Annotated in this window: 361 protein-coding genes, 1 tRNA gene, 4 CRISPR repeat arrays and 1 riboswitch (1 of these 367 running past the window's edge); of the genes, 187 read left to right on the top strand and 175 right to left on the bottom strand. The window is 72.3% G+C overall.

What is annotated here, in order from left to right:
- Positions 1–679: 679 nt before the first annotated feature.
- Positions 680–2,980 (top strand): hypothetical protein, encoded by a 2,301-nt coding sequence (locus R9X44_RS15440; protein WP_319814834.1) that lies wholly within the window; start codon positions 680–682, stop codon positions 2,978–2,980.
- Positions 2,981–3,090: 110 nt separating this feature from the next.
- Here R9X44_RS15440 and R9X44_RS15435 read toward each other — a convergent pair whose 3' ends face one another.
- Positions 3,091–3,888: a hypothetical protein gene (locus R9X44_RS15435; protein WP_319814833.1), complete on the bottom strand. Its 798-nt coding sequence runs from the start codon at positions 3,886–3,888 to the stop codon at positions 3,091–3,093.
- Positions 3,889–4,077: 189 nt separating this feature from the next.
- Between R9X44_RS15435 and R9X44_RS15430 the strand changes: the two genes are divergently transcribed.
- Entirely contained in the window at positions 4,078–5,610 is a 1,533-nt protein-coding gene (locus tag R9X44_RS15430) for an ABC transporter ATP-binding protein (RefSeq protein ID WP_319814832.1), read from the top strand.
- On the top strand, positions 5,607–7,403 hold the full coding sequence (locus tag R9X44_RS15425) for an ABC transporter ATP-binding protein (RefSeq protein ID WP_319814831.1): 1,797 nt from the start codon (positions 5,607–5,609) through the stop codon (positions 7,401–7,403). Before R9X44_RS15430 ends, R9X44_RS15425 begins: the two co-directional genes overlap by 4 nt.
- Here the strand turns inward: R9X44_RS15425 and R9X44_RS15420 are convergent, their stop codons facing one another.
- The 8 genes from R9X44_RS15420 to R9X44_RS15385 form a co-directional block, all read right to left on the bottom strand.
- The gene (locus R9X44_RS15420) at positions 7,404–8,384 is read right to left on the bottom strand and encodes an LLM class F420-dependent oxidoreductase (protein WP_319814830.1); all 981 of its coding nucleotides are present in this window, start codon (positions 8,382–8,384) and stop codon (positions 7,404–7,406) included.
- Positions 8,381–8,794, bottom strand: a complete 414-nt coding sequence (locus tag R9X44_RS15415) for a nuclear transport factor 2 family protein (RefSeq protein ID WP_319814829.1) — start codon at positions 8,792–8,794, stop codon at positions 8,381–8,383. Before R9X44_RS15415 ends, R9X44_RS15420 begins: the two co-directional genes overlap by 4 nt.
- Positions 8,791–10,494: a class I adenylate-forming enzyme family protein gene (locus tag R9X44_RS15410; RefSeq protein WP_319814828.1), complete on the bottom strand. Its 1,704-nt coding sequence runs from the start codon at positions 10,492–10,494 to the stop codon at positions 8,791–8,793. Before R9X44_RS15410 ends, R9X44_RS15415 begins: the two co-directional genes overlap by 4 nt.
- A gap of 105 nt (positions 10,495–10,599) precedes the next feature.
- Positions 10,600–11,868 (bottom strand): ABC transporter substrate-binding protein, encoded by a 1,269-nt coding sequence (locus tag R9X44_RS15405; RefSeq protein ID WP_319814827.1) that lies wholly within the window; start codon positions 11,866–11,868, stop codon positions 10,600–10,602.
- A gap of 8 nt (positions 11,869–11,876) precedes the next feature.
- Positions 11,877–12,998, bottom strand: a complete 1,122-nt coding sequence (locus tag R9X44_RS15400; protein ID WP_319814826.1) for a branched-chain amino acid ABC transporter permease — start codon at positions 12,996–12,998, stop codon at positions 11,877–11,879.
- On the bottom strand, positions 12,995–13,891 hold the full coding sequence (locus R9X44_RS15395) for a branched-chain amino acid ABC transporter permease (protein ID WP_319814825.1): 897 nt from the start codon (positions 13,889–13,891) through the stop codon (positions 12,995–12,997). Before R9X44_RS15395 ends, R9X44_RS15400 begins: the two co-directional genes overlap by 4 nt.
- A gap of 13 nt (positions 13,892–13,904) precedes the next feature.
- On the bottom strand, positions 13,905–14,615 hold the full coding sequence (locus R9X44_RS15390; protein WP_319814824.1) for an ABC transporter ATP-binding protein: 711 nt from the start codon (positions 14,613–14,615) through the stop codon (positions 13,905–13,907).
- Complete coding sequence (locus tag R9X44_RS15385; RefSeq protein WP_319814823.1) at positions 14,612–15,391, bottom strand: ABC transporter ATP-binding protein; 780 nt, start codon at positions 15,389–15,391, stop codon at positions 14,612–14,614. The genes R9X44_RS15390 and R9X44_RS15385 overlap by 4 nt, the downstream gene beginning before the upstream one ends.
- 215 nt (positions 15,392–15,606) lie before the next feature.
- On the opposite strand from R9X44_RS15385, the gene R9X44_RS15380 reads away from it, so the two are divergent.
- From R9X44_RS15380 to R9X44_RS15360, 5 genes are read left to right on the top strand one after another with little or no spacing between them, the layout of a single operon-like run.
- The gene (locus tag R9X44_RS15380) at positions 15,607–16,161 is read left to right on the top strand and encodes a nuclear transport factor 2 family protein (RefSeq protein ID WP_319814822.1); all 555 of its coding nucleotides are present in this window, start codon (positions 15,607–15,609) and stop codon (positions 16,159–16,161) included.
- Entirely contained in the window at positions 16,158–16,910 is a 753-nt protein-coding gene (locus R9X44_RS15375) for an SDR family oxidoreductase (RefSeq protein WP_319814821.1), read from the top strand. The genes R9X44_RS15380 and R9X44_RS15375 overlap by 4 nt, the downstream gene beginning before the upstream one ends.
- Complete coding sequence (locus R9X44_RS15370) at positions 16,907–17,605, top strand: VOC family protein (RefSeq protein ID WP_319814820.1); 699 nt, start codon at positions 16,907–16,909, stop codon at positions 17,603–17,605. Before R9X44_RS15375 ends, R9X44_RS15370 begins: the two co-directional genes overlap by 4 nt.
- Positions 17,602–18,657, top strand: a complete 1,056-nt coding sequence (locus tag R9X44_RS15365) for a hypothetical protein (RefSeq protein WP_319814819.1) — start codon at positions 17,602–17,604, stop codon at positions 18,655–18,657. The genes R9X44_RS15370 and R9X44_RS15365 overlap by 4 nt, the downstream gene beginning before the upstream one ends.
- Positions 18,654–20,255 (top strand): long-chain-fatty-acid--CoA ligase, encoded by a 1,602-nt coding sequence (locus tag R9X44_RS15360; protein WP_319814818.1) that lies wholly within the window; start codon positions 18,654–18,656, stop codon positions 20,253–20,255. The genes R9X44_RS15365 and R9X44_RS15360 overlap by 4 nt, the downstream gene beginning before the upstream one ends.
- Before the next feature lie 52 nt (positions 20,256–20,307).
- Here R9X44_RS15360 and R9X44_RS15355 read toward each other — a convergent pair whose 3' ends face one another.
- The 4 genes from R9X44_RS15355 to R9X44_RS15340 are packed head-to-tail and all read right to left on the bottom strand — an operon-like array spanning position 20,308 to position 25,591.
- Entirely contained in the window at positions 20,308–21,828 is a 1,521-nt protein-coding gene (locus tag R9X44_RS15355) for an AMP-binding protein (protein ID WP_319814817.1), read from the bottom strand.
- A gap of 29 nt (positions 21,829–21,857) precedes the next feature.
- Positions 21,858–22,832 carry a helix-turn-helix domain-containing protein gene (locus R9X44_RS15350; RefSeq protein WP_319814816.1) on the bottom strand — a complete coding sequence of 325 codons (975 nt, stop codon included), beginning with the start codon at positions 22,830–22,832 and terminating at the stop codon, positions 21,858–21,860.
- Between the two features lie 16 nt (positions 22,833–22,848).
- Positions 22,849–24,363: a carotenoid oxygenase family protein gene (locus R9X44_RS15345; RefSeq protein ID WP_319814815.1), complete on the bottom strand. Its 1,515-nt coding sequence runs from the start codon at positions 24,361–24,363 to the stop codon at positions 22,849–22,851.
- Positions 24,364–24,373: 10 nt separating this feature from the next.
- Entirely contained in the window at positions 24,374–25,591 is a 1,218-nt protein-coding gene (locus R9X44_RS15340; RefSeq protein WP_319814814.1) for an acetyl-CoA acetyltransferase, read from the bottom strand.
- 193 nt (positions 25,592–25,784) lie between these two features.
- On the opposite strand from R9X44_RS15340, the gene R9X44_RS15335 reads away from it, so the two are divergent.
- From R9X44_RS15335 to R9X44_RS15325, 3 genes are read left to right on the top strand one after another with little or no spacing between them, the layout of a single operon-like run.
- Positions 25,785–26,993 carry an acetyl-CoA C-acyltransferase gene (locus R9X44_RS15335; RefSeq protein WP_319814813.1) on the top strand — a complete coding sequence of 403 codons (1,209 nt, stop codon included), beginning with the start codon at positions 25,785–25,787 and terminating at the stop codon, positions 26,991–26,993.
- Positions 26,990–27,880, top strand: a complete 891-nt coding sequence (locus tag R9X44_RS15330; RefSeq protein ID WP_319814812.1) for an SDR family NAD(P)-dependent oxidoreductase — start codon at positions 26,990–26,992, stop codon at positions 27,878–27,880. The genes R9X44_RS15335 and R9X44_RS15330 overlap by 4 nt, the downstream gene beginning before the upstream one ends.
- A complete protein-coding gene (locus tag R9X44_RS15325) occupies positions 27,877–28,689 on the top strand; it encodes a DUF1295 domain-containing protein (protein ID WP_319814811.1) in 813 nt (270 codons plus the stop codon). Before R9X44_RS15330 ends, R9X44_RS15325 begins: the two co-directional genes overlap by 4 nt.
- Before the next feature lie 89 nt (positions 28,690–28,778).
- Here R9X44_RS15325 and R9X44_RS15320 read toward each other — a convergent pair whose 3' ends face one another.
- Positions 28,779–30,893 carry an AIPR family protein gene (locus R9X44_RS15320; RefSeq protein ID WP_319814810.1) on the bottom strand — a complete coding sequence of 705 codons (2,115 nt, stop codon included), beginning with the start codon at positions 30,891–30,893 and terminating at the stop codon, positions 28,779–28,781.
- Between the two features lie 182 nt (positions 30,894–31,075).
- Here R9X44_RS15320 and R9X44_RS15315 point away from each other — a divergent pair, with 182 nt between their 5' ends.
- From R9X44_RS15315 to R9X44_RS15300, 4 genes are read left to right on the top strand one after another with little or no spacing between them, the layout of a single operon-like run.
- Positions 31,076–31,573: a DUF4365 domain-containing protein gene (locus R9X44_RS15315; protein ID WP_319814809.1), complete on the top strand. Its 498-nt coding sequence runs from the start codon at positions 31,076–31,078 to the stop codon at positions 31,571–31,573.
- Positions 31,570–32,646, top strand: a complete 1,077-nt coding sequence (locus tag R9X44_RS15310) for a hypothetical protein (RefSeq protein ID WP_319814808.1) — start codon at positions 31,570–31,572, stop codon at positions 32,644–32,646. The genes R9X44_RS15315 and R9X44_RS15310 overlap by 4 nt, the downstream gene beginning before the upstream one ends.
- A 2-nt stretch (positions 32,647–32,648) precedes the next feature.
- Entirely contained in the window at positions 32,649–33,302 is a 654-nt protein-coding gene (locus tag R9X44_RS15305) for a hypothetical protein (protein WP_319814807.1), read from the top strand.
- A complete protein-coding gene (locus R9X44_RS15300; protein ID WP_319814806.1) occupies positions 33,299–36,436 on the top strand; it encodes an ATP-binding protein in 3,138 nt (1,045 codons plus the stop codon). The genes R9X44_RS15305 and R9X44_RS15300 overlap by 4 nt, the downstream gene beginning before the upstream one ends.
- 4 nt (positions 36,437–36,440) lie before the next feature.
- Here R9X44_RS15300 and R9X44_RS15295 read toward each other — a convergent pair whose 3' ends face one another.
- On the bottom strand, positions 36,441–37,580 hold the full coding sequence (locus tag R9X44_RS15295) for an NAD(P)/FAD-dependent oxidoreductase (RefSeq protein WP_319814805.1): 1,140 nt from the start codon (positions 37,578–37,580) through the stop codon (positions 36,441–36,443).
- Between the two features lie 102 nt (positions 37,581–37,682).
- Between R9X44_RS15295 and R9X44_RS15290 the strand changes: the two genes are divergently transcribed.
- Positions 37,683–38,375 (top strand): TetR/AcrR family transcriptional regulator, encoded by a 693-nt coding sequence (locus R9X44_RS15290; RefSeq protein WP_319814804.1) that lies wholly within the window; start codon positions 37,683–37,685, stop codon positions 38,373–38,375.
- Here the strand turns inward: R9X44_RS15290 and R9X44_RS15285 are convergent.
- From R9X44_RS15285 to R9X44_RS15260, 6 genes are all read right to left on the bottom strand, one after another.
- Positions 38,335–40,566 carry a DEAD/DEAH box helicase gene (locus R9X44_RS15285; protein ID WP_319814803.1) on the bottom strand — a complete coding sequence of 744 codons (2,232 nt, stop codon included), beginning with the start codon at positions 40,564–40,566 and terminating at the stop codon, positions 38,335–38,337. The two genes, R9X44_RS15290 and R9X44_RS15285, sit on opposite strands and share 41 nt — an antisense overlap.
- Positions 40,538–41,866, bottom strand: a complete 1,329-nt coding sequence (locus R9X44_RS15280) for an ATP-binding protein (protein ID WP_319814802.1) — start codon at positions 41,864–41,866, stop codon at positions 40,538–40,540. Before R9X44_RS15280 ends, R9X44_RS15285 begins: the two co-directional genes overlap by 29 nt.
- The gene (locus R9X44_RS15275; protein ID WP_319814801.1) at positions 41,863–43,929 is read right to left on the bottom strand and encodes a TerB N-terminal domain-containing protein; all 2,067 of its coding nucleotides are present in this window, start codon (positions 43,927–43,929) and stop codon (positions 41,863–41,865) included. Before R9X44_RS15275 ends, R9X44_RS15280 begins: the two co-directional genes overlap by 4 nt.
- Positions 43,930–44,062: 133 nt before the next feature.
- Positions 44,063–44,605, bottom strand: coding sequence for a hypothetical protein (locus R9X44_RS15270; protein ID WP_319814800.1), 543 nt, complete (start codon positions 44,603–44,605; stop codon positions 44,063–44,065).
- A 165-nt stretch (positions 44,606–44,770) separates the two neighbouring features.
- Positions 44,771–45,571, bottom strand: a complete 801-nt coding sequence (locus R9X44_RS15265) for an SAM-dependent methyltransferase (RefSeq protein ID WP_319814799.1) — start codon at positions 45,569–45,571, stop codon at positions 44,771–44,773.
- A gap of 130 nt (positions 45,572–45,701) precedes the next feature.
- Positions 45,702–46,718, bottom strand: coding sequence for a LacI family DNA-binding transcriptional regulator (locus R9X44_RS15260; RefSeq protein WP_319814798.1), 1,017 nt, complete (start codon positions 46,716–46,718; stop codon positions 45,702–45,704).
- Positions 46,719–46,878: 160 nt separating this feature from the next.
- Here R9X44_RS15260 and R9X44_RS15255 point away from each other — a divergent pair, with 160 nt between their 5' ends.
- From R9X44_RS15255 to galT, 7 genes are all read left to right on the top strand, one after another.
- Positions 46,879–47,955, top strand: coding sequence for an ABC transporter substrate-binding protein (locus tag R9X44_RS15255; RefSeq protein ID WP_319814797.1), 1,077 nt, complete (start codon positions 46,879–46,881; stop codon positions 47,953–47,955).
- A 100-nt stretch (positions 47,956–48,055) separates the two neighbouring features.
- Complete coding sequence (locus R9X44_RS15250) at positions 48,056–49,639, top strand: sugar ABC transporter ATP-binding protein (protein WP_319814796.1); 1,584 nt, start codon at positions 48,056–48,058, stop codon at positions 49,637–49,639.
- Positions 49,636–50,604, top strand: a complete 969-nt coding sequence (locus tag R9X44_RS15245; protein WP_319814795.1) for an ABC transporter permease — start codon at positions 49,636–49,638, stop codon at positions 50,602–50,604. Before R9X44_RS15250 ends, R9X44_RS15245 begins: the two co-directional genes overlap by 4 nt.
- Positions 50,601–51,593 carry an ABC transporter permease gene (locus R9X44_RS15240; protein WP_319814794.1) on the top strand — a complete coding sequence of 331 codons (993 nt, stop codon included), beginning with the start codon at positions 50,601–50,603 and terminating at the stop codon, positions 51,591–51,593. The genes R9X44_RS15245 and R9X44_RS15240 overlap by 4 nt, the downstream gene beginning before the upstream one ends.
- A 15-nt stretch (positions 51,594–51,608) precedes the next feature.
- Positions 51,609–52,037 carry an RbsD/FucU domain-containing protein gene (locus R9X44_RS15235; RefSeq protein ID WP_319814793.1) on the top strand — a complete coding sequence of 143 codons (429 nt, stop codon included), beginning with the start codon at positions 51,609–51,611 and terminating at the stop codon, positions 52,035–52,037.
- Complete coding sequence (gene galK, locus R9X44_RS15230; protein ID WP_319814792.1) at positions 52,034–53,563, top strand: galactokinase; 1,530 nt, start codon at positions 52,034–52,036, stop codon at positions 53,561–53,563. Before R9X44_RS15235 ends, galK begins: the two co-directional genes overlap by 4 nt.
- Positions 53,563–54,630, top strand: a complete 1,068-nt coding sequence (gene galT, locus R9X44_RS15225; protein ID WP_319814843.1) for a galactose-1-phosphate uridylyltransferase — start codon at positions 53,563–53,565, stop codon at positions 54,628–54,630. Before galK ends, galT begins: the two co-directional genes overlap by 1 nt.
- On the opposite strand, the gene R9X44_RS15220 is transcribed toward galT, so the two are convergent.
- Together R9X44_RS15220 and R9X44_RS15215 are read right to left on the bottom strand one after the other, a co-directional pair.
- Positions 54,617–55,885 carry a cytochrome P450 gene (locus R9X44_RS15220; RefSeq protein ID WP_319814791.1) on the bottom strand — a complete coding sequence of 423 codons (1,269 nt, stop codon included), beginning with the start codon at positions 55,883–55,885 and terminating at the stop codon, positions 54,617–54,619. The two genes, galT and R9X44_RS15220, sit on opposite strands and share 14 nt — an antisense overlap.
- Positions 55,886–55,902: 17 nt before the next feature.
- Entirely contained in the window at positions 55,903–57,258 is a 1,356-nt protein-coding gene (locus R9X44_RS15215; RefSeq protein WP_319814790.1) for a glutamine synthetase family protein, read from the bottom strand.
- Between the two features lie 325 nt (positions 57,259–57,583).
- On the opposite strand from R9X44_RS15215, the gene R9X44_RS15210 reads away from it, so the two are divergent.
- The 8 genes from R9X44_RS15210 to R9X44_RS15175 all read left to right on the top strand — a co-directional run bounded on the left by R9X44_RS15210 (position 57,584) and on the right by R9X44_RS15175 (position 65,756).
- A complete protein-coding gene (locus R9X44_RS15210; RefSeq protein ID WP_319814789.1) occupies positions 57,584–57,769 on the top strand; it encodes a ferredoxin in 186 nt (61 codons plus the stop codon).
- Positions 57,770–57,772: 3 nt separating this feature from the next.
- Positions 57,773–58,996 carry an FAD/NAD(P)-binding oxidoreductase gene (locus R9X44_RS15205; RefSeq protein ID WP_319814788.1) on the top strand — a complete coding sequence of 408 codons (1,224 nt, stop codon included), beginning with the start codon at positions 57,773–57,775 and terminating at the stop codon, positions 58,994–58,996.
- 10 nt (positions 58,997–59,006) lie between these two features.
- Positions 59,007–59,804, top strand: a complete 798-nt coding sequence (locus tag R9X44_RS15200; RefSeq protein WP_319814787.1) for an acetoacetate decarboxylase family protein — start codon at positions 59,007–59,009, stop codon at positions 59,802–59,804.
- A gap of 25 nt (positions 59,805–59,829) precedes the next feature.
- Entirely contained in the window at positions 59,830–61,302 is a 1,473-nt protein-coding gene (locus R9X44_RS15195; RefSeq protein ID WP_319814786.1) for an aldehyde dehydrogenase, read from the top strand.
- Positions 61,295–62,212, top strand: coding sequence for a 3,4-dihydroxyphenylacetate 2,3-dioxygenase (locus R9X44_RS15190; RefSeq protein ID WP_319814785.1), 918 nt, complete (start codon positions 61,295–61,297; stop codon positions 62,210–62,212). The genes R9X44_RS15195 and R9X44_RS15190 overlap by 8 nt, the downstream gene beginning before the upstream one ends.
- On the top strand, positions 62,209–63,057 hold the full coding sequence (locus tag R9X44_RS15185; protein ID WP_319814784.1) for a fumarylacetoacetate hydrolase family protein: 849 nt from the start codon (positions 62,209–62,211) through the stop codon (positions 63,055–63,057). The genes R9X44_RS15190 and R9X44_RS15185 overlap by 4 nt, the downstream gene beginning before the upstream one ends.
- 509 nt (positions 63,058–63,566) lie before the next feature.
- Positions 63,567–64,184, top strand: coding sequence for a TetR/AcrR family transcriptional regulator (locus tag R9X44_RS15180; RefSeq protein WP_319814783.1), 618 nt, complete (start codon positions 63,567–63,569; stop codon positions 64,182–64,184).
- 123 nt (positions 64,185–64,307) lie between these two features.
- Positions 64,308–65,756, top strand: a complete 1,449-nt coding sequence (locus R9X44_RS15175; protein WP_319814782.1) for an APC family permease — start codon at positions 64,308–64,310, stop codon at positions 65,754–65,756.
- Positions 65,757–66,132: 376 nt separating this feature from the next.
- Here the strand turns inward: R9X44_RS15175 and R9X44_RS15170 are convergent, their stop codons facing one another.
- Positions 66,133–66,885, bottom strand: coding sequence for a type 1 glutamine amidotransferase (locus R9X44_RS15170; protein ID WP_319814781.1), 753 nt, complete (start codon positions 66,883–66,885; stop codon positions 66,133–66,135).
- Between the two features lie 51 nt (positions 66,886–66,936).
- Between R9X44_RS15170 and R9X44_RS15165 the strand changes: the two genes are divergently transcribed.
- Complete coding sequence (locus tag R9X44_RS15165; RefSeq protein ID WP_319814780.1) at positions 66,937–68,427, top strand: aldehyde dehydrogenase; 1,491 nt, start codon at positions 66,937–66,939, stop codon at positions 68,425–68,427.
- Positions 68,424–69,137, top strand: a complete 714-nt coding sequence (locus R9X44_RS15160) for a gamma-glutamyl-gamma-aminobutyrate hydrolase family protein (RefSeq protein WP_319814779.1) — start codon at positions 68,424–68,426, stop codon at positions 69,135–69,137. Before R9X44_RS15165 ends, R9X44_RS15160 begins: the two co-directional genes overlap by 4 nt.
- Positions 69,138–69,141: 4 nt before the next feature.
- Here the strand turns inward: R9X44_RS15160 and R9X44_RS15155 are convergent, their stop codons facing one another.
- Positions 69,142–69,714: a MarR family winged helix-turn-helix transcriptional regulator gene (locus tag R9X44_RS15155; protein WP_319814778.1), complete on the bottom strand. Its 573-nt coding sequence runs from the start codon at positions 69,712–69,714 to the stop codon at positions 69,142–69,144.
- Positions 69,715–69,854: 140 nt separating this feature from the next.
- Between R9X44_RS15155 and R9X44_RS15150 the strand changes: the two genes are divergently transcribed.
- Complete coding sequence (locus R9X44_RS15150; RefSeq protein WP_319814777.1) at positions 69,855–70,424, top strand: TetR/AcrR family transcriptional regulator; 570 nt, start codon at positions 69,855–69,857, stop codon at positions 70,422–70,424.
- 78 nt (positions 70,425–70,502) lie between these two features.
- The gene (locus R9X44_RS15145; protein WP_319814776.1) at positions 70,503–71,132 is read left to right on the top strand and encodes a helix-turn-helix domain-containing protein; all 630 of its coding nucleotides are present in this window, start codon (positions 70,503–70,505) and stop codon (positions 71,130–71,132) included.
- 3 nt (positions 71,133–71,135) lie between these two features.
- Here R9X44_RS15145 and R9X44_RS15140 read toward each other — a convergent pair whose 3' ends face one another.
- Positions 71,136–71,750, bottom strand: a complete 615-nt coding sequence (locus R9X44_RS15140) for a helix-turn-helix domain-containing protein (protein WP_319814775.1) — start codon at positions 71,748–71,750, stop codon at positions 71,136–71,138.
- 201 nt (positions 71,751–71,951) lie between these two features.
- On the opposite strand from R9X44_RS15140, the gene R9X44_RS15135 reads away from it, so the two are divergent.
- The 3 genes from R9X44_RS15135 to R9X44_RS15125 all read left to right on the top strand — a co-directional run bounded on the left by R9X44_RS15135 (position 71,952) and on the right by R9X44_RS15125 (position 75,511).
- Complete coding sequence (locus tag R9X44_RS15135; protein ID WP_319814774.1) at positions 71,952–72,593, top strand: TetR/AcrR family transcriptional regulator; 642 nt, start codon at positions 71,952–71,954, stop codon at positions 72,591–72,593.
- 525 nt (positions 72,594–73,118) lie between these two features.
- A complete protein-coding gene (locus R9X44_RS15130) occupies positions 73,119–74,468 on the top strand; it encodes an acyl-CoA dehydrogenase family protein (RefSeq protein WP_319814773.1) in 1,350 nt (449 codons plus the stop codon).
- Positions 74,468–75,511: a phosphotransferase family protein gene (locus tag R9X44_RS15125; protein ID WP_319814772.1), complete on the top strand. Its 1,044-nt coding sequence runs from the start codon at positions 74,468–74,470 to the stop codon at positions 75,509–75,511. Before R9X44_RS15130 ends, R9X44_RS15125 begins: the two co-directional genes overlap by 1 nt.
- Before the next feature lie 39 nt (positions 75,512–75,550).
- Here the strand turns inward: R9X44_RS15125 and R9X44_RS15120 are convergent, their stop codons facing one another.
- Positions 75,551–76,312, bottom strand: coding sequence for a glucose 1-dehydrogenase (locus tag R9X44_RS15120; protein ID WP_319814771.1), 762 nt, complete (start codon positions 76,310–76,312; stop codon positions 75,551–75,553).
- 174 nt (positions 76,313–76,486) lie between these two features.
- On the opposite strand from R9X44_RS15120, the gene R9X44_RS15115 reads away from it, so the two are divergent.
- From R9X44_RS15115 to R9X44_RS15100, 4 genes are all read left to right on the top strand, one after another.
- On the top strand, positions 76,487–79,948 hold the full coding sequence (locus R9X44_RS15115) for an acetyl-CoA carboxylase family protein (protein WP_319814770.1): 3,462 nt from the start codon (positions 76,487–76,489) through the stop codon (positions 79,946–79,948).
- A gap of 129 nt (positions 79,949–80,077) precedes the next feature.
- Positions 80,078–80,524 (top strand): Fur family transcriptional regulator, encoded by a 447-nt coding sequence (locus R9X44_RS15110; protein ID WP_319814769.1) that lies wholly within the window; start codon positions 80,078–80,080, stop codon positions 80,522–80,524.
- A 21-nt stretch (positions 80,525–80,545) separates the two neighbouring features.
- Positions 80,546–82,765, top strand: a complete 2,220-nt coding sequence (gene katG / locus R9X44_RS15105) for a catalase/peroxidase HPI (protein ID WP_319814768.1) — start codon at positions 80,546–80,548, stop codon at positions 82,763–82,765.
- Between the two features lie 113 nt (positions 82,766–82,878).
- Positions 82,879–83,271 (top strand): PPOX class F420-dependent oxidoreductase, encoded by a 393-nt coding sequence (locus tag R9X44_RS15100; RefSeq protein WP_319814767.1) that lies wholly within the window; start codon positions 82,879–82,881, stop codon positions 83,269–83,271.
- Positions 83,272–83,296: 25 nt separating this feature from the next.
- Here R9X44_RS15100 and sigJ read toward each other — a convergent pair whose 3' ends face one another.
- From sigJ to R9X44_RS15085, 3 genes are all read right to left on the bottom strand, one after another.
- Positions 83,297–84,211, bottom strand: coding sequence for an RNA polymerase sigma factor SigJ (gene sigJ, locus R9X44_RS15095; protein ID WP_319814766.1), 915 nt, complete (start codon positions 84,209–84,211; stop codon positions 83,297–83,299).
- The gene (locus tag R9X44_RS15090; RefSeq protein ID WP_319814765.1) at positions 84,208–84,954 is read right to left on the bottom strand and encodes an SDR family oxidoreductase; all 747 of its coding nucleotides are present in this window, start codon (positions 84,952–84,954) and stop codon (positions 84,208–84,210) included. Before R9X44_RS15090 ends, sigJ begins: the two co-directional genes overlap by 4 nt.
- 121 nt (positions 84,955–85,075) lie before the next feature.
- On the bottom strand, positions 85,076–86,113 hold the full coding sequence (locus R9X44_RS15085) for a hypothetical protein (RefSeq protein WP_319814764.1): 1,038 nt from the start codon (positions 86,111–86,113) through the stop codon (positions 85,076–85,078).
- Positions 86,114–86,299: 186 nt separating this feature from the next.
- Between R9X44_RS15085 and R9X44_RS15080 the strand changes: the two genes are divergently transcribed.
- The 21 genes from R9X44_RS15080 to R9X44_RS14980 all read left to right on the top strand — a co-directional run bounded on the left by R9X44_RS15080 (position 86,300) and on the right by R9X44_RS14980 (position 134,950).
- The gene (locus R9X44_RS15080) at positions 86,300–87,652 is read left to right on the top strand and encodes an NtaA/DmoA family FMN-dependent monooxygenase (protein ID WP_319814763.1); all 1,353 of its coding nucleotides are present in this window, start codon (positions 86,300–86,302) and stop codon (positions 87,650–87,652) included.
- Positions 87,649–88,830: an LLM class flavin-dependent oxidoreductase gene (locus tag R9X44_RS15075; RefSeq protein WP_319814762.1), complete on the top strand. Its 1,182-nt coding sequence runs from the start codon at positions 87,649–87,651 to the stop codon at positions 88,828–88,830. The genes R9X44_RS15080 and R9X44_RS15075 overlap by 4 nt, the downstream gene beginning before the upstream one ends.
- The gene (locus R9X44_RS15070; protein WP_319814761.1) at positions 88,827–89,285 is read left to right on the top strand and encodes a GNAT family N-acetyltransferase; all 459 of its coding nucleotides are present in this window, start codon (positions 88,827–88,829) and stop codon (positions 89,283–89,285) included. The genes R9X44_RS15075 and R9X44_RS15070 overlap by 4 nt, the downstream gene beginning before the upstream one ends.
- Positions 89,286–89,314: 29 nt before the next feature.
- The gene (locus R9X44_RS15065; RefSeq protein WP_319814760.1) at positions 89,315–90,448 is read left to right on the top strand and encodes an LLM class flavin-dependent oxidoreductase; all 1,134 of its coding nucleotides are present in this window, start codon (positions 89,315–89,317) and stop codon (positions 90,446–90,448) included.
- Entirely contained in the window at positions 90,445–91,305 is an 861-nt protein-coding gene (locus tag R9X44_RS15060) for a glutathione S-transferase C-terminal domain-containing protein (protein ID WP_319814759.1), read from the top strand. Before R9X44_RS15065 ends, R9X44_RS15060 begins: the two co-directional genes overlap by 4 nt.
- 81 nt (positions 91,306–91,386) lie before the next feature.
- Positions 91,387–91,746, top strand: coding sequence for a hypothetical protein (locus R9X44_RS15055; RefSeq protein WP_319814758.1), 360 nt, complete (start codon positions 91,387–91,389; stop codon positions 91,744–91,746).
- 71 nt (positions 91,747–91,817) lie between these two features.
- Positions 91,818–93,218: an ATP-binding cassette domain-containing protein gene (locus R9X44_RS15050; protein ID WP_319814757.1), complete on the top strand. Its 1,401-nt coding sequence runs from the start codon at positions 91,818–91,820 to the stop codon at positions 93,216–93,218.
- Positions 93,219–93,363: 145 nt separating this feature from the next.
- A riboswitch (SAM riboswitch) is annotated at positions 93,364–93,469 on the top strand.
- Positions 93,470–93,479: 10 nt separating this feature from the next.
- Positions 93,480–94,742, top strand: a complete 1,263-nt coding sequence (locus tag R9X44_RS15045; protein ID WP_319814756.1) for a helix-turn-helix transcriptional regulator — start codon at positions 93,480–93,482, stop codon at positions 94,740–94,742.
- 105 nt (positions 94,743–94,847) lie between these two features.
- Positions 94,848–103,724: a type I polyketide synthase gene (locus tag R9X44_RS15040; RefSeq protein ID WP_319814755.1), complete on the top strand. Its 8,877-nt coding sequence runs from the start codon at positions 94,848–94,850 to the stop codon at positions 103,722–103,724.
- 23 nt (positions 103,725–103,747) lie between these two features.
- Positions 103,748–108,505 carry a type I polyketide synthase gene (locus R9X44_RS15035; protein WP_319814754.1) on the top strand — a complete coding sequence of 1,586 codons (4,758 nt, stop codon included), beginning with the start codon at positions 103,748–103,750 and terminating at the stop codon, positions 108,503–108,505.
- A 1-nt stretch (position 108,506) separates the two neighbouring features.
- Entirely contained in the window at positions 108,507–117,296 is an 8,790-nt protein-coding gene (locus R9X44_RS15030) for a type I polyketide synthase (protein ID WP_319814753.1), read from the top strand.
- An 8-nt stretch (positions 117,297–117,304) separates the two neighbouring features.
- Positions 117,305–123,685, top strand: a complete 6,381-nt coding sequence (locus R9X44_RS15025) for a type I polyketide synthase (RefSeq protein ID WP_319814752.1) — start codon at positions 117,305–117,307, stop codon at positions 123,683–123,685.
- Positions 123,686–123,761: 76 nt separating this feature from the next.
- Positions 123,762–124,535 (top strand): SDR family NAD(P)-dependent oxidoreductase, encoded by a 774-nt coding sequence (locus R9X44_RS15020; RefSeq protein WP_319814751.1) that lies wholly within the window; start codon positions 123,762–123,764, stop codon positions 124,533–124,535.
- Between the two features lie 42 nt (positions 124,536–124,577).
- Positions 124,578–125,003 carry an ester cyclase gene (locus R9X44_RS15015; protein WP_319814750.1) on the top strand — a complete coding sequence of 142 codons (426 nt, stop codon included), beginning with the start codon at positions 124,578–124,580 and terminating at the stop codon, positions 125,001–125,003.
- Positions 125,000–125,458: a nuclear transport factor 2 family protein gene (locus R9X44_RS15010; protein WP_319814749.1), complete on the top strand. Its 459-nt coding sequence runs from the start codon at positions 125,000–125,002 to the stop codon at positions 125,456–125,458. Before R9X44_RS15015 ends, R9X44_RS15010 begins: the two co-directional genes overlap by 4 nt.
- 174 nt (positions 125,459–125,632) lie before the next feature.
- Complete coding sequence (locus R9X44_RS15005) at positions 125,633–127,276, top strand: ABC transporter substrate-binding protein (RefSeq protein ID WP_319814748.1); 1,644 nt, start codon at positions 125,633–125,635, stop codon at positions 127,274–127,276.
- A gap of 13 nt (positions 127,277–127,289) precedes the next feature.
- The gene (locus R9X44_RS15000; protein ID WP_319814747.1) at positions 127,290–128,243 is read left to right on the top strand and encodes an ABC transporter permease; all 954 of its coding nucleotides are present in this window, start codon (positions 127,290–127,292) and stop codon (positions 128,241–128,243) included.
- Positions 128,240–129,058, top strand: coding sequence for an ABC transporter permease (locus tag R9X44_RS14995; RefSeq protein ID WP_319814746.1), 819 nt, complete (start codon positions 128,240–128,242; stop codon positions 129,056–129,058). The genes R9X44_RS15000 and R9X44_RS14995 overlap by 4 nt, the downstream gene beginning before the upstream one ends.
- Entirely contained in the window at positions 129,055–130,791 is a 1,737-nt protein-coding gene (locus R9X44_RS14990) for an ABC transporter ATP-binding protein (RefSeq protein ID WP_319814745.1), read from the top strand. Before R9X44_RS14995 ends, R9X44_RS14990 begins: the two co-directional genes overlap by 4 nt.
- A 122-nt stretch (positions 130,792–130,913) precedes the next feature.
- A complete protein-coding gene (locus R9X44_RS14985; RefSeq protein WP_319814744.1) occupies positions 130,914–132,929 on the top strand; it encodes a hypothetical protein in 2,016 nt (671 codons plus the stop codon).
- 29 nt (positions 132,930–132,958) lie between these two features.
- Positions 132,959–134,950 carry a hypothetical protein gene (locus tag R9X44_RS14980; RefSeq protein ID WP_319814743.1) on the top strand — a complete coding sequence of 664 codons (1,992 nt, stop codon included), beginning with the start codon at positions 132,959–132,961 and terminating at the stop codon, positions 134,948–134,950.
- A gap of 14 nt (positions 134,951–134,964) precedes the next feature.
- Here R9X44_RS14980 and R9X44_RS14975 read toward each other — a convergent pair whose 3' ends face one another.
- The gene (locus R9X44_RS14975) at positions 134,965–135,519 is read right to left on the bottom strand and encodes a GNAT family N-acetyltransferase (RefSeq protein WP_413774947.1); all 555 of its coding nucleotides are present in this window, start codon (positions 135,517–135,519) and stop codon (positions 134,965–134,967) included.
- Between the two features lie 115 nt (positions 135,520–135,634).
- On the opposite strand from R9X44_RS14975, the gene bla reads away from it, so the two are divergent.
- Both bla and R9X44_RS14965 read left to right on the top strand, forming a co-directional pair.
- Positions 135,635–136,558 carry a class A beta-lactamase gene (gene bla, locus R9X44_RS14970; protein ID WP_319814742.1) on the top strand — a complete coding sequence of 308 codons (924 nt, stop codon included), beginning with the start codon at positions 135,635–135,637 and terminating at the stop codon, positions 136,556–136,558.
- 38 nt (positions 136,559–136,596) lie between these two features.
- Entirely contained in the window at positions 136,597–137,289 is a 693-nt protein-coding gene (locus R9X44_RS14965; RefSeq protein ID WP_319814741.1) for an alpha/beta hydrolase, read from the top strand.
- A 13-nt stretch (positions 137,290–137,302) separates the two neighbouring features.
- Here the strand turns inward: R9X44_RS14965 and R9X44_RS14960 are convergent, their stop codons facing one another.
- From R9X44_RS14960 to R9X44_RS14885, 16 genes are all read right to left on the bottom strand, one after another.
- Complete coding sequence (locus tag R9X44_RS14960) at positions 137,303–137,977, bottom strand: TetR/AcrR family transcriptional regulator (protein WP_319814740.1); 675 nt, start codon at positions 137,975–137,977, stop codon at positions 137,303–137,305.
- Between the two features lie 16 nt (positions 137,978–137,993).
- A complete protein-coding gene (locus R9X44_RS14955; protein WP_319814739.1) occupies positions 137,994–139,319 on the bottom strand; it encodes an MmgE/PrpD family protein in 1,326 nt (441 codons plus the stop codon).
- A 26-nt stretch (positions 139,320–139,345) separates the two neighbouring features.
- The gene (locus R9X44_RS14950; RefSeq protein ID WP_319814738.1) at positions 139,346–140,362 is read right to left on the bottom strand and encodes an LLM class flavin-dependent oxidoreductase; all 1,017 of its coding nucleotides are present in this window, start codon (positions 140,360–140,362) and stop codon (positions 139,346–139,348) included.
- Positions 140,359–141,207: an alpha/beta fold hydrolase gene (locus tag R9X44_RS14945; protein WP_319814737.1), complete on the bottom strand. Its 849-nt coding sequence runs from the start codon at positions 141,205–141,207 to the stop codon at positions 140,359–140,361. The genes R9X44_RS14950 and R9X44_RS14945 overlap by 4 nt, the downstream gene beginning before the upstream one ends.
- A 15-nt stretch (positions 141,208–141,222) precedes the next feature.
- The gene (locus R9X44_RS14940) at positions 141,223–142,158 is read right to left on the bottom strand and encodes a hypothetical protein (protein WP_319814736.1); all 936 of its coding nucleotides are present in this window, start codon (positions 142,156–142,158) and stop codon (positions 141,223–141,225) included.
- Positions 142,155–143,477, bottom strand: coding sequence for a peptidase dimerization domain-containing protein (locus tag R9X44_RS14935; protein ID WP_319814735.1), 1,323 nt, complete (start codon positions 143,475–143,477; stop codon positions 142,155–142,157). Before R9X44_RS14935 ends, R9X44_RS14940 begins: the two co-directional genes overlap by 4 nt.
- Positions 143,470–143,622 carry a hypothetical protein gene (locus tag R9X44_RS14930; protein WP_319814734.1) on the bottom strand — a complete coding sequence of 51 codons (153 nt, stop codon included), beginning with the start codon at positions 143,620–143,622 and terminating at the stop codon, positions 143,470–143,472. The genes R9X44_RS14935 and R9X44_RS14930 overlap by 8 nt, the downstream gene beginning before the upstream one ends.
- A gap of 26 nt (positions 143,623–143,648) precedes the next feature.
- Positions 143,649–144,494, bottom strand: a complete 846-nt coding sequence (locus R9X44_RS14925) for an alpha/beta hydrolase (RefSeq protein WP_319814733.1) — start codon at positions 144,492–144,494, stop codon at positions 143,649–143,651.
- Positions 144,484–145,734 carry a Rieske 2Fe-2S domain-containing protein gene (locus R9X44_RS14920; protein WP_319814732.1) on the bottom strand — a complete coding sequence of 417 codons (1,251 nt, stop codon included), beginning with the start codon at positions 145,732–145,734 and terminating at the stop codon, positions 144,484–144,486. Before R9X44_RS14920 ends, R9X44_RS14925 begins: the two co-directional genes overlap by 11 nt.
- Before the next feature lie 55 nt (positions 145,735–145,789).
- Entirely contained in the window at positions 145,790–146,749 is a 960-nt protein-coding gene (locus R9X44_RS14915) for a PDR/VanB family oxidoreductase (RefSeq protein WP_319814731.1), read from the bottom strand.
- Between the two features lie 101 nt (positions 146,750–146,850).
- Positions 146,851–147,849 carry an asparaginase gene (locus R9X44_RS14910; RefSeq protein ID WP_319814730.1) on the bottom strand — a complete coding sequence of 333 codons (999 nt, stop codon included), beginning with the start codon at positions 147,847–147,849 and terminating at the stop codon, positions 146,851–146,853.
- On the bottom strand, positions 147,846–148,664 hold the full coding sequence (locus R9X44_RS14905; protein WP_319814729.1) for an alpha/beta fold hydrolase: 819 nt from the start codon (positions 148,662–148,664) through the stop codon (positions 147,846–147,848). The genes R9X44_RS14910 and R9X44_RS14905 overlap by 4 nt, the downstream gene beginning before the upstream one ends.
- Positions 148,651–149,616 (bottom strand): ABC transporter substrate-binding protein, encoded by a 966-nt coding sequence (locus R9X44_RS14900; RefSeq protein WP_319814728.1) that lies wholly within the window; start codon positions 149,614–149,616, stop codon positions 148,651–148,653. Before R9X44_RS14900 ends, R9X44_RS14905 begins: the two co-directional genes overlap by 14 nt.
- A gap of 38 nt (positions 149,617–149,654) precedes the next feature.
- Entirely contained in the window at positions 149,655–150,485 is an 831-nt protein-coding gene (locus tag R9X44_RS14895) for an ABC transporter permease (RefSeq protein ID WP_319814727.1), read from the bottom strand.
- A complete protein-coding gene (locus R9X44_RS14890) occupies positions 150,482–151,246 on the bottom strand; it encodes an ABC transporter ATP-binding protein (RefSeq protein ID WP_319814726.1) in 765 nt (254 codons plus the stop codon). Before R9X44_RS14890 ends, R9X44_RS14895 begins: the two co-directional genes overlap by 4 nt.
- 259 nt (positions 151,247–151,505) lie before the next feature.
- The gene (locus R9X44_RS14885; protein WP_319814725.1) at positions 151,506–152,231 is read right to left on the bottom strand and encodes an IclR family transcriptional regulator; all 726 of its coding nucleotides are present in this window, start codon (positions 152,229–152,231) and stop codon (positions 151,506–151,508) included.
- Between the two features lie 136 nt (positions 152,232–152,367).
- On the opposite strand from R9X44_RS14885, the gene R9X44_RS14880 reads away from it, so the two are divergent.
- Entirely contained in the window at positions 152,368–153,273 is a 906-nt protein-coding gene (locus R9X44_RS14880; protein ID WP_319814724.1) for a DMT family transporter, read from the top strand.
- On the opposite strand, the gene R9X44_RS14875 is transcribed toward R9X44_RS14880, so the two are convergent.
- A complete protein-coding gene (locus R9X44_RS14875; RefSeq protein WP_319814723.1) occupies positions 153,250–154,431 on the bottom strand; it encodes an MFS transporter in 1,182 nt (393 codons plus the stop codon). The two genes, R9X44_RS14880 and R9X44_RS14875, sit on opposite strands and share 24 nt — an antisense overlap.
- A gap of 110 nt (positions 154,432–154,541) precedes the next feature.
- On the opposite strand from R9X44_RS14875, the gene R9X44_RS14870 reads away from it, so the two are divergent.
- The 5 genes from R9X44_RS14870 (at position 154,542) to R9X44_RS14850 (ending at position 158,828) form a co-directional block, all read left to right on the top strand.
- Positions 154,542–155,114 (top strand): TetR/AcrR family transcriptional regulator, encoded by a 573-nt coding sequence (locus R9X44_RS14870; protein ID WP_319814722.1) that lies wholly within the window; start codon positions 154,542–154,544, stop codon positions 155,112–155,114.
- Between the two features lie 176 nt (positions 155,115–155,290).
- Positions 155,291–156,097, top strand: a complete 807-nt coding sequence (locus R9X44_RS14865; protein WP_319814721.1) for a mycofactocin-coupled SDR family oxidoreductase — start codon at positions 155,291–155,293, stop codon at positions 156,095–156,097.
- Between the two features lie 125 nt (positions 156,098–156,222).
- Positions 156,223–156,597, top strand: a complete 375-nt coding sequence (locus tag R9X44_RS14860) for a DoxX family protein (RefSeq protein ID WP_319814720.1) — start codon at positions 156,223–156,225, stop codon at positions 156,595–156,597.
- 112 nt (positions 156,598–156,709) lie between these two features.
- The gene (locus R9X44_RS14855; protein WP_319814719.1) at positions 156,710–157,831 is read left to right on the top strand and encodes an NAD(P)/FAD-dependent oxidoreductase; all 1,122 of its coding nucleotides are present in this window, start codon (positions 156,710–156,712) and stop codon (positions 157,829–157,831) included.
- A gap of 85 nt (positions 157,832–157,916) precedes the next feature.
- Entirely contained in the window at positions 157,917–158,828 is a 912-nt protein-coding gene (locus R9X44_RS14850; protein ID WP_319814718.1) for a TIGR03564 family F420-dependent LLM class oxidoreductase, read from the top strand.
- A 24-nt stretch (positions 158,829–158,852) separates the two neighbouring features.
- Here R9X44_RS14850 and R9X44_RS14845 read toward each other — a convergent pair whose 3' ends face one another.
- Together R9X44_RS14845 and R9X44_RS14840 are read right to left on the bottom strand one after the other, a co-directional pair.
- Positions 158,853–159,662: an NAD(P)-dependent oxidoreductase gene (locus R9X44_RS14845; RefSeq protein ID WP_319814841.1), complete on the bottom strand. Its 810-nt coding sequence runs from the start codon at positions 159,660–159,662 to the stop codon at positions 158,853–158,855.
- A gap of 28 nt (positions 159,663–159,690) precedes the next feature.
- Positions 159,691–161,151, bottom strand: a complete 1,461-nt coding sequence (locus R9X44_RS14840) for an aldehyde dehydrogenase family protein (protein WP_319814717.1) — start codon at positions 161,149–161,151, stop codon at positions 159,691–159,693.
- 177 nt (positions 161,152–161,328) lie between these two features.
- On the opposite strand from R9X44_RS14840, the gene R9X44_RS14835 reads away from it, so the two are divergent.
- The 3 genes from R9X44_RS14835 (at position 161,329) to R9X44_RS14825 (ending at position 164,710) form a co-directional block, all read left to right on the top strand.
- Positions 161,329–162,033: an SDR family NAD(P)-dependent oxidoreductase gene (locus R9X44_RS14835; protein ID WP_319814716.1), complete on the top strand. Its 705-nt coding sequence runs from the start codon at positions 161,329–161,331 to the stop codon at positions 162,031–162,033.
- A gap of 143 nt (positions 162,034–162,176) precedes the next feature.
- Positions 162,177–163,835, top strand: coding sequence for a thiolase C-terminal domain-containing protein (locus tag R9X44_RS14830; protein ID WP_319814715.1), 1,659 nt, complete (start codon positions 162,177–162,179; stop codon positions 163,833–163,835).
- Positions 163,832–164,710: an NAD(P)-dependent oxidoreductase gene (locus tag R9X44_RS14825; protein ID WP_319814840.1), complete on the top strand. Its 879-nt coding sequence runs from the start codon at positions 163,832–163,834 to the stop codon at positions 164,708–164,710. Before R9X44_RS14830 ends, R9X44_RS14825 begins: the two co-directional genes overlap by 4 nt.
- A 1,957-nt stretch (positions 164,711–166,667) precedes the next feature.
- On the opposite strand, the gene R9X44_RS14820 is transcribed toward R9X44_RS14825, so the two are convergent.
- Complete coding sequence (locus R9X44_RS14820; RefSeq protein WP_319814714.1) at positions 166,668–167,312, bottom strand: response regulator transcription factor; 645 nt, start codon at positions 167,310–167,312, stop codon at positions 166,668–166,670.
- Positions 167,309–168,352, bottom strand: coding sequence for a sensor histidine kinase (locus R9X44_RS14815; protein WP_319814713.1), 1,044 nt, complete (start codon positions 168,350–168,352; stop codon positions 167,309–167,311). Before R9X44_RS14815 ends, R9X44_RS14820 begins: the two co-directional genes overlap by 4 nt.
- Positions 168,353–168,437: 85 nt before the next feature.
- On the opposite strand from R9X44_RS14815, the gene R9X44_RS14810 reads away from it, so the two are divergent.
- Complete coding sequence (locus R9X44_RS14810) at positions 168,438–169,472, top strand: DUF2306 domain-containing protein (RefSeq protein WP_319814712.1); 1,035 nt, start codon at positions 168,438–168,440, stop codon at positions 169,470–169,472.
- A 506-nt stretch (positions 169,473–169,978) separates the two neighbouring features.
- Here the strand turns inward: R9X44_RS14810 and R9X44_RS14805 are convergent.
- Both R9X44_RS14805 and R9X44_RS14800 read right to left on the bottom strand, forming a co-directional pair.
- Entirely contained in the window at positions 169,979–170,680 is a 702-nt protein-coding gene (locus tag R9X44_RS14805) for an alpha/beta hydrolase fold domain-containing protein (RefSeq protein ID WP_319814711.1), read from the bottom strand.
- The gene (locus R9X44_RS14800; RefSeq protein WP_319814710.1) at positions 170,670–171,389 is read right to left on the bottom strand and encodes an enoyl-CoA hydratase/isomerase family protein; all 720 of its coding nucleotides are present in this window, start codon (positions 171,387–171,389) and stop codon (positions 170,670–170,672) included. Before R9X44_RS14800 ends, R9X44_RS14805 begins: the two co-directional genes overlap by 11 nt.
- Before the next feature lie 1,260 nt (positions 171,390–172,649).
- On the opposite strand from R9X44_RS14800, the gene R9X44_RS14795 reads away from it, so the two are divergent.
- The 7 genes from R9X44_RS14795 (at position 172,650) to R9X44_RS14765 (ending at position 180,940) form a co-directional block, all read left to right on the top strand.
- On the top strand, positions 172,650–174,194 hold the full coding sequence (locus tag R9X44_RS14795) for an AMP-binding protein (protein ID WP_319814709.1): 1,545 nt from the start codon (positions 172,650–172,652) through the stop codon (positions 174,192–174,194).
- A 31-nt stretch (positions 174,195–174,225) separates the two neighbouring features.
- Complete coding sequence (locus tag R9X44_RS14790) at positions 174,226–175,404, top strand: amidohydrolase family protein (protein ID WP_319814708.1); 1,179 nt, start codon at positions 174,226–174,228, stop codon at positions 175,402–175,404.
- Positions 175,405–175,433: 29 nt separating this feature from the next.
- On the top strand, positions 175,434–176,837 hold the full coding sequence (locus tag R9X44_RS14785; protein ID WP_319814707.1) for a FadD3 family acyl-CoA ligase: 1,404 nt from the start codon (positions 175,434–175,436) through the stop codon (positions 176,835–176,837).
- 61 nt (positions 176,838–176,898) lie between these two features.
- Complete coding sequence (locus R9X44_RS14780) at positions 176,899–178,479, top strand: methylmalonyl-CoA mutase family protein (protein WP_319814706.1); 1,581 nt, start codon at positions 176,899–176,901, stop codon at positions 178,477–178,479.
- A 7-nt stretch (positions 178,480–178,486) separates the two neighbouring features.
- Positions 178,487–178,885, top strand: coding sequence for a cobalamin B12-binding domain-containing protein (locus R9X44_RS14775; RefSeq protein WP_319814705.1), 399 nt, complete (start codon positions 178,487–178,489; stop codon positions 178,883–178,885).
- Between the two features lie 61 nt (positions 178,886–178,946).
- The gene (locus R9X44_RS14770; protein ID WP_319814704.1) at positions 178,947–179,903 is read left to right on the top strand and encodes an LLM class F420-dependent oxidoreductase; all 957 of its coding nucleotides are present in this window, start codon (positions 178,947–178,949) and stop codon (positions 179,901–179,903) included.
- Positions 179,900–180,940, top strand: coding sequence for a CoA transferase (locus R9X44_RS14765; protein WP_319814703.1), 1,041 nt, complete (start codon positions 179,900–179,902; stop codon positions 180,938–180,940). Before R9X44_RS14770 ends, R9X44_RS14765 begins: the two co-directional genes overlap by 4 nt.
- A 151-nt stretch (positions 180,941–181,091) precedes the next feature.
- On the opposite strand, the gene R9X44_RS14760 is transcribed toward R9X44_RS14765, so the two are convergent.
- Both R9X44_RS14760 and R9X44_RS14755 read right to left on the bottom strand, forming a co-directional pair.
- Complete coding sequence (locus R9X44_RS14760) at positions 181,092–182,699, bottom strand: ABC-F family ATP-binding cassette domain-containing protein (protein ID WP_413774946.1); 1,608 nt, start codon at positions 182,697–182,699, stop codon at positions 181,092–181,094.
- 736 nt (positions 182,700–183,435) lie between these two features.
- Positions 183,436–184,443, bottom strand: a complete 1,008-nt coding sequence (locus tag R9X44_RS14755; protein ID WP_319814701.1) for a ferredoxin--NADP reductase — start codon at positions 184,441–184,443, stop codon at positions 183,436–183,438.
- Positions 184,444–184,577: 134 nt separating this feature from the next.
- Between R9X44_RS14755 and R9X44_RS14750 the strand changes: the two genes are divergently transcribed.
- Genes R9X44_RS14750 through R9X44_RS14735 form a run of 4 tightly spaced genes read left to right on the top strand, consistent with a single transcriptional unit; the run spans position 184,578 to position 188,705 of the window.
- Entirely contained in the window at positions 184,578–185,969 is a 1,392-nt protein-coding gene (locus tag R9X44_RS14750; RefSeq protein WP_319814700.1) for a class I adenylate-forming enzyme family protein, read from the top strand.
- Positions 185,953–186,861 carry an acyl-CoA dehydrogenase family protein gene (locus tag R9X44_RS14745; protein ID WP_319814699.1) on the top strand — a complete coding sequence of 303 codons (909 nt, stop codon included), beginning with the start codon at positions 185,953–185,955 and terminating at the stop codon, positions 186,859–186,861. The genes R9X44_RS14750 and R9X44_RS14745 overlap by 17 nt, the downstream gene beginning before the upstream one ends.
- Positions 186,848–187,936, top strand: a complete 1,089-nt coding sequence (locus R9X44_RS14740; RefSeq protein WP_319814698.1) for an acyl-CoA dehydrogenase family protein — start codon at positions 186,848–186,850, stop codon at positions 187,934–187,936. Before R9X44_RS14745 ends, R9X44_RS14740 begins: the two co-directional genes overlap by 14 nt.
- Before the next feature lies 1 nt (position 187,937).
- Entirely contained in the window at positions 187,938–188,705 is a 768-nt protein-coding gene (locus R9X44_RS14735) for an enoyl-CoA hydratase/isomerase family protein (protein ID WP_319814697.1), read from the top strand.
- 154 nt (positions 188,706–188,859) lie between these two features.
- Here the strand turns inward: R9X44_RS14735 and R9X44_RS14730 are convergent, their stop codons facing one another.
- The 3 genes from R9X44_RS14730 to R9X44_RS14720 form a co-directional block, all read right to left on the bottom strand.
- Entirely contained in the window at positions 188,860–189,621 is a 762-nt protein-coding gene (locus tag R9X44_RS14730) for an SDR family NAD(P)-dependent oxidoreductase (RefSeq protein ID WP_319814696.1), read from the bottom strand.
- Between the two features lie 92 nt (positions 189,622–189,713).
- Positions 189,714–189,890 carry a hypothetical protein gene (locus R9X44_RS14725; protein WP_319814695.1) on the bottom strand — a complete coding sequence of 59 codons (177 nt, stop codon included), beginning with the start codon at positions 189,888–189,890 and terminating at the stop codon, positions 189,714–189,716.
- 109 nt (positions 189,891–189,999) lie between these two features.
- Positions 190,000–190,569 (bottom strand): TetR/AcrR family transcriptional regulator, encoded by a 570-nt coding sequence (locus tag R9X44_RS14720; RefSeq protein WP_319814694.1) that lies wholly within the window; start codon positions 190,567–190,569, stop codon positions 190,000–190,002.
- 68 nt (positions 190,570–190,637) lie between these two features.
- Here R9X44_RS14720 and R9X44_RS14715 point away from each other — a divergent pair, with 68 nt between their 5' ends.
- The 5 genes from R9X44_RS14715 (at position 190,638) to meaB (ending at position 195,234) form a co-directional block, all read left to right on the top strand.
- The gene (locus R9X44_RS14715; protein ID WP_319814693.1) at positions 190,638–191,135 is read left to right on the top strand and encodes an FBP domain-containing protein; all 498 of its coding nucleotides are present in this window, start codon (positions 190,638–190,640) and stop codon (positions 191,133–191,135) included.
- 53 nt (positions 191,136–191,188) lie between these two features.
- Entirely contained in the window at positions 191,189–191,620 is a 432-nt protein-coding gene (locus R9X44_RS14710; protein ID WP_319814692.1) for a glutaredoxin domain-containing protein, read from the top strand.
- A 77-nt stretch (positions 191,621–191,697) separates the two neighbouring features.
- Entirely contained in the window at positions 191,698–193,134 is a 1,437-nt protein-coding gene (locus R9X44_RS14705; RefSeq protein ID WP_319814691.1) for a class I adenylate-forming enzyme family protein, read from the top strand.
- Positions 193,127–194,266 carry a thiolase family protein gene (locus R9X44_RS14700; protein WP_319814690.1) on the top strand — a complete coding sequence of 380 codons (1,140 nt, stop codon included), beginning with the start codon at positions 193,127–193,129 and terminating at the stop codon, positions 194,264–194,266. Before R9X44_RS14705 ends, R9X44_RS14700 begins: the two co-directional genes overlap by 8 nt.
- Positions 194,263–195,234 (top strand): methylmalonyl Co-A mutase-associated GTPase MeaB, encoded by a 972-nt coding sequence (meaB, locus tag R9X44_RS14695; protein ID WP_319814689.1) that lies wholly within the window; start codon positions 194,263–194,265, stop codon positions 195,232–195,234. Before R9X44_RS14700 ends, meaB begins: the two co-directional genes overlap by 4 nt.
- 132 nt (positions 195,235–195,366) lie before the next feature.
- Here the strand turns inward: meaB and R9X44_RS14690 are convergent, their stop codons facing one another.
- A complete protein-coding gene (locus R9X44_RS14690) occupies positions 195,367–196,185 on the bottom strand; it encodes an acyl-CoA thioesterase (RefSeq protein WP_319814688.1) in 819 nt (272 codons plus the stop codon).
- A gap of 111 nt (positions 196,186–196,296) precedes the next feature.
- A complete protein-coding gene (locus R9X44_RS14685; RefSeq protein ID WP_319814687.1) occupies positions 196,297–196,971 on the bottom strand; it encodes a TetR/AcrR family transcriptional regulator in 675 nt (224 codons plus the stop codon).
- 228 nt (positions 196,972–197,199) lie between these two features.
- On the opposite strand from R9X44_RS14685, the gene R9X44_RS14680 reads away from it, so the two are divergent.
- From R9X44_RS14680 to R9X44_RS14665, 4 genes are all read left to right on the top strand, one after another.
- Complete coding sequence (locus R9X44_RS14680) at positions 197,200–198,210, top strand: acyl-CoA dehydrogenase family protein (protein WP_319814686.1); 1,011 nt, start codon at positions 197,200–197,202, stop codon at positions 198,208–198,210.
- Positions 198,194–199,369, top strand: coding sequence for an acyl-CoA dehydrogenase family protein (locus tag R9X44_RS14675; RefSeq protein ID WP_319814685.1), 1,176 nt, complete (start codon positions 198,194–198,196; stop codon positions 199,367–199,369). Before R9X44_RS14680 ends, R9X44_RS14675 begins: the two co-directional genes overlap by 17 nt.
- Positions 199,370–199,383: 14 nt before the next feature.
- The gene (locus tag R9X44_RS14670; protein WP_319814684.1) at positions 199,384–200,169 is read left to right on the top strand and encodes an enoyl-CoA hydratase; all 786 of its coding nucleotides are present in this window, start codon (positions 199,384–199,386) and stop codon (positions 200,167–200,169) included.
- A 68-nt stretch (positions 200,170–200,237) separates the two neighbouring features.
- A complete protein-coding gene (locus tag R9X44_RS14665; RefSeq protein ID WP_319814683.1) occupies positions 200,238–200,837 on the top strand; it encodes a superoxide dismutase in 600 nt (199 codons plus the stop codon).
- 89 nt (positions 200,838–200,926) lie between these two features.
- On the opposite strand, the gene R9X44_RS14660 is transcribed toward R9X44_RS14665, so the two are convergent.
- Genes R9X44_RS14660 through R9X44_RS14615 form a run of 10 tightly spaced genes read right to left on the bottom strand, consistent with a single transcriptional unit; the run spans position 200,927 to position 208,398 of the window.
- On the bottom strand, positions 200,927–201,328 hold the full coding sequence (locus R9X44_RS14660) for an arsenate reductase ArsC (protein WP_319814682.1): 402 nt from the start codon (positions 201,326–201,328) through the stop codon (positions 200,927–200,929).
- A complete protein-coding gene (arsB, locus tag R9X44_RS14655) occupies positions 201,318–202,412 on the bottom strand; it encodes an ACR3 family arsenite efflux transporter (RefSeq protein WP_319814681.1) in 1,095 nt (364 codons plus the stop codon). The genes R9X44_RS14660 and arsB overlap by 11 nt, the downstream gene beginning before the upstream one ends.
- Positions 202,412–202,723: a metalloregulator ArsR/SmtB family transcription factor gene (locus R9X44_RS14650; RefSeq protein WP_319814680.1), complete on the bottom strand. Its 312-nt coding sequence runs from the start codon at positions 202,721–202,723 to the stop codon at positions 202,412–202,414. The genes arsB and R9X44_RS14650 overlap by 1 nt, the downstream gene beginning before the upstream one ends.
- A 32-nt stretch (positions 202,724–202,755) precedes the next feature.
- Complete coding sequence (locus tag R9X44_RS14645) at positions 202,756–203,547, bottom strand: acyl-CoA dehydrogenase family protein (protein ID WP_319814679.1); 792 nt, start codon at positions 203,545–203,547, stop codon at positions 202,756–202,758.
- A 5-nt stretch (positions 203,548–203,552) separates the two neighbouring features.
- Positions 203,553–204,647 (bottom strand): acyl-CoA dehydrogenase family protein, encoded by a 1,095-nt coding sequence (locus R9X44_RS14640; protein WP_319814678.1) that lies wholly within the window; start codon positions 204,645–204,647, stop codon positions 203,553–203,555.
- Positions 204,644–205,075, bottom strand: coding sequence for a nuclear transport factor 2 family protein (locus R9X44_RS14635; protein ID WP_319814677.1), 432 nt, complete (start codon positions 205,073–205,075; stop codon positions 204,644–204,646). The genes R9X44_RS14640 and R9X44_RS14635 overlap by 4 nt, the downstream gene beginning before the upstream one ends.
- Positions 205,065–206,273, bottom strand: a complete 1,209-nt coding sequence (locus R9X44_RS14630) for an amidohydrolase family protein (RefSeq protein ID WP_319814676.1) — start codon at positions 206,271–206,273, stop codon at positions 205,065–205,067. The genes R9X44_RS14635 and R9X44_RS14630 overlap by 11 nt, the downstream gene beginning before the upstream one ends.
- The gene (locus tag R9X44_RS14625; protein ID WP_319814675.1) at positions 206,273–206,596 is read right to left on the bottom strand and encodes a hypothetical protein; all 324 of its coding nucleotides are present in this window, start codon (positions 206,594–206,596) and stop codon (positions 206,273–206,275) included. Before R9X44_RS14625 ends, R9X44_RS14630 begins: the two co-directional genes overlap by 1 nt.
- On the bottom strand, positions 206,580–207,851 hold the full coding sequence (locus tag R9X44_RS14620) for an aromatic ring-hydroxylating dioxygenase subunit alpha (protein WP_319814674.1): 1,272 nt from the start codon (positions 207,849–207,851) through the stop codon (positions 206,580–206,582). Before R9X44_RS14620 ends, R9X44_RS14625 begins: the two co-directional genes overlap by 17 nt.
- 13 nt (positions 207,852–207,864) lie before the next feature.
- A complete protein-coding gene (locus R9X44_RS14615; protein WP_319814673.1) occupies positions 207,865–208,398 on the bottom strand; it encodes a carboxymuconolactone decarboxylase family protein in 534 nt (177 codons plus the stop codon).
- 316 nt (positions 208,399–208,714) lie between these two features.
- On the opposite strand from R9X44_RS14615, the gene R9X44_RS14610 reads away from it, so the two are divergent.
- The 9 genes from R9X44_RS14610 to R9X44_RS14570 all read left to right on the top strand — a co-directional run bounded on the left by R9X44_RS14610 (position 208,715) and on the right by R9X44_RS14570 (position 216,672).
- Positions 208,715–210,841: an ABC transporter permease subunit gene (locus tag R9X44_RS14610; RefSeq protein WP_319814672.1), complete on the top strand. Its 2,127-nt coding sequence runs from the start codon at positions 208,715–208,717 to the stop codon at positions 210,839–210,841.
- 4 nt (positions 210,842–210,845) lie between these two features.
- Entirely contained in the window at positions 210,846–211,532 is a 687-nt protein-coding gene (locus R9X44_RS14605) for an ABC transporter ATP-binding protein (protein WP_319814671.1), read from the top strand.
- The gene (locus tag R9X44_RS14600; RefSeq protein WP_319814670.1) at positions 211,529–212,236 is read left to right on the top strand and encodes an ABC transporter ATP-binding protein; all 708 of its coding nucleotides are present in this window, start codon (positions 211,529–211,531) and stop codon (positions 212,234–212,236) included. Before R9X44_RS14605 ends, R9X44_RS14600 begins: the two co-directional genes overlap by 4 nt.
- On the top strand, positions 212,233–212,592 hold the full coding sequence (locus tag R9X44_RS14595) for a hypothetical protein (protein WP_319814669.1): 360 nt from the start codon (positions 212,233–212,235) through the stop codon (positions 212,590–212,592). The genes R9X44_RS14600 and R9X44_RS14595 overlap by 4 nt, the downstream gene beginning before the upstream one ends.
- A gap of 13 nt (positions 212,593–212,605) precedes the next feature.
- Positions 212,606–212,905, top strand: coding sequence for a hypothetical protein (locus tag R9X44_RS14590; RefSeq protein WP_319814668.1), 300 nt, complete (start codon positions 212,606–212,608; stop codon positions 212,903–212,905).
- Between the two features lie 23 nt (positions 212,906–212,928).
- Positions 212,929–214,227, top strand: a complete 1,299-nt coding sequence (locus R9X44_RS14585) for an amidohydrolase family protein (protein WP_319814667.1) — start codon at positions 212,929–212,931, stop codon at positions 214,225–214,227.
- 64 nt (positions 214,228–214,291) lie between these two features.
- Complete coding sequence (locus R9X44_RS14580) at positions 214,292–215,458, top strand: acyl-CoA dehydrogenase family protein (protein ID WP_319814666.1); 1,167 nt, start codon at positions 214,292–214,294, stop codon at positions 215,456–215,458.
- A 117-nt stretch (positions 215,459–215,575) separates the two neighbouring features.
- Positions 215,576–216,214, top strand: a complete 639-nt coding sequence (locus R9X44_RS14575; protein ID WP_319814665.1) for a helix-turn-helix domain-containing protein — start codon at positions 215,576–215,578, stop codon at positions 216,212–216,214.
- Positions 216,215–216,291: 77 nt separating this feature from the next.
- Positions 216,292–216,672 carry a hypothetical protein gene (locus R9X44_RS14570; protein ID WP_319814664.1) on the top strand — a complete coding sequence of 127 codons (381 nt, stop codon included), beginning with the start codon at positions 216,292–216,294 and terminating at the stop codon, positions 216,670–216,672.
- 82 nt (positions 216,673–216,754) lie between these two features.
- Here the strand turns inward: R9X44_RS14570 and R9X44_RS14565 are convergent, their stop codons facing one another.
- Positions 216,755–217,327: a lamin tail domain-containing protein gene (locus R9X44_RS14565; RefSeq protein WP_319814663.1), complete on the bottom strand. Its 573-nt coding sequence runs from the start codon at positions 217,325–217,327 to the stop codon at positions 216,755–216,757.
- 94 nt (positions 217,328–217,421) lie between these two features.
- Positions 217,422–218,801: an MFS transporter gene (locus R9X44_RS14560; protein ID WP_319814662.1), complete on the bottom strand. Its 1,380-nt coding sequence runs from the start codon at positions 218,799–218,801 to the stop codon at positions 217,422–217,424.
- Between the two features lie 79 nt (positions 218,802–218,880).
- Between R9X44_RS14560 and R9X44_RS14555 the strand changes: the two genes are divergently transcribed.
- Entirely contained in the window at positions 218,881–219,519 is a 639-nt protein-coding gene (locus R9X44_RS14555) for a helix-turn-helix domain-containing protein (protein WP_319814661.1), read from the top strand.
- A 56-nt stretch (positions 219,520–219,575) separates the two neighbouring features.
- Positions 219,576–220,026: direct repeats of the CRISPR family, unit length 24 nt; unit sequence CACCCCCGCGTGTGCGGGGACGAG.
- A gap of 111 nt (positions 220,027–220,137) precedes the next feature.
- On the opposite strand, the gene R9X44_RS14550 is transcribed toward R9X44_RS14555, so the two are convergent.
- The 3 genes from R9X44_RS14550 to R9X44_RS14540 form a co-directional block, all read right to left on the bottom strand.
- Complete coding sequence (locus R9X44_RS14550; RefSeq protein WP_319814660.1) at positions 220,138–220,965, bottom strand: hypothetical protein; 828 nt, start codon at positions 220,963–220,965, stop codon at positions 220,138–220,140.
- Positions 220,966–221,617: 652 nt separating this feature from the next.
- A CRISPR array of direct repeats spans positions 221,618–221,898; the repeat unit is 28 nt; unit sequence GGAACACCCCCGCGTGTGCGGGGACGAG.
- A gap of 326 nt (positions 221,899–222,224) precedes the next feature.
- Entirely contained in the window at positions 222,225–223,046 is an 822-nt protein-coding gene (locus R9X44_RS14545; RefSeq protein ID WP_319814659.1) for an SDR family oxidoreductase, read from the bottom strand.
- Between the two features lie 93 nt (positions 223,047–223,139).
- Positions 223,140–223,898, bottom strand: a complete 759-nt coding sequence (locus R9X44_RS14540) for an SDR family oxidoreductase (protein WP_319814658.1) — start codon at positions 223,896–223,898, stop codon at positions 223,140–223,142.
- 96 nt (positions 223,899–223,994) lie between these two features.
- Between R9X44_RS14540 and R9X44_RS14535 the strand changes: the two genes are divergently transcribed.
- Entirely contained in the window at positions 223,995–224,840 is an 846-nt protein-coding gene (locus R9X44_RS14535; protein WP_319814657.1) for an SDR family NAD(P)-dependent oxidoreductase, read from the top strand.
- 219 nt (positions 224,841–225,059) lie between these two features.
- Positions 225,060–225,332: direct repeats of the CRISPR family, unit length 29 nt; unit sequence GGGACCATCCCCGCGTGTGCGGGGAGGAG.
- A gap of 18 nt (positions 225,333–225,350) precedes the next feature.
- Here the strand turns inward: R9X44_RS14535 and cas2e are convergent.
- The 14 genes from cas2e to R9X44_RS14465 form a co-directional block, all read right to left on the bottom strand.
- On the bottom strand, positions 225,351–225,776 hold the full coding sequence (gene cas2e, locus R9X44_RS14530) for a type I-E CRISPR-associated endoribonuclease Cas2e (RefSeq protein WP_319814656.1): 426 nt from the start codon (positions 225,774–225,776) through the stop codon (positions 225,351–225,353).
- The gene (cas1e, locus tag R9X44_RS14525; RefSeq protein WP_319814655.1) at positions 225,773–226,711 is read right to left on the bottom strand and encodes a type I-E CRISPR-associated endonuclease Cas1e; all 939 of its coding nucleotides are present in this window, start codon (positions 226,709–226,711) and stop codon (positions 225,773–225,775) included. The genes cas2e and cas1e overlap by 4 nt, the downstream gene beginning before the upstream one ends.
- The gene (gene cas6e, locus R9X44_RS14520; protein WP_319814654.1) at positions 226,708–227,424 is read right to left on the bottom strand and encodes a type I-E CRISPR-associated protein Cas6/Cse3/CasE; all 717 of its coding nucleotides are present in this window, start codon (positions 227,422–227,424) and stop codon (positions 226,708–226,710) included. Before cas6e ends, cas1e begins: the two co-directional genes overlap by 4 nt.
- A 10-nt stretch (positions 227,425–227,434) precedes the next feature.
- Positions 227,435–228,148, bottom strand: coding sequence for a type I-E CRISPR-associated protein Cas5/CasD (gene cas5e, locus R9X44_RS14515; protein WP_319814653.1), 714 nt, complete (start codon positions 228,146–228,148; stop codon positions 227,435–227,437).
- The gene (gene cas7e, locus R9X44_RS14510; RefSeq protein WP_319814652.1) at positions 228,145–229,338 is read right to left on the bottom strand and encodes a type I-E CRISPR-associated protein Cas7/Cse4/CasC; all 1,194 of its coding nucleotides are present in this window, start codon (positions 229,336–229,338) and stop codon (positions 228,145–228,147) included. The genes cas5e and cas7e overlap by 4 nt, the downstream gene beginning before the upstream one ends.
- 69 nt (positions 229,339–229,407) lie before the next feature.
- Positions 229,408–230,136: a type I-E CRISPR-associated protein Cse2/CasB gene (gene casB, locus R9X44_RS14505; RefSeq protein WP_319814651.1), complete on the bottom strand. Its 729-nt coding sequence runs from the start codon at positions 230,134–230,136 to the stop codon at positions 229,408–229,410.
- Positions 230,137–230,193: 57 nt separating this feature from the next.
- Complete coding sequence (gene casA, locus R9X44_RS14500) at positions 230,194–234,822, bottom strand: type I-E CRISPR-associated protein Cse1/CasA (protein ID WP_319814650.1); 4,629 nt, start codon at positions 234,820–234,822, stop codon at positions 230,194–230,196.
- 993 nt (positions 234,823–235,815) lie between these two features.
- A CRISPR array of direct repeats spans positions 235,816–236,090; the repeat unit is 30 nt; unit sequence GGGGGCCATCCCCGCGTGTGCGGGGAGCGG.
- A 957-nt stretch (positions 236,091–237,047) separates the two neighbouring features.
- Positions 237,048–237,854 (bottom strand): enoyl-CoA hydratase/isomerase family protein, encoded by an 807-nt coding sequence (locus R9X44_RS14495; protein ID WP_319814649.1) that lies wholly within the window; start codon positions 237,852–237,854, stop codon positions 237,048–237,050.
- A gap of 17 nt (positions 237,855–237,871) precedes the next feature.
- Positions 237,872–238,915, bottom strand: a complete 1,044-nt coding sequence (locus tag R9X44_RS14490) for an aminoglycoside phosphotransferase family protein (protein ID WP_319814648.1) — start codon at positions 238,913–238,915, stop codon at positions 237,872–237,874.
- A 244-nt stretch (positions 238,916–239,159) separates the two neighbouring features.
- Positions 239,160–240,239: a TIGR03857 family LLM class F420-dependent oxidoreductase gene (locus R9X44_RS14485; protein ID WP_319814647.1), complete on the bottom strand. Its 1,080-nt coding sequence runs from the start codon at positions 240,237–240,239 to the stop codon at positions 239,160–239,162.
- The gene (locus R9X44_RS14480; protein ID WP_319814646.1) at positions 240,236–241,450 is read right to left on the bottom strand and encodes a cytochrome P450; all 1,215 of its coding nucleotides are present in this window, start codon (positions 241,448–241,450) and stop codon (positions 240,236–240,238) included. Before R9X44_RS14480 ends, R9X44_RS14485 begins: the two co-directional genes overlap by 4 nt.
- Before the next feature lie 33 nt (positions 241,451–241,483).
- On the bottom strand, positions 241,484–242,659 hold the full coding sequence (locus R9X44_RS14475) for a cytochrome P450 (protein WP_319814645.1): 1,176 nt from the start codon (positions 242,657–242,659) through the stop codon (positions 241,484–241,486).
- Complete coding sequence (locus R9X44_RS14470) at positions 242,656–243,477, bottom strand: SDR family oxidoreductase (RefSeq protein ID WP_319814644.1); 822 nt, start codon at positions 243,475–243,477, stop codon at positions 242,656–242,658. Before R9X44_RS14470 ends, R9X44_RS14475 begins: the two co-directional genes overlap by 4 nt.
- Entirely contained in the window at positions 243,467–244,936 is a 1,470-nt protein-coding gene (locus tag R9X44_RS14465; RefSeq protein WP_319814643.1) for an aldehyde dehydrogenase, read from the bottom strand. The genes R9X44_RS14470 and R9X44_RS14465 overlap by 11 nt, the downstream gene beginning before the upstream one ends.
- A gap of 190 nt (positions 244,937–245,126) precedes the next feature.
- Here R9X44_RS14465 and R9X44_RS14460 point away from each other — a divergent pair, with 190 nt between their 5' ends.
- Complete coding sequence (locus R9X44_RS14460) at positions 245,127–245,876, top strand: SDR family oxidoreductase (protein WP_319814642.1); 750 nt, start codon at positions 245,127–245,129, stop codon at positions 245,874–245,876.
- Between the two features lie 106 nt (positions 245,877–245,982).
- Here R9X44_RS14460 and R9X44_RS14455 read toward each other — a convergent pair whose 3' ends face one another.
- Positions 245,983–247,248, bottom strand: coding sequence for an acyl-CoA dehydrogenase family protein (locus R9X44_RS14455; RefSeq protein ID WP_319814641.1), 1,266 nt, complete (start codon positions 247,246–247,248; stop codon positions 245,983–245,985).
- Positions 247,245–247,976, bottom strand: a complete 732-nt coding sequence (locus R9X44_RS14450; RefSeq protein WP_319814640.1) for an enoyl-CoA hydratase/isomerase family protein — start codon at positions 247,974–247,976, stop codon at positions 247,245–247,247. The genes R9X44_RS14455 and R9X44_RS14450 overlap by 4 nt, the downstream gene beginning before the upstream one ends.
- Positions 247,977–248,065: 89 nt before the next feature.
- Here R9X44_RS14450 and R9X44_RS14445 point away from each other — a divergent pair, with 89 nt between their 5' ends.
- From R9X44_RS14445 to R9X44_RS14430, 4 genes are read left to right on the top strand one after another with little or no spacing between them, the layout of a single operon-like run.
- Complete coding sequence (locus R9X44_RS14445) at positions 248,066–249,331, top strand: MaoC family dehydratase N-terminal domain-containing protein (RefSeq protein ID WP_319814639.1); 1,266 nt, start codon at positions 248,066–248,068, stop codon at positions 249,329–249,331.
- Positions 249,331–250,470 (top strand): acyl-CoA dehydrogenase family protein, encoded by a 1,140-nt coding sequence (locus R9X44_RS14440; RefSeq protein ID WP_319814638.1) that lies wholly within the window; start codon positions 249,331–249,333, stop codon positions 250,468–250,470. Before R9X44_RS14445 ends, R9X44_RS14440 begins: the two co-directional genes overlap by 1 nt.
- Positions 250,471–250,495: 25 nt before the next feature.
- Entirely contained in the window at positions 250,496–251,995 is a 1,500-nt protein-coding gene (locus R9X44_RS14435; protein ID WP_319814637.1) for a fatty acid--CoA ligase family protein, read from the top strand.
- Complete coding sequence (locus tag R9X44_RS14430; protein ID WP_319814636.1) at positions 251,992–252,786, top strand: enoyl-CoA hydratase/isomerase family protein; 795 nt, start codon at positions 251,992–251,994, stop codon at positions 252,784–252,786. Before R9X44_RS14435 ends, R9X44_RS14430 begins: the two co-directional genes overlap by 4 nt.
- Positions 252,787–252,793: 7 nt before the next feature.
- Here R9X44_RS14430 and R9X44_RS14425 read toward each other — a convergent pair whose 3' ends face one another.
- Positions 252,794–253,612, bottom strand: a complete 819-nt coding sequence (locus tag R9X44_RS14425; protein ID WP_319814635.1) for an enoyl-CoA hydratase/isomerase family protein — start codon at positions 253,610–253,612, stop codon at positions 252,794–252,796.
- Between the two features lie 73 nt (positions 253,613–253,685).
- On the opposite strand from R9X44_RS14425, the gene R9X44_RS14420 reads away from it, so the two are divergent.
- Positions 253,686–254,933 (top strand): CoA transferase, encoded by a 1,248-nt coding sequence (locus R9X44_RS14420; protein ID WP_319814634.1) that lies wholly within the window; start codon positions 253,686–253,688, stop codon positions 254,931–254,933.
- Between the two features lie 50 nt (positions 254,934–254,983).
- Here the strand turns inward: R9X44_RS14420 and R9X44_RS14415 are convergent, their stop codons facing one another.
- Positions 254,984–256,636 carry a FadD3 family acyl-CoA ligase gene (locus tag R9X44_RS14415; RefSeq protein ID WP_319814633.1) on the bottom strand — a complete coding sequence of 551 codons (1,653 nt, stop codon included), beginning with the start codon at positions 256,634–256,636 and terminating at the stop codon, positions 254,984–254,986.
- 124 nt (positions 256,637–256,760) lie between these two features.
- On the opposite strand from R9X44_RS14415, the gene R9X44_RS14410 reads away from it, so the two are divergent.
- From R9X44_RS14410 to R9X44_RS14395, 4 genes are read left to right on the top strand one after another with little or no spacing between them, the layout of a single operon-like run.
- Complete coding sequence (locus tag R9X44_RS14410; RefSeq protein ID WP_319814632.1) at positions 256,761–257,672, top strand: SDR family NAD(P)-dependent oxidoreductase; 912 nt, start codon at positions 256,761–256,763, stop codon at positions 257,670–257,672.
- Between the two features lie 10 nt (positions 257,673–257,682).
- Positions 257,683–258,951 (top strand): acyl-CoA dehydrogenase family protein, encoded by a 1,269-nt coding sequence (locus tag R9X44_RS14405; protein WP_319814631.1) that lies wholly within the window; start codon positions 257,683–257,685, stop codon positions 258,949–258,951.
- The gene (locus tag R9X44_RS14400) at positions 258,948–259,814 is read left to right on the top strand and encodes an amidohydrolase family protein (protein WP_319814630.1); all 867 of its coding nucleotides are present in this window, start codon (positions 258,948–258,950) and stop codon (positions 259,812–259,814) included. Before R9X44_RS14405 ends, R9X44_RS14400 begins: the two co-directional genes overlap by 4 nt.
- 30 nt (positions 259,815–259,844) lie before the next feature.
- Positions 259,845–261,563, top strand: coding sequence for a class I adenylate-forming enzyme family protein (locus R9X44_RS14395; protein WP_319814629.1), 1,719 nt, complete (start codon positions 259,845–259,847; stop codon positions 261,561–261,563).
- Between the two features lie 22 nt (positions 261,564–261,585).
- Here the strand turns inward: R9X44_RS14395 and R9X44_RS14390 are convergent, their stop codons facing one another.
- The 3 genes from R9X44_RS14390 to R9X44_RS14380 form a co-directional block, all read right to left on the bottom strand.
- Entirely contained in the window at positions 261,586–261,831 is a 246-nt protein-coding gene (locus R9X44_RS14390; protein ID WP_319814628.1) for a hypothetical protein, read from the bottom strand.
- A gap of 103 nt (positions 261,832–261,934) precedes the next feature.
- A complete protein-coding gene (locus R9X44_RS14385; protein ID WP_319814627.1) occupies positions 261,935–262,471 on the bottom strand; it encodes a GNAT family N-acetyltransferase in 537 nt (178 codons plus the stop codon).
- Positions 262,472–262,527: 56 nt separating this feature from the next.
- Complete coding sequence (locus tag R9X44_RS14380; RefSeq protein WP_319814626.1) at positions 262,528–263,511, bottom strand: WD40 repeat domain-containing protein; 984 nt, start codon at positions 263,509–263,511, stop codon at positions 262,528–262,530.
- A gap of 179 nt (positions 263,512–263,690) precedes the next feature.
- On the opposite strand from R9X44_RS14380, the gene R9X44_RS14375 reads away from it, so the two are divergent.
- Positions 263,691–263,764, top strand: a tRNA-Trp gene (locus R9X44_RS14375).
- Between the two features lie 46 nt (positions 263,765–263,810).
- On the opposite strand, the gene R9X44_RS14370 is transcribed toward R9X44_RS14375, so the two are convergent.
- From R9X44_RS14370 to R9X44_RS14360, 3 genes are read right to left on the bottom strand one after another with little or no spacing between them, the layout of a single operon-like run.
- Positions 263,811–264,551 carry an enoyl-CoA hydratase/isomerase family protein gene (locus R9X44_RS14370; RefSeq protein WP_319814625.1) on the bottom strand — a complete coding sequence of 247 codons (741 nt, stop codon included), beginning with the start codon at positions 264,549–264,551 and terminating at the stop codon, positions 263,811–263,813.
- Positions 264,548–265,651 carry an acyl-CoA dehydrogenase family protein gene (locus R9X44_RS14365; protein ID WP_319814624.1) on the bottom strand — a complete coding sequence of 368 codons (1,104 nt, stop codon included), beginning with the start codon at positions 265,649–265,651 and terminating at the stop codon, positions 264,548–264,550. The genes R9X44_RS14370 and R9X44_RS14365 overlap by 4 nt, the downstream gene beginning before the upstream one ends.
- Positions 265,651–266,997, bottom strand: coding sequence for an ABC transporter substrate-binding protein (locus R9X44_RS14360; RefSeq protein WP_319814623.1), 1,347 nt, complete (start codon positions 266,995–266,997; stop codon positions 265,651–265,653). Before R9X44_RS14360 ends, R9X44_RS14365 begins: the two co-directional genes overlap by 1 nt.
- 87 nt (positions 266,998–267,084) lie before the next feature.
- On the opposite strand from R9X44_RS14360, the gene R9X44_RS14355 reads away from it, so the two are divergent.
- On the top strand, positions 267,085–267,501 hold the full coding sequence (locus tag R9X44_RS14355; RefSeq protein WP_319814622.1) for a nuclear transport factor 2 family protein: 417 nt from the start codon (positions 267,085–267,087) through the stop codon (positions 267,499–267,501).
- 190 nt (positions 267,502–267,691) lie between these two features.
- On the opposite strand, the gene R9X44_RS14350 is transcribed toward R9X44_RS14355, so the two are convergent.
- Positions 267,692–268,144: a MaoC family dehydratase gene (locus R9X44_RS14350; RefSeq protein ID WP_319814621.1), complete on the bottom strand. Its 453-nt coding sequence runs from the start codon at positions 268,142–268,144 to the stop codon at positions 267,692–267,694.
- Positions 268,145–268,220: 76 nt separating this feature from the next.
- Between R9X44_RS14350 and R9X44_RS14345 the strand changes: the two genes are divergently transcribed.
- The 4 genes from R9X44_RS14345 to R9X44_RS14330 all read left to right on the top strand — a co-directional run bounded on the left by R9X44_RS14345 (position 268,221) and on the right by R9X44_RS14330 (position 272,200).
- A complete protein-coding gene (locus tag R9X44_RS14345; protein WP_319814620.1) occupies positions 268,221–269,717 on the top strand; it encodes an AMP-binding protein in 1,497 nt (498 codons plus the stop codon).
- A gap of 61 nt (positions 269,718–269,778) precedes the next feature.
- Positions 269,779–270,540: an SDR family NAD(P)-dependent oxidoreductase gene (locus R9X44_RS14340; RefSeq protein WP_319814619.1), complete on the top strand. Its 762-nt coding sequence runs from the start codon at positions 269,779–269,781 to the stop codon at positions 270,538–270,540.
- Positions 270,541–270,551: 11 nt separating this feature from the next.
- Entirely contained in the window at positions 270,552–271,724 is a 1,173-nt protein-coding gene (locus R9X44_RS14335) for a thiolase family protein (protein WP_319814618.1), read from the top strand.
- A gap of 5 nt (positions 271,725–271,729) precedes the next feature.
- Positions 271,730–272,200, top strand: coding sequence for a nuclear transport factor 2 family protein (locus R9X44_RS14330; protein ID WP_319814617.1), 471 nt, complete (start codon positions 271,730–271,732; stop codon positions 272,198–272,200).
- A 43-nt stretch (positions 272,201–272,243) separates the two neighbouring features.
- Here R9X44_RS14330 and R9X44_RS14325 read toward each other — a convergent pair whose 3' ends face one another.
- Together R9X44_RS14325 and R9X44_RS14320 are read right to left on the bottom strand one after the other, a co-directional pair.
- A complete protein-coding gene (locus R9X44_RS14325; protein WP_319814616.1) occupies positions 272,244–272,927 on the bottom strand; it encodes a GntR family transcriptional regulator in 684 nt (227 codons plus the stop codon).
- Positions 272,924–273,709, bottom strand: a complete 786-nt coding sequence (locus R9X44_RS14320) for an enoyl-CoA hydratase-related protein (RefSeq protein WP_319814615.1) — start codon at positions 273,707–273,709, stop codon at positions 272,924–272,926. Before R9X44_RS14320 ends, R9X44_RS14325 begins: the two co-directional genes overlap by 4 nt.
- 366 nt (positions 273,710–274,075) lie before the next feature.
- On the opposite strand from R9X44_RS14320, the gene R9X44_RS14315 reads away from it, so the two are divergent.
- The 5 genes from R9X44_RS14315 to R9X44_RS14295 all read left to right on the top strand — a co-directional run bounded on the left by R9X44_RS14315 (position 274,076) and on the right by R9X44_RS14295 (position 278,488).
- Positions 274,076–274,414 carry a hypothetical protein gene (locus R9X44_RS14315; protein WP_413774949.1) on the top strand — a complete coding sequence of 113 codons (339 nt, stop codon included), beginning with the start codon at positions 274,076–274,078 and terminating at the stop codon, positions 274,412–274,414.
- A gap of 146 nt (positions 274,415–274,560) precedes the next feature.
- The gene (locus tag R9X44_RS14310; protein ID WP_319814613.1) at positions 274,561–275,541 is read left to right on the top strand and encodes a Rieske 2Fe-2S domain-containing protein; all 981 of its coding nucleotides are present in this window, start codon (positions 274,561–274,563) and stop codon (positions 275,539–275,541) included.
- Positions 275,534–276,226 carry a TetR/AcrR family transcriptional regulator gene (locus tag R9X44_RS14305; RefSeq protein ID WP_319814612.1) on the top strand — a complete coding sequence of 231 codons (693 nt, stop codon included), beginning with the start codon at positions 275,534–275,536 and terminating at the stop codon, positions 276,224–276,226. The genes R9X44_RS14310 and R9X44_RS14305 overlap by 8 nt, the downstream gene beginning before the upstream one ends.
- Positions 276,227–276,299: 73 nt before the next feature.
- Complete coding sequence (locus R9X44_RS14300) at positions 276,300–277,538, top strand: amidohydrolase family protein (protein WP_319814611.1); 1,239 nt, start codon at positions 276,300–276,302, stop codon at positions 277,536–277,538.
- Between the two features lie 209 nt (positions 277,539–277,747).
- The gene (locus R9X44_RS14295) at positions 277,748–278,488 is read left to right on the top strand and encodes a GntR family transcriptional regulator (RefSeq protein WP_319814610.1); all 741 of its coding nucleotides are present in this window, start codon (positions 277,748–277,750) and stop codon (positions 278,486–278,488) included.
- A gap of 55 nt (positions 278,489–278,543) precedes the next feature.
- Here R9X44_RS14295 and R9X44_RS14290 read toward each other — a convergent pair whose 3' ends face one another.
- A complete protein-coding gene (locus tag R9X44_RS14290; protein ID WP_319814609.1) occupies positions 278,544–279,827 on the bottom strand; it encodes an amidohydrolase family protein in 1,284 nt (427 codons plus the stop codon).
- Between the two features lie 169 nt (positions 279,828–279,996).
- Here R9X44_RS14290 and R9X44_RS14285 point away from each other — a divergent pair, with 169 nt between their 5' ends.
- Both R9X44_RS14285 and R9X44_RS14280 read left to right on the top strand, forming a co-directional pair.
- Positions 279,997–281,631, top strand: coding sequence for an AMP-binding protein (locus R9X44_RS14285; protein WP_319814608.1), 1,635 nt, complete (start codon positions 279,997–279,999; stop codon positions 281,629–281,631).
- The gene (locus tag R9X44_RS14280) at positions 281,631–282,437 is read left to right on the top strand and encodes an enoyl-CoA hydratase/isomerase family protein (protein ID WP_319814607.1); all 807 of its coding nucleotides are present in this window, start codon (positions 281,631–281,633) and stop codon (positions 282,435–282,437) included. The genes R9X44_RS14285 and R9X44_RS14280 overlap by 1 nt, the downstream gene beginning before the upstream one ends.
- A gap of 2 nt (positions 282,438–282,439) precedes the next feature.
- Here the strand turns inward: R9X44_RS14280 and R9X44_RS14275 are convergent, their stop codons facing one another.
- Positions 282,440–283,054 carry a TetR/AcrR family transcriptional regulator gene (locus tag R9X44_RS14275; protein WP_319814606.1) on the bottom strand — a complete coding sequence of 205 codons (615 nt, stop codon included), beginning with the start codon at positions 283,052–283,054 and terminating at the stop codon, positions 282,440–282,442.
- A gap of 98 nt (positions 283,055–283,152) precedes the next feature.
- Between R9X44_RS14275 and R9X44_RS14270 the strand changes: the two genes are divergently transcribed.
- Positions 283,153–283,815, top strand: coding sequence for a PaaI family thioesterase (locus R9X44_RS14270; RefSeq protein ID WP_319814605.1), 663 nt, complete (start codon positions 283,153–283,155; stop codon positions 283,813–283,815).
- Positions 283,816–283,826: 11 nt separating this feature from the next.
- Here the strand turns inward: R9X44_RS14270 and R9X44_RS14265 are convergent, their stop codons facing one another.
- The gene (locus R9X44_RS14265; RefSeq protein ID WP_319814604.1) at positions 283,827–285,065 is read right to left on the bottom strand and encodes a CoA transferase; all 1,239 of its coding nucleotides are present in this window, start codon (positions 285,063–285,065) and stop codon (positions 283,827–283,829) included.
- A 63-nt stretch (positions 285,066–285,128) separates the two neighbouring features.
- Here R9X44_RS14265 and R9X44_RS14260 point away from each other — a divergent pair, with 63 nt between their 5' ends.
- Both R9X44_RS14260 and R9X44_RS14255 read left to right on the top strand, forming a co-directional pair.
- Positions 285,129–286,523, top strand: a complete 1,395-nt coding sequence (locus R9X44_RS14260; protein ID WP_319814603.1) for an OB-fold domain-containing protein — start codon at positions 285,129–285,131, stop codon at positions 286,521–286,523.
- Positions 286,524–287,714: an acetyl-CoA acetyltransferase gene (locus tag R9X44_RS14255; protein WP_319814602.1), complete on the top strand. Its 1,191-nt coding sequence runs from the start codon at positions 286,524–286,526 to the stop codon at positions 287,712–287,714.
- Positions 287,715–287,734: 20 nt separating this feature from the next.
- Here the strand turns inward: R9X44_RS14255 and R9X44_RS14250 are convergent, their stop codons facing one another.
- The gene (locus R9X44_RS14250) at positions 287,735–288,478 is read right to left on the bottom strand and encodes a hypothetical protein (RefSeq protein WP_319814601.1); all 744 of its coding nucleotides are present in this window, start codon (positions 288,476–288,478) and stop codon (positions 287,735–287,737) included.
- Between the two features lie 95 nt (positions 288,479–288,573).
- Between R9X44_RS14250 and R9X44_RS14245 the strand changes: the two genes are divergently transcribed.
- From R9X44_RS14245 to R9X44_RS14230, 4 genes are read left to right on the top strand one after another with little or no spacing between them, the layout of a single operon-like run.
- Positions 288,574–289,398, top strand: coding sequence for an enoyl-CoA hydratase/isomerase family protein (locus R9X44_RS14245; protein WP_319814600.1), 825 nt, complete (start codon positions 288,574–288,576; stop codon positions 289,396–289,398).
- A 47-nt stretch (positions 289,399–289,445) separates the two neighbouring features.
- Positions 289,446–290,633 (top strand): acyl-CoA dehydrogenase family protein, encoded by a 1,188-nt coding sequence (locus R9X44_RS14240; RefSeq protein ID WP_319814599.1) that lies wholly within the window; start codon positions 289,446–289,448, stop codon positions 290,631–290,633.
- On the top strand, positions 290,624–291,601 hold the full coding sequence (locus R9X44_RS14235; protein ID WP_319814598.1) for an acyl-CoA dehydrogenase family protein: 978 nt from the start codon (positions 290,624–290,626) through the stop codon (positions 291,599–291,601). The genes R9X44_RS14240 and R9X44_RS14235 overlap by 10 nt, the downstream gene beginning before the upstream one ends.
- 10 nt (positions 291,602–291,611) lie before the next feature.
- On the top strand, positions 291,612–292,802 hold the full coding sequence (locus R9X44_RS14230) for an acyl-CoA dehydrogenase family protein (protein WP_319814597.1): 1,191 nt from the start codon (positions 291,612–291,614) through the stop codon (positions 292,800–292,802).
- Here the strand turns inward: R9X44_RS14230 and R9X44_RS14225 are convergent.
- From R9X44_RS14225 to R9X44_RS14205, 5 genes are all read right to left on the bottom strand, one after another.
- Entirely contained in the window at positions 292,765–294,264 is a 1,500-nt protein-coding gene (locus R9X44_RS14225) for a class I adenylate-forming enzyme family protein (RefSeq protein WP_319814596.1), read from the bottom strand. The genes R9X44_RS14230 and R9X44_RS14225 overlap by 38 nt on opposite strands.
- 11 nt (positions 294,265–294,275) lie before the next feature.
- Positions 294,276–295,430, bottom strand: coding sequence for a thiolase domain-containing protein (locus R9X44_RS14220; RefSeq protein ID WP_319814595.1), 1,155 nt, complete (start codon positions 295,428–295,430; stop codon positions 294,276–294,278).
- Entirely contained in the window at positions 295,430–296,449 is a 1,020-nt protein-coding gene (locus R9X44_RS14215) for a lipid-transfer protein (RefSeq protein WP_319814594.1), read from the bottom strand. The genes R9X44_RS14220 and R9X44_RS14215 overlap by 1 nt, the downstream gene beginning before the upstream one ends.
- Positions 296,446–297,585 (bottom strand): OB-fold domain-containing protein, encoded by a 1,140-nt coding sequence (locus tag R9X44_RS14210; protein WP_319814593.1) that lies wholly within the window; start codon positions 297,583–297,585, stop codon positions 296,446–296,448. Before R9X44_RS14210 ends, R9X44_RS14215 begins: the two co-directional genes overlap by 4 nt.
- A 129-nt stretch (positions 297,586–297,714) precedes the next feature.
- Positions 297,715–298,446, bottom strand: a complete 732-nt coding sequence (locus tag R9X44_RS14205; protein WP_319814592.1) for an SDR family NAD(P)-dependent oxidoreductase — start codon at positions 298,444–298,446, stop codon at positions 297,715–297,717.
- Between the two features lie 203 nt (positions 298,447–298,649).
- Between R9X44_RS14205 and hisD the strand changes: the two genes are divergently transcribed.
- From hisD to R9X44_RS14185, 4 genes are all read left to right on the top strand, one after another.
- The gene (hisD, locus tag R9X44_RS14200; protein WP_319814591.1) at positions 298,650–299,981 is read left to right on the top strand and encodes a histidinol dehydrogenase; all 1,332 of its coding nucleotides are present in this window, start codon (positions 298,650–298,652) and stop codon (positions 299,979–299,981) included.
- A complete protein-coding gene (locus R9X44_RS14195; protein WP_319814590.1) occupies positions 299,978–300,751 on the top strand; it encodes an SDR family oxidoreductase in 774 nt (257 codons plus the stop codon). The genes hisD and R9X44_RS14195 overlap by 4 nt, the downstream gene beginning before the upstream one ends.
- 100 nt (positions 300,752–300,851) lie before the next feature.
- Entirely contained in the window at positions 300,852–302,594 is a 1,743-nt protein-coding gene (locus R9X44_RS14190) for an N-acyl-D-amino-acid deacylase family protein (protein WP_319814589.1), read from the top strand.
- A gap of 144 nt (positions 302,595–302,738) precedes the next feature.
- Entirely contained in the window at positions 302,739–303,995 is a 1,257-nt protein-coding gene (locus R9X44_RS14185; RefSeq protein ID WP_319814588.1) for a hypothetical protein, read from the top strand.
- 178 nt (positions 303,996–304,173) lie between these two features.
- Here the strand turns inward: R9X44_RS14185 and R9X44_RS14180 are convergent, their stop codons facing one another.
- The 3 genes from R9X44_RS14180 to R9X44_RS14170 form a co-directional block, all read right to left on the bottom strand.
- A complete protein-coding gene (locus R9X44_RS14180; protein WP_319814587.1) occupies positions 304,174–304,560 on the bottom strand; it encodes a roadblock/LC7 domain-containing protein in 387 nt (128 codons plus the stop codon).
- Positions 304,557–306,794, bottom strand: a complete 2,238-nt coding sequence (locus tag R9X44_RS14175; protein ID WP_319814586.1) for a nitrate- and nitrite sensing domain-containing protein — start codon at positions 306,792–306,794, stop codon at positions 304,557–304,559. Before R9X44_RS14175 ends, R9X44_RS14180 begins: the two co-directional genes overlap by 4 nt.
- Positions 306,795–307,014: 220 nt before the next feature.
- Complete coding sequence (locus tag R9X44_RS14170; RefSeq protein ID WP_319814585.1) at positions 307,015–307,470, bottom strand: HtaA domain-containing protein; 456 nt, start codon at positions 307,468–307,470, stop codon at positions 307,015–307,017.
- 184 nt (positions 307,471–307,654) lie between these two features.
- Here R9X44_RS14170 and R9X44_RS14165 point away from each other — a divergent pair, with 184 nt between their 5' ends.
- Positions 307,655–309,136: an amidase gene (locus R9X44_RS14165; protein WP_319814584.1), complete on the top strand. Its 1,482-nt coding sequence runs from the start codon at positions 307,655–307,657 to the stop codon at positions 309,134–309,136.
- A gap of 4 nt (positions 309,137–309,140) precedes the next feature.
- Here the strand turns inward: R9X44_RS14165 and R9X44_RS14160 are convergent, their stop codons facing one another.
- On the bottom strand, positions 309,141–310,529 hold the full coding sequence (locus R9X44_RS14160; RefSeq protein ID WP_319814583.1) for a GH1 family beta-glucosidase: 1,389 nt from the start codon (positions 310,527–310,529) through the stop codon (positions 309,141–309,143).
- Between the two features lie 221 nt (positions 310,530–310,750).
- Here R9X44_RS14160 and R9X44_RS14155 point away from each other — a divergent pair, with 221 nt between their 5' ends.
- Entirely contained in the window at positions 310,751–311,785 is a 1,035-nt protein-coding gene (locus tag R9X44_RS14155; protein ID WP_319814582.1) for an Acg family FMN-binding oxidoreductase, read from the top strand.
- Between the two features lie 4 nt (positions 311,786–311,789).
- Here the strand turns inward: R9X44_RS14155 and R9X44_RS14150 are convergent, their stop codons facing one another.
- Positions 311,790–312,101, bottom strand: a complete 312-nt coding sequence (locus R9X44_RS14150; protein WP_413774945.1) for a cupin domain-containing protein — start codon at positions 312,099–312,101, stop codon at positions 311,790–311,792.
- Between the two features lie 682 nt (positions 312,102–312,783).
- On the opposite strand from R9X44_RS14150, the gene R9X44_RS14145 reads away from it, so the two are divergent.
- From R9X44_RS14145 to R9X44_RS14135, 3 genes are all read left to right on the top strand, one after another.
- On the top strand, positions 312,784–313,785 hold the full coding sequence (locus R9X44_RS14145) for a GlxA family transcriptional regulator (RefSeq protein ID WP_319814580.1): 1,002 nt from the start codon (positions 312,784–312,786) through the stop codon (positions 313,783–313,785).
- A 286-nt stretch (positions 313,786–314,071) separates the two neighbouring features.
- Positions 314,072–315,415: an SWIM zinc finger family protein gene (locus R9X44_RS14140; RefSeq protein ID WP_319814579.1), complete on the top strand. Its 1,344-nt coding sequence runs from the start codon at positions 314,072–314,074 to the stop codon at positions 315,413–315,415.
- 555 nt (positions 315,416–315,970) lie between these two features.
- Entirely contained in the window at positions 315,971–318,532 is a 2,562-nt protein-coding gene (locus R9X44_RS14135; RefSeq protein ID WP_319814578.1) for a DUF6493 family protein, read from the top strand.
- A 102-nt stretch (positions 318,533–318,634) separates the two neighbouring features.
- Here the strand turns inward: R9X44_RS14135 and R9X44_RS14130 are convergent, their stop codons facing one another.
- Both R9X44_RS14130 and R9X44_RS14125 read right to left on the bottom strand, forming a co-directional pair.
- Complete coding sequence (locus R9X44_RS14130) at positions 318,635–324,103, bottom strand: carboxyl transferase domain-containing protein (RefSeq protein ID WP_319814577.1); 5,469 nt, start codon at positions 324,101–324,103, stop codon at positions 318,635–318,637.
- A 218-nt stretch (positions 324,104–324,321) separates the two neighbouring features.
- On the bottom strand, positions 324,322–325,413 hold the full coding sequence (locus R9X44_RS14125; protein WP_319814576.1) for an NADH:flavin oxidoreductase: 1,092 nt from the start codon (positions 325,411–325,413) through the stop codon (positions 324,322–324,324).
- A 137-nt stretch (positions 325,414–325,550) separates the two neighbouring features.
- Here R9X44_RS14125 and acs point away from each other — a divergent pair, with 137 nt between their 5' ends.
- Positions 325,551–327,491: an acetate--CoA ligase gene (gene acs, locus R9X44_RS14120; RefSeq protein ID WP_413774944.1), complete on the top strand. Its 1,941-nt coding sequence runs from the start codon at positions 325,551–325,553 to the stop codon at positions 327,489–327,491.
- Positions 327,492–327,560: 69 nt separating this feature from the next.
- Here acs and R9X44_RS14115 read toward each other — a convergent pair whose 3' ends face one another.
- Together R9X44_RS14115 and R9X44_RS14110 are read right to left on the bottom strand one after the other, a co-directional pair.
- Entirely contained in the window at positions 327,561–328,334 is a 774-nt protein-coding gene (locus R9X44_RS14115) for a LuxR C-terminal-related transcriptional regulator (RefSeq protein WP_319814574.1), read from the bottom strand.
- A 158-nt stretch (positions 328,335–328,492) separates the two neighbouring features.
- On the bottom strand, positions 328,493–328,990 hold the full coding sequence (locus R9X44_RS14110) for a PPOX class F420-dependent oxidoreductase (RefSeq protein WP_319814573.1): 498 nt from the start codon (positions 328,988–328,990) through the stop codon (positions 328,493–328,495).
- A 113-nt stretch (positions 328,991–329,103) separates the two neighbouring features.
- On the opposite strand from R9X44_RS14110, the gene R9X44_RS14105 reads away from it, so the two are divergent.
- Positions 329,104–329,664: a TetR family transcriptional regulator gene (locus R9X44_RS14105; RefSeq protein WP_319814572.1), complete on the top strand. Its 561-nt coding sequence runs from the start codon at positions 329,104–329,106 to the stop codon at positions 329,662–329,664.
- Positions 329,665–329,671: 7 nt separating this feature from the next.
- Here R9X44_RS14105 and R9X44_RS14100 read toward each other — a convergent pair whose 3' ends face one another.
- Together R9X44_RS14100 and R9X44_RS14095 are read right to left on the bottom strand one after the other, a co-directional pair.
- Positions 329,672–330,103: a CBS domain-containing protein gene (locus R9X44_RS14100; protein WP_319814571.1), complete on the bottom strand. Its 432-nt coding sequence runs from the start codon at positions 330,101–330,103 to the stop codon at positions 329,672–329,674.
- A gap of 108 nt (positions 330,104–330,211) precedes the next feature.
- The gene (locus tag R9X44_RS14095; protein WP_319814570.1) at positions 330,212–330,691 is read right to left on the bottom strand and encodes an Lrp/AsnC family transcriptional regulator; all 480 of its coding nucleotides are present in this window, start codon (positions 330,689–330,691) and stop codon (positions 330,212–330,214) included.
- Between the two features lie 129 nt (positions 330,692–330,820).
- Here R9X44_RS14095 and R9X44_RS14090 point away from each other — a divergent pair, with 129 nt between their 5' ends.
- Positions 330,821–333,136 carry a transketolase-like TK C-terminal-containing protein gene (locus R9X44_RS14090; RefSeq protein WP_319814569.1) on the top strand — a complete coding sequence of 772 codons (2,316 nt, stop codon included), beginning with the start codon at positions 330,821–330,823 and terminating at the stop codon, positions 333,134–333,136.
- 580 nt (positions 333,137–333,716) lie between these two features.
- Here R9X44_RS14090 and R9X44_RS14085 read toward each other — a convergent pair.
- Positions 333,717–334,367 carry a TetR/AcrR family transcriptional regulator gene (locus R9X44_RS14085; RefSeq protein ID WP_319814568.1) on the bottom strand — a complete coding sequence of 217 codons (651 nt, stop codon included), beginning with the start codon at positions 334,365–334,367 and terminating at the stop codon, positions 333,717–333,719.
- Positions 334,368–334,486: 119 nt separating this feature from the next.
- Here R9X44_RS14085 and R9X44_RS14080 point away from each other — a divergent pair, with 119 nt between their 5' ends.
- Together R9X44_RS14080 and R9X44_RS14075 are read left to right on the top strand one after the other, a co-directional pair.
- Positions 334,487–334,846 carry a cupin domain-containing protein gene (locus R9X44_RS14080; RefSeq protein ID WP_319814567.1) on the top strand — a complete coding sequence of 120 codons (360 nt, stop codon included), beginning with the start codon at positions 334,487–334,489 and terminating at the stop codon, positions 334,844–334,846.
- A gap of 74 nt (positions 334,847–334,920) precedes the next feature.
- Positions 334,921–335,688 carry an SDR family NAD(P)-dependent oxidoreductase gene (locus R9X44_RS14075; protein WP_319814566.1) on the top strand — a complete coding sequence of 256 codons (768 nt, stop codon included), beginning with the start codon at positions 334,921–334,923 and terminating at the stop codon, positions 335,686–335,688.
- A 40-nt stretch (positions 335,689–335,728) separates the two neighbouring features.
- On the opposite strand, the gene R9X44_RS14070 is transcribed toward R9X44_RS14075, so the two are convergent.
- Positions 335,729–336,094: a YciI family protein gene (locus tag R9X44_RS14070; protein ID WP_319814565.1), complete on the bottom strand. Its 366-nt coding sequence runs from the start codon at positions 336,092–336,094 to the stop codon at positions 335,729–335,731.
- Between the two features lie 117 nt (positions 336,095–336,211).
- The gene (locus R9X44_RS14065) at positions 336,212–336,763 is read right to left on the bottom strand and encodes a TetR/AcrR family transcriptional regulator (protein ID WP_319814564.1); all 552 of its coding nucleotides are present in this window, start codon (positions 336,761–336,763) and stop codon (positions 336,212–336,214) included.
- Between the two features lie 84 nt (positions 336,764–336,847).
- Here R9X44_RS14065 and R9X44_RS14060 point away from each other — a divergent pair, with 84 nt between their 5' ends.
- On the top strand, positions 336,848–337,741 hold the full coding sequence (locus R9X44_RS14060) for a DUF4437 domain-containing protein (protein ID WP_319814563.1): 894 nt from the start codon (positions 336,848–336,850) through the stop codon (positions 337,739–337,741).
- 31 nt (positions 337,742–337,772) lie between these two features.
- Here the strand turns inward: R9X44_RS14060 and R9X44_RS14055 are convergent, their stop codons facing one another.
- The 4 genes from R9X44_RS14055 to R9X44_RS14040 all read right to left on the bottom strand — a co-directional run bounded on the left by R9X44_RS14055 (position 337,773) and on the right by R9X44_RS14040 (position 341,016).
- Positions 337,773–338,357, bottom strand: coding sequence for a helix-turn-helix domain-containing protein (locus R9X44_RS14055; protein WP_319814562.1), 585 nt, complete (start codon positions 338,355–338,357; stop codon positions 337,773–337,775).
- A gap of 69 nt (positions 338,358–338,426) precedes the next feature.
- The gene (locus R9X44_RS14050) at positions 338,427–339,053 is read right to left on the bottom strand and encodes a PaaI family thioesterase (protein ID WP_319814561.1); all 627 of its coding nucleotides are present in this window, start codon (positions 339,051–339,053) and stop codon (positions 338,427–338,429) included.
- Between the two features lie 63 nt (positions 339,054–339,116).
- Positions 339,117–340,121 (bottom strand): DUF2889 domain-containing protein, encoded by a 1,005-nt coding sequence (locus tag R9X44_RS14045; protein WP_319814560.1) that lies wholly within the window; start codon positions 340,119–340,121, stop codon positions 339,117–339,119.
- Between the two features lie 73 nt (positions 340,122–340,194).
- Positions 340,195–341,016, bottom strand: a complete 822-nt coding sequence (locus R9X44_RS14040; RefSeq protein WP_319814559.1) for an enoyl-CoA hydratase/isomerase family protein — start codon at positions 341,014–341,016, stop codon at positions 340,195–340,197.
- Between the two features lie 105 nt (positions 341,017–341,121).
- Here R9X44_RS14040 and R9X44_RS14035 point away from each other — a divergent pair, with 105 nt between their 5' ends.
- Positions 341,122–341,529 carry a DUF1622 domain-containing protein gene (locus R9X44_RS14035; protein WP_319814558.1) on the top strand — a complete coding sequence of 136 codons (408 nt, stop codon included), beginning with the start codon at positions 341,122–341,124 and terminating at the stop codon, positions 341,527–341,529.
- Complete coding sequence (locus tag R9X44_RS14030) at positions 341,526–341,825, top strand: hypothetical protein (protein WP_319814557.1); 300 nt, start codon at positions 341,526–341,528, stop codon at positions 341,823–341,825. Before R9X44_RS14035 ends, R9X44_RS14030 begins: the two co-directional genes overlap by 4 nt.
- A 21-nt stretch (positions 341,826–341,846) precedes the next feature.
- On the opposite strand, the gene R9X44_RS14025 is transcribed toward R9X44_RS14030, so the two are convergent.
- The 3 genes from R9X44_RS14025 to R9X44_RS14015 all read right to left on the bottom strand — a co-directional run bounded on the left by R9X44_RS14025 (position 341,847) and on the right by R9X44_RS14015 (position 344,611).
- Positions 341,847–342,284: a hypothetical protein gene (locus tag R9X44_RS14025; RefSeq protein WP_319814556.1), complete on the bottom strand. Its 438-nt coding sequence runs from the start codon at positions 342,282–342,284 to the stop codon at positions 341,847–341,849.
- A gap of 73 nt (positions 342,285–342,357) precedes the next feature.
- Positions 342,358–343,806: an arylsulfatase gene (locus R9X44_RS14020; protein WP_319814555.1), complete on the bottom strand. Its 1,449-nt coding sequence runs from the start codon at positions 343,804–343,806 to the stop codon at positions 342,358–342,360.
- A 238-nt stretch (positions 343,807–344,044) separates the two neighbouring features.
- Complete coding sequence (locus tag R9X44_RS14015; RefSeq protein ID WP_319814554.1) at positions 344,045–344,611, bottom strand: TetR/AcrR family transcriptional regulator; 567 nt, start codon at positions 344,609–344,611, stop codon at positions 344,045–344,047.
- 191 nt (positions 344,612–344,802) lie between these two features.
- Between R9X44_RS14015 and R9X44_RS14010 the strand changes: the two genes are divergently transcribed.
- The 3 genes from R9X44_RS14010 (at position 344,803) to R9X44_RS14000 (ending at position 347,768) form a co-directional block, all read left to right on the top strand.
- Positions 344,803–345,234: a PPOX class F420-dependent oxidoreductase gene (locus tag R9X44_RS14010; protein WP_319814839.1), complete on the top strand. Its 432-nt coding sequence runs from the start codon at positions 344,803–344,805 to the stop codon at positions 345,232–345,234.
- Between the two features lie 303 nt (positions 345,235–345,537).
- Positions 345,538–347,067 (top strand): DHA2 family efflux MFS transporter permease subunit, encoded by a 1,530-nt coding sequence (locus R9X44_RS14005; RefSeq protein WP_319814553.1) that lies wholly within the window; start codon positions 345,538–345,540, stop codon positions 347,065–347,067.
- A gap of 122 nt (positions 347,068–347,189) precedes the next feature.
- Positions 347,190–347,768 (top strand): sugar O-acetyltransferase, encoded by a 579-nt coding sequence (locus tag R9X44_RS14000; RefSeq protein ID WP_319814552.1) that lies wholly within the window; start codon positions 347,190–347,192, stop codon positions 347,766–347,768.
- 32 nt (positions 347,769–347,800) lie between these two features.
- Here R9X44_RS14000 and R9X44_RS13995 read toward each other — a convergent pair whose 3' ends face one another.
- The 3 genes from R9X44_RS13995 to R9X44_RS13985 are packed head-to-tail and all read right to left on the bottom strand — an operon-like array spanning position 347,801 to position 350,879.
- On the bottom strand, positions 347,801–349,396 hold the full coding sequence (locus tag R9X44_RS13995; RefSeq protein ID WP_319814551.1) for a glycerol-3-phosphate dehydrogenase/oxidase: 1,596 nt from the start codon (positions 349,394–349,396) through the stop codon (positions 347,801–347,803).
- A complete protein-coding gene (locus tag R9X44_RS13990; RefSeq protein WP_319814550.1) occupies positions 349,393–350,217 on the bottom strand; it encodes a phosphotransferase in 825 nt (274 codons plus the stop codon). Before R9X44_RS13990 ends, R9X44_RS13995 begins: the two co-directional genes overlap by 4 nt.
- Positions 350,214–350,879 (bottom strand): class II aldolase/adducin family protein, encoded by a 666-nt coding sequence (locus R9X44_RS13985; RefSeq protein WP_319814549.1) that lies wholly within the window; start codon positions 350,877–350,879, stop codon positions 350,214–350,216. The genes R9X44_RS13990 and R9X44_RS13985 overlap by 4 nt, the downstream gene beginning before the upstream one ends.
- Before the next feature lie 60 nt (positions 350,880–350,939).
- Here R9X44_RS13985 and R9X44_RS13980 point away from each other — a divergent pair, with 60 nt between their 5' ends.
- Positions 350,940–351,575 (top strand): TetR/AcrR family transcriptional regulator, encoded by a 636-nt coding sequence (locus R9X44_RS13980; RefSeq protein WP_319814548.1) that lies wholly within the window; start codon positions 350,940–350,942, stop codon positions 351,573–351,575.
- Positions 351,576–351,585: 10 nt separating this feature from the next.
- On the opposite strand, the gene R9X44_RS13975 is transcribed toward R9X44_RS13980, so the two are convergent.
- Positions 351,586–353,088, bottom strand: coding sequence for a penicillin-binding transpeptidase domain-containing protein (locus R9X44_RS13975; protein ID WP_319814547.1), 1,503 nt, complete (start codon positions 353,086–353,088; stop codon positions 351,586–351,588).
- A 117-nt stretch (positions 353,089–353,205) separates the two neighbouring features.
- A complete protein-coding gene (locus R9X44_RS13970) occupies positions 353,206–353,832 on the bottom strand; it encodes a helix-turn-helix domain-containing protein (RefSeq protein ID WP_319814546.1) in 627 nt (208 codons plus the stop codon).
- Positions 353,833–353,944: 112 nt separating this feature from the next.
- On the opposite strand from R9X44_RS13970, the gene R9X44_RS13965 reads away from it, so the two are divergent.
- Positions 353,945–354,502: an NADPH-dependent FMN reductase gene (locus tag R9X44_RS13965; RefSeq protein ID WP_319814545.1), complete on the top strand. Its 558-nt coding sequence runs from the start codon at positions 353,945–353,947 to the stop codon at positions 354,500–354,502.
- Positions 354,503–354,543: 41 nt separating this feature from the next.
- Here the strand turns inward: R9X44_RS13965 and R9X44_RS13960 are convergent, their stop codons facing one another.
- Positions 354,544–355,791 carry a cytochrome P450 gene (locus tag R9X44_RS13960; protein ID WP_319814544.1) on the bottom strand — a complete coding sequence of 416 codons (1,248 nt, stop codon included), beginning with the start codon at positions 355,789–355,791 and terminating at the stop codon, positions 354,544–354,546.
- A 140-nt stretch (positions 355,792–355,931) separates the two neighbouring features.
- Between R9X44_RS13960 and R9X44_RS13955 the strand changes: the two genes are divergently transcribed.
- Positions 355,932–356,561: a helix-turn-helix domain-containing protein gene (locus R9X44_RS13955; RefSeq protein ID WP_319814543.1), complete on the top strand. Its 630-nt coding sequence runs from the start codon at positions 355,932–355,934 to the stop codon at positions 356,559–356,561.
- 23 nt (positions 356,562–356,584) lie between these two features.
- On the opposite strand, the gene R9X44_RS13950 is transcribed toward R9X44_RS13955, so the two are convergent.
- The 4 genes from R9X44_RS13950 to R9X44_RS13935 are packed head-to-tail and all read right to left on the bottom strand — an operon-like array spanning position 356,585 to position 359,686.
- Positions 356,585–357,586 carry a hypothetical protein gene (locus R9X44_RS13950; RefSeq protein ID WP_319814542.1) on the bottom strand — a complete coding sequence of 334 codons (1,002 nt, stop codon included), beginning with the start codon at positions 357,584–357,586 and terminating at the stop codon, positions 356,585–356,587.
- On the bottom strand, positions 357,583–358,206 hold the full coding sequence (locus R9X44_RS13945; protein ID WP_319814541.1) for an RNA polymerase sigma factor: 624 nt from the start codon (positions 358,204–358,206) through the stop codon (positions 357,583–357,585). The genes R9X44_RS13950 and R9X44_RS13945 overlap by 4 nt, the downstream gene beginning before the upstream one ends.
- Positions 358,207–358,265: 59 nt before the next feature.
- Positions 358,266–358,916 carry a response regulator transcription factor gene (locus R9X44_RS13940; protein ID WP_319814540.1) on the bottom strand — a complete coding sequence of 217 codons (651 nt, stop codon included), beginning with the start codon at positions 358,914–358,916 and terminating at the stop codon, positions 358,266–358,268.
- Positions 358,913–359,686, bottom strand: coding sequence for a sensor histidine kinase (locus R9X44_RS13935; protein ID WP_319814539.1), 774 nt, complete (start codon positions 359,684–359,686; stop codon positions 358,913–358,915). The genes R9X44_RS13940 and R9X44_RS13935 overlap by 4 nt, the downstream gene beginning before the upstream one ends.
- A 140-nt stretch (positions 359,687–359,826) precedes the next feature.
- Here R9X44_RS13935 and R9X44_RS13930 point away from each other — a divergent pair, with 140 nt between their 5' ends.
- The gene (locus tag R9X44_RS13930) at positions 359,827–360,501 is read left to right on the top strand and encodes an ABC transporter ATP-binding protein (RefSeq protein ID WP_319814538.1); all 675 of its coding nucleotides are present in this window, start codon (positions 359,827–359,829) and stop codon (positions 360,499–360,501) included.
- Entirely contained in the window at positions 360,498–362,753 is a 2,256-nt protein-coding gene (locus R9X44_RS13925; RefSeq protein ID WP_319814537.1) for an FtsX-like permease family protein, read from the top strand. The genes R9X44_RS13930 and R9X44_RS13925 overlap by 4 nt, the downstream gene beginning before the upstream one ends.
- Positions 362,754–362,775: 22 nt before the next feature.
- On the opposite strand, the gene R9X44_RS13920 is transcribed toward R9X44_RS13925, so the two are convergent.
- From R9X44_RS13920 to R9X44_RS13910, 3 genes are all read right to left on the bottom strand, one after another.
- The gene (locus R9X44_RS13920; protein ID WP_319814536.1) at positions 362,776–363,270 is read right to left on the bottom strand and encodes an SRPBCC family protein; all 495 of its coding nucleotides are present in this window, start codon (positions 363,268–363,270) and stop codon (positions 362,776–362,778) included.
- Between the two features lie 81 nt (positions 363,271–363,351).
- Positions 363,352–364,212 (bottom strand): LLM class F420-dependent oxidoreductase, encoded by an 861-nt coding sequence (locus R9X44_RS13915; protein ID WP_319814535.1) that lies wholly within the window; start codon positions 364,210–364,212, stop codon positions 363,352–363,354.
- 99 nt (positions 364,213–364,311) lie between these two features.
- Complete coding sequence (locus R9X44_RS13910) at positions 364,312–365,331, bottom strand: NAD-dependent epimerase/dehydratase family protein (RefSeq protein WP_413774943.1); 1,020 nt, start codon at positions 365,329–365,331, stop codon at positions 364,312–364,314.
- A 150-nt stretch (positions 365,332–365,481) separates the two neighbouring features.
- Here R9X44_RS13910 and R9X44_RS13905 point away from each other — a divergent pair, with 150 nt between their 5' ends.
- Positions 365,482–366,339: an acyl-CoA thioesterase gene (locus R9X44_RS13905; RefSeq protein WP_319814533.1), complete on the top strand. Its 858-nt coding sequence runs from the start codon at positions 365,482–365,484 to the stop codon at positions 366,337–366,339.
- A gap of 61 nt (positions 366,340–366,400) precedes the next feature.
- Here R9X44_RS13905 and R9X44_RS13900 read toward each other — a convergent pair whose 3' ends face one another.
- Positions 366,401–367,384, bottom strand: a complete 984-nt coding sequence (locus R9X44_RS13900; protein WP_319814532.1) for a hypothetical protein — start codon at positions 367,382–367,384, stop codon at positions 366,401–366,403.
- A gap of 418 nt (positions 367,385–367,802) precedes the next feature.
- Here R9X44_RS13900 and R9X44_RS13895 point away from each other — a divergent pair, with 418 nt between their 5' ends.
- Both R9X44_RS13895 and R9X44_RS13890 read left to right on the top strand, forming a co-directional pair.
- Positions 367,803–368,795: an agmatine deiminase family protein gene (locus R9X44_RS13895; RefSeq protein WP_319814531.1), complete on the top strand. Its 993-nt coding sequence runs from the start codon at positions 367,803–367,805 to the stop codon at positions 368,793–368,795.
- A gap of 9 nt (positions 368,796–368,804) precedes the next feature.
- Positions 368,805–369,752, top strand: coding sequence for a nitrilase-related carbon-nitrogen hydrolase (locus R9X44_RS13890; protein ID WP_319814530.1), 948 nt, complete (start codon positions 368,805–368,807; stop codon positions 369,750–369,752).
- Positions 369,753–369,755: 3 nt separating this feature from the next.
- Here the strand turns inward: R9X44_RS13890 and R9X44_RS13885 are convergent, their stop codons facing one another.
- The 4 genes from R9X44_RS13885 to R9X44_RS13870 all read right to left on the bottom strand — a co-directional run bounded on the left by R9X44_RS13885 (position 369,756) and on the right by R9X44_RS13870 (position 372,483).
- A complete protein-coding gene (locus R9X44_RS13885; protein ID WP_319814529.1) occupies positions 369,756–370,508 on the bottom strand; it encodes a sporulation protein in 753 nt (250 codons plus the stop codon).
- A gap of 112 nt (positions 370,509–370,620) precedes the next feature.
- Positions 370,621–371,226: an energy-coupling factor transporter transmembrane component T gene (locus R9X44_RS13880; RefSeq protein WP_319814528.1), complete on the bottom strand. Its 606-nt coding sequence runs from the start codon at positions 371,224–371,226 to the stop codon at positions 370,621–370,623.
- A complete protein-coding gene (locus tag R9X44_RS13875; RefSeq protein ID WP_319814527.1) occupies positions 371,223–371,897 on the bottom strand; it encodes an ABC transporter ATP-binding protein in 675 nt (224 codons plus the stop codon). The genes R9X44_RS13880 and R9X44_RS13875 overlap by 4 nt, the downstream gene beginning before the upstream one ends.
- A gap of 19 nt (positions 371,898–371,916) precedes the next feature.
- A complete protein-coding gene (locus tag R9X44_RS13870; RefSeq protein ID WP_319814526.1) occupies positions 371,917–372,483 on the bottom strand; it encodes a biotin transporter BioY in 567 nt (188 codons plus the stop codon).
- Positions 372,484–372,624: 141 nt separating this feature from the next.
- Here R9X44_RS13870 and R9X44_RS13865 point away from each other — a divergent pair, with 141 nt between their 5' ends.
- The 3 genes from R9X44_RS13865 (at position 372,625) to R9X44_RS13855 (ending at position 377,303) form a co-directional block, all read left to right on the top strand.
- On the top strand, positions 372,625–374,109 hold the full coding sequence (locus R9X44_RS13865) for an MFS transporter (protein WP_319814525.1): 1,485 nt from the start codon (positions 372,625–372,627) through the stop codon (positions 374,107–374,109).
- A 77-nt stretch (positions 374,110–374,186) separates the two neighbouring features.
- Positions 374,187–375,866, top strand: a complete 1,680-nt coding sequence (locus R9X44_RS13860; protein ID WP_319814524.1) for a serine/threonine-protein kinase — start codon at positions 374,187–374,189, stop codon at positions 375,864–375,866.
- 69 nt (positions 375,867–375,935) lie between these two features.
- Positions 375,936–377,303, top strand: coding sequence for a carotenoid oxygenase family protein (locus R9X44_RS13855; RefSeq protein WP_319814523.1), 1,368 nt, complete (start codon positions 375,936–375,938; stop codon positions 377,301–377,303).
- A 13-nt stretch (positions 377,304–377,316) separates the two neighbouring features.
- Here the strand turns inward: R9X44_RS13855 and R9X44_RS13850 are convergent, their stop codons facing one another.
- From R9X44_RS13850 to R9X44_RS13840, 3 genes are all read right to left on the bottom strand, one after another.
- Positions 377,317–377,916: a TetR/AcrR family transcriptional regulator gene (locus tag R9X44_RS13850; RefSeq protein ID WP_319814522.1), complete on the bottom strand. Its 600-nt coding sequence runs from the start codon at positions 377,914–377,916 to the stop codon at positions 377,317–377,319.
- Positions 377,917–377,967: 51 nt separating this feature from the next.
- Entirely contained in the window at positions 377,968–378,777 is an 810-nt protein-coding gene (locus R9X44_RS13845) for an SDR family NAD(P)-dependent oxidoreductase (RefSeq protein WP_319814521.1), read from the bottom strand.
- 192 nt (positions 378,778–378,969) lie between these two features.
- A complete protein-coding gene (locus R9X44_RS13840) occupies positions 378,970–380,058 on the bottom strand; it encodes an FAD-dependent monooxygenase (protein WP_319814520.1) in 1,089 nt (362 codons plus the stop codon).
- 96 nt (positions 380,059–380,154) lie between these two features.
- On the opposite strand from R9X44_RS13840, the gene R9X44_RS13835 reads away from it, so the two are divergent.
- Positions 380,155–381,069 carry a GntR family transcriptional regulator gene (locus R9X44_RS13835; protein ID WP_319814519.1) on the top strand — a complete coding sequence of 305 codons (915 nt, stop codon included), beginning with the start codon at positions 380,155–380,157 and terminating at the stop codon, positions 381,067–381,069.
- Positions 381,070–381,109: 40 nt separating this feature from the next.
- Here R9X44_RS13835 and R9X44_RS13830 read toward each other — a convergent pair whose 3' ends face one another.
- The gene (locus R9X44_RS13830; protein WP_319814518.1) at positions 381,110–382,948 is read right to left on the bottom strand and encodes an Ig-like domain repeat protein; all 1,839 of its coding nucleotides are present in this window, start codon (positions 382,946–382,948) and stop codon (positions 381,110–381,112) included.
- Positions 382,949–383,235: 287 nt separating this feature from the next.
- On the opposite strand from R9X44_RS13830, the gene R9X44_RS13825 reads away from it, so the two are divergent.
- Positions 383,236–385,581 carry a tetratricopeptide repeat protein gene (locus R9X44_RS13825; RefSeq protein ID WP_319814517.1) on the top strand — a complete coding sequence of 782 codons (2,346 nt, stop codon included), beginning with the start codon at positions 383,236–383,238 and terminating at the stop codon, positions 385,579–385,581.
- On the opposite strand, the gene R9X44_RS13820 is transcribed toward R9X44_RS13825, so the two are convergent.
- Positions 385,557–387,071 carry a hypothetical protein gene (locus R9X44_RS13820; RefSeq protein WP_319814516.1) on the bottom strand — a complete coding sequence of 505 codons (1,515 nt, stop codon included), beginning with the start codon at positions 387,069–387,071 and terminating at the stop codon, positions 385,557–385,559. The two genes, R9X44_RS13825 and R9X44_RS13820, sit on opposite strands and share 25 nt — an antisense overlap.
- A 123-nt stretch (positions 387,072–387,194) precedes the next feature.
- A complete protein-coding gene (locus R9X44_RS13815) occupies positions 387,195–388,118 on the bottom strand; it encodes a M48 family metalloprotease (protein WP_319814515.1) in 924 nt (307 codons plus the stop codon).
- A 47-nt stretch (positions 388,119–388,165) separates the two neighbouring features.
- Here R9X44_RS13815 and R9X44_RS13810 point away from each other — a divergent pair, with 47 nt between their 5' ends.
- From R9X44_RS13810 to efeU, 4 genes are all read left to right on the top strand, one after another.
- A complete protein-coding gene (locus tag R9X44_RS13810) occupies positions 388,166–388,555 on the top strand; it encodes a BlaI/MecI/CopY family transcriptional regulator (protein ID WP_319814514.1) in 390 nt (129 codons plus the stop codon).
- A 160-nt stretch (positions 388,556–388,715) separates the two neighbouring features.
- Positions 388,716–389,831 (top strand): iron uptake system protein EfeO, encoded by a 1,116-nt coding sequence (gene efeO / locus R9X44_RS13805; protein ID WP_319814513.1) that lies wholly within the window; start codon positions 388,716–388,718, stop codon positions 389,829–389,831.
- A gap of 2 nt (positions 389,832–389,833) precedes the next feature.
- Complete coding sequence (gene efeB, locus R9X44_RS13800) at positions 389,834–391,039, top strand: iron uptake transporter deferrochelatase/peroxidase subunit (protein WP_319814512.1); 1,206 nt, start codon at positions 389,834–389,836, stop codon at positions 391,037–391,039.
- A 20-nt stretch (positions 391,040–391,059) separates the two neighbouring features.
- Positions 391,060–391,899: an iron uptake transporter permease EfeU gene (gene efeU, locus R9X44_RS13795; RefSeq protein ID WP_319814511.1), complete on the top strand. Its 840-nt coding sequence runs from the start codon at positions 391,060–391,062 to the stop codon at positions 391,897–391,899.
- A 4-nt stretch (positions 391,900–391,903) separates the two neighbouring features.
- Here the strand turns inward: efeU and R9X44_RS13790 are convergent, their stop codons facing one another.
- Complete coding sequence (locus R9X44_RS13790; RefSeq protein WP_319814510.1) at positions 391,904–393,133, bottom strand: glycosyltransferase; 1,230 nt, start codon at positions 393,131–393,133, stop codon at positions 391,904–391,906.
- A 93-nt stretch (positions 393,134–393,226) separates the two neighbouring features.
- Between R9X44_RS13790 and R9X44_RS13785 the strand changes: the two genes are divergently transcribed.
- Together R9X44_RS13785 and R9X44_RS13780 are read left to right on the top strand one after the other, a co-directional pair.
- Positions 393,227–395,710, top strand: a complete 2,484-nt coding sequence (locus tag R9X44_RS13785; protein WP_319814509.1) for an ATP-binding protein — start codon at positions 393,227–393,229, stop codon at positions 395,708–395,710.
- A gap of 9 nt (positions 395,711–395,719) precedes the next feature.
- Positions 395,720–396,145, top strand: coding sequence for a hypothetical protein (locus R9X44_RS13780; protein WP_319814508.1), 426 nt, complete (start codon positions 395,720–395,722; stop codon positions 396,143–396,145).
- 125 nt (positions 396,146–396,270) lie between these two features.
- Here R9X44_RS13780 and R9X44_RS13775 read toward each other — a convergent pair whose 3' ends face one another.
- From R9X44_RS13775 to R9X44_RS13765, 3 genes are read right to left on the bottom strand one after another with little or no spacing between them, the layout of a single operon-like run.
- Complete coding sequence (locus R9X44_RS13775; protein WP_319814507.1) at positions 396,271–396,879, bottom strand: isoprenylcysteine carboxylmethyltransferase family protein; 609 nt, start codon at positions 396,877–396,879, stop codon at positions 396,271–396,273.
- 25 nt (positions 396,880–396,904) lie between these two features.
- On the bottom strand, positions 396,905–397,528 hold the full coding sequence (locus R9X44_RS13770; RefSeq protein ID WP_319814838.1) for a cation transporter: 624 nt from the start codon (positions 397,526–397,528) through the stop codon (positions 396,905–396,907).
- Between the two features lie 5 nt (positions 397,529–397,533).
- Positions 397,534–397,920 (bottom strand): metalloregulator ArsR/SmtB family transcription factor, encoded by a 387-nt coding sequence (locus tag R9X44_RS13765; RefSeq protein WP_319814506.1) that lies wholly within the window; start codon positions 397,918–397,920, stop codon positions 397,534–397,536.
- Between the two features lie 487 nt (positions 397,921–398,407).
- Here R9X44_RS13765 and R9X44_RS13760 point away from each other — a divergent pair, with 487 nt between their 5' ends.
- Complete coding sequence (locus tag R9X44_RS13760) at positions 398,408–398,632, top strand: hypothetical protein (protein ID WP_319814505.1); 225 nt, start codon at positions 398,408–398,410, stop codon at positions 398,630–398,632.
- 470 nt (positions 398,633–399,102) lie between these two features.
- Here the strand turns inward: R9X44_RS13760 and R9X44_RS13755 are convergent, their stop codons facing one another.
- Positions 399,103–400,557, bottom strand: coding sequence for a multidrug ABC transporter permease (locus R9X44_RS13755; protein ID WP_319814504.1), 1,455 nt, complete (start codon positions 400,555–400,557; stop codon positions 399,103–399,105).
- Between the two features lie 331 nt (positions 400,558–400,888).
- Positions 400,889–401,836, bottom strand: a complete 948-nt coding sequence (locus R9X44_RS13750) for an ABC transporter ATP-binding protein (protein ID WP_319814503.1) — start codon at positions 401,834–401,836, stop codon at positions 400,889–400,891.
- A gap of 341 nt (positions 401,837–402,177) precedes the next feature.
- On the opposite strand from R9X44_RS13750, the gene R9X44_RS13745 reads away from it, so the two are divergent.
- Positions 402,178–402,984 carry a TetR/AcrR family transcriptional regulator gene (locus R9X44_RS13745; RefSeq protein ID WP_319814502.1) on the top strand — a complete coding sequence of 269 codons (807 nt, stop codon included), beginning with the start codon at positions 402,178–402,180 and terminating at the stop codon, positions 402,982–402,984.
- A gap of 46 nt (positions 402,985–403,030) precedes the next feature.
- On the opposite strand, the gene R9X44_RS13740 is transcribed toward R9X44_RS13745, so the two are convergent.
- Together R9X44_RS13740 and R9X44_RS13735 are read right to left on the bottom strand one after the other, a co-directional pair.
- Complete coding sequence (locus R9X44_RS13740) at positions 403,031–404,014, bottom strand: patatin-like phospholipase family protein (RefSeq protein ID WP_319814501.1); 984 nt, start codon at positions 404,012–404,014, stop codon at positions 403,031–403,033.
- A 114-nt stretch (positions 404,015–404,128) separates the two neighbouring features.
- Entirely contained in the window at positions 404,129–405,013 is an 885-nt protein-coding gene (locus R9X44_RS13735; protein WP_319814500.1) for an LLM class flavin-dependent oxidoreductase, read from the bottom strand.
- A 136-nt stretch (positions 405,014–405,149) separates the two neighbouring features.
- On the opposite strand from R9X44_RS13735, the gene R9X44_RS13730 reads away from it, so the two are divergent.
- Entirely contained in the window at positions 405,150–405,644 is a 495-nt protein-coding gene (locus R9X44_RS13730) for a PaaI family thioesterase (protein ID WP_319814499.1), read from the top strand.
- 220 nt (positions 405,645–405,864) lie between these two features.
- On the opposite strand, the gene R9X44_RS13725 is transcribed toward R9X44_RS13730, so the two are convergent.
- A complete protein-coding gene (locus R9X44_RS13725; RefSeq protein WP_319814498.1) occupies positions 405,865–407,157 on the bottom strand; it encodes a cytochrome P450 in 1,293 nt (430 codons plus the stop codon).
- Positions 407,158–408,309: 1,152 nt separating this feature from the next.
- On the opposite strand from R9X44_RS13725, the gene R9X44_RS13720 reads away from it, so the two are divergent.
- The 4 genes from R9X44_RS13720 to R9X44_RS13705 all read left to right on the top strand — a co-directional run bounded on the left by R9X44_RS13720 (position 408,310) and on the right by R9X44_RS13705 (position 411,493).
- Entirely contained in the window at positions 408,310–408,933 is a 624-nt protein-coding gene (locus R9X44_RS13720; RefSeq protein WP_319814497.1) for a TetR/AcrR family transcriptional regulator, read from the top strand.
- A complete protein-coding gene (locus R9X44_RS13715; protein WP_319814496.1) occupies positions 408,930–409,736 on the top strand; it encodes an acyl-CoA thioesterase domain-containing protein in 807 nt (268 codons plus the stop codon). Before R9X44_RS13720 ends, R9X44_RS13715 begins: the two co-directional genes overlap by 4 nt.
- 190 nt (positions 409,737–409,926) lie before the next feature.
- Positions 409,927–410,628 carry a TetR/AcrR family transcriptional regulator gene (locus R9X44_RS13710; RefSeq protein ID WP_319814495.1) on the top strand — a complete coding sequence of 234 codons (702 nt, stop codon included), beginning with the start codon at positions 409,927–409,929 and terminating at the stop codon, positions 410,626–410,628.
- A 337-nt stretch (positions 410,629–410,965) separates the two neighbouring features.
- Complete coding sequence (locus R9X44_RS13705) at positions 410,966–411,493, top strand: hypothetical protein (RefSeq protein WP_319814494.1); 528 nt, start codon at positions 410,966–410,968, stop codon at positions 411,491–411,493.
- A gap of 107 nt (positions 411,494–411,600) precedes the next feature.
- Here R9X44_RS13705 and R9X44_RS13700 read toward each other — a convergent pair whose 3' ends face one another.
- Positions 411,601–412,395, bottom strand: coding sequence for a FadR/GntR family transcriptional regulator (locus R9X44_RS13700; RefSeq protein ID WP_319814493.1), 795 nt, complete (start codon positions 412,393–412,395; stop codon positions 411,601–411,603).
- Positions 412,396–412,428: 33 nt separating this feature from the next.
- The gene (locus tag R9X44_RS13695; RefSeq protein WP_319814492.1) at positions 412,429–413,961 is read right to left on the bottom strand and encodes a class I adenylate-forming enzyme family protein; all 1,533 of its coding nucleotides are present in this window, start codon (positions 413,959–413,961) and stop codon (positions 412,429–412,431) included.
- 142 nt (positions 413,962–414,103) lie between these two features.
- Here R9X44_RS13695 and R9X44_RS13690 point away from each other — a divergent pair, with 142 nt between their 5' ends.
- The 5 genes from R9X44_RS13690 (at position 414,104) to R9X44_RS13670 (ending at position 419,378) form a co-directional block, all read left to right on the top strand.
- Positions 414,104–415,261 carry a CoA transferase gene (locus R9X44_RS13690; RefSeq protein WP_319814491.1) on the top strand — a complete coding sequence of 386 codons (1,158 nt, stop codon included), beginning with the start codon at positions 414,104–414,106 and terminating at the stop codon, positions 415,259–415,261.
- 2 nt (positions 415,262–415,263) lie between these two features.
- The gene (locus R9X44_RS13685) at positions 415,264–416,433 is read left to right on the top strand and encodes an acyl-CoA dehydrogenase family protein (protein WP_319814490.1); all 1,170 of its coding nucleotides are present in this window, start codon (positions 415,264–415,266) and stop codon (positions 416,431–416,433) included.
- Positions 416,434–416,444: 11 nt separating this feature from the next.
- On the top strand, positions 416,445–417,329 hold the full coding sequence (locus tag R9X44_RS13680; RefSeq protein ID WP_319814489.1) for a CoA ester lyase: 885 nt from the start codon (positions 416,445–416,447) through the stop codon (positions 417,327–417,329).
- Positions 417,326–418,597, top strand: coding sequence for an acetyl-CoA hydrolase/transferase family protein (locus tag R9X44_RS13675; RefSeq protein WP_319814488.1), 1,272 nt, complete (start codon positions 417,326–417,328; stop codon positions 418,595–418,597). The genes R9X44_RS13680 and R9X44_RS13675 overlap by 4 nt, the downstream gene beginning before the upstream one ends.
- Before the next feature lie 88 nt (positions 418,598–418,685).
- Positions 418,686–419,378 (top strand): 4-carboxy-4-hydroxy-2-oxoadipate aldolase/oxaloacetate decarboxylase, encoded by a 693-nt coding sequence (locus tag R9X44_RS13670; RefSeq protein WP_319814487.1) that lies wholly within the window; start codon positions 418,686–418,688, stop codon positions 419,376–419,378.
- A 4-nt stretch (positions 419,379–419,382) separates the two neighbouring features.
- Here the strand turns inward: R9X44_RS13670 and R9X44_RS13665 are convergent, their stop codons facing one another.
- The 7 genes in view from R9X44_RS13665 to R9X44_RS13635 are tightly spaced (at most 32 nt apart) and all read right to left on the bottom strand, a layout consistent with a single transcriptional unit that may run on beyond the window.
- Positions 419,383–419,967, bottom strand: a complete 585-nt coding sequence (locus R9X44_RS13665; protein ID WP_319814486.1) for a carboxymuconolactone decarboxylase family protein — start codon at positions 419,965–419,967, stop codon at positions 419,383–419,385.
- Positions 419,964–420,707 (bottom strand): SDR family NAD(P)-dependent oxidoreductase, encoded by a 744-nt coding sequence (locus tag R9X44_RS13660; protein WP_319814485.1) that lies wholly within the window; start codon positions 420,705–420,707, stop codon positions 419,964–419,966. Before R9X44_RS13660 ends, R9X44_RS13665 begins: the two co-directional genes overlap by 4 nt.
- A complete protein-coding gene (locus tag R9X44_RS13655; protein WP_319814484.1) occupies positions 420,704–421,531 on the bottom strand; it encodes a TauD/TfdA family dioxygenase in 828 nt (275 codons plus the stop codon). Before R9X44_RS13655 ends, R9X44_RS13660 begins: the two co-directional genes overlap by 4 nt.
- 32 nt (positions 421,532–421,563) lie before the next feature.
- Positions 421,564–423,000, bottom strand: a complete 1,437-nt coding sequence (locus R9X44_RS13650; RefSeq protein ID WP_319814483.1) for an aldehyde dehydrogenase family protein — start codon at positions 422,998–423,000, stop codon at positions 421,564–421,566.
- Positions 423,001–423,027: 27 nt separating this feature from the next.
- A complete protein-coding gene (locus R9X44_RS13645) occupies positions 423,028–424,734 on the bottom strand; it encodes a thiamine pyrophosphate-binding protein (RefSeq protein WP_319814482.1) in 1,707 nt (568 codons plus the stop codon).
- Complete coding sequence (locus tag R9X44_RS13640; RefSeq protein WP_319814481.1) at positions 424,731–425,666, bottom strand: SDR family NAD(P)-dependent oxidoreductase; 936 nt, start codon at positions 425,664–425,666, stop codon at positions 424,731–424,733. Before R9X44_RS13640 ends, R9X44_RS13645 begins: the two co-directional genes overlap by 4 nt.
- Positions 425,659–427,234, bottom strand: partial view of an NAD(P)/FAD-dependent oxidoreductase gene (locus R9X44_RS13635; protein ID WP_319814480.1) — the 3' portion only. The gene runs 263 nt beyond the window's last position; the window shows 1,576 of its 1,839 coding nt (coding positions 264–1,839); its start codon lies beyond the right edge, outside the window — the gene reads right to left on this strand; its stop codon occupies positions 425,659–425,661. The genes R9X44_RS13640 and R9X44_RS13635 overlap by 8 nt, the downstream gene beginning before the upstream one ends.

The following is a 427,234-nucleotide window of genomic DNA, read 5'->3' as shown; positions in this document are numbered from 1 at the left end:
ACCCGGCCCGGCCTACCCGGCCCGGCCTACCCGGCCCGGCCTACCCGGCCTACCCGGCCCGGCCTGCCCGGCCTGCCCGGCCCGGCTTGCCTGACCCGCCCGGCCCGCTCGGCCCGCCCGGCTTGCCTGGCCTACCTCGGCCCCACACCCAACTGCCCCTAGCTCGCCGGTAACCCCGGCCCGGCCTGCCCGGCCCGGCTTGCCTGACCCGCCCGGCCCGCCCGGCCCGCCCGGCTTGCCTGGCCTACCTCGGCCCTGCGCCCAACTGCCCCTAGCTCGCCCGTTACCCCGGCCCGGCCTGCTCCGGCGTACTTCGGTCCCGCGTGCTCCGGTCCCGCCCGGCTTGCCCGGCTTGTTCCGGCCCGCCCTACCTCGGCCCCGCCCACTGCCCCTATGTCGCCCGTTACCCCGGCTTGCCCGGCCTGCTCCGGCCCGGCCCGGCACGGCACGGCCCGGCCCGGCGTGGTCCGGGCGGCGTGGTCTGGGGTGGTGTTGTCCGGGACGGTGGGGTTTGGGGGTGGGGGGTTTGTTGGGGGTGGGGTTTGGGTGGGGTGGGTGGTGGGTTGGGGTGGGTGGTGGGTTGGGGTGGGGGGAGGGGTGGGTAGGTGGGGGGGAGTTTCATGATCGTTTTGGGGTGGGGGACGGGATGGGAAGACGATGGGGTGGGGGGCGTCGCCGGATGGTGGCGGGGCTTGTCGCGATGGGGGTGGTGTGTGCGCTCGCGCCGCCCGTGGCGGCGGCGGTGCCGCCGCCGACGGCGACGACCGCCGTGGTGAGCGTCAAGGTCGGCGCGGACAGGGTCGGGGAGGGGACCACCGACTTCAGCGGGCTCGCGGGGGTGAGGCTCGGGCTGTTCTTCGACCAGGCCGGGAACGAGCCGGTCGGGGAGGACTGGTCGGAGTGCGTGTCCGACGTGGACGGCGACTGCAACTTCGTCATCCCGGGCGGCCTGCCGAACCCCGTCTACATCCGGCAGCTCGAGGTGCCCGCCGGGTGGTACGGCAATCCCGTGCTCGGCACGGAGAACGGGGTGAAGGACTACACCTTCCAGACGCCGCCGACGGTCACCGTCGGGAACGTCTACCGGTCCGGCGTCGACTTCATGCAGCAGGAGAACGACGCGGACCCCGAGGCGAACTCCACGGGCTTCTGGCAGCAGTCGCGCGACAACGTGCCGCTGCGCGAGCGCTGCGGCCTTGACGTGGCAATCGTCACCGACCTGTCCGGCTCGATCGGCCCCGTGCTTCCCGAGGTGAAGGAGGCGATGCGCCGGTTCACCGACGAGCTCGTGGGCACCCAGTCGCGGATGGCGGTGTTCAGTTTCGCGACGAACTCGCCCGCATCGGGCGGCGCGAACTTCCCCGAGCTGATCCCGGTGTCCACCCAGGCGGGCGCTGACGCGTTCAAGGCGCAGTTCGCGGACTGGACGGCGAGCGGCACCACCAACTGGGACCAGGGGATCTGGCGCGCGGCGTCCGCGCAGGAGCGGTACGACCTGATCCTCGTGGTCACCGACGGCGACCCGACGACCTGGGACGACCTTGACGGCGGCGTCGTCACCTTCGACGGGCTCGAAGCCGGGATCTTCTCCGCGAACGCCGCGAAGGCCGCGGGGACCCGTGTCATGGCGATGGGTCTTCAGCTTCCCGAGGAGGGCGGCCCGCCCAACCTGCGGGCGATCTCCGGCCCGACCGCCTATGACGGGACCAACGCCGCGCAGGCCGACTACTTCCTCGCCGACGACGTCCAGGAGATGGGCGCGGCGATGAACGCGCTGGCGCGGGCGAACTGCGCGGGCTCGGTCTCGGTCGTCAAGATGATCGCCCCGCCCGACACCACGGGCGAGGACGTCACCGGCGCGACGCCCGCGGGCCCGGGATGGACCTTCGACGCCGAGGCCGTCACGACGGGCGCGACGGTCACGCCGCCGTCCGCCACCACCGTTGACGACGGCACCGGCGCGGTGTCCTTCGCCGTCGAGGCCGACGGCGCGGCCGACGTGCGGATCACCGAGCAGCCGCAGCAGGACTTCTCGCTGGTCACCCAGGGCGGGCAGAACGCCGTGTGCCGGGACCCCGCTGGGGAGACCGTGCCGGTCACCAACTCCGGCGAGACAGGTTTCACGGTCAATGTCGCCGAGGACGGCGAGGTGCTGTGCACGGTCTACAACCGCCCGGCCGGCACCAAGTCGATCCTTGTCGACAAGGACTGGAACATCGGCGGCGTCACCTACCCCGACGGGCAGCAGCCCGACGGCTACGACGCCCGCCTCACGCTGACCGGTCCCGGCACGCTCCCGGCGTCCGGCCAGCCGTTCGGCGTGGCGCGCGCCGGTTACGAGGTCGGCGACCAGGTCGTCATAGACGAGGAGGTCGACGTGCCGTCGTCCTGCCGGGTCGTCTCCCGGCGGATCACCGGGCCCGCCACGGACGCCGAGCTGCCCTTCACCGCGACGGTCGCCGAGGGCGCGAACGCGTTCCGGATCGTCAACACGGTCGACTGCCCGCCGCAGCCGAGGCTGAGTCTGGACAAGCGCGCCGACCGCACGCATGTCCGCGCGGGCCAGACCGTCACCTACACGATCACCGCGACCAACACGGGCGACGCGGACTTCACCGAGCAGGACCCCGCGTCGTTCACCGACGATCTGTCGCGGGTGCTGCGCGCCGCGACCTACAACGGGGACGCCACGGCGACCTCCGGCACCGTCACCTTCACCCGCCCCGCCCTTTCCTGGAGCGGACCACTTGCCTCCGGCGCGTCGGTGACGGTCCGCTACTCGGTCACGATCGAGCGGGCCAAGCGTGCCGTCAAGGCGTGCAACACCGCGACGGCCGCCGACGGCGACCGGGCTCGGGCGTGCGTCAGCATCCAGCCGAGCGGCAAGGGCAGGCCGCACCACGACGACTCATGGTTCCCGATCCCATGGCCGAGCCCCTGGGACGCCCCGTGGAAGCTGCCCTTCCACGGCACCGCCTAACGAGCCGCGCCGGGCCGGGGACCTGACCCTCCCCGCCCGGCGCGAACCCGAGACGACGGCGGCCGATCGGCGCGCGACTCCGCGCCGATCGGCCGCCGCGGGGTCGTGGGTCAGGGGCGGAGGGCGGTGAGGGCGAAGCGTTCTATTTCTTGGAGGTGGCCGCCGGTGGAGACGATGACGGTGAGGACGCGGTTGTTGGCGGGGGTGAAGGGGACCTTGGCGGTCCAGGGGGAGTTCTGGCCGCCCGCCATGACGCAGCAGTGGGAGCCGACGGGCTTGGCCGCGCCGAGCTGCCGGACCGTGACGCGCAGGCTCTCATCGACCCCGGTGATGATCCCTCCGACGGTCATGGGCGACGTCGCCTTGGCCGCGTAAGACGGCGACCGTACCTGGAGCGTCGTGTCCTCGCTGCCGACGACCTCCCAGGGCGCGTCGTCGCCTTCACCGGCCCGCATCAGATGCAGGACGGCCGCCGTAGCGGTGTTCGTCCCCTCGGTCCGGTAGCCGACGCCGATATACGCGTCACGGTCGGAGACCTTACGGCTGGTGACCCTGTCGATCTCGGTGAACCCGAGGTACTCGCGCGTGAACCTCAGCGCGGTCTGCCCGGCGTCGAGGTGCCACGAGGCGGTCCCGGACGCCTGGAAGGACCGCTGCCACGTCCGCACCTGCCCCGCCTCGGCGAACGGCCAGATCGGCTGGAACGACCCGGGCAGCATCCCCCCGGGCGCGGGCGCCCCGGGCGCGGGCGCGGCCGCCGTCCCCGTAGGCGACGGGCTCCCCGGCTCCGGCGTCTGGGTGGCCGGAGCCGACGCCGTCGGCACGGGGTCGGGCTTCGGCGGATCATCACCCCCGCACCCGCTGAGCGCCCCCGCCAAGACCACCGCGACCATCACCACGCGCCTCATGCCGTCTCCTCCACAGTCCCCTCCAGAATGCGCCGAATATCCCAGAAGTAAGAGGCCCGGTCGCGGTAATTCGTTTGGGCCGGGCAGGGGTGCTCCGTTATCGTGGCGCGGCCCGTCACCGGGCAAGGGGGCCGGGTCGTCCGGCGGAGATCGCTGGAGATTCGGGGGTGCGACGTGGGCGCTGAAGGCATGCTCATTCGCGGGGCGCTGCGCAGACGGGCGCGGCCCGCGCTGGTGGGCAGCGTGGCGACCATCGTGCATCAGACGTGCGAGGCGCTGGTGCCCGTGGCGATCGGCCTCGCCATCGACACAGCGGTGGCGGGCGGGGAGCCCGTGCGGTTGGTGTGGGCGGTCGCGGGGGTGCTCGTGCTGTTCTGCTTCCTCGCGACGGGCGGGGCGGTCGGCTACTGGATGGTCGACGCAGCCTCCCTGCGGGAGGCGCACCATCTGCGGGTGGAGACCGTGCGACGGGTCCTCGGCGACACGCGCGGCGACCGGAGCAGACGCGCGGGCGACGTGCTCGCCGCCGCCACCTCGGACGCGACCGCGACCGGCGAGGTGGTCAGGATCGTCTCCTGGATCGTCGCGGCGGGGGCCGGGCTCGTGGTCTCGGCCGTCGTGCTGCTGCGCATCGACCTGACGCTCGGCCTCGGCATCCTCCTGGTCATCCCGGTGCTGGTGCTCGGCCTCGACAGGCTCGCGCCCTGGCTGGAGAGCCGGGTGCACGGCCGTCAGGAGGCGGGCGGTAAGGCGGCGGCGGTGGCGGCCGAGTTCGTCGGGTCGGGGCTGCTGGCGACGGGTGTGGTGCTGGTCGGCGCGGCGGGGATCGCCGTGGCGTTCACCGCGTCGGGCCGGATCACGCTGGGCGAGCTCGTCGTGGTCGTGGCGATGGCGTCGTTCCTCGCCGACCCGGTGCGCGGGATCTCCGAGGCGATCAAGCAGCTCGCGGTGTCGCGGGCCAGCGCCCGTCGGCTTGCGGCACTCCATGACGAGTTCGACGCGCCCCCCGCCCACCCGGCCGAGGCCCCGCAAGGAAGCCTGACCCTGCGCGGCGTGTCGACGGGCCCGATCCGCGGTCTCGACCTCGCCGTCGAGCCCGGCGCGCTGATCGGCGTCGCGGCCGCCACCCCGGAGGCCGCCGCCGCGTTCGTCGGCCTCCTCGACGGCTCCCGCACCCCGGAGTCGGGCACGGTCACCTGGGGCGCGACCCCGCTGACCGAGATCGCCCCCGACACCCGCCGCCTCGCCCTGCACGTCGAGCCGCACGCCGTCCACCTGCTCGGCGGCACCCTCAGCGAGTCCCTGGACACCACGTCACCGGCGTCCGAGGCGGCCAAGGCCAAGGCGCTGACGACGGCGGGCGCGGCCGACGTGCTGCGCTCGGCGGGGCTCGACGCCCCGCTCCAGGATCACGGGACGAACCTGTCCGGCGGCCAGCGCCAGCGGGTGGCGCTGGCGCGGGCGCTGCTCGCCGCGCCGCGGGTGCTGGTCCTGCACGATCCGCTCACCGCCGTGGACGCGGTCACCGAGGACCTCGTGGCCGAGGCGCTCCGCGCGTCGCACTCGGGGGAGGGCAGGGCGACGGTCGTGGTGACGTCCTCGCCGCCGCTGCTCAGCCGCTGCGACCGCGTCGTCTTCCTCGACGCCGACGGCGACACCCACACCGGCCGTCACGCCGACCTCCTCCACCGCCCGGACTACGCGAAGGCGGTCATCCGATGACGCTCCCGGCACCCCGCGCCCATCACACGAAAGCCGACATCCTCCCCATCGCCTCCCCGGGCACGACATGGCGTGCGCTGCTGCGCGCGGCCGCCGCGCACCGGGGCCAGGCATGGGCCGCGCTCGTCTGCACCCTGCTGTCCAGCGCGGGCGTCGTGGCGAGCCCGTTGCTGCTCGGCCTGCTCGTGGACCGCACCGACGCGGACGTCTCGGTCATCGCCGGGTTGCTCACCGCGCTCGCCCTCGCCGTCCTCCTCACCGCGGTCTTCACCGCGCTCGCCCAGCGCGCGGTCGAACGGCTCGGCGCGCAGGTCGCCGCCGACCTGCGCGAGGACACCCTCGCCCGCGCCCTGCGGATGGACTCCGCGGTCCTGGAACGCGCCGGAAGCGGCGACGTCGCCTCGCGCGTCACCGACGACGTCGAGAAGTTCGTGGAGTCGGTGCCGCTCGGCGCGGCGGTGTTCACCGCCGTGGTGACCGTCGGCGTGGCGTTCCTGGGGTTCCTGTCGCTCGACTGGCGGCTCGCTCTGGCGTTCACCGTCGTCTTCCCGATCCACGCGCTCGCCCTCAGGTGGTACCTGGCCAAGTCCGGGCCGCTGTACGCGCGGGAGCGGCGGTCGTCGGCCGAGCGGTCCCGGGTGCTGCTCGGCTCGCTGCACGGGCTCGGCACGGTCCGCGCCTACCGGATGCACGCGCTGCAGACCGAGCGGGTGCGCGCGGCGTCCCAGCGTTCGGTGGACGACGCGCTCAGGTCGCTCGGCCTGTTCTCCAGGTTCGGCATGGCCATGAACGGGGCCGAGGCGGTCGGGTTGAGCACGCTGCTGGCGACCGGCTTCTTCCTGGTGCGGGCCGACGCCGTCAGCGTCGGCGCGGTGACCGCGGCCGCGCTGCTGTTCCACCGGCTGTTCTCACCGCTCGGCATCCTGCTGCTCTCCTTTGACGACGTCCAGCGCGCGGGCGCGGCCCTGGCCCGGGTGGTGGGCGTGGCGCTGGTCCCGCCCGCCAAGGCGGCGGTCGCGCGCGGCCCCGAGGGCCAGGTCACCCTGTCGTGCGCGGGGCTCGGCCACTCCTACGACGGCCACACCCCCGTCGTGCGCGACGTCGACCTGCGCGTCCCCGCGGGCACGTCGCTCGCGGTCGTCGGCGCGAGCGGCGCGGGCAAGACGACCCTCGCCGGCCTGCTCGGCGGCGCGTTCCCCGCGACGCGCGGCACGGTCACCCTCGCCGACGCCCTGGGCGGCGTCGCCGTCCCCGACCTCGCCCCCGACGTCCTGCGCGACTGGGTCGGCATCGTCTCCCAGGAGACCCACGTCTTCACCGGCACGCTCCGCGAGGACGTCGCCTTCGCCGCCCCCGACCGCACCGACGCGCAGATCCTGCGCGCCCTCACCGACGTCGGCGCGGCGGGCTGGATCGCCGCCCTCCCCGACGGCCTCGACACCCGCGTGGGCGAGGGCGAGCACCCGCTCACCGCCGCCCAGGTGCAGCAGCTCGCGCTGGCCCGCCTCCTCCTGCGCGACCCGCCCGTGGTCGTCCTTGACGAGGCGACGGCCGAGGCGGGCAGCGCGGGCGCGCGCGACCTCGAACGCGCCGCCGCCGCCCTGGTCGCGGGCCGCACGGCGGTCGTCGTCGCGCACCGCCTCACCCAGGCCCGCGACTGCGACGCCATCGTGGTCATGGACGACGGCGCGATCGTGGAGTCGGGCACGCACACCGACCTGCTGGCCAGGGGAGGCCGGTACGCCGCGCTGTGGTCGGCGTGGTCCGGCGCCCCCGAGCCCACCGGGGCCTGATCAGCCGGCGATCCTCCGCAGCTCGGCGAGCGTGGTCCGCCCACCGGGGTCGGCGTCCACGCTGGCCGGGACGACGGCGATCTCGTCGACGCCCGCCGCCGCGTACGCGGCGAGCTGCGCCCGGATCTCGGCGTCCCCGCCGAGCAGCCCGACTGACGCGACGAGCTCGCGCGGCACCGCCGCGAGCAGCTCCTTGGGATGCGGACGGGTCCTGGCGAACGCGACGAGCTCCGCGAAGCCCGCCTCGATGAACATCTCCCCATAACCCGGCGCGGCGAGGTACCCGACGACCCCGCGCCGAATCTGGTCGACGGCCTCCGGCACATCCCCGTAAGCCGCCGAAACCCACGCCGTCACACGCGGCGCGGGCACGCCCGCCTCTTCGGCGGCCTCCCGCATCCGCGCGACGAGCTCACCCGCGGAGGCCGGAGTGAGCAGGTTCAACACCATCCGGTCCGCGTGCAGCGCCGCGGTCTTCACGGCCGAGGGCCCGAACGCCGCGACGGCGAGCGAGGTCTTGGGCGCGTCAAGCCGCAGGTGATACCCCCGCGTCGTGACCGCCTCGCCGCGAAAGTCGGTCTTGTCCCCCGCAAGCAGCGACCGCAGCGCGACCACCGACTCCCGCAGCACGGTCGCCGACCGCTCCCGCGACCTCCCGTGCCAGTGCCCCACGACCAGCGGGCTCGACGTCCCCACCGCGACGTCGAGCCCCCGCCCGGTCAGATCCGCGACTGACGCGACGCCCCGCGCGATCAGCATGGGGTCGCGCACCGCGACGGCCAGCGGCCCGACGGTCAGCGCGAGCCCGGTCTCCTGGCCGATCCGGGTGGCGAGCGCGAACGCGTCGTAGGTGGCCATCTCGCCGACCCACAGCCGCTCGTAGCCGAGCGCGTCGGCGTGCCGCGCGGTGGTGAGGGCCTCGCCCGGCGGCCTGTCCTGCCAGAAGCCGAGGGACACCGCGAGGGAAGGCAGCGCGCTCATTCAGTTCCTCCGTCGAAGTCGGTCGCGGCCGTCCGGCCGAACCCCGCGAGCAGCGTCGCACGGTCGTAGTACTCGAGCCACTCGGTGACGAGCCCGTCGGCGTCGTAGGAGAGCACGCCGACGACGGGCACCTCGGTCTTGCCGTGCCCGTTGACGAACACGTCGCGCCGCTCGAGGAACACCCGCCCGTCGATGACCCCGAGCGCCCTGATCTCCAGTTCGAGCGAGACGAGCCCCTCGGACAGCAGCCCGAGCCGTTCCGCGATCGCCTCGCGACCGCGCAACGGCTCCTGCATGACGCTGTGCAGCACCCCGTCCGGCGCGAACAGCCGCACGATCTCATCCCAGTCCTGGGCGTTCCACGCCGCGACCATGGCCCGCGCGGCGGCGATCTTCCGTTCGTCGCTCACGCGCCCTCCCCGGCGACGAGCTCGGCCCGCAGGTCGCGCTTGAGGATCTTGCCGACCGGGTTGCGCGGCAGCTCGGCGCGCAGCTCAAGCCGCTCAGGCAGCTTGTACGACGCGATCCGGCAGGACCGCAGGAACTCCACGAAGTCCCCCAACTCGGGCTCCGCCCCCGGCCGTGGCACGACCACCACGCACACCTTCTCGCCGAGCACCGCGTCGGGGTACCCGACCACCGCGACCTCCGCGACGGCGGGGTGCCCGGCGAGCAGCCCTTCGAGCTCGGCGGGCGCGATGTTCATGCCGCCCCTGATCACCAGGTCCTTGGCGCGGTCGACGTACCTGAGGAACCTGCCGTCCTCCCCGGCGATGACGAACACGTCGCCGGTCTTGAGGTAGCCGTCGGCGTCGAACGGCGAGGCGAGGGCCTCCCCGCCGAGGTAGCCGGGGAACACCATCGGGCCCTTGATCCGCAGCTCACCGGGCACGCCCGGCTCGGTGACGAGCTCGCCGGTGTCGGGGTCGACGAGCCTGATCGAGACCTGCTCGGCGATCCGCGACGACCACGTCACGCCCGGCGCGCCGAACCTCGGGAAGTACAGCGCGCGCTCTTCGGGGTCGGGCACGTCGTGCGGGTCGGTGAGCAGCGCGATGCCCTCGTTGGAGCCGAAGAAGTTGATGATGCCGATGCCGTGCCGCTCCTGCCAGCCGCGCACCATCGGCGGCGCGAGCGGCGCGGAGCCCGACCCGATGAGCCGCAGCGACGAAAGGTCGGTCGCGGCGAGCAGCTCCTCGCGGGCGAGCAGCATGGTGAGCAGCGCCGGGGGCGCGACGGTGTAGGTGGCCTTCTCCTGCTCGATCTGGCGCAGGAACGTCGGCAGGTCGAACGGGTGGTGCTGGACGAGCACGCCGCCGACCCGCAGCCACGGCAGGAACATGCCGTTGATGCCCGCCATGTTCACCATCGGGAACGGGTTCAGCAGCACGTCGTCGCCGGTGAGCCGGGGCGCGTCGACCGTCGCCCAGCTCATCGCGAGCCAGTCGAGGTGGGTGCGCGGCACGCCCTTCGGGGTGCTCTCGGTGCCGGACGTCCAGCAGATGGTGACGCAGTCGTTCGGGTCGGCCGGGTGCGCGGCGGTGTGCGCGGCGACGCGCTCGGCCGCCCCCTCGGCGTACACGACGGGCACGACGCCGTCGGGCAGCCCGTCGCCGAACGCGATGACGGTGCGCAGCGCCGGGAGGTCGCCGCGCAGCGCGGTGATCTCCTCGGCCGGACGCCGCTCGCCGACCCGCGCGGCGGTGAGGAACGCGGTGAACCCGGCGAGCGCGCCGAGCCCGGTGATCTCCCGCTCCCGGTACTGCACGGGCAGCGGCGAGACGACCGCGCCGATCCGCCAGCAGGCGAGGTAGGCGACGACGAGCTCGACGGTGTTCGGCAGCTGCAGGCCGACGATGTCGCCCGCGCCGATCCCGTGCGACAGCAGCAGGTCGGCGAGGCCGTCGGTCTCGGCGTCGATCTCCCGCCAGGTGAGGCGGCGCGGGCTCTCGCCGGTCAGCGCCGCCTTGTTGGCCGGGTCGACGAGCGCGACCCGGTCGGGCTCCGCCGCGACGCGCGCGCGGAACAGCGCGTCCATCGTCTCGTCGCTCCACCAGCCGCGCGCGGTGTAGTCGGCGACGCGCTCGGCCGGGTGCAGGCCGCGGTGCATGGGTGCTCCTTGAATGTCGGGGTGTGTCGGACATGGCGCGTAAATGGGGGAAGGGGGCACGGTCCGCGCCGACCGTGCCCCTGCTCGTGGGTCAGGCGCGCACGCCTACTGACCGTCGATGCTGATCACGTCGCCGGAGGGCTCGAAGACCTTCTTGGCGGCGTTCCAGGTGAACGGGCGGAACGCGCCGATGCCCAGGGACGTCTCGGGCGTCATCTTCCAGTCGATGCCGTCGATGAACATCGGGGGCGAGTAGGTCTGGGTCCTGGCGACCTTGATGATGCCGAGGCGGCTCAGTCCGTCCTCGGAGGCGGCGGCCTTGGTGAACGCGTCGACCATGAGGTCGCCGATGGCCCAGCCGTTGACCGTGTAGTTGTTGAGCGCGTTCTTGACGCCGTGGGTCTTGGCGTCGGCGAGGTACTGCTTGACGCCCGCGTCGTCGGCGTAGATGGGGTTGGCGGGGTCCTTCAGCCAGACCATGATCTGCTGGCCGTCGGCGGCCGCGCCGGCGGGCTCGTACAGGCTCTTGCCGTCGACGCAGTTGGCGGGCTGGATGAACGTCTCGGGCTGCCACCCCGACCGTCCGACGGCGAGGCTGAGCGCCAGGCAGTCGGTGGTGACGCCGGCGTCGACGAGGACGGGCGCGCCGGTCTCCTTCAGGGTGGTGACCGCGGCGTTCGGGTCGGTCAGCGGGGCCTCGGCCGCGATCGTGATGTTGGTGCCCTCGATCGCCTTCTTGAAGCCGTTGGCATAGCTCTGCCCGGATTCGGTCTGGTTCGCGGCGAGCGCGACCTTCACCCCGTCCGGGTACTTCTTCTTGAGCTGCTCCACCACGACGGACATCTCGACCTCGCTGGACGGCAGGTACTCCGTCGTCCACGGGAAGTTCGCGGCGTCGCGGTACTCGGGCACGGCCGCCTGGGCGAACAGCAGCGGCACGCACGCCTCGTTCTGGTCGTCGGCGGCGGCGTTCAGCTGCCCTGACCCGAACACCTCGAGGACGTCGACGCCGTCCTTCTGGATCAGCTCGTTGACGTTGGCCTTGGCGCGCTCGGGGTTGAACGCGTCGTCCTTGGACACGACCTCGAGCTTGACGCCGCCGATCCCGCCCGCGGCGTTGGCGACGGCGAAGCGCGCGGTCATGCCGTCGATGACGGCCCCCGCGGCGACGGCGAGCGGGCCGGACAGCGGCGCGCTCCACCCGACCTTCAGGGTGCCCTCGATCTTTGCGGTGGCGGCGGCCGGGTCGAGGCAGTCGTCGGCGGTCACCACGCCGCCCGCCGACGTCGTGGTCTCCTCGTCGGCTCCGGTGCCGCAGCCCGCGAGCAGCAGCGCGGCCGCGACGCCCGCGGCGGCGAGTCGCATCGTTGTCATCGTCGTACTCATTTCTCTGACGCGTCGCCCTGGGGCGCGCGAGGGGTGGGGTGTTCGGGAAGGTCTTGGGGAGGAGACTCGATCCGGACGAGCCGGCGGCCGGTGCGGCCGAGCCGTCCGACGATCCCCTCGGGCATGACGAAGACGATCGCGATGAGCACCGCGCCGAAGAGGATGCCGGAGAAGTGCCCGGACACCAGGTCGGCGGTGTAGTAGGGGATGAACACCACGGCGAGGGCCCCGGCGACGGGCCCGTAGAGGGTCGCCGCGCCGCCGAGGAACAGCCCGGTGATCAGCTCGATCGACTTCAGGAGGGTGAATGACCCGTCGGGCGACAGCGCGCCGACGTACATGGCGAACAGGCCGCCCGCGAGGCCGGTGACCGCGCCGGACAGGCCGAACGCGAGCGTCTTGACCGAGGCGATGTGCACCCCGGACGACGCCGCCGCGAGCTCGTTGTCGCGCACCGCGACCATCGCCTTGCCGAGGCGGCTGCGGGTGAGGTTCCGCACGAGGACGATCACCAGGATCAGCACGACCGCGCTCACCCAGTACAGCCACAGGTACCGCTGGCCCGCGCCGAGGCCGGTCCACTCCGGCGGCGCGAGCTGCCGCGACCTGATGACGAGCCCGGCGGCCCCGCCCGTCAGGTCGGCGAACCGCTTCACCAGTTCGGGGAACGCGACCCCGACGGCGAGCGTGACGAGGGCGAGGTACAGGCCGCGGATGCGCAGCGCGGGCAGCCCGACGACGAACCCGAGCGCGAAGCACAGCACCGCGGCGACGGGCAGGGTCAGCAGCGGCTCGACCTGGTAGGAGACGATCATGACGCCGGTCGTGTAAGCGCCGAGCCCGAAGAACGCCGAGTGGCCGATCGACAGCAGCCCGGTGTAGCCGGTGACGAGGTTGAGGCCGCTGATCGCGATCGCGAAGATCAGCACGCTGGTGAGCTGGCCGACCCGGAACGGCTCGAGGCCGGAGCCGAGGTACAGCAGGACCAGCGCGAGCAGCGGCCCGGCGGCGACGGCGGCGCGGTGCTTGGCGGTGCCGCGCACGAGTGTCAGCACGGGTCCGCCCTTGGCGGGGGCGGGTGCGGGCGGCGCTGGGGGTTTGGCGGAGGTGGTGGTCACAGCCGCTCCATCTGTCGGGTGCCGAACAGGCCGGTCGGCCGGAAGAGCAGGATGAGGACGATGACGACGAGCGCCGCGGTCTGCTGGAGCGCGCCGCCGACGAAGTCGACGTAGCCGGTGATCATCGCCTCCAGCAGCCCGATCGCCAGGCCGCCGACGACCGCGCCGATCGGGCTGTCGAGCCCGCCGAACAGGGCGGCGGCCGAGGCGTAGATGAGGATCGGGAACATCGTGGTCAGGCTCAGCTGCTGCGACGAGAGCGGCGCGATGAGGATTCCGGCGAGTGAGCCGATGATCCCCGCGAGGCCCCAGCCGAGCATGAGAATCCGGCCGGTCCGCACCCCGGACAGCGCCGCCGACTCGGGGTTGTCGGCGACCGCGCGCATGTGCAGGCCGAGGCGTGTGCGGTTGAACAGCGCGAAGACCAGGCCGATGAGGACGGCGACGACGAGCCAGACGCCGAGCGCGTCGAAGTACAGCCGGGTGCCCGCGACGGCGAAGTAGTCCTCCTGGCCGCCGGGGAACAGGCCGGGCATCGTCTTGGTCTCGGAGTCGAACAGCAGCCCGGCGAGCGCGTTGAACGCGGTGAACAGCCCGAGCGCGACGATCAGCGTCGCCATGTCGTTGCGGCGGCGGACCGGCCGGATCAGGGTCCGTTCGGTGACCGCGCCGAGCACGAACCCGACGGCGCAGGCGACGAGCGCCGCCGCCCACACGGGCACGTCCTGGGTGGTCAGCGCCCACGCGATGTACGTGGTGAACAGCGCCATCTCGCCCTGGGCGAAGTTGATGGTGCCGGTGCCGCGGAACACCACGACGAGCGCGAGCGCCATGATCGCGTAGACGGTTCCGTTGGTGACGCCGTCGAAGAGGCGTTCCAGGAAGATGTCCATCTGAGGTCTCCCCTCACAGGCCCAGGTAAGCGCGGCGGATGGACTCGTCGCCGCGGAAGCGGTCGGCGTCGCCCTCGGCGACGACCCGGCCGACTTCCAGCAGGTAGACGCGGGAGGCGAGGCCGAGCGCGAGGTCGGCGTTCTGCTCGACGAGCAGCAGCGCGGTGCCCTGCGTGCGGTTGACCTCGCCGAGCACCTCGAACAGCTCGGCGACGATCTTGGGCGCGAGGCCCAGGCTCGGCTCGTCGCACAGCAGCAGCTTGGGGCGGCTCATCAGCGCGCGGGCGACCGCGAGCATCTGCTGTTCGCCGCCCGAGAGCGTCCCTGCCTCCTGCTTGGCGCGGCGGGCGAGGATCGGGAAGACCCCGCACCATGTGTCGATGTCGGCGGCGATCCCGTCGGCGTCCTTGCGCAGCGCGGCCCCGACCTTCAGGTTGTCCATGACCGACAGGTGCGAGAACGTGCCGCGCCCCTGCGGGACGAGGCTGACGCCCGCCGCGACGATCTCGGGCGCGCCGAGCCCGTCGAGCGGGGTTCCGTCAAGGACGACGGTCCCGGTGTGCGGGATGAGCCCGGACAGCGCCCGCATCGTCGTGGTCTTGCCCGCGCCGTTCGCGCCGAGCATCACCACGACCTCGCCGGGCTCGACGGCGAGGTCGAGGCCGTGCAGGACGCGGGCGGGGCCGTAGCCCGCGCACAAACCGGTCACCTTCAGCAGGCTCACGCGGTCCTCCCCAGGTAGGCGGCGAGCACGCGCTCGTCCGCGCGGACGTCCTCGGGCGCGCCGTCGGCGATCTCCCGGCCGGACTCCATCGCCACGACGTGGTCGCTGATGCCCATCACCAGGCCCATGTGGTGCTCGACAAGGAGCGCGCCGAGGCCGCGTTCGTCGCGCAGCCGCAGGATCAGCGCGCCGAGCTCGTCCACCTCGGCGTGGGTGAGGCCGCCGGCGGGCTCGTCGAGCAGGAGCAGCCGGGGCCGGCCGGCGAGGGCGCGGGCCAGCTCGACCCGCTTGAGGGTGCCGAACGGCAGCCCGGCCGCCGCGCGGTCGGCGACGTCGGCGAGGCCGAGGTCGCCGAGGATCTCCCTCGCCTCGGCGGTGAGGCGGCGGTGCGCCCGGCGGGTGCCGGGCAGGCCGAGCAGGGACGCGGTGAACCCCGAGGCGTCGCGGGAGTGCGCGCCGAGCAGCGTGTTCTCCAGGACGGTCAGCGACGGGAACAGCGCGAGGTTCTGGAACGTCCTGGCGATGCCGAGCCGGATGATCCGGTCCGGCCTGGTGCGCAGCAGGTCGTGTCCGGCGAAGGCGATCGCGCCGGAGTCGGGCCGGTACAGGCGGGTGACGCAGTTGAACAGGGTGGTCTTGCCTGCTCCGTTGGGCCCGATGAGACCGCAGATCTCGCCGGGGGCAACGGTGAGGGAGACCCGGTCGAGTGCGGTTACTCCACCGAAGCCGAGCGTCAGTTCGCGGACGCTCAGTTCGGGGGGCGGATCGTGGGACATGGGCGGCGGGCTCCTCTCGCCGGCACACTTCAATTACCAGTGTGCTTCCGGTCACACACTTGCTACAACAAAAAGAGTGACCACGTCAACGGCTTGCAATCGGACCGATATGACGATCTTGTCGCTCGGGCCAAGACTGCCCTTGGCCGATTCACTCTCTTAGTTGTAGCGTGAGGGAGGCGGGGGTCACACCCCGCGCAAGAGGAGGAGGTCCCATGCCCATCGCCGATCACGACAGCGCAGTGCGCGCCCTGCTGGACAAGCAGGAGATCCACGAGGTCCTGGCCCGCTACCTGCGCGCCGCCGACCGGGGCGACGTCGCGGGCCTCGCCGCCTGCTACCTGCCCGGCGCGACCGAGGACCACGGCGGCGTCTTCACCGGAACCGCCGACGACTACGTGGCGAGCATCACCCAGGTCCTCACCCACCCCAAGGGCCGGACCATGCACTGCATGACGAACGTCCTCATCGACCTCGACGGCGACACCGCCTCGGTCGAGTCCTACGTCGTCACCTTCAGCGCGGTCCGCACCGCCGACGGACGCGGCAGCTCCTTCGTCGGCGCGCGGCTGCTCGACAGGTTCGAACGCCGCGACGGCCGCTGGGGCATCGCGCACCGCGCCCTGCGCTGGGAGTGGAGCCACGACGCGCCCGCCGCCGAGACCTGGCTGTTCGGCATGCTCGTCGGCGACACCGCCGACCTGAAGCGCGGCGGCAAGTTCCCGTCGGACCCGGTGTACGCGGGCGGCGAGAGCGGGGCGGCGCGGTGAGCGACCTCAAGGACTTCACCGCGCTAGTCACCGGCGCGAACCGGGGGATCGGCGCGGCTTTCGCGGCCGAGCTGCTGGCCAGGGGGGCGAAGGTCTACGCCGGGGCGCGCGACCCCGGCTCGGTGCCCGCCGAACTCGTGGACGCGGGCGCGCTGCCCGTCGCCCTCGACGTCACCGACCGCGCGCAGGTCGCCAAGGCGGCCGCCGACTGCGCCGACGTGTCCCTGCTGGTCAACAACGCGGGGTACTTCGCGGGACAGCGCCTGGTCATGGCCGACGACCCGGACGCCGCCCGCGCGGAGATGGAGGTCAACTACTTCGGCCCGCTCAACACCACGCGCGCGTTCGCGCCGGTGCTGGGCGGCAACGGCGGCGGCGCGATCATCAACGTGCTGTCGGTCGCGGCGATCGCGCCGACCCCGTTCATGGGCGGGTACTCGCCGTCCAAGGCGGCGACGCTGTATCTGAGCGGGATCACCAGGGCCGAGCTTGAACCGCAGGGGACCCGGGTGACGGCGCTGATCGTCGGGTCGGTGGACACCCGGATGGCCGGGCACGTCGACGGCGTCAAGGAGAAGCCGTCCGACATCGCCAAGGCCGGGCTGAAGGCGATGCTGCGCGGCGAGCACGTCGCCGACACCGACTGGATGGCCGTGGACGCGCGCGCCCGCCTCGCCCGCGACCCCGCGCGCTACGCACGCGGCCTCGCCAAGCTGCTGCACGCGACCGAGCTGCGGACCGGCCGATGAGCGGCCCCCGGCTCGTCCAGGCGACGGTGGCCGCCGCCGACCTCGCGCCAGCAGCCGAGGCGGCCCGCGCGCTGCTCGGCCTGCCGCCCGGCTTCCCCGATCCCGAACTCGCCTCGTGGGGGATCGTCAACGAGATCCTCGGATTGGGCGGCGGGACCTACCTGGAGATCGTCGCGCCCTCCACGTCGGAGTCGGCCTTGCACGGGTTCCTCAAGCGCGGTGAGGGCGGCTATGTCGTCGGGATGAAGGTGCCCGACACAGACGCCGTCGTCGCGCGGGCCGGGGAGCTCGGCGTGACCGTCGCGCATCGGCAGGAGTTCCACGGCGCGGACATCGTGCAGTTCCATCCGGCCGGGCTCGGGGTGCTGCTCGAAGCCGACCGGCTGCCCGACGGCGTCGACTGGCACTACGACACCTGGGACACCCCCGAGAGGCCCGCCGACGCGCCCACCGGACGGCTCCTTGCCGTCGACGTCGCCGTCGCCGAACCCGAGGTCACCGCCGCGCTCTGGGCGGATCTGCTCGGGGCCGAGCGGTCCGGGCCCGCCCAGGTGACGGCCGGAGACGGCGTGATCAGGTTCGTGCCCGAACGCGGACGGCGCGGGCTCGTCGCCGCCGACATCGCGGCGTCCGCCCCGGCCGAGCACACCCTCGCCGGACTGCTGCTGCGCTTCATCCCCGAGGAGGCCGCATGACCCTCCGTGTGATCCAGTGGGCCACCGGCGCGATCGGCAAGACCACACTGCGCGCGGTCCTCGACGATCCCGAACTCGAACTCGCCGGGCTGTTCGTCTACGGCGACCGCAAGGCCGGGCGCGACGCGGGCGACATCGCCAGGCGCGATCCCGTCGGCGTGCTCGCCACCCGCGACCGCGCCGAGATCCTGGCGACCGAGGCCGACGTGGTGATCCACGCGCCGCGTCTCCAGGTCCCTTACGAGACCCACGACGCCGACCTCCTCGCCCTGCTGCGGTCCGGCAAGAACGTCATCACCACGGCGGGCCACCACTTCCCGCGAGCCCACGGGCCCGAACGCGAGAAGATGTTCCTCGAAGCGTGCGAGGAGGGCGGCACCACCCTTTACGGGGTCGGGATCAGCCCGGGCGTCGTCGGCGAACGCATCGCGCTGGGGCTCACCGGGGCGTGCCTCGACGTCGAGCACGTCGCGATTGACGAGGTCCTCGACGCCAGCCGCGTGCCCGACCCGAACTTCGTGTTCGACGTGATGGGCATGGGCGCGGACCCCGAGTCCGTGGACCTCACGGGCGGGGACCTGCCCGTCATGTACGGGAAGCTGTACGCCGAGACCCTCGCGTTCATGGCCGAGCGGATGAACCTGCCGGTCGAGCGGATCGAGCCCGACCACCGGGTCCGCGCCGCCGTCCGCGACCTTGAGGTTCCGGCCGGGACCATCCGGAAGGGCACAGTCGCGGCCACCGAGTGGCGCTGGCACGTGGTCGGCGGCGGTCGCCGTGTGCTGTCCCTGGCGATCGTGTGGACCATGGACCCCGAGCTGCCCGAGTACGCGGGACGCGACCACTGGACGATCACCGTCAAGGGCAGGCCCGGCATGACCCTGACCCTCAACCTGATCGAGCCCGACGACCCGGCCAGCCGGACCACGGCCGGCCAGTTCGTTACGGCCGGGCCGGTGATCCGGGCGCTGCGCGAGGTCGTCGCCGCGCCGCCAGGGATCTTCGAGCCGCCCGTCTTCGCGCCCTACGACTTCAAGGGAGGCACCCGGTGAGCGCGACCGCGATCCAGGAGGCGAGCCCGCACCCGCACTACGCGCTGCACCCCGACGGCACCCGGGTCGAGCGGTTCGCCGACCTGCTGCGCCGCCGCGCGGCCGCGACCCCCGACCTGCCCGCAGTACTCGAACCCGGGAAGACGACGACGTTCGGGCAGCTTGAGGCGCGCGCGGCACGTGTCGCGCGCGCCCTGCGCGCCGACGGCGTCGGCCCGGGGGACAGGGTCGCCTATATCGGCGTCAACTCGGCGGCCTTCCTTGAGGTGCTGCACGGCACGGCGAAGGTCGGCGCGATCGCGACGGCCGTCAACAACCGGCTGCACCCGCGCGAGGTGTCCCGCATCCTCGCCGACGCCGAGCCGTCCGTGGTGGTCTTCGGCGCGGGAGACGGCGGCCTCGCCCCCGAGCCCGGCGCTGTCGCGTCGCTGAAGCGGATCGTCACGGCCGACGGGACGCCCGGCAGCACGCGGTACGAGGAGTGGCTTGCGGCAGCCCCGGACGGCGGCGACCCCGGCCACGCCGCCGACCCCGAGGACACCGCCCTTATCTTCTACACCTCGGGCACGACGGGCCTGCCCAAGGGGATCATGCTCAGCGGCCGCAACCTCGGCCAGGCCCTGGCGACCATGCACTACGGCATCGAGCTCGACACCACGTCGGTGGCGATGGCCCCGATCCCGTACTTCCATGTCTCGGGGTTCGGCCTGGCGATGGTCGCGCTGGTCAACGGGGCCGCGCTGCTGCTCGAGCAGGCCGCCGACGCCGAAAGCCTGCGCGACCTCCTCATCGCCCGACGGGTCTCGCACGCGGCCCTCGTGCCGACCCTCATCCAGCGGCTCATCGCCCTCCCGGGCGTCGAGGACGAGGACTGGAGCGCGCTCAAGTACGTCGTGTACGGGGCGTCGCCCATCCCGCTGCCGGTGATCCACGAGGCGACCCGCAAGATTGGATGTAAGTTCCTTCAGTCCTACGGGCTCACGGAGTCGACGGGCGGCGTGACCATGCTGTCCCCGGACGACCACCTTCCCGCCCCCGGACAGGAACGCAGGCTGCTTTCGGCCGGACGGGCGATGCTCGGCGTGCCGATCCAGGTCGTGGACCCCAAGACGCTTGAGGAGCTGCCCGTGGGGGAGCGCGGCGAGGTCGTCATCGGGGGTGGGCACGTGATGCAGGGGTACTGGCGGCGGCCCGACGTGACGGCCGAGGCGCTGCTCCCGGACGGGCGGCTGCGCACCGGCGACGGCGGCTCGTTCGACGCCGACGGCTTCCTCTACCTGCACGACAGGCTCAAGGACATGATCGTCAGCGGGGGTGAGAACGTCTACCCGGCCGAGGTCGAGAGCGTCCTCACCGAGCACCCGTCGGTCCTTGAGGCGGCCGTCATCGGCGTTCCCTCGGAGCGGTGGGGAGAGACGCCCTACGCGATCGTGGTCCGCCGCGAGGGTGCCGCGCTGGAGGAGCGCGAGCTGATCGCGTTCGCGCGGGACAGGCTCGCGCACTTCAAGTGCCCGTCCGGCGTCGCGTTCACCGACGTGCTGCCGCGCAACGCCTCGGGCAAGCTGCTGAAGAACCGCCTCCGCGAAAGCTACCGCTGACGCGAACCACAAGAAGAGGGGGACGGCTCGCCGTCCCCCTCTTCTTCGTGCGCTAGCCGACCTGGCGGTCGGACCCCTCCCACCAGGGCTTGCGCAGCTCGCGCTTGAGCAGCTTCCCTGAGGCGTTGCGCGGCAGCGCGTCGGCGAACACCACCGACGTCGGGCACTTGAAGTGCGCGAGCCGCTCGCGCAGCCAGCCGATCAGCTCCTTCTCCTCCGCCTCCACGCCCGGCCTGCGGACCACGACGGCCAGCGGCGTCTCACCCCACCGGTCCGACGGCACCCCGATGACCGCCGATTCGAGCACGGCCGGGTGGCCCGCCAGGACGCTCTCGACCTCCGCCGGGTAGACGTTCTCGCCGCCGGTGACGATCATGTCCTTGATCCTGTCGTGCAGGTAGAGGAACCCGTCGGCGTCCATCGACCCGGCGTCCCCGGTGCGGAACCAGCCGTCGGCGGTGAACGCCTCGGTCGTCGCGTCGGGGTTGCGCCAGTACCCGGGAGTCACGCACGGGCCCTGTACCACGACCTCGCCGACGACGCCGGGGGCGGCGATCTCGCCCGTCACCAGGTCGAGCACCGCGACCCGCATCCCCGGCACCGCGGACCCCGCCGACCGCAGCCGTCCGGCGACGGGGTTGTCGGGCCTGTGCTGGTCGGGCCCGAGCAGCGTCGTCACCCCGATCGTCTCGGTGAGCCCGTAGGACTGGAAGAACTCGGCCCCGAACAGCGCGACCGCGCGGGCGAGCAGCGGCTCGGAGATCGGCGACGCCCCGTACACGATCTGCCGGAGCGCCGAGAAGTCCGCGTCCTTCGCGGCGGGCATCTCGCACAGCACCTGGATCACCGCCGGGACCATCGCGGTGTGCGTCACCCGGAACTCGGTGAGCTGGGCGAGCATCGAGGACGGGGTGGGCTCGCGCGACTGGACGAGCGCGCCGCCGCGCGCGATCGTGATCAGCGCCCAGCCCGCGCCCGCGATGTGGAAGTACGGGATCGGCACGAGGCTGCGCGAGTCGGCGTCGACGTCGAAGCACGCGCCGAACAGCTCGGCCCCCGCGGCGAGCCCGTCGGCGCTGATCCGGACGCCCTTGGGCCGTCCCGTCGTGCCCGAGGAGTACATGAGGACGAGAAGTTCGTCGCCGGACGCCTCGCGGCGCGGGTCCACCGGCTTGCCGGACGCGACCCACGCCTCATACGGGTCACCGACCTCGATGACGGGCACGTCGAGCCCTTCCAGCGCGGGAAGGTGCTCGGACGCGGCGACGACGAGGGACACGTCGGCGTCGTCGAGAATCCAGCGGATCTCCGGCGGGGACAGCCGGAAGTTCAGCGGGACGAGCGCGACCCCTGCCTTGGCCGCGCCGAACAGCAGCTCGAAGTACTCGGTCGCGTTGCGGTCGAGATAGCCGACGCGCGCGCCGGGCGGCAGCGCCGACAGCAGGTCGGCGACGCGGTCGGACCGTTCGGCGAGTTCGCCGTAACGGATCGCCCTGCCGTCGCCGATGACGGCGGGGGCGTCGGGTCGCAGGGAAGCGGAACGGCGGAGGAGTTCGGGGACGGATGGCAACACTGTGTGCTCCTCACCGGGGGTGGGGTGGGTCAGTCGAGCAGCACCGAGACCTCGGCGCCGCGCAGGACACCGCCGCACTGGTCGCAGGTGAGCCTGATCTTCAGGTCCTGGCCGCAGGCGCGGTGGGTGTAGACGAGTGCGGGGCCTTCGGCGGCGCGGAACCACCGCTGGCCCCAGTCGACGGCGGTCATGACCGTCGGATAGAAGGCGCGGCCCTTCTCCGTCAGGCGGTAGTCGGGCCAGTCGGCGCGCTCCGCGCCGGGCGACTGGGCGAGGACGCCGAGCTCACAGAAGACCCGCAGCCGGTCGGCGATGATCGTGGGCGGCGCGCCGAGCCACTGCTCGAAGTCGCGGAAGCGGTGCGCGCCCTGGAACGCCGCGCCGAGCAGGGCCGCCGACCAGCGGTTGCCGATCAGCGCCATGGTCTCGGGGAACATGCCCGCCTCGCCCGCCGTCTGGGAGCGGCGGCGGGTCGTGGCGGCCGGGACCGAGCGGCTCCATGTGCCGCTCGGCCCGAACCCGCCGGTGATGTCGCGGGCCTCGGCGGGCCTGCCGCACGCGCCGCAGCCGAACACCGGGCGGAACTCCCTGCCGCAGGTCTGGTGGACCCTGCGCGGCAGCCGCTCGCCGTGGCTCGGCACCCACTCGGCCTCCCACGCCCAGATGTTCAGCAGCACCGGCCACAGGTCGCGGCCGCGTTTGGTGAGCGTGTACTCGTAGCGGCGGGCGCTCGCCTGGTACTCGACCTTCTCGAACACGCCGATGGCCGTCAGCGCCGCGAGCCTGCGGGTCAGGACCGCGTCGGAGATCGGCAGCGCGTCCTTCCAGTCGACGTAACGCCTTGCCCCGAGCATCGCGTAACGCAGGATCAGCAGGTTCCACTCGTCGCCGATCAGCCCGAGGGTCAGGCCGACGGCGTTGGTGGAGCCGCGTGGGAGCCGGGTGGGCCGGTCCGGCGGGTGGACGAGGCCGCCCGCCTCCTGGGTCGCACTCTGCCGAGTCAAGGGGAACTGTCGCCTTTCACAGTCCGACGGAGGCCGCCGGGGAGTCCGCGTCCGCCCAGCCGGGGATCGCCGATCCCGGCGCCCAGGTGGCGTGCGTGCCGCTGGAGACGCGCTCCGGCAGCAGGACGCGGGCGATGGGGCCGTCGGCCGGGCGGGCGGCGTCGAAGATCAGACACTCGGAACGATCTTCGTTCATGTCGGTGGTCAGGGTAACAAGGTATCCGTCGTCCTCGGCGGTGGACCCGACCCGCGGCGCGACCGCGGGCTCACTGCCGTAGACGCCCTCGGGGAGGGTGTAGCGCTCCTCGTTCCCGGTCCGCAGATCGTGCTTGACCAGGCCGTTGAACAGGAACCACCCCTCGACGCCGCTCGCCGCGTAGGCGTACCGGTTGGGCCGTCCGGCGTAGGTGTTGTTGAGGACGCCGAACTCGGTGATCGACTCGCTCAGCCGCTCCTCCCTGCACTGCCCGGTGCGCAGGTTGAGCCGCCAGCGGTGCAGCCGCGTCTGCATCCGGTCGAGCGCGAGGAAACGGAACATGCGCTGGTAGAAGCTGCCGTCGCCGGTGTCCCTCGGCTCGGGGTCGCCCTGGAAGAACCCGTCGAGGACGATCTCGTCGCCCTCCTCGTAGGCGTTGACGAAGTGCAGCACATAGGTCGGGGCCGCCTCGAACCAGATGATCTGGGCCGACGTGCCGCGCCGGGGGATCACCCCGAGCCGGGTCGGCATGTCCGGCCTGAACCGGGCCGCGTGGTGGCCCTTGGCGAGCAGGTCGGCGTCCCAGAACAGCGGGCAGTCGTTGAGGATCGCGTAGTTCTCGGTGAACGCCATGTCGTGCGGCAGGCGCGGGCCGGGAAGCGGGACCTCGGTGTAGTGGACGAGCCTGTCGTCGGCGTCCACCACCCCGTAGTGCATGTAGGGGGCGTCCTTGCCGTAGTTGAAGAACAGCAGCTCGCCGGTGTTCTCGTCGGACTTGGTGTGCGCCGAGACCCCGCAGGACGGGAACTTCCCGCCCCAGTCGGACTTGCCGAGCGTCTCCAGGGTGAGCGGGTCGAGCCGGTACAGGTCGCCGCACTGGTAGAAGCTGGTGAGGGCGACGCCCGCGTGCACGACGACGTCGGTGGACGAGGCGTCCTTCATGCGGCCGCGCGCGCCCCAGCCGTCCTGACGCGGGGACTTCTCGGGACGGTCGGCGATCCCGGCCCACAGGGGGCCGTTGGCCTCGCGCTCGGCGAGCAGGCCGTCGGTCTTGACGAACCTGTTGCGGTAGAAGGCTTTGCCGTCGCGGAAGCCGACCGCGTGGATCATGCCGTCGCCGTCGAACGGGTGGTAGCGCTCGAGGGCCGGATGGACCGGGTTCTCGGTGTTGCGCAGGTACAGGCCGTCGAGGTCGGCGGGGATCTCGCCTTCCAGGACGGTCAGGTCGTCGGACTTCCACTCGGTCGTCTGGGGCCGCCACGGACCGGTCCGGTAGGGGTGGTCGTCGTCGTCGGGCAGGGTCGACAGGACCCTCCCCAGAATCTCCACGTCCATGGGGGACTCCTTAGTCGGTGCCGATGATGAGGCTGACGGCGGTGGTGGTGCTGCCGCCGATGTTCAGGGTCGCGACGCGGCTGACGCCCTCGACCTGGGTGTCGCCCGCGGTGCCGGTGACCTGGGCGGCGGCGTCGACGAGCATCCGCACGCCGGTCGCGCCGACGGGGTGGCCGCCGCCGATCAGCCCGCCCGACGGGTTCACCGGGATGCGGCCGTCCTTCTCCAGGTCGCCGCTCTCCACGGCCTTCCAGCTCTCGCCGGGGGCGGTGATGCCGAAGTGGTCGATCGCCATGTACTCCGACATGGAGAAGCAGTCGTGCGTCTCGATCGCGCCGACGTCGGCGACGCCGGAGATGCCCGCGCGGGCGAACGCGTCGGTGACGGTTCGGCGCACGTGCGGCAGGACATAGGCGTCGTCGCGGGATCTTTCGATCTTCTGGTCGAGGGGCAGGCCGACCGTCCGGTGGCCCCAGCCCTGGATACGGGCGAGGCCGCGCAGTTCGGGGCGGCGGGCGAGGTAGCGGTCGCTGACCAGGACCACGCCCGCGCCGCCGTCGGTGATCTGGCTGCAGTCGTGCCGCCGCAACCTGCCCTCGACCAGGGGGTTGACCTTGTCGTCGGCGCTGAAGCTGGCGTCGGTCAGCTCCCAGGCGCGGGTCTGGGCGAGCGGGTTGGCGCGGGCGTTGCGGAAGTTCAGCGCGCCGATCGCGCGCAGGTGGGCGTCGTCGATGCCGTAGCGGCGGTCGTACTCGTCGGTGAGGGCGCTGAACATGTACGGCCACATGAACGTGGCCTCCTGACCCTCGTGGCCGACCCAGGCCGCCGCGCCGAGGTGGCGGGCCGCCTGGTCGCCGTGGACGGTCTTCTCCAGCTCCACGCCGAGGACGAGCGCGACGTCATAGCGGCCGGACTCGAGGTCGGCCATCGCCTGGAGGATCGCGATCCCGCCCGACGCGCAGGCCGCCTCGTGCCGGGAGGACGGGACCTCCCACAGCTCGGGCAGCACGGTCGCGGGCATCCCGCCGAGCTGGCCCTGGCCGGTGAACAGCTGGCCGAAGGCGTTGCCGACATGGATCACCTCGACGTCGCCGGGCTCGATGCCCGCGGCCTTGAGGGTGCGGGTCGCGACCTCCTCGGTGAGGTCGGAGAATCCCAGGCCGGCGCGTGACCAGTTGCGCGCGAAGTCGCTCTGGTACCCGCCGAGTACCCATGTTCCAGCGGTCATCTACTCGCTCCCTCCGGGGGTGGTGCGGCCGGGAGGCCACTCGAACACTTACTACAACAACGAGAGTAAGGCGTCAATGTACTGCGGGCGGGAGTCCAGTACAGAGCGGAAGTCCTCGGAAAACCGACCCTTGTCCCGACCCGTCGATCTCACTACATTTAAAAGAGTAATCGAGGAGGAGAGGAGAGGCCGCATGGCCGAGGCCCTCGTATTGGACTACGTCCGGACGGCGCGCGGGAAAGGCTCCCCGCGCGGCGCACTGCACGGCATCGGACCGGTCGACCTCGTCGTCCGGCTCCAGCGTGCGCTCGCCGAGCGCACCGGGATCAACACGGCGCACGTCGATGACGTGATCGTCGGATCGGCCTCCCAGGTCGACGAACAGGGCGCGAACCTCGCGAGGACCGCGACCCTGCTCGCGGGGTGGGGCCACGGGGTGCCGGGCGGGGTGATCAACCGGTTCTGCGCCTCCGGGATCGACGCCGTCGCGCAGACCGCGGGCCGCATCCGCGGCGGCGACCTCGGCCTCGCCGTCGCGGGCGGGGTCGAGAGCGTCTCGCGGGTCGCGATGTTCAGCGACCGCGGGCCGCTGTGGCAGGACCCGGCGACGATCAGGGCGGTCGGCTCGGTCCACATGGGCATCGCCGCCGACCTCAACGCCACGCTCGACGGCCTGACCCGCGAGGAGCTCGACGCCTACGGGGTCGAGACCCAGGCCAAGGCCGCGGCCTCCTGGGACGCGGGCCATCACGACGACGCCGTCGTCCCCATCACCCTGGAAGACGGGACGGTCTTCGCGCGCGACGAACTGATCAGGCCCGGCACCACGACCGAGGGCCTCGCCAAGTTCCCGCCCGCGTTCGCCGACCTCGGCGCGCAGGGCCAGGATGCGATCGCGCTCGCCGCCCACCCCGAGGCGGGCGAGATCCGCCACCTGCACACCGTCGGCACCTCGCCCGCCCTCGCCGACGGGGCCGCGCTGCTGCTGCTCGGCGACGAGGCCGCGGCGAAGGCGGCGGGGCTGCGGCCGCGCGCGCGGATCGTCGCCTCGGCGACCGCCGCGACCGACCCGGTGATCATGCTGACCGCCGGGCAGCAGGCCGTCGAGGCCGTCATCGCGCGGGCCGGGCTCACCCCCGACGACATCGACGTGTTCGAGTTCGCCGAGGCGTTCTCGGCGCTGTGCCTGAAGCTCAGGCGCGATCTCGGCGTCGGTCCGGAAAGGCTCAACCCCAACGGCGGCACGATCGCGATGGGGCACGCGTTCGGCGCGACCGGCGCGATCATGGTCGGCGGGTGCCTCGCCGAGCTGGAACGCCGTGGAGGGCGTTACGGCGTCGCGGCGGTCTCCGGGGCCGCGGGGCTCGGCGTCGCGGTGCTCATCGAGAGGATTCCGGCATGAGCGGGCTCGACGGACAGGTCATCGCGATCAGCGGCGGGGGACGCGGGCTCGGGCGCGCGTTCGCGCTGCACCTCGCCTCGCGGGGGGCGCGTCTTGTGGTCAACAACCGGAACCGGATCGTCGACGACAACGGGCTCGGGCCCGCCGACCACGTCGTCGCGGAGATCAGGGCGCTCGGCGGGGAGGCGGTCGCCGAACACGGGGACGTCGCCGACCCCGGGACCGCCACCAACATCGTCAAGGTGGCGCTCGGCACGTGGGGGCGGCTCGACGGGCTCGTCACCAGCGCGGCAGTCTCCGGACCTGCCATGTTCCACAAGGCGACGCCTGAGGAGTTCGCGGCGGTCCTGCGCACCAATGTGCTCGGGACCTCGCAGATCGCGTCGGCCTGCGCGGCGGTCATGCGGGAGCGGGGGCACGGGCGGATCGTGCTCGTCGCCTCCACGGCGGGCCTGCACGGGGAACCGACGGTCTCGGCGTACGCGGCGAGCAAGGGCGCGGTGATCGCGCTCGGCAAGACCATCGCGGTCGAGGGCGCGCCGCGCGGGGTGCTCACCAACGTGCTGCTGCCGTACGCGCTCACCCAGATGACCGACCGCGGCATGGACCCCGGCCACCGGGACGCCATGGACGCCGCAGCCGTCGCGCCGCTCGTCGCCGCGCTGTGCGACCCGGCCTCGACCGTCAACGGGCAGGTGATCGTCGCCGCGGCCGGGGGACTGCGGGTCGCCGACGCCGTCGAGTACGGGACGGTCCGTCATGACGACTCCGTCGACGGGGCGGGCCTCACCGAGCTGCTGGAACGCAGCCGCTCAGGCCCCGCCCACACCTACGTCCACGCCCAGGACGCCTTCCAGGACCTCGCCCGAGAGCTGAGCACGCCGTGAACCTCGTCCCCCTGCTGGTCAACCTCGGCGGCACGGCCCTGGCCGTCGCCGTCACCATGGGCCTCACCATGGCCTACGCCCTGCGCACCCGCACCCACAGCATCGTCGACGTGGTGTGGGGGCTCGGCTTCGTCGTCATCGCGGCGACCTCGTTCGTCCTTTCCGGCGTGCAGGGTGAGGGCGTCACGGGGCGGCGTGTGCTCGTCCTGGCCCTCACCGCCCTGTGGGGCCTGCGGCTGGGGACCTACATCTTCCGCCGCAACCACGGCAAGGGAGAGGACCCCCGCTACGCGGCCCTGCTACGCCGCAACAAGGGCCCCGTCCTGCCCTTCGTCCTGCGTTACATCTACTTCTCGCAGGGCTGGATCATGTGGCTGGTCTCGCTGCCCGTCCAGGTCGCGATGTACCAGAACGTCTCCCTGGGCGTCCTCACGTGGATCGGCGCTGCGCTCTTCGCCGTCGGCTTCCTCTTCGAGAGCGTCGGCGACTGGCAGCTGTCCCGCTTCAAGGCCGACCCCGCCAACCAGGGCAAGGTCATGGACCGCGGCCTGTGGGGCTGGACCCGTCACCCGAACTACTTCGGCGACTCCGTCGTCTGGTGGTCACTCTTCCTCATCGCCTGCTCCCACTGGACCGGCCTCCTCACCGTCATCGCCCCCGCCTTCATGACCCACCTCCTCCTCAACCGCAGCGGCAAAGCCCTCCTCGAACGCCAAATGTCCCGCCGCCGAGGCCCCGAATACACCACCTACCTGCAACACACCAGCGGCTTCTTCCCCCGCCCCCCCAAAAAATCCCCCACCACCTGACCACACGCCCCGGCTGGCCTCGCAGCCGGGGCGAACAATCCCTCTCGTCAAGAAGTGACGCCCTTGACCGGACGAGCCCGTGGCGCGGCTCAGAACAGGGCTTCGCCGTCCTGGTCCTGGATCGCCTTGGCCAGCTCCCAGAGCGTGCCGCGGTCGGCGGGGGCCCAGCGGTCGGGTCCCTGGACCGCGACGGGATGGCTGGTCCAGCCTGCGTTCTCCCAGATCTTGGACACCAGGCCGGTCGGCGAGTACTGCTTCCCGTCGAACTCCCAGATCAGCGGCCGTGTCCGGTGGTTGACCCAGCGGGCGCGGGAACGTTCCGGATGGCCCACCAGCCAGGGACTGAGCGCTTTGGCCTCGCGGGAGCTCGAGAACTGGAAGTAGAGGGTCTCCCCGTCGGCGATCACGCCGGCGTCCACCAGCGTGGGCACGGCGTTGCGGCGGCGCGGCGCCCGGTAGTCGCGCGGCGGGGGAACGTAGGACCGAGGGAGGTCCGGCGCTTTCCCGCCGTTGGCGATGGATTCCAGCACAAGGGGAACGAGGATTCTGCAGCGGGCCGGGTTGGTGAAGGTGGCGCTGGCGAACGACTCCTCCCCGAACGCCGCGTCCACATGGTGGATCAGCCAGTCGAGGGTCGGCGCGGTCAGCTCGGCGGCGCGTGAGACGACGGCGTCCCAGTCGACGTCGGGCTCGTCGATGTCGTCGGTGTCGAGCTGGCGGAAGACGAGGTGGGTGATCAGCAGGTCGCCGTAATCGGCTATCGCGGCGGCCTTGTCCTCCACCCGGCCGCGGGCGTGCTTCAACGCGTCCTTGACCGCGCGCACGACGAGCACCGACCGCCAGATCTGAGCCGCCGACGGACGGGGCCGGAAGATCATCGTGTAGGCGCCCTTGTCGTCCTTCTCCCACAGCCTGTCCCGGTTCTGCTTGGCGCGGACCGCGAGGTCGCTGTTGGTGTGCGCGCAGGCCAGCGCGAGCGCCGCCTGAAGGACCGAGCACCCCTCCGCCTCGGCGGGGTCGTCCTCGCCGCGTTTGAACGTGTACTGGAGCCGGAGGGTGTCGACGAAGTCCTGACGGATCTCCCACTGGATGCGGTCGAGGGCGACGAAGTCGCGGGGGATGACCTGGTTCTGGGTGTTCGTCGCCTCGGTGACGGCGTCCCCGAAGTCGTCCGGGCAGTTCTTGGTCGTGACGATCTTGATCGTCACGAACGCCTCCGACGTCGCGTTCGGGTCCTTCTGCATCGCCGCGTCGATCGCGGCGACCGTCTGCGCGCCGTTCACGATGCTGGCGTCCGCCAGTTCCAGCCTGATGGGCAGTTTGGCGCTGTAGCTGCCGCCCGTGCGCTCGGCGGTGCGGCACAGCACGGTGATGCCGTTGTTGAAGTACCAGAAGTCGTCCGGATGGGTGGTCAGTGTCTCCACCAGGCCCTGGTTGACCTTCGTGAGGCCGAGGCTCTTGCGGATGTTCTGCTCGAACAGCAGGTCCTTGTACTCGGCGTACCAGGCCGCCACGTTCGCGACGGGGATCCTGCCCTGGAACGCCTCGAACGGACCGGGGACGTGGATCCACTCCGACAGTTCGGCGAGGATCGTGGCCGTGGGGGGCCGCTGGAACTCCTTCGCCGTCTCCCAGATCCTCGCCCTGCCCCACGACTCGTAGGTCAGGGACTCCTCAAGCCCGTTGTAGTCGCGCTTCATCTCCTCGAATCGGACGGTGACGTCGTGGGTGAGGGCGCCGGTCCCGACGGTGGCCACAACGAGGGTGATCCGGCAGCCGAACTGCCCCCAGGCGGCGTTGAGCTGGTCGGCGTGCCGCCTGACCTTCGGGTTGAACCGGTCGAAGCGCTTGTGGTCGAGCGCGTTCACACCCTCGCGGAACTTCAGCACCTCGGCGACGTTGAAGGCGTCCTTGCCGACGTCGCTCCACTTGCTCTGGATGAGCCAGATGTCGAGTCCGCTCTCGGACACCGCGATGGCGTCGATGCCGAGGTCGTTGCTTCCGTCCACGACGCAATCGGCGGCTCGCTTCTTGTCGCAGCCGAGCAGGCGGCGCACGACGAGCGCGGCGAGGGCCCTGCTGAGGAACTGCTGCTCGGTCGCGGCGGTGAGACCGCCCACGTCCGTCATGTCGACGGGTCCGGCGAACTCGGCCTTGAGGTACTCACGGATCTGCCGGATCTCGCGGTGTACGCCGGACTGCATCGGGCCGCCCTTCCTGAGGTCTGACGTTCCGCCCATGATTGCGCGCCGGCCGGCCGTCCGCGCCGGAGTTCCCGCGAGAAGCCGCGGGGACAGCACAGCGATGAATGACAGTCTTGGTGAAATGCTCGCATTGCGGTTCTCGTCCTGGGATGGTGATCGGTGCCTGTTGTGGAGGGAGTCAGGTGCTGGACCAGCGCAACTATCAAGGCAAGTTCGCCGAGGACTATGTCCGTGCCATGGCTTCGGCGGCGGGTCTGCTCGTCTACAAGGACGATCTCGACTACGACGGCGTGGACCTGGGATTCCGGTTCCCCGGCAAAGGCGGCAGGTACGCCTCGCCGGCGATCGAGGTGCAGGTCAAGTCATGGTCGAGGCCGGTCGAGCGGGGTCCCGACCTTGAGTTCCGCGGCCTCAGCGAGGTCCAGTACAACCGGCTCGTCGCGGGACCGTTCCTCGTGCCGAGGTTCCTCTTCGTGGTCGTGGTGCCGCAGGATTCCGAGCACTACGCCCGCGTCGACACCGACGGGCTGACGCTGAGCTGGCTCTGCTACTACCGGGGGTTCGAAGGGGACGAGCCGATCGGGGAGCCTGACCGGAACCGGCACGTCACGGTACGGGTTCCGCTGGGGAACGTGTTGACGGTGCGCGCGCTGCGCGAGCTCGTGGGGGCGCCGACGTGAACTCCGGCCCGTCGGTGCACGACGTCAGGAGCTATCTCGGCGCGACAGGCTGGGAGTGTCAGGCGGAGGAGCGGCGGGACACGGCGGTCTGGGCGTACGGGGAGGACTCCCACGTTCTGGTGCCGGACGGCGACGGGTACGCCGACTGGCCGCGAAGGGCAAGGGAGATCCTCCGCATGCTCGCGGAGATCGAGGGCCGGGCGGTGGCCGAGGTCGCGGCCGACGTGGCCGAGCCGATGGCCGACGTGCAGTGGTATCGGGCCCCGGGGGCGATGGAGGGCGGGCTGCTGGAGACGGCGGCGGCGCTCGGCGGGCTCAGGCAGGTGCTGGACGCCGCGGCAAGGGCCGTCATCGCACCCGGCGGCGACGTGCGCGGTCCGGAGGCACGTCCGGTGCGGGACCTGCTGGCACGGGTCAGGATCGACCCGGTGCGCGGCGAGCTGTTGACGGTCCGCGTGCCGTCGGACGTGTCCGGCTCGCTCGGGCGGCGGGCCCTCCTGCTTCTGCACGGGGTTCTGCTCCCCGCGCTGAGCGACGCCGTCGCGGGCGCGGGCCGCTCGGAGAGCCTCGAAGGTATGGAGGGACTCGTCGCGAACGGGCTCTCCGCCGAGCTGTGCGACGGCCTTGCGCGCTTCGGGGGAGCAGATCGAGGAGAGGGCTTCGAGGTCGGCGTCCGCTGGGCGCGCGGGCTGCCCGCCGGGAGGCCGGGCCAGGCTGTGGCGTTCGGCCGGGGGTCCGGGCGGCTCCTGCGGATCGCCGCGAACCGCCTGCGGCGCACGCTGAGCAGAGACGTTGTGGTCTCCGGGACCATCGGGTCGCTCTTCGACAACGGGGCCACGGACCGGTTCCGAGTACAGGTGCACGGGGTCGTCGTCGCCGAGGACGGCAGTGGCACGCGCGGCGGCCTCTGGGTGCGGCTGCCCGACCAGGCAGCGTACGACCAGGCGCTCAGCGCCCATCAGAGCAGAAGACCGGTGCGGGCCCAGGGGCCGGTGAGGTTCGTGCACGGCCGTCATGAGTTGACCACCGCCGGCCTCACGACGCCGGCAGACGATCTCCCAGAGGAAGGCTGAACATGGACGAGCGCGACATCGGGGTGAAGGGCCGGGCGCTGCTGCTCGGTTTGATGACGCTGGGCGGCGAGGCGTCGAACCCGGAGCTCGCCGAGCACGTCGGGTACCCGCTCAATGGGGAACTGCGCAGGCGCTTGGAGGATCTCGGCCTGACCAGAAGCGACAGGATCGGCCGGTCCTACCACCACGAACTCCTCGACAAGGGGTGGCTCTGGTGCACTGCCGAACTCTCGGGAAGCAGGCCGCCGCGCAGCGGGTCGGTGGGCGGCGCGCTCTACGGCGTGCTCGACCTGGTCGGCCGCTTCCTTGCGGCGGAGGACCTCGCGCTCAACGAGTTCGTCGCGGTCGCCCTCAAGGGGACGAAGCGCAAGGCCGCGGCGGAGGAGGCAGCCGTCGAGCCGTCCTCGCTGATCAGGCGGGCCTACTGGGAACTGGCGCGTGAGCCCCAGGACTGGGTGCCGCTCTCGGCGCTGCGCGCCCTGCTCGGCGACCTGTCTCGCAGCGTGGTCGACGAGGAACTGCGCTCGATGGTCCGGTCGCCTGGCGTGCACCTCGTGCCGCAGGCCGACCAGCGGAACCTCACCGCGGCCGACCGCGCGGCGGCGGTGCGGGTGGGCGGGGAGGACAACCATCTCCTGGCGATAGAGGCCCGATGAGGGAGGACCAGGAGCGGGCGCTTCGCGAGATCGCGGTGCGGCTGGACTGGGCGGCGACGGGGGAGCACGCATGGAGCACCCCGGCCTTCCACGTCGAGGGAATGCATCCGGGAGCGGAACTGCTGGTCGGTGACGCCATCGCCGAGGCGAAGGCGGCATCGGTGACCAGCCCGCTCGGTGTGGTCGTCCAGGGCCGGGGAGGCGCGGGCAAGACGCACCTCCTCGGCTGGGTGAAGAACGAGGTCATCCGGCGCGGCGGCTACTTCTTCCTTGTGGACTTCAGCGCGGGGGACGACTTCTGGCGGCTGACCGCGAACGCGATGGTCGAGGACCTGGGCCGCGCGGGCGAGGCCGAGGGGGCGGAGACCCAGGCGGTGACGGCGTTGCGCGCGCTCGCCCGGCTGGCCGACGTCAGCGACCGTGTCGGACCGGAGAGCGGAGACCTGAGCAGAGACGACCTTGACGCCCTGGTCGCCGGACTCGTGCGGTACGACCGGCGGTTGCAGCGCTTTCGGGACACCCTCCGGGCGCTGGCCCTCTACGCCGTGGCGTCGGGTGCGGCACTGGACGTAGGCCATGATCATCTGAGTTCCGCGGAGGAGGCGGCCGAGGGGGACAGGCAGCGATGGGGTCTCAGCAAACAGTCCAAGACCCCGCGGGACATCGTGAAGGAGCTGTCGGCTCTTCTGGCGCTGACCGGTCCCAGCGTCATCGCCGTCGACCAGGTGGACACCATCCTCAAGGCCGCGTCGCGAGCGCGTGATCTCGCGGGAGTGCGGCCGGGCGACGGCGAGTCCGGCAAGGACATGATCGAGGAGATCGCGGGCGGGCTGATGGACCTGCGGCACACCACGCAGCGCACCCTGTGCCTGCTGGCGTGCCTGCCGAGCTCGTGGGGGCTCATCACCGACCATGCGGTCAACACGGCAAGGGACAGGTTCCGCCCGTCCCTGATCCTCGGCAACATCGAGCGCGCCGAGCTGGCGCGCGCGATGGTCGAGCGCAGGTTCGCCGCCGCGTTCGCGGCGGCGGGCTTCACGCCGCCCGACCCGGTGTGGCCGGTGGCCGCCACCGCCTTCGAGTCCGCGCGCGGCCTCACGCCGAGAACCGTGCTGCGCCGGATCAGCGAGCACATCGCCGTCTGCCGTGCCGAGGGTGAGGCACGGCTCCTGACGAGCTTCGACCCCGCCGAGCCGAGGTCCGCCGAGCCCGCCGCCGTACCGCAGCCGACGGCATCGCCCGGGGAGACGGCGTCCGATCCGGATCTCGCCCGGCTCGACGCGAGCTTCGCCGAACTGCGTGACGCCGCGGACGTCTCCCGGTCCTTCGACCACGAGCACGAGGACGAGGAGGTGCCGCGCCTTCTCGCCGCGGGTCTCGACGCGTGGATCCGTGAGCTGGGCGACGCGGGACACGGGTTCTCGATCGACCCGCTTCCCGGCCGCAAACCGGCACTTCACGCGCGGCTCCGCCAGTCGCTGAGCGCGGAGTCGGAGGAACAGCGGCACTGGGCCTTCCGCATGATCTGCTCGCCGAACGCGAATGCCGCGTTCAACAGGCTGAACGCGGCGATCGCCGCCTCGGGCGTCGACTCCGCGGCGCCGGACAGGCACCTCGTCGTCCTGCGCAACCACGCGTGGTCGCAGGGCCCGAAGACCCGGCAGCGCCTCGCGCAGCTCAAGGAGTGCGGCGGGCTCTCCCTGCTCGCGCGTGCGGACGATCTGCGCGTCTTCGAGGCGTTGCGGATCATGGCGAGCGCGAACGATCCGCATTTCGACGCCTGGGTGAGGTCACGCCGTCCGGCCCACGGCACGGAACTGCTCGGCGACCTGCCGGGGGTTTCCACCACACCGGTCACGCCGGTTGCGGCACCACGGGCCGCCGTCCTCACCGAGATACCGGCGAGCTCCCACCGGATCAAGGTCGGCCGACGGGTGGACACCGGGAACGATCTGGAGATCGACCTGGAGACGCTGACCCGGCACACCGCGGTGTTCGCGGGCTCCGGATCGGGCAAGACCGTGTTCCTGCGGCGGCTCGTGGAGGAGTGCGCGCTGCTCGGGGTGTCGTCGATCGTGCTCGACCCCAACAACGACATGGCCAGGCTCGGCGACGAGTGGCCGGAGCCTCCGGCGACGTGGCAGGACGGCGACGCCGCGAAAGCAGCCCGCTACCACGAGGAGACCGAGGTCGTCGTCTGGACGCCGGGCCGCAGCAGGGGACGGCCGCTGAGCTTCCAGCCGCTTCCGGATTTCGGCGCGGTCCTCGATGACAAGGACGAGCTCGACTCCGCGCTCTCCGCGGCGGTGGCGGCGCTCGCGCCGCGGGTGAAGTACGACGGCGCGAGCGCCAAGGCGCAGAAGGGTCTCGCGGTGCTCCGCAAGGCGCTCGAACACTTCGCCAGGTCGGGGGGCCGGGACCTTACCGCGTTCATCGCGCTGCTGTCGGACCTGCCGCTCAACATCGCCGGGCAGATCGACAAGGCAGACGAGCTGGCCGCCGAGGCGGGCCAGCTGCTCACCGCCGCCCGGATCACCGACCCGCTGTTCGCCGGAGACGGCGAACCCGTGGATCCCGCGCGGCTCCTCACCCCGTCGAGCGGCAAACGGGCGCGCGTGTCGGTGATCAGCTTCATCGGGCTTCCCGACGAGGCGCGGCGCGGCTTCGTCAGCAGGCTGCAGATGGCGCTGTTCTCGTGGATCAAGCGCAATCCCGCGCGGGACCGCCCGCTGAGCGGGCTGTATGTGATGGACGAGGCGCAGTCCTTCGCGCCCGCGGTCCCCAAGAGCGAGGCGCTGGCCAGCACGCTCACCCTGGCTTCGCAGGCGCGCAAGTACGGGCTCGGCCTCGTCTTCGCGACGCAGGCGCCGAAGGGACTGCACAACCAGATCTCGGGCAACACGACGACCCAGTTCATCGGCCGCATCAACTCCAAGACACAGCTCGACGTCGTGAAGGGCCTCGCCCAGGCGCGGGGCGGCGGCGCAGACCGCGTCGCCCGGCTGAACCCTGGCGAGTTCTACGCCTACAGCACGGGGCTGGGCGAGGCGCTGGTCCGTACGCCCAACTGCCTGAGCCATCATCCGGCAGGCCCGCTCACCGAAGCGGAGATCATCAGCCGCGCATCTGGATGACGCCCTACGGCTGGGGGGTGTTGGTGAAGAAGGTGGTCATGGAGTGGGGGGTGGTGGGGCCGAAGGAGATGGTGAGGAGTTCGGCGGAGTCTTTGGCTTCTTCGGCGCTGCGGGGGAACATGGCGGATTCGTGGAGGTGGAGGGCGGTTTCGGGGGAGGTGGGGTGGGCGGCGAGGAGGGTGGCGAGTTGGGCGGCGTCGTACATGGCGAGGTTGGCGCCCTCGCCGGACGGGGGCATGAGGTGGGCGGCGTCGCCGATGAGGGTGACGCCGGGGACGCGGGGCCAGCTGTGGTCGGCGGGCAGGGTGTGCAGGGAGCGCAGGACGGGCGGGGTGTCGGCGTCGGTGATCAGGGCGGTGAGTTCGGGGGCCCAGCCGGTGAACTCGGCGGCGACGCGTGACCGCGCCTCGGCGGCGTCGGTGAAGTCGATGTCGGCGAACCATTCGGCGGGCTTGGTCAGCGCGACGTAGGTGTGCAGGACGCCGCCCGGCTCGCGGTGCGCCTGGATGCCCTTGCCGGGGGCGAGCGCGAGCATCGCGCCCGTGCCGACGGCCTGGGCGGCGGCCGGGTGGCGGGTGTCGGCGTCGTGGAGGTAGGTCTCCACGAAGGACATGCCGACGTACTCGGGCTTGGCGTCCGACACCAGCGGACGCACCCGCGACCACGCGCCGTCCGCGCCGACCAGGAGGTCGGCCGTCACGGCTGATCCGTCGGCGAAGGAGACCTCGTGCCTGCCGTCGGCGAGGGTGCGGGTCCCGGTGACCTTGTGACCCCACCTGACGGTCCCCTCGGGGAGCGACTCGAGCAGGACGCGGCGCAGCTCGCCGCGCGGGACCTCGGGACGCAGGGACGCGCCGTCGTCGGGGTCGTCGAGGAGGACCGTGCCGTGCTGGTCGAGGACCCGCGTGGCCTGGCCGCCCTCGTGGACGAGGCCCAGGAACTCCTCGTAGAGCCCCGCCTGCTTGAGGGCGATCTGTCCGTTGAAGTCGTGGATGTCGAGCATGCCGCCCTGGGTGCGCGCGGTGGGCGAGGACTCGGCCTCGTAGACGGCCGACGCGATGCCGTTGACGTGCAGGACCCGCGCCAGCGTCAGGCCGCCGAGGCCCGCGCCGACGATGACGATCGGCTGGTGTTCGGTGTTCATGGTCTTCCCCGTCTCTCCCGGCCCACGGTGCGTCGGGATCTATATGGAATGTCGTTCCATAACAATATGGTACACCGTTCCATGATGTGTCAAAATGGGGACATGGCACGGACAAGAGGCAGGGCCCCCGCGGGCGGACGCGCCGACGCCCTCTCCCAGGAGATCGTCGTCGGCACCGCCGTGGAGCTCCTTGACGAGCACGGCGAACGCGGGCTCACCTTCCGGCTGCTCGCCCAGCGGCTGAACACCGGCCCCGGGGCCCTCTACTGGCACGTCGCGAACAAGGACGAACTCATCGCCCTGGCCGCCGACCACGTGCTGGGCGAGGCGCTGGCCGACGCACCGCGCCCCGAGGGCGGCGTCGCGGGCCTGCGCGCCCTCGCCGTCACCGTTTTCGACGCGCTCGACCGCCACCCGTGGGCGGCCTTCCGCGTCACCGCCCCCGCCACCCTCGAGCACACGCTCAGCCTGCTCGACCGGATCGGCGTCCTGGTCACCCAGACCGGCCTGCCCGCCGAGCGCCACTTCGCCGTCGCCACCGCGATCTTCAACTACATCACCGGCGTCAGTGCCCAGATCATCTCCCCGGCCGTCACCGTCGACCCGTCGGTCCACCGGGACGTCTTCCTCGCCGAGACCGCGGCCCACTGGTCACGCCTCGACCCCGCCGCCTACCCGTTCCTGCCCCACGTCACCGAGGCCCTGCGCGACCACGACGACCGCGACCAGTTCACCACCGGCCTCGACCTCCTCCTCACCGGCCTGACGGCGACGACCCGCCCCCCGCAGCGGTGAGCGCCTTGAGCGTCTGCCACGCGCCGGGGACGTCGAGGCGGCGCGCGGCGTAGGCGGCGGTCTGCAGGGCCTCGCCGAGCAGCGGATCATGCCGGTCGATGGTCTTGCCGGGTGCGAGCGCGGCGAGGTCGTGCGCGTCCGGGGGAGCTGACATGACGAGCTCGCGGAGCCGGGCCAGCAGGTCGTCGGGGGAGACGCCGCTCAGGCACAGCGCGATCCCTGACTGCTCGAAGCGCAGGCCGTCCAGGTGCAGCGCGAGCCCGAGCGCCGTCATGACGGGGTCGCCGCGGAAGGGGAAGACGAGCGTGTCGCCGCCCCAGGCGAGGATCGGGCTCTCGTGCAGGCGCAGCATCCGGTAGTCGGCGCGCGCCTCGGCGAGCAGTTCCTGTGCGGTCGCGTCGAGGTAGACGGGGGTCTCCGGGCTCTCGTAGACCCTGCGCATCTCACGCCTGACCCTGTCGTGGACCGTGGCCCCGGCCCCGGTGAAGTCCGGCGGACGCCCCCCGGACGAGGCGGTCAGCTCGATCGTCCGGCTCCGCTCGTCCACCGCGACGATCTTCCAGCGCCGCCCCGCGAAGATCATCAGGCTCCCGGGGACGGGCGGCGCGACCGGGGCCAGCGTGCCGAGCTGCCTCCCGTCGCCGACGAGCCTGAACTCGACGGGCGAGTCGAACGCGGCGTAGAAGCTGTGGTGGTTGACCAGCCGCTCGCCCTCCTCGTCGTGCAGCAGCAGTCCGTCGCCCTCCTGACGGACCATCCGCGCCGCGCCGAGATCGCGGAGCAGCGCCGCGAACATCCGCTGGTCGACGTGGTGGAACGGGCCCTTCCCGCACAGCGTCCGGTACGCCTCGGCGGGGGTGACGCCGCCGTGCTGGGCGATCAGCGACAGGCACTGCTGGATGAGGGTCGACAGATGCAGCCCCCCGGCGTCGGGCGGCTCGCACCACCGGTCGAGCAGCAGGTTGACCACGGCGATCGTCTGGACGAGCTGCGCCCGCAGCCTGTCCTGCGGCGCGGTGTCCCCGGTCACCTCCTGCTCGGTGACGTAGACGCGCAGAACCGCAGCCCCGCCGCGCCGCCCCGCCCTCCCGAGCCGCTGCCGCAGCGCGGCGACCGAGTTCGGCGCGCCGACCTGCGCCACCGACGTGACCGACCCGATGTCGATGCCCATCTCCAGGGTCGAGGTGCACACCGCGGTGACGGGCCGTGACCTGTCCTTCAGCCGCGCCTCGACGTCCTCCCTGATCTCCTTGGACAGCGCGCCGTGGTGCGGGACGAACTCGTTCGGCACCCCCTGCCGCTCGCTGAGCCGCGACAGCCGGTCAGTCAGCTCCTCGACCTTGGACCGCGCGTTGGCGAACACGAGATTGTCCGAGCCGCGCAGCGTGCGGAAGAGGTGCGCGGCGACGGCCGACGTCTGGTCCGGCGCGGGCCGCTCCTCGCCGGGCACCGGCCTGCGCTGCACATACCCGCGCACCTGCAACCGCAGCTCCTGCCCCTCGGACGCCGAGGTGATCATCCGCACCCCGTCGCCGCCGCGCGGCCGCAGGAACTCGGCGGCGGCGGCCATGTCGCCGAGGGTCGCCGACAGCCCGACGCGCGGCACCCTGCGCCGGACCGCGAGCTCAAGCCGGTGCAGCAGCGACTGGAGCTGCGCCCCGCGCTCGATCCCGATGAACGAGTGCAGCTCGTCAATGACCACGTAACGCAGGTCCGCGAACAGCGCGGCGACCCGGGTGCCCCGCAGGACGAACAGCGCCTCAAGCGACTCGGGCGTGATCAACAGAATCCCCGACGGACGCGCCAGCACCCGTGCCTTCCGGGAGCCGGGCACGTCACCGTGCCAGGGGTGGACGGCGATGCCGAGCCCGCCGCAGAGCCCTTCGAGCCGCTCATCCTGGTCGTTGATCAGCGCCTTGAGCGGCGCGACGTACAGCGCGGAGATCCCCGGGCCGGGCTCGGCCGAGGCCAGCACCGAGCAGATGGGAAGGAACGCCGCCTCGGTCTTGCCCGACGCGGTCGCCGCGCTGATCAGGACGTCGGCGTCGCCGTCGAGCAGCGGCGCGACGGCGGCCTCCTGGGCGTCGCGCAGGTCGTGCCAGCCCTGCTCCCAGATCCAGCGCCGGACGCCGGGGTGCAGCCGGTCGAACGCGCGGGACGCCTCAGAGGCGGAATCCGGCGAGGTCGTCATCGCTGTCCTGTCCGTCGTCCTGGCCGGGATCGTCAAGCGGCGCGAGGTCGGGGTTGGACTCGGGGGCGAGCGCCACGCCGCCGAGCAGGCCCCGCCAGTCCGCGCCCGGGTTCTGCTCGAGGATCGCCAGCAGGTCGCAGAACGCCTTGACTGTGCTGCGCGGCGTGCGGAAGTAGGCGTCGCCGACCCGCTGCGAGCAGTGCCGCATGAACTCCATCAGCGCCTCGTCCGGCACGAGGTGGGCGGCCGGGTCGCCGGCCGCGTACACGTTCCTGACCTTCATCAGCAGGACGTACATGTCCTCCTGGGTCAGCGACGTGAGCCTGACGACCGGCCCGGACAGGTCCACGAGCCCGTCGGACGCGAAGGAGTTCTCCGCCAGCCGCGACTGAAGGGCCGCGTAGCTGTACAGGCCGCGACGCGTGTCGGTGAGCGTCTCAGGGGTGCCGCCGAAGACGAACCCGAGGTGGCCCGCCGAGCCCTGGAGCACGTCGTTGAGTATGCGCAGGATCTGCTCGTAGTTGGAGTTCCTGGCCTGCGAGGACGCGAGCTTGTACAGGTTGACGAGCTCGTCAACGCACAGCAGCAGCCCGTCGAACCCGGCGAGCCTGACGAACCGCGCCATCAGCTTCAGATGGTCGTAGACGTTGCCGTCATCGATGATCGTCCTGACGCCCAGGGCCTGCCGCGCCTCGGTCCGCGTCCCGTACTCCCCGCGCAGCCAGCGCACGGCCGACGCCTTCAGCTGCTCGTCGCCAAGGTCGTGGCCGCGCCAGTACGCGCCGACGACCTCGGCGAAGTCGTAGCCGCCCGTCATCTGCGCCAGCTCCGCGAGCCGGTCCCTGATGATCCGCGCGGGGTCGGCCCCCGCCGTGCCCGCCTCGGTCAGCGCGGTCGAGACGAACCGTTCGACAACGCTCTGCATCGCGCCGCCGTCGGGCTTGGCCCGGGTGGCGAGGTTGCGCATCAGCTCGGCGTACAGGCCGCGCGCCTGGCCGCCCGTCGCGTGCAGCCGCCGGTCGGGGTTGAGGTCGGCGTGCGCGGTGACGAGCCGCTTCTCCATCGCGACGTTGCGTACGAGATGCAGGAAGAACGTCTTGCCCGCGCCGTACTCGCCGACGACGAGCCGGATGGCCGAGCCGCCGTCGGCGATCCGTTCGATGTCGCCGAGCAGCGCCCGCAGCTCGGCGGCCCGCCCCACCTGGACGTGGTGCTGGCCGAGCCGGGGCACGACCCCCGCGCGCAGCGACTGAAGCAGGGCGTCGCGTTCGCGCGGCCGGATCCTGGCGGCGGTGCTCACAGCAGTTCTCCCATCGCGTACCTGTTGATCTCTATCGGGTCGTCGCCCTCGGCGACGGGTTCGCCGGTGTGCTCAAGGGCCGCCTCGTTCAGCCGGTCGAGCGCGCCGTCCGGCATCAGCCGCGCCTCGGCGGCCAGGGCCTCCCAGTCGGCGCGGGGGAGCACGTCGTGTCCGGCGAGCGCGCGCAGCAGCGCGGAGTGCGCGGCGTCGAGCCCGGCGACGGGCGGCGCGGCGGGGGCGGGCGGCGCGGGCGGCTCGTCCTGCTCGAACACCGAGCCGAGCAGCGCCGCGACCTCGGCGGCCTCGGCGAGCCGTGCGGCCAGCAGCGCGGGGTCGAGCCGCACCGACCCGTCGGGCTCGGGCGCGGGGATCGGGTGCCGGACGACGGGGTCGGCGGCCCGCACGGTCACCGGCGCGGAAGCGGGCGGCGGCGAGAGCGCCGCCGCGTGCAGGCTCGTGTGCACGGCCTCGGGGTCGAGGCCGAGCATCTTGCGTATCCGCTTCAGCAGCTTCACCTCGGCCGGGTCGATCACCCCGTCGGCGGCGGCGACGGCAGCGAGGAACCCCGCGACGCGTTCGCGCTGCCCCGCGTCGAGTCCGGCGACCCGCTTGGTGAGGCCGGTGAGCTTCGGCTCGGTCGTCAGCAGCCAGCGCAGGTGCGCCCGCAGCCTGGTCCGCTCGCCGGGCGTCAGGTCGAGGCCCTTCTCCAGATGCGCGACGAGCAGCGCTTTTTCCTCGGCGGCGACTGTCCCGTCCGTGGCGCTCATCGCGACGCCGAGACGCAGCAGCAGCGCCGCCGACTGGTACGGCTCGGACGGCGCGGCGTCCGGCGGTCCCTCGGCGCGGAACAGCACGATCCGTCCCGTCGTCTGGACGGGACCGCCCATGCGCGGGTCGGGTTCCATGCCGACGCCCGCTCGGTCGAGGACACGGGCGGCGTCCACAAAATCCTTCTTGACGGGTTCGGCGGCGCTGATCCGCGCGACGAGGTGTTCGGCAGGAACCGACACCATCGCCATGCCGCCCAGGTAGGAGGCCGCCCATTCGAGGAGGTCGGCGGCCTCGCCCGGATGGTCGTCGGGCAGGTCGGGCGGGAGGACGGCGACCGCGCCGAGCGAGCCGCGCCCGTCGGGCCTGCGGCCGAGGAACCTGCTGTAGGGGTCGAGTGCGTCGGCGCACTCCTCGACCAGCGAGACCGCCTTGCGCAGCGGGGCGGCGTGCGCGAACACGTCGGGCTGGCCGGGCAACGCCAGTTCGAGTGTGCGGCGGAACCCGGGGCTCGCCGGGCGGTACTCGGCCTTGATGTCCTTGGCGCGCGGGCGCAGGATCAGGCCGTCGCCGAAACGGTCGCGGTAGCGGAGCGCGAAGAGCGCGTGGAACTCCGGCGCGCAGCGGGTCAGCGGGGTGCGCGGGGCGTGGTCGGGACGCGATCTGACCCAGGCCAGCGCCCAGTTCGCGGGCAGCGGCAGCTTCGCCGTCGCGAAGCCGCTCAGCCCGAGCCTGAGCGCGGCTGGCACGTGCAGCCGGTCGGGCGGCGGTGGCGGGTGCCCGGTCAGGTCGAACCGGGACAGATGCAGCGTCAGTGCGGTCTCCCTGAACTCCCTGGCGTAACGCCTGAACGAGGCGTTATCCCCGTAGACGTCGAGGAGCCTGTCCACCTCGCGCGCGATCACCGGGAACTCGGCGTCGAACGCTGTGGGGGAGTTGACGAGGTCGTGCAGGAGCCGCCGTTCCAGCCCGTAGAAGAACAGGAACACGTAGCCGATGGGCGCGTCAGGGTGGGATCTTCCCGAGCCGATCCAGGACAGGTACGCGGCCCGTGCCTGCGGCGTCAGGTCGCTGTAGGACGGCCAGTAGGCCAGGGTCCGTCCGTGCCAGTCGGGGTCGCGCCAGTCCACCGGCAGCCATGGATCGACCAGCGCGGGCTCGATCCCGCCGCCCGCCGCGTCGGCCAGCCCCTGCCCCCAGTACAGCAGCTCCCCGGGCAGCCGGTACCCGCCGATCTCCATCGGACGCGGAGCCACCGTCCACCCGGCCCGCGTCCCCCGCCCCGGATGCGCCATGCCCCCGATACTCCAACCCCCCGCGTGATCCCCGCCCCCGTTCCTTCTTTTCGTCTCCGTTCCGAGACGAATCCGAGGGCCGCTCACCGGGACGTGTCGGGTCCCGGTGAGCGACGGGTTCACCGTGCGGGGGTCAGGTGCCCGACCACCACTTGGCGGAGCCGTTGCGGCGGCCGGTGATGGTCGCCCACGGCTTGTAGGTGCGGCCGTCGCCGGTGTAGTAGAACTTGCCCTTCACGCGGGTGGTGACGGAGCTCCAGTTCGAGGTGTGGACGAGCTGCTTCTTGGCCCAGCCGCGCCAGCGGTACACGTTCTTGTTGCGGGTGTAGCTGCGGTACTTGGCCTTGGCCGAGACGACCTCGCCGCCGTTGTAGCACCAGTCGAGCCTGACCTTCACCCAGAAGAGCCACGCGCCCTTCTTGGACTTGCGGTAGCCCGACTTGCGCTCGACCCAGCGGCACGGGGCCTTGCGGATCGCGGCGGCCTCGGCGGCGCTGTAGGGGGTGCCGGCGCGCGCGGCCTTGGCGATCAGCTCGGCCCCGGAGACCGTGCCCTGCCGCACGACGACGTCCTCGACGCCGGGCGACGCCGGAGAAGCCAGGGCGGGGGTGGGCGTCAACGCGAGACCCGCGGCCATCCCGACGGCCACCGCGGACCTGACGGCGAAACGCTTCATGGACTTCTCGCCACCTAACTGCTCGACTCTGCTGTTGGACGGAACGATGAACAAGCAGGAGTCACCCTAGATCGTGCGTGTGATCTTCGTGGGTTTTGACCGGAATCGGCGATGTGTCGCATGCAACCCATCGCCGATCGCGGGTGTCAGGTAGCGGCCGCCGCGTCAGGGCTTGCGTGCCAGGCCACAGTAGGCGTCGACCTCGGCGGGGAGCTCGCCGCGCAGGTCGGGTTCGGCACGCCAGCGGGTGACGGACACCACACCGGGCGGCAGCAGTTCGAGACCGGCGAAGAAACCCTCGATCTGGGCGGGCGTGCGGAGCTTGTACTCGTAGCCGCCCTCCTCGTCGCGGACCTTCTCGGCGTCCGTGGCGGCCTCGACGTCGACGGTGTTGGTGCCGTCCTCGAGCGCGACGTAGCTGCCGGGGGCGAGCGCCGCGACGAACGTCTGGAGGATCTCGTGGGCCCGCGCGTCGTCCCAGACCGTGCCGAGCACGCCGAGCATGCTCAGCGCGACGGGCTCGCTGAAGTCGAGGGTGTCGGCGGCCTCGGCGAGGATCTTCTCCGGGTCGCGGGCGTCGGCGTCGAGGTAGCGGCACACGCCCTGCGGGCTGCTCTTCAGCAGCGCCTGCGCGTGCACGAGCACCAGCGGGTCGTTGTCCACATAGACGATCTTGGACTCGGGCGCGATGGCCTGCGCGATCTCGTGCGTGTTGCCCGCGGTGGGCAGGCCGGTGCCGACGTCGAGGAACTGCCGGACGCCCTGCTCGGCCGTCAGGTACTGGACGGCGCGCGTGAGGAACCCCCGGGTGCCCACGGCGATGTCGCGCATGGCGGGGTAGGCGGCGATCACCGACTCGGCGAACACGCGGTCGGCGGCGTAGTAGTCCTTGCCGCCGAGGAAGTAGTTCCACACCCGCGCCTGGTGTGGGACTGTCTGGTCGATCTGCGGCAGTTCGGCGGACACGGTGTACTCCCCCGGGAAGCGGTACGGATGATCTTCGTTGCCCACTGTACGCCGTACGCCCCGCCAGATCACGACAGATCGTGATAACCGGGCCGGGCGTTTCGCTCACCGGACCGCCGCACGGCGCGGCCTAGGCGTCCGGACGGGCCGCGGTGCTCTCGCGGACCTTCAGGGTGAACGGCGTCTGGATGTCCTGGACGGGGAAGTCCTCGGCCGGCTCGGCGACGCGGCGGGCGATCAGGTCGACGGCGGTCGTGGCGATCGCCGACTTGTCCGGCGCGATCGTGGTGAGCGACGGGATGCTGTAGGCGCTCTCCTCGGTGTTGTCGAACCCGACGACGGCGAGGTCGTGCGGGACGCGCAGGCCGTGGTCGGCGGCCGCGCGCATCGCGCCGATGGCGAGCAGGTCGTTGAAGCAGAACACCGCGTCGGGCGGCTCGGGCAGCGACAGCAGATGCCGCATCGCCTCGGCGCCGTCGCGGCGGTGGTACTCGGTGGCCGGGACGATGAGCTCGTCGAGCACGGGAAGTCCGGCTTCGCCGAGCGCGGCGCGGTAGCCCTCCATGCGCAGCGACGCGGTGCCGCGCCGGGGGTTGCGGCCGATGGCGGCGACGCGGCGGCGGCCGAGGTCGGTCAGATGGCGTACCGCGGTGCGCGCGGCCAGAACGTTGTCGATGGCGACGTGGTCGATGGGCACGTCGACGGCGTGCTCGCCGACCATGACCAGCGGGATCTCGCGGTGGAACGCCGCGAAGTCCTCCGCGGCGAGCGCCTGCGGGCTGAGGATCGCGCCGTCGATCATGTGCGGGCCCATCGCGGTGAGCGCTGACCGCTCCCGGTCGCGGGTGCCCTGCGTCTGCTCGATGAGCACGTTCCAGTTGTGCCGCTGCGCCGCGGTGATGACGAGCGCGGCAAGTTCGCCGAAGTACGGGATCGACAACTCAGGCAGGACGAGCGCGATGAACCCTGTCTTGCCGCGGCGCAGGTTGCGCGCGCCGATGTTGGGCCGGTACCCGGTCGCGGCCAGCGCCTCCTCGACCTTGCGGCGGTTCTCCGGCTTCACGAAGCCGTAGCCGTTGACCACGTTGGAGACGGTTTTCACCGACACTCCGGCGAGCGCCGCCACGTCCTTCAGTGTTGCAGCCATCGGCGTTCCCTTCGTGTGATCCGTCCCCGCAGCCGAAGACTACAGATCGCCCAGGGCTATTTACAACGTTGTTCCAACGTTGTAAAAATGCCGCAGCGCGACCCGGAGGCAGGGCCGAGGCCACGCCTCCCGCGTACCCCCACCCCCCGAAGGAGTTCCCTTGCGAGTTTCCGAACGGCTCATGACGCGCGGCCTGGTCGCCGTCGCGGCGCTGTCCCTGGTCCTCACCGGGTGCGCCAAGAGCGAGACCGAGGACGAGACCACGGGCAACGGCCCCGCCGCGACCGCGGCCGCCACCCAGCCCGGCGACGGCACGGGCTGCACGATCGACCAGACCGGCTACCCGAAGATCGACCTCAAGACCGCCAAGATCGGCTTCTCCCAGTCCGAGAAGGAGGCGAACCCGTTCCGGATCGCCGAGACCCAGTCGATCAAGGACGAGGCGGGCAAGCTCGGCATCCCGTCGGGCAACCTGCTCGTCACCAACGCCCAGAGCGACCTCGGCAAGCAGGTCAGCGACATCAAGTCGCTGCTCGACCAGGGCGCGCAGGCGCTCATCGTCGCGCCGCTCAACTCCGACGGCCTCCAGCCCGCCCTCGACGCCGCCAAGGCCAAGAAGGTCCCGGTCATCACCATCGACCGCAAGGTGACGTCCGAGCCGTGCGCGGACTACCTGACGTTCATCGGGTCGGACTTCGTCAAGCAGGGTGAGCGCGCCGCCGACCAGATGATCCGGATCACCGACGGCAAGGCCAAGGTGGCGATCCTGCTCGGCTCGTCGGGCAACAACGTCACCACCGACCGGACCAAGGGCTTCAAGGACAAGGTCGCGGGCTCGTCCGGGATCGAGATCGTCGCCGAGCAGACCGGTGAGTTCGACAGGTCCAAGGGCCAGTCGGTGATGGAGCAGCTGCTCCAGAGCCACCCGGACATCAACGCCGTCTACGCCGAGAACGACGAGATGGGCATCGGCGCGGTCAACGCGATCCGCGCGGCCGGCAAGAAGCCCGGCACGGACATCAAGATCGTCTCGATCGACGGCACCCGCAACGCGGTCAAGCTCATCACCGAGGGCGCCTACAACGCGGTGGTCGAGTCGAACCCGCGCTTCGGCCAGCTCGCCTTCCAGACCCTCCAGGAGTTCCTTGACGGCAAGCCGATCCCCGCGAACGTGATCATCTCCGACGACGAGTACGACGAGACCAACGCCGCCGACAAGATCGGCAACGCCTACTAGTCACGTCCCGGCCGGGCCCGCGCGCCCGGCCGGCCCGAGATTCCGGCCGGGCCCCGCCCGGGGTGACGGGGCCCGGCCGGTCCGTCCGAAAGGAGTAGCCGTGAGCGAACCCGTGCTCCAGGTCACCGGCGTGACCAAGGAGTTCCTGGGCGTCCGCGCGCTCGACGACGTGTCGTTCGCGCTGCGTCCCGGCGAGGTCCACGCGCTCGTCGGCGAGAACGGCGCGGGCAAGTCGACCCTCATCAAGGTGCTGACCGGCGTGCACCGCCAGGACGCCGGGGAGATCCGCTACCGGGGCGAGCCGGTCTCCTTCGCCGGGCCGATCCAGGCGCAGCGGGCCGGGATCTCCACCATCTACCAGGAGGTCAACCTCGTCCCGCTGATGAGCGTCGCGCAGAACGTCTTCCTCGGCCGTGAGCCGCGCACCAGGCTCGGCCTGATCGACAAGCGGCGCATGGAGGCCGACGCGGCAGAACTGCTCGCCGGGTACGGCATCACCGGCGACGTGCGGCGGCAGCTCGGCTCGCTCGGCATCGGCGCGCAGCAGATGGTGGCGCTCGCCCGCGCGGTGTCGGTCGAGGCGAAGGTCGTCATCATGGACGAGCCGACGTCGTCGCTCGAGCCGCGCGAGGTCGAGACGCTGTTCGAGGTGATCGGACGGCTGCACCGCGACGGCATCGCCGTCCTGTACGTCAGCCACCGCATGGACGAGCTGTACCGGATCTGCGACCGGGTGACGGTCCTGCGCGACGGCCGCCTCGTGCACACCGGCGCGCTCGCCGACCTCGACCGGCTCGCGCTCGTGTCGCTGATGCTGGGCCGCGACCTCGGCGAGGTGCGCGCGCACGGCGCGACGAGCTTCGGCGACGACGGCCACCGCGCGTCCGGCGCGCTGCTCGAGGCCCGCGACCTGACCAGCGGACACCGGCTGTCGGGGGTGTCGGTGACCGTCGGGTCCGGCGAGGTCGTCGGGCTGGCCGGGCTGCTCGGGTCGGGCCGCAGCGAGACCGCGCGCGCCATCTTCGGCGCGCTGCCGGTCGAGCGCGGCACCGTCGTGCTCGGCGGGCGCGAGGTCAAGCCCGGCAGCACCGGCGCGGCGATCGACGCGGGCATGGCGATGCTCGCCGAGGACCGCAAGGCGCACGGCATCATCCCCGAGCTGTCGGTGCGCGAGAACATCGCGCTCGCCGCGCTGCCCAGGCTCTCGCGGTTCGGCCTGGTCAGCAGGGCCCGCCAGGACGCCGTGGTCGACACGTTCGTGAAACGGCTGCGGATCAAGGTCGCCGACCCCGAGCAGAAGGTCGCCGAACTGTCGGGCGGCAACCAGCAGAAGGTGCTGCTCGCGCGCTGGCTGTGCCTCCAGCCCAAACTGATCCTCCTCGACGAGCCCACGCGCGGCATCGACGTCGGCGCGAAGGCCGAGGTGCAGAAACTCATCGACGAGCTCGCCGGGGAGGGCCTCGGCGTGCTGCTCATCTCCTCCGACATGGAGGAGCTCATCGAAGGCTCCGACCGGCTCGTGGTCCTGCGCGACGGCGAGGTCGTCGGCGACCTGCGCGGCGACGACGTCAGCGAGGCGGGCGTGCTCGCCGCGCTGTCGCAGCACGCCGCACCGCTCGACGCCCCGCGCGACGCGCCCGCCGACGCGCAGGACCCCGCCGCTTCCGAAGGGACCCCCGCATGACCGCCGCCGGACTCGCCTCCCGGCCGCGCCTTGACCGAGGCAGGGTGATGGCGTGGTCGCAGAACTACGGCGTCTACGTCTCGGTGGTCGCGCTGCTGCTGTTCAACATCGTGTTCACCGCCAACTTCCTCACCGTCGGGAACCTGCGCACCCAGCTCGTGCAGGTCGCGCCGATCGTCGTCGTCGCGCTCGGCATGGCCCTGGTGATCGGCACCGAGGGCATCGACCTTTCGGTCGGCGCGGTCATGGCGCTGGCCGCCGCGCTGATCCCGCTGTACCTCGGGTACGGGCTCGTCGCGGCGCTGCTCGTCGCGCTCGGCGCGGGCGTCGCGGCCGGGCTGTGCAGCGGGCTGCTCGTGGCACGGGTCGGCATCCAGCCGATCGTGGCGACGCTCGCGCTGCTCGTCGCGGGCCGCGGCCTCGCGCTCGTCATCGCCGACGGGCGGCTCAAGCAGATCCAGAACCCCGACCTGCTGTACCTCGGCTCGGGTGACGTGCTCGGCATTCCCGTCAGCGTGCTCGTCGCGGGCGTGCTCGCCGTCGCGACGGGGCTGCTGGTGCGGCGGACGACGTTCGGGCGGCGGCTCGTCGCGATCGGCGGGAACCGGCCGGCGAGCGAGCTGTCCGGCCTGCCCGTCCGGCGTGTCCTCATCATCGTCTACGTGCTGTGCGGGGTGTTCGCGGCGCTCGCCGGAATCCTCGCCACCGCGCGGCTCGGCGCGAGCGACCCCGCCGACATCGGCATGCTGATGGAGCTGTCGGCGATCACCGCGGTCGTCGTCGGCGGCACCCCGCTGACCGGCGGGAAGGTCCGCGTCGCCGGGACCGTCGCGGGGGCGCTGCTCATGCAGCTGGTCAGGGCCACCCTCATCAAGCACAACCTGCCGGACTCCACGGCCCAGATGGTCCAGGCCGCGATCATCGTGGCAGCGGTGTACGCCGCGCGAGAGCGGAGCAGCCGATGAGCGCGCCCACCCTGGTGAAGACCCCCCGGCCCGAGCGGCGGGACGGCGGGTCAGTCGCGGACGCACTGCGCAGGCAGGGCGCGGCTGTCGTGTTCGTCCTGGTGACCGTGGTGGCCTGGGCGGCGTTCCCGAACTTCGGCACGCCGGGCAACCTCGGCAACCTCGCCCTGGACAGCTCGTTCCTGGCCGTCATCGCCCTCGGCATGACCTTCGTCATCATCTCCGGTGGTATCGATCTGTCCGTCGGATCTGTCTATGCGCTCGGCGGCGTGCTCGCCGCCTATGGGTCGCAGTGGGGGTTCTTCGGCGCGCTGCTGCTGCCGCTCGCCGTGTGCGGGCTGATCGGGCTCGTCAACGGGCTGCTCGTGGCGCGGACCGGGATGGCCCCGTTCATCGTCACGCTCGCCACGCTCCTGTTCGCGCGCGGCCTGCTGCTGGCGATCACCGACGAGGGCTCGACCACCTACAAGATCACCCAGAGCGAGGCGTTCCTCGAGATCGGGCGCGGCGAGCTGTTCGGGATCGGCTACCCCGTCTACCTCGCGCTCGCGCTGTTCGCGGTCGGCGGGGTGGTGCTGCGCCGCACCGGCTTCGGCCAGACGCTGTTCGCCACGGGCGGCGCTGAGTCGTCGGCGGTGCTCATGGGCCTGCCGGTCGCCCGCACGAAGATCGCCGTCTACACGCTGAGCGGCCTGCTCGCCGGGCTTTCCGGCGCGATGACCGCCGCCTACCTGGAGTCCGGCGTGACGGTCATCGGCGTCGGGCTCGAACTCGACGCGATCGCCGTCGTCGTCATCGGCGGGACCCTGCTCACCGGCGGCGCGGGCACCGTGCTCGGCACGGTCTTCGGGGTGCTGCTGCTGCGGGTCATCCAGAACGTCATCAACCAGGTCGGCACGCTGGACAGCAACTTCCAGTCCGTGGTGAGCGGACTGTTCCTGCTCGCCGTCGTCGTCGTCCAGCGCTCGCTCTCGCGCACCCGAAGCTGACCGGGGAGACCTTCCATGCTGCGCTACGCCCTTCTGCACCCGCCCCTGCTCGCGGCGCTCGCCGCGTCCGGGCACGGCGGCAGAATCCTCATCGCCGACGCCAACTACGCGCACAGCACCAACGCCAACCCGCGCGCCCCGATCATCCACCTGAACCTGCGGCCCGGCATGGTCACCGCCGACGACGTCCTCGCGACGCTCCTCGACGCCGCGCCGGTCGAGTCGGCCTTCACGATGCGGCCTGACGACGGGTCGGACGCGCCGATGCGGGCGCGGTTCGCCGAACTGCTCGGGCCCGACGTGCCCGTCAGCGCGCTCGCCCGCGCCGACTTCTACGCCGCGTGCCTCGGCCCGGAGCTCGCCGCGACCGTCGCGACCGGCGACCAGCGGCACTACGCGAACATCCTGCTCACCCTCGGGTCGCGCCCGGCGGACGCGTCATGAGGGCCCCGGACGCCGCAGCGTTCGCCGCGCTGTTCGGGACCGCGCCGGAGACGGCGTGGCACGCGCCGGGACGCGTCAACCTCATCGGCGAGCACACCGACTACAACGGCGGCCTCGTCATGCCGTTCGCGCTCGGCCTCGGCGTCACCGCGACCGCCGCGCGCCGCGACGGACTGCTCGAACTGCGGTCCGTGCAACGGCCCGGCGAGTACGTCGCGGTGAAGCTTGACGAGCCCTCTGGCGCGCGCGGGTGGGCCGCCTACCCGGTCGGCGTGTGGCGGGCGCTGCGCGCGGCGGGCCACGAGGTCGGCGGCGCGGCGCTCCTGCTCGACTCCGACCTGCCGCAGGGCGCGGGCCTTTCGTCGTCGGCGGCGGTCGAGTGCGCCGTCGCCCTCGCCCTGACCGACCTATACGGCCTCGATGTCCCACGCCCCGACCTGGTCCGGATCGCCCAGCGCGCAGAGAACGAGTTCGTCGGCGTCCCCTGCGGCATCCTCGACCAGTCAGCCTCCCTCCTCTGCGAAGACGACCACGCCCTCCTCCTCAACTGCACGACGGGGGAGTCCCGCACGATCCCCCTCCCCATGGACGGCTTCGCCTTCCTCGTCGTGGACACCCGCGCCGCCCACGACCTCGCCGACGGCGAGTACGCCACCCGCCGCACCGAGTGCGAACAGGCCGCCCACCTCCTGGGCCTCCCCACCCTGACCGAACTCACCACCGACGCGCCCGACGTCGCCGTGCTCGCCGACCGGCTCGGCGTCGCCGCGTCGGACGCCGCAGTTTCCCCCGCCGACGCGTTCGACGATGCCGCGCCCGACGGCACCGGCCTCGCCGCCGGCGCGTTCGTCGTCGACGCGCCTGACGTCGCCGTGCTCGCCGACCGGCTCAGCGTCGCCGCGTCGGACGCCGCTGTTTCCCCCGCCGACGCGTTCGACGATGCCGCGCCCGACGGCACCGGCCTCGCCGCCGGCGCGTTCGTCGCCGACGCGCCTGACGTCGCCGTGCTCGCCGACCGGCTCAGCGTCGCCGCGTCGGACGCCGCTGTTTCCCCCGCCGACGCGTCCGACGATGCCGCGCCCGACGGCACCGGCCTCGCCGCCGACGTGCCCGACGTGCCCGACGCGCCTGACGTGCCTGACGTCGCCGTGCTCGCGCGGCGGGTGCGGCACGTCGTCAGTGAGAATCGGCGGGTCGGCCTGGTGGCCGACCTGCTCGGCAAGGGGCGGGTGGGGGAGGTCGGAAAGCTGCTCACCGCCGCCCATCTGTCGTTGCGGGATGACTTCGAGGTGTCCTGGGCGGAGGCCGACGCGACGGTGGACGCGGCGATCGAGGGCGGGGCGTGCGGGGCGCGGATGCTCGGCGGGGGGTTCGGCGGGTCGGTCCTCGTGCTGGTGCGCGAGGGCTCCGAGGACCGGGTCCGGGCCTGCGTCGAGGCGGCCTATGCGCGGCGCGGCTGGGCCGCGCCGCGGTTCCTCGCGGCGGTCCCCGCCGGGGGCGCGCGCAGGGCGGAGCTCGTGCCGTGATGCGCCAGGTCAGCAGGACCGAGATCCGGCTCGCCGACGGGCGCGCGCTGTGGTACTACGACCGCGCCGACGCCGACCGGAGCGCGCCCGACCCGCGTGAGCTGCCGGCGAGGTCGTCGGGCTCGCAGGGCAGGTTCGATCCGCTGCTGCGCGAGTGGGTCACCTATGCCGCGCACCGGCAGGACCGCACGTTCCTGCCCGACCGCGCGGCGTGCCCGCTGTGCCCGAGCATGCCGGGACGGGCGGGCGAGATCCCGTCCGGCGACTACGAGGTCGTCGTGTTCGAGAACCGCTTCCCGTCGTTCTCGCCGGGCCCGGGCGGACCCGCCGACGGGGCAGGGCACGCCGAGGTCGTCTGCTTCACCCCCGACCACGACGCGTCCTTCGCCGCGCTCACCCGCGAACGCGTCGAGACGGTCATGGAGGCGTGGGCCGACCGGACGGCCGCGCTGTCCGCCCTGCCCTACGTCGCGCAGGTGTTCTGCTTCGAGAACCGGGGCGCGGAGATCGGGGTGACGCTGCCGCACCCGCACGGCCAGATCTACGCCTACCCGTTCGTCACCCCGCGCACCGAGCGCGCCCTGGCCTCGGCGCGCGCCCACCGCGACCGCACGGGCCGCGACCTGTACGCCGACGTCCTGGCCGCCGAACGGCTCGGTGAACGCGTCGTCGCCGAGACCGCCCACTGGACGGCGTTCGTGCCCGCCGCCGCGCGCTGGCCGTACGAGGTCCACCTGTACCCGCACCGGAGCGTGCCCGACATTCCCGCCCTGACCGACGTCGAGCGCGCCGACTTCGCCGCCCTCTACCTCGCGGTCCTCGGCGCGTTCGACGCGCTCTTCGACGCCCCCGCCCCCTACATCGCCGCCTGGCACCAGGCCCCGACCCGCACGGGCCGGGACCTCGCCCGCCTGCACCTTCAGGTGTTCACCAACCGCCGCGCCCCCGGCAAGCTCAAGTACCTCGCGGGTTCCGAGGCGGCCATGGGCGCGTTCGTCAGCGACGTCCTGCCGGAGCAGGCAGCCCACCGGCTGCGCGCCGCGCTCGGCGCGGTCAGGCCAGGGTGACCTCGACGGGGAGCTTCTTGATGCCGTTGACGAAGTTGGAACGCACGCGCGGGACGTCCCCGGCGAGCCTGATCGACGACAGCCGGGGGATCAGCTCCTCGAACATGATGCGGACCTCGGTGCGGGCCAGGAGGTTGCCAAGGCACAGATGCGGGCTGCCCTTGCCGAAGGTGACGTGGTCGTTGTCCCGCCGGGTGACGTCGAAGTCGTACGGGTTGCCGAACACCTCCTCGTCGCGGTTGCCCGACGCGTACCACATGACGACCTTGTCGCCTTCCCGGATCGTCTTGCCGCCCAGCTCGACGTCACGGGTCGCGGTCCGCCGGAAGTGGTAGACCGGCGACGCCCACCGCAGGAACTCCTCGACCGCGTTCGGGATGAGCGACGGGTCTTCCTGAAGCCTCGCCAGCTGCTCGGGGTGCTCGATCAGCGCCAGCATCGAGTGGCTGATCGTGTGCCGGGTCGTCTCGTTGCCCGCGACGACGAGCAGCAGGAAGTAGTTGTCGAAGTCCTGCGCGGTCAGCGGCACCCCGTCGCGCGGGGTCTGGTTGACCAGCGTGGAGATCAGGTCGGTGCCGGACCCGCCCCGCCGCTCGGCCGCGAGCGCGCGCCCGTACTCGAACACCTCGAGGGACGCGGGGGAGCGGAAGGGCAGGTCGCGGTACTTCTCGCTCTCCGCGCTGTGCAGCAGGACGTCGGCGTAGTCCGGGTCGGTGTTGCCGATGATCCGGTTGCCCCAGTCGATGAGCTGCTGGTTGTCCTCCGGCGGCACGTCGAGCAGCCGGGCCAGGACGTTGATCGGGAAGTCGGCGGACACGTCGGCGACGAAGTCGAAGCTTCCCTTGGCGAGGGCGGCGTCGAGGGTCTTGGCGGTCAGGCCGCGCAGGAAGTCGGTGTAGCTGTTGATGACGCGCTGGCCGAACTGGCGCTGGAGCAGGCTGCGCAGCGCGCGGTGCCGGACGCCGTCGAGCTCCAGGATCGAGGCGCGCTTGGCGATCTGGTCGTCGTCCAGCTCCTCCAGGTTCACGAACTTCGTGGAGGTGAACGTCTCGGCGTCGCGGTCGACCCGGGCGATGTCGGCGTGCCTGGTCACCGACCAGAAGCCCGAGTTCGGCTCGGGCTCTGGCTGCCAGTGGACGGGGTCCTCGTGGCGCAGCGTGTGGAACATGCGCCACGGGGTGACGCCGTCGGTGAAGTTGCCGAGGTCGGCGAGGTCGACGTCGGCGAGCGCGACTGGCTCGTCAAAGGCGGTCATGCGTGGCTCCTTGGCGGTCACAGGTGGTAGGCGTACTCGGTGAACTCCCAGTCGGTGACGTGCCGTTGGAAGCGTTCGGTCTCGTCCCGCTTGTAGGCGAGGTAGGCGGTGGTGAAGCCGTCGCCGAGCACTTCGGCGAAGGCGGTGTCCTGTTCGAGCGCGTCGAGCGCGGCGGGCAGGCTCGACGGGATCAGCGCGGCCTTGGCGGTGTCGTAGCCGTAGCCCTCGAGCGGCGCGGGCGGCTCCTTGCCCGCGACCACGCCGAGCAGCGCGGCGGCGAGGGTTCCGGCGACCACGAGGTAGGGGTTGGCGCTGGCGTCGGCGAGCCGCAGTTCGAGGCGGGTGCCCGCGCCGCGCTCCGGCGGGACGCGGATCATCGCGCTGCGGTTGTCCAGGCCCCAGTCGATCAGCCAGGGCGCGAGGGTGTCGGGCCCGAAGCGCTTGTAGGAGTTGATCGTGGGGTTGGCCAGCGCGGTGAGCGCGGGCGCGTGCTCGATCACCCCGGCGATGGCGTGCCGCGCGGTGGCCGACAGCCCGTGCGGGTCTGACGGGTCGGCGAACACGTTGTCGCCGTCGTCGTCCGCGCAGGACAGGTGAAGGTGGAAGCCGGAGCCTCCCGCGTCGTTGAACGGCTTGGCCATGAAGGTGGCCAGCCTGCCCTCCCTGCGGGCGAGTTCCTTGATCGCGGCCTTGAGCCGGAAGGCGCGGTCGGCCGCGTCGAGCGCGGCGGAGTGCGTCAGGTTGATCTCGAACTGGCCGCCGTCGAACTCGTGGTTCCCGCCGGTGACGCCGATGCCGAGGTCCCTGGCAAGGCGCAGCGTGCGCAGCAGGTGGTTGTCGGGGTCGGCGCGCAGCCCGGTGGTGTAGACGACGCCGGTCGCCTCCGAATACCGCCGCCACCCCGTGGCCGCCGAGGGGTCGGCCTCGCACAGGAAGTACTCGAGCTCGGGCCCGACGACGGGACGCAGCCCGTGTTCGGCGCAGCGGTCGAGGACGGCGCGCAGCAGGTCGCGCGGGGACTCGGGCGCGGGGGCGCCGGTCAGCGGGTCGGTGACGTCGCCGAGGCACACCGCGACGCCCGGCTCCCACGGCAGGGTGACAAGGGTCGTCAGGTCGGGGTGGACGCAGATGTCGGGGAGGCCCGCGTCGAGGCCGCCGGGCACCGGCACCACGTTGCCCTGCGGGGTGGTGTGGTAGACGGCGCGGCAGAACGCGAGCCCGTGGTCGCAGGCCGACGTGAGCTGGTCGAGCAGCACATCGCGGGCCCGGTCGGTGCCGATGAGGTCGGGGTAGGTCACCCGGACGACATCGACGCCTTCGGCGGCGAGCCGGTCGACGTGCCGGCGGACGTGGGAGGGGTCGAAAGCGCTCACCGGTGTCTCCTCAGGCGGATGTGAAGGTGGCGGTGGGGGCCGTCGGGGCCGGGGACGAACCCGGACGCGCCGAACGTTTGGCATCAAACGGTATGGCGGCCGTCACCATTGCGCAAGAGGTGTGCGGAGAAAAACTATCCAGGTGGATAGGTCTTGACCAGGGGTTCCACGTTTCCTATCTTGTTTGAAGCCAAACGAGTTGGGATGCGCGGTCTCCGCGGATCCTTTGGCCGGTCCGGCCGGTGACGCACACCGGCCGGACCTCGAACAGTCCGGGTTCCCCGCTTCGGCGGCCCCCTACCCCTCAGCACCGGGAGGACCTGCCGTGAAGGTCATCGTCGACATGAACAAGTGCCAGGACCACGGGCAGTGCGTGTTCGCGGCCCCCGACGTGTTCCAGCTCGAGGAAGGCCGCCTCGTCTTCGTCAGCCACCCCGACGAGGCGCTGCGCGACGACGTCGAGGAGGCGGCCGACGTGTGTCCGCTCCAGGCGATCCGGATCGAGGGCTGACCGGTGGCGATCGGCGAGATCGTCGTCGCGGGGGCGTCGCTCGGCGGGCTGCGCGCGGCCGAGCAGCTGCGCGCGGCGGGCTGGACGGGCGGGATCACGCTGGTGGGGGAGGAACCCCACCCGCCCTACAACCGGCCGCCGCTGTCCAAGGAGGTCCTGGCGGGCAAGGCGGCCTTCGACTCCCTGGCGTTCAAGCCGAGGGCGAGCGTCGCGGATGTGACCTGGCGGCTGGGTGAGCGGGTCGTCTCCGCGCGGCTTGCCGAGCGCGTGATCACGCTGGACGGCGGGGAGGAACTGCCGTTCGACGGGCTCGTCGCGGCCACCGGCACCCGGGCCCGCCGCCTGACCTGCCCCGGCCCGGCCGTCGGACGCCACACCGTCCGCACGATCGACGACGCCCGCGCGCTCCGAGGCGTTCTGACGACGCCGGGCGTCCGGGTTGTGGTGGTCGGCGCTGGTTTCATCGGGTGTGAGGTCGCCGCCACCGCCGTCGGGCTCGGCGCGGCCGAGGTGACGGTGGTCGATCCGCTGCCGCTGCCCATGGTCGGGCCGCTCGGCGCACTGCTCGCCGAACGGCTGCTGCGCCGCCACGAGCGGCGCGGCGTCCGGTTTGTCCTGGGCGTGGGTGTCGCCGCGCTGGAAGGCGGCGATCGCGTCACGGGCGTGGTGCTCACCGACGGTTCCGTCATCGCCGCCGACGCCGTCGTGGAGTCGATCGGCTCGCTCCCCAACACCGAGTGGCTTGCCGGCAACGGGCTCGACCTCGCCGACGGGGTCCTCACCGACGACCGGCTGCGCGTCGGCGGGCTCGGCCACGCCGTCGCGGTCGGCGACGTCGCGCGCTTCCCCAACGCCCGCTACGACGGCGTCGCCCGGCGCGTCGAGCACTGGTCGATGCCGGCCGACACCGCCAAGCACGCCGCGCGCACCCTCCTGGCCCACCTCGCCGGGACGCCGCTCGACCCCGCGCCCTTCACCCCGCTGCCGACCTTCTGGAGCGACCAGCACGACTTCCGGCTCCAGTCCTTCGGCGCGCCCGCGCTCGGCAAGGACGACGTCCGCGTCCTGGACGGCGGCCCGGAAACCGACCCCGAAGCCGACGTCGTCGTGGGCTACCACCGCGACGGGCGGCTCGTCGGCGTCGTCGCGCTGGGCGGCCCCAAGGCCGCCGCCGGAGCCGCCCGGCACCGCGCCGCGCTCCTCGAACTCCCGGCCCTCACCGTTTAAGGAACCCGCCATGACCGCCCTCAGTGGCTTCTTTCCCCCCAAGACGGCGAGCGGCGCTTCCGCGCTGATCCCGTCGCCGCCCTGGCTGTACTCCGGCGACCTGCTGACCGTCGAGTACCGCACCGACCCCGCCCGGGTGCGCGAACTGCTGCCCGAACCGCTCGGCCTGGCCGAGGAGGACCCCGGCGCGGTCGCGCTGATCTGGGCGGACTGGCAGTCGTGCTCGTCCGGCCGCGACGAACTGCTCGACCCGGTGCGCGCCCAGTACAAGGAGGCGTTCGTGGTCGTCCGCTGCTCCTACAAGGGCCGGACTTACTCGCGCTGCGTTTACATCTGGGTAGACAAGGACTTCGCTATCGCGCGCGGCCTGCACCAGGGCTACCCGAAGAAGCTCGGCTCGATCCACCAGACCCGCCCGCACCCGTTCGGCCCGGCCCCCCGGATCGAGGCGGGCGCGCGGTTCGGCGCGACGCTGGCCGCCGCCGACCGTCGCCTCGCCGAGGCGGTGGTGACGCTGCGGGAGCCGTCGGAGACCAACGGGTTCGTCAACGGGCACCCGATGGCGCACAACCGCTGGGTGCCGTCGATCGAGAAGGGCAAGGGCCTCGTGCTCGACGAGCTCATCGAGTCGGGCGGCGCGTCCTTCGAGGGCGGCAAGTCCTGGCGCGGCGACGCCGACCTCACCCTGTTCGACGCCCCCACCGAGGAGCTGTCCCGGCTGGAGATCCGCGAGCCGATCGCCGCCTACTACCGCCAGGTCGGCGTCGTCTGGGACGGCGGCCGCCTCCTGGAATCCGCCGCCCAGTGACCCGACTCGCCCAGAAGGAGCCGACATGACCGGACACATCGCGACAGTCGCCGGGGTCGCCGTCGACACCCGGCACTGGATCGGCGGCCGCAGGGTGGCCTCCGCCGCGACCTTCACCGACGTCTCGCCCATCGACGGGAGCGTCCTCGCCGAGATCGCGCGCGGCACCGCCGTCGAAGCCGACGCCGCCGTCGCCGCCGCCAAGGCAGCGTTCCCCGCCTGGGCCGCGACGTCACGGGAGGAGCGCGCACGGCTGCTGCACGCGATCGCCGACGGCGTCGAGAAGCGCCTGGAAGACCTGGCGATCGTGGAGACCCACGACAACGGGGCGCTGCTGCGCTCGCACCGGCGCGGGGTGATGCCCAGGGTCGCGCACAACTTCCGTTTCTTCGCCGACTGGCTGCTCGACCTCGGCCATGACGACTTCGAGACGCGCGGGCACACCAACCACGTCAGCTGGGACCCGGCCGGGCCGTGCGTGCTGATCACCCCGTGGAACGCGCCGCTGATGCTGGCCACCTGGAAGGTCGCGCCCGCGCTCGCGGCCGGGAACACCGTGGTGCTCAAGCCCGCCGAGTGGTCGCCGCTGACGGCGTCGCTGCTGGCCGACATCGCGGCCGCGGCGGGACTGCCCGACGGCGTGCTCAACGTCGTGCAGGGCCTCGGCGCGGAGATCGGTGACGCCCTGACCTCGCACAACGACGTGCGCAGGATCAGCTTCACCGGCTCCGTGCCGACCGCCGCGCGCATCGCCGCCTCGGCCGCCCCCGCGCTCACCCCGCTCAGCCTCGAACTGGGCGGCAAATCGCCGCTGCTGGTCTTCGCTGACGCCGACCTGGACCTGGCCGTCGACCTCGCGGTCGAGCAGTACGACAACGCGGGCCAGGTCTGCCTCGCCGCGACGCGGCTGCTGGTCGAGGAGAGCGTGGCGGAGGAGTTCACGCGGCGGTTCGTGGCGAAGGCGTCGGGGATCAGGCAGGGCGATCCGCGCGACGAGGCGACCGGCATCGGGCCGAACATCCACGAACGTCAGGTCGCGAAGATCGACGGGTTCGTCCAGCGGGCGCTTGCCTCAGGGGCGCGCGCGGTGCTCGGGGGCGGGCCGAACGCCGAGCTCGGCGGGCTGTATTACCGGCCGACCCTGCTGACCGACGTGGCGCAGGATAGCGAGATCGTCCAGGAGGAGGTGTTCGGGCCGGTGCTCACCCTTCAGACGTTCACGAACGAGGACGAGGCGGTCGCGCTGGCCAATGACACGCGGTTCGGGCTCGCCGCGACGGTCGCGACCGGGGACCGGGAGCGGGCCGAGCGCGTCACCGCGAGGCTCGTCGCGGGGACGGTGTGGGTGAACTGCTTCTTCGTGCGCGACCTCCAGGCCCCGTTCGGCGGGTCGCGGCAGTCGGGCGTCGGGCGTGAGGGCGGCACCTGGAGCTTCGACTTCTACTGCGACCTGAAGAACACGGTCACCGCGCCGACGGGCTGGGCCGGCCGTGGGTGAGATCGTCGGGGCGGGGCTGCTCGCCCACGTCCCGACCATCGTGCTGCCCGAGGCCGACCGGCTGGAGCTCAACGAGGGCAAGGAGATCACCCTCGTCACCGGCCTGCGGGAGCTGCGCGAAGAGGTGTTCGAGCGCGACGACTACGACACCGTCGTTGTCCTCGACTCGCACTGGGCGACGACCGTCGAGTTCGTCGTCACCGCGCAGGACAGGCGCGCTGGCCTGTTCACCTCCGAGGAGCTGCCGCGCGGCATGTGCCGGATGCCCTACGACTTCCCCGGCGACCCCGAACTCGCGCACAACATCGCGTCCTTCGCCGACGCGCACGGCACATGGATCACCGCGATCGAGGACGCCTACCTCCCGATCTACTACGCGACGATCAACCTGTGGAAGTTCCTCGGCGAGGGACTGCCCGACAAGCGCTGGGTGACGATCGGCGTCTGCCAGACCGGCGACATGGAGGACCACCTCCGCCTCGGCCGCGCGCTCGCCGACGGGATCGCCGCGACCCCCGGCCGCCGGGTCCTGGTGATCGCGTCGGGCGCGCTGTCGCACACGTTCTGGCCGCTGCGCGAACTGCGCGACCACGAGGCGAGCGACACCCGGCACATCTTCACGCCCGAGGCGCGCGCCGCCGACCTCGAGCGGATCGGCTGGTTCAAGGACGGCCGCCACGACCGCGTCCTTCAGACGATGGACGAGTTCTGGCGGTACAAGCCGGAAGCGAAGTTCTTCCACTATCTGATGCTCGCCGGGGCGCTCGGCGAGGAGCGCTGCACGGCCGTCGCGCGGCAGTACGGCGAGTACGAGAACTCCATCGGCACCGGCCAGGTCCACCTCTGGTTCGACCGCCCTGCCGGGGGCTGGACCGCCCCCGCATCCCCCACGCAAGGAGACCTGCCATGACCCGTGAGTACCGCCGCATCCTCCTCGACGGGGCAGTCGTCGAGGTCGTCCGGGAGGGCGACGAACTCGTCGCCGGGGACGGCCGCTCGGTGCAGATCGAGGACGCGCAGCACCTGCCGCCGGTGGTGCCGTCGAAGATCATCGCGGTGCACCTCAACCACCGCAGCCGGGTCGAGGAGTTCCAGGCGAGCCTGCCGCCCGCGCCGACGTACTTCCACAAGCCGACCTCGTCGCTGAACGCGCACAGGGGCGCGGTTGTGCGGCCCGAGGGGTGCCGGTGGCTGAACTACGAGGGCGAGGTCGCGATCGTCATCGGCCGCACCGCGCGCAACATCGCGCCGGACGAGGCGGGCGACTACATCGCCGGATACACCGTCGCCAACGACTACGGCCTGCACGACTTCCGCGACACCGACTCAGGCTCGATGCTGCGCGTCAAGGGCTCCGACACGCTCTGCCCGCTCGGTCCCGGGCTCGTCACCGGGTGGGACTTCCACGGCAAGCGGCTGCGCACCTACGTCAACGGCGAGGTCGTCCAGGACGGCTCGACCGACGAGATGAAGTGGGACATGCACTACCTCGTCGCCGACATCGCACGAACGATCACCCTCTACCCCGGCGACGTCCTCCTCTCCGGCACCCCGGCGAACTCCCGCCCGGTCAAGCCCGGCGACATCGTAGAGGTCGAGGTGGAAGGGCTCGGCAAGCTCACCAACCACATCGTGACGGGCCCAACCCCAATCCGCACCGACATCGGCGCCCAGCCAACCGAGTCCGAAGAAGTCCTCTCAACCGCCCTAGGCGGCGCCTGGGAATTCCGCGGCATCCGAGCCCCCCACCACTAACCCTTTCCCCGCGCAGTCCCTACGGGACTGCGCGGGATACGTCCGGTGCCGAAGGCACTGCGCGGAGCCGCGGCCTGGTGCCGAAGGCACCGGGCGCGGTGTGCGACCTAGTGCCAGAGGCGCTGCGCGGCAGCTGTGGCCTGGTGCCGGAGGCGCTGGACGCAGGGCGTGGCCGGTGCCGGAGGCGCTGCGCGGAGCTGTGGCCTGGTGCCGGAGGCGCTGGGCGGGAGTTGCGGTCTGGTGCCGGAGGCGCTGGGCGGGAGTTGCGGTCTGGTGCCGAAGGCGCTGGGCGGGAGCTGTGGCCTGGCACCGAAGGCACCGGGCGCGGGGCGCGGCCTGGTGCTGAAGGCGCTGGGCGCGGGGTGTGGCCGGTGCCGGAGGCGCTGGGCGGGGCTGTGGCCTGGTGTTGAAGGCGTTAGGTGTGGCCTTGGGGGCGGCTACCTTTCCGTGCAGTCCCGAAGGGACTGCACGGAAAGAGGTCTTTGGGTGGGGCGGGTAGGGTCGCGGCTGTGACGGAGTTCGGGGAGCCTGCGGCGCGCGGTGGGGAAGGTGTGCCCAGGCGCGGGCAGAAAGCCTATGGGGAGGGGCGCGAGGCGCTGTTGAACGCGGCGGTGCGGGTCGTCGGCAGGGGAGGGCTGCGCAAGCTCACCTATCGGGCGGTCGCGCAGGAGGCCGGCGTGACGCACGGGCTCGTCGTGCACCACTTCGGCTCACGCGACGCGCTCATCGCCGAGGCGCTCGCCCACTCGATCCGCACGAGCGTCGCGATCAGCGAGGTGGAGAGCGGGACCGGCAGGATCGAGGACTTCACTGCGGGGCTGTCCCGCATGGTCACCGCCGACCCCGACATCCAGGCGTTCCAGTACGAGCTGCTGCTCGAGGCGCGGCGCAGGCCCGAGCTGCTGCCGGAGATCCGCAGGCAGTACGACGAGTACTTCGGCGCGGCCAGGCGCGAGCTGTCGCGCATCATCCCCGGCGGCGCGGACCCCACGCTCGCGCGGCTCGTCTTCGCCGCGCTCGAGGGCCTTGTGCTGCACCAGCTCGTTTTCGGGGAGCCCGAGGTGACCGACGCGGCGCTCGAGCGGCTGCGCGCCCTGCTCAGGACCCTCGCCGCCGACGCCGGGTAAATCTTCCGTTACGGCGGAAATGCGCGGACGAAATCCCTTGCCAAACGGATAGTTCCCGGCCAGCATGGGGCAACTCGTTTGGCCTGAAACGATCCACACTCCCCTCAGGCAGGTGAAATCCGCGTGGAAAACCAGACAGTCATCGGGCGTGAGCCCGCACAGGACGGCTCCACCCCGGCAAGACTCAAGCCCAACGCCCTCGGCGTCCTCGGCGTCCTGTTCTTCGTGCTCTCCGCCCAGGCCCCGCTCACCGGCATCGCCGGGGCGTCCCCGCTGGCCGTCGCCCTCGGCAACGGCGCGGGCGTGCCGGCCTCGTACGTCGCCGCGGGCCTCGTCATCCTGCTGTTCTCCGTCGGTTTTGTGGCGATGGGCCGCCACGTCGTCAACGCCGGAGCCTTCTACACCTACATCGGCAGGGGCCTCGGCGCGACGGCCGGATCGGGCAGCGCGGGCGTCGCGCTGTTCGCCTACTGCACCATCCAGGCCGCGATGTACGGGATCTACGGCGCGACGGTCAGCGGCCTCGTCGCCGAACACACGGGCGCGGACGTGCCCTGGTGGGTCTTCGCGCTGGTCACCATGGTGATCGTGCAGGCGCTCGGCGTCTTCGGCATCGAGATGGGCGCGAAGGTCCTCGCGGTCTTCGTCCTCGCCGAGTTCAGCATCCTGCTCGTCTTCGGCGTCGTCACCTTCGTCAAGGGCGGCGGGCCCGAGGGCCTCGGGTTCGCCGACAGCTTCTCGCCGAGCGCCGCGCTCCAGGGCGCGCCCGGTGTGGCGATCATGTTCGCGGTCGCGTCGATGTTCGGGTTCGAGGCCACCGCGATCTACGGCGAGGAGGCCAAGAACCCGAGCCGTACCGTGCCGCGCGCGACCTACGCGGCGGTCGGCGTCGTCACCGTGTTCTTCGCGTTCACCTCGTGGATGATCATCTCCGCGCACGGCGCGTCCCAGGCCGCGGCAATCGCGGGGCAGGGGCTGGAGAGCGGCGACTCGTCCGGGTTCGTCTTCGCGCCCGTCGTCGCGCAGCTCGGCGGCTGGACCGGCGACGTCCTGCCGATCCTGCTCGCCACCTCGCTGTTCGCCGGCATCCTCGCCTTCCACAACTCCGCGAACCGCTACCTGTTCGCGCTCAGCCGCGAGGGCATGCTGCCCCGCGCGCTCAGCGCGCTCAACCGGAGCCACGCGCCGTGGGCGGCGGGCATCGCGCAGACCGTGATCGCGCTCGCGCTCGTGATGCCGTTCGCGCTGCTCGGCAAGGACCCCGTCCTCACCCTGTTCTCGTGGTTCAGCGGCCTCGCGGTGCTCGCGATGATGCTGCTCTACCTGCTGACCTCGATCTCGGTGATCGTGTTCTTCCGCAGGGAGCGGCTCGACACCCGCCCGTGGAACACGCTGATCGCGCCGGCTTTGGGCGCGCTCGGCCTCGCCGGCGCGATCTGGCTGATCCTCGCCAACTTCACCACCCTCATCGGCGGCTCCACCGCCACCGCCGCCTGGCTCGTCGCCGTCATCCCCGCCGTCCTGCTCACCGCCGCCCTGGCAGGCCGAACAAGACAAAACCCAACAACCTGACCCCACCCACGGCAGTCCCCACCCCACCCGACCAACACACCCACCCGCCCAAGGAACCCGCCGCGCGACGCCCGAGCCGGAACGCGGCGGGCTTCTCCACACCCCCAGCTCAGCCGATCAGCGCACCCACCCATTCGAGGAACCCGCCGGGGACGGGCGAAGCGGAACGCGGCGTCCGCGTCCCGACTCAGCCGACCGGCGTGCTCACCCGGTCGGGGAAGCCGTCGCGGGGCGGACGCGGCGCAACGCGGCGGGCTGAACCCCGCCCGCGCTCAGCTGACCGGCGTGCTCATCCGGTCGGGGAAGCCGTCGCGGGCGGGCGAGGTGGGACGCGGCGGGCTGGGCCGCGCGCGCGTCAGCGCCCCGGGTCGGTGGCTCAGCTGACCGGCGCGCCCACCCGGTCGAGGAAGGTGTCGACGAGGTGGGCCGCGCGGAGGCGGGCGTCGGGGTCCCGTGTTTGGGTCAGGGTGAGGAGGGTGGTGGGGTCGATGTTGTGGGTGGTGCACTGGTCGGCGCCGCCGAAGTCGATCCAGCCGCGCACGACCTCGGCCGTGGCCTCCGGGTGGAACTGCACCCCGAGGCTGCGGCCGACGGTGAACGCCTGCGCGCCGACCGACGTGCGGGCCAGCTCCACCGCGCCGGGGGGCGGCGTGAACCTGTCGTAGTGCCACTGGAACCACGGGCCCGACGGGACGAGGTCGGGGTCGTCGGTCTCCACCTCGGTCCAGCCGATCTCCGGGCGCGGCGCGCGCTCCACCGACCCGCCGAGCGCGGTCGCCAGGGCCTGCGCGCCGAAGCAGATGCCGAGCACCGGCACGCCCGTCCGGTGCGCCTCACGCAACAGCGCGAGTTCCCCCTCGATCCACGTGCCGACGCTGTCGCCGTCGTAAACCGACCAGGGCGCGCCGAGGGACACGATGAGGTCCCACCCGTCCGCGCCGGGAAAGTCGAACGCGACGGCCGGGGCATGGTGGCTCTCGCGCGGCACGACGGTCACGACGTCGAGCTCGTACCCCCGCTCGATGAGCCGGGCCCCGACATGGCCGGGCTCGGAGACGTAGTCGTGCTTGATGACGAGCGCGCGCATCGCCGCATCCCCTTCGTGGTGGTTCGGGTGGATCGCCGCCATGGTATATCGTTTGGACTCAAACGTAATCGCCGACCCCCGAGGAGGCCGCGCATGGGCGAAGTCACCCATCAGGAGTGGATCCGCAGGGCCGAGCGGCTGAAGCCCGCCGTCGCCCACCTCGTCGGCGGCGTCGCGGAACCCGGCGACGGCGCCACGTTCCCCGTCGTCTCCCCGCGCGACGGCCGGGTCATCGCCCACGTCGCCGACGGACACGCGGCCGAGATCGACGCCGCAGTCGCCGCCGCCCGCGCCGCCTTCGACCGTGGCCCGTGGCCGCGCATGGCCCCCGCCGACCGGGGCAAGGTTTTGCTCCGCCTCGCCGACCTCCTCGAAGAACACCGCGCCGAAGTCGCCCTCACTATCAGCCTGGAAATGGGCAAACCGGTCACCGAGGCGCACGACATCGAGCTGCGCGCGGTGATCGGCACGTTCCGCTGGTACGGCCAGCTCGCCGACAAGCTCACCGACGAGTCCCCGCACACCGCCCAGGACGCCCTCGCGCTCGTCACCCGCGAGCCCGCAGGCGTGGTCGGCGCGGTCGTGCCGTGGAACTTCCCGCTCACCCTCGCGGGCTGGAAGATCGCGCCCGCGCTCGCGGCGGGATGCGCGGTGGTGCTGAAGCCGTCGGAGAACTCGCCGCTGTCGGCGCTGCTGCTCGGCAGGCTCGCCACCGAGGCGGGGCTTCCGCCCGGCGTCCTCAACGTCGTCAACGGCGACGGCCCCGGCGCGGGCCGCGCGCTCGGCCTGCACCCCGACGTCGACGTCCTCGCCTTCACCGGCTCCACCGCCGTCGGACGGCACTTCCTGCGTTACGCAGCCGACTCCAACCTCAAGCGGGTGTGGCTCGAACTCGGCGGCAAGTCGCCGAACATCATCCTGCCCGACGCCCCCGACCTCGACCGGGCCGCCGCTACCGCCGCCTGGGGGATCTTCTTCAACCAGGGCGAGATGTGCACCGCGCCGTCCCGGCTGCTGGTCCACTCCTCGGTCGCCGAACGCGTCACCGACGCGATCGTCGCGCGCGCCGGGCAACTGAAGGTCGGCGACCCGCTCGACCCGGCGACCGAGATGGGGGCGATGGTCGGCGAAGCACACCTGGAACGCGTCCTCGGGCACGTGCGCGACGGGCTCGGCGACGGCGCGCGGCTGCGCGCGGGCGGCGAACGCCTCGCCGCGGTCCCCGGCGGCAGCTACCTGAAGCCCACGGTCTTCGACGGCGTCGCGCCGACCTCGCGCCTGGCCAGGGAGGAGATCTTCGGCCCCGTCCTGTCCATCCTGACCTTCGACGACCTCGACGAGGCAGTCGCGCTCGCCAACGACACCGACTACGGCCTCGCGGCAGGACTCTGGACCAGCGACCTGTCGACCGCCCACCGGGTCTCCCGCGCGCTGCGCGCAGGGACGGTCTGGGTGAACTGCTACGAGGAGGGCGACATGACCGTTCCGTTCGGCGGGATGAAGCAGTCGGGCAACGGCCGAGACAAGTCCGCGCACGCCCTGGAGAAGTACACCGAGCTCAAGACCACATGGATTCAGCTGTGAGCCCGCGACCGCTCATCGCCGTTCCCGCGCGTTTCGCCGCTTCGACGTCCGCGCTGCGTTACGCGGCCGAGGTCAACGCCCGTGCCCTCATCGAGGCGGTGTGGCGGGCCGGGGGCGAGCCCGTCACGGTCCATCCGCACGCGCCGGGCGGCGTCGCCGACCCCGCCGAGGTCGCGGCGCGGCTCGCGCGGTTCGCCGGGCTGCTCCTGCCGGGCGGCGGCGACCTCGCCCCTTCCCGGTACGGGGCGGCGGACGCGCACGAGAGCGTCTACGACGTGGACGACGAGCAGGACGCGTTCGACCTTGAACTCGCCCGCCGCGCGCTTGAAAGCGGGATGCCCCTCCTCGCCGTCTGCCGTGGGCTCCAGGTCGTCAACGTCGCGCTCGGCGGCACCCTCTGCCAGGACATGGGCGACGGCCGCGAACACCGGCACGTCGTGCACCCGGTCGAGATCGTCGCCGACTCCGGGCTTGAGAAGATCGTCGGGGCGGCGAAGGTCGAGGCGTCCTGCTACCACCACCAGCGCGTCGACCGCCTCGGCGCCGGCCTCACCGTGACGGCGCGGGCCGCCGACGGCACGGTCGAGGCGCTCGGCCTCCCCGGCGCGCCCGGCTGGTTCGCCGCGGTCCAGTGGCACCCCGAGGACACCGCCGCCGCCGACCCCGCGCAGCAGCGCCTGTTCGACGCGCTCGTCAAGGCCGCCGCCTAATCGATCAGGACTTGGGACGGCGTCCGCTGCGGCGGGGGGCCAGTTCGACCCCGTCGAGCAGGGTCTCCCGCCGCTCCTCGCCGTGCCGCTCGACCTGCAGGACGACCCTGCGCAGCCCGTCGGCGACCGTGCGGCACTCCGCGTCGGACAGTTGCCCGGTGACGAACGCCTCCTCCTCGTTGAACTTCGGGAAGACGCGCTGCATGAGCTCCTGACCCGTCTCGGTCAGGTCGAGCAGGACGAGCCTGCCGTCGGTCGGGTGGTCCGACCTGCGCACCAGGCCGCGTGACTCGAGCGTGCGCGCGACGCTCGTCAGCGTGCCCTTGGAGATCCCCGCCTCGGCGGCCACATGGCGGGTCTCCGACTCGCCCCAGATCCAGATCACCCAGAGCACGACAAAAGCCGTCCAGGTCAGCTCCTGCTCGCGCAGCACCGAGTTCTCCAGGTGCTGCCGGACGGCGGACGCGGCACGGTAGATGTTGGCGACCACCGCCATCTGCTCCCGGCGCAGCGGGATCCCGCCGAGCTTGGCCTCGGCGAGCTTCTCCGCCTCGGCGATCGACCGCTCTCCGGCCACGACGCACCCTCCAACCCCGCCCCTGCGGGCCCTCCCAAGATAGCGCCCCCGCGCGGCGGCCCAGGCGGGGGAAATGCCGGGTCGGTGGGCGGGTGTTCTACAAGCGTGGGAGCGAGGGCCGCTGCCGGGGCGGAGGCGACATGGCAGGCGAGGACGGGGACTGCGGGGTGCTCGACGTGGCGCTCCGCCTCTTCGCGAACCTTGGCTACGACGGGACCACCACCGAGATGATCGCGGCGGCGGCGGGGGTCAGGCCCGAGGAGGTGCCCGGCGGCCGCAACGGCCTGTACCACGCGATGCTGCGGCGCTTCCAGGACCAGCAGCTCGCCGTCTTCGACCAGGTGCCGGAGATCTCCGCGGAGGGGGATCTGCACGACGTCCTGGACCACCTTCTCGACTTCTACCTCGACCACCGCCTCGAACTGATGGTCTGGCAGCACAGGGGCCTGTCGGACGCCACCGACATCGCCGGGGCCGAGCGCGACTACCGGACCCCGGTCACCGAGCGTCTGTTCGAGGTCGTCGCGGCGCTGGAGAAGCTGCCCGACCCTGAGATGTGGATCAGCGTCGTCACCTGGAGCCTCACCGGCTTCGTCAGCGGCGGCATCATCACCCAGGACGCCGAGCCCGCCGACGCCGACGACTACCGGGCCCGCCGCCGCTTCCGCGCCTTCATGCACAAGATGATGGAGGCCGTCGGCCCGCGCTAGCGGCCGCCCAGGCCGTAATAAGTACATCTTGACGGCTTTTGGGGTGGGTTTTGGGTCTTGGAGACTTAGGGTTTTTGTATGGGTTCAGAGGGTCATGGCGGCCAGGTCGATGACGCGCTGTTGGGGGCGGCGAGGCGGTTGTTCGCCGCGCTCGGCTACGACGGGACGACCGTCGAGATGATCGCGGACGCGTCAGGGCGCGACATCGCCGCGGTGAAGCGGGCGGGCGGCAAGCGCGGGCTGTACGAGACGGTGATGGAGGGGCTGCGGCAGTCGTATCTGAGCTTCTACGAGGACCTGTACCGCGAGATCCCCGGCGACGCGCGCGGCATGCACGACAGGCTCGACCGGGTCATCGACATCCACCTCGAGTATCCCGAGCTCGCGTCGCTGTGGCAGCACCGGAGCCTTTCGGACGCGCTCGACCTCTCCGACCTCGAGAAGCGCTTCCGGCAGCCCGCGCGGGAGCACCTGCGCGAGGTCTTCGGGCTCGAACCCCTTGACGACAGCGAGTACGAGATGGTCGCGAGCGTCTTCGAGTGGTGCGTGTACGGGTTCGTCACCGGCGGCGTCCTGCGCACCGACGGGCCCGGCAGGCCGGACGACCCTAAGCAGCGCACCCAGTTCCGCGACTACATGCACCACCTTCTCGACCTGATCACCAAGGACCGGGAGGAGAGACAGAAAGCGGGAACCGGCTCGCTGTGAGGGTCACTCCTCGGCGAGCAGGTGGGTCCAGCTGGAGATGAGGACGTCGAGGGCGCGGTCCTCATCGACGTCCCAGCCGCGCCGCATCCAGCGGCGGGCGAGCGCGTCGAGCTGGTTGAAGGCGAGGACGGCCCGGACGCGGCGGGTCTCGGGGTCGAAGCGGCCCGCCTGGTCGAGGCCCGTCGCGATGTCGGCGATGGCCTCCTCGAACCACTCGTCGACGAGCCCGCGCAGATCCGGGTCGATCACCGCGGCGTCGAGGGCGGAGGTGAGGTAGGGCCTGATCTCCGGCCAGCGGGCCGCCGAGTCGCGCAGCCAGTGCGCGAGGCCGTCGCGTGAGCCCTCCCGGACTGCCGCGACGAGCTCCGCGGACCGTGAGGAGTAGCCGTCGGCGCTGCCCGCGCGGCGCAGGATCTCGTTCAACTGGCCGATCAGGGCGCGCATGAGGTCGCTGCGTGAGGCGAAGTGCGCGTAGAAGGTCACCTTCGTGGTGCCCGCGGCGACCGCGATGTCCTCGACGGTCGTGGCGGCGTAGCCCTTGGCGTCGAAGAGTTCGAGTGCCTTGGCGAGCAGCCGGCGGCGCGTCATCTCCTTCTGGGCGGCGCGCAGGTTGGCCACGTCAGGGTGCCCCGTCGGCGCGTCCGCGCGACGCCGCGGGCGATCCGTTCATCATGAGAACACCCTAGGACACCTTGGCCGTCGTGAGATCGGGCGTCGCGCGATCGGGCGTCGTGAGATCGGGCGTCGTGAGATCGGGCGTCGCGCGATCCCGGGTTCGCGCGGGGGTCAGGGGTTCGCGCGGCGGATTAGGATGCCGCCATGTCCTCGCCGTCCTCCCCGCACGCCGACGCGCGCCTCAGCCCCGCCGAGCGGGCCGTCCGCCGCAGGCTCGCGGGCCTTGAGGAGGCGGCCGCCGCCGACGTGCGCGCGCTGATGGACGCCGGTCTCGCGCTCATGGTCGAGCGCGGCGACGGCAGGGGGCCGCGCGTCGCCGACATCGTCGCCGCCGCGGGGCTGTCGAACGACGCGTTCTACCGCTACTTCTCCGGCAAGGACGCCCTTGTCGAGGCGATCGTGGACCGCGGCGCGCAGACCTTGGCCGCCTACGTGGCGCGGCGCGTCGCCGCCGCGCCCGACCCGGCCTCGGCGATCCGCGCGGGGGTCGTCGCGGTGCTCAAGCAGGTCCGCGACGCCGACCTCGCCCGGCAGACCCGCGCGGTCCTCGGCAACTCGCTCACCATGGCGGCGGGCAGCGCCCACGTGTCGGTCCGCCTCGTGGACGAGCTCGCCGCGGTGTTCGCCCCGCACGTCGCGGCCCTGGGCGGCCCCGAGTCCGCCGCCCGCACCATCGCCTCGTCGGTCATGGGCGCCCTCCAGTACCACCTCTTCAAGGCCGACGCCCCCGACCAGTCCGAAACCGACGCCCTCATTACCTTCCTCCTCAAAGGCACAACCCCCTAACCCCCACCCACCCTCCGGCCCACGCCGCCTTCCCCCAGCGCCCCACCGCACGCAAGCGGACGCGCCCCGCCGCACGTCGCCGCGCGTAAGCGGCCGCGCCCTGCCGCACGTAAGCGGTCGTGCGTCGCCGTACGTGGGCGGTCGCGCTCACCGGCGCGTGGGCGGCCGCGCCCTGCCGCACGTAAGCGGTCGCGCCTCGCCGTACGTGGGCGGTCGCGCTCCACCGCGCGTGGGCGGCCGCGCCCTGCCGCACGTAAGCGGCCGCGCCTCGCCGCACGTGGGCGGGCGTACCGCCTTCCTCTCTTCGGCGCGCTGTCCGGCCCGCGCCGACGATCTCTGCGTGCGCGTCGAGTGCCTGGGCGACGTCCCGTCGAAGACCTCGCCTCCTGTGCCCATGAGGTGTCGAAGGTCGCCCTGTCGGCACCTCCTTCTCTGCGTGTGCGAATACTCGTTCTTGGAGTGGAGAATGGCGTTCTGCTAGGTTACGAAGGGCGTTCTGTTGTGAGTTGAGGAGGTGGGTGTCGGATGTGGGACTTCAGTACTGATCCGGGGTTCCAGGGGGAGCTCGACTGGGTCGCGGAGTTCGTCCGGGAGGAGGTCGAGCCGCTCGACCTGCTGTACCCGGGCAACCACGAGCCCTACGACCGGGAGAGCGAGGTCTTCAAGGAGGTCGTGCGGCCGCTCCAGCGGCGGGTGAAGGAGCGCGGGCTGTGGGCGGCGCATCTGCCGCCGTCGCTCGGCGGGATGGGCATGGGCCAGGTGCGGCTCGCGCTGCTGAACGAGATCCTGGGCAGGTCGCAGTGGGCCCCGATGGTGTTCGGCACGCAGGCCCCCGACTCGGGCAACGCCGAGATCCTCGCGCACTACGGCAACGCCGAACAGCGCCGCCTCTACCTCGAGCCTCTGCTCGACGGAAGGATCGTCTCCACCTACGCGATGACCGAGCCGACCGGCGGAGCCGACCCCGGCGGCTTCACCTGCCGTGCCGTCCGCGACGCCGACGGCTGGGTCATCAACGGCGAGAAGTGGTTCGCCTCCAACTACCCGCACGCCGCGTTCGTCATCGCCATGGTCATCACCGACCCCGACGTCGCCGTCCACAGGGGCACGTCGATGTTCATCATTCCGCGCGGCACCCCGGGCATGGAGATGGTCCGGGGCACCGGCCTGTTCGGCGAGCCGCTGGGCGAGGGCGTCCACGGGTACCTGCGGTTCACCGACTGCCGGGTGCCCGCGGAGAACCTGCTCGGCGAGCCCGGCACGGCGTTCGCGATCGCGCAGACCAGGCTCGGCGGCGGACGGCTGCACCATGCGATGCGCTCGGTCGGCGTGCTGCGCCGCGCGACGGAGATGATGACCGAGCGGATCGCCAGCCGCACGACGCGCGGCGGACCCCTCGCCGACCAGCAGTCGGTCAGGCAGTCGCTCGCCGAGGTGTGGATCGCCGTCGAACAGTTCCGCCTCCAGGTGCTGCACGCCGCATGGCAGGTCGACCGCTCCCGCGAGACCAAGGACCCCGAGCACGTCCGCGCGGCACGGCTGCACATCTCGGCGGTCAAGGCCGCGACGCCGGGGACGCTCGTAGACGTCGTCTACAAGGTGATGCACCTGCACGGCGCGTTGGGCGTCTCCAACGAACTGCCGCTCATGCGGATGTGGCAGATGGGCCCGACCCTCGGCGTAGCCGACGGCCCCACCGAGGCGCACAAGGACGTCGTCGCCAAGCTCCTGCTCCGGAACGCGGTCCCGGCCGACGACCCGCTGTTCGGCTCCGAGCACCTGCCCACCAAGGTCGCGGCGGCCAGGGCGAAGTTCGCGGCCCTCGCAGGAAAGACGAGCACAGAGAAGACGAGCACAGGAAAGAAGGAGGTCTGATGAGCGGCAAGGAGTCTCCCGCGCTCGATCTCGCGCGCCTGAACGCGTGGGACGGCCTCGCGGCGCTGCCCGGGTCCGGACCGGTCGAGGAGGCGGTCCGGCTGCGCGGCGGCGCGCAGAACCTGCTGTTCACGATCCGGCGCGCGGACGGAACCGAACTCGTCCTGCGCCGTCCCGGAAGGCACCTGCGCGAGGGCGCGGCGGCGGCGTTCACCAGGGAGAGCCGGGTCCTGACCGCCCTCGCGGGCACCGACGTGCCGCACCCGCACCTGTACGCGAGCCACCCAGACGACGACGTGATCGGCGCGCCCTTCTCCGTCCTGGAGAAGATCGAGGGGTTCACCCCCAAGGGCGAGCTGCCCGGGAGCTACGGCACGGACCCGTCATGGCGGCGTGCCTCCGCGCTCGCCCTCGTCGAGGGAGCCGCCAAGCTGGCTTCCGTCGACCCGTACGCCGTCGGCCTCGGCGACCTGAGCAAGACCGACAACTGGCTTGAGCGTCAGACGGCCCGTTACCTGAGGATGCTTGAGGGCTACCGGGACGTCGAGGAGTACCGCGCGACGGAATCCCCGCACGTGGTCCCCGTAAGCCGGTGGCTTGAGGCGAACCGTCCCGGAGGGTTCCGTATCGGGATCGTGCACGGCGACCTCCAGTTCGCGAATGTCATGTTCACCCACGACGCCCCGGGACTCGCCGCGATCGTGGACTGGGAGATGGCCGGGCTCGGCGACCCCCTCCTTGACCTCGCCTGGATCCTCACCGCCTGGCGGGAGAAGGGCGACCCGCCAGGCAGCGACCCGTACCTGAGCCCGTGGGACGGCTTCCCCAGCCGGGCCGAGCTCGTCGCGCACTACGGGGCGCTCACCGGGCGCGACACCTCCGACTTCCGGTGGTTCCAGGTCCTGGCCTGCTTCCGGCTCGCCGCCCTCCTTGAGGGCACCTACGTCCGCGCGCTGAACGGCCAGATGGACCGCGCGATGGGCGACGGCCTGCACAAGTACGCGGGCTGGCTCTGGGCGAAGGCGGCCCAGGAGACCGCTTGAAGCCCGCGCCCCGGACGCACGTGCGTCCGGGGCGTCCGGCTAGGGCATGCCGCCGTCGACCCGCAGGGTCGCGCCCGTCGTGTACGACGACGCGTCCGAGATCAGGTACAGCGCGCCCCCGACGATCTCGGCGGGGCGACCGATCCGCCGCTGCGCGTGCGTCCCGACGCCCACGGCGAGCTGGTCGTCGTCCCAGTCGGCTGTCGCGCCTGTCGCGAACGGCCCGGCCATCAGCGTGTTCACCCTGACCTTCGGGCCGAACGCGTGCGCGAGCCCGTCGGTCAGCGCGTTCAGCCCCGCCTTGGCCGCCGCGTAGGGCAGGATGCCGGGACGCGGCCGGATCGACCCCGTCGAGCTGACGTTGACGATCGAGCCGCCGCCCGCCTCGCGCATCAGCTCGCCGACCAGCACCGAAAGCCGGAACGGGCCCTTCAGGTTGAGGTTCACGACGGCGTCGAACAGCTTCTCGCTCACGTCGCCGAGCGTGTCGTACAGCGGTGACATGCCCGCGTTGTTGACGAGCGCGTCGATCCTCCCGAACCGTTCGTGGGCGGCGTCCACAAGGCCGGGGAGCTGGTCCCAGCGGCCGACGTGCACCGCGTACGGCAGCACGGCGCGTCCCGTCTCCTTCTCGATCTCCGCGGCGACGGCGGCGCAGGCGTCCCCGTCGCGGCTCGCGATCACCACGTCGGCCCCGCACCGCGCGGCGGCGCGCGCGATCTCCCGGCCGAGCCCCCGGCTTCCCCCGGTGACCAGCACGACCCGCCCGGTCAGCTCGAACAACCCGTCCGCGTACCCCATGCCTGCCGTCCTCTCGTTCTTTCGGTAGAGAATATTGTTCTTCTGATGACAGAATCTAGTTCTGGGGACGCTCGTCCGGTTGGGCGGGGGCAACGGGTTGGCACGGGAGGGTGGTGCGCGGCGGGGCGAGTCGCGAGGATGGGCATTTCGGTCACGGGTGTCGGGGAGGGTGTCGTGCGCAAGGTGCTTGTGGCGAACCGGGGTGAGGTCGCGGCCCGGGTGGTGCGGGCGGCACGGGCTGTCGGGATCGAGGCGGTCGGGGTGCGGGCGCGCGACGAGGAGCCGGGAAGGCGCGGGCCGCAGGCGGTGCTGCCGGGCGACGGGGCAGCCGCCTATCTCGACGTGGCGGGCGTGGTGGGCGCGGCACGGGATGCGGAGGCCGACGCGGTCCACCCCGGGTATGGGTTCCTCGCCGAGAGCGCGGAGTTCGCGCGGGCGTGTGAGCGGGCCGGGCTTGTATTCGTGGGGCCGTCGGCCGAGGTGCTTGAGCTGTTCGGCGACAAAGGACGGGCGCGCAAGGCCGCGCGTGAGGCGGGGGTTCCCCTCGCCCCCGGGACGGACGGCGCGACCGACCTCGAAGGAGTCCTGCGGTTCTGGGACGAGAACCCCGGCGGCGTCGTCGTCAAGGCGCTCGCCGGAGGCGGCGGCCGCGGGATGCGGGTCGTCCGGGAGCGGGAACGGATCGCGGCCGCCTTCGCCGAGGCGTCCGGGGAGGCCCTTGCCGCCTTCGGATCGGCCGAGGTCGGCGCGGAACTGCTGATCGAGGGCGCGCGGCATGTCGAGGCGCAGGTCGCGGGCGACGGGACCGGCGCGGCGGTCCACCTGTGGGACCGCGAGTGCAGCGTCCAGCGACGGCACCAGAAGCTCATCGAGACGGCCCCCAGCGCGGTGCTCCCGGATAGCGCGCGTAAAGAGCTGTTGGACGCCGCCGTACGCCTCGCCGCCTCAGCGCGCTTGCGCGGCCTGGCTACCGTCGAGTTCCTTGCGCTGCCGGACGGTCGGTTCTTCTTCCTTGAGGTGAACCCGCGCCTCCAGGTCGAGCACACCGTCACCGAGCAGGTCCTCGGGATCGACCTCGTCGCCGCCCAGTTCCGGCTCGCGGCGGGCGCGTCGCTGCGCGAGGCGGGGCTGGCCGACGTCGGCGCGCCGCGCGGCTGCGCGATCCAGATCCGGGTCAACGCCGAGACCATCCGGCCCGACGGCCTCGTCGCGCCCGCCGCCGGAACCCTCACCGCGTTCGAGCTCCCCGGAGGCGCGGGCGTCCGGGTGGAGACCGCCGGACATGTCGGGATGAAGGTTGACCCGCGCTTCGACTCCCTGCTCGCCAAGCTCATCGTCCACGACCCCACCGGCTTCCCCGGCGCGGTACGCCTGGCCCGCGCCGCCATCACCGAAACCGAGATCGCGGGCGTCGCCACCAACCTCCCCCTCCAGTCCGCGATCCTCACCCACCCCGACTTCACCAACGGCCACTGCGACACCGCCTGGCTAGACCGCACCCTCCCCACCCTCGCCGCCCAAGCGGCCGCCGCGCGGCCGCGCCCCGAAGACGCCCCCGGAAGCCCGCAAGGGCGGACCGAGGACGGCGCGGCGTCCGCGCCACGAGACCCCGACGCCGCCGGGAGCGCGCACGGGAGCGCCGACGAGGGGGCGGCGTCCGCGTCGCGTGAGTCCGGGTTCGCCGGGAGCGCCGAGGGCAGCGCAGCGTCAGCGCGACGAGTTCCCGACCCCGCCGGGAGCGCCGACGGGGCGGCGGGCGCGTCGCGTGACGCTGGGTTTGCCGGGGGCGGGTTGGTTGACGACAGGGCGGTGGGCGCGCCTGTCGCGGGGCTTGTCGTCGCGGTGGAGGCCGAGCCGGGGTGCGGCGTCAGGGCGGGGGAGGTGCTGGTGATCGTTGAGGCGATGAAGATGCAGTATCCGGTGGCCGCGCCCTACGGGGGAACGGTGGTCGCGCCGCGCGTGAAGGTGGGGGACGTGGTGGGGGAGGGGGAGGCGCTGCTGCTGCTCGAGCCGGACGGGTCGGGCGGGCCGGAGGCCCGTGCGGCGGCCGAGATCGACCTCGCGGTGGTCCGCCCGGACCTCGCCGCGCTGCGCGCGCGCCGGGCGCTGCTCACCGACGACGCGCGGCCCGACGCCGTCGCCAAGCGGCACGGCCTCGGCCTGCGGACGGCACGGGAGAACATCGCCGACCTCACCGACGGCGAAGGGCTCCTCGTGGAGTACGGCGGCCTCGCCGTCGCCGCCCAGCGCGCCAAGCGAAGCGAAGACGACCTCAAGGCGCGCACCCCCGCCGACGGCATCGTCACCGGCCTCGGCCGAGTCAACGCCGACGCCTTCCCGCCCGAGCGATCCACCTGCGCGATCCTCGCCTACGACTACACCGTCCTCGCCGGAACCCAGGGCTACTTCGGCCACCAGAAGACCGACCGGCTGCTGAAGCTCGCCCACGAGCGCCGCCACCCCGTCGTCCTGTTCGCCGAGGGCGGCGGCGGAAGGCCCGGCGACACCGACGCGCCAATGGTCGCCGGCCTGCACTACCCGACGTTCACCGCGATGGGCGCGCTGAGCGGCGTCGTCCCGACAGTCGGGATCGCCGCGGGAAGGTGCTTCGCGGGCAACGCGGCACTGCTCGGCACCTGCGACGTCGTCATCGCCACCCGCGACGCCACCATCGGCATGGGCGGCCCCGCGATGATCGAGGGCGGCGGCCTCGGCGTCTTCACGCCCGAGGAGGTCGGCCCGATCGACGTGCAGACCCGCAACGGGGTCGTGGACATCGCGGTCGCCGACGAGGGGGAGGCCGTCGCGGTGGCCAAGCGCTACCTGTCCTACTTCCAAGGCCCGGTCGCCGCCTACGACGTCGCCGACCAGCGTCTCCTCAGACACCTCGTCCCCGAGGACCGCAAGCGCGTCTACGACGTCAGGGCCGTCATCACCACGCTGTGCGACGCGGGCTCGGTGCTCGAGCTGCGCGAGGCGTTCGGCCGCTGCGCGATCACCGCGCTGGCCAGGGTCGAGGGCCGCCCGGTCGGCCTGATCGCCAACGACCCCGCCGTGCTCGGCGGCGCGATCGACGCCGACGGCGCGGACAAGCTCGCCCGCTTCCTCGACCTGTGCGACGCGTTCGCCCTGCCCGTCGTCTCCCTGTGCGACACCCCCGGCTTCATGGTCGGCCCCGACGCCGAGCGCACCGCGACAGTGCGGCACTTCCCGAGGCTGTTCGTGCGCGGCGGCCACCTGACCGTCCCCGTGGCGATGGTCGTCCTGCGCAAGGCTTACGGGCTCGGCGCGCTCGCGATGTCGGCGGGCCACTTCCACAACACGTCAGCGACGCTGTCGTGGCCCACCGGCGAGTTCGGCGGCATGAACCTCGAGGGCGCGGTACGCCTGGCCGCCCGTGACGCCCTCGCCGCCATCGCCGACCCAGGCGAGCGCCAGCGCGCGTTCGAGGAGATGGTCGCGTACGCCTACGCCCAGGGCGGCGCGCTCAACACCGCGTCCCACCTGGAGATAGACGAGGTGATCGACCCTGCGGACACCCGCGCCGCCCTGACCGCCCTGCTGTTCTCCGCGCCGGGCCAGGTCCGTGACGGATGGGCCAACCCGGCCCGCCGCCCCGGGATCGACACATGGTGATCAACAGCGGTGATCATGGTGTTGACCAGGGAAGACCCTAACGCGACACCCAAGCTTTCCTGACCGGCCATAAAACTTGGTGGCCTCGTTATCTTGTGTGATTCGTGTTTAGGGGGGTAGGTTGGCGGCATGACCGCACCGCAGAACCCCACAGCCGCCGACCAGTTGCGCGGCGCGGGCCTGCGGGTGACGGCCGCCCGCGTCGCACTGCTCGACACAGTTCGGGTGGGTGACCACCTCGGCGTCGAGGCGATCGCCTCCGGGGTCCGCGAACGGGTGGGTCACATCTCCCTCCAGGCCGTCTACGAGGCGCTGAACGCGCTGACCACGGCCGGGCTCGTCCGCCGCATCGAACCCGCCGGAAGCCCGGCGAGGTACGAGGGGCGCGTCGGGGACAACCACCACCACCTGGTGTGCCGCGCGTGCGGCGTCGTCGCCGACGTCGACTGCGCGGTGGGAGAGGCGCCCTGCCTCACCGCGTCCGACGACCACGGCTTCTCCATTGACGAGGCCGAGGTCATCTTCTGGGGGCTCTGCCCCGCATGCTCCACCGCCCGCACAGCTTCGAGCACTTGATCCTGCACGGAAGGATTTCCCTTGTCTGAGAACAACGACGCCATCGTGACCGACGCGAAGGCGGAGGGCGCCACCGGCTGCCCCGTCGCGCACGACCGCGCGCTCCACCCGACCCAGGGCGGCGGAAACCGCCAGTGGTGGCCCGAGCGGCTTAACCTGAAGATCCTCGCCAAGAACCCCGCGGTCGCCAACCCGCTGGGCGAGGACTTCGACTACGCCGCGGCGTTCCAGGCCCTCGACCTCCCGGCCGTCAAGGCCGACATCGCCGAGGTGCTGACCACGTCCCAGGACTGGTGGCCCGCGGACTTCGGCCACTACGGCCCCTTCATGATCCGCATGGCGTGGCACAGCGCCGGCACCTACCGCATCAGCGACGGCCGCGGCGGCGCGGGCGCGGGCCAGCAGCGCTTCGCCCCGCTGAACAGCTGGCCCGACAACGGCAACCTGGACAAGGCGCGCCGTCTGCTGTGGCCGGTGAAGAAGAAGTACGGCCAGTCCCTGTCGTGGGCCGACCTGATGATCCTCGCCGGCAACGTAGCCCTGGAGAGCATGGGCTTCCAGACCTTCGGCTTCGCCGGCGGCCGCGCCGACGTGTGGGAGTCCGAGGAGGACGTCTACTGGGGTCCGGAGACCACCTGGCTCGACGACCAGCGCTACACCGGCGACCGCGAGCTGGAGAGCCCGCTCGGCGCGGTCCAGATGGGCCTCATCTACGTCAACCCCGAGGGCCCCAACGGCAACCCCGACCCGCTGGCGTCCGCCCGCGACATCCGTGAGACGTTCCGCCGGATGGCGATGAACGACGAGGAGACCGCCGCGCTGATCGTCGGCGGCCACACCTTCGGCAAGACGCACGGCGCGGGCCCGGCCGACAACGTCGGCGACGACCCCGAGGCCGCCCCGATCGAGGCGCAGGGCCTCGGCTGGGCGAACTCCTTCGGCACCGGCAAGGGCGCGGACACCATCACCTCCGGCCTCGAGGTGACCTGGACCCCCACCCCGACCACGTGGGACAACTCCTTCCTGGAGACCCTGTACGGCTACGACTGGGAGCTGACCGAGAGCCCGGCCGGAGCCAAGCAGTGGCGTCCCGTCGACGGCGGCGGCGCGGGCACCGTCCCGGCCGCGCACGACCCGGCGGGCAAGATCCAGCCCGGCATGCTCACCTCCGACCTGGCGCTGCGGTTCGACCCGGTCTACGAGCAGATCACCCGCCGCTGGCTGGAGAACCCCGACGAGCTCGCCGACGCGTTCGCCCGCGCCTGGTACAAGCTCACCCACCGCGACATGGGCCCGATCTCGCGCTACCTCGGCCCGGAGGTCCCGTCCGAGGTGCTGCTGTGGCAGGACCCGCTGCCCGCGGTCGACCACGAGCTGATCGACGCCGCCGACGCCGCCTCCCTCAAGGAGCAGGTGCTCGCCACCGGCCTGTCGGTGTCCCAGCTGGTGTCCGCCGCCTGGGCGTCGGCCGCCTCCTTCCGCGGCAGCGACAAGCGCGGCGGCGCGGACGGCGCGCGGGTGCGCCTCGAGCCGCAGAAGGACTGGGAGGTCAACGACCCGGAGCAGCTCGCCGCCACGCTGCGTGAGCTCGGCAAGGTCCAGGAGAACTTCAACAGCGCCCAGAGCGGCGGCAAGAAGGTCTCCATCGCCGACCTGATCATCCTGGCGGGCAACGCGGCGGTCGAGAAGGCCGCCAAGGACGCCGGCTTCGACGTCGAGGTGCCGTTCACCGCGGGCCGCGTCGACGCCTCGCAGGAGCAGACCGACGTCGAGTCGTTCGCCGCGCTCGAGCCGCAGGCCGACGGGTTCCGCAACTACGTCGGCAAGGGTGCGCGGCTCCCCGCCGAGTACCTGCTGATCGACCGCGCGAACCTGCTCACGCTGAGCGCGCCCGAGCTGACCGTCCTGGTCGGCGGCCTGCGCGTCCTCGGCGCGAACAGCGGCGGCTCGACCCACGGCGTGCTGACCGAGACCCCGGGGGTCCTCACGAACGACTTCTTCGTGAACCTCCTCGACCTCGGCACCACCTGGTCGGCCGCGGCGGCGGACAACTCCGTCTACGAGGCCCGCGACGCCGCCGGCGCGGTCAAGTGGACCGGCACCCGCGCCGACCTGGTCTTCGGCTCCAACTCCGAGCTCCGCGCCCTCGCCGAGGTCTACGCGAGCGACGACGCCAAGACCAAGTTCGTCACCGACTTCGTCGCCGCCTGGGCGAAAGTCACCGACCTGGACAGGTTCTGATTTATCGGGGCGTAAGCCCCGGTTGAGGCAGCGAAAGGCCCCGCGATCTAGGTCGCGGGGTCTTTTGTGTGGGGGGTTGACCTTGAGTGGGGTTGAGGTTGTTGGGTGGGGTCATGACGTTCACGGGTGAAGAGATCAGGTACATGGCGGGGCAGCGGCTGGGGCGGCTGGCGACGGTCGACAAGGACGGGGTGCCGCAGAACAACCCCGTGTCGTTCCGGGTGCTGGCGGACGGGGTTGTCGAGATCGGCGGGTGGAACATGGGGAAGAGCCGGAAGTTCGCCAATGTGCGGGAGCGGCCGCAGGTCTCCTTCGTCATCGACGACATCGCCTCGGTCGACCCCTGGGAGGTGCGCGGGATCGAGATCAGGGGGCGGGCCGAGGCCGTCGAGGGGCTGCCCGTCGATCCGAAGCGGCCGCAGATGAGCGGCGAGGTGATCCGGATCCACCCGAGGCGCATCCGCAGCTGGAACCTTGAGGGCGTCAGCTCGGCCCGCTGGGTCTGAGCGCGGACGCGCCCGGGCGGCGGTCCTACCAGGCGTGCAGTTTGTCCGGGTTTAGCATGATCCAGATCTCGGTGGCGCGGCCCGCGACGATCTCGGCGGACACCACGCCGAAGACCGTCTCGCCGACGGTGAGCGCAAGGCCGGGACGGCCGTTGACGGTCGTCTCGGTCAGCGTCGCCGTGGGTTCGGCCCGGTGGACCTTGCGCAGCACGCCGAACACGAACCGCGCGACCCGGTCGCGGCCGACGACCGGCCGCAGCGCCGCGCTGACCTTGCCGCCGCCGTCGCTGCGCAGCCGCGCCGACGGGTCGAGCAGCGCCGTGAGCGAGGCCAGGTCCCCGGTCGCGCAAGCGCGCTTGAACTCGGCGATCACCCTCGCCTCCTCGGACGCGGGCGTGAGCGAGGGCCTGTCCTGCGCGAGCCGACGCCGCGCCGAGGCGGCGAGCTGACGGCACGCGGCGGGACTGCGCCCGACGGCTTCGGCGATCTCCGCGAACGGGACGCCGAACACGTCGTGCAGGATGAACGCGACGCGCTCGGCGGGCGTCACGGAATCGAGCACGACGAGCATCCCGATCGCGACCGACTCGTCAAGCGTGATGCGTTCGGCCGGGTCGTCCGGGCCTGGCGCGGCGCTGGTCCAGGTGCCCGCGCCGGGCAGCGGCTCGGGCAGCCACTCGCCGGTGTACCGCTCGCGACGGCGGCGCGCCGAGGCGAGCACGTCGAGGCAGATGCGGCTGGCGACCCTGGTCAGCCAGGCGGCGGGCCGCTCGATCGCCGCCCGCTCGGACTCCTCAAGTGCGTACCAGCGCGCGTACGTCTCCTGCACGACGTCCTCGGCGTCATGCACGGACCCCAGCATCCGGTACCCGAGGTCGAGCAGGCTCCGCCGCTCGACCGCGACCGCCCACGCCTCCTCCGGCGCGCTCTCCCCGGTCATTTGGGCTGCTCCGCGAGCCAGGAGGCGTAGGTCTGGGAGCCGCGCGGCCCCGAGCCGACGGGCAGTTGCCCGCCTTCGCGCATCGCCCGGCCCGCGCTGCCGGGCACCGGGAGCGCGAGGACGGCGCGGCGGTCGCCGCGGTGGCGCAGGAGGGCGCGGACCATCTCCGGAAGATACTCCTCGCGCGGCCCGGCGAGATCGGGCACCCTGCCGCGCGGCCCGCCCACGGCGAGTTCGGCGAGCGCCTCGGCGACCTCCCGCGCCGCGATCGGCTGGACGCGGGCGCGCGGCACGACCGCGACGGGCCCCGGCGGCAGCGTCCGCACGGTCTGCGCGGCGAACTCGTGGAACTGCGTCGCCCGCAGGACCGTCCACGGGACGTTCCCGGCCTCGACAAGGTTCTCCTGGACCACTTTGCCCTGGTAGTACCCGAACGGCACCCTGTCGATCCCGACGATCGACAGCAGCACGTGGTGCCGCACCCCGGCCCGCGCCCCCGCCTCAAGCAGGTGGGTGGTCTCGGCGGTGAAGAACGCCTCGGCCTTCTTGCGGCTGAGGGTCGTGACGTTCGCCGCGTCCACGACCGCTTCGACGCCGTCGAGCGCCGCGGCGAGGCCACGTCCCGTCACCAGGTCGACGCCGCCCGCACGGCTCAGCACGACGGGTTCGTGGCCCGCCTCCGCGAGCGCCGCCACGACATGCCCGCCGACAGTTCCCGTGCCCCCGGCCACCGCGATGCGCATCTTGTCAGTCTCCGCCCCTCGTGTCCCGGACGTCGGTGAACGCCCGTCTCTCGTTTCCCTACCCCTACGACGAGACAGCCCCCGCCGATGTGAGGCGGGGGCCGGGACGCGCCGTGCCGGGTCAGCCGAAGGCGGCGGTGATCTGGGGGAGTTCGGAGGTCGTCCGGATGCCGGGAGCGGCCTCGCACACGAAGGGAACCGCGTTGACCGCGCGGTTCGCGGTGTACCCGGGGGTGACGGGCCCCAGCTCCTCCACCGGGACGGGGAAGGCGAGCTGGACGTCGAGGGGCGCGTCGCCGTCCACCCGAATCCGCCAGCCCGTCGCGCGGAGGTCCCAGGCGGGTTCCACGTCTGTCGCGCAGTACCAGTTCGCCCGGAACGTCAGCACGGGGACGCCGCCGCGCAGCCCGTGGACGATCATCCTCTGCGCGGCGACGGTCCCCGCCGCAAGGGTTCCGGCGGCGATCTCGACAGTCTCCGGGGTGACGGCGACCTCCCCCGCGGCCTCGACGCCGTCGAGGGGGATGCCGAGCGCGTCGGCGAGGGCCGCGAGGGACGGGCCGAAGCTCGTCTTGCCGTGCGCGAGCCGCGCCTCGCCGATCTCGGCGGGCGGGCGGCCGAAGCCCATGACGTCGAACAGCAGGGCGGGGGAGTCGCGCCGGGACAGGTCCGCGTACTCGTCTATGACGAGCCCGTCGAGCCGCCGCTGGATCGAGGTGAGGACGAGCGGGACGGCCTCGGTGATGAACCCGGGGCTGCTCCCCGTGCTGTGGATCGACGTCCCGCCCGTGGCGCACGCCGCCTCGATCCGCGCGCGCACGGCGGGATCGAGCGAGGCGGGCCGGTGGAACTCCCCGCGCGTGGTGACGACGTTCGCGCCCGACTCGAGCAGCCGGCAGACGGCGTCGAAGTCGCACGCCAGCGGCATGTACAGCACACAGTCGGGCTTGAGCGCGACGATCTCCCCGATGTCCCGCGTCGCGCGCACCCCCGTGGCCCCGACGACCGCGATCTCGCCCGCGTCCTTGCCCGCCTTGTCCTCGGCGTGCGCATAGAGCCCGACGAGGTCGAGCCCCGGATGCGCGATCACCTCGCGCAACGCCTTCGTCCCGATGTTCCCCGTCGCCCACTGCACGACCCGGTACCGTCCGCCACCCATGCAATCCTCCTTCTCGTCTACGAGAACGTAATTCTGCACAGAAAGAATTGCAATATCACCAGGCCGCGGGAGGGCATTGACAACAGATAACTAGTTTTCCTACTGTTTAAGTATGTATTCGCGGGGATCGCAGACCAGCCCACGCCAAGCCGGGGATCACCAGGGAGACACGCCGAAGGAGCTGCCATGACACGGCGTCTCATCCACCTCGCGGCGCATTTTCCCGGGGTGAACAACACAACAGTGTGGTCGGACCCCGAGGCCGGCAGTCAGATCGACTTCGCGTCGTTCGTGCACCTGGCCCGGACCGCCGAGCGGGGGAGGTTCGACTTCTTCTTCCTCGCCGAGGGCCTGCGGCTGCGCGAGATGAAGGGCCGCATCCACGACCTCGACGTCATGGGCAGGCCCGAGTCCCTGACCGTCCTCGCCGCCCTGGCCGGGGCGACGACGCACCTCGGCCTGGCCGCCACCGTCAACTCGACGTTCAACGAGCCCTACGAGCTCGCCAGGCGGCTGGCGACCCTCGACCACCTCAGCGACGGCCGCGCCGCCTGGAACGTCGTCACGAGCTGGGACGCGTTCACCGGCGAGAACTTCCGGCGCGGCGGCTACCTCGCCCAGGCCGACCGCTACAACCGCGCCCGCGAGATGCTCGCGACCGCGCGCGAACTCTGGGACTCCTGGGACGACGACGCGATCATCGCCGACCCCGAGACCGGCAGGTTCGTCGCCCCCGACCAGGGCGTCTTCCAACACACGGGCCCGCAGTTCGACATCTCCGGGATCTTCAACACCCCGCGCCCGCCGCAGGGCCATCCCGTGATCATCCAGGCGGGCGACTCCGAGGAGGGCCGCGAGTTCGCCGCCTCCGACGCGGACGTCATCTTCAGCCGCCACAGCGCCCTTGAGGAGGGCCGCGCGTTCTTCAAGGACGTGAAGTCACGCCTTGCCAAGTACGGCCGTCACCCCGACGACCTGAAGATCCTCCCCGCCGTCACGGTCGTCGTCGCCGACACCGACGCCGAAGCCGCCGAGGAGGCCGCGCGCATCCGCCGCGCACAGGTGAGCGCCCCTACGGCCCTCGCGTACGTCGAGGGGATCTGGGGCCGTGACCTGTCCGCCTACGACCCCGACGGCCCCCTGCCCGACGTCGAGCCCGACCCCGGCGAGGGCGTCTCGCGGGGCCGCGCCCAGTTCCGCGGCGACAGGGTCGCGGTCGCGCGGCGCTGGCGCGAGCTGTGGGACGCGCGCGGCGGCCTGACCATCCGCGAACTCGTCATCGAGGCGACGGGCCGCCAGACGTTCGTCGGCGCGCCCGCGACCGTCGCCGCCCAGATGGACGACTACGTCCAGTCCGAGGGCTCCGACGGCTTCATCCTCGTCCCGCACCTCACCCCGACCGGCCTCGACGCCTTCGTCGACCGCGTCGTCCCGCTGCTCCAGGAGCGCGGCTCGCTCCGCGCCGAGTACACCGGGACCACGCTGCGCGACAACCTCGGCCTGGCCGCCCCACGGCCCCGCAGAAAGGCGGACGCATGACCCACCTGCACCTCGCGGCGGCACTCGACGGGGCGGGCTGGCACCCCGGCGCGTGGCGCGACCCGCTCGCCCGTCCCGCCGAGCTGTTCCGGGCGCGGTACTGGGCCGACCTCGCGGCCGAGGCCGAACGCGGCCTCCTTGACTTCCTGACCTTCGAGGACGCCTTCGCCGTCCAGTCGACCCGCTGGGACGGCCCCGACGGCAGGGTCGACCAGGTGCGCGGCCGGCTCGACGCGGTGCTCGTCGCCGCGCGCCTCGCGGCGGTGACGTCCGCGATCGGCCTCGTCCCGACCACGAGCACCACGCACACCGAGCCGTTCCACGTCGCCATCGGCATCGCCTCGCTCGACCACGCGACCTCGGGCCGCGCGGGCTGGCGGCCGCAGGTGTCGGGCCGGGCCTCCGACGCCGCCCACTTCGGCCGCCGCACCTTCCCCGAGTTCTCTATCGACGCGTTCCGCACCGGCGAGTCCGCCGACGTCGTCGGCGCGCTGTTCGGGGAGGCCGCCGACGCCGTCGAGGCGGTCAGGCGGCTGTGGGACAGCTGGGAGGACGACGCCATCATCCGGGACGTCTCCACCGGAAGGTATGTGGACCGCGACAAACTCCACTACATCGACTTCGAGGGCGCGCACTTCAGCGTGCGGGGACCGTCGATCACGCCGCGCCCGCCGCAGGGCCAGCCGCTCATCACGGCGCTCGCGCACGACACAGTGCCGTACGAGTTCGCCGCGCGCTCGGCCGACGTCGTCTACGTGACCCCGCACTCGGCCGACGACGCCGCCTCGATCGTCGGCGCGGTCCGGGAGGCCGAGCGCGGCCGGACCGGCGAACCCCTGAAGGTCTTCGCCGACCTCGTCGTCTTCCTCGGCCCGGGGGCCGCCGACCGCAAGGACGCCCTCGACGAACTCGACGGCGCGCAGTACTCCTCCGACGCCCTGATCTTCACCGGCACCGCCGACGACCTCGCCGACCTCCTGCTCGACTGGCAGGAGGCGGGCATCGACGGCTACCGGCTCAGGCCCGGCGCGCTGCCCCGCGACCTCACCCACATCACCCGCGACCTCGTGCCCGCGCTCCAGGCGCGCGGCGCGTTCCGTGGCGCGTACGCGGAAGACGTCCTGCGGACCAGGCTCGGCCTGCCGCGCCCCGCCAACCGCTACGCGGCGGCCCCGTGATCCGCGCCAGGCCCTGGGACGACCCCGACGCGGTAAGGCTCCGCGCCGCCATGGCCGTCGAGATGGAGGAGCGCTACGCCGATCGCCTCGCGGCCTTCGCCGGTGACCTGCACGTCCTCGACGTGGACGCCGCCCACGTCGTCCACGTCGCGGTCGCCTACGACGGCGCGGGCACGGCGGTCGGGCACGCCGCGCTGCGCCGCAACGGTGCCGACCTCGAACTGAAACGGATGTACATCGCGCCCGAGGCGCGCGGCACGGGCGTCTCCAAGGATCTCCTCGCCCACGTCGAGGACGCCGCCCGCGCGCTCGGCCACCGCAGGGTGATCCTGCAGACGGGCGACCGCCAGCCCGACGCCGTCAGGCTCTACGAGCGCGAGGGGTACCGGCACATCCCCGTCTTCCCGCCTTACGCGGCGATCACCTTCTCCATCTGCATGGAGAAGCGGCTATGACCCTTCGCACTCGCCCTCCGGAGGCGGCCTTGAGCGTTCCCCTGTCGATCCTCGACCTCGCCCCGATCCCGTCCGGCGGGACCGCGCGCGACGCGCTGCGCAACACGCTCGACCTCGCGCGCAACGCCGAGGCGTTCGGCTACCGCAGGTACTGGCTCGCCGAACACCATCTCGCGCCGGGCGTCGCCTCGTCCGCGCCGCAGGTGCTGATCGGCGCGGTCGCCGCCGCGACGCGGCGTATCCGGGTCGGGTCGGGCGCGGTGCAGGTCGGGCACTGGACGTCGCTCGCCGTCGCCGAGCAGTTCGGCACCCTCGACGCGCTGTATCCCGACCGCATCGACCTCGGGATCGGCAGGTCGGGGCAGCGCCGCGCGGAGATCGCCGCGCAACGCGCCGCGCCCCCGCCGCCCAGGCCCGAGCCGAGGACCGTCGACGGGCTGCTCATCCCGCGCCCGTTCGACTTCAGCGTCCTGGCCGGCTCCGACCTGCTGAAGCTGCACGCGCTGCTCCAGCAGCCCGGCGCGCAGACCCCGGACTTCTCCGACACCCTTGACGAGATCACCTCGTACTTCGCCGGAACCCACCGGACCCCCGACGGGATCAGGGCGCGTTCCTTCCCCGGCGAGGGCGCGGACCCCGAGCTGTGGATCCTCGGCAGCAGCGGCGGCGAGAGCGCCCGCGTCGCGGGCGAGCGCGGGCTTCCGTTCGCCGCGAACTACCACGTCGCGCCGTCCCATGTGCTGGAGGCGGTCGAGGCGTACCGCGCGGCGTTCAAGCCGTCCGACGTGCTCGCCGAGCCGCACGTGATGGTCTCCGCCGACGTCGTCGTGGCCGAGGACGACGACGCCGCGCGCCGCCTCGCCGCGCCCTACGCGCTGTGGGTGCGCAGCATTCGCCGCGACGGGGCCGCTATCCCGTTCCCGACCGAGGCCGAGGCCGCCGCGCACCGGTGGAGCGACGCCGACCGCGAACTCGTCGCCGACCGCACCGAGACCCAGTTCGTCGGCGCGCCGGAGACCGTCGTGGAAAGGCTGCGGACCCTCCAGCGCGTCACCGACGCCGACGAACTGCTCGTCACGACAATCGTCCACGACCACGCCGCGCGCGTCAGCTCCTTCGAGCTGCTCGCCCGCGCATGGCACGGCACAGGAGAGAACCGATGACCTACGCACCGCCCGCCGACGTCGCCACGCACGGCCCTTACGGCCCGGACAGGGTCAAGGCTTCGATCGCCGCGAGACGTCCCGTCTACCCGTTCCAGGGCCGGGTCGGGACGCCGCTGTTCCCCGCCGCGCCCGGCAGGTACCACCTGTACGTCTCCTGGACGTGCCCGTACGCGCAGCGCGCCGCGATCGTCAGGGAACTCGCGGGCCTACGCGACGTCGTGAGCCTGTCGTACGTGGACGACGAAAGGGACGCGCTCGGATGGGCGTTCCGTGCGCGGCGCGGGGCCGACCCCGTCAACGGGTTCCGGTACCTGAGCGAAGCCTACGAGGCCACCGAACCCGGCTACCCCGGGCACATCTCCGTGCCCGTCCTCTGGGACACCCGCTCCCGGCGCATCGTCAGCAACAACTACCCGGACATCACCCTCGACCTCGCCACGCGGTTCACCCCCTGGGCGGACTCCTCCGTCGAGCTGTACCCCGAGCGCCTGCGCGGCCGGATAGACGCGCTCAACGACGAGATCTTCACCGACGTGAACGACGCGGTCGGCAAGGCGGGCTCCCCGGACCCGAAGACGGCGGCCCCGGCGCGGGCGCGGCTCTTCGCGGCCTTCGCCAGGTACGACGCGGTGCTCGCCGCGCACCCCTACCTGCTGGGGGACGCGCTCACCGAGTCCGACGTCCGGCTGTGGGTGTCCCTCGTCCGCTACGACTCCGTGTACAACGCGGACGCGCGGATCTCCGCCGACTCCTTGGCGGCTTACCCTTCCCTCGCGGCCTACACGTCGCGGCTTCTTGAGCTCCCGGCGTTCGCGTCCACCACTGACCCCTCGCTCACCCCGCTCGCCCGCTGACGTCTCCGGAGGCGCATTGACTCCTTCCTGTCGCTACGCGTAGCTTTTTATACGCACTGCGTAGTCATCGGAAGGGACTCGATGCGCCTCCGCCCCCTTTTGCCGCTCTCGTCCGTCATCGTCCTCGTCGCCTCTCCCGCCTTCGCGACCCCGCCGCCCACGCCGTCCGCGCCGTCCGCGCCGTCCGAGGTGGTCGCGATCACCCTCTGCCAGGAACCCGACTTCAAGACCTGCGACAGGTACGGCGTGGACACCGGCACCGCCTACACGATCCCCGACCCCTACCGCGCCAAGCTCGGCTCGGCCCGCACCGAACCCGCGGGGACCACCTGCACCCTGTTCAAGTACGAGAACGCGATGGGCAGGATTGCCGACGTCACCCCGTCGGGGGTCGCGTCCCTGACGGGTAAGCCGACCTCGTTCCGCTGCGCCAAAGCCTGACCGCGGCCCGCCCTCCGGCATTTCCGGGAGGGCGGGCTTTTTGCGTTTAGGGCATCGACCGCCTCGGGTCGGTGCAAAGTGTGCGAAGACCGGGAAAAACGGGAAGGTATTCTAAGTCTATCGGCAAGGTAGAGAATTGGGCGGGGGTCGCGGCTTTGTTGGAGGTGCGGGGACTGCGGGTGACGTTCGGGACTTTGCGGGCGGTACGTGATGTGTCGGTGGAAGTGGCTGCGGGAGCCTGCGTTGTCGTCCTCGGTGGGACCGGCGCGGGCAAGAGCACGCTGCTCCGCGCGTTGACGGGACGCGCGGGACAGGCGGCGCGGATCAGCGCGCGGGTCGCACGGATCGACGGCGCGCGGGTCGGCGTGATCGACGCGGCGTTCGCCGCGGACTCCGTCGGCGGGCCCGGTCGGGGCGGGTGGGCGGCGCGGCGGGCCGCCGAGGTGCTGCGGGTGCTGGGGGAGCGGCCCGACTCCGTCGTCGGGGACGAGGTGCTCGCCGGGCTCGGCGTGCTCGCGCGCCGCGAGGTCGTGCGGGCGCTGGCGGAGCGCAAGGCGGCCGGAGCCGCGCTGCTGCTCACCGCGCAGCGGATCGGGGAGCTCGCGGAGGTCGCCGACCGGGTGCTCGTGCTGCACGAGGGCGAGGTCGTGGAGCGGGGCGAGGCGCGCGACGTGCTCGCCTCGCCCGTGCATCCCGTCACCCGTGCCCTGCTTGGCCGGGACGACGACGCGGCTTTCGGCAAGGGAGGCGGGGGAGGGGTCATGCTCGAAGCGCGCGGGCTGCGCAAGGAGATCGCGGGCCGGGTCGCGCTGCGCGAGGCGTCGGTGAAGGTGCGCGGCGCGGGCGTCGTCGGGGTCGCGGGCGAGCCGGGCGCGGGCAAGACGCTGCTCGCCAGGGTCCTCGACGGGACGGTCCCGGCCGACGCCGGAACCGTCGTCCTCGACGGGAAGCCGGTCGAAGGGCGCGCGGCCTGGAAGGCGGCGCGACGTGCGGTGCGCGTGGTGCCGCAGGACCCGGCGGAGCGGCTCGCCGCGCACCGCACGGTCGGCAGGGTCCTTGAGGCCGCGACGCGCGGACCCCTGCCGGGCGGCCGTCGCGACACCGCCGTCGCACTGCTCGACGCCGTCGGCCTGCCCGAGGAGTTGCTGGACCGCGCGGTGGGCGGACTCCCTGGCGGGACGCTCAGGCTGGTGGCCGTCGCCGAAGCGCTCGCCACCGGCCCCCGGGTGCTGGTGTGGGACGCGCCGTTCGCCGGACTCGACGCGCGGGGCCGCGCGCGTCTCGTCGGCCTCATCGCCGGGCTGCGCGACGAGCGCGGCGTCGGCCACCTCGTCCTCGCCCACCCGGACGAGGTTCCGGCCGGGCTCTGCGACTCCGTCGCCGTCCTCGAAGCGGGCAAGATCGTCTCCCCGAACAGCGATTCCAGCGGCGGATGGTCGGTGCACAGCCGTCCTGACGGAGTCCGCGCCTGACCGACAAAGGAAACGACACACGAATTCCCCGAAACGGCAGCCGTCCCACATCCGCGAGAGGGGGCAACGGAAAGGCGACAAGGCCCCCGAACCGTGACCGAATTCATGTATTTCCTACTTAATTAGTGTGTATTATGGAGGGGTCGGCAAGGAGTGCCAGCGTCAAGCCCCGGCTAGCTGGCCGGCAACCCTCACTGATGCGGGGTGCCCCGGGTGAAGGCCAGGTGGCGTTCGCGCCACAAGCAACGGTGAGGACGAACTGTGGTTGTGGTCAGTGCGTTCGCGGAGACGGCCGCGGACACGATGGTGGAGACGGCGTTCACCCCTTCGGTGGCGAAGGTGCGCGACCTCGTCTGGGCCGGGCGGCCGGACGAGGCGGTACGGGCGCTGCGGCGCGTAGAGGAGCAGGGACACGACTCAGGGCAGGCCGCGGAGGACTGGATCGCGGTCTGCTATCCGGAAAGGATCGGCGCGCCGCGCGTGAGGTCCCGGGGCGGGACCGGATTCGACGTGCTGTGCGACCTTCTCGCGACGCGGGCCGCACCGGAGGCGGTCCGCGAGGCGCAGACGGTCTTGGGCAGTTGCCCGATGACGACCGACGCGCTCGCGTCGCTCAGCGGGGCGCTCGCCGCCCTCGTCTACGCCGACCGGGCCGACCTCGCGGCGCGCTGGTGCCGTCCGCTCCTCGAGCAGACGACCGCGCACTGCGACCCGGTCTGGCTCGGGGTGTTCGCGGCGATCCGCGGCGAGACGATGCTGCGGCAGGGCGACCCGGCCGAGGCCGCCGAGTGCGTCAGGACCGCCCTGACGCACATCCCGTGGCAGGACTGGGGCGTCGCGATCGGCATTCCGTTCGGCACGATGATCGCGGCGAAGACCGCGCTCGGAATGACCGAGGACGTCATCCGATATCTCGCGGTCCCCGTTCCCGACGCCATGTGGGAAACGCCCGCGGGGTTGCACTATCTCGCCGCGCGCGCGGAATTCCGGCTCGCTTCGGGAAATGCCGGGGAAGCGCTCGGTGACTTTCTCGCGTGCGGAAAGCGAATGCTGCGCTGGGGGATCGACCTGCCCGGCGTCGTCGCGTGGCGGGTCGGCGCGGGGCACGCGAGGCTCGCGCTCGGCGAGTGCGCCGAGGCGGCCGTGCTCGCCCGCGAGCAGCTCGCCGCGTGCGGCGGCGCGCGCACCCGCGCCTATGGCGCGGCGTTGCGCCTGCTGGCGCTGGCCGGTGACCCCGATCACAGGCGCACGCTGCTGGAGGAGGCGTACGACGTGCTGCGCGGAGCGGGCGACGCGCGCGAGGCGGAACGTGCCAAGGACGATCTCGGTCCCGCGCGCGCCGCGGCCCGCTCGCTCCTCAGCGACGCCGAGGCCAAGGTCGCCGAACTCGCCGCGCTCGGGCTGTCGAACCGGCAGATCTCGTCGCGGCTGTACATCACGGTGAGCACCGTGGAACAGCATCTGACCCGTATTTACCGCAAGCTCGGCGCACGGCGCAGGAGCCAACTCAGCGAATTCCTGTAACCCCCTTCTTATAGGGGGTCCTAGGGGTCCGCGGATCTGGTGGCGGTATCCCCCCGGTGGACAGAATCGATCAAGTAAGAGATCGGTCTTCCCCGGGGGGACAGCATGGCAGCAGCCTTTCCCGTAGCCATCGTCGGACTTTCCTGCCGACTGCCGGGGGCCGCCGATCCCGCGGCGTTCTGGCGGCTGCTCGAGACGGGCGGCGACGCGGTCGCGACGCGGTCCGGCGTCCCCGGCGGATACCTGGAGGGGGTCGACCTGTTCGACCCCGCCTTCTTCGGGATCGCGCCGCGCGAGGCGGCCTCACTCGATCCACAGCAGCGCCTCGTCCTCGAACTCGCCTGGGAGGCGCTGGAAGGGGCGAGGGTCGCCCCCGCCCGGCTCGCCGGACAAGCGGTCGGCGTGTTCGTGGGCGCTACCCACGGCGACTACGCGGCGCTCGTCCAGCGCGCTGGGGCCGGTGCCTTCACGCGGCACACGCTTCCCGGGCTGAACCGGGCGCTGCTGGCCAACCGGGTGTCGCACGCGCTCGGCCTCCAGGGGCCGAGCCTCACCGTGGACGCCGCGCAGGCGTCCGGGCTCGTCGCGGTGCAGCTCGCGGTGGAGAGCCTGCGCAGGGGCGAGACCGAGGTCGCGCTCGCCGGAGGCGTCAACCTGATCCTCGCGCCCGACTCCGACCTCGCCTCAGCCCGCTTCGGCGGCCTGTCACCGGACGGCCGCTGCCACACCTTCGACGCCCGCGCCAACGGCTACGTGCGCGGTGAGGGCGGCGTCGTCATCGTGCTGAAGCGGCTCGACGACGCGCTCGCCGACGGCGACCGGGTCCACGCGGTGATCCTCGGCGCGGCGGCCGGCAACGACGGTGCGACCGACGGCCTGACCGTGCCGAGCGCCGCGGCCCAGGAGGACGTGATCCGCCGCGCCCTCGCCGACGCCGGACTCACCCGTGACGCGGTCCAGTACGTGGAGCTGCACGGCACCGGCACGCCCGTCGGCGACCCGATCGAGGCGGCCGGGCTCGGCGCGGCCCTCGGCGTTGGCCGCGACGTGCCGCTGCGCGTCGGCTCGGTGAAGACGAACATCGGCCACCTCGAGGGCGCGGCGGGCATCGCCGGGCTGCTCAAGGTGGTCCTCAGCCTCCAGAACGGGACGATCCCCGCCACCCTCCACCACGTCCGCCCGAACCCGGCGATCCCCCTTGACGAGCTCGGCCTCAAGGTGCAGACGGAGACCGGCCCCTGGCCCGACGACGTCGACCGCCGCGTCGCGGGCGTCAGCTCCTTCGGCATGGGCGGGACCAACTGCCATCTCGTGCTGGCCGGGCCGCCCGCTCCCGCCCCCTCCTCGGCGGGCACGGGCGCCCCGGTCGTCTCCTGGCTGGTGACCGGCAAGGACGCGGCCGGCCTGGCCGCGCACGCCGCGAAGCTCGCCGACGCCGTCGAAGGGCTGCCCGCCGCGACCGTCGGAAGGTCACTCGCCGAGACGCGCACGCACCTCCCGCACCGGGCAGTGATCGCGGGCGACGCCGCCGAGCTGCGCGCCGGGCTGCGCGCGCTCGCCGAGGGCGGCCAGGCCGCCCATGTCGTGCGCGGCACCGCCCGCGACCGGGGCCGTACCGTCTTCGTCTTCCCCGGCCAGGGCGCGCAGTTCCCCGGCATGGGCCTCGCCCTCGCCGAGGAGTCGCCCGCGTTCGCCGCCGCGCTCGACGCGGCGGGCGCGGCCCTGGCCCCGCACACCGACTGGGACCTGCGCGCCGCGCTCGCCGACCCGGCCGCGCTCGAGCGGGTCGACGTCGTCCAGCCCGCCCTGTTCGCGGTGATGGTCGCGCTCGCCGAGCTGTGGCGGGCGCACGGGATCGAGCCCGACGCGGTCATCGGCCACTCGCAGGGCGAGATAGCCGCCGCGCACGTCGCCGGTGCGCTGTCGCTGGAGGACGCCGCCAAGGTCGTGGCGCTGCGCAGCCGCGCGCTCGCCGACATCTCCGGCACGGGCGGCATGGCGGCGGTCGAGCTGCCCGCCGACCGGCTGACGCCGCGGCTCGGCGACGGCCTCGACATCGCCGTCGTCAACGGCCCCACCGCGACCGTCGTCGCCGGGGAGGTGACGGCGCTGGAACGCCTCCTCGACGGGCTGCGCGCGGACGGCGTCAGGGTCCGCCGCCTGCCCGTGGACTACGCCTCGCACTCCGCCCTTGTGGAGCCGGTGCGCGAACGTCTCCTGGCCGACCTCGCGGGCGTGCAGGCCAGGCCGTCGAAGGCGCTGTTCTACTCGACGCTGACCGGCGGCCTGTTCGACACCGCGGGGCTCGACGTCGCCTACTGGTACCGGAACCTCCGCGAGACCGTCGTCTTCGAGCGCACCGTGAGGGCGGCCGTCCAGGACGGCCATGGGCTGTTCGTGGAGGCGAGTCCGCACCCTCTGCTCACCGCCGCGACCGGAGATATCCTCGGCCCTACGGGCGGCCTTGCGTTCGGCACCCTTCACCGCGACCGTCCGGGGCTCAGGCAGTTCCTTCTCTCACTGGGAAGGGCGCAGACGTCGGGCGCGCCGGTCCACTGGCCGCAGGAGTGGGGCGGCGACCTCGCCGACCTGCCCACGTACCCCTTCCAGCGCCGTTCCTTCTGGGTCGCCGGAGCCCCGCTCCCCGGCGAGTCGGAGGTGCCCGCGGAGGAGGCCCCGGAGACGGCCGCCGAAGAACTCCCCGTGACGGAGGAGATCACCGCCCTCACCTTCGACGCCGCCCTCCGCACGGTCCTGAGCGGCGCGGCAGTGGTCCTCGGCTATGACGGCCCCGAAGCGATCGACCCCGACGCCGCCTTCCGCGACCTCGGCTTCGACTCGGCGGGCGCCGTCGAGTTCCGCGACAGGCTCGCCGAGACCACCGGCGTCTCCCTCCCGAGCACCCTTGTCTTCGACCACCCGACGCCCAGGGCAGTCGCCTCCCTCCTCACCGGCTCCGACGCCGAAGCCGAGGAGACGTCCACCGCGTCGGAGGAGCCCATCGCGATCGTCGCGGCGGGCGGCCGCTGGCCGGGCGGCGCGGACACCCCCGAGAAGCTGTGGGCGCTGCTGCGCGACGGCCGCGACGCGATCGGCGCGTTCCCGGCGAACCGCGGCTGGGACCTCGACGCCCTCTACGCCCCGCAAAGCGAGTTCCGTCCTGGCACGACCTATGTGCGGCACGGCGGCTTCCTGCACGACGCCGACCGCTTCGACGCCGCATTCTTCGGCATCTCCCCGCGCGAGGCGGCGGTGATGGACCCGCAGCAGCGGCTGCTGCTGGAGACCGGCTGGGAGCTGTTCGAGCGCGCGGGGATAGACCCGTCGTCGCTGCGCGGCAGCCGGACCGGCGTGTTCGTCGGCGCGATGGCACAGGAATACGGCGCGCGGCTGCACGAGACCCCGCGCGGCTTCGACGGCCACGCCCTCACCGGCAACGCCGCGAGCGTCGCGTCCGGCCGCCTCGCCTACACGCTCGGGCTCGTCGGGCCCGCGCTCACCGTCGACACCGCGTGCTCGTCGTCGCTCGTCGCGCTGCACCTCGCCGCGCAGTCGCTGCGCTCGGGCGAGTGCGACCTGGCCGTCGCGGGCGGCGTGACCGTCATGGCGACGCCGGGCATGTTCACCGAGTTCTCCCGTCAGGGCGGCCTCGCCCCCGACGGCAGGTGCAAGCCGTTCGCGAACGCCGCCGACGGCACGGCCTGGTCGGAGGGCGCGGGCCTTGTCCTGCTCTCCCGGCTTTCGGACGCGGTACGCGACGGCCGCACGATCCTCGCGGTCCTGCGCGGCAGCGCGGTCAACCAGGACGGCGCGTCCAACGGGCTCACCGCGCCGCACGGGCCGTCGCAGGAGCGGGTCATCAGGGCGGCGCTGCGCGCGGGCGGCCTCGGCCCCGCCGACGTCGACGCCGTCGAGGCGCACGGCACAGGCACCCGCCTCGGCGACCCGATCGAGGCGGGCGCGCTCCAGGCCGCCTACGGGACCGACCGGGAACGCCCCCTGCTCGTCGGGTCGGTGAAGTCGGTGCTCGGCCACACCCAGGCCGCCGCCGGGATCACCGGGATCATCGCGATGACCGAGGCGCTGCGCGCGGGCGAGCTGCCCGCGACCCTGCACGTTGACGCGCCCTCACCGCACGTCGACTGGTCGGGCGGCGAACTCGAGCTGCTGACCGACCCCAGGCCGTGGCCGGAGACGGGCCGGCCGCGCCGCGTCGGCGTCTCCTCGTTCGGCATCAGCGGCACCAACGCCCACGTCGTCATCGAGGAGCCGCCGCCGTCGGCGAGCCCGTCGCCGGGGCCGGAGCGCGCGGGACCCGTCGCGCTGCCGCTGTCGGCGCGGACCGAACCGGCGCTGCGCGAACAGGCCGCGCGGCTGCGCGACCGTCTCGCCGAGGGGGCCGACCCCTTGGCCGTCGCCCGCGCCCTGGCCGGGACGCGTGCGCTGTTCGAGGAGCGCGCGGTCGTCGTGGCCGAGCCCGGCGACGCCGTCGACGTCCTCGCCGCCCTCGCCGAGGGAAGGCAGACGCCCGCCCTGGTGACGGGAAGGGCGGTCCGTCAAGGCGGCACAGGATTCCTGTTCAGCGGCCAGGGCAGTCAGCGCGTCGGCATGGGACGCGGCCTGTACGAGTCGTCGCCGGTGTTCCGCGCGGCACTTGACGAGATCTTCGCGAAGTTCACCCAGTACCTCGACCGGCCGCTGCGCGACGTCGTCTTCGAGGGACCGGACGAGCTGCTTGAGCAGACCGCCTACACCCAGCCCGCACTCTTCGCGGTAGAAGTCGCCCTCTTCCGGCTCGCGGAGTCGGCGGGCCTGCGCCCCGCGGTACTGCTCGGCCACTCCATCGGCGAACTGGCCGCCGCGCACGTCGCCGGGGTGCTGGGCCTCGACGACGTGTGCGCCCTTGTCGCCGCCCGTGGGAGGTTGCTGCAGCGGCTGCCCTCGGGCGGCGCGATGGCCGCGCTCCAGGCCACCGAGGACGAGATCGCCGCCTACCTCGGCGAGGGCCTCGACCTCGCCGCGGTGAACGGGCCCGAGTCGGTCGTGGTGTCCGGTGACGCCGAGGCCGTCACGGAGATCGTGCGGCGGTGGCGGGAGGACGGGCGGCGCGCGCGGCAGCTGCGGGTCAGCCACGCGTTCCACTCGGCCCGCACCGAACCCGCGCTCGCGGAGTTCCGCAAGGTCGCCGCCGGGCTCGACTTCCGCGAGCCGCGCATCCCGATCGTGTCGAACGTGACGGGGCGGATCGCCACCGGCATCGCCGACCCCGAGTACTGGGTGCGGCACATCCGCGCGGCAGTCCGCTTCCACGACGGCGTCCGCGCCGCCCGCGACCTCGGCGTGACCGCCCTGCTCGAACTCGGCCCCGACGCGACGCTGACCGCGCTGGCCCGCGAGAGCACCGACGTGCCCGTGATCGTCCCGGCGCTGCGCAAGGACAGGCCGGAGCCCGAGTCGTTCCTTTCCGCGCTCGCCGAACTGCACGTCACCGGCGTACCAGTGGACTGGACGGCCGTGCTGGGCGACGGCCCGCGCGCGGACCTGCCGACCTACCCGTTCCAGCGCGAGCGCTTCTGGCTGACCGCCGAACCCGCCTCCCAGGGGTCGGCGCACCGGCTGCTCGGGCCGGCGCTCGAACTCGCCGACGGCGGCGCTGTCCGCACCGGCAGGGTCTCGGCGGAAGAGGAACCCTGGCTTGCCGACCACCGCATCCTGGGCGACGTGCTGCTGCCCGGCACGGCGCTCGCCGAACTCGCGCTCCAGGCGGGCGGGCCGCTCGCCGACCTGACGCTCGAACAGCCCCTCGTCGTGCCGGAGGAGGGCGCGGTCTCCCTCCAGGTCGTCGCGGGCGCGCCCGGCGCGGACGGGCTCAGGCCCGTCGCGGTCCACTCGCGGGTGGGCTCAGGGTCGTGGACGCGGCACGCGTCCGGCGCGCTCGGCGCGGTCGAGGCCCAGCCCGCGCCCCTCGCGGCCTGGCCTCCGGCCGGAGCCGCACCCGTCGATCTCGCCGCCCTGTACGCGCGGCTCGCCGAGCGCGGCTACGAGTACGGGCCCGCGTTCCGGCTGCTGACCGGGGTGTGGCGCGACGGTTCCACGGTCTACGCCGAGGCTTCCGGGATCGCCGAGGCCGACGGCTTCGCCGTCCACCCCGCCCTGCTCGACGCGGTGCTGCACGCGGTCGTCGGGGAGGCACTGCCGGGGCAGGGCGTGCGCATCCCGTTCGCGTGGTCCGGCGTCGCGGTGCACCGCGAGGGAGCCGACACCCTACGGGCCAGGATCGTGCCGGGTAGGGACGGCACGGTAACGATCGACGCGTACGACGCCGAGGGCGAGCCGGTCCTGAGCGTCCAGGAGGCAGCGTTCCGTGAGGCAGCCGGAGACGAGCGGCCTTACCGTCTCGACTGGATACCCCTCGAACCCTCAGGGACCGCCTACGACGGGCCCTGGACGATCCTGTGGAACGGGGCCCTGCACGACGACTGGGCGGTCGTCGCGGGGGCGTCAGAGACGGGGTCGCTGCCCGAGGCGGTGCACACCGAGACCGCGCGTGCGCTCGGGCTCGTCCAGGGGTGGCTTGAGCGCGGGGAAGGGCGGCTCGCCGTCGTCACCAGGGGCGCGGTCGCGACCCGGCACGGCGCTGACGTCCCCGGGCTCGCCGAGGCGGGCCTGTGGGGGCTGCTGCGGACCGCGCAGGCCGAGCACCCGGGCCGGATCGTGCTGCTCGACCTCGGGCCTGGCCCGGTCGATCCCGTCGAGGTGGCCGAGGCCGCCGCGACCGGCGAGGAGCAGATCGCGGTGCGGCGCGGGAGCCTGTTCGTCCCGCGCCTCGCCAGGCCCGCCCGCGACGCGCTCACCCTGCCCGACGGCCCCTGGCGCATCGACGTCACCGAGCCCGGCAGCCTCGACGCGATCGCCGCCGTGCCCGCCCCCGAGGCCGCACGCGCCCTCACCGGCCGCGAGGTCAGGGTCGAGGTGCGCGCGGCGGGCCTCAACTTCCGCGACGTGCTCATCGGGCTCGGCATGTACCCCGGCCGCGCCAGCATCGGCGCGGAAGGCGCGGGAACCGTGCTGGAGACCGGGCCGGACGTGCGCGGGCTGAAGCCGGGCGACCGGGTGATGGGCCTGCTCCAGGGCCAGCTCGGGCCCGTCGCGGTCACCGACGCGCGGCTGCTCGCGCCGATTCCTTCCGGGTGGTCGTACGCCGAGGCGGCCGCCGCGCCCGTCGCGTTCCTCACCGCCTACCACGGCCTTGTGGACCTGGGTGAGCTGAAGGACGGCGACCGTGTGCTGATCCACGCCGCTACCGGCGGCGTCGGCGGCGCTGCCGTCCAGCTCGCCAGGCACCTGGGGGCCGAGGTGTTCGCGACGGCCTCGCCCGCCAAGCAGCCGCTCCTGCTGGAGGCGGGCCTTGACGCCGAGCACGTCGCCTCCTCGCGCGACCTCGAGTTCGCCGAGCGGTTCGGCGCGGTCGACGTGGTGCTCAACGCGCTCGCGCACGAGTTCACCGACGCCTCCCTTGCCCTGCTCGGGCCCGAGGGCAGGTTCGTGGAGATGGGCAAGACCGACCTGCGCGACCCCGCCGACGTCGTCCCGGCCTACCGCGCGTTCGACCTGTTCGACGTCGACCCCGACAGGATCGCCGCGCTGTTCGCCGACCTCGGCGTGCTGTTCGAGGACGGCGGGCTGCGGCCACCGCCCGTCGAGTCGTGGGACGTGCGGCGCACGCCGGGCGCGCTGCGCAGGCTCTCCCAGGCGCGGCACACCGGCAAGCTCGTCGCGACGCTCCCGCGCCGCCCCGACCCCGAGGGCGCGGTCCTCATCACCGGAGGCACCGGGACGCTCGGCGCGCTCGTCGCCAGGCACCTTGTGCGGGCGCACGGACGGCGCAACCTGCTGCTCGTCTCACGACGCGGGCCCGACGCCCCCGGCGCTGCCGCCTTGCGCGCCGACCTCACGGCGCTCGGCGCGCGGGTGGAGATCGTCGCGGTGGACGTGGCAGCGCCCGAGGCCGTCAGGGAGCTGTTCGAGGCGCACCGGATCACCTCGGTCGTGCACGCGGCGGGCATCCTTGACGACGCCGCCTTCGCCGACCTCACCGACGGGCAGGTCCACGACGTCCTGCGGGCCAAGAGCGACGCCGCCTGGCGGCTGCACCTCGCCGCCGAGAAGCACGACGTCGCGGAGTTCGTCATGTTCTCCTCGGCGGTCGGAGTGCTCGGCAACCCGGGCCAGGCCGGTTACGCCGCCGCCAACACCTTCCTCGACGCGCTCGCCGCGCGGCGCAGGCACCGGGGGCTGCCCGCCGCGTCGGCCGCGTGGGGCCGCTGGGAGGAGGAGAGCGCGATGACGGGCGGGCTCACCGACGCCCAGCTGCGCCGGATGGCGCGGCGCGGCCTCGCGGGGCTGCCGACCTCACGCGCGCTCGCGATGCTCGACCGGGTGCTCGACGCGCCCGACGCCGCGCTCGTCCCGGCCCGCCTCGATCTCGACGGGCTCGACGACACCCCGCCCCCGGTCCTGCGCGGGCTCGCCAGGCCGCGTAGTGCCGCGCCGGTGCCGGCCGGGGCCGCCGCCGTCGCGGGGCTCGCCGACCTGCCCCCGGCCGAGCGGCACCGCAGGCTGCTCCAGCTCGTCAGGGAGACCGCGGCCGCCGTCCTCGGGCACAGCGGGCCGGAGGCCGTCCGGGCCGACCACGGGTTCCAGGAGTCGGGCTTCGACTCGCTCGCCTCGGTCGAGCTGCGGACCAGGCTCGGCGCGGCCGTCGGGCTGCGGCTGCCCGCCACGTTCACCTTCGACCACCCGACCCCGGCCGACGCCGCCGCCCACCTCGTGGAGCTGCTCGCGCCCGTCGCCGAGCCGTCGGCCGACGCCTCGCCCGAGGCGGAGCTCGCGGAGATCACCGACACGACCGAGGCGGACATCGCCGCGGCCACCGGGGACGAGCTCTTCCGCCTCATCGAAAACGAACTGCGGCTGTCATGAGCCGTCCGAACAGGGAGAACGCCATGGCGGAGGAAGACAAGCTGCGGGACTACCTGAAGCGGGTGACCGTCGAGCTCCAGCGCACCCGCCGCAGGCTCGCCGAGGCCGAGAGCGCGGTGAGCGCGGCCGCCGAGCCGATCGCCGTCGTCGGGATCGGCTGCCGGTACCCGGGCGGCGTCCGCACCCCCGACGACCTGTGGCGGCTCGTCGCCGAGGAACGCGACGTGATCGGCCCGCTGCCGACCGACCGCGGCTGGGACCTCGACCGGCTCTACCACCCCGACCCCGACCACAGCGGCACGAGCTACGTCCGCGAGGGCGGCTTCCTGCACGATGCCGCAGGGTTCGACGCTGACTTCTTCGGGATCTCCCCGCGTGAGGCCCTGGCCGCCGACCCGCAGCAGCGGCTGCTGCTGGAGACCGCGTGGGAGGCCGTCGAGCACGCGCGGATCGACCCGACGAGCCTGCGCGGCAGCCGGACCGGCGTGTTCACCGGCGTCATCTCCCAGGAGTACGGGCCGAGCCTGCACCACCTGCCCGCCGAGGGGACCGACGGATATGTGCTGACGGGGACGACCACGAGTGTGGCGTCCGGGCGGATCGCGTTCACGCTCGGGCTGACCGGCCCCGCCGTGACCGTCGACACCGCGTGCTCGTCGTCGCTTGTCGCGGTGCATCTGGCGGTGCGGTCGCTGCGCGCGGGCGAGTGCGACGCGGCCCTCGCGGGCGGCGCGACGGTCCTCGCCTCGCCCGGCATGTTCATCGAGTTCTCCCGGCAGCGCGGCCTCGCCGCCGACGGCAGGTGCAAGCCCTTCGCGGCAGCCGCCGACGGCACAGCGTGGGGCGAGGGAGCGGGCCTGCTGCTGCTGGAACGCCTGTCGGACGCGCGGCGGCTCGGCCACCGCGTCCTCGGGCTGATCCGCGGCTCTGCCGTCAACCAGGACGGCCGCAGCAGCCGCCTCACCGCCCCGCACGGCCCCTCCCAGCGCGCGGTGATCAAGGAGGCCCTCGCCTCCGCCGACCTGGAAGCCGACGAGATCGACGCGATCGAGGCCCACGGCACCGGCACCGCCCTCGGCGACCCCATCGAGGCGGGCGCGCTCCTCGCCGCCTACGGCGAGCACCGCGACCGCCCCCTATGGCTCGGCTCCTTGAAGTCGAACATCGGCCACACCCAGGCCGCCGCAGGGGTCGCCGGAATCATCAAACTCATCCAGGCGATGCGCCACGGCACCCTGCCCCGCACCCTCCACGTGGACGCCCCCACCCCCCACGTCGACTGGTCCTCCGGCGCCCTCGCCCTCCTCACCGAATCCCGCCCCTGGCCCGAAACCGGAGCCCCCCGCCGCGCCGCCGTCTCCTCCTTCGGCGTCAGCGGCACCAACGCCCACGTCATCCTCGAACAACCCACCCCCCAAGACACCCCCCACCCAGCCCCCCACCCAGCCCCCGCACCCTCCGCCGTCGTGGCCTCCCCGGCGCTGGGCCGGGAATCTGGCGACGCGGCGGCCACCCCGCCCGGCGTCGCGGGTGCCGCCGCACGCGCGGCTGCCGCGCGCGACGTCGTCGGCGATGGGCGGGTCGAGCCCGGAGGGGAGCCGAAGGGTGCGGTCGGTCAGCGCGCTGGAGGGGCGGCCAAGCCGTCCGGCGTCAGAGGTGCTGCCGCGCGCGACGCCGTCGGCGACGGGCGGGCTGAGTCCGGCGGGGAGCCTAAGGACGCGGTTGGTGAGCGTGCTGAGGGTGGGGTTTCTTATCTGTGGAGTGTGTCCGGGAAGGGGGAGGGGGCGCTTCGGGAGCAGGCCAAGCGGCTTGAGGAGGGTGTCGGGGGGTTGGGGCTCGCGGATGTGGCGGTGACGCTCGGGGGCGGGCGGGCCTGGCTTGATGAGCGGGCGGTGGTCGTCGGGAAGGACGCTGCCGAACTCGTCGCCGGGCTTCGGGCGCTCGCGGCGGGGGAGAGCGCGCCCGGGGTGGTGCGCGGGAAGGCCGGGAGTCAGGGCCTGGCCTTCCTGTTCACCGGACAGGGCAGCCAGCGCGCGGGAGCGGGCCGGGAATTGCACGCGCGGTTCCCGGTGTTCGCCGAAGCCTTCGACGCGGCGGTCGCGGCGCTCGACCGTGAGCTCGAAGGGCACGCGGAACGCTCGGTCGGCGACGTCCTGTTCGAGGGCGGAGCCGATCTCGACCGCACCCTTTACGCACAGACCGGGCTTTTCGCCCTGGAGACCGCGCTGTTCCGGCTCCTCGAATCGTGGGGCGTCCGTCCCGACTTCGTCGCGGGCCACTCCATCGGAGAACTGTCCGCCGCGTACGCCGCAGGCGTCTGGAGCCTCGAAGACGCGGCCCGGCTCGTCGCCGCGCGCGCGAGGCTCATGCAGGCGCTGCCCGGGGGCGGCGCGATGGTCGCCGTCGAGGCCGCCGAGGACGAGGTGCGGGCGCTGCTCGTGCCCGGCGTCGAGATCGCCGCCGTCAACGGGCCCACCTCAGTCGTCGTCTCCGGCGACGCGGAGGCCGCCGAGGCCGTCGCCGAGACGCTGCGCGGCGCGGGCCGCCGCGTCAAGCGGCTGCGGGTCTCGCACGCCTTCCACTCGCCGCACATGGACGGCATGCTCGCCGAGTTCACCAAGGTCGCCGCGAGCGTCCCGGCCGCCAGGCCGCGCTTCCCCGTCGTGTCCAACCTGACCGGCGAGTTCGTCACGTCCTACGACGACCCCGAGGTCTGGGCGCGGCACGTGCGCGGCACGGTCCGCTTCCACGACGGCCTGCGCACGCTCGCCGACGCGGGCGCGACGACGTTCCTGGAACTCGGTCCCGACCCCGTCCTGACCGCGCTCGCCGCCGAGGCGGTGCCGGGCGCGGAGACCGAGGCGGCCCTCCGCGCGGGCGTCGCCGAGGCCGACACCGTCGCGGCCCTGCTCGCCCGCGCCCGCCTGCACGGCGCCGACCTCGACTGGGCCGCGCTCTACCCGGACGCCGCGCGCGTCGACCTGCCGACCTACCCGTTCCAGCGCGAGCGGTACTGGCTCGCGCCGTCCCCGTCCTTCGCGCCCGCGCCGCGCGACCCGCGCCGCTTCTCCGTCGTCTGGCGGCCGGTCGAGCCAGTGCCCGCCGAGCCGTCGTCCTGGCTACTCGTCTCCGGCGGCCACCCATGGGCCGCGCCCTTGGCCGAGGCGCTGCGCAGGGCAGGCGCGCACATCGCCGACAGCCCCGAGGACGCGTCCGCCGCCCTCTCCCTGCTCCCGCTCACCGGACGCGACGGCCACGCCGCCAACGTCGCCCTCTTCCAGGGCCTCGACGTCCCCCTGTGGTCCCTCACGGCCGGGGCGGTCGCGGTCGGGGGTGAGGAGCTGCCCGCGCCCGTCCAGGCCCTCACGTGGGGTCTGGGGGCCGTCGCCGCCGCCGAGCACCCCGGCCGCTGGGGCGGCGTCCTCGACCTGCCGCCCGAGCCGGACTGGGACGCCGTCGCCCGCGCGCTTGTCGGCGCGGGTACCGAACGGGAACTCGCGGTCAGGCCGGGCGGGGTCTTCACCCGCAGGCTCGTGCGCGCCGAGCCCGACGGCGGCCCCGGCTGGCAGCCGCGCGGCACCGTCCTGGTCACGGGCGGAACCGGCGCGCTCGGCGCGCGTGCCGCCCTGTGGGCCGCGCGCAACGGGGCGGCCAAGGTGGTCCTGGCGAGCAGGCGCGGGTCCGCCGCGCCGGGCGCGGCCGACCTCGCGGCGCGGATCGCGGCGGAAGGGGCCGAGCCGGTCTTCGCCGCCCTCGACGTCGCCGACCGCGACGCGCTCGCGGGCCTCCTCGCCGCCCATCCCGTCAACGCGGTAGTGCACACCGCCGCGGCCCTTGACGACGCCCTCGTCAGCGCGCTTGACCCGGCGCGTATAGACCGTGCCCTCGCCGCCAAAGCCGACGCGGCATGGCACCTGCACGAACTCACCGCCGACCTTGACGCCTTCGTCCTGTTCTCCTCCCTCGCGGGCATCGCCGGAGTCGCCGGACAAGGCAACTACGCGCCGGGCAACGCCTACCTCGACGCCCTCGCCCAGCACCGCCGCGCGCTCGGCCTGCCCGCCACGTCGATCGGCTGGGGCCACTGGGGCGGCGACGGACTCGCCGACGGGACCGCCGCCGCGACCCTCGCCCTGCACGGCATAAGGCCGCTGCCGCCCGAGGAGGCGATAGAACAGCTCGGCAAGGTGACCGCCGCGCACGCCGTCGTGGCCGAGGCCGACTGGGACGCCCTCGCCCCCGACCTCCCGCTCACCGCCGAACTGCGCACCCAGGCCGTCGCCGACACCCCCGAGACCTCCGGCCTCGCCGAGGCGCTGGAACGCCCCGGAGCCGACCCCAGGCGCGTCCTGCTCGACCTCGTGCGCGCGCTTGTGGCCGAGGTACAGGGCCGCAAGGGCGCGGCATCCGTCGCGCCGGACGCGCCCTTCAAGGAGCAGGGCTTCGACTCCCTCGCCGCCGTCCGGCTGCGCGCGCGGCTCGCCGCCGAGACCGGCCTCACCCTGCCCGCCTCCCTCGTCTTCGACCATCCGACGCCGGAAGCGCTCGCCGACCACCTGGCCGGGCTGCTCGCCCCCGACCCCGACGCGGCGCTGCTCGCCGGGATCGAGGCGCTCGAGGCACTGCTGGAACGGGCGGGGGACGACGGCCGCGCCGCCGCCGCGCCCCTGCTGCGCGACCTCGCGGGACGCGCCGCGCCCTCCGCCGTCGCGGCGCGGCTCGACAACGCCACCGACGACGAGCTCGTCGAGTTCATCGGATCAACCCTCGGGATCGAGTGACATGAGCGACCAGATCAGGACCCTGCTGAAGCGCGTCAGCGCCGAACTCTTCGAGACCCGCGAACAGCTGAAGGAGGTGCGCGACGAAAGGCACGAACCCATCGCGATCGTCGGCGCGGCATGCCGGTTCCCCGGCGGCGTCTCCTCGCCCGAGGACCTCTGGGAGCTCGTCGCCGAAGGCCGCGACGCCGTCGGAGGGTTCCCGGAGGACCGCGGATGGGACCTTGACGGGCTGTTCCACCCCGACCCCGCCCATACCGGGACGTCAACGACGCGGAACGGCGCATTCCTGTCGGACATAGCGGGATTTGACGCCGAGTTCTTCGGGATCTCCCCGCGTGAGGCGCTGGCCACCGACCCCCAACAGCGGCTCCTCCTCGAGACGTCCTGGGAGGCGTTCGAGCGGGCCCGTATCGACGTCTCCAAGCTGCGCGGAAGCCGGACCGGAGTCTTCGCGGGCGTCAACGGGCAGGACTACGCGGCCCGGCTCCCGAATGTGCCCGCGTCCGTCGAAGGGCACGTCGCCCTGGGCAACGCCGCGAGCGTGACCTCTGGGCGGCTCTCCTACTGGTACGGGTTCGAGGGCCCGGCCGTCACCGTGGACACCGCGTGCTCGTCGTCGCTGGTCGCGCTGCACCTCGCGGTCCGCTCACTGCGCGCGGGAGAAGCCGACTTCGCTTTGGTGAGCGGTTCGACAGTGATGAGCTCGCCGGTGAACTTTGTGGAGTTCTCCCGGCAGCGCGGCCTTTCGCCCGACGGGCGGTGCAAGGCGTTCGCCGAAGGCGCGGACGGGACGGGCTGGGCCGAGGGCGTCGCCGTCGTGCTCGTCCAGCGGCTTTCGGACGCGCTGCGCGACGGCCGCCGCGTCCTCGCCGTCGTGCGCGGCACCGCGATCAACCAGGACGGCGCGTCCAACGGCCTCACCGCCCCCAACGGCCCGGCCCAGCGCCGCGTCATCCGCGACGCCCTCGCCGACGCCCGCCTCACCCCCGGCGACATCGACGCCGTCGAGGCGCACGGCACGGGCACCGCGCTCGGCGACCCGATCGAGGCCGAAGCCCTCATCGGCGCCTACACCCGCGACCGCGACCGCCCCCTGTGGCTCGGCTCCGTCAAGTCGAACATCGGCCACACCCAGGCCGCCGCGGGCCTCGCAGGCATCCTCAAGCTCATCGGCGCCCTCGCGCACCGCACCCTTCCCCCCACCCTCCACATCACCGAACCGACCCGCCTCATCGACTGGGCGTCCACCCCCCTCACCCTCGTCACCGAGCCCACCCCCTGGCCAGAAACCGGCGCCCCCGCCCGCGCCGCAGTCTCCGCCTTCGGCGTAAGCGGCACCAACGCCCACATAATCCTCGAATCCCCCCCAACCCACACCCCCACCCGCCCCGCGAGCCTTCCCCACCCCGCCAACGCGGCCCAGGCCGACGGCGTCGCCACACGTCCCGACGAGACACCGGACTCCGCAGCCGCTCCCGCCATCCCGGGCGCGCGGCGCGCTGACGCCGCGGGCCGTGCCGCCGCGTCCGGTTCCACGCGGTCCGGCGAGGCACCGGGATCGGCGACCGCTCCCGCCGACGCGGGCACGCAGCGCACCGACGCTGCGCGCCACGACGGCGACGTCGCCGCGTCCGGGTCCGCGCGGTCCGGCGAGGCGCTGGGGTCGGCGAGCCCCGCAGGCGGTCCTGCCGGCGCGGGCGCTTGGCGTGTGGAGGCTCTGGGCGGCTCCGGGGGTGGGGTTGGGCGGCGGGGGGTGCCGTGGGTTTTGTCCGGGCGGAACGCGGAAGGGCTTGCGGCGGTTGCCGGGGGGCTCGCGGAGCGGGCCGACGGGATCGGCGCGGCGGATGCCGGTGATGTGGGGTTGTCGCTTGTGACGACGCGTGCGGCGTTGCCGGAGCGGGCCGTGGTCGTCGCGCCGCCTGAAGGGTTGCTGGCGGCGTTGGAAGGGCTCGCCGGGGGAGATCCCGGCGTCAACGTGGTGCGGGGGAGGGCCGAAGGGGGAGGGCTCGCCCTGCTGTTCACCGGGCAGGGCAGCCAACGCGCCGGGATGGGCAAGGTCCTGCACGCGCGGTTCCCCGTGTTCGCCGAGGCGTTCGACGCGGCAGTCAGCGCGCTTGACCGCGAGCTTGAAGGGCACGCGCCCAAGCCGGTGCGCGACGTCGTCTTCGAAGGAGGGCCGCTGCTTGACGAGACCCTGTACGCGCAGACGGGACTGTTCGCGGTAGAGACCGCCCTGTACGCGCTGTTCGATTCGTGGGGCGTACGCCCCGATCTCCTTGCCGGGCACTCGATCGGCGAGCTGTCGGCGGCGTACGCGGCCGGTGTCTGGAGCCTTGACGACGCGGCCAAGCTCGTCGCCGCAAGGGCGCGGCTCATGCAGGCGCTGCCGCGCGGCGGCGCGATGGTCGCGGTCGAGGCCGCCGAAGACGAGGTGACGCCCCTCCTCACCGGCCGTGAGAACGAGGTCGCCATCGCGGCCGTCAACGCCGCGCGTTCGGTGGTGCTCTCCGGCGTCGAAGGGCCCGTCCTCGAAGTCGCCGAAAGGCTCGCGGCGGAGGGACGCCGCACCCGGCGGCTCCGTGTCTCGCACGCGTTCCACTCGCCGCTGCTCGATCCCATGCTCGCCGAATTCGGCGCGATAGCCGCGGAGCTGTCTTACGCCCAGCCGAACGTGCCAGTCTTCTCCGGCGTCACGGGACGGCAGGCCGACGAGCTCACCGACCCCGCCTACTGGGTCCGCCAGGTCCGCGAGGCGGTCCGCTTCCACGACGTCGTGCGCGGCCTCGCCGACGCGGGCGCGACCTCGTTCGTGGAACTCGGCCCCGACGGCGTGCTCAGCGCGCTCGCGGCCCAGGCCGTCGACGGGGAGGCGATCCCCGCGCTGCGCAGGGACAGGGACGAGGAGGAGACCGCGCTCCTGGCGCTCGGCCACGTCCACGCGCACGGCGGCGCGGTCGCCTGGGAGCGGCTGTTCCCCGGCGCGCGGACCGTCGACCTGCCCGTGTACCCGTTCCAGCGCCGCAGGTTCTGGCTCGAGGCCGACGCGTCCGGCGACGCCTCGGCGTTCGGCCTCGAGGTGACCGGGCACCCGCTGCTGCCCGCCTCGGGCGATCTGCCCGGCCAGGACGGGACCGTCCTCACCGGCCGGATCTCCACCGCCGCGCACGCCTGGCTCGCCGACCACGTCGTGCAGGGCTCGGTCGTCGTGCCGGGCACCGCCTTCGTGGAGTTCGCGCTCCGCGCGGGCGAGGCGGCCGGGACGCCGGTGGTCGAGGAACTCGTCATCGAAGCGCCGCTCGCGCTGCCGTCCGGGCGCTCCGCCGACCTGCGCGTGGTCCTCGCCGAGCCCGACGCGCGCGGCGGCCGCGCCCTGACCGTCCACGCCCGCGTGGGCGAGGAGTGGACGCGGCACGCGCACGGCCGCCTGATCCCCGAGGACCCCGTGCGCGCGCTACCGACCCCGGTATCGGTGCCGGAGGGCGCGGACGTCGCGGCGACCCCGGAGGAGATCTACGACGGGCTCGCCCAGACGGGCCTCGACTACGGGCCGGCCTTCCAGGGCGTCACCGACGTGCGGCGCGACGGCGAAGCCCTCATCGCCTCGGTGGCGCTGGGCGACGCCGAGCGCACCTCGTCGGGGAGCTTCGGCCTTCACCCCGCCCTCCTCGACGCGGCCCTCCACCCGGCGGCTTACGCCTCCGACGTCCCCGAGGGCCACACGCTTCTCCCGTACGCGTGGTACGGCGTCCGCCTGCACACGTCCGGCGCGGCCGACCTGCGCGTCCGTCTTGAGCCGCGTCCCGAGCACGAGTACACGCTGACCGCCTCCACCCCCGACGGCGACCCCGTCCTCACGGTCGACTCCCTGCGCGCCCGCCCGCTCCGCCTGGGCGACCTCGCCCAAGCCCCCCGATCCCTCTACCGCGTCTCCTGGACCGCCCACACACCCCCCGCCCTCCCCGCCGACTACACACCCCCGCACTTCCTGCCCGCCTACACCGACCCCTCCGAAGACCCCCTGACCGCCGCCCACACCCTCACCGCAAGGGTCCTCACCGCCCTCCAGAACCACCCCGACGACGCCCCGCCCCTCGCCATCCTCACCGACGACCCCCGCACCACCCCCGCCGCCGGAGCCCTCTGGGGCCTCGTCCGAGCCGCCCAAGCCGAACACCCCACCCGCTACCTCCTAGCCGCCCTCCCTCCCTCCGCCCCGCCCACGAAGCCCGAAAACACGGGCTCCCCGGACGCCATCCCGACCTCGCCCAACGGCACGGCTGCGGCTCCGGAAGCCGCGGAGCCCGAGAACACGGGCTTGACGGACGTGACCCCGCCCCGGCCGAGCGGCACGGCGGCGGTTCCGGAGGGCGCGGAGCCCGGGAACGCGGGCTTCGCGGGTGACGGCGAGCCGGGCGCGGTCGATGGCGAGGACGCGGCTCCGGGGAGCGGGAAGCCTGAAGGCGCGGGCTTCGCGGTGCCTGAGGGGGTGGTTCGGGCGTTCGCCGAGGGCGAGACGCAGGTGCTCGTCAGTGACGGGGGCGTGTTCGTGCCGCGGCTTGAGCGGGCGGGTACGGGCTCCGGGGATGACCGGGCGCTCGATCCCGAAGGGCTTGTGCTTGTTACCGGGGGGACCGGGGGGCTCGGGGCGGCCGTGGCCAGGCATCTGGTCGGGGCGCACGGGGTGCGGCGGGTTGTGCTCGCTGGGCGGCGTGGGCCGGAGGCGCCCGGGGCGGGTGAGCTCGTTGCGGAGCTCGCTGAGCTCGGCGCGGAGGCCGAGGCCGTCGCGCTTGATGTGTCCGACCGGGAGGCGGTCGCGGCGTTCCTCGACACGCATGACGTGACGGCCGTTTATCACCTCGCCGGGGTCGTCGACGACGGGGCGCTCGCCTCGCTCACGCCCGAGCGGGCCGCCGCTGTGCTGCGGGCCAAGGCCGACGCCGCCTGGCACCTGCACGAGCTGACCCGGGACCGGGAGCTCGACGCGTTCGTGCTGTTCTCGTCGGTCGCCGGGGTGCTCGGCAGCGCAGGGCAGGGCTCCTACGCCGCGGCCAACGGCTTCCTCGACGCCCTCGCCGCCGCGCGCGTCGCGCAGGGGCTGCCCGCCCAGGCGCTCGCGTGGGGCCTGTGGGAGGGCGAGTCGGGCATCACCGCCCACCTCACCGCCGCGGACCTCGCACGGAGCGCACGGCGCGGCGTACGGCCGCTGCCGGTCGCCGAGGGACTCGCGCTGCTCGACGCGGCACACCGCGACGGCGGCGCGGCCCTCGTGCCCGCCGCGCTCGACCTCACCGTGGAGAACCCCCCTCCGCTCCTACGCGGCCTCGCCAGGCCGCGTAGGCGGGCCGCCGCCCAGCGCGCGGCAGAGGCGGCGGCCCTCACCGGCGAGGCGCTGCTCGACCTGATCCGCGCGCAGGCCGCCGCCGTGCTCGGCGACCCGTCCGGCGCGGTCCCGGCCGACCGGGCGTTCACCGACCTGGGCCTTGACTCGCTGACCTCGGTCGAACTGCGCGACAGGCTCTCGACGGCCCTGGGCCGCAAGCTCCCCGCCACCCTGACGTTCGACCACCCGACCCCGGCGGCGCTCGCCGCGGCCCTCGACGCCGAGGCACGCCCCGCCGAGGAGGAGGCGCGCCCGAAGGCCGCCGCCGACGAGCCCATCGCCATCATCGGCATGGCCTGCCGCCTCCCGGGCGGCGTCGCCTCGCCCGACGAGCTGTGGGACCTCGTCGCCGAAGGCCGCGACGCCGTCAGCGGGTTCCCCGTGAACCGCGGCTGGGACCTGGAGGGCCTGTACGACCCGGACCCCGACGTCCCAGGCAAGTCGACGGTCCGGCACGGCGGTTTCCTGCACGAGGCCGGCGAGTTCGACGCCGCCTTCTTCGGCATCTCCCCGCGCGAGGCCCTCGCCACCGACCCCCAGCAGCGCCTCCTTCTGGAGACCTCCTGGGAGGCGTTCGAGCAGGCCGGCATAGACCCGACGGGACTGCGCGGAAGCCGGACCGGAGTCTTCGCCGGCGTGATGTACCACGACTACACACCCCGCATAGGCGAGGCCCCCGCGGCACTTGAGGGCTATCTCGCCAACGGGTCAGCGGGCAGCGTCGCGTCCGGCCGGGTCGCCTACTCGTTCGGCTTCGAGGGCCCCGCCGTCACCGTCGACACGGCGTGCTCGTCGTCGCTCGTGGCGCTGCACCTCGCCGCGCAGTCGCTGCGCTCGGGCGAGTCGGACCTCGCGCTGGCGGGCGGGGTGGCGATCATGTCGTCGCCCGCGGTGTTCGTGGAGTTCTCCCGGCAGCGCGGCCTTTCCCCCGACGGCAGGTGCAAGGCGTACTCCGACTCCGCCGACGGCACGGGCTGGGCCGAGGGCGTCGCCGTCCTGCTGGTCGAGCGCCTGTCCGACGCGGTGCGCAACGGCCACAAGGTCCTCGCGGTCGTGCGCGGCACCGCGGTGAACCAGGACGGCGCGTCCAACGGCCTCACCGCGCCGAACGGCCCAGCGCAGCAGCGCGTCATCCGGCGCGCGCTAGCGGCGGCGGGCCTTGGCCCGGCCGACGTGGACGCGGTAGAGGGCCACGGTACGGGCACCAGGCTCGGCGACCCGATCGAGGCACAGGCCCTCCTCGCCACCTACGGCGGCGACCGTCCGCATCCGCTTCTGCTCGGCTCCTTGAAGTCGAACATCGGCCACACCCAGGCCGCCGCAGGGGCCGCGGGCGTCATCAAGATGGTGGGCGCGCTGTCACGCGGCGTCCTGCCCAAGACCCTGCACGTCGACCGTCCTACGGGCCAGGTCGACTGGTCGGAGGGCGCGGTAGAACTCCTCACCGAGGCGACGCCGTGGCCCGAGACGGGCAGGCCGCGCCGCGCGGCGGTCTCCGCGTTCGGCGTCAGCGGCACCAACGCGCACGTGATCCTGGAGCAGCCCCCGGCACAGCCGGAGCCCGAACCCGTCGCCGACGACCCGGGCGCGCCCTGGCCGGTGTCGGGACGCACCCCCGCCGCCCTCGCCGCCCAGGCCGAGGCCCTAAGCGCGCTGGACCCGGACATCCGTACGGTCGACGTCGGCGCGACGCTCGTCACCGGCCGCGCCGCTTTCGAGGAGCGCGCCGTCGTCCTGGGCGACCACCGTGACGCCCTCGCCGCCCTCTCCCAGGGCATAACCCCCGGAACCGTCGTACGCGGCAAAGCCGATCTGTCGGGCAAGACCGTGTTCGTCTTCCCGGGCCAGGGCCCGCAGTGGGCGGGCATGGGCGCGGAACTCCTCGACGCCTCCCCGGTCTTCGCCGCCCGGATCGCCGACTGCGCCCGCGCGCTCGCCCCGCACACCGACTTCGACCTCGAGACGGTCCTCAGGACCGGCGAGGGGCTCGACCGGGTCGAGGTCGTCCAGCCGGCGCTCTGGGCCGTCAACGTGGCGCTGGCGGCCGTCTGGCGGGCGCACGGGGTCGTCCCCGCCGCGGTCGTCGGGCACAGCCAGGGCGAGATCGCGGCCGCCGTCGTCGCGGGGGCGCTGACCCTCGAGGACGGGGCAAGGGTCGTCGCCTTGCGCAGCCGCGCCCTGCGCGCGCTGGCAGGGACCGGAGGGATGGCCGCCCTGGAGACGACGAGGGCCGAGGCAGAAGAGTGGATCGGCGACCGTGACGTCGCCGTCGCGGCGGTCAACGCGCCGCGCGCGACGGTGCTCGCCGGAAACCGCGCCGACCTCGAGGCCGTCGTCGCCGAGGTCGCCGCGTCCGGCCGCCGTGCCCGCCTCATCGACGTCGACTACGCCTCGCACTCCCCGCACGTCGCGGCGATCGAGGCCGACATCCTCGCCGCGCTCGACGGCGTCAAGCCCCAGCCGTCGGACATCCCGCTCATTTCGACGGTCACGGCCGACTGGCTCGACACCGCCGACATGGACGCCGCCTACTGGTTCGGCAACCTCCGCTCCGAGGTGCGGTTCGCCGACGCCGTACGCGCGCTGGCGGCCGGGGGACACGACGTGTTCATCGAGATCAGCCCGCACCCCGTCACCGTCTCCGCACTCCAGGAGACCCTTGAGGACGCGGGACGCCCCGACGCGGCCGCCACCGGCACCCTCCGCCGAGGAGAAGGCGGCGTAGCGCGCTTCCTGCGCTCGGCCGCCGACCTGTGGGTACGCGGCGTCCCGGTGGACTGGAAGCCCGCCCTCCAAGGCGGACGCAAGGTCCCGCTCCCCACCTACCGCTTCCAGCGCGCGCGCTACTGGCTGGAGCAAGACCACACAGGCGGCGGCGCGGTACGGGCCGACCTTCCCGCCGAGCCCGCCGCGCAGACCTCCCCGAACGCCTTCGCCGGGCTGTCGGGCGCGGACCTGGACGAGGCACTGACCCGGCTCGTCCGCGCCGAGTCCGCCGCGGTGCTCGGCCTGGCCGGGCCCGCCGAGGTCGAGGACGGCCGCGCCTACCGCGACGTCGGCCTCGACTCCCTGTCGGCGGTCGACCTGCGCAACAGGCTCGGCGCGGCGACCGGCCTGCGCCTGCCCGCGACCCTCGTGTTCGACCACCCGACGCCCCGCGACATCACCGGGTTCCTGCGCGCCGAACTCGACGGCAGGGGCGGCGGCGCCGCCTCGTTCCCGTCACTCGACGCCTCGGTCGCCTACCTGGAGGAGGCGTTCGCCGCCCTGGACGCCGCCGACCCCGGACGGGCAGGGCTCGTCGCGCGCCTGCGCGCCCTCCTCGACGGGGGCCGCCGCGACCCCGACGAGGTCGACCTCGACACGGCCACCGACGAGGAGCTCTTCGAGCTCATGGACAACCTGTAGGAGCCGAGATGGCCAGCGAAGACAAACTCCGCGATTACCTGAGGCGCGCCCTCGCCGACGTCAAACGGCTGAAGCGGCAGCTCGACGAGCCCATCGCGATCGTCGGGATGGCCTGCCGGCTGCCCGGCGGGGTCGCCTCACCCGACGACCTGTGGAACCTCGTAGCCGAGGGCCGTGACGCCGTCGGCCCCTTCCCGACGGACAGGGGATGGGACCTTGACGCGCTGTACGACCCCGACCCTGAGCGCACAGGCACGTCGTACACACGCCACGGCGGCTTCCTTGACGACGTCGCGGGCTTCGACGCCGAGTTCTTCGGCATCTCCCCGCGCGAGGCCCTGGCGATCGACCCCCAACAGCGACTCCTCCTCGAGGTGTCCTGGGAGGCGTTGGAGCGCGCGGGCCTCGACCCCGCCGCGCTGCGCGGAAGCCGGACGGCTGTCTTCGCCGGACTAGCGGGCGAGGACTACGCGCCGGAGGAAGCCCCCGAAGAGCTTGAGGGCTACATCGGGACGGGCACGCTGCGCAGCGTCGCGTCCGGCCGGATCGCCTACACGCTCGGCTTCGAGGGCCCGGCGATCACCGTGGACACCGCGTGCTCGTCGTCGCTCGTCGCGCTGCACCTGGCGGCCCGCTCGCTGCGCGCGGGCGAGTCCGACCTGGCGCTGGTCGGCGGGGCGTCGATCATGGCGTCGCCGTTCGGGTTCATCGAGTTCTCCCGGCAGCGCGGCCTTTCCCCCGACGGCAGGTGCAAGGCGTTCGCCGACGGCGCGGACGGCACGGGCTGGGCCGAGGGCGTCGCGGTGCTCGTGGTCGAGCGCCTGTCGGACGCGCAGCGGCTCGGCCATGACGTCCTCGCGGTCGTGCGCGGCAGCGCGATCAACCAGGACGGCGCGTCCAACGGGCTGAGCGCGCCGAGCGGCCCGGCGCAGCGCCGCGTCATCCGTGACGCGCTCGCGGCGGCCGGGCTCCAGCCGGGCGACGTTGACGTGGTCGAGGCGCACGGCACGGGCACGTCGCTCGGCGACCCCATCGAGGCATCCGCCCTCATCGCCGCCTACGGCCAGGGCCGCGACCGCCCCCTCCTCCTCGGCTCCCTGAAGTCGAACATCGGCCACACCCAGGCCGCCGCGGGTGCCGCGGGCATCATCAAGATGGTCAAGGCCCTCGGCCACGACACCCTCCCCGCCACCCTCCACGCCGAATCCCCGACCCCCCTGGTCGACTGGTCGGCGGGCTCCGTAGAACTCCTCACCACCCCACGCCCCTGGCCCGCCACCGGCCACCCCCGCCGCTTCGCCATCTCCGCCTTCGGCGTAAGCGGCACCAACGCCCACATCATCATCGAACAACCCCCCACCCCACCCCAACCCTCGCCCACCTCCCCAAGCGACGCCGCAGCCCCCCGGTCCACCCACCCCAAGTCACCCGAACGTTCGTTCACCAACGCCCCCGACACCCCGAACCCCGACAGCTCCTCGACCGAACGTTCGTTCACCAAGGCCGCCGAGCCCGGCGCCCCCGGCGCTTCGGGGTCCAGCGGGCCCGGGTCCGCGGCCCCGGCATCCGAACGTTCGTTCACCGAGGCCGCCGAGCCCGGCACGCCTGGGGCTTCGGGGTCCAGCGGGCCCGGGTCCGCGGCCGCAGCATCCGAACGTTCGTTCACCAAGGCGGCTGAGCCCGGCGCGCCCGGCGCTTCGGGGCCGAGCGGGCCCGGGTCCGCGGCCCCAGCATCCGAACGTTCGTTTACCTCGACCCCCGATGCCGCGGCCTCTCCGGAGTCTTCGAACGAACGTTCGTTCGCTGGGGGTTTCGGCGGTGCTGTGTCCGAGGGGTCTTTGACCGAACGTTCGGTCAAGGGGGCTGGGGGAGGACCCTGGCCTGTGGTGGTTTCGGCGCGGGCGGGTGGGGCGCTGCGGGCTTGGGCGGGGAGGTTGCCCAAGGGGGTTGAGCCCCGGGATCTTGGGTTCTCGCTTGTCAGTACGCGGACGGCGCATCCCTTGCGGGCGGTCGCGGTCGTCGCCGATAGGGCGCAGTTGGCGCAGGCGCTTGGGGCGATTGAGAGGGGGGAAGGGTCACCCGACGTCGTCACCGGGCGGGCCGGGGGGCTCGCGTTCCTGTTCACCGGGCAGGGGTCCCAGCGCGGCGGGATGGGGCTTGAGCTGCTGGAGAGCGAGCCGGTCTTCGCTGAGGCGTTCCGGGCCGCGACGTTCGAGCTCGACAGGTATCTCGCCGGATACGCCGAGCGGTCGGTCGCCGACGTCGTGCGGGAGGGCGGGCCGGATCTCGACCTGACGCTTTACGCGCAGACCGGGCTTTTCGCGCTCGAAGTCGCGCTATTCCGGCTCTACGAGTCGTGGGGCGTGCGGCCCGACTACGTGGCCGGGCACTCGATCGGCGAGCTCGCCGCCGCGCACGCGGCCGGGATCTGGACGCTGCCCGACGCCGCCGCGCTCGTCGCGGCACGGGCAAGGCTCATGCAGGCGCTGCCCGGCGGCGGCGCGATGACCGCGATCGAGGCGGCCGAGGACGAGGTGCTCCCGCTGCTGCGCCCCGGCGTCGACCTCGCGGCCGTGAACGGCCCTTCCGCGGTCGTGGTGTCCGGTGACGCCGACGCCGTCGGCGAGGTCGCCGAGCACTTCGCCGCGCTCGGCCGACGCACCCGCGCCCTGCGCGTCTCGCACGCGTTCCACTCCGCGCACATGGACGGGATGCTCGCGGAGTTCGCCGAGGTCGCCAAGGCGATCGAGCACCGCAGGCCGACCCTGCCCGTCATCTCGAACCTCACCGGCGAACCCCTCACCGAGGCCCCCGAGCCCGAGTACTGGGTCCGCCACGTACGCGAGGCCGTACGGTTCGCCGACGCCCTCGACAGGCTCGCGGCCGACGGCGTCACCGCCTTCGTGGAACTAGGCCCCGACGGCGTCCTCAGCGCGCTTGCGGCCCGCGCCCTTCCCCCCGGAGGGAGCGCGACCCCAGCGCTGCGCCCCGGCCGCCCAGAGAAGACGACGGCTCTCCTCGGTCTCGGCCTCGCGTACGCGGCGGGCAAGGACGTCGACTGGCGGCCCTTCTTCCCCGGCGCGCGTACGGTCCCGCTCCCGACCTACCCCTTCCAGCACGACAGGTACTGGCTCGACCCCCGCCCTTCGGCCGACGCGGCGGGCCTCGGCCTCGACCGTCCCGGCCACCCGCTGCTCGGCGCGTCCCTCTCGCTCGCCGACGGCCCGGGCACGGTCCTCACCGGCCGCCTGTCCCTGCGCACCCACCCTTGGCTCGCCGACCACGCGGTGCTCGGGACCGTCATCGTCCCCGGGACCGCGCTCGTGGAGCTCGCCGTCCGCGCGGGAGACGAGACCGGCCTCCCCGTGCTCGCCGAACTCGTCGTGGAAGGCCCCCTCCTGGTGCCCGACAAGGGCGGCGTCGCACTCCAGGTCGCCGCCGGCGAGCCCGCCCCGGACGGCACCCGCCAGGTCACCGTCCACTCACGTCCCGAGGGCTCCACCGGCCCCTGGACCAGGCACGCGGTCGGCGTCCTCGCCCCCGGCGAGCCCGCCGCGCCGCCCGCCGACCCCGCGTGGCCGCCGCCCGGCGCCGAACCGCTGGACATCGCCGAGATCTACCCCGAGCTGTCCGACGCGGGCCTGTACTACGGCCCGGCCTTCCGCGGCCTGCGCGCGGCATGGCGCTCCCCGGACGGCTTCTACGCCGAGGTGGCCCTGCCGGAAGACGTCCCCGCCGACGACTTCGGCCTGCACCCCGCCCTCCTCGACGCCGCCCTGCACATCGCCGCCCACCACGGCCTGCGCACCAGCCCCGAGGGCAGCAACAGGCTCCCGTTCGCCTACTCAGACGTGCGCCTGCACGCCTCGGGCGCGGCCGCCCTGCGGGTGCGGATCACCCTGCGCGGCGAGGACGAACTAGCCCTCGAGGCAGCCGACGAGACCGGCGCGCCCGTCGTCAGCGTCGGCGCGCTGCGCGCCCGTCTGGTCTCGGCCCGCCAGCTCCGCGCGGCGGGCCCCGCCGACCTGTACGAGGTCCGCTGGACCGAGGCCACCCAGGCCGGACGCTCGAACCTCGACCCGGAGGTCCTGGAACCCGCCGACGCCCCCAGCGCGCTTGCGCTCCTGCAAGAGGCCCTCACGGGCGACCGCCCGATCCTCGTCCGCACCCGCGACGCCGTCGCCGCCGCCGAAGGCGACAGCCCGGCCCTCACCGCCGCGCCCGTCTGGGGCCTGGTCAGGGCCGCGCAGGCCGAGCACCCGGGCCGGATCGTCATCGTGGACGCCGCCGAGGGCGAACGCTTCCCCGACGACCCCTTCGGCTACGCAGAACCGCAACTCGCGGTCCGCGACGGCCTCGTCCTGGCCCCCCGCCTCGTGCGCGCCGCCCCTCCCGGCGACGACGAGACCCCGCTCACCTGGCGCACCGACGGCACGGTCGTGGTCACCGGAGGCACCGGCGTGCTCGGCGCGGCCGCCGCCCGCCACCTCGTGCGCGCCCACGGCGTCCGCAACCTCCTGCTCCTCAGCAGGGGCGGCCCCGACGCCCCCGGCGCGAAGGCGCTCGCCGACGACCTCGCCGACCTCGCCGGACCAGACGCGCACATCGAGGTCACCGCCGCCGACGTCGCCGACCGCGAGTCCCTCGCCGCGGTCCTCACCGCGATCCCCGCCGACCGCCCCCTGACGGCCGTCGTCCACACCGCAGGAGTCGTCGACGACGGCCTGATCGAGACCCTGACCCCCGAACGCCTCGAACACGTCATCGCCGCCAAGGCCACCGGCGCGTGGCACCTGCACGAGCTGACCGAGGGCCTCGACCTCGACGCGTTCGTCCTGTACTCGTCGGCCGCGGGCATCATCGGCGGCCCCGGCCAGGGCTCCTACGCCGCCGCGAACACGTTCCTCGACGCCCTGGCCGCGCACCGCCGCGCCCGCGGCCTGCCCGGCACGTCACTCGCGTGGGGCATGTGGGCCGAGCCCTCGGGCGTGACGGCCCACCTCACCGACGTGGACCGCAGCCGCGCCGCACGCTCCGGCATCCGCCCCCTCGAAACCGAGGCGGGCCTGGCCCTGCTCGACGCCTCCCTGGGCCTCACCCGCCCCCTGCTCGTCCCGGCCCCGCTCGATCCCGCCGCCCTGCGGGCGCGTGGCGACGACCTGCCCGCGATCCTGCGCGCGCTCGTCCCCGCAGTCCGCCGCACCGCGTCGGCGGCCTCCGGAGGCCCGTCGCTGGCGCGCAGGCTCGCCGGGGTCCCCGAGGACGCCCGCGCGGACGCCCTCGTGGCGATCCTGCGCGGCGAGGCCGCCGCCGTGCTCGGCACCTCGGCCGACCGGATCGAGCCCGACCGCCCCTTCCAGGAACTCGGCCTCGACTCCCTTGCCTCGGTCGAGCTGCGCAACAGGCTCGGCGCGCTCAGCGGCCTGCGGCTGTCGGCGACGGTCACCTTCGACCACCCCGACGCCCGCTCCCTCGCCGCGCACCTGCTGACGCTGCTCGGCGACCCCTCTGCCGACGAGCCAGCGCCCACGCCGGGCGAGGCCGACAGGTACGGCCCCCTGTCCACCCTCTACCGTGGCTTGGCCGCGCGCGGTGAGTTCGCGGCCGCCGCCCAGCTGATCGGCGTCGCCTCGCACCTGCGCTCGTCGTTCGGCTGGGACGAGCGCGCCGAGCACGCCAAGAAGCCGCTCACCCTCGCCGAGGGCCCCGCCGACGTCGCCCTCGTGCTGTTCCCGGCCGTGAGCGCCATCTCGGGCCCGCACGAGTACGCGAGGTTCGGCCACGCCATGAGCGGCGAGCGCGACGTGTTCGTGCTCCCGTCGCCCGGGTACGCCGAGTCCGACGCGCTGCCCGACAGCGAGGAGACCTACATCGGCATGCACGCCGACGCCGTCGCCGAACTCGTCGCGGGCCGCCCTTACGCGGTGCTCGGCCGGTCGATGGGCGGCTGCATCGCCCACTCGGTCGCGGCCGAGCTGGAGCGGCGCGGGCACGGGCCGCGCGGCCTCGCGCTCATCGACACCTACCCGATCGACAGCCCCCTGCGGCCCGGCTTCGAGGACTGGTGGCTCGCGGCGATGCTCACCGGCATGCTCGACCGGATCGAGCGCTACGACATGGTGTGGAGCGACGCGAGCCTCACCACCATGGGCGCCTACGGACGCGTCCTTGCCGCCTGGGACCCGTCGCCGATCACCGCGCCCACGCTGCTGCTGCGGGCCGCCGAGCCGCTGCGCCACACCATCCTGGACGGCCCGCACGACTGGCGCGCGTTCTGGCCGCTGCCGCACGACACGGCCGACGTGCCCGGCGACCACTTCACCGTCCTGGAGGATCACGCGGGGACGACGGTCGAGGCGGTCCGCGCCTGGCTCGACTCCCTGACGTAAGGCAGTCACCAACCCAACCCAACCGACCAACCCAACCGACCAACCCAACCGACCAACCCAACCGAGGAGGACAAGGATGACCTCAGTAGCGGTCGTCACCGGAGCGGGCTCCGGGATCGGCCTGGCGACGGCGCGGCTGTACGCCGAACGCGGCTGGCAGGTCGTGGCCGTCGACGTGGACGCCGACGGCCTGGCCAAGGCCGGCGCGTCCGACGGCGTCGAGACGCTGCGCGGCGACGTCGCCGACCCCGACGTGAACGAGGCGTTCGTCGCGCTCGCGCTGGAGCGGTTCGGCCGTCTCGACGCGGTCGTGCTGAACGCCGGTTTCGGCGGCGCGGGTGCGCTGGACTCGCCCGGCGCGATCGAGCGGTTCGACCGGATCATCGCGGTCAACCTGCGCGGCGTCGCGCTCGGCGTCCGCGCGGCGCTCCCGGCGTTCCGCGCGGCCGGGGGAGGCTCGGTCGTCGCGACGTCCTCGGTGTCCGGCCTGGCCGGAGACCCCGCCACGTGGGCGTACAACGCGGCCAAGGCCGGGGTGGTGAACCTCGTCCGAGGGCTCGCGGTCGACTACGCGGTGGAGAACATCCGCATCAACGCGATCGCGCCGGGCGGCTCGGCGACCGCGCTCACCGCGGGCGTCATCGCCCACCCCGAGCTGGGCCCGGCCGTCACCCGGCGCATTCCGCTCCAGCGCTGGTCCGAGCCGCGTGAGCAGGCCGAGGCGATCTTCTTCCTCACCTCGGCCGCCGCGTCGTACATCACCGGCGTGACCCTGCCGGTGGACGGCGGCCTCAGCGCCAACGGAGGCATCCTCCTGCCTCCCGCCTTCCCCGGCGACGCCCCGCACTAGTCCAGTACCTACGGCCACCCTTAGACCTTCGCAGGAGACGACATGAGCACGACGACGCAGGACACCGCGGCCCAGAACAAGGAGACCGCCCGGCGCTTCTACGCCGAGCTGGTGACGGGACCGCACCCCGAGCGGCTCGAGGAGTTCGTCGCGCCCGACGCGGTCGACGAGACCTCGGCGGGCCTGAACGGCATCGAGGACTTCCGCGCGCACCTCGCCTGGATCGCCGAGTCGGCCGGCGACGTGACCGCGACGGTCACCGACGCCGTCGCCGAGGACGACAGGGTCGTGGTGTTCTGGCAGATCGAGGGCACCCACACCGGCGACCTGTTCGGCATCCCGGCGACCGGGCGGCGTTTCAGCGGCCACAGCGTCAGCACGATCACGTTCCGTGACGGCAAGGTCGTCCGCTACCGCGTCCTGCCGGACCGCCTCGGCATCGTCCAGCAGCTCGGCGCGGCGGGATGAGCGCCCCGCTCAGGTACGCGGACCGGCTGGAGATCACCCAGGTCCTCGCGCTGTTCACGCACGCGTTCGACAACGCCGAGACCGCCGATCTCGACCTGGTCTTCACCAAGGACGCGGTGATCGAGCTGCGCCGCACCGGCCGTGAGGTCGTCGGGCTCGACGCGATCGCCGAGTTCTCCGTCGCGCTGTCTGAGGGCCACGCGCCCGACCACCAGACGCTCGACACTGTGCTGATCGCCGAGACCCCGGGACGGGTGCGCGCGCGCAGCCGCTACCTCGCGGTCCTGCCGGACGGCGCGGTGCACAACGGGGACTTCCTCGATCTCCTCCTGCTCACCGGGGAGGGCTGGCGGATAGCGCGGCGGGTCGCGGTGCCGCGCTATCCGCTCGGCGAGCCGATCGTTCCGTTGCCCGAAGGCTACGAGGCGCCTTGGCGTCCGCGTAACGGCGACTGACAAGACCGAAAAGACTGACAAGCAGGGTACGTACAACCGGATAAGGGGTCGGTAGGGGTTCGGACGTCTGGTCCGCCCCGTCTGCGCCGGGCTAGCTTCGGCCCGATCCCTTCTTTTCCTACCGGAAGGGGTCGGATTCATCCGGCCCCTTCCGTCATCCCCCGGAGCAACAGCATGATCTTCAGCAGACCCGTCGCGGCGGCCGCCGCGCTGGCCGCAGCCCTCGTCCTCGGCGGGTGCGGCTCGACCGAGGAGAAGGCCGAGACGGGCGGTGGCGCGCCGGTCAAGGGCGGCTCCGTCGTCTTCGCGGTCGACACCGAGCCGGTCTCCTTCGACGCCCACGTCAGCGCGCAGGACATCACGGGCACCATCCTGCGCAACGTGTTCGACTCCCTCGTCTACCAGGACGCCGAAGGCAAGTTCCAGCCCTGGCTCGCCGAGTCCTGGGAGGTGGCCGACGACCTGAAGAGCTACACGTTCAAGCTCCGCAAGGACGTCAAGTTCACCGACGGCACGGCCTTCGACGCCGAGGCCGTCAAGGTCAACTTCGACCGCATCCACGACCCCAAGACCAAGTCGCAGCTCGCCTCGAGCCTCCTCGGCCCGTACACCGGCACCGAGGTCGTCGACGCCAACACCGCGAAGGTCTCGTTCTCCGAGCCGTTCGCGCCGTTCCTCCAGGCCGCGAGCACCGCCTACCTGGGCTTCTACTCGCCCAAGGCGATCAAGGACAGCGGCGACAAGCTCGCTGCGGGCGGCCCGGTCGCGGTCGGCACCGGCCCGTTCGTCTTCAGCGCCTACGCCAAGGGCCAGAGCGCGGACTTCACCCGCAACGACGCCTACGCCTGGGCCCCCAAGGGCGCGGCCAACCAGGGCGCCCCCTACCTCGACAAGCTGACGATCCGGTTCCTTCCGGAGTCGTCGGTCCGGGTCGGCGCGCTCACCTCGGGCCAGATCCAGCTCGCCGCGGGCGTCCCCCCGCAGGACGTCGAGGGCATCAAGGGCAACGCGAACCTGACGCTCGACAGCAAGGACTTCCCCGGCGGCAACTACGCCCTCTACCTGAACGCCTCCAAGGCCCCGTTCAACGACGAGAAGGTCCGCAAGGCCGTCCAGCTCGGCGTGAACGTGGACGCGGGCGTCAAGAGCCTGTACTTCGGGCAGTACAAGCGCGCTTGGAGCCCCCTGTCACCGGCGACCGAGGGCTACACCAACAAGCTGGAGAACTCCTGGCCCTACGACGAGGCGGCAGCCAACAAGCTCCTCGACGAGGCCGGCTGGACCACCAAGGACGGCGACGGCTACCGCACCAAGGACGGCAAGCGCCTGGTCATCGACTGGCCGCTGCTGCCCGCCGCCTACGTCAAGGACAAGCGCGACATCCTCGGCCAGGCTTTCCAGGCCGACCTGAAGAAGATCGGCGTCGAGGTCAAGCGTCCGCAGGACGACATCGGCACCTACATCGCCAACGTCTACGGCGGCAAGGCCGACATCGCCGACTACAGCTGGGCCAGGTCGGAGCCTGACGTGCTGTGGCTGCTGTTCAACGGCGCGAGCGACCCCCGCAAGGGCGGCCAGAACGCGACGTTCCTGGTGGACAAGGAGCTCACCGACTTGACGAACGAGGGCCGCGCGACGCTCGACCCGGCCAAGCGCGCCGAGGTGTACGGCAAGGTCCAGGAGCGGGCCATCCAGCTCGGCCTGGTGATCCCCGTCTACACCCCGAGCGCCGTGATCGGGCGGGCCAAGGCGGTTGAAGGCGTCGGCTACGACGCGAACGCCTGGCCGCTCTTCCAGGGCGCATGGCTCGCGAAGTGAGCTGGCTGACGCGGTGAAGACGCAAGCCCCCTCACGCCGCGCCCGCGCCCTGCGCGCGGGCGCGGCCCGGCTCGCCGGGGTCGTCGCCGTCCTTTGGGGCGCGGCGACCCTGGCGTTCCTCGCGCTCGCACTCATCCCCGGCGATCCCGTCACGATCCTGCTCGGGCCGTTCACGACGGCGTCGCAGGAGATCCGCGACCAGATCGCCGCGGACCACGACCTCGACAAGCCGCTCTACCAGCGGTACCTCATCTACCTCGGCAACCTCGTCACCGGCGACATGGGCGAGTCCTACCAGCTGCAGAAGCCGGTGTTCGACGCGCTCGCCGAAGCGCTCGGCCCGACGGTCGAGCTGGCGCTGGCCGCCGTCGTCATCGCGGTGGGCATCGCGGTGGTCTCCGCCGTGCTGACCGCGGGACGCGAAGGCAGGCTGCACAGGCTGGCGACCGCGTGGGAGCTGATCGCGGTGTCGCTGCCGTCGCACTGGCTCGGCATCCTGCTGCTCACCGCGTTCTCGTTCCAGCTGAAGATCTTCCCCGTCGTCGGCGGGTCGGGGGCGGCAGCGCTGGTGCTGCCCGCGCTGACGCTGGCGCTGCCGATCGCGGGCGTGCTCGCCCAGGTGCTGCGCGAGGGGCTTGAGGCCGCGCTGGCCCAGCCGTTCGCGGTCACCGCGCGGGCGCGCGGGCTGAGCCGCCGCGAGGTCAGGCTGAGACACGCGCTCCGGCACGCCGCGGTCCCGCTGGCCACCCTGTCGGGCTGGCTCGCCGGGACGCTGCTGGGCGGCGCGGTCATCGTCGAGACGGTGTTCGGCCGTCCCGGGTTCGGCGCGCTCGCCCTCCAGTCCGCGATGAACAAGGACATGCCCGTCCTGATCGGGATCGTCCTGGTGTCGGCGCTGGTCTTCGTCGTCCTGTCGGCGCTCATCGACGCCTTCCACCTCCTGGTAGACCCGAGGCTGCGCACATGAGAGACCGCCTTCGCCGTCCGTCGCTCGTCCTTGCCTGGGCGGCGCTCGCGCTGCTCGCGCTGGCCGCGCTGTTCCCCGGCCTGTTCACCGGCAGATCGCCCATCGAGGTGGACGCCGCGCTCTCGCTGCGCCCGCCGGGGCCGGACCACTGGTTCGGCACAGATCAACTCGGCCGCGACCAGTACGCGCGGGTCGTCCACGGGGCACGGCCGTCGCTGGTCATAGGGCTCGGCGCGATCCTCTTCGCGGTCGCCGCCGGAGCCCTGTACGGCCTGGCTTCCGCGCTGCTCGGCAGGTTCGCCGACCGGGTCCTGATGGGCGTCGCCGACATCCTGCTCGCGCTGCCGCAACTGCTGCTCGCGCTCGTCGCCCTCGCCGTGCTCGGCTCGGGCCAGGTCAACGTCATGATCGCGATCGCGCTCGCGTTCCTGCCGGGCTACGCGCGGCTGATGCGGGCCGAGGCACGGGTCGTGCGGACGTCGGGGTACGTGGAGACGTCGGTGACGCTCGGGCAGGGTCCCGTCGCCCGCGCGTTCCGGCACGTGCTGCCGAACGCGCTCGGGCCGCTGCTCATCCTCGCCTCCGCGGGGTTCGGCATGTCGCTCATCGCCGCGTCGGCCCTCAGCTTCCTCGGGTTCGGCGCGGAACCCCCGTCGCCGGAGTGGGGCGTCATGCTCGCCGAAGGGCGCGCGCTGCTCCAGTCGGCCTGGTGGCTCGGGGTCTTCCCGGGCGCAGCCATCACCCTCACCGTCGTGGCCGTGACGATCGCGGGACGCGCCGCGCAGGCCCGCTTCACCCGGAGGACCGCAGGATGAGCCCGCTGCTGACCGTCGACGGACTCGGCGTCACGTTCCCCGGAACGCATGCCGTACGCGACGTGTCCTTCACGCTCGACAAGGGCGAGTGTCTGGCGATCGTGGGGGAGTCGGGCTCGGGCAAGAGCGTCACCGCGCGCTCCCTCGTCGGCCTCGCCGGGGACACCGCCGGCGTCACCGCCCGCACGCTGGAGTTCGACGGCACCGACCTCACCGGGCTCGGCGAGCGCGGCTGGCGGCGGGTCAGGGGCGGGCGGATCGGGCTCGTCCTGCAGGACGCGCTGGTGTCGCTCGACCCGCTGCGCACGGTCGGCGCGGAGATCGCCGAGGCGCTGCGCGCGCACCGGGACGTCCCGCGCGCGCAGGTGCGCGGCGAGGTGCTGCGGCTGCTTGAGCGGGCCGGGGTGCCCGAGCCCGAGGTGCGGGCCGGGCAGTACCCGCACCAGCTGTCCGGCGGTCTGCGCCAGCGCGCGCTCATCGCCTCGGCGCTCGCGGGCGACCCCGACCTCCTCATCGCCGACGAGCCCACGACCGCCCTCGACGTCACGGTCCAGGCCCGGGTGCTCGACCTGCTCGACCAGCTGAAGGCCGAGGGGCGTGCGCTGCTGCTCATTAGCCACGACCTCGCCGTCGTCTCCCGCCTGGCCGACCGCGTCGCCGTCATGTACGGCGGCCTCCTGGTCGAGGAGGGGTCGACCCGGGAAATTCTCGACGGCCCAAGGCACCCCTACACCCGCGCGCTTGCCGCAGCCGTGCCTTCGGCCGCCGCGCGCGGCACGCGGCTCGCGCCCGTCCGGCACGTCGGAGAGCCCGCGCTCGCCGACGGCTGCCCGTACGCCGCGCGCTGCGCCCGCGCCGACGACCTGTGCCGCACGACCCCGCCGCCGCCCGCGCCGCTGCGCTGCCACCACCCCGAACGCGGCCCCGTGCTGCGCGTCGTCGGCCCCGCCGTCGAGCGGCCCGAGGCGGGGGAGCGGCTGCTGACGGTCGAGGGCGTGTCGAAGGCGTACGGGGGCAGGCCCGCCGTCCGCGACGCGTCCCTCTACCTCGACAGGGGTGAGGCGCTGGGCGTCGTGGGGGAGTCGGGGTCGGGCAAGACCACGCTCGCCAGGATCGCGCTCGGGCTCGTCAAGCCGGACTCGGGGACCGTCACGTTCGCGGGGGTGCCGTGGAGCGAGCTGCCCGAGCGGCGACGGCGTCCGCTGCGCCGCCGCGTCCAGACGATCGTCCAGGACCCGCTCGGCTCGTTCGACCCGCGCCACGACTCCGGCGCGCTGCTCGGCGAGGCGCTCGGGCTCGCCGGGGTGCCGCGGTCGGCGCGCCGGGCCCGCGCCGCCGACCTCCTCGACCGGGTCGGGCTGCCGTCGTCGGTCGCGCGGCGGCGTCCGGCCGAGCTGTCGGGCGGGCAGCGGCAGCGGGTCGCGATCGCGCGGGCGCTCGCGTCGGAGCCCGAGCTGATCGTCTGCGACGAGCCGGTGTCGGCGCTCGACGTCTCGGTGCAGGCCCAGATCCTCGACCTGCTCACCGCGCTGCGCGCCGACCTCTCGCTGTCCCTGCTGTTCATCTCGCACGACCTCGGCGTCATCGCGCACATCAGCGACCGGGTCGCGGTGATGAAGGACGCCGAGATCGTGGAGACCGAGGAGACCGTCCGGCTGCTTTCGTCGCCCGCCCATCCCTACTCGCGCGACCTGTTCGCCGCGGTCCCGTCGCTCGCCGTGGACCCCGCCTGACGCGGGCCTCCCGTGCCGCCCGGGGCAGTGATCACAGGCCGGTTGGGACGCCGGTCCCAAGGTTGTCCCGGTTCGCCTCGCGCCACCCGCGCGGCGCGGGACCCGTCGCTAGCGTGACCCGGGTGACGGGGACCAAAAGGGCCAAAGGCAAGAAGCGCATCGAGGCGGACGTCGAGGCATTCCGCTGGGACGGGCCGGGCGGCGCGCGCCGGGGTTCGGACGCGCCGGTGGCCGCGCTGCTCGCGCTCACCGGCACGCTCGTCGTCGCGCGGACGGACGGCACGACCGAGGCGCTGCCCGTCGCCGAAGGCCCAGGCCCGCTCCTCGAGGGCGCGCGCCGCGTCTGGCGGACCGAGACGCCGCTGAACGCGCTCGCGTGGGGGTTCGGCGAGGTGCTCGGCGCGGCGGGCGACCGGATCGTGCGGCTCGGCCCTGACGGGTCTCTGCGCGACGGCCCGGCGTTCGACGGGGTGGTCGGGGCGCTGTGCGCCCGGGTGGGAAAGGTCTTCGCCGTCGCGGGCGACGCTGTGCACACCCTTGATCGGCAGGGTGAGGAGTGGGCGATCGTCCGGAGCACGCCGCTGCCCTTCGACGGCTGTCACGACCTCGACGTCGACCGCACGGGACGGTACGCGCTCGCGGTCCGCAAGCCCTCGCCCGAAGGCGTCGTGGTGGACCTGGAGACCGGCGGGCAGGTCGGGGCCGTAGCGGTCGCGAAATGGGAGGCCAAGGACGTCGCCGACGTCTACGCGCGCTTCTCGCCGGTGGCCGACAACGTCTACCGGTTCGCCTCACGCAGCGACGAAGTGGACAAGCTCGCCAAACTCGGCAGGTCGGGCCGCAAGATCACGGTGCGCCCGCTGCTCGGCCAGCCGAGCGCCTGGTGCACGCCGGTCGCCTCAAGCCCCGACGGACGGCACGTCGCGTCGCGGCAGAGCGGCGTCGGCGTGCTGGTGTGGGACCTGGCGACCGAGCGGCATGTGCTGTTCGCCGAACTCGACGACGCCGACCGGTACGACAAGTTCGCGAGGTCGGCCTCCCGCGCCCCGGTCTCCGCCCGCGCGCTGGGCGACGGCGTCAAGGTCACCCGCTGGGCCCACCTGCCCGTCCCCGACGGCGACACGACGGCGGTGGCCGTCGCCCCGGGAGCGCGCTACGCGGCGGTCGGGGGCGCGGACGGCTCCGTCGTCGTCATCGACGGCGCGACGCGGCGGATCGAGCACGGCGACGGCACGGTGCGCCAGCCCGCCCTGCGCACCCGCGTCATCAGGTGCGACCCCGAGCGGAAGACCTACGGGGTCGGCGTGTTCGGCGACGGCGTCTGGCTCGGGCACGCCTACACCGGCGCGACCCGGGTGACCGCCGTCGAACTGGCGACCGGCGAGCCGCGCGACCTTGACATCACGGGCATCACGCCCTGGGGGTGCGCCGTCAGCGGCGACACCCTCGCGGTCAGGCACGCCGACGGCGTGCGCGGCTACGACCGCGCGTCCCTCGCCCCGCTGTGGGAATCCGCCGACCTGCTCCCGGACCACGACCACCACAGGTTCCACGACGGCCTCCTGCTCGGCCGGCGGATCACCGAGGACAAGGCGGTGGTCCTCGCCCGGTACGACCCGCGCACCGGGACGCGGGCGGCGGACCTGACCCTCGCCTGCGACGGGCGTCCGCTCCGCCCCGAGAGCATCGCCTACGACCCGAGGACCGGCGACGTCGCCGTCCGCGCGGACTGCGAGGGCAAGGAACGCTGGCACCTGTGCCGCGCCGACGCCCCGACCGTCCACCTGCCCGTCTTCGAGACGGTCATCGGCGCGCAGGGCGTCGGCATCACGCGGGACGAGCACGGCTGGCACGTCCTGCCCTTCCGCGACCCCGACACTCCGGTCGCGTCCGGCCTGACCACGGCCGGGCTCGCCCTCGTCTACCCGCGTTTGCACGTGGACGTCGCGCGGGGCCTCGCCGTCGGCCAGGACTTCAACCGCCGCCTTGGCCTGTGGCGGCTCGACGGGTCGGCGTTCCGGCTGTTCGACGGGCTCGGCGAGGCGGAGGCGACGGGCTTCGCCTTCACCGACGACGGCCTGTGGCTGCACTCCTACAAGGGCGACAGCCTCTACCTGCTGAACCTGCCCGAGATCTGACCGCCGCCCGGAGCCCAGAAGGAGCAGAGTTGAAAAGACAGGCCGTCGTGGACCCCGAGGAGTTCCGCTGGGAACCCGCAGAAGGCGTCGGCGACAAGGCGGGGTCGGACGCGCCGGTCCTCGCGCTGCTCGCGCTCACCGGCACGCTCGTGGTCGCGCGCGAGGACGGCGCGGTGGCGGCGGTGCCCGTCGCGGCGGGTCCAGGCCCGCTGGTCGGCGCGGCCCGCGAACTGTGCCGCAGCGCGGTCCCGGTCAGCGCGCTCGCGTGGGGGTTCGGCGAGGTGCTCGGCGCGGCGGGCGACCGGATCGTGCGGCTCGGCCCTGACGGGTCTCTGCGCGACGGCCCGGCGTTCGACGCGACGGTCGGGGCGCTGTGCACCCGGGCGGGGAAGGTCTTCGCCGTCGCGGGCGACGCCGTGTACACCCTCGATCGGCAAGGCGACGGTTGGGAGGTCACCCGGAGCACGCCGCTGCCCTTCGACGGCTGTCACGACCTCGACGTCGACCGCAGGGGACGGTACGCGCTCGTGTGCCGCAGGCCACGCGACGGCGTCGTGGTGGACCTGGAGACCGGCGCGAAGGTCGGCTCCCTGGGGCCGAGCCGGCACAGCGGCAAGGTCATCAGCGAGATCTGCGGACGGTTCTCGCCCGTCGCCGACAACGTCTACCGGTTCGCCTCACGCGCCCACACCGTCGACAAGCTCGCGCGGCTCGCCAAGTCGGGACGTTCCCTGGGATACCGGCACGACCTGGAACAGCCGAGCACCTGGTGCACGCCGGTCTCCTCAAGCCCCGACGGACGGCACGTCGCCTCACGGCAGAGCGGCGTCGGCGTCCTGGTGTGGGACCTGGCGACCGAACTCCAGGAGCTGTTCGCCGAACTCGACGACGCCGACCCCGACGACAAGTTCGCGCGCCTGGCCAGGCGCGCGCCCGCCGCCGTCCGGCCGCTCGGCGACGGCATCACCGTCACCCGCTGGGCCCACCTGCCCGTCCCCGACGGCGACACGACGGCGGTCGCCGTCGCCCCGGGAGCGCGCTACGCGGCGGTCGGGGGCGCGGACGGCTCGCTCACCGTCATCGACGGCGCCACGCGCCGGATCGAGCACGGCGACGGCACGGTGCGCCAGCCGCCGCCGCTCGCCGAACGGCTGACGGTCGGCCCCGCCTCGCAGCACGTGTTCGACGGCGGCCGCTGGGTCGGCCTCACCCGCGAAGGCGAGGTCACCGTCGTGGACCTCGCGACGAGCCGGACGCACACCCCCGGCGTCCTCGACCTGACCGGCCTGACCGGGCTCGACCTCAAGGTGGACGGCGACGTCCTCGTCCTCACCTACGCGGGCGGCGCACGCGGCCACGACCTCGGCACGCTCGCCGAGGTCTGGCGGGCCGACGCCGCGCTCGCGGGCTGCGGCGGTCCCCGCTACTCCGGCGGCCTCCTCCTCGCGCCGACCGAGCCCGACGAGGGCCCTCCGGCGCTGCGCCGCTACGACCCGCGCACCGGGACCTTCGCGCCCGACCTGCCGATGACGTGCGAGGAGGGCTCCTTCACGCCCGTCGCGCCGATCCACGACGCCGCGACGGGCGACGTCGTCGTCTCCGGCGAGTGCGCGTGGCCGCGCGGGGAGCGCCGGCACAGGTTCCCCGGCGGCACGGGACCCGGCGAGCACCTTGACGCGTTCACCGGCCTCGTCTCCGGCAGCGGCGTCAGCGTCACGAGCCAGGACGACGGGTTCGCCGTCAGGTCGCTGGCCGCGCCGGACACCGTCCTGGCGGTCCTGCCCGACGGCGGCCTCGGCCTGCGCATCCCCGACTTCCACGTGGACCTCGCGCGGGGCCTGGCGGTCGGCCAGGACCTCGGCGGCCGCCGCTTCGCGCTGTGGCGGCTCGACGGGTCGCCGCCCCGCCTGTACGACGGCATCGGCGAGATCTGGGCGACCGGCCACGCCTTCACCGACGACGCCCTGTGGCTGTACTCGGGACGGCAGAGCCGCCTCTACCGCCTGGTCCTGCCCGCGTGAGGCCGCTGCGGGCCTCAGCCGAGCGGCTTGACCAGGACGGAGAAGTCGAGATCGTCCCTGCGCGGCCTGCCGAACCGCTCGTCGGCGTAGGGGAACGGCCTGATTTCGCCGGTCGCCCGGTATCCGCGCCGCTCGTACCAGGCGACGAGCTCGGTCCGCAGGGTGATCACCGTCATTTGCATCTCGCGGGCCGCCCACCGCGCGCGGGCGACGCGCTCGGCCTCGGCGAGCACTGTCCTGCCCAGGCCCGAGTTCTGCTCGGCCGGGCTGACCGCGAACATGCCGAAGTAGGCGGTCTCGCCGCGCCGCTCAAGGTGGCAGCAGGCGACGAGCGAGCCGTCACGCTCGGCGAGCAGCACGAGGCTCCCGTCGGCGGTGAGGAGCGCACGGACCGCCTCGGGATCGGTCCGCTGGCCGTCGAGGAGGTCGGCCTCGGTCGTCCACCCCGTCCGGCTGGAGTCGCCCCGGTAGGCCGACTCCACAAGCGCGACGATGCGCGCGACGTCGTCCTGCCCCGCCTCGCGGAAGGTCGCCCTCGCCCGCGCGGGGGACGCCGATTCGATGGTCACCGTGCCGCTCCTCTCGCCGCACCTACCGTACGACCTGCTTCGGACGGTTTGCTCCCCGGGGCCGTCATGGCAGGCTCTACGATCTAGGCCGAGCCGTCCCCGGGGAGTGATCACAGTGCAGGTCCGCGCCGCCTTCGCCGCGCTGCTCGCCGCCGTGATGGCGTCGGGCTGCGCCGCGCCCGCACCGTCCGCCCCTTCCGGCCCGCCCTCGCCGACGTCCTCGGCCTCGGCCCTCGCGGGCCTCGACCGCTCCGACAGCGCGCGCCGGGCCCTGCGCGCGCTGGAGCGCGAGTACGACGCGCGCCTCGGCGTGTGGGCGCTGGACACCGGGACCGGCGACTTCGTCGGCTTCAACGCCGACGAGCGCTTCGCGTTCGCCTCGACGTTCAAGCCGCTGGTGTGCGGGGTGCTGCTCCAGCGCGCCTCGGACGAGCGGCTCGCCGCGGTGGTGCGCTGGAAGGCCGCCGACGTCGTCGCGAACTCGCCGGTCACCGCGCGCCGGACGGCACGCGGCATGACCCTCGCCCAGCTGTGCGAGGCGGCGATCCGGCACAGCGACAACACCGCGGTCAACCTCGTGCTCGCCGAGATCGGCGGCCCGAAGGCGTTCACCGAGGCCCTGCGCGCGCTGGGCGACGACGCCACCCGCGCCGACCGGATCGAGCCCGCCATGAGCGACGTCCCGCCCGGCGACGAGCGCGACACCACGACCCCGCGCGCCTTCGCGACCGACCTCGGCGCGTTCCTGCTCGGCGACGCCCTCCCCGACTCACGCCGCACCCTCCTGACGGACTGGCTGTCCCGCCCCCTGCCCCTGTCCGCCGAGATCCGCTCGGGCGTCCCCGAAGGCTGGCGCGTCCACGGCAAGACGGGCACGACCCGCAACGGCGGCCGCAACTACATCGCCGTGGCCCGCCCCCCGGGCGGCTCCCCGATCCTCCTGGCGACCATGAGCACCCGCGAGGACCCCGCCCAGTCCCCGGACGACGCCCTCCTGTCCTCGGCCCTCACGACCACGGTCGCTGCCCTCACCCCCTAGCGTGGGGCCCCGAAGGTTCCGGTGACGGGGAGGACGCTTTGCGGTTCGCGCTGGAGGATCTGTACGCCGACCTGCCTGCGGGGCAGCTCGAAGAAGCACGCGAGTTCTACCGGACGCGACCGGCGGGCCGTGGCCCGGGCGACTACGAAGAGCTGAAGACGGTCCGTGCGCTGCGCGCGGCGTCCCCGCCCGCCGACCCGCCCGCCGTCGAGGAGATCGCCGAAGCCGACGGCCGACGCGTCCCCGTCCGCGTACTCACCCCCTCCACCGGCCAACCCAGGGGCGTCCACCTCGACATCCACGGCGGCGGCTTCTACATGGACTCCGCGGCCCGCGGCGACGTCCGCAACCGCGCCCTCGCCGACGCCCTCGGCGTCACGGTCGTCAGCGTCGACTACCGCCTGGCCCCCGAACACCCCTGGCCCGCCGCCCCCGACGAATACTTCATCACCGCATACGCAGGCCACGCCCCCGACCGCACGAACCCCGACATCTCCCCAATCTTCGCCGACCTCCACTCCCTCCCCCCAACCCTCCTCGTAGTCGGCAGCGCTGACGTGGTCCTAGAAGACACCCTCATCATGGCCGCCCGCCTCTCCGCCGCAGGCAACCAGACCACCCTCCACCTCTACCCCGACGCCCCCCACGGCTTCACCACCCACCCCACCGCCATGGCCCAAACCGCCCTCACCGCCATCAACTCCTGGCTCCAAGACCGCCTCAGCGCATGAGCGCGCCGCCGCGTCAGGCGGTGCGCTCCGGCAGGGTGGCGACGACCGAGGCGATGAAGCAGTCGACGCCGAAGTCGTACTGGGCGTCGGCGGGCAGGTCGACGAGGTGGTCGGCGATGGCGACGATGCTGGGGAACTTGCTCGCGGGCAGCGACGCGTAGAAGTGCTTGCGCTGCCGGCGCAGCTCCTCGACCTCCTCGCCGCCCGAGTGCCCCCACGGGCGCGGGTGCTGGTACCCGGCGAAGCCGAGGGCGTAGGTGATCAGGAACGAGTAGCAGCGCACGGCTGTCTCGGGCGGTATCCCCGCCTCGAGGAAGCGCGACAGCACGCCCTCAAGGCCGCCCTCCATGGAGTGCATGCTCATCGTCACCCGGCTGGTCATCAGCTGGACGATGCTCGGGTGCTCCCGCATCATCGCCAGGAACCCCGTGGCCGCCGCCCGCAGGACGGCCCCAGGGTCGGCCGGGTCCGCCTCGGGCATCCTGATCCCGCCGAGGACGTGGTCGGCCATCGCGTCGAGGATCTCGTCCTTGCTGCGCACGTACCCGTACAGCGTCATAGTGCCGACGCCGAGCTCACCGGCGATGTTGCGGATCGTGAGGTCGTCGAGTCCGACCTCGTCGGCGATCTTCAACGCCGCCTCCACGATCCGTTCCAGGCTCACGCTGCGCCCGCTCTTGCGCGCCATGCTCTCTCCGCTCGACTCAGTTCCGTACAGGATACGGTAGCGCGTATCCGCCGGGGGCGGGGAAGGCGCGGCGCAGCGCGTCCGCGTCGGAGACAGTGTCCAGCATGAGGCAGCGCGAGATCCAGTCGTCGGCCCGCCCGTCCGCGCCGGTCTGGCGGCGGAACTTGGCGACGACGTCGGCGGCCGAGGGCTCCGCCGCGCCGTCGGCGAAGGCGCGCGCGGTCTCGCCTCCGGGCAGGCGGACCGTCACCCGGGCCGCCCAGCGCTCGGGGAGCAGGGAGTCAAGCGACGGATCGGCCGCCAGCACCACCTCGGGGGCGTCGGCGGGCAGCGGCCCCCGGAAGAAGGCGACGTCGCCCGCCCGGCCGGCGAGCAGGGCCGCCGCCGCGAACGCCGCGCTCGCCGCGGCCTCGGTCGGCCCGGCGGGGTCGCGGTCGGCGGTGACGAACCGCAGCAGCGGCCCGGGAAGGCCGATCTCGATCCGCTGGACCTCCTTGAGCGGGGTCCCCGCCGCGCCGAGATCGGCGAGGGCGTCGAGGGCGGCGTGCAGGGGCCGCGCGCACGGGTAGCGCTTGATCGGGCAGCGGGTGAGATGCGGCACCCCGGCCGGGGAGCCGGGTCCCGCCGGGTCGCCGAGCGCGGCCGTCGCTGGCCCGTCGAGCAGGGTCGGTGACGCGTCCGCGCCCGCCCGCGCGAGGTAGGCGGCCTCAACGCCGTCGGCGGCGGCACGCCCGACGAGCAGGTAGTGCCCAGCGCCGAGCACATCGCCGCTCAGCAGGCCGCCGAGCCCCGCCGCCGCGAGCGCCAGCGCCGCCTCGGTCCGCGCGGGCCCGAGCCCGAGCAGCGACGCGGTCGCGGCGGCGGAGCCGAGCGCGCCGAAGAGCGCGGTCGGCCACCACCCGCGCCCGTACAGCGCGGTCCCGCCGAACCTGAGCCCCGCCTCCGCGACGACCTCGTAGCCGGCGAGGACGGCGTCCACGACGTCGCGTCCCGCCCGCCCCTCCCGCGCGGCGACGGCGAGCGCGGCGGGCACCGCGACGGCGGCGGGCACGACCGCGCCGCCCGGGTGGACCGCGTCGAACTCGTCGACGTGCGCCAGCGCGGCCTCGACCAGCACCGCGGTCCGCAACGACCGCCGCCCGCCGAGGCCGAGCACCGCGACGTCGCCTTCCCCGCCCAGCTCGGCGAGCGCGGCGAGATCGCGGGCGAGCGGATGCGACGCGCCCGCCGCCACGCACCCGAGCGTGTCGAGCACGTGCAGCCCGGCGAGCCGCCGCGCCTCGGCGTCGGCGGTCCGCGCGGCACGCCCGCCCCGCGCGGCGAGTTCCCCGAGCACGCCCATCGCCCTCTCCTTCCCCGGCCGCCAGTTCAGCGCCGCAGCCCCGGCAGCACCTCGCCGCCGACGGACTCGATCAGCTCATACGGCAGGTCGTAGGACCCGACATGCTGGAGGTACACCCCCGCGATCCCCGCCGCGCCGAGCCCCTCCAGCCGCGCGGTGATCTCGGCGGCCGTGCCGAACAGGCAGAACGACCGCGCGAACGCGGCGGCCGCCGCGTCGCTGACCCACCGGGAGCAGATCTCGACCGCGCGATCCCAGTCCTCGGCGTGGACGAGATCGGGGTAGACGCCCTCGATTCTGGCGGGCACGTCGCCGAGTTCGATCCCGGCGAGCGCGAGCGCCTTCGCCCCGCCCGTCCCCGCGATGCCCGCGACGATCGGCTTGAGCCGCCGCGCCGCCTTCTCGACGTCGTCGGTGACCGCGCAGAACGCCGACGCGACCAGCGGCACAGGCCCGCGCCCCGCCGCCTCGGCACCCTCGCCGACCCGGCGCGCGGCGTCGGCGAGCGTGGCGTCGGATATCCCGCTGAGCAGCAGCGCCCCGTCGGCTATCTCCCCGGCCAGCCGCAGGTTGCGCGGCCCGCTCGCGGCCATGACCAGCGGCACCTCGACGGGGTCGCGCAGCCGCGACACCGTGCCGTTGAAGTCGACGTCTTGGCCGGCGAGCAGCGCGCGCAGCGCGGTGAACCCGTCGCGCATCCGCGCGCCGGTGCTCGGCGGCAGCCCGACTGGCCCGACCGAGCTGTTGCCGACCCCGATCCCGAGGGTGAACCTGCCGGGCGCGAGTTCGGCGACGCTGCGCGCGGCCGACGCCACCACCGCCACGTGCCGTGTCTCCAGGTTGGTCACCGCGGTGCCGAGCCCGATCCGCGACGTGCTGAGCGCGGCGGCCGTGAGCGTCGTGTACACGTCGCGCCACAGCAGCTGTGAGTCCGGGAGCCACGCCTCGGCGAAGCCGAGCTCCTCGGCCCGCGCGACCGCCGCCGCGACCGCGTCGGCGCGGGCGCAGGGCGGGACGCGGACGCCGATCCTTGGCGCGGTCACGCCGCGCCAAGGAACGCGAGGTTCAGCGCGTTGAACCTCGCGGCGTGCTCGTGCTGCGGCCAGTGTCCGCACTCGGCGAAGACCTCGAGCCGGGACCCGGGGATCGAGGCGTTCATCCGGTGCGCCTCGGGCACGTCGCCGAACGGGTTCTGCGCGCCCCACACGATGAGGGTCGGCGCGGCGATCCGCGCCATCTGCTCGGGCGTCAGCAGGTCTTCGCGCCGGTTCTCCATCTGCTGAAGGCACAGCAGGTTGTCGATCCCCTTGACGAACTCGGGCCGGTGGTAGATCGCGTGCCTGACCTCCACGAGCTCCTCGGAGACGTCGGCCGCCGGGTCGTGCATGAGCAGGTGCAGGCGCTTGCGGGTGAGGTCGATGTCGTCGGTCTCCACCGCGATCCGGGTGCTGGTGCGGATGCGTTCCATCACCTCGGGGTTGGCGACGGTGCCGCCCGGCGCGACGAGGGTGATCCTGCCGACCCGGTCGGGGTGGTCGGCGGCGAGCCGTCCGGCGACCCAGCCGCCGAGGGACTCCCCGACGAAGTGGGCGCGCTCGATCCCGACGGCGTCGAGGTAGCCGAGGACGTGGTCGACGTAGCGTGGGATGCGGTAGGGCGCGTCGGGGCCGTCGGTGTAACCGTGGCCGATCATGTCGATCGCGTGGCAGGCGAAGTGCGCGGCGTGCGCCGGAATGTTCCGGACGAAAGCCTCAAGGTGTCCGCTGGTGCCGTGCAGGAAGACGACCGCCTCGCCTTCGCCCGCCTGAAGCGCGCGGGTGCGCAGCCCGTTCACGTCGACGTGGCGGACGGCGAAGTCGATCCCGGTCAGATCCGTCCAGATGCTCATTTCTCGCTCCTCCTGTTAGTTCTTCGGGTCAAGGACTGCCACGCCCATGCCGGTCAGCCACTCGTCCACCGCCGCGTAGGCGAGGGTGCGGCCCGTGCCGGGGCCGACGGCGGCGGCCATCGCCACCCACGACCTGATCTCCTGCGCGCCGTTCCCCGCGGTCTCGGCGATCTCGTCGTCGGTGAGGGCGAGCAGGTCCGTCAGCGCGCCGGTCTCCAGCAGGCCGAGCAGGCGGGCGTCGAAATCCGGGTTGATGTCGGGTTTCGCGGCGCGAATGATCTCGCGGCGGCGCACCTCGTACTCGCTCCATGACTCGCGGCCGTTCAGCCACGCCTCGACAAGGAACCTGTCGTCGTCGGTGAGCGCGTCGAACCACTTGGGCCACGGCAGCCGGTGCGACAGCCCGCCCGACGCGATCACCACGACCCGCTTGTCGCGCCCGTCGCTCCGGATCGCGTCGCCGAGGGCCGCGCCGAGGTCGTGGCAGCGCCGCAGGGACGGCAGCGGCGGCGCGAACATGTTGAGCACGACGGGCACGATCGGCACGTCGAGGCCGGGCGTCAGGTACTGGAGGCTGTGGGTGATGCCGTGGTCCACGGTCAGCCGCAGCGAGAAGGCGGGGTCGAAGCCCGCGCCGACCAGGGAGTCCACGAGGTGGCGGCCGAGCGCGGCGTCAACCGGCAGCGGCCCGCCGGGCGTGCCCGCCTCGCCCGCTCCGTCGACCTCGCCGACGCCGAGCGTGAACGCGGGCATCAGGTCGAGGAAGAACCCGCGGAAGTGGTTCGAGCCGAGGACGACGACGGCGTCGGGGCGCGCCTCGGCGACGAGGCGGCGCGCCTCGGCCAACCCGTCGCGGAACGCGTGCGCGCCGGGCAGGTGGTCGACCTCCGCCCAGTGCGTGTTCATGAGCGTGCTGTGCGAGGCGCCTACGCCCAGGACGATCGAGCTCACAGGGTCTCCTCCCGAGGACGGGTGCAGGTGTCCACGATGATCCGGACCAGCGCGCGCACGAGCCTGCGCGCCTCCCGGACGTCCACGACGTTCATGCCGGACGGGAAGTCCAGCGTCAGGGGGGCGTCGGGGCCGATCCGGTCCATGCCGGTGCGCAGGGTGGACAGTCCCCGCGCGCGCAGGATGTTGGCGTCGGTCGCGCCGCTGTTGGCCACGATGGGCTCGTGCGGACGGCCCTCGGCCTCCTCCCACGCGGCCTTGCCCGCCCGGATGATCCAGTCGGACTCGGGCGTCGCGGTCCCGGGGATCGCGAGGGTCATCTCCCAGTCGAGGTCGATCTCCGGGTGGGCGGCGCGGATGCCGTCGATCGCGGCGGCGAACTCGCGGCGCGCCTCGGCGGGCGTGGTGCGCGGGCTCGTCCGCAGGTCGACGTGGAAGCGGCACGACGCGGGCGACAGCGACGCGGTGCGCCGCCAGCCGCCCTCGATCCAGCCGACGTTCCCCTGCGGCGCGACGAGCCCCGAGGTGTGCCGTGCCGCGTACCCCGGAAGCCACGCCTCAAGGCCCGCGATGACGGTCCCCGCGTCCACGATCGGGTTGCGGTAGGGCATCCTGTGGCGGCTGCCGACGTAGCTGTAGGTCCCCCGGACGGTCACCTCGAACCAGCACAGGCCGACCTCCTCCCACGCCGCGGTCCACCCCGGCTTGGCGATGACCGCGTGGTCGGCCCACACGCCCTGCTCGAGCATGAAGGAGCAGCCGTTGCCCTGGCCGGTGTTGGCGCGCAAGCCGGGCCTGGCGTTGGTGGGCATGCCGCCCGCGCCGAGCCCGACGAGCACGTCGCCGCGCAGCGGTATCCCGGCCGCCGCGACCGCCTCGGCGGCGGCGACGACCGCCGCGCCGTGCCCCTTGGGGTTGCTCGCGCCGAGCCCGATGACGAACGGGCCCGCCACGACGGGCTCGGGCCGCATGTCCGGACGGAGTTCGGGCCCGACCTGCGGGACGTCCTCGTCCTCGGAGCCGACGGTGAGGGTGTCGATCGGCGCGTAGAGCAGGAGGTCGGCCCCGGTGCCGTCGCCGCGCAGGCGTCCGACGGCGTTGCCCTGGGCCGCGTCGATCGGCTGGTAGCTGCCTTCCAGGCCGGCCTCGGTGAGCCGGTCGGCGAGCCAGCGCGCCAGCGGGCCCTCCTCGCCGGTCGGGCTGGGGATCGCCACCATCCCGGCGATGAGCTCGGTGAGCCGCGCGTCGTCGATCCGCGCGCGGGCCGCCTCCACCCAGGCGGCGCGCGTCGGATCGAGCGCGGCCTGGGCGTCAGGCATCCCGGCTCCCGGCCGGGCGCTCGTCGCGGACGACGGTGCCCGTCGCGTACAGGAAGGCGAGGCTCGCGGCGCGGCGCACGGGCTTGGCGGCGACGAGGCCCGCCGCGACCGCGACTGCGGTGAGGGCGACGGTCTTGCGGGACATGCGGTACCTCCAGGGGGAGTGCTCGGTCAGGAAGGGTCGCCGTCGAGGAAGGCGGCGACCGCGCGCGCGTAGGCGGCGGGCCGCTCCTCGGCGGGGTGGTGCGCGGTCCCGCCGAGGACGGCGAGGTCGGCGCGCGGGAGCCGTGCGGTGAGCGACAGCGCGTAGTCCGGCCCGGCGAACGGGTCATGCGCGCCCCACAGCAGCAGCACCGGGGCAGTCACCTCGGGCAGGACGGCAGTGAGGTCGCCGGGCGTACCGCGCCGCGCGGGCTCGGCGAGGAGCCCGAGCGCCATGGGCGTGGTCGCGGCGGCGTGCCGCAGCGCGACAGTCGCGTCGGGCAGCCGCGCCGGGTCGTGCCACTCGAGCGCCTCAAGCAGCGCGCGCATCTTGGCGGGGGACGGGCCGTCGCCGCCGTAGTACTCCGCGCGGGCGCGGAGCCCGAGCCCGAGGTCGGAGCCGACCCCGGGCGGGGCGGGGACGGGCTGGCTGCCGGTGACGACGAGCCGCCGCGTTCGCTCCGGAGCGCGCGCGGCCAGGGTGAGCGCGGCGAGCCCGCCGAGCGACTGGCAGACGAAGTCGGCCTCGGCGATCCCCAGCGCGTCGAGGAGCGCGAGCAGGGAGGTCGCGTGGAAGTCGGCGGGAGTGCCCTCGATCGCGGGCCCGTCGGACGCCCCGTACTGCGCGAGGTCCACCAGGATCAGCCGCCGTCCCACGGCGAGGCGGGGCACGACCGCGCGGAAGTCGGTCCACGCGGTGCATCCTGGCCCGCCGCCGTGCAGCAGGACCGTCGGACGGCCCGCCCCCGCCTCGGCGACGCTCAGGCCGAACCCGCCGACGTCCACGCGCCGCGCGGGCAGGGTGTCAGCGCTCAAGGCCGGTCTTCTCGCGCTGCACCCGCAGGCCGCTGCGCTCGATCAGCCGCCGCCATGCCGTCACCGACAGGTCGGGCCGGTACAGCTTCTCGGGCGGCGCGTCCATGACGTCGACCATCCAGGCGTCCTGGCCGGTGAACTGGCCGTGGAACAGCCAGCGAATCCACGAGACGTACTTGGCCTTGAACACCGACGCCTTCACGCCGCGCTCGAACCTGACCATGATCTGGACGTAGCGCACGTGGTCGGCGTCGACCGGGACATACCACTCGTAGTGGATGAAGTGCGGGTAGGCGACGCGTAGGAGCCCGGGAAGCCTGATCGACACGAAGCCGGGCAGTTTCATCTTCTCGATGACGGGGTTGATGTCGGCGGCCTTGCCGGGGTGGTCGGGCAGCGGCATCCGCTTCCACCAGCGCTTGTTCGTCCAGGTGCCGAGGCCGGGGAAGTCGGCCTCCCAGTGCACCTCGTCCTGGACGCGGATCAGCCAGCCGTCCTTGTCGGACTCCACGATCCGTGTCTTGTTCCAGGCGGGCATCACCTTGAACAGCCGCCACAGCGCGGTGTTGTGCAGGTACTTGGCGTGGCCCTCGTCGAAGCCGTTCTCGGCGGCGAACCGCCAGTTCCCGTCGCGGACGTCGGTGCGCCCGCCCATCACGAACGGGTTCTCCAGCAGCTCGCTCGGGATGTCGCGCTCGACGGGCGGGGGAGCGCCGTCGCCGACGTACACCCACACCAGGCCGAGGCGTTCCTCGATCGGGTAGGTCCGCACCGACACCTTGCCGCAGATGGGCGACTCGGGGCCGTCAGTGAGCGCGGCGCACAGCTTGCCGTTCTCCAGGTCGAACGTCCAGCCGTGGTACGGGCAGCTGATCGTGCCGTCGAACTCGCGGCGGCCGAGCGACAGCGGCACGCCCCGGTGCGGGCAGCGGTCGTGCAGCGCGCGCACCTTGTCGCCGTCGCGCACCAGCACGATCTTCTCGCCGAGCAGGGTGATCGCCTTCGGCTTCTGGCCGATCCTGCGCGCCCACTCCACGGGGTACCAGAAGTCACGGAAGCCGAGTTCCGCGTCGTTGTAGACCGGCCATGACGACCAGTCCTGGCCCGCGGGCTCGCCCTCGCCGGGCGCGGCGGCCGGGTCTGCCTTGACGGGCTTGGCGGGGGCGGCGGCGCGGCGGGGGCGGCGGCGGGCGGCGGGCGCCGGTTCCGGCTGCGTCGGCTGGTCAGCGATGTCGGTCATGGCCGGTCTCCACGGGGTCGTTCTTGGCGGTTCTGGGGCGGTTCGGGGGCGGGGGTCAGAGGTCGAGGACGAGGCGGTCGCCGAGGGTGCGGGACACGCAGACCATGAGGGTCTGGCCGCCCTCCTGCTGTGCGGGTGACAGCAGCGAGTCGCGGTGGTCTGCCGCGCCGTCGAGGATCTTGACCTCGCAGCTGCCGCAGATCCCGTCCTGGCAGGCGTTCGGGACGCTGATCCCGGCCTCCTCGAGACTCGTGAGGATCGAGCGGCCGGCAGGGACCGCGACGGTACGGCCCGAGCGCTCGCACACGACGTCGAAGCCGTGCTCGGCGGCCGGGTCGATGTCGAGCGCCTTGGCCTTGAAGCGTTCTAGGTGCAGATCATCGGCGCGGCCGGCGGCGGCGCAGCGCTCGGCGAGCGCGTCGAGCAGGCCGCCGGGGCCGCAGGCGTAGATCGCGGTGCCGGGCGCGGTCCCGGCGATCAGCGCGTCGAGGTCGAGCCTGCCGTGCTCGTCCTCGGGGACGACGCTGACCTTCGCGCCGTGCGCGGCGAGTTCGGGCAGGAAGCCCATGGTCGTGCGGCTCCTGCCGCCGTACACAAGCCGCCACTCGACGCCCTCGGCCTCGGCGCGGGCCAGCATCGGCAGCAGCGGGGTGATGCCGATGCCGCCGCCGACGAACAGGTAACGCGGCGCGGGAGCCAGCGCGAAGTGGTTGCGCGGGCCGCCGACCTCGACGAGGTCGCCGGGGCGCAGCACGTCGTGGATGTGAGCGGAGCCGCCGCGCGAGTCCTCCTCGCGCAGTACGGCGACCCGGTAGGCGAACCGGTCGGCCGGGTCGCCGCACAGCGAGTACTGCCGGACCATGCCGGGGAACTCGAGGTCGATGTGCGCGCCTGGCGTCCAGGCGGGGAGCACGCCGCCCTCGGGGTCGGCGAGGGTCACCGACAGCACGCCGTCGGACTCCCTGCGCAGCTGCTCGACCCGCAGTTCGAGCACGCCGTCGAGGTCCTCGTTCACTTCAACCTCCGGTCTTCCAGGGGGCCGTTCATTGATCGGTACTATGTACGGTTTAAAGTACGGTGTCAAGCGCGAACGGCCCCCACCTGCGTGAACGCCGCCTATACGGCGTCGAAAACCGCCTGTAGGGCAGCGCCGCGCTCACCGCGGGACAGGGCGAGGGAGAGCAGGATTCGCGCCTTCCAGGGGCTCAGATCGCCGGACGCGACGAACCCCGCCGCCTCCAGCGCGCGGTAGGGCACGACCCTTCCCGTCGCGACCCGCGTCGCCTGGCAGACGACGACCCCTGCCGCCGCCGCCCGCGCCAGCGCGGCGCGCTCGGCGGGCGCGGGATGGCCCGCGCCGAACCCGGCGTGTACGATCCCGCGCGCGCCCGCCGCGACGGCGGCGTCCACGAGCGCGCTGTCCGCGCCGAGATACGACACGACGACGTCGACGCGCGGCGGCTCGGCGGGTACCGCGTCGAGGGCGAAGCCGACCCCGCGCGGCGGCGGGAGACGGCGCAGCACCACACGTCCGTCGGCGTCGGCGAACCCGAGCGGGCCGTGCTCGGGGGCCTGGAACGCGCCGCGCCGGTAGGTCGCGGTCTTGGCGGCGTCCCTGGCCGGGAGCACCAGGTCGTCAAGCACCACCAGCACCCCGAGGCCGTGGACGGCACGGTCGGCGGCCACCCGGAACGCGCCGAGGAGGTTGCCCGGGCCGTCGCGTCCCGGCGCGGAGTCCGGCCGCATCGCGCCGGTCACCACCACCGGGACGCCGGGGTCGAGCACCAGGTCGAGGAACCAGGCGGTCTCCTCGAGCCCGTTGGTGCCGCAGGTGACCACCACGCCGTCCGCGCCGCGCGCGGCGTCCCGGACGAGGACGGCGAGGGCCCGCAGGTCGGCGAACGTCCAGGCGTGGCTCGGCGGGAGCTGCCCGCCGCCCGGATCGGCCCATGGCACGACCCTGACGTCGGCGACCCGCTCGATCCCCGGCAGCCCCGCGAGAAGCTCTTCGGGAGGCGTTCGCCGCCCGCTCGCCCCGTAGCCGACGAGGTCGAGCGGGTCGCGGGCGACCGCCTCGATCGTCCCTCCGGCCGCGATCCAGACGAGCGACGTCACGGGAGCGTCCGCAGGAAGCGGTCGACGGCTGCGGCGAACAGGTCGGGCCGGTGGTCGGGCGCGGGCACGCCCACCCCGGGGATCAGCTCGGTGGGCGCGCCGCCGAGCCCGGCGGCGAGCGCGGGCATGTCCGGCCGGGAGAAGTCATCGAGTTCTCCGCAGAGCACGAGCGCCGGGGCGCGGACGAGCCCGATCCGGTCCTCCATCCGGTAGGAGTTCACCGCGACGTGCCCCTCCTCGACCCGGTCCACGACGCCGAGCGCGTCGCGGACGAGCCGCTGGAGCAGGTCGGGCCGGTCGGCGGGGTAGAAGGACCTGCGGTTGTGCCACAGGTCGGCGAGGTGCGCGCCGTCGGGGGAGACCGCGACGTGGTCGATCGGCGGCCGTGCCGCGACCTTCGCCCGCCGCTCGGCGTCCACATAAGGGACGCCCGACAGGACGAGCGCGCGCACCCGCTCCGGAGCGCGCGCGGCGACCTCGGTCGCCACGACGCCGCCGGTGTGGTGGCCGACGAGCGCGACCCGGTCGAGCCCGAGCGCGTCGCACAGCCCGAGGACGCCCTCGGCGAACAGCTCGACCGACCACTCACGCTCCGGCCGGTCGGACGCGCCGAACCCGAGCGTGTCCATCGCGATCGCCCGATACCGCGCGCCGAGCAGCGGCAGCACGTCGCGGTACTCGTCCCACGAGCGCGGCGTCTGGTGCAGCAGCAGGACGGGATCGCCCGCGCCCTGCTCGGCGTAGTGGACGAGGCCGTGCGGGGTCGCGGCGTACGCCCGCAGGGGCGCACGCCGCGCCGCGTCACTTCGCGACATGCTCGCCATACCAGTCCTTCAGCACGACCTGCGCGAGGTCGGGCGTGCCGCTCCACAGCTTCTCGGCGGTGAAGAACTCGACTGTCGTCTTGTAGCTGGCCAGGTCCTCGTCGGTGAACCCGCGCGTGACGTAGTCGATCTCCTTGAACTGCGACAGCGACTGCTCCACCGGCAGCTTGATCGCCTTCTGGGTGGCCTCGGCGGCGCGCTGCGGATCGGCGCCGATCAGCTCGTCGGCCTCGGCGATGGCCGCGACGACGTCGGCGGCGGTGTCGGGGTTGGCCGCGAGCCATTTGTCGTCGGCCACGACCCACTGGTGGAACCACATGCCGAAGTCGCCGGTGACCGCGACGACGTGCGCGCCGTCGGCGACCGCGCGCGACGGCCACGGCTCGTACAGCACGAACCCGTCGACGTCGCCGCGCTTCAGCAGTGCGGGGATCTCGGGTGCCGACGACTTCACGAACTTCACGGCGGAACGGTCCACGCCCTGGCTCTCCAGGTACCTGACCGTGCCCATCAGCGGTGAGCCGTCCACGACCGCCATGCTCTTGATCTGCTTGGGGTCGGTGATCCCGTCACGCAGCACGACCTTGATGTAGCGGTCGGACTGCTGGAAGACCGCGATCGCCCTGAGGTTCTTGCTCTGGACGGCGTTGCCGAGGACCGTCGGGTCGGCGTTCGCGCCCATGTGGGCCGCGCCGGCCGCCACGGACTGGGTCGGCGCGGGCCCCCCTTCGGTCTTCACGAGCTCGACGTTGACGCCGTGCTTGGCGAAGATGCCCTCCTCGTCGGCCACGTAGAGCGGGCTGAACGCGACGTCGGCGCCCACGGCGAACCGGACGGTCGGCAGCGAGGAGTCGCCCTCGTCGCCGCCGCACGCGGTGAGCGCCAGCGCGAGGACTCCCGCGGACAGCGCGGCCGAAAGGCGGGTGAGCTTTTTGGTGGGCATGTGCCCCTCCTTCATGCGGAGTCTTGGGGGGAGCGGCGTCAGACCCTGACGCCGAAGCGGCGGAGGCCGCGCCCTGTGGCGAGCCGGACGAGCCGGTCGCACAGGAAGCCGAGCAGGCCGAGCGTGATGATCCCGACGAAGATCCAGTCGATCCGCGCGTAGTTGCGCGACTGCCAGATGAGCGCGCCGAGGCCCTCGTCGGCGGCGACCATCTCGGCCGAGACGATGGTGAGGAAGCTGTTGCCCATGGCAAGGCGCGCGCCGGTCACCACATGCGGGACCGACGCGGGCATGACGACCGAGTACAGCACCTGCCACCGGTTCGCGCCGAGGCTCGCGGCGGCGCGCAGTTTCGCGTCGTTGATCGCCATGACGCCGGCGATGGTGTTGATCGTGACGAGGAAGACCGAGGTGTAGAAGATCAGCACGATCTTCGAGGTCTCCCCGATGCCGAACCAGACGATGGCGAGCGTCACGAACGCGACGGGCGGGATGAAGCGGAAGAACTCCACATAGGGATCGAGGATCCGGCGGACGAGGCCGAACCGTCCCATGAGGATGCCGAGCGGCGCGCCGACGACGACGCCGAGCGCCCAGCCGATCGCGATGCGCTTCAGCGACGCCCACACCGACGTGCCGAGCGTCCCGTCGGAGATCAGCTCGACGGCGGCGTCGAAGGTGGTCTTCGGCGAGCTGACCATGTCGGGACCCGACGTCGCGGCGACGAGCTGCCAGACGCCGAGGCCGAGCGCCACCGACACCAGGTACAGCAGCGGCGTGCGCAGCCGGGAGTCGCGGATGCGCCGCGCGGCGGGCCTGCGGGCGTCCTGGGCCTTGCCGCGCGGGGCGGCCGTCGTCTGGGCGGTCACAGTTCCTCCTCGACGTCCGCGCCCTGCGCGCGCAGCGCCGCGCGGACCTCCTGGCTGATGTCGTCGCGCAGCCGCTGGTGCAGCAGCGCGAACTCCCGGCTCGTCTCGTCGCGGGGCCGGGGCAGGTCGACGTCGTAGACCGACTTGATGCCGGCGGACGGGCCCGCGCTCATCACCGCGACCCGGTCGGCGAGCAGGATCGCCTCGCCGATGTCGTGGGTGACGAACACGACGGTGCAGCGCCGCGCCCGCCAGATCCTGTCGAGCTCGCGCTGCATGACCTCGCGGGTCTGCGCGTCGAGCGCGCCGAACGGCTCGTCCATGAGCACCAGGCGCGGCTCGTTGGCCAGCACCCTGGCGATCTGCGCGCGCTGGCGCATGCCGCCGGACAGCTGGCTCGGGTACTTGTCCGCGGTGTGGCCGAGGCCGACGAGGTTCAGGTACTCCTGGACGATCTCGGCGCGGCGCGCCTTGGCGACGCCGCGCATCCGGGGCCCGTAGGCGACGTTGTCGCGGATGGTCATCCAGTCGAACAGCGCCTCGGTGCTCTGGAAGACCACGCCGGTGTCGCGGCGCGGCGCGGTGACGCGCTCGCCGTCGACGCGGACGTCGCCTTCGCTGGCCTGCTCGAACCCGGCGATCGCCGACAGGACCGTGGACTTGCCACAGCCGCTCGGACCGAGCAGGCAGAGGAACTCGCCGGGGGCGACGTCGAGGCTCGTGTCCGCGACCGCCTGGAAGGCCCCGAAGCGGATCCCCACCTCCCGGAGCGAGATCGCGGATCCGGGTCCCCGTCGCGCCTGTCCCGCTGTGCCGGGCGCCGTTTTCACGCGGACCCCAATGGAATCGGTCATAGGCCCCCTCCGGGCTTGTTTCGCGGCGGTGAAACCGCGTTCGTCGGCGAGACCGTACTTTGTACCATGCAGCAGTACGCGTCAAGAGTCGCCAGGTGGGGACATGTGACCGCAACATCGGAGAGTTGCGAAATAAGCTATTTGGGCCGTTGGTCCCGAATGGGGGTCAGTGGGTGTGGAGGAGGCGGGAGAGGGTGAGGGCGGCGGTGCGGACGGCGGCGGTGACGCGGTCGGCGGCCTCGGGGCCGCCCCGGTAGGGGACGGCGAGGGCGGCGACGGCGTGGCCCGCCTCGTTCAGCACCGGGCAGGCCACGGTGCCCTGGCCGCGCTCGCGGCGGTCGAGGGAGACGCCGGAGCGGCGGACCTTGGTGAGCCGCTGGGTCAGCAGCGCGCGCGGCACCCCGGCGGTGACGCCCGCGTCGATCGCGCCCGCGGACAGCTCGCGAGGGGAGAAGGCGAGGATCGCCCGGCCCGACGCGGTCGCCAGCGCCGGACGGCGGTCGCCGGGGCGCGGGGTCGCCGGAGCGCCCGCGGCGGGGAGGCTGTCGGCGCACACGACGTCCTGGCCGTCGAGGACCGCGAGCAGCACCCCGAGCCTGGTGACCTCCCGCAGGTCGCCCATGAGCGGGACGGCGGCGTCGCGCAGGCCGCGCCGCGCCATCCGGCGGCCGAACTCGAGCATCAGCGCGCCGGGGCGCATCCGGCCCGCCTCGCGCTCCAGCAGGCCCGCGTCGGCGAGCTCGTGCGCGAGCCGGTGCGCCGTCGACTTCGCCAGGCCCGTGCGACGGGCCAGCTCCGACGGCCCGAGCAGCTCCCCGGGCCCGTCGAATGCCTCGAGGATCGCCGCGATCCTGGCCCCCTGGCCCGTCTCACCGCGCGTCCTCGCATGCATGACGATCAACCTACCCGCCCTCCGGACGCCCTCGGACCGGTCGCCCATCCCGTCTGGCGGACCACCGCCCGGGTGTTCGGGTCGGGTCCCACGGGAATCGGGTGGCGTCCGAAAAAGATGGCCTAATGTCTCATTCATGAATGTGCAGGTGGGCGCGGAACGCACGCCCGACAGGACCGCGCTCGCGGCGGCCGCGATCACCGTCTTCTTCTGGGCCTCGGCCTTCGTCTCGATCCGCAGCGCGGGCGAGCACTACTCGCCCGGCGCGCTCGCCCTCGGCCGCCTGGCCACCGGCGCGCTCGTCCTCGGGATCTTCTGGGCGGCCCGCCGCGAGGGACTGCCGCCGCGCGCGGCGTGGCCGGGGATCGCCTGGTCGGGCGTCCTGTGGTTCGGCCTGTACTTCGTCGCGCTCAACTGGGGTGAGCGCGAGGTGGACGCCGGGACCGCCGCGATGCTCGTCAACGTCGGGCCGATCCTGATCGCGCTGCTCGGCGGCAGGTTCCTGGGGGAGGGGCTGCCCAGGACGCTGTTCGCCGGTCTCGCGGTGTCCTTCGCGGGCGCGGTCGTCGTCGGCTTCGCCGTCCGCGGCTCGGGCGACGCGTCGGTGCTCGGCGTCGTCCTGTGCCTGGTGGCCGCGCTGACGTACGCGGCGGGGGTCGTCACCCAGAAGCCCGCGCTCAGGCACGCGACCGCGTTGCAGGCGACGTTCTTCGGCTGCCTCATCGGCGCGGTCCTCACCCTTCCGTTCGCCGGCGTGCTGGTCAGCGAGGCCGCGCACGCCCCCGTCTCCGCCACGCTCAACATGGTCTACCTCGGCGTCTTCCCGACCGCCCTGGCCTTCACCACGTGGGCGTACGCGCTGTCCCGCACCACCGCCGGACGCATGGGCGCGACGACCTACGCGGTCCCGGCCATCGTCGTCCTCATGGCGTGGGCCGTGCTCGGCGAACTCCCGACCGCCGCCGCCGTCGCGGGCGGCGTCCTGTGCCTGGCGGGGGTCGCGATCTCCCGTCGCCGCTCACCCGCCCGCGCCGACGGGTGAGCGGCGGTCACCGGCCGCCGGGGTGAGGAAGACGGCGACGGCGAGGAACCCGAGCGGCACGAGCATCGCGCCGCGCAGGCCGACGGTCTCACCGAGGAACCCGAGCACCGGCGGCCCGGCGAGGAAGGCCACGTAGCCGATGATGGAGACCAGCGCGACGCGGGCCGCCGCGTCGGGCCCCGAGTCCCCGGCCGCCGACAGCGCGACGGGGAAGCCGAGCGCCGCCCCGAGCCCCCACAGGATCACCGCAGCTCCGGCGAGCAGCTGGTGGTCGGTGCCCGCGACGATCCCGAGCCCCGCGATCGCCGAGAGCGCGCTGGCCGCCAGTACCTTGACCCTGCCCCAGCGCCGCAGGACGGGGACGCCCGCGAAGCGCCCGACGGTCATCGCGGCGGCGAACACCGTGTAGACGGCAGAGCCGAGGGCCGGGTCGAGGCCGTGCCCGTCGACCATGAGCAGCGGAAGCCAGTCGTTGGCCGCGCCCTCGGCGAGCGCCATGGCGAGGATGACGCCGCCGATGAGCAGCAGACGCGAGTCGCGCCAAGGCGCGGGCCCCCGGACGACCTCGCCCTGCCCGTCGTGACGGGTGCGTCCCGTCCCGTCGGGGATGCGGGGGATCGCGAACGCGAAGACGGCGAGGGCGGCCGCGCCGACCAGCGCGAGGTGCCAGACGACGGGGAACTCCACGGCGGTGAAGCCGATCCCGGCGAGCGCCCCGACGACGGTGCCGAGGCTGAAGCACCCGTGCAGGACGGGCAGCACGGGCCGGTCGATCTCCCGTTCGACGTCCGCGCCCTCGACGTTCATGGCGACCTCGCCGCAGCCCATGCCGAGCCCGAACAGGAACAGCCCGAGCGTGACGAGCCAGCCGGCCGACAGCGCCGCGCCGAGGCCGACGGCGGGCACCGCGACGATGATGCCGAGCGTCCCGCCGACGATCACCGTCCGCGCCCCGAACCTGGCGACGAGCGGTCCCGAGCCGAGGATGCCGATCATCGAGCCGATGGACAGGCCGACGAGGATCAGCCCCATCTGGGCGGTCGAGGCGGCGAGGTGGTCGCGGATCGCGGGTGTGCGGGTGACCCATGAGGCGATGCTCAGTCCGGGGACGAAGAACAGGGCGTACAGGGCGAAACGGCGTTGGGTGATCGTGGGCACAGAGGGTTCCCCAGGCGAGCGTACGGAACAAGTGTGTACGAATGTACACACTTTGCACCGCCGACGGCAGGGGGTCCCAGGCCCTACGATCGATGCCGGGAAGGGAGCGCATGGGCGGCACACGACGGGTGGCCAACGATCCAGGGCGCAAGGCCCGCATCCTCAGGGCCGCGCTCGACGTGATCGCCGAGCGCGGTGTGCACAAGACGACGCACCGGCTCATCGCCGAGCGCGCCGACGTCCCGCTCGGCTCGCTCACCTACCATTTCGACGGCATCGAGGCGATCTTCGAGCAGTCCTTCGCCCTCCTCGCCGAGGAGATGGCAGGCGACTACCGCGAGGCGCTGACCGCCGCCGCCGACCGTCCCGCGGCCTGCGCGGCGGTCGCCGACCTCATCTGCGGCCCGGAATACGCCTCGCCGCGTGAGATGGCGCTGTTGTTCGAGATGTACTCCTTCGCCACCTTCAACAGTGCGGTCACCGACGTCATGCGCGCCTGGCTCAGGGCGAGCCGCGCCTCGCTGTCCCGGCACTTCCCCCCTGACGCGTGCCGCGCGCTCGACGCCCTGATCGAGGGCTGGTCCCTGCACCGGATCGTCGAACGCGAGCCGCTCGACCGCGCCGTCGTCCTCGCCGCGGTCACCGCGATCGCCGACCGCCTCGGGGCGTCCGAGACCCCGTAACGCCATGGGGTAGATGCATATCGTGTGCATGATGCAGTTTTCTGTCAGTAAGCCCTTGTGGTGGGCGGTTTGTCCTGGAAAGCTAAGTGACACGTTTCAACGGCTCGGCCGTGGGGGTCGCGGTACGAGAGGTCGGGACGCTCCGCAAGCCGGGCCAACTCAATGAGGAGGCAGACGTGGGGCGTCTGGACAACAAGGTCGCTTTCATCACCGGCGCGGCGCGCGGGCAGGGCCGGGCGGAGGCCGTGCGGCTCGCGTCCGAGGGCGCGGCGATCATCGCGATCGACATCAACGCCTCGGCGAGCTCCTACGTGAAGTACGCCCCGGCGAGCCAGTCCGACCTTGACGAGACCGTCAAGCTGGTCGAGGAGGCGGGCGGACGCATCCTGGCCAAGCAGGCCGACGTACGCGACCTCACCGCGATCCAGGCCGTCGTGGACGAGGGCGTCGCGCTGTTCGGCGGGCTCGACATCGTCGTCGCCAACGCCGGCATCGTGAACTACGGCCGCACCTGGGAGATCACCGAGGAGCAGTGGCAGGACGTCCTGGACACCAACCTCACCGGCGTCTGGAAGACGATCAAGGCCACCGTGCCGACCCTCATCGCGCAGGGCAGGGGCGGCTCGATCATCATCACGAGCTCGGTCGCGGGACTGAAGGGCCTGCCGTTCCTCGCCCACTACGCCAGCTCCAAGCACGGCGTCGTCGGCCTGGCCAAGGTGCTCGCCAACGAGCTCGGCGAGCACGACATCCGGGTCAACACCGTGCACCCGCACGGCGTCGCGACGGGCATGACCGACGGCTCGATGGGCGACTTCCTCGGCGAGTCGCCGCTGCTCGGCCCGATCTTCATGCCGACCCTGCCGTACCAGATGGTCGAGGCCGAGGACATCGCGAACATCGTCGCGTTCCTCGCCTCCGACGAGGGCAAGTTCATCACCGGCGCGCAGCTGCCGGTGGACCTCGGCGCGCTCAACCGCTGACGTTCCGCGCGCAGCGCCCCTCGCCCGTCGGGTGGGGGGCGCTTCGTCGTGCTTGACGCGTTGATCCGCGTCCGCCTAGGTTGATACTTGAAAGTTCAAGTCAATCCCCGCCAGATCGGACCCCCATGAACATCGCACTGTGGATCGCGGCGGGCCTGCTCGCCGCGGCCTTCCTCTTCGCCGGCGCCTTCAAGGCAGCCCAGCCGCCGGACAAGCTCGTCGCCACCGGTCTCGGCTGGGTCGAGGACTGGCCCGCGTGGTCGGTCAAGGCGATCGGGATCGTGGAGGTCCTCGGTGCGATCGGGCTTGTCCTGCCCGCGCTGGTCGACATCCTGCCGATCCTCGTGCCGCTCGCCGCCACCGGTCTCGCCATCACGATGGTCGGCGCGATCGTCGTGCACGCCCGCCGCAAGGAGAACCAGTCGCTTCCGGCGAACCTCCTGCTGCTCGCGCTCTCGGTGTTCGTGGCCTGGGGCCGCTTCGGCCCGCACGCCTTCTGACGCTTCCGCCAGGTTTCCAGCCCCGTTCCGCCAGAGGGACGGGGCTTTCGCGTTCCCGCCTTTTCTTCTATAAAGAGTAGTACTACGGCGTGTAGTACATAGGAGGCCGGGCGTGCGGGTGCTTGTCGTCGGCGCGGGGATCGCGGGGCTCGCCGCCGCACGGGGGCTCGCCGGAGCCGGACACGACGTCGTGGTGCTGGAGCGCGCGGCGGGGCCGCGGCTCGGCGGCGGCGCGATCACCCTGTGGAGCAACGGGACGGGGATCGTCAGGGACCTCGGCGTCGACCTCGACAAGACAGGACAGCGGCTCGACGCCCTCGCCGTCCGCACCGCGAAGGGCAGGCGCGTCGCCGACGTCGACCTCACCGCGCTCGGCGCACGGCTCGGCACGGAGGCGCGGGTCGTGCCGCGCGGCGCGCTCATCACCCTCCTGGCCGACGGCCTGCCCGACGTGCGGTTCGGCGAACGCGTCGCCGACGTCACCCTCGACGGCCACGCGGTCCGGGCGCGGACCGACGACGGCACCGTCCACGAGGCCGACCTCCTCGTCGGCGCGGACGGGGTGCGCTCCCGCGTCCGCGCCGCCGTGCTCGGCGACGGACCCGCCCCGCCGACCGGCGTCGTCGGCTGGCAGGGCCTCACCCCCGCGCCGTTCGACCCCGGCGCGACGACCACGCTCGTCGTCGGACGCACCGGCGACTGCGGCTACATGGGGGCCGGTGACGGGCTCGTCCAGTGGTTCTTCGACGGGCCCCCGCCGCCCTCGGGCCAGCGCCCCTTGGACACGCTGCGCGCCAGGTACGCCGGGTGGGCAGAACCCGTCCCGACGCTGCTCGCCTCGCTCACCGACGCCGACGTCGAGGTGCACCGGCAGTACCGGCACGCCGTCCCGCGCCGGTGGGGCGCGCGGCGGTGCGTGCTGCTCGGCGACGCCGCCCACGCCATGCCGCCCGCCGCCGCACAGGGCGCCAACCAGGCGCTCGAGGACGTCACCGCGCTGCTCGACTGCCTCGCCACGGCCGACGACCCCCGCTACGTCGCCGACGCCTACTCCGCGCGGCGCGGGGTGAAGGCGCGGCGCGCGTCGGCCGTCGCGTCCGGGGCCCTCGCCGTCTCCGGCCCCCGGACGCTGCTCCAGGCCGAACCGCTCATGCGCGGCGCGGCCGCACTGCCGGGAAGGCTCGCGACTGTCGCCTTGGAACGGCTGCTGCGCGCGCTCAGCGACAGGTTCTGAGACCGGTGCGGAAACTTCTCGGAAACCCCGTCACGGCGGGAATGCATGCTTAACCCATCGGGTTTGTCGAGTTATGACTCTTGGTGTGGTGATCCCGGTGACCGGGACGGCGAACGCCGTCGACACGGCGGTGGAAAGGGCACGCGCGGCGGCCGAGGCCGGAGTGCGGTCGGTCTGGCTGTCACAGCAGTTCGCCTATGACGCGATCGCGCTGGCCGGCATCATCGGCCGCGAGGTGCCCGGCGTGACCGTCGGGACCTCGGCGGTTCCGGTGTTCGGCAGGCATCCGCTGCTCGTCGGCGCGCAGGCCCAGACGAGCCAGGCCGCGACCGGCGGCAGGTTCGCGCTCGGCCTCGGACTCGGCGCGCAGGTGTTCGTGGAGAAGGTCTTCGGCACGCCCTACGAGCGGCCGATCGCCAGGCTCCGCGAGTTCCTGACCGCCCTGCGCGCCTACCTGGAGACCGGCGAGTCGGACTTCGAGGGAGAAATCCTTACGGCGCGCACGCCGCTGCCGTCGGCGCTGGCCGGTGCGTCCCCGACCGTCCCGGTTTATGTCGCGGCGATGGGACCGCAGGCCCTGCGCGTCACCGGCGAGCTCGCCGACGGCACCCTGCCCTTCCTCGCCGGTCCGAAGGCGCTGTCGGAGCACATCGTCCCAGCGCTGGCGGCGGCCGCCGATGACGCGGGCCGCCCCGCCCCGCGCGTCATCGCCTTCATCCCCGCGGTCGTCACCGACAAGGTCGAGGAGACCCGCGAGGCCGCCGCGCGCCAGACCGGCTTCTACGACACGATCCCGTCCTACCAGCGGGTCCTTGCGTGGTCCGGCGTGTCCAAGGCCGCCGACCTCGTGGAGATAGGCGACGAGGACGCCATCGCCGCCGCCATAGCGCGCTACCGCTCCGCGGGAGCCACCGACATCGTCCTCACCCAGACCGACCTCGCCGGCCCGGAGTCCACGGCCCGGACCCTCGACCTCCTCGGCTCCCTGACCTCCTGACCCCTACGCCCCTCCTCCCACCCTTCAGGGGACTCGGGGTGGGAGGAGGGCGGCGAGGGCGGAGTGCGCGGGAGCCAACGAGCCGAGGTCCGCGCCAAGTTCGGCCGCGAGGGCACGGGCCGTCGTGAGGTCCTTGCCGAGGAACTGTGCCGTGGAGTCGGCGAAGGCGGCGACGGAATTGCGGGAGGCGACCCCGGCGAGGGCGCGGCTCGCGGCGCTCGCGTGGGGGAGCGCGCCGAGCAGCACGTCCTCCGGGACGCCGAGCGCCTCGCCGAGCCGGACCGCGTCGGCGAGCAGGCCGAGGTGCGCGGCGAACAGCGCGTTGTTGACCAGCTTGACGTGCTGCCCCGAGCCGAGCGGCCCGACGTGCAGGATCGGGTCGCCGTAGGCGGCGAGCGCGGGCAGTGCCCGGTCGAACGCCCTGGCCGTCCCGCCCGCGAACAGCGTCAGCCGTCCCGCGGCGATGTCGTGCGGGCCGCCGCTCACCGGCGCGTCGAGCACGTCGACGCCGCATCCCGCGCCGCGCGCGGCGAGTTCCTGGGCAGTCCGGGGGCTGCCCGTCGTGTGCAGGACGAGGACCGCGCCCTCCGGCAGCACCGCGACGAGCTCGGGCCCGACCTCGCGCACCTGCGCGTCGGAGAACACGCACACGACGACGACCTCGGCCCCCGCCGCCGTCTCCACGACTGACGCGACGGGCACGGCCCCGTCCTCGGCGAGCGCGGCACGGGTCTCCGCGCTCCGCCCGAGCACCCGCACATCATGCCCTTCCGCCACAAGCCGCCCGACCATGGGACGGCCCATCCGTCCCGCCCCGACGAACCCGACGCGCATCACGCCACCCGCCTTTCTCTCCCGAGCCTCACCTGACGACCGACGCGAACGTCTTGGTCTCCAGGAACTCCTCGAGGCCCTCGCGGCCCATCTCCCGGCCGATGCCCGACTGCTTGTAGCCGCCGAAGGGGGCGTCCGCAGCGAAGTAGTTGCCTCCGTTGATGGAGAACGTGCCGGTACGGATGCGCCGGGCGACGGCTATGGCACGTGCCTCGTCCGCGCTGTGCACGGCCCCGGAAAGGCCGAACACCGAATTGTTGGCGATGCGTACGGCGTCGTCCTCGTCGGCGTAAGGGATCACCGCGAGGACGGGGCCGAACACCTCGTCCTGGGCGATCTCGCTGTCGGGGTCGACGTTCGCCAGCAGCGTCGGCGCGTAGAAGAAGCCGGGGTCGATCGGCGCGCCGCCGCACACGAGCGTCGCGCCGTCGGCGACCGCGCGCTTGACCATCGCGTCAACCTTGTCGCGCTGCCGCGCGCTGATGAGCGGGCCCATGTACGTCGGGGGGTCGGCCGGGTCGCCCACCCTGACGCGCGCCATGCTCCCGGCGACGAGCCCGACGATCTCGTCATGCCGCTCACGCGGGACGAGGAGCCGGGTGGTCAGCGCGCAGCCCTGCCCGGCGTGGGCGCAGACGGTGAACGCGGCGAACATCGCGGTCGCCTTCGGGTCGGCGTCGTCAAGGACGATCATCGCCGACTTGCCGCCGAGCTCGAGGAACGTCCGCTTCAGACCGTCGCTCGCGACCTTCATGATCTGCTTGCCGACGGCGGTCGAGCCGGTGAACGTGATGACGTCGACGTCGGGATGGGTGGTCAGCGCCTCGCCGACCTCGGCGGTGGAGGACGCGAGCACGTTGACGACGCCGGGCGGGATGTCGGTGTGCTGGGCGATGATCTCCCCGAGCGTCAGCGTGGTCAGCGGCGTGTCCGGCGCGCCCTTCAGCACGACGGTGCAGCCCGCGGCCAGCGCCGGCGCGAGCTTGGCCAGCGCGAGCTGGTTGGGGTAGTTGTAGGCGATGATCGCCGCGACGACGCCCGCGGCCTCCCGCTCGACCCAGCGGCGGTGCCGCTGCCCCCGGATCTCCAGCTCGCCCAGGTCCTCGCGCAGCGGGTAGTCCCTGAGCAGGTCGGCGTAGTAGCGGACGATGCCGATGGGCTCGTCAAGCTGTGCGCCGTGGGTGAGGGCCAGGGTCGCGCCGACCTCGGCGACGGTGACCGCGCGCAGTTCCTCGGCGTGCTCGACGAGCGCGCGGTGCAGCTGGTCGAGGCAGCGCACCCGCAGCGCCACGTCGGTGGACCAGGTGGTCTCGTCGAACGCGCGGCGGGCCGCGGCGACGGCGGCCGCCGCGTCGTCGGCGCTCGCGTCGGGGGCGTGGCCGAGCACCTCGCCGGTCGCCGGGTTGAGCGTCGGGAACGTCCGCGCCGCGCCGACGAGTTCGCCATCGATGAGCAGCCGCCTCGCGGCGCCCGCGTCCACTGATCCCATCCTGCCTCTTCCTGTTCGGCTGGGCTGGAAACTACATTCTCATAGAATGCAAATCAACCCTCCGCTAGAAGAGAATGAGTGCTCTCACGGGTCTTCCGGAGTCCAAGATTGCGAGAGTAGAGTTCTCGCATTCGGAAGGGAGATTCTTGTGATGACACAGCCCGGAGGGGTGCGCTCGTGACCAACGCGATCGTGACCGGAGGCGGCTCCGGCATCGGCAAGGCCATCGCCGACCGGCTGCGGGCCGACGGACTGAACGTCGCGGTGCTCGACCTCAACCCGCCGGACGCCCCGCACGCCCACAAGGCCGACGTGTCCGACCGCGACCAGGTCGAGGCGGCCTTCGCCGCCGTGCGCGCCGAGCTCGGACCCGTCACCGTGCTGGTGAACGCCGCGGGCGTCGACGGGTTCCAGCGGTTCGCCAGGATCACGTTCGAGAAGTGGCAGCGGATCATCGACGTCAACCTCAACGGGGTCTTCCACTGCGTCCAGACCGCGCTGCCCGACATGGAGGCCGCGGGCTGGGGCCGGATCGTCAACATCTCGTCGTCCAGCGCCCACTCCGGCCAGCCTTACATGACGCACTACGTCGCGGCCAAGTCCGCGGTGAACGGCCTCACCAAGGCGCTCGCCCTTGAACTCGGCCCGTCCGGCGTCACCGTCAACGCCGTGCCGCCCGGCTTCATCGACACCCCGATGCTGCGCAAGGCCGAGTCGCGCGAACTGCTCGGCGGCACCATCGACGACCACATCAAACGCACCCCCGTGCGCCGCGTCGGCAGGCCCGAGGACATCGCCGCGACCTGCGCGTTCCTCGTCTCGGAGGAGGCCGGGTACATCACCGGCCAGATCATCGGCGTCAACGGCGGCCGCAACACCTGAGCGGCCCCGCGCGAACCCGTCGGGCCGGCACGGTACGCAATCGCGGGCGAAACGTGCGGGGACCGGCGACACCGCCGTCCGGAGCGGGAGCCATGCCCGCTCCGGACGGCACGGCAAGGTCGGCACAGCCCAAGGAGAACAGTGTGAACCCGCCCTCGCAGCGGCCCCTGCCCGCGCTCACCCCGGAGAACGCGTTCTTCTGGACGTCGGGGGCCGACGGGGTGCTCAGCTTCGCCGAGTGCGCGTCGTGCGCGGCGCTGATCCATCCGCCCCAGCCCGTCTGCCGGTACTGCCGGGGGGACGAGATCGGGGTTCGGGCCGTCTCCGGGCGGGCCGCTTTGATCGGATTCACCGTGAATCACCGGTTTCCCGCGCCCGGCATGCCGACACCGTTCACGATCGCGCAGGTGGCGATCGAGGAGGACCCGCGCGTCCGGCTGACGACGAACCTTGTGGACTGCGACCCCGACGAGCTGTCCTTGGGGATGCGGATGGAGGTCGTCTTCGAGCGGCACGAGGACGTCTGGCTGCCGCTGTTCCGGCCCGCCGCCGACCAGGGCGACCCGGCACCGCCCGTCCGGGACGCGATCGAGCCCGACGCGATGTGGCGGCATGTGCGGCCCATGGTCCGCGCGGAGAAGTTCGAGGACAAAGCCGCCCTTACCGGCATCGGCATGTCGCGGATCGGCCGTCGTCTGATGGCCGACCCGCTTTCACTGACCGTCGAGGCGTGCAAGCGCGCGGTCGAGGACGCGGGACTCACCTTCGACGACATCGACGGCCTCGCCACCTACCCGGGCGGCGGAGCCTTCGGCGGGTTCTCCGAAGGCGGCGTGACCGCGTTGGAGGCGGCGCTCGGAATCCGTCCGGTGTGGCACCAGGGCGGGCCAGAGACGTTCGGGCCCGGCGGCTCGCTCATCGGCGCGATGCTCGCCGTCGCGGGCGGGCTCGCCCGACACGTCCTGTGCTTCCGGACGCTGTGGGAGGCCACGTCGATGGAGCTGATGCGCCGGAACCCGCCCGCGCGCGGGTCAGGCCGCGCCGACGGGTGGCTCAAGCCCTACGGTGCCCTGTCGGCCGCGCACACGCTCGCGATGAACGCCCAACGGCACTTCGCCAGGTACGGCACGACCCGCGAGACCCTCGGCTGGATCGCGCTCAACCAGCGCGCCAACGCGGCGCTGAACCCCACCGCCGTCTACCGCGACCCCATGACGATGGACGACTACCTGAACGCCCGCCCCATCACCACGCCGTTCGGGCTGTACGACTGCGACGTGCCCTGCGACGGGGCCGTCGCCGTCATCGTCTCGGCCGCCGACGCCGCACGCGACCTCGCCAAACCGCCCGTCCACGTCGAGGCGGTCGGCACCCAGATCCTCGAACGCCCCGAATGGGACCAGAGCACCCTCACCCACGAACCCCAAGTCCTCGGCCAGTCCGCCCACCTGTGGACGCGCACCGACCTGCGCCCCGACGACGTCGACGTCGCCGAACTCTACGACGGCTTCACCTTCAACTGCCTGTCCTGGCTCGAAGGTCTCGGCTTCTGCGGCATCGGCGAGGCCAAGGACTTCCTCGACGGCGGCAAGAACATCGCCCGCGACGGCGTCATCCCGCTCAACACCCACGGCGGCCAGCTCTCGCACGGCCGCACCCACGGCATGGGCCTCGTCCACGAGGCGGTCACCCAGCTGCGCGGCGAGGCGGGCGAACGCCAGGTCGCCGGAGCGCGCGTCGCCGTCGTCAGCAGCGGCGGACTCACCCCCAGCGGCGTCATGCTGCTGCGCGCCGACGCCTGACCGAGCACCACCGCGCCGCGCAGCGCGGCGCGTCCCCACAACATGAGGAGACACCCATGCGCGTCGGATTCATCGGCCTTGGCTCACAGGGCGCCCCCATGGCCCGCCGCATCGCCGAGGCCGGCCACCCCACCACACTCTGGGCCCGCCGCCCCGAATCCCTCACCCCCTTCGCCGACACCCCCGCCCAAACCGCTGATTCCCCCGCCGCCCTGGCCGCCGCCAGCGACATCGTCTGCATCTGCGTAGTCACCGACGCCGACGTAGAAGAGGTCGTAACCGCCCCCAACGGCGTCCTAGCCGGCCTCGCCCCCAACGGCATCATCGTCATCCACAGCACGGTCCACCCCGACACCTGCACCCGCCTTGCCACCCAAGCCGCCACCCAAGGCATAACCCTCATAGACGCCCCGGTCAGCGGCGGCCCCTCCGCCGCAGCCGAAGGCCACCTCCTGATCATGGCAGGCGGCCCCACCGAGACCATAACCCGCTGCCACCCCATCTTCACCACCTACGCCAACCCCATCATCCACCTCGGCCCCACAGGCTCCGGCCAACTAGCCAAACTCCTCAACAACACCCTCTTCACCGCAAACCTAGCCACCGCCTCCGGCACCCTCGCCCTAGCCGAATCCCTAGGCATAAACCCCCTCAAACTAGCCGAAGTAGCCTCCCACGGCAGCGGCGCAAGCTTCGCCCTCTCCCGCCTCCAAGCCGCCGGCGGCACCCTAGCCCCCATGGCCCCCAAAGCCGCCCCCCTCCTCCAAAAAGACCTAACCCTCCTAACCTCCCTCCTCACCACCGCCTCCATCCCCCCCAACATCACCCTCCAAGCCGCCCAAACAGCCCTAACCAACCTAACCACCCCCCACTAACCCCACCCACCCCCCTCCCCAGCCCCACCACCCCACCACCCCCACCCCCCAAACCCACCACCCCCAAACCACCCCAAAAGCCCCCAACCACCTCCCCCTCACCCCAAACCACCACCACAACCCTCACCCTCACCCTCCACCACCTCACCACCCTCCACCGCCCTAACCACCCACTCCACCCCACCCAACCCCACCAACCCCAGCCCCAGAGCACAACCCACACCAAGTGCGGTGAAAACGACGCGACCCACGCCGCCCACACCCCACCAAGGACCCACGCCCAAAACCCGCACGCGCGACACGCAGAACCCCAAACACAAGCCCCAACCCCCGCCCCCACCAAGGCCCCCAGTCCGCCCCCAACACGCAGCCCACAAACCCCAGGACCCAGCCCCCAGGGCACGAACCCCACCGAAGCCCACCCCCAAAACCCCACACGCAGCGCAAACCCCCACACGCAGCGCACAGAGCCCAGGGCGCGCGCACGGCGCGGAACCCAGGGCTCGGGGCGCGGACCCACCGAGGGACGCACGGCGCGGGCCCCAGGACGCGGCGCCCGGGACCCACCGAGGGCTAGACGCGGGCCCCAGGACGCAGTGCGCGGGACCCACCGAGACACAGCCCAAACCCCGCGCGCGGCGCGGACCTCCACACGCAGCGCACAGTACCCAGGGCGCGCGCACACGGTGCGGGATCCAGCGCGCGGAGCGCGCACCCACCGAGGCGTGCGCAGCCCGAAACCCACGCGCGGGGCGCGCAGGCCCCAGGGCACAGTCCGCGGGACCCACCAAGGCCACGGCCCAACCCCGCGCGCACGGCGCGGAACCCTACACGCAGCGCACGGAACCCAGGGCGCGCACGGTGCGGAACCCAGACCGCAGCGCGCGGACCCGCTGAGGGACGCACAGCGCGGGCCCCAGGACGTGACGCGCGGCCCTACCGAGGGCTTAGACCCAGGCCCCAGGACGCGGAGCGCGGACCCACCGAAGTGCTCGGAATCTACCGAAGGCACAGCCCCAGAACCCTGGGCGCGGGGTGCAGAACTCAAGGGCGCGGCCACTAAGGGCGTGCGCGGCGCAGACCCCCAGACCCCCAGGGCGCGAAACCCGGGCGCGGGCGCGCAAGACCCAGCGCACAGGGCGCGGGATCCAGCGCGCAGCGCGCGGACCCACCGAGGCACGCGCGGGGCGGAACCTAGGACGCGGGCGGGATCCACCGAGGTCTGACGCGCAACCCAGGGTGCTCGCGCACAGTGCCGACCCAGCGCAGAGTACGGACCCAGCGCGCGAGGCGCGGAGTCACCGAGGCGTGCGCGGCGCGGAACCCGCGCGCGGGGCGCGGACCCGCCGAGGGCTCAGACGCGGAACCCTGGACGCGGGGTGCGGTACTCAAGGGCGCGGCCAACTGAGCGCGCGCGGCCCAGACCCCCAGCGCGCAGGGCGCGAAACCCGGGCGCGGGCGCGCAAGACCCAGCCCGCAGGGCGCGGGACCCAGAGGCGCGGGATCCAGCGCGCAGGGCACCGACCCACCAAGGGGCGCACGGCGCGGAACCCGGGCACGGGCGCCTGGCACCCAGGGCACAGCGCGCGGGACCTACCGAGGTCACAGCCCCAACCCCGCGCGCACGGCGCGAAACCGCTTTCCCCCTGCGGACACCCTCCGCGCCAGCCCCCAGGGCGCGGGAGTCAGGGCCCGGGACCCCAGGGCGCGGACCCGCTGAGGGCGTGGGGGCGCAACCCGGGCGCGGGGCGCGCGGAGCCCAGGGTGCGCGCGGGGTGCCGGGGCCTAGGGCGTGAGGCGTGGGATTATCCGAAGGCTTAAACGCGGGACCCGGGGCGTGGGGCCGTGCGGGGCCTAGGGCGCGGGGTGTGGGGCCCGTTGAGGGCGCGGCCTCGGAACCCTGGGTGGGGGTGCGGGAGTGTGGGGGTGGGGTTAGGGGTGGGTGTTGGGGATGGGGTTAGGGGAGGCCGGGGAAGCCGGTGCGGTAGGCCCAGGCGGCGGCTTGGGTGCGGTCGCGGGCGCCCACTTTGAGGAGGACCGCTTTGACGTGGGTTTTTACGGTTTCCAGGGAGACTCCCAGGGTGTCGGCGATTTCGGGGTTGGACAGGCCGCGGGCGAGTTCGCGCAGGACATCGGACTCGCGGTCGGTCAGGGGGACCGGGAGGGGGGCGGGTCTGGGGCGGGCGGCGAGATCGCGCAGCAGCCGACGGGTCACCTGCGGGGACAGCACGGCGTCGCCCCCGGCGACCGCACGGATCGCCGCGACGATCTCCTCGGGGGTTGCGCGCTTCAGCAGGAACCCGTCGGCCCCGGCCGCGATCGCGCCGTCCACGATCTCATCGAGGTCGAACGTGGTCAGCACGAGGATGCGCGGGTGCGGCGGCGGGTGCCGGAGGATCTCACGGGTCGCCGCGACCCCGTCGGGCCCCGGCATCCGCACGTCCATCAGCACAACGTCGGGCCGGGTCGCCCGCACCCCCTCGATCACCCGGTGTGCGCTGGCGGCCTCGCCGACGACCGACATGTCGGGCTCGGCGCTGAGCAGCGCCCGAAGGGTCGAGCGGACGAGCTGATCGTCGTCGGCGAGGAAGACGCGGATCATGCCGCCTCCGGAAGGACAACGCGGACGGCGAAGCCCTCAGCCGTCGCGCCCGCATGGAACTCCCCGCCCGCCTCAGCGGCCCGCCTACGCATCCCGGCGATGCCACGGCCGGGCTCGGGATCACCGAAGCCGACCCCTTCATTGAGTACCTCTAGCCGCACCCTGCCTTCCGCACGGGCGAGGCCAACCCGGATGCGGCCGGACTCCGAGTGGCGCAGCGCGTTCGTCACCGCCTCCTGGACGATCCGGTGCAGCGCGCGTGAGGTCTGCGCGCCGAGCACCGCGTCGCCGAGGTCGACGTCGAGATCGAGTTCCCGCCCGGCGGCCCGCACGCGCTCGGCGAGCGCAGCGAGGTCGGGCGGGCCCGGTGGGTCGCCGTCAAGGGCGCTCAGCACCTGGTCGAGCTCCTCGAGCGCGCCGCGCCCGAGCGTCTCGATGTGCCGCAGCGCCTCCCTGCCGAAGGCGGGATTGCTCGCGAACACCTTGCGCCCGACCGACGCCTGCATGACCATCACCGTGACGGCATGGCCGAGCGCGTCGTGCAGCTCCCTGGCCAGCCGGGAGCGCTCCTCCAGCAGCAGCCTGGCCTCGGTCTCGGCCGCGTAGGCCCGACGGTTGCGCAGCGCCTCCCCGCCGATCGTGGCGATGAGGAACCCCACGGCGATGCCCGAGAAGGTCTCGGTGGGCGCCATGTCGAAGACGGTGAAGCCGGCCAGCCCAACCGCGAACACGCCGACGGCCGCCACGCGTTTCCACGGATCGCTGTAGCGGGAGAAACAGGCGCACAGCGCGATCCACAGCGGCCAGTGGACAAAGGTCGCCGGATGCTGCGCCGCGGCGTTCGCGACGAGGACCGCGCAGGTCGCGGCGAGCGTGCCGAGCGGCGAGACCCGAAGCGCCGCGAGCGCGAGCACCGAGACCGCGAACAGCGCCCAGCCCAGTGCGCCGGGCTGGCGATACGGCGGCTCGGCCGGGGCGAGGATGCCCGCGATGACCGCGAGCGTCGCCACGGTGAGCCCGGCAACGATCGGAATGCGCATAGCCGCATCCTGCACCGCAGATCGTGCCCGCGCATCACTCACGTGAGGGAGGCGGGGGCGTCGCTCGATTTTCTACGGTGCTGGCATGACGACGACAGTTCCGCCCGCGACGCGGGCACGCACCGCAGGTTGGTGGTGGTTCGCGCTGACCGCGGCGGCGATCGCGGTCTACGCGCCGCTGCCCTATCTCACCGCGCCGCTGGCCGAGCTCGCGCGCGACGATGTCGGCCTCGCCGCACATTATGCGGCGCAGCCCGGCTGGGTGCGCGCGGCGCTCCTGGTCCACGCGGCCTGCGGCGGCATCGCGCTGCTGCTCAGCCCCCTGCAGTTCGCCGCGCGCCTGCGCGCACGCGCCCCGGGCATGCACCGGGCAGCGGGCCGTGTCACGCTGATCGCGATCGCGATCGGCGGCGCGTCCGGCTTGCTCCTTGCCCCCTTCTCCTTCGCGGGCCCGGTCGGCACCGCGGGATTCGGCTCCCTCGCCCTGCTCTGGACGCTCTGCGCCGCACTGGCCTTCCGCGCGATAAGACGCGGCGACATCAACTCCCACCGCCGCTGGGCGATCCGCCTGTTCGCCCTGACCTACGCGGGCGTCACCCTACGCCTGTGGGTGATGCTCCTCATGCCGATCCTGGCTGCCACGGGCGTCCCCGAAGAAGACCTCTTCGAACGCGCCTACTTGTTCGTCCCCTTCCTCTCCTGGCTCCCGAACGTGGCCCTAGCCGAACTTCTCCTCCACCGCCGCCGCCAACCCCACCCCCAAACCCCCGAGCCCCACTACAACCCCGGCCCTCTTAACCCCACCCCAGCTCCCACAACCCGTACCTCCGCATCCGACTTAAGTCGAGCGCCACCTCCACGACGACCCCGGACCCTTCAACACCAACCCACCCCAACTCGCTGCACCCGCGCATCCAACTCAAGCCGAGCCCTACCCCCACATCCGACCCTCCCGAGTCCCACTCCCGAGCACCGTCAACACCCACAACAAAGGGCACCACGCCGTGCACCACGCCGAAGACCCACACCCGTACGCCGCGACCGTCCGGACGCGGCCCCGGACAAGCGCACCACCGCGCAAGCGCGGACGCCCACAACCGGTGTCACCGCCCGGAACTGAGCCCGGCGCACGTGCCCGCAGTGTGCAGTGGTTCCGCGTACGGAGGAATGCCCGGAATGGGGCTCGGCGAAGGTGTCTGCACTGCGCGCTGTGGCTCCGCGTACCGGAGGGACCGCCCAAAGCGGGCCCGGCGAAGGTGCGCGCACCGCGTGCCGTGGTTCCGCGTACGGAGGAACGCCCGGGATGGGCTCGGCGAAGGTGTCTGCATTGCGCGCAGTGGCTCCGCGCATTGGAGGAACCGACCGGTGCGGGGCCTGGCGAAGGTGCGCGCACCGCGTGCTGTGGTTCCGCGTACGGAGGAGCGCCCGGAAGGGGGTCCGGCGAAGGTGTCTGCACTGCGCGCTGTGGTTCCGGGCATCGGCGTCGCCACCCTGCTGCGGGCGGGTGGGGGACTGTAAGAACGTCGGTGTAACTCCTGTGATGTAGGAGGAGACTGTGACGAACGTGAGCAAGAGGGCGGGTGGGTCGGAGCTGGGTGGGGTGGGAGGGCGTGGGGATTGGGTGGGTTAGGGGGAGGTGGGGGTGGGGGTTAGGGCGGTGAGGAAGGTTGTGGTGGCTTGGGGGGTGCGGGTGCGGAGGTGGGCGGAGTCGGGGAGGACGCGGAGTTCGATGGGGACCGCGGAGCGGGCGGCCCGGGTGGCGAAGGCGAGGGAGTCGTCGATGAAGGGGTCGGTGCCGGAGACGAGGAGCTGGATCGGGGGGAGGCCGTGGAGGTTGGCGAACAGTGGGCTGAGGAGGGGGTCTGAGGGGGAGGTGGTGGACGCGTAGGAGGCGGCCGTCGCGCGGAGCGCGGGGGCGTCGAAGGCCGGATCGGCTCCGGCGTTGAAGGCGATGCTGGGGGCGTCGAGAGTGAGGTCGAGGATCGCGGACGAGAGGATCGCGCCGCGCGGCATCGGGGCGCCCAGGTCGCGGAGGCGGACGAGGAGAGAGGAGGTGATGGATGCGCCGATGCGTTCACCGGCGACGATGACCGTGCCCAGCGTGCGGCAGTACTCGTAGGCGGCCTGGGCGTCCTGGAGTGCCTGCGGGTAGGTGAGGCGGTGTCTGGCGCAGACGACCGTCGCGCCGGTGTGGGCGCTCCACAGGGCTGCGGTCTCCAGGGCGGGCTCTTCGCGGCCGGAGAGGTGCAGGACGACGAGGCCGCTGGGGGCCGGCGGGTGGATGACGGGGCCGAGAGGGCCCTCTTCGAGGCGGGGTTCACTTGCCACGGTTCATCGCCCTCTCGACGGCTTCCCAGTGGGCGTCGGCGCACCACAGCTTCGCGAACTCCCCGGCTGCCTCGTCGGCGGTGACGCCCGGCGCGGTGATGCGCTTGGTCTCCAGGCCGGGCCCGTCGGCGAGCGCGTGCGCCAGCGTCCGCCAGGCTTCGGGGAACTCGGCGCGCGGCACGACCTGGTCGACGAGGCCGAGCCGTTCGGCCTCGGCCGCGCCGAGGAGCAGTCCGGTCCCGGCGAGCAGGATCGCCCTGCCGCGTCCGACGAGCGCGGCGAGCCGCTCCGCGCCGCCCCATGCGGGCATGATCGCGAGCGTCGCCTGGGTGAACCCGATCCTGACGTCGTCGGCAGCGATCCGGATGTCGGCGGCGACCGCGACCTCGGCGCCGCCGCCGAGCGCGTGCCCGTTGAGCGCGGCGACGACGGGGGCGGGGAAGGCGGCGAGCCTGTCGCACACGCCGCGCATGCGCAGCGCCATCGCGCGGGCCTGCTCGTCGGTCCGGACGGCGGCGAGTTCCTTCAGGTCGCCGCCAGAGACGAACGCGCGGTCCCCGGCCCCGGTGATGACGAGCGCGCGGGCCCCTTCCGCGGCGTCCAGCGCTTTGTCCAGCTCGTCCATGGTGGCCGGGGCGATGGCGTTCCGCGCCTGCGGCCGGTTGATGGTGATGACCGCGACCCCGCGATCCAGTTCAAGCTCGACCATGTGTGGTTCTCCAGAAGCGGTAGCGCCGTTCTCGTAGAGCGCGAACATCGTATCCGCTTGAGCCCTGTCGCTCCAGCCCGCACAGGCCCGGACAAGTCTGACCTACCGCACTCCCGCCGCCCGCCCCGGGGCCCGGGCCGGACCGCCCCGACCTGCCTACTGCGCCCGGGACCCGCACCCCTACTGCGCCCGGGACCCGCACCCGTGGGCCTTCCCGCGCGGTTCGGAGCCTGTTCCTGTCCGGCCTGCGTACTGGGCTTGGGGCCCGTGCTTGTCGGGCTTTTCGCGCGGTTCGGGGGCCCGGGCCCTTTGCCCGCGTGGTTCGGAGCCTGTGCCTGTCCTGCCTGCGCACTGTGCCGGGGACCCGCACCCGTGGGGCTTCCCGCGCGGTTCGGAACCTGCCCCAGACCGGCCTGGCTACTGTGCCGGGGACCGGCACCCGTGGGGCTTCCCGCGCGGTTCGGGGCCTGTTCCTGTCCGGCCTGCGTACTGGGCTTGGGGCCCGTGCTTGTCGGGCTTTTCGCGCGGTTCGGGGGCCCGGGCCCTCCGCCCGCGCGGTTCGGAGCCTGTTCCCGTCCGGCCTGCGTACTGGGCCTGGGACCTGCGCCCGTCGGGCTTTTCGCGCGGCTCGGCGGCCCGTGCCCATCCGCCCGCCCACCCCGCGCAGGTCCCGCCCGCCCCGCCCAGGCTCGGCCCGGCCCGCCCAGGCCCCTCCTGCCCCACCCAGGCCCCGCCCACTTCGCCCAGGCCCCGCCCACCCCGCGCAGGCCCAGCCCATCCCGCGCAGGCCCAGCCTGCCCAGGCCACGCCCCGCCCGCCCGGCCCGGGACCCACACCCGCCCGCCCGGCCCGGGACCCACACCCGTTCGGCCGGTCCGGGGCCCGCATCCGTTCGGCCGGTCCTGCGCGATTCGGGGCCGGGGCTCGCACCTGTCCGACCGTCCCGCACGATTCGGGGCTGGGCTGGGCTGGGCTGGGCTGGGCTGGGCTGGGCTGGGCTGGGCTGGGCCCGGCCAGCCTGCCGGGTTTGGAGAGTGCGCGTTTGGTCTTCCTGTGCGGGTTGGGGCTGGGTCCGTCCGGGCTGCCGGCTTTGGGGATTGTGCGCGTTCGGTTTTCCCGTGTGGGTGGGGCGAGGGTTCGTCTGGGTTGTCTGGTTTGGGGTTTGGGTCTGGTTGGGGGGCTCGGTGTGGGGTGGGGTGTTGTGGTATTACGGCTCTCGGAATGGGAGAGTTTTGTTCTCGGGTGTGAGAGGGGACTGGCGTGAGGGAGATTCCTGGGGAGTTGGTCGCGAGGTATGAGGGGGAGGGGTGGTGGTCTCGGGAGACGGTTGGGGAGCTGCTCAGTCGGGGGCTGGCGGGTGCGCCCGACGCCGTGTTCCGGGTTCATTCCGAGGTTCGGCCCTATGTGGGGACCTTCGGGGATGTGGAGGAGGTCGCCCGTCGTCTGGCTGCGGGGCTGCGTGAGAGGGGTGTCGGGCCCGGGGATGTCGTCGCGTTCCAGCTTCCGAACTGGATGGAGGCGGCCGCGGTCTTCTGGGCGTCGGCGTTCCTCGGGGCGGTCGTCGTGCCTGTCGTGCACTTCTATGGGCGCAAGGAGCTCGGATACATCCTCGACCACGTCAAGCCGAAGGTTTTTGTTGGAGTCGAGCGGTTCGGGCGCCTTGAGTTCCCGGACGACCTTGCCGCCGACGTGCCCGTAGTGGGCGTTGTGGGTCGCGACTTCGAAGAACTCCTTGCCGAAGAACCCCTCCAGGGCGTCCTACCGGTCGATCCCGACGCCCCCGCCCTCATCGCCTTCACGTCCGGCACCACCCGGGACCCCAAGGGCGTCGTGCACAGTCACCGCACCCTCGGCCACGAGACGCGTCAGCTGTCCGGCCTCTACCCGCCCGACCGGGGCGAACAGCTCACCGCCGCGCCCGTGGGCCACTTCATCGGCATGGTGAACGCCTTCCTCATCCCCGTCCTCGACGGCTCGCCCGTCAACCTCGCCGACGTGTGGGACCCGGGCAAGGCCCTCGCCCTCATGAAGTCCGACGGCCTGCGCGTCGGCGGCGGCGCGACCTACTACATCACCAGCCTCCTCGACCACCCCGACTTCACCCCCGAGCACCTGCCCGCGATGCGTTACGCGGGCCTGGGCGGCTCGTCCGTCCCCGGCGCGATCACCTCGCGCCTCGCGGGCCTCGGCATCACCGTCTTCCGCTCCTACGGCAGCACCGAGCACCCGTCGATCACGGGTTCACGGCACACCGCTCCGGAAGAGAAGCGCCTTTTCACCGACGGAAACGTGCTCCCCGGCGTCGAGATCCGCCTCGCCGACAACGGCGAGATCCTGAGCCGCGGCCCCGACCTCTGCCTCGGCTACACCGACCCCGAGCTGACGGCCAAGGCGTTCGACGCCGACGGCTGGTACCACACCGGCGACATCGGCGTCCTCGACCCCGACGGCTACCTCACCATCACCGACCGCCTAGCCGACTTCATCATCCGAGGCGGCGAGAACATCAGCGCGCTAGAGGTCGAGGAACTCCTCCTCACCCTTGACGGCGTCGCCGAGGCCGCCGTCGTCGCCGCTCCGGACGAACGTCTGGGCGAACACGCCGCGGCCGTCCTCAGAATGCGTCCCGGCACCGCCCTCCCCAGCCTGGACGAGATGCGGACGCACCTGGAGCGCGCGGGCCTGGCCAGGCAGAAGTGGCCCGAGGAGATCCACGCCGTCGCCGACTTCCCGCGCACCGCGAGCGGCAAGATCCAGAAGTTCGTGCTCCGCCGCGATATTGCGATGCGCGCAAAGGGAGAATAGCATTCTCATAGATCGCAAAGGAGGATCTTCTATGGCTTCGCGTGTGCTGCCGTATCCGCTCTTCGACGCGGACAACCACCTGTATGAGACCCGGGAGGCGCTGACCAAGTACCTGCCTGAGGAGTACCGGGGCGTCATCGAGTACGTCGACGTCCGCGGCCGCACCAAGATCGCCATTCGCGGCCACATCAGCGAGTACATCCCGAACCCGACCTTCGACAAGGTCGCGCGCCCAGGCGCGATGGAGGAGTACTTCCGCGTAGGCAACCCCGAGGGGAAGGACCGCAGGGAGATCTTCGGCAAGGCGATGGACTCCATCCCCGCCTTCCGCGAGCCGGGCCCGCGCCTGGAACTCATGGACGAGCTGGGCATCCAGCAGACCCTCATGTTCCCGACGCTCGCCAGCCTCATCGAGGAGCGGATGCGCGACGACCCGGAACTCATCCACGTCGTCATCCACGCCCTCAACCAGTGGCTGCACGAGACCTGGTCCTTCAACTACAAGGACCGCATCTTCACCACCCCCGTCATCACCCTCCCGATCGTGGACAAGGCGATCGAGGAGCTCGAGTGGTGCGTCGAGCGCGGCGCGCGGGCCGTCCTGATCCGTCCCGCGCCGGTCCCCGGATTCGGCGGGTCCCGTTCGTTCGGGCTTGAGGAGTTCGACCCGTTCTGGGAGAAGGTCGTCGAGCACAAGGTCCTCGTCGCGCTGCACTCGTCGGACTCCGGCTACAGCCGTTACGCCAACGACTGGGAGGGCGGCAACCGCGAGTACCTGCCGTTCAAGCCGAACGTGTTCCGCATGATCGGCGAGTGGCGGCCCATCGAGGACGCGGTCTCCGCGCTGATCTGCCACGGCGCGCTGTCCCGCTTCCCCGACCTCAACGTCGCGGTCATCGAGAACGGCGCTTCGTGGGTCGGCCCGCTGGTCAAGACCCTGACCGACCTGTACAAGAAGATGCCTCACCAGTTCCTCGAGGACCCCGTCAAGGTGCTGCGCCGCCAGGTCCACATCAGCCCGTTCTGGGAGGAGGACATGGCCGAGCTGGCGGACCTCATCGGCGTCGACCGCGTCCTGTTCGGCTCGGACTACCCGCACCCCGAGGGGCTGGCCGACCCCGTCACCTACGTTGACGAGCTGAAGGGCCTCAGCGAGGAGGACAAGGCCAAGATCATGGGCGGCAACATGGCCAGGCTGATCGCGGGATGACCCGGCCGCCCTGGGACACGATCCCCCGCATGGTGCTGAGCGCGGCCGACCGCTTCGGCGACGCCGAGGCCGTCGTGGACGGCCCGCTCAGGCTCACGTTCGCCGAACTGACCGAGCGGGTCCGCGCCGCCGCGGGGGCCTTCGCGTCCGCCGGGGTGGACAAGGGCGACAGGGTCGCGGTGTGGGCGCCGAACTCCGCGGAGTGGATCATCGCGGCGTTCGGGCTCGTCACCGCGGGCGGCGTCCTGGTCCCGGTGAGCACCCGCTTCAAGCAGCGGGAGGCCGAGGACGTCGTCACCCGCAGCGGCGCGAAGCTCCTCCTCGTCCAACAGGGCTTCCTTGGCGAGGAGTACACCGCGCCTAAGGGCGTGCCCGTCATCGACCTCAAGGGCGACTTCCTCGCCAGCGGCTCGCCCTTCCAGCGCGACGTCGCGCCCGACGACGTCGCCGACGTCATCTTCACCTCGGGCACGACGGGCCGGCCCAAGGGCGTCATGATGCGGCACGCCCAGACGCTCAGGTTGTACGCCGAGTGGTGCGACCAGGCGCAGCTCCGCGAGGGCGACCGCTACCTGATGGTGAACCCGTTCTTCCACACCTTCGGGTACAAGGCGGGATGTATCGCCTCGCTCATCCGTGGCGCGACGATGCTGCCCGTCCCCGTTTTCGACGTGGACGCGGTGATCGAGCTGGTGGACCGCGAGAAGGTGACGGTCCTGCCCGGCCCGCCCACCCTCTACCACGCCCTCCTCGCCGACCCGCGCGCCCGCGACCTCACCACACTCCGGGTCGCGGTGACGGGCGCGGCCGACATTCCCGTCGAGCTCATCCGACGGGTCCGCGAGGAACTGCCGTTCCAGCACATCATGACCGGCTACGGGCTCACCGAGGCAGGGACGGCGACGGCGTCACGGCCCGGCGACACCTTCGAGCAGATCGCGACGACCGTCGGCACCCCCTGCGACGGCGTCGAGGTCGCGATCGCCGACGACGGCGAGATCCTGATCCGCGGCTACACCGTCATGGCCGGGTACCTCGACGACCCCGAGGCGACCGCGGAGGCCGTCGACGCCGAAGGCTGGCTCCACACCGGCGACCTCGGCGAACTCGACGCCGACGGCAGGCTGAAGATCATCGGCCGCAAGAAGGACATGTTCATCGTCGGCGGGTTCAACGCCTACCCGGCCGAGATCGAGGGATTCCTGATGGAACATCCCGCGATCGCCCAGGCGGCCGTCGTCGCCATCCCGGACGAGCGGCTCGGCCAGGTCGGCAAGGCGTTCGTGGTGCCGCGCGGCGAGGTGACCGCCGAGGAGGTCATCGCCTGGAGCCGTGAACGCATGGCCGGGTACAAGGTGCCGCGCTCGGTCGAGTTCCGCGCCGAACTCCCGCTGAACGCCACAGGCAAGGTCCAGAAGGAACTCCTGCGATGACTTCCCCGGGCCCGGACGGGCGCGGCACCCGTCGGGCCCGGCCTGAGAGAGATGCGTGACGATGACCGACCCCATGGCACACACCTCGTCCGGCATTCCGGTCAAACCGGTGTACGGACCGTCAGACCGGCCCGTCGAGCCGCCGGATCCCGGCGTCTTCCCGTTCACCCGGGGCAACTTCCCGACCGGATATCGCGGACGTCTCTGGACGTTCCGCCAGTACTCCGGCTTCGGCACCCCCGAGGAGTCCAACGAGCGCTACAGGTACCTGCTCGGCCAGGGCGGCACCGGCCTGTCGGTCGCGCTCGACCTGCCGACGCAGTGCGGCTACGACTCCGACGACCCCGAGGTCGGCGAGGAGGTCGGCCGCGTCGGCGTCGCGGTGGACACCCTCGCCGACGCCGAGATCCTCTTCGACGGCATCCCCCTCGACAAGATCAGCACGAGCTTCACCATCAACGGCACCGCCGCGATCCTCCTCGCCTTCTACGTCGCGGCAGCCGAGAAGAAGGGCGTCCCGCGTGCGAAGCTCACAGGCACGATCCAGAACGACATCCTCAAGGAGTACGCCTCCCGAGGGACCTGGATCTGGCCGCCGGAACCGTCCCTAAGGCTCATCGCCGACACGATCGAGTTCTGCGCCGCCGAGGTACCCCGCTTCAACGCCATCTCCGTAGCGGGCGCCCACTTCCGCGACGCCGGAGCCAACGCAGTCCAGGAGATGGCTTTCACCCTCGCCGACGGCGTCACCTACTGCGACACCGTCATGGCCCGCGGCCGCATGACGATAGACAAGTTCGCGCCTCAGATCTCCTTCTTCTTCTACACCCACGGCGACTTCTTCGAGGAGATAGCCAAGTACCGCGCTGGACGACGCCGTTGGGCGACGATCGTGCGGGAGCGTTACGGGGCGTCCAGTGACAAGGCGTCCATGTTCCGCTTCGGATGTGTCGCGGGAGGCGCGTCCCTGTACGCGCCGCAGGCACAGAACAACCTTGTGCGCGTCGCCTACGAGGCGCTGGCTTCGGTGCTCGGCGGCGTCCAGTCGATGTTCACCGCCGCCTGGGACGAGCCCTTCGCGCTGCCCAGCGAGGAGTCCGCGACGCTCGCGCTGCGCACCCAGCAGATCCTCGCGCACGAGACCGGCGTCGCCCGCGTCGCCGACCCGCTCGGCGGCTCCTACTTCGTCGAGGCGCTCACCGATGAGACCGAGGAGCGCATCAAGGAGATCATGGCCGACCTCGAGGCGCACGGCGGCATGGTCCGCGCGATTGAGGACGGCTACCTCCAGGGCCTCATCGCCGACGAGGCGTACAAGCTGCACAAGGACGTCGAGTCGGGGGAGCGGCCCGTCGTGGGCGTCAACCGGTTCGTCTCCGCCGAGCCCGCGCCCGACCTCGCCACCTACGAACTCGACGCCGAGGGCCGCGAACGCCAGCTGAAGCGGCTCGCCAGGGTCAAGGAAGAACGCGACGGCGCACGCGTCAAGGAGACCCTCGCCGCGCTCGGCCGCGCCGCCGAGGGCACCGACAACCTGATGGGCCCGCTCATCGACTGCGCCAACGCCTACTGCACGGTCGGTGAGATCACCGCCGCGCTGAAGGCCGTCTGGGGCGAGTTCCGCCAGCCCGTCGTCTTCTAGGAGAGCAATGCAGACCCGAGTCCTCGTCGCCAAACCCGGCCTCGACGGCCACGACCGTGGTGCGAAGATCGTCGCCCGCGCGCTGCGCGACGCGGGCTTTGAGGTGATCTTCACCGGTATCCGGCAGAAAGTTGACGACATCGTCGCGATCGCGCTCCAGGAGGACGTGGCCGTCGTCGGGCTGTCGATCCTGTCCGGCGCGCACGTCGCGCTCACCGCGCGGACCGTCGAGGCGCTGAAGGCCGCCGGAGCCGACGACATCGCCGTCATCGTCGGCGGCACCATCCCCGCCGCCGACGTCCCACGCCTTAAGGAGGCCGGTGCGGTGGCCGTCTTCCCCACGGGCACGTCGCTTGACGACCTCGTCACCGAGGTCCGCGCGCTCACCGGCGCGGCGGCCCCGTGACGCCCACGAACCGCGCGGGGGACGTCCCGGGCGCGGCCAACGAACGAGAGCTGGAGGCAGCGTGCGCGTCGGAGTGATGATCGGGCCTGAGCGCGGGGACTCGGCGCGCAAGGTCGGCCGGATGATCGACGACATCAGGTGGGCCGAGGCCGCGGGCATGGACACCGCCTGGATTCCGCAGGTACCGACTGATTTCGACGCGCTCATCGCGGTCGCCCTGATGGCCGTCGCGACCGAGCGGATCGAGCTGGGCACCGCCGTCGTGCCGCTCCAGGCGCAGCACCCGATCGCGCTGGCCAGGCAGGCGATGTCGGCGCAGGCCGCCGCGCACGGACGGCTCGCGCTCGGCGTCGGGCCGTCGCACCACTGGATCGTCGGGGACATGCTCGGCCTGCCCTACGCCAAGCCCGCCGCGCTCACCCGCGACTACCTCGAGGTGCTGAACGCGGCGTTCGCCGGGCCTGGCCCGGTCGACGTCGAGAACGCGCACTTCACCGTGCACAACCCGCTCGACGTCGCGCCGATCGCGCCGCTGCCGGTGCTCGTCGCGGCGCTCGGGCCGGTGATGCTGCGGATCGCCGGCGAGAACGCCGACGGGACCGTGCTGTGGATGGCCGACGAGCGCGCGATCGGCGAGCACATCGCGCCGAAGATCACCAAGGCGGCGGAGGGAGCGGGGCGTCCCGCGCCACGGATCGTCGCGGGCGTGCCGGTCTGCCTGTGCGCGCCGTCGGAGGTCGACGCCGCGCGCGAGCGTGCCAACCGGATCCTCGGCGAGGCCGAGATCTCGCCGAACTACCAGCGGCTCCTGGAGAACGGCGACGCCCGCGACGTCGGCGACCTGTGCGCGGCCGGCGACGAGGAGGCCATCCTGACGCGGCTGCGCGCCTTCGCCGACGCGGGCGCGACCGACATCTCCGTCAGACTCCTGCCGATCGGGTCGAACCGTGACGAACTCATCGCGTCCAAGCGCCGGACCCGTGAGGTGATCGCCGAGCTCGCCAAGGAACTCCGGTGAGCGGCGGTCCGCTTGCGGGCATCCGCGTCCTGGAGGTCGGGCACATGCTCGCCGGGCCCTACGCGACGATGATGCTCGCCGACCTCGGGGCCGAGGTGACGAAGATCGAGCCTCCGACGGGGGACATCTCGCGTCAGGTGTCCGACTCGTACTTCGCGAGCCTCAACCGGGGTAAGCGAAGTGTGTGCCTTGACCTGACTTCGGTTGAGGGCAAGGCGGCGCTGGGGGAGATGGTTCGTGACGCGCACGCGCTGCTCGTCAACATGAAGCCGTCCGCGATCCACAGGCTCGGGCTCACCTACGAGGCGTTGCGGGAGTACAACGAGAAGATCGTCTGTGTGGCCCTTACGGGGTTCGGTCTGCACGCGGGAGACGATCCGGCGTTCGACTACATCGTGCAGGCCGCGACGGGCGTCGCGTCCCTCACCGGGGACCCCGACGGCCCGCCTACGCTGCCCGGCTACTCCTCGGCCGACAACTCCTCGGGCCTGACGGCCGCGCTCGGCCTCCTCGCCCAGATCGTCTCGGGGCGCGGCGGCCAGGTGGAGGTCAACCTCCGCGACGTCATGCTGTCCCAGCTCAACTACCGCGCCGCCGCCTACCTCAACGACGGCGTGGAGCCCCGCCGCCACCCCAACGGCGCACATTCCTTCTACGTCCCGGCCCAGCTTTTTCCGACGGCGTCGGGGTGGCTTGCCCTGTTCATCACCCATGACCGTTTTTGGAAGTCCTTCGCCGCAGAGGCGGGCATAGACGGGTTCCCGACGATGTCGGAACGTGCCGCGAAACGGGACGAGGTCCTCGCCCTCGTCACCGAGGCCCTTAAGGCGGACACAGCGGACTCCTGGGAATCCCGGCTCCGTCCGCTGGGCGTCCCCGTCGCGGCCGTCCGCACCCTGCCAGAAGCACTCGAAGCTCATCCCGAGATGGTCGTGAGCGCGGGCGGCCACCGCCTGGTCGGCCCCTCGATCCGGGTCGCGGGCTTCGATCCCTTTTACGGGCCGCCGCCCCGGCTGGGCGAGCACGACCCCGGCTGATCGGGTTTTGTCAGAGGCGGTCGGTAGTGTGCGGAGCACCCTGACGGCCGGTCAGAGCACCCTGCGAAGGGCTCCGCGGCGAAAGGGGGTGGGCGTAGCTCCCGGATGCGTCCCGGAGCCGAGAGTCCGGTGCCCACCCCCTCCGCCGCCGTCAGGGCGCGAGGGCGGGACGTTGGTGGAGGGAGCCGGTCGGGTCGAGTTCGAGGACTGTGTCGATGGAGAGGCGGTTGAGGAACATGTAGTCGTGGCTGATGATGAGGAGTGCCCCGCGGTAGAGGGCGAGGGCTTCGGTGAGCTGCTCGACGCTGGCGACGTCGAGGTTGTTGGTGGGTTCGTCGAGGATCAGCAGCTGGGCGGGCGGTTCGGCGAGCAGCAGCTTGGCCAGGGCCACGCGGAAGCGTTCGCCGCCTGAGAGCGTGGCGACGGGCCGGTCTACGGCGCTGCCGCGCAGCAGCAGGCGGGCGAGCTGGTTGCGGATCGTCCCCGGCGGCGTGCCGGGCGCGACGGCCTGCACGTTCTCCAGGGCGCTGGCGTCCTCGGTGAGGCCGTCGAGGCGCTGGGGCAGGTAGCCGACGCGGTCGGTCAGCAGCGTGCCGTGCGCCCGGCTGGGTGTCGGCGCGCCGCCGCGCAGGAGCTGTTCGACAAGCGTCGACTTCCCCGCGCCGTTCGGGCCGACGAGCGCGACACGCTCCGGCCCCTGGACGACGACGGTTCGGTCCCCGCTGTGGAACTCCGCGAGGCGGCGGCCGCGCGGCACGTCGGGGTCGGGCAGCACAAGGCTGATGTGCTCGTCCTCGCGGACGCGCGCGTCGGCGGCGTCCACGGCGGCCTGGGCCGACTTGACCTTGTCGTCGAGCGTGGTGCGCAGGGAGCCCGCCGACACCTGTGCCTTGTTCGCCCGCTTCCCGGCGATGATCTTCGGGATGCCGCCGCTCTTCTGGGTCTTCTTCGCGGTGCGTTCCCGGTGGGCGAGCTTGGTCTCGGCCTCGACCCGCTGCCGCTTCTCGACCTTGAGCGCCTGCTGCGCGGAGCGCGCGGCCTGGACGGCGGCCGCCTGCTCCTGCTCCCGGTGCTCCTTCCAGGCGCTGTAGGGCCCGCCGAAGGTCTCCAGCGTGCCCGCGTGCAGCTCGGCGGTGTTGTCCATGTGCTCGAGCAGTTCGAGGTCGTGGCTGACGACGACGAGCGTGCCCGGCCAGGAGTCCACGAACTCGGCGAGCCGTGCCCTGGTCGGCCGGTCGAGGTTGTTGGTGGGTTCGTCGAGCAGCGTGATCGGGGTGCGCCGGACGCGCAGGCCGGTGACGGCGATGAGCATCGCCTCACCACCGGACACCTCCGCGACGCTGCGGTCGAGATCCGCCGCCGAGAAGCCGATCTGGTGCAGCGCCTCGTCCGCGCGCGCCTCGATGTCCCAGTCGTCGCCGACGGCGTCGAAATGCCGCTCGGCGACGTCCCCCGCCTCGATCGCCCGGATCGCCGCGAGGATCTCCGCGACGCCGAGCAGCTCGGCGATCGTCGTCCCCTGGTCGAGCGTGAGCGTCTGTGGCAGATAACCGACCTCACCGACCGTGTCGATCTGCCCCGCCGTCGGTTTCAGGATCCCGGCGACCAACCGCAGCAGCGTCGACTTCCCCGCCCCGTTCCTCCCGACAAGCCCGGTACGCCCGGTGGGAAACGCCCCGTCGACCCCGGACAGCGCGACCGCGCCGTCCGGCCACTCGAACGTCACATCCCGCAGAACAATCGCTGACTTCATGGACATCTGAAGTTCTCTTCTCCCCCGCCCCGCACACGGAACGGGCATAACGGCCATGCGCCAACGCGTCGACACCGTCAGAAGAAGATCGACGCCACGCGCCCACGAACACGACCCGAGCCGGAATCAGTGCTGATATGGACCTACCGGCAAATCCCCCACGAGAAGGGTCAACGCCCCAACGGGCGGACCATCAGGCCCCGCAGAAAGAGAACAGGCGTCACCCAGGGAGCCCCGCTCCCTCAGCTCATGACGCCACCGGCGATCCGGCGGCTAGCCTCTGTCGACCTCGATCTCCATAACCCGCAGCATACCAACCCACCCCACCCCCCCACCACGCCAACACCACGACCCCTGTCCATCGGACTTCGAGCGCGTCTACAGGCGTTCCATCCGGCGCGAAGCACACGATGCCGTCGTCGGGGTGATCAGCCAAGAATTTCTCGGCCGCCTCGACCTTCTCTTCCTTGGTAGGGCCAGGACCCTGCGGCGTAGGCCCCACGACGGGCTCAGCGTCGCGACCCGCTCCCGCGGCCCTGACGGGGACGGACTCCGTCGAGTTCGTGCGGGGGTCCGCCGCCCATGCGACGGCGACCCCGCTGATGACGACGGCGGCAACGGCCCCGGTATATCCCCACCGCGTTGGCCACCTCGCTAAAGCCATCCGCGTCCTCGAACCTTACGAGGCCGCCGCGCGCTAAAAACGTTCAATCCGGGCCGTGTTCATGTTCGTAGTGAACGGTTAGTCCCAGGTGACTGTGATGTTGGGGGTGGTGGGGATGGCTTGGCAGGTGAGGGTGTAGCCTTCGGCGACTTCGTCGGGGGTCAGGGCGTCGTTGACGCGCATGGTGGCGGAGCCGTGGGTGATGTGGGCTATGCAGGTGGCGCAGTTGCCGGCTTCGCAGGAGAAGGGTGGGGTGAGGCCGGCGCGGCGGGCGCTTTGGAGGAGGGTTTCGCCGGTTTTGTGGGGGACTGAGGCTTTTTTACGGCCTAGGTGGATGGTTATGGTGCCTGCTTGTTCGGGGGCGGGGGCGGGGGTGTCGGTGGGGGTGGGGAGGGGGGTGGTTGTGCCGAAGCGTTCTATGAAGAGCTTGCCTGGGCCGGGGAGGGTGGATTCGACGAGGTCCATGAAGGGGGTGGGGCCGCAGATGTAGGCGTCGGCGGCGGTGTCGGGGCCGATGAAGGACTTGATGGCGGATGGGGTGAGGAAGCCGCCGTCGGTGTCGAGGTGGCGGGTGTAGGTGAAGCGGTCGGGGTAGCGGGCGGCCAGGGCGGTGAGGGTGGCGGAGAAGAGGGCGGAGTCGGGGTCGCGGTCGGCGCACAGGAGGCGGACCGTACGTGACGTGGAAGCCAGGGCGCTCTTGGCGAGCGAAAGGATCGGCGTTATCCCGCTTCCGCCGGAGAAGCCCAGGAGCGGCGCGTCGGTATCGCGCAGGCAGAACACGCCGAACGGGCGGGTCAGCTCGACCTCGTCGCCCTCGGCGAGGTTGTCGATGAGCCAGTTCGAGACCCTGCCGCCGGGCACCCGCTTGACGGTCGTCATCAGCTCTGCGTCGGTCTCCGGCGCGCTCGACATCGAGTAGGAGCGCAGCAGTTCCTCCCCGTCGACGCGCACGCGGAAGGTGCAGAACTGCCCGGCGCGGTAGGTGAACGGGCCCCCGTCCGGCGTGAGCGTGAACGTCGAGGCGTCGGCGGTCTCGCGGACGACCCGGGTCACCCGCGCGCGCTGGAACAGAGGGGGCCTCGGCATTGACGTTCTCCTTCTGGTATGAAAGTTCTAGCTAAGCGAGAATACTATTCTCGCGACAGAGATGGGAGGCTTCCAATGGCGTCGAGCAACCTGCCCCGCCGCGCCGGGGGAGGCGCGGCGACGGTGGACGCGGCATGAGCGCCGCCCTCGTCTTCGAGGACCTGGAGTACTCCGCGGCCCGCCTCGAGGAACTCGCCGACGGCCTCGCCGCCGCACTTGCCGCGCGCGGCGTGACGCCCGGGCAGCGGGTCGCGCTCATGTCGGCCAACCGGCCCGAGTTCGTCGTCGCGGTGAAGGCGATCTGGCGGCTCGGCGCGGCGGTCGTGCTGTTCAGCCCGGCGTGGAAGCGCGCCGAGGTCGACCACGCCCTCGCCGTCACAAGGCCCGACCATGCGGTCGGCGACCATCCGGTGCTCGCCGAGGCGATGCCCATGCTGCACCTGGACGACCCCGTACCGCCCGGCACAGGGCACTTCCCCGGGACGGACCCCAAGGCGGACGCCGTACTCGTCTTCAGCTCCGGGACCACGGGTCTGCCCAAGGCGGTCCGGCATACGCACGCCTCGTTCGGCGCGGCCGTCGCACACTGGCGTGACGCGCTCGGCCTCACCGCCGACGACCGCATCCAGGTCACAACGCCGCCGTCGCACATCCTCGGCCTGCTCAACATCGTGACCGCGTTGGAGACCGGCGCGTGGACAAGGCTGCACCGCCGCTTCGACCTCACCGCGATGCTCCGCGCGATCCAGGACGACCGCGTCACGATCGAGATGGCCGTCGCGCCCATCGCGCTCGCCCTCGCCGCCCACCCCGACCTTGAGTCCTACGACCTGTCGTCGCTGCGTTACATCATGTGGGGCGCGACCCCGGTGACCCAGAGCGTCGCGCGTGAGGTGACCCGGCGCACCGGCGTAGGGTTCCTGCCCGCTTACGGGGCGAGTGAGATCCCCGTCATCGCGTGCAATCCGCTCGTCGGCGGCCGTCTCGACAGCGCCGGACGCGCGGTGCCCGGGGTTGAGGTGCGGGTCGTCGACCTCCTGACGGGCGAGCCGGTGAAGCCCGGCGAATCGGGCGAGATCCAGGTGCGCGCCGAGTCCGTCATGGCCGGATACCTCCCGGAAGATGCCACGGCCGGCTCCCTCGTGGACGGCTGGTACCGCACCGGCGACGTCGGCAGCGTCGACACGCACGGCTGGATCCGTCTCACCGACCGCTCCAAGGAGATGATCAAGGTGCGGGGCTTCCAGGTCGCGCCCGCCGAGGTCGAGGCGGTGCTGCACGGGCACCCGGCCGTCGCGGACTGCGCGGTGTTCGGCGAGCCCGACCCCGCCGACGGCGAGGCGATCGTCGCCGCAGTCACCGCGACCGCCCCCGTGGACCCCGCCGAGCTGATCGACCTCGTCGGGTCGAGCCTGGCCTCCTACAAGCGGCCGAGCCGGGTCGTGCTCGTCCCCGAGATCCCCCGCCTGCCCTCCGGCAAGGTGCTGCGCCGCGTGCTGAAGGAGACCCATGGACGCAAGGCTTAGCGACGAGCAGGCCGAGCTGCGCGCCGCAGCCGCACGCCTGGCCGACGACCTCGGCCCGGGCTCCGTCCTCGACCTCGAGGACGCCGACCGCGTCGCCCGCCTGGAGAAGGCAGTCGCGACGACCGAGTGGCGCGCCCTGCGCACGGACGGCGCCTCCGGCGTCGAGGTCGCGATCGTCGCCGAGGAGTTCGGGCGCGGCCTCGTGGACGTCCCGTTCCTCGGCCCTGCCCTCGCCGACGACCTCCTAAGACAAGCCGGCGTAGAGCGCGCGGGCCTGTGGACCGTCGCCGTCGCCGCGTCCGCGATCGACGCGCGCGGCGCGCAAAGGGTCGTCTCCCTGCACGGAACCCGGCTTCTCGCCGGAAGAGTAGGCGCTCTCACACCCGGCGCTGACCTCACCCGCAGGGACGCCGAAGTCGTCGGCCCGCTGGAGCAGCTCGCCGACCTCCCCGCCGACGCCCTAGCGCGCTGGCAGGCCCTCGCCCTCGTCGCCACGACCGCCGACCTCGTAGGCGCGGCTCGCGGCGCGCAGGCGCTCGCTGTCGAGTACGCGAAGGTCCGCGAGCAGTACGGCAAGGCCATCGGCGCCTACCAGGCAGTCGCGCACCTGCTCGCCGAGTCCCTGGCGCTCATCGAGGGCTCGGTGAGCGTCCTGCGGCACGCGGCCTGGGCCGTCGACGCGCTCGACCCCGCCGAGGCCGTCAACGCCGCGCGGGTCGCCAAGGTCTACTGCGCGCGCGCCGCGCGGACCGTCGCGGAGACCGCGATCCAGGTGCACGGCGGCATCGGCAACACCTGGGAGTGCCTGGCCCACGTGCACCTGCGCCGCGCGCTCGCCTCAACCCACCTGTTCCCCGTCGGCCTTGAGGAGATCGACCTTGGACTTCTGTGACTCGCCACAGGAGGCGGCCTTCCGCGCGGAACTGCGCGACTGGCTCGCCGCCAACGCGAAGAAGCACGCCGTCACGGGCGACGACTACTGGCGTAAGGCGGGGGAGTGGCACCGCGCGCTGTACGGGGCGGGGTTCTTCGGCGTCACCTGGCCGAAGGAGTACGGCGGACGTGATCTGCCGCCCGTCTACGACGTCATCCTGGACGAGGAGCTTGCGCTCGCCGGAGCGCCCGCAAGGCCGAGCCTCGGATACCTCGTGCACGGCCTCGGCAGGCACGGCGGCCGGGAACTCGCCCGCCGCTTCCTGCCCGGCATGATCGACGGCACGCAGCGCTGGTGCCAGGGCTTCTCCGAGCCGGGCGCGGGCTCCGACCTGGCCTCCCTGACGACCACGGCGGTCCGCGACGGCGACGAGTACGTCGTCCACGGCCACAAGATCTGGACCAGCTACTCCGACGTCGCCGACTGGTGCCTCCTGCTCGCCCGCACCGACCCCGACGCGCCACGGCACAGGGGCATCTCGGCGTTCATCGTGTCCATGCACCAGCCGGGGATCGAGCAGCGCCCGCTGAAGATGATCAACGGGGTGACGACGGAGTTCGGCCAGGTCCTCTTCGACGGCGCACGGGTCCCCGCCGACCAGATGGTCGGCGCGCCCGGCGAAGGCTGGGCGCTCGCCATGACCGTCGTCGGGCACGAGCGCGAGCCGTCGACCCTCGGGTTCGCCGCGCGCTACGGCAAGCTCGTCAGACAGATGGCCGCCCAGACGACGGGACGGGTCCCCGAAGACCTCGCGTGGGCCGCCGTACAGGCCGAGATGCTTCGCCTCCATGTCAGACGACGGCTGTCGGAGCAGCTCGACGGGGTCGTCCACGGCTCCGACGGGTCACTCGACAAGCTGCTGATGACCTGGGTCGAGCAGTCAGTCGGCCACGCCGCCCTCGCCGTCGGGGGAGTGCGGGACCCCGAACTCCTGTCGGCCTACCTGTACAGCCGCGCCCAGAGCGTCATGGGCGGCACGTCGCAGATCCAGAAGAACATCGTCGCCGCGCGCATCCTCGGACTTGGAGCCTGACATGTACGACATTCCCGAGGAGATCCAGGTAAGGGCCGACGGTCCGCTGCGCTTCATCACCCTCAACCGGCCGGACGCGCTCAACGCCGTCAACGACGCCCTGCACACCGGCCTGGCGAAGCTGTGGCCGCAGCTCGCGGACGACCGCGACGCCCGCGCCGCGGTCCTCACCGGGGCCGGACGCGCGTTCTCGGCGGGCGGCGACTTCGCCTACCTCGCCGAACTCAAGGACGACGCCGACCTGCGCGCGAAGACCATCGCGCACGGCCGTGAGATCGTCCTCGGGATGGCCCGCTGCCGGGTCCCCGTCGTCACCGCGGTCAACGGCCCCGCCGTGGGGCTCGGATGCAGCCTCGTGGCGCTCAGCGACATCGTGTACATGGACCCGTCGGCCTATCTTGCGGACCCGCACGTCCAGGTCGGACTCGTCGCCGCCGACGGCGGACCCCTCACCTGGCCCCTGCACACGAGCCTTCTGCACGCCAAGGAGTACGCGCTTACGGGAGCCCGTATATCCGCCGACAGGGCGGTCGCCATGGGGCTGGCCAACCATGTCGCGGGCGACGCGCTCAAGGAGGCGACTTCTACGGCCGAGCGTATTGCGACGCTGCCTAGGCAGGCTGTGGAGTCCACCAAGCGGCTGCTGAACCTTCACCTTGAGCGGGCCGTCCTGAACACCCTCGACTACGCGATGACGGCCGAGGAGCAGTCCTTCCAGACCGACGACTTCGCCGCCATCGTCACCCGCCTCACCGCGAAGAAGGACTGACCCAGAGACCCGTCGGGGGTCCGGACGCGCCGAGCCGCGGCCCCCGACGGCCGCCCACGGGGCGGCACAGACCCGCCGGGGCCTCGGACGCGCCGACCCGGGGCTCCGGCGCTGAACGGGTCCCTCGCGGGCGCGCCGCGGGGGACCCCATGCGCTACTTGGGCGGGAAGCGGAGCGCGCCGTCGAGGCGGATGACCTCGCCGTTGAGGTAGTCGTTCTCCAGCAGGTGCTGGACGAGCGCGCCGTACTCGGGGGCCTGTCCCATCCGGCGAGGGTGCGGCACCTGCGGGCCCCAGTAAGCCTCCAACTTGTCTCCCGCCTTGCCGTACGCGGGGGTGAGGAACGTGCCGGGCGCGATCGTCACCACCCGGATGCCCAGCGGGGACAGGTCACGGGCCGCCACGAGCGTCATGCTGACGACGCCGCCCTTGGCCGCCGCGTAGGGGAGCTGTCCTATCTGGCCCTCGTACGCGGCGATAGAAGCCGTGTTGACGATGACGCCGCGCGAGCCGTCGATAGGTTCCTGCTTGCCTAGCGCGGCCGCGGACAGGCGCATGACGTTGAAGACGGCGGTCAGGTAGAACTCGAGGGTACGGCGGAACCCGTCGAGGTCGAGGGGTTCGCCGTCCTTGCCGATGAGCCTTCCGCCCGAGGCCGGGCCGCCGTGGGCGTCGACGGAGAACCGGAACGGGGCGAGCGCCTGCGCCTCGGCGATCGCTGCCTTGACGTCGTCCTCCGACGTCGCGTCCGTCCTGACATATCGGACGCCGAGTTCGGCTTCGAGCGCCTTGCCCTTGTCGTCGGCGAGGTCGGCCACGACGACCTCGGCCCCGGCCGCCCGGAGCCTGCGCACCGTCGCCTCGCCGAGCCCGCCCGCGCCGCCCACGACAAGCGCCGAGCTTCCCGCGATCTCCATGTTCCCTCCTCGCGTAAGTAACACTCTACTGAAGCGAGAGTAACGTTCTCATGAGGGCAGGGGACGGGACAAGGCGATTGGGTGGGCGAGGGTCAGGAGCGGCGGGCCAGGGACGCGATGCTCATGCCGAGCAGGCCGAGGGCGAGCGCGAGAAGACCGAAGGTGATCCCGGTGCCCGCGGGCTCCCCCGTCGGCGTGATCCACGGAAGCGCGAGCCAGGCGACGATCAGGGCACTGCCGAGGAAACCAGCCCATTCGCGAAACGTCATGACGCATCCCTGGGAGTAGAGGGCCGACCGCGCTGCGTGCGGTCAAGCATCGCAGGAAGGACGGCCCACGTCGATGGGTTGGCGCACGTTGGGCCCCCGGAACTCCAGGTCACGCCCGTGGTGCCGCGCTCAGCGCGGTGTGCAGGGCGGCGAGCGTCCACGACCACGACGACGCCGTCGGACGCGGCGTGTGGCTGAACGCGCCGGTGAGTTCCAGGGCGATGTAGCCGTGGATCGCGGCGCCGAGAAAACGGATCGCGTCGGTCTGAGCGGGTTCGGGAAGATCGTACCCGCGCAGGAGCGCGCGCGTCAGCTGCGAGTGCCGGGGTGCGGCGCTGGCCAGGGCGGTCTCCAGGTCGAGGTCGAACCTGGTCGCCGCATACCGGCCGGGGTGGGCGTGGGCGTAGTCGCGGTAGGCGTCGGCGAAGGCGGTCAGCGCGTCGCGGCCGGAGCGGCCCGCGATCGCCTCGGCGGCTTTGTCGGCGAGTTCGTCGAGCGCGAGAAGGGCGACGCGGACCTTCAGTTCGTGCGCGTTGCCGATATGCGCGTAAAGGCTTGGGTCCTTGACGCCGAGTCTGCGCGCGACCGCCGAGACCGTCAGGCGGTCGAAGCCGATCTCGTCGGCGACGTCGGCTGCCGCCCTGGTCAGGACGGGAAGGGTGATGCCCGCACGGGCCATGCGACCTCCGGAGACTAGGAATTTTAATGTTTTGCCTAATCATATTAGGCGAGCTAGCCTCGCGTCACATGAGACCTCTGACCGACCCCGAGATCCGCGCCGCGTTCGTCAACTGCTCCAAGGGCGAGGCCAAGCGGATGGACGTGCCAAGGGACCTCGCCGAACTGCCCTGGGACGACCTCGACTTCCTCGGCTGGCGAGATCCCGGCGCGCCCGACCGCGGCTACATCGTCACCGAACAGGACGACGGCCTTGTGGGCGTCGCCTTGCGCGCCGCGCCGTCGACCGCCCGGGGCTACACCACGCGCGGCATGTGCTCGGTCTGCCTGACCGTCCACTCGAGCGGCGGCGTCTCGCTCATGACCGCCAAGCGGACGGGTGAGGCGGGCCGCCTGGGCAACACCGTCGGCCTCTACCTGTGCGCCGACCTCGCCTGCCCGCTCTACCTGCGCGGCAAGCGCAAGACCCGCGCCGCCAAGGGCCTGGACGAGACCCTGACCCTTGAGGAGAAGATCGTCCGCGCCGAGACCAACCTCACCGCGTTCCTCGCCAAGGTCACCGCCTGAGAAAGCGGTACAGACACGACAATCCGGCATGGGCGGCGGATAGCGTGCCGGTCATGATGCGCAGATGGGGTTTGTCGCTGGGACTGCTGACGCTCGCGCTGCTGATCGGCGGCGTGCGGCTGGCGCAAGGCGACCGGGGTGAGGCCGTCGTCTGGCTAGTGGTCTATGGGCTTCTCGCGGCGTTGGTGTCGCCGCTGGCGTTTCCGCGCGGTGCCGGAGCCGCGGAGGCACGGCGGCGGAGCGCGGAGGACGGGCGACCGATCGTGTACTGGCGTCCAGGCTGCCGCTACTGCATGATGCTCCGGCTGCGCCTCCTCGGCGTCGCCGGACGCGCCCACTGGGTGGACATCTGGCGCGACCCCGACGGCGCGGCCGCCGTCCGCGCCGTCGCAGGAGGCAACGAGACGGTCCCGACCGTCGTCCTGGCCGACGGCGAGGCCCACATCAACCCCTCCCCCGCGTGGCTCCGCGCCCGACTCCGCTGAGACCCCGACTCGCCACCGTGGATTGGGGTTTGCTGCCCTTGCGAGGGCAGCTCTTAGTTTGAGAGAATCTGGTTCTCATGAACCTATCGATGATTCTCGAGATGGCGGCGGCGGCCGGGGGGCGGGTCGCGCTGACGGCGGGCGGTCGGTCGCTCACGGCGGCGGGACTGCTGGAGCTGGCCGGGAAGGCCGCGGAGAAGTTCCGGGCCTATCCGGCCGTGCTCTATCTGGGGGCCAATGATCTCGCCTACCCGGTGGCGCTGTTCGGGGCGGCGCGGGCGGGGGTGCCGTTCGTGCCGCTCAACTACCGGCTGAGTGAGCGGCAGACCGCGGCGCTGGTCGAGCGGCATCAGGGGGCGCTGGTGCTGCGGCCCGAGGATCTCGGGTCCTTCATCGCGGAGCTCGATGACGCGCCGGTGGCCGAGGCCGTCGAGACGCCGTCGGACCCTGACGCCGTCGCCGTCGTGCTGTACACGAGCGGGACCACGGCCGCGCCCAAGGCCGCGCTGCTGCGGCATCGGCATCTGCTCGCGTATGTGCTCAACACGTTGGAGTTCGGCGCGGCGGGGGAGGACGAGGCGGCGCTCGTGGCGGTGCCGCCGTACCACATCGCGGGGTTGGCGAACCTGCTGTCGAACCTTTACACGGGACGGCGCGTGGTCTACCTGCCCGCGTTCGACGCGGACACGTGGCTGGAGACCGTGCGGCGCGAGGGCGTCACGCACGCGCTCGTCGTGCCGACGATGCTCGCCAGGATCGTCGCGGCAGTCGAAGGCGACGACGCGGGCACGCCCACCTTGCGCAACCTCGCTTACGGGGGTGCACGGACGCCGCGCCCTGTGCTGGAAAGGGCCCTTGAGGTCTTCCCCGGGACCGGGTTCGTCAACGCCTACGGGCTCACCGAGACCGCGTCGTCCATCGCGGTGCTCGGGCCCAACGACCACCGCAAGGCGCTCGCGTCCGACGACCCCGCGATCCGCGCAAGGCTCGGCTCGGTGGGCCGCGCGGTGCCCGGCGTCGAGTTCCAGGTCCGCGACGAATCCGGCAACCCGCTCAAGCCCGGCGAAACCGGCCTTGTGTTCGCGCGCGGAGAGCAGGTGTCCGGCGAGTACGGCGGCCACAGCGCGCTGGACGCCGAAGGCTGGTTCCCCACCCGCGACCGGGGCCGCCTCGACGCCGACGGCTACCTCTTCATCGAGGGCCGCGCCGACGACACCATCATCCGGGGCGGCGAGAACGTCGCGCCCGCCGAGATCGAGGACGTCATCCTCACCCACCCCGGCATCACCGAGGCCGCGGTGATCGGCGTCGCCGACCCCGAGTGGGGGCAGCGGATCGTCGCGGTCGTGGTCGGGGAGGCCGATCCGCAGGAGATCAGGGCGTGGGTGCGCGAGCGGCTGCGCTCGTCCAAGACCCCCGACGCCGTCGTGTTCCGCGACGCGCTGCCCAAGACCGACACCGGAAAGCTGCTACGCCGCACCCTCGTGGCGGAACTGGAGAGCTCCCATGCCTGAAGCCGTGATCGTCGAGGCGCTGCGCACTCCCGTCGCGACCTCGTTCAAGGGCTCGCTGCGCGACGTCGACGCGTTCGCGCTCGCCGACCGGATCGTCGGGGCCGCCGCCGCGAAGCTCGACCCGGCGGCGGTGGACGACGTCATCCTCGGCGAGGGACTGTACGGCGGCGGCGTCGTCGCACGGCACGCCGCGGTGACGGCCGGGCTCACCAACGTGCCGGGCCTCGCGCTGAACCGGCACTGCGCGGCCGGTCTGTCGTCGGTGCAGATGGCCGCCGCGAGCATCCGCGCCGGAATGGACGAGCTCATCATCGCGGGCGGCGTGAACAGCATGTCGACCGCGCCGCGCGGCTACCGCGTGGTGGGGGAGGAGCGGGTCGACTGGAACTCCCCGACCCACCCCGACCGCCCGGACGCCCCCAACCGCGACATGTCGATCACCGTGGGGTGGAACGCCGCCCAGCGCGCCGGGGTGACCCGCGAGGAGATGGACGCGTGGGCGCTGCGCTCGCACCGCAACGCGCTCCGCGCGATAGACGAGGGACGCTTCGCCGACGAGGTCGTCCCGGTGGAGACCCCGCGCGGCCTCTTCGAGGTGGACGAGCACCCGCGCCGCGACACGACGCTGGCGAAGCTCGCCTCGCTGAAGCCGCTGCACCCGGAGATCGAGGGGTTCAGCATCACCGCGGGCAACGCCTCGGGCGTCAACGACGCGGCCGCCGCGCTCGTCGTCGCGAGCGACAGGCTGGGTCTGCCCGCGCTGGCCACCGTGCGGGCGTGGGCGTCGGTCGGCGTCGACCCCGCCGAGACGGGCCTGGCCCCCGTGAAGGCGATCCCGAAGGCGCTCTCCCGCGCCGGGCTCACCCCCGGCGACGTCGACCTGTTCGAGATCAATGAGGCTTTCGCGGCGATGTGCGTGGCGACGATCGCGCTGCTCGGCCTCGACCCCGAGCGCGTCAACGTCAACGGCAGCGGGTGCGGCCTCGGCCACCCGGTCGCCGCGACGGGCTCGCGCATGCTCGTCACCCTCGTGCACGAACTGCGCCGCAGGGGCGGCGGTATCGGCGTCGCCGCGATGTGCGCGGGCGGCGGCATGGGCTCCGCCGCCGTCATCGAGGTCCACACCCCATGACCCACCCCACCCACCCCCAGAACCCCAACACCCCGCCCCCTCCCACGCCACCCACAGAGGGGGTGCGTGTAGGTGTCGGGCTTTGGGAGGGGGATCTGGGGGCGTTGTTCGCGGCGGCGTGTGGGGGATCGGTGCGGGCGGTGGGGAGGTTGTTGAGTCTTGTTGAGGGGGAGGCGCGTGATGCGGTGCTCGGGGTGTTGCCTGAGGGGGCGGCGCGGGCGCGTGTCGTCGGGGTTACCGGGCCGCCGGGAGCGGGGAAGTCGACGACGGTCGCTGCGCTTGTTGGGGCTTATCGGGGGCGTGGGCTGCGGGTGGCGGTGCTCGCGGTTGATCCGTCGTCGCCGTTCAGCGGTGGTGCGCTGCTCGGCGACCGGATCAGGATGGCCGAGCACACGACTGACCCCGGTGTGCTGATCAGGTCGGTCGCTGCGCGGGGGCACCTGGGAGGGCTCGCGGCGGCGGTGCCGGCCGCGGTGCGGGTGCTCGGGGCGCTCGGGTTCGATCTTGTGCTGCTGGAGACCGTAGGGGTCGGGCAGTCCGAGATCGAGATCGCCGCGGTCGCCGATCCAGCCGTCGTGGTGCTCGCGCCGGGCGCGGGCGACGCCGTTCAGGCCGCCAAGGCGGGGCTGCTGGAGGTGGCCGACCTTCTCGTGGTGAACAAGGCGGACCGCGACGGGGCCGACCAGACGGTCCGTGATCTGCACATCGAGACCGAGCTGCCGATCCTGAAGCTCGTCGCGTCACGCGGCGACGGGATCGCCGAGCTCGTCGCGGCCATCGAGGCGCACCACCGGGCCGAGACGCCCGAGCGGAGCGCGGCGCGCGCCCGCGCGCAGATCCTCTCCCTCGCCCAGACCCGCTTGCGCGCCCACCCCGACCTCTCCTGGCTCGCCGCCGCCGTCGCCGAAGGCGGCCTCGACCCCTACACGGCGGTAAAACTCCTCTTTCAGTCCGAGACCACCGCCTGACCCCGACCGCCGGACTGCCCCGCGCGGAGGCAAGTTCCCGAGGCGTCTGCGTCGCGTCGTTCGCGGTGTTGGCCGCCTTGGCGGGTTGCCGCGAACGACGCTTTGAGTCGACGTCGGGTGGGCGGCGCGCGGTCAGTCGGCCGGGGCGGCGGGTTCGGTGAAGCGGACCAAAGATTCCTGGGCGTAGGAGGCGATGAGGGCGCCGTCCTCGGTGAGGACGTCGCCGCGGCCGTAGGAGCGGGCGTGGGCGAGCAGCGGGCTGTGCTGGCGCAGCAGCAGCCAGGACGCCGACGGGACAGGCCGGTGGAACCACAGGGTGTGCGAGGTGACGGCAGAGGTGAAGGCCCGGCCCGAGTCGCGCTGGGAGACGCCCTCCACGGGCCGCAGGGCGGTGCCGATGAGCGTCAGGTCGGTGGCGTAGGCGAGGAGCGCGGGGGCGTGGACGGGGTCGGTCTCCGGCGTGCGCGCCCACAGTTCGAACTCGGGGGCCTCGGACTTCTCGGTGTCGAGGTCGCCGACCGCCCGGGTCTCCCACGGGATGAGGTTGAACTCGACGGCGCGCTCGGGCCCGGGCACGGGCGGGACCGCAGCGACGGTCTGGACCGCACGCCCGTCCTCGACCGCGTGCATCGAGGCCGACGCCGTCGCGATGACCCCGCGCGACTGGACGGCGTTCAGCGTCAGCGTCGCGAAGGACGACCCCGCGTGGTGGACCGCGACCTCGTACCTGACGGGCTCATCGGCCCGGCCCGCGCGCGGGAAGAGCGTGTGCAGCGACTTGAGCGCCTTGTCCTGGCAGGTCAGTTCCGCGGCCCTGACGAACTGGGCGAGCAGCTGCCCGCCGAACAGCCGATGGTAGGTGAGCGCCTGGTTGCGGCCCGCGAAGGAGCCGTCTTCGGCGGGCCCTTCGAGGTCGAGGCAGCCGAGCAGGTCGGTCCACAGATCGGTCACGGGAGTCCGCCTTCCGGTGGGGTGCGTTGATCGACCCCACTGTAAGGCACACTCTATGAAACCGAGAATGGCATTCTCGCACTATTCGGCGGCAGGTGATTCAGCGGCAGGTCACTCGGCGGCGAAGCCGTGTGCGCAGAAGTCCCAGACCTCCTCGGCGGTCAGCGGGTGCGCGTGGTCGTCCTCGCCGCCGTTGGACTGGGCGATGAACATGACGGTCTGCATGGTCAGCGCGGCGGCGCGGCGCGGCGTGGTGCTGGGCCGGAGCGCGCCGAGCGCCTCGGCGTCGGTCATGAACTCGGTGAACAGCGCGAGCAGCGGCGCGTGCGCGATCTTCACCTCGGCCGGGTGCGAGATGAGCAGCTGCGGCGCGAAGTCGGTGAACAGGGGGCGCTGAGCGGCCGGGTCGGGGCGGCAGAGCTCAAAGAGCAGCTCGACGGCCACCCGAAGCCGCTCACGCGGGTCGGGAAGGCCGGACGCCGCGGCCCTGATCTGGTCGGACGCGCGGCGCAGCGCGTCCTCGAACAGGGCGAGCAGCAGTTCGTGCTTGCCGTCGAAGTGCTGGTAGAAGCTGCGCAGGGACTGCCGGGAACGATCCACGACCTCCTGCACGGTGAAGTCGGTGGTGCCCTTCTCGGTGATGATCGCCTGGGCGGCGTCGAGGAAGCGCTCCACTCTCTGTTCGGCGCGGAGTTTGGCGGCCTTGGTAGAGCGCTCGACCGCGCGCTGCTTCCATGCCGGCTCTTCGCTCGGGCTGCTCACGGGCGGGTCCGTCTTCTGGGCCATAGGAGAACCTTACTGCACGGCTTTGGCACGTCGCCTTACTGGTGGACGCGTCATCGCTCCGGTTCCTGACGAGATGCTTACTTTCATTCAACGAGAATGATATTCTCCAGTCGGTGTGATCCGAAACATCCGGCGGGTGATCCGTCCGGAGAGATCCAAGGAGGCTGCTCGTGGCCCGCGACCTCACGCCGGGGCGGCCGCAGCCCGTCCTGGCCCCCGGAGGCTCGGATGCTGCTTGAGTTCGACGCCGACCAGCGCCTGTGGCGCGACACCGTGCGCGGCGTCGTCGGCAAGGAGTGCCCGCCCGCGTTCGTCCGCGCGGTCGTCGACGCCGCAGCCGACCCCGGCCCGCTCTGGCGCACGTACACGGGACTCGGCTGGACTGAGCTGAGCGAACCCGGCGAGGCCGTCGAGCTGGGGATCGTGCTCGAGGAGCTCGGCGCGGCCTGCGACCCCACCCCGTACCTGGCCACCCTCACCTGGTTCGCCCCGCTCGCCGGGGGAGCGCCCGAGAGCGGCGCGCCCGGCACCGCGGTGTTCGACGGCGTCACCGCGGCCCCCGACGGCGACGGCTGGCGGCTCGACGGCACGGCCCGCCACGTCCTTGACGGCGACCGCGCCGAGGAGATCGCGGTCGTCACCGGCGCGGGGGTCTTCGTCGTCCCGGCCGAGACGGTGGAGGTGCGCCGCGTCGGCGTGTTCGACCCCGGCCTGCACCTCGCCGACCTCACGTTCACCGACGTCCGCGTCCGCGAGGCGCAGCGCAGGGACGCCGACCCCGCCGCGGCCCTCGACGTCGCGCGGACCGGCCTCGCGCTGACGATGGTCGGCGCGTGCCGCCGCGTCCTCGACCTCGTGCTCGCGCATGTCCGCGACCGGCGGCAGTTCGGCGTCCCGATCGGCTCGTTCCAGGCCGTCAAGCACAAGGCGGCCGACATGCACGTCGCGATCGAGCGCGCCAGGGCGCTCGCGTACTTCGCCGCCCTCACCGTCGCCGAAGCAGACCCGCGCAGGAGCCTCGCGGCGTCGATGGCCAAGGCGGCGGCGGGGGAGTGCCAGTCCCTGGTGTTCCGGCACGGCATCCAGCTCTTCGGCGGCATGGGCTACACGTGGGAGAACGACCTCCAGTTCGCGCTCAAGCGCGCCAAGGCCGGTGAGCTGCTGCTCGGCGGCACCGCCGAGCACCGGGCCATGATCGCGGCGATCGCCAAGGGGGAGCAGCATGCGGCTCACGTTTGACGCCGACGTCGAGGCGTTCCGCGCGGAGTTCGCCGCGTTCCTCGACGCGCACCTGCCGGCCGAGGCCGAGGCGGGAGAACGCCCGCGCTCGACCGCGCACATCCCCGACTGGGCGCGGCCCTGGCAGCGGCTGCTGTTCGACGAAGGCTGGCTGCTGCCCGGCAACCCGCCGGAGTTCGGCGGCCGCAACGCAAGCATCCTCCAGCAGTACGTCCACCTTGCGGAACTTGCCAGACGACGGATCTACCACAGCTTCAACCCGCAGGGCCTCGGCATCATCGCCGCCTCCCTGCTGTCGTTCGGGTCGGACGAGCAGAAGCGGCGCTGGGCCGTCCCTATCCTGCGCGCCGAGATCACCGCCGCGCTGGGGATGAGCGAGCCGGGCGCGGGCTCGGACCTCGCGGGCCTGAGCACCCGCGCGGTCCTGGACGGCGACGCGTTCATCGTGAACGGCCAGAAGGTGTGGACGTCCGGCGCGCACGACGCCGACGTCATCCTCACGTTCGTCCGCACCGACCCGGACGCGCCCAAGCACAAGGGCATCAGCGTCCTGCTGATCCCGACCGACCTCCAAGGCGTGACCCGCCGCCCGTTCGGCTCGATCGCCGGTCGCGACGACCTCGACTTCAACGAGGTCTTCTTCACCGACGTCCGGGTCCCCAAGGAGAACTTGGTCGGCCCCCTGAACGACGGCTGGCGCGTCGCCAACGGCTCCCTGGGACACGAGCGGACCCTTCTGTGGCTCAGCTTCGCCGACCGCCTTGAAGACCTCGTCCGCGACTTCAAGCCCGTCACCCCGCTCGATGACGACAGATACGCCACCCTCGTCATGGACGCCTACGCGCTGCGCCTCATGGGCTCCTCCGCGCTCGCCAAGGCCGCGCGCGGAGAGCAGGACGTGGCGGCGCTGTCGGTCCTGAAGGTGTTCGGTTCCGAGGCGGTCCAGACGGCGTCCGAGGCGGCCTTGGACGCGGCGGGGGAGTCCGCCCTCACCCACCCGGCCAGGACCGCGCCCTTCGCCCCGCTGAACCTTGACGAGTTCTCCTCCGGCTGGTTCGAGCGCTATGTCCGGACGTTCTCCGGCACGATCGCGGGCGGCACGTCGGAGATCCAGCGGACGATCATCGCCGAGCGGGTGCTCGGCCTCCCCCGAGCCTGAGGAGCCCCCCCAACATGCCCTACATCGACTACGCGTCCGCCGACAAGATCGCCACCATCACCCTGAACCGCCCGGAAGCGGCGAACGCCCAGAACATGCAGTTCCTCGACGAACTCGACGCCGCCTTCACCAAGGCAGCCTCCGACGAGGACGTCACCGTCATCATCCTGCGCGCCGAAGGCAAACACTTCTCCGCAGGCCACGACCTGAACGACCGCTGGCCCTCCCCGGACGAGATCACCCTCGAGTGGATCTACAACGCCGAGACGCGCCGCTACCTCGACTACTCCCTGCGCTGGCGCAACATCCCCAAGCCGACCATCGCGGCCGTCCAGGGCCGCTGCATCGCGGGCGGCCTCCTGCTGTGCTGGCCGTGCGACCTCATCCTCGCCGCCGACGACGCACTCTTCTCCGACCCGGTCGTCACCATGGGCATAGGCGGCGTCGAGTACCACGGCCACACCTGGGAGCTCGGCCCCCGCAAGGCCAAGGAGATCCTGTTCACCGGCCGCCCCCTCACCGCCGACGAGGCGGCGAAGGTCGGCATGGTCACCCGCGTGGTCCCCCACGCCGACCTCGACGCCGAGACCCGCGCGCTCGCCGCCCAGATCGCCGAGATGCCCCCGTTCGGCCTCCGCCAGGCCAAGCGGGCGGTCAACCAGACCCTCGACGTCCAGGGCTTCTACGCCGCGATCCAGTCGGCCTTCGACATCCACCAGACCGGCCACGGCAACGCCCTGTCCGTCAGCGGCTACCCGATCCTCGTGAAGCTTGACGAGATGAAGGCGAAGCTCAAATGACCGACACAGCGAAGTAGGTGTAGCTGCCAGCTTGCAGCTATTGCGACTAGCTTGCAATAGTGGATCTCATGGCTACCTACTCCCTGCCGGATCTGCCGTACGACTACGCGGCGCTGGAGCCGGCGATCACCGGCGAGATCCTCGAACTGCACCACGACAAGCACCACGCCGCCTATGTGAAGGGCGCGAACGACACGCTCGAGCAGCTTGCGGAGGCGCGGGCCAAGGAGCAGTTCGGCGGTCTTGTCGGCCTGGAGAAGACCCTCGCGTTCAACCTGTCGGGCCACATCCTGCACTCGATCTTCTGGGACAACCTGTCACCGGACGGCGGCGACCGCCCCGACGGCGAACTCGCCGCCGCGATCGACGAGGACTTCGGCTCCTTCGAGGGCTTCCAGAAGCAGCTGGCGCTCGCCACGCAGGCCGTCCAGGGGTCGGGCTGGGGCGTGCTCGGCTGGGAGCCGGTCGGCCGGAAGCTGATCGTCCAGCAGGTCTACGACCACCACGGCAACGTCGGCGTCGGCGCGACGCCGCTCCTGGTGTTCGACGCCTGGGAGCACGCCTACTACCTGCAGTACAAGAACGTCCGCCCCGACTACGTCGCCAAGCTCTGGTCCCTCGTCAACTGGACCGACGTCACCGCCCGCTTCGACGCCGCCCGCGCCTAGCCGCCCAAAGACCGCGGCGCCGGGCCCGTGGTGGGTCGGATCGGATCTTGTAACCCTGGAGAAGACCTCCCCACCCGGCGCCGCACTTCTCAGACGCCGAGCTCCGCGATGAGGCCCTGGACGCGCGCCCTGATCTCGTCGCGGATGGGCCGCACTGCCGCGACCCCCTGCCCTGCGGGGTCCTCAAGGGCCCAGTCGAGGTAACGCTTGCCGGGGAACACCGGGCACGTATCCCCGCACCCCATCGTGACGCACACGTCGGACGCTTCGACGGCGTCAAAGGTGAGCACCTTCGGGATCTCGGCGGAGATGTCGATCCCGACCTCGGCCATCGCCTCCACGACAGCCGCGTTGACGGCCTCAGCGGGCGCGGAGCCCGCAGAGCGGACCTCCACCGCCTCCCCGGCCAGGTGCGTGAGGAACGCGGCGGCCATCTGGGAGCGCCCCGCGTTGTGGACGCAGACGAACAGCACACTCGGCTTACCGGACACGTGACCGCCTTTCAGGGCCGCTCCCGGCGAACCGGGTCCGCAGGGAGAGCGAGACATAAACCAGCGCGACGAGCACGGGCACCTCGATGAGCGGCCCGACGACCCCGGCGAGCGCCTGCCCCGAGGTGACGCCGAAGGTCGCGATCGCGACGGCGATGGCGAGCTCGAAGTTGTTGCCCGCCGCCGTGAACGCGAGCGTCGCGGTGCGGTCGTAAGGCAGCCCGACGGCTTTGCCGAGCGCGAACGTCCCACCCCACATGACGGCGAAGTAGACGAGGAGGGGCAGCGCGATCCGCGCGACGTCCCAGGGCCGGGCGGCGATGGTCTCGCCCTGGAGCGCGAACAGCACGACGATCGTGAACAGCAGCCCGTACAGCGCCCACGGCCCGATCCTCGGCAGGACCTCGGCCTCGTAACGGTCACGGCCGAGCCCGCGCTCGCCGAGACGGCGCGTGAGGAACCCCGCGACGAGCGGGACGCCGAGGAACACAAGGACGTTCGCGGCGATCTGCCACGGCGAGACGGCGAGCGCGCCGCCGTCGTCAAGGCCGAGCCAGCCGGGCAGCAGGTCGAGGTAGAACCAGCCGAGCAGCCCGAACGCGAGCACCTGGAACACCGAGTTCACCGCGACGAGCACGGCGGCGGCCTCCCGGTCCCCGCACGCCAGGTCGTTCCAGATGATCACCATCGCGATGCACCTGGCGAGCCCGACGATGATCAGCCCGGTCCGGTACTCGGCGTGGTCGGGCAGGAAGACCCACCCGAGCGCGAACATGACGGCCGGGCCGACGACCCAGTTCACGACGAGCGACGACACCATCAGCCGCCGATCGCGGGTGACGTCGCCGAGCCTGTCGTAGCGGACCTTCGCGAGCACCGGGTACATCATCACCAGCAGGCCGAGCGCGATCGGCAGCGAGATCCCGCCGACCTCGACGCGCGCCAGGCCGTCGCCGAGCCCGGGGACGAGACGGCCGAGCCCGAGCCCCGCGCCCATCGCCAGGACGATCCACACGGCGAGGAACCTGTCGAGCGTGGACAGCCGTCCGACGACCGACGCCCCGGACGGTTCGGTGACGGTCATCAGCACGAGCGCTTTCTGCCGGTCTCCGCGGTCGTCCGCGCGACCGCCGCGAGGTCGCCGAGCACCCCGGAGAGCTCCTCGAGCACCTCGGGCCGCAGCCGGTAATAGGTGAACCGGCCGCACGGCTCAGTGTCCACGACCCCAGCCTCGCGCAGCACCCGCAGATGGTTCGACAGGTTCGTCTGCCGTGCGCCGGTCTCCTCGATGAGGTGCGTGGTGCACAGCGTCTCCCGCGCCAGCAGGGTGACGATCCGCAGCCGCAACGGGTCGGCGACCGCCCGCAAGATATCAGCCTGTACTGATGTCAGCATGGACTGATGTTATCAGCACAGACTGATATCCGTCACAGGTGGACGAGCCGGGGCGCGGTGCGCTCCGACCGCAGCAGCGCGCCCGCCTCCCGGCTCAGCTCCTTGACGCCGCCCAGCAGCCCGTCGAGGACGAGCGCGCGTTTCACGTGCCGGTGCAGGCCGTGTTCGGCGGTGAACCCGATCCCGCCGAGCACCTGCTGGCAGTGCCGGGCCGCGGTCAGCGCCGCGTCGCCCGCCGCGGCCTTGGCGAGCAGCGACGTCAGCTCGTCCGGCCGGTCCGCCGCGACGACGAGGGCGGCTTCCGCGCCGTCGAGCGCCACAAGGGTCTCCGCGAGCCGGTGCCGCACCGCCTGGAACGCCGCGAGCGGCCGCCCGAACTGGACACGGTCGAGGACGTGGGCGCGCGCAAGGCCGAGCATCGCGTGGCCCGTCCCGAGCAGCCACCACCCGAGCGCGCGGCGGCCCGCCGCCAGCGGGACGGGGTCAGCGCCGGACGCCGTCCGCAGCGGAAGGTCGGGATCGAGCGCGATGCCGGGACCGTCGGCCCGCTCCCACACGACCCTGGCCCGTCCGGTGAACGGCAGCGGCAGCGTCCCGCCGAGCGGCCGGCCCGCCTCGGCGAGCACCACGTCGTTGAGCACCGACGCGTGCGCGCCGGTCTCGCCGAGCAGCCGGAACACCAGCGGCACCGCCACCGAGGGCAGCTCGGTGAGGAGGTCGGCCCACCCCAGGTCGGCAAGCGCCGAGTCCAGCGCGCCACCCGAGGCTGCGCCCATGGTCTTGCGCAGCGTCTCGGCGAGTAGTTCGCGTTCGGCGGCGTCCACGTGCCTCACTCCTTTCCGAGGTCGAGCAGCCGACGGGCGATGATGTTGCGCTGGATCTCGGCGGTGCCGCCGTAGATCGTCGCGGCCCGCGAGTACAGGTACTCCGCCTGCCACGGCGACGTCCCCAGCTCGAGGACGCCGGGCAGCATGTCGCGCGCGGTGTCGAACAGCCGCTGCTCGGCCGTCGCGAGCAGCACCTTGTCCACCGACGTCTCCGGGCCGAGCCTCGCGCCCGCGCCGAGCCGCTCCTGGGTGGCGTGGGAGCGGCAGCGCGCGGTGTGCAGCGCGAGGTAGGCCGCGCCGAGCGCCGCGTCGTCGCGCGGGTCGAGGTCGGCTTCGCCGAGCAGCCTGTCGAGCCGGGAGAACAGGTGGGCGATGCGGTGCCAGAAACAGGTGGACCGCTCGTGCGGGAGGAGGTCCATCGCCAGCGCCCAGCCGTCGCCGGGGTTCCCGAGCATCCGGTCGGCGGGGACGGCGACGTCGTCGAAGAACACCTCGGCGAACTCGTCGACGCCGTGCATGGTCCGCAGCGGCCGGACGGTGACGCCGGGGGAGTCCATGTCCACGAAGAACGCGGTGATCCCCGAGTGCCCCGGCGACGTCCTGGTCAGCAGCACACAGCGCTGCGCGTACTGCGCGAGGCTCGTCCACACCTTCTGCCCGCTGACGACCCAGTGGCCGTCGCGCTGGACCGCCCGGGTCGTCAGCGACGCGAGGTCGCTGCCCGAGCCCGGCTCGGAGAACCCCTGGCACCACTGCTCGCGCCCGCTGAGCAGCAGCGGCACCATCTCGGCGGCGAGCGCGGGACGCGCGTAGGAGATCAGTGTCGGGACGAGCACCTCGACCATCGAGTAGATGCCCGGCTCGGCGAGACCGCGGGTGGCGACCTCCTCACCGAGCACGGCCCGCAGCACGGCCGGGCCGCCGAGCCCGCCGACGGCCTCCGGCCAGCCGTGCCGCATCCAGTCCGCGTCGTACAGCGCGCGGCGGACCCTGGCGAGCTGGCCGACCTGCGCGTCGAGCGAGTGGTCGGGGCCGGGCGTCAGGTCGTTGGCGTCGAGCCAGCCGCGCAGCCCCGACCGGAACTCCGCGACGTTCACGCGCCCGCGTTCCTGTAGGCGTGCGGGATGCCCGAGTCGTGGTCCCCGTTGCGCCGGATGAACGTCATCGCGCGGGTCGCCAGCCGCCAGCCGTCGGCGGTGCGGCGGTAGGTGTCGGAGTAGTACCCGATCCGCATGTGGTGGTTGGTGTGGTCGACGAACGCCAGCGGCTGGGTGCCGCTCGCGGTGTCGCCGTCGAGGTCGACAAGGGCGGTCCCGGTGAGGAACAGGCCCTTGGGCGCGGCGGCGACGAGGTCGGGGAACTCGGTCAGCGGATAGGTGTCGCCGAAGGCGCTGTAGGTGCCGTCGGGGGTGAACACCGACACCAGACCCTCGATGTCGCCCCGGGTGATGGTCACCGCGTACTTGGCGAGGAGCTGGTGGATCGCGACGAGGTCCTCGGTGGCCGAGGGGGTTTCAGCCGGCAAAGACCTTCCCTCCCTTCATGACGAACCTGACGTTCTGGGTGACGGTGATGTCGGCGAGCGGGTCGCCGGGCACGCCGATGACGTCGGCGAGCAGCCCTTCGGCGAGGCGGCCCCGGTCGGTGACGCCGATGAGCTCGGCGGCGTTGACCGTCGCGGCCCGCAGCACGGCGAGCTCGGACATCCCGCGTTGGGTCAGCGCGACGAGCTCGCTGGCGTTCTTGCCGTGCGGGATCGCGGGCGCGTCGGTGCCGACGGCGATCTTGACGCCCGCGTCGATGGCCTTGCGCACCGACTCACGCGCGCGCGGGAACATCTCGGCGGCCTTGGCCTTGAGCTCCGGGGCGGCCTTGGAGACGTCCATCCCGTCGGCGAGGAACGTCGTCGGGACGAGCCAGGTGCCGCGCTCGAGCATCAGCTTGATGGTCTCGTCGTCGATGAGGAAGCCGTGCTCGATGCAGTCGATCCCGGCCAGCACCGCGTTCTTGACCGCGCCCGCGCCGTGCGTGTGCGCGGCGACCTTGAGCCCGCGCCGGTGCGCCTCGTCCACGATCGCGAGCAGCTCCTCGTCGGAGTAGTGCTGCGCGCCCGGCAGACCGGTGTGCGACATGACGCCGCCCGAGCAGCACACCTTGATCAGCTGTGCGCCGTGCTTGATCTGGTATCTGACGGCTTTGCGCACCTCGTCCACGCCGTTGGCGATGCCCTCCTCGAGGGTGAGCGGCATGATGCCGGGCGCGAACGCGGCGAACATCGTCGGGTCGAGATGGCCGCCGGTCGGGGTGATCGCGTGCCCGGCCGGGACGATGCGCGGCCCGTCGATCCAGCCCGCGTCGATCGCCTTGGCCAGCGCCACGTCGAGCAGGTAACCGCCGGTCTTGACGAACAGGCCGAGGTTGCGGACCGTCGTGAACCCGGCCCGCAGGGTGCGGCGGGCGTTGCCGACGGCGCGCAGCATCCGCAGCGGCGGGTCGTCCTGCACCGGCGAGTACGCGACGGTCTCGCCGCGCCCGCCCATCAGCAGGTTGACCTCCATGTCCATGAGGCCGGGCAGCAGGATCAGGTCGCCGAGGTCGATGACGTCGCCCTCGGGCGCGCCGCCGATCCCGGCGATCCTGTCGCCGTCGACCCTGACGATCCCGGGCCTGACGATCTCGCCGGTGTCGAGATCGAGCAGGCCCGCGGCCTTGAGGGTGAGCATCAGAAGCCCGGTTCCGCGATCAGGTCGAGGTAGGCCGCGCCGCTGTCGGGGACGCGCGGCTGGCTCCAGCACTCGACCGGGAAGGAGACCATGACGACCGACTGCAGCAGGTGCATGAGCGTGCGGACGTCGTCGGGAAGGTCCGCGAAGTCGTACTTGTCGCAGTGGTCGAGCGCGGCCTCCAGCCGGGGCATCGCCGCGTCGTACAGCGCCTGCATTTCGTCCATCGAGGACGCAAGGCGCTTGGCGTAGCGCTCGGGCTCGGTCGGCAGGGCCCAGTCCTGGAAGCGCTCCAGGTCGGCGAACTCAGCGGGCAGCGGCATCGCGGTACTCCTCGACCTTGTCGGCGACGACCTTGTGCAGGTGGCGGAGCAGCAGCTCCTGGTCGCACAGGGGGAACTCGGTGACTGTCCTCGTGGCGATCATCGTCTGGGTCGCCTCGAGGGTGTTGGCGTCCTGGAGCGCGTACTCCTTGAACGTCACGGCGGCCAGCTCCTGGGCCAGGCGCTCGCGGGCGTTCTTCGGCGGCACGAAGTACAGGTTCGCCTCGAAGATGTGCCGGTCCACCGCGGTCGGCCAGTAGTGGTAGGTGAGGTACCAGCCGGGGGCCCAGAACAGCAGGGTGAAGTTGGGGAAGAACTCGAACGAGTCGGTGCCCCAGGCGCGGTGCTTGGCCGGGTTGATCCCGACGGGCAACTGTGCGGGCTCAAGGCCGTCGACGTCGGGGCGGTCCCACGGGCCGAACAGGCCGCTGCGCAGCACGCGTTCGATCGGCTTGACCATGCTCGGGTCCTTCGGCGGGGCCATGCCGCCCCAGGACGAGATCATCGAGTGCGGGCTGAACAGCTGGTAGTGCAGCGCTTCGAACCCGTAGCCGAGCAGCTTGTCGGCCTCGTCCTTGGTCGCCTGCTTCTGGTGCAGGACGGGCGCGTGGTAGAACTCGGCGAAGGCGTCGATGAACAGCTTCCAGTTGGAGCCGATCTCGGCTTTGTAGGTGTAGACCTCGGTCATCTCGTGGAACGGGTAGCCCTCGAGGCCCTTGGCCATGTCGCCGAGGTACTCCGTAAGGGTCTCCTGCGGGTCGAGGTTGACGAAGATGAACCCCTCCCAGACGTCGCAGGCCACCTCCTTCAGCCCGAAGTCCTTCTTGTCGAGGTCGAAGAACTCGCCCTCCTGCTGCACGAACGTCAGCTCGCCCTCGAGGCTGTAACGCCACGCGTGGTACTTGCAGGTGAACTGGCGGCAGGTGCCCGAGACCTCCTCGTTCGGGTAGTCGTTCCACACGAGCTTGTTGCCGCGGTGCCGGCAGACGTTGTGAAAGGCTCTGACCTTCTTGTCCGCGCCGCGCACGATGATGAGCGACGTCCCGGCGGCGGCGAGCTCCTTGGTGAAGTAGTTGCCGGTGCGCGGTATCCGCTCGACGCGTCCGACGTTCAGCCAGGTGCGCCGGAAGATGGCGTTCCGCTCGTCCTCATAGAACCCGGGGTCGATCGAGTCGGTGTAGTCGACCGGCGCGGTCCCCAGGTCTGGGTACTGCTCGGTCCAGCTCCCCGCGGGTGGCTTGGCGAAATGGGGCACGTCTCAAGACCTTTCAGTGGTGGAGGTCGGGGTCGAGGCCGAAGGTGTTGAACGCCATCGCCAGCAGGCAGTAGGCGCCGATGGTGAAGACGAGGTCCATGACCTGGTGCTCGGACAGGCCCGCGCCGAGCGCGTCCCATGTGGCGTCGGTCAGGTTGGACGTCGCGTCGAGCTCGTCGACCGCGCGCAGGACTGCGGCTTCCAGGGGGTCGACGGCCTCGCCGCGTCCCGCCGCGTCGATCTCGGCGTCGGTGAGCCCGGCCTGGCGGGCCAGCGCGGTGTGGTGCACCCACTCGAACGCGCAGTCGCGGCGGCGCGCGACGCGCAGGATCGCCAGCTCGCGCAGGCGCGCGGGCAGGGTCGAGTGGACGAGCAGGTGGGTGTTGAAGGTGAGGAACCTCCGGGCGAGGGCGGGGTGCCGGACGAGCTGGGCGAGCGCCGCGCCGACGTCGGCGCGCTCACGCCGTCCCTCGGGCATCAGGCTGGAGACCGCCTTGCGCTCCTGGTCGCCCCACTCTTCTGCCGTGATCGGCGGAAGACGCGTCATCGCCACTCCCTCTCGTTGAGGAGAATCACATTCTCATCTTCGAGCACCAGGTTTCCACGAGTCTGGTCACCGAGTCAATGCGAAGGCAGGAGTCATCACCCCTCGCCTGGGGAAGAACTCCCACCGGATTGAATGGTTGATTCTCTGTAGACGAGAAGCTAGTTTCCTCTCACTGGCAGGAGTGTGATCCGCCACACCACCCCGCACAGCCCAAGCAAGTCGTTCGGGGGAAGCACAAAGAGGAGACCCCGTTGGAACACAAGCCAGTCCCGTTGCCGGGGTGCACTGACACCGGCGAGAGCCCGGGCGACTTCCGGTGACCGAACAGCTCCTGATCTTCGGGATCGTCGGGCTGAGCACCGCGGCGATCTACGCGGTGATCGGCAGCGGCCTGGTGCTCACCTACACCACCACCGGCGTCTTCAACTTCGCGCACGGCGCGGCCGGCATGCTCTCGGCGTTCGCCTACTGGCAGCTGTCGGTGGGCTGGGGGCTGCCCGTCCCGCTCGCGCTCGCGCTCGTCCTGCTGGTCCTGGCCCCGCTGTTCGGCCTCGCGGTCGAGCGGTTCGTGCTCCGGCCGGTCCAGGCGCTCGGCGAGGCGGAACGGCTGGTGATGACCGTCGCGATGCTCGCCGGGCTCATCGCCGCCGCACGCTGGATCTGGGACCCCAACACGCCGCGGCCGCTCGAGACGTTCTTCGCCGACCGCGCGCCGATCCATCTCGGCCCCGCCACCGTCACCTGGCACCAGGCGACCACGATGCTCGTCGCGGTCGCCGTCGCGGTCGGCCTGCGCGTCCTGCTGTACCGGACGAGGGTCGGCGCGGAGATGCGCGCGACCGTCGACGACCGGGCGCTGGTCGGGCTCACCGGCGCCGACCCGCGCCGCGCGGGCCGGGTCGCGTGGGTGCTCGGCACCCAGCTCGCCGCGGTCGGCGGCATCCTCATCGCGCCGACCGTCGCGCTCGACGCCGCACAGCTCTCGCTGCTCATCGTCAGCGCCTACACCGCCGCCATCTTCGGACGGCTGCGCAGCCTCCCGCTGACGTTCCTCGGTGCGGTCGTCGTCGGCTGCCTGGAGAGCTACCTCACCGGGTTCCTGCCGCAGAACGAGTACCTGCCCGGCCTGCGCCTGGCCGCGCCCGCGCTGCTGCTGTTCCTCGCGCTGCTGCTGTTCCCGCAGCGACGCCTGCACGGCGGCGACCGCAGGGCCCGCAGGGTGCCTGAGCCGACGATGCGCGGCACGCTGGTCTTCGCCGCCGTCACCGTGACGTTCGGGATCATCCTCGCGACGGTGCTCAGCCCGTCCGAACTCGTCACCTACGGGCCGATGTTCTCCCTCGGCATCGTCGCGCTGTCGTTCGTGCCGCTCGCCGGTTACGCGGGCCAGATCTCGCTCTGCCAGCTGTCGATGGCCGGGATCGGCGCGCTCGTCTGGGCCCATCTCGGGTCGGAAGGGCAGCCGTGGGCGCTGGTCGCGGCGGTCGCGGTCGCCGCGCTGGTCGGCGCGCTCGTCGCCGTCCCCGCGCTGCGGCTTTCGGGGGTGTATCTGGCGCTCGGCACCGCGGCGTTCGCGGTGGTGCTCGACCGGTGGATCTTCACCATGCCGTCGTTCGAGGTGCTGGGCGTGAACGTCGCGTTCTTCGAGCAGGGCTCGGTGGAGGCCGTGGGGCCGTCGCTGTTCGGGCTCACGCTCGACAGCGAAGCCGAACTCCTCGTTCTTGCGGCGGTCGCGCTGGCCGCCGCGTCGATCGGGGTCGCGGCGCTGCGGCGCGGCAGGTTCGGCCGACGGCTCATCGCGCTGCGCGACAGCGAGGCCGCCTACGCCACCCTCGGCGGCAACCTGCTGGCCGCCCGCGTCGCGGTGTTCGCGCTCGCCGCGGGCATCGCCGGGCTCGGCGGCGCGCTCTACGGCATGCAGCAGCGTGCCGTCACCGCCGAGCAGTTCAACTTCGTCGCCGGGCTCCCGCTGTTCCTCGTCGCGGTCATCGCCGGACTCGGCTCGGTCGGCGCTGGACTGTTCACCGGCGTCGCGTTCCTCGGCCCCGCGCATGGCCTGTCGCTGCTCGGGCCGTGGGCGCACAACGTGCTGTCCCTGCTGCCCGCGCTCGCCGGGCTCGGCCTCGCCCGCAGCCCCGACGGCATCATCGGCGGCTTCCGGCAGCAGTGGGGGCCGCTCGGCCGCGACCGCGTCGTGCTGCCGCTGCTGTTCGCCGCGCTCGCCGGAGCGTGGGGGCTGCGCCTGGCCGACGTCGTCGGCGGCTGGGGCCTCACGCTCATCGTGGTCGTCGCGGCGCTGCTGCTGCGCATGTGGGCCGCCGCGCGGGAGGCCGCCAAGGCCGCGCCCGCGACACCTGAGATCCCCGTCGAGTGGTGGGGACTGCGCCGTCCGTGGCGCAGCGAGGACGAGGAGGTGCTGGCCCGTGGCGTCGCTGGAGGTTAGCGGGGTGACCGTCGTGTTCGGCGGCCACCGCGCGCTCGACGGGGTCGCCCTGACCGCCGAGGAAGGCCAGGTCACCGGCCTCATCGGCCCCAACGGGGCGGGCAAGAGCACACTGTTCGACGTCGTGTCCGGGCTGCGCAGGCCGTCGGCGGGCAGGGTCGCGCTCGGCGGCGGCGACGTGACCCGGCTCGGGCCGTCGCGCCGGGCCCGTCGCGGACTCGCCCGCACGTTCCAGCGGCTCGAGCTGTTCGGCCGCCTCAGCGTTCGCGACAACCTGCGGGTGGCCGCCGAACTCGGACCCGACCGGCGACGCGCCGAGGCCGCCGTCACCGCCCTGGTGGACCGGCTCGGGCTCGGCGCGGTCGCCGACGACCACGTCGATACCCTCCCGACCGGCCTCGCCCGTCTCGTGGAGGTCGGCAGGGCGCTCGCGGTGCGGCCGTCCCTGCTCCTGCTGGACGAGCCCGCCGCGGGCCAGGACGGCGACGAGACCGAACGCTTCGCCGCCCTGCTGCGCTCGGTCGCCGCCGACGGCACGGCAGTGGTCCTCGTGGAACACGACATGGGCCTCGTCATGTCGGTCTGCGACCGGGTCCACGTCCTTGACCTCGGCAAGATCATCGCGGCCGGGACACCTGACGAGATCCGTCGGAACGAACTCGTCCTCGCCGCCTACCTGGGGGACGCATGAGCGCGCTGCTCGAACTGCGCGGCGTGCGCGCCGCCTACGACCGCATCACCGTGCTGCACGGCGTCGACCTCGCCGTCGGGCCAGGACAGGTCGTCGCCCTGCTCGGGCCGAACGGCGCGGGCAAGACCACAACGCTCAAGGTCGCCGCAGGAATCCACCCGACGGCCTCCGGACGGCTCGTGCTCGGCGGCCGCGACGTCACCGGGGCCGCGCCCCGCGACCTCGCGCGCGCCGGGCTGTGCCTGATCCCCGAAGGCAGGGGAGTGTTCCCCAACCTCTCGGTCCGCGACAACCTCCTGATGATGACCTTCACGGGCCGTCCCCGGGAGGAGATCGAGGAGATCGCCTTCACCCGCTTCCCCGTCCTCGCCCAGCGCGCTTCACAGACCGCGGGGACGCTGTCCGGGGGAGAACAGCAGATGCTCGCCCTCGCGCGCGGCCTCGCCACCGACCCGGCCGTCCTGCTCCTTGACGAGCTGTCGATGGGCCTCGCGCCCCTCGTCGTCGCCAGGCTTTACGAGCAGGTCGCCGAGATCGCCGCCTCCGGCGTCGCCGTCCTCGTTGTCGAGCAGTTCGCTGCGGCCGTCCTCGGCATCGCCGACCACGCAGCCGTCCTCGTGCGCGGCAGGATCGAACGCCAGGGCAGCCCCGACGACGACCTGCGCGCCGAACTCTCGTCCCTCTACCTGGGGAGTGCCCCGTGACCAACGTCCAGTCCAGCGAGGCGCGCGCCGAACGGTTCGCGCGCGAGATGGCCGAACTGAAGATCCCCGACCCCGCCGCGGGCCGCGCCGCGCTCTGGTTGCGCCTGGGCGGCACGCTCATGGCGGTCGGCGTCCTGCTCGGCGTCGTCGCCTATCTCCTCGCGCACGGCACCACCGACCCGCTCGCCCAGCGCGACGCCCTCGCCGTCGGCCTCGCCGGGGTGTCGGCGAGCGTCGTCGGCTCCGCGCTGTTCCTGCGGTACTCACTCACCGGCTTCCTGCGGTTCTGGATGGCCCGGCACTCCTTCGACCTGGCAAGGCTCACCGAAAGCCTCGGCGAGCGGCCCCGCGAGTAAAAGGAGACATTTCGTGACCGCACCCGGCGAACAGCTCGCCAGCACGGTCTGCGCCACCCGCGTGGTGGTCGTGCGCGCCCCCGCCGCCGCGTCCGGCGTGCTGGCGTGCGGCGGCAGCCCCATGGTGCCCGCCGCGTCGGCCGGGCCCGCCCCCGCCGCGTCGGGGGAGCCGGTGACCCTGCTCGGCAAGCGCTACACCGACGCCTCGGGGACGCTCGAACTGCTCTGCACCTCGGCGGGGACGGGCGAGCTCACCTACGACGGCGCGCCCCTCACGCTCAAGACGGCGAAGCCGCTCCCCGCCTCGGACTGATCCGGACTGAAAGGACAAAGGGCATGAACCGCGACGACATGATCCTCATCAGCGTCGACGACCACATCATCGAACCGCCCGACATGTTCGTGAACCACCTCCCGGCCAAGTACAAGGACGACGCCCCCCAGCTCGTCCACCGGGACGACGGGACCGACGTGTGGAAGTTCCGCGACACCGTCATCCCGAACGCGGCGCTCAACGCCGTCGCGGGCCGTCCGAAGGAGGAGTACGGCCTCGAACCGCAGGGCTTGGACGAGATCCGGCCCGGCTGTTACGACGTGCACGAACGCGTCAAGGACATGAACGCGGGCGGCATCCTCGCGTCGATGAACTTCCCGTCCTTCCCCGGGTTCGCCGCGCGCTTGTTCGCCACCGAAGACCCCGACTTCTCTCTCGCGCTGGTCCGCGCCTACAACGACTGGCACATAGACGAGTGGTGCGGCGCGTACCCCGGCCGGTTCATCCCGATGGCGCTGCCCGCGATCTGGGACCCGCACCTGTGCGCCGACGAGGTGCGCCGCGTCGCCGACAAGGGCTGCCGCTCGCTCACCTTCACCGAGAACCCCGCCGCGCTCGGCTACCCGAGCTTCCACAGCGAGCACTGGGACCCGCTGTGGCAGGCGCTCACTGACACCGGCACCATCCTCAACGTGCACATCGGCTCGTCCGGGCGGCTCACCATCCCGGCCGTCGACTGCCCGCCGGACGTGATGATCACGCTCCAGCCGATGAACATCGTCTCGGCGGCCGCCGATCTGCTGTGGTCCCGGGTCATCAAGCAGTTCCCGTCGATCAAGATCGCGCTGTCCGAGGGCGGGACCGGCTGGATTCCGTACTTCCTCGAGCGCCTCGACCGCACCTTCGAGATGCACGCGACATGGACCCTCCAGGACTTCGGCGGACGCCTTCCGTCGGAGGTGTTCCGCGAGCACTTCCTCACCTGCTTCATCAGCGACCCGCTCGGCGTCCGGCTCCGCCACGACATCGGCATCGACAACATCTGCTGGGAGGCCGACTACCCGCACAGCGACTCGATGTGGCCGCACGCCCCCGAGGAACTGCACGAGGTCCTGACGAAGTACGACGTCCCCGACGACGACGTCAACAAGATGACGCACGAGAACGCCATGCGCTGGTACCAGTTCGACCCGTTCGCGCACGTCCCGCGCGAGCAGGCGACCGTCGGCGCGCTGCGGGCCGCGTCGGCCGACCACGACGTGTCCGTCCAGTCGCGCAGCCACCGGATCATCGCGCCGGAGGAGAAGCTCGAGGGCTTCCGCCAGCGCGCCCGTGCGGCCACCGCGAGGGCCGCGCAGTGACGTCCGCGCACCCGGAGGCCGACGCGCGGCGCGTCGGCCTCGTGCGCGCGGGGGAGGGCGGCGCGTGGACTTCGAGCTGACCGACGAACAGCGGCTGTTCCGCCAGACCCTCCGCGACTTCGCCGACAAGGAGATCATGCCCGTCGCGTCCGAGTGGGAGCGGACCGGACGGTACCCCGCCGAGTTCGTCGCACGGTTCAAGGAGATGGGCCTGTTCGGGCTGAACGTGCCCGAGGAGTACGGCGGCCTCGGCGCGGACCGGGTCTCCTACGCGCTCGCGTTCGAGGAGATCGCCCGGGCCTGGCTCGGCGCGGCCGGGCTGTTCGGGCCGCACTCCGTCGCGTGCTGGATGGTCGCGCGCGGCGGCACCGACGAGCAGAAGGCGCGGTTCCTGCCCCGGATGGCATCCGGGGAACTGCGGTCCGGGCTCGGGCTCACCGAACCCGGCGCGGGCACCGACCTGCAGGGGATCATCACGACGGCGGTGCGCGATGGTGACGAGTACGTCGTCAACGGGACCAAGACATGGATCACGAACGCGCGGGTCGCGGGGATGCTGCCGATCCTCGTCAAGACCGGGCCGGTCGGCGGCGGGCACGAGGCGATGTCGGTGCTGCTCGTGGAGACCGGCGCGCCGGGCTTTCGCGTCACGCGGGATCTGCCGAAGCTCGGGTACAAGGGGCCGGAGACGTGCGAACTCGTCATGGAGGACGTGCGGGTTCCGGTCGCCAACCTCCTCGGCGGGGAGGAGGGGCACGGGCTCCAGCAGGTGCTCGGCTCGCTGGAGATCGGGCGGATCAACATCTCCGCGCGTGCCGTCGGGGTCGCGCAGGCCGCGTACGAGGCGGCGCTGAACTACTCGCGGGAACGTGAGGCGTTCGGGCGGCCGATCGCGAACTTCCAGGCGATCCAGCTCAAACTCGCCGACATGGCCACCGAGATCCAGGCCGCGCGGCTGCTCGCGTACTGGGCCGCCTCGCGCTCCGAAGCCACCGGCGGACGGGTCGATCTCGAGGCGGGGATGGCGAAGATGTACGCGTCCGAAGTCGCCATCAAATGCGCGCTTGAGTCGATGCGGATTCACGGCGGGTACGGCTACTCGGCTGAGTACGTCGTCGAAAGGCTCTACCGCGACGCGCCCCTCATGGCGATCGGGGAGGGGACCAACGACGTCCAACGGCTCGTCATCGCCAAGTCGCTCGTCTCCGGAAGGGGCCGTCTCGGCTGGTGACCCGCGCGCGGGACGGCCGCTGAGCTGCAAGGACTTATTAACGCCCCTGTGACCCTTGTCACAGGGGCGTAACCAACCTAATGTGTGTTCAGTAGGTTGGTTGAGAGGGGCGGCTGATTGAGAGCAGACGGCACGTCTCACCCGTCGCCCGACCCGCGACCCTACGCCGCGCTCCTCGCCAAGGGCGAGGACAGACGGCAACGGATACTCGCGGTCGCCAAACGGCTGCTGAGGCGTCAGGGATGGCGCAGCACCACGCTCGGCCAGATCGCCCGCGAGGCCGGGATCAGCACCGCAGGCGTGCTCCACCACTTCGAGTCCAAGGAGCACCTGCTCCACGCGATCCTCGACGCCCGCGACGCGGACGACGAGTCGCACGCGGACTACATGTCGGGAGACCTTCTTGAGGAACTCGGCAAACTCGCCGAACGCTTCGAACGCTCCCCCGACCTCGTCGGCATGTTCGCCGTGCTGCGCATGGAGAACATCGACCCCGACGCCCCGCTCCACCACAGGTTCCTCAGCCGGCACCGCGTCGCCCTGGAAACCCTCTCGGCCTTCATCCGGGACGGCCAGCGCTCCGGCACATACCACCCCGAAGTGAACCCGGCCGTACTGGCCGCCGAGATCGTCGCTTTCTTGAACGGGATAGAGACAACATGGCTGCTCGACCCTTCGCTTCCCCTGAAAGAGGTCTTCAGGGAGTACGTTGCGTCACTCGACCGGCGCCTCGCCCCGCCGTCGGACGCGTCCTGAGGCCCAGGCTGTTCATCGCCGCGTCAAGCTCCGAGGAGGTCGTCCTGTCCGCGGGCGGCTGGCTGTTCGACTGCGTCATGGCGGGCTGGGACGTCACCGTCCTCACGCCCGACAAGGCAGAGGCCACCGCACTGCGCATCCTCGGGGCCAGGCCCGCCTCCCTCGAGGCGGCGTTCGACCGGTCGATCCCCGGACCCCGCGCGGCGGCCGTCGCCGTCGAGGCCCGGCTGTGCGAGACCGAACCGCGCGTCGGCGTCCTGCTGCGCCAGGCGCTGCGGGCGGGCCGCTCCGACATCCGCGTCTGGGGCTCGGCCCCCTTCGCCGAGGCCGCCGACCCCGTCCGTCACCGCCTGTCCCACGCCGCCCGTGCCTTCAAGTCCCACGCCCTGGCGGCGCTCACCACCCCCAGCCCCCACTGCCCCCCGACCGAGACCTTCCACCGCACCCCCGCCCACTGACCCCCGCACACGACGAACGCCCCGCCGAGGAGGGCGGGGCGCTCGTCGCGGCGCGGTCGGTGTGCGCGGGCGGGCCGGCGGGTCATTCGCAGACGACGCCGTCCTTGTCGCGGTCGGTGTACCAGTAGTACTCGGGGTCCTGGCCCTGGTAGTAGGGGCCGTAACCGGCGGCGATGGCGTCGGCGCAGGTGTCGAACCTCGGGTCGTTGTTCGGCTGCGGCTTGGGCTTGGGCTTCTTCTTCCAGCTCTTCGCCAGGACCTTGGTGCCCTTGGCGTCGCGGAGCGTCGCGGTGTCGCCCGTGTTGTTCCAGATGTACCAGCCGCGCTGCATGTAAAGGTGCTTGGCGGAATCGTCGCCCTTGCCGGTGTGGACGGTGACGCTCTTGCCCGCCTTCAGGGTGAAAGCCGGGAACTTGTAGACATGGTGCTGGGCGTCGCGAAGCGTCCAGTTCTTGAACTTCACCGCCTTCTTCCCGGTGTTCTTGATGACGACATACTCCTTGTTGATGTGGGAGTTGCCGCCCTTGTCCGGCCCCGGCGCGTCGTACTGGATCTTGGTGAACCTCAGCGACGGCTTCGGCGCGGCCGACGCGGCGGTCCCCGAGCCCACGAGGACCGCGGCGGTCAGCACGACGGCGGTCACAGCAGAACGCACATGTACCCCTTTGCATACGGAACGGGGTCGTCAATCTAGGGCAGACCCGTCGGTAGGGCATGGCGATCCACCAAATCGTCAGAGGTCCGGAACGTCAGGTGCGGGGGAGTGCGAACGTCAGCGGGATCACCAGCGCGACGGCCGCGGCAGCGGCGAGGAACGCGTGCTGGTAGCCCGTCAGCGGGACGGCGGCCGCGGCGGCGACCGTCGCGAGCGCGGCGAGGCCCAGGGACCCGCCGACCTGGCGCGCGGTGTTGATGAGCCCCGAGACGAGTCCCGCGTCCGAACCGCCCACCGCACCCGTCGCGAGCGCCGCGACCGGCGTGAACAGCAGCCCGGACCCCAGGCACATGACGATCGCGGGCCCGACGATGCCGCTGACGTACGTCGAGTCCTGGCCGATCTGCGCCTGCCACAGGAAACCGGCCGCGCTGAGGACCGCGCCGAGCGTCAGCACCGCGCGCGCCCCGTACCGCCGCATCAGCGCGGGCGCGGACCTCGCCCCGACGATGATCGCCACGGTGTGCGGCAGGAACCCGAGCCCCGCCTCAAGCGCGCTGTAGTGCAGTGTGTTCTGCATGTAGAGCGACAGGAAGTACCACATCGCGAAGAACGCCGCCCCGACAAGCACCATGATCAGGCTCGCGACGGACACCGCGCCCTTGCGGAAGATCCCGAGCGGCACCAGCGGAGCCTTGGCGAACCTTGCCTCGACCAGCAGGAACAGCGCGAGCGCCACGACGCCGCCGCCGATCGGGCCGAGCGACGCGACCGAACCCCACCCGTGCTCGTGGGTCTGCGCGGTGCCGTACGCGACCAGCGCGAACCCGGCGGTGACGAGGACGGCCCCGGTCACGTCGAGGCGGCGTGCCGTGTCCGTCGCGCGTTCGGTGAGGACAAGGAACGCGAGCAATAGCACCGCGCCGCCTACCGGCACGTTGATGAGCAGCACCCATCGCCACGACAGGTACTCGGTAAGGAGACCGCCCAGTACCGAGCCGACCGCCCCGGCCGCCGCGCCCGCCGCGCTCCACGTCGCGACGGCCTTCGTGCGGGCTGAGGCGTCGGTGAACGTGGTCGCGATGATCGTCAGGGTCGCGGGGGAGAGCACCGCCGCGCCGACGCCCTGCAACGCGCGCGCGGCGACGAGCAGGCCCGGCGTCTCGGCGAGGCCGCCCGCGAGGCTGGCCGCGCAGAACAGCGCAAGGCCGCCGAGATACACGCGCTTCTGTCCGAAGAGGTCGGCTGCGCGTCCGCCGAGCAGGAGGAAGCCCGCGAACGTCAGGGCGTAGGCGTTGACGACCCATTGCAGGCCCGTCACGTCGAAGCCGAGATCGGCGCGGATCGCGGGGAGGGCGACGTTGACGATGGAGACGTCAAGGACGACGAGGAACTGGCCGAGGCAGGCCGCCAGGAGCACCGCGGAGGCGCGTCGTCCGCCTAGCGCGCTGGGGGGAGATGCGGTCGAGGTCATCAGGACTCCAATCGGAGCGGAGTGTTCCGCTCGGATAGGCTAACGGAATGAACCGTTCCGGTCCAGCTAGACTTCGTTCATGACGACCAGCCAGTCAGGCGGGCGCAAAGCCGAGGCGGCGCGCAACGACCTCACCGTCCTCAACGCCGCGCGTGAGGTCTTCTTCGAGCAGGGCTACGACGCCCCCATGTCCGCGATCGCCGAGCGCGCGGGCGTCGGCATGGGCTCCCTGTACCGCCGCTACCGCAGCAAGGAGGAGCTGGCGCGCTGCCTGTGCGTCCTGTCGATGAAGGGCACGAACGAGTCCGCCGAACGCGCCCTCGCCGAGGAGTCGTCCGGATGGTCGGCCCTCGTCCGCTTCATGGCGGAATCCATCGACCGCGGCGTCGGCATGGTCGCCCAGTTCGCCGGCGAGTTCCCCGTCACCCCCGAGATGGTCGCCCTCAGCGAGCGCGGCGCGGCCGCCATGCAGGCCATCCTCGACCGGGCCACCGCCGAAGGCTCGGTCCGCCCCGACATCACCGCGGGCGACCTCGTCTACCTCCTCCAGATCCTCCGCACCAACTCGGCCCCCACCCCCACCCGCGTCACCACCCTCCGCACCCGCTACCTCACCCTCCTCCTCGACGGCCTCCGCCCCCACCCCACCCCCACCCCCCTCCCCGGCCCCGCCCCCACCTGGCCCGAAATCTCCACCCGCTGGACCCAAACCCCCTAACCCACCCGTGCGGCAACGAGATCCTCGAGTGGCCGGTCGGGGGAACGGATGTCGGAACACCCCGCGTGTGCGGGGACGAGACCGTGTCCCGCGTGTGCTGCGGATGCGCCGGGGGAGCACCCCCGCGTGTGCGGGGACGAGGCGCTCGCCGGAACCCTGATCACCATCGCCGGCGGAGCACCCCCGCATGTGCGGGGACGAGTCATTTTTGACGCGCTGTGAGGCGGCAGCCGCCGGCGCACCCCCGCGTGTGCGGGGACGAGCGTTCGGGTGACCCGCCGGACACGCGGACCTGCGGAGCACCCCCGCGTGTGCGGGGACGAGATGATGCCGCGCTTCTCCAGGGGCCCGATCGCCGGAACACCCCCGCGTGTGCGGGGACGAGCGGAAGACTGCAGGGCAGGACGGCGGGAGGATCGGAACACCCCCGCGTGTGCGGGGACGAGGAGGCCCATGACCTGCAGGCGATCGCGGAGAGCGGAACACCCCCGCGTGTGCGGGGACGAGGCTTGGTGACCTGGGGGTTTGTGGGGGTGGGGGCTGGTTTCTGTTCGGTTGGGTTTGGGTTCGGTCGTGAGTCTAGGAGAAGGGCCGTGGGCGGGGGACCGGTCGGGCAGGTCAGAGACGGTGCTGTGACACGAAGTCCCAGATGACGTCGTTCGCGGCGATGTCGCGCGTGTTGCCCCCCAGGAACGGCCCGAGGAACGGGACGCCGCCCGGCCAGTTGTGCCCACCGCCGATGATCCGGTACAGCACGACGGGCCCATCCGCCGGGCACCCGAGGTACGTGATCCGCTCGACAGTCGTGCGGTCGGTCGGATCAAGGTCGGGGAGTGCTTCGGCGGCCGTCTCCGTCGAACAACCGTTGTTCCGCGCCCAGAAGGCAGCAGCCGGAGGAGCCACCGAATAAGGCACAACGAAGTCCCCGTCCCCATGCAGCAGCACGATCGGCACCGGCCGCCCCGGCGCACACGATCCGTCAAGCCCAACAAGCCGCCCCGCAACAGGAGCAAAGGCAGCAAACCTCCCGTTCTCACACGCCATCTTGCCGGTGAACGACCCCCCATTGCTCATCCCCGACGCATACAACCGCGCCGGGTCGGCATTGAACCGCTCAACCAGAATGTCCTGAAGCCGGTTGATAAACCCGGGATCATCCACGTCAGGCTCAGGCGTCCCGGCAGGCACCCCTTGCCACCCCTGCCCATAATGCTCGGCTGTGACCATGATGTACCCCCGAGTCCGCGCATGATCAGACATCCGCCCAAAGAGCTCAGCCATCCAAGGCGTCTCAATCAACCCGGGAAAGTGAAACAGCACGGGCCTGGGCGACCCGTCATAGTCATCGGGAAGCCGAAGAAACGCCCGCCGCTCAACCCCCGCATGCACAATCCGAATCGCATGATCCCCCGCATCAGCCCGCCCATCAACAAGCGTGAACACCACCCCCCGCCGCCTAGTAACCCCATCTTCCGTCACATTAGCCACCCCTCGCCACTCCACGGTCCCATCCACAGGAACCTCAACCCCCCACACATCCGCCCGAATCCGAACCCCCGCCCCCGCATCATCAACCCCCACCGTCCCAACAAGCCCCGCCACCCCCCGCCGCAAATCAACCACAACCTTCGCCAACCCCCCACCCGCCCCCACCACAAAACCCTCCCCAACCACCCGAACCGTAGCAAAATCCACAACCCTCTCCCGCGTAACAAACCCTCCCTCCCGAACGCTCCCTTCCAGCCCATACCCACCCCCCTCAACCTGAATAACCACCCGATCCACCCTCCCACCCCCCTCCGCCCCCGCCCGCCCAGGCACCAACCCCACCACCCCCAAAACCGCCACACCCACCCACCCGACCACGACCCCCACCCAACTCCGCCCAACCCCCACACCACCCATGCCGAACTCCCTTCACCCCACACCCACAGATCCAAATAAAATATACAAGACCCCTCCCCACCACGCATGGCCACCCCCGGCCCCCAACCCCCCTTGCACCACCCCCCACCCCCACCCCCAAACATCTCCCACACCGAATCCCCGCGTGCGCGAGGACGAGGGCCTGCACGTCCGCCCCTACCGGGGCCTCAGGGGAACACCCCCGCGTGTGCGGGGACGAGGACCCCCCAATGGAGCGGGTCCCCCTCCGGGTGGGAACACCCCCGCGCGTGCGGGGACGAGGAGGTCGCAGGCGGCGAGTCCGCAGCGGTCGCAGGAACACCCCCGCGTGTGCGGGGACGAGCGCCTCCTCCTCCTCCTCCTCCTCTTCTTCGCCACCCTCTTCGGAACACCCCCGCGTGTGCGGGGACGAGGCCGCGCGCGTCCTGACCGGCGGGCAGACCCGCGGAACACCCCCGCGTGTGCGGGGACGAGGCTTGTTGACCTGCGGGTTTCTGGGGGAACGGGGGCGTTTTTCGTTCGGTTGGTTCTGGTCTTGAGTGTAGGTCCAGCGGGCAGCGAAGAGGGGTTCAGGCTAGGGGTGTGTGGCAGGGTGCCGGGGCTTCGGTAAGGGCGGGGAGTTCGGGAAGGCGTTCGGGAGCACCTGCGTCCGCTGCATCCCGCAAGTGTGGGGACATGTGTCGTGTGGGCGACATTGGAGAATTGGGCGGATTGGCCCAGGTTCTCGGTCAGCCCGCCAGGGCCGGGGGCCCGGGCGGAAACCGAACGCACAGTGTATATAGGAAGAAGTATTCGTGGCCTTAGCGGTTTGGGTTGGTGGGGCCGAAGAGGGCTTCTGCGCCGAACATGTCCTTGAAGAGGGACGAGTAGTCGGGGCCTCGGCGGAGGTGGTGGCCGCCGTCGACGTTGAGGATCTGGCCCGTCACCCATGCAGATTCGGGGCCGGCGAGGAAGCGGACCGCCTCGGCGATGTCCTCCGGCTGGCCGATCCGCGCGATCGGCATGCACGCGAGGTAGTCCTCGAGAACAGGCCCCTGGTCGGCGATCCCCGCGACGAGTTCGGTAGCGACGACCCCCGGCCGCACCCCGTTGACGCGCACCCCGAAGGCTCCGAGTTCGTCCGCCGCCAGTTGGACGAGGTGGTCTACAGCGGCCTTGGAGACCCCGTAAGCACCGAACCACCTGTGTGTGTTGGAAGAGGCGATCGACGACACCGCGACGATCGCCCCTCCACCCGCCTCGATCAGCGCCTTCGACCCGTGCTTGATCGTGAACATCGTGCCCGTCGCGTTCAACTCGAGCGTCGCGCGCCAAGCGTCGGCGTCAAGCGTCCCGATAGGCCCGATAGACGTAGATCCGCCCGCGTTCGCGACGATCGCCGTCAACGGCCCACGTGACGCCGCCGCCGCGATCGCCCCGCCGATCTGCTCCTCGTTCGTGATGTCCGCGACGACATAGGCCACGTCCCCGCCGAGCGTCGCGACCGCCGCCTTGAGCCGATCCTCGTTGCGCCCACAGATCGTGACGAGCGCGTCATCAGCCGCGAACCGGGCCGCGCAGCCGAGCCCGATCCCGCTGCCTCCACCCGTCACCAGGACAGACTTGCCTGCAAGAGAAGCCATCTCCGAACCTTCTTCCTCCCGGCGGGGTGCGCCGGATAGCCAAGGATCGCGCCGCGCTACCGCGACGCACAGATCACGAAATGTCGGTCGGTCTCAGCGGTCGACGGCGGTCGTCCCTCCGTCGACGGTCAGGTGCGCGCCGGTCACGAACGACGCCTCGTCGCTCATCAGGAACCGCACCGCGCCCGCGACCTCCTCAGGCAGCCCCATCCGCCCGAGCGGCGACTTCGCCGCGAACGCCGCGCGCATCCCCTCGCCCGCGACCGCGAGCATCGGCGTGTCGATGTAACCGGGGCAGACGGCGTTCACGCGCACCCCGTCGGCGGCGAGCTGATGCGCCAGCGCGCGGGTGAGCCCCAGAAGGCCCGCCTTGGAGGCGCAGTACGACGGAATGAACATCTGCCCGAGAAAAGCCTCAATCGAGGAGATTCCGACGACAGCCGAACCCGGATGAGCCCGCAGATCAGCAAGCAACTCCTGGACGAGGAACGCGTGCGCCCGCAGGTTGACGTGCTGGACGGCATCCCAGGCCGCCTCGTCAAGGTCCCCGACGGCCATCGGCCCTGAGACCCCCGCCGCGTGCACGAGCCCGCCGATCGAACCGAGCGCCGCCCGACTCCGTCGCACAGCTTCGGATAGTTCCTCCCGCTTCGTCACGTCGATTCGCACGGCGAGAACCGGCATTCCGGTCTCCAGCGCGATCTCTGCAGCGACGTCACCCGAGTCTGCGAGGTCCCAGAGGGCGACAGGACGGCCCGCGCGCGCAAGCACCTTCGCGCACGCCGCGCCGATCCCGGATGCGGCCCCGGTGACGATCACCCCGGTCTCCGGACCGGTCATCGGTGTCGGCATTTATATTCCTTATAATTGATACTTGATGCCCTGACCGCTTCACATTAGCGTTCCGTACGGCCCCCGGACAGGGGTCGGAAGTTCCGGGAGGCACACGTGCGGGAACTGCGCGACAGGGTCGCGGTCGTCACCGGAGCGGGCAGCGGCATCGGCCGCGCCCTCGCCCTCCGGTTCGCCGACGAGGGCATGGACGTCGCCGTCACCGACATCGACGGTGCCGCGCTCACCTCGACCGCCGAGGCCGTCGCGTCCCGGGGCGTCCGTACGGTCACGCACGTCGCCGACGTAGGAGAGCACGCAGAGGTCGAGGCGTTCGCCGACCTCGTCTACGCCGAACTTGGAGCCGTCCACCTTCTGTGCAACAACGCGGGCGTGTACATGGGCGGACAGACGTGGACGCGTCCGGCCGCCGACTTCGCCTGGACCCTACGCGTCAACCTGTGGGGCATCCTCCACGGCCTCAACGCCTTCATCCCACGCATGCTCGACGGCGGCGAAGAAGGCCACGTCGTCAACACATGTTCCGTCGCCGGCCTATTCGTCGGCCCGGGCGCGGCCCCCTACACCATCTCCAAGTGGGCAGCCTTCGCCGCCACCCTCAGCCTCGCCCAAGAACTAGCCCTAACAGGCGCCCCCATCGGCGTCTCCGCCCTATGCCCCGGCGGCGTCACAACGCGCATCCACGAGTCCGAACGCGCCCGCCCCGCCTCCCTGCCCTACACCCCCGGCGACGACGCCGCCTTCATGCAGACCATGATCGAACAAACAGTCGCCAACGGCATACCCCCCGAATCAGTAGCAGACCACGTCATCTCCGCCATCCACACCCGCCGCTTCCTCATCCTCACCCACCCCGCCTACGCCAACGGCCTCCCCGCCCAAGCCACCACCCTCCTAACCGGCACCCTCCCCACCCTCCCCAACTTCGAACAACAAGCCTGACCCCGCCCAAACCCCACCCCCCAAAGGCCCAGATCCCCCCACGCCATGCCCATCATCAAACAGATACCCCACCCAACCATCACCCCTTACCGCCCGACCGTCGTTCGAACCGGCGGCACCAGGCAAATAAGCAGCACCGTCCGCAACCCCATTCCCATCTGCCTAATAACCGTCAGAGGCCGTAAAACCGGCAACGGCTGCCCTGCCCGCACCTGCCGAGGAACCATCCCCGCGTGCGCGGGGAGCAGGATCTGGATCACGAGATGTCCCCTCCAGGTAGGGGACCATCCCCGCGTGTGCGGGGAGGAGTTCAGGACCTTGGGGCGGATCTCGCTGCGCCAGGGACCATCCCCGCGTGTGCGGGGAGGAGCTACCGCAAGAAACGACAAGCTGCAAGCAGTGGGGACCATCCCCGCGTGTGCGGGGAGGAGTGGGGGGGCGCTCATCCATGCCCTCAATAGCAGGGACCATCCCCGCGTGTGCGGGGAGGAGAGGAGATGACCTGGGGGTTTAGGTGGTGGAGGGGGTGTTTTTCGTTACTTGTTGATTATCGGTCATTTTGGGGTTGGTTTGTTGGGTGGGTTTGGGTGGTGGGTTAGCGGGGGCCGTAGCGGCGGCGTTTGGCGGCTTTGCTCCAGCCGGGGAGGGCGGGGGTGGGGTGTTGGGGTTGGGGCGGCGGAGGAGGGTCAGGCCCTCGTGGTCGGTGGGGTGCCAGGAGTGGTCGTGGGTTTCGAAGGCGAAGCCCTGTTCGGTGTTTGTTTGGTAGGCGAGGAGGGCTCGGCCTTGGCCGGTGTACTGGCAGACCTCGGACCACAGGAGGTCGCGGACTCGGGCGGAGGGGGCGCCGAGAAAGACGCCCGGGGAGATCTCCAGGAGCCAGCGGGTGAGGAAGCCGCGGAGGCCGGAGGGGCAGTTGGTGAGGATGATGACGGTCACCAGGAGAGCTCGTCTCCGTAGTTGCGGCCGCTGTCGAGGCGGATGTCGCCGTCGGTCTCCAGGAGGACCTGGTCGTTGAGGTCGTCGTCTTCGGTGTGGTCGAGCAGTTCCTTGATGTCGTTGACGCAGCGGTCGAGGAGGCGTGTGCTGTTGATGCGGTCGCGCAGGTTCCGGCGTGTGCGCGTCGCCACGTCGATCTCGCTTTCGGCGACGGTGTCGAACGCGACGGGGATGGCGACGTCGGTCTTGTAGAGGTCGGCGATGTCCAGGACGAAAGAGCGTTCGTGCCCGGAGTGGATGAACCCGAGCCCCGGCGAGCAGCCGAGCGCGGCGACGACGGAATGCGCGATGCCGTACATGCACTGCGCCGCTGCGGTGATCGCCTGGTTGGGTGCGTCGCCGGCCGTGAAGTCGTCGGGCGAGTACTCGCGCCGCCGCCAGGGGACGCCTGTGCGGGCGGACTCGCGCCGGTAGCACTCCTTGAGCCGCCTGCCCTCCATGCTCAGCAGCTCCTGACGGGTCCGCCCCGAGGGGTCGTCGCCGGGAAACCGCATCCGGTACATGTCGCGGGCGACCTTCAGACGGGTCCGCCGGTTCGCCCAGGCCATGGCCTGGGCCTCGACCAGCGCGGACGACCGCGTCAGCCCCCGGCCGCCCGCGTAGAACCGGACCCCGCGCTCACCCACCCAGATGACCCCGGCCCCGGTCTCGCCGAGGACCGACATCGCCTGGTGGGTGACCTTCGTACCGGGCCCGAGGAGCAGCGTTCCGATGGTCGCCGACGGGATGTGGGTGATCCCGTCGGCGTCGGTAGCGGTGATCGCGTTGTCCTCGCGGTGGACGACGCAGCGCTCCAGATAGATGAACGACAGCCTGTCCTTGATCCGGGTGAGTTCGCGCGGTGACGACGCCCCGCGCTTGCCGACGGTGCTCACCGCACCGGCGCCAGCGTCATGAGGCCGCACCCGTATGCCTTCTGCTTGCCCAGGCCGTGGGTGAGCGTCCGGTGGAAGGAGGGCAGGTCGGTGATCCGCAGCCTGCCCTCGAAAGTCGCGCGGACGAAACGCACATCGTCCTTGCCGTCCGGGCTAAGGCTCTTGCCGAACTGGAGGCGGTTGTGGTCGCGTACGACGAGTTCGTAGGCGTCGCCCTCCTCGGTGACTCCCTTGTCCGTCGGCTTGCGGACGATCTCGAATCCGCACGCCTCCTGACGCTGGAGCAGCCATCGCATCTGATGTGCCGGCGTGACGTGCGCGGTGCGTTTAGTCGGCGTGCCGACCGGGTCTCCTTCCCGGCGGATGTGGTGGATCGGGTTCGCGGTGAGCCGGAACGCCCAGGTGTCGCCCTCGGCGAGGGCGGCGAGGAAGTCGGCGTAGCCGAACGTCGACCAGCCCTGACCATCCGCGTCCGGCCATCCGGCCTGATCCACGAGGTGGTTCAGATCGGGTCGGCTCGGGCTGACGATGAACAGGTGGGTGTGTGCGGGATGGTCGCGGTCGAGCCGCCACAGCACACGCGGGCGGTGCCCGTCCTGGGACGGGAGTTCGGGAAATGCCATGTTCACCGCGCCGTGGACGCGGTGCGGCGAGCCGAACAGCCGCTTGGCTTCGCGGCGGGCGGTGTTCACGCGGAATCGGGTCAGATACATCGGAAGGTCCTCAACCGTCCGTTCGGTCGTGGTCGCCGCGCGAGGGCAGCGGGATGAGATGGGACGTGGGGTCGTGGGCCACGCCGTCGGCGAAGACACTGGACACGCCGCGCAGCGCGTACTGCCGGTGCCGGGGGTCGAAGCTGACCGGGAGGTCCCGGAGCGTCATCGTGGGCGTCTCGCCGGGTCCGGTCTCCAGCAGGATCTCCAACGGAGGCGCGGCCCCACGGTTCTTGTCGCGGTACCACTGCGACGCCTCCCACGGAGCTTCGCGCAGCGCGCGCTCCAGGCTCTTGTCCTGCGGGGGCGTGATGTCGAGCGGCTGCGACGGCGGACATGACTTCCGGCCCAGGTAGGGCAGGAAGCGCGGTTCGCGCAGCGCCTCGTGCACCTGATGGAGGAGGCGAAGATCGCCCTCCACGCCCGCGACGAAGACCGCGTCCTGCAGGTAGTACCGCTCAGACAGGGGCATCGCCTTTCCCGAGTCGGCGTGGTGCGCGGTGTGGAAGTCGCGCAGCCGCTGCCCCGGCTGGTCGACCCGGACCCCGAACCGCAGGGCGGCGAGATCGCTGACGTCCTGCTGCCGGGAACGCCCGAGCGCGGCGGCGAGCAGCCCGAGCACGCCGCTCTTCGTCGGCGCGTTCTCGGTGCCGCGACGCGCGAACCTGGCGGCCGAACCCCACGACTGGAGCGGCCCGGCGAGGCGGACGAGCAGGACGGTCATCGCGCCGCCATCATCCGTGCGTCGATGGCCGCGCCGACGGCCTCCAACAGCTCGGGCAGCGTCACCTGGACGCCGAGGGACTCGAGGTCGGCGGTCTCCTCGCCGATGCGCAGGACCCAGGACCCGTCGACGTCGGCGATGCCGTAGCCGGCCTCCAGGTTGGGGACGTACTTCGTGAGCTGCTTGCAGCTCTCGGCGAGGTAGCCCCCGCCTTCGCGCTGCCGGACCGGCGTCTCGAAGGCGCTGACGAAGCTCACCGGCCGACGCGACCGCAGCTTGACGATGACGGCTGCGGGCAGGGTCTGGTTGCCGAACGTGTTGGTCTTCCCGGTGGGAAGCGAGGTGACGAAGGCATCAAGGAACGCCGTCGCGGCTCGACGGACGGGTGATGGCCCGTTCTCGTCCTCGGTCAGCGACCCGAGGTTCTTGTGCAGCCCGTCGATGTCGACCGCCGCGTACCGGTAGAGCGTCGAGGAGTTGAAGTCGATCGAGCCGATCATCCCCGCGCCGCTCTCGTCCTCGGACTTCCTGTCGTCGACCGCGGTGTAGTAGTCCGATTCGATGTCCACGGCGTGGACGCTCAACGCGTGCGCGACCTGGGTCGCGGCCTCGACGTTGATGTCGGCGGCGTCGGCGACCATCCGTCCGAACAGGGCGATGTCGACCGAGTGCCTGGTGTTGACGGCGGCCTTCGCGAGCGCCTTGTTCTCCTTGACCTTGAAGAACGCCTGAAGCGTCTTCAGGTCGCCCTGCCCGCCCGTGACGGCGAGTTCGGCAAGCGCCTCGATCTGGCGGCGGCTGAGGAACATCAGGTAGGAGGACTCCGGCGGAAGCTGGGCCTCCTCCTCACCCTTCGCCTTGCGCTTGGGCACCTCGATCTTCGAGCCTGTCGCTGTGCGGATCATCTCCGCCGCGAGATCCCAGGCCACCGCCTCGTCGAGGGACGTGGAGCGCGCCATGATCCGCTCGGCGAGGAGCTCGGCGACCTTCTTCGTGCGCACGCCGAGCTCCTCGGGCGGCAGCAGCTCGTTGAAGGACTTGCGGGTCGCCCGCTTCCACGCCTGGCTCGACACGCGCGCCCGCCTGACGCCACCGTAGATCGCGGTCTTGGGCGTGCCGGTGTCGTCGCGATTGAGGTTGCTCGGCGGAACGGTCTGGAGAATGTGGATATCGAGGATCGTTCGGGACATGACATGCCTCTTTCTGGTCGCTGAACCACGCCGTACCGGTCGGTGACGGCGCTCCCTGGGTAAGGGCGGCTACTCGCCCGGGTCGCTGACGTCCGGCTCCGGCCCCTGCGCTGACCCCTTCGCGCGCGATGGTCGGATGTGGAATGACCTTGACCATTCCCGCCGCACGTCGCCGCGCTGCTCGACCTTCTGCCAGCGGTAAAGCTGCTTGGCCAGCTGGACGTAGTCCAGTGGCTGCTTGACGCCTCGCAGGAGGAGTACGAGCTCCCTGAGTCGTTGTGAGAGGACATCCCAGGACGAGGACGTTCCCAGTCGTACAAAACGGATGCGGACCGCTTCGTTGACGTCGTCGGAGGCGTCGTCCGGGCCCCCGGCGAGCGCCCGGACGGCCTGGCCCAGCCGCACGCCGAAGACATGCATGTCGTCCTCACGCAGGGACTGCTGATGCACCGCCCAGAGGGTGAGCGCGAGATGGACGGCGTTCTCCGCCCGCTCCTCGTTCACGTGCAGGAACGTCGCGGGTCGTTGCTCGGAATAGTGGGCCGCCGCCTCGGCCGGCCGGCTGCGGATCAGCCAGAGCTGGTCGAGGGCGGCGTTGCCGCAGTCCTCGCCGTCGTCGTAGGGAAGCAGCGCGACCTTGCGGCGGAGCCGCGCGACCTCCCTGACGGCGGTGGCCTCGTCCTTCTTGTAGCGCCGCTGCAACTGCGTGACGTGTTCTTTGACGACCACCTCGACCGGGTGGAGGTGGACGACCTCGGTGGTGGCCGGGACGACTCTGTCCTGAACGGGGGTTGCCATGGCTGGGTCCGTCTCTTCTTCGGATCGGTGCGGAAAAGGAAGCTGAGCAGGAGGGCCTCAGGACGCTGGTGGCGATGGCTTCGGGAGGGCCTTGCGCAGCGCGCTGGTGAACCACAGATGGGCGAGAGCGTCGTCGATCCACTGCTCACCACGTGGCGTCTGCACTTTTCGGCCTTCGGCCGCGGCGTGGCCCGCGGCGGCGAGCTGCTGGTCGCCGAGGCGACCGATGATCGTGCGCGCGGTCTCGAACCAGGTGTCCCGTGCCTTGCCCGGCTGTTCGCCCGGAGTCAGTGCGGCGAGCCACTGACGGTAGGGGCCGTCCAGTGCGCCGTATCCGAGGTCACGCGCGGCCTGCGCTGACGGGTCCGGCGCACGTCCGGCGGCCAGCGCGAGGTTGCCCGCGAGCCTGCCGAGCGCGCCCACCGCCTTGTCCGTCGCGGCGACGGCGTCGAGAGCTGTGGCACTGAGCTGGGGCCGCTCCCGGTGCAGGAGGACCGCGGGCATGATCAGTGTGTCGTCGAAGACCTCGTCGATCACGGACTGCTGGGTGCCGTAGATGGCCCCGACCAGCCGCAGCCTGATCAGCCGACCGGGCGAAAGGTACTCCTCGGAGGAGAGATACGTCAGCCAGCGCACGACGCCGGGGCGGAGGACACCGGACCTGTCTGAGGAAGCCGCATCGAGGCTGTCGGAAGCGTGCAGGAGACTCGACAGACCACGCCAGGCGGCCCGGGACGGATCGTGCTGGCGAGGCATGTGGACAGGGCTTCTTCCCTGCTTCTTCTCCTGGGTCGCGCTGCGCCGCCAGATCGTCATCGGCTCGACGTTCCACGGCGACAGGTGGTTCAGTGGGTCGCCATAGCCCAGGACGACCCCGGTGACGGAGGCCCCGTCATGGTGCAGCAGGACGCGACGGGACTGCCAGGTGTACAGCTCCCGCAGGCCGGTGGGCCGCGACAGGCCGGGATCGCACTCCTCCACTCCGGGTCCGGTCGGGGGACGCCGCCAGGCGGGAAGGTCCGCGCCGCTGGAGGCCGCGACGATCTGCTCATCAAAGGCGATCAGGTTGAGCAGCAGGGTCTCGTGCAGGGTGTCGGCCTCCGCCATGACCCCGCCGAGGTTTCCGGCCGAGCCCACACCGAGCGGATAGACCTTTCCGCCCTTCACGCGGTCGTCGCCGACCATGCCCGACTTGATGCCGGACGGGTCGAAGGCGTGCGTGTGGACGAGCCAGCGGGCCGCCTCGGCGAAGTCGAGCCGATCGACCCTCGGCTGGCGCATCGCGAAGAACGGATCGCCGTTGGGGACGTCGGCGACGATGCGGTTGAGCGAGGCGATCTCGTTGCGGTCGGTGCGCAGCCCGGCGACCTGGAAGAACGGCGTCTCCGGGTGCAGCAGGTCGAACCTGTCGTGGTGTTGCCGCAGGTAGTCGGCCACGGCGTCGAAGGGGTCGTCGGACTCCCAGAGTTCGAGCCAGTCGTCGAGTGTGCGGGGGCCGTCGAGCGCGTCGTAAGTGATGGCGAGCAGGAGCCGGGTGAGCGCGAGGTCCTGGGTGGGGAGGTCGCCGACGAGCCTGCGCACGCTCCTGGCCTGGGTGAACACGTCAAGGAGTGACAGCGACTCGGTGCGGCCGTCGATCCGCTGCACCGGTATCCAGGGCCGGTTCACCAGGTTGAACGTGAGCGGATCGGCATCACGACCGGGACTCTTCCCCGGTGTGATGCTCTGTTGTTCGAGCATCGCGTGCGTCATGTCGGATTTCTCCTTGCATTCCCTATCTGTTTCCGATGAATTGCCCGTTTTGTCCTGCTGGACTACGCGCAACCCGTCGATCTGGCTGTATCGCAGATCGCAGCCTGCCAGACGGGTCTGACAATTCTCGTCGAGGACGAGAAGAAGTTCTCCGGCGAGCCAGGGGCACTCCTTGGCCTGCCATGCGTCGATGACGTTCTTTTCGAGCTCGTCAATGGTCGCGTCGATCTTCCACGGGCTGGAGAACTGCCATGGAAGATTCAGCGCGCTCGCCGCGACGGCCTCGCAGGCCCGTAGTGAGGGGATCGCGTGCTCGGGAAGTTCCAGCCCGGCGCGGCCCTTGCCGAGCCAGGGGAGGGTGCGCAGGCTGCCGTCCGCTGTGCGCTGGATGACCAGGACCTCAAGCGTCTCCTCGCTGTCGCGCACCTGTGCCCGGCCCGGGCGGCTGTCCTCGGCGTCGCCCGCGTGGGCTTCCAGCCAACTGAAGAGCGGACGACCAGGGGGACGGACCGGGCCCAGGAGGAATCCACCGGCCCTTTCTAGTTTCTCGCGTAGAAGCTTGCTATAGGCGATTTGTGCTTCTTGGAGGGTTTCTGCCCAGGATTCCGGGCCAATGGGGGTGTCGCCGTACGCCTGTTGGACGAGTGGGCTGATCATGTCCGGAATCGGCAGTACCGGACCGTCCAGATAGGGCCACAGGGTGGCCAATCCTCGCAATAGTGTGTGCTTTCCCTGGTACACGGCTTCCGATCCGCGGATAGGAAGCGGCGGTGTTACATCCCAGTCCACGCCGGTGATGTAACAGACCGGTTCGGACAGGCGGTCCGGACGCGCGCGTCGGTGACGGTGCAGCCGTCCCATCCGCTGCAGCACAAGATCGACCGGGGCCGCATCCGTGACAAGCAGGTCAAAGTCGACATCCAGGGACTGTTCGACGACCTGGCTCGCGACGACGATCTTCAGCCCCGGCCGGTCGCCCTCCGGCCCGAACAGGGACAGCAGCGACGCGTCACGTTCCGCCCGGTCCGTCGCGGTGAACCGGGAGTGCGCGACCAGCACGGCATCGTCTCCGAACCGTGCGCGCAGCCGGTCGGCGGCCTCCAGCACCCGGTCGACCGTGTTGCGCACGACAAGCGCGCAGCCCCCGTCGGCGAGGTGCTCACGAAGCGTCTCCTCCAACGAAGACAGGTCGTCGTCGAGCCTGCGAAGCGAGACCTCGGTACGACGCCCGGAAGCCGCCTCCGGACGCGCCATGAGGACGGGGGCGTCGGGCGCGATCGCGGTGATGAGGGGGTAGGCGTCGTCTGGAAGATCGGGGAGTTCCACGTCCGCGTAGGCCCGGGCCAGAGCGCGACGGCGTTCGGACGGCAGTGTCGCCGAGAGAAGGACGACGGGCACACGGTAGGCCGCCAGCCACTCCAGGACACGGTCGAGGTAGCGGGACATGTAGGCGTCATAGGCGTGCACCTCGTCAATGACGACGACCTTGCCCGCGAAAGCCAGGTGGCGTAGCGCTAGGTGCCTGCTCTTCAGCCCGCCGAAGAGAACCTGGTCGATGGTGCCGACGGCGAACGACGACAGCAGAGCCTTCTTCTTCCCGCGCAGCCACTGGTGCGCGTGCAGCGTCGCGGGGGCTTTGCGCATACGCTCGCCGACCCTCCGCTCACGCTTACCGGCGTTGGTCTTGGCTTCTTCCTCTCCGTCGAGTTCTACGGCGGCGATCTGTCGGCGGCCGTCCCGCATGAGGCCCGCCCAGACGTCGTTCAGCGCGGCCTTCGCGTGGGACAGGACGATCGACTTCCGGCCGTCCATCGGCAGCCCGTCCAGCCAGCGGACAAAGCGGGTGAGCATCGCGTCGCTGGTCGCACGGGTGGGCAGCGCGATGAGGACGCCGCCCGCGCCGACCTGCGCGCCAAGCACCTCGGCGGCGGCGAAGGCGGCCTCCGTCTTGCCCTCACCCATCGGCGCCTCGATCATGAGCAGGCCCGCCGACGGCATCCGCCGCGCCATCTCGACCGCCTCGACCTGGACGGGCCGCGCGACGGCCCCGTCCGGGAGCGTGAAACGGCTCGCGATGAGGGAGGACGCGTCACCGTCCGGCGGCTCCGGGAGCCACGGCCCCGGGAGGTCGAGACCGCGCCACGCCGCCGTCAGCCGTCGGCGCTCCGCCTCCTCCCCGAAGGGCAGCCAGGTCGCGGGGTCATACGGGAACAGCTCCGACGCGCTCGCGATCCAGTCGGCCATGATGACCAAGCCCGTCAGCACGACCTGCACGGGCTGCGACAACCGCACCGACCGCCACGCCTCAAGCCGGTCTTCCACCCCTGCGGCACGCGCGCACCAATCCAGAAGCTCCCACTGCGTCCGCTCCCAGACCGCCTCACTCTGCCCCGGATGACGAAGCAGCGCCCACCGGCTCCGCAGATCATGGATCTGCTGATGATCGGGCGGCGTCCCGTGGTGCCCGCCCGCGACCACCGCGAACTGAGCCGCCTCCCTCCCCGTGAACCCGTGCCGCTCCGACAGCCACCGCTGAATCAGCAACTGCCCCGCCAGCCCATGCGGCGCCCGCCGCCGCTCAAGCCCGTACTCCTTCGCGGACCGCATCTCCAGCCCACAATCGCGCATCGGCCCAATGAGCGCTTCAACCTGACAGGCAAAGGCAGGCGTGCACTTGCCGATATCATGAGAAGCCGCAAGAAACCGGACAAGCGCCGCCCCGTCTGTTTCCCCACCCGGAAGCTCATCGCCGATCAGCCGTCGCAGATTCCGCGGAACCCACGACTCCCACAACTCCCCGGCCACAGCCAGCGAATCGGCCATATGCCGCCAAAGCGGCAACCAATCATCAGTCTTCCGCTCATGCTTGGCCCACGCGACCTGCGCAGCCCCCGAAAGCAAACGAGCATCCGCAAACCCCACAAGACGCGCCATCGAAGACACGGGCCACCCCCAACCCTCAGAGGCCACCCCGCGATCTGGGATGACAGCCCAGAATCCTCCCACGCCACACCATGATCGTAATAAAATTTGCAAAGCGCCCTATTTTATCCAGTTTGTGGCGTTCTGTGATTAATGTATAGAATTGCTGGAGTTGTCGGCTGAGTGGCCTGCTTGTCGCGATGATCCATGAGGCTCGGATGGGTCGAATGGACGACCTGTCGTTGCCCTGATTCCCCGCGATCGCCGTACCGGGGAGGGATGTCGGTGAGGGTCCGGGCCCGGGGGCAGCCGGGCAGGCTACCCCCGGGCGTTGTATCAGCGGGGGAAGTACGTGCCCCACAACCAGGCCGCCTGAGGCAGCAGGAACAACACGATGACCGCGACCACGCCTAGCAGTACGCCGAGGGTTTCCATCGATTGCGGCATCGCCTGTTGGAGGCTAAACACGCCGAGCGCTGCGGCCGCCGTGCACGGCGGAACCCCATCCCCTGGGCATGCGACTGACATATAGCCCCACTCTCTGTCCGAGAGGTGCCGCGCCTGGGGTGCTGGACTCGCTACCAGGCTCGACTCCTCGTTGTGCTTGTTCGCGTACTGTGCGCACATGTCGAGGTGTCCCGCAACAGGTTCTTTGGTTTCTGTCTGGATCGGTGCATCAGCACATGCAACAAGTCTCTCGGGGGAACCCACACAGTTGCGCTAGTGGTCCGTTGTAACTGCATTGCGGTATACGTCGCCCGGCGGAACCCCGCATGCGCAGGGACCAGCACGATTGCCAACCGGTCAGTCGGCGAAACCCACACAGGGGCCACCCCCGCGTGCGCGGGGAGCAGACGTCGGACGATCTGGACACGCCGCCCGGCGTCGCGCCACCCCCGCGTGCGCGGGGAGCAGACTGCAGGAAGGCGACGCCCGCATTTCAGCGTGGGACCACCCCGCGTGCGTGGGGAGCAGCCTATATGTTCACCCGTCGCCGCAAGGTCGTCAGGGCCACCCCCGCATGTGCGGGGAGCGGGACCTGACGTATTTGGCGGACGCGGTTCACCAGGGGCCATCCCCGCGTGTGCGGGGAGCGGATACGGATGCGGCTGGTCAGCACCCCGTTGGTGGGGCCATCCCCGCATGTGCGGGGAGCGGGTCACGTTGACGGTTCCGCGCAGGTGGAAGCGGGGGCCATCCCCGCGTGTGCGGGGAGCGGGATCTGGATCACGAGATGTCCCCTCCAGGTAGGGGGCCATCCCCGCGTGTGCGGGGAGCGGAGGGGCTGACCAGCGGGTTTGGGTTGGGGGGTGCGTGTTTTTCATTGCTTGCTGGGTAACGGTCATTTTGGGTTGTGTGTGGTCGTTGGTTTTGGTCGGGGGGTCGGTGGTGGCGGGGGTTCTGGTTGATCATGGGTCTGGAAGGGCTGGGTTGAAGGGATTCGTTGGATGGCGAATGTGGGGAAGGTGGGACTCCCTACTGTGCGTGCGAATAAATAGTCCGCATGGGGGGTGAAATACTGATTAGTTGTGGGATTTTGCCTGGGGGAGGGAGCGGCCGGATCGCGGGGGTTGTCGAGGGTGGGTGGGGCTGGCTGGGGTGGTTGTTATGCTGCTCCGCGTACGGAGGGGGCGGCGCTCTGCTCGCTGCTGGTTTGTCTTTTCTGTCCTGATTCCCGCGAATGCGGGTGTGGCTCCTGTGTGGCCTTCGCCTGCGAGTTGGCTGGCGATCAATGGTCCCCGCACAATGCGGGGTTTTGCAGAGCCGGAGCTGTGGGTGTGTGGCCGTGTGCTTAAGGTTAGGAACTGTGTGGTCTTCGTCTGATGAGTTCGCTGGAAGGCGTGTCGTGTTGAACTCTCGCCGAAAGGGCCTCATGGTGGAGGTTGGGAGGGGGTATTGGTGTTGGCTCGGATGTCGGCCGATGCGGTGACTCCCTGGAGAGAGGGGAGTGGGTTTAAGATGCCTGTTTTGTGCTCGTCGGGTGACGGGGTTCGGTGCGGCTCGGCGGCCGTGTGCGTTCTCGTTGAGATTCGCCAGGGTGCGGTTTCTGCTCCTCCGGCGCGTGCATGGCCGTTTGGTGTGGTTCTGGTCTTGAATCTAGTACTTCTTGTGTGCTTGATAATCGGAGTTTCCGCTTGGGCGCTGAACCTTTTGCGCTGACGGATCGTCGGTGATCAGTCCCGCTGGGCTGGTCACCGGCCCAGTTGGCTATCTGTGAAATGGGATGGGGGCGGGGGTTAGCGGGGGGTCCAGGGGGGGCGGGGGGTGGAGGTGAAGGAGTGGGCGCCTTGTTTTAGGGAGGCGTCGGTGGTGCCTAGGTGGATTAGGGATTGGCCTACTTCTAGGGCGTTTCGGTAGGTTTGGGTTTGGGCGGTCCAGATGGAGCGGACTGTGGTTTCGAGGGCTTCGGGGGGGTGGGAGGCTATTTTTTGGGCGATGGAGAGGGTGGTGGGGAGGAGGTCGGGGAGGGGGATTAGTTGTTGGGCTAGGCCGATTTGGTGGGCTCGGGTGGAGGTTAGGCGTTCGTGGGCGCCTATTAGGGAGAGGCGCATTATTTCGCCCAGGGGCATGCGTTGGAGCATCATCATGGGTTCGAAGACGGCGGCCATGCCGTAGGTGGTGTGGGGGTCGAAGAATGTGGCGTGGTCGGCGGCGATGATGAATTCGACTTCGCCGAGGAGGTAGAAGGCACCGGCGCAGGCCATGCCGTTGACGGCGGCGATCATGGGTTTGTAGAGGTTGCCTGCGGTTTTGGGGGGGAGGTAGTGGCCCGGGTCGTTGTGGTGGAGGGGGACTGCGCCGTTTTCGCCCACCGCCTCGGCTTTGCGGTCGAGGCCGGTGCAGAATGCCTTGTCGCCGGCTCCGGTGAGGACTATGCAGCGGATGGGGTCGTGGTCGCGGAGGAAGCGCCAGCAGGCGGCTATCTCGCGCATCATGAGGGAGTCGAAGGCATTGTGGACTTCTGGGCGGTTGAGGGTGACGACGGCTACTCGGTCGAATTCCTCGTATTTCAGGGTCTTGTAGGTGGGGAGTTCGGTGGGCATGGGGAAGTCCTTGGGGGTCAGATGAGGGCCAGGGAGTCGAGGGTGTGGATCATGGTGCAGGAGCGGTGGGCCATGGTGAGGAACATGGTGTCGCCGCGGGGGGTGCGGGCGCCGTAGGCGCAGCCCAGGACGGTGATGAGGGGGCCTTGGAGGGCGGCGAAGCGGTAGTCGTCGTAGCAGGCCGTGTAGGGGTAGTCGGTGACGCCTTGGCGGGTGAGTTCGGTGTGGTAGGCGGTGACGATGTCGTGTTCGGCGGCGGCGCGGGCGGTGGGGGACAGGCCGGTGCCCAGGAGGAAGGCGAGGTCGCGGAGGGGGTGGCCGAGGCTCAGGGTCTGCCAGTCGACCGCGGTGACGGTGTCGTCGGAGAAGAGGAGGTTGTCGAGGCGGTAGTCGCCGTGGACGAGGGCGAAAGGGGTCGGGCGGGCCGTGGCCCAGGGGACGACGGCGGCGGCCACGTCGCGGAGGGTGGCGGCGTCGTCGGGGGAGAGGCGGTCGGGGAAGAGGGAGATGAAGGTTTCGACGGCGGGGGTGAACGCCTCGCCAAGGAGGACGGCTTCGGAGGGGCCCACCTTGCCCAGCCAAGGGAGGTCGCGCAAGGTGGGGTCGCACCAGCGGGGGGCGTGCAGGCCCGCGAGGGTGCGGGCGGCCGCCTCGGCCTGGGCGGGTGAGCAGCCGGCGAGCTGGTCGCCCTGGACGGCCGGGGCGGCGTCCTCGAGCAGGAGGGTGAAGGTGGTGCCGTCGTCTGAGAGGGCGCTGTAATGGCAGTGCGGGACGCGGACGGCGACGGTGGGGGCTATGTCGCGATAGAAGTGGACTTCGGTGCGGTAGGCGGAGCTGAGGAAGGCGCGCGAGGCGGGGTCCTCGGCGGGCAGTTTCGCGATGAGGTGCGAGGGGACGCCAGGGCCGCCGGTCAGCGTGAGCCGGTAGCAGGTCCCGATCTGGCCCGAGCCGATCCGCTCCGCGGACACACCGGTGACGGGGGCGTCGAGGGCGGCGCTGAGCCAGGCGGCGTCAAGGGCCTCGGGGGTGTCGACGGGCCTCGGGCTTTCGACGACGCTCACGGCCGCCTCCTTCGCTGTGCGGCGTCCTTGACCGGACGGCCGCGTGGTCGTGGGGATGGCCGCACGCCGCGCCCGCCGACCAGGGGGACGACGGAATCGCGGCCACAGGGGTTCGCGGGCGCGCGGGTGAGGTCCGGGTGCCGAATGTGCGTGTGCGGGGCGTTCAGCCGGGGTCCTGGCGCGCGGTCGAGGTCCGGGCGTTGAGTGTGCGCGTGCGGGATATCCGGGGTGAGGGGCACCTGGTTCAGCGCGCTGGGTTGAGGTCGGTTCGGACGCCGAAGTGCGCGGGACGGATCTTGCGGTAGGCGTCGAGGACGGGTTCCAGTTCCGCGGGCGTCGCGCCGTGCAGGATGACGCCGTCCGCCCCGAGGCTGAACTGGTCGAGGACCCGGGCCGCGCACTGCTGCGCCGAGCCCGTCGCCGACGCCGCGAGCCATTCGGCGGGGATCAGCGTGTTCAGGTGCTCGAGCTGGTCGGCGCTGGCCGTCGCGTCGAACGCCCCGGGAAAGGAGCTGACGAGCTCGTCGGCACGGAACCGGGCGAGCGCAGCCGCATCCCACCCGTTCAGTCCCACAAGAAGATCGCCGTACCCCTGAAGGTACGTCGCGAGCCGTCCGGTGAGCTTCTTCAACCGCTGCTCATAAGGGATATGGTCCCCCACAACGGCAAGAACCGACCACACGCGTACCGCAGCCGGGTCCCTCCCCGCCTCCTCAGCCCCGCGCCGCACCGCCGCGACGGACCGCGCGAGGAGTTCGTCGCCGAAGAACGTGTGCAGCACGACCCCGTCCGCGACCCGCCCGGCGAACTCAAGGGTCTTCTCACCCATCGCCGTCAACAGAACCGGAATGTCCTCGGAAAACGAGGCATCCTGCATCAGATAAGGAAACTTCCCGGCAGGCCCGTCATGTCCAACGACAGGCTGTCCGCTCCACAACGTCCGCAGAATCCCGATGACGTCCTCAAGCTGCGCGCTCGTCACGCGGGGCAGGCCCATGACGTCGAAGAGCATGTCGAACCCGCGCCCCAGCCCCAGCGCGAAGCGGCCCCCGGTGAGCCGGTGCATGGTGGTCGCGAACGTCGCGGTCAGCAGGGGATGCCGTGTGTTGTGGTTGGTCGCGGCGGTCGCGATCCCGAGCCGTTCCGACGCCGCCCCGGCCGCCCCCGCAAGGGTGGCCGCCTCCTTGGCGTTGAAGCGCTCGGACAGGAAGACCGCGCCCAGGCCGAGCCGTTCGCCGTCGCGTACTTCAGCCAGTAGGTCGCGCGGGGAGGAGGAGTGTCCGGCGAGCCCGTAGAAGCCGAGTTCCCACAGGTCGTCGTTCACCGCGCGCTCCTTGGCGTGGGCGTGAAGCGCACCTTCATGCTCTCGTAGCCGGACACGAAGTTGGCGGGCCGGTACGCGGGCTCGGTCTCGTCCACGGGTTCGATGTCCGGCAGCCGGGCGAGCAGCCGCTCGAACATCACCTTGAGCTCGAGCCTGGCGAGGCTGTTGCCCAGGCAGAAGTGGGGTCCGTTGCCGAAGGCGATGTGGTCGTTGGGGGTGCGCGTGACGTCGAAGGCGAACGGGTCGGCGAACACGTCGGCGTCCCGGTTGGCCGACGGGTACAGCAGCAGCACCTTGTCGCCCTCGGAGATGTCTCTGCCGTTGAGGGTGAAGTCCCGGGTGGCTGTCCGGTTCATGTTCTTGATCGGCGACACCCACCGCAGCATCTCTTCGACGGCCGTGGGGATCAGCGAGGGGTTGTCCACAAGACGCCGTCGCTGCGCGGGGTGCAAGGCGAGTTGGTACATGCCGCCGGAGATGACGTGCCGTGTCGTCTCGTCGCCTCCGATGAGGATGAGGAGGGATTCCTGGACGAGGGAGTCCTGGTCGAGCCTGTCGCCGTCGATCTCGGCGTGGACGAGCAGGCTGAGCAGGTCGTCCATCGGGCAGCCGCGCCGCGCGGAGATGGCCCCCGCCGCGTACTCGGTGAAGCCGGTGAACGCCTCGCCCGCCCTGACGAGCAGGTCGGGGTCGTCGCCGCCGGTGAGCCCGGACAGCATGTCGTCCGACCAGCGCAGCAGCGTCGCCCGGTCCGACGGCGCGACGCCCAGCGCGTCGGCGATGACGATCAGCGGAAGCAGCGCGGCGATGTCGCTCACGAAGTCGCATTCACCCCGCTCGCAGACATCGTCGATGATCTCATCGCAGATCCGCCGAAGATAGGACTCCTGGTCCGCGACGCGGCGCGGGGTGAACCCGGCGCTGACGAGTTTGCGCCGCATCTTGTGCGCGGGGTCGTCCATGTCGATCATCATCGGCAGCGGGAAGGTGTCGGCCCGGATGCCCTGGGCGTTGGAGAAGACGTCGGGCGTGCGGGAGGCGTGCTTGAGGTCGGCGTGTTTGGACACCCCCCAGACGCCCGCGTTGGCGTCCCAGTAGACCGGGGCGTTCTCCCGCATCCAAGTCATCTCGTCGTGCGGGTTGCGGCCCCAGAACTCGCCGCTGATCAGATTGATCGACGGGTTGACGGGCTGGTCGTCTTTGCCGGACATGGGCAACCTTCCTCGGGGGTGGCGGCGGGGAGGTCAGGAGATGACGCGCACGGGCAGTTTGGCCAGGCCCCGGACGTTGCTCGAGTAGGCCCACTCCATGCCGTCGGCGTCGTAGTCGAAGTCGGGGAAGCGCTTCAGCAGCTCCTCGAACGCGATCCGGGTCTCCAGTCTGGCGAGGGACGCGCCGAGGCACAGGTGACGGCCAAACCCGAACGCGACATGCCGGTCGATGTCCCGGTGAATGTCGAACACCTCGGGTTCCGGGTATTTGCGCTCGTCCCTGATCGCCGATCCCGTCACCAGGATGACCCGCTGGTCGGCCGGGATGACGGTCCCGTGCAGCGTGACGTCACGGGTCGTCCAGCGGCCCTGGTAGTGCGACGGCGGGTCGTAGCGGAGCATCTCCTCGACCCCGTTCCCGATCAGCGACGGGTCCGCCACGAGGGCACGCCGCGCGTCAGGGAACCGGCTGAGCGCGATGACCCCGTTGGGGATGAGTTTGGCGACTGTCTCGTGCCCGGCGAAGGCGAGTTCGAGGAACCGTGAGGCGAGTTCGCCGTCGCCGAGGGAGCGGGTGGAGCCGTCCTCCTCCTCGACGGGCGTGTTCATCAGCAGGGTGATGACGTCGTCGCCGGGGTTCCGCCGCCGCTCGGCGACCAGTTCGGCGAGCAGCGACCACAGTTCGGCGCTCGCGGTGAAGGCGTCCTCGGGCGTCTTGTTGTCCTCGGTGCGCGCGGCGACGCGGTCGCTGAGGTGGTGGATGCGCTCGCGCTTGTCGGCGGGGATGCCGATCAGCTCGCTGATGACGTCGAGGGGGAGCCGGAACGAGAAGTGCTCGACCAGGTCGAACTCGGCGACCCCGTCGAGCTTGTCGAGGAGGTCGGCGGCGGTCCTGCGGATGAACGGTTCCAGCGCCGCGATCCGGCGCGGCGTGAACAGCCGGGCGACGATCTTGCGGTGCATGGTGTGCTCGGGCGGGTCCTTGACGATGAGGAACGGCGCGCCCTGGTCGACGCCCTCGATGGTGACGCCGTGCGCGCTGGAGTAGGTCTCGACGTCGAGGTGCGCGGCGACGACGTCGTCGTAGCGGGTCAGCGCCCAGAAGCCGAGTTCTTCGTTGTGGTAGACGGGTGCTTCGTCACGCAGCCGTCGGTAGACGGGGAACGGGTCGCGTACTGTCGCGCGGTGGAACGGGTTGTACTCGATCACGGTGTCTCTCCGGTGAAGGGTGACAGCGACGTCGCGAACGTGCCCACGACGGGCGAGGGCGAGCGGACGGTCAGGTGTTCGAGGCACACGCCGGGCCTGCCCAGCGCGGTCTCCGCGGTGCCGAGCAGGACGTCGGCGACGTCCTGCGGGTCCATCATCTGCTCCTGGGCGAGGCCGCGTACTGCCCAGTCGTCAAGGACGCGCATCAGCAGGTCGCCTTCGAAGGCGTTGCCGAAGTCGGTGGGGAATGTCGCGCCGATCGTCACCGTGGTGAACCTCGTCCAGGGGTGTTCGATGCGCCAACCGGCGAGCAGCCTTTCCAGGGCCGCCTTACTCGTCGCGTACGCGCCGAGCCCTGTGCGCGGTTGTACGACGGTCTCCGACGACAGCGCCATCACCATCGCCGAGGGGGCGAGGAGGGGCAGGCACGCGCGCAGCAGCCGGTGGGTGCCGATCACATTGGCGGCGAAGACGTGTTCCCAGTCGGCGTCGTCGGTGTCGGCGAGCATCCGCAGGGGCGCGACGCCGACGCAGGAGACGACGAGGTCGAGCCCGCCGAGCGCGTCGGCGGCGGCCGCGGCGAGCCGGGCCGCGCCGTCGGGGTCGGTGAGGTCGACCGCGACGGGGTGGCCGCCGCCCGCCTCGTCGCAGGCTTTCTCCAGCTCGGCCTGACGTCGGGCGGCGAGCACGACCCGCGCGCCGGCCCGCACCGCGCCGAGCGCGAACGCCCGCCCGATGCCCGCCGACGCCCCGCTCACCAGGACACGCGCGCCCTGAAGGCCCATGGTCTTCCTTCCGTCGGGCAGGTCAGCGGCCATAAGCGATGGCCTTGATCTCCAGGTACTCCTCGAATCCGGCCAGGCCGCTCTCCCGGCCGACGCCGCTCTGCCGGTAGCCGCCGAACGGCACGTCAGCGCCGTAGTACAGGCCGCCGTTCACCGAGATCGTCCCGGTGCGCACCCTTTCGGCGACGGCGCGCGCCCTGTCCTCCGACGCGCTCACCACCATCCCCGACAGCCCGTACGCGGAGTCGTTGGCGATGCGGACGGCGTCGTCGTCACCGTCGTGGGCGAGGACGGCCAGGACCGGCCCGAAGATCTCCTCCTGCGCGACCGTCGCGTCAGGGGTGACGCCGGTGAGGACGGTCGGCTCCACGAAGTAGCCGCGCTCAAGGTGCGCCGGGACGCCCCCGCCGACGGCGACCGTCGCGCCCTCGCTGACGCCCTTGTCGATGTACCCGAGCACCCGCTGACGCTGCCGCTCGCTGATGAGCGGGCCCATGAGGACGCCCGGGTCGGCGGGGTCGCCGTACGGCCAGCCGCCGAGCGTCTGGACGAGCAGCTCGACGCCCTCGTCGTAGCGGGCGCGCGGCAGGACGAGCCGGGTCAGGATCGCGCAGCCCTGCCCGGCGTGGGTGGTGATCTGGAAGGCCGCGTTCCCGATGACGGTCTTCATGTCGGCGTCGTCGAGCGCCAGGAGCGCGGACTTGCCGCCGAGCTCGAGGAACACCTTCTTGATGTGCTCCGCGCCCGCCCGCATGACGCTGCGGCCCGTCGCGGTCGAGCCGGTGAAGGACACCAGGTCCACGCGCGGGTCGGCGGACAGCTGCGCCCCGAGCTCGTGCGACGACCCGACGACGACGTTGAACACCCCGGCCGGGATGTCGGTCTCCTCGGCGACGATCCGCCCGAGGATCGTGGCGTTCCACGGCGTGTCCGGGGCCGGCTTGAGCACGACGGTGTTGCCCGCCGCCAGGGCCGGGCCGACCTTGGCCAGCACGATCTGGACGGGAAAGTTCCACGGCGTGATCGCCCCGACGACGCCGACGGCCTCGCGGCGCAGGACCCGGTGCGTCCGGATGCCCATCGGGGTCGCGGTCCCCAGGTCGGTCTCCCACGCGTAGGACTCGGCGAGGTCGGCGAACCACCCGAGCCCCTCGACGGGACTGTCGAGCTGCGGCCCGTGCGTGAGCATGACGGGCGTGCCGACCTCGGCGACGACGACCGCGCGCAGCTCGTCGGCGTGCCGCTCCAGCCCCTCGCGCAGCTGGCGCAGGCAGCGGACCCGGAACGCGAGGTCGGTCGACCAGGAGGTCTCGTCAAAGGCGCGGCGGGCGGCGGCGATCGCGCGGTCCATGTCGACGGGTCCGGCGTCGGCGGTGTACCCGATGACCTCCTCGGTCGCCGGGTTGACGTTGGGGAACGTGCGGCCGTCGGCCGCGGGCGTCACAGACCCGTCTATGAGAAGCGGTTCCTCGCGGGGGGCGTCCGATGTCATGGTGTCTCCACGTCTGTGTGGTCGAGGGACGCCGCGAGCCCAGCGCGGAAGGGCCGCGGATCTGATTTTGAAAACTTGATGATGTATATTATTAGCAATTCGTGGGTCTGCCAATGCCCACCGCGCGGCTGCGGCCCCCGCGACCGACCCACCCCCACACCCCAGTGGTCCCCCGGAGGAGGGCGCGCACATGCGCTTTGTTGACAAGGTCGCCGTTGTGACCGGTGCAGGACAGGGCATCGGCGAGGCGTATGCCAAGTCGCTGGCTGAGGAGGGCGCGAAGGTCGTTGTCGCGGATCTCAATGAGGAGCAGGCGCGGCGGGTGGCCAAGGAGATCGAGGGGGCGGGTGGGGTGGCGCTCGCTGTTAGGACCGATGTGTCCGACGCCGAGAGCACCGTGGCGATGGCGACGGCGGCCGAGGAGGCGTTCGGCGGGGTCGATTATCTGGTGAACAACGCGGCGATCTACGGCGGGATGCAGATCGAGTCGCTGCTCAAGGTGGACTTCGGGTACTACGAGAAGTTCATGGCGGTGAACATGAACGGGGCGCTGCACTGCACGCGCGCGGTGTACCGGAGCATGCGCAGGCGCGGGGGAGGGGCGATCGTCAACCAGTCGTCCACGGCGGCGTGGATGGCTGGCGGGTTCTACTCGATCGCCAAGGCGGCGGTGAACAGCCTGACGGTGAACCTCGCGGCCGAGATGGGCTGGATGAACATCCGGGTCAACGCGATCGCGCCGGGCCCGACGGACACCGCCGCGACCCGCCAGGTCGTCCCCGAGGGGTTCGTCGAGCCGATGGTGCAGGGCCTCGCCATCAAGCGGCTTGGCACGCCGGAGGACCATGTGGGGGCGCTCAGGTTCCTGCTGTCGGACGAGGCGTCGTGGGTGACCGGCCAGATCTTCGCGGTGGACGGCGGCCACATCGTCCGCATCTGAGGCTCTGCGGCCCGTCCCGGATGCGGGACGGGCCGTACTCGTCTGGGCCCGGTGCGCGGGCTTTCGAGGGCCCGACTTCGTCGGGCCGCCCGCGCACCGGGCCGGGTCAGCCGCGCGGGACCTCACGCCAGGGCAGGCCCTCGTACGGGTCGGGTTCCTTGGGCAGGCCGAGCACCCGTTCGGCGAGGATGTTCTTGTTGACCTCGCTGGTGCCGCCCTCGATGGTGTTGGCGCGGCTGCGCAGCAGGCCCCTGATCTCGGCGGGCATCCCGTCGGGGTAGTCGCCGCCCTCCCACGCGGTTCCGGAGAGGCCGAGCATGCGCGCGGCGGCCTCCTGGACGCGCTGGTTCAGCTCCGAGCCGTGCACCTTGCCGATGGAACTCTCCGGGCCGGGCGGCAGACCCGCCTTGAGCCCGGCCCGCACCCGTGTGTTGGTCCACGCGCGGATCTGCTCCTCGCCCCACAGCCTGACGAGCCCGTGCCGGGTGGCGCGGTCGTCCCAGCCGTAAGGCAGGCCCTGGGCCGACCGCTCGATCGCGAGCCCGATCAGCCGACGGGTTCCCGAACCGCCGATCCTGTCGACGCCGCCCGACCCCGAGCCGGACACCATCTGCCGCTCCCCGCTGAGCGTGGCGCGCGCGACCTTCCACCCCCCGTCGACGGGTCCGATCCGCTGCGCGTCGGGGACGAACGCGCCGTCAAGGTAGACCTCGTTGAAGTCGACCTCGCCGCCGATGTGCTTCAGCGGACGGACGTCGACGCCCGGTTGGTCGAGTTCGATCAGGAAGTAGGTGATCCCTGAGCGTTTGGGGGCTTCGGGGTTGGTACGGGCGAGCAGGACGCCGTAGTCGGCGAGGTGCGCCCAGGTCGTCCAGACCTTCTGGCCGGTGACGCGCCAGCCGTCCCCGGCGCGTTCGGCGCGGGTGGCCAGGGACGCGAGGTCCGAGCCCGCGCCGGGCTCGCTGAACAGCTGGCACCACACCTCGGTGTTGGCGACGATCGGCGGCAGGAAGCGGAGCCGCTGCTCGTGGGTGCCGTGCGCGAAGAGGGCGGCGGCCGTCAGGTTGAGGCCGAGCGGGTTGAGCCGGGGCAGGTGGTAGGGCGCGAGGAGGCGTTCCGCGGCCTGCGCGAGGCGACGCGCCCAGCCCAGGCCGCCGTACTCGACGGGCCACTGCGGGACGACGAGGCCCGACGCGGCGAACGCCGGATACCAGGCCCGGTATTCGTCGGGGGTACGCGCCTTGCGCACCTCCTGCGCGCCGCCGCGCTCACCCGCCGCCCGCCAGGCGGCCGGGACCGCCTCGGCGATCCACGCGGTGACGGCGTCGCGCACGTCGTCTTCGGTGGCGGCGTTCCGCAGCGCGTCACTCATCGGGGGACCCCTCTCGCCTCGCTCAGTCCTGTCTCAAGGCCGCGCCAAAGGGCGCGTTTCACCGCGGCGAGCACCTCGGGCGGGTGCTCGGCGATCCGCTCGGCGAGCGCCTGCGCGGCCGGGCGCAGCTCCTCGGGCGCGACGACCTCGCTGACCCAGCCGAGCCGCAGCGCGTCGGCCGCGCCGATCCGCTCGTGCGCGCCGGTCAGCGCCATGCGGGCGACCGGGGTGAAGCTCGCGCGCCTGGCGAGGCCGATCGTCTCGAACGCGCTGACCTGCCCGACGCTGACGTGCGGGTCGAGGAACGACGCGCGGGTGGAGGCGATGACGACGTCGGAGTCGGCGACGAAGTGCAGCCCGCCGCCCGCGCACACCCCGTTGACGGCGGTCACGACGGGTTTGGCGACGCCGAGGTGCCAGGCCGTCAGCCTGAGGTCCGCCCGCTTCGTGCGCCGGGACATCTCGCGCAGGGCCCCGGGGTCCTTGGCGAGCTGTGCGACGTCGAGGCCGGTCTGGAACGCGCTGCCTTCGCCGGTCACGCAGATGACGCGCACGGCCGGGTCGGCGTCGAGCTCGGCCCACGCCTCGGGGAGGCGGGCCATCATCGCGGCGTCCATGGCGTTGCCCCGGTGCGGCCGGTCGAAGACGAGCCAGCCGACGGGTCCGGCGCGCTCCACGCGCAGTCCCGCGTCCCGCGCCCCCTCGGGGGACGCTGGAGTATTCTTCATATTTGATACATTTATCACACCGGTGCTAGCGTCGGCAGCGTTCACTGAGGCCGCGCCCCCGGCGCGGCGGCTTGCGAGGGGACGGTCGGGTGGCTTCTGGCAGTGTCGTTTCTGGCAGGATTACGGACGAGGGCGTCGCCCTGCTGCGGTCGCGGATCGGAGTCCCGCAGCTGTATCCCGCGCCGCCGCACTACCGCAGGCCGGGCGAGGACGCCTTCCGGCACGTCGCCCGCTCCTACGGCGACGACAACCCGCTCTACTGCGACCCGGCCTACGCCGAGACGACCCGCTGGAAGGCCGCGATCGCGCCTCCGGCCCTGGTCGGCGGCGACAGCCTCATCGGCGAGGACGCCCTCACCGACGCCGAACTCGCCCGCCAGGACGAACTCAAGGGCGACCCGCTGCGCGGCGTGCACGCCTTCTACGCCGCGAGCGAGCGCGAGTGGTGGGCCCCGCTCACCGCCGGCCAACGGGTGCGGCGGCGCACCGCGCTCGTCGGGGTGAAGGACAGGCCGAGCGAGTTCGGCGGGCGCGGCGTCCAGGAGTGGACCGCCCAGGCGTTCCAGACCGAGACCGGCACGCTGCTCGGCGCGCAGTACCGGATGATGTATCGGACCGAGCGCGAGAAGGCCCGAGAACGTAGAAAATATGCAGAAGTAGCGATCGAGCCCTGGACCGAGGAGCGCATCGCCGAGCTCGACGCCCAGTACGCGACGGAGAAGCCGCGCGGCGCGGAACCCCGCTACTGGGAGGACGTCCGGATCGGCGACCCGGTGGGCCCGCTCGTCAAGGGCCCGCTGACGGTGACGGACATGGTCTGCTGGCACGTCGGCATGGGCATGGGCATGTACGACGTCGCCCCCCTCCGCCTCGCCTACCGCAACCGTCAACGCATCCCGCGCTTCTACCACCGCGACGAACTCGGCGTCCCCGACGCGATGCAGCGCGTCCACTGGGACCCGTCCTACGCCCGCAAGTCGGGCAATCCGACGACGTTCGACTACGGCCGGATGCGGGAGACCTGGATCATCCACGCCTGCACCGACTGGATGGGCGACGCCGCCTGGCTGTGGCGGATGCGCGTGGAGTTCCGCAAGTTCAACTACGTGGGCGACGTCCAGTGGGTGGAGGGCGAGGTCGTCTCGAAGTTCCTCGCCGAAGGCGGCCGCCCCGCCGTCGATCTTGAGCTGCGGACCAGGAACCAGCGCGGCGAGGTGACCTCGCCCGCGTCGGCGACGATCCTGCTGCCGAGCCGTGAGCACGGGCCCGTCACGCTGCCCGAGCCGCCCGGCGCGGCGACCGGCCTTGAGTCGGCGTTCACCGCGGTCATCGACAGGTTCGAGGGGCGCGACTGATGGGCGACGACGACCTCGGGCTGCTGCGCGAGTCTTTGCGCGCGGCGTTCGCCGACCTCTCGCCGTCCGCGACGGTCAGGGCGCACATGGCGTCGGCGCGCGGGTGGAGCCCCAAGGAGTGGCGGCGGCTGTCCCGGGAACTCGGGCTCGCCGGGTTCCTCGTGCCCGAGGAGTACGGCGGCGGCGGGTTCACCGCGGTGGAGGCGGGCGTGGTGTTCGAGGAGGCGGGCCGTGCGCTGCTGTGCGCGCCGCTCTTCGCCGTCTCGGCCCTCGCCGTGCCCCTCCTGCTCGCCCTTGACGACCCGGAGGCGGCCAAACGGTACCTGCCTGGCCTTGCCGCCGGGACCTTCGTCGCGACGGTCGCCACCGCCGACGTCCACGGCCGCCCGCTGCCCGACGGCGTCATGCCCGAGGCGTCCGAGGGACCCGACGGGCCCACGGTCACCGGCTCCGCGGGGTTCGTCGTGGACGGCGCCTCCGCCGACGTGATCTTCGTGCCCGCCAGGACCGCCGACGGGATCGGCGTCTTCGCCGTCGAGTCCCGCGCCGACGGCGTCACCGCGACCCCGCTCACCAGCCTCGACCTCACCAGGAAGCTGGCAAGGCTCGACTTCGCCGACGCCCCCGCCGCCCGCATCGGTCGGGGCGACGCCACAGCGCCCCTCACCCTCGCCCTCGACGTAGCGCGCGCGCTTCTGGCCGCCGAACAGGCGGGCGGAGCCGCACGCTGCCTTGAGCTGACCGTCGCCCACGGCAAGACACGTGTGCAGTTCGGCAGGCCCATCGGCTCCTTCCAGGCGTTCAAGCAGAAGTGCGCCGACCTGCTCGTCAAGACCGAGTCGGCGAGGTCGGCCGCCGAAGCCGCCGCGCAGGCCGCCGCGCTCGGGCTGGACGGCGACGCCTTCGTACGCCTGCCCGGCCTTCCCGAGCTGCCCGTCGTCGTCTCCGTGGCCGCTTCCTACTGCGCGGAGGCTTACGTCGCGGTGACGGCCGAGATGATCCAGCTGCACGGCGGCATCGGCTTCACCTGGGAGCACGACGCCCACCTGTACTACAAGCGCGCTTGGACGGGACGTGAGCTGCTCGGCCGTCCCGAGGAGCACACCGAACGCCTCGCCGGCCTGCTGGCCGCGCGGTGACCCTCCCCCTCGAAAGGCGGTCGCGGTGAAGTCGACCCCGGGCGGTCTCGCCGACTTCCTCATCGGCCATCCCGCCGCGCGCGACACCCCGGTTCTCTACGGCGTCGATGACGAGCTGACCCTTAGCGCGCTGATGGCGGCGGCGCGGGTCCTCGCGGGACGGCTCGGACCCGTCGGCGGGCAGCCCGTCGCGTGCGTCGTGGACGAGGGGGTCCGCGCGGTCACCGCGATGTTCGCGACATGGCTCGCGGGCGGCGTGTACGTCCCGGTGAACGGGCGGCTCACCGCGCGTGAGGTCGCCGCGCACCTCGCCGCGTCCCGGCCCGCCGTGGTCGTCGCGGGGCCCGGTACGCACGTACCCGACGGGTTCGACACGCTGCGCGAGCGCGAGCCCGGCGTGTGGACCGCCGCGTGCGCGCCCGACCGGGGCGAGCCCGCCTCCTTCGGGCCGGACGCCGCGATCGTCATCCGCACCTCGGGGACGACCGGCGCGTCAAAGCCCGTCGTGCTCACCCACGAGGGCGTCCGCGACGGCATCGACACCGTCATCGCCAAGCTCAGGGGCGGCAAGGCGGGCGGCAGGGCGCCGATGCCGAACCTCATCCCCAGCTCGCAGGCGCTGTGGGCGGGCGCGTGGAACCTGCTGTTCGCGTTCCGGGTGGGCGCTCCGGCGATCCTGATGGACCGGTTCGAACCCGTCGCGTACGCCGCGCTCGTCCGCCGCTTCGGCATCCGCTCGACCGTGCTGGCCCCGGCGATGATGGCGATGCTCGTCGAGCACCCCGACGTCGTCGACCTCGGCCCGCTGCGGCTGGTCAGATCGGTGACCGCGCCGCTCGCGCCCGCCCAGGCCCGCGCGTTCCACGGCAAGTTCGGGGTCGACGTCCTCAACTCCTATGGCCAGACCGAGCTCGGCAGCGAGGTCGCCGGATGGACGGCCGCCGACGTGCGCGCGTTCGGCGCGGCCAAGCTCGGCGCGGTCGGCCGCGCCCACCCCGGCGTCGACATCCGGATCGCCGCCGACGACGGGACACCGCTCCCGCCCGGCGAGACCGGCGAGATCTGGATCAGGTCCCCGTTCGCCACCGGCGACGCGGAAGGCCGCGTGGACGCCGAAGGCCACCTGCGCACCGGCGACCTTGGCCGCCTCGACGCCGACGGGTTCCTGTGGATCGAGGGCCGGGTGTCGGACATGGTCAACCGGGGCGGGCTGAAGATCGTGCCGCAGGAGGTCGAGGACGTGCTGCGCGGCCACCCCGAAGTCGCCGACGCGTGCGTCGCGGGCGTGCCGGACGCGCGGCTCGGCGAAGTGCCCGTCGCGTGGATCAGGCCCAGGGCCGGGACCACGCCCGACGAGGCGGCCCTCGCGGAGTACGCGCGCCGGGAACTCGCCGGGTACAAGGTGCCCGTCGCGTTCCGGTTCGTCGCGGACTTCCCGCGCACCGAGATCGGCAAGGTGCTGCGGCGTGAGCTCGTCGCGGCAGACCCCCTGACGGAACGCGAACGAGAACGGAACGCGACGTGAGCTATCGGACCCTTCAGGTGGAGCGGCGCGGACGCGTCGGATGGCTGCTGTTCAACCGGCCCGAGGTGCGCAACGCGATGAACAACGCGATGCGTGACGAACTACGGCAGGCATGGACGGAACTGGCCGCCGACCCCGAGGTGCGCGTCATCGTCAACGCCGCCAACGGCGCGGCGTTCCAGACCGGCGCTGACGTGCGCGAGCTGGCGACCGACGGCAAGGGCATGGAACGCTACCGGGCCTCGGTCGAGGCATGGGACCTCGGCTTCACCAGCTGGCACCTCGGCATCGACAAGCCGGTGATCGCGGCGGTGAACGGGATCTGCGCGGGCGGCGGGCTGCACTTCGTCGCCGACGCCGACATCGTGCTCGCCGCGTCGGACGCGCAGTTCACCGACCCGCACGTGTCGGTCGGGCAGACCAGCGCGATCGAGACGATCGCGCTCATGCGCAAGATGCCCGCCGAAGCCGTCCTGCGGATGGCGCTGGTCGGCAGGCACGAGCGGATGAGCGCGGCCCGCGCGCTGGAACTCGGCATGGTCAGCGAGGTGGTCGATCCGCCCGAGCGGCTGCACGAGGCGGCGCAGGAGCTCGCCGAGAAGGTCGCCCGCAACTCCCCGGCCGCCCTCGCCGCGACCAAGCGCGCTTTGTGGGGCGCGCTGGAATCCGGCCTCACCGAGGCGTGCCGCGCGGGCGCGGCCGAGCTGACGGGCCTGTGGGGCCACCCCGACCAGACCGAGGGGCCCGCGGCCTTCGCCGAGAAGCGCGAGCCCCGCTGGAAGACCCTCTGACGCGGGCTCAGCGGCCCGTGAAGCGCGGTGGACGGCGTTCGGCGAAGGCCGCCATGCCCTCGCGGAAGTCGGGGCTGCGGGAGCTGAGCTCCATGGCGTAACTCTCGTCGGCGAGGTGGCGGCGCAGGTCGTGGTCGGGGGCCGCGGCGAGCAGCGCCTTGGTCAGGCCGAGCGCGACGGTCGGGCCGTCGGCGAGGCGGGCGACGAGCTCGTCGGCGGTCTCGGCGACCTTCCCGGCGGGGACGGCGGTGTGCGCGATGCCCCAGGCGACGGCCTCCGCGCCAGAAAGACGGCGGTCGAGCATGAGCAGTTCCCGCGCGCGGGCGACGCCGACGACGCGGGGGAGCAGCCAGGTGCTGCCCGAGTCGGGGGTGAAGCCGCGCCGCAGGAACGGGTACCAGAACACGGCGTCCTCGGCGGTGACGGTGAAGTCGGCGGCGAGCGCGAGCTGTGCGCCGATCCCGACGGCCCAGCCGCGCACCGCGCAGACCACGGGCAGCTGGAGGTCGAGCAGCAGCGGGATGAGGCGGTTCGCCTGGTTCGGCATGCGGCGCTGGATGCTTCCCGTGCGCGGTTTGGGCGCGTCGGGGGATCTGCGGTTGCGTCCGACGATGTCGAAGCCGCCGCAGAAGTCGTCGCCGCTGCCGGTGAGCAGGACCGCGCGCAGGTCGTCGTCGGTGGCGGCCCGCTCAAGCGCGCTGATGAGGGCGGCCATGGAGACGTCATCGAGGACGTTGCGGCGCTGCGGCCGGTCGAGGGTGAGCTTCAGGACGCCGCCCTCGACGGTGACGGCGAGCCCGTCGGCTGACGGGTACCTGTCGGACATGGGCCCTCCAAAACGACGACAGCCGGTGAGTTGTAGTTTTAATATAATAAACAATCTACGGAAGGGAGCCGTCGTGGCCGAGGCGATCAGGGGCGGCGGGCTGCTGTCCGGGCTGCGGGTTGTCGAATGCTCGATGCTCGGTCCCGGCGCGGTGTCCACGCCGCTCGCCGATCTCGGCGCCGACGTGATCAAGGTCGAGCCGCCGTCGGGCGACTACATCCGGGCCATGTCGTGGCCGATCGTGGAGGGAAAGTCGCTGCTGCACCTGCACATCAGCAGGGGCAAGCGCAGCATCGTGCTCGACCTGCGCACCGACGACGGCAGGGCGGTCTTCCTCGACCTGGTCAAGGACGCCGACGTCGTGGTCGAGGCGATGCGGCCCGGCGGCCTCGACCGGCGCGGCCTGGGCTACCCGGCGCTGCGCGCGGCGAACCCGAAGGTCGTCATGTTCACCATCTCCGGCTACGGCATGACCGGCCCCTACCGCGACCTGCCCTCCCACGGCATCGCCTACGATGCCTGGGCCGGGACCGTCGCCCCCGTCCCCGGCCCGGACGGCCTGCCCACGATCCCCGACCACACCTCCATCGGCATCACCGCCGGCCCCCTGTTCGGCACCGCCGCGATCCTCGCCGCCGTCCTGAAGGCCCGCGAGACCGGCGAGGGCTGCCACCTCGAGGTCGCCCAGTCCGACGCGGCGGCCGCGTTCGACTGGCTGCGCAGCGAGGGCCACCGCGCCTATGAGCGCCCCGAGTCGGAGGTCACCGGCAACCCCGCCGACGGCCTGGAACGCCGCCCGCCCGGCACGGCCGGGATGGAACACGGCGTCCGCTACCAGTTCTACGCCTCCAAGGACGGCCATGTGCTGTTCATGGCGTCCGAGCGCAAGTTCTGGAAGAACTTCTGCGCGGCGATCGGCCGCGACGACCTCTTCGCGGCCAACCCCGGCGCGCCCCTCGCCGACCACGCGCGCGGCGACCTCGCGCTCCGGCACGAACTCGCCGGGATCTTCGCGACGCGGACCACCGCCGAGTGGATCGACCTCGGTCTGAGCGCGGACGTGCCGATCGGCCCGGCCAACACCCCGGCCTCGATCGCCGCCGACCCCCAGTTCGCCGACCGGATGCCGTGGCAGCCCGCGTCCCGGCTGGTCGCCGACCAGCTGCCGTTCCCGGTCCGCGTCGTCGGCGAGGCCCCGCCCGCCGCTACCCGCCCGGCCCCCGAGCCCGGCCAGCACACCGCGGAGATCCTCCGCGACGTCCTCGGCTACGACGCGGCACGCCTCGCCGCCCTGCGCGCCTCCGGCGCCCTGGGCTCCTGAGCTCCGGGCGGCGGCCCGAACGCGCCAGGGCCGCCGCCCGGCCCTGCCCGTCAGGGATGGGTGAGGCGGGTGCGCAGGACGGTCTTGAGGACCTTGCCCGCGGCGTTCGTGGGGAGCTCGCCGACCACGTGGACCTGGCGGGGGACCTTGTAGTTGGCGAGGTTGGCGCGGGCCCAGGCGAGGATCTCCTCGGGGTCGACGAGGGTGTCGCGGCGCGGCACGACGAACGCCGCGCCGACCTCGCCCATGCGTTCGTCGGGGATGCCGACGACGGCGCTGCGCGCGACCTTCTCGTGCGCGTCGAGGACCTTCTCGATCTCGGCGGGGTAGGCGTTGAAGCCGCCGACGATGAACATGTCCTTGATCCGGTCGGTGATCCGGACGCGGCCCTGGGCGTCCACGACGCCGACGTCGCCGGTGTGCAGCCAGCCTTCGGCGTCGACGGTCGCGGCGGTCTCGGACTCCTCGCCGAAGTAGCCCTTCATCACCGTGTAGCCCCGCACAAGGATCTCCCCTTCGAGGCCGGTGGGGACGGGCTTGCCCGAGCCGTCGGCGACCCGCACCTCTAGGCCGGGCAGCGGACGGCCGGCCGTGCTCGCCACGACCTCGAGGGGGTCGTCGTAGCGGCACATGGAGACGATCGCGCACGACTCGGTGAGGCCGTAGCCGGTGACGATGTGCGCGAAGCCGAGCTCGTCGCGGATGCGGTAGAGCAGCGCGGGCGGGACGTTCGCCGCGCCCGTGACGGCGAGGCGAAGGTGCGCGACGCCGTCGGCGGTGAAGTCGGGGTGCTCGAGCATGGTCTGGTAGAGCGTGGGGGTGCCGGGGAGCACGGTGACCCGCTCCGCGCGCGCGACCCGCAGCACCTCGGGCACGTCGAGGGTCTTGGCGGGCAGGACCGTCGCGCCGACGATGAGGGACGCGAGCCAGCCCGCCTTGTAGCCGAACCCGTGGAAGAACGGGTTCACCACGAGGTACCTGTCGCCCTCGCGCAGCCCGACGACCGCGGCCCACACCGCGTACGCGCGCAGCGTCTGCCCGTGCGTGCACATCGCGCCCTTGGGGTTGCCGGTCGTGCCGGAGGTGAACAGCATGTCCGAGAGGTCTTCTGGGCCGAGTTCGGCGGCGCGTGCCACGACGGCTTCTACGGGCACGGAAGCACCCTCGCGGAGGAAGTCCGCCCACGTGGTGAGGGGGGAGCGCGCGGCGGCGTCGTCAAGGAGCACGACCTTTGTGAGGTCGGGCAGCCCCGCGTACGGCAGCCTTCCCTGGGGACGGCCTGCGGCCGCCGTAAGCGACGAAGGGTAGTTCCGCCCAAGGAACTCGCCGACCACGCACAGGACACGGGCCCGGCTCTTGCGCAGGACGTACGCCGCCTCCCTGCCCTGGAACCTTGTGTTCAGCGGTACCAGCACCCCGCCCGCGCGCTGGAGGCCGAGCGCGGCGACGATCCAGCGCGCGGTGTTCGGGGCCCAGACCGCGACGCGGTCGCCCCTGCCGAGCCCTGCCGCGAGGAACGCCCGCGCGGCTTCGGTGACGGCGGCGTCGAGTGCGGTGAACGTCAGTGTGAGGTCGCCGTCCACGATCGCCTCGGCGTCGCCGAGCCTGGCGGCGGCGTCGGCGAGCAGCGTCCCGGTGGTGCCCCAGCGCAGGTCGCCCCGGGGGTCGGTGAAGCCGTCGGGGGGTGGGGTGGGTTCCGGCACCGGGGGCCTCCGCAAAAGGGTGGGGCGAGGGGGCAGACACTCGTCAGTATCTTCAATAACATATACATTCTGCACGGTCGAGTCGCCGGTCTCCGGCGCTCTGGCTCACGGCTGGGAGGCTCAGGTGTCGCGCTTGCTGGAGAACAAGGTCGCCGTGGTGACCGGGGCCGCCCACGGCATCGGCCGTGGGCACGCGCTCGAGCTGGCCAGGCACGGCGCGACGGTCGTCGTCGCCGACCTCGGCACGAGTGTGCGGGGGGAGGGCGCGGGGCGCGACGCCGAGGAGGTCGCGGACCTGATCGTCAAGCGCGGCGGCCGGGCCGTCGCGGACTTCGCCGACGTGGCCGACGAGGCGCAGGCGACCGCGCTCGTGGACCGGACGGTCGCGGAGTTCGGACGCCTCGACGTGCTCGTCAACAACGCGGGGATCGCCCGCGACAAAGTCATCTGGAACATGTCGGTGGAGGACTTCGACGCCGTCATGCGCGTCCACGTGCGCGGGACCTGGCTGATGACGCATCTCGCCGCCAAGCGGTGGCGGGCCCGCGCGCAGGCCGGGGAGACCTTCACCGGACGGGTCATCAACACCACGTCCGGCGCGGGCCTGGCCGGCAACTTCGGCCAGTCGAACTACGCGACGGCCAAGGCCGCGATCGTCGGCCTGACCCTCACCACAAGCCTCGAACTCGCCAAGTTCGGCGTGACGGTCAACGCGGTCGGGCCCGGCGGCATGACCCGGCTGACCGCGACGATGGGCAGGGACCTGAAGGCGTTCGAGCCCGACGACCTCGCCGAGGACGAGTACCACCCGATGGACCCGGCGGGCTCGTCGCCGCTCGTCGCGTGGCTGGCGAGCGATCAGGCCCAGCACGTCAGCGGGCAGGTGATCCGCGCGATCCACGACAAGATCCATCTGATGGAGGGCTGGCGCGAGGCAGCCACGATCAGCGCGAACGAGAAGCGATGGGACGCGACAAGGCTCGGCGATCGGATCGCCACCGACGTCTTCCACACCCGCGCCCCCGGCCTGCGCTGAGGTGCGAACCGTGGACGCCACCGACACCCCGGAACTCGCCGCCTTCCGCGCGGAGGCAAGGGCCTGGCTCGCCCAGCACGCGCCCGCGCACGCGGGCAAGGTAAGGCACCGGCTGCACTTCGAGCACGCCGACACCGCCGAGGAGTACGAGAAGGCGGAGCTCGCCAGCGTCGAGGCGGCCAAGGCATGGCAGGCCGCGCTGCACGCGGGCGGCTGGGCCGGGATCTCCTGGCCCGCCGCGTTCGGCGGCCGCGGCGGCACCCCCGCCCAGGAGGCGGTCTTCGCCGAGGAGAGCGACCTCGCCGACGTCTCCACCGGCCCGCTGCTGATCGGGCTGAAGATGGTCGGGCCGACCCTGATGCGGCACGGCACCGCGAGCCAGTGCGCCGCGCATCTCGGCCCGCTGCTGCGCGGCGAGCGCGTCTGGTGCCAGCTGTACAGCGAGCCCGAGGCGGGCTCCGACCTCGCCGCGCTGCGCACCCGCGCCGTCCTCGACGAGGCGGCCGGCGAGTGGGTGGTCACCGGCCAGAAGGTCTGGACGTCCAGCGCGCGGGTCGCCGACTGGGCGATCCTGCTCGCCCGCACCAACACCGACGTGCCGAAGCATCAGGGCATCACCTACTTCCTCGTGGACATGCGCTCGCCGGGGATCGAGGTGCGGCCGCTGCGGCAGATGAACGGGTCGTACCACTTCAACGAGGTCTTCCTTGACGCCGTCCGCGTCCCCGCCGCCCAGGTCGTCGGCGAGGTGGACGGCGGTTGGAAGGTCGTGCACACCACACTCGCCGCGGAACGGGCCATGATCGGCGGCGGAGGCGGCGAGAAGGCGCGCGCGCTGCTGGCGCTGGCCCAGGCGCACGGCAGGGCCGACGACCCGCTCGTCAGACAGCGCGTCGCCGAGGTGTTCACCCTTGACGAGATCCTGCGGTTCCTCGGGCTGAAGATGCGGGCCGCGATAGCGCGCGGCGTCCCGCCCGGCCCGGAAGGGTCGATCATGAAGCTGCTCGTCGCGCGGCGCGCCCACGAGGCGGCGTTGGCGGCCCTGGAGATCGAGGGCGAAAGCGCGCTCCTTGCCGGAGCCGACGCGCCCGACGGCGGCGCGTGGCAGCAGCAGCTGCTGAGCGCGCAGGGCCTGCGGATCGGCGGCGGCACCGACTTCATCCAGCTCAACGCGATCGCCGAACGGATACTCGGGCTGCCACGGCGCAGACAGCCCGACCGTGACGTCCCGTTCCGTGAGCTCACCGCACGCCGCCGCAGGGGAGGGGACCGACCATGAGCGTTCTCGACGGACAGCCGATCATCGACACGATGATCGGGTTCCCGATGCGTGACCCGAAGGCCACGTACGCGTTCATCACCCGCAACACCAAGGACGCGGAGTCGGCCGACCTTGCGATGCCCGCCGGGTATCTGTTCAAGGACGCGCCCTCCGGGGACGGGGAGCCGCTGCCCGATCCCGTCGCGGTGACCCTCGGGCAGATGGACGCGCACGGGATCGCGGTCGGGCTCGTCGGGGTCAGGGGCGAGGACGGGCGCAGGGCCGTCACCGAGTTCCCCGACAGGTTCGTCGGGAGCCTGTCGGTCGACCCGAACAAGGGCGTCGACGCGCTCCGCGAGATCACCGCCGCGCACCGGGACCTCGGCATCCGTGCGGTCGACGTGTTCCCGGCAGGGCTCAGCCCGCAGGTCGCGATCAACGACAAGAAGATGTACCCGGTCTACGCCAAATGCGTGGAACTCGGGCTGCCGATCTTCGTGTGCGCGGGGATTCCCGGCCCGCGCGTCCCGTTCGAACCGCAGAAGGTCGAGTACCTGGACGAGGTCATGTACGACTTTCCGGAACTCGTCCTGGTCACCAGGCACGGCTGCGAGCCGTGGACCGACCTCGCCGTCAAGCTCATGCTGCGCTGGCCCAACCTGTACTACTCCACGAGCGCGTTCGCGCCGAAGTACTACCCGCGCGACATCGTCGACTACGCCAACTCGCGCGGCGCGGACAAGATCCTTTACGCGGGCTACTACCCGATGGGCCTGACCCTCGACCGGATCACGCGCGAGCTGCCGTCCGTCCCGTTCAAGGACGAGGTGTGGCCGAAGTTCCTGCACGGCAACGCGCGGCGGGTGCTCGGCCTCGACTGACCCCCTCTCCGTCCACCCCCCGGAGGAACCGTGACCGAAACCAAGCCCGCGCCCGTCACCCTCCGGTGGCGCGGCGACCGGCGTCTCGACAAGGACATGTGGGACCTGCTGTGCGGGCCTGGCGGCGCGTTCGAGCGGCGTGTCGAGGACGTGCTGGGCGCGCCCGTCGAGGTGTTCGTCCAGCGGCCGCGCAGCATCCCGGCGATGCTCGCGGCGGCCGTCGAACGTGAGCCGGACACCGCCTATCTCGTCCTTGACGGGCCGGAGCCGGAGACGCTGACGTTCGCGGACACCGCACGGCTCGCGCGCGCTTATGCCGAGGTGCTGGCGGCGGAGTACGGGATCGGACGTGGTGACCGCGTCGCCGTCGCCGCGGCCAACGGCAGGGAACACCTGCTGCTGCTGTGGGGGACGCTCACGCTCGGCGCGGTCGCGGTCGGGCTGAACGGCTGGTGGGCGCCCGCCGAACTCGACCACGGGCTGCGGCTGACCGGTCCGAAGGCGGTGTTCGGGCTCGGCCGTCCGCTGGAGCGGCTGCGCGCGAGCGAGGCCGTCACGTCGGGGGAGTTCGCCGCGGCGTCGCTCGCCGACCTGCACGCCGCCGCCCTCGCGCTCGGTGAACCCGCGCGGGCCCTCACCGCGACGGAGATCGCCGAGGACGACCCCGCGCTCATCATGTTCACCAGCGGCACGACGAACCGGCCGAAGGGCGTCACCCTCTCGCACCGCAACGTCGTGCACTTCGGCATGTTCGGCGGCATCGGCGGCGCGGTCGCCGCGCTCACCGGCACGAAGCTGCGCCAGGTCCCGCCCGACCTGCAGCGCACCTCGATCCTCGCGAACCCGCTGTTCCACGTGTCCGGCGCGTGCGTCGCCCTCGCCAACGCCACGCTGTACGGCCTGCGCCTCATCATCCTCGAGCGCGGCAAATGGGACGCCGAACGCGCCCTTGAGGTCACCGACCGGTACCGCCTCACCCAGTGGACCGGCGTGCCCACCCACTTCTGGCGCATGCTCACCCACCCCGACTTCGACGCCTACCGCACCGACCAGGTGACCGTCATCGGCAGCGGCGGCGCGACCTTCGCCCCCGAACTCCTGCGCCTGTTCGCCCGCAAGATGCCGGGCCTCCAGATCACCAACGGCTACGGCATGACCGAGACCACGGGCTCCGGCACCTTCCTCAACGGCCCGGAAATGGACGGCCACCCCGCCTCAGTGGGTGCCGCCGCCCCGACCGTCGAGGTCCAGGTGCGCGACGAGTCCGGCGCCGTCCTCCCCGAAGGCCAGATAGGCGAAATCCACGTCCGCAGCGCCTCGGTCTTCCTCGGCTACTGGAACGACCCCGCCGCCACCTCCGCCGCCCTCACCCCCGACCGCTGGTACCGCTCCGGCGACTACGGCCGCATCTCCGACAACGTCCTCTACCTCGAAAGCCGCATGCGCGACCTCATCATCCGCGGCGGCGAGAACATCTACCCCATCGAAATCGAATACCGCCTCCTAGAACACCCCGCCATAACCGACGCCGCCGTCATCGGCGCCCCCCACCCTTCCCTAGGCCAAGAAGTAAAAGCCTTCATCGTCAAATCCCCCCACACCCCCCTAACCCCCACCGAAATCCGCACCTGGGTCTCCGCCACCCTGGCCGCCTTCAAAGTCCCCACCCACATAACCTTCCTCGACTCCCTCCCCTACAACGAAACCGGCAAAATCCTAAAACGCCACCTAGAAGCCCAAAACCCCTAACCCCACCAGAGCCCGCGGGTCTTCACGAGCCCGCACGGGCCGCGTGGACACGCAGCACGATGTCGTGACCGAGCGCCGGTTCGGTACGGGTGCTGAGACCGAGCTCCACGATGCGCCCGTCACGGGGATGCCATAGCCGGTCGGGTGAGGTCCGGCCGAGGAGCCGCCCGAGCCCGTCAATAGTGGGCTTCCAAAGGTTCTGCCAGGTGCGTCGCGACCCCACAAGGAAGCCGATGTGCAGGCGCAGCGGCCCCTCCGGCAGCGGCACGGCGTCAACAAGCTGCCGATCGATCTGCTCTTTTGGGTGCTGTCGCCTCGGCTCGCGGGCTGAATTCGGCGCGTGCCGTGCGCTGGAGCGCGGTGACCGCGGGTTAGTGGGGGCGGGTGGTGTGGTAGAGGTAGTGGAGGGGTGGGTCTTGGGGGTTGTCTGGGGGGAGGTTGCCTTCGGTTAGGCGGTGGTAGCCGGATTTTTCCAGGGAGCGCCAGGAGGGGCGGTTGGCGGCGACTATGGGGATGATGATGCAGGGGGTGGTGGGGTAGTCGTGCCAGAGTTGGGTGGTGGCGGCGTGGATCATGGCGGGGCCCAGGCCGCGGGCGGTGTTTTCGGGGGCGCCTATGAGGTAGTCGAGGGTTGCGGCGGCGGGAGGGATGGGGGTCAGGGCGTTGAGGAGGGCGAAGTCTTCGGGGTAGGAGGCCAGGAGGCAGCGTTGGACGATGCCTAGGGGGGTGTTGTCGAGGAGGGCTATGAAGTCTTCGGCGGGTTCCTCGTCGCGGGCGGTGGGGCCGAAGTCGCGGATGACGGCCTCGGGGGAGGGGTCGTGGTTCCACCAGCGGCGGACGTGGGGGGCGGCGAGCCACTGTCCGACGAGGGGGAAGTCGGGTTCGCGGAGGCGCCGGAACGTGATCATGCTGGTCTCCTCGTCGGCTGAGGGGTGGGGCGGCAGTATCGCAGGAGGAGGCGGGTTCACACACGCCATATTCGGAGGGTGTGGTCCTCGGAGGCGGTGACGAGGGTGCGGCCGTCGGGGGAGACGGTGAGGGAGGTGACGGAGTCGGTGTGGCCTGTTGCGGCGGGGCCCAGGGGGGCGCGGGTCCGGGGGTTCCAGAGGCGGAGGGTGTCGTCGTAGCCGCCGCTGGCCAGGCGGGCGCCGCTGAAGGCGAGGGCGTAGACGGGGGTCGGGCGATGGCCGGGGAGGACGGCGGCGGGCGCGTCGGTCGTGAGGTCGTGCAGGGCGATCGAGCCGCTGAAGGAGCCCGCGGCGAGGGACCGGCCGTCGGGGCTGAGCGCGAGGGAGATGAAGGAGTCGTCGGGGGCGGCGGTGATGGGCGGGGCGGTCTCGGTGCGGGTCGCGGTGTCCCAGCGTCGGATCGCGTCGGCGGCGCAGGTCACCAGGGTGCGGGCGTCGGGGGTGAACGCCAGGGCGTGGACGGCGTCGGCGTCGCCGGTCAGGGGTTCGCCGTCCGGCTCCCATGACGCGGTCCGCAGCAGCCGGACCACGCCGTCCGAGCCGCCGACGGCGAGCAGCCGCCCGTCGGGGCTGAACGCGAGGGACGTGACGGCGAGCGAGAACCCGTCGAGCACGCGTGACGTCCCGGCCCGGACGTCCCACAGCCGGATAGTCCCGTCGACGCCGCCGCTGGCGAGGGCGTGCGGGCCGAAGGCCACGGCGCGCAGCGGCTCGGTGTGCCCGGTGAGCGGCCCGCCGATCGGCGTCCCGGCCCGGGCGTCCCACAGCCGTACCGTCGCGTCGTCGGCGCAGGACGCGACGGTCGTCCCGTCGGGCGAGAACGCGACACCGCGCACGATCGCGTCGTGGCCGGTGAGCGGCGGCCCGAGCGGCCGTGCGACGGCGTCGGGCGGCCGCTCGGGCCGCGCCGTCCGCAGGCCCGACAGAAGGTGGGCGATCCCGAGGCCGCCCACCCCGAGCCAGCCGATCCCGACGAGCACGGCACGCCGCCCCGGCCCTGTTCCGCCACCCGATTTCCCCGTCACGCCCGGTGAGACGCCGCACCGCCGCCGGATGTTCCGGACTCCGCGTTTTACCGCCGGGTGGCACGATCCGGCCTTGATCCACACTTTCGCCGGGTGAACCGGCGCGGGGGAGGGGGCATCAGAAGAAGTGTCGGAGGGCTGAGCCAAATGGATGGGCAGCCGGGGGTCCAACCTCGGCCGAATGTAGGTTCGACTCCTACCGGCCCTGCTGGGAGACGGCGCGGGACCCGAGAGGGCCCGCGCCGTCGGCGTTCTCAGCCGCCGAGACCGCCCGAGAGCAGCTCGGCGAAGGCGGCGTCCTCACGCGCGCGGGCCGCGGTGACGGCCGCGCGGTGCGGCTCGGTGATGACCCGCTTCGTCGCCACCAGAGAAGACAGCGGCTTCTCCGCGAGCTCGCGGGCGAGCGCCATCGTCTCGGCCAGGACCTCCTCGGCGGGGCACGCCTTGAGCGCGAGCCCGTGCTCCACCGCCTCCTCGGCGGTCAGCGGGTGCCCGGCGAGCAGGACGAGGTTGGCGCGCTGCGCGCCGAGCCGCAGCGGCAGCAGGTAGCTGCTGGCCGCCTCGGGCGCGACCCCCATCGTGGTGAACGGCGCGCGCAGCTTCGCGCCCTCGGCGATGACGACGAGGTCGCAGTGCGCAAGCAGCGTCAGCCCGAGCCCGACCCCGCTGCCGTTGACGGCCGCGAGCAGCGGCTTGGGGAACGCGACGACGGAGTCCATCAGCAGCGGGAACCCCTTGCCCGACTCCCCGACGTCCTCGCCGGCCGCGTGCTTGCGCGCGATCTCGGCCATCTCGTTCAGGTCGGTGCCCGCGCTGAACACCGTCCCCTCCCCGGTCAGCACCACGACGTGCACCGACGGGTCCGCGGCGGCGGCGTCGAGCGCCGCGGCCGTCGCGCGGTACAGCTCCTCGTTGAAGGCGTTGCGGACGTCGGGGCGACGGAACGTCAGCAGCCTGACGGCGGCTTCGTCGGTGACGCCGAGCAGGTCGCTCATGATGCCCTCCCAGAGGCGGTGAGGCGGTCCACGAGGTCGTCGCGGTGCCGGTCGGAGGAGCCGAAGAGCGCCTGGACGCCCTTGGCCCTGCGGAAGTAGAGGTGGGCGGGGTGCTCCCAGGTGACGCCGACGCCGCCGTGCAGCTGGATCGCCTCGGTCGCGACCCGCGCGAACGCGTCGGCGCAGTACGCCTTGGCCAGTGACGCGGCCAGCGCCGCGTCGGGCGCGTGCGCGGCGGCGGCGAACAGCGCGTGGTGCGCGGCGGCCCGGGCGGACTCGACGTCGACGTACATGTGCGCGCACGCGTGCTGCACGGCCTGGAAGGAGCCGATCGGCTCGCCGAACTGCACCCTGTCCTCCACGTGCGACACCGTACGCTCAAGCAGGAACCGCGCGCCACCGACGGCTTCGGCGGCGAGCGCGGCGCACGCGTGGCCGAGCACGTCGGCGATGATCCCGGGCCCGTCCGCGCTGACGAGCGTCGCGGGGACGCCGGGGAAGTCGAGCCTGGCCAGCGGGCGTGCGGCGTCGAGGGTGCGCAGCGGGGTCGCGGTGAACTCGCGCGCCGCGTACAGGCCGAGCCCTCGCGCGGACCGCGCGGTGACCAGGACGAGATCGGCGCGCCCGCCGTCCAGCACGAGGTCCTTGCGCCCGCGCAGCACAGGCCCGTCAGGCCCGTCCTCGACGGTGACGCCGGCATCGGCCCCGCGCCGCTCCGCCTCCCCGAACGCGACCGCCGCGACCGTCGTCCCGTCGGCGATGCCCGGCAGATGGGCCGCCGACGCCGTCGCGTCGCCCGCCGCGAGCAGCGCCCGCACCGCAAGGACAGCCGACAAGTACGGCCCCGGATAAAGCGCGCGGCCCATCTCCTCAAGCACGATCCCGGTCTCGACGGGCCCGGCCCCCGCCCCGCCGAACTCCTCGGGCACGGCGAGCCCCTGAAGCCCGAGCTCACCGGCCATCCGCGCCCAGACGACGGGATCGTGCCCGGGCGCGGCGGCAAGGTGCCGGCGCACCTCGGCCTCGGAAGAGTGCTCGGCGAGGAACGCCCGCACGACGGACCGCAGCTCGTTCTGCTCGGCGGTGAACGACGGGTCCATCAGCCCTGCTTGAGGATCGGGGAGCGGGTGTTGGACGGCCACTGCGGCCGGTGGTAGCCGCGGAAGTGCAGCTCACCGCCGCGCAGCTCGCGGATGGTGAGGAAGTCGCCCTTGTAGCCGCGGTGGTCGTACTCGGCGAACGTCAGATAGCAGCCTGGCCCGCCGTTGGTGCAGGGCATCCACTTGATCTTCTCGAGGCCGATCTTGACCTCTTCGGGGATCGCGATGCGGGCGTTGGCGATGCCGTGCAGGGCGGCGCGCGCGGTGTCGTAGGACAGCGCGACGACGACGTTGCGGCTGACGCGTCCGAACCGGGCCTCGAAGCGCTCCAGCATCGCCTCGTAGTTGGGGTTCGCGCCGTCCTCGCCGAGCTGGTCGACCCCGTGCCAGCCTTCCAGGCCCTCGGCCCAGGCGTTGGAGTTGGAGTAGAACATGAACGCGGTGCCCATGAAGCGCGGCGGGTCCCAGTCGAGCGCCTTGAAGCCCTTGGCGAAGTGGAACGTGGAGTAGCCGTAGCCCATGTAGACGATCGCGTCGGCGCCCTGTTCGCGCATCGTCGCGAGGTGCCCGTCGAAGTTCCTTGGGTTGGGCCCGAGGCAGACTTCCTTGACGATTTCGAGGTCGTAGCGGCGTGCGGCGTCGCGGAAGTAGTCGGAGTACAGGTCGCCGGACGAGCCCTGCTCCCAGAAGAACCCGACCTTGGTGTGGCCGTTCTGGAAGCACCAGTCGGCGGCCATGACGCCCTCGGTGGGGATGTCGCCGTTGGCGACGGTGAAGCAGTACTCGCCGTGGAAGCGCGTCGTGCCCGTCCAGCCGAGCGCGGCGACGCCCGTCGCATTGACTGTCTTGCACAGGTTGACCGAGTTGTCGCTGATGAACGGGCCGATGACGACGACGCAGCCCTCGTCCACGAGCTTCTGGTAGCCCTTGCGCACCTTCAGGTAGTTCTCGCGCGGCAGGCCCCTGGCGTCGACGGTGACGATCTCGACCGGCCTGTCGTAGACGCCCTCGTTCAGCGCGTCCTCGACGGCGAGGATGATCGGGTCCATGAGGTCGGCGGTGAGCTGGCCGAGGTCCATGTCGATGAGCACGCCGATCTTGACGGGCTCGAACGGGTCGCCCTGGCCGACGACGCCGCGCGTCGGCGGGTAGACGACGATCGACTCGACGGGTTTCTCGCCGATCCGTCCGCTGCCCTGGTACCAGAGCTCGTTGACGTGCTCGCCGGCCGCCGTGTCGGTGCCGGAGCGGACCGAGGCGACCGCCCGGTCGGGCTCGGCGATCCCGTGGTCCACCGGCGCGGGGAACATCCGGTCCGCGTAGCGCGGGGCGTCCTGCTCGGACATGCAGCAACCTCCTCGTGCCGCCCGGGGCGGCTGTCCACACGGGTGCTAACTTATATTTAAAATATTATTTGCGACAAGGGAGGGCCCATGATCGAGGACTGGCGTGGCGTCGCCGACGAGCTCGAGATCCGCGGTGTCCTCGCCAGGGTCGCGCAGTACTCCGACACCGGTGACCTCGCCGACTACGCCGCCCTGTTCACCGAGGACGCCCGCTGGTCCATGGCCGGATGGCCGGAGAAGACCGGCCGCGCCGCGATCCGCGAGGCGGGCGCGGCACGCCGCGCCGAGGGGCAGACCGGGCCCGGCAGCGCCACCCGCCACCTCGTCGGCACCGTCGCGGTGGCGCTCGACGGCGACCGCGCGATCGCCGACTCCTACTGGCAGTTCTGGGTGGAGACCGCCTCCGCCGCACCCCGGCTGTTCTCGATGGGCGCCTACCGCGACACCCTCCACCGCACCGACCACGGCTGGAAGATCGCCGACCGCCTCATCACCCCCGGCTGACCCACCCCACCCCACCCCACCCCGCCCAGCGCGGCGTCCCCGGGGTCCTCACGTCGCGCCGCGTCGGCTCGCACAGTGCACCTCCCCGGGCTGATCACGTCGGGCGGATCCCGCGTCGACTCGCACGGCGCGCTGGGCCCATCGCCTCGGGCTGGCCCCGCGTCGGCTTGCACAGCGGAGCCTCGCCGGGTTAGACGGAGTAGCGCAGGAGCATGGTGGCGATGCAGGCGGGTTTGGGTGTGCCTTCGATCTGCCAGGTGAACCTGAGTCGGATCTGGAGGCCGCCCGGGATGTCCGTGGCGTCCTCGAGGTCCGCGCCTACGCGGATCTTGGAGTTGACGGGGACGGGGGAGGGGAAGCGGATGCGGTCGTAGCCGTAGTTGACGCCCATGCGCATGCCGTCGATCCGGTAGATCTCGCGGATCAGGCGCGGGCCGAGGGAGAGGGTGAGCAGGCCGTGCGCGATGGTGCCGCCGAAGGGTCCTGACGCGGCGCGCGCGGGGTCGACGTGGATCCACTGGTCGTCGCCGGTGAGGGCGGCGAACGCGTCGATGTCGGCCTGGGTGACCGTGCGGTACGGGCTGTGGCCGAGGTGCGTGCCGACGGCGGCGCGCACCTCCTCGACGCCGTTGAGGACGCGCATGGGATCTCCTCACTCAATAAAATATTAAAAAGAATGTATCAACTCGCCTCGCGCGGTCCAGGGTTAGGGTGCGGCTGTGACAGGAACGCGCGCGCATCCCGACACCCTCCCCGGCGTTCTCGAGCTGACCGCGCGGGAGCACCCGACCCGTCCCGCGGTCCGCGACCCGCGCCTCACCTACCCCGAACTCCTCGACGCCGCGGTGGACGCCGCGGCCGGGCTCGTCGGGCTTGGGGTGCGGCCCGGGGAGAGCGTCGGGATCTGGCTGCCGAACGGGCTGCCGTGGATCGTCGTCTCCTACGCGGCGCTGTGCGCGGGGGCGCGGCTCGTCCCGCTCAACACCCGGTACACCGCCACCGAGGCCGCCGACCTCGTCGCGCGGTCGGGCTGCCGCGTCGTCGTCGCCGGGGGAGCGGGCGCGGGCGGGCGCGACCTCGCGGACCTCGCCGCCGAGGCGGGCGCACCCCTCGTCGTCTCCCCTGACGACCTCACCGGCACGCCCGCCGACCGCGCGGAGGCCGTCCGGCGGATGGCGGCGCTGCGGCCCGACACCGTGAGCCACGTGCAGTACACCTCGGGCACGACGGGCCGTCCGAAGGGCGCGCTGCTGCGGCACGGCGGCCTTGTGGAGACCACCCGCGCCTGGGCGCGGATCACCGGGCTGCGCGCGGGCGACGTGTACCCGGTCGTCGCGCCGTTCGCGCACATCGGCGGGCACAAGACCGGCCTGCTGGCCTGCGCGGTCGCCGAGGCGGCGGTGATCCCCGTGCCGTCGCTCGATCCCGCGGCGCTCGCCGCGACGGTCGCCGCGCGCGGCGTCACGTTCCTCCAGGGGCCGCCCGCGCTGTTCCGCGCGCTGCTCGCCGAGCCGGGGATGCCGCGCGGCGTGGTGCGGGTCGCGGTGACGGGCGCTGCGGTGGTGCCGCGCGACCTCGTCGGCGCGCTGCGCGAGCGGCTCGGCGTCCGGCACGTGTTCACCGCCTACGGCCTCACCGAGGCGGGCGGCGTCTGCACGATGGGCCGCGCCGACGACCCGGTGACGGTGGTCGCCGAGACCGCGGGCCGCCCGATCCCGGGGACCGAGGTCCGCATCGACGCGCCGGACGGGCCGGGCGAGATCCTCGTGCGCGGCCCCGGCCTCATGTCCGGCTACCTCGACGACCCCGCCGCGACCGCCGAGGCGTTCGCCGACGGCTGGCTGCGCACCGGCGACGTCGGCGAGCTCGACGCCGCGGGCCGCCTGCGCGTCGTGGACCGGCTGAAGGACGTCGTCATCGTCGGTGGCCTCAACGTCTACCCCGCCGAGGTCGAGCATGTGCTGAGGGTCGCGGCGGGGGTGGGCGCGGCGGCCGTCGTCGGCATCCCGCACGACAGGCTGGGCGAGGTGCCCGCCGCGTTCGTCGTCGGCGGTGGTCCGGCCGAGGCGATCGTGGCACGCTGCGCCGCGCGTCTCGCGGCCTTCAAGGTGCCAAGGACGGTCTGGCACGTCGACGCGCTCCCGCTGACCGCCGCAGGAAAGGTCGACAAGGCTGCCCTCCGCCGCGCCGCACTCGACCGGCTCGCCGCCCCTTGAACCCCGCCGCAAGCACATGATTTATTATCTTTTATATAATTCCCCCACCCCGGAGGCTCGTGTGGAAACAGCGAACAAGGTCGCCGTCGTCGTGGGCGGCGGATCGGGCATGGGCCGCGCGACGGCCGAACTCCTCGCCGGCGCGGGGGCGAAGATCGCCATCCTCGACCTGCCGCACGGGCGCGGCCCCGAGGCGGCCAAGGAGATCGGCGCGACATTCCACGCCTGCGACGTCACCGACGAGCACGGCACCGAGGCCGCGCTCCAGGAGGCGGTCGACGCGCACGGCGCGCTGCACATCGCCGTCAACACCGCGGGCGGCGGCACGAGCAAGCGCACCATCGGACGCGACGGCCCCCTCCCGCTCGCCGACTTCCGCGCGATCGTGGAGCTCAACCTCGTCGGCACGTTCAACCTGAACCGCCTCCAAGCCTGGCACATGAGCAAGAACGAGCCGGAGGAGACCGGCGAGCGCGGCGTCATCGTCAACACCGCGTCGATCGCCGCGTTCGAGGGGCAGATCGGCCAGGTCGCCTACACCGCCGCCAAGGCCGGGATCGCGGGCATGAGCCTGACCATGGCCCGCGACCTCGGCAGCCTCGGCATCCGCGTCATGGCGATCGCGCCGAGCCTGTTCGCGACCGGCCTGCTCGAGGGCGCGCCGCAGGAGATCATCGACGTGCTCACCAGGGACGCCGCGTTCCCGCGCCGCGCCGGACGGCCGGAGGAGTACGCCTGGCTGGCCGAGTCGATCGTGCGCAACCCGATGCTGAACGGCCAGACCATCCGCCTCGACGGCGGCCAGCGCTTCGCGCCCAAGTAGGGAGACGACCGATGCCGGAAGCAGTCATCGTCGCCGTCGCGCGCACTCCGATAGGCAAGGCCCACAAGGGTTCCCTCGTGGACGTCGACGCGTTCGCCCTCGCCCGCACGGCCGTCGCGGCGGCCGTTGAGCGGTCGGGGTTGCCCGCCGACGAGATAGACGACCTCGTGCTCGCCGAGTCACTCCAGGGCGGTGGCGTCATCGCCAGGTATGTCGCGGTCGAGGCGGGGATGCCGCAGGTGCCGGGTCTCGCCGACAACCGGCACTGCGCGGCGGGGCTCAGCGCGCTGCAGATCGCGGCGGGTTCGATCCGTGCGGGGATGGATCGCGTGGTCGTCGCCGGAGGCACCGAAAGCCTCAGTTCGATGCCGCAGGGGTTGAAGTCCGTGCCCGCGTCGGCCCGCGAGTACAAGCCGTGGATGTCGCCGAGCCACCCCGCGACGCCCGAGGCCCCGGCGTTCGACATGGCGCTCACCGTGGGGGAGAACACCGCGCGGCTCGCCGGGGTCACCCGGGCCGAGGCCGACGCGTGGGCCGCGCGCTCGCACCAGAGGGCAGCGGCCTCGATAGCGCGCGGTGACTTCGCCGCGGAGATCACGCCGGTGACGCTGCCGGACGGGACGCTGTTCACCACCGACGAGCATCCGCGCGCCGACACGACCGCCGAGAGGCTCGCCGGGCTGCGGCTGCTGCACCCCGAGCTTGACGGCGCGGTCGTCACCGCGGGGAACTCGGCGGGGCTCAACGACGCGGCGGCCGCGCTCGTGGTCGTGTCCGACGACTACGCACGCGCGCACGGCCTCGCCCCGCTCGCCCGTGTCGTGTCGTGGGGCTCGGTCGGGGTCGAGCCAGAGCGGACGGGGCTCGCGCCGACCCTCGCGATCCCCAGAGCCCTGGACAGGGCGAACCTCAAGATCTCCGACATCGACCTTTTCGAGATCAATGAGGCGTTCGCGACGATGGCCGTGGCGTCAAGCCGCGCGCTCGGCCTCGACGAGGACGCCGTGAACGTCAACGGCAGCGGCTGCGGTCTCGGCCACCCCATCGCCGCGACGGGTGCGCGCATGGTCGTCACCATGCTCGGCGAGCTGCGGCGGCGCGGCGGGACGTTCGGCTGCGTGTCGATGTGCGCGGGCGGCGGCATGGGCTCGGCGCTGGTCCTCGAACTGCTCGGCGAAGGGTGACGCGCATGACGGACGGCAAGCCGACCCCGGCCGGGGAGGCCCGTGAGATCGTCGCGGCCTTCTGGACCGCCCTGTACGACCGCGACTGGGCCCGGTTGAAGACCTTCTTCACCCCGGAGTCGATCTACTACGACGTGCCCACCGGGCCCGGCGCGGCCGCGCGCGGGCCCGAGGGGATCGAGGCGCGCCTGAAGCTCGGCCTCGAACCCCTCGCGGGCTACGACCACGGCGCGGCGACCGTCGTCGCGTCCGACGGGCTCGTCGTCACCGAGCACGAGGAGCACTGGCGCTGGCCCACGGGCGAACGCGTCACGCTCCCCTTCGTCTCGGTCCAGCACGTGCGCGACGGCAGGATCACGCTGTGGCGCGACTACTGGGACCTCGGCACCCTCATGGCCGGCGCACCCCCCAACTGGCAGGACACCCTCGCCTCCGGCGACCTGTCCTGGATCGTGGACGTCACCGCCGAGATCTGAGCCCCGAGGAGGCGGCCCCCCTCACCCCGCCCTATCCCCGGGGTCAGGTGGGGAAGAGGCCGCGGGTGGTGAAGAGGGCGGCGACGAGGTCGCCCTGGGCTTTGAGCATGTGGGCGTAGGCGTCGGCGGCGGCTTCGCCGTCTCCGGCGCGGACCGCGGCGACGACCGCGCGGCTGCCTTCGCGCTCGACGTCTATCGCGCCGGGGACGAGGGCGAAGAAGTTGCCAGGGACGATGCCGACCATCGCGCGCAGTACGGCGCGCAGACGGGGGGAGCTGGCGGTGCCGAGGATGAGGCGGTCGAAGTCGCGGTTAAGGCGGGCGACCTCGGCGGGGTCGTCCTCGGCGGCGAGCTTTTCGCAGACGGCCGCAAGCCGCTCGACCAGCGCGGGGTCGCTGCGCTCGGTCGCGCGGCGTGCCGCGAATCCGTAGACGAGTCCGTAGAGCGCGTAGTGGTCGCGCACGGCCGCCTCGTCAAGCGCGCCGATGAACGCGCCGCGGTGCGGCCGGATCGTCACCCAGCCCTCGCGCTCCAGCGACAGCAGCGCCTCGCGGACGGGGATGCGGCTGACGCCCAGGGTCCGCGCGATCTCGTCCTGCGGGACCCGGTCGCCCTGGCGGAGCCGTCCGTCGAAGATGAGGCGGCGGATGTAGAGCGCTGCCTGTTCGCCGCTGCTGCGCCGGACCATCGCCTCACCGGGCGGCGGAAGCCGGGTCTCGGACGTCATCTTCGCTCCCTGTCGTCGGGGCCGCGTCGCAGGGCCGCCTTGACGCGCCGGACGCCCTCGGCGAAGCCGGGACGCTCGACCGACCAGCGCTGCGCGGTGAGTTCGAGCGCTGCGGCCTCCTCGGCGGTGTCCAGCGCGAGGCTCGCGGTGAGCGTCGCCTTGGCCCGCCGGACGAGCTCGGGGTCGCGCGCGGCGGCGCGTCCGGCGAGCCGCAGCGCGAGCGGTTCGAGTTCGGCGGCTGGCACGCACCGCCAGGCGAGACCGCGCGCGACGGCCTCCTCGCCGGTCAGCGCGTCACCGCACAGGACGAGCGCGGCCGCGCCCTGCGCGCCCGTCCGCGCCGCGAGCCGCCACAGGTGGCCGCCGCCCGGGTGGATGCCGACGTCGAGGAAGCGCGGGTCGAACCGCGCCTCGGGCGAGACGAGCACGACGTCGCAGGCCAGCGGCAGGTTGACCCCGGCCCCGACCGCCGCACCCCCGACCGCGGCGATCGTCGGCACCGGCGCGGCGGCGAGCCGTTCCATGCCCGCGTACATGTCGGCGAGGGGGACCGCACGGTTGAGCAGGCCGTCGAGCGAGCCGCCCGCGCAGAAGACCGGCGGCGCGGCGGCGAGGACGAGGGCGCGCGCCCCCCGCGCGAGCGCGGTCTCGACGGTCAGCGCGAGGTCATCACTGAGCGCCTTGGACAGCGCGTTGCGCCGTTCGGGATCGTTCAGCCGCAGGACCGCGACGCCGTCACACACCGTGAGCTCAACGAGGCCCGCCTCCGCGCTCACCGCCATGCGCCCCTCCTGTCGCTCACCAAGATTCTATTTTATACATAATCAAATCAACAATGCCGCGCCCACCGCAGGAGGAACGACCCGGGCTCCTCGCGACGCGACGCGACGCGACGGGGAGGCGCGTGCGGGACCTCGCCGACGGGGTCGCGGTCCGCCGCCCGGGTGGGTTTTCGAGGTCCTTTCCGGAAATGTCGTGTGCGTTTCAGGTGGGGATGGGCCGAACGAGAAATCCCAGGTCACGGTCGTGTGGATTCCTTAGGGATCGACGTTATTTCGGGTTTTGTACAGGTTTTCCCGGTAGGGTCGGGGCCCCTTTCCCCCACCGAAGGAAGCACAGTGGACATCGACGTCGTGCTGAAGGAGACCATGGCGATCGACGGCGCGCTCGGCGCTGCCCTTGTCGACTACGAGAACGGACGCTCGCTTGGGTCGCTCGGCGGCGGTCCGGCGCTCGACCTCGAGGTCGCCTCCGCGCACAACGCCGACGTGGTCCGCGCCAAGCTCCGCGCGATCCAGGCGCTCGGCCTTGACGACGTCATCGAGGACATCCTCATCTCGCTCGGCCGCCAGTACCACCTCATCCGCCTGTTCGGCGCGGAGGTCGGGCCGCTCTTCCTCTATGTCGCCCTCGACCGCGAGCGCTCCAACCTCGGTCTCGCCCGCTACGGCCTGCGCCAGGCCGAACGGCACATCACCCGGTCCTGACCCCGCCGCGCGCCCGCCGATCCCGGCGTCAGCCCGTGGCGTGAGCCCCGAACGGGTCTGGCGGGGGCGGTGGCCCGGTGTTAGGTTCCGATTAAAGAGACTTCTTCAAGAGGTCTCTTCAGTCGCTTGACCTCAGGGAGGGCTCCATGGGCCGGTTTCCGTTCCCCGTGCCGAACGGGTGGTTCGCCGTCGCGCGCGCCGAAGAGGTGGCGGTCGGGCAGGTGCGTCCCGCGCACTACTTCGGCAAGGACCTCGCGGTGTTCCGCACGGTGACGGGCGAGGCCCGCGTGGTCGACGCCTACTGCCCGCACCTCGGCGCGAACCTCGCCATTGGCGGCCGGGTCGAGGGCCAGCTCATCGAGTGCCCGTTCCACGCGTGGCGTTACGACGGCGTCAGCGGCAGGTGCGTCGACGTGCCCTACACCGACGCCGAGCCGTCGCCCAAGGCCAAGGTGCACGCCTATCCCGTGATCGAGCGGTTCGGCCTGATCTTCGCCTGGCACCACCTCGGCAAGGCAGACCCGTACATCCCGATGCCGGAGATGGCGGAGTTCGATGACGCCGAGTGGTCCGACCCGGTCTTCCACGAGTTCAAGTTCGCGACGTGCTGCCAGGAGATGGCCGAGAACAACGCGGACTACGTCCACTTCAAGTACGTGCACGGCATGGAGTCGGTCCCCGGCGGAGACGTCGGCTATGACGGGTTCGTGAAGACCGTCACCGAACGTCAGGAGTTCAAGAGCAAGAGCGGCAAGGTCCACGCGCTCGACTTCGTGCGCAAGTCGTACGGACTCGGGCTCGGCGCGCTGCGGCTCAAGGGCGTGATGTCGTTCGTGTCGTCGGTGACCCCGGTCGACACCGAGAACGTGCACATCCGCTGGGTGTTCACCTTCCCCAGGTCGATGGAGGCGTTCTCGGCGAAGATGATCAACACCTTCGTTGAGGCGATCGCCGAGGACGTCCCGATCTGGGAGAACAAGATCTACGTCGAGAAGCCGCTGCTCATCAAGGGCGACGGGCCGATCATCGAGTTCCGGCACTGGGCAAGGCAGTTCTATGGTGAGGACGTGCCCGCGAGCGCGTGGGCGCCGAACCGGGTCAAGCGGCTGGAAGAGAGCGGTGTCTGAGCGACGGACGAGCGCGCGCGGCGCGGAGACGCGGGAACGCCTCCTCGACGCCGCCGAAAGGCTCATGGCCGAACGCGGGATCAGCGGGGTCTCGCTCAACGAGATCAACACGGCGGCGGGGCAGCGCAACACCGCCGCCCTGCACTACCACTTCGGCGGGCGCGAGGAGCTGGTCAGGGCGATCCTGCGGCGTCACGGGGCGTGGCTGCGGGCCCGTCACGACGAGTTGTACGCGGCGTTGGACGGGCGCGAGCCCTCGACAAGGGAGCTCGTTGAGGTGATCATCGCGCCGGTCGCCGAGTACGTCGCGGTCGGGCCGAGCGCGCGGGCGGCGGTCCGGATCTGGGTGTCGGCGACGAACCGGCCGGAGCTCGCGGTCGAGGAGATCCAGGGCCTCGTGGACGCCACCCTGACACGGGCCGCGCGCGTGCTCATCGCGCGGATGGCCGAGGGGATGCCGCGTCCGCTGGCTGTCGCGCGGCTGGTCACCGCCGCGCAGGCCGCGCTGCACGTGCTGGCCGACCGCGCGGTCCTCGAGGACGCGCCCGAGCGGCGGCGCGATCTGCTGCCGCTGCCGCTCGTCGCGGCGAACCTCATCGACATGACGGTCGCCGCGCTCACCGCGCCGGTCAGCCCGCAGACCCTGCGCGCGGCGGCCGACGCCCTCGACCCCGCCTCGGCCTGACGACCCGTGCCCCTTCACCGGGGCCGGATCAGGATCGTAGGATGTATATAGAATCTATTATAAAGGAGGCGTTATGACCGAGCAGTCACTGGCTCCGGACGTCCTCGCCGAGCGCCTGGCGAAGATCCCGAGGCTCATCGACGTTGACGCGCACGTCGTGGAACCGGCGAATCTGTGGACGTCGCGCCTCCCGGCGCGGCTGCGCGAGGCGGGACCGCGCATCGAGTACGCGCCGGCCGGAGACGTCCGCCTCGTGGACGGCCGCTACGTGGAGACCCCCGGCACCGAGGGGCCCGACGTCGCCTGGTGGGTGTACGAGGACACCAGGTCGCAGATCAAGAAGTACATCGCCGCCGCCGGGGTGCCCGCCGACGAGGTCACGAACGAGGGCATCACCTACGACGACATGCGCCCCGGCTGCTGGATACCGGCCGAACGGCTCGCCGACATGGACGTCAACGGGGTCGAGGCGCAGATGTGCTTCCCCAACTACGTGCGGTTCTGCGGGCAGATCTTCCTGTGGGGCAAGGACAAGGAACTGTCCCTCGCCGCCGTCCGCGCCTACAACGACTGGATGGTCGAGGAGTGGTGCGGCGGCAGCGGCGGCCGTCTCATCCCGCTGTGTCTCGTGCCGCTGTGGGACGTCGACCTAGCGGTCGCGGAAGTGCGCCGTAACGCCGCCCGTGGGGTCCGGGCTGTGGCGTTCTCGGAGCTGCCGTCCTACCTTGGGCTGCCCAGCCTGCACTCGGGCTACTGGGACCCGTTCTTCGCGGCGTGCCAGGAGACCGGCACCGTCCTTTCGATGCACATCGGCTCGGGCACCAAGACCCCGCAGACCTCCCCGGACGCCCCCGGCGCGGTCGGCGCGACGATCATCTTCGGCAACAGCGTCGCCAGCATGACCGACTTCCTGTTCTCCGGCGTCCTGCACCGCTTCCCGACCCTGAAGCTGCTGTACGCCGAGGCGCAGATCGGCTGGATCCCCTACCTGCTCGAGCGGATCGACGACGTCTGGGAGACGCACAAGGGCTGGTCGGGCGGTCAGCTGAACTGCCCGGAGAAGCCGTCGACGTACTACTACCGGCAGATCACGAGCTGCTTCTTCAAGGACGCCGTCGGCGTCGAGCTGCTCGACAAGGTCGGCCTCGACAACGTCACGTTCGAGACCGACTACCCCCACCAGGACGGCACATGGCCGCGCTCCCGCGAGGAGGCGGCGCTCCAGTACGGCCACCTCGACCAGCGGTCCATCAACAAGATCGCACGCGGCAACGCCATCCGCCTCCTCGGCCTCGACCTCCCCGCCTCATGACGGATTCGTCGTGCGCGAACCCGCTGCGCTCGCGCACGACGTTCCGGTTCGCCCGCGGCGACGGGGTGTGCGAGGCTGCCTGAGGCGTCCCCGCCCAACACGGAGAGACGAAGATCATGACGAGTTGGAACACGGGGCGTAACATGGATATCTTATTCTCTATAGAAGAGACGGCGATAGGTCGTCGGGTCTGTAGGGGGATGAGGACGATGGCACGCCGGCGCGAAGCAGTTGTGGCGTTGCCTCCGGAGGAGGAGAAGGTCGCTTTGCCGGGCGAGAACCTGGCGCGGCTGAGCAGTGGTGAGCAGGTGCGGCTTTATGTGCGGCGGCTCATCTTCGACGGGGTGCTGCGGCCCGGCTCGCGCATCCCGCAGGGCGCGATCGCCGAGACGCTCGGGGTGTCCCGCATCCCGGTCCGTGAGGCGCTGATCGCGCTGGAGCGCGAGGGCTGGACGACGATCGTCCCGCACCGCGGCGCTTTTGTGAACGCGCTGGACGAGCCGTCCGTGCGCGACCACTACGAGCTGTACGGCATGTTCTACGGGTTCGGCGTACGCCGAGCCGTCGAGCGGCGCGGCCCGTCCCTCGGCGAGGCGCTGAAGCCGATCCAGGACGGCATCATGGCGGCCAAGGACCCTGGCACGCTGCACTGCCTGACCATGGACTTCCACCGGACGGTCATCGACGCCGCCAACTCGCCCCGCCTGCGCACGATGCTCCGCCAGATGACCGACATCGTGCCCGGCAACTTCTTCGAGCTCGTCCCCGGCGCTGACGCCGTCGAGCGCGTGGGCACCGCCGCGATCCTCACCGCGATCGAGCGCAACTACGCCGAGATCGCCGAGCGCGAGTACGCCACGATGCTCCGCCGCCAGGGCGACCTCGTGGTCGACCTGTTCAAGGCGCGCGGCATCTTCGACGTCACCGAGCCCGACGACGCGGCCGAGTGACCTGGCCGAATGACCTGGCCGGACGGCCCGCCGAGCCGGGCCGTCGGCGACGCCGTCAGGCCGTGGCGTTCTTCGCGAGGGTGCCCAGGTCGATCCCGACGGACTTCTCGAAGCGGCCGGTGTCGGTGGCCCTGATCGACACGTCGTGCCCGGCGGCCTCGGCGCGCAGCGCGCCGACCGTCGCGTTCTCCGGCGTGCGGCCCGCGACGAACGGGTCGAAGGAGTACCAGCGCATCGCGTTCTGATAGGTGATCTTGTTGAGGTCGTCGGCGGGGACGCCCTCGGCGACCGCCATCAGCTCCTCGGGCGCGTTCGGCCATGAGCTGTCGGAGTGCGGGTAGTCGCACTCCCAGGCGATGTTGTCGATCCCGATCATGTGCCGCAGCTGGACGCCGACGGGGTCGGAGATGAAGCAGGTCAGGAAGTGCTCGCGGAAGACCTCCGACGGGAGCCGGTCGCCGAAGTCCTGGCCGGTCCACAGGTGGTGCATGTCGTAGGTGCGGTCGAGGCGGTCGAGGAAGTAGGGAATCCAGCCGGTGCCGCCCTCGGACAGCGCGAAGCGGATGTCGGGGAAGTTCTTCAGCACGCGCGACCACAGCAGGTCGGCGGCGGCCTGGCAGACGTTCATGGGCTGGAGCGTGATCATGACGTCGATGGGCGCGTCGGGCGCGGTCACCGAAAGCTGGCCTGACGAGCCGAGGTGGATCGACAGGACGACGCCCTCGTCCGAGGCGGCCTTCCACAGCGGGTCCCAGTAGGCGTTGTGGAAGCTCGGGTAGCCGAGCGTCGCGGGGTTCTCGGTGAACGTCATCGACCGGCAGCCCTTGGCGGCCACCCTGCGCACCTCGCGGGCGCACTCCTCGGCGTCCCACAGGATCGGCAGCGCCATCGGGATGATCCGGCCGGGATACGCGCCCGCCCACTCGTCTATGTGCCAGTCGTTGTAGGCGCGCAGGACGGCCAGGGCCAGGTCCTTGTCGTCGGCCGCGGCGAACAGGCGTCCGGCGAAGCCGGGGAACGACGGGAAGTTCATCGACGCGAGGATGCCGCCCGCGTTCATGTCCTTGATGCGCTCGTGGATGTCGTAGGTGCCCGGCCGGATCTCCGCGAAGGCGGTCGGCTCGATCCCGTACTCCTCCTTCGGACGGCCCGCGACGGCGTTGAGCCCGATGTTCGGGATGGTCGCGCCGTTGAAGGTCCAGACGTCCGAGCCGTCACGCTTGGTGATGACCTTCGGCGCGGCGTCCCGGTACTTCGCCGGGATGTGGGCGTCGAACAGCGTCGGGGGCTCGACCACGTGGTCGTCCACGCTGATCATGATCAGGTCTGCGGCCTGCACTGTGCTCCTCGGGTGGGGTTCGGGGCCGGGGGTGCCGGGTGACTCTGAACGCTTATCTCACTAGAGTGAACCGCAGTTCAGTTCACCGCACAAGCGCTCGCTCGTCTTGCCGCAGAAAAAGTAGATTAGATATTGTATTCAAAGTCCCCACCCCGGAGGAGACCGGAAGATGCAAGGCTGGGTGAACGGCGAGCAGCTGACCCTGCTCGAGCTGCTGGACAGACGCCTCAACACCGACCCGGACGGCCAGTTCCTCGACCTCTGCGGGACCCCGTACACCGCGGCCTCGCTCGACGCCGAGGCCGAACGCGTCGCCGGAGCCCTGCACGCGCTCGGCGTCCGGCACGGCTCGACCGTCGCGACGATCCTGGAGAACGGTCCCGAGGCCGTCGTCGCGTGGTTCGCGATCCACCGGCTCGGCGCGATCGCCGTCCCGGTGAACACCGCGCTGAAGGGCCCGCTGCTGCGGCACGTGCTCGCCGACTCCCTGGCCGCGGTCGTGATCGTGCACGACGACCTCGCCGACCGGCCCGTCGAGGTGCTGGAGCAGGTCGAGACGCTGCGGCACCTCGTGGTCGTCGGGCCGGGACGGCCGGTCGTGTCGTGCGCGCGCGGCACCCGGGTCCACGGCTGGGACGAGCTCCTAGGCAATACAGACCCGGCCCCGCGCGTCGCCGTCCGGCCCACCGACCTCGGCACGATCGTGTACACGGGCGGGACGACGGGCCCGTCGAAGGGCTGCGCGCTGTCCCACAACTACCATCTGTCGATCGCGGGCCAGATCATCTCCTCGTGGGGCCGCACCCCCGAGGACGTGGTGTGGAGCCCGCTCCCGCTGTTCCACTTCAACGCGATCTCGTGCATGCTCACCGGCACCCTGCTGAGCGGCGGCCGTGCCGCACTGTCGCGGCGGTTCTCGGTGTCGGGCTTCTGGCCGGAGATCGACAGGACGGGCGCGACGATCGCGTCACTGCTCGGCTCGCTCGCCGTTCTCGTCGCGCGGGCCGACGACCACCCCAAGGCGAAGAACTCCGGGAGGCCGCAGGCCAACAGGACGCTACGGCTGCTCACCGGCGCGCCGATCCCACCGGAGATAGACCAGCTGTACCGCGAGCGGTTCGGCGTCACGACTTTCAGCAACGCCTACGGCGCGACGGAGGCTTCGCTCATCTCCTGGCTGCCGCCCGGAAAGCCGGGAAAGCCGGGCTCGGCGGGGATCGTCAACGCCGACGCGTTCGACGTCAGGATCTTCGACGACCGGGACCACGAGGTGCCCGTCGGTGAGCCCGGCGAGATCGTGTGCCGCCCGAGGATGCCGCACGTGATGTTCGAGGGCTACTGGCAGCGCCCCAAGGCGACCGTCGAGGCGTGGCGGAACCTGTGGTTCCACACCGGCGACATCGGCAGGCTCGACGGCGACGGCTACCTGTTCTTCGTGGACCGCAAGGCCGACTACATGCGCCGCAGGGGCGAGAACATCTCGAGCTGGGAGCTGGAGAAGGTGTTCCACGAACATCCTGCGGTCAGGGACGTGTGCGTGCACGCCGTCCCCAGCGACGTCAGCGAGGACGACGTCAAGGCGACGCTCGTGCTGCGCGCGGACGCGTCGGTGACCGAGGAGGAGATCTGCCGCTGGTCGGTCGACCACCTGCCGTACTACGCGGTGCCCCGTTACTTCGAGTTCCGCGAGGAGCTGCCCATGAGCCGGACCGGACGGACCACCAAGAACCTGCTGCGCGACGAGGGCGTCACGGCGGCCACGTGGGACCGCGAGGCGGCCGGCGTGAAGTTCGAGCGCCGCTGATGGGCGCCGGCCTTACGGGCGACGACCTCGGCACCCCCTACCTGCGGCTGGAAAGGCGCGGCCCGCTCGCCTGGTGCGTGGTGGACCGGCCCGACGCGCGCAACGCGCTCACCAGCGCGATGTACTTCGGCATCCGGCGCGCGGTCGACCTGGTCAACCGTGACCCTGCGCTCGCCGCGCTGATCATCACCGGGACCGGCGACGTGTTCATGCCGGGCGGCGAGCTGCGCGGCAGGGAACCCGACAGATGGCTCGACTTCCCCGATCTGCTCGGCCTCGACTCGACGCCGTTCGAGGCGATCCGGCGCTCCCCGAAACCCGTCGTCTCGGCCGTCAACGGGATCGCGCAGGGCGGCGGCCTGCTCATCGCGATGCTCTCGGACGTCGCGGTGGCCGGGCGGAGCGTCACCGTCAGGGCCCCCGAGCTCTTCCGCGGCATCGCCGACACCGGGTACGCCTGCTATCTGCCCGCCCAGATCGGGATCGCGCGGGCCCGCGACATGCTGCTCACCGGCCGGACCGTCACCGCCGAGGAGGCCGTCGAGTGGGGGATGTTCTCCCGGGTCGTGGACGACGCCGACGTCCATAGGGTCGCCGAGGACGTCGCGATCCAGATCTGCCGGACCGCGCCACAGGCCCGGCTGCAGGTGAAGCGGCTGATCAACGAGCGTTACGGGACAGTCGACCGGATGACGTTCGACGCGCTGCTCTACAACGACGAGATGGTCGAGGGCGGCAGGGCGTTCGCCGAGAAACGCGAGCCGTCCTGGGTGCCCGAGGAGTTCCGCGGCGGACAGCGCCTGTGACCTCAGGCGCGGAAGGCGCGCTCGACGGTCTCCACGAGCACGCCGAGCGGCAGGTGCGCGCCGCCGGACAGCTCGCTGGTCTGGAAGGCGCTCACCAGGCCGGAGAACATCCGCGCCATCAGCACGGGGTCGCCGTCGCGCAGCAGCCCGGCGCGCTGGCCGGTGCGGAACAGCTCGGCCTGCATGTCGAGCGAGCGGCGGAAGTTCGCGAGCGTCTCGGTGTCCTCCTCCGGCGGGTCGGCGACCGGCGACGCGATCGCGCCGCCCCGCAGGACGAGCCGCCCGAACTCCGGATATCTCCGGAAGAACCCCACCTGCCACTCGGCGAGCGCGACGAGCCGCAGATCGGCCGGCAGGTCCGACGCGAGCACCTCGGCCATCTCCGGCATGAACGCCGCGGTGCGGCGGTGGAAGATCTCGCGGTACAGCTCGTCCTTGCCGGAGAAGAAGCCGTACACCGCGCCGACGGAGTAGTCGGCGAGCTCGGCGATCTCCCGCAGCGACGCGTCGTGGAAGCCCTTGCGGGCGAAGACCTGCTCGGCGACGTCGAGGATCTGGTCGCGGCTGAGCGCGCGGCGCTGCTCCCTGCGCTCGTCCCGCAGACTCCGTCCGCTCATCCCTGCCCCAGGCCCCCTTCGCGTTGTGAATCATGGTATCCCCGCCGTCCGCGCGCCAAGGCGGACGGTGCTCCGACCCCGAACGAAGGACGCATGCCGTGACCGAAGCCGACCACCCCGTCCTCGCCGGACGGCTTGAGGAGTCGCGTGCGCTCGCCGCGTCGGTGCGCCGCCTCATCGAGGTGTGCACCGCGACGACCGCGCCGCCGGAGGCGACCCTCGCCGCCGCGCGCGGCCTGAACGCCATCGCCGACGCGCTCGCCCGCCACGTCCCCGACCCGCTGCCGCCGATGACCCTGCTCAGCCAGCCGGAGGAGGACGAGACCGACCTCGCCGCCCGGATGCCGTTCGACGTCATGATCGGCAGGCACAGCGCGCTCGCGCCGCCCCTCACGCTGTCCTACGAGGGCGACCGCGCGGTCCTTTCCGGCTCGCTGACGCGCGCCTACGAGGGCCCGCCCGGGTGCGTCCACGGCGGCGTCCTCGCGGCGGCCTTCGACATCGTCTGCGCCGCGGCGAACTTCATCGCGAAGGTCCCCGGCCCGACCCGCAACCTCTCGGTCACCTACCGCCGCCCGACCACGCTGCACACCCCGTGCCGCTTTGAGGCATGGGTCGACCGGGTGGACGGCCGCAAGGTGCACACGCTCGCCAGGCTCACCCAGAACGACGTGCTGACCTGCGAGGCCACCGCCGAGTTCGCGCTCCTCGACCGCGACGCCATCGCCAGGATGGCCGCCCGCGCCAACCCTGCGCCCTGACCCCGCGCGCCTCAGCTGATGACGCCGTCGGCGCGCAGCCCGGCCAGGTCCTCGGGGGACATGCCGAGCTCCTCGGTGAGCACGCCGTCGGTGTGCTCGCCGAGCCACGGCGGCCGGGTCTCCGGGGGAGGGGTGTGCGCGGAGAGGCGGACGGGGTTGCCCGGGGCGAGGACGGGCTGGGCGACCCCGTCGGTGCGGGGGAGCGCGACGAGCATCCCGCGCGCGGTGACGTGCGGATCGGTGACGAGCTCCGCGTCGGTGAGGCACGGGCCGGCCGCGATGCCCGCCGCGCCGAGCAGGTGGCACGCCTCGATCTTGGTGAGGGGCGCGGCCCATGCCTCGATCGCGGGGCGGAGCACGGTCTCCAGGTGGTCGAGCCAGCCCTGACGGGTCGCCAGGCGCGGGTCGGTCTTCCACGCGGGCTCGCCGACGAGGTCGGCGAGCTTCGCGAAGTGGGGTTCGCGGCCGACCTGGAGGACGAACCAGCCGTCCTTGGCGCGGAAGCCGTGCATGATCAGCGGTCCTGTGTCGCCGTTCCGCAGGCCCATCGACCAGAAGTTGGCGACGATGTCGGTCATCGCGATGACCGCGTCGAGCATCGCGATGTCGACGTACTGGCCCCGGCCCGTCGTCTCGCGGTGGCGGAGCGCGGCGAGGATGCCGATCGCGGCGAACAGCGCGGCGCCGATGTCGCCGAGCGCCCCGACGGGGGCGACGCGCGGCGGGGAGTCGCCCTCGCGTTTCATCTCGTAGATGCCGGACATCGCCTCCACGATCGGGGCGAACGCGGGCCAAGCGCCGTAGGGGGTCGGGACGGTGTTGCCGAATCCCGACACCGAGACGTAGATCCCGGCCGGGTGGACGCGGGCGATGTCGTCGTAGCCGAGGCCGAGCCGTGCCATCGCGCCCGCCTTGGAGTTCTCGGCGATCACGTCGAAGCGCGGGGCGAGGGCGAGGACGAGGTCGCGGCCGCGCGGGTCCTTCAGGTCGACGCACACGCTGCGCTTGCCGAAGTTGTTGCGCAGGAACGTCGCGCCGACGGGACGGCCCTCGGGGTCGGTCATCGCGGGGCGCGCGCCGCGTCCCGAGTCGCCGGACGGCGGCTCGATCTTGACGACGTCCGCGCCGAGCCGCGCCAGAAGCTGGGTCGCGTACGGCAGCGCCTGCATCTGCTCGAGCGCGAGGACGCGGACCCCGGCGAGGGGGCGTGCCTGCGGATCACTCGCCCCACCGGGCGCACCGAGCGTCATGCCCGCAGTATTGCAGATTGAATCTTTTATGCAATATTCGGGAACGTGGCTATGATGCGTCGCATGCGCGGAATCCTGTCCTGGGGCGGGTACCTGCCCCACCGGCGGCTCGACCGCCGTGCCATCGCGGGGATCGCCGGGAAGGGCGGAGGCGGGGGGACCCGAACCGTCGCCTCCTATGACGAAGACGCCGTCACCCTCGGCGTCGCCGCCGCACGGCTCGCGCTGCGCCACGCGCCGGCCGCCCCCGCCTCCCTGTGGTTCGCCACCACCGACCCGCCCTACCTCGACAAGACCAACGCCACGACCGTCCACGCCGCGCTCAGGCTCGACCGTGAGACACCCGCCTATGACGCGGTCGGCTCGGTCCGGTCGGCGGCGGGCGCGCTGCGCGCGGCCCTGGCGTCCGACGGGCCCGCCCTCGTCGTCGCCGGGGACCTGCGCGGCGGCCTGCCGGGCGGCGCGGACGAGGCGGCCGGGGGAGACGGCGGTTCCGCGCTGCTGGTCGGGGGTGCGGACGCGGGGCCGGTGCTCGCGGAGCTGTGCGCGGTCGCCTCGGCCACCGAGGAGTTCACCGACCGCTGGCGGGTCCCCGGTGAGGCGGCCTCCCGGCTGTGGGAGGAGCGGTTCGGCGAGACCCGGTACACCGCGCTCGGCGTCGAGGCGGTGAAGGTCGCGCTCGGCCGGGCGGGCGTCGCGGCCGCCGAGGTCGGCGCGCTCGCGGTCGCCGGGCTGCACGCGCGGGCGTCGGCCGCCGTCGCGGCGCGCTCCGGCGTGCCCGCAGAACATGTCGTGGACCGGCTTGAGGGCACAGTGGGCGTCACGGGAGCGGCCCATCCAGGGCTGCTCCTCGCAAGCGCGCTTGAGGACGCGGCCTCGGCCCCCGCAGGGCGCGTGATCGTGCTGCTCGTCCTTTCCGACGGGGCCGACGCGTTCGTGTTCCGGACCACCGGGGCGCTCGCCGCGCATCACGTCGCCGACGCCGTCGCCGCCCAGGCCGCGCGGGGCGTGTCGGTGGACTACGGCACATACCTCGCCTGGCGCGGGATGCTGCCGGTCGAGCCGCCGCGCCGCCCCGAGCCCGCGCGGCCGTCCTCGTCGGCGGCGGCGCGGAACGCCGCGTGGAAATACGGGTTCACCGGCTCGCGCGGCGACGACGGGGTGGTGCGGATGCCGCCGTCCCCGCTTGACGCGACCCCCGCCCTCATGGCCGACGCGCGCGGCACGATCGTCACCTTCACCGTCGACCGGCTCGCCTACTCGCCGAGCCCGCCCGTGGTGTTCGCGGTCGTGGACTTCGACGGCGGCGGCCGCCTCCCGATCGAGCTGACCGACGTGGCCCCGGACGATGTGGCGATCGGCGGCCGGGTCGAGCCCGTGTTCCGCCGTCTGTTCACCGCCGACGGCATCCACAACTACTTCTGGAAGGCCCGGCCGGTCCGGGACGGGGAGGGCTAGATGGGCTCGCACGGGATCAAGGACCGCGTCGCGATCGTCGGCATGGGCTGCACCCGGTTCACCGAGCACTGGGACAAGGGCGTTGACGAACTCCTGCTGGCCGCGACGGGTGAGGCGTTCGCCTCGGCGGGCGTCACCAAGGAGCAGGTCGACGCCTACTGGCTGGGCACCGCGCAGTCGGGGATGAGCGGCCTCACCCTGTCCAGGCCGCTGCGGCTCAAAGACAAGCCGGTGACCAGGGTGGAGAACTACTGCGCCACAGGATCTGAAGCCCTCCGGCAGGCGGCTTACGCCGTCGCCAGCGGCGCGTACGACGTCGCCATGGCGGTCGGCGTGGAGAAGGTCAAGGACTCCGGCTACCAGGGCCTCAACGCCTTCCCCATCCCCAACGACGGCACCCAGCGCACGCTGACGGCGGCCGCGATGTTCTCCATGGTCGCGCCCGCGTACGGCCGCAAGTACGGGGTCTCCGATACCGAGATGCGCACGGTGCTGGCGAGGATCGCGTCGAAGAACCACGCGAACGGGGCGCGTAACCCGCGCGCGCAGTTCCGCAAGGAGATGTCGGTGGAGCGGCTGTGCGCGATGCCCGCCGTCGCGGGCGGCCTGTCGGTGTTCGACTGCGCGGGCGTCGCCGACGGGGCCGCCGCCGCGCTCGTCGTCCGCGCCGAGGACGCGCACAGGTACACCGACGATCCGCTGCTCATCAAGGCGCTGTCGTTCGTCGCGGGCGACGGCTCGGGCCTGACTGACCCGTCCTACGACTACACGACGTTCCCCGAGGTCGCCGCGTCCGCGCGGGACGCCTACGCGCAGGCAGGGATCGCCGACCCGGCGGGGGAGCTCGCGATGGCCGAGGTGCACGACTGCTTCACCCCGACCGAACTCGTCCTGCTCGAGGATCTCGGCCTCGCCGAGCGCGGCACCGCGTGGAAGGGCGTCCTCGACGGCGTCTACGACCTGGACGGCGCCCTCCCGGTGAACCCCGACGGCGGCCTGAAGTCGTTCGGGCATCCGGTGGGTGCGTCCGGGCTGCGGATGATGTTCGAGGCATGGCTCCAGCTGCGCGGCGAGGCCCCCGGGGAGCGGCGGATCTCGACGTTCGGCGACAGGTCACTCGCCCTCACCCACAACCTTGGCGGCTACCCGGGGGAGATGGTCAGCTTCGTGGCGATCCTCGGCACCCCGTGACGCCGCCAGGACGCCGTCGCTCAGTCGGTCCAGTCGGTGCGGTCGTCGCGGTGGGGTTGGCGGCCGGTGCGCAGCGGCGACAGCGGCGCGTCGACAAGCAGGATGCGGTCACGGTTGAGCAGGCCGGTTCCCTCGGGGAGCAGCCCGTCACGGCCCCGGATTGCCTCCTCCTCGGCGGCCGCCCACGCCTCCCAGTCCGGGATCGCCCACAGGAGGATCACCTCGTCAAGCGCGTGCATCGCCGTGACGAACGCGCCGAGCAACCGCCAGCCCGTGCGCGCGCGGGCGGCGTCGGCATGCGCGGCGACGAGGTCGGCGGCCTTCCACGCGCCGCCCTGCGGGACGCCGATGATCTCGTGCGCGTAGACCTCGGCCCCGACGGGCCCGTCCGCGCACAGCGCCCCGATCGCGGCGTTGCCCGGGTGCGGGACGACGATCCGGTCGAAGCCGCCCGAGCGCAGGTCAGCGGCGGCGGCCCACCACTTCTCCAAGGCCGGGTCCTGGAGGATCTTGTTGCCGAACTCGAGGCGGAACGAGGCGGCGAGCCCGGCGAACCCGTCCTCCTCCCACAGGTTGACGACCTGCGGCCACGGCCCGGTGCTGCCGACGACGCCCCACACCCCGTAGCAGAGCTGACCGCGCTGCTCCTGGGCGATCGGGCTCCAGTTCGCCGTCATGTGGTGCATGTACCGCGCGCGGTGCTGCTTGGTGATGTTGATGAACTCGTGGATGTAGACCTTCTCGTTCACGGTGTCCTCGTGCACGGCGTCCTCCTCGGGCCGGGGTTCCCGGTACTTGTATACTTTATAAAGTATCTTGTCGGTTGGCGCGGGTGCGCGCCGGGAAAGGCGGTGGCCGCGTGGCCGAGGAACCCGAGCTGCGCTGGGCGCTTGGCGGCGACGGCGTCGCCTGGCTGACGCTCAACCGCCCGAAGGCGGGCAACTCCATCGGCGCTGCGCAGCGCGAGGAGATCATCGCGCGGCTCGCCGCCGCGAGCGGTGACGCGCGGGTCCGCGCGATCGTGCTCACCGGCGCGGGCGACCGCCACTTCTGCACCGGCGCCGACCTCTCCGCCCCGGCCGCACCCCCCGACGACCTGCCCGAAGGACTCCCCGACCGGCCCGCGGGCTCGATCGCCCGCGCGATCTCCGGCGGCGCGCAGCGGCTCATCGCGGCGGTACTCGACTGCGAGAAGCCGGTGATCGCCGCCGTCAACGGCACCGCGGCCGGGATCGGCTGCCACCTCGCCTACGCCTGTGACCTCGTCCTCGCCGCCGACACCGCGAAGTTCATCGAGCTGTTCGTGCGGCGCGGCCTCGTGGTGGACGGCGGCGGCGCGTACCTGCTGGCCAGGCTCGTCGGCCCGCAGCGCGCCAAGGAGCTGATCTTCTTCGGCGACGATCTGCCCGCCGCCGACGCGCAGCGGCTCGGCCTCGTCAACCGGGTGGTGCCCGCCGACGAGCTCGCCAAGACCGCCGCGGAGTGGGCGGCCCGCCTCGCCACGGGCCCGACCGTCGCGCTCGGCCTCGGCAAGCGCCTGGTGAACCGCGCGCTCGATGCCGACCGGGCGACCGCGTTCGGCGAGGAGGCCATGGCCGTCGAGGTCAACATGGCGAGTGAGGACGGCCAGGAGGGGCTGCGCGCGTTCCTGGAACGCCGTCAGCCGCACTTCCGCGGCTGGTAGCCGCCGCCCCAGAGTCGCCCCCCACCCCGAACCCCCTGGAGCCCCGCGTGGACCTGCGCCTCACCCCCGAGGAAGCCGCCTTCCGGGACCGGCTGCGGTCCTGGCTCGGCACGACACTGCCCACTCTGCCCCCGAAGCCCGACCGTGACGACTGGCCCGCCAGACGCGCTTACGACACCGCGTGGCAACGGCTTCTCTTCGACGCCGGGTACGCGGGCGTGGACTGGCCGTCGGAGCACGGCGGCCTCGGCGCGTCCCCGACCGAGCAGCTGATCTTCCTTGAGGAGACCGCGAAGGCCCGCGCCCCGTACGTCGGCGCGAACTTCGTCGGGCTGCTGCACGCCGGGCCGACGCTCATCGTGGAGGGCACCCAGGAGCAGCGCGCGGCGCATCTGCCGCGCATCCTGCGCGGTGACGAGGTCTGGTGCCAGGGCTTCTCCGAGCCTGACGCGGGCTCCGACCTGGCCTCGCTGCGCACGGCCGCCGTCCGCGACGGCGACGCGTACGTGGTCAACGGCCGCAAGGTGTGGACGTCGCACGCGGAGGTCGCCGACCACTGTGAACTCCTTGTCCGCACCGACCCCGAAGCGCCCCGGCACAAGGGCATCACGTGGTTGATCCTGCCGATGGACGCGCCGGGCGTGACCGTCCGGCCGCTGCGCACGGCCGTCGGCAGCAGCGAGTTCAGCGAACTGATCCTTGACGATGTGCGGGTGCCCGTCGCCAACCGGGTCGGCGCGGAGAACGACGGCTGGCGGGTCGCGATGGTGACGTTCTCGTTCGAGCGCGGCACCGCGTTCATCTCCGACGTTGTCGAGTCCCGCAATCTGCTCGCCGAGACCGTCGCGACGGCCAAGGCCACCCCCGCGCCCGGCGGCGGCACCCTGTGGGACGACGCCGCGTTGCGCCGCGACGTCGGCACCCTCGCGGCCGAGGTGTCCGGTCTGTGGTCGTTGATCCGCAAGAACGTCTCCGAGGCGTCCGCCGGGATGATCCCGGTGCAGGGGGCTTCGGTGTTCAAGCTGAAGTTCACCGAGAACCGGCAGCGGATCGGCGACCTCGCCGCGCATGTCCTGGGCCGGGCGTCCCTGGCGATGAGCGGGCCGGGTGGGCACGTGGTCGAGGACCGGGTGAACACCCTCGCGTTCACGATCGCGGCGGGCACGTCGCAGATCCAGAAGAACATCCTCGCCGAGCGCGTCCTCGGCCTGCCCAAGGAGCCCCGATGGACCTGATGCCTTCGGCCGACCAGCGCGACCTCAGGGCGGGACTGCGCGCCTGGCTCGCCGACGCCTGGGACGCCGAACGGCTGCGCGCGGCGGCCGCCGTGCCCGCGCCGCCCTTCGACCGCAAGGCGTGGAAGGCGCTCGCGGACCTCGGCGTCCTCGGCCTCACGCTGTCCGAGGAAGACGGCGGCATGGGCCTCGGGCTCGCCGACGCGGTGCTGGTCTTCGAGGAGTTGGGCCGCGCGCTGGTACCCGGGCCGCTCGTCGGGACGTTCCTCGCGGCAGGGCTCGTCCCGGGGGCTGCCGAAGGCGACGCGGTCGTCGCGGTGGTGGACACCGGGGAGGCCGTCGCCGTCGTGGAGCATCCCGAGGCGGCCACTGACGTGCTCGTCCTTGACGACTCCGGCGTCTACCTCCTCGCGCCCGGCGACGTCGCGGGCCCGCCCGCCGCGCACCCGCTCGACCCGCTGACGCCCGTCGCGCCCGCCGCGTCCATTCGGCTGGACGGCGCACGACGCGTCGGTGACGCCGCCGACGCCGCACGGCTGCGCCGATTCGGCCGAATCCTCACCGCCGCGCTCCAGGTCGGCGTCGCCCAGGGCGCGCTCGACCTCGCCGTGCGGTACGCGGGGGAGCGCGTCCAGTTCGACCGGGTGATCGGCTCGTTCCAGTCGGTCAAGCACCTCCTCGCCGAGGCGCTCGTGCGGGTCGACCTCGCGCGGCCCGCCGTGCTCGTCGCCGCCCTGACCGTCGACGACCCGGGCTCCGGCGACCCCGGCGAGGCCGCCGCGACGGCGAAACTGCTGGCCGACGCGGCGGCGTCCGGGAACGGGCGTACCGGCGTCCAGGTCCACGGCGGCATGGGGTTCACTTGGGAGGTCCTGGCCCACCTGTACGTCAAGCGGGCCTGGGTGCAGGAGACCGCGTTCGGGACCGCCGCCGCCCTTGCCGAGGAGCTTGCGGCCGGGATCGGTTAAGGAGCAGAGCATGAGGAGACTGGCCCGCACCGAGGGGCTGACCGAGCAGCAGCGCGAGATCCTGGCTGCGGTCCGCGACTTCGCCGAACGGGAGATCCTGCCGGTCGCGACCGAGCTCGAACACGCGGATGAGTACCCCGAGAAGATCGTTGCGGGTATGCGCGAGCTCGGCGTCTTCGGACTGATGATCCCCGAGGAGTACGGGGGTCTGGGTGAGTCGCTGCTCACCTACGCGTTGGCCGTGGAGGAGATCGCGCGTGCCTGGATGAGCGTGTCCGGCATCATCAACACCCACTTCATCGTGTCGTACCTGCTGCTGAAGCACGGGACCGAGGAACAGAAAGCCAACTACCTGCCCCGCCTGGCTGAGGGTTCGTTGCGCGGCGCGTTCTCCATGTCCGAGCCGCACTGCGGCTCCGACGTGTCGGCGATCAAGACCCGGGCCGTCCGCGACGGCGACGACTACGTCATCACCGGCCAGAAGTACTGGCTCACCAACGGCGGCACCTCGAGCCTCGTCGCGGTCCTCGTCGTCACCGACGAGGGCGCGGACTCCGTCTACCGGAACATGTCGACGTTCCTGGTCGAGAAGACCCCCGGCTTCGGCGAGGTCGCACCGGGCCTGCTGATCCCCGGCAAGATCGACAAGATGGGCTACAAGGGCGTCGACACGACCGAGCTGGTCTTCGACGGGTTCCGGATCGGCGCCGACCAGGTCCTCGGCGGCGCGAACGGGCGCGGGTTCCACCAGATGATGGACGGTGTCGAGGTCGGCCGCGTCAACGTGGCGGCCCGCGCGTGCGGGATGGCGCTGCGGGCGTTCGAGCTGGCGATCGACTACGCCCAGCAGCGCGAGACGTTCGGCAAGCAGATCGCCCAGCACCAGGCGGTCCAGTTCCGGCTCGCGGAGATGGCGACGAAGGTCGAGGCCGCCCACCAGATGATGACGATGGCCGCGCGCCGCAAGGACTCCGGCGAGCGCAACGACCTCGAGGCCGGAATGGCGAAGTACCTCGCGGGCGAGTACTGCAAGGAGGTCGTGGAGGACTCCTTCCGCATCCACGGCGGCTACGCCTACTCCAAGGAGACCGAGATCGAGCGGCTCTACCGTGAGGCCCCGATGCTGCTGATCGGCGAAGGCACCGCCGACGTGCAGAAGATGATCATCGGTCGGCGGCTGCTCGAGGACTACCGGCGATGAGCTCGGCGGCGCGCCGCCGCAGCTCCGTCACGTCGACCTTGAACGCCGCGTTCACCGGCAGGTCCGCGACGAACACGACGGCGTCCGGGCACTTGTAGTCGGCGATCCTTGCCCGGCACCAGTCCTTCAGCTCCGCCTCGTCCGGCCCGTCCGCGACCACGAACGCGACCCCCACCTCCCCGATGACGGGTGCGGGAGCGCCCACGACGGCCACGCGGTCCACCCCCGGGTGGGCCGCAAGCGCCGCCTCCACCTCCGACGGGTACACGTTGTAGCCGCCCCGGAGGTAGGCGTCGTCGGCCCGTCCGACGATCGTGAGGCGGCCCGCCGCGTCGAGCGTGCCGAGGTCGCTTGCGGCGAGCCACCCGTCCGGCGCGAGGGTTTCGGCGGTGCGGTCCGGATCGTTCCAGTAGCCGCGCGTCGCGGCCCGCGACCGCAGATGGACCCGGCCGACCTCCCCGGCCGGCAGCGCGTCGCCGTCCGGCCCGCGCACCTGCACCTCGGCCCCGCCGAGCGGCCGCCCGACGGTCCTGGCGACGGTGTCGGCGGCGTCGTCCGGGGAGGTCCCGAACGCCAGCGGCACCTCCGTGCTCGCGTACCGCACGACGACCGGGCACGGCAGCCGCTCGCGCAGTCGCCGCACGAGCTCGGGGGAGACCCGGCTCGCGCCCGTCGCGACCAGGCGCAGCGCCGACAGGTCGGCGTGTTCGAGCCCGTCGAGCGCGATCAGCTTCTCCCACTGGGTCGGCACGCCCTGGCCGAGCGTCACCCGCTCGCGCTGGAGGGTCGTGAGCATGTCGGCGGCGTGCCAGACGGGGTCGGTGAGGATCAGCGCCGCGCGGTGCGCGAGCTGGTCGTACAGCCGCGTCACATACCCGGAGTGGGCGAACGGGATAGGGAACAGCTTGCGGTCGTAGGGCGCGCTCAGCGGCCCGAGATGCGCGCCGATGAACCTGAGCGTCCGGTGGTCGAACCACGCGCCCTTGGGCAGGCCCGTTGTGCCGGTCGTCCAGACGATGACCGCCGGGTCGGTGCCGTCCGCGACGTACACGGGCCCGTCGCCGTCGCCGGGAGCCGGGTCGAGTACGGGCCAGGCCGTGACGCGCTCAGGCGTGTCGGTGACGGTCACGACAGGCCGTGACGCGGCGAGGATGTGCGCGGTCTCGGCGGGCCCGAGCCTCGGGTTGACCGCCGAGACCACCGCGCCGAGCCGCAGCGCCGCCAGGTACCAGACCGCGAACGCGCGCCCGGACGGCAGCAGCAGCGCCACGATGTCGCCCGCGCCGACGCCACGGTCGGCGAGCCGTGCGGCGGCCGCGCCCGACTCCGCCCACCACGCCCGGTAGGTGAGGACGTCGCCGCCCTGGACGAGCGCGGCGAGGTCGGGTTCGTCGGACAGGACGGCGGCGAAGAGGTCGCCGATACCGTGGGCTGCCGCGTGCGGCCCGGGGATGGGTGTCATGCGGGCTCCCGTCAGGCGAACACCGGGTCGGGGTCGGCGCTCACTATCCACATCGCGAAGTACTGCGCGGCTCCACCGTAGGCGTGCCCGAGGGCGACGCGCGCGCCGTCCACCTGGTGGTCGCCGGCGCTCCCGCGCACCTGCCTGGCCGCCTCGAGGCAGCGGACCAGCCCTGACGCCCCGATCGGGTTGGACGAAAGCACCCCGCCCGACGGGTTCACCGGGAACGACCCGCCGAGTTCGGTCGCACCGCTGTCGGTGAGCTTCCAGCCCTCGCCGGGCGCGGCGAGCAGATGCCCTTCCAGCCACATCGGCTCATACCAGGAGAACGGCACATACAGCTCGGCGCAGTCGATCTGCCGCAGCGGATCGGTGATCCCCGCCTTGCGGTACAGCGCCTCGGCGCAGTCGACCCCGGCCTGGGGACGCACCGGGTCGCGGCCGGGGAACGAGGCGAACTCGCTGCGCTTGGCGTGCGCGACGACCCACGCCGGACGCGACGGCCCCCTGCGCGCGGCGTCCTCGGACGCCAGAACGACGGCGGCGGCCCCGTCAGACGACGGGCAGGACTCCAGGAAGTGCAGCGGCTCCCACAGCATGGGCGACTCGCGCACCTTCGCCTGGGAGATGTCCGGGATGCGCAGATGGGCGTGCGGGTTGCGCAGCGCGTTGCGGCGGTCCTTCACCGCGACCTTCCACCCGATGTGCTCGGGCGCGCCTGACCGTCGGATGTAGTGGCGAATCCATGGCGCGAACGTGCCGCCCGCGCCCTGCCCGCCGGACTTGCCGCCCGACAGCGCCCACGTCGCGTTCCCCTCGGACTGCTTCTCGTAGGCGACGACCAGCACCCGCTCGTACCTGCCCGACTCCACGAGCGTCGCGCCGCTGATCGCGGTAGCCGCGCCGACCGAACCGGCCGTGTGGACGCGGTGGATCGGTTTGCCGACCGCGCCGAGCGCGTCGGCGAGGGTGAGCTCCGGCATCATGACGCCTTCAAGCAGGTCGGGTGCCTTGCCGAGGACGACGGCGTCGATGTCGGCGAAGGTGAGGCCCGCGTCCTCCAGCGCCGCCAAGGCCGCCCAACGTACGAGGCCCTCAAGGCTTACCTCAAGACGACGGCGGTAGTCGGTCTGGCCGATCCCGACGACGGCACAGCGGCGGCCCATCAGCTGTCTCCTTCCAGGACGGCGACGAGGTTCTGCTGGAGGCACGGCCCGCTCGACGCGTGCGCGAGGCCGCGCCCGGCCTCCCTGGCCGCGATCCGCCGCGCGACCTCGACGACCCTGGCCAGGCCCGTCGCCATGACGGGATGGCCCGCGAGCGGCCCGCCCGACGGGTTCACGACGGTCCCCGGCGCGAGGCCGAGCGCGTTGCGCAAAATGGTCTCCTCGGGGGAGTGCACGACCATCAGCTCTGCGACATCGATCGGCCCGGCGTCCACGCCCGCGCCCGCGGCGGCGGTCCTGGTCGAGGGGGAGTCGGTGAGGTCGCGCAGGCCGGGAAGCCGCGACTCGATGCGGTGGTCGATGCCGGTGATCCACACCGGCCGGTCCGTCAGCTCCCGTGCCCGGTCTCCTGCGGCGAGCACGAGCGCGACGGCCCCGTCGGCGGGCGTCGCGACGTCGTGGGCCCGCAAAGGGTCGCTGACGTACGGGGCGGCGAGCAGCTCGGCGAGGGTTCCCGCGCCCGAGCGCGCGGCGGTCGCGGCGAAGTCGGCCTCGGTGGCGAGGCCCGCGTCGAGCAGCGCGCGGGCCTGGATGCCGGCGAGGGAGACGGGGTCGAGGCCGAGCGGGGCCATCGTGTAGGGGTCGGTCTGCAGGGCGAAGACCCGGCGCTGGTCCCCGGCCGACGCCTTGCCCGAGCCGATGACGAGCGCGGTGTCCACGTCGCCGACCTGGAGCCTGATCCACGCCTCGAACAGCGCCCACGCGCCGTCCATCTCCACGTGGCTCTCGTAGACGGGCGGCCACGCGCCGACCCCGTCGAGGTTCATGACGAACGAGAAGGGCGCGCCGCCGAGGTAGTCGCAGCTTCCCGCGATCGTGAACTCTAGGTCCGCGCGGGTGAGGCCCGTCGCGGCGAGGAGGTCGTTCACGCACGACATGACGAGACCCGCCTCGGGCCCCGCGTAGGCGGCGTGGACGGGGGTGGCGGCGGTCGCGACGACCGCGACGGGACGGCTCAAAACGCGTGCTCCTCAAGCGCTCGGACGTCGGCGTCGGGCTCGCCCGTGGGCTCCCAGCTGGCGAACACGCCCTCCCAGCCGCCGGTCGACCTGTTGTCAAAGCCGGAAAGGTCCCGTTCGTCCTCGGGCCGCCAGACCGCGCGCAGCCGCAGCCCGACCCGGAACTCCGCGAGAGGGATCGTCCTGATGTCGACGCCGGTGACGGGCGAGTCGCTGCCGTCGAGCAGGATCGACGCGCGGATGTAGGGCTCGGTCTCCTTCTGCCCGTGGTAGGCGACCGGCGTGATCTCGGTGAACGAACTGACCGCCCCCGCCGCCGCGACGACGACGTCGTCACCCTCGCCCATCACGACACGCTCAAGCTGGTCATAGCCGCGCCCCGGCACATACACCTTCCCGCTCACCGGCGACCGCTGTCCCACCACCTCCCCGCGCCGCAACCCCGCGAGAAACCGCTCACGATGCGGATACAACGCCTCTTCGTACTCCAACGAGATCACATGCGTGGTGAGCGTGACAGGCCCCTCGCCCTCTCCCGGCTTTCCCGGGCCCGCAGCGGCCGTGCTGGGCTCCGGAGAGCCCGTGGTCCGCGAGGACGAGTGCGACTGCCCGGCTGCGTCCCCGAAGGTCGTGGGGGCTGTACCGGGGTGCGGGCGCGCGGAGGGGTCCGTGTGGGCCTCGCGGGCCGTGCCGGGTTCGGGGACGAAGTGGAAGTCGGTGATCGTGCCAGCTCGTTCCCGGGCGAAGCGTGCGGTCACCCGCATTCCGGTGGTCATGCGGTCCGGGGTTTCGGCGTCGATGGCATGGACGAAGGGGGTGTCCGCGCCGTCGAGGAGGATGAGCGCGAAGGCGAAGGGCCGCGCGAACGGGTGCGCCGCCGTGGGGTGGCGGACCCAGGTCCACGCGGTGACCGTGCCGCCGGGGCCGACCTCGACGAACTCGGGGTTGGCGGCCGCGCCCGTCACCGGGTCGTACTCGGGCGGCGGCACGTACGTCTTGCCGCCGACCCTTCCGGCGAGCAGGCGACCGTCCCGGATTCCGGTGAGGAACGCGCCGAGCACGCCGCCCGTCGTGCGCGTGTAGGGGTATTCCAGGACAGTCCGTACTGCGCCGGGCGGCGCGGGGGATGACGTCAACGCTCGCTCCTTCCGGAAACCGAAGAGACCGGAGTCTCACCGACTAAAATATATTGAATACGAGAGCTGTCGCCAGAGGCGGGGCGAGCCCTCCTCCGGCGGCGGTCCTGCGATCGAGCGGTGGCCGGATCAGGCGGCGTGGCCGCCGTCCACGGCGAACTCCGCGCCGGTGACATAGGCGGCGTCGGGTCCGGCGAGGAACGCGACGAGCGCGGCGACCTCGTCGGGTGTGCCGAACCTGCCGAGCGCGGTCGCGGCCGCCTGGTCGGCGGCGTACGGGCCGTCTGCCGGGTTCATGCCGGTGTCGGTCGGGCCGGGGTGGACGAGGTTCGCGGTGATGCCGCGCCCGCCGAGCTCACGCGCGAGCGCCTTGGTCAGGCCGGTCAGCGCCGCCTTGCTCGTCACATACAGGGTCGCGCCGGGTCCCGGCACGTGCTGTGCCATGCACGTCCCGATCGTGACGATCCGGCCGCCCGCCCGCATGTGCGCGGCGGCGGCCCGCGCGGCGAGGAACGACCCGCGCACGTTCACCGCGAGCACCCGGTCCACCTGCTCGAGCGTGAGCGTCTCCATCGGCCCGAGGACGCCCGCGCCCGCGTTGTTGACGAGCACGTCGAGCCGCCCGAACGCCGCGACGGTCCGCTCGACCGCCGCGACCGCGTCGACGGCGTCGCCCGCGTCCGCGAGGAGGGCGAGGCCGCGTCCGCCGCGCTCCTCGATCTCGCGCACGACGCGTTCGGCGGCCTCCTTGTCCGCGCTGTAGGTGACCGCGACGTCGTGGCCCGCCTCGGCGAGCCGCAGCGCGGTCGCCGCCCCGATGCCGCGGCCGCCGCCGGTGACCAGCGCCGTCTTGCCGTTCATGAAAACCTCCCGGATTCGTCTTCCTTGACGCGGTCAATTCCAGCCGGGCGCGGCGTCCGGCGCTGGCGGCGATCGGACGCGACGCTGCGCGCCTTGACAGTGGCCGGGCGCGGGCCGCAAGCTTGCGGCGGACAAAAGGAAACGGCTTTTCGCCTGGCGGAACACGGCTGGGCGGGATGGCCGGTGGGCTGGGAGGAAGCGGCATGCCTGTGGAGTTGAAGGCGGCGGCGGGCGGCGGTACCGGCGACGACGCCGCGGCCGCGCGGGTCAGGGACGCGGTCGCCGAGGTCGTCGCCGACATCCGGGCGGACGGCGACACCGCGGTGCGGCGGTACTCCGCGAAGTTCGACGGCTGGTCGCCCGAGCACTTCAGGCTCTCGCCGGAGCGGATCGAGGAGATCGTCGCGGGTGTCGACCGGCAGGTCATCGAGGACATCTCCTTTGTGCAGGCGCAGGTCAGGAGGTTCGCCGAGGCGCAGCGCGCGGCCTTGCAGGACGTGGAGATCGAGACGCTGCCCGGCGTCGTCCTCGGCCACCGCAACGTGCCCATCTCGGCGGCCGGGGCCTACGTGCCCGGCGGCAGGTACCCGCTCGTCGCGTCCGCGCACATGACCGTCGTGACGGCCAAGGTCGCGGGCGTGGCGCGGGTCGCGGCGTGCACCCCGCCGATCCGGGGCGAGATCCCCAAGGAGACCGTCGCGGCGATGCACCTCGCCGGAGCCGACGAGATCTACCTGCTCGGCGGCATCCAGGCGGTCGCCGCGCTCGCGCTCGGCACCGAGACCATCGGCCGGGTCGACCTCATCGCGGGGCCGGGCAACGCCTACGTCGCCGAGGCCAAGCGGCAGCTGTTCGGCGAGGTCGGCATCGACCTCATCGCGGGCCCGACCGAGATCCTCATCGTCGCCGACGAGACCGCCGATCCCGTCACCGTCGCGGTCGACCTGCTCAGCCAGGCCGAGCACGGGCCCGACTCCCCGGCCGTGCTCGTCACCACCTCCGAGCGGCTCGGCCGGGAGGTGATCGACCTCGTCGAGCGCATCCTTCCCGGTATGCCGACCAAGGACTACGCGCTTCCCGCGTGGCGCGACCACGGCCAGGTGATCGTCGCCGCCGACCTCGCCGAGGCGTGGCGGATCGCCGACTCCTTCGCCTCGGAGCACGTCCAGGTCCTCACCGCCGAGCCGCGCCGCGCGCTTGAGGAGATGCGCAACTACGGGGCGCTCTTCCTCGGCGAAGGCACCTGTGTGTCTTACGGCGACAAGGTCATCGGCACCAACCATGTCCTGCCGACCCGTCACGCGGCCCGCTACACGGGTGGCCTGTGGGTCGGCAAGTACCTTAAGACCGTGACGTATCAGGAGATAAAGAACCCCGAAACCAGTGCGGAGCTCGGCCGTGTCTGCGGCCGTGCCTCGCGCGTCGAGCTGTTCGAGGGCCACGCGCGCTCCGGCGACATCCGCGCGGCCCGCTACGACGGCACCCCGGCGTGGCTGCGCGAGATCGGCGTCGAGATCCCCGGGGCCCCGGCGTGATCCCGGCGCTCGCGGGCCGCACCGCGCTGGTCACCGGCGGCGGCAGCGGCCTCGGCCTGGCGATGGCAAGGCACCTCGCGCAGGCCGGGTGCAAGGTCGTCGCGGTGGGCAGGGACACCGGCAAGCTCGCGGCCGCCGAGGCCGAACTCGCCGGGCTCGGCCTGAAGCTCAGCACCGCGTCCTGCGATGTGTCCGACCCCGACGCCGTCACGGCGCTGCGCGCGGAGCTCGCCGACGAGGACGTGTCGATCCTCGTCAACAACGCGGGCGTCGGCGGACCCGTCGCGCCCATCACCGACATCTCGCCCGACGAGTGGGACGCGGTCTTCGGCGCGAACGTCCGCAGCATCTACCTGATGTGCCGGGCGTTCCTGCCCGCGATGTACGCGCGCGGTGACGGCGACGTGGTGAACGTCGCGTCCGTCACCGGCAAGCGGCCCCTCGTACGCCGCACCCCGTACGCGGCGAGCAAGATGGCCGTTCTCGGGCTCACCCGTACCCTCGCGTTCGAGGCGGGGCCGCAGGGTGTGCGCGTCAACTCGCTGTCGCCGGGGCCGGTGCGCGGCGAGCGGATGGCGCGCAACTTCAGGCTCGAGGCCGCCGCGACGGGCGCGAGCGTCGAGGACGCCGAGCACACGTTCGTCTCCCGCGCGGCGCTGGAACGCCTCGTGGAGGAGGACGAGGTCGGCGCGGGACTCGTCGCGATGCTGCAGATCCCCGGCATGTGCGGGGCCGACATCGACCTGTCGGCCGGCATGATCGCGCCCTGACGCGAATAACGAATAACGTATACAACCTGCCGCGAATGTCCGAGGATATGGGGACGTCGGCCCGTCCGACGCCCCACTCCCACCCCTCGGAGGACAGCGCATGTACGACCTCGCCATCGTCGGCGGACTCGTCGTGGACGGCACCGGGACCCCGCCCCGCCGCGCGGACGTCGGCGTCCGTGACGGCCGCATCGTCAGGGTCGCCGACTCCCTCGACGGACCCGCCGCCGAGACCGTCGACGCCACCGGCCTGCTGGTGACGCCGGGGTTCGTGGACGTGCACACCCACTACGACGGCCAGGTCACCTGGGACACCGCGCTCGACCCGTCGGCCTCGCACGGCGTCACGACCGTCGTCGCCGGGAACTGCGGCGTCGGGTTCGCGCCGGTCAAACCCGGCAAGGAGGACTGGCTCATCGGCCTCATGGAGGGCGTCGAGGACATCCCCGGCTCGGCCCTGGCCGAGGGCGTCGCGTGGAACTGGGAGAGCTTCCCCGAGTACCTCGACGCCGTCGCCGACAGGGAACTGGCCGTCGACTTCGGCGTCCAGATCGCGCACGGCCCGCTGCGCGCCTACGTGATGGGCGAGCGCGGCGCGCGCAACGAGCCCGCGACACCCGACGACATCGCGCGGATGGCCGAACTCGTCACCGAGGCGGTGCGGGCGGGTGCGCTCGGGTTCTCCACCTCGCGCACGCTCAGCCACCGCGCGATCGACGGCGAGCCCGTGCCCGGCACGTTCGCGACCGAGGACGAGCTGTTCGCGCTCGGCAAGGCCGCCGCCAAGGCAGGACGCGTCGTGTTCGAGCTGGCCCCGATGGGCGCGACCGGCGAGGACGTCATCGCCGCGCACAAGGAGATGGACTGGATGCGGCGGCTGGCCGCCGAGACCGGCCTTCCCGTCACGTTCTCGCTGCTCCAGGTGGACGCCGCGCCCGAGCAGTGGCGGGAACTGCTCGCGGAGTCGCTCGCCGCGTGCGAGGCGGGCGCGGAGGTCTACCCGCAGGTCGCGGGCCGTCCGTTCGGGATGCTCGTCGGATTCACCGGAAGGCACGCCTTCACCCTCCGGCCCGCCTTCCAGGACCTCGCCGCGCGCTATTCGGGCCGCGACCTCCTCGACCGCCTCGCCGCACCCGAGGTGCGCGCCGCGATCCTCGCCGACGCCGACCTCGACCCGCGTCCCGGCAGCATGGACGACATGATCGCGCTCGGCCAGCAGTTCCTGCTCGACCGGATCTTCCCGCTCGGCGAGGTCCCCGACTATGAGCCGACGCCGGACATGTCGCTCGCCGCGCTCGCCGCCGCCGAGGGCGTCGACCCCATGGGCAAGCTGTACGACCTGATGCTGGAGCAGGACGGCAGGGCCATGCTGATGGTCCCGATCTTCGGCTACAGCGACGGCGACCACGAGGCGCTGCGCGAGATGCTGCTCCACCCGGCCGCCGTCTACGGCCTCGCCGACGGCGGCGCGCACGTCGCGATGGTCTGCGACGCGTCGATGCCCACCTACCTCCTGACGCACTGGGCCCGCGACCGCACACGCGGCGAGAAGCTGCCCCTGGAGTACGTCATCCGCAAGCAGACCAGCGACACCGCTCGCCTGTTCGGCCTGACCGACCGCGGCGTGGTCGCCGAGGGCATGCGCGCCGACCTCAACGTCATCGACTTCGCCAACCTCACCCTCGACGTCCCCCGCATGGCCCACGACCTCCCGGCCGGAGGCGGCCGCCTCCTCCAGGACGCCCACGGCTACACCGCGACGATCGTGGCAGGCGTGATCACCCGCAGGAACGACAAGGACACCGGAGCGCGCCCAGGCCGTCTGCTGCGCGGCACTCGATAAAGGCGTTCACCGGGGGTCGGGAATGCGAGGAGAGACGCGAGGGGTTACTGGCCATTTGCGGTCGATAAGGTAAGATAATTGATCCTCCGTCGGTCGGGTCCCGTCGCGTTACGGTCGCATCCGGAAGGCCGACGAGAGGATTCGATGGTGATTTCCAAGCACGGCGGGTTCCCAGGGAAAACCGCGCCCCCTCCGCTTGAGCTCGTGTTCGACGTCGCGACCAGGGCCCGCCTGATCGCGTCGCCGCTCACCAGCGGGATGGGGTCGGCCGACGGCATCTCCTTCGAGGAGGCGGTCGGGCTCGTGCTGTCCTCGACGCCTGTCCTGCCGGTGGTGTCCGACCCCGACCTCGCCGTGGTGGCCAGGGTCGCCGAGCGCGACCCCGACCTTGCGGAACAGCTGCTCGCTGGCATCGCCGCGCTGCGCGCCGAACTCGCCACCCTCGCCGAGCAGCTCGGCGACGCGGTGCTCAGCGCCAGTCTCGCGGCCTCCGCGATGGCCGCCGCCGCGTTCGACGCCGTCACCCACACGCTGCCGCTGCCGAACGACGACGACATCGGGATCGTCATCGACGCGGTGAACCGTGAGGTCGCCCGCGTCACCGACACGCTCGCGGGCCTGCCGACCGTGGTGCCCGACGACGTCGTGCACCGCAAGATCCTCACCACGCTGCACACCGCCTCGCCCCTTGTGCCGATCCCGAAGCGCTCCGCCACCGCCGAGCCCCTGGTCCGCAGGGTCGAGGAGGCCGCCGCGATCGCCCGTCTGTCAGTTCGCGACACCGAGACGCGCAACGCGGCGGTCGCGCTCGCGGGCTGCCTCTACTGGCAGGACGAGATGCTGCGCCAGGCGCTCGCCGCCGAGGAACTGCCGGACGACGACGCCACTGACGTCCCGGCGATCATCACCAGGGTCCATCTGGGCCACCTCGCCTTCTCCCTCGGGCTTGCCGAGGGGATCGGAAAGGCGGGCCAGCAGCGCGTCGCGAAGACCGCGCCCACCACCCTCAGCGCGCCGACCCCCTACGTGCTCGACGGCTACGGCCCCCCGTCCCCGTTCTTCCAGGACCCCGACGACCCCTACCGGTACCGGATGCTCAGCCCCTGGGAGGCCCAGTGGCTGTTCATGACCGACCCCGCCTTCGACGGCGACCACATCTACGACCCCGAGACCGACTCCTACCGCGAACTCACCCCCCGCGAGCGGATCATCCGCAACTGGGGTGTCGCGGGCGGCCTCTTCGGCTGGGTCGCCGGCTCCGGCATCGGCGTCCTCACCATCCCCTACACCGGCGGCACCGGCCCCTTCATCGGCCAATACGCCGGCCTCATCGGCGGAATCAAGGGCGGCATGAGCCTGGGCGAATGGATCGCCAACCGCTACTACCCGGAATTGCGCTGAGATGAGAACCCGGAGCTTTCCAGCTCAGCCGGGGCCACGGCCTCGTGCCTTACCGCTGAGAGTGATTGGGCGCGTCGCCGTCTGGACCGGAGGACTTGTGAGCCGCCAGGCGAGCAAGTCCGGAGGGAAGACGGCGACTTCGCGGCGCCCAATCACCGCCGCGGCGGAGCCGCGGCAATTAAACACGCGGTACGGCTACAAGGTGGCCGCGGACGCGCTTTATGAGCATTGCGGTTTCGTAGGCGACCATGCGGGTGTTGCGGCCGGCGTCGGCGAGGACGGCGAGGCAGCTGCCGTCGGCGGCGGGGAGGATGAAGAAGAGCTTGTCGTCTATTTCGATGACGGCCTGGCGGACGGCCTGGGCCGCGAAGTGCTCGCGCGCGCCGTTGGCGAGGCTGAAGTAGCCCGACGACAGCGCCGCGAGGAAGCGGGCGTCGGCGTCGGACAGCCCCGCCGACGCGCCCATCACCAGGCCGTCACGCGACAGCAGCACCACCTGGTGGATCTCCGCCACCTTCGCGACGAGCTCGTCAAGCAGCCAGTTCAGGTCGGTGCCCTCGGTCATCGGTCTCCCCGTTCGTCGCGGTGGTCTTGACGCTGGTCGGCGGACGGCTCGTCCATCCGCGCCATCTCCCAGCCCGAGTGCAGCGACGACATCAGGTCGCGGCTGCTCTCGGGGTCCGGCTCCACGAAGTCGTCGAACGCCTCGTCCTCGCGGGCGTGGCGCGGGCCGCCGCGCAGCTCGGGCGCGAGGTTCTGCTGACGGGTCCGGCGCGGCAGCCGCCCCGGCGCGGCCGACTCGATCCTGCCGGGGATACGCGGCGGCGGCGCGGCGGCCGGGATCGGCGCGGGCGCGGGCACCGCCTGGAACGGCTGGGTGCGCGTGGTGTCGGCGACCCTGTCGCGGGCGGGCTCGGCGGCCCGGTCGGCGAGCACGAGCCCCATCGGGACGAGCACGACGGCGGTCGTCCCGCCGTACGGCGACGGCTGGAGCCGCACCCGGATGCCGTGCCGCGCCGCGAGCCGCGCGACGACGAACAGGCCGAGCCGGTCGCTGTCGGCGAGCGTGAAGTCGGGGGCCTCGGTGAGCCGCCGGTTGATCTCCACGAGTTCGTCGGGGGTGATGCCGATGCCCCGGTCGATGATCTCCACGACGAGGCCGTTGGCGACGACGTCGAGCCGTACCGCGACCTCGCTCGTCGGCGGCGAGAACACCGCGGCGTTCTCGATCAGCTCGGCGAGCAGGTGGATGACGTCGGCGACGGCGTGCGCGGCGACCGACACCGGCGCGGTCGTCACGACCTCGACCCTGCGGTAGTCCTCGATCTCCTGGAGGGCGGCGCGGACCACGTCCTCCGACGTCACGGGGTGGTCCCACGCCCGGACCGTCTGCGCCCCGGCGAGGATGACGAGGCCCTCGGCGTGGCGGCGCATGCGCGTCGTCAGGTGGTCGAGCCGGAACAGGTCGTCGAGCTCCTCGGAGCTCTTGGCCTTGTGCTCCATCGCCTCGAGCAGCCTGAGCTGCCGTTGCAGGAGGCTCTGGCTGCGCCATGACAGGTTCACGAAGATCTGGTTGATGCCGCCGCGCAGCGCCGCCTCGGACACCGCGACGTCCACCGCGGTGCGCTGCACGTTCGCGAACGCCTCGGCGACGAGGCGGACCTCGCGGATGCCGCCGCCCTCGATGTCGGGGGCCTCGGTGCGCACGTCGACCTGCTCGCCGCGGCGCAGCCTGCCGACGACCCGGGGGAGCCGGACGCGCGCGAGGTCCTGCGCGGTGTGCTGGAGCCTGCGCAGGTCGGCGGAGATGCCGCGGATGAACCTGAAGAACAGCACGCCCGACAGCAGGACGGCGAGGAAGCCGACGCCCGCGACGAGGTACAGGCGGAGCATGATCTCGTCGCCGACCTCGCGGACCCGCAGGTCGGCGATCCCGCCGGCCTCGGTGGCGACCTGGAGCCACAGCGGCGACAGCGCCTGGGTCGTGGTGGTCCAGTCGCCCATCATCGTCGGGCTCGTGATGCCGGACCGCGCGATGGCCGCCTCGAGTTCGACGTAGCGCAGGTAGGCGGGCGCGCCGGTGAGGCTCTGGCCGATGTCCCGCAGGTCGCCGACCATGCGGTCCTCGCCGAGCTCGGACAGTTTGGCGCGGGCCCCGGCGAGCCGCGCGAACTCGGTGCGCGCCCCGGTGCCGAGGTCGCCGCGGACGGCGATGAGGATCGCGTCCTGGCGCATCATGATGTCGCGCGCCCACAGCGTGTTCAGCAGCGCCTTCATCTGGGCGTCGACGTCGACGTCCTGGATGTGGGTGACCTGGGTGAGGACCTGGAGGAGCCGGTCGGTGAGCCTGCTGTACTGCTCGACGGTCGGCAGCGCGTCCGCGCCGTCGAGGACGTCGGCGCGCAACTGGCTCAGCACGGAGAACTCGCGCGCGAACGCGGGGAGCTTGGCGAGGTCGGCGCTCGCGCCGGTGACCTCCTCCCGGTTCGCGCCCTGGGTGAACATCCGCACCGCGCCGTCGGTGCGCGCCGCCTGCTCCTGGAACTGCTGGCGGGTCTGCTGGCCGGGCACGGCGATCAGCGCGGCGGCGAGGGTCCGCTCGACCTGGAGCATCACGGTGAGCACGTTGACGGGTTCGCCGAGCCCCTCGTAGACGTCGGTGAACTTCTGCTTCTCCAGCGCCGCGTCGATGCTCGACGCCGCGGCGAACCCCCACAGCCCCACGAGGGACGTCACCGGGATCACCAGCAGCAGCGCGATCCTCCGCGCGATAGGCGTGTCGCCGGTCCGCCGCCTCATTCCGGCCACCTCCATCCGCTCCGCATCACAAGAGACGCTTACGGTAGTGGGGTGAACCGGACGGAATATAGTACTTCGTATAAATTATTCTTCACGTGACAAACTGGATGGCGTCTGTCAGACGAGACCCCACAGGTCACGGACACGGCCCCCCGTCACAAGGGCGTGCCACGGCCGGGTCCGGACCGTCGGTGACGGTCCGGACCGCATGACCGGAACCTCAGCCCGCCCAGGGGAAGACGACGGGGTCGAGGTCGTCGCCGGGGGCGTAGACGTTGCCGAGCAGCCAGACGCCGTGCATGGTGAGGACCGCGTTGGCCTTCGCGGTCCCGTCGCCCTGCGGCACGATGTCGCCGAGCGCGGCGATCGTGATCCGCTGGGAGCGGTCGGTGGCGAGCTTCGCCGGGTTCACCACCGACAGCGTCGCGTTGCCGTCGTCGGCGATCTCGATCCACGGGTCGGCGATGGTCACCTTGAGCATGCCGCCGTGCGCGTCGAAGCCGACCTGGCCGGTGAACTTGCCCTTCTCGTCCGACGCCGGGAACACGAACGCCTGCTGGCCCTCGGCGACGTCGGCCCCCTCGGCGACGGTGATCTCGCCCTCGGCCCGCGTCACGTAGCCCAGAAAGCTCGCCTTGACGCCCCAGACCAGGCCCCCGCCCGCGTTCGCGCTCATCGCCCTCTCCCTCATGCCTTGACGTACGCGGACGCGCGTGCCGCACCCGCTCGCCGACCCTAACGCCGCCGAGATCACGAGGTCCACACTTCCCCGGAAGGACGGCCCTGGTGGGGGGCGTCGGGTCCGGCCTATAGTTCCCGGGTCCGGGGCGGTCCCGGGCCTGGGCACAGGGCGGGTGGGCGTGGAGTACGCGGACTACCGGCGGCTTGACGCCGTCGGGATCGCCGAACTCGTGGCGAAGGGCGAGGTCGCCCCCGACGAGCCGCTCGAGGCGGCGATCGCGCGGGCCGAGCAGGTGAACGGCGGCCTCAACGCCATCGTCCACCGGATGCACGAGGTCGCCAGGAAGCGCGTCAAGGACGGGGTGTCCGGGCCGCTCGCGGGCGTTCCCTTCCTCATCAAGGACCTCTCGCAGGACTACGCGGGCGAGCCCACGACCGGCGGATCGCGCGCGTCGCGCGGCCACCGGGCGGCAGGGCACAGCGTGATCGTGCAGAGCTGGCTGGACGCGGGTCTGCTGGTGTTCGGCAAGACGAACACGCCGGAGTTCGGCACGAAGTCCGTCACCGAGCCCGAGGCGCACGGGCCCACCCGCAACCCGTGGGACCTCGGCCGTACCCCGGGCGGCTCCTCCGGCGGTTCGGCGGCGGCGGTCGCGGCGGGCATCGTGCCCGCGGCGGGCGCGAGCGACGGCGGCGGCTCGATCCGCATCCCCGCCGCGTGCTGCGGCCTGTTCGGCCTGAAGCCGGGACGCGGCCTGCTGTCGAGCGGACCCGCGCACGCCGAGTACTTCCACGGCGCGGCCACCGAGGGCGTCATCACCAGGACCGTCCGGGACAGCGCGGCCCTGCTCGACGCGATGACCGCGATCGCCGACCCGGGCGGGCCGTTCCTTCCGCAGCGGCCCGCCGAGCCGTACGCGGAGCTCGCGCGGCGCGAGCCCGGGACGCTCAGGATCGGGTTCACCGTGCGCTCGCCGCTCGGCACGCCCGTGGCCGCCGAGGCCGTCGCCGCCGTCCAGGACGCGGCACGGCTCCTCGAGGGGCTCGGCCACACCGTCGAGGAGGCGGAGCCCGACATCGACGGGGTCGCGATGGCGCAGGACTTCCTCATGATGTGGTCGTGCGAGGCGGCCGCGACGATGGACCTCGTCCGGCGGGAGACCGGGGCGCGCTTGCGCGACTTCGAACTCGACACTCGGCTTCTCGCGGGCGCGGCGCGTTCCGTCAGGGCCGCCGAGTACCTGACCGCGCTTGAGCGGTGGAACGTGTACGCGCGTTCGCTCGCGGTCTTCCACGGGACGTACGACCTGCTGCTGACGCCGTCGCTGGCCGGGCCTCCGCTGCCGATCGGCGCGCTGGACACGCCGTTGGCTTTGCGTGTCCTGGGTGAGGTCACCTTGCGGCTGCGGCTTGCGGGATACGCCGCCAAGACGCCGATGTGGCGCGACCAGCTCGTCGCCAACCTCGCGCCCGTGCCGTTCACCCAGCTCGCCAACATCACCGGACGGCCCGCGATGTCCGTTCCGCTCTACCGAACGGGGAGCGGGCTGCCGCTCGGCGTCCAGTTCGTCGCGGGGCTGGGCGGCGAGGGGCTGCTGCTGGCGCTCGCCGCCCAGCTCGAGGAGGCGCGGCCCTGGGCCGACGCCGAACCCGACCTGTAGCCGGTCAAGCGCGCTGGGCGGCGATCAGTTCGGCGAACCAGTGGTAGGAGCGCTTCGGGACGCGCTCAAGCGTCGTGTAGTCGGTCCAGACGAGGCCGAACCGCTGGGTGTAGCCCTCGGCCCACTCGAAGTTGTCGAGCAGGGACCACGCGTAGTACGCGCGGACGTCCGCGCCGTCGGCTATCGCCCTCGCCACCTCGCGCAGGTGGGCGTCGTAGTAGGCGATGCGCGCCGAGTCGTCGACGACGCCGTCGGGACCGGGCGGTGTGTTGTAGGCGCAGCCCTGCTCGGTGATGGCCAGCGGGGGCATGTCCGGGTACCTGTCGCGCAGCTGCATGATCAGCTCGTACAGGCCCTCGGGGACGACGGGCCAGCCGAAGTCGGTGCGCGGGTGGCCCGTCATGGGCGCGAACTGGAAGGGCAGGTCGGCGGGGACCTCGACGTGCCCCGCGGCGGTGGCCGTCGCGGGGGCCGAGGTCTTGCCGGGGGCCTGGATCGCGGTCGGGTTGTAGTAGTTCGCGCCGTAGAAGTCGATCGGGCTTGCGATGATCTTGAGGTCGTCGGCGACCGGGCCCGGCATCAGCTCGGCGAAGCCGTCGGGGTAGGCGCCGAGCAGGATCGGGTCGGCGACGAGGCGGTTCCACAGCAGGTCGTAGAAGGCGGCGGCCTCGTGGTCGGCGGGGTCGTCGGAGGCGGGCCAGACGGGGGTGTGGTTGGTGGCGGTGCCGATCGATGACGCGCCCGCCGCGCGCAGCGCCTTGACCGTCAGACCGTGGCCGAGGAGCTGGTGGTGGACGGCGGGGAGCGCGTCGAAGGACAGGCCGCGTCCGGGGGCCATGGCGGTGAGGGCGTAGCCGAGCATCGCCGTCACGTTGGGCTCGTTCACCGGGACCCAGTGCGTCACACGGTCGCCCAGGCGTGCCGCTACGTGTCCCGCGTACTCGGCGAAGCGTTCGGCGGTCGCACGCTCCAGCCAGCCGCCGCGCTCTTCGAGGGCTTGAGGCAGGTCCCAGTGGTAGAGGGTGACCATCGGCTCGATACCGGCCTCGGCCAGGGCGTCGAGGAGTCGGTCGTAGAAGTCGAGGCCCTTGGGGTTCGGCGCGCCCTCGCCGGTGGGCTGGATGCGCGGCCAGGCGACCGAGAGCCGGTAGCCGTGCGCGCCGAGGCCCTTGAGCAGGGCGACGTCCTCGGCGTACCGGTGGTAGTGGTCGGTGGCGACCGCGCCGGAGGAGCCGTCGGCGATCGTGCCCGGCCGCGTGGCGAAGGCGTCCCAGATGCTCGGGCCGCGCCCGTCCTCGGCCGTCGCGCCCTCGATCTGGTAGGCGGCGGTGCTCGTGCCGAACCGGAAACCTTGCGGGAACTGGGGGAGGTCACGGCCTTGCGCGGACGTCATCGGCAGCCTTTCGACGGGGTGCTGGCACGCCGCACAGTACAGCGTACGTTCCCGACCGTGTGCCGGGCTTCTGGGCTTTTGTCCGAGATTTTGGACGGGGAGGGTGTCGGCGAGCTCGGCGTCTGCAGTGCCTCAGGACCGGTTAAAACCGGGACGTTCGGCCCCCATCGGGCGTCGTCGGAGGTGGTCTACTGGGGGTGCGGACACGGCTAGGGGGCGAGATGTCGGTATCCGAGGGGACCGGGGACGCGCGGTACATCGAGGAGGCTGTCCGGAACGCGATCGAGGGGGCGGTCTGGGCCCCGTCGGTGCACAACACCCAGCCGTGGTGGTTCGGGACCGCGGAGGTCGACGGGGGCGTCAGGGTCACGCTGTACGCCGATCCCGAACGGCGGCTGGCGGTCGCCGACCCCGAGGGCAGGGAGATGGTCGTGAGCTGCGGCGCGGCCCTCGCCACGCTGCGGCTCGGCATCCTTGCCGCTGGATATGTGCCAGAAGTGGATATCGTCCCGGATTCTGAGAAGCCGGATCTGCTCGCCGAGGTGACGGTCCGCGAGCGCGCGGAACCGCCGCCGGAGGCCGTCAGGCTGTTCGCGCAGGCGCGCGACCGCAGGACCCACCGAGGCGCGTTCGCCGAGAAGGGGCCGCCCGAGTACCTCATGTCCTCGCTCATCGAGGAGGCGCGGCTTGAGGACGCGGATCTGAGGGTGATGTCCGACCCGCGCAAGACGCGCGCGCTCGGCGCGCTCAGCGACGCGGCCGAGCAGTTCCAGCGGCTCGACGACCGTTACCAGGCCGAGCTCGCGCGCTGGTCGCCTGGGTCGGGGAGCGGGCGGCGCGACGGCGTCCCGGACACCGCGTACCCGATCGAGTCGCAGGAGACCCACCCGAACTTCCCGGAACGGTCGTTCCGGCACGGGCGCGCCCAGGGCATGGACGTCGGCGCCGAGGTCCCCGGCGAGACCGGGACCGTCTGCGTCATCGAGACGGCCACCGACGACCGCGTCGCCTGGCTCGCGGCGGGCCAGGCCCTGCAACGCGTCCTGCTGCACGCGGCCGCCGATCACTACGCCGCAGCGCTGCACACCCAGGCCCTCGAGGTCCCCGCGTTCCGTGAGCTGATCTCCGGGCACCTCTGCGAGGGTCACCACCCGCAGATGGTGTTCCGGCTCGGCAGGTCGGGCCCGATCTTCACCTCGATCCGCCGCGAGACCTCCGCGGTCGTCTTCCGCGACCCGAGACCCGCGCACCCGTAGGCGCTCAGAGGGCGTGCCCTGTCGTGGCGTCCACGTGGTCCGGAAGGTCGTCGTGGGCGTCGCCGACGGACAGGGTCCCCGAAGGCTCAAAGAGGAGGATTCGGGTCGGCACGGGCGCGTAAGGCCGGTGCCAGACACCGCGCGGGACCGTGAAGACCATGCCGCGCGCAAGGCGCACCGTGCGCTCGCCGCCGACCTCGCGCAGCGCGATGTGGAGCTCGCCGTCCAGCACGAGAAAGAACTCATCGGTGTCCCGATGCACATGCCAGACGTGCGTGCCCTCGACCTTGGCCACCCGCACGTCGTACTCATTCACCCGCGCAACAACCCGCGGACTCCACAACCCCTCAAACGACGCGAACGCCTCCGCAAGCCCCACAGGCCCCCCAGCACCCTGAAAGGCGAGGTCAGCGGACCCGGTCCCGTGCAGCGCGGTGCCGCCTGGCCCGGTGCCGCCGAGTGGGGTGTCACCGGGTGTGGGGCCGCTTGGCGCGGGACAGCTTGGCCCGGTGCTGACGGGCCCAGGGCCGCTTGGCGCGGTGCTGACAGGCCCAGTGCCGCTGGGTGCAGGGCCGTCGGGTGGGGTGTCGCAGGGTGCGGGGCCGCCTGGCGCGGTGCTGACGGGCCCGGGGCCGCTTGGCGCGGGGCCGACAGGTGCGGGGCTGCCGGGTGGGGTGCTGTGGGATGTGGGGCCGCCTGGCGCGGGGCCGCCGGGTGGGGGGCCGCTTGGCCCGGGGCCGACAGGTGCGGGGCCGCTTGGCGCGGTGCTGACGGGCCCGGGGCCGGTTGGCGCGGGGCTGCCCGGAGGGGTGTCGCTTGGTGCGGGGCTGCCGGGTGGGGTGTTGTGGGGCGTGGGGTCTTTGGGTGTGGGGTCGGTGGGGGTGGGGACGGCGTCGACTTTTGGGGAGGTATCGGGCATAACGGTAATTCTCTGGGGTGGGGCGGGGTTCTGGGAGTGAGAGGAATTGCAGGTGGCGCAAGGATCCTTGCATCGGGTCGTGGTGGTGGTCGATGAGAACTCGAATCCGTTCGAGCTCGGGTGCGCGACCGAGGTGTTCGGGCTCGGCAGGCCGGAGTTGGGGCGTGATCTTTACCGGTTCGTCCTGTGTTCGCCTGAGCCGCGCACGGTCATGCGGGACGGGTTCTTCACGCTGACCGGGGTCGCCGGGCTCGACGCCGCCGAGGACGCGGACACCCTGATCGTGCCGAACCGGCCCGACGTGGCGACGCCACGGCGTCCCGAGGTGCTGGCCGCCGTCCGGCGCGCGCACGAGCGCGGGGCCCGCCTTGTGGGGTTGTGCACCGGCGCGTTCACGCTCGCCGAAGCCGAGGTGCTCGACGGCCGTCGGGCGACCGCGCACTGGCAGTGCGCGCGGGAGTTCCGGGAGAGGTTCCCCGCGGTGCTGCTCGAGGAGGACGTCCTGTTCGTCGACGACGGCGACGTGCTCACCTCGGCGGGCAGCGCGGCGGCCCTCGACCTCGGCCTCCACCTCGTGCGGCGCGATCACGGGGCCGAGGTCGCCAACGCCGTCAGCAGGCGGCTTGTCTTCGCGGCGCACAGGTCGGGCGGGCAGCGGCAGTTCATCCCCGTCCCCGTGCCAGACATTCCCGACACCTCCCTTGGGCCCGTGCTCGACTGGGCCCGCGCGCGGCTGCACGAACCCCTGACCGTCGCCGATCTGGCGCGGCGCGCGGCCGTCAGCCCCGCGACCCTGCACCGCCGCTTCTCCGGCCAGCTCGGCACCACGCCGGGGGCCTGGCTCACCGGCGAGCGCGTCGTCCTCGCCTGCCGCCTCATCGAGCGGGGCGAGGACCGCCTCGCCGTCGTCGCCCGCCGGAGCGGCCTCGGCACCCCCGCCAACCTCCGCACGGTCCTCCGCCGCGCCACCGGCCTCACCCCCACCGAATACCGCCGCCGCTTCGCCCCCACCACCCAGCGCGGATCTGAGTCGGCCCCCACCCCTCACCACGCGTCCGATACGCGCCTTTCCGCCGGTTAAGCCGGATCAGTGCGGGTGCGGGTGAGGTGAGACGCAGTGCAGGTGCGGTGCGGTGCGGTGCGGCGTGGTGCGGTGCGGGTGCGGTGATGCGCGATGCGGGTGCGGTACGGCGTGGTGTGGTGTGGTGCGGCGTGGTGCGGGTGCGGGTGCGGGTGCGATGTGGTGCGGGTGCGGGTGCGGTGTGGTGTGGGTGTCGGGCGGAGTGGGTTCGGGTGGGGTTTTCGTGGGGTTGGGGTGGGTGGGTGGTGATCGGGTTTTGTCGGTGGGGGGCGTTAGCGTGCTGGGCATGACGACTCAGGCTTACAGCTATGCTGCGCCGTCGGCGTTCGCGCCGGGCGCGGGCGGCGGGCGGCTCGGGCTCGCGACCTCGGGCGGGACGAGCACCGAAGGCGCGGTCGCGCATCCGCGGTTCTTCAGCGGGCTGCTCACCCGGGGCGACGTGGGCGCGGCGGGGCTGCTTGCGCTGGCCGACGTGGCGCAGACCAGGTACTTCCAGCCACGGCCGACCTGGGCGCGCGATCCCGTCGTCACCTGCAACGGCGACAGGCTGCGGATGGAGTCGTTCTCGGCCTGCGCGGGCGTGTACGCGCGGCTCGACGTGCTGTCCGAGGGGCTCGACGGCGAGGTGACCGCGCGCGGCACCACGAACGTCGACGTCAACGGGCCGCTGCGCGAGGCGCTCGCGCGCGTCGGCGGGGCCGACCCGATGCACCTGGCCGTGGGGCCGGAGGAACTCGTCGTCACCACGCTCGACGGGGCCACCGTGGAGAAAAAGGTGCCTTTGCCGGAAAGGTGGCTGCGGTCCTTCGCCGAGGTGCAGGCGATCGCGTCGGGGTTCGACCTGCGGGCCGAGCTGCCGGGCCCCGAGGCCGTCAGGTTCCTGCGCGGCCTGCCGCGCCGCGCGGGCGTGCTGTGGGCGCAGCCTGCCGGACGCGGACTGCGGCCCACGTCACGGCCGGGGCCCGGCGCGGTGTGCCTCGCGGGGGCCGAGCGGCTGGCGACCCTGCTTCCGCTGCTGCGCTTCGCGACGGCCCTGCGCGTCTACGGGCCCGTCGTGCCGCAGGGCGGCCGTCCCGCCGCGAGCGCGTGGGAACTCGTCCTTCCCGGCATGCGTTACGTGCTCACCCTCTCCCCGGAGGAGCGCCGCGGCTTCTCCGGCGAGGGCGCGGTGCTCGACGCGCTCATCGGCGACGACGTGGCCGAGGACGCCGATCTCGTCGGCTCGCTCCTCGACTTCGAGCCGCGCCTCGACCCCGCCGACCTCGCGGCCCGCTCGGGCCTGCCCGACGCCCGCGTCCGCGCCGCCCTCACCCAGCTCGGCACGGGCGGCCGCGTCGGCTACGACACGGCGGAGGCCGCGTTCTTCCACCGCGAGCTGCCTTATGACGCCTCCCGCGTCGCCGCCATGAACCCCCGCCTGCGCGCCGCCCAGGCCCTGGTGGACCAGGACGCGGTCCACGAGCTGCCCGACGGCGTCGTCCGGGTGGTCTCGGGCGAGAACGCCTACCAGGTCCGTCCCGAAACGGGCTCCTGCACCTGCCCGTGGTGGGCCGACCACCGGGGCGGACGCGGCCCCTGCAAACACGTCCTCGCCACCCGCCTCCACCTCACCCGCACCCCAACCCCCTAGCCTTGACCGATCGGACCCCCATGACAGAGGCCCGTGTGCCTCAGCCGTCTCCCCCCGACCCCCGACCCCACCCCCCGACCCCACCCCCGCCCGCCCAGACCTCCGCCCCGGACCCCTGACCTCCAGACCTCCGTCCCCTGACCCGTGCCCCCAGACCCCGACCCCTGACCTCCAAGCTCCTGACCTCCCGGACCTCCAGACCTCCGCCCCCCGGCCCGCGCCCCTTGACCTCCAGACTCCCGCCCCCACCCCCGACCCCCGACCCCTCCAAGCTCCTGACCCCCGGACCTCCCGGACCTCCCGGACCCCCTGACCTCCAGACCTCCGCCTCCCGACCCGCGCCCACTGACCTCCAGACTCCCGTCCCTTGCCCCTGGCTCCCGCCCCTTGCTCGTGACACCACGGCAAGTGCCTTACCGATCGGACCTTCATGACAGACACCTCCCGGCAGCATGTGCCTCAGTCGTCACCGTCCTCGGGGCCGGGGCCGGGGCCGGGGTCGGGGCGGGGTGTGGGCGTCTGTGACGTGGTTTCGGGGCGGATCGGGGTGCGGCGGTGAGCGCGTGGGAGGAGATGCTTCAGCGGATCGAGCTGGGGGACTGTCATGGGGTCGCGGTCCTGGCGAACCGGCTCGACGACGCGGGGCGCAAGGAGGTCGCGGCGGCGTTGCCCGGGTATGTCCGGTCCACCGGGCTCAGGCGGTGGGGGGACCGGCGTGCCCACGCGCTCAGGGTCGCGGGGGCGGGGTGTATCTCGGGGGTCGCGGCGGCGGCGTCGTGGATCATGCGGCGCGAGCTGCGCGACGGGCGGCACCCGCAGCTCGCCCGGCACCTCGTCGCGGCGGTGGCGCACCGGCCTGACGCGTGGCGGCTCGACCTCGCGCGGCGGCTCGCGGAGAAGCTGCGCCTCGCGGACTTCACGGCGTGGCGCGCGGACCTCGCCTCGTGGGAGGTCGCGGCGCTGCTGCATATCGAGGCACGGGAGAAGCCGCCCACTTCCGGGGCTTTTGTCGTGGGCTGGCTGGGTTGGCGGACCTATGTCCCGCCAAAGGAGGATCCGTTCTTCACGACGCTGGTCCCCGCGATCTTCGAGGCCGACGGGGTGGGCGAGCACCTCGGCGGAAACGACGCGCTCGCGCTCGCCAGGCAGTGGGACAGGTCCGGGGCTAGACCGAGGCCGCTCGTGGAGGATCTGCTGGTCTTCGCCGACCGCCGAGACCTCCTTGACGGGTGCGTCCGCAGGTTCCTGCGCGGCGGGACGGCACGCTCGCTCGGCTGGTTCGTCAGGCTGCACGCGCTGCTGGCCCCGGACGCCGCCGAGGCGACCGAGCGGCTGCGCGACTACGTCAGGCTGCTGCCCACGGCGGTGACCGCCGTGGCCGAGGAGGCGTTCACCGCGATCCGGGCCGCCGACGAGGCCGCGCGGCTCGATCCCGGCGTGTTCCGCGAGACGGCCGAGACGCTGCTGTTCCGGCCCGAGGCCAAACTGGTCAGGGCCGCGCTGGCGTGGCTCGACAAGACGGCCAAGGGCAGGGAGTCCGCGACCGTCGAGGCCCTGGCCGGGGTGTTCGGCCACGAGAACGCGGCGCTCAGGGAGCGTGCCGTGCGGATCGCGGTCAAGCGCGCTAAGGCGGTCGATCCGCTCACCGCCGAGAGCGTCCGACGGGCAGCGGCCGGGCTGCCCGCGCCGCAGCGGGCCGAGATCGCCGCGGCGTACGGGGAGGTGAAGGCGGCCGAGCCCGTCGCCGCGCCCGTGCTGTACCCGGTCGCGCCGCGTGAGCTCGAACCGCCGATCGCCTCGGCGGCCGAGCTGCGCGAGGCGCTTGTGCCGCATCTGACGACCTTCGCCGAGGCGTGGCCGGAGACCGAGCGGCTGCTCGCCGGGCTCGTCGCGCACGGCCCGGAGATCGCCGACGGGCTGCGCGACTTCGTCGGGGAGTACCGGCCGTTCCTGTACCGCGCCGATCTCGGCCCGCACCTGCGCGGCGTGGACATCACGCTGAACTGCATGCTCCTCGGCCGCTCCGGCGACGCCCTGACGAACTACGCGGCGCGGCTGCTGCGCGGCGCGGAAGAGCGCCTGGGGCCGGTCCCCGCGCCCGAGGACTTGTTCCGGCGCAGATTCGTGGAGGCCGCGCTGCACGTCGGCGGGCCCGCCCTGCTCGCGACCCCGACCGAGGCGTCGGGCCACGTCGACCCCGGGGTGTTCGCGGCGCGGCTGCGCGCGCACGAGGCGGCGGGCCGCGCCCCCGGCAGGGCCGACCTCGAACAGGCGCTGCTCAGGCTGCCGCCCGGCACCGAGGCGTCGGTGCTGGACGGGTTCGTGTCCCCCGCGGCCGACACGGCACGGGCCTGGCTCGCGGGCGACGCCTCGGTCCCGCCCGCGTTCACCTACCGGACGGCACAGCTGCCGAAGAAGGGATCGCCCTCGGGGACCACCCCACGGCTCGCGGTCGGCGTCTCCTGGGACGTGTCGCTCGCGTCGGCCGCGCTGCTCGGCACCCTCGCCGAGCCCGAGGACGCCGAGGCGCACTGGACGGGCTCCGCCGCCTGGTGGCCGTCGGCGCTGCCCTCGCACCGCGAGGTCGCCGCCGCCTACCTGCTTGTCCTCGCCCCGCTGTGGCCCGGCATCCGGATCGACCAGGACACCACGATCCTCGCCCTCGCCGACGCCAAGGGCCCCACCGGCCCCGCCACGGCCGCCGTCCTCCTCTACGCGCTCTCCTCCGAACGCCCGACCGACCGCGCCGCAGCCCTCGACGCCCTCCTCGCCCTGGCCGCGACCGACACCCTCCCGGCAGCCGACATGGGCCGCCTCATGGCCACCCTCGCCCCCGACCTAGTCCTGTCCCGCATCATCGCCGCCCTGCCCGACGCGGTCCGCGCCGGCGCCCGCCTCTGGCCCCTGTTCGCCGAGTCCATCACCGCATTCCTCCCCACCCCCGACGCCCGCCCCCCGGCCCCCTTCGCCGACCTCCTCGCCGCCGCCTCCACCTACGCCGACCTCCACCGCGTCCACACCCCGCTCCCCGCCCTCACCGCCTGGACCCCCCGCTCCCGCACCACCCGCACCGCCAAAGAAGCCACCCGCCTCACCAAAACCCTCACCCCTCCCTGACCCCGACCCTCACCTCCCGAACCCGAATGCCGCGGTCCGGGCCGGGAAAGAGGAGGGCCCGGGCGCTCTGGGAGCGGCCGGGCCCGGTGGTGGGGTGTGCGGTCAGGGGGTGAGGTGGGTGCGGATTGCGGTGATGATGCGGGGGCGGAGGTCGGCGGCGGTGATGACGGCGTCGACCGAGCCGACCTCGACGGCGCGGTGGATGTTGTGGACGCGGTCGAACTCGGCGGCGACCTCGCTCAGCTTCTCCGCCCGCACCGACGAGCGCAGCTCGCCCAGCTCGGCCGTCAGCGCGGCGCGCTCCGGGCTGCCGGAGGCCGCCGCGAGACGCGCCTCAAGGTCGCGGACGCGCGGGTCGGCCGACGTGCGCGCCCCGACCTCGCCGGAGAACACGACGGCCGCGGCGGGCGCGCCGCCGAGCACCGACGCGAACGACCCCTCGAGCGCCAGGACCGTCATGTTCGGGTTGAGCGCCTTGGAGAACACGACGAACGCGCCGCCGTGGTACCGGGAGATCACACAGAACACGATCGGCCCGCGGAAGTTGACGATCGCCCGCCCGATCTCCGCGCCGTACTCCAGCTGGAGGTTCCGCATCGACTCCGGCGACCCGTCGAACCCCGAGAGGTTCGCCAGCACCACCAGCGGACGGTTCCCGCTCGCCGCGTTGATCGCCCGCGCCGCCTTCTTGGACGACTTGGGGAACAGCGTCCCTGCCGTGTAGGAGTCGGGCCCGTCGGTGGGCGGGAACCCGCGCCGCTGGACGGCCTTGGACTCGATGCCGAGCAGGCACACGGGGATGCCGTCGAGGTGGACGTCCTGGACGACCGCGGTGTCGGCGTCGGCCATGCCCGCCCAGCGCTCCAGCACCGGGTGGTCCTGGTCCGACAGGGCCCGCATGACGGTCCGGATGTCGAACGGCTTCTTGCGGTCGGGGTTGGCGGTCGAGGAGAAGATCTCCCCGACCGTCGTGAAGTCGCTGCCCTCCATGACGTGCGGGAAGCCCGTGACGTCACGATCGGCCGGGTCGGTCGTCGTCGCGTGCCGAGGCGCGTCCTCGCCCGGCGCGACGTAGGAGTGGGCATAGTGCGCCATCAGGACATCCCGGGCGGCCAGCAGGTTCGGCGCCCAGTACTGCGCCTGCCCGTTCGGCCCCATGACGCGGTCGTAGCCGCCGATCCCGAAGTTGTCCTCGGCCGACACGCCGCCGGAGAAGTCGAGCGACTGCTTGCCGGTGAGGACCATCGCCGAGTCCGGCGTCATGACCAGGATGCCCTTGGTGTGCATCAGCATCGTCGCCTCGGCGTTCCAGTACGGCTGCGCGCCGACGTTGATGCCCGCGACGATGACGTTGATCTCGCCGCCGTCCTGGGTGAACTCGACGATGCGCTTGAGCGCGGCCGCGACCCAGTCCATGTTCTCGGTGCCGGACTCCATGGAGATCCGCGCGCCGGACGACAGCGCGTACCACTCGAGCGGCACCCGCAGGTTCTCGGCGAGGTCGAGCGCGGCGATGACACGGCGGCACTCGGGCTCGGACAGCGCGCCGAGCGACTTGGTCGGGTCGCCCAGCAGCACCACCCGCTTGACGCCGTCGGGGTGCAGGTCGGTCACCGTGGACACGACGCCCGCGACGATCGCCGCCTTGTTCCCGCCCTTGGCGCGCGTGACGGGCACGAGCACGGAGTTCTCGTCAAGGTCGTACTCGGTGAAGTCGCCGAGGTGGGCGGTCAGCTCGTACGGGTAGACGGTGTTGCGGCTGCCCGCGCGCAGCACCTTGAGCCGGTATCCGTCGAGCGGCTCGATCGCCTCGGCGGGCGGCTCGCCGATGCTGAGTTCGGCGCTGCCCGTCGCGTCGAAGGAGATCCGCATCGCGACCTTCTCCAGCGCGCCGGTCTCCTGGTCCCGCTCGCGCGCGATGAACAGGATCTCCTCGAGCCCCGCGCCCGACGTCCTGGGCAGGATCCGCTCGGCGAGCATCTCCAGCTCGGTCCGGGGCAGGTCGCTCGGCGGCCAGACATAGACGACGATCCGGTTGGTGTTGAACCGGGTCTTGGACGGCCGCAGCGTCTGCGCGCGCCGGATCGAGTCGAGGCAGGCCGCGACGGTGAACTCGGCGGTCGGCAGCGCGACGAGCCTGCCATCGGCGTCGCGCAGCTCGGTGAGGTCGCGGACCTGCGCGAACGCGACGAGCCTGTCGTCGGTCGGGTTGTCGCGCGCGACGCCCCGGAACAGGTACACCTCCTCGTCCAGCGACGGCAGGCGGGTGAGGTCGAACTTGTGCAGCCGTTCCATCTGCATGCGCTGCGCGATGTACGGGTGCAGGCCGCGGATCAGGCGTTCCTCGACCATGCCCGCGCCGGACTGCCGGAACGTGAAGTGGTGGTGCATGACCGCGCCGCGGCTGCCCGCGACGGTCGTGGTGAGCCGCCGGACGCGCTCGGGAAGCGGGTGCGCGCTGACGACCTCGTGCAGGGCCGCGGCCATCGCCTCGAAGTCGTCGGGCTGGCCCTCCCAGGCGAGGTAGACGTCGGCGTCGATCGCGTCGCCGCCGAGCTGGGCGAGCCCGTCGAGCGCGGAGCCCAGCGCTTCGAACCTGACGGCCGCCGAGACGAGCCGGGACCCGGCGCGTTCGGCGACGACGAACGAGCACCCCGCCGCCTCCTGCGTGTGCACGCCGGTGAGGCCCTTGTTCCCGTAGTACCGCCGGGTCAGGACCTCCAACAGGGCTGAATTGTCCCGGCCTTGGGCGGTCTCTTTCGCGGCGTCCCGGGTGAGCCGCTGCCCCAGCAGCCGGACCAGCGGCTGGGTGCTGCGGACCATCTCCTGAATCCGCTCGCCCCGGTCGGCCGCCTGCGGGTCGGCGTCGAGCACCCGCAGGTGCCTGCGCACGTCGGTGTAGACGCGGGCGCGGTCGCGGCGCAGCAGCGGCTGCCCGAACCAGGCGAACGCGACACCGCGCGCGAGGTCGGCGACGGCAGGGAACCGCACCTGGGTCGCGGCGGCGAGCCGTTCGAGCGCGGGCCCGGCCTGCTCGCCGACGAGCGCGTCGGGCGTCGGCTCAAGAAGCCAGGTCCGCAGTAGCGCGGTGATGACGGCGGCGTCGGCCGACGCGCGCTGCTGCGCCAGGAAGATCCGGAAAACAGCCGCTTCGAGCTCGGGCGTACGGTCGAGTTCGGTGACCCCGTAGTGCGCGAGCGCCTTGGCCAGGGCCGCGCGGAACGGCTCGGGCAGCGCGGCGCGCTCGACGTCGAGGCTCTGCAGGTAGGTGTGGAAGTGCTCGCGGGCGCTGTGCACGTGCCCCGGCTCCTCGCCGGTCGGCCGGTTGCGGCTGAGCTCGGCGAGGTCGGCGAACACCTCGACGAGGGCGAGTTCGCAGGCCAGGATACGGTGGCCGTCCTCGGCGGCGGCCCCCCGGTTGGCGAGGTAGCCGTTAAGAACGCGGCGCTCGTCGTGCGGGTCGACGTCGAAGCCGAGCAGCAGCCCGCGCAGGTCCTCAAGACCGCGCACCGCGCTCTCCCGGCCGGGGACGGCGGCGGGCGCGTCCGGCAGGTCGAGCGCGACGGTCCCGGCCGCGGCGGTGTCCTCGGCGGCGTCCTCAAGGGGTTCCAGCCGCAGCAGCGGCGCGCCGGTCTCGACCTGGCTGCCGACGCTGACCGCGATCTCCTTCAGCCGCGCCTTGAACGGCGACCGGAGGACGGTCTCCATCTTCATGCTCTCCAGCACCAGCACCGGAGCACCGGCCTCGACCTCCGCGCCGACCGTCAGCGGCGTCGCGACGACCAGCGCGGGCGTTGGCGACCTGACGACGCCGCCCTCGTCCCGGCTGACCCGGTGCGCGACCCCGTCGACCTCCACGAGGTGGACGGGCCCGTGCGTGCCGGTGAGCAGCCGGTAGCGCTCGCCGTTGACGGTGATCCGCCCGGTGTACCTGTCGAAGCGCTCAAGCTCGACGTCGGCGGTGCGGACGTCCTCGCCGGCCTCGAGGCCGACCCGGAACCTGTGCGGTCCGACGCGCGCGACGCGCACCCGGTAGGCCGCGCCGCGCAGCTTGAGGTCGAGCGGCCTGCCGCTCTCGTGCTGCACCTGCGGCCGCCCGCCCGCCGCCGTGGAAAGGAGCCGCTGGCGCTCCGCGCCCTCCTCTTCCTCGTATGCCTCGATGGCGGCCGCGGCGAGCGCGACCGAGGAGTGCCGGTGGGCGACCAGGCCGCCTTCGGCGCGGACCCGGTCGATCCAGCCGGTGTCGGCGGACCCGTCGACGACCTCGGGCCGGTCGAGCAGGTCGAGCACGAAGCTCTTGTTCGTGGTGCCGCCCTCGATGACGACGGTCGTCTGCTGCATCGCCCGGCGCAGACGGCCAAGGGCCTCTTCGCGGTCGCGGCCGTAGGCGATGATCTTGGCGATCATCGAGTCGAAGTCGGCGGGGATGACGTCGCCCTCGGCGAAGCCGGTGTCGACCCGGATGCCGGGGCCGACGGGCAGGTCGAAGCGGGCGATCCGGCCGGGGGAGGGCGCGAAGTCGCGGTCGGGGTCCTCGGCGTTCAGCCGCGCCTCGACGGCGTGGCCGCGCTCGGCAGGGGGAGCGCCCTCGAGCCGTCCGCCGGACGCCACGTGCAGCTGGGCCTTGACCAGGTCGAACCCGGTTGTGGACTCGGTGATCGGGTGCTCGACCTGGAGCCGGGTGTTGACCTCGAGGAACGCGAACAGCCGCTCGCCCGGGTGGTACAGGAACTCGACGGTCGCCGCGCCCCGGTACCCGACGGCGATGGCGAGCCGCTCGGCCGACGTCTTCAGCTCGGTCACCTGCTCGGGCGACAGGACCGGCGACGCCGACTCCTCGATGATCTTCTGGTTGCGGCGCTGCACCGAGCAGTCGCGCACGCCGAGGGCCCACGCGGTGCCCTGGCCGTCGGCGATCACCTGGACCTCGACGTGCCGCGCCCCGGTGACCAGCCGCTCGAGGAAGACGACGCCGCTGCCGAACGCGCGCGCCGCCTCCTGGGAGGTGCGCTCGTAGGCGTCGGCGAGTTCGGCGTCGCTGGTGACGACGCGGATGCCGCGTCCGCCGCCGCCCGCGGTCGCCTTCAGCATGAGCGGGTACCCGACCTGCGCGGCCGACGCCAGCGCCGCATCAAGGGTCTCGACCGCGCCGCGGCTCCACGGCGCGACGGGCACGCCGACCTCCTCGGCGATCAGCTTCGCGCCGATCTTGTCGCCGAGCTTGCGCATCGCGTCCGGGCTCGGGCCGACGAACGTGACGCCGATCTCCTCGCAGAGCTCCGCGAACGCCGGGTCCTCCGCGACGAAGCCCCAGCCGACCCATGCCGCGTCGGCCTTGGTCTCCTTGAGCGCCTTCTCCAGCACCTTCAGATCGAGATAGGGCCGAGCCGACGCGGGGCCGAGGTCGTAGGCGACGTCGGCTTCGCGGACGAACGCCGAGGACTTGTCCACGTCCGTATGCAGGGCGACGGTCTCGATCCGTGTCCCGGTCTCCGCAGCGATGTCACGTACCGCGTGAATGAGCCGCATGGCGGCTTCCCCGCGGTTGACGATGGCAATGCGACTGAACACGCGACCAAGCCCTCCATGAGACGACGATGAACGGCCGGGAGCGACGGTGATCCCGGCAGGGTTTCACCCTTCCGCGTACGGAGCGGTAGCGCCATGTCGGAGACAGCGCATGCTGAGCGCCTTCAGTTGTGGGGAACGTCTAAAGGGGGACCCCTACCGCACCCGTTCCGAGGTGTGAAAGTCGCGCAGGGTAGCGCTCGGGTGGCACTGGGTCCCGATCAGGACACGAAGTCGTTCCACTGGGTGGCGAGGTACTCCAAGAACAGTGGCCCGACGGCCTCGCGCTCGAAGTGCTCGCGCGGCCTCGGCTGCACCAGCCGGAACCCGGGATCGGCGAGGGCGAGGACCGGGAAGTCGTGGTGCAGGACGGCCCCCGCGCCGATGAGCACGAAGTCCGCGCCGTGCTCGAGGCACCATGCCGCGTCCGGGGCCGAGCCGATCTTGCCCGCGACGCCCAGGCGCGCGTTGCCGCGCGGCAGGTCGGCGAAGTGCTCGATCAGCAGCCTGTCGCGGTGCGCGTCCTCGTAGGTCTCCTTGAACGCGTCCCACAGCGACATGTCGAGGTAGTCGATGAGGCCCGAGGCGAGCACGTCGGCGGCCAGCGCGCGCGCCTCGGCGAGCGGGATGCCGCTGCGCTCGGGCGTGAGCCGGAGACCCACCTGGAAGTCGGGCCCGGTGGCCGCGCGGACGCCGCGCAGGATCTCCCACAGCATCCGCTGCCGGTTCTCGAACGAGCCGCCGTAGCGGTCGGCGCGGGTGTTGCGGGGGCTGAGGAACTGGCAGATCAGGTACCCGTGCGCGCCGTGCACCTCGACCCCGTGGAACCCGGCCCGCTCGGCGCGGACAGCGCCCGCGATGAAGTCGGCGATGACCTCCTCCACCTCGCCCGTGGTGAGGGCGCGGGCGTTCTTGGCGGGCTCGTCCAGCGGCGCGACGACGTCGACGCCGGTCAGCCGGGTGTCGGAGCGGCGGCCGCCGTGGTGGAGCTGGAGCGCCGAGACGCCTCCGGCGGCGGCGATCCCGGCCGCGAGCCGGGTCAGGCCGGGCAGGAACGCGTCGTCCCAGACCGCGAGCTGGCCGGGGAACGCCTGGCCCGCCCGCGACACGTGCGCCGCGCACGTCATGACCATCCCGAAGCCGCCTTCGGCACGCCGGACGAGCCAGGTGTACTCGTCGTCGGAGAGCGTGCCTTCTGGGCTCTGGTGGTTGGTCAGCGGGGCCATCGCGAACCTGTTGCCCCAGGCGGGGCCGCGGGCGAGGTCGAGCGGGACGGCGAGGGCGGCGAGGGTCTTGCTGCTGGTCTGGCGCATGACGCCGTCATGCTAACCGACGGCCGCAGCACGCCCGCCGCGCGGGGGAGGAAGCGGACGATTACCTACTTTCGGGGCTAGGGGAGGGGGTGACGTGCGCCATAGCGTTGCCGCCCCAAGCCCCCGGAGTGAGGAGGATGACGGTGGCGGAGACTGTGGAGCGGTACGCGCCCCCCGCGCGGCTGAGCGCGGAGGCCAACCTCGGCGCGGACGCGTACGGCAGGGCCGAGGCCGACAGGCTCGGCTTCTGGGCCGAACAGGCCGGACGCCTGCACTGGGACGAGCCCTTCGGCGACGTCCTCGACTGGAGTGAGGCCCCGTTCGCGCGCTGGTTCGTCGGCGGCAAGCTGAACGCCGCCTACAACTGTGTGGACCGGCACGTCGAGGCGGGTGACGGCGACCGCGTCGCGCTCAGGTTCGTCGGCGAGCCCGGCGACGAACGCCTCATCACCTACCGTGACCTGCTGGACGAGGTGTCCCGGGCCGCGAACGCGCTCGAAGCCCTCGGGGTGGGCGCGGGCGACCCCGTCGCGATCTACCTGCCGATGATCCCCGAGGCCGTCGTCGCGCTGCTGGCGTGCGCGCGGATCGGCGCGCCGCACACCGTCGTGTTCGGCGGGTTCAGCGCCGACGCCCTGCGCAGCAGGATCGACGACTTCGGCGCGAAGACCGTCATCACCGCCGACGGCGGCTACCGGCGCGGCGCGCCCAGCGCGCTCAAGCCCGCCGTGGACGAGGCGCTGAAGGCGTGCCCTGACGTGGCCAACGTGCTCGTCGTCCGGCGCACCGGCCAGGACGTCGCGTGGACCGAGGGCCGCGACGTGTGGTGGCACGACGCGACGGCCAAGGCGTCGCCCGAGCACAGGCCGCAGGCTTTCGACAGCGAGCACCCCCTGTTCGTCATGTACACCTCGGGCACGACGGGCAAGCCGAAGGGCATCCTGCACACCACGGGCGGCTACCTGACGCAGGCCGCCTACACGTTCTGGGGAGTCTTCGACCACAAGCCCGACGACGTCTACTGGTGCACCGCCGACGTCGGCTGGATCACCGGCCACTCCTACGTCGTCTACGGGCCGCTCGCGGCGGGCGCGACCCAGGTGATCTACGAGGGCACGCCGGACACCCCGCACCGGGGCCGCTGGTGGGAGATCATCGAGCGGCACAAGGTGACGCTCTTCTACACCGCGCCCACCGCGATCCGTACCTGCATGAAGTGGGGCGCGGAGATCCCCGCGCGGTTCGACCTGTCGAGCCTGCGCGTGCTCGGGACCGTCGGGGAGTCCATCAACCCCGAGGCGTACCGCTGGTACCGGCGGACCATCGGCGGCGACCGCACCCCCGTCGTGGACACCTGGTGGCAGACCGAGACCGGCGGGCACATGATCACCCCGCTGCCCGGCGTCACCGCGGGCAAGCCAGGGTCGGCGATGGCCGCGGTGCCGGGCGTGCGCGTCGAGATCGTCGACGACGCGGGCGAGCCCGTCGCGGCGGGGGAGAGCGGCTACCTCGTGCTCACCGAGCCGTGGCCCGCGATGGCCCGCACGATCTGGGGCGACCCGCAGCGGTTCATCGACACCTACTGGTCGCGGTTCGAGGGCCGCTACTTCGCGGGCGACGGGGCGCGCCGCGACGAGGACGGCGACATCTGGCTGCTCGGCCGGGTGGACGACGTCATGAACGTCTCTGGCCACCGGCTGTCCACGACCGAGATCGAGTCCGCGCTGGTGTCACACCCGAGCGTCGCCGAGGCGGCCGTGGTGGGCGCGTCGGACGAGACCACCGGCCAGGCCGTCGTCGCGTACGTGATCCTGCGGGAGGGCGCGGACGCCTCCGATGAGAAGGCCCTGATCGAGGAGCTGCGCGGGCACGTCGCACGGGAGATCGGCCCGATCGCCAAGCCGCGCCGCATCCTGCTGGTGCCCGAGCTGCCGAAGACCCGCTCCGGCAAGATCATGCGGCGGCTGCTGCGCGACGTCGCGGAGAACCGCGAGATCGGCGACGCCACCACCCTCGCCGACGCCTCGGTCATGACCCTCATCCGCGACGGCATGACCGCCGCGACCGCCGACGACTGAACGCCCACGGACCCGGGACGTGGGGCTGCCTGAGTGCCGTGTTCTGGGCGGGCTGGTGCCGTTGTCGCGCTAGCCGCGGCGGCGGTACCGGTTCACCGCGTCGACGCGGGAGCGCGCGCCGAGCCGTGCCATGAGGGCGCGCATGTAGGTCTTGACGGTCTGTTCGCGCAGGCCGAGCCGGTCGGCGATCTCGGCGTTGCGCAGGCCGAGCGCGGCGAGTTCGAGCACCTCGCGCTGCCGTGCGGTGAGCGGGTCGGCGTCGTCCTCGGGCGGGGCGGGCGTGCCGAGCAGGCGCAGCAGGTCGCCCCGGGTGGCCGGGTCGGCGGTCGTCTCGGCGATCGCGCGCAGCCGCGCGGCGACGGCGTCGGGCACCGGGGCGGGCGCGGGCCGATCGAGGCGGCGGTCGACCTCGTCGCGGACGGTCAGCTCAAAGGAGATCTCGCGGGCCTCGGCGACGAGCCCGCGCAGCATGTCCCTGGTCAGCGGCGAGTCGTCGCGGGTGCCCGCGTAGAGCAGGCCGCCGACCTTGCCGCCGCGCATCAGCGGCACCACCGCGAGGCTGACGACGCCCTCGCCGAGCACGGGCCCGTCGTAGTCGTGCGTGATCTCCAGCGCGTTCTCATACCGCGCGACGGCGAGGGCCCTGCCGCGCAGCATCGCCTTGCCGCCGAGCCCGCGGCGCGGCCTGATCACCATCGACGTCAGCGCCGAGGTCTCCCCGCCCGCGCAGAAGCTGACGGGCACGCTCCGCTCACCGAAGCCGCCGAAGACGAGCGGAATCCTGGCGCGGCCCCGCAGCCGCCGCGCCGCCCGTGCGAGCAGGACAAGATCAGTGTTTCCCATGTGGTGCCGATCACAAGAACGCTTTGTCCCATCATGACGTGCGTGTCCGGCACGGGAAAGACCGGGGGCGGCGAACGGCGGCGGGCGGCGGTGAGCGGTCGCCCGCGCGCGGTCGGCGGCACGCGCGGGTCGGGCGGCACGCCGTCAGAAGCGGGCGCTCAGAGGTACGCGGCGGTGCTGCCGCCGAGCTCGATCGCGGGAAGGCCGAGCTTGCGGTGGTCCCACGACCTGACCCGCTCGACGTCCACCCGTACCGCGACGCGCTTGACCAGCATCATCTCCACGAGCGGCTTGACCTCTTCGGTGTACGGGCCGTTGTAGCGCTCCCAGATGTCCACGCCGACGGCCCACAGCGCCTCGGGGTCGTCAAGCACGACGGCCTGGCCCTCGAAGGAGACGCCGCGCAGCTGGTCGTAGGTGTGGCCGGCCTCGACCATCACCGTGACGTTGGGGTCGCGCCTGAGGTTGACGGCCTTCTGGGACTTGGCCTTGGTCTCGAACCACAGCGCGCCGTCGATGACCGCGTACCACATGGCGACGAGGTGGGGCCGTCCGTTGGGGCCGAGCGTCCCGAGGGTCGCGACGCGCTGCTCGCGCAGGAACGCGGTGATCTCGTCGTCGGTCATGGTGATCTGGCCGCGCTGGTTCACGCCCATTCGACAGCTCCTCCGCAGGGCGCGGCAGGCTCGGGGTGAACGCGGGCCTTGCCGCATAATGGGACATAGTCCAAAATGGCACTATGTCCCATAGTGAAGCGGACAGTCTCCGGATGCGCAAGAGGCACGCGACCAAAGCGCGCCTCGCGGCGTCGGCGGCGCGGCTCGCCGCCGAACGCGGGCTCGCCGCCACCACGGTCGACCTGATCGCCGAGGACGCCCAGGTGGGCCGCTCGACCTTCTTCCGGTACTTCGACGGCAAGGAGAACGCGGTCGCCGAGGGCGTCACCGGCCCGTGGCTCGCCACGATCACCGACGCCCTCGCCCGCCAGCCCGCCGACCTCGGCCCGCTCGACGCCGTCGTCGCGGCGTTCGCCGACCTCGCCGACGCGCCCCCGCCCGACCGCGACCAGCTGCGCGACCTCGGCCGCCTGACCCGCACCTCGACCACCCTCAAGGCGTGGACCCTGCAGACCTACCAGCGCTACGAGAACGCCATCGCCGAGCTCATCGCCCCCCGGGTCCCCGCCGACGGCCCCGACCCGACGGCCCGTCTCGTCGCCGCGTACGTCATGGCGGCCGTCCGGGTCTCCCTCGAAGACTGGCTGCACCACGGCGGGTCCCTGTCGGGCCGGATCGGCAAGGCGCTCGGCGCGATCTCGATCCGTCCGTAACGCCGTGTCAGCGCGCTCCGGTGCGGCGGCGTTCGGCGGCGCGGGCGCGGATGCCGTCGTCGGAGCAGAAGCCGAGGCCGCTCCGCTTGAGGCAGAGCAGGCCGAGGAGCGCGCCGCCCGCGTCCACGACGGCGAGGCGGCGGCGTCCGGCGGCGCGCATGGCCTGCCGCGCGGTCTCCAGGTCGGCGTCCGGGCCGGTGACGCGGTCGCCGAGCCGTCCGGCGCGCCGCGCGGGCGAGCCGGGGGGCGCGGCGAGGTCCGCGCGCTCCACGACGGCGAGCAGCGCCGACCCGTCCACCACGAGCACCGCGTGGACGTGCTCGTTGCGCAGCACGGCGGCGGCCTCGGCCACCGTCGTCTCCGGCCCGCACACCTTCGGCGCGAGGATCATGGCGTCGGCCACCGTGCTTTCGCCGCGCCGCGTCTCCAGGGTCTGCATCGAGCGTGCCTCCCGATCGGAACGCGCGCGCCGGACACCCGTCGCGCGGTGCTCCCCCGATTCTGCACTTCCCGCCCGCCGGCGTCGCCGCCGAGGGTCCCCTGAGACCTACCCCTCGGCCGCGCGGCGCAGCAGCGGGGTGACGCGGTAGCCGACGAGGCGGCGCATCACCAGCGCGGTGCTCGACCGCTCGATGCCGGGGATCGCGAGGATCAGGCCCGCGATGCGGTAGAGGTCGTCGGCGTGGGCGGCGACGACGTGGATGAGCAGGTCGTCGGAGCCGGAGATGCCGTGCACCTCAAGGACCTCAGGGACTGCGGCGAGGGCCGAGCCGACCTCGTCGAGTCTGCGCTGGGTCACCCGGGCGGTGATGAACGCGGTGAGGGAGTAGCCGAGCGCGTCGGGGGAGACGCGGCGTTCGAACGTGTCGAGGGTGCCGTCGCGCTCGAGGCGGGTGATCCGCGCCTGGGCGGTGTTGCGGGCGATCCCGACGCGTTCGGCGACCGCGACGGTCGTGGCGCGCGGGTCCCTGGCGAGTTCGAGCAGGATGCGCGCGTCGATCGGATCGACCCCGTCCTGGTTGGGCATAGTGCCTCCTCCTGTCGGTGCACGACACCCTATCTTGGGCATAGTGCGCAAAATTGACCAAGGGTATTCACCACTTTGGCTATCACTGCTTCAATCTCGGGGCAAATGACCCTACGACGAGGCGGAGCGATGACGACGGTGACGGGAAGCGGCGAGACGGACACGGCGGTCCTGCGGGGGATCGAGGACCGGGTCCTCTGGCTGTCCAGTTCGATCATCCACCACGCCAACGCGGTGCGGCCGAACCCGTCGGGGCTGAAGGTCGGCGGGCACCAGGCGTCGTCGGCGTCGATGGTGTCGATCATGACGTCGCTGTGGTTCCGGCACCTGCGGCCCGAGGACAGGGTGTCGGTCAAGCCGCACGCGTCGCCGGTGCTGCACGCGATCAACTACCTGCTCGGCTCCCTTGACGCGTCCTACCTGACCCGGCTGCGCGAGCTTGGCGGCCTGCAGAGCTACCCGAGCCGGGCCAAGGACCCCGACCCCGTCGACTACTCGACGGGCTCGGTCGGCATCGGCGCGACGGCCCCGATCTGGGGCGCGATCTCCCGCCGCTACGTCGACACCGCGTTCGGCGGAGCGGGAACCGGTCGGCAGTACTCGCTGGTCGGGGACGCCGAGCTTGACGAGGGCGCGGTGTGGGAGGCGGTCCTCGACCAGGCGGTCGGCGAGCTCGGCGAGATCGTGTGGATCGTCGACCTGAACCGGCAGTCGCTCGACCGGGTCGTCCCCAACATCGCCGCCGACCGGCTGCGCGGCATGTTCGCCGCGGCGGGCTGGCAGGTGATCACGCTCAAGTACGGCACGCTCCTCGAGGAGCTGTTCGCCCGTCCCGGCGGCGCGGCCCTGCGCGGGCGGATCGACGCCATGGGCAACCCCGAGTACCAGCGGCTGCTGCGCTGCGACGCCGCCGAACTGCGCCGCCGCCTCCCGGGTTCCGGGCCGGACGCCGACGCGATCTCCGCGCTCATCGCCGAGGTCGCCGACGACACGCTCATCGAGGCGATCGCGAACCTTGGCGGGCACGACCTCGACGCGCTCGACGACGCCTTCGCCGCGATCGAGGACACGCGGCCGACCGTGATCTTCGCCTACACCGTCAAGGGGCGCGGCCTTGCGATGAAGGGCCACCCGCAGAACCACTCGGCGCTGCTCACCGACGCGCAGATGCGCGAGCTTGCCGCCCGCACCGGCGCGGACCCCGAAGACCCGTGGCGCGCCTTCCCCAAGGGAAGCCCCGAAGACGAGCTGTGCAAGCGCGCGGCCGAACGGCTCAACCGTGCCGCGATCCCCGAGCGGACGCCGCCCGCGCTGCCCGTCGACGTCAAGCGGCGGCCGTCGGGCACGACCACGACCCAGGCCGCGCTCGGCCGCACCCTCCTCGACCTCACCCGCGACGCGCCCGAGGCGGCGCGCAGGATCGTCACGGTGAGCCCGGACGTCAGCTCGTCCACGAACCTGGGCGGCTGGGTCAACAAGGTCGGCGTGTGGTCGCCGTCGGAGCGGCAGAACTGGTTCTCCGACGACGCCGAGACGATCCTGCACTGGCGTGAGACGCCGACCGGGCAGCACATCGAGCTCGGGATCGCCGAGGTCAACCTCGTCGGGCTGATCGGTGAGCTCGGCGCGACGTGGAGCCGGTGGGGTGAGCCGCTGTTGCCGATCGGCGTGCTGTACGACCCGTTCGTGGAGCGCGCGCTCGAGCCGTGGTCGTACGGGATCTACGCGGGCGGCCAGTCGATCCTCGTCGGGACGCCGTCCGGCGTGACGCTCGCGCCCGAGGGCGGCGCGCACCAGTCGATCAAGACCCCGTCGATCGGGCTCGAACAGCCGGGCTGCACCTACTACGAGCCGGCGTTCGCGATCGACACCTCGTGGACGCTGCTGGCCAGCCTCGCCCAGCTCGGCAAGCCGGACGGCGGCTCGGCCTACCTGCGCCTGTCGACCCGGCCCGTCGACCAGTCGCTGGCGGCGCTGCCGACCGACCCGGCCGCCTACGAGCGACGCCGCCGCAACGTCGTCGCGGGCGCGTACACGCTGGTGCGCCGCAAGACGCCCGACGTCGCCATCGCGGTCATGGGCGCGCTGGTGCCCGAGGCGCTGGCCGCCGCGACCCGCCTCGAGGCGTTCGGCATCTCCGCCGACGTCATCTGCGTCACGAGCCCCGACCTGCTCTACCGCGCGGTCCGCGCCCGCCAGGGCCACGGCGACGCCGAGTCCTGGATCCTCGACCAGGTCCTCCCCGCCGACCGCGCGGTCCCCCTGGTCACCGTCCTGGACGGCCACCCCCACACCCTGGCCTTCCTCGCCACGGTCAACCGAGTCCCCACCACCTCCCTTGGCGTCACCTCCTTCGGCCAGTCCTCCTCCCTCGAAGACGCCTACCGCCACCACAACATCGACACCGAAAGCATCATCCACGCCGCCCTAGACCTAACCGACTAACCCCCCCGGCCCCACACCCACCCCGAGCGCGGCCCCCACGCAACCCCGGCCCACGCAACCCCGGCCCCGGGCTCGGGCCCACGCGACCCCGGCCCTGCCCGGGGGCCCGCCCCCGGGACGCGGTCCTGCGCCCGCGTGAGGCTGCGGAGAGTGTTCCCGCGTGCCCGGACCGGGGTTGGGTCCTCGCGAACTCGGCGCTGCCCGGGGGCCCGCCCCCGGGCCGCGGCCCTGCGCTCGCGTCAAGCTGCCGGGAGTGTTCCCGCGTGCCCGGACCGGGGTCGGGGCCCGCGCGAGGCCGCAAGGATGTTCCGAGGTTCAGCCGGGCCTGGCCCGGGCCCGCGTGAGGGCGCGGAGACTGTTCCCGGGGTTCGGCTGGGCCTGTGTGAGGGCGCGGGGAGTGTTCCCGGGGTTCGGCTGGGGCTGCGCGGGCCTGCGTGAGGGCGCGGGAGTGTTCCCGGGGTTCGGTCGGGCCTGCCCGGGCCGGGGTTGGGGCGGTCGTATTCCGCGCGCGGCGGCGGACCCGGGCCTTGGCCCGGGTCCGCCGCCGCGCGCGGTTTGGGGGTTGGGGTTTGGGGTTGGGTTAGGGGTTTGTGGTCCAGTGGGTTACCAGGGCTGTGCTTGCGGTTTTCAGGTCGGGGAGGCGGGTGGGGTCGGCGAGGGTGGCGCGGAGGATGAAGTCGGCGACGTCCTGGGCGCGGGGGTGGGGGTCGGGGGCGGGGGAGGGGCCGCGTTCGCGGACGGCCTCGAGGAGGAGGCCGGTGATGGCGTGGCGGACGAAGTGGGGGTCGGCGGGGCGGAGGTCGCCGCTGGCGACGCCCTGGCCGACGAGACGGGCCGTCAGGGCGTGCAGTTCGGCGCGGCGGGCGGCCTGGGCGGCGAGGTCGGGCAGGTCGAGGACGTCGTCGTTGTACAGGCCGCGCACGTCGTAGGGCAGGCCGAGGATCGCCGCGACGTCGGCGTGCAGGTAGGCGTGCAGCCGGACCGGCGGCGGCGCTGCGGCGTCGAGCGCCGACCTGACGCGGGCGAGCGCGGGAAGCAGGTCGGCGTCGAGCAGTTCGGCGAGGATCGCGGCCTTGCCGTCGAAGTGGCGGTACAGGCTCGGCTGGCGGACGCCGACCGCGTCGGCGATGTCGCGGGTCGAGGTGCCGTGGTAGCCGCGCACGGCGAACAGCCGGGACGCCTCGACGAGGGCACGCCGCCGGGTGACGCCGTCCGGTCCGCGCACCGCCATGAGAATTTCCCTCCCGCGAGTTCTGGATCACCGTATCGGGTCCACGGCGTCCCTTGCGCGCTCAAGCTATCGATCTATAGCTTTAGTGCCCAGGTCTTCAGCGCGCTAGGAGAAACCCCATGGCGATCGAGCAGGTCCAGATCCTCGTCCCCGGCTCGGGAACCCCCGTCGTCCCGCCCGTCGCCGACTACGACGCGGCGTCCGACGGCTGGACCGAGGTCGAGCACCGGGCGGAACTCACCCACGGCAGGTCGGTCGCGGGCGCGTGGACGGGCGAGCCGGGTTCGGTGCGGATCTCCCGCTGGCCCTATGACGAGGTGTGCGTCGTGCAGTCAGGCCGCGTCGCCGTCGAGGACACCGAGGGGGGCCGCCGCGAGTTCGGCCCCGGCGACGCCTTCCTCGTCCCCGCCGGATTCGACGGCTGGTGGCACACCCTCGAGCCCACCCGCAAGATCTTCGTCGGCCTCGCCGCCGAGTAGTCCCGCCCCCGCCGGCCGATCGGGCGCTCGGTACAGTAGAACGCGATTCTGTCGGGTGTGGGAGAGGTTGGGCGATGAGCGGCGTTGGCAGGCTTTCTGCGGATCTGACCGGGCGGACCGCGGTGGTGACGGGCGCGTCGAGCGGGCTGGGGATGCGGTTCGCCGAACTGCTCGCGGGCAGCGGCGCGACGGTGTTCGCCGCGGCCCGGCGCAAGGACAGGCTCGAATCACTCGCCGAACGCGTGCCCGGCGTCGTGCCCGTCACCTGCGACGTCACCGACGACGCCGCGCGCCAAGCCCTGTTCGAGACGGTCATGACGCGCGACGGCAAGATCGACCTCCTGGTGAACAACGCGGGCCACGGCGTGTCCAAGCCCGCGCTCGAGGAGACCGTCGAGTCGTTCGAGCGGGTCGTCGCGCTGAACCTCACCGCGACGTTCGCGCTGTCCACGCTGTTCGCCAGGCCGATGATCGAGGCGGGCGCGGGCAGCATCGTCAACATCGCCTCGATCCTCGGCCTCGTCGCCGCCCACCCGACCTCGCAGGTGTCCTACACGGCCGCCAAGGGCGCGGTGGTGAACATGACCCGCGAGCTCGGCGTGCAGTGGGCGTCGCGCGGCGTGCGCGTCAACGCGATCGCGCCGGGCTGGTTCCCGACCGAGGTCACCGAGGAGTTCTTCGCCGACGAGCGCGGCAGCGCCTGGCTGCGCCGCAACACCCCGATGGGCCGCACCGGCCGCCCCGACGAGCTCGACGGCGTCATGCTGCTCCTGGCCAGCGACGCGAGCACCTTCATCACCGGCCAGACCCTCGTGGTGGACGGCGGCTGGACCGCCCGCTGACGGCCGCACGGGCCCCGCCGAGCGGGGCCCGTGCGCACGCTCACCCGCAGGAGCCGGGGGCCTCGTGGTGGATCGGCCACAGCTCGACGGGGTCCTGCACGGCGATCGGCATGTCCGCGGCGATCTCCAGCGCGCGTTCCTCGTTCTCGACGTCGAGCAGGTAGAACGTCGCCATGTACTCGCTGTTGCCCAGCACCGTGCCCTCGCCGACCTTCGCGACGCCGTCGATCACCTGGACTGTCCTGACGTCGGTCGCGTCGGCGAGCCCGAAGGCCCCGAGCAGCTCCCCGGACTCCATGTACCGCCGGTTGAACGCGTCCTGTGCGGCGACGATCTGCGGCCAGGTGTCGGCCGGGACCGAGTCCCACTTGGCCTTGTTCCCGTACATCGTGATCAGGTACTTCATCTCGGGCTCCTTCACTCGGACGCCCCTTCTGGGCGTTCCTTCACCCATGGGTCGGAGCCGCCTCCCCGGCCTCTACATCCCCAAGAGATTTCTCCCCAAGATTTTTTCCCGCGCCGCCTAGCGCGCGGCGAGCGCCAGGTCCACCGCCCGGTGGGCGCGGTCGCGGGCCGTCGGACGGTCGAGCAGGAGCGCGTCGACGAGGAGGGGGGCCGCGATCGCGGCGACGGCGTCGTCGGCGTGCCCGGGGGCGAGGCCCGCGTCGCGCAGGACCGCGTGGAAGGGCGCGAGGAGGTCGGCGATGTAGCGGCGGCGCAGGTCGCCGATCGCCGGGTCGAGCGCCGCGCCCGCGACCAGCGCCTGGAGCATGCCGCCGACGGGTTTGTCGCGCAGCCTGTCGCACAGGAGGTCGACTTCGGCGTGCAGGTCGGCCGCCGGGTCTCCGGCGCGCTCGCGCGGGCCGAGCGGCGCGACCTCGATGAGCGCCGCGAGCACCGCGTAAGGGGTCGGCCAGTGCCGGTACACCGTCGAGCGCGAGACGCCGGTGGCGGCGTGCAGCCGCTGCGGCGTCAGCGCCCCGGCCCCCTCGCGTAGCAGCAGGTCGAGCGCGGCGGTCAGGACGACCTCGGCTGTCTCGTCGGTGGGCCCTGCCGGACGTCCTGGTCTGCTCACGGGTAAACGATACAACTTGTCCTGGATTTGAGTTAACGGTACATTCTGCACCGGAAACTAAGAACCCGACGTGAAGGAGGGCCCATGCGCCCACACGTGGAACTCGTCGACGAACGCGATCTCATCTGGCACCTTGCGGAGTTCCAGCACGCCACAGGGGCCGCCGAACAGCGCAACCTCAGCTACGACGAGGAGGACGGGTCGGCCTCGCTCAAGGTCCGCTTCACCTCCGCGTGGTCACGTCCGGGCGGCGTCCACAAGGCCGACACCGAGTGGTACGTGCTGTCCGGCAGCGTGACCATCGGCGGGACTGTCCTCGGCCCCGAGGGCTACTGGACGGCTCCGGCCGGGGTGTGGACCCCGCCCGTCAGCGTCGCCGAGGGCACCGAGATCCTGCTCTTCCGCGAGTACGGCGACTGGCGCTTCGACCTCGCCGACGCGACACTCCCCGGCGTCCGCGACGACAAGGCCCTCATCGTCCTCGACACCGCCGCGATGCCGTGGATCGACGTCAAGGACGGCAGCCCCATGCGGTTCGACCTCGGCGGCACCCCCGTCCCCGGCCTGTACATCAAGCTGCTGCACCGCGACGCCAAGACCGGCTTCTACACCCGGCTCATCAAGGCCAAGCCCGGCTGGCGCGAGGAGCCGCTGGCCCACCACCCGTGCAGCGAGGAGGCATACTGCCTGGACGGCGGCTTCGACTACAACTACGGGAAGATGTGGCCGGGGACGTACTTCTGGCGGCCCGCCCTCATCCGGCACGGCGACTTCACCGCCGACGCCGAACTCGGCTGCACCTGGCTGCTGCGCTCCGACGCCGACCTCGTCGACTGGTACACCGACGACGCACGCGTCGTCATGACCGGCGAGCCCGTCAACTGGGGCGAGGGCCACCCGCACAGCGTCGGGCCGCGCTTCATCGAGCCGGTCCGCTCCCGCAGCATCGGCCCCTGGCACGACCCCTCCTACCAGTAACCCGTCCCAGTAACCCGTCGCCGCGCCCGCCTCAGGACGGGGAGTCGAGCGTCCCGAGCACGTCGATGAGGTCGTGGGTCTCCTGCCGGAAGCGGGCGCGGGCCGCCGGGTCGCGCCAGTCGGACGTGGTGCCGTCGGAGTGGAAGATCCCGAGGGTGAGGAAGCTGTGGAAGGACCAGCCAAGGAAGTTGTGCAGCGCGAACCTCGCCCTGGGGCCGACGCCCGCGCGCACGAGAAGGCGGTAGATGCCCTGGATGACCGGACTGCCGTAATCGCGCTCGACGTCGGGGATGTCCACCGCGTCGGCGAGCCCACGGTGCTGCCACAGCGTGATCGCCTCGGGGTGCGCGACGTAGAAGTCGAGGAACATGTCGACCATGTCGTGCAGGCCGACGAGGTCGGGGGTGAGGGTCGTGCCCATCTCCTCGACCAGCTCGACCTGCAGGTCGCGGACCCGGTCCATCACCTCGGCGTACACGCCTGCCTTGCCGCCGCGCCGCGCGACGTCCGCCTCGGCGACCCCCGCCGCCTCCGCGAGCATCGCGACGGTGACGCCGTCGTACCCGAGCGCCGAGAACAGCCTGGTCGCCGCCTCGACGAACCCGTCATCGCCCATCCCTCAACGCTAGGCCGACGGCTTCGGCGGCCGGGCAAGCGGGTTCCAAGCCGAGGGAAATCCCGGAGGCTAGGGCTGGTGGGGGCGGAGGATGACGAACAGGGCGTCGAGTTCGGCGCACAGGGTGCCGTCGTGGGAGAGGGTGCCGCCGATGAAGCGTTTGCGGCCCTCCTCGCGCAGGACCTCGGCGGTGAAGCGGAGTTCGGTCTCGATCGGGGTGATCGCGCGGTAGTCGACGTGCAGGTAGGCGGTCCGTGACGCGGGCCTGCCCGGTCCGTTGGACAGCCTGCCGAGCACGGAGTCGAACAGCAGTGGGATCGCGCCCCCGTACACCGCGCCGTTACGGCCGAGGAAGTGCCGGCCGAAGGTGACCCTGCCCTCCATCCTGTCGTGCTCGAGCACGTCGAGCTCGTAGACGGGGACGAGGAGCTGGCCGCGTCCGGGGAGGTCGATCCGGCCGGCTACCTGCTCGGACTCAGGCACCTGGTGTTCGAGGAGTTCGGCGGCGAACTGCTCGAAGACCCGGCGCATGTCCTTGGCGAGCTCGTCGGGGACGTCGGCGCCCGCGAGCCTGTGGTGGAAGACGCGCAGGGCGTCGAGCATCGGCGCGAAGTCGGGGCCGACGCGGTCGGCGGGCCAGCGCGGGGCGTTCCAGTGACGGCCGGGCTCGGCCGGTGCGGGGGCAGCAGCGTCCATGCACAGATTCATAGCGAATGCCGGGACCGTCCGATGCCACCGGGTCGGGATGAGCAGGGCGGATCAGCGGTTTCCGAGGGCGAGGAGATCGCCGACGTCCTCCAGCGCGCGGAGCATGTCGTTCAGATGGGTGCAGGTCGACGTGCCCGCGAACGTGGCGCGGACATGGTCGCGCAGCCCGTCGAGCGGCCGTCCGGCGAGGCGGCGGGCGCTGGCCACCGCTCCCGGGCACTCGATCCACGGCAGGACGCGCGGGGTCGCCTCGCAGGCCGTCAGCACCCCCTCGGACGCCGTCGCCTCAAGGGTGTACTCGTGGATGACCGTCTCGACCCCGTCGGGCCGCGTGTAGGAGTCGCGGAAGATCGCCTCGACCCGCCCGGTCACGGGGTCCACGTCGATCCTGCGGGCCCGGCGCATTCCCGTCGGGGGCAGCGGGTCGTGCGGGTGCCAGCCCTCGGGGTCGGCGGCGTCGGTGAGCGGGGGCGCGTCGGGGCCGACGACGATCGGCGGCATCCCCTTCTCGGCGACGTTGCCCATGAGGGTGCCGCCCGCCGCGAACCCCGCGCACAGGTCGACGGGGAACGCGGCCAGGGCGCGCTCGGGCGGCAGCGTCAGCTCCGGGAGGGTGACGACGACGGCGTGCCCGGACACCAGCGAGGTGACGGGGAAGTCGTCGAGGAGCAGGTAGAGCAGGCTGTGGTCGGCGCGCAGGGCGGGGTCGGCGGCGTCGAGCCGGTTCCGGAACCCCGACCCGATCGACTTGCCGAGCAGCTCGGCGAGCCCGGGCCGCGACGGGTCGGTGCGCAGGGACCGCAGGCGGCGGTTCGCCGTGTAGTCGACGACGGCCTCGGCCTCCGCCGCCGCAAGCGTCTGGAGGGTCCCGTCGGGGCGGGTGCGCGCGTCGCGGCCCCGGCAGGCGAGGACCAGCGGCCCGCCCAGCCCCTCGGGCCGCAGCATGTCGGTGGTCGCCGTCCTGCGCACCACGCCCGGCCGACGGACCGGGCTCCCCGAGGTCGGCTCATGGACGCCGTGCCTGGGATGCGGGACGAGCGGCACGGTCACGGACATCCGGGACTCCTGGGGTGAGGGGGCGTATCCATGCTTGGCCGGGGGACGCGCGCGTGTCAAGAAGGCTGACGGGTCAAAGGTCGAGCGGATGCTCCCGGTTCACCCGGGCGAAGTCCGGGCTGCGCTTCTCCCGGTGCGAGGCGAGCCCCTCGCCGACCTCGTGCCCGCTGAACCCGAGGAACTCGAGGCCGAGCGAGGTCTCGAAGATCGGCGACGCGATCCGATACCAGTGGTTCAGCGACCGCTTGGTCCAGCTGATCGCCGCGGCCGGGCCCGCCGCGAGCGACGTCGCCACCCGCAGCGCCTCGTCCTGGACCTCGGCGTCGTCCACGACCTTCGACACGAGGCCGATCCGCTCGGCCTCCTCGCCGGTCAGCGTCTCGCACGTCAGCAGGTAGTACTTGGCCTTGGCCATCCCGCACAGCAGCGGCCAGCAGATCGCCGCGTGGTCGCCCGCCGCGACGCCGAGCCGCGTGTGCCCGTCGACGATCTTCGCCGACCGCGCGGCGATCGAGATGTCGGCGAGCATCCCGACGACGAGTCCGGCCCCGACGGCCGGTCCGTGCAGTGCCGACACGACGGGCTTGGCGCAGTTGATGACGCCGTAGACCATGTCGCGCGCCTCGCGCATCACCCGCGCCCGCGCGGCGTAGTCCTCGGCGAGGCTGGTGATGAGGTCGAACGTGCCGCCCGCCGAGAACGCCCTGCCCGCGCCCCTGACGAGCACGGCACGGGTCTCCTCGTCGCGGTCGATGACCTGCCAGACGTCGGCGAGCTCCCGGTGCGTCCTCGGGTCGACGGCGTTGAGGTTGGGCGCGTCGAACGTGATCCGCAGGACGCCGTCGGCGGGCCGGTCGAAGCGCAGCCCGGTGAATGCCGCGTAGGGGTCGGTCATCGGTACTCCTCGTCTGGGGGGACAGAAGGGATCTTCGCCGATGCGGGCGCGGCGCGCGCGGGCGGCCCTCCGCTTGGGCGTCGCGGGGCGGGGCATGGGTCAGCTGTGGACGAGGTGCTGGGTGAGGCGTGGCTTGCCGACGCCGTCGATCTGCTCGTGCGGCTCGTGGAGGCGGCGGGGGCGATCGTGATCTTCGTGGGCGCGGTCGTCGCGTTCTGCTGGTTCGTGGTCGCGGCGGTCCGGGAGCGGAACAGCGCGGCTTTCGTCCCGGTACGGCTGGGTCTCGGCCGTTTCCTCGCGCTCGGCCTTGAATTTCAGCTGGCGTCCGACATCCTGCGCACCGCGATCGCGCCGACGCTGCGCGAGATCGGAGAACTCGCCGCGATCGCGGCGATCAGGACGGCGCTGAACTACTTCCTGAGCCGGGAGATCCGCGAGGAGCGCGCGGAACTCGCCGCCGAGCGCAAGACGGCGGACCTGCCGCCCGCCGACGAGCCCGGCGTGGCCCGATGACGTACGCCGCCCTCATCCAGACTGCCTCGCTGCTGTGCGTCGCGGCGGGACTCGTCGCGGGCGCGGTCACCGCAGCGGCCGCACGCGACGGGCAGACCGGGCTGAAGGTCGCGCTCGACTTCTGGCTCGCGGCAGGGCTGCTCAACCTCGCGGTCGCGCCGGGATGGCAGGGCCCGGCCGTCGCCGGGTCGATCCTGCTCATCCGCAGGCTCGTCAGCATGTCGCTGGACCGTCCTGTCGTCCGTTTCGCCGACGTGCTGCGCGGGCCGCGCCGGCCCCCCGACGGACTGCCCTGAACCATCTGGGACGGCCGCGGGTCAGCCGCCCGCGCGGTGGACGCGGTGCCGGATGACCGCGACGAGGCCGTCGAAGCCGAGCCCGTCCCCTGCCTGGTCGCCGTCGCGCACGGCCGACAGGGTGCGCCCGCGCCGTCCGCGCCGGGTGAGCGCGACGACCCGGCTCCGGCGGCCCGACACCACGACGTCCTCGACCTCGCTCCACGCGACGAACACCTCGGGCGACCACGGCCGCCGGTCGTGCACCCCGTCCGCGCCGACGACAGTGCGGCTCCCGAGCGTCACCGCCACGAGGAACGCCACGGCCGCGCCGAGCACGCACGCCACGACAAGCAGCGCGCCCGATTCCCGGAGCACCCCGAGGACGCCGCAGCACACGCCGCCCGCGAGGAAGACCACCATGACGGGCAGGACGGGCCGCCAGCTCAGCCGCCGCTCGATGACGGGGACGTCGATCATGCCGGGAGCCTACCGACCGGCGTACGCCCACGTCAGGGACCGCGCCTACGGGTTGCGGCCTACGGGTTGCGGTCTACGGGTTGCGCCAGGCCGCCTTCATGTACCCGCGCGCCTTGCGCACGACAGCCGGGTGCTTGCTCGCGAGGTCCTTCTTCTCGCCGACGTCCTTCGACATGTCGTACAGCTCGATCTTCCAGGACGAGCCCGGCGTGCTGTACCCGCGTCCCGGCGCGAACCCGACGGCCTTCCACTTGCCGAACCGGACGGCCGCCGCGGCGTTGCGGCCGCGCTTGCCGTCCTCGGCGCGCTGCGACGGCGTCGACCCGGCGTGCAGCCGCGACCAGTACAGGTACGTGTGCTTGCGGACCGTGCCGCGCCCGGTGAACACCGGGGCGAGCGACAGGCCGTCGGTCCCCGGCGGGACGCGCGCGCCGGCGAGGTCGGCGAACGTCGCGAGCAGGTCGTAGTGGACGGTCTGGTGCGCGGTCTTCTTGCCGCGCGTGCGCGCCATCAGCTTGGGGGAGCGGACGATGAACGGAACCCGGATGCCGCCCTCGTACAGGTTGCGCTTGTAGCCGCGCAGCTTGCCGTTGGAGTCGAAGAAGTCGGGCCGCACCCCGCCCTCCTCGTGCGGGCCGTTGTCGCCGGTGAAGATGACGATGGTGTCGTCGTCGAGGCCGTTGCGGCGCAGCGCGTCGAGCATCCTGCCGACGTAGGCGTCGAGCTTCGTCACCTGGGCGGCGTGGACCCGGTCGGGCCGTCGCCACGGCTTGCCCGCGTACCTGCCGAGCGTCGGCGGGCCCGCCGAGGGCGCGTGCGGCAGCGGGAGCGTCAGCATCAGCAGGAACGGCACGTCCTTGGACTGGCGCACGAACGCCAGCGCCCGCTCCATGATGACGTCGGGCCCGTAGACCGGGCCGGTGTCGCCCTTGTTGCCGGGCAGGTACTCCCACTTCCTGCCGTCGAGCAGGCGCGTCGGGTAGTAGCTCTTGGCCCCGAAATGGGTGAGGTAGCCGAAGAAGTCGCTGAACCCGTGCTGGTCGGGGTGCGACGGGTTCGGCAGCATGCCGCCGAACCCCCACTTGCCGAACAGGCCGGTCCGGTAGCCCGCGCCCTGCAGCACCGTCGCGATCGTCGGGATGCCCTGCGGCAGCGGCAGGTCGCCGTCGTCCGGCGGGTTGCGGCGGACCGGGCAGTGGCCGCCGTGCAGGCCGGTCAGCAGCGACGCGCGGGCCGGGGCGCAGACTGGCGCGGCGGCGTAGGCGTCGGTGAAGCGCAGGCCCTCGCGCGCCATCCTGTCGATGCGCGGTGTCTTGATCTTGGTCTGGCCCTGGACGCCGACCTGGCCGTAGCCGAAGTCGTCGGCGAGGATCACGACGAAGTTCGGTTTGCCCGGCGCGCGCCTTCGCGCGTTCAGCACGGGCCCGGCGTTGGACGGCGCGGCCGACGGGAGCACGGCCGCCGCCGTGAGCACCCCGGTTCCGAGCAGGAGCCTGCGGCGGCCGACTGTGCGGTCAGCCATGGGCGCGGGGGTGGGCCGACGACTGTTGAGACGAGGTCACGTTGCTCCGTGGCGTCGTATCCCGGTCGCGCGGACGCCGTCGAACCGGTCTCGACTGTAGATCTTCGGGGGGTCAGGTGCAGTCGGGACGATAGCAGTCAGCCGCGGGCGATGTGGAAGTTTCCGGCGACTGCCGACAAGGCGGAAGCTAGATCGTTATTTCCGGTTCGCCCGGGTGCCGTACCGCCCGCCGGTGTGCCTACTTCAGCGCGCGGTCGACGAGTCCGTGCAGGTGGGTGCGGAAACGGGTCACCGATGGATCGTCGGTGAACGGCGACCCTTCGGACCTGCTGGCGAGGGTGAACGCCTGGAGCGTCCAGGCGACGGTCCACATCATCAGCTCGGAGTCGACGTCGTCGCGGAACACCGCGGCGAACGCCCGCAGCGCCTCGACCACCTGGGGGACGACGAACTCGTGCTCGACCTCGCGCAGGTCGGCGGCGTCGTTCAGCCTGCGCTGCGACCACAGGGCGGCGTGCTCGGGGTGGTCGAGGGAGTAGCCGATGTAGTCGTCGATGAAGCGGTGGCAGCCCTCGCGGTCGAGCCCGCCCTTGGTGTACGCCTCGAGGAGCGCGTTCTCCGCCTCCTGGACCTGCCGGAACACCTCGAGGTAGAGCTCGCGCCGCCCGCCGAACTCGCGCTGCACCGCGTCGGGCGGCAGCCCTGCCGCCCCGGCGATCTGGGCGCTCTCGGTCTGGTCGTAGCCGAGTTCGGCGAACAGGCGCGTCGCGACCTCCACGAGCCTGTCCCGCTCGTCCTGTCCCATGGCCGCCACCCCCCGCGTCGCCCCGGGCCCTCAGGGAGACCCTTCCCCGCACGGCGGCCCGCCACCGCGACCGTGACCGTGCCTTTTCCGGTTCTTGGGCCGGACCGGACCCTGCCGGGGGAGCGGCGTGCCGCGCGAGAATTCGCGCGGGAGCGGGAATACGCGGGATGGCGCGGCGGCTTGTCCCCGTCATGACCGTCACCCAGTTCGATCCGCGCGCGCTGTTGGCGAGCAGCAGGCTCGGCGTCCTCGCGACGCTCAAGTCCGACGGGCGGCCGCAGCTGTCGCCCGTCATGCCGTTCTACGACCGGGAGAACGAACTCCTGTACGTGTCGATGACCGAGGGCCGCGCCAAGACCGTGAACCTGCGCCGCGACCCGAGGGCCGCGCTCGAGGTCACCAGGGCCGACGGCCGCGCCTGGGCGACGGCCGAGGGGACAGTGACCCTCACCGGTCCCGGAACCGACCCAGACGGTCCTGAGGTCGCCGAGCTCGTCCGCTACTACCGGCTCGCCGCCGGGGAGCACCCCGACTGGGCGGAGTACCGCGCGGTCATGGTCGCCGACCGCAGGGTCCTCATGACGCTGTCGGTCGAGCGCGTCTACGGGGAGGAGCTGGGGTGATTCCGGGCCGACGCCGTCGCCCGTTCTCCGCCGCGCGCGATTCTGTCAGAGGGGTCCGGTAGGTTCTTGGCTTCGTGCGGAGCCAGACCGCCACCCGCCGCGAGGTGTTCGCGATGGGCTGGCAGGCTTGGTGCAGCGCGTTAACCGGGGCTGGGGTCCGCTGTGCCGGTCGGGGGAGAACTCCCGGCCTGCGCGGGGGCAGGCGATCACCGCATCACTGAAACGTCACGCGGGGGTGTCCGGTCGACGGCGTCCGATGTTTCCGCATGTCATCACACGCAAGCAAGCAAGATGGGATCACAGTTGAGTTCCACAGCCCCCCCGGCGGCCGGCCCGGCCCCCGTAGGCAAGCCGGATGACGGAGGCGGTCTCGACCGCGGCGTGCTAGCCGTGGCCGCGGTCGTCGTCCTCGGCGCGATCATGTCGATCCTCGACGTGACTGTCGTCAACGTCGCCATCCGCGACCTGTCCCAGGAGTTCGACGCTCCCCTTTCGCAGATCCAGTGGATCGCGACAGGCTACACCCTCGCGCTCGCCACGGTGATTCCCGTCACAGGCTGGGCGGCGAGCCGGTTCGGCACCAAGCGCCTGTACATGATCTCGATCGGGCTCTTCGTGATCGGCTCCGGCCTCGCGGGCATGGCCTGGTCGGCGGAGTCCCTGATCGCCTTCCGCGTCCTGCAGGGCCTCGGCGGCGGCATGATCATGCCGGCCGGTATGACGATCCTGACCCAGAAGGCGGGCCCGCAGCGGGTCGGCCAGGTGATGAGCGTCGTCGGCATCCCGATGCTGCTCGGCCCGATCTCCGGCCCGATCCTCGGCGGCTGGCTCGTCGACGACGTGTCGTGGCGCTGGATCTTCTACATCAACGTGCCGATCGGCATCGTCGCGCTGCTCATGGCGTGGCGCATCCTCGACCGGGACACCCCGCAGCCCGGCGAGAAGCTCGACGTGCTCGGCCTGCTCCTGCTCTCGCCGGGTCTGGCCACCCTCATCTACGGGCTGGCGACCGGCGCGGAGAAGGGCGCGTTCGACTCCACCGAGGTCATCGCCTGCACGGTGATCGGCGCGGCCCTCGTCATCGGGTTCGTGCTGCGGGCGCTGCGCGCGGCGGTCCCGCTGATCGACCTGCGGCTGTTCAAGCGGCGCTCGGTCGCGACGGCGTCCGGCACGATGGTGCTGTTCAACCTCGCGTTCTTCGGCGCGATGCTGCTGATGCCGCTGTTCTACCAGGTGGTCAGGGGCGAGAGCGCGTTCCACACCGGTCTGCTGCTCATCCCGCAGGGCATCGGCGCGATGATCACCATGCCGATCGGCGGCAAGCTCGTCGACAAGATCGGCCCCGGCCGGATCGTCCTCGGCGGTCTCGTCCTGGTCACCGCGGGCATGGCGGGCTTCACCAGCCTCATCGACACCGACACCTCCGGCCTGCTGCTCGGCGTCGCCCTGTTCGTCATGGGTCTCGGCATGGGCCTCACGATGATGCCGACGATGTCGGCGGCGATGCAGACCCTCGCGCACGACGAGGTGCCGCGCGCCAGCACCGCGCTGAACATCATCCAGCAGGTCGCGGGCTCGATCGGCACCGCCGCCATCTCGGTGCTGCTCACCACGCAGCTGAGCGACCGCCTGCCCGGCGCGGGCGAGGGCGGCATCGGCGCGGCGACCAACGTGCCGCCGGAGGCCGCCGCCCTGATCCTGCCGAAGATCGCCGACGCGTTCGCCGCGACCTTCTGGTGGGCCACGGGTCTGCTGGTGCTCGCGTTCATCCCTGCGCTGTTCCTGCCGCGCCGCAAGCCGGACGCCGCGGTCAACGTCATGCCCATGCACTGACGCACAGCGGTCCGGCACACGGCCGGGCGCATCACTGACGAGGGGGTCCCCGCTTCGGCGGCGGGCCCCTTCGGCGTCCCCGGACGGCGTGGGGGCGTCGTCGCGCGGCATAGGCTCGGCGGATGTCCGATCTCTTCGCCGACGACCCGCGCAGCAACCGCGAACGGATGCTCGCGGGCGACCTCTACATCGCCGACGCCGAACTCGAAGCCGGCACCGCGCGCGCCGCGCTGCTCGCGCACCGGTACGGCCAGCTGTACTACACCGACCAGGACGAGGCCCGCGCGGTGCTCGGCGAGCTGCTCGGCGGGATCGGGGAGGGCAGCCACATCAGGCCGCCGCTGTACGTCGACTACGGCGTGCACCTCACCGTCGGCTCCGGCGTGTTCGTCAACTTCAACCTCACCGCGCTCGACGTCGCCGCGATCACCATCGGCGACGACGTCCAGATCGGCCCGAACGTGCAGCTGCTCACCCCGACGCACCCGCTCGATCCGGAACAGCGCAGGGCGAAGCTGGAGGCGGCGGCCCCGATCGTCATCGAGGACAACGTGTGGCTCGGCGGCGGGGCGATCGTGCTCGCGGGGGTGACGATCGGGCGTGACTCGGTCATCGGGGCGGGTTCGGTCGTCACCCGTGACGTGCCCGCCGGGGTCGTCGCGGTCGGCAACCCGGCGCGGGTCATCCGCACCCTGCACTAAAACGGACTTACTACGTAAAGGCGGCGGATCGGTCACCACGGGAGGGTGAGGAGGCGGTCGGCCTCGTGCAGTTCCGCGTCGCGCCTGGCGGCGGACCAGCCGAGCTCGGCGGCGGCGACCGCCGCCACCGCCTCGAGCACCGCGCCGCCCGGGTGGCCGAGCGTGCCGAGGCCGGTCCTGCGCAGCACGACGTCGGCGAGGGTGCGGGCCGACTCGTGCCGGACCGCGACGAGGACCTGGGCGGGCAGCTCGCCGTCCGCGTCGAGGGGTTCGGCGAGGGACGGGTCGGCGCGGGCGAGGTCGAGGACCGCGTCATGCTCCGTCCCGTGGTGCCTGGCCAGATATCTGACGGTCTCGGGGGAGAAGTCGGCGTTCCGGGCGAGGCTCGCCGCGACATACGGCTCGATCGGCCCGGTCCCGCACCCGTGCAGCGGCGTCGCGTCAGTCCGGCCGGGCCGGGTGGCCCGGCCCGCCTTGCGGGCCGCGAGGTCGACGACGTGCTCGGCGAAGGCGCGGCTCGTCGTGTACTTGCCGCCCGCCGCGGTGACGAGCCCGCCGACGCCGCCGCGCTCGGCGTGGTCGATCACCTCGGCCGCGCGCGAGGCGGCGTAGGTGTCGTCGCCCGCGTCCCCGGTGAGGGGCCGCAGGCCGCCGTAGGCGTGGACGACGTCATCGAGGCCGAGCCGCACCGGCAGCAGGCCAGCGGCGTTGATCCCGGCGAGGAACTCCTCGACGCTCTCGCGGGTGAGCCGCCAGTCCGACACCGCGCCCCGGTAGGCGCGCTCGGTCGGGCCGATCATGCTGTGCCCGCGCCAGGGCGCGGCGCTGAAGTGGCCGTGCGGGGTGACGTGCAGCGTCATCAGGTCGGTGAGGCGGCGGGTGATGAGGTAGACGCCCTCGGAGCGCACCGAGGGCGGCGCTCCGGCCGTCCCGTCGGTGAGCGGGGAGCCCGCGAGGGTGTCGAACGCCCACGGGCCCGTCGCGTTCACCACGGCCTTCGCGCGGATCTCACGGGAGCCGCCGGTCAGCGCGTCGGTGACGCGCGCGCCGACGACGTCGCGGCCCTCGGTCAGCAGCGCGTCGGCCCTCGTGTGGTTGGCGACGAGCGCGCCGCGCGCGGTGGCCGACCTGACGAACGCGAGCGTCAGCCGTTCCGGGCTGATCATGAGGCAGTCGTGGTAGAGCATCCGGCCGCCGCCGAGCGACCGGTGCCGGGGGATGCGCTTGGCGGGGTCGGCGACCCGGTTGCGGTCGTAGGACAGCAGGTCGTAGGCGGTGAGCCCGAACCGGACGACGGGCCCGGCGTCGGGCAGGACCGTCGGGTAGACGTCGATGAGGTTGGGCGCGAGGTCGCTGAGAATGCGGCGCTCGCGCAGCGACTCACGGACCAGGCGCACTTCAAGGCTCTTCAGGTAGCGCAGGCCGCCGTGGATGAGCTTGCCGGTGGCCGCCGAGGTCGCGCCGCCGAAGTCGCGCGCCTCCACGAGGGCCGTGGGCAGGCCACGGCTCGCCGCCTCGTAGGCGACCGCCGCGCCGGTGATCCCGCCGCCGATGACGAGCACGTCGACCGCCGCGCCCGCCGAGGGAGGCCCTTCGACAAAGCGGCCGAGGGTGAACGGCGAACTCACGTGTCGGCTCCGAGCAGCGTGGTCAGTTCGCGGCGGAACCCCTGGCGCTCACCGGCGATATCGAGGGTGCTCATCCGCAGGACGACGGCCGGGAGCCGCCACGCCGCGACGCGCTCGTCGGTCATGCCGGTGCGCCGCTTGTACTCGGCTAGGTAAGTCGACAGTACGACCCGGCGTACGGCCTGGGCGGCTAGCCGCTTGAGCAAGGGGGTGCCGGGCCACAGTTCGGCGTCGCGCAGCAGCAGGACGGTCATGGCGACGTCGGCGGCGGGGTCGCCGCGCAGCGTCGTCTGCCAGTCGATGACGGCGAGGCCGTCGCCGTGGCCGAAGACGTTCTCGCTGTGGAAGTCGAGGTGCAGCACCCGGTCTCCGGCGGGCAGATCAGCGATGATCCGCGCGGCGCGCTCACGTTGCGGCGCGGTGAGGAACGCCAGGGGAGCGGTGTCGAGTGCGGCGGTCGCGGCCTCGCGGACGTCGGTGAACAGCGCGGTGGGCGCGTCGTGGACGTGGGCGTGCGCGGCGGCCAGCGCGCGGGCGCACGCGCGCAGCCGCAGCGGGTCGCGCTCGGCTTGCCGGGTGAGGGAGTCGCTGTGGACGCGGTCGAACAGCAGGCCGACGGCCCCGTCGGCCTCGACCCTGCCGTGGCAGGCGACCGGGCTGAGCCGCAGCCGGAACGCCTCGGCGCTCGCGGCCTCCTCGGCGGCGATGAGCGCGGTGTCGTACCCGGGCGGGAAGAGCTTGACGACGAGGTCGCCGTCGCCGGGCCAGGCGAAGACGCGCGCGCTGCGCCCGACGGCGAGGGCGTCGCCGAGCCCGGTCACCGTTCCGCCGCCTTGGTGGTGCCATAGCCGGTCGCCAAAGCCGCCTCGATGACGGCGAGCTGCTGTTCCTCGGTGAGCGCGCGGGGCGTCCCCAGCGCGCTGGCCCGGGTGTAGAGGTCGGCCGCCCATTCGAGCAGGAGCGCGTTCTCGACGGCCTTGGCCAGATCACCGCCGACCGCGACGGTCCCGTGGTTGGCGAGGATCGCCGCCTGCTTCCCGGCGAGCGCCGCGCTGACGGCGTCGGCGAGCTCCCGGCTGCCGAAGACCGCGAAGGGCGCGACCCGGACAGACCCGCCGATCGTCAGCTGCTGGTAGTGCACGCAGGGCAGCTCGTCGAGGACGAGGGACAGCGCTGTCGCGGCGGGGGAGTGGGTGTGCACGACCGCGCCGCCGCGCTCGCGCAGCAGGGCGAGGTGCAGGTCGGCTTCGCTGGTGGGGGCGAGGTCGCCTTCGCGGACCCGTCCGTCGAGGCCGACGACGGTGACCTGGTCGGGGGTGATGTCGGCGAGGACGACGCCGGTCGCGGTGATGGCCGCCTCGGGGCCGTCCGGCCCGGCGAAGGCGAGGCTGACGTTGCCCGCGGTGCCGATGAGCAGGCCCTCTTGGGCGAGCCGTCGGCTCGCGGCCGCGACGTCGGCCCTGGCGCTTGCGCGTGCGGTCATGCCGGGTAGCGTAGGGCGGGAACCAAACCAAACTCAACTTTGATTTTCCGGGGAGCGGCGATGGCGGTGCGGGACAGGGCTGTCGACCTCGCGGCGGCGGACGGGGCGCTGCGGCGGGTGCCCACCCAGTCGCGCGCCCGCGCCAAGGTCAACCGCGCGCTGGACGCCGCGGGAACCCTGCTGGCGCGGGAGGGCGTCGCGGCGGTCACCCTGCCGAGGGTCGCCGAGGAGGCCGACGTCTCGGTCGGCGCGCTGTACCAGTACCTGCCCGACCGCGACTCGATCCTCGCGGTGCTGTCGGCCGAGTACCACGCCAAACACGAGGCACTGCTCGACGCCCTCATGCCCGCGCCGGGGGCGCGGGGCGGCGATCCCGTCGGCGCGGTGGTCGGCGCGTTCGTGCGGCTGTACCGGGAGGAGTCAGGCACCCGTGCGCTGCGCGACGCGTTGCGGAGCACGGCGTTTCCCGGGCTGGCCCGCGACCACAAGGAGCGCATGGTCGCCAAGGTGCACACGCTGCTCGCCGCGCACGGCCTGACCGACCCGGACGGGCCCGACCACGTCGCGCGGACCGTCTTCTTCGCCGCCGACGCGCTCATGCACGAGGCGTTCGCCGACTCCGCGTCCGGCGACCCCGCGCTGCTGGCGGAGCTTGAAGCGCTGCTGCGCGCCTACCTCGCCGCGCGGCCCGGCTGAACTCGGGACCTCACTTGCCGAGGGCTTCGATGACCGTCGCGGCGATGGGGCCCGCGGTGCTCGCGCCGAAGAGGTTGGTCGGGCCCTCGACAAATACCGCGAATCCGTACTTGGGCTTGTCGGCGGGGGCGAAGCCGACGAACCACGCGCCGCCCCGGGTCGCGGTGAGCTCCGTCGTGCCCGTCTTGCCCGCGATGTTGCGGCCCTGGAGGTTCTTGGCGGTTCCGGTGGTGACGACCTCGCGCATCATGTCCTGGAGCTGGGCGGCGGCGTCCGAGGTCAGGGGCTCGCCGAACACCTCGGGCTCGGCCCGGTGGATCGTCCCGGTCTCCTCGGGCTTGCCGTCGTCGCCCTTGATCCGGCCTACCGCCTTGTCCACGAGGTAGGGCCGCATCATGTCGCCGCCGTTGGCGATGGCCGCGCCGACCATGGCCATCTGCAGCGTCGTCGTCTTGGTCTCGCCCTGGCCGAACGAGCCGCGCAGGATCTCGTCGCGGTTGGTCGCGTCGTGCGGATACTCCGACGCCGGCGCGTTCAGGTCCTGCTCGATCGGGATCTTCTTGTAGAAGCCGAACTTCTCGGACTGGGCGCGCACCGCCTCGTTGCCGAGCAGCGCGTCATCGGCGCCCATCAGCGCGTATGTGGTGTTGCATGACCTGGCGAACGTGGCGATGAGCGGCACGTCGTTCGGCGCTCCGCAGATCTCGTCGGGATGGCTGTTCTTGATCATCCCGCCACCTGTGGGGACCGTCGCGGGCGCGGGGACGAGGCTGTCTTTCGAGTTGCCGTCACGTGCCATGTAGGCGGCGGCGACGATCGTCTTGAAGGACGATCCCGGCGGGAACAGCTCGCTGTATGCCTTGTCGATCAGCGGCTGGCCCTTGGCCTTGCCGAGCTCGTCGAGCTTCTTCTGGTCGTCGCCGGGGTTCTTGATGTCGGCGACGGACGTCGGGTCGAACGCGGGGAAGCTCGCCGCGACCTTGATGGCCCCGGTCTTGCCCTCGATCACCACGACGGCCGCCCGGCTCGGCACCGGACTGTGCCCGGCGAGCGCCTGGTAGGCCCGGACCTGGGCCTTGGAGTCGATCGTCGTGTACAGGCTGCCGCCCAGCGGCTCCTCACCGGTGAGGAGCCTGATCCACGAGTCCGCGCTCTGCCGCTGGTCAGTGCCGTTGAGCAGCGAGTCGTAGGCGAGTTCGAGCCCGGCCTTCTGCATGGTCCCGGCGTAGAAGCCGGTGACGGGAAGGAACGCCGCGCCGTTCTTGAGGTATCTGCGCTGGTACTTGGTCTTCGGGTCGCCGGGGCTGAGCGCGTCGGACCAGGCGAGCTTGACGCCGTCGGCGGAGACGATCTCGCCGCGCGCCCGCAGCGTGACGCCCTGGAGGGGACGGTTGTTGAGCGCGTGGACGCGCAGCTCGTCGGCCTGTCCTGCCTGGATCCAGTTGACGTGGACGGCGAGCACCCCGATCAGGGCGAGCCCGACGAGACCGATCCGTTTGAGCTCCTTGTCCATGTTCCCCGCGCCCAAGTCCCGCCCCCCAAGATCGTTGATCACCCGGTTCCCCCTATCTTGGGGCACCGCCGTCCGCACCGGGAGGGTTTCTGAGATGTCCAGAAATAGAGGGACGTGTCAGGCGCGGGATTCCGGGACGAGGTGGGCGACAAGGTGGTGCCATGTGGCGTCGAGGCGGTCGAGGGGGACGGCGTGCTCGGCCGTCAGGTGCGCCACGAGCGCGGTGTCGAGTGAGCTGAGCAGGGTGCGGGCGATGAGCTCGAGGTCGCCGTCGGCCCCCGCCTCGCGCAGCAGCATCGTCAGGTGGCTGGTCCGCAGCCCGTAACCGGGCACCCCGTACTGGCGGACGGGGTCGGTGCGCGAGGCGAGGATCAGGTCGCGGTGGCAGCCCTCGTGCCGCAGCAGCGCGGGCCCGAACGCGTGCAGCCGCTCGACGGCGGGCGCGCCGGGGCCGAGCGGGGGCGGACCGCTGAGGAAGGCGGCCTGGAAGTTCTTCTCGCGGTGGCTGAGCAGCTCGATCAGCAGGCCCGCGCGGTCGCCGAAGCGCCGGAAGACAGTTCCCTTGCCCACGCCGGCCTCGGCCGCGACGGCCTCCATGGTCAGGTTCGCCACCCCGCCCTGCGACATCAGCCGGAAGGCGGCGTCGAGGAGCCTGACCCTGTTGCGCTCGGCGTCGGCGCGCAGCGGGGGCGGGGCGTCGAGCAGCGGGAGCGGCGTGCCGGTCGGGGGAGTGGGTGTGGTCACACCTTCCAGGGTAGCGGGGGGAATGCAAAAGGACCGTGGTCCGTTTATGCTGGGCGAGATCAACCGGACCACGGTCCGATTGTCGTCCCTCTGACTTTGACCAGGAGTTCGCATGTCTGTTCGCATCCTCGCCCTCGTCGGCAGCCTCCGCGCCGGGTCGCACAACCGCCAGCTCGCCGAGGCCGCCGTCGCGCACGCGCCCGAGGGCGTCGCGATCGAGCTGTACGAGGGCCTGGGCGGTGTGCCGTTCTACAACGAGGACATCGACGTCGAGGGGGCGGTCCCGGCCGAGGCCGTCAGGCTGCGCGAGGCGGCCACGCACGCCGACGCGCTCCTGCTGTTCTCGCCCGAGTACAACGGGACGATCCCGGCCGTGCTCAAGAACGCCATCGACTGGCTGTCCCGCCCGTACGGCGCGGGCGCGATCTCCGCCAAGCCGGTCGCCGTCGTCGGCACGGCCTTCGGCCAGTACGGCGGCGTCTGGGCCCAGGACGAGGCCCGCAAGGCGGCCGGCATCGCGGGCGGCAAGGTCCTCGCCGACGCCAAGCTGTCGATCCCCGAGTCGGTCCAGCGCTTCGCCGACACCCACCCCGCCGACGACGCCGAGGTCGTCGCCGCCCTCACCGACATCCTCACCCAGGTCGCCACCGAGACGAAGGTCCCCGCCTGACCCGAACCCCGGCGGGGGCGGCGCGCCGCCCCCGCTTCGCGCTAGCGGAGGGTGTAGCGGATGGGGAGGTGCTTGAGGCCGCCGACGAAGGTGGTGGCGGTCCACTCGGGGGTCCCGGCGAGTTCGACGGACTCCAGGCGGGGCAGGAGCGCCGCGTACAGGGAGCGGATCTCCATCCGGGCGAGGGCCGCGCCGAGGCAGTAGTGGACGCCGAAGCCGAACGCGAGGTGCTTGTTGGGGTCACGGCCGACGTCGAAGCGGAACGGGTCGGTGAAGACGTCCTCGTCGCGGTTGGCCGACGGGTAGGACAGCAGCACCGACTCGCCCTCGGCGATGGGCACGCCGTTGACCTCGGTGTCGGCGGTCGCCGTCCGCATGAACTCCTTGACGGGGGTGACCCAGCGGATCATCTCGTCGGTCGCGAGCGGGAGCAGGCCGGGGTCGTCCTTGAGGCGGCGCAGCTCGCCCGGGTTCTCGATGAGGGCGTGCAGGCCGCCGGAGATCGTGGAGCTCGTGGTGTCGTGCCCCGCGGTGGCGATGATGACGTAGTAGGACGCGGCGTCCACGTCGGACAGGTACGCGCCGTCCACGCGGGCGTTCGCGATCGCCGAGGCGAGGTCGTCGGTCGGGTCGGCGCGGCGGGCGGCGGTGAGCGCGTTGAAGTAGTCGAAGAACTCGAACAGCGCGGCCATCTGCTCCTCGGCGGACGCCCCGCGGCGCAGCTCCTCGTCGTTGCCGCCGAACAGCTCCTGGGTGAGCTTCAGCATCCGCGCGAAGTCCGACTCGGGCAGGCCGAGCAGCGACAGGATGACGTACAGCGGATAGTGCACCGCGACCTGCTGGACGAAGTCGCACCCACCGCCCAGTTCCGCCATCCGGTCCACATACCGGTGGGCGAGCTCGTCGATCCTCGGCTGGAGCGCGCGCATCGCCTTCGGCCGGAACCAGTCGGCCCCGATCGCCCGCACGACCCGGTGCTGCGGATCGTCCATGTGCACGAGCGTGCTCAGGCCCATGCCCATCGCCCGCTGCTCCTCCTGGACGCGGTCGAGCTCGGCGGTGGCCAGCAGCGGCCGCGGCTCGTTCAGCCACAGGACGTTGTCGCGCTCGATGTCGAGGATGTCGGCGTGTTTGGTGACCGCCCAGAACGGGTTGTAGCCCGGGGCGTCGACCCGGTGCACGGGGGCGTCGCGGCGCAGCAGCGCGAGGCCCGCGTGCAGGCGCTCCTCGTCGAGATAGGACCTCGGGTCCGCCAGCGCGAGGCCGGCCTGTTCCACGGGCGTACTCATCGATCATCTCCGAGGGGTGGGACGCGACGCGTCGGAAGGAGGGGAGTCAAAGAGTCAATTTCCGCACTTTGTATCATGCGCTCATGGAGCGTGGAAGCGAATGACCGAATCAGATTCGACGCTGCCGGGACGGGTGCGCCGTGGCTGACCCGACCGAGGCGAGCGTCTCGTTCATCTCCGAGGTGTTCGACCCCGCCGACGAGCCGCGCGACGACACCGACCGGCGGATCCTCGACGCGGCCCGCGCCGAGTTCGTCCAGATGGGCGTGCGGCGGGCCCGCGTCGAGGAGATCGCGCGCCGCGCGGGCGTCGCGAGGGTCACCGTGCACCGGCGGTTCGTCGGCAAGGAACGGCTGCTCAAGGCGGTCCTCATCGAGGAGGCGAGGGTCGCGCTGCGCCGCGCCCGCTCGGCGATCGAAGCCGAGCCGACCGTGCCCGACAAGGTCGCGACGGGCTTTGTCCTCGCCCTCGCCTACGCCCGCGAAGGCGGCCTCAGCGCCCTCCTGCACAACGACCCTCTTCCCCTGCTGCCGGGCGCGTCACCGGACGGCGACCCCGTCATCCTGCTCATCAGGTCATTCCTCCTCCAGGTCCTCTACCCGCCGGGCCAGGGCCACAGCCAGCTCCTCGCCGCCGACACCCTCGCCCGCCTCGTCGTCTCCCACTGCCTCCACCCCGAACCCGCCCTCGGCCTCGACGACCCGACCACCGCCGCCCACTACGCGAGAGCCCACCTCGCCCCCATCATCACCGCGACGCCGCCCGCCTGACCCGGCGGACGGCGTCGCCGCCCTCAACCCCGTTCGCCGGGCCGGTCCACGATCCCCCCCGCCTCCCGCAACGTGTACGACCCCACCCCGACCGCCACCTGCTCCACCACAGGCATCTCCTGCCCCCTGGCCAGGGCCGGCAGCGTCATCAGGTCATCCCGCTCCCGCACCGCCGACACCCCCAGGTAGACGTAACTCCCCGGCGCGACAAGATACGCCCGACGCGTCCCCCACTGGTCGAGCTTGCCGACCGAGACAACCTCCCGCCCCAACGGATCCCTCCCCCCACTCCGTACCTCGACTCCCGGGATTTGGGCGACGGCCCGGAACGCCGCGGCGTGCAGCCGGGGCGGTGTGAACACCGCGTCGAACAGCTCGGCGACCTCACAGAACACCAGGAACCTCCGATGCTCTTCGGTGAGCAGCTGCGCGCGCACCCGCTCCCGCACCGGGTCCCGCTCCCGCCGCCACCGCTCCCGCACCCCGTCCACGCTCCGGTAGGCCCGCGCGAGCACCTGTTCCGGATCGGCGGCCAGCACCCGCAGCTCCGCATAACGCCGCAAAGGCGACGGCTCGTCCTTGCCCAGCGGATCCTCGTCCACCTCGATCTTTCCGTCCCGCCCCCCGGGCTGCGCGGCGTACGCCCCGTCGAGCCGCATCCACACCTCGCTGACGAGCTCACGCCCCCGTTCGGTGACGAGCCGCTCCTTCGTGTACCGCCACTGCAACGGCCCAGGCCGCACCTCGGGCCGCGCCTCGACCGTCCGCGCCGCCTCCTCCAGATACCCGACCGCGCTCACCGGCACAATTCCTCCGCTTTCGTCCGGCCGTCTCCCCAGCACCCCCGCCACCCCCGCAGCGCCCGCCAGGGCCCCGAGCGGCACCGCGGAAAGCCACCACCGCCTGCTGCGCCGGGCGTCCTCGTCCCGCAACAGCAGCTGACGCGCCCGCGCCCTCCGCCCGGGTTCGTACGGCGCGACCTCGGGCCGTGCCGCCCGGAAGATCTCGATCTCATCGGTGTTCACGCAGTTCCCTCCTCAAAGACTCCGGTCGGGTCGACGCCGCCGAACGCACGGCGGATCTTGGCGCGCACCCGGTGCAGCCGCGACCGCACGGTCCCGACCGGGATGCCGAGTGCGATGGCGCACTCCTCGTAGGTCAGGTCGGCCCACGCGATGAGCAGGAGCAGATCGCGATCATCGGCCGACAGACGGGCCAGCACCCTGGCGAGCCTCGGCTGAAGCCGCTGGGACGTCACCCGCGCGGCGCTGCGGTCGTCGAACGGCTCGGCGGGGCCTGGCGCGGGGGTGCGGGCCAGGAGGCGGTTGTGGCGGGTTTCGGATCTGTGGTGGTCGCGGATGAGGCGGGAGGCGATGCCGTAGAGCCAGGGGCGGGCGTCGGGGCGGGTGGGGTCGTAGGTGCGGCGTTTGCGGAATGCTGTCAGGAAGGTGTCGGAGACGATGTCGTCGGCCAGGTCGGGGCCGAGTCTTCGGGAGACGTAGGCGTGGATCTCGTCGGCGTGGCGGTCGAAGACCAGGGCGAACGTCTCGGGGTGGGTGAGTGAGTCGGCGATCGAGGTGGCGTCGTCGGGTGGGGGGTGGGCGGGGTTGCTGCGGTGGGTGGTGAGGGGGGATGGGTGGGGCATGGAGGGCCTTTCGGGAGGGGGGTCACCTCTTCTCGGTCGGTGGGGGGTTCCCGGGAATTTCAGGAGGAGCCGGGGGTGATGAGGCCGGATTCGTAGGCGGTGATGACGGCCTGGGCCCGGTCGCGGAGGCCGAGTTTGGCGAAGATGCGGGCTATGTGGGTTTTGACGGTTGCTTCGCTGAGGGAGAGGTGGGCGGCGAGTTCGGGGTTGGACAGGCCGCGGGCGAGGAGGCGGAGGACCTCGGTTTCGCGGGGGGTGAGGTCGGCCAGGCCCTCGGGGGTGGGGGCGGGGGTGGCGAAGCGTTCGACGAGGCGGCGGGTGATGGAGGGGGCGAGGAGTGCGTCGCCGGTGGAGACGAGGCGGACCGCGGCGACGAGGTGCTCGGGGGTGACGTCCTTGAGGAGGAAGCCGCTCGCGCCCGCGGCGAGGGCGGCGTAGACGTAGGCGTCGAGGTCGAAGGTGGTGAGGATGATGACGCGGCAGGCCGGGGCGTCGGCGAGGACGCGGCGGGTCGCCTCCAGGCCGTCCATCTCGGGCATGCGGATGTCCATCAGCACGACGTCGGGGCGCAGCCGCAGCGCCTGCGCGACCGCCTCGCGTCCGTCGGCGGCCTCCCCGACGACGTCGAGGCCGCCCTTGGCGAGGATCATCCGGAAGCCGCCGCGGACGAGGGCCTGGTCGTCGGCGACGAGGACCCGGGTCGGCGTCACGCGCGCTCCAGCGGGAGCCGGGCGCGGACCCGGTAGCCGCCGCCGAGCCTGCGCCTTGCGTCGAGGTCGCCGCCGTACACCGCGACGCGCTCGCGCAGCCCGGCGAGGCCGCGCCCGCCGCCCTTGTGCTCGGGCTGCGGCGTTCCGGTGCCGGTCAGCACCGACGGGCCGGTGTTCAGCACCTCGAGGCGCAGGCTCCGCGTCCCGTACGACACGCGGACCTCGGCGCGCGCGTCGGATGCGCCGTGCTTCAACGCATTCGTCAGCGCCTCCTGGACGACCCGGTAGGCCGTCGCGTCGAGCCCGGCGGGCAGGTCGCGCGGCTCCCCGCTGACGGTCACCTCGACGGGCAGGCCCGCGAACGCGATCCGGTCGACGAGCCCGCCGAGCCGGGCCAGCGTCGGCTGCGGCGCGAGCGCGTCGCCGTCGGCCGAGGGGGCGAGCACCCCGAGCAGATGCCGCAATTCGGTCATCGCCTCACGCCCGGTCCGCTCGACGGCGCGCAGCGCCTCCCCGGTCTCGCCGTCCGTGCCGAGCCGCGCCGCGCCCGCCTGCACGACCATGACGCTGACGCTGTGGCTGATGACGTCGTGCAGGTCGCGCGCCACCCGCGCCCGCTCGGCCTCGACGGCCTGGCGCGCCGCGCTCTCCCGTTCCCGCTCAAGGTTCCAGGTCCTCGCGCCGAGGTCGCGCAGCCGCCGCCGACGCTCCCGCAGCGCCCACCCGCACGGAACCGCGACGAGCACGACGACGACCCACAACGGCACCATGCCCGACATTCTCCCGATTCCCGAACCGCCGGACCATCCTCCGCCGGGCCGACCCCCGTACATCGCGCGGATGACGCCCCCGCGAACCTCCACCCACGGCCCGATGCGCCGCTCCGCCGCCCGCGCCTACCTTCGGCGGCATGGAACAGATGGTCCGGCTCACGGACGTGCGCAAGGAGTACGGCGAGGCCGTCGCGCTCGACGGTGTCACGCTCACCGTCGCCGCGGGCGAGGCGGTCGCGGTGATGGGTCCTTCCGGCTCGGGAAAGTCGACCCTGCTCAACATGATCGCGGGCCTCGACCGGCCCACCTCGGGCGGGATCGTCATCCACGGCGAGGACATCACCGCGATGTCGGAGACCGCGCTCGCCAGGTACCGGCGGCGCAGGATCGGCATGGTCTTCCAGTTCTTCAACCTGCTGGACGACCTGCCGGTGCTGGAGAACGTCACGCTGACGGCCGAGCTGATAGGCACCCCGCGTAAGGAGGCCCGCAAGCGCGCGCTTGAACTCCTCGATGAACTCGGCGTGGCCGACCGCCGCTCCGCCTATCCCGTGGTCCTCTCCGGCGGCGAGCGGCAGCGGGTGGGCGTCGCGCGGGCGCTGATGAACCGGCCCGCGCTGCTGCTGGCCGACGAGCCGACGGGCGCGCTCGACTCGCGCTCCGGCGAGCAGGTGATGGACCTGCTCCTCGACCTCAACCAGATCGGCCAGACCCTCCTCATCGTCACCCACGACGAGCGCCTCGCCGTCCGCTGCGCCGACCGGATCGTGCACTTCGCCGACGGCAGGGTCGCGCCGGAGCCCGTCCGATGAGGGCGGTGTGGCGGGCGGCGCTGCACGCGGTGCGCCGCCGCAGGCTCCAGACGACGATCATCGCGACGGTCCTCGCGCTGTCCACCGCGATGGTCGTGCTCGCGCTCGGCCTGCTGGTGACCGTGGACGAGCCCTACGACCGCGCCTTCGCCCAGGTGGACGGCGCGCACCTGACCGTCTCCTACGCCGGTTCCGCCGCGCGTGACGACGTCGCCGCGACGGCACGGGCCGGGGGCGTCGTCGCGGCGGCGGGCCCGTTCCGCACAGGGCTCGCGGAGGTCCCGATCCCGGAACGCGAGGGCGAACCCGGCGGTCCGCTCTCGCTGCCGCCCGGCCAGTACCTCCTCGCCGAACGCGCGCCCTCCGCTGCCGACCCCGTCGACCGGCTGACGCTCCGCGCGGGCCGTTGGGCGGCGGGCCCCGGCGAGATCGTGCTGTCGAGCGCGAAGATCCCGTTCGATGAGGAGCGGATCGTCGGGACGGACACGGCGTTCTCCGACCGGCGCGTGTTCACCGTCGTGGGGATCGCGCGGTCGATCACCGGCTCGGCCGACGGCTGGATCGAGCCGGGCCAGCTGCCCTCCGACGGCGACCTCCAGATGCTGTACCGGCTCGCCGATCCGGGCGCGGACGCCGCGTCAGTCACCGGCGGCCTGCCCGTCTCCGGACGCCAGGACTACACGATCCCGCGCCAGGAGGCGTCCGACGGGGCCAAGACCGCGATCCCGTTCCTCACCACGTTCGGCGTCGCGGGCCTGCTCGTCGCGGTGATCATCATCGGGAACGTGGTCGGCGGCGCGGTCGTCTCGGGGCTCAGGCACATCGGCGTGCTCAAGGCGATCGGGTTCACGCCCGCCCAGGTCACCGCCGTCTACCTCGTGATGATCGCGATTCCCGCCGTCGTCGGGGCGGTCACCGGGGTCGTCGTCGGGAACGTGCTCGCGCGGCTGCTCGCCGAGGCGATGGGCGCGGCGTTCGACCTGCCCACCCCGGACGGCGTGTCGGCGGCGGTCGACGCCGTCGCGTTCCTCGGGGTGCTCGCGATCGTCGCGGTCACCGCGCTGGTCCCCGCGGTCCGCGCGGGACGCCTCCCCGCGGCGCTCGCCGTCGGCGCTGGTCCGCGCGCCGGACGCGGGCGTGCCCTGCGCGTCCAGCTCCTGCTGTCGCGGACGGGGTTGCCGCGCCCGGTCTCCCTCGGTCTCGGGCTGCCGTTCGCCAGGCCGGGACGGTCGTTCCTGACGGTCGGGGCGGTGCTGCTCGGCGTGGCGGCCGCGGTGTTCGCCTTCGGCCTCCAGCAGACCGTCGTCGTCTATTACGGCGACGAAAGCCGCGAGCACGTCTACCAGGTGCGCGCGAACGGCGACCCCGCCGCGGTGCGCGGCAGGCCGGGCACGGCGACCGTCGCGACCGCGGTACTGGAGGACGTCCATGTCCCCGGCGTGGCCCGCGCCGTGACGCTGAAGGCGTACGAGGGCGCGGTGTCCGACGCGCACGGCCACCGCCTCACCGAGGGCCGCTGGCTGCGCGGACCGGACGAGGCCGTCGTGAGCGGTCCGCTGCTGCGCAAGACCGGCCTGCGGATCGGCGACGTCATCACCCCGGCCACCGACGCGGGACGGCTCCCGCTCACGATCGTGGGCGCGTCGATCCAGAACGCGGACCACGGGCTCATCACCGACGCCGCCACGCTGCGCGGCCTCATCCCCGAAGCCGAGTTCCATGTGTTGGAGATCGCCCTTACCCCGGGGACCTCACCGGAGTCGTACGCCGCGTCACTGCTCGCCGAAGGCGTCCCCGCACAGGCGGTCGCCCAGGAAGGGGACGTAGGACGGACCGTCGTCCTTGCCCTCATGGGCGTGCTCACCCTCGGGATCGCGGCGGTCGCCGGGCTCGGCGTCTTCAACACCGTCGTACTGAACACCCGTGACCGGGCGCGTGACTTCGGCGTGCTCAAGTCGCTCGGCGCGACGCCGAGGCAGATCGTCGTGGTGGTGCTGGCGTCGATGGCGCTGCTCGGCCTCGTCGGGGGCGTGCTCGGGCTGCCGCTGGGGCTCGCGGTGTACGGGGGCGTCCTGCCGATGACGGCGGAGTCCGGCGGGGTCGACCTTCCCTACTCGATCACCGAGATCTACCCGTGGGCCGCGCTCGTGCTGTTCGCGTTCGCCGGTGCCGTCATCGCCGTCGCGGGCGCGCTCGTCCCCGCGACGTGGGCGGCCAGAACGACCACGGCCGCCGCGCTGCGCTCCGAGTGACGGGCCCCCGCACGTGCCCGGGTCACGCCTCCAGGGCCGCCTTGAGGTTCCGCAGCGTGGTGTCGATGTTGCGGCGCTGGAAGGCGGCGAAGGTGTGGCCCCGGGTGGCCGCCTTGTCGAAGGCGTTGGCGAGGGCGTCGGGCCAGCGGGCGCGGTCGTCGGTCCAGGTCTCGGTGACGCGGGTGCCGTCGCCCTCGGGCTCGAAGCGGTACTCCCAGGTGGCGATCGGCCCTGGCAGGATCGGGCGTTTGCGGCCGATGGCGTGGACCCGGAACGCGAACCTGCGTCCCGGGTCGGCGGCCAGGACCGTGCAGCGGGTCGTCCAGCGGACGGGACCGCGCTTGTTGTGGCCGTCGAACACCATCCCGACGTGCGCCTGAGCGCCCCCGCGCACCGTCGCGCCGAGGTTCTCCGGGCTCCACCTGCCCATCGCCGTGGGATCGCTCACCGCCGCGTACGCGGCCTCGGGGGAGACCCCGATGACGATGCTTCCCGTGACCACCATCGTCCGACCCATGCTGACCTCCTCCGCGCGTCAGCGCAGCCTACTGGACGGCATGTCAACGACCGCGGCCCGCCCCTCGGCGGGCCGTGGCCGTCAGACGAGCGCGGCGGCCAGGCGGCGCCACTCCTCGCGCGGGAACGCCTTGCCGTCGGCGGTGAGCACCTGGACGGCGACGTGGTCGGCCCCCGCCGCGCGGTGCTCGGCGACGCGGTCGGCGACCGCCGACTCGTCGCCCCACGCGATGAGCGCGTCGAACAGGCGGTCGCTGACGGAGTCGACGTCGTCCTGGGTGAAGCCGAGCCGCAGCAGGTTGTTGGCGTAGTTCGGCAGCGACAGGTAGTTCTTCAGCCAGGGCCCGCCGATCGCGTGCGCCTTCTCGGCCGAGGAGGTGAGGATCACGGTCTGCTCGGGCAGCACCAGCGGGCCGTCGCCCAGCGCCTCGCGGGCGATCCGCGTGTGCTCGGGCGTCACCAGGTACGGGTGGACGCCGCGCGAGCGCCGCTCGGCCAGTTCGAGCATCTTCGGGCCGAGCGCCGCCAGGACCCGCGACTCGACCGCGACGGGCGGGACCGCCGCGTCGAGGCCGTCGAGGAACGCGCTCATCGCCGCGAGGGGCCGCCGGTAGCGGCCGGGGTTCTTGTTGTCGACGAGCGGGGCGTGGCTGACGCCGATGCCCATGAGGAACCGGTTGCCGTGCGCGGCGGTGAGCGAGGCGTGCGCGGCGGCCGCGACCTCGGGCTCGTGCATCCAGAGGTTGAGGATGCCGGTCCCGATGACGGCGTTGGCGGTGGCCGTCAGCAGGTTTCCGACGGCGTCGAACAGCGGCCCGCCGACGTCCGGAATCCACAGCGCCGAGTAGCCGAGCTCCTCGAGCTCGGCGGCGGCCTCGGCCGCCTCCCGCGCGTCCCCGTACCGCAGCTGCTGGCTCCAGACGCCAACCCCGGAAAGCTCCACAAGCGCACCCTTCTCGTAGCCTCGGGGCCCCGAACCCGCCCCTACAAGATCGCTTCTCACCCCACCCTACGCCTCCCCTCGGCGCGTCACTTGAATCGGTCAGGGGGTCAGCGAAGCGAGCAGGGATCGTTCGCGCGCCGGGCTGAGGCCCGCCTTGCGCGGCCGGGTGAGGCCCTCGGCGCGCTCCCAGGCGAGCGTGTCGGCGATGAGCTCTGCGCGCGGCCTGTGGCGCAGCCCGGCGCGCTGGGCCGCCGCGCCGCTGCGCGCGAGGAAGCCCGTCCAGGCGGGGTCGGCGAGCCAGAGCGGCAGGGAGTCGGGGCCCGCGAACTCCGCGACGCCCTCGGCGCGCAGCCACGCAGGGTCGGCCGCGACGACCTGGCCGGTGTGCCCCGCCGCCGCGCGCGACAGCTCGATCCACTCGCCGAACGTGATGACGGGCCCGACGGCGTCGTAGGCGCCGGTGACGCCCTTCTCGGCGCAGTCGAGGAGCCAGTCGGCGAGGTCGCGGACGTCGACGACCTGGGTGGGCGCGTCGGGCGCGTCGGGGACGAGCAGGCTCCCGTGCGGGTCGCGGGCGGCCCGCGCCGTCCAGTAGCCGGTCCGGTCGGTGTGGTCGCCGGGGCCGCCGATCAGCCCGGCCCGCGCGACGAGCAGTCGATCACCCGCCGCCCGCGCGACGAGCAGTCGATCACCCGCCGCCCGCGCGGACGCCTCCTCACAGGCCACCTTCGCCTCCCCGTAAACCGAGCGGTCGACCTCCCGGAGCCCGGTCGCGGGCAGCAGCGCGGCCGACTCGTCGGCCCCGATCTCCGCGCGCGAGGCGTAGACGCTGCCCGAGGAGACGTAGGTCCAGTGCCGGGCGCGGGGCGCGAGCGCGGCGAGGGCGTCATCGACAAAACCCGGCTGCCAGGACACCTCGATCACGGCGTCCCACTCGCGCGCTGACAGCGTCGCGTACGCGTCGGCGTCACGCCGGTCGGCCGCCACGAGGCGCGCGCCCTCGGCGACGCCGCCGGTCTCACCGCGCGCCAGGCAGGTCACCGCGTGCCCCCGCGCGATCGCGCGCCCGGCAACTTCACGTCCCACCCAGGCGGTCCCGCCCAACACAAGGATCTGCATGGGTCCCACCCAACCACCCGCGCCGCCCCCGGCCGGTTTTCCTCTTCGCACAGCAGACAAAAGCCGTGAACCGGACCCGGGTGTCGGCGGCCCGGCGGCCATGAAGGAAGATCGGGCGACGGTGACGGCGTTCCGAAGCGGAGGGGCGAGATGGAAACGCGTGCGGAAACAGAGGCGCTCGCGGGGGTGCTCGCGGCACTCGACCTCAGGGAGGTCGAGCCCGACGTGTACGCGGCTGCCCCCTACGACGACCTGGGCGTCGTCCGCTCCTTCGGCGGCCAGCTGATCGCCCAGGGCCTCGTGGCGGCCGCGCGGACCGTGGAGGGCGGCGTTCCCGCGCACTCGCTACACGCCTACTTCCTGCGCCCCGGCGACCCCGACGGGGAGACGCTGTTCCGCGTCGGCCGTCTCCGGGACGGCAGACGGCTGCGCAGCAGGTCGGTCAGCGTGGAACAGGCCGGACGGGTCCTGGCCACCATGACCGTCTCCTTCGCCGAGCCCGCTCCGGGCTTCGCCCACCAGGCCGACGCGCCGCAGAGCCCGCCGCCCGAGACCCTGCCGACCCTCGCGGAGTGGACTGAGCCGCACGGCGGGCTCGCCGACTCCTGGCTCGGCATGCGCACCGTCGAGACGCGCGTCGCCCCGCACCCGCCGGCCGGGCCGAGCCTCGCCTGGCACCGCATGGCCGGGACGGTTCCCGACAACCCGCTCCTGCACCAGGCCCTGCTGGTCTACCTGTCGGATGTGACGACGCTGTCGGCGGCCCTCGTCCCGCACGGCTTCCCGCTCGGCATCGAGGAGGTCGACGGCGTCGCCTGGGACGCGGTCTCCCTCGACCACGCCGTCTGGTTCCACCGTCCGGCCCGCGCCGACGACTGGCTGCTGTTCGCCCAGCAGACCCCCGCCGCCGCCGACGGCCGCGCCTTCATCCGCGCCGAGGTCTTCACCCGCGACGGCGTCCTCGCCGCCTCGATCACCCAGGAGGGCCTCTTCTTCGAGGCCACCTGAGCGCGCGGGAACGTGAAGAGGCCCGGCGGGCGGCCGGGCCTCTTCGGGGAGAGTGCGGGGGCTAGCTGTTCGGGATGACCGCCGCGTAGGGCAGGCTGCCGGACGGCGCGAGGACCGTGTTGGCGTAGGAGCCGCAGGTGCTTAGGACGTCGGAGTTCGCGCAGTAGTGCGAGGCGGTGTAGGAGCCGGTCGCGAGGTCCTTGGCCCAGGTGGAGGCGAAGGCGCGCAGGCGCGAGGTCTGGGTGGAGTTCGGCGAGCAGAGCGCGCCGGCGACGCCGAGGAAGTCGGTGTCCTCACCCTCGACGTCGATGTGGCAGGAGCCGCCGGTGGGCGAGCCGAGGACGTACTTGGTCCAGACGAGCTGGATGCCGACGAAGTTCGCGCCGAGGTCGGCCAGCGCGCCGAAGGAGTTGTTGAACAGGTTGATGACGCTCGGCCGTGCCGCGATCGCCAGGACCGGGCGCGCGCCGTTCTGCGAGACCGCCTGGAGGTTCGCGGTGAAGCCGTCGGCGGCGACCGGGTCGAACAGGATCGCGCCCTTGAAGTCGGCGTAGCCGTCGGCGTTCAGCTTCGCGCCGACCGCGGACGCGAAGTGGCCGCCCGCGGAGTGCCCGCCGACGATGTACTTGACCGGCAGGGCCTTGCCGCTCGGCGGGGTCAGCGTGCGGGTGGACAGCGCGGTGCCCAGCGTGTTCGCGAAACCGGGGTTCCCGCCGGTCATGTCGGCGTTGACGCAGATGACCATGATGCCCTGCTCGGCGATGGACTTGCTGGTGCCGCGCAGGTTGCCGCAGCCCCGGCTGAAGCCGTGCTGGACGAGCATGAGGGCGGTGGCCGTGCCGTTCGGCAGGTACCAGTCGGTGCTGTAGGAGGAGCCGCCGATCGTGGTCGACTCGTTCACACACGTGGAGCTGGAGGACGAGTAGTTGTTACAGGTTGTCGCGGCGAGCGCGGGCGGCGCGGCGACGAGCGGCGCGACGAGCGCCGCAGCCGCGGCGACGACCGCGGCGAGGACCCCGCGCGGCCTGCGGATGGTGACCTTCACTGTCTCTCTCCCTGTGCTCTTGTGTTTCCCGGGGGGCGGGTCCGGCGGGGCGTCTCCCGGTGTGGGGAAACGTCCCGACGGACCCGAACGGAAACCGTGTTCCGCACAGTAGAACGCCGTATCCGTCGAATAAATACTGCGGATACGGTATTTCCATGTTGCGTTCATCGTGCTAGGGGCTGTGTCCTGCGGAAACGCCGAGCTCGGCGCGGGAACTCTCACCGGAGTTCATAAAGGAAACGCAACACTGGGAAATAGGGCGTACCGAAACGCCGTTTCCATGGCCGGGTGGTCATAATTTTTCGCGGGGGTTTTGGGGTGTGTGTTGCGTGGGGTCTCGGATGTCCGTTTGAATGGGCCCCGGGACGGCACAGGAACGAGGAGAACGCCTATGGCTCGGCGGGCGGGGCGCACTCGGATGCCCGCGGAGTGGACACCGCACGCGCGCACCTGGATGGCCTTCCCGACCGCGAACACCACGTTCGCCACCGGGCCCGAGCTCGAAGCCGCAAGGCTCGCCTGGGCGCGGGTCGCGAACACCATCGTCAGGTACGAGCCGGTGACGGTCCTGGTGCACCCAGGCGACCCTCTCGACGCCCTCGACGGGCGGGTCGAGACCGTCGAGGTCCCGCTTGACGACGCTTGGCTGCGCGACACGGGCCCGACCTTCACCCGCGCCGACGACGGCACCGCCGTGGCCGTCGACTGGGTGTTCAACGGCTGGGGCGCGCAGTCCTGGGCGGCCTGGGAGAAGGACGCGCGGCTCGCCGGACACGTCGCGGGCCTGGCCGGGGTCCCCGTCGTCTCCTCACCGCTGACGCAGGAGGGCGGCGGCTTCCACGTCGACGGCGCGGGCACCGTCCTGCTCACCGACACCGTCCAGCTCGACCCCGACCGCAACCCCGGATGGTCGCGCGCACAGGTCGAGGCAGAGGTCCACGCGCGGCTCGGCACCAGCAAGGCGATCTGGCTGCCGCGCGGCCTCACCGCCGACTACGGCGAGTTCGGCACCCGGGGCCACGTCGACATCGTCGCCGCGTTCACCGCGCCCGGCCGGGTCGTCGTGCACGCCCAGCCCGACCCCGGGCACCCCGACCACGAGGTGAGCCGGGAGACCGCCGAGATCCTGCGGCAGGCCACCGACGCGCGCGGCGAGCGCCTCGACGTCGTGGAACTGCGCGCGCCGACCGTCACCGAGGCCGACGGCGAGCTCGTCGACTACTCCTACGTCAACCACTACGTCGCGAACGGGGTCGTGGTGCTGTGCGCGTTCGACGATCCGCGCGACGCCGAGGCCGCGGCGGTGCTCAAGCGCGCTTACCCCGGCCGTGATGTCGTGCTCGTGGACGCGCGCGACATCTTCCGGTTCGGCGGCGGCGTCCACTGCGTCACCCAGCAACAGCCGCTCTAGGAGACCTCCTTGGAACTGATCGTGGCCCCGCCGACCTCCTCGCCCGCGCGGGTCGACCCGCCCGTCCGGGGCGTGCTCACCGTGGGCCTGGTCCAGACGCGCTGGCACGCCGACCCCGACGAGCACGCCGCGACGCTCCTCGACGGCGTCGCCAAGGCCGCGTCGGCGGGGGCCGAGGTGGTCTTCCTGCCCGAGCTGACCCTGTCCCGCTACCCGGCCGACACGCGCCCGTCCGGCGACGCGACGGCGACCGCCGAGGACCTCGCGACGGGCCCGACCCGCTCCCTGGCCGCCAAGGCCGCCGCCGACACCGGCGCGTACGTGCACGCGTCCCTGTTCGAGCGCGCCCCCGAGGGCGACGGCCTCGGCTACAACACCGCGATCCTCGTCGCCCCCGACGGCTCCCTCGCCGGACGCCGCCGCAAGACCCACATCCCGCGAACCGCCGGATACTACGAGGACCACTACTTCCGCCCGGGCCCCGCCGACGCCGACGCCCTCGCCCCCGTCGACCTCGGCGGAAAGGCCAAGGTCGGCCTGCCCACCTGCTGGGACGAGTGGTTCCCCGAGGTCGCCCGCGCCTACGCGCTCGCCGGGGCCGACCTCATCGCCTACCCGACCGCGATCGGCTCCGAGCCCGACCACCCGGACTTCGACACCGCGCCGCTGTGGCGTCAGGTGATCGTCGGCCACGGGATCGCGAACGGCACGTTCATGGTCGTGCCGAACCGGTGGGGGAGCGAAGGGCTCATCACCTTCTACGGCGGCTCGTTCATCTCCGACCCTTACGGACGGGTGCTCGCCGAAGCGCCGCGCGCGGGCGACGCGGTGCTCGTCGCCCCGCTGGACCTCGACCAGCGGCGCGACTGGCTCACCCTGTTCCCGTTCTTCGCCACCCGCCGCCCCGACCTCTACGGCCCGCTCACCGCGCCCGTCGATCCCGTGCCGCGCTCCTGAGGCTCAGTCGGCGTGGCCGTCGAGCCAGTCGGTGAGGACCGTCTCCCAGTCCTCGTCGACGACCTCGTCGTGCGGGAGGCGGTACCCGTCCGCGGCGTCGCCGCCGCCGATCGCGACGGTCAGGTCGGTCTCGGTCGCCACGAAGGTCAGCTCCACCGAGCTGACCGCGCCCGCGTACTCCGGCGGCGTCAGGAACTCGATCTCCTGGTAGAAGGGCAGCGCCTGGTCCTCGAACAGCACAGCCGACTCCACGTCCGCGCCCTTGACGGAGAAGCCCAGCGCGCTGAACGCGTCAAGGACGACCTGCTGGGACGGCAGCGGCCGCACCGAGACGGGGTCGAGGTCGCCCTTGTCGAGCGCCCCGGCGATCTCCAGGTCGGTACGGACGCCGACGGTCATGCCGGCCAGGGCGTCGCCGTCGAGTTCGGTGACCGGCAGCTCCCACGGGAGGCCGATCTCGAACGTGAAGACCCGCTCCTCCTCGGCGGCGAGCTCGAAAGGCCCGGTCAGCTCGACCCGGTGGAAGACGAGCGAGGTGTCGATCTCCTGGTCCTCGCCCTCGAAGTCCTCGTACTCGACCTCGCCGCGCGTCACGAGGCTGACCGCGACGGTCTGCACCGACACGTCGTGGTCGCCGCCGACGATCCTGATCTCGCCGGTGAGCGCGTCGCCGGGCGTCACGTCGGTCTCGTGCAGCACGGTTTCGACGGTCGGACCCCCGACGCCGAGCGCCCGTGCGAGCCTCTTGAAGATCACTGTGGAACCCCTCCAAAGATCAGCGGAGCGGGCAACGTATCGGCGCGGTGTCACGGCCCGTGGGACAAGACGTGAACCCGACGCGAAACGGAGAGGAAACGGTGATCCGCGCTCAGGCGTCGTCGGGCTCGCCGCGTGCCGCGAGGGCCTCGGCGAGCTCGTCGGAGTGGCGCAGGGTGCGGATGAGGAGCGGCGCGACGAAGGCCGTCAGGGAGTAGCGCGCGTCGCGTGCCGTCGCCGCCTCGCGGACCTCCTCGGCGATCTTGGTGAGCGCGGCGACGGCCTGGAGGGTGAGCCCGACGAGCAGGCCGAGCCGCTCGGGGCGCGCGCCGAAGCGGCGGAGCGGGCCGAGCCCGGTCTCGACCGCCGCGACCAGGTCGTCCACCCGGGTGGTCACGGTGAACAGGTGCGCCGCGGCGATCGCCGCGACGAGCCTGAGGCAGACGACGAGCGCGGCGGCCGGGCCGAGCAGCCAGCCCTGGATCGCGAAGACGAACGCGACGAGCAGTACGAGCGAGCGGACCAGCGGCAGCCAGCGGCGCGCCGGAACCCAGGCGACGGCGTACCCGGCGGCGACCGCCGCGCAGATCACGCCGAGTCCCTCGGGGGAGCGGACCACGAACACCAGCGCGGCGAGCACGAACAACCCGCCGAGCTTCACCCCGGCCGGAATCCGGTGTATCGGACTGGTGCCCGGCTCGTACCAGACGCCGTTCATCCGGCGAGCTCGCGGTAGAACCGCAGCGCGGGGCCTGGCGCGTCGTCGGCGACGACCTTCCCGTGGTCGAGGACGACGACGCGGTCGAAGCCGCCGAGCAGGTCGAGGTCGTGGGTGACCAGGACGACCTGCTGCTCGAGGGTGTGCAGCAGGTCGACGAACCTGCGCTTGTTGCGCAGGTCGAGCAGCGTGGTGGGCTCGTCGCAGACAAGGATCGCGGGGTCGCGCACGAGCATCGCGCACAGGGCGAGGATCTGCTTCTGCCCGCCCGACAGCAGGTGCGCCGGATGCTCAAGGTGGTCGCCGAGCCCGTAGGACGTGAGGATCTCCGCCGCGCGCTTGGCGCGCTCGGCCTTGGACAGGCCGCTACGGCGCAGCGAGAACGCGACGTCCTCACCGGCGGTCGGCATGACGATCTGGCTGTCGGGGTTGGCGAAGACGAACCCGACCCGCCGACGGACCTTCCCGGCGTCGCGGACCGCGTCGAGCCCGTCAACGAGCGTCCTGCCCTCGGACGGCCTGACCAGCCCGTTGATCGTCCTGGCGAGGGTCGACTTGCCCGAGCCGTTCGCGCCGACGAACGCTACACGCCGCTCGGGCAGCCGCAGGTCGACGCCGGACAGGACTACCCGCTCCCCGTAGCGGTGTCCCACGCCCGCGAACTCGATCACCGCGCGACAGCCTGACGCGTCACTTGCGCGCGGCCCCCGCGAGCCGTCCCGGCAGCGCCCGGTGCACGACCGAGGCGACGAGAGCCGCGCCGACGACCTTGACCGCGTCGCCGGGCACGAACACCAGCGACTGGGTGAAGGCCGCGGCCATGTCGCCGGTGTACAGGCCGAGCCACGGCACGCCGACCAGGTAGGAGGACACGACGCCCGAGGCGGCGGCGAGCAGCAGGACGGGCAGGCCCGCTTTCCGGCTCCGCGCGACGATCAGGCCGGCGACGACCGCCGACAGCAGGTAGCCGATGAGGAACCCGCCGCTCGGCCCGAGGAACGGGGCGATGCCGCCGCGCCCGCCCGAGAGCAGCGGAAGGCCGAGCGCGGCGAGCGCGAGGAACAGCGCGACGGCCGCCGCCCCGCGCCGCGCGCCAAGCAGGCACCCGGCGAGGACGGGCCCGATGTTCTGGAGCACGATCGGCACGCCTGAGCCGCCGACGTTGATGCCGGGAAAGATCCCGAGGACCGCGATGAAGGCCGCGAACACCACGGTCGCGGCGAGATCGGCGGAGGCGGAGGGGCGAGACTCTGACACGGCGCACACCCTAGCCGCACCGCCCGAGACGTCCGGAAGGCGACCCTTCCGTCCTGGTTCGTACGGGCCGGGCGCGGGGTTCTGTGAGCTATCCTGGTCTCTGCTGAGACAATGATGTCTCAAATGAGCTGAGGAGGGGCCATGAACGGCGAGACCGCGGGACACCCGCGCCGGTGGGCGGCGCTCGGCGTCCTGTCGATCAGCCTGCTGCTCGTGGTGATGGACATGACCATCCTCAACGTGGCGCTCCCGGAGATCGCGACCGACCTGCGGCCCGACGCGCTCGCGCTGCTGTGGATGGTCGACGTCTACTCCCTCGTCGTCGCCGGGCTGCTCGTCACCGTCAGCTCCCTGGGCGACCGCTGGGGCCGCAAACGCATGCTGATCGCGGGCTTCGCCGTTTTCGGCCTCGCCTCGGCGGCCGTGCTGTTCGCCGAGACGCCGGGCCAGGTCATCGCGGTGCGGGCCCTGCTCGGCGTGGGCGGCGCGATGATCATGCCGTCCACGCTGTCCATGATCCGGACGCTGTTCACCGACCCAGGCGAGCGGGCAAGGGCCCTCGGCGTGTGGGCCACGATGGCCGCCGCCGGAGGCGCGCTCGGCCCGATCGTCGGCGGACTGCTGCTCGAGGCGTTCTCCTGGCACGCGGCGTTCCTGGTGAACGTGCCGGTCATGCTCGTCGCGGTCGTCGCGGGGATCGCGCTGCTGCCCGAGTCGCGCGACCTGTCCCCCGGACGCTGGGACGCGCTCGGGACCGTGCTGTCCATGGCCGGCATGGTCGGCCTCGTGTACGCGATCAAGCACCTGTTCACCGACGGGCTCACCGGCCCGACCGTCGCGTCCGGGCTGCTCGCCGCCGTCTGCCTGACCTGGTTCGTGCGGCGCTGCCTGGGACGTCCCGACCCCCTGCTGGAGGTGCGGCTGTTCCGGAGCGGCGCGTTCACGTCGGGGACGCTCGCGGCGCTCACCACGTCGATCGGGCTCGCGGGCGCGATGCTGCTGCTCGTGCAGTGGATGCAGCTCGTCGAGGGGTACTCGCCGCTCAAGACCGGCGTCGCGATGCTGCCGCTCGCGATCGGCTCGGCGATCTTCTCCCCGCTCGCCCCGGCCATCGCGGCGCGGATCGGCGCGCGGACCGTCCTCGCGGGCGGGCTCGCGCTCAGCTCCGTCGGCCTCGGCCTGCTCGGGTTCGTCCCGCTGACGTACCCGTGGGTCGCCTTCGGCGGAACCCTCATCGGCGTCGGCATGGCCTCGCTCGCCGTCGCGTCCGCCGTCATCATGTCGGGTGCGCCCGTGGAGAAGGCGGGCAGCGCGGCGGCCATCGAGGAGACCTCCTACGAGGTCGGCGGGGCGCTCGGCGTCGCCGTCCTCGGCAGCGTCGCCGCCGCCCTCTATCGCGGCGGGCTGCCCGCCGGCGCGGGGCCCGAGGTCCGCGAGTCGCTCGGCGGCGCGCTCGAGGCCGCGCGCGCCCTCGACGCGCCCGCGCTCGCCGTCCAGGCGCAGGCGGCGTTCACCGCTTCCGTGGGCACGGCGTGCCTGGTCGGCGGGCTCGTCATGGGCGTCGCGGCGGTCGCCGTCTGGCGGCTCACCCCGGCCAGGCTCGACCTCGCCGCCGCCCACCACTGACCCGGGGCGGCAACCGTTATGCGGCGTTACGGGCGCATCGCGATGGATGGGGGCGGCCGGGGATCTAGGCTGTGCCCGTGACATCTGGGCAGAACGTGATCGACGGCCGCTTCGAGCTGACGGGGCGGCTCGGCAGCGGCGGCATGGGAACCGTCTGGCGGGCGATGGACCTCGCCCTCCAGCGCGAGGTCGCGCTCAAGGAGGTGCGGCCCGGCGGCGGCGAGGAGATCCCGCAGGAACCCGCGCTCGCCGCCATGTACCGCGAACGCGTCCTGCGCGAGGCCCGCGCGCTCGCCAGGATCGACCACCCCAACGTCGTCACCATCCACCACGTGGTCGACGCGCCGGGCATGCCGTTCCCGTGGCTCGTCATGGAGCTCGTCCGGGGGGAGTCGCTCCAGGACCGGCTCTCGCGCGGCACGCTCGCGCCCGCCGAGGCCGCCCGGGTCGGCCGCGGCATCCTCGCCGCCCTGCGCGCCGCGCACGCCGCGGGGATCTGCCACCGCGACATCAAGCCCGCCAACGTGCTGTTGCGGGAGGACGGCAGTCCCGTCCTGACCGACTTCGGCATCGCCGTACTCGACGAGGCGTCACGGGTGACCGCCACGGGCGGGCTCGTGGGATCGCCCGAGTACATCGCGCCCGAACGGCTGCACGGGCACGAGGGCGACCCGTCGTCCGACCTGTGGTCGCTGGGGATGCTGCTGTACGTCGCCGTCGAGGGGCAGAACCCGGTACGGCGGGCCACCCTCGCCGCGACGCTGGCGGCCGTCATGACGGCGCAGATCCCGCGTCCGGAACGGGCAGGGCCGCTCACCGACGTCATCGCCGCCCTCCTCGTCCCCGACCCGGCCGCCCGGCCCTCGGCCGAGCAGTTGGACGGGCTGCTTTCCGGCGTCGAGAACGGCACGGCGAAGGGCCCGGGGCCGGGTCCGGCGACGCCGCCGCCTTACGTCGCGCATCAGCCCGGCGTCCCGGCCGGTCAGCCGACCGCGCCGCCCGGGTTCGTCCCGCCTCCGCCGCCCGGCTACCAGCCCGCCTACCCGCAGACGCCGCCGCCCGGCTACGGCTACGTTCCGCAGACCGTCGCGTCGAGCGGCCGCGCGCGTCGCCGTCCCCTCAACGCGGCGGTGCTCATCGTCGGGGTGAGCGCCGCCGTCGCGGGCATCCTCTTCGCCGCGAGCAGCCTGCTCCCCTTCTCCTCCGACGCCAACGAGGCGACGGGAAGCGGCCCCGCCTCCTCCCGGCCGGGCATCGCGACGGGCGCGGAAGCCCAGGAGGGCTCAGGCAAGGACGACGACGCCGCCGAGAAGGTCGAACTCGACTCGCTGCTCACCCCGAAGGGCGTCCGGCACGTCATCAAGGAGTTCCAGCGCGCCACGGGCGCGACCGAGTTCGGCGAGTTCACCGTGTACGAGAAGTACGCGTTCGTCGAGGTCCCCATCTCCGGCCGCACCGCCACCGACCGTTACATGTACCGCGACGGGAACATCACCAAGTCGAGCGCGGGCATGCGGGCGGACAAGCTCGTCAATCCCGAGAAGTTCCGCTGGGACGCGCTGCCCGGCCTGCTGAAGCGCGCCGACAAGGTCCTGAACGTGCCCGACCCCACGATGCGCTACCTGATCGTCAAACCCGCCTGGACGTTCAACGACGACAAGCCCACCCTCATGGTCTACGTCGCCGACGACCACGGCGGCGGCTACCTCGCCACCGACACCCAGGGCAAGATCTTCACCGAGGTCCCCGCCGACTGACCCCGCCCGGGATGCTCGCTTTCCGTGGTCATCTATGCTCGGAGGGAGACGACGGACGGGGGCCGGGCCATGGGGGACTCGCCTTACCTGCGGGGGCCGTACGCGCCGGTGCGCGAGGAGATCACGGCGTTCGACCTGCCCGTCACCGGGCGGATTCCCCAGGAGCTCGACGGAAGCTACCTGCGCAACGGGCCCAACCCGCTCGGGCTCGAGGACGCGAGCTACGGGCACTGGTTCAACGGCGCGGGGATGCTGCACGGGGTGCGGCTGCGGGACGGCAGGGCCGAGTGGTACCGCAACCGCTGGGTGCGGTCCCAGCAGGTCGCGCAGCAGCTGGGCGAGAAGTGGCCGGGCGGCCCGGTGTTCGACGGGCTCGACTTCGCGGCCAACACCCACATCATCCGACATGCCGGGAAGCTGCTCGCCACCGTTGAATCAGGCCCGCTGCCCTACGCGATGACGCCCGAGCTCGGCACCCTCGGCCCCTGCGACTTCGACGGCACACTGCCCGGCGGGTTCGCCGCGCACACCAAGCTCGACAAGGCGGGCGACCTGCACGCCGTCGCGTACTACTGGGCGTGGCCCGACCACGTGCAGTACCTCGTGGTCGGCCCGGACGGACGGGTGAAGACCACGGTCAACGTGCCAGTCGCGGACGGCCCGATGATGCACGACTTCGCCCTGACCGACTCGCGCGTCGTCCTGCTCGACCTGCCGATCACCTTCGACATGGACCGCGCCCGTACCGGCGACCCGATCCCGTACCGGTGGAACGCCTCCCACGAGCCCCGGATCGGGCTGCTGCCACGGGCGGGCGGCGGCGTCATGTGGTTCCCGGTCGAGCCGTGCTTCGTGTTCCACACCGTCAACGCCTACGACGCCGACGGCCCGGCCGGCCCCGTCGTCCTCGACGTCTGCCGCTACGACGGCGTCTTCGACTTCGCCTCGCTCGAAGGCTCGGGCCCCCTCACCGTCACCCGCCTCACCCTCGACCCCGCGACGGGCAGGGCCACCCGCACCGACCTCGACGACCGGGGCCAGGAGTTCCCCCGCATGGACGAACGCGTTACCGGCCTACCCCACCGCTACGCCTACACCGCCGTCATAGACGACGAGTCCCACCCCACCGCCTCCGGCGACCTCCCCGACACCGCCTTCCGTAACGCCATCATCAAACGCGACTTCCAGACCGGCGCCACGGAAGTCCACGACTTCGGCCGCCACGCCACCGCGGGCGAGGCCGTCTTCGTCCCGGCCGCCCCGACCTCCGCCGAAGACGACGGCTACCTCCTCGCCTACGTCCACGACCCCGCCCGCTCCGCCGCCGACCTGGTGATCCTCCCCGCCCAGGACCTCGCCGCCGAGCCCCTGGCCCGCGTCCACCTGCCCGCCCGCATCCCGCTGGGCTTCCACGGCGCCTGGCTCCCCACCCCCTGACCCCGCGAACCCCTCACGGGGTGTGGATCAGGGCGAGGGAGGCGTCGTAGAGGGCGGCGGGGTCGGCTTCGCCGCCGCTGGCGACCCAGCTCTCCGAGGCCGCGTCGACGCAGGCGAAGCAGACGGCGATGATGGTCCGCGCCGCGTGGTCGGCGGCGGGCCCGGTGCGGCCGTGCGCGCCAAGCCGGGCGCGGACGACGGGGATCAGGTCGGCCTTCCAGCGCAGGCGCTTCTCGGTGTACCGCGCGGTCAGCGCCGGCGTGGTGAAGATCAGCCGGGACAGGACGAGGGTCTCCTCGATGGGATGGTTCGCGGTGAGCAGCACGGTGAACCCGGCGCGCAGCGCGTCCCACGCCGAGACCTCGGGCGGCTGCTCCTCGACTGTCTTGCGCAGCAGCTCGCCGAGCGCGTCCTGGTCGCCGCAGACCAGGTCCTCCTTCGTGCCGAAGTAGCGGAACAGCGTCCGCTGGGAGACCCCCGCCTCACGCGCGATCTGCGCGACGGTCGTCTCCTCGTACCCCTGCGTCGTGAACAGCCGGATCGCCGTGTCGAAGATCTCCCGCGCCGCCATCCGCCGCGACCGCTCCCACACGGACGTGGCCTTCTCACTCATGCCCGCGAGCCTACGACACCCGGCCCCCGCCCCACGCCCGGCACCGGTGGGTCAGAGGCCGGCGGAGGTGCCGGAGATGCGGGCGAGGGCGCGGGTGGCGGTGGCGCGGGTGAGGAGGTGGCGGCCCGCGCCGGTCATCAGGCGGTTGCGCAGGCCCGCGACGACGTGCGGGGGCGGGTTGCGGCGGTCGAGGGCGCGCAGCGCGGTGGCGACGACGTCGGCCGGGTCGGCGAGCGGCTGCCCGCCCGCGGCGTCCTCGCTGCCCGCGACGTCGAAGAACTCGGTGCGGGTCGTGCCGGGCGACAGGGCGATCACCTTCAGGCCGGTGCCGCGCGACTCCACCCAGAGTGCCTCGCTCAGGCTGAGCACGAACGCCTTGGCCGCGCCGTACGCCGCCATCTTCGGGGTGCCCTGGTAGGCGGCCAGGCTCGCGACGTTGATGAGCACGCCCCGGCCCGCCGCGCGCAGCCCTGGCAGGAACGCCCGGCTGAGGTCGGCGACGGCCGCGACGTCAAGCGCGATCTCCTTGCGCAGCTTTTCGGGGTCGGCGAGGTGGAACGCGCCCCAGCTCCCGAAGCCCGCGTTGTTGACCAGGCTCGTCGGGGTGAGCCCGTCGGCGGCGAGGACCGCGGCGAGCGCCTCGCCCGCGTCGGCCCTGGCCAGGTCGAAGGCGACCGGATGGACGGCGACGCCGTGGGCGCGGGCCAGCTCGTCGGCGAGCGCGCGCAGCCGGTCGGCGCGCCGCGCGACGAGCACGAGGTCGGAGCCGCGCCGGGCGAGCTGCCTGGCGAACTCCACGCCGAGCCCCGCGCTCGCCCCGGTGATCACGGTCAGCTGCCCTCGGTAGTCCACCGCTGTCATGACATCCCCCTTGGTGATGGTCGATGGCCGCCCCACCGCCGGACGCGACCGCTGTCCTGGCACAGTACGCCAACCTGGCACCAACTGCCAAATAGGCACTTATTGTCGAACGAGCCTTGATCCCACCTCGCCCGCGCCGCCCGAGGACGCCGACATCGACCGCATCAGGCTCGTCACGATCGGCGGCGGCGGTCAGAGGGTTATGGCGTTCTTGGCCTTGTCCACCGAGGATTCCGGGGCGGGGCCGCCGGGGTTCTCCAGGGCCAGCGCCTGGTTGGCGTCGGCGAAGGGGCGCATGCGCTGCTCGTAGCGGGCGAAGGCGGTGGGATACGGGTTCTCGCCGAGTTCGTCGGCGAGGACGTAGGCGCCGACGAGGGCGAGGCTCGTGCCCTGGCCGGACATCGGGGAGGGGCAGTACGCGGCGTCGCCGACGAGGACGATCCTGCCCTTCGACCAGTGGTCCATGCGCACCTGGGCGACGGCGTCGAAGTAGAAGTCAGGGGCTTCCCACATCGCCTTCAGCAGGCGCGGCGTCTCCCACCGGGCGTCCTTGAAGTGCTCGGCGACGATGCGCCGCTGCTGCTCGACGTCGCGGTGGTCGTAGGAGACGGGTCCCGCGTCGAATCCGAGGAAGACCGTGAGCCGTGTGTTGTCGCGCGAGGTGAACAGCCCGTAGCCGAGGTCGCCGTCGCGCATCCAGGTCTGCCAGTCCCGCGTGCCGAGGAAGTTCTCAACGGTGTAGATGCCGATGTGCTGGCCGAGCCGGTGGACGAACCGTTCCTCGGGACCGAAGGCGAGGCGGCGTACGCGGGAGTGGAGGCCGTCCGCGCCGACGACCAGGTCGAACTCGCGCGCCGGCGCCTTCTCGAACTCCACGAGGACGCCGTCGGCGTGCTCGTGCAGGGCGGTGACCGTGTCGTCGAACAGGTACTCGGCGGGTGCGTGCGCGAACAGGATGCGCGCGAGGTCCTCGCGCGGCAGTTCGACGTCGTCGTTGTCGATCCTGCCGCCGCTGTAGGTGGACTCGGTGTCGCGGAACACCTCGACGCCGTCGCCGTCGAGCATCGACATGCCCCGGTAGGCGGTCCGGGCGTCCCGGATGGTCTCCAGCAGGCCCATCCGCGCGGCGACCTCGACGGCCGCCCCGCGCACGTCGACCGCGTGCCCGCCGAGCCGCAGCGCGGGCGCCCGCTCGACGACGGTGACCTGATGGCCCTGACGGCCGAGCCAGTAGGCGAGGGCGGGACCCGCGGCGCTCGCACCGGAGATGAGGACGTTCATGGTGATCTCCCTTCGTGTACAGCTGAATGTACGCCGTATATACAGTGTTGAGAAGGGGTCTCTGCTAGTTTCTGTACTAGTACAGAGGGGTGGCTCATGGCGTCGTACCAGCAGATAGCGGAGGACATCCGGCGGCGGATTCTGTCGGGGGAGCTCGCGCCCGGTGACCAGGTGCCGTCGACGCGGCAGCTCGCCATCCGGTGGGGTGTCGCGGCCGCGACCGCCGCCAAGGCGCTCGCGGCACTCGGGCACGAGGGGCTGGTCGAGGCGCGGCCGCGCAGCGGGACCGTCGTCGCCGAACGGGGCAGGTCCCGCCGTCCGGTCGCCGACCGCGAGCTGACGCGCGACCACGTCGTCGCCGCCGCGATGGAGATCGCCGACGCCGAGGGGCTCGCCGCGCTCTCGATGCGCGGCGTCGCCGCGCGGCTCGGGGTGTCCACGATGTCGCCCTACCGGCATGTCGGCAGCAAGGACGAGATGGTGCTGCTCATGGCCGACGTCGCCTACGGCGAGGCGGTCTGGCCCGAGGAGTGGCCGGAGGGCTGGCGGGAGCGGTGCGCGGTCGTCGCGCGCCTGCTGTGGCTGGCGCACCGGCGGCACCCCTGGCTCGCCCACATCACCCCGCTCGGCCTGCCGAACCTCCTGACGTACGGCGAACGGCTTCTGTCCGCGCTCGACGGCCTCGGCCTCGACGCCGTCACCATGCTCGACCTCCAGGTCCTCATCTACAGCCACGTGCAGGGCCTCGCCGTGAACCTGGAACGTGAGGCGCAGGCCCAGGCCGTCACCGGGAAGTCCGACGAGGAGTGGACCGACCTTCAGATGAGCGCGACCGACCTCTCGCACCTGCCGACCTTCACCGGGATCATGGCCGCCCTGCCGCCCGAGGGCTACGACCTCGACCTCGACAGGTTCTTCGAGTTCAGCCTCGCGATCCTCCTGGACGGCGTGGCGCACCTGATCGCCCGCGCGGCTCCGGAACCTGACGGACCGCGACGAACACCGCGTTGACGAGTGCGTCAGGCGGTGTTCGTCGCGGTCGGGTTACGCGCTATCGCCCGTCGTTGCCCCACTTCTTCTTGTGGTCGGACAGGATGGTGACGGTCGTCGCGGTGGACTGGCCGTCCCAGCGGACGGTGTTGGTGGCGCGGCCCGGGCAGATCGCCTTGACCGTGTAGGTGATGCGGACCGCGGCGTCGGCGGCCAGGGTGCCGGTCCAGCGCAGGCGGCGGCTGGTCACGGAGACGTCGCCGGACGACGCCGTCGGCTGCCCGATCAGGCGGGCGTAGGGACGCAGCTGGCCGAGGTCGTCGGTGATCGACACCGGGCCGAGGGTCTCGCCGCCGTTGTTGCGGATCGTGATCGTGTACCGGATCTTGTCGCCGACGCGGACCACCGAGCGCGAGGCTTCCTTGGTGACGGCCAGTTCGCTCGGCGCGACGATCGTGACGGTGACGGTGTTCGACGTCGCCGCCGAGCAGTCGCCGTCGCCGAGGTACCTGGCGACGACCTGGTGCTCACCCGCGCTCAGGTCGCTCGTCGTGAGCGTCGCGACGCCCGCGCTGTTCACCGTCCCGGTGCCGATCTGCTGGCCCTCCTCAAAGAACGCGACGGTTCCGGTCGGCGTGCCCGCCGTGCAGGTGACCCGCGCGGTGAAGGTGACGGGATCGCCCTCGGTAGTCCTCGTCGGCGTGGCCGTAAGGCCGATCTCGCTCGCCGCCCTGCGGACCAGCGCGAGGGTGTGGTTGTGCGCGGCGAGCGCCAGCGCGGTCAGGCTCTCCGGCACGAGCGCGAAGACGGGCGTGGTGCGGCCGGTGCGGGTGCCGTCGCCGATCTGGCCGAAGTCGTTGTCGCCCCAGGCCATGACGCGTCCGTCGGTCGTCAGCGCGAGGCTGTGCCCGAAGCCCGCGGCGATGGCCGTGACGGTGACGTCGGCGGGCACCTGGGACTCGACCGGTGTCGTGCGGTTGGTCATGGTTCCGTCGCCGATCTGGCCGAACCCGTTGCTGCCCCAGGCCAGGACCCGGCCCGTGGAGGTGAGGCCGAGGGAGTGGAACCCGTTGGCCGCGATCGCCGAGAGGGTCACGCCCGGTGGCAGCGTCGTCGGGACGGGCGTCGTCTGGCCCGTGGTGGTGCCGTCGCCCAGCTGGCCGAACGCGTTGTACCCCCAGGCGAGGACCGTGCCGGTCGACGTCAGCGCGAGGCTGTGGTGGTTGCCGGCGGCGATGGCGCTGACGGTCACGCCCGCGGGCAGGTTCGAGAACACCGGGAGGCTGCGGCTCGTCGTGGTGCCGTCGCCGAGCTGGCCGAAGTCGTTGTAACCCCACGCGAGGACGCGTCCGTCGGAGGTGAGCGCGAGGCTCTGGAGGTAGTTGGCGGCGACGGCGGTGACCGTCACCCCCGCGGGCAGCGTGACCGGCCCGGGAACGAGGCGTTCGGTGGTGGTGCCGTCGCCGAGCTGGCCCGAGACGTTGTTGCCCCAGGTCAGGACCTGGCCGTCGGACGTGACCGCGATGCTGTGGCCCAGGCCCCCGGCGACCCCGGTGACGGTCACCCCCGCGGGCAGTGACACCTCGATGGGGGTCGTGTGGTCGTCCATGGTGCCGTCGCCGAGCTGGCCGAAGGTGTTCGACCCCCAGGCGAGCACCCTGCCCTCGGACGTCACCGCGAGGCTGTGGTCGAACCCGGCGGCGACCGCGGTGAGCTCGACGCCCTCCGGCAGGAGCACCGCGCCCGGCGTCGTCCTGTCATCGGTCGTGCCGTCGCCGAGCTGCCCCGAGGCGTTGGTCCCCCAGGACAGCGCGTAGTCCGCGAGCACCGCCGCGGACGCCGTCGACGGCACCGCGCACGCCAGCGCCAGCAACGCCATCACCACCATCGACGCGGTCACGGCACGGGCCCTGACACCCCACCCGAACCGCCGCCTCGACCGTGTCCCCGCCTCTTCCATCGTGCTCCGCCCGTCGTCCGTTATGCCGATGACCTGCGAGAAGACGTATCCCGAAGATGATCATGGCAATCCCGTCACCGGAACAGAAACCGCTGACCGCGCGCGAACCCGACGGTCATCCGGCAAGGCGCACGCGTCCGGCTGCGGCGGCGCGGGCGGGCGTGATGGTCTTGCGGGGGTCGGTGGGGTAGGCCAGGCTTGTCCTGGCGAACCGGGAGGGTGCACGCGTGCTGGAGATCGTGGTCGGCTGGGCTGCTCAGCAGGCGTTGGGGGAGACGGGCCGGCGCGTGGCGCGCAGGCTCACGCCGAAGGAGCACGAGCGGATCCTGCGGCGGGCGCTCGCCGTCGTCAGGGCCGATCTGCCCGCCGACAGCGGACGGCATCTGCTCGCCGCGGTCCGCGAGGAGCTGACGCGCCCGGACGGCGCGGGCTGGTACGAGCGGCTCGGGTCGCTCGAGGCGGCGCTCGCGTCCGGCCTCGCGGGGCTCACCGTGGGGACATACGGCAGATTCCGGCGCAGGGTGTCGGGCCAGGAACTGCTCGACAGATGCGGCATCACCGTGGAGCGGCTGAGCGGGCGGCTCGCCGAGGCGCTCGAGGAGGCCGTCCGCGCCGAGGCGATCGAGCAGGGCGGGCTTCCCGAGCGGCTGCGTCAGCAGGAGGCGGAGCGGGCCAGGAGCGTCGGACGCGCGGAGATGCTGCCCGCCGGGGTGAGCGTGTTCGTCGACCGCGAGGAGGTCTTCGACGGGCTCGACGCCGTCGCCTCCGCCGAGCGCGGACCAGGCGTGCCCGGCCTCGCACTGCTGACCGGAATCGGCGGCATCGGCAAGACCTGCGCCGGGGTCCGCTGGGGGCACACCGCGCGCGACAGGTTCCCCGACGGCAGGCTGTACTACGACTTCGCGGCGCTGAACGAACGCGAGGTCAGCGGCCCCGGCGACGTGCTCGCCACGTTCCTCACCGGACTCGGCGTCCACGCCGAGGCCCTGCCGGCCGGCTATCCCGCGCGGCTCGGCATGTTCCGCCGGATCACCGCAGACCGGCGGCTGCTCGTGCTGCTGGACAACGTCAAGCTGACCCGTCAGGTGGAGGACTTCCTTCCCGCGTCGGCGAGCAGCATGGTCGTCGCGACGACCGACCGTCCGCTGGGCGGCCTCAAGCAGTACGGGGCGGCGATCCTGCCGCTGCGTCCGCTCGCCGAGCCCGACGCGGTGCGGCTGCTCACCGAGCTCGCCCCCGAAGCCGACCCCGCGCGGCTGCCCGAGCTCGCCGCGCTGTGCGGCGGGTGGCCGCTCGCGCTGCGGCTCGCGGCGGGCTGGATCGAGGCCAGCCACGGCAGGTCGGTCGACCGTGCCGTCGAACGTCTGCGCGGCGACACGGCGCGCGGGACGCTGGGAGAGGAGCAGACCGTGGACTCCGTCGCCGAGGCCGCCTACACCGAACTGCCCGAAGCCGTCCAGCGGGCTTACGGCCTGCTCAGCCTGCACCCGGGCAACCGCCCGAGGTTCACCCGCGCGGCGGCCTCCGCGCTGCTCGGACACGACGCCGCAGACGCGCTCGACGAACTGTCCGGAAGACACCTGCTCGAGGAGTCCGACGGCCGCTACACCTTCCACGACCTTGTCCGCCGGCACGCCCGCCGCAAGGTCGGCGACGACCCCGAGGCCGTCCGGCGGCTCGCCGCGCACTACCTGCGGTTCACCGTCGAGGCCGACGCCACGGTCAACCCCGGACGCGCCCGCGACGCGTTCGGCCCGCTCTACCGGGAGACGCCGCGGGGCCCGTCCGGCGCTGAGGACAAACGGCACGCCCTGGCGCGGCTCGACGCCGAGCACCGCAACCTCAGCGCGACGGTGCACGAGGCCGCCGCGCGCGGCTGGAACGACATCGCCTGGCAGCTGTGCGAGGCGTCATGGTCGCTGTACTTCTCGCTCAAGTACTACGACGAGTGGATCGCCACCCACCGGGCCGGGCTCGAGTGCGCGCGCGGCAATCCCCAGGCGGTCTTCCGGGTGGGCATCCAGTTGGGCAGGGCGCTGTACGAGACCGGCAGGTTCGCCGAGGCGCACGAGGTGCTCGACCAGGCGCTCGCGGCGGCGATCGAGCTGCGCGCCCCCGCGCATGAGGCGACGGCGGTCGAGTTCATCGGCAGGGCCTTCGAGGAGGCGGGACGCCTTGAGGACGCGCTCCGGCACTTCCAGCGCTCCCTCGCCCTCGAACGTCAGGTGCCGCGGCCCAGGGGCGTCGCGATCAACCTGCACCACATCGGCCGCGTCCTGCTCGACCTGCGCGAACTTGACGAAGCGGGCTCCGCGCTCACCGCGTCGCACGAGGCGTTCGCGGAACTCGGTGACGGCTACAACCGCGCCCGCGTCCTGCACACCTTCGGACGGCTCCGCCTCGCCTCCGGCCTCGATCCGACGCAGCTCTACCACGACGCGCTCGCCCTGATGCGCGCCGAAGGCAGGCTGTTCCACGTCGCCCGCATCCTCGACGACCTCGCCGAGTCCTCCGGCGACGGCGCGTACGCCGAGGAGGCCAGGGAGATCTACCGGAGGATCGGGGTGAGCTGAAGGACCGAGCGCCGCGAACCCGTCACCACGACGACGGACGGCGGCGGGTCGGGCAGCAGCGCGGCGACGGCCACGGCGAGGGTCGGATCGGCGTCGCCCCGCACGGTCATACCGGCCCGGCGGGTACGCAGCACGGGGACGGGGCCGTCCAGGTCGAGCAGATGGCGGCAGCCGGGGTAGGCCGCGAACACGTCGGCGGGGCTCAGGCCGGACAGCGGGCCGCCGTCGCGCCGGATGAGGGCGTCGGCGAGTTCGAGCAGGCCGGGATGCGGGTCGGCGTCCTCCACGACGAGCAGCGGGTCGGTGAGCCCGTCGGCGGAGACCGGATACCGCTCGACCACCACGGCCCCGTCGGCGATCCACGCCGTGACCAGCCGTGCCGTCACCGCGGACCGCTCGGGCTTCGGCGGCGGCACGCGCCGCGTCGGCGCGGGCGCACGCGGCTCGGGGAGGTCCATCAGCGCGTACATCGCCGACCGCAGCAGCGCGGCGGCGCGTCCCGGGTTCTCCACGACGTCGTCGCGCAGCGCGGGCGGTGGCTGCGCCGCCTCGATCTGCGGTCTGAGCGGCAGCCGTGGATCAAGGTGCGGGGCGCACCTCCCCAGCCGCGCCATCGCCGTCCCCGGGACGATCGAGTCGGCGTGGAACCCCGCGAGCAGGACGGGACGGCCCAGACACGCCCCGTACAGCGTCACCGATCCGTGGTCGCCGACGACGAGGTCCGACGCGACGAGCGTCGCGTGCCAGCCCTCGTCGCGGGGGATCAGCAGCAGCCCGGCCCGCAGCGCGTCGGCGAGCCAGGACCGCAGGTTCCAGTCCCCGTGGTGCGCCGAGACGTTCGGATGGACGGTCAGCGCCACGGCGTACTCGTCGGCGGGAAGCTGTCTGAGCAGGTCGAGCGGCAGCTCGGGATGCTGGTCGAGCAGCGAGTACCTGCCCCACGTGGTGTTCACGACGACGAGCCGCCTGCCCGCCTCGATGCCGAGCGCCGAGCGGTACACGTCGCGCCACAGCAGGCTCGCGGTCATCAGGTCGTACGACAGGTCCCCGACGATCGCCGCCCGCGAGGCCGCCTCGGGACACCCTTCCTTCAGCCGGGCGAGCTGCTCGCTGTGCGAGATCGCGAGCAGCGACGGGACGACGGCGCCCTCGTGCATCAGCTGCTCGGAAGCCAGCCCGTACCCTTCACTACGCTCCTCGTCGGCGTTGAGCACCTTGTTGTACGCGAGCCCGTGCGGAATGGACACGAGCGGCGCGTTGATCTGATGCAGCCGCCCGCTGCTCCCCGCCGTGACGGCGAGGTGGAATCCCGGCGAGATGGCCGACTCCCAGTCCATCACGTGACCGCCGAAGCGGTCGAGCAGCTGGGCCACGCCCTCCGGAAACCGCGTTCCCGCCGCCCGCGTGAAGAAGAACTCGATCCGCGGGTCCCCCCGAAGCAGCTCAAGGCACTCGAGCAACCGCATGGTCGAGGTGACGGTATGCGTCACCCCGAGCACCTTCCGTGCCGTCTTACGCGTGGGCTGCACGCCACTCCGTCCCTCAACCTCCCGTCAACTTATGCCCCGGGCTCGGCGCGTCGCCAGTCGCGCGCGACCGGCCCGGCCGAGCGGTCAGTGGTGCGGAGCCGTCGCGTGGGAGGCGGACATGAGGAGCTGGCCGAAGTCGACGGCCGCCTCGCCCGTCCACATGACGGAGCTCGCCGCGAGGGCCAGCGGCAGAAGCGCGGCAAGGGGCACGAGCCGCCTGCGATCGGGCGAGAGCAGGGACATGACCCTGCGGGGGACGGCTCCCGGCCGCGCCATGGAAAGGCCGGGGGAGCCGGTCGTGGCCCCCGCGGCCAGGGACGCCGCGGCGATGGCCTTCGCGACGACGCGTCGGCTGCCGATCGCCGCCGCGGCCCGCTCGTCGGCGTCGCGCTCGACGAGGTAGGCCACCCGCCGGGAGACCCACCACAGCGCGGGGTGGAGCGCCCCGGCGAGGTCGGCCCAGAACACGAGGCTGTGGTGCTCGGCCTCCAGATGGGCCTCCTCGTGCGCGAGCAGCGCCGCGTACTCGGCCTCGGTGAGGCTGTCGCGCATCCCGCTGGTGACCACGATCCGTCCCGGCCGGCCGGGGACGGCGAACGCGTCGGGCGACGCCCTGGGCAGCAGCACCACCCGCTGGTCGGCGGGCAGGGGGGCGAGCTCACGCGCCACGGCACGCCCGCGCCGGTGCCGCAGCCAGGTCCTGGTCCCGGCGACGGCGCTCCAGGCCAGGATCAGGGCGGAGACCCTGCTCACCCAGGGGACGCTCGCGGTGTCGGCGAGCACCGCGTCGGGCGACCAGCCGAAGCGCGCCGCGACGAAGGGGAGCTCGGCGAGTGCCTTGGCGCAGAACAGCGCGAGGTTGGCCACCGCGGCGAACGCGGCAGTCGCCGCGGACCAGGCGAGCACCCTCGCGCCCGCGCCCGGGCTCAGCCGCCCCGCGACGAGGGCCGCGCCGCCGACGACGAGGACCGGCGCGACGAGCACCGACCAGACAAAATGATCGAACACGCTGTCAGTGTCCCATCAAGGGATGGATGCGCCGATACAGTGGGGGAGTGAGCGCTGACCCCTCGGCCGACTCCGGGCCGCGCCGGGAGCGGCGGCCGTCGGGCCGGCTGCAGGGGCAGATCGTCACGGTGCTCGTGGAGGCGCGGGTCCCGCTGACCCCCGGGGAAGTGCGCGACCGCCTTCCTGAGCTGTCCTACAGCACCGTCGTCACCATTTTGACCCGGCTGTACCGCAAGGGCGTCGTCACCCGGCGCAGGGACGGGCGCGCCTACCGTTACGAGGCCGTCGCGGACGCGGCGACGCTCGTCGCGGGACGGATGAGCAGGCTGCTCGCCGCCGAGCCCGACCGCGCCTCGGTGCTGCGGCGCTTCGTGAGCACGCTCGACGCGCAGGATGAGGCGCTTTTGCGCGCGCTGCTTCGGGACCCCGAGGACTGACCGCTCCTCGGCCCGTCCGACGGTTCATTTCACGTTGGCGCAGGTCGTGCGACCGCCCTCTGAATTTACACCGAGTAGAAGATTGGTTAGGCTTACCTATGCCGGGGCGGCTCCGCTCCGACGCGCAACGCGCCAGCACTCACTCAACGCGGAGACCCCCTTGCGCTCCCTTCCCCTGTTCGCGGTCACCGGCGCCGTCTCGCTGTCCGTCCTCACCGCCTGCGGCGGCGGCGACCCCGCGGCCGACCCGGCGGCCCTGACCGTCGTGTCCACCGACACCTCGTGTGCGGTCTCCCGCACCGAGCTCACCGCCGGGTCGCAGACCTTCACCCTGGTGAACAAGGGCTCCAAGGTCACCGAGGTCTACTTCTACGCGCCCGACGGCAAGATCATCTCAGAGAAGGAGAACATCGGCCCCGGCACGAGCTACGACATCACCGTCACGCTGCCCGCGGGCGACCAGCAGATCGGCTGCAAGCCCGGCATGGTCGGCGACGGCATCCGCCAGGACGTGAAGGTCTCCGGCGAGGCCGCCGCGCTCGACCCGCGCCTGGTCAAGGCGGTCGCCGACTACCGGCTCTACATCGACGTCCAGGTCGCCGACACCGTCGCCAAGACCGAGAAGTTCGTCAAGGCGGTCAAGGACGGCGACGTCGAGGCGGCCAAGGCGCTGTACGCGCCGTCGCGGTTCGGCTGGGAGAGCGTCGAGCCCGTCGCGGAGTCCTTCGGCGACCTCGACCCGAAGATCGACGCCCGCGAGGCCGACCTCACCGACGCCGAGAAGGCGGACTGGACCGGCTGGCACAAGCTGGAGAAGGCCCTGTGGAAGGACGGCTCGGCCAAGGGCATGGAAGCCACCGGCGACCAGCTCATCACCGACCTGAAGGACCTGCAGAACCGGGTCCACACCGTCGACATCACGCCCGCGTCGATGGCCAACGGCGCCAAGGAACTCCTCGACGAGGTCGCCACCGGGAAGATCACCGGCGAGGAGGAGGCGTTCTCGCACACCGACCTCGTGGACTTCAAGGCGAACCTCGACGGCGCGGCCAAGGTGTTCGAACTGCTCGGCCCGGTCGTCAAGGAGAAGGACGCCGCCCTGGCCACCGCGCTTGAGGGCGCGTTCGCCGACGTGTACACCGCCCTGGAGGCACACGAGGACGGCGACGGCTACGTCTCCTACGACACCGTGGGCGCGGCCGACCGCAAGAGGCTCACCGACGTGGTCAACGCGCTCGGCGAGCCCCTGTCCAAGCTCGCCGCCGCGGTCGCCTGACCATGGCGGGCAGGGCTTCCGTCAGCCGCCGCGCCCTCCTGGGCGTCGGCGGCGCGGGCGTGCTCGCCGGGGCAGCCGGCCTGCTGCGTGCGGGACACGGCTCCGACGAGGACAAGACCGACCCCGGGACCGTCCCGTTCCACGGCGTCCACCAGGCGGGCATCGCGACCCCGGTCCAGGACCGGCTGCACTTCGCCGCGTTCGACCTCACCACCGACGACCCCGCCCGCGTCGTCGTCCTGCTGCGCGCCTGGACTGAGGCTGCGGCGGCGATGACGCGCGGCGCGCCCGTCGGCGACGGCGCGGTCGGCGGCGCACCGCTCGCCCCGCCGGACGACACGGGCGAGGCCCTCGGCCTGCCCGCGTCACGCCTCACCCTCACCGTCGGGTTCGGGCGGTCGTTCTTCACCAGGCTCGGCCTCGCCGACCGCAGACCCAAGGCCCTGGTGGACCTCCCGCACTTTCCCGGCGACCGGCTCGAGGAGGCGCGCAGCGGCGGCGACCTGTGCGTCCAGGCGTGCGCCGACGACCCGCAGGTCGCGGTGCACGCCGTCCGCAACCTCGCGCGCATCGGCTTCGGGACGGTCTCGGTCCGCTGGTCGCAGCTCGGCTTCGGCAAGACCTCCTCCACCACGCCCGACTCCCAGACCCCGCGCAACCTGATGGGCTTCAAGGACGGCACCGCCAACATCCCGGGCACCGACGCGGACCTGCTCGCCGAGCACGTCTGGGCGGCCGAGGAGGACGGCACCCCGTGGATGGCGGGCGGCAGCTACCTCGTCGCGCGGCGCATCCGCATGCACATCGAGACATGGGACCGCACCTCGCTCGCCGAGCAGGAGGAGGTCATCGGCAGGTCCAAGGGCGAGGGCGCGTCACCCGGCCGCGCGCGCGAGCACGACCCGGTGATCCTCGACCGGATGGCCCCGGACGCCCACGTCAGGCTCGCCCACCCCGACACCAACGGCGGAGCCCGCATGCTCAGGCGCGGCTACTCCTTCACCGACGGTACCGACGGGCTCGGCCGCCTCGACGCCGGCCTGTTCTTCCTCGCCTACCAGCGCGACCTCGACGCGTTCGTCAGGGTGCAGTCCAGCCTGCGCGGCGACCGCCTCAACGAGTACATCCAGCACGTGGGCAGCGGCGTGTACGCCGTCCCCCCGGGAGTCCGCGAGGGCGGCTTCTGGGGGGAGACCCTCTTCTCCTAGCCGTCCCCCGGAGGGTTGACGTGTTCCTCGGCAACTACCTGATCGGCCTGCGAGAGGGCCTCGAGGCAGCTCTCGTGGTGAGCATCCTCATCGCCTACCTCGTCAAGACCGGCAACCGGCGCGCCCTCGTCCCGGTCTGGTCGGGCGTCGTCGCGGCGGTCGCGGTCAGCGTCATGTTCGCGCTGCTGCTCCAGACCGTCGTCGCGCAGGAGGACCACTTCAAGATCCAGGAGCTCGTCGGCGGGACGCTCTCGCTCGTCGCGGTCGGCCTCGTCACCTGGATGGTGTTCTGGATGCGCGGCGCGGCCCGCGGCATCAAGGCCGAACTCGAGGGACGCCTTGACCAGGCCCTCGGCCTGGGGCCGATGGCGCTCGGCGTCGTGGCGTTCCTGTCGGTCGGCAGGGAGGGGCTGGAGACGGCGCTGTTCCTGTGGACCAACATCGCCCACTCCTACGTCTCACCCGCGCAGTCCGTCGGCGGGGCGCTCGCCGGGCTGGCGACGGCGGTGGTCCTGGGCTACCTGCTCTACCGGGGCGGCCTCGGCCTGAACCTCGGCAAGTTCTTCACCTGGACGGGCGGGGCCCTCGTGATCGTCGCGGCAGGCGTCCTCGGTTACGGCTTCCACGACCTCCAGGAGGCCGACGTCCTGCCCGGCCTGAACTCCGTGGCCTTCCAGCCGTCCCTCATCTTCGACGGCTGGGGCCGTCCTGGCGAGTGGCTCCAGACCATCTTGCACGGCGTCTTCAACCTCACGCCCACCGTCACCTGGCTCCAGGCCGTGGTCTGGGTCGCCTACGCGGTCCCCGTCCTGTACCTGTTCCTCCGGCCTCAGCGGGGGCCGGTGGAGGCGACCGCGTGACGCGTCAGCCGGCGGGCTGGAGGAGCGAGCGGTAGATGGCGAGGATCTGGCCGGTCACGTGGGGCCAGGAGTAGTGGGCCCTGGCGTGGGCGGCCGCCGCGTCGGCCAGGGCGGCGCGGCGGGCGCGTCCGGTGAGGACGTGCCGGAGGGCGGCGGCGAGGGCGTCCGGGGTCGCGGGGTGCGGGATGAGGTGGCCCGTGGTGTCGTGCCGGATGTGGGTGGCGAGGCCGCCCGTGGAGGGCGCGACGACCGGGAGGCCGCAGGCCGCCGCCTCAAGGGCCGCGGTGCCGAAGGGCTCGTAGTAGGGGGCGCAGACGTAGGCGTCGGCCGAGCGCAGGAGCTCGGGGACGCGCGCGTGCGGGACGCGGCCGAGGAAGGTGACATTCGGCCCGGCGTGGGCGCGGAGCGCGATGACTGCGGGGTCGTCGTCAAGGTGCTCGGGGGCGGGGCCGCCCGCGATGAGGAGTTCGACGTCGAGCTCGTCAAGGAGCGCGTGGGCGGCGAGGACGGTGCGCACGCCCTTGCGCTCGACAAGGCGGCCGGTCGCGACAAGCCTGAGCCGTGACGTACGGGGCATCGCGGGGCCGTCTGGGGTGAAGTGCTCGGTGTTCACCCCTACCGGGACGATCGCTATCTTCTCCGGCGGCACGCCCATCGCCCGGGTCAGGTACTCGACCTCAAGGGGCGTGAGCGCGATGACGGCGTCGGCGATGTGGGCGACGGTCCGTTCGGATCCGACTCTCTCTCTCTCTCTCTCTCTCTCTCTCTCTCGGTGAGCTTGTTCTCGGTCCGGATGGTGCGCGATCCGCTCGAGGCCGAGCGCGTGGAACGTGGTGACCACCGGGATGCTCCCGCGCCGCGCGCCGGAGAGCGCGGCGATCCCGCTCATCCAGTAGTGCGCGTGGACGAGGTCGGGCGCGTGGTCCCGCCAGTGCAGCGCCAGCTGCGCCCCGAAGTCGCCCATCAGCGGCGCGAGATCCTCCTTGGGCAGCTCCCGTGCGGGCCCCGCGGCGATGTGGACCACATCGACCCCTGGCGCGAGCGGAACACTGCGTGGCTGGCGCGGCGAGGTGCGGCGGGTGTACACGGTGACGTGGTGGCCGCGTGCGGCCAACGCGAGCGACAGCTCCCGCACATACACGTTCTGTCCGCCGGAATCGGTGCTGCCGATGTCGTCGGCGAGCGGGCTCGCATGCTCCGAAACCTGCGCGATCCGCAGCGGCAAATCAGACATGACGGGATCATTATCCATGATCGCCACCTCTGTCACGGGTTGTGTGCGCGAACTCGTGGACAACGGGGCTGAGAATCCCGGAGACTCATCCCCATGGTGTCCTCGGATCCCCCGAACGTCGTCGACTCCGGTGCCTCGGCGGCCGGTGACTTCCATCAGCGAGCACAGTTCGCCGCGGGCCGCGACAACCACGTGGGGACCGTCCACGTCCACCAGTACGGCGCCGACGTCCCCGGCCCGCGCGCGCCGGTCGCGCTGCGGCGGCGCGACGTGCGCACGTTCGTCGGCCGCCACGCCGAGCTCGCCGAGGTCCGCGCGTGGCTCGACTACCAGCGCTTCCCGACCCCGCTGGTGAACGTCTGCAACGGGCCGGGCAGCGGCAAGACGACGCTCGCGGTGCGCGCCGCCCACCAGGTCGCCTCAAGCTACACCGGCGGCCAGTTGTTCCTCGAACTCAGCCAGGCGGGCCTGCCCGAGCTGGACGCCCGCGAGGTGCTGTTCCGGATGCTCGTGCAGCTCGGCGTCGCCGAGAGCCGCATTCCCGCGAGCCTCGCCGCCCGCGCCGACCTGTTCCACGCCGAACTGCCCGCGCGGACGCTGCTCGTCCTCGACAGCGTGCGTTCCCTCAGCCAGATCCGGGAAGTACTCCCGGGACGCCCCGACTGCGGGGTGTTGATGACATCCCGGCGCAGTTTCTCGGAGCTTGAGGGAATTCAGGAGATGGACCTGGGGAGGATGGCCGACGACGAGGCTTTCGCCCTGCTTCAGGAGCGGGTCGGCGCGGCGCGGGTCGACGGTGATCCCGAGGCGGCGCGCGAGATCGTCAGGCTGTGCGGGGCGCTTCCGCTCGCGATCCACATGGCGGGCGCGCAGCTGACCAAGCCGTCGAACCGGCGGATGCCGCTCGCCAGGTTCGCCGGACGGCTCGCCTCGGCGCGGCTCGACCTCCTGCGCACCGACCACCTCGACCTGCGGGCCAGCTTCGCGCTCAGCTACGAGGCGCTGTCCCCGGCCGCCGCCCGGCACTTCCGGCTGCTCAGCCTGCTGTCGGTACCCGATCTGAGCGACGAGCTCGCCCTCGCCGTCGCGGGCACGGACACCGCTGAGGAGACGCTGGGCGAGCTGTTCGACACCCATCTGCTCGGCTCGCTCGGTGAGGGACGTGCGCGGTTCCACGACCTGGTCAAGGTGTTCGCGCAGGAGCTCGCGCTGGCCGAGGACGCCGAGGCCGAGCGTGCGGCGGCGGTGGACCGGGCGCTCGACTGGTGCGTCCTGACGGCGACGCGCTGGGGCCGCCACATCGGCGTCGACGGCCGCCGCCACGCCGACGACGACGTCTACACCGAGGCGCTCGACGCGCTGAGCGAGGAACACGCCGTGCTCATGGCGGCCGTCCGGCAGGCGGCCGAGACCGGCAGAGACGACATTCCGTGGCGGATCGTCGCCCAGCTCGCGGGGTTCTTCGAGGTGCGCGGCCACTGGGCCGACTGGCTCGAAGGCGCGGAACTCGCCCTGGCGGGGGCACGACGGCTCGGCGACCCCGCCGCGTTGGGCGTCGCCCTGTACCTGAGGGCGTGGCCGCTGCGGCTCACCCGGCGGCAGAACGAGGCGATCGAAGACGCCACAGCCGCGGCACACCTCCTGCGGGACAGGCCCGAGGCCCGCCGCACCCTCGCCAACACGCTGTCCCACCTGGGTACCCTCTACCGCGAGACGCACAGGTACGACGAGGCGACCGACTGCCTTGACCAGGCGGCGGCCATCTTCCGCGAGGCAGATGACGCGCACGGCGAGGGCCTCGTCCTGCGCACGCTCGGGCACGTCCAGTTCTGGCGGCGTGACCTTGAGGCCGCCGAGGCGACCCTGCGACGGGCCGTCGACCTGCTGCACCGCGTCGGCGACAAGGCCGCCGAAGGCTGGTCGCACAACAACCTGTGCTCCGTGCTCGGCGCGCGGTGGCGTCTTGCGGACGCGCGGCACCACCACGGCGAGGCGCTGCGCCTGTTCACCGAGATCGACCATCCGCAGGGACGCGGCTGGGCGCACAACCACCTCGGCCGGATCCTGCGCCAGTACGGCGAGATCGAGGCGGCCGTCGGACACAACGAGACGGCGCTCGCGCTGTTCACCCAGATCGGCGACGCCTACGGCCGCGGCTGGGCGCTCATCCATCTTGGCGCGGCCCTCGGGGACGCCGAACGGCTGGAAGAGGCGCGGCGGATCTTCGCGGACATGGACGTCCCGGAGTCCGACGCGCAGGGGGCCGCGCTCGTCCATCTCGCGCGGCTCAGGGCCGACCCCGCCCTGACCGACGAGGCGATCGGGCACTTCGAACTCGTCGGCAACCTCCAGGGCATCGGGGACGCCCTGCGCGTCCGCGCCGACCTCGCCCTCGCCGCGGGCGACCCTGCCGCCGCCGCGCGCGCTTATGACGAAGCACTCGTCGCCTACCGGGGGGCCCACGACCCGCACGGACAGGCCCGCGCCCTGCTCGGCCTCGCCGAGCTCGACCCGACCGCCACCCACGCCGAGACCGCCCGCGCCCTCCTCGAAGGGCTCGGCCTCCCGCATCCCTGAAGGGACTTCATGGAACCCGTCACGCTCGCCGCGGCCGCCGTCGGCATCCTCGCCCCCTACCTCGGCCAGATCGCCGGGGGAGGGCTCGCCCGCATCGGCGAGACCGCGACCGACCGTGCCTCCCAGCGCGTCACCGACCTCTACCGCGCCATCCGCGCCCGCGTTACCGGCCAGCCGTACGAGGAGGCGATCCTTGACGGCGCCGAAGCGCAGCCCGACAGCGAGGCACGCCGCACGACACTCCAGAACGCCCTCGCCGAACTCCTCGCCGCCGACCCCGACTTCGCCGCGACCCTCACCCCCCTCGTGAACGCCGCCAAGGCCGAAGGCCCCCGGCACGTCCAGGCGTCCCAGTCCGGCGCCGTCGCGGGCGGCGACGTCCACCAGTCCGGCACCTACGTCGCCGGCCGCGACCTCCACATCACCAACCCCTGACCAACCCCACCCCCGGGGTGAGGCGGGACCTACGCCGCGCTCCTGGGCGCGGCTGGCGCGCGCGTAGTAGCGGGCGAACAGCGGATGACGGACCGGCGGCGTGGCACCGCCTTCCTGGCCGGGGATCAGGGGTTGGGGAGGCGGCCCACGCGAGGCAGGAACCTGCCTACCCGGGAGGCGTAGGTCAGGTAGTGGCGGCCGTGGGTGCGGTGGAGGTAGGGCTCTTCCACGGCGCGGACCTGGAGTTCGATGGCCGCGACGGTGAGGACGAGGCCCGTCAGCGAGACGGGGTTCGGCGTCATGGCGGCGAGCCCTACGGCGGTCACGATCATCGCGGTGAAGATGGGGTTGCGGGCGAGGGCGAAGGGCCCGTCGGTGACGAGGTCGGTGCGTTCGGACTCGTCGACGCCGATCCGCCACGACGCGCCCATCGCGGCCTGCGCGGCGAACGTCGCGAGCGTCCCCGTCACCGCGACGACCGTTCCCGCGATCCGCGCCGCAGGGTGGTCGAGGGCGGCGACGGGCTCGAGGCCGGACAAGGCGGCGACCGGCCCCGCCGCGCCGATCAGGATCGCGCCCGTGAAGGCGACCCGCACCCACCACTGGACGCTGCCCGGCCGCAGGCCGACGGCGCGGAACCCCGCGTCGCCGGTCGCGCGCCACTGCGCGTAAGAACGCCACCCGAACGCTCCGGCGGCCCACCCCACATAGATGGCCAAAGCGGCGATCGCCATGAACACTCCTTCAGTACACGGGACATCATGGGCAGCAGGCGTCGCCGCGCCAGGCCGCACGGCCCTCCCTGACGGCGACGGCGGCGATGACAAGGGCGGCGACGGGGTCGGCCCACGACCAGCCGAGCAGGCTGTTGACGCCCAAGCCGACGAGCAGTACAGCCGACAGGTACGTGCACAACAGGGTCTGCTTGGAGTCCGCGACCGCGCTCGCCGACCCGAGCTCACGCCCCGCATGCCGTTGCGCGTACGAAAGGAATGGCATGACCGCGAGCGACAGAGCCGCGAGCGCGAGCCCGACGCCGGAGTGCTCGGCCTCCCCGCCGCCCGCCAGGGTGAGCACCGAATCGGCGGTGACGTAGGCGGCCAGCGCGAAGAACGACACGGCGATGATCCGCAGCGCGCGCCGCTCACGCCGGTGGACCAGGTGCGGATCGCGGGCGGAGAACTGCCAGGCGACCGCGGCTGCGGAAGCGACCTCGATCACCGAGTCGAGCCCGAACGCCACGAGCGCGCCCGACGACGCCGCGGCCCCCGCCGACAGCGCGACGACTGCCTCGACCACGTTGTAGGCGATCGTCGCCGAGACGAGCAGCCGCACCCGTCGCGCGAGCACCGCACGCCGCCGCGGCGACGGGCCCAGCGACATGACGCTCACGCCGTCACCGGCCCGCACGCGCCGGGCTCGGCGGTTCCGTCGACGCCGTAGGTCGGGCACAGTGCCACGGCCCGATCGGTGACGGCCAGGAGCCGCTCGGCCGACCGCAGCAGATCGAGGAGCTCAGGAGCCGCGAGGAAGTAGAATGACTGCCGTCCCTCGGCGCGAAAGTCCACGAGCTTGCAACCCCTCAGACACCCGAGGTGCTTCGACACCGTCGACTGCGCCAGCCCCAGCGCGCGCGTCAAATCAACGACCCTCGCCTCCCCCTCGGCAAGCCGCCGCACAATCGACAACCGCACCGGGTCAGCAAGCGAATGGAACAGCGCCGCCGCCGGAGCCATCCCCACAACATCCATTCCACATCCGGAATCAATCGCCATACCACGATGATATGCCGCCCCAGCGATGAGTCAAGGAGACCGAGGGCGTCAGCGATGGGTCAGGAGGCCGGGGGCCCCGAGGGGGCAGACCGGCGAGTCACGGGGTCGGGGGGTCCGGGGCAGGGGGGTCGGGCGGCGGGGATAAGGGGAGGCCGGGCCCCGAGGGGGGAGACCGGCGAGTCACGGGGTCGGGGGTCCGGGGCGGAGGGGTCGGGCGGCGGGGGTAGGGGGAGGCCGGGCCCCCCGAGGGGGGAGACCGGCGAGTCACGGGGTCGGGAGGCCGGGGAGTCCGGGGCGGGGGCGGGAGGAGAGTCGGGTAACGGGGGGTGGGGGAGAAGTCGGGGACGGGAGGCCAAGGGGCCGGGGGCCGGGGGTGTGGGGTGGGGGAGTTGGGCGGCGGGGGGTGGGGGGTGGGGGGTCGACACTCCGAACCGGCGAAGTGCTGGTCAGTCGAACATATGAACGAATGATGCGGTAGGGTACCCGCGTGCTGAGGAACGAATTCATCGGGGCCGAGATCGCGGCAGGACGTCCGGTACGCATCACGCGTGCGGGAAGGAGCTACGGGGTCCGGGTCCTGCACCAGTGGCAGGCCCCCGGCGACGCCCGCCTGTACCGACTCCAGCTCACCGAGGAGAACGGTACCGCCGTCGCCGTCGCCGAGGTCGTCCAACACCACGACGCCTTCCGCCTACAACGCTGGTGGGACTGACCCACCCGGCATAACACCCCGGGCCGCCGCACCTCGCGGCGCCCCGGGGCAAGAGGCGGCTCGGTTGCCTGACGCCCGCCGCAGCACCCCGGGCCACTGCAGGACGCGTCGCCCCGGGTCCGTCAAGCGGTTCGTTTACTTGGCGCGTGGCGCAGCACCCTCGGACCGCTGCAGGCCGTGTCGTCTCGGGTCCGTCAAGCGGTTCGTTCGCTTGGCGCATGCCGCAGCGCCCCCGGGCCACTGCAGGCCGTGTCGTCTCGGGTCCGTCAAGCGGTTCGTTCGCTTGGCGGGTGCCGCAGCACTCCCGGGCTGCTGCAGGACGCGTCGTCCCGGGGTAGTCAAGCGGTTCGGTTGCTTTGTTGGGCGGGTGGAGGCCCGGTTGCCTTGCCGATCGGGCGGAGGCCCGGAGGTGTCGGGCGGGCCAGGTTGCTCTGTAGATCGGCCGGGCAGAGCCCGGGGGCGTGGGGCGGTCAGGTGATGTCGCGGCGGGCGAAACCGAGGAAGCCGACGGCGGTGAGGGCGGCGGCAAGGGCCGTCACGACGGCGAGGCCGGTCCAGCTCGCCGCTGCGGCTGTGGTGTCGGGGACGTGGCGGAGTGGGCTGATGCCGAGGATCTCGTCCCACAGGTTGAACAGCGGGCCGAGGATCGTGAGGGCGAACGTCGCGATGACGCCAAGCCAGCCGACGATCCGCAGACGGGGTCGCGCGCCGACGGCGGCGAGCGCCAGGGCCACGAGCACCCAGACCGCCGGGACGGTGGCGGCGGCCTGGCCCAGCACATCGCCGACGGGGATGGCCGGCTCCGTGCGGTGCACGACGAAGCCGAGCACCGCGCCCGCCAAGAGCAAAGCGGCGGCCGGGGCCAGGAACGCGAGGACCGCGTTGCTCGCCAGATATCTCCCTCGACTGAGGGAGGCGGCGAGGAGGGGTTCGAGGCGATAGTCGAGTTCCTCGGCATGAACGCGGAGGACGATCTGGACGCCGAAGACCGCGGCGACGATCGCGATGATCTGGAGGATCTGGGTGATGAAGGCGAACAGCATGGCGTGCGGCCCGGCCCCGGCCGCGGCACTGAGGAACCCCGGCAGGTTGCGGCTTTCGGCGAAGATGTCGCTGACCGGCCCGCTGAGGCTGCCGAGCACCGCGCCGAGCGCGGCGAACGCGATGAGCCACGCGCTGATCGACCCACGGTTGAGACGCAGGGCAAGGCCCCACACATTGGCCGAGCTTCCGCCGCGGGCGGGTCCGCGGCGGGGCGCGATCATGCCGAACCCGAAGTCACGGCGGCCGTTGAGCAGCGCCGCGATCGCGACGAGCACAAGGGCGAGGCCGAGCGCGGGCAGCAGCGGCAGGAAGTCGTTGCCCGCGGCGGGTCTGACCTGGCCGAGCCAGCCGAGCGGGGTGAGCCAGGCCGTCCACTCCGCGGCCTGGGCGGCGTCGAGGTATCCACGGGCGATGAACGCGACGCCGAGCACGGTGACGGCGATCGTGTTCGCGGTACGGGCGTCGGATCCGATCTGCGCGGCGACGGCGGCGACGCCGGTGAACATCAGCCCTGAGGCGGTGAACGTCGCGGCAAGGGCGAGGGAGTTGGTGAGGCCGCCGCCCACGGCGACCGTCGCCAGCCAGGAGACCAGGCCCAGGGCAACGGAGGCGAGTGCGGCGAGCACCACGGCTGTGGCGAGCCGCGCCTGGCGTCCCATGACGCCGGAGGCGAGCAGCTCGCCCTGCCCGGAGTCCTCGTCGGCGCGGCTGTTGCGCACCACGGCGAAGATCGCCATCAGGGCGGCGAAGAACCCGCCGAGCGCTCCGGCCCGCCAGGCGTTGAACCCGTCGGCGCTGCTCAGATCGCGCGCAGGCCCGAACACAAGGCTCAGCGCGGGATTAGCGCCAAGCGTCGCGCCCAACTGCCGCCGACTCGCCACATCAGGAAACACCCACCCATAAGCCACAATCGACGACACCGAAAGCGCGGTGATCAACACGATCCACGGCATAATCGCCCGTCGATCCTGCCGAACCGTCACCTTCAACAAGACCCGAACCCCCACAAACCCCCTCACACCCCGGCTCCTTGGAAGTAGGTGTGCGTGAGGAGGGGGCGGAGGCTCGCAGGGGTGCCCATGCGTTGCCGCCCTTGCGGCAAGCCGTGCACGCGGTGGGAACTGGGACGTTCGGGGGTCATCGGGGTGCAGTGCGCTGGTGGCCTCGTCCGAGAGGAGGCGTGTGCGGGAAGGGCACTGGGGCGTTTGGGGGTCATGCCTGGGTGTCCTCGGGGGCGGCGTAGTGGCGGAGGAACAGGTCCTGGAGGGAAGGGGGTGTGATGGTGAGTGCGCTGAGCTGGTGACGGGTGAGTTCGGCCATCGCGGCGTTGAGGTCGGCGGGGTCAACGGTGCCGGTGAAGTGGGCGCCTTCGAGGGTGGCGTTCTTGATGAAGCGCAGTGAGTCGAGGTTCGGGGGTGGTTCTGTGAGGGTGGCGTGGATCGTGGTGCGGGTGTGACGGCGTAGCTGGTCGAGCGTGCCGGTCTCGACAACCTTGCCCGCGCGGATGATGCTGACGCGGTCGGCGAGGGCTTCGGCCTCGGAGAGGATGTGGCTCGACAGCAGCACGCTGCGGCCGCGCTCCTTCTCCTTGGCGATCTCCTCCTGGAACACGGCTTCCATGAGCGGGTCGAGGCCCGAGGTCGGCTCGTCGAGGATCAGCAGTTCCACGTCCGAGGCGAGCGCGGCGACGAGGGCGACCTTCTGCCGGTTGCCCTTGGAGTACTGACGGCCGCGCTTGGTCGGGTCGAGCTCGAAACGCGCGACGAGGTCGCGGCGGCGTGTCTCGTCAAGGCCGCCGCGCAGGTTGCCGAGCAGGTCGATGGCCTCGCCGCCGGTCATGCCCGGCCACAGCGACACGTCGCCGGGCACGTAGGCGAGGCGGCGGTGCAGCGCGACGACGTCCTTCCAGGGGTCGCCGCCCAACACCTCGACCCTGCCCGCGTTCGCGCGGAGCAGGCCGAGCAGCACGCGGATCGTCGTCGACTTTCCCGCGCCGTTCGGGCCGAGGAAGCCGTGCACCTCGCCGCGCGCGACGGTGAGGTCGAGGCCGTCGAGCGCGCGGAAGTCGCCGAACGCCTTGACGAGCCCCTCGACCTGGATCACCGACGCACTCGCGTGCCGCCCGCGCCCGGTGACGGCCTGCCCGGCGGTTGTCCGCATGAACTCCTCCTAGGGGGCGGCTGCGTCACCCCGCCGACCTGGAGGCGAAGCAGTCATGAAGCATGAGTACATGTTAACTTGAGTCCTGTCCAGACCTAAGGGAATCCGAGGAGGCCGATATGCCGGAACCCGCTGCCGGGGTGCCCGCAGACGGGGTGCCCTCTGGGTCGGTGTCCCCTGTCCGGGGGACTGCGCCGGGGGCGTCCGCCGACGGGGTGCCTGCGGAAGGGGTGCCTGCGGAGGGGGTGCGTGACGAGGGGGTGCCCGAAGAGGGGGCGCGCGCGGAAGGGGTGTGTGACGAGGGGGCGCTTGTGTCCGGGGGATCTGCTGGAGGGGAGTCTGTGGAGGGGGTGCTTGCTGAGGTGGTGGAGGCGGCGGTGCGGGCCGCGCGGAGGCTGGGGAAGGATGTCGCCGATGTGCCGACCCGGGTGATCGCGCAGGAGGCGGGGATGTCCCGCAGCACGTTGTTGCGGCGGATCGGGGGGTCGCGTCAGGGGCTTGACGAGGCGGTGCGGGCTGCGGGGATCGACCCGGGGGGACAGCGGCCGGTGCGGGAGCGCGCGGTCGAGGCCGGGGCGTACCTGATCAGTGCGAACGGGCTCGCCGGGATGACGCTGGAAGCGGTGGCCGCCGCGGCGGGGTGTTCGGTGCACAGCCTGTACGCGGTGTTCGGGGGGCGGGACGAACTGCTCAAGGCGATCTTCGAGCGGTACAGCCCGATCCGCGACGCCGAGGAGATCTTCGGCGGTCCCCGTGCGGATCTCGGCGACACCGTCCGACGGGTGTACCGGGTGCTCGCGGCGGCGCTCACCCGGGAGCCGCGCGTCATGCCCGCCATGTTCGCCGAGGCGTTCGCGCGTCCTGCCGCGCCCGCCGTGCACACGCTCGCGCGGCACCTTGCCCCGCGGCTGCTCGCCGCGATCGGCGGGTGGCTGGCCGAGGAGGTCGCCGCAGGGCGGCTGCGCCCGATGCCGGTGCCCGTCCTCGCCCAGCAGATGATCGGCCCCGTGATGATGCACTTCCTCACCAGGCCGGCCCTCAGCGCCCTGCCCGGCGTCGAACTCCCGGACCCCGACGCCGTCTGCGCCGAGTTCGCCGACGCCTTCCTCCGCGCCACCGCCCTCCCAGAACCCGGCCGAGAAGCGTGACCGGCGCGGCCAGGAGGGGGTTAGAAGTGGCGTGACCAGGAGGAGGTTAGGGGTGGGGTGGGGTGAGGAGGGCCAGGAGGGGGGCGGTGGCGGCTTGGCCGGCCTCCAGGGCGGCGGTGAGGAGATGGGGGGAGCGGGTCAGGCGGCCGACGGCGGGGGCGGTCGGGGCGGGGTGCACGGTCAGGACCGAAGGGTGGGGCGAGGTGAGGGGAGTCGTGTTGTGCGTGGTGAGCAGCGTGGTGTCTTCGGCGAGGCGGGAAGGGCGGGAGTAGTAGGCGGTGCGGAGTTCGGCGGAGTGGCGCAGCGCGGTCGCCGCGACGAGGCGCGAGCCGAGGGAAGGGCCGCGGCGCGGTCGTGGAGGAGGACCGGCGGGGCGGGAACGGAGCACGAGGACATGGGTGGCGCCCTGCGCCAGGGCGGTCCGGTAGGGGATGGACTCGGCGAGGCCCGCGTCGTAGAACAGGCGTCCGCCCAGCGCGACGGGCGGGCCCGCGAGGAGCGGGAGGGCGGCGCTGGCGCGCAGGGCGAGACGCACGTCGGCCGGCGAGCCCAGGTATGGGTGCAGGTCGGTCGCGAGACCGGTCCGCACGTCGGTGGCCAGCGGGTGGTAGGTGACGGGGTGGGCGAGGATCGCGTCGAAGTCCATCTTGGCGACCTCGACGTAGAGGTGCTCGACGAGGTCGTGCACGTCGACGATCGGCTTGCCGCGCCAGGCGTTCCGGAAACGGATCATGGCGTTGGCGTACTGGGGCTCGGCCCAGCCCCTGAGCTGTTCCGGCGTGCCGGTGAGCAGCCACGCGCCGGTGATCGCCCCCGCGGAAGCGCCGTAGATCGCGTCGAACGCGTCGGTCAGCCCCGCCTGGGCGAGCGCGAGCGCCATGCCCGCCGAGATCGTCCCGCGCATGCCGCCGCCCTCGATGGCGAGGGCTATGCGCAGGCCGTCGGTCCGCTCACCCGGCCTGCTCCCGGTCCGTGTCCGCTCCGCGAGCGCCATAACCACCGGGTGGGTGGCCGCGAGCTCAGCCTCCATGCCGTGAGATCCCCGTCCGTCCGAATCCTGCCAGTGCCCTCCTTGTTTACCGCTGTCCCACAAGCCGGCGAAATCGGGGTGTGCTCTGCGGCCAGATCGACGGTGGTCGGGAGGTCAGCGCGCCACCGCCTCGATGACGTCGGTGAAGGCGGCGAGCGTCGCGGGCGGGGCGAAGTCGGTGAACCAGACGTAGAAGCGGTCGACGCCGTCGGCGTGCAGGGCGCTGAACCGCTCGGCGAGTTCGGGGGCCGTGCCGAGGAGCAGGTTCTCGCCCATGACTGTGCCGCCGAAGCGGCGGCGTGCGGTGGCGGTGACCTCGGCGCGGTCGTGTTCGGAGGGGACGAGCGCCGTCATCGTCTGGAGGGAGACGCGGGCGTCGCCCTTGCGGTCGCGGAGTGCGGCGAGCCGGTCGAGGTGCTGGACGGGGATGTTCCACCAGTCGGCGTGCGCCCTGACGAGTTCGAGGGTGCGCGGGCCGGTCCCGCCGATGGTCAGCGGGATCGGCCGGGTCGGCACGGGCCGCTGCCGCGCGCCCACGAGGGTGAAGTGCTCGCCGTAGTGGGTGACGGTCTCGCCCGCCCACAGCGCGCGCAGCAGCGTCAGGGACTCGGCGAGCCGGGTCAGCCGGTGCCGCGCCGAGGACGAGCCGACGCCGAAGGTCTCGAGCTCGTCAGGGACCGAGCCCCACCCGAGGCCGAGCTCGAACCGCCCGCCGGACGCGTGGTCGAGCGTCACCGCCTCCCTGGCGAGGACCGCGGGGTGCCGGAAGGAGTCGCACAGCACGAGGTGCCCGACCTTGAGCGTCGCCGTCCGCGCCAGCACCCATGACGCGAGCGTCATCGCCTCCCACATGTTCTGGTCGGGGGCGAGCGGCGGGACGAGGTGGTCCATGAAGGCGATCCCGGTGAAGCCCGCGGCGTCGGCCGCGCGCGCCCGTTCGACGATGTCGGCGACGGGCGTCCGCAGTTGCGGGAGGTACAGGTGGAACTCGGGGGTCATGTCCGACATGCTCGCCGCAGCGGGTCGCCGCGTCCAGAGTGCGGACGGGCCGAGAACGCAGCCCGGCCGCCGAGCGCGGGACACCCGCATGAGAACATGGTTCTTCGATAGTGGTAAATGTGTATGAGGAGGGCGCGTGGGTGGAACGGGTAATGGGCGGTCGGAGGGACTCGGCGCACAGGCCGCGGTGGCGTTCGAGATCGGCGACCATGTGCTCGGCGCACTCAACATGTACGACGTGCCGACGCCCGAGGGCGCGGACCTCGCGATGGCGGTGCCGATCACGCCGAAGGTGGTCAACACGCGCGGCGGGCTGCAAGGCGGGCTCGTCGCGACGCTCGTGGACGTCGCCGCCGGGCGGGCCGTCGCCTACGGCATGCCCGACGGGGACAGCGCCGCCACCGCCGACCTGAACATCCGCTACCTGTCGCCGGTCTCGGTAGGCCCCGCCGTCGCGGTGGTGCGGGTGCTGCGGCGCGGCCGTTCCCTGACCGTCGCCGAGGTGACCGTCCACGACGAGGGCCGCGACGTCGTCGCCGCCATCGCCACCCTGTCCTTCGTCACTGTCCCCCTCCGCCCCGGCCAATCCCACGCCCGCGACATCAAACCCCACCGCCAACCCAACCCCTGACCCGCGCCGCCCTCACGAAGCAACCGGGGGCGAAGCCGAGACCTGGGCTGTGTCGCTTTCGCGAAGGAGCTGGGCGCGAAGCCGGAACCTGACCTGCGTCGCCCTCACGGCGAAAGCGGGCGCGGGCGCGGGGGCGGGAGCTGACCTGCGTCGTCCTTGTGGCGGAACTGGGTGCGGGGGCGGGAGCTGAGCTGCGTTGCCCTTGCGAAGGGTGGGGTGGTTAGAGGGTTATGGGGAGGTGGTCGATGCCTGCGATGAAGGTTGAGGTGATGCGTTTTATGTCGCCGTCGATGCGTAGGTGGGGGTGGCGCGTGAGTAGTTCGCCCAGCATTGCGGTGATTTCGAGTTTTGCGAGGCGGGTGCCGAGGCAGAAGTGCGGGCCGGTGCCGAAGGCGAGGTGCGGGTTCGGGTCGCGGGACAGGTCGGGCAGGTGCGGGTCGGCGAAGATCTTCGGGTCGCGGTTGGCGGCGGTGTACCAGAGGACGACCTTGTCTCCGGCGCGGACGTGCTGGCCGCCGAGCTCGACGTCACGGGTCGCGGTCCTGCGGAACTGCATGACGGGTGAGACGAGCCTGATGAGCTCGTCAACCGCGGTGGGCGACGGCTCGCCTTTGCGTGCGAGCGACGCCCACATCCCGTGTTCCTGGAGTGCGATGACCGCGCCGGACAGGGAGTTGCGGGTTGTCTCGTTGCCCGCGATGACGAGAAGGATCCAGAACATACAGAACTCGTCATCGGTGAGGCGTTCGCCGTCGATCTCGGCGTTGGCGATCGCGGACATGATGTCGTCGGTCGGCCTGGCCCTGCGGTCGGCGGCGACCTGCTTGCCGTACTCGATCGCCGCGCCGAAGCTCGCGACGGCGGCCTCGGGGTCGCCCGCGAGCTCGGCGTCCTCGAACCCGATCATCGCGTCCGACCACTCGACGATCAGGTGCCGGTCGGCCTCGGGCATGCCGAGGAGGTCGGCGAGCACCCGCGTCGGCATCTCCTTGGAGACCGTGGTGACGAGGTCGACGGAGCCCGCGCCGGCGATCCCGTCGGCGATCTCGGCGGCGTGCCGCGCGACCGACGCGCGCAACGCGCTGACCGCGCGCGGCGAGAAGGCCGGGGAGATGATCCGACGCAGCCGCGAGTGGTCGGGCGGGTCCATGAACAGCATCATCAGCCGCAGCCCGGCGAGGGTGAGCGCGTCGGCGTTGAACAGCTGGACACCGCCCGCGTAGGACGAGAACACCGACGGCTGCCGCGACACCTCGTGCACGAGCGCGTGGTCGGTCACCGCCCAGAAGCCGGGCGACGGCGGCGCGGGCAGCCCGCTCGACGCCTCGCTCGCCCGCCGTCCGACGGGCCTCTCGTCGTTCCACGCGACCGGCGCGACAGCCCGCAGCACATCGAACGCCTCATGCGGCGTCCCCGCCGCATACGCCGTCGGATCCGACAAATCGACCCCCGTCAACTCCGCGACCCGCGCAGCCCCCTCAGGAGCCGTCTGCGGCTGCTCGATCTCTTCCATAGTGCTTTCCCTTCCATCGCGACCCGCCGAACTCCCGGCGGACCAGAACCGATGCCGCGCGCCCTTGGGCCGCGCAGCCGCCAAGCCCGCCGCCGTAGGGCTTCACGCGTCCCCGCCCCGCGCCCTGGAGGGCGTGCGAACGGCGAACCCAATGCCGCGCGCCCCTTGGCCGCGCGGCCGCGAAGCCCGGCACCGTAAGGCTTCACGCGTGCCCGGCCCGCGCCCCGGAAGGGCGTGTGAAGGGTGAACCCGATGCCGCGCGCCCCTTGGCCGCGCGGCCGCGAAGCCCGGCGCCGTAAGGCTTCACGCGTGCCCGGCCCGCGCCCTGGAAGGGCGTGTGAGCGGTGAACCCGATGCCGCGTGTCCCTTGGCTGCGCGGCCGCGAAGCTCGCCGCCGTGAGGCTTCACGCGTGCCCGGCCCGCGTCCCGGACTAGGGCGTGCGAGCGGCGAACCCGGTGCCACGAGGCCCCGCGCGTGCACCCGTGGAACACGATGCTGCGGGGCTCTTGCGCCAGATCGGGCGGGTGAGAGTTATGCCGTGAGGTCTTGCGGGTCTGCACGTGGAACGGCTGCCATCCTTGCGGTGTGGGCAGCGAGCGGACGGGCCGCTCGCCTGCGTGGCGCTTTGTGGCCTTGCGTGTACTCGGGCGGGTGAGCTTCGCCGCGCGAGGCTTTGCGCGGCGTGGCGAGCCCGACGCCTTGGGGCTTTGTGCGGCGTGGTGAGCTTGACGCCTTGGGGTTTTGCGCGCGTGGTGAGCCGGATGCCTTGGGGTTTTGTGCGGGCTTGGGTGGGTGAGTTTGAGGCGTGGGGATTTGTGCGTATGGGGGTGGAGAGCGCGGGTGGGGGATCTGTGCGTGATCGGGTGGCGAGACCGAGCGGTTCGGGGCTTTGGGTGGGTTCGGGTGGTAGGGGTGGGGTCGGGCTGTGTCGGACGGGATGGTCCGAGGGGTGTGTGTGTTGGGGGCGTCCGTGGTCCTGGGGTGGGTTGGGGAGTTCCTTGTCGGGTTGCGGGGGCGGGGGTGGGGGCGGAGGGCAAGGTGGAAAGGCTGGTGGGGGTGGCTTTTTGGAGGGTGGCGTGGGGGTCGGGGTGGGGTGCCGACAGTACACATTTTCTCTGGTGTCCTGTCAAGGAAGGGGTTACGTTGGGTGGGTGCGGACACATGGGTGGGGCGGGGAGCCGCCGGCGAGTGACGGTGAGGCCGCGGCGCGGATCAAGGAGGCGACGCACAGGTGCGTCGGCGAGCTGGGCGGGGCCACGACGATCGCGCACGTCGCGGCGGAGCTGGGGATCAGCAGGCAGACGGTGTACCGGTACTTTCCGAGCACCGAGGCGCTGCTGTTCGCGGCGGCGCTCGACGGGACGCGGCAGTTCCTCGCCAGGCTCGCGCGGCGGCTGCGCAAGGTCACCGACCCGGGGGAGGCGCTGGTCGAGGCGGTCGCGTACACGATCGCCCAGATTCCCGCCGAGCCGTACCTCAGGCTGCTGCTCGATCCGCAGGCCGGGAGCCGGTCGATGCTGCGCGGCGTCACCTCCGACACCGGCCGCGCGATCGGCAACACCCTGCTCGACCATACCGCCGTCGACTGGACGGGACGCGGCATCGGGCCCGAGCGGCGGGCCGAGCTCGTCGAGTGGACGTTGCGCGTCGTGCAGTCCTTCCTGCTCGATCCCGGCGAACCGGCCCGCTCGGGCCCCGAGCTTCGCGCTTTCCTGCGGCGCTGGCTCGCCCCTGCCGTCGCCGCCGCGACCGACGAGCGGCAGGCCGCGTCATGAGCGGAGCGGCATCGCTGTTCCGGCGTGACGGCGACCTCGTCGTCCCGACGGACCTCGCGCGCGGGCCCTGGCGGCCTGACGCGCTGCACGGCGCGGCGGTCGCCGCGGTGCTCGCGTGCGGGATCGACGTGCCGGGGTGGACTCCGGTACGCGTTACGTTCGACCTCCTCGCCCCGGTCAGGGCGGTGCCGATGACGCTGCGCGCGTCAGCTCCCGAGGGCGGCAGGAGGGTCGTCCGCCAGACCGTCACGCTGCTCGACGGCGACAGGCCGGTCGCGCGCGCCCAGTGTCTCGCCGTCCGCCGCGCCGACCTCGACCTGCCCGACGGCGTGACCGACCATCCCGACCCGTTCGCGGGAGCGCGGGTCCCCGATCTCTCCGAGCCGACGCGCGGGGCCCGCGAGGCAGTCGGCTGGGACTGTTTCGACGCCTCGGCCGTCTCGGTGAGCGGGCTGCGGTCCAGCGCGCTTGAGCCGGGCACGGTGGGGCTCTGGGTGCGTCTCCTCGTCCCCGTCTTCGCGGGGGAGCCGACGCCGGGGATAGCGCGCGCGGCGGCCGCCGCGGACTACGCCTCGACCGCGACCAACGCGCGGCTGCCGTTCGAGGAGTGGAGCTTCATGAACGCCGAACTGAGCCTGCACGTCTCCCGGGAGCCGTCGGGGCCGTGGATCGGCCTTGTGGGCGCGGGCCTGGTCCAGCCGATCGGCAGCGGCATCAGCGTCGCGGCGCTCTACGACTCGGCGGGACGGCTCGGGCAGTCCGCCCAGGCCCTCGTGGTCGAGGCCCGTCAGCCCGTCGCCTGACCGTGGTACACACGTGTACCGATGAAGGATAAGGAGCAATTCTCGACGGATTCCGAATAAGCCCTTATCAAGGGGAATTCCGCCTCTTCCGTGCGGGTCTCCGGCTAGTACCATGCGTGCACGGGCCGGGTCTCCGGTCCGGTGTGCGACGCGGCAGCAGCCGTCGTCGGCGATGCGGCGGGAGGGTGTGATGGGGCCGTCGGACGGCGGGGAGGCGCTCGAGGACGGCGCGCTCGGGCAGGTGGGGGCGTCGTGGCAGGGCCGGGTGGTGGAGCGGTCGCTGAAGGCGGCGCGGGCCAAGGCGGTGTCGCGCAGCAGGCAGTACTTGGCGACCGCGGCGGAGCTGCTCCAGGAGACCGGCCGCGCCGACTTCACCGTGCACGAGCTCGTGCAGCGGTCGCGCACGTCGCTGCGGTCGTTCTACCAGTACTTCGCCAACAAGGAGGAGCTGCTCCTCGCGCTGCTCGAGGAGACCATCGCCGAGTCGGTCGCGCGGTGGCGGGCCGAGATCGCCGGACTCGACGCGCTCGACGGCCTGCGCGTGCTCGTCCACCGCGTCTACGGGACCACGGGAAGCGACCCGTGGAACCGGCTGAACCGGGTCCTCGCCTGCTATCACGCGGGCCTCGCCCAGCAGCGGCCCGACGCCTACGTCGCGGCGTTTGCCCCGCTCGTCGAGGTGCTGCGCGAGGTCATCGAGCGCGGCGCGGCAGAAGGCGTCCTGCGTGACGACCTCCCGCCCGAGCGCCTCACCGCGGTTCTTGTTGAGCTCGTCGTGGGCGCGACCTTGATGAGCGCGCTGGGCGGCCCGCGCTTCGCCGGGGCGTCCGACCCGGAGGCGCTGTGGCGGTTCTGCCGGTCCGGCCTGGTCGTTCCCTCGGCCGGGACCTGACCGCCTCCGGTGGCCGGATTATGCCCGTGATCGCACGGAATCGGCGGCTGTTCCGCGGGGGTCTCCGGGTGGTAACGTCCCTTTACCTAAGCACGGTAAGCGTCCTCTCCGAATCCGACTGAAGATTCTCGCGGAATATGCGCGGCCCACCCCCGGAGGAGCAGGCCATGAGGAATCCGAGCGCGACCCGGCGGGCGACGGAACCTGCCCGATGACCGACCCCGACGACACGCGACACGCCTTGCCGCGACGTTCGGGGCGGGGAGCGGGCTCGGGCCTTGGCCTGTCGGGACGAGCGGGCGGTTGCGGCGGGTGGCCGGGGAGCGCGGCGGGAGGCGTGGCGCGGCGCGCGGCCGTGCACCGGGTGGGCGCGCCGGGGCGTGCCCGCGCGTTGCGGCCGCGGCTTGTGGTGGTCGCGCCGGACGCGGCGGAGACCGCGCGGTTCGCGGGCGGCTGGCTTGTCGACAGGGTGCTCGCGGGGTGGGAGGCGACTGTCCTGTGCGTCGAGGAAGGTGACCCGCTGCCGCTGCGTATCCTCGGGGCCCGCGCCGCGCCGCTCGGCCCGGTGCCGCTGGCCGCGGTGCTGCGGACGAGGCCGCACGCCGTCGCCGTCCACGCGGGCCTGTACGCCGTCGACCCGTGGCTGCGCCGCCTCACCGACGCCGCCGCGTCAGGCGGCACCGAGGTGATCCTGTGGGGCTCGCCCCGCCTCGTCGCCCCCGGCTCCTGCGGCGCGATCCCGCACCTGCCGAGCCGCGCGGCCCGCCTCTTCAAGGCCCGCGCCCTCGCCGCGACCGCACATCCCCCACCCCCCACCGACCCCATAGAACTCTTCCGCCCCACCGGCCCCCTCCCCTACCCCTAACCCCCAAACTCAAGGCACGCACGCTCACCCTGCCGCGCCGCGCCGACACACGCCACAGACACCGGACTTCGGTCGGCTCAGCGGCAGCTCGGGCTGTGGGGGGGGGGTTAGTGGCGGAAGCGCATTCGGGTGCGGGTTGAGGCGGCGTCTATGACGCGGGTTCTGAGGGAGCGGAGGACCCAGCGTTGGGTGGCGGTGAGGTGTTCCTGGGCGAGGCGGGAGGCTTCGGCGGCGTCGCCGTCGGCGATGACGGCGGTGAGGCGTTCGTGGGCGCGCTGGGCTTGGACGCGTTCGCTGCGGGACGGGTAGGAGCCGCGCGACAGCTGGGTGTCGGCCCAGGACTCCTCCTGCGCCGACCACAGCGAGGTGAGGCTCTTGACGACGACGCGCAGCGTGGCGTTGGTGTCGAAGCCGACGACCGCGTCGTGGAACTCGCGTGACGCGCGGGTGAAGGCAGCGCCGTCGTCGAGGTGGCTTTCGCTGATCGCGAGCAGCTCCCTAAGGCGCGGGACGACGACCTCGAGCCTGTCCTCGCGCTGCGCGCAGTGCGCCGCGCAGATCGGTTCGAGGACGGCGAGGGCCTGACCGAGGTCGGGCACGTCGACCTGCATCGCCTGGAGGGTGAGGCCGAGCGCGTATCCGGCGGTGCCGATGTCGGGGGCGTGGACCGTCGCGCCGCCCCGGTTTCCGCGCCGCACGGTGACGAAGCCCTCGGTCTCCAGGATGCGCAGCGCCTCACGCACCGACGGGTAGCTCACCCCGAACTGGGCGACGAGTTCGTCCTGTTTCGGCAGGGTCGAGCCGTCGGTGATGCCACCGGCGAGGATGCGTTCGCGCAGCGCCGAGGCAACGAGCTCCGCCATGCGCATCTGCCCGATCTTGGTGGGTTCGGCGGGCTCCATGTTTATAAGGTTATCAGTGATGGGGGACCGTCCTCACGGGGTCTCCGGCCGGGTGGGCGCGGGGTCGAGCAGGGCGGGGAGCGCGGTTCGCTGGACCTTGCCCATCGCGTTGCGCGGCAGCTCGGCGACCCGCGTCCAGAACTCGGGCACCTTGTACGCGGCGAGCGTGCGGCGGCAGTGGGCGGTGAGCGCGGCGGCGTCGACGGGCCGTCCCGTGGTCTGCACGAGCGCGGCGACGCGCTGGCCGAGCCGCGCGTCAGGCACCGCGCACACGGCCGCCGCCGCGACGTCGGGGTGCGCGGCGAGCACCCTTTCCACCTCGGCCGGGTAGACGTTCGCGCCGCCGCGCACGATGACGAGCTTCTTGCGGTCCACGACGGTCAGCCAGCCGTCGCCGTCGACCCGGCCGATGTCCCCGGTAGGGACGGTGCTGTACGGGAAGGGCGTGACGCCGCCTTTCTCCCAGTACCCGAGCGGCGGCGTCCAAGTGCCGGAAGCCGTCCCGGCGAGGCGGAGCTCTCCCACTTCACCCGAAGGCAACCGGTCGCCGTGCTCGCTGTAGGCGGCGACGTCGAAGTGGGGGAGAAGGCGGCCGCTCGCTCCCGGCCGCCACTCCTCGCCCGGAGGGTCGATCGCGACGACGGTCGGCGCCTCGGTGAGCCCGTACGTCGCGCGTGGGACGAGGCCATGCGCGGCGGCGAAGGCGCGGCGCAGGTCGTCGGGGGTGTCGCTGCCGCCGCTCCACACCTCGCGCAGCGCCGACAGGTCGAGGTCGGGCCGGGCGGCGAGGTCGTGCAGCTGCGCCGGAGCGCCGTTCCACACCGTGACGCGGCGCGCGGCGATCCACGCGGCGACGCCCTCGACGTCACGCCGGTCCATGATCACCGCACAGCCGCCCGCCCGCGCGGTGAGCAGCGTGGACAGGACCATGAGGTTGAGGATGGTGAGCGGGAAGCTGTCGCCCTTGCGCAGCTCGGGACCCCACCCCCGGCTCGCGACGAGCGCCGCGCCCGGCAGCAGGAGGTTGCGCTGGCTGTGCACGACGGCCTTGGGCCGGCCGGACGTGCCGCTGGTGAACGCGATCCCGGCCGGCGCGTCGGGATCGGCGACGGGCCCGGGGGCGGAATGCGCCCGTGCGGTGAGCGCGGCCCAGGCGTCGGGGTCGATCCGGCCGGGCACGTCGATCCGGCAGCGCGGCCCGGCGAGCAGCACCTTCGGCTCGCACAGCTCGTGCAGGTCGCGCTGCTCGGCCTCGGTCAGCGCCTCCCCGACGCCCGCCCAGACCGCGCCGACGCGCTGCGCCCCGTGGAAGGCGACGACGATGTCGAGATCGTTCGGCAGACAAGCCGCGACCCTGTCGCCGGGCCGGACGCCCAGCTCCCACAGCGCCCCCGCCGCCCTGTCCGCCCGCGCATTGAGTTCCGCGTAGCTGAGGACGCCCGAGGCCGCCTCGACGGCCGGGGCGTCGGGCCGCTCGGCGAGCGCCGTGTCGAGGACGCGGGCGATCGTCCCGGCCGAAGGGGTGGGGTGCTGTCCGCGCGCAGGGCCGCCGCCGAGGGTGCTCACGTCATCTGTGGTACCACTATCCTTATAATGATTCAATGGATACGATCGCCGCTGAGTGATGCAGAACACCGGTAGGAGACCGAATGCCAGGCGGACGCGCGTATCGGATCAGCACAACGAACCGCCCCCACCGGAGCGGCGGATGACGGCACGGGGCCCGCTCGCGGGCGTGCGCGTCCTCGACCTCACCACGATGGTCATGGGCCCGTACTGCACCCAGATGATGGCCGACATGGGCGCCGACGTGATCAAGATCGAGCCGCCCGCGGGCGACGACACCCGCTACGTCTCGACGGGTCCGGAACCCGGCATGGGCGGGGTGTTCGCCAACGTCAACCGGGGCAAGCGCAGCGTCGTCCTCGACCTGCGCACCCCCGACGGCAAGGCCGCGCTGCGCGTCCTCGCCGAGCGCTGCGACGTCTTCGTGCACTCCATGCGCGCCAAGGCGATCGCCCGTCTGGGCTTCGCCTATGACGACGTCGCCGCGCTGAACCCGTCGGTCGTCTACACCAACTGCTACGGCTACGGCCGAGGCGGCAGATACGCCGACCTGGCCGCCTACGACGACACGATCCAGGCCGAGTGCGCGATCCCGTCGGTCCAGGAGAGCCTGACGGGCGAGGCGGGGTACGTCGGCACGATCATGGCCGACAAGGTCGCCGGCTTGACCGCCCTGTACGCCACGATGACCGCGCTGTTCCACCGGGAGCGGACGGGCGAGGGCCAGGAGGTCGAGGTCGCCATGTTCGAGACGATGGCCGCGTTCATGCTCGTCGAGCACTCGGCTGCCGCGCTGTTCTCCCCGCCGCTCGGCCCCGCCGGGTACCCGCGCGCGCTGACTCCCGACCGAAGGCCGTACCGCACGAAGGACGGGTACCTCTCGGCCCTCGTCTACAACGACAAGCAGTGGACGGCGTTCGTCGACGCGGTGCGCCCGGCGTGGGCGGGCGAGCACTTCGCGACGCTGGAACGCCGCGCCGCGCGGATCGGCGAGGTGTACGCGCTGCTCGCCGAGACCTTCCGGGAGCGCACCACCGAAGCCTGGCTCGACCTGCTGCGCTCCCTCGACATCCCCGCCGCGCCCGTCCGCACCCTTGACGACCTCCTCGATGACCCGCACCTCGCCGAGACCGGGTTCTTCGAGACCGTCGACTCCCCCTACGGCCCCGTGCGCTTCCCCGGCCCGCCCGCCTGGTTCTCCCGCACCCCCGGCCGGGTCGCCGGGCCCGCCCCCCGGCTCGGCGCGCACACCCGCGAGGTACTCGACGCCCTCGCCAGGCCCGACGACTCAGGAGACTGAAGATGGACTTCTCCCTCACCGAGGACCAGCGCAGCATCCGCGAGGCTGTCCTCGACTTCTGCGCCGCGCGCTTCCCCGACGACTACTGGCTCGACCTCGACGGCCGCGGCGTCTTCCCGCACGAGTTCCACAGCGCGATGGCCGACGCGGGCTGGCTCGGCGTCGCGATGCCCGAGGACGTCGGCGGCGCGGGCCTCGGCATCACCGAGGCGGCCGTCATGATGCAGGCGGTCGCGGAGTCGGGCGGCGGGATGACGGCGGCGTCGAGCATCCACGGCCCGGTGTTCAGCATGCAGCCCGTCGCGCTGTTCGGCACCGAGGAACAGCGCAAGCGGATGATCCCGCCGGTTTTGTCCGGCGAGCAGAAGATCTGCTTCGCGGTGACCGAGCCCGACGCAGGGCTCGACACGACGAAGCTGCGCACCCGCGCCGAGCGCAGGGACGGCGGTTACCTGGTGAACGGGGAGAAGATCTGGATCTCCGTCGCGCAGGTCGCCGACAAGATGATGCTGCTGGCCCGCACGACCCCGCTTGAGGACGTCAAGCGCAAGACCGAGGGCCTGTCCCTGTTCTTCACCGACCTCGACCGGGCGCGGATCGAGGTGCGCTCGATCCCGAAGATGGGCCGCCACGCCGTCGACTCGAACCTGCTGTTCCTGTCGGACGTGTGGATTCCCGAGGAGGACCGCATCGGCGCGGAGGGCGACGGGTTCAAGATCATCCTGCACGGCCTCAACCCCGAACGGATCTTGCTCGCCGCCGAGGCGATCGGGCTGGGCAGGGCCGCGCTGAACCGGGCCGCGCGTTACGCGCGCGAGCGGATCGTCTTCGACCGGCCGATCGGGATGAACCAGGGTGTCCAGCACCCCCTCGCCAAGTGCTGGGCGCAGCTCGAGGCGGCGAACCTGATGGTGATGAAGGCGGCGACCCTGTTCGATGACGGCGTCGACTGCGGCGTCGAGGCCAACGCGGGCAAGTACCTCGCGGCCGAGGCCGGGTTCGAGGCGTGCCACACCGCGATGCTGACGCTCGGCGGCATGGGCTACGCCCGCGAGTACCACGTCGAGCGGTATCTGCGCGAGGTGCTGATCCCGCGCACCGCGCCGGTCAGCCCGCACATGATCCTCAACTACCTCGCCGAGAAGGTGCTCGGCCTGCCGAAGTCGTACTGAGGGACGGGACGATGCACAGCACTTTCACCGCGCGGTCCTGGCTGTTCGCGCCGGGGGACAGCCCGCGCAAGATGGCCAAGGCCGCCGACGGGCCCGCCGACGCCGTCATCGTCGACCTTGAGGACGCGGTCGCCGAGGAGGGCAAGGCCGCCGCGCGCGAGGGCGTCGCGGGGTTCCTCGCCTCGCGCGCGCCGGAGGAGCGGCACCGGCTGTGGGTGCGGATCAACCCGCTCGACGGCCCGCACGCGCTCGCCGACCTCGCCGCCGTCATGCCCGCCCGGCCCGGCGGCGTTATGCTGCCCAAGGCGCGCGGCCGCCACGACGTCGAGACGCTCGACCACTACATGTCGGCCCTTGAGGTCGCGGCCGGGACCGAACGCGGCACGACGGCCGTCGCCGCGCTGGTCACCGAGACGGCGGGGGCGATGTTCACGACGGGCACGTACGCGGGCGCGCCGCGCCTCGTCGCGATGTCGTGGGGCGCGGAAGACCTCGCCGACGCCGTCGGGGCGAGCGACAACCGCGCCCCCGACGGCGGCTACGGCTTCACCTACGAACTCGCCCGCAGTCTCTGCCTCCTGGGCGCTGCGGCGGCCGGCGTCGCCGCCGTCGACACCATCCACGGCGACTTCCGCGACCTCGACGGCCTGCGCGCGCGGGCCGAGAAGGTGCGCCGCGACGGGTTCGGCGGCATGCTCGCCATCCACCCCGACCAGGTGCCCGTCATCAATGCGGCTTTCACCCCGTCCAAGGAGGAACTGGACGCCGCGCGGGAGATAGTCGAGCTGTTCGCCGCGCACCCCGGCGTGGGGGCGATCGGGCACCGTGGCGCGATGCTGGACCGGCCGCACCTTGCCCGCGCCCGCGCGCTGCTCGCCGCCGGAGGCGAGGCGTGACCGTCCACCGCACGCCCGACGACCTCGACCTGGCCCGGTTCCTCAAGCCGGGCGACCGGATCGTGCTCGGGCAGGCGTGCGGCGAGCCGACCACCCTCGTCGACGCGCTGATCGCGCAGGGCGGGGGGATCGGCGACCTGTCGGCGTTCATCGCGACGAGCTTCTCCGGGCTGCTCACCCCCGAGGCGACCGAGGCGTTCGCGGTGACCAGCATGGGCGCGATCGGGGCGCTGCGCGGCCTGGCGAAGGCGCACCGGCTGGGGATCATCCCGTGCCACGTCAGCCAGGTCGGGCCGATGATCGAGAACGGGACGCTGCCGTGTGACGCGGCGTTCGTCCAGGTCAGCCCGGCCGACGCGGACGGGAACCACAGCCTCGGCCTGGTCAGCGACTATGTTCTCGCGGCTGTCGCGCGGGCCCGCGTGGTCGTCGCGGAGGCGAACGAGCGGGTGCCCCGCACACCCGGCGCGACCCTGCCCGCCGACGCGATCGACTGCGCGGTCCACGTCTCTCGGGAGCCCGTGGAGGTGCCGCCCGCCCCGATCACCCCCGTGGACGAGGCGATCGCCGCGCACGCCGCCGCGTACGTCGAGGACGGCTCGGTGCTCCAGACCGGGGTGGGCGCGGTGCCGGACGCGCTGCTGCGGCTGCTGCGCGACCGCCGTGACCTGGGCGTCCACTCCGGCATGCTCGGCGACGGCCTCGTCGACCTCGTGGAGGCCGGGGTCGTCACCAACGCGCGCAAGAAGATCGACAGAGGCGTCTCCATCAACGGGGCGCTCATCGGCACCCGCCGCCTCTACGACTTCGCCCACCGCAATCCCGCGCTGCGCATGTGCCCGACCTCCTACACCCACGATCCCGCGGTGCTCGCGCGGGTGGAGCGGCTGGTGACGGTCAACTCGGCGCTCGAGGTCGACCTCACCGGCCAGGTCAACGCCGAGCAGTCGGGCCCGTCGTATGTCGGCGGCACCGGCGGCCAGGTCGACTTCGTCCGCGCGGGCGCGCGCTCCCCGGGCGGCCACGCCCTCATGGTCCTGCCGTCCACCGCCAAGAACGGCACGGTCAGCCGCATCACGCCCGCGTTGTCCGGGCCCGTCACCACCGCCCGCACCGACGTCGACGTCGTCATCACCGAGTACGGCTCCGCCGAGCTCAGGGGCCGCTCCCTGCCCGAGCGGGCCCGCCTGCTCACCGCGATCGCCCACCCCGCCTTCCGCGACATGCTCGAAGAGGCGGCCCGCACCCTCCGCAAGCGCGGCTTCTGACCGGGCGCTCTAACCTGGGTCTCCTGTGATCGTCTACGCCGAGGGCCGCCCACGGGCGGCCTTCGAGCGCGCTTGAGGGGACCGACCCATGGCAGGGCATTACGTCGTCAGGAACGTCGCGCGTCCGGACGCAGAGACCGTCGCGGGGCTGCGCGCGGCGGGCGTCGCGACGGTCCACGAGGCGCTCGGCGGCGGGCTCGTCTCGCCCGAGGTCGGCGCGCGCCAGGAGGGCGCGGCTATCGCGGGCGCTGCGGTGACCGTAGTGTGCCGTCCCGGCGACAACCTGATGATCCACGCGGCGGTCGAGCTGTGCCGGGAGGGCGACGTCCTGGTCGCCACGACCACGTCGCCGTCGACCGTCGCGGTGCTCGGCGAGCTGCTCGCGACGTCACTGCGCGCCAGGGGCGTCGTCGGCGTCGTGACGGACGCGGGCGTCCGCGACATCGCCGAGCTGCGCGCGATGGGCTTCCCGGTGTGGGCGCGCGCGGTGAGCGCACAGGGCCCGGTCAAGACGAGCCCGGGTTCGGTGAACGTGCCGGTCGTCTGCGGCGGCCGGCTCGTGCGCGCGGGCGACGTGATCGTGGCCGACGACGACGGCGTCGTGTGCGTCCCCCGGTCCACCGCTCCCGAAGTGCTGGCGACGGCCCGTAAGCGGCTCGCAGCCGAGCAGGCCAAGCGCGCGCGCTTCGAGAACGGCGAACTCGGCCTCGACATGTACGGCCTGCGCGGCCTCATCGACGGTCTCGGCGTCCAGTACGTGGACGACCTCCCCGAGCGCTGAGCCGTCAGCCGGACGGGAGGTGGGGGAGGAGCTCCGCCTCCGGCTGGACGCCGAACGAGCGCAGCGCCATGGCGAGCAGCGCATAGGCCCCGACGGTGAAGACGACGTCCATGACGCCCCGGTCGTCAAAGGAATCCGCGAGCGCGGTCCAGGTCTCGGTGGAGACCTCCCCCCGGGTGAGGAGGTCGTCGGCGGCGGCGAGCAGCGCCACGTCCCCGACGGCCCAGCCGGGCCCGGGGCCGTCGGGGATGCGGGCGATCTCCTCGGGGGTGAGGCCCGCGCGGACGCCGAGGATCGTGTGCTGCGCCCACTCGTACGGGCACGCGCTCAGATGGGCGACGCGCAGGATCAGCAGTTCGCGCTGCCGCGCGCTGAGCGCCGACCCGTTCAGCAGATGCCCGTTGAACACCAGGTATGCCTTGGCGAGGGCAGGGTGGCGGGCGAAGACGCCGAGGAGGTTCGAGCCCGACTGGTGGCCCTCGGCCGACCCGCCGCCCCTGACCGCCGACTGGAACCCCTCGACGAACTCCGTCATCTCCGCCGACCACTCGGCCCTGGGCACGGGCGGCAGCCGGACGCCGTCGCTCATGTGTTGCGGCCCCCGTTCACGCCGATGACCTGCCCGGTGACATACGACGCGTCCTCGCTCACGAGGTACGCGCACGCGGCCGCGACGTCCTCGGGCCGCCCGACCCGGCCGACCGGGGTCCGCCCGATCTGCTGGTCGAGGTCAACGAACCCGCGCGCGACGGTGTCGCGCAGCATCGGGGAGTCAACGAACCCGGGCGGCACGGTGTTGACCGTGATCCCGTGCTTGGCGAACTCCAGCGCGAGCACCTTCGTCAGCCCGACCACGCCCGATTTCGCCGCCACATACCCGGCCATCGCCGCAGCGCCGCCATGCACGCTTGACGACGAGATCGTGACGATCCGCCCCCATCCCTCGGCGACCATGCCGGGAAGGACGGCCTGGCAGCAGTCGAACGTGCCGGTGAGGTTGACCGCGAGCAGCCGCCGCCACTCCTCGCCCGACACCTCAAGCGTCGGCTGGACGGCGGCCCGGCCCGCGCTGGTCACCAGGATCGTCGGACGGCCCAGCCGCGCCTCGGTCTCGGCCACGGCGGCGTCGATCGCGGCACGATCGGTGACGTCCACGGCGATCCCGAACGCGGTACCGCCGTCCTTCTCGATCGCCGTCGCGGTCTCGGCGGCGGCGTCACCGTCGAGGTCGAACAGGGCGACCCGTGTCCCGTCGGCGGCAAGCCGACGGGCGACCGCAGCGCCGATCCCCGAAGCGCCGCCCGTGACGATCGCGGTACGGCCGCTCATACGATCGCCTCGTCGCCGACGAGCGTCGTGCGGTGCATGCGGCGCGGCTCGGTCCTGTCGAACGCGCACGCCCGGTGGACGAGGCCGCGGTTGTCCCAGATCACCATGTCGCCCACGCTCCAGGAGTGCCGCAGGATACGGTCCGGCGCGGTCGCCCGCGCCTGGAGGTCGGCCAGCAGCGCCCTGCCCTCGGCGACGTCCATCCCGACGATGTGCGACGCGGTCGCGCCGAACACCACGGACCTGCGGCCCGTGCGGTGCTCCCACACCAGCGGGTGCTCGCGCACGGTCCGCGACGCCCACTCCGCGATCTGCGCGGGCGTCGGGTCGGCGTAGGTGAGCCGCTGGATCGCCTCGAAGGTGTGCACCACCCGCAGGTTGGCGTACTGCGCCTTCTCCGCGTCGGTGAGCATGTCGTAGGCCGCGTAGGTGCTCGCGAACTCCGTCTCACCGCCGACGCTTGCGGTCACCCGCGCGCTGAGGATAGATGCCTTGGCCGGGACGTCGTCAAGTGCGCCGTCGATGTGCCAGTAGTCGTTGCTGGCGAAGTACTCGACGTTGGGGTTGCCCGGGTCGAAGCTGATCTCCATGACGTCCGGATTGGCGTACTTCGGGAACTGGACGAGGTCGCCCAGCCTCCGGCAGAACGCCACCTGCGCGGCGTCGTCCACGTGCAGGGCGCGGAACAGCAGCACCCCGTGCTCCTCGAGCGCGTCCATGCACGCGCCCGGCAGGTCGTCGTCGTGCAGCAGCCGGTCGAGGTCGACGTCGAGGACCTCCGCGCCGACGTGCTCGCTCAGTCTCCGCGTGGCGATCGCGGGCATCGTTCTTCCTTTCTGCGGGCTCTGCGGGGGCCTCAGGAGGCCGCGTCGTCCGGCGCGTAGCCGAGGATTCCCTTGACCTCCAGGTACTCCTGGAAGCCGTAGTCGCCCCACTCGCGCCCGTTGCCGCTCTTCTTGTAGCCGCCGAACGGGCAGCCGAAGTCGAACCCGTCGTTGATGTTGACCCAGCCCGCGCGGATGCGGCGGGCCAGGGAGCGTGCGGTGTCCAGGTCCTCGCCCGCGACGTAGGCGGCGAGGCCGTACTCGGTGTCGTTGGCGATCTCGACGGCGTGGTCGAGGTCGGCGTAACCGAGGATGACCAGGACGGGACCGAAGATCTCCTCGCGGGCGACGGTCATGTCGGGGGTGACGTCGGCGAAGACCGTCGGCTTCACGTAGTAGCCGCGGTCAAGCCCTTCGGGACGGCCCGGGCCGCCCGCCACGAGCGTCGCGCCCTCGTCAACGCCCTTCTGGATGAGCGCCTGGACGTGCTCGAACTGCGAGGCCGAGACGACGGGCCCGATCGTGAACTCGCCGAGCGGGTCGCCCACGGTGACCTGCGCGGCGGTCTCCTTCGCGATCTCGATCGCCTCGGCCATCCGCGCGGCGGGCACCAGCATCCGGGCCGGCGCGCTGCACGTCTGGCCCGAGTTGCCCATCATCGCGCCGACCCCGCCCGCGACGTTCGCGGCGAACGAGGCGTCGTCAAGGACGATGTTCGGGCCCTTGCCGCCCAGCTCCTGCGTCACCCGCTTGACGGTCGGGGCGGCGTTCCGCGCGATCTCGACGCCCGCGCGGGTCGAGCCGGTGAACGAGATCATGTCCACGTCCGGGTGGGCCGACAGCGGCACGCCGACGCTCGGCCCGTCGCCCTGCACGAGGTTGAACACCCCGGCCGGGACGCCCGCCGCATCAAGGATCTCGGCGAAGATGTGCGCGGTGAACGGTGAGCGCTCCGACGGCTTCAGCACCACGGTGTTGCCGGTCGCCAGGGCAGGGAACAGCTTCACCGCGATCTGGTTCATCGGCCAGTTCCACGGGGTGATGAGCCCGCACACCCCGATCGGCTCCCGGACGACGAGGGTCGGGCCGCGCCGCTCCTCGAAGGAGAACCCTTCGAGGAGTTCGATCGCCTTCACCAGGTGGCCCGCCGCGAGGTCGACCTGGAAGCCGTTGGCGAGGCCCTTCGGCGCGCCCATCTCCTCGGTGAGCGCGGCCCCGAGGTCGGGGGCGCGCTTGGTGTAGCCGTCGAGGACGCGCTGGAGCAGCGCCACCCGCTCGGCCACGGAAGTCGCCGACCAGGCGGGGAACGCGGCGCGCGCGGCGGCGACGGCACGGTCGACGTCGACCGCGTTGCCCGCCGCGACCCTGCCCGCCACCTCCTCGGTCGCCGGGTTGACCACGTCGAACGCGGTGTCCCCGGCCGGGTCGACCCACTGCCCGCCTATGTAGAACTTCAGGTACTCACGCATGGTCTGTCCTTTTTCCGGGGTGGGGAGTCACTGGGTGCCCTCGGCGTACCAGGTGCGGAACTCGTCGTAGCTGGGCATCTCCTCGGAGTTCGCCTTCGGGTCGACCGCGACGTGGATGACCGCGGTCTTGCCCGAGGCGTAAGCGCGCTTGATGGCGGGCGCGATGTCCTCGTCACGCTCGACGTACTCGCCGTAGCAGCCGAACCCCTCGGCGACCTTGTCGAGCCGGGTCTCGGTGCTCCAGTGCGTGCCGGTCTCCAGCGAGCCGGGGCCGAACGTGCGCTTGTAGACGCCGACCTCTAGGCCCCACGCGTAGTCGACGGCGACGACGCACACCAGCGGAAGGTTGAGCCGGGCAGCGGTCTCCAGTTCGGCGATGTGGAACTGGAAGGAGGAGTCGCCGGTGATGAGCATCATCGGCCGCGTGCCCCCGGCGGCGACCCCGGCCCCGACGGCGTAGGGCAGGCCGGTGCCGAGGTGGCCGAAGTTCTGGTTCCACATGACGTCGTGCGGCTTGGCCTGGGAGTACGTCCAGCCGAAGATCGTGGTCGCGCCGCCGTCGCGGACCATGATCCCGTCGGCGGGGAACACCTTGGTCGCCTCGACGATCAGCCGGGCCGGGTGGACCGGCGACATCCCGGACGGCGCAGTCGCGGCGAGTTCGGCGAGGCGCTCGGCATCCTCACGAATCCAGCGGTCGAGGTCGGGCGACGGCTCGCGCGGCGTGTCCTTCAACGCCGCGGAAAGCTGCGGCACGATCGCGCGCAGGTCGCCGACCAGCGGCACGTCGATCGGCCGGTTGACGCCGATCGCCTCCGGGTCCTGCTCGATGAGCACCCACGACCTCGCGGCCTCCCCGGCGACCCAGTGCCGTCCCCGTCCGTAATGGACGGGCTCGCCAAGTTCGGTCCCGATCGCCAGACAGAGGTCGGAGCTGACGACCGCCTCGATCGCCGAAGGCGAGAACCCGTAAGGGAACGTCCTGTCTTCCAGGCCCTTGATGTAGGAGGTGCCGCCGGACGTCTGGATGACCGGACACGCCATCAGGTCGGCCAGTTCCTTGACCGACGCGCCCGCCCGCGTGGTGTGCACGCCGTGTCCGGCAAGGATGATCGGCCGCTGGGCCTCCCGGATGAGCCGCGCGGCCTCGTCAATCCGGTCCTGCCCGGCGGTCTGCCCGACGAGCCGGTACCGCGACGGCGGCAGCGCGTCGGGCACGTCGAGCTCTTCGAGGATGACGTGCGACGGGTACTCGATGTAGACCGGCCCAGGCGTCCCGGTGAGGGCCTTGCGCAGGCCCTCGCGGATGACCTCGTCGGTCTGGTCGGCGTACTCGATGCTCGCGCAGTACTTCACCGACGGCTCGAACAGCTCGGCCTGCTTGACGAACTGGATGCGGCCGCGCCGCACCCGCTGCTCGGTGATGCGCGCCCGCTGCCCGCCCAGGAAGATCACCGGGGAGTTCTCGACCTTCGCGCACATCATCGCCCCGGCGAGGTTGGCCACGCCGGGCCCGAGCGTGCCGATGCAGACCGCGGGCCCGCCCGTCATCCGGGACACCGCCTCGGCCATGAACCCGGCCGACTCCTCGTGGTGCGGCGCGACGACGTTCCAGCCCCGCTCCTCGGCGAGATGGAACATGTGCACGAAGTTAGGATCGGGAATCCCGAAGATCGTGTTCACGCCCTCGGCCTCCAGCAGCTGGAGGATGCGTTCGTAGACCTTGACCGTCATGTCGTCCCCTGCTCTCCCGCGCTGCCTGGCGCGGCCATCGCGAAGCTGTTGCGGATGTGGTCGACGTGCGCCGACGGGACCACCGGCAGGACCCACGGCTCAGCCGGGTCGCGGATCGCGGCGAGCTCGGCCGCGACGTCCTCGACGGTCCAGGACGGCCGGTGCACGCCGGGCGTCTCGGCGACGAAGGCGCGCGCGACGCGGCCGGCGATCGACACGAGCAGCTCGCCGGTGATCGAGCAGGTCTCGTGCGCGAGCCAGCCGACGACCGGCGCGACGAGCTCGGGCCCCATCGGCGGGTAGGCGGAGGTGTCGATGCCCTCGGCCATCCTGGTGACCGCGCCCGGCACGATCACGTTGCACGTCACGCCCTCGGCCGCGCCTTCCAGCGCGACGACGTTGGACAGGCCGATGATCCCGGCCTTGGCCATCCCGTAGTTGGCCACCTTGTGGTTGCCGTACAGGCCGCCGATGGACGACGTCAGCACGATCCGCCCGTACCCGGCCTCGGCCATCAGCGGGAACGCGGGCCGCACGACATGGAACGCGCCGCGCAGATGGACGTCGAGGACCGCGTCGAAGTCCGCGTAGGACATCTCCTTCAGCGACCCGGGACGGACGATTCCGGCGTTGTGCACCAGGACGTCGATCCGCCCGTAGTGCTTGACGGCGGTCTCGACGATCTCCCGGCCGCCCTCGGCCGTGGCGACCGACGCGGTGCTCGCGACCGCCTCGCCGCCCGCCTCGGTGATCTCCCCGACGACCTCGTGCGCGGGCCCGTCGTCGGACCCCTCGCCGGACAGCGCGCCGCCCGGGTCGTTGACGACGACCTTCGCGCCGCGCGCGGCGAGCAGCAGCGCGTACTGGCGGCCGAGCCCGCGCCCCGCGCCGGTGACGACCGCGACCCGGCCGTCGAACCGCAGGTCAGGCATCCGTGCCCCCGCCCAGCGCGAGTCCTTCGAGGTCGCCCTTGCCGCGCCACGCCTCGAGCAGGTCTTCCAGCGCGTAGAAGCCCGGCCAGTACGGCTCGCCGAGGTGCGAGCGGATCTTGGTCTCGCCCTCGTTGTTGTAGTAGCCGGGCGTGCATTCGCGCTGGAACGTCGTGTTGTCCACGGCGGTCTCCCGGATGGTGCTGACCCAGGCGTCCTGTGCCTCCTGGGTCGGCTCCACGGTGGTCGCGCCGCGCGCGAGGGTCTCGCCGACGATGTGGGCGATGTGCCGCGCCTGCTGCTCGAACATCGCGGTCGTGCTCGCGGTGACGCCGCCCTGGAGGAAGCCGGTGAAGAACTGGTTCGGGAAGCCGTGGCTCATCACCCCGTGCAGGGTGCGGTAGCCGTCGGCCCAGTGGTCGTAGAGGGACAGGCCATCGCGTCCGGCGAACGGCTGGATGCCGAGCCGGCGGTCGAGGTCGGTGGTGATCTCGAAGCCGCTGGCGAAGATGACGCAGTCGACCTCGTGCTCGACGCCGCCCGCGACGACGCCCTTGGCGGTGATCCGCTCGACGCCCTGGCTCGCCGACACGTCGACCAGCGTCACGTTCGCCCGGTTGAACGTCGGCAGGTACTGGTCGCTGAAGCACGGCCGCTTGCACAGGAACCGGTAGTACGGCTTCAGCGCCTCGGCCGTCGCGGGGTCGTCCACGAGCACGTCGATCCGGTCGCGCAGGCGCTGCATCGCCTTGTAGTCCTCGATCTCGCGCAGCTCCATGAACTTCGCAGGGTCGGCGAGCGCGGCCCAGCCGTTCGTCGCGTCGAGGTGCGCGGCGAGGTTGCGGCTCACCTCGGTCCAGCCGTCGCAGACGAGGTCGGGCTGGCCGGGCGCGAACGCCTCGAACGCGGCGGCGTGGAAGTTGCGGCGGATCTCCTCCTGCCAGCCGGGCTTCAGCGTCTTCACCCACTCGGGGTCGGTGGGGACGTTGCCGCGCTCGTCTATGTAGGAAGGGGTCCGCTGGAAGACGTACAGGTGCTCGGCCGAGCGGGCGATGTGCGGGATCACCTGGACGCCGCTCGCGCCGGTGCCGATGACCGCGACCTTCTTGCCCGCGAGCCCGTCGAGTCCGCCCCGGCTGTCGCCGCCGGTGTAGGCGTAGTCCCACCGTGCGGTGTGGAAGGTGTGGCCCTGGAAGTCGGCGATGCCGGGGATGCCGGGCAGCTTCGGCTTGTTGAACGGGCCCTGGCACATCACCACGAACCGCGCGCTGATCGCGTCGCCCCGGTTGGTGCCGATCCGCCACCGCTCGGTCGCCGCGTCCCATTCGAGGGACTTCACCAGCGTCTGGAACAGGGCGTTCTCGTACAGGTCGAAGTGCCTGCCGATGCGCTGGCAGTGCTCGAAGACCTCGTCGCCGTGCGGGTACTTCTCCCTGGGGATGTAGCCGACCTCTTCGAGCAGCGGCAGGTAGCACGCCGCGTCGTTGTCGACCTGGATGCCGGGGTAGCGGTTCCAGTACCAGACGCCGCCGAAGTCGCCGCCCAGCTCGATGATCCGCAGCGAGGACACC

It is taken from the genome of Actinocorallia sp. A-T 12471 (genome assembly GCF_033875155.1).
Lineage (GTDB): Bacteria > Actinomycetota > Actinomycetes > Streptosporangiales > Streptosporangiaceae > Actinocorallia.
The sequence above is the reverse complement of the archived record's forward strand: the minus strand, read 5'-3'. Positions and strand labels throughout refer to the sequence as shown.

What these genes read in the sequence shown, in the direction of transcription:
- R9X44_RS14160 (WP_319814583.1), bottom strand. Translation starts at nt 310,529, where the DNA reads ATGACGTCCGCGCAAGGCCGTGACCTCCCCCAGTTCCCGCAAGGTTTC.
- R9X44_RS15370 (WP_319814820.1), top strand. Translation starts at nt 16,907, where the DNA reads ATGAGCGGCCCCCGGCTCGTCCAGGCGACGGTGGCCGCCGCCGACCTC.
- R9X44_RS14325 (WP_319814616.1), bottom strand. Translation starts at nt 272,927, where the DNA reads ATGACGTCCGAGACCCGGCTTCCGCCGCCCGGTGAGGCGATGGTCCGG.
- R9X44_RS13905 (WP_319814533.1), top strand. Translation starts at nt 365,482, where the DNA reads ATGGAAACGCGTGCGGAAACAGAGGCGCTCGCGGGGGTGCTCGCGGCA.
- R9X44_RS15040 (WP_319814755.1), top strand. Translation starts at nt 94,848, where the DNA reads ATGGCAGCAGCCTTTCCCGTAGCCATCGTCGGACTTTCCTGCCGACTG.
- R9X44_RS14935 (WP_319814735.1), bottom strand. Translation starts at nt 143,477, where the DNA reads ATGCCTGACGCCCAGGCCGCGCTCGATCCGACGCGCGCCGCCTGGGTG.
- R9X44_RS15240 (WP_319814794.1), top strand. Translation starts at nt 50,601, where the DNA reads ATGAGCGCGCCCACCCTGGTGAAGACCCCCCGGCCCGAGCGGCGGGAC.
- R9X44_RS14455 (WP_319814641.1), bottom strand. Translation starts at nt 247,248, where the DNA reads ATGAGTGACGCGCTGCGGAACGCCGCCACCGAAGACGACGTGCGCGAC.
- R9X44_RS14745 (WP_319814699.1), top strand. Translation starts at nt 185,953, where the DNA reads ATGGACGCAAGGCTTAGCGACGAGCAGGCCGAGCTGCGCGCCGCAGCC.
- R9X44_RS14815 (WP_319814713.1), bottom strand. Translation starts at nt 168,352, where the DNA reads ATGCGCATTCCGATCGTTGCCGGGCTCACCGTGGCGACGCTCGCGGTC.
- R9X44_RS13980 (WP_319814548.1), top strand. Translation starts at nt 350,940, where the DNA reads ATGGCGGTGCGGGACAGGGCTGTCGACCTCGCGGCGGCGGACGGGGCG.
- R9X44_RS14365 (WP_319814624.1), bottom strand. Translation starts at nt 265,651, where the DNA reads ATGGACCCGTCGTTCACCGCCGAGCAGAACGAGCTGCGGTCCGTCGTG.
- R9X44_RS15275 (WP_319814801.1), bottom strand. Translation starts at nt 43,929, where the DNA reads ATGGCGCATCCGGGGCGGGGGACGCGGGCCGGGTGGACGGTGGCTCCG.
- acs (WP_413774944.1), top strand. Translation starts at nt 325,551, where the DNA reads ATGACGGTGGCGGAGACTGTGGAGCGGTACGCGCCCCCCGCGCGGCTG.
- R9X44_RS15035 (WP_319814754.1), top strand. Translation starts at nt 103,748, where the DNA reads ATGGCGGAGGAAGACAAGCTGCGGGACTACCTGAAGCGGGTGACCGTC.
- R9X44_RS15380 (WP_319814822.1), top strand. Translation starts at nt 15,607, where the DNA reads ATGCCCATCGCCGATCACGACAGCGCAGTGCGCGCCCTGCTGGACAAG.
- R9X44_RS14960 (WP_319814740.1), bottom strand. Translation starts at nt 137,977, where the DNA reads ATGGCGCGCAAGAGCGGGCGCAGCGTGAGCCTGGAACGGATCGTGGAG.
- R9X44_RS14800 (WP_319814710.1), bottom strand. Translation starts at nt 171,389, where the DNA reads ATGGTCGAGCTTGAACTGGATCGCGGGGTCGCGGTCATCACCATCAAC.
- R9X44_RS13840 (WP_319814520.1), bottom strand. Translation starts at nt 380,058, where the DNA reads ATGAACGTCCTCATCTCCGGTGCGAGCGCCGCGGGTCCCGCCCTCGCC.
- R9X44_RS14335 (WP_319814618.1), top strand. Translation starts at nt 270,552, where the DNA reads ATGCCGGAAGCAGTCATCGTCGCCGTCGCGCGCACTCCGATAGGCAAG.
- R9X44_RS14615 (WP_319814673.1), bottom strand. Translation starts at nt 208,398, where the DNA reads ATGACGCGTCTTCCGCCGATCACGGCAGAAGAGTGGGGCGACCAGGAG.
- R9X44_RS15320 (WP_319814810.1), bottom strand. Translation starts at nt 30,893, where the DNA reads ATGCAGTCCGGCGTACACCGCGAGATCCGGCAGATCCGTGAGTACCTC.
- R9X44_RS15305 (WP_319814807.1), top strand. Translation starts at nt 32,649, where the DNA reads ATGGACGAGCGCGACATCGGGGTGAAGGGCCGGGCGCTGCTGCTCGGT.
- R9X44_RS13735 (WP_319814500.1), bottom strand. Translation starts at nt 405,013, where the DNA reads ATGACCCCCGAGTTCCACCTGTACCTCCCGCAACTGCGGACGCCCGTC.
- R9X44_RS14350 (WP_319814621.1), bottom strand. Translation starts at nt 268,144, where the DNA reads ATGCGCGTCCTCAACGGCGTCGAGGAGGTGCGCGCCGCCGTCGGCACG.
- R9X44_RS14370 (WP_319814625.1), bottom strand. Translation starts at nt 264,551, where the DNA reads ATGAGCGACCTGCTCGGCGTCACCGACGAAGCCGCCGTCAGGCTGCTG.
- R9X44_RS15075 (WP_319814762.1), top strand. Translation starts at nt 87,649, where the DNA reads ATGACCCACCTGCACCTCGCGGCGGCACTCGACGGGGCGGGCTGGCAC.
- R9X44_RS14300 (WP_319814611.1), top strand. Translation starts at nt 276,300, where the DNA reads ATGACCGAGCAGTCACTGGCTCCGGACGTCCTCGCCGAGCGCCTGGCG.
- R9X44_RS13690 (WP_319814491.1), top strand. Translation starts at nt 414,104, where the DNA reads ATGACGGCACGGGGCCCGCTCGCGGGCGTGCGCGTCCTCGACCTCACC.
- R9X44_RS14090 (WP_319814569.1), top strand. Translation starts at nt 330,821, where the DNA reads ATGACGACGGTGACGGGAAGCGGCGAGACGGACACGGCGGTCCTGCGG.
- galK (WP_319814792.1), top strand. Translation starts at nt 52,034, where the DNA reads ATGAGGGCCCCGGACGCCGCAGCGTTCGCCGCGCTGTTCGGGACCGCG.
- R9X44_RS14995 (WP_319814746.1), top strand. Translation starts at nt 128,240, where the DNA reads ATGAGAGACCGCCTTCGCCGTCCGTCGCTCGTCCTTGCCTGGGCGGCG.
- R9X44_RS14315 (WP_413774949.1), top strand. Translation starts at nt 274,076, where the DNA reads ATGGCGATCGACGGCGCGCTCGGCGCTGCCCTTGTCGACTACGAGAAC.
- R9X44_RS14050 (WP_319814561.1), bottom strand. Translation starts at nt 339,053, where the DNA reads ATGGACGCTGCTGCCCCCGCACCGGCCGAGCCCGGCCGTCACTGGAAC.
- R9X44_RS14630 (WP_319814676.1), bottom strand. Translation starts at nt 206,273, where the DNA reads ATGCTCACCCTCAAGGCCGCGGGCCTGCTCGATCTCGACACCGGCGAG.
- R9X44_RS15300 (WP_319814806.1), top strand. Translation starts at nt 33,299, where the DNA reads ATGAGGGAGGACCAGGAGCGGGCGCTTCGCGAGATCGCGGTGCGGCTG.
- R9X44_RS15365 (WP_319814819.1), top strand. Translation starts at nt 17,602, where the DNA reads ATGACCCTCCGTGTGATCCAGTGGGCCACCGGCGCGATCGGCAAGACC.
- R9X44_RS15010 (WP_319814749.1), top strand. Translation starts at nt 125,000, where the DNA reads ATGAGCGCCCCGCTCAGGTACGCGGACCGGCTGGAGATCACCCAGGTC.
- R9X44_RS13700 (WP_319814493.1), bottom strand. Translation starts at nt 412,395, where the DNA reads ATGGAGCCCGCCGAACCCACCAAGATCGGGCAGATGCGCATGGCGGAG.
- R9X44_RS13715 (WP_319814496.1), top strand. Translation starts at nt 408,930, where the DNA reads ATGAGCGGAGCGGCATCGCTGTTCCGGCGTGACGGCGACCTCGTCGTC.
- R9X44_RS14585 (WP_319814667.1), top strand. Translation starts at nt 212,929, where the DNA reads ATGAACCGCGACGACATGATCCTCATCAGCGTCGACGACCACATCATC.
- R9X44_RS13910 (WP_413774943.1), bottom strand. Translation starts at nt 365,331, where the DNA reads ATGCAGATCCTTGTGTTGGGCGGGACCGCCTGGGTGGGACGTGAAGTT.
- R9X44_RS14600 (WP_319814670.1), top strand. Translation starts at nt 211,529, where the DNA reads ATGAGCGCGCTGCTCGAACTGCGCGGCGTGCGCGCCGCCTACGACCGC.
- R9X44_RS14030 (WP_319814557.1), top strand. Translation starts at nt 341,526, where the DNA reads ATGACGTACGCCGCCCTCATCCAGACTGCCTCGCTGCTGTGCGTCGCG.
- R9X44_RS13710 (WP_319814495.1), top strand. Translation starts at nt 409,927, where the DNA reads ATGGGGCCGTCGGACGGCGGGGAGGCGCTCGAGGACGGCGCGCTCGGG.
- R9X44_RS14100 (WP_319814571.1), bottom strand. Translation starts at nt 330,103, where the DNA reads ATGCAGACCCTGGAGACGCGGCGCGGCGAAAGCACGGTGGCCGACGCC.
- R9X44_RS14045 (WP_319814560.1), bottom strand. Translation starts at nt 340,121, where the DNA reads ATGTCCGTGACCGTGCCGCTCGTCCCGCATCCCAGGCACGGCGTCCAT.
- R9X44_RS14820 (WP_319814714.1), bottom strand. Translation starts at nt 167,312, where the DNA reads ATGATCCGCGTCTTCCTCGCCGACGACGATCAGCTCGTCCGCTCGACC.
- R9X44_RS15060 (WP_319814759.1), top strand. Translation starts at nt 90,445, where the DNA reads ATGACCTACGCACCGCCCGCCGACGTCGCCACGCACGGCCCTTACGGC.
- R9X44_RS14070 (WP_319814565.1), bottom strand. Translation starts at nt 336,094, where the DNA reads ATGAAGTACCTGATCACGATGTACGGGAACAAGGCCAAGTGGGACTCG.
- R9X44_RS14705 (WP_319814691.1), top strand. Translation starts at nt 191,698, where the DNA reads ATGAACCTATCGATGATTCTCGAGATGGCGGCGGCGGCCGGGGGGCGG.
- cas7e (WP_319814652.1), bottom strand. Translation starts at nt 229,338, where the DNA reads ATGTCCCGAACGATCCTCGATATCCACATTCTCCAGACCGTTCCGCCG.
- R9X44_RS15100 (WP_319814767.1), top strand. Translation starts at nt 82,879, where the DNA reads ATGACGTTCACGGGTGAAGAGATCAGGTACATGGCGGGGCAGCGGCTG.
- R9X44_RS15340 (WP_319814814.1), bottom strand. Translation starts at nt 25,591, where the DNA reads ATGACCGCTGGAACATGGGTACTCGGCGGGTACCAGAGCGACTTCGCG.
- R9X44_RS14020 (WP_319814555.1), bottom strand. Translation starts at nt 343,806, where the DNA reads ATGGCTGACCGCACAGTCGGCCGCCGCAGGCTCCTGCTCGGAACCGGG.
- R9X44_RS14110 (WP_319814573.1), bottom strand. Translation starts at nt 328,990, where the DNA reads ATGGGCGTGAACCAGCGCGGCCAGATCACCATGACCGACGACGAGATC.
- R9X44_RS14330 (WP_319814617.1), top strand. Translation starts at nt 271,730, where the DNA reads ATGACGGACGGCAAGCCGACCCCGGCCGGGGAGGCCCGTGAGATCGTC.
- R9X44_RS13845 (WP_319814521.1), bottom strand. Translation starts at nt 378,777, where the DNA reads ATGACAGCGGTGGACTACCGAGGGCAGCTGACCGTGATCACCGGGGCG.
- R9X44_RS14220 (WP_319814595.1), bottom strand. Translation starts at nt 295,430, where the DNA reads ATGGGCCGCCGCTGTGCCGTCGTCGGGATCGGCCAGACCGACTACCGC.
- R9X44_RS14785 (WP_319814707.1), top strand. Translation starts at nt 175,434, where the DNA reads ATGGTGCTGAGCGCGGCCGACCGCTTCGGCGACGCCGAGGCCGTCGTG.
- R9X44_RS14555 (WP_319814661.1), top strand. Translation starts at nt 218,881, where the DNA reads ATGACGACCAGCCAGTCAGGCGGGCGCAAAGCCGAGGCGGCGCGCAAC.
- R9X44_RS14955 (WP_319814739.1), bottom strand. Translation starts at nt 139,319, where the DNA reads ATGGGCGTGCTCGGGGAACTCGCCGCGCGGGGCGGGCGTGCCGCGCGG.
- R9X44_RS14275 (WP_319814606.1), bottom strand. Translation starts at nt 283,054, where the DNA reads ATGAGCGGACGGAGTCTGCGGGACGAGCGCAGGGAGCAGCGCCGCGCG.
- R9X44_RS14755 (WP_319814701.1), bottom strand. Translation starts at nt 184,443, where the DNA reads ATGCCGAGGCCCCCTCTGTTCCAGCGCGCGCGGGTGACCCGGGTCGTC.
- cas6e (WP_319814654.1), bottom strand. Translation starts at nt 227,424, where the DNA reads ATGTATCTGACCCGATTCCGCGTGAACACCGCCCGCCGCGAAGCCAAG.
- R9X44_RS13775 (WP_319814507.1), bottom strand. Translation starts at nt 396,879, where the DNA reads ATGGCGATCGCCGCTTTGGCCATCTATGTGGGGTGGGCCGCCGGAGCG.
- R9X44_RS13660 (WP_319814485.1), bottom strand. Translation starts at nt 420,707, where the DNA reads ATGAGCGGCCGTACCGCGATCGTCACGGGCGGCGCTTCGGGGATCGGC.
- R9X44_RS13655 (WP_319814484.1), bottom strand. Translation starts at nt 421,531, where the DNA reads ATGCCCGCGATCGCCACGCGGAGACTGAGCGAGCACGTCGGCGCGGAG.
- sigJ (WP_319814766.1), bottom strand. Translation starts at nt 84,211, where the DNA reads ATGACCGGGGAGAGCGCGCCGGAGGAGGCGTGGGCGGTCGCGGTCGAG.
- meaB (WP_319814689.1), top strand. Translation starts at nt 194,263, where the DNA reads ATGACCCACCCCACCCACCCCCAGAACCCCAACACCCCGCCCCCTCCC.
- R9X44_RS15015 (WP_319814750.1), top strand. Translation starts at nt 124,578, where the DNA reads ATGAGCACGACGACGCAGGACACCGCGGCCCAGAACAAGGAGACCGCC.
- R9X44_RS15025 (WP_319814752.1), top strand. Translation starts at nt 117,305, where the DNA reads ATGGCCAGCGAAGACAAACTCCGCGATTACCTGAGGCGCGCCCTCGCC.
- R9X44_RS13835 (WP_319814519.1), top strand. Translation starts at nt 380,155, where the DNA reads ATGGCGTCGTACCAGCAGATAGCGGAGGACATCCGGCGGCGGATTCTG.
- R9X44_RS14730 (WP_319814696.1), bottom strand. Translation starts at nt 189,621, where the DNA reads ATGGAGATCGCGGGAAGCTCGGCGCTTGTCGTGGGCGGCGCGGGCGGG.
- R9X44_RS14885 (WP_319814725.1), bottom strand. Translation starts at nt 152,231, where the DNA reads ATGCATGCGAGGACGCGCGGTGAGACGGGCCAGGGGGCCAGGATCGCG.
- R9X44_RS13650 (WP_319814483.1), bottom strand. Translation starts at nt 423,000, where the DNA reads ATGCGTGAGTACCTGAAGTTCTACATAGGCGGGCAGTGGGTCGACCCG.
- R9X44_RS13790 (WP_319814510.1), bottom strand. Translation starts at nt 393,133, where the DNA reads ATGTCTGATTTGCCGCTGCGGATCGCGCAGGTTTCGGAGCATGCGAGC.
- R9X44_RS15055 (WP_319814758.1), top strand. Translation starts at nt 91,387, where the DNA reads ATGCGCCTCCGCCCCCTTTTGCCGCTCTCGTCCGTCATCGTCCTCGTC.
- R9X44_RS15290 (WP_319814804.1), top strand. Translation starts at nt 37,683, where the DNA reads ATGGCACGGACAAGAGGCAGGGCCCCCGCGGGCGGACGCGCCGACGCC.
- R9X44_RS14425 (WP_319814635.1), bottom strand. Translation starts at nt 253,612, where the DNA reads ATGTCCGACAGGTACCCGTCAGCCGACGGGCTCGCCGTCACCGTCGAG.
- R9X44_RS14320 (WP_319814615.1), bottom strand. Translation starts at nt 273,709, where the DNA reads ATGGCGGTGAGCGCGGAGGCGGGCCTCGTTGAGCTCACGGTGTGTGAC.
- R9X44_RS15420 (WP_319814830.1), bottom strand. Translation starts at nt 8,384, where the DNA reads ATGAGCGCGCTGCCTTCCCTCGCGGTGTCCCTCGGCTTCTGGCAGGAC.
- R9X44_RS14720 (WP_319814694.1), bottom strand. Translation starts at nt 190,569, where the DNA reads ATGGCCCGTGCGGGCATCACCCTTCCCGTCCTGACCAGGGCGGCAGCC.
- R9X44_RS14400 (WP_319814630.1), top strand. Translation starts at nt 258,948, where the DNA reads ATGAGCGTTCTCGACGGACAGCCGATCATCGACACGATGATCGGGTTC.
- R9X44_RS15170 (WP_319814781.1), bottom strand. Translation starts at nt 66,885, where the DNA reads ATGGCGGCGATCCACCCGAACCACCACGAAGGGGATGCGGCGATGCGC.
- R9X44_RS14280 (WP_319814607.1), top strand. Translation starts at nt 281,631, where the DNA reads ATGGGCGCCGGCCTTACGGGCGACGACCTCGGCACCCCCTACCTGCGG.
- R9X44_RS14780 (WP_319814706.1), top strand. Translation starts at nt 176,899, where the DNA reads ATGACCGACCCCATGGCACACACCTCGTCCGGCATTCCGGTCAAACCG.
- R9X44_RS14085 (WP_319814568.1), bottom strand. Translation starts at nt 334,367, where the DNA reads ATGGCGGTGCGCGGACCGGACGGCGTCACCCGGCGGCGTGCCCTCGTC.
- R9X44_RS15090 (WP_319814765.1), bottom strand. Translation starts at nt 84,954, where the DNA reads ATGCGCATCGCGGTGGCCGGGGGCACGGGAACTGTCGGCGGGCATGTC.
- R9X44_RS15260 (WP_319814798.1), bottom strand. Translation starts at nt 46,718, where the DNA reads ATGGCTGCAACACTGAAGGACGTGGCGGCGCTCGCCGGAGTGTCGGTG.
- R9X44_RS14845 (WP_319814841.1), bottom strand. Translation starts at nt 159,662, where the DNA reads ATGCGCGTCGGGTTCGTCGGGGCGGGACGGATGGGCCGTCCCATGGTC.
- R9X44_RS15425 (WP_319814831.1), top strand. Translation starts at nt 5,607, where the DNA reads ATGACGCTCCCGGCACCCCGCGCCCATCACACGAAAGCCGACATCCTC.
- R9X44_RS14105 (WP_319814572.1), top strand. Translation starts at nt 329,104, where the DNA reads ATGCGCAAGAGGCACGCGACCAAAGCGCGCCTCGCGGCGTCGGCGGCG.
- R9X44_RS14155 (WP_319814582.1), top strand. Translation starts at nt 310,751, where the DNA reads ATGTCGGTATCCGAGGGGACCGGGGACGCGCGGTACATCGAGGAGGCT.
- R9X44_RS14880 (WP_319814724.1), top strand. Translation starts at nt 152,368, where the DNA reads ATGAATGTGCAGGTGGGCGCGGAACGCACGCCCGACAGGACCGCGCTC.
- R9X44_RS14650 (WP_319814680.1), bottom strand. Translation starts at nt 202,723, where the DNA reads ATGCTGACATCAGTACAGGCTGATATCTTGCGGGCGGTCGCCGACCCG.
- R9X44_RS14680 (WP_319814686.1), top strand. Translation starts at nt 197,200, where the DNA reads ATGCTGCTTGAGTTCGACGCCGACCAGCGCCTGTGGCGCGACACCGTG.
- R9X44_RS13640 (WP_319814481.1), bottom strand. Translation starts at nt 425,666, where the DNA reads ATGCCTGACCTGCGGTTCGACGGCCGGGTCGCGGTCGTCACCGGCGCG.
- R9X44_RS14540 (WP_319814658.1), bottom strand. Translation starts at nt 223,898, where the DNA reads ATGCCGACACCGATGACCGGTCCGGAGACCGGGGTGATCGTCACCGGG.
- R9X44_RS14025 (WP_319814556.1), bottom strand. Translation starts at nt 342,284, where the DNA reads ATGATCGACGTCCCCGTCATCGAGCGGCGGCTGAGCTGGCGGCCCGTC.
- R9X44_RS14265 (WP_319814604.1), bottom strand. Translation starts at nt 285,065, where the DNA reads ATGACGCTCGGTGCGCCCGGTGGGGCGAGTGATCCGCAGGCACGCCCC.
- cas5e (WP_319814653.1), bottom strand. Translation starts at nt 228,148, where the DNA reads ATGACCGTCCTGCTCGTCCGCCTCGCCGGGCCGCTCCAGTCGTGGGGT.
- R9X44_RS14570 (WP_319814664.1), top strand. Translation starts at nt 216,292, where the DNA reads ATGGCGGGCTGGGACGTCACCGTCCTCACGCCCGACAAGGCAGAGGCC.
- R9X44_RS13685 (WP_319814490.1), top strand. Translation starts at nt 415,264, where the DNA reads ATGGACTTCTCCCTCACCGAGGACCAGCGCAGCATCCGCGAGGCTGTC.
- R9X44_RS14205 (WP_319814592.1), bottom strand. Translation starts at nt 298,446, where the DNA reads ATGAACGGCAAGACGGCGCTGGTCACCGGCGGCGGCCGCGGCATCGGG.
- R9X44_RS14870 (WP_319814722.1), top strand. Translation starts at nt 154,542, where the DNA reads ATGGGCGGCACACGACGGGTGGCCAACGATCCAGGGCGCAAGGCCCGC.
- R9X44_RS15235 (WP_319814793.1), top strand. Translation starts at nt 51,609, where the DNA reads ATGCTGCGCTACGCCCTTCTGCACCCGCCCCTGCTCGCGGCGCTCGCC.
- R9X44_RS14175 (WP_319814586.1), bottom strand. Translation starts at nt 306,794, where the DNA reads ATGAGGCGGCGGACCGGCGACACGCCTATCGCGCGGAGGATCGCGCTG.
- R9X44_RS14360 (WP_319814623.1), bottom strand. Translation starts at nt 266,997, where the DNA reads ATGTCCGAGCAGGACGCCCCGCGCTACGCGGACCGGATGTTCCCCGCG.
- R9X44_RS15080 (WP_319814763.1), top strand. Translation starts at nt 86,300, where the DNA reads ATGACACGGCGTCTCATCCACCTCGCGGCGCATTTTCCCGGGGTGAAC.
- R9X44_RS14260 (WP_319814603.1), top strand. Translation starts at nt 285,129, where the DNA reads ATGCGCGGAATCCTGTCCTGGGGCGGGTACCTGCCCCACCGGCGGCTC.
- R9X44_RS14775 (WP_319814705.1), top strand. Translation starts at nt 178,487, where the DNA reads ATGCAGACCCGAGTCCTCGTCGCCAAACCCGGCCTCGACGGCCACGAC.
- R9X44_RS13880 (WP_319814528.1), bottom strand. Translation starts at nt 371,226, where the DNA reads ATGAACGGCGTCTGGTACGAGCCGGGCACCAGTCCGATACACCGGATT.
- R9X44_RS14465 (WP_319814643.1), bottom strand. Translation starts at nt 244,936, where the DNA reads ATGACATCGGACGCCCCCCGCGAGGAACCGCTTCTCATAGACGGGTCT.
- R9X44_RS15125 (WP_319814772.1), top strand. Translation starts at nt 74,468, where the DNA reads ATGAGCGGCAAGGAGTCTCCCGCGCTCGATCTCGCGCGCCTGAACGCG.
- R9X44_RS15200 (WP_319814787.1), top strand. Translation starts at nt 59,007, where the DNA reads ATGACCGCCCTCAGTGGCTTCTTTCCCCCCAAGACGGCGAGCGGCGCT.
- R9X44_RS14095 (WP_319814570.1), bottom strand. Translation starts at nt 330,691, where the DNA reads ATGCCCAACCAGGACGGGGTCGATCCGATCGACGCGCGCATCCTGCTC.
- R9X44_RS14545 (WP_319814659.1), bottom strand. Translation starts at nt 223,046, where the DNA reads ATGGCTTCTCTTGCAGGCAAGTCTGTCCTGGTGACGGGTGGAGGCAGC.
- R9X44_RS14495 (WP_319814649.1), bottom strand. Translation starts at nt 237,854, where the DNA reads ATGCCCACCGAACTCCCCACCTACAAGACCCTGAAATACGAGGAATTC.
- R9X44_RS15185 (WP_319814784.1), top strand. Translation starts at nt 62,209, where the DNA reads ATGACCCGTGAGTACCGCCGCATCCTCCTCGACGGGGCAGTCGTCGAG.
- R9X44_RS15020 (WP_319814751.1), top strand. Translation starts at nt 123,762, where the DNA reads ATGACCTCAGTAGCGGTCGTCACCGGAGCGGGCTCCGGGATCGGCCTG.
- R9X44_RS14255 (WP_319814602.1), top strand. Translation starts at nt 286,524, where the DNA reads ATGGGCTCGCACGGGATCAAGGACCGCGTCGCGATCGTCGGCATGGGC.
- R9X44_RS15245 (WP_319814795.1), top strand. Translation starts at nt 49,636, where the DNA reads ATGACCGCCGCCGGACTCGCCTCCCGGCCGCGCCTTGACCGAGGCAGG.
- R9X44_RS15145 (WP_319814776.1), top strand. Translation starts at nt 70,503, where the DNA reads ATGGGTTCAGAGGGTCATGGCGGCCAGGTCGATGACGCGCTGTTGGGG.
- galT (WP_319814843.1), top strand. Translation starts at nt 53,563, where the DNA reads ATGCGCCAGGTCAGCAGGACCGAGATCCGGCTCGCCGACGGGCGCGCG.
- R9X44_RS14930 (WP_319814734.1), bottom strand. Translation starts at nt 143,622, where the DNA reads ATGTCCCGCAAGACCGTCGCCCTCACCGCAGTCGCGGTCGCGGCGGGC.
- R9X44_RS14665 (WP_319814683.1), top strand. Translation starts at nt 200,238, where the DNA reads ATGGCTACCTACTCCCTGCCGGATCTGCCGTACGACTACGCGGCGCTG.
- R9X44_RS14685 (WP_319814687.1), bottom strand. Translation starts at nt 196,971, where the DNA reads ATGGCCCAGAAGACGGACCCGCCCGTGAGCAGCCCGAGCGAAGAGCCG.
- arsB (WP_319814681.1), bottom strand. Translation starts at nt 202,412, where the DNA reads ATGACCGTCACCGAACCGTCCGGGGCGTCGGTCGTCGGACGGCTGTCC.
- R9X44_RS15120 (WP_319814771.1), bottom strand. Translation starts at nt 76,312, where the DNA reads ATGGGGTACGCGGACGGGTTGTTCGAGCTGACCGGGCGGGTCGTGCTG.
- R9X44_RS15135 (WP_319814774.1), top strand. Translation starts at nt 71,952, where the DNA reads ATGTCCTCGCCGTCCTCCCCGCACGCCGACGCGCGCCTCAGCCCCGCC.
- R9X44_RS14625 (WP_319814675.1), bottom strand. Translation starts at nt 206,596, where the DNA reads ATGCCGCTGCCCGCTGAGTTCGCCGACCTGGAGCGCTTCCAGGACTGG.
- R9X44_RS14440 (WP_319814638.1), top strand. Translation starts at nt 249,331, where the DNA reads ATGGGCGACGACGACCTCGGGCTGCTGCGCGAGTCTTTGCGCGCGGCG.
- R9X44_RS14040 (WP_319814559.1), bottom strand. Translation starts at nt 341,016, where the DNA reads ATGACCGACCCCTACGCGGCATTCACCGGGCTGCGCTTCGACCGGCCC.
- R9X44_RS14185 (WP_319814588.1), top strand. Translation starts at nt 302,739, where the DNA reads ATGGTGATTTCCAAGCACGGCGGGTTCCCAGGGAAAACCGCGCCCCCT.
- R9X44_RS15030 (WP_319814753.1), top strand. Translation starts at nt 108,507, where the DNA reads ATGAGCGACCAGATCAGGACCCTGCTGAAGCGCGTCAGCGCCGAACTC.
- R9X44_RS15435 (WP_319814833.1), bottom strand. Translation starts at nt 3,888, where the DNA reads ATGAGGCGCGTGGTGATGGTCGCGGTGGTCTTGGCGGGGGCGCTCAGC.
- R9X44_RS14225 (WP_319814596.1), bottom strand. Translation starts at nt 294,264, where the DNA reads ATGACACCCATCCCCGGGCCGCACGCGGCAGCCCACGGTATCGGCGAC.
- R9X44_RS14715 (WP_319814693.1), top strand. Translation starts at nt 190,638, where the DNA reads ATGAGACCTCTGACCGACCCCGAGATCCGCGCCGCGTTCGTCAACTGC.
- R9X44_RS14725 (WP_319814695.1), bottom strand. Translation starts at nt 189,890, where the DNA reads ATGACGTTTCGCGAATGGGCTGGTTTCCTCGGCAGTGCCCTGATCGTC.
- R9X44_RS14015 (WP_319814554.1), bottom strand. Translation starts at nt 344,611, where the DNA reads ATGGGACAGGACGAGCGGGACAGGCTCGTGGAGGTCGCGACGCGCCTG.
- R9X44_RS14560 (WP_319814662.1), bottom strand. Translation starts at nt 218,801, where the DNA reads ATGACCTCGACCGCATCTCCCCCCAGCGCGCTAGGCGGACGACGCGCC.
- R9X44_RS14700 (WP_319814690.1), top strand. Translation starts at nt 193,127, where the DNA reads ATGCCTGAAGCCGTGATCGTCGAGGCGCTGCGCACTCCCGTCGCGACC.
- R9X44_RS14860 (WP_319814720.1), top strand. Translation starts at nt 156,223, where the DNA reads ATGAACATCGCACTGTGGATCGCGGCGGGCCTGCTCGCCGCGGCCTTC.
- R9X44_RS15220 (WP_319814791.1), bottom strand. Translation starts at nt 55,885, where the DNA reads ATGACCGCCTTTGACGAGCCAGTCGCGCTCGCCGACGTCGACCTCGCC.
- R9X44_RS14230 (WP_319814597.1), top strand. Translation starts at nt 291,612, where the DNA reads ATGAGGAGACTGGCCCGCACCGAGGGGCTGACCGAGCAGCAGCGCGAG.
- R9X44_RS14295 (WP_319814610.1), top strand. Translation starts at nt 277,748, where the DNA reads ATGGCACGCCGGCGCGAAGCAGTTGTGGCGTTGCCTCCGGAGGAGGAG.
- R9X44_RS13925 (WP_319814537.1), top strand. Translation starts at nt 360,498, where the DNA reads ATGAGGGCGGTGTGGCGGGCGGCGCTGCACGCGGTGCGCCGCCGCAGG.
- R9X44_RS15130 (WP_319814773.1), top strand. Translation starts at nt 73,119, where the DNA reads ATGTGGGACTTCAGTACTGATCCGGGGTTCCAGGGGGAGCTCGACTGG.
- R9X44_RS13725 (WP_319814498.1), bottom strand. Translation starts at nt 407,157, where the DNA reads ATGGAAGAGATCGAGCAGCCGCAGACGGCTCCTGAGGGGGCTGCGCGG.
- R9X44_RS13975 (WP_319814547.1), bottom strand. Translation starts at nt 353,088, where the DNA reads ATGGACAAGGAGCTCAAACGGATCGGTCTCGTCGGGCTCGCCCTGATC.
- R9X44_RS13680 (WP_319814489.1), top strand. Translation starts at nt 416,445, where the DNA reads ATGCACAGCACTTTCACCGCGCGGTCCTGGCTGTTCGCGCCGGGGGAC.
- R9X44_RS15385 (WP_319814823.1), bottom strand. Translation starts at nt 15,391, where the DNA reads ATGTCCCACGATCCGCCCCCCGAACTGAGCGTCCGCGAACTGACGCTC.
- R9X44_RS14790 (WP_319814708.1), top strand. Translation starts at nt 174,226, where the DNA reads ATGGCTTCGCGTGTGCTGCCGTATCCGCTCTTCGACGCGGACAACCAC.
- R9X44_RS14810 (WP_319814712.1), top strand. Translation starts at nt 168,438, where the DNA reads ATGACGACGACAGTTCCGCCCGCGACGCGGGCACGCACCGCAGGTTGG.
- R9X44_RS14450 (WP_319814640.1), bottom strand. Translation starts at nt 247,976, where the DNA reads ATGAAGAATACTCCAGCGTCCCCCGAGGGGGCGCGGGACGCGGGACTG.
- R9X44_RS15085 (WP_319814764.1), bottom strand. Translation starts at nt 86,113, where the DNA reads ATGGGTGGCGGACGGTACCGGGTCGTGCAGTGGGCGACGGGGAACATC.
- R9X44_RS14310 (WP_319814613.1), top strand. Translation starts at nt 274,561, where the DNA reads ATGGGCCGGTTTCCGTTCCCCGTGCCGAACGGGTGGTTCGCCGTCGCG.
- R9X44_RS14990 (WP_319814745.1), top strand. Translation starts at nt 129,055, where the DNA reads ATGAGCCCGCTGCTGACCGTCGACGGACTCGGCGTCACGTTCCCCGGA.
- R9X44_RS15005 (WP_319814748.1), top strand. Translation starts at nt 125,633, where the DNA reads ATGATCTTCAGCAGACCCGTCGCGGCGGCCGCCGCGCTGGCCGCAGCC.
- R9X44_RS13935 (WP_319814539.1), bottom strand. Translation starts at nt 359,686, where the DNA reads ATGGTGCCGTTGTGGGTCGTCGTCGTGCTCGTCGCGGTTCCGTGCGGG.
- R9X44_RS15335 (WP_319814813.1), top strand. Translation starts at nt 25,785, where the DNA reads ATGGCCGAGGCCCTCGTATTGGACTACGTCCGGACGGCGCGCGGGAAA.
- R9X44_RS14670 (WP_319814684.1), top strand. Translation starts at nt 199,384, where the DNA reads ATGCCCTACATCGACTACGCGTCCGCCGACAAGATCGCCACCATCACC.
- R9X44_RS13770 (WP_319814838.1), bottom strand. Translation starts at nt 397,528, where the DNA reads ATGTCGCTGGGCCCGTCGCCGCGGCGGCGTGCGGTGCTCGCGCGACGG.
- R9X44_RS14060 (WP_319814563.1), top strand. Translation starts at nt 336,848, where the DNA reads ATGCGCCCACACGTGGAACTCGTCGACGAACGCGATCTCATCTGGCAC.
- R9X44_RS13930 (WP_319814538.1), top strand. Translation starts at nt 359,827, where the DNA reads ATGGAACAGATGGTCCGGCTCACGGACGTGCGCAAGGAGTACGGCGAG.
- R9X44_RS14010 (WP_319814839.1), top strand. Translation starts at nt 344,803, where the DNA reads ATGACCGTCACCCAGTTCGATCCGCGCGCGCTGTTGGCGAGCAGCAGG.
- R9X44_RS13645 (WP_319814482.1), bottom strand. Translation starts at nt 424,734, where the DNA reads ATGACGGTCAAGGTCTACGAACGCATCCTCCAGCTGCTGGAGGCCGAG.
- R9X44_RS15285 (WP_319814803.1), bottom strand. Translation starts at nt 40,566, where the DNA reads ATGACGACCTCGCCGGATTCCGCCTCTGAGGCGTCCCGCGCGTTCGAC.
- R9X44_RS14710 (WP_319814692.1), top strand. Translation starts at nt 191,189, where the DNA reads ATGATGCGCAGATGGGGTTTGTCGCTGGGACTGCTGACGCTCGCGCTG.
- hisD (WP_319814591.1), top strand. Translation starts at nt 298,650, where the DNA reads ATGCCTGTGGAGTTGAAGGCGGCGGCGGGCGGCGGTACCGGCGACGAC.
- R9X44_RS14900 (WP_319814728.1), bottom strand. Translation starts at nt 149,616, where the DNA reads ATGCCCACCAAAAAGCTCACCCGCCTTTCGGCCGCGCTGTCCGCGGGA.
- R9X44_RS14460 (WP_319814642.1), top strand. Translation starts at nt 245,127, where the DNA reads ATGCGCTTTGTTGACAAGGTCGCCGTTGTGACCGGTGCAGGACAGGGC.
- R9X44_RS14235 (WP_319814598.1), top strand. Translation starts at nt 290,624, where the DNA reads ATGGACCTGATGCCTTCGGCCGACCAGCGCGACCTCAGGGCGGGACTG.
- R9X44_RS14480 (WP_319814646.1), bottom strand. Translation starts at nt 241,450, where the DNA reads ATGTCCGGCAAAGACGACCAGCCCGTCAACCCGTCGATCAATCTGATC.
- efeB (WP_319814512.1), top strand. Translation starts at nt 389,834, where the DNA reads ATGGCGGGCAGGGCTTCCGTCAGCCGCCGCGCCCTCCTGGGCGTCGGC.
- R9X44_RS15195 (WP_319814786.1), top strand. Translation starts at nt 59,830, where the DNA reads ATGACCGGACACATCGCGACAGTCGCCGGGGTCGCCGTCGACACCCGG.
- R9X44_RS13985 (WP_319814549.1), bottom strand. Translation starts at nt 350,879, where the DNA reads ATGACCGCACGCGCAAGCGCCAGGGCCGACGTCGCGGCCGCGAGCCGA.
- R9X44_RS14470 (WP_319814644.1), bottom strand. Translation starts at nt 243,477, where the DNA reads ATGGCCGCTGACCTGCCCGACGGAAGGAAGACCATGGGCCTTCAGGGC.
- R9X44_RS14355 (WP_319814622.1), top strand. Translation starts at nt 267,085, where the DNA reads ATGATCGAGGACTGGCGTGGCGTCGCCGACGAGCTCGAGATCCGCGGT.
- R9X44_RS14750 (WP_319814700.1), top strand. Translation starts at nt 184,578, where the DNA reads ATGAGCGCCGCCCTCGTCTTCGAGGACCTGGAGTACTCCGCGGCCCGC.
- R9X44_RS13765 (WP_319814506.1), bottom strand. Translation starts at nt 397,920, where the DNA reads ATGGCGATTGATTCCGGATGTGGAATGGATGTTGTGGGGATGGCTCCG.
- R9X44_RS13920 (WP_319814536.1), bottom strand. Translation starts at nt 363,270, where the DNA reads ATGGGTCGGACGATGGTGGTCACGGGAAGCATCGTCATCGGGGTCTCC.
- R9X44_RS14385 (WP_319814627.1), bottom strand. Translation starts at nt 262,471, where the DNA reads ATGATCACGTTCCGGCGCCTCCGCGAACCCGACTTCCCCCTCGTCGGA.
- R9X44_RS14920 (WP_319814732.1), bottom strand. Translation starts at nt 145,734, where the DNA reads ATGACCGACATCGCTGACCAGCCGACGCAGCCGGAACCGGCGCCCGCC.
- R9X44_RS14115 (WP_319814574.1), bottom strand. Translation starts at nt 328,334, where the DNA reads ATGGGAAACACTGATCTTGTCCTGCTCGCACGGGCGGCGCGGCGGCTG.
- R9X44_RS14080 (WP_319814567.1), top strand. Translation starts at nt 334,487, where the DNA reads ATGGCGATCGAGCAGGTCCAGATCCTCGTCCCCGGCTCGGGAACCCCC.
- R9X44_RS15345 (WP_319814815.1), bottom strand. Translation starts at nt 24,363, where the DNA reads ATGGACGTGGAGATTCTGGGGAGGGTCCTGTCGACCCTGCCCGACGAC.
- R9X44_RS13785 (WP_319814509.1), top strand. Translation starts at nt 393,227, where the DNA reads ATGGTGTCCTCGGATCCCCCGAACGTCGTCGACTCCGGTGCCTCGGCG.
- R9X44_RS14905 (WP_319814729.1), bottom strand. Translation starts at nt 148,664, where the DNA reads ATGTCGCGAAGTGACGCGGCGCGGCGTGCGCCCCTGCGGGCGTACGCC.
- R9X44_RS15165 (WP_319814780.1), top strand. Translation starts at nt 66,937, where the DNA reads ATGGGCGAAGTCACCCATCAGGAGTGGATCCGCAGGGCCGAGCGGCTG.
- R9X44_RS14055 (WP_319814562.1), bottom strand. Translation starts at nt 338,357, where the DNA reads ATGGGCGATGACGGGTTCGTCGAGGCGGCGACCAGGCTGTTCTCGGCG.
- R9X44_RS15410 (WP_319814828.1), bottom strand. Translation starts at nt 10,494, where the DNA reads ATGCACCGCGGCCTGCACCCGGCCGAGCGCGTCGCCGACTACACCGCG.
- R9X44_RS14000 (WP_319814552.1), top strand. Translation starts at nt 347,190, where the DNA reads ATGTCCGATCTCTTCGCCGACGACCCGCGCAGCAACCGCGAACGGATG.
- R9X44_RS13895 (WP_319814531.1), top strand. Translation starts at nt 367,803, where the DNA reads ATGCCCGCGGAGTGGACACCGCACGCGCGCACCTGGATGGCCTTCCCG.
- R9X44_RS15150 (WP_319814777.1), top strand. Translation starts at nt 69,855, where the DNA reads ATGGCAGGCGAGGACGGGGACTGCGGGGTGCTCGACGTGGCGCTCCGC.
- R9X44_RS14170 (WP_319814585.1), bottom strand. Translation starts at nt 307,470, where the DNA reads ATGAGCGCGAACGCGGGCGGGGGCCTGGTCTGGGGCGTCAAGGCGAGC.
- R9X44_RS14180 (WP_319814587.1), bottom strand. Translation starts at nt 304,560, where the DNA reads ATGACCGAGGGCACCGACCTGAACTGGCTGCTTGACGAGCTCGTCGCG.
- R9X44_RS14760 (WP_413774946.1), bottom strand. Translation starts at nt 182,699, where the DNA reads ATGTCCATGAAGTCAGCGATTGTTCTGCGGGATGTGACGTTCGAGTGG.
- R9X44_RS13750 (WP_319814503.1), bottom strand. Translation starts at nt 401,836, where the DNA reads ATGCGGACAACCGCCGGGCAGGCCGTCACCGGGCGCGGGCGGCACGCG.
- R9X44_RS13855 (WP_319814523.1), top strand. Translation starts at nt 375,936, where the DNA reads ATGGGGGACTCGCCTTACCTGCGGGGGCCGTACGCGCCGGTGCGCGAG.
- R9X44_RS15295 (WP_319814805.1), bottom strand. Translation starts at nt 37,580, where the DNA reads ATGAACACCGAACACCAGCCGATCGTCATCGTCGGCGCGGGCCTCGGC.
- R9X44_RS15270 (WP_319814800.1), bottom strand. Translation starts at nt 44,605, where the DNA reads ATGAAGCGTTTCGCCGTCAGGTCCGCGGTGGCCGTCGGGATGGCCGCG.
- R9X44_RS15110 (WP_319814769.1), top strand. Translation starts at nt 80,078, where the DNA reads ATGACCGCACCGCAGAACCCCACAGCCGCCGACCAGTTGCGCGGCGCG.
- R9X44_RS13965 (WP_319814545.1), top strand. Translation starts at nt 353,945, where the DNA reads ATGTCTGTTCGCATCCTCGCCCTCGTCGGCAGCCTCCGCGCCGGGTCG.
- R9X44_RS14190 (WP_319814589.1), top strand. Translation starts at nt 300,852, where the DNA reads ATGTACGACCTCGCCATCGTCGGCGGACTCGTCGTGGACGGCACCGGG.
- R9X44_RS15430 (WP_319814832.1), top strand. Translation starts at nt 4,078, where the DNA reads ATGCTCATTCGCGGGGCGCTGCGCAGACGGGCGCGGCCCGCGCTGGTG.
- R9X44_RS13865 (WP_319814525.1), top strand. Translation starts at nt 372,625, where the DNA reads ATGAACGGCGAGACCGCGGGACACCCGCGCCGGTGGGCGGCGCTCGGC.
- R9X44_RS14140 (WP_319814579.1), top strand. Translation starts at nt 314,072, where the DNA reads ATGACGACTCAGGCTTACAGCTATGCTGCGCCGTCGGCGTTCGCGCCG.
- R9X44_RS13780 (WP_319814508.1), top strand. Translation starts at nt 395,720, where the DNA reads ATGGAACCCGTCACGCTCGCCGCGGCCGCCGTCGGCATCCTCGCCCCC.
- R9X44_RS15395 (WP_319814825.1), bottom strand. Translation starts at nt 13,891, where the DNA reads ATGGACATCTTCCTGGAACGCCTCTTCGACGGCGTCACCAACGGAACC.
- R9X44_RS14125 (WP_319814576.1), bottom strand. Translation starts at nt 325,413, where the DNA reads ATGCGCCAGACCAGCAGCAAGACCCTCGCCGCCCTCGCCGTCCCGCTC.
- R9X44_RS14285 (WP_319814608.1), top strand. Translation starts at nt 279,997, where the DNA reads ATGCAAGGCTGGGTGAACGGCGAGCAGCTGACCCTGCTCGAGCTGCTG.
- R9X44_RS14735 (WP_319814697.1), top strand. Translation starts at nt 187,938, where the DNA reads ATGTACGACATTCCCGAGGAGATCCAGGTAAGGGCCGACGGTCCGCTG.
- R9X44_RS13850 (WP_319814522.1), bottom strand. Translation starts at nt 377,916, where the DNA reads ATGAGTGAGAAGGCCACGTCCGTGTGGGAGCGGTCGCGGCGGATGGCG.
- R9X44_RS13670 (WP_319814487.1), top strand. Translation starts at nt 418,686, where the DNA reads ATGGCAGGGCATTACGTCGTCAGGAACGTCGCGCGTCCGGACGCAGAG.
- R9X44_RS14840 (WP_319814717.1), bottom strand. Translation starts at nt 161,151, where the DNA reads ATGGGATCAGTGGACGCGGGCGCCGCGAGGCGGCTGCTCATCGATGGC.
- R9X44_RS14945 (WP_319814737.1), bottom strand. Translation starts at nt 141,207, where the DNA reads ATGAGCATCTGGACGGATCTGACCGGGATCGACTTCGCCGTCCGCCAC.
- R9X44_RS13945 (WP_319814541.1), bottom strand. Translation starts at nt 358,206, where the DNA reads ATGCCCCACCCATCCCCCCTCACCACCCACCGCAGCAACCCCGCCCAC.
- R9X44_RS14675 (WP_319814685.1), top strand. Translation starts at nt 198,194, where the DNA reads ATGCGGCTCACGTTTGACGCCGACGTCGAGGCGTTCCGCGCGGAGTTC.
- R9X44_RS13740 (WP_319814501.1), bottom strand. Translation starts at nt 404,014, where the DNA reads ATGGAGGCTGAGCTCGCGGCCACCCACCCGGTGGTTATGGCGCTCGCG.
- R9X44_RS15440 (WP_319814834.1), top strand. Translation starts at nt 680, where the DNA reads ATGGTGGCGGGGCTTGTCGCGATGGGGGTGGTGTGTGCGCTCGCGCCG.
- R9X44_RS15405 (WP_319814827.1), bottom strand. Translation starts at nt 11,868, where the DNA reads ATGACAACGATGCGACTCGCCGCCGCGGGCGTCGCGGCCGCGCTGCTG.
- casA (WP_319814650.1), bottom strand. Translation starts at nt 234,822, where the DNA reads ATGGCGCGTCTTGTGGGGTTTGCGGATGCTCGTTTGCTTTCGGGGGCT.
- R9X44_RS13960 (WP_319814544.1), bottom strand. Translation starts at nt 355,791, where the DNA reads ATGAGTACGCCCGTGGAACAGGCCGGCCTCGCGCTGGCGGACCCGAGG.
- R9X44_RS15330 (WP_319814812.1), top strand. Translation starts at nt 26,990, where the DNA reads ATGAGCGGGCTCGACGGACAGGTCATCGCGATCAGCGGCGGGGGACGC.
- casB (WP_319814651.1), bottom strand. Translation starts at nt 230,136, where the DNA reads ATGGCAACCCCCGTTCAGGACAGAGTCGTCCCGGCCACCACCGAGGTC.
- R9X44_RS13665 (WP_319814486.1), bottom strand. Translation starts at nt 419,967, where the DNA reads ATGAGCGACGGCGTCCGGCTGCCGCCCGTGCCCAGGGCCGAGTGGTCG.
- R9X44_RS14075 (WP_319814566.1), top strand. Translation starts at nt 334,921, where the DNA reads ATGAGCGGCGTTGGCAGGCTTTCTGCGGATCTGACCGGGCGGACCGCG.